Source organism: Bordetella pertussis 18323, from assembly GCF_000306945.1.
Taxonomy (GTDB): Bacteria; Pseudomonadota; Gammaproteobacteria; order Burkholderiales; family Burkholderiaceae_B; genus Bordetella; species Bordetella pertussis.
Map to the genome: position 1 here is coordinate 903,555 of NC_018518.1, position 456,531 is coordinate 1,360,085.

The following is a 456,531-nucleotide window of genomic DNA, read 5'->3' on the forward strand; positions in this document are numbered from 1 at the left end:
AACGGCGTGCGCCTGGGCAAGCCGCTGGAGCAGTACTTCGGCCTGCGCGACCTGCTGGACGGGTTGCTGGAGGAGTCCCATGGTGTCACCGGAGTAGCGGTTGTGCTGAAAGACGGCCGATTAGTGGCGTCGGCCGGAGTGTTGGTTCCGCATGCGGCGCGGCTGGCGCGCGCTTTGGCCTTTCCCGATGATGAGCCGGACGTGCAGCGCCAGCCGTCGGGCAGCGTACGCCTGGTCGGCGACGAAGCGGTTTCGCTGGGTATTCCGTTGGCCGGAAGCGACGGCATCGTGCGAGCCGCACTGGTGCTGGGCTGGTCGCGCGATCCCGCCTTCATGCATGCGCTGATGTGGCGCAACCTGCAGGTCCTGGCCTTGGTCACGGCGGCCGTTGCGCTGGCCCTGGCCCTGGCGCTGGTCCTGCGCCGCGGCGAACGGCGCAGGCGGGAGCGCGGCGGCGCCCGAGCCCGTTTCGTGCTGCCCCTGGTCGCGCTGTTGCTGGCGCAAGGCGTGTACGCGGGCTACACGATAGGCATGTTCCGGGACGTATGGCTGGACGTTGTCCGCCACAATGCCGTCGTGCTGGCCACGGGTTTGCAGCGCGGCCTGGACTGCGTATTGGGCTACGGCTTGGAACTGCACCAGTTGCGCGGCGTGGACCGGCTGTTTTCCCGCACCATACATGCCTATCCATTGATCGGCTCGATCGCGCTGGTGGCAAGCGATGGCAGGGTGCTGCAGGAAGTGGACGCGCGCGGTAGCGTCACCGGCGACGCGCAGCGGCGATTTGCGGACGACCCGGGCTACACGGTGTCGCTGCCGCTGGGCGGCCCCGACGCCAGCCGTGGCGCGCTGGCCCTGCGGCTGGACGGCGGCGCGGTCGCGGCGGCCCTGCGTGATCGCGCCCTGGACGCGGCGACGGTGGCGGTCGTGGCGCTGGTGGTGGCGGTCGAGTTGTTGCTGCTGTTGGCGGTGGTCATGAACCGGGCGTTGCCGAGCGGACAAGGTCGGCAACCGTCTGCTGACGGTACGGACGTGGGCGGATTGACGCGCCCCGTGATGTTCGGCTACCTGTTTGCCTGCGCCATGCCGGCCAGTTTCTTGCCGCTGTTCGCCCGCAGCCTGCCCGCCGCGAACCTCCCCTTGCCGCCTGGCCTTCTGATAGCCTTGCCGATCTCCCTGGAGATGGGGTGTGGGTTGCTCGCGGCCTTGATGGCGGGCAGATTGAGCGAGCGCAAGGGTTGGCGCCATGCCGTGCTGCAGGGCTTGCTGCTTTCATGTGTCGGATTCGTGGCCAGTGCGTTGGCGCCCAATCTGGCATGGTTCGTGTCGGCGCGTGGCGTCGTCGGCCTGGGATACGGCTTGACGTGGATGGGCCTGCAGGCATTGGTTGTCAGCCGCAGTCCGCCGACGCATCGCGGCCGCAGCATGGCCGGTGTGGTCGCGGGCCTGTTCGCCGGGCAGCTCTCGGGCGTCGCCGTGGGCGCAATGCTGATGGAGCAGCTCGGTTTCCGCGCCGTCTTCGCGATCGGGGCGGTCTTGCTCCTGCTGCCCTTGGCCGGCGTTGCCTCGCTGTTGCGGGCCTGCGCGCTCCCTTCCGCAATGGCCGCCTCGACCTCCGTCCCGCAGGGCAGGCGCGCGCCCTTGGGGCCCCTGTTGCGCGGGCGCGGCTTCGGCATGTTGCTGTGGACGAGCGTGATTCCTTTTTCGATAGCCCAGGTGGGCGTGATGTCGTTCGCCTTGCCCCTGTACCTGGAAGCTGAAGGGGCGGCGCCGGCGAGCATCGGGCGCATATTCATGATCTATGGGGTTTGCGTGGTCTACCTGGGGCCGCTTGTGGCCAGGTGGGTCGACTGGTCCGGCGTGCGCCGGCCGTGGATCGTGTTGGCGGGAGCGCTCGGGACCGCCGGCTTGCTGGTGTTCCGGTTGCTGCCTGACGGATTGCTCGCCGCTGGCGTGGCGCTCTCGCTGCTTGCCTTGGCCGGCTGCTTCGCGGGCGCCTCGCAAATGCCCTATATGCTGGAGTTGCGCGCTGTGCGCGAGCATGGCGCGGCGGGCGCGGCCAGCGTGATGCGCGCGGCCGACAAGCTGGGGCAGATGCTGGGGCCCTTGCTGATCGGGGCGCTGTCGGGCCCGCTCGGAATGGGCGCCGCCATGGCGGCGCTGGGGATGATGTACCTGGGCGCCACCCTGTGGTTCGTGCTGGCGCGCCCTTGGCGGCAGGGCGGCGACTAGGTGTGAACTGTCAATAGGTTGTATTCGTCCAGGTTGAGTCTGGAGATGGGTACAGCGCGCCCGATGCCTTGGTGGGGTCGATGCCAGTTGTAGTGGTGTAGCCAGGATTTCATGGCATCGGCTCGGTGTTGGGAGTTCTGGTAGGTGTGAGCGTAAGCCCACTCACGCAAGGCCGACTGGATGAAGCGTTCGGCCTTGCCATTGGTCTGTGGGCGGTAAGGTCGGGTAAAGCGGTGCTTGATGCCCAGCTCATGGCACAGCGCGGCGAAGGCGCGGCTGCGAAAGGCCGAGCCATTGTCGGTGAGCAAGCGCTGGATGGTCACGCCCAGGCGCTGGTAGTAGGCCACTGCGTCCTTGAGGAACTGGACGGCGCTGGGGAAGCGCTCGTCGGGGTGGATGTCGGTGAAGGCCACGCGGGCGTGGTCATCGATGGCCACGAAGACGAAGTCCCAGCCGGCCCCCTCAACGGTATCGCGTCGGTTGCCCGTGACCCGGTGGCCAGGGCGCTGGATACGTCCCAGCTTCTTGATGTCGATGTGCAGCAGATCGCCGGGGGCCTGATGCTCGTAGCGCACCACCGGCTCGGCCGGCTCCAGGTCGGCCAGGTGCGACAGACCGGCGCGGGCCAGGACGCGGCTGACGGTGCTGGCTGACACGCCCAGCGCCTGGGCGATGCGCGCTTGGGTCAGCCGCTTGCGGCGCAGCTCCACGATAGCCAGCGCCTTGGCCGGCGCAATCGCTCGGGGCGAGACCGTCGGGCGCGAGGACGCATCGGCCAAGCCCGCCTGGCCCTGAGCCAGGAAGCGGCCCAGCCATTTGCGCACAGTCGGCGCGGTGACCCCATAGGCGCGGGCCGCTTCAGGCACACAAACTTGATGGGCGATCAATTGCTGGACCATTTCGAGTCGACGTAGGAAGGTCAATCGGGCATGCTTATGGGTGTTCATCCGGCCGGGCTCCTTGAGTGAACTGGGGGGTCGGCGATTTCCAGTTTCTCAAATCCGGTTCGGATGAACCATGCATACAACCTATTGAATCTTCACAACTAGGTGTGAACTGTCAATAGGTTGTATTCGTCCAGGTTGAGTCTGGAGATGGGTACAGCGCGCCCGATGCCTTGGTGGGGTCGATGCCAGTTGTAGTGGTGTAGCCAGGATTTCATGGCATCGGCTCGGTGTTGGGAGTTCTGGTAGGTGTGAGCGTAAGCCCACTCACGCAAGGCCGACTGGATGAAGCGTTCGGCCTTGCCATTGGTCTGTGGGCGGTAAGGTCGGGTAAAGCGGTGCTTGATGCCCAGCTCATGGCACAGCGCGGCGAAGGCGCGGCTGCGAAAGGCCGAGCCATTGTCGGTGAGCAAGCGCTGGATGGTCACGCCCAGGCGCTGGTAGTAGGCCACTGCGTCCTTGAGGAACTGGACGGCGCTGGGGAAGCGCTCGTCGGGGTGGATGTCGGTGAAGGCCACGCGGGCGTGGTCATCGATGGCCACGAAGACGAAGTCCCAGCCGGCCCCCTCAACGGTATCGCGTCGGTTGCCCGTGACCCGGTGGCCAGGGCGCTGGATACGTCCCAGCTTCTTGATGTCGATGTGCAGCAGATCGCCGGGGGCCTGATGCTCGTAGCGCACCACCGGCTCGGCCGGCTCCAGGTCGGCCAGGTGCGACAGACCGGCGCGGGCCAGGACGCGGCTGACGGTGCTGGCTGACACGCCCAGCGCCTGGGCGATGCGCGCTTGGGTCAGCCGCTTGCGGCGCAGCTCCACGATAGCCAGCGCCTTGGCCGGCGCAATCGCTCGGGGCGAGACCGTCGGGCGCGAGGACGCATCGGCCAAGCCCGCCTGGCCCTGAGCCAGGAAGCGGCCCAGCCATTTGCGCACAGTCGGCGCGGTGACCCCATAGGCGCGGGCCGCTTCAGGCACACAAACTTGATGGGCGATCAATTGCTGGACCATTTCGAGTCGACGTAGGAAGGTCAATCGGGCATGCTTATGGGTGTTCATCCGGCCGGGCTCCTTGAGTGAACTGGGGGGTCGGCGATTTCCAGTTTCTCAAATCCGGTTCGGATGAACCATGCATACAACCTATTGAATCTTCACAGCTAGGCAGGGGGCCCGCGCAGCAGCGCCGCGTGGTCGGCTCGCATCAGGGGCACGCGCGCCGTCAGCCCGGTGAGCAACTCGGCGGCGATGGTGCCCGCCGCGTGCGCGATGTGTTCGACCGGCAGCTGCGGCGAGCCCCACAGCACGACAGGCGCGCCCCGGGCCGCGGCGGGGATCGGCCGCAGATCGACAGCCATCAGGTCCATCGAAATCCTGCCCACCGTCCGTGTCAGCACGCCGTCCACCTGGACAGGGAAGCTGGCTCGTGGATTGTGCGGGTAGCCGTCGCCGTACCCGCAACGCACCAACCCCAGCGCCATCGGCTGGTCGGCCACGAACGTGCAACCATAGCCGACCGAGGCGCCGGCAGGCAGGTTCTGCGTCGCGCACAATGTGCTGCGCAAGGTCATGGCGGGGCGCAGGCCCAGGTCGCGCCCGGCGCGGCCCGGAATGGGGCTTACGCCATACAGTGCCAGACCGGGGCGGACCCAGTCGGTTCGCGCCGCCATCGTCGGCAGGACACAGGCGGCCGCCGAATTGCAGGTGGAAACCGGCCCCGGCAGACCCCGGATGCAGGCCTCGAAATCGGCGTGCTCGCGTTCGAGATCGCCGACGCTGGCGGCGTTCGCGTAGTGGTTCAGATGGCCCACGCCACGCAGCGCGCCATGCTGCTGCAGCTCACGGCAGCGCGCATAGGCGCACCGATACTCGCTGGCGTCCAGCCCGCCCAGCCGCGTGGCGCCGATGTAGCGCAGCCATACCCAGGGCGCGCACGAATACAAGGGCTTGCCTGGCAGCCATTCGAGTTGCGTCATGTCGGTAATGACCAGGTGCAGCTGTTGCAGCGTCAGGAGCGCGGCCTCGCGTTCGTGGGTCAGCCCGGCATAGACCATGATGGGACCGCTCCAGCCGACACGGCGGCACTGGTGGGCTTCGTGCAGATGCCGGACGGCGATGCCGTCGGCGGCGCGCAGGCCCGGCAGGACATTGTGCAGTCCGTGCCCATAGGCATCGGCCTTGACGGTGGCCCATATGCGCGGACCATCGACGCCCACGCCCAGCCGTTGGCGCAGGACTTCCAGGTTGTGGGCCACCGCAATCGGGTCGATGCAGGCATGGAGGCCGGGAATCGGAGCGTCGAAGGGATCGGACGCGAGGGGCATGGCTGTGGCCTCGTCGATGTCGATGGGTGCAGGACTGTCACGCCGGACATGGCATGCGCAGCGGGCGGCGCATGGCGCGGCGATCAGGATTCAGGCGCTGAGTGTGATGTCAGGGTGAGATGGTTCCATCCGTCGCGGCGCTGGTAGCTGAGCGCGTGCATGAAGTGGCGCATCAGCCGCAGGCCGTGCCCGCCCGGTTGCGCGTCGTCCAGGCTGCGGGCCAGAGGGGGGGAAAGAGCCTGCGTGGGGTCGTAGGCGGCGCCGTTGTCGGCAATGTGCAGGCTGACTTCCCGTCGTGTCTGACGTAGCGTCAGGTGTATCGCGGCCGGGTGGCCGGGCGTGAACGCATGGGACACGATGTTGTTCAGCGCCTCGTCGGCGCACAGTGTCAGTGTGAAGCGCAGGCGGGCGGACCAGCGGTCGCGCAGGGCGATGTGTTCCAGCCAGTACAGCGCGTCGGTTGCCGTAGTGGCGGTGACGGACAGCTCCAGCGTATCGGTTTTGCTTGACATGACGTATCGCGCAACGCAATGCCGGCAAGTATGCCCGAGTCATGAGAACGCAGAGGATTCGTACAGCGTCGGATATTTCGCGCACTAACGCTGTCCCGTATTATTCGCGCAGACGAAGGTGCGTTAGCGAGCGAGGTCAGCGCATGAAGTTGACGATGGACAAGATGGACGGCATGTTGATTGCATGCCTGCAAGGCGTGGTGAACAGCGCGAACGCGGAACAGCTCGAAGCCGAGCTGGCGGCGCAGGTCGACAAGGGCGAGCGCCGTGTCGTGCTGGATTTGGGGCGGCTTGACTACATTTCCAGCGCGGGGCTGCGCGTGGTGTTGCTGGTGGCCAAGCAACTGCGGCAGGTCCAGGGCGAACTGGTGCTGTGCGAACTGAAGCCGCACGTGCGAGAAGTATTCGAGATCAGCGGTTTTCTCACCATATTCCCGGTGGCGAATTCGCGAGAGGCCGCTGCCGCCGCCTTCATGACGGCCTTGCCCCGCTAGAGATATGGCGTAGCCAGCCAGATCACCTTGTTGCGCAGGCGCTTGATGAACGGCTGCGCGTTCAGGGCCTGCAGTGTTTCCTGCCGCGCGTGGCGGATCTGCGCGTCGATGCGCTGCCCGATCCAGCCGGCCAGCTCACGATCGTAGATTTCGGTGTCCAGCTCGAAGTTCAGGCGCAGGCTGCGCGGGTCCATGTTGGACGAGCCCACATAGGACCAGGCATCGTCCACCGTCAGCAGCTTCGAGTGGTCGAAGGCGCCGGCCGAGCGCCATACGCGGCAGCCCGTGCGGATGACCTGGTCCAGTTGTGCGCTCATGGCGTAGTTGACCAGGCGCAGGTTGTTCGAGCCCGGAATCACGATATCGACCTTGATGCCGCGGCGCGCGGCGGTCCCCAGTGCGCCGATCAGCGTCTGGTCAGGCAGGAAATAGGGGGATTGGATCCGCACATGGCGCTGCGCCACCGCCAGCGCGCCCAGCAGCATCTTGTGCGTGCTGCCCAGGGCGCTGTCCGGCCCCGAGGCCACGCAGCGCATCGGCACCGAGCCCGGCGCGCGTTCGGGAGCCGGCGGGAACCAGGTCGGGCCTTCCAGGGATTCGCGGGTCGTGAAATTCCAGTCGTGCGCGAAAACCGCCATCAGTTGCGCCACCACCGGACCTTCCAGGCGGAAGTGGGTATCGCCGTTGGCGGCCTTGCCGGCCAGGGCCGTCACGAAGGCGGCGCGGATGTTCATGCCCCCGGTGAAGCCGACATGTCCGTCGACCACCAGGATCTTGCGGTGGCTGCGCAGGTTGGCGTAGGGCATGCGCATGACGCCCAGCGGGTTGGTCATGAAGCGCGCGGTGCGCACGCCGCCGCGCACCAGCGTACGAACGATCGGCGGACGGGAGTACTTGCTGCCGATGGCATCGATGAGCACGCGCACCTGCACGCCGCGCTGCTGCGCCTCGACCAGGGCCTGCGCCATTTCGCGGCCGATCGGATCGCAGTCGAAGATATAGCTTTGCATGGCGATCGAGACGCGCGCCTCGCGTATCGCCTGCATCATGGCGGGATAGGCCTCGTCGCCGCCGGCCAGCGGCCGCACCTGGTTGCCGCCCAGCAGGCGGAAGCGGCTGACCTGGTCGCCCAGCACGCGCAGCGAGGCGAATTGCGGACCGCTGCAGGGGACCACGTCCTCGACCTGGGCGTCGGGATGGCCCGTGTAGGCCAGCATGGCGTCGTCGTGCTGCTGCGACACCAGCGAACGGCGGATGCGGTTGATGCCGGCGACGAAATAGAGCAGGGCGCCAAAGAGCGGCGAGAACAGGGCGACCCCGACCCAGGCGATGGCGGCGCGCACATCCTGTTTGGTCATGGCGGCATGCACGGCGGCGCCGGTGCCGGCGACCACGCTGATCGCAAAGACGATATGCGGCCAATAGTCGCGCAGCAATTGTTCCAATGGGTCCATGGCGTCCTGGAGAAAGGCTTGCGTGGCAGCCGGGGCCGCCAGCGGCGGGTCCGGTATGTGGGTACGGATGCGCAAGGATAGCAACAAGATTTGCCCGCCGGAAGCGCCGGGGCTGATGCGTCATTTATTTTGTGCTAGAATCTCGCTTCTTTGCTGCGGTGGCTGTAGCTCAGTTGGTAGAGTCCCGGATTGTGATTCCGGTTGTCGTGGGTTCGAGTCCCATCAGCCACCCCACCCGAATTCGTTTGAAAACAGGCACTTAGGCGCAAGCCGGGTGCTTTTTTCTTGGGCGGATGGTGGCAATATCCCGATTCGGTGGCAAGGCGTTCGCGCAGAACGCCGGCTGCCGCCCTGATCCTGATCGGGTGCGCAAAGCCAACTGGCCCCCGCAGAGGCGCGGCCTGGATGAACGGCCCCGCCGAAGGTGGCCTGGCCTGCGAGAGCGCGCAGTGGATCAGCGGATCAGGCCTGCCCTGAGCGTCGAGCGTCCTGTGCGCTGGAAGCCAAGCTCTTCATGGAAACCGCTTGCCTGGGCATCAGTCTCGCCGGGCGGGGCAGCCCGCGTCCACCTCCTGTGCGTGATGCCTGTTAAGAATTCGTGCACGATGCCGTATTGAGCGTATATATTTCGCGTCTACTTGGGGAGGGTTGGTCATGGTCGGCAGGAGTTGTCATCGTGCAGGGTGGTTATACCGGGCGACCTTCCTCTTATACGCCGCAAACTGTGCTTATCCCGCGAACGCCCAATCGGTTTCTGGTTCCGGTCAGGTGTCGAACGGGCCGATCACGTCACCGCACTGGGTGGTGGGCGGGGAACTGATCGTCGGGGATACGGGCGCCGGGACCTTGCTCATCGAGGCCGGCGGTACCGTGCTCAACGACTGGGCCTATATCGGCAGTGACAATGGCGCTGTGGGCACCCTGACGGTGTCGGGCCGCGACGGCGCCGGGGCCGCGTCGACCTGGACGACTGTCGACGATGTGTCGATCGGCGTTGCGGCGGGCAGCAGGGGCACGCTCGAGGTGCTCGGCGGGGCCAGGGCGCAAAGCGGATGGGGCACCATCGGCGTCGCTGCAGGCAGCGTCGGAAGCGTGACCGTGTCCGGGCCCGGGTCGGTGTGGAATATCGCCACGGTCAATTCGTTCCAGATCGGCTCGGGCGGCAGCGGGACGCTGTGGATCGACCAGGGCGGCGCAGTGTATAGCGGGCAGGGCGTCATCGGTTGGAACCCCGGCAGCGACGGGCACGTCACGGTATTGGGTCCGGCAACGGTATGGAACCCGCTGAACAATATCTATGTCGGTCTCGGCGGGACTGGTGAACTGGATATCCGGGACGGCGCGGCCGTTGCGACTGCAGGGTCGAGCCCGCCGGGCGCCGCGGCATCGATCTACATCGGGACGAGCGCAGGGAGCGCCGGCACGGTAACGGTGTCGAGCGCGACGGCCGTCACCTCGACGCTCACGTCGACCGACCGTATCGAAATCGGCTCGGCCGGCGCCGGGGTGCTGACTGTCGCCAAAGGCGGGATGGTGGGCGTCGCCAGCGACGCCTGGATAGCCATCACCGGCACGTCCTCCGGAACGCTGAACCTGACCGGCGATGCCAGCGGCCGAGGCGTGCTGGAAACGGGCTCGGTCATCAAGGGCGCCGGCAACGCGACCTTCAACCTGGATGGCGGGGTCCTGCGCGCCAATCGTGACGAGGCCAATTTCCTCAATGGTTTCTCCACGCAGGCGGTGGGAAGCGGCGGCGCCTGGTTCGATACGAATGCCCATGACGTGGGCGTTGTCACCGCCTTCTCGGGTACGTCCAGCTTCAACAAGCTGGGAGCCGGCACGCTGACGCTGTCAGGCAACAGCGCCGCGTTCACGGGGAACACCGATATCCAGGCCGGAACGCTGCAGGTGGACGGCGTTCTTGGCGGGCCGGTGGATGTGCTGGCGGGGGCGCGGTTGACCGGTACCGGGCGCGTCGGTGCGACGGCCAACAAGGGCACCATTGCGCCGGGCCCGCGCAGCGGCTTTGGCACCCTGACGATCGCCGGGGATTACGCGGCCCAGGGCGGCAACCTGGAAATCCGTACGCAGCTTGGCGCCGACGACTCGCCGACCGACAGGCTGGTGATCACGGGCGCCAGCGCTGGCGTGACACCGGTCACGGTCGAGAATATCGGCGGCACGGGCGCCTCGACCCAGCGGGGCATACAGGTCGTGCAGGTCAATGGCGCTTCGGCAGGCCGGTTCAACCTCGCCAACGGCGATTACGTCATCGAGGGGCGTCCGGCGCTGGTGGCCGGCGCCTATGGCTATGTGCTGCAGCAGGACGCCGCCGACGGCGATTGGTATCTGAAATCGTCGCTGCCCGACCCTGGGGCTCCCCAAGGCGGGGGCGGTCTGCCGGGCGCCGGGGAGCCCGTGCTTTATCAGCCCGGCGTGCCGGTCTATGAAGCCTATGCCAACACGCTGCTGCATCTGAGCCGGCTTTCCACCTTGCGCCAACGGGTCGGCAATCGCCTTTATGATCCGGCAGATGTCGGCCGCAACGGCGTATGGAGCCGCGTCGAGGGCTCCGCGAGCCAGCTCGATCCTTCCGCGTCCACGACTGGCGAACGCCAGGACGTCGATAGCTGGAAAGTGCAGTTCGGTGTCGACCGTATCCTGGCCGGCGGGCAAGAGGGCTCCCGCCTGGTGGGCGGATTGGCGCTGCAGTACGGCAAGGCCGACACGCGCGTGTCGTCGATATACGGCAATGGCACTGTCGACGCCACGGCCTATGGCCTGACCCCGACGCTGACCTGGTACGGCAGGGACGGCGCCTATGTCGATGCCCAGGCCCAGGCGATCTGGTTCGACAGCGACCTGAGTTCACGGCTGGCCGGCAAGCTCAAGGATGGCCGGAAAGCGCATGGCTATGGGCTGGGTATCGAAGCGGGCAAGGCCTTCGGATTGCGGGAGGGGCTGGCCCTGATCCCGCAGGCGCAATTGTCGTACGCATCGACCCGCTTCGACAGCTTCGACGACAGATTCGGCGCCCGCGTCGAAGACGATAAGGGCGACAGCCTGCAGGGCCGTCTCGGCATCGCGCTGGACTACAAGAGCAGCTGGCAAGCGGGCGGCGCGAACCGGGAGTCGAGTGTCTTCGGCATCGTCAATGTGAAGCATGAGTTCCTGGATGGCACGCGCGTGCGCGTTGCCGGCGTGCCGGTAAGCAGCCGCATGGCGCGCACCTGGGGCAGCGTGGGAGTGGGGGCCGATTACGGTTGGGGAGAACGCTACGCCATTTACGGCCAGGTGGACGCCGATGCAGATTTCGCCGGCAGCTACATCGTCACCGCGACCGCGGGGTTCAGGATGATGTTCTAGATTCGGCAAGCCGCCTGCGCCGGTACGGGCGCGCGGCCTGCGCGCAGGCTTTTGCCGGGTAACGGCCGGGATCTGCGCGCTTTGGCCCGGGACCCGTATGCGGGCGCAAGCCGGCACGCCGGGGGCGAAGGCTGTCCGCTGTCAGGGAAATTACGGGTGGTTCGGCGGAGATGTGTATCTTTTCTCTGCCATAGTTACAAAATATAAAGACCACTGCGCCCGGATGCGGGGTATGCTCAATGAAGAGAGGGCATCCGCGTGTATCAGAACAATTTGATCTACAAGGGATACCGCTTGACCGCCAAAGTAGCCAGACACACTGTCGAGGTTAACGAAGCCGCGCCGAGCGGCCCCTTATTCCAGGCAACCGTTTCGGTGGTTCAGGCCGATTCCATCCAGGATACGGGTGACGAGTACCCCGTACCGTATTTTGCCGACGGCGGTTTCGTATACAGCCCGCGCGAAGCGGTGCACCAGGCAATCAGCCATGGCCGCGAAATCGTCGACGCGCTGATCGGGCTGCCAGCCTAGCTGTGAACTGTCAATAGGTTGTATTCGTCCAGGTTGAGTCTGGAGATGGGTACAGCGCGCCCGATGCCTTGGTGGGGTCGATGCCAGTTGTAGTGGTGTAGCCAGGATTTCATGGCATCGGCTCGGTGTTGGGAGTTCTGGTAGGTGTGAGCGTAAGCCCACTCACGCAAGGCCGACTGGATGAAGCGTTCGGCCTTGCCATTGGTCTGTGGGCGGTAAGGTCGGGTAAAGCGGTGCTTGATGCCCAGCTCATGGCACAGCGCGGCGAAGGCGCGGCTGCGAAAGGCCGAGCCATTGTCGGTGAGCAAGCGCTGGATGGTCACGCCCAGGCGCTGGTAGTAGGCCACTGCGTCCTTGAGGAACTGGACGGCGCTGGGGAAGCGCTCGTCGGGGTGGATGTCGGTGAAGGCCACGCGGGCGTGGTCATCGATGGCCACGAAGACGAAGTCCCAGCCGGCCCCCTCAACGGTATCGCGTCGGTTGCCCGTGACCCGGTGGCCAGGGCGCTGGATACGTCCCAGCTTCTTGATGTCGATGTGCAGCAGATCGCCGGGGGCCTGATGCTCGTAGCGCACCACCGGCTCGGCCGGCTCCAGGTCGGCCAGGTGCGACAGACCGGCGCGGGCCAGGACGCGGCTGACGGTGCTGGCTGACACGCCCAGCGCCTGGGCGATGCGCGCTTGGGTCAGCCGCTTGCGGCGCAGCTCCACGATAGCCAGCGCCTTGGCCGGCGCAATCGCTCGGGGCGAGACCGTCGGGCGCGAGGACGCATCGGCCAAGCCCGCCTGGCCCTGAGCCAGGAAGCGGCCCAGCCATTTGCGCACAGTCGGCGCGGTGACCCCATAGGCGCGGGCCGCTTCAGGCACACAAACTTGATGGGCGATCAATTGCTGGACCATTTCGAGTCGACGTAGGAAGGTCAATCGGGCATGCTTATGGGTGTTCATCCGGCCGGGCTCCTTGAGTGAACTGGGGAGTTGGCGATTTCCAGTTTCTCAAATCCGGTTCGGATGAACCATGCATACAACCTATTGAATCTTCACAGCTAGCGCCCGCGCCCGCCGGCCAGGCGGGTTGCTTCTGTGCGCGGCGCTTTCAGGAAGCGAGCTGTCCGCGCACGGCGCGGTAGGAGGCGCCCAGCAGCAGCTTGGCGCTTTCTTCGGCGGCGGCGGCATCGCGCGTGCACACTGCCTCGAGCAGGCGCTGCCAGTCGCCCACGGACTCGCGCCGGCGCTGCTGGCTCTGGAAGCTGAGCGACTTGCCGCGCACGGAGGTTTTCCAGAGCATCTGGTTGCTCAGGCCCTCGTACATCGTGTCCAGCTGTTTCCAGCCTACTGCCTGTATCAGCAATTGCTGGGTCTCGATGGAGACCTTCGCATAGGACGCCGGCGAGGTGGATGGCTTGTCGGCGAGCTGGCGCAGGCGTTCCACCTGTTGGCGCAGCTGCTCCAGGATTTCGTCGTCGCCATGTTCGGCCACCCGGCGCGCGGCCAGTCCGAGCAGCTGCGCGCGGATGCAGAAGATTTCTTCTATTTCATCGGCGCGGATCTCGCGCACGCGCGCCCCGAAGCGGGGCACGCGTTCGATGACGCCGCGGCGCTCCAGGGTGCTGATGGCCTCGCGCACGGTGGTGCGGCTGACCGCGAATCGATCGGACAGCGTTTCTTCCTTCAGGCGTTCCCCCGGCTGCAGCACGCCGGTCTGGATCGACTGCATCAGCCGGTCGGCGACCTGTTCAGGCAGCGACTTCGACGTTCGTCCCAGGGGGAGTTCTTCTATATCGGCCGACTGTGGTTGGCGAGTCATTGAGGTGCGGTCAGGAAGAAAGGGCCATGATGGAGAGCGGATAGTATATCCCGCGCCCATGCGCGGATGCCTCATGCGGCAAGGGTCGGCAGGTCGCGGCGCGCCGAGATCGCGGCGGGGTCGGTGCGTATCTCGATGAGCGCGGCCCGGCCGCTGGCGCAGGCCCGTTCGAACGCCGCGGGGAAGTCGTCGTGGTGCGCCACGCGCTCGGCATGGGCGCCGTAGGCGCTGGCGAGCGCGACGAAGTCGGGGTTGCGCAGCGAGGTGCCCGACACGCGCCCGGGGTAATGCATTTCCTGGTGCATGCGGATGGTGCCGAACATGCCGTTGTTGACGACGATGAAGACCACGGCGGCGTCGTGCTGGATGGCGGTGGCCAGTTCCTGGCCGTTCATCATGAAGCAGCCGTCGCCGGCGAAGCAGACCACGGTGCGGGCCGGCGCCGCCAGCTTGGCGGCGATGGCTGCCGGCACGCCGTAGCCCATGGCGCCGTTGGTGGGCGCGAGTTGCCGGCGCTGCGGCGAATACTGGAAGTAGCGGTGCACCCAGCCGGCGTAGTTGCCGGCGCCGTTGGTCACGATGGCGTTCTGCGGCAAGTGCTGGTTGAGCCAATGCATGACCTGCGCCAGGTCGGTGTCGCGGCGGGACGGGGCGACGGCCAGGTCGGTCCGGTAGTCGTCCGCCAGCTCGCGCAGCCAGGCGTCGCAGCGGGCGGGCGGGTTGTCGCAGGCATCCAGTTGCGCCGCGAAGGCCTGCACGTCGGCCGCGATGGGCAGGTCGGCCGGATAGACGCGGCCCAGTTCCTGCGGATCGGGATGGACGTGGATCAAGGTCTGGCCGGGATGCTCCGGCGTGATGAGCGCGTAGCTGTCCGTGGTGGCGTCGGCCAGGCGCGCGCCGACGACCAGCAGCAGGTCGGCCTGCCGCACATGGCGCGCCAGGCTGGGCGCGATGCCCAGCCCGATGTGGCCGGCATAGCAGGGGTGGCGGTTGTCGAAGCGATCCTGGCGCCGGAACGCCGTGGCCACGGGCAGGCCGGCGCGCTCGGCATAGCGGGTGATGGCGGCGCTGGCCGCCTCGTTCCAGCCGCCGCCGCCGACGATCAGCAGCGGCCGCCGGGCCGCCGCCAGCAGTTCGTGCAGCCGCTTCATGTCGGCGCTGGTTGCGCAGGCGCGGGCGATGCGGTGGGGAACGCGGTCGGCGGCGTGCGCCGTCGCCCGCAGGACGTCCTCGGGCAGGGCCAGCACCACGGGCCCCGGCCGGCCCGACAGCGCGACCTGGTGCGCCCGATGGACGAATTCCGGGATGCGCTGCGCGTCGTCGATGCTGGCCACCCACTTGGCCATCTGGCCGTACATCCTGCGGTAGTCGATCTCCTGGAAGGCCTCCCGTTCGGCCACGTCGGCGCCCACCTGGCCGACGAACAGAATCATCGGTGTCGAGTCCTGGAAGGCGGTATGCACGCCTATGCTGGCGTTGGTGGCGCCCGGCCCGCGCGTCACGAAGCAGATGCCGGGCTTGCCGGTCAGCTTGCCATAGGCTTCGGCCATGAAGGCCGCGCCGCCCTCCTGGCGGCAGACAGTCAGCCGGATGTCCTGCGCATCGTCGCGCAGGGCATCCAGCACGGGCAGATAGCTTTCGCCGGGCACGCAGAAGGCCTGGTCCACGCCGTGGACCTTCAACGCATCGACCAGGATACGGCCGCCGGTACGGGCGGCAAGAGTCGGATTCATGATTTTCTGGATGGGCAGTCTTGCGACAATCGGCACGGCAGTGGGGGCGGCCGGGGCCGCCCGCCGGGCTGCCGTCAGTTGAGGTTGATGTGGGCGGTGCGGATGACCTTGCCCCATTTGTCGACTTCTTCCGCGATGTAGGCGTCGGCCTGCGCCGGCGTGCGCGCGACGGCCTCGCCGCCCAGCTTGGCCAGTTGCGCCACGAAGTCAGGGTCGGCGGAAATCTTCTTCAGGGCGTCGTTGTAGGCCTGCACCGTCGCGTCGGGCGTCTTGGCCGGCGCCAGCAGCGTGAACCATCCCAGCACTTCGAAATCCGGGTAGCCGCTTTCCGCCATGGTCGGCGTATCGGGCAGGAAGCGCGAGCGCGTCTTCGACGTGATGGCCAGCGGCCGGACCGTGCCCTGCTGGATGTGCGGCAGCATCACGGCGATGTTGTCGAACATCATGGGCACGCGTCCGGCGATCAGGTCGGGCAGGGCGGCCGCGCTGCCCTTGTAGGGCACATGCATGATGTCGACGCCGGCCTCGTCCTTGAACAATTCCGCCGCCAGGTGCTGGCCCGTGCCCGGGCTGGCGGACGCGAACTCCACCTTGCCCGGGTTGCGCTTCAGGTAATCGACGAAGTCGCGCAGGTTGGTGGCCTGCATGCCGGGATTGACGACCAGGACATAGGGCGTCACCGCGACCATGCCGACGGCGCGAAAGCTCTTGACGGTGTCGAACGACTGGTTGGTGTAGAGCGAGGCATTGGTGGCGTGGCTGCTGGGGGCGAACAGCAGCGTGTTGCCGTCCGGGTCGGCCTTGGCCACCGTCGCCGCGGCCAGGTTGCCGCTGGCGCCGGCGCGGTTCTCGACCACGACCGAGCGGCTCAGTTCGCCGCCCAGCCGTTGCGCCACCAGGCGCGCGATGACGTCGGTCGTGCCGCCGGGGGGAAAGCCGACCATCATGCGCAGGGGTTGCTGCGCACAGGCCACGCCGGCCCACAGGGGCATGGCCACCAGGGCGAGCGCGAGCGCCGCCTTCTCGAATATCCGCTGCATGTCTTGTCTCCGTATATAAGTGTTGTATGGCGCGGTGCGCCGGCGTGCGCGTGGTCAGGACACGGCGGCGATCGCGCTGCGCGCGGCCTGCTCGTCCAGCGGGGCGTCCTCGATCACGTAGCCGGACGGCTCGCCCAGCATGGAGCAGCGCATCATGTGGCGCGGCTTGCTCTGGTCGAAATCCGGCAGCGCGATGTGCAAGGTGCAGCGGTTGTCCCACATCACGATGTCGTTCACGCTCCAACGGTGCCGGTAGACGAACTCCGGCGACGTGGCATGGCGGTTCAGGAAGTCCAGGATCGGACGGCTTTCTTCTTCGGTCATGCCGACGAACGTGCGGACCCGGTCGCTGACGAACAGGCATTTGCGGCCGGTTTCGGGATGGATGCGCACGACCGGATGGGCGATGGGCGGGTTGCGGCGCTTGAGCGCGGCGGTCTGCTCCGGATCGCGGCGGTCGAACCCCTTGATCAGGCTGATGTCGTGCACGGCGTGCAGGCCGTCGACGAAGCGCTTGAACGGCGCGCTGAGCGACTCGTAGGCCTGGTACATGTTGGCGAACATGGTGTCGCCGCCGACCGGGGGCTTTTCCTTGCACATCAGTACCGAGCCCTTGGCGGGCCGGTCGGTATAGCTGAGGTCGGAGTGCCAGTTGCGGCCGGTGTTGCGGGTTTGCGAAGGCTTGCCGTCGCGCGGCTTGTTCGTCACCAGCAGGACTTCGGGGTAATCGGGGTCGCGGTAATAGGGCACGCTGTCGTTGCGCTCGACGTCGCCGAAATGGCGCGTGAAATCGATCAGTTGCGGGGCGTTCAGGTCCTGGCCGGGGAAGACCAGCACCAGGTGTTCATGCCAGGCCGCGCGCAGCCTGGCCAGTTGTTCCGGCTGCAGCGCCTGCCGCAGGTCGATGCCCGATACCGCCGCGCCGGCCGCGTAGCCGAGCGGGCGAACCGTGATGTCGCTCATGTCTGTGTCTCCTCGGGCGGCCGGGGGAGGGCCGCGATGTCACGCGCCGGATTCACGCGTCCGGAAATCATAGTCCGTATATTGCACATTGTCGACATCGACAAAAAACAATGTGCAATGTGCGGGAAAGAAGCAAGGCAAGGAACGCGACGAGGGCGCGCCCGGAACGTCGGCGAGGACGCGCTATTTGCGGGCGGGAATGGCGGGGAGGGGCGCGGCGTCGGCGGCCGGCGGCGGTGCGCGGCTGGCGGGGCCGCGTGAAGGGGGGAGAGGGGGCGGCAGCCCTGGCGCTGCCGCCCCGCCGTCTTACTGCGGGCGGTTGGCGTCCAGCACGCAGAGCGCCGCCATGTTGATGATGCGGCGCACGGTGGCGCTGGAGGTGACGATGTGCACCGGCGCGTTGGCGCCCAGCAGGATGGGACCGACCGCCACGTTCTTGCCGGCCACCGTCTTGAGCAGGTTGTAGGCGATGTTGCCGGAGTCCACGTTGGGGCACACCAGCAGGTTGGCCGAACCCTTCAGGGGAGAGTCGGGCAGCAGGCGCAGGCGCAGCGATTCGTCCAGGGCGCAGTCGCCGTGCATCTCGCCGTCGATCTCCAGGCCGGGGGCCTGGCGGTTGACCAGCTCCAGCGCGTGGCGCATCTTGGCGCCCGAGGCCGAGCTGCCCGAGCCGAAGTTCGAGCGCGACAGCAGCGCCACCTTGGGCGCCAGGCCCAGGCGCTGCATTTCCTCGGCGGCCGCCACGGTGTACTCGGCGATCTGCTCGGCGCTGGGGTCTTCATTGACGTGCGTGTCCACCAGGGCCACGGTGCGCTCGTCCAGCAGCAGGATGTTCATCGCCGCGTAGGTGGTGGCGCCGGGCTTTCTGCCGATGACCTGGTCGATGAAGCGCAGGTGGTCGTGGAAGCCGCTGACCGCGCCGCAGATCATGCCGTCGGCGTCGCCCAGGTGCACCATCATGGCGCCGATCAGGGTCAGGCGGCGGCGCATTTCCACGCGCGCCATCTCCTTGGTGATGCCGTTGCGGCACATCATGTCCCAGTAGGTGGTCCAGTACTGGTGGAAGCGCTCGTCGTATTCCGGGTTGCAGACCTCGACGTCCTGGCCCAGGCGCAGGCGCAGGCCGAATTTCTCGATGCGCGACAGCAGCACCTGGGGGCGGCCCACCAGGATGGGCTTGGCGACTTTCTCGTCGACGATGACCTGCACGGCGCGCAGCACGCGCTCGTCCTCGCCCTCGGTGAACACGATGCGGGCCCGTCCGCCGTCGCGCACGATCTGCTTGGCCTGCGAGAACAGCGGCTTCATGAAGGCGCCGGAGTGGTAGACGAACTGCTGCAGCTGCTCGGCGTAGGCGTCCAGGTCGGCGATGGGACGCGTGGCCACGCCGCCCTCCATGGCCGCCTTGGCCACCGCCGGCGCGATGCGCACGATCAGGCGCGGATCGAACGGCTTGGGAATCAGGTAGTCGCGGCCAAACGAAATGTCATAGGTGCCGTAGGCCGCGGCCACGACCTCGTTCTGTTCTTCGCGCGCCAGGCTGGCGATGGCCAGGACCGCCGCCTTTTCCATCTCGCGCGTGATCGTGGTCGCGCCCACGTCCAGCGCGCCGCGGAAGATGTACGGAAAGCACAGCACGTTGTTGACCTGGTTCGGGTAATCCGAACGGCCGGTGGCCATGACGATGTCGTCGCGCACCGCGTGCGCCGCCTCGGGCAGGATCTCGGGGTTGGGGTTGGCCAGCGCCAGGATCAGCGGGTTGGCCGCCATGGCGGCCACCATCTCGAGCTTGAGCACATTGCCGGCCGACAGGCCCAGGAACACGTCCGCGCCCTCGATCACCTCGGCCAGGGTGCGGGCCTCGGTCGGCTGCGCATAGCGCGCCTTGTCCGGGTCCATCAGGGCGGTGCGGCCCTGGTAGACGGCGCCTTCGATGTCGGTGACCCACACATGCTCGATGGGCAGGCCCAGGTCCACCAGCAAATCCAGGCAGGCCAGGGCGGCGGCGCCGGCGCCCGAGGTCACCACCTTGACCTGCGCAATATCCTTGCCCACCACTTCCAGGCCGTTGATGAAGGCCGCGCACACCGTGATGGCGGTGCCGTGCTGGTCGTCGTGGAACACCGGGATCTTCATGCGCTCGCGCAGCTTGCGCTCGACCGTGAAGCACTCCGGCGCCTTGATGTCTTCCAGGTTGATGCCGCCGAAGGTGGCTTCCAGCCCGGCGATGATCTCCACCAGCTTGTCCGGGTCGGTCTCGTTGATCTCGATGTCGAACACGTCCAGCCCGGCGAACTTCTTGAACAGCACCGCCTTGCCTTCCATCACCGGCTTGGAGGCCAGCGCGCCGATGTTGCCCAGCCCCAGCACCGCCGTGCCGTTGGTGATCACGCCCACCAGGTTGCCCCGCCCGGTGTAGCGGAACACATTCACCGGATCGTCGACGATCTCCTCGCAGGCGGCGGCCACGCCCGGCGAGTAGGCCAGGCTGAGGTCGCGCTGCGTGACCAGCGGCTTGGTGGCCGTGACCGAGATTTTTCCGGGATGCGGATAGGCGTGGTAGTCCAGTGCGGCTTGGCGGTCGGTGTCTTTCATGTCGTCCTCGAAGGGTGGCGGCGCTGGTGTGCGGCGCCCGGCCTGTTACGCATGGCCCATTCTAGGCACAAGATATAAGCAAACTATTTTGTTTTAAGATATAGACATAACTTTTAAGTGATATTACTGCGTTCCGTCCCTATGACTGGTTCTCCTTCCGTCGACGCCGCCGAGATCGTCCGCCGGCTCACTTCGCGCCTGAAAATGCGCCACCTGCAGTTGCTGCTGCACGTGCGGCAGCTGGGATCGCTGACGCGCGTCGCGCAGCAGTTGTCCACCAGCCAGCCGGCGGTCACCAATGCCCTGGCCGAACTGGAGGACATGTTCGGGGCGCCGCTGTTCCAGCGCACCGCGCGCGGCATGACGCCCACGCCGCTGGGCCTGGTGGTGCTGGCCCGCGCCGAGGCCATCATCCACGACCTGCGCCATCTGGTGGACGACATGGGGGCATCCGCGTCGGGCTACACGGCGCGCCTGCACCTGGGCGTGACGCCGTTTGTCTCCAGCCGCCTGATCGCTGCGGCCATCGGGCGCGCGCAGCGCGCCGACCATCGGCTGGCCGCCAGCGTGCACGACGGCATCAGCGGCAAGCTGCTGGCCGGCCTGCGCGACCACAGCCTGGATGTGGTGGTGGCGCGGGCCGGCCCGGCGCTGGACGTCGAGGGCATTGTCTTCGAGCCGCTGTACGTGCAGCAGCCGCGCCTGATCGCCAGCCGCCGGCTGGCCGCGCGGCTGGCCCGCCGCGCGCTCGACTGGAGCGCCCTGGCCGAGCTCGACTGGATCCTGGGCGTGCCGCAGACCGCCATGCGCGACCAGGTCGCCAGCCTGTTCATGCAGGCCGGCATCCGGCCGCCCGCCGCCACCACCGAGTGCCATTCGGCCAAGCTGATCGGCGAACTGATCGCCGCCAGCGACCGGGCCCTGTCGATCGTGCCGGCCGACATCGCCGACGAACTGGTCAGCGTGGCCGGCGTGGCCATCGTGCCGTTCTCGTTCACCTGGCACCTGCCGCCGATCGCCGTATTCATGCGCCACGAAAGCCAGGGCAGCGCGCCCCACCGGCTGTTCGCCGAGGCCCTGCGCGAAGAGTGCCGGCACGCCCGGGCCGGCTGAACAGGGCGTTTCCCTGGTCCGCGCGCATAGGGGGATACCCTAGGCGACGGCCGCCCCCTGTCCACGCGTGCCCAGCGCTGGCAAGGCTTTGCATGAGAGTTCTAATAAAGGCAATGCTTTTTTAAGAATATTGATATGGTTGGAATGCTCCCCCCTATCTAGAATGCGCCGCAGGTCGTTGCGGCCCGGCGTGCCCGGTCCGCGCCGACAGCGGCCGGGCCGATGGCCCGTTCTCACTGGAAGGGGATTCAATGCTTTCGTACACATTGCGACGGCTGCTCATGACCTTGCCCGTCATGCTGTTCGTCGCGCTGTTCGTCTTCGGCCTGCTGGACCTCGCGCCCGGCGACCCGGCCGCCCTGCTGGCCGGCGAGGACGCCACGCCGCAGGACATCGCGCGCATCCGCGCCACCCTGGGCCTGGACCAGCCGTTCCTGCAGCGCTTCGCGGAATGGGGCTGGAACGTGCTGCATGGCGACCTGGGCACCTCGCTGTTCACCGGCCTGCCGGTCAGCCACATGATCGGCCAGCGGCTCGTTCCCACGTTTTCGCTGATGCTGATGACGCTGCTCGTCTCGGTCGTGATCGCCATCCCCATCGGCGCGCTGGCGGCCTGGAAGCACAACCGCCTGCAGGACCGCGGCATCATGGTCCTGGCGGTGTTCAGCTTCTCCGTGCCGTCGTTCGCGGTGGGCTACCTGCTGGCGTGGATCTTCGGCCTGCAGCTGCGCTGGTTCCCGGTGCAGGGCTATGTGCCGCTGGCCACCGGTTTCTGGGCCTCGGTGCACACCCTGGTGCTGCCCGCCCTGGCGCTGGGCAGCGTCTACGTGGCGCTGATTACCCGCATCACGCGCGCCACGCTGCTCGAAACCCTGTCGCAGGACTACATCCGCACGGCGCGCGCCAAGGGCGTGGGCAACCGCGGCCTGCTGTTCCGGCACGCCCTCAAGAACGCGGCCGTGCCCATCATCACCGTCATCGGCAGCGGCGTGGCCCTGCTGATCAGCGGCACCGTGGTGACGGAAACCGTGTTCTCCATCCCCGGCCTGGGCCGGCTGGTGGTCGACGCCATCCTGCGGCGCGACTACCCGGTCATCCAGGGGGTGATCCTGCTGTTCAGCTTCATGTACGTGCTGGTCAACCTGCTGGTCGATCTGCTCTATCGCGCCTTCGACCCGAGGATCAAATACTGATGAGCAATATTGCCGGTTTTCTCAAGCGCCACCCGACCACGGCGGTGGGCGGCGGGCTGCTCCTGCTGCTGTTCCTGATGGCGGTCTGCGCGCCCTGGCTGGGCACGGTGGACCCCACCGCGCTCTCGCCCATCCACCGCACCCGCGCGCCGAGCGAACAGTTCTGGTTCGGTACCGACCTGCTCGGCCGCGACGTGTACTCGCGCGTGATCTACGGCGCCCGCGTCTCGCTGATCGTGGGGTTCACCGTCGCCGCGCTGTCGACCGTGATCGGCGTGGTGATCGGCCTGGCCGCGGGTTTCGTGCGTTGGGTCGATGCGGTGGTCATGCGGATCATGGACGGCTTCATGTCGATTCCCACCATCCTGCTGGCGATCGCGCTGATCGCGCTGACCCGCGCCTCGCTGCAGAACGTCATCATCGCGATCACCATCGCCGAAGTGCCGCGCGTGGTGCGCCTGGTGCGCGGGCTGGTGCTGTCGCTGCGCGAGCAGCCGTATGTCGAGGCGGCGGTGGCCGCGGGCGCCAGCCGCCTGCGCATCGTCGCGCGGCATATCTTCCCCAACACGCTGGCCGCCCTGATGGTGCAGGCCACCTACATCTGCGGCGTGGCCATCCTGGCCGAGGCCAGCCTGTCGTTCATCGGCGCGGGTGTGCCGCCGTCGGTGCCGTCGTGGGGCAACATCATGGCCGAAGGCCGGGCGCTGTGGCAGATCAAGCCGCATCTTATCGCCTTCCCCGCGGTGTTCCTGTCCATCACGATCCTGGCGATCAACATGCTGGGCGACGGGTTGCGCGATGCGGTCGACCCGCGCATGGCCAAGAGGATCTGATCGATGACCACAACGACGACACAAAGCCGGCGCGTGCTGGAGCTGGAAAACCTCTCGATCGCCTTCGGCCGCGGCGTCCATACGTTTCACGCCGTCAAGTCGCTGAGCCTGCACGTGGACCGCGGCGAGACGCTGGCCATCGTGGGCGAATCGGGTTCGGGCAAATCGGTGACCTCGCTGGCGGTGATGCGCCTGGTCGAGTTCGGCGGCGGACGCATCGAAAGCGGGCGCATGACCTTCTATCGCGGCGCGGGCGAGGCGGTGGACCTGGCGGCCGCCTCCGAGGACAGCATGCGCGCCATGCGCGGCAACGACCTGGGCATGATCTTCCAGGAGCCCATGACCTCGCTCAATCCGGTGTTCACCGTGGGTGCGCAGATCGTGGAGGCCATCCGCCTGCACCAGGCCTGCGACGCCAGGGCGGCGCAGGCGGCGGCCAAGCGCATCCTGGACCAGGTGCGCATTCCCGATTCGGCCAGCATCCTGGGCCGCTACCCGCACGAGCTGTCGGGCGGCATGCGCCAGCGGGTCATGATCGCCATGGCCCTGTCCTGCAAGCCGGCGCTGCTGATCGCCGACGAGCCGACCACGGCGCTGGACGTGACGATCCAGGCGCAGATCCTGCAGCTGATCCGCGAACTGCAGCGCGAGATGGACATGGGCGTGATCTTCATCACGCACGACATGGGCGTGGTGGCCGAAGTGGCCGATCGCGTGCTGGTGATGCGCAAGGGCGACGTGGTCGAGAACAACGACGTGCACGGCCTGTTCAATGCGCCCAGCCATCCCTACACCAAGGCGCTGATGGCGGCGGTGCCGCGCCTGGGCGCCATGCAGGGCACGACGGCGCCGGCGCGCTTCGCGCTGCTGAGCGACGCGCAGGCCCGCCACGAGGCCGAGCCGCCCGCCGTGGCGCCATCGGACAAGGTGGTGCTGCGGGTGCGCGACCTGGTGACGCGCTTCGATGTGCGCGGCGGCATTTTCGCGCGGGTCAAGAAGCGCGTGCATGCCGTCGAACAGGTCAGCTTCGACCTGCATGCCGGCGAAACCCTGTCGCTGGTGGGCGAGTCGGGCTGCGGCAAGACATCGACCGGCCGGTCCCTGCTCAGGCTGGCCAAGACCACGCGCGGCCAGATCGAGTTCGACGGCAAGCCGGTGCGCCAGGAGGATCCCGCCTCGCTGCGCGCCCTGCGCCGCAACATGCAGTTCGTGTTCCAGGATCCGTTCGCCTCGCTCAACCCGCGCATGCGCGTGGGCGATTGCGTCAAGGAGCCCATGCTGATCCACAACCTGTACAGCGGGGCGCAGGCCGACCGCAGGGCGGCCGAGCTGTTCGAGCGGGTCGGCCTGGACGCGGCCATGATGCAGCGCTGGCCGCACGAGTTCTCCGGCGGGCAGCGGCAGCGCATCTGCATTGCGCGCGCGCTGTCGGTCGACCCCAAGGTGCTGATCGCCGACGAGTCGGTGTCGGCGCTGGACGTGTCGATCCAGGCGCAGATCGTCAACCTGCTGATCGACCTGCAGCGCGACCTGGGCGTGAGCTATCTGTTCATCTCGCACGACATGGCGGTGGTCGAGCGGATCAGCCACCGGGTAGCGGTGATGTACCTGGGCCAGATCGTCGAGATCGGCCCGCGCCAGGCCATCTTCGAGAACCCGCAGCACCCCTATACGAAGAAATTGATGCAGGCCGTGCCGATCGCCGACCCCGGCGCGCGGCGCAGCATCACGCTCGAACTGAGCGAGTTGCCCAGCCCGGCTCGGCCGGTGGGCGACGAGCCCGTCGTCAAGCTGCTGGAGCAGGCCGGACCGGGGCATTTCGTGGCGCGGCACCGCATCGGCGGCGCGTATTAGGGCTGGCGGGCGTCCGTCGGGACGCCGCCCGGCCCGGGATCGTTTTTCCTTTATCTGGGAGATAGACAATGGATCGTAGAAGTTTCCTGCTGGCTTCCTCCGCTACGGCGGCCGCCTGGGCCTTGCCCGGCATGTCCTGGGCCGCGCCGGGCAAGAGCGCGTTCCGCTGGGTGCCGCAGGCCGACCTGGCGCTGCTGGACCCGATGTTCACCACCGTGGCGATGACCCAGGTGCACGCGCAACTGGTGTTCGACACCTTGTTCGGCCTGGATTCGCAGTACCTGCCCAGCCCGCAGATGGCCGCCGGCCATACCAGCGAAAACGACGGCCTGCTGTGGAAGATCACCCTGCGCGACGGCCTGGCGTTCCATGACGGCTCGCCGGTGCGGGCGCAGGATGCCGTGGCCAGCATCAAGCGCTGGTCCAAGCGCGACCTGATGGGCCGTTCGCTGATGCAGGCGACCGAGTCGCTGACCGCGCTCGACGACAAGACGATCCAGTTCAAGCTGAGCAAGCCTTTCCCGCTCATCCTGCACGCGCTGGGCCGCCAGTCCGGCAACATGGCGTGCATCATGCCCGAGCGCCTGGCCTCGCAGCCGGAAACCGAGGCGGTCAAGGAAATGGTGGGCAGCGGCCCGTTCACCTTCGCGGCCGCGAAATGGGTGTCCGGCTCGCGCGTGGTGTACGAGAAGTTCGCCGGTTACGTGCCGCGCAAGGACGACCGCAAGCTCGACTTCGCCGCCGGTCCGAAGATCGCCCATGTCGACGAAGTGCACTGGCACATCATCCCCGACCGCGCCACCGCCATCGCCGCGCTGCAGGCCAACGAGGTCGATGGCGTCGAGATGGTCGACAGCGACTTCCTGCCCATCCTGACCCAGGACCCCAACATCAAGCTGGTCAAGCGCAGCCTGCCCACCATAGGCGTGATGCGCTTCAACCACCTGCATGCGCCGTTCAACAACGTGGAAATCCGCCGCGCGGTGCTCAGCGTGGTGAATCAGACCGAATACATGACCGCCATGAACGGCGCCGATTTCCCGGAGTACTGGAGCGACCGCTGCGGCGTGTTCGTGCCCGGCTCGCCGATGGACAGCGACGCCGGCATGGAGAAGCTGACCGGCAAGCGCGATATCGAGAAGGCGCGCGCCGCCATCAAGGCCGCCGGCTACAACGGCGAGAAGGTGGTGCTGCTCGATCCGGTCGATTTCCCCACCTGGCACGCCGCCGCGCTGGTGACGGCCGACCTGTTCAAGCGCCTGGGCTTCAACGTGGACCTGCAGACCATGGACTGGGGCGCCGCCGTGCAGCGCCGCAACAACCAGGAGCCCGTGTCGGCCGGCGGCTGGAGCGTGGCGTTCACCGGCAATACCGGCCCGAACAACCTGGATCCGGCCGGCCACCTGCCCATGCGCGGCAACGGCAAGCAGGCCTGGTTCGGCTGGCCCACCAGCGAGCGCCTGGAGCAGCTGCGCATCGACTGGTTCAACGCGCCCGACCTGGACGCGCAGAAGAAGATCTGCCGCGAGATCCAGCTGCAAGTGTTCGAGGACGTGCCGTACATTCCGCTGGGCGCCACCTATCCGGTCTCGGCCCTGCGCAAGCGAATGGAAGGATTTCCAGCCCCAGATGTCGCTGTTCTACACGCTGCACAAGGCTTGAGCGGAACCGGAGATTTTCATGAGCAGTAACGCCCCGAAAGTGGCCATCCTCGGTTTCCACCTGGAGTCCAACGCCTTTTCCCCGCTGTCCGTCGAGGCGGACTTCCTGGCGCAATGCTGGGAGCAGGGCGAGGACATCACGCGGCTGGCGCGCGGCGCCAGCCGCCTGCCCAGCGAAGTGCCGGGCTTCTATGCCCGCATGGACGAGCTGGGCGCGTGGACGCCGGCGCCCCTGATCGTGATCGGCGCGCCGCCGGGCGGTCCGGCCAGCGCCGGTGTGTGGCGGCGTTTCCTGGCGGAAGCCGAGACGCGCCTGCGGGCGGCCTTGCCGGTTGATGCCGTGTACGTGGCCAATCACGGGGCGTCCTCCGCCGAGGGGCAGGACGATACCGAAGGCGAGCTGATGGGCCGGCTGCGGGCCATCGTCGGCCCGGGGGTGCCCATCGTCGCCAGCCACGACCTGCATTGCAATGTGTCCGAGCAGACCGTGCAGGCGCTCGACGGGCTGATCTCCTATCGCACCAATCCCCACGTCGACCAGCGCGAGCGCGCCGCGGACGCGGCCGATATGATCCACGAGATCCTGGGCGGCACGCGCATGGTGTCGGCCTATGTGCGGCTGCCCCTGACGCCGCCGTCGGTGACCTTGTTGACTTCCAGCGGTCCCTATGCCGATCTGGTGGCGCTGGGCGCCTCGTTGATCCAGAAGCCGGACGAAGGCCCCATCGCCAATGTCTCGGTGTGCTCGGGGTTCGTGTTTTCGGACCTGCCCAAGTGCGGCCTGACGATCACCGTCACCGCGCGCGGCGACCTGCAGGCCGCGCGCCGCGCGGCGCTGCGGATCGCGCGGGCCGGCTGGGCCGACCGCAAGCGCTACGTGGCCAACACGGTCGAGGTGGCGCGCGCGGTCGAGCTGGCGCGCGCCGCGGGCCAGCCCCTGTTGTTCGCCGACGTGGCCGACAACCCGGGCGGCGGCGGCGGCAACACGGCCTGGCTGCTGCGGGCTTTCCACGAAGCGCGCATTCCCGGCGTGGTGCTGGGCGTGTTCGTCGATCCGGAACTGGCCGCGCAAGCCGCGCAGCTGGGCGAAGGCGCCGAGTTCGACGCGGTGTTCAACCGCATCGAAACCGACTATGCGCGGCGCTATCAGGCGCGCGCGCGTGCTCAGGCTGACCGACGGCGAGGGCATGGGGTGGCGCGGCATCCTGCGCGGCCGCAAGTTCTCGCTGGGGGCGTCCTGCCTGCTGGAGCTGGTCGACTCGGGCATGCGCGTGGTGGTGGGCAGTCTGCGCCGGCAACTGGCCGAGCCGGCCATGCTGGAGATGCACGGTATCGACATCGCGCGGGCCGGGCATGTGGTGGTCAAGAGCCGCGGGCACTACCGCGCGGGGTTCGACGAGTTCTTCCCGGACGATCGCATCCACGACGTCGACAGCCTGGGCCTGACCACGCCCAACCTCAAGCAGATCGCCTTCAAGCGCCTGCCGCGGCCGGTCTGGCCGCTGGACGACGCGGCCGCCTGGCAGGAGCCGGACTGGGCCGAGGGGCTGTAGCGGCGTTCGCGCCGCGGGCGACTGTGCGGGGCGCCTGTCTCCGCGGGGACAGGCACTCGGGCCTCTCCGCGGGGACAGGCACCCTTGCACCCTTCACAGCGCGCCCGAGCCGCGCCCGGCGGCCAGCCAGGCCGGGTCGGCGTAGGAGGCGTTGATGCGCGAGGCCAGCGCCTGCACGAAGCGCCCGACGCTGGCGGGCAGTTGCCGGTCGGCCATGGTCTGGATGTGCATGATGCGCTGGTGCAGCTCGCTGTTGGCCATGGGGATGGACACCAGCTCGCCGCGCTCGGTGGGCGTCATGACGGTCAGGTCGCCCGAGAAGCTGATCGCGCCCCATTGCTGGCAGCAGGTCTGGATGGCGCCCTGGTTGTTGCAGGTCATCGCGATGTTCAGTTCGATCTTTTCATGCATGCAGCACAGGTCGATGAAGAAGCGATTGGTGCTGCCCGGCCCCATCAGCACCACCGGATAGTCGCCGATGTCCTGCATGGACAGCATGTCGCGGCCGGCCAGCGGGTGCTGCGGCGCCATCACGGCGAACAGCGGCATGCGGCGCGCGTATTGCACGTGCACATCCTGCGGCGGGGCCAGGTTGTAGCTCAGGCCGATATCGTCCTCGCCCTCGCGCACGCGGCGGTTGATCTCGGACGACTGCAGGATATTCAGCTCGAAGCGCACCGTCGGTTCGATTTCGCGGAACTCGCCGATGACGCGTGGCAGCAGCTCGCGGCCGAACGCCTGGTTGGCCGAGACGCGGATCAGTTTTTGCCCGATCTGGCTCAGCTCGCGGATCTCCGCGCGGGCCCGCTCGGCGTCCAGCGAGGCGCGCCGCGCATAGGCCTTGAGCAATTGGCCGGCCTCGGTCAGCACCATGCCGCGCGCGTGGCGCTCGAACAGCTGGGCCTGGTGCTCGTCTTCCAGTTTGCGCACCATGCGGCTGACCGCCGACGGGGCGACATGCAGCTTCTGCGCGGCCAGGGTCAGCGAGCCGGCGTCGACGACTTCCAGAAAATAGCGTAGGGCGGTATTGAGCATAATGAAGGCATATTATGCGGATACCGATTTTCGGTGCGGTAAACTTGTCCGGATATTCAAGCGCAAAATGTGATTGCGCCGCCGCTCGCGAGACACGCGCGAGTTTGTCGATGGCCGCGGCGCGCGATAAGCATATATATATATACGGATGATCAAGAAGCGATATTTGGCCACCGCCGTCGTGGCGCTGGCCGTAGCGGTCGCGGCGGCGCTGTATGCCCGCCAGGACGAGCCCGAACATTTCGACGAAGTCGTGTTGCTGTGCCTGGACGACCAGGCGATGAGCACGGTGCGGCGGACCGGCAGCGTCGACGGCATACTGCCCGCCTGCCAGCCCGAGTTGGCAGAGGTGCTGGGCGAGGACTTCGGGGCCGTCGACGAGCCTACGCTGCGCGCGGTGCTGGCGACGGTGGCTGCCGCCAATTTCGCCGAATATGGCAGCTCGTCCGCGGTTGCCTGTGAGGCGATCGAGAAATCCCAGCACCTGAATTGCGGGAACCTGGTGTTCCTCATGGGTTATCTCTACGGCGGCCTGAAGGAAAAAGGCATACGTCCGATAGGCGTGGACGGCGGCGCGGTCGGCAACCACGCGCAGATCATGTACAAATCGGGCAATAACAGGTTGCTACTCGATCCGACCACCGGCGTGGTCGCGGCGATTACCTTCAACAAGCTGATGAGCGGCCAGCCCGTGCCCGAGGAGCAGGTCAGGGTGTTCCGGGTCAAGGCCAAAACCATCGACTCTTTCCGTGACAGAGTCTATCGCGCGGTCGTCGGCGGCGGATATCTGCCTTCCGATTTGATGTACATGCACGAATCGCTCTGGGAGCTGAAAACCAAGGGCAGCAGTTCGGTGTACTTCACGCCTGGCGGCATCACGGTACGAAAGAAGTTGGCACAGGCCGCTGGATAATGTCGGGCGGCCCACGAAAAAGCCCTCCAGCGGAGGGCTTTTTTTCTGAGGCGGCCGGTATTCAGCTTGCCTGCTGCATATTCCGGGCGTGCGCCACCAGCTGGTCCAGCGCCGCGCCCCAGCCGTCGTGGAAACCCATGTCGCTGTGCTGGCGGCAGCCGGCCTGCGTGCCATGCATGGCGGTGGCCGTGTAGCGCGTGCCCTGGTCGTGGGGTTCGATGCGGATGACGGCGGTGAAGGCCGGTACGTCGCCGCCGCCGCCGGCCGGCCGGAAGCCGGGCAGCAGGGCGTTGGTCCAGACCAGCCTGCTGCCTTCGACGATTTCCAGGTAGCAGCAGTCGTGGGTGTGTTCTTCGCCCTCGGGCGAGCGCATCACGAAACGGAAGCGTCCGCCTGGGCGCAGGTCTACGTCGCAGCGGACGGTCTGCCAGGGCGCCGGAGTAAGCCAGTGCTTGATGTGCTCGGGCTGGGTCCAGGCCTGCCAGACCAGGGCGGGAGGCACATCGATGGTGCGTTCGAGGACGAGGTCCAGCTTGGGGTCGGGCTGTGTGGAATGCTGTCGGGTCATCGCTTCTGCTCCTTCAGATCCTGTAGATACAGGTCGAGTTGGTCGAGGCGGCGCTCCCAGATCGCGCGTTGCCGGGTCATCCAGTGTTCCGCCATGCCCAGCGGTTGCGGCGCAAGGGTGTAGATGCGCACGCGGCCGCTTTTCCGGGATCGCACCAGGCCGCAGCGCTCGAGGACGTCCAGATGCTGCGAGAACGAAGGCAGGGCCATGTTGAATGGCCGCGCCAGTTCGCTCATGGCGGCGGACCCCTGGCACAGACGCTCGAGTACGGCGCGCCGGGTAGGGTCGGACAAGGCCTGGAAGACCTGGCTGAGCTGGGCAGCTTGATTGGGCATGCCATCCAGTCTAGGGCGGCTCTTATACTTAGGTCAACACCTAAATATTGAACGACAGGCGATATCCAATGTCGTAGAAAAGTGCTTTCTTCTCGTCTGAAATATCAGCAAGAGCTTACTTCCGAGCGTCGCGGGATTCCCTTATGCTCGAACGGGTCGCGCGGCCAGGGGGCGCGAATGCGGGTTCGTTCCCTGATTTGTTACGATAGCGGTATTCCGGCGCACTGCGTCCGGACCTCAGGCTCGCCGACGTTCCACCCCCAATCGAAATCCTGCCCTGGCCCATGCTTGGCCATGGCGGGCGCCAGCCACCCGCCGCGCGGAGCAGGCGGATCGGGCAGGGCGGCGCGGGCGCGTATGCGACTGTCCGCTTCGGCGCGGCAGGCTTTCTCAGGAACATTCCAAGTCGAGGTCTCGACGGGGCAGCAATGAAAACGTGGTTCAAGCGAATTGTGATTGGCCTGGTGGTGTTGGTTGTCGTGGCCGTCGTCGGCCTGGCCATCTTTTTGCTGACATTCGATCCCAACGCCTACAAGTACAAGCTGGAAGAGGCGGTGCAGGCGCGTTATGAGCGCACGCTGAACATCGAAGGCGAGATCGAACTGTCGCTGTTTCCGCGCATAGGCCTGGCGGTGCAGGGGGTATCGCTGTCCGAACCGAACAGCCCCGACGTCTTCGCCTCCATCGACAGCATGCGGCTGGCGGTGGCGGTGTGGCCGCTGCTGTCGAACAGCCTGGTGGTCGATCACGTCACCATCAACGGCTTCAAGGCGCGCGTCATCCGCGGCAAGGACAGCCATTTCAACTTCGAGAACCTGGTCGGCGGCTCGGTCCAGAGCACCGACGTGCCCGGCAACGCCGCCGAGGCCACCGCCGGCGCGATCACCGGCACGGCGCAGGCCATCGTCAACGGCACCGTCAGCACGCCCAAGAGCATGCAGATCGATATCGCCGGCCTGGACCTGAAGGATGGCGAGATCCAGCTGCAGGACGCCATGAGCGGCATGGCCGTGGCCATCACCAAGCTGAACGCGGCCACCGGCCGGGTGACCTATAACCAGCCGTTCGACGTCAGCCTGTCGGCGCGGGTCGAGGGCGGCAACCCGCGCCTGGACGCCGGCCTCACGGGCCAGGCGCAACTGACGCTCGATCCGCTGGCCAAGCGCTATGCGGCGCAGAGGCTGGACCTGCGCATGGAAGGGCGGCTGCCCGGCGCGCAGGCCAAGAGCCTGGCCGCGCGCGGCAATGTGGCGTTCAATGGCATGACCTCGTCGCTCGACGTGGCCGGCCTGGAAATCCTGTTCCAGGGCGATATCGTCGACACGGCCACCAAGCTGACCAATGTCGAGGCCAGCGTGGCGATGCCCAAGCTGGCCGTGGACCCGCACAAGACCGAGCTGCAGATCGACAAGCTGGCGGTGCGCGCCAAGGGCGCCATGCCCGGCGGCCCCTTCGAGCTGGCGGTCGACGCGCCCGCGCTGAACATTTCGCCCACCAACGCCAGCGGCGACGCCTTGAGCGGACGCGTGCGCACCCAGGAACTGGACGCCAGTTTCGGCCTGAACGGCATCAGCGGCAACGCTGGCGAGCTCGACATCAAGGAGGCGAAGCTGGACAGTACGCTCAAGCAGGGCGAGCGGGTGGTCAAGTCGGCGTTCGCCTCGCCGGTCACGCTGAACCTGCTGCAGCGCAGTATCGGCCTGTCGGCGCTCAAGGGCGACGTCAACATCACCGATCCCGGGTTGCCCAAGGGCAGCCTGCAGATCCCGGTCATCGGCAGCGTCAATGCCAACCTGCTCAAGGACCAGGCCAATGCCAGGATCAACGCCGTGCTCGAAGGCGGCAAGTTCGACCTGAGCGCCGATATCGTGGCGTTGTCGGCGGTGCCGCGCGTGACCTTCGCGCTGGCCGTCGATACGCTGGATCTCGACAAGCTGGCGCCGCCGGCAGGCGCCAGCGCGCCGCCCAAGCCGGCCGGCGATGGCAAGCAGGACGAATCCAAGCCGCCGGCCAAGCCGCAGCCCGCGCCGGCGCCGGCCGCGGCCGATGACAGCATCAACCTGTCGGGCCTGGTGGGGCCGACCGCCAGCGGCACCATCAAGATCGGCCAGCTCGTGATGCGCGGCCTGAAGGCCGAGCAGGTGGCGGCGAACATCAAGCTGGAAAAGGGCAAGCTGGACATCTCCACCCTGACCGCGGCGCTGTACGGCGGCAAGCTGGGCGGGGTGATGTCGGTGGACGCGGTCAACGGCAACCAGCTGGTGGCGAAGATGTCGCTGGCCGGCATCGCCATCCAGCCCCTGCTTTCCGACCTGGCCGGCAAGGACACCCTCAGCGGCACGGGCAGCCTGGCGTTCGACCTCAAGACGGCCGGCGCCAATACCTACGCCATGAAGAGCGGCCTGGCCGGCACCATGCAGGTGCGGCTGCGCGACGGCGCCATCAAGGGCATCAACGTGGCGCAGACGCTGCGCGAATTGAAGGCGATGTTCCGCGGCGAGGCGCACGACCCCACCGTGCAGGACGACCAGACCCGGCAGACCGATTTCACCTCGCTCGAAAGCGACCTGGTGTTCAACAAGGGCGTGGCCACCGTCAAGCGCCTGGACATGGCCGCGCCGCTGCTGCGCGTCAACCAGGGCAACCCGGCCAACATCGATTTCGTGCGCAGCGAGCTGGATTTCGTGGCACGCGTGCGCGTGGTCAACACGTCCACCGGCCAGGACGGCAAGGACCTGGCCGAACTGCGCAACCTGACCATCCCGCTGCTGATCACCGGCCCGTTCGACAAGCCCGTCTACACGCTGCAGTGGCGCGAAGTAGCCGGCGAAGCGCTCAAGCGCGGCCTGGAAAAGCAGCTCAAGGAAGCGCTGACCGGCGGCGAAGGCGCGTCCGGCAGTCCGGCGAAGAATATCGACAAGGCACTCAAGGGGATCCTGGGCAAATGAGCACCACCGCTTATCAACCCATCGCCGAATGCGGCGCAACCACGCAGTCCGAAGCGGCTGCCTACCAGAAGCGCTGGCTGGTGGCCAACGACGCGGGGCAGTGGCTCAACCGCGACCTGTGCCCGCGCCTGGCCGAGGTATCGGTCGAGCTGCGCATGGGTTACCTGGTATTGAAGGCGCCGGGCATGCTGCGGCTGGATATTCCGCTCGACGTGATCGAGGACGACGACAGCGTGCGCTACCAGATGCTGGTGGGCGAGCAGACGGTCGACGTGGTGGACGAAGGCGAGCTGGCGGCGGCGTGGATATCCAACCACGCTGGCGTGCCGTGCCGGATCCTGAAAGTGCACCCCGACATGGCCGAGGTGCGCTGGCCGTCGTAGGCCGCGCTCAGGCGCTGCGCGCGCGGCGCCAGGCCAGCGCGCCGTGCGTCGCCAGGCCGGCTGCCAGGCCCCAGAAGGCCGAGCCTATGCCCCAGAAGCTGATGCCCGAGGCGGTGGCCAGCAAGGTAACCAGCGCGGCTTCGCGCCGTTGCGGGTCGGCCATGGCGGTCGTCATGCCGCCCATGATGGCGCCCAGCAGCGCCAGCCCGGCCAGCGCGGCGATCAATGCGCCCGGCAGGGCCTGGAAGAACACGGCCACGGCGCCCGCGGCCACGCTCAGCAATACGTAGGTCAATCCGTAGGTGGCCGCGGCCACGTAGCGCCTGCCCGGATTGGCATGGGCTTCGGGGCCGGCGCACAGCGCCGCGATGATGGCGCCCAGCGTCACGCTGTGGGCGCCGAACGGCGCCGCCAGCAGGCCGACCAGCCGCGAGGCGGGCGGCCGATAGCCGGCCGCCTGCAGGATGGCCAGGCCGGGCAGGTTCTGCGAGGCCATGGCCACCACGAACAGCGGAATGCCCAGGCTGATGGCGGCCTGCCAGGTGAACGATGGCGTGGTCCAGACGAATTCGGTCCAGGCCCATTGCACGTGGCCCAGGCGCAGCAGGTCCAGGCTGCTGGCCGCGGCCAGGCCCACGACCAGCACCGCCAGCACCGCGAAGCGCGGCGCCCAGCGCCTGCCCAGCAGGTAGGCCGCGCACATCGACAGGACCAGCACCGGCTGGGCCGCAATGCTGCCGAAAATACCCATGCCGAAATTGAGCAGCACGCCGGCCAGCATGGCCGCGGCCAGCTCGGCCGGAATGCGCCGCACGATGGGATCGATCCAGCCGAACACGCCGCAGGCCAGCGTCAGCGCCGCGGCCAGCACGAAAGCGCCGACCGCCTGGTCGAACGGCACGCCCACCAGCCCCGTGACCAGCAGGGCCGCACCCGGCGTGGACCAGGCAAACACGACGGGTATGCGGCTGCGCAGGCTGATCAGCGCGCCGCCCACGCCCAGCGCCAGGCAGATCGAGCCCAGCCACGATCCGATGCGGGCGGCGTCCAGGCCGGCGGCATGGCCGGCCTGCACCATCAGCACCGCCGTGCCGCCGAAGCTGACCAGCACCGCGACCAGCCCGGCGACGATGGCCGACAACGAAAGCGCGCCGGTGACAGGCCGGCGCGCCGCGAGGGGGGGAGGAGGCGGAGTCGGCGCCGTTCATGCGGCACCGGTCAGGCGATGGTACTTGGCCATCAGTTGTTCCTGCCCTTCCTGCCATTGGGGATGCAGTTCGATGCACTCCACCGGGCAGACCACCTTGCATTGCGGTTCGTCGTGGTGGCCGACGCATTCGGTGCAGCGATCAGGATCGATGACGTAATAGTCCGCGCCCATGGAAATCGCTTCGTTCGGGCACTGTGGCTCGCAAACGTCGCAATTGATGCATTCTTCGGTGATCTTGAGGGCCATGGCGGGTCAGGCGGGGGGCGGACAGGCCGATTGTAGCCCGCCCGCGCGGATGCCTCAGGCGCCGCCCTGCGCGGACTGCTCGCGGCGTTCCTTGGCCTTGGCCTGCAGCCAGCGCTCGACGGACGGAAAGACGAACTTGCTGACGTCGCCGCCCAGCTGGGCGATCTCGCGCACGATGGTGCCCGAAATGAACTGGTATTGGTCGGACGGCGTCATGAACATGGTTTCGACGTCGGGCAGCAGGTGGCGGTTCATGCCGGCCATCTGGAACTCGTACTCGAAATCGGACACCGCGCGCAGGCCGCGGATGATGACGCGGCCGTTCTGGTCGCGCACGAAATCCTTCAGCAAGCCGCCGAAACTGTGCACCTCGACGTTGGGATAGTGGCCCAGCACTTCGCGTGCGATATCCACGCGTTCCTCGATGGTGAAGAACGGCTTCTTGTTGCGGCTGTGTGCAATGCCCACCACGACCTTGTCGAAGAGCGTGGCCGCACGGCGGACCAGGTCTTCGTGGCCTCGAGTCAGCGGGTCGAACGTGCCGGGGTAAACAGCGATGATCATAGGGGCTCCGTACCTTTTGTTCAGTGGCTTGCACCATCCTCCAATGCCGGATTATTCATCGATTTGCGCATTGCAGCAAATTGGAAGAGGCGATAGTGCACGGCGCCGGCCTTGCCCTCGCGCAGCAGCTCGAATCCGGCCGGCGGCGCCGGCGCGGTTTCGGACTCGACATAGACCAGTCCGTCCTCGGCCAGCACGGCGGGCAGCAGTGGCCACAGGCGTTCCAGCCAGCCCTGGCCGAACGGCGGATCGAGCAGGACCAGGTCGAAACGCGAGGCGTCCATGCGCTCGATCACCTGCATGGCGTCGCCGGCATGGATGCGCACCGCGCCCGCCTGCAGCTTGTCGCGCAGCGTCCGCAAGGCGGCCGCCGCGCCGCGGTCGCGCTCGACCATCTGCACCTGGCCCGCGCCGCGCGAGGCCGCCTCGAAACCCAGCGCTCCGCTGCCGGCGAACAGGTCCAGCACCCGCTTGTCGGCGAATTCGCCGCCCCACAGGTGGTTGAGCCAGTTGAACAGGGTCTCGCGCACGCGATCGGGCGTGGGGCGCAGGCCCGGCGCGTCGGCAACGGGAATGAGTGTGCGGCGGTAAAGGCCGCCCACGATGCGGATGGGTTTGCTGCCCGGGCGGGATGGTTTCAAGAACGGGGACCTCCTGGGCGCAATAGTAGCGTCCCCCGCGGGGACGGATGTAGGGAAACGAATATACTTTTGCCCATGTTCAGCTTCTTCAAGAAAAAATCCCCTCCGCCCGCCGCGCCGGCCCAGCCCGCGCCGCCGCCGGAGGCAGTGGACGCAGGGTCAGCCGCACCTGCGCAGCCTCAACCCGCCGAGCCGCAACCGGCCCCGATGCCGGCCCCCCAGCCCGAGCCGCAGCCCGAGCCGCAGCCGCAACAACCGCCCGAGCCGCAGCCACCGGTCGCGGCCGCGCCCGAGGCGCCCCGCAAGGCCTCGTGGCTGAGCCGGCTCAAACAGGGCCTGTCGCGCACCGGCCAGAACATCGGCGGGCTGTTCGTCGGCGTGAAGGTCGACGAGAACCTGTTCGAGGAACTGGAGTCGGCGCTGATCATGGCCGACGCGGGCATCGAGGCCACCGAGAAACTGCTGGCCGCGCTGCGCGCGCGCGTCAAGAAAGAGCGCATCGACGATCCGGCGCAGGTCAAGACGGCGCTGCGCCAATTGCTGGCCGACCATCTGCGGCCGCTGGAGCGGTCCTTCGACCTGGGGCGGGCCCAGCCCCTGGTGGTCATGATCGCCGGCGTCAACGGCGCGGGCAAGACGACCTCGATCGGCAAGCTGGCGCATACCTTCCAGCGCCAGGGCGCCAGCGTGCTGCTGGCGGCCGGGGACACCTTCCGCGCGGCGGCGCGCGAGCAATTGGTCGAATGGGGCAGCCGCAACAATGTGACCGTGATCTCGCAGGATGGCGGCGATCCGGCCGCGGTGGCGTTCGACTCGGTCAATGCCGGACGTGCGCGCAACGTGGGCGTGGTGATGGTGGATACGGCCGGCCGCCTGCCCACGCAGCTGCACCTGATGGAAGAATTGAAGAAGATCCGCCGCGTCATCGGCAAGGCCGAGGCCAGCGCGCCGCATGAAGTGCTGCTGGTGGTCGATGGCAACACCGGCCAGAACGCGCTGGCGCAAATCCGCGCCTTCGACGCCGCCATCACCCTCACCGGCCTGGTCGTCACCAAGCTGGACGGCACCGCCAAGGGCGGCACGCTGGCGGCCGTGGCCGCCGGCAGCCAGGGCGTGCGGCCCATCCCGGTCTATTGGATCGGCGTGGGCGAGGGGTTGGAGGACCTGCAGCCCTTCGTGGCCGACGAGTTCGCCGCCGCCCTGCTGGCCGACTGAACGGGGTTCGCGCCTGCCCGCAACGCCGCCCGTCCGGGCGGCGTTGTCATTTCCAGAACGGCTTGGCGTGCGCGAGCTGGTCGAACGCTTCCTGGGCCTGCGGCGTCAGGCCGTCGAGCCGGGCGCCGATCCAGCCCACCGCGAACCAGGCCTGCGGGTGCGCCTGCAGCGCCGCCTGGTAGTAATCGCGCGCCACCGCCAGATCGTTGATCTCGCCCAGCAGGTCCTGCACGCGGGCCAGTTGCTTGCGATAGGTGCGCAGCCGGGCTGCCGGCAGCAGGGATTCGGCGAACGACAGACCGTAGCGCAGGCGCTTGACCCGTTTGCGCAGCTCGTGGCGCGCCTCCAGCTCCAGCGCGCCGAAGCGCAGGCCTTCGTCGATGACCTTGAGATGCCAGCGGCGCAGCCGGCCGGTAAGGCGCTTGCGCAGGGCGGGCGGTGCGGCCTCGGCGGGCGGCGCCAGCGGAATGATGGTGGGGCTGGCCGCCGCGGCCTCGGCCGTGGCGGCCGGGGCGGGCGGGGGCGGCACGTCCAGGCTCCAGGCCAGCAGCTCCAGCAGCCAGCCCTGGAAGGCGCGGTCGGCGGCCAGCGACTGGGCATTGTCGTTGGACGGCGCGGCCTCGGCGGGCAGGGCGGGCATGCCGGCGCGCGCCAGCAAGGGCATGATGGTGTCGGCCAGTACATCCTGGTCGCGCGCCATGCCGAACGCGCTGAAATGCGTACGGGCGCCCTGCGCGAGGGTTTCGGACGGGTCGGCGATCCAGCCGTCGAACAGGCGCCAGGCCGAGCGCAGCCGCCGCACGCCCACGCGCAGCTGGTGCACGTGTTCGGGCGTGCCGGCGCGATAGACGCCCAGGGTGTTCACCTCGGCCAGCACGGCGGCGTTGCGCGCGATGTGGTCCACGCATTCGGCCGCTACCGCCGCCATGGCCTGCATGGGGGTCATCGACTCGTCCAGCTTGACCGCGCCGGCGTTGCGCGGCGCCCAGAAGCCGGCGACGGCCTGCTGGTCGCGCGTTGCCCGCGCGGCGTCATCGGCCTCGCCCGGCGCGGCGGCCAGGTCGTGCGCCAATTGCGCCAGCGCATCGCCCCGTTCGGATTTGCTGCGCGCATCCAGCACCAGCCCGTGGCGTTGCAGTCAGCTGCGCGCCATGGCGAAGATGGCCGCGGGCCGGCCCGAAACCAGTTCGAACTCCAGTTCGGAGATCGGCAGTTCGAGCGCGCCGGCGCGCAGCACGCCCGTGTCGTAGGCCAGCTCGACGGTGCCATGCCGGCCGCGCACCTTGCAGAACAGCCGTTGCACGTCGGTTTCGTAGCGCAGCCCCAGCTCGCCCTTGATGGCCGTCAGCGCGGCCTGCGCCTCGGTGCCGGCGTAGACGGACAGGTCCAGCACCGGCCCGGGGCGCGGGTGGTTGATCTCCACGCGGCTGATGGCATTGGCGCCCGGCATCTTCAGCGTCTGCACCCAGTCGCGCCCTTCCTGGCGCAGCCGGATCGCGATGCGGGCGCGCGCCAGCTCGCGGCCGGGGGTGTCGAAATACATGGCGTGCAGGCGGATGCGCGCGGCCTGCCGCTGCTGGATCTGCTGCTGCACCGCCGCCCGCGCCGCCGCCGGGACGTGCAGCTTCAATTCTTGTTCTGACATGATCGGACCCGCCGAGCCGAAAGCCTAGGATAGTACCCAAAGCTAACCCGGAAATTGATGACGGGTCATATTTCGGTCATGGGAGGGGCGCTGCGGGGGGGGGGGGCATGGGGGTGCCTGTCCCCGCGGGGACAGGCACACTTGCCGGTGCCAGTCCCCCTTTGGGGACAGGCACGCGGCGTCAGAGGATGCGCTTGCGGGCCTGGGTGATGACGATTTCGGCGGCGACGACGACGATGAAGATGGCGGCCAGCACCAGGGCGACGCGGTCCCACTGGAACAGGTTGAGCGCGGTGTCCAGCGCCATGCCGATGCCGCCGGCGCCGACCAGGCCGAGCACGGCGGATTCGCGCACGTTGATGTCCCAGCGCAGCAGCACGATGGACCAGAACGAGGGGCGGATCTGCGGCCAGTAGCCGTACCACAGCACGGCGGCCTTGCTGGCGCCGGTGGCGGTCAGCGCCTCGATGGGGCCGCGCTGGGCTTCTTCGATGGCTTCGCCCACCAGCTTGCCGACGAAACCGATGGAGCGGAACGCGATGGCCAGGGTGCCCGCCAGCGCGCCAGGACCGAAGATGGCGATGAACAGCAGCGCCCACACCAGCGAGTTGACCGAGCGGCTGGAGACCAGGATCAGGCGCGCCAGCATGTTGATGGTACGGCTGGGCGTGAGGTTGTTGGCCGCCAGCAGGCCCACCGGCACGGCCATCCCGACCGACAGGATGGTGCCCAGCGTGGCGATGTGCAGCGTTTCGACCAGCGCGGCGTGCACCCCCTCGGGGTAGTACGACCAGTCGATCGGCCACATGCGCCGCAGCAGGGCCGCCATCTGTTCGGGCGCGTCGTACAGGAACTCGGGGATCACCTCCACGCTGCGCACGGCCTGCACGATGGCGGCCACCAGCAGCAGGTACAGCATGAAGCGCAGCGCCTTCTGGCCGCCGCTGTAGCGCTGCCAGGTGCGCGGATGGCCCGGTTCCAGGCTCGTCACGGAGGTGTTCATTCGTCCACCTCCCCTTTGCGCGCCAGCGGCGTGGTCGAGCCCAGGCCCCGGGCCGCGGTGAAGCGGCGTTGCAGGATGCGTTCGAAGCCCATGTTGTCCAGGAATACCTTGCGCACGAAGCCCGCCAGGATTTCACCCAGCATGATGATGGCGATCAGCGTCAGCAGGATGGCCGCCACGAAGTCGTAGTCGAAGCGCTGGAACGCCGAGAACAGCGTGCCGCCGATGCCGCCGGCGCCGACGATGCCGACCATGGTCGAATTGCGCAGGTTGGAGTCGAACTGGTAGGTGGCAAAGCCCACGAAGCGCGCGAACACCTGCGGCAGCACGCCGAAAATGATGACGTTGCCGAACGAGGCGCCGGATGCCCGCACGGCCTCGACCTGCTTGAGCGAGATCTCCTCGATCGCCTCGGTGAACAGTTTGCCGATGAAGCCGATCGAGGCCACGGTCAGGGCCAGGATGCCGGCCAGTGCGCCAAAGCCCACGGCCTTGACGAACAGGATGGCCACGATCACCGGGCGCAGGGCGCGGCATAGCGCCACCAGCGCGCGCGCGGGCCAGGAGGCCCAGGCCGGCATCAGGTTGCGCGCGCCCAGCAGGCCGATGGGCAGCGACAGCAGGATGCCCAGCACCGAAGCCAGCACGGCGATTTCCAGGCTTTCGGCGATGCCCTTCCAGAGGGTGTCGGGTTTCTCGAAATTGGGCGGGAACATGCGCGCCAGGAAGGTCGCCGCATGGCCCAGGCCGGTTTCGAAGCGCGCCCAGCTGAAATCCAGCTGGGCGGCGGCGTAGAAGGTGTACAGCACCACCAGCAGCACGCCGGTCTTGGCGCGCCACGACAGCGAGAAAGGACGGCGCGCCATGTTTGCCGTGCGCACGGTCACTCCAGCCAAGACTCGCCTCCGTAGATGGTCTTGAGCATGGTGGCGTCCAGCCCCTTGCCGTCGCCGTCGTAGACGACATGGCCGCCCGACATGCCGACGATGCGGTTGGCGTAGCGGCGCGCCAGTTCGACGTCATGGATGTTGACCAGCACGGGGATGCCGTTGACGCTGCCCTGTTCGGTCAGCAGTTCCATGATCTCGACCGAGGTCTTGGGGTCCAGCGACGAGGTCGGCTCGTCGGCCAGCAGCAGTTGCGGCCGCTGCATCAGCGCGCGCGCGATGCCGACGCGCTGGCGCTGGCCGCCCGACAGGGCGTCGGCGCGCTGGTCGGCAAAGCCGGCCAGGCCCACCGTGTCGAGCAATTGAAAGGCGCGTTCGATGTCGGCCGGATCGAAGCGCCGCATCCAGGTATTGAGCGCCGAGGTGTAGCCCAGCCGTCCGGTGAGCAGGTTCTCCATCACGGTCAGGCGCTCGACTAGGTTGTACTCCTGGAACACCATGCCGATGCGCCGGCGCGCGCGGCGCAGCGACTGGCCGCGCACGCGGGCCAGGTCCACCGTGCCCTCGGCGTCCTTGAGCACGATTTCGCCGCTGGTCGGCTCGATCAGCCGGTTGATGCAGCGCAGCAGGGTGCTTTTGCCGGTGCCCGACGGCCCGATGATGGCCGTCAGGCCCTGGCCCGCGATATCGAGATCGATGCCGTTGAGAACCGGCTTGCCGGCCCGGTATTCCTTCACCAGGCCGGTGATGCGCAGAGACGTCGCCATGCTTACTGCTTGCCCTTGCTCTTGGCGGTTTCGCGGTCGTAGGCCGCGCGGTTGAACTTCTCGCCGCCGGATTCGGCCACTTCGCGCACGATGGCCCAGTCCTTCTGGTAGGTCACCGGATAGAAGCGGTCGGCCCCGTCAAACGCCTTTTTCATTTCGTCGGGGAAGCGGTAGTCGTAGAAGCACTTGAGCATCTTGTCGCGGAAGGCCGGCTCCAGGTCGTGCGCGTAGGCAAACGACGAGGTCGGGAATTTCTCGCTGCGATAGATCACGCGGAAATCCTCTTCCTTGACCTGGCCGCGTTCGGCCATGCGCTTGAACACGTCGGAGGCGACCGCGGCGGCGTCGTAGTCGCCGGAGTTCACGCCCATGACCGACTGGTCATGCTTGCCCGAGAAGATGACCTTGTAGTCCTTGTCGGGGGTCAGGCCTTCCTTGGGGAACAGGGCGACCGGCGCCATGTGGCCCGAGTTCGACGACGGCGCGGTGTGCGCCAGCTTCTTGCCCTTGAGGTCGGTCAGCTTCTGGTAGGGGCTGTCCTTCTTGACGATGACGATCAGGTTGTAGCCCTGGAATTCGTCCGCGTAGCCCTTGACGGCGAACGGAACCGCGCCGGCGATGTTCACGGCGAAGGCGGTCGGGCCGGTCGAGAAGCAGCCCACGTGCAGCCGGCCCGAGCGCATGGCTTCGATTTCGGCCGCGTTGCTCTGCACCTGGTAGAACACCACGCGCTTGCCGGTGCACTCGCTCAGGTGCTTGGTGAAGGGCTTGAAGATGTCTTCGTAGACGGCGGGATCTTCCACCGGCGTGTAGGTGAAGACCAGCGTCGATGGCGTTTTCAGCTTGGACTTGTCGGTCGGCGTATCGGCGACCAGATCCTTGTTCGCATCGCAATACATATTGTCCAGATCGCCGCGATTCGAACACGCGGCGTCGGCCGCCTGCGCGGCGTAGGAACCGAAAATCAGGGCGGTCACGGCGGCGGCTTGCAACAGGCGCTTGGCTCGCATGGGCGTCTCCTCGGAGTGCGTTTGGTATATGAATTGTCACGCCATTCAAACACAAACGAGCCTATCCGCGCACTCGGTGAAGTCCCTGTCTTTCTTTTCGTCTTTTGTTCGTTTTGTTCGTTTTGTTTTCTTTTTTGTTTCGAACGCTTCAATTGCCGCGATAGCCCAGCTTGCGCGAGATTTCCTGGGCGCAGGCCAGCAGCGGCCGGGCGATGGCGCCGGTGAAGGAGGCGTCGAACAGGCCGGTCGGCCCCAGGCTGGTCAGCGCCAGCACGATGCCGCCGGTGTGGTCGAACACCGGCACCGACAGGGCGTCCACGCCGGGCAGGGGGTTGCCCAGCGCCCGGGCCATGCCGTGCACGCGGATGTCGGCCAGCATGGCGTCCAGGTTGGCGCGGGTCGTCTTGCGCGGCGTCAGGCTGGCGATGACCGCGGCGTCGCCGTCTTCGCGGGCGATGTAGTGCTCGGCCACCTTTGGGGGCAGCCAGGCGGCGAACACCTGGCCGGTGGCCGTGTGCAGCATCGACATCACCGTGCCCTTGCGCATGTTGACATGCACCGGGTAGCTGGCCTCGGTGATGTGGATCATGGTCGGGCCGTGCGAGCCCAGCACCGCGATGCCCAGGGTGTGGCCGATCTCGGATTGCAGCTTGTCGACTTCGGGCAGGGCCACCCGCACGGGATCGAGCCGCTGCAGGCTGACCAGGCCCATCTGCAGCGCGAACGGCCCCAGTTCGTACTGGCCGGTCACCGTGTCCTGCTGGACCAGGCCGACCCGGGTGAAGCTGACCAGGTAGGGGTGGGCCTTGGCCGAGGTCATGCCGGCGGCGCCGGCCAGGTCGCGCAGCGTCAGGGGGCGGCCGGCGTCGACCAGCGCGGCCAGCAGCGGGAAGCCGACCTCGACCGACTGGATGCTGCGGCGGCCGTCGTTGCCTGGCGCGGCGGCGGGCTTGGCGGTGGATTTGGCGGCGGACATGGCGCTTATCCCCGGTTCGCCAGCAGGCGCTCGGCCATTTCGACGAAGCCGTCGCCGCCGCGCGCGGCCGCGACGAACGCCGGGCGATGCTGGATGCGATGCAGCTGCGACTGGATGTTGGCCACGCCGACCGAGATCGGGAAGAACTTGAACATCGGCTCGTCGTTGGGCGAATCGCCGATGAACAGGGTGTGTTGCAGGGCCGAATCGATGCTCAGGCCGAATTCGCGCTCGAACAGGGTGCGCGTCATGGTCAGCTTGTCGTAGTCGCCGAACCAGCCGTTGACGTGGATGGAGCTGACCTTGGCCTGCGCCCCGGCTTCGTGGAAGATCTCGACGATGCGGCCGACCGCGCTGTCGGGCAGGGCCGGGACGTCTTCGCAGAAATCGATGGCCAGGTCCGCCACCCGGTAATCCTGGTCGCTGGCCACGGCGGTGCCCGGCACTTCGCGCAGCACCCGTTCGCGGATGGCCTGCAGCGCCTGCCGGTTGGCCGCGCGGGTGGCGGCGTCGGCCCAGTAATGCGCGTTCATGCGGCGCGCCGAGCGGTCGTACGCGTAGTAGAACGCGCCGTTTTCGCCCACGACGGCCCGCACCGGCCACATTCGCGCGATGTGGTCGCACCAGCCGGCGGGCCGGCCGGTGATCGGCACCACGACGATGCCGGCCTGTTCCAGGCGCTCCAGCGCCGCGTAGGCGCCGGCCGGCAGGCGGCCTTCCGTGGTCAGGGTGTCGTCGATGTCGGTCAGTACGATGCGTACCGACGCGGCTACCGGGGCTGGCATGGCCGCAAGCGCTTGCATGGGGCTCCTCGAGGGGATTTGTCGTTATCGGGGCGCGATTCTCAAGCGCGAAGTTTACCGTGCGCGCGCGGCCCGGCGCCGCGCGGGGCGCGACCGCGCCAAGGGCGCTAAAATTGCAGCTTTCCAGCCTGGACGCGCCCGATTCATGTCTGCCCAGATTTCCCCGCTCAACGCCGGCGCTGCGCCGGAATCTTTCGGCATCGCCTCGGTGCCCGAGATCATTGCCGAATTGCGGGCAGGCCGCATCGTCATCCTGGTCGACGAAGAAGACCGCGAGAACGAGGGCGACCTGGTCATGGCCGCCGAGTTCGTCACGCCCGAGGCCATCAATTTCATGGTCACCCACGGCCGCGGCCTGGTGTGCCTGACCCTGACCGAAGAACGCTGCCGGCAGCTCGACCTGCCGTTGATGGCCAGCCGCAACGGCACTCGATACGGCACCAATTTCACGCAATCCATCGAGGCCGCCGAAGGCGTGGAGACCGGCATTTCGGCCGCCGACCGCGCCCGCACCATCCAGGTCGCGGTGGCGCGCGACGCCCAGCCGTCCGATCTGGTGCAGCCCGGCCACATCTTCCCGGTGCGCGCGGTGCCCGGCGGCGTGCTGGTGCGCGCCGGCCACACCGAGGCCGGCTGTGACCTGACCGCCATGGGCGGGCTGACCCCGGCGGCCGTGATCTGCGAAATCCTCAAGCCCGACGGCACCATGGCGCGCCTGCCCGACCTGGTCGAATTCGCGCGCGAGCACAAGCTGAAGATCGGCACCATCGCCGACCTGATCCAGTACCGCAGCGAGCACGAATCCATCATCGCGCGCATGGGCGAGCGGATGATGCAGACTCCCTGGGGCGATTTCCGCTGCATCGCCTACCGCGACGACGCCACGCGTTCGCCACATCTGGCGCTGGTACACGGTAATATCGATCCCGAGCGCGAGACATTGGTGCGGGTGCACGAGCCCGCCTCGCTGTTCGACGTGCTGGATACGGGCGCCAGCCCGCACAGCTGGAGCGTGGGCCAGGCGCTGCATGCCATCGCCGCCTCGCCGGCCGGCGTGCTGGTGCTGATGAACTGCCAGTCGTCCACCGAACACCTGTTTGGCCAGATCGCCAACTGGGCCGGCCCCGCCGAGCGCGCGGCCGCCCAGGAAGGCGACCGATTCGGGCTGCGCACCTACGGCATCGGTGCGCAGATCCTGCGTGATTTGAACGTGGGCCGCATGAAACTGCTGGCCCGTCCCCGCAAGATGCCCAGCATGGCGGGCTTCGCCCTCACCATTACGGGTTACGATTGCGTCCCTCCGAACCTACGCAACGACTGAACAAGGCCGACACATGAATCCCTACATTCTTACCCCCGACCTGAACGGCGAAGGGCTGCACATCGGCATCGTGCGTGCCCGTTTCAACGAAGAAATCGGCCAGGCCCAACTGCAGGCCTGCCTCGAAGAGCTGGGCAAGCTGGGCGTGGACGAGCGCGACGTGATGGTGGTCAGCGTGCCGGGCGCGCTGGAGCTGGGCGTGGCCCTGGCGCGCATGGCCGAAAGCTATGAATTCGACGCGCTGATCGCCCTGGGCGCGGTCATCCGCGGCGAAACCTATCACTTTGAAGTGGTCAGCAACGAGAGCGCCGCGGCCATCAGCCGTATCGCGCTCGAAACCGGCATCCCCGTGGCCAATGGTGTGCTGACCGTCGATACCGACGAGCAGGCGCAGGCCCGTGCTGCCGGCAAGGGCGCCGATTGCGCCCAGGTGGCCGTGGAAATGGCCAACCTGGCGGCGGCGCTCGAGCCGGAAGAAGACGACGAAGACGACGAGGACGAAGATTTTGACGACGAAGAAGACGACGGCCGCTGATAACGCGGTGCAGGCCCGCGCCAACGCGCGCAGCGCGCGGCGCCGCGCGCGCGAGTTCGCGCTGCAGGGCGTGTACGCGTGGCTGTTGCGCGGCGGCGAGGGCACCCAGGACGCCGGCGAAATCGACGCCCACCTGCGCGATGCCGAGGATTTCTCCGAGGCCGACGCGCAGTGGTTCAAGACGCTGCTGCACGGCGTGCTGCGCGAGGCGCCGGTGCTGCGTGAGCGGTTCCTGCCGTACATCGACCGGCCGCTGGCCGAGCTGTCGCCGGTCGAGCACGGCATTCTGCTGATAGGCAGCTTCGAGCTGATGCACCATGTCGAAGTGCCGTACAAGGTTGCCATCAACGAGGCGGTCGAACTGGCCAAGTCGTTCGGCGGCACCGACGGCTTCAAGTTCGTCAACGGCGTGCTCGACAAGCTGGCGGCCGACGTGCGCACGGCCGAAGTCCAGGCGGCGCCGCGGCGCTGACCTTCCGCGGGCGCGCCCGCGCGGCGCGTCCGTTCGCGTTTGCTGGCAGGAGTCGCCTTGGCGTCCGAGTTCGACCTGATCGCGCGGTATTTCACCAGGCCGGCTCCCGATGGCGTGCTCGGCGTGGGCGATGACTGCGCGCTGTTTCCCGTACCGCCCGGCCAGCAAGTGGCCACCAGCACCGACCTGCTGATCGAAGGGCGGCACTTCTTTCCCGACGTCGATCCGCAGGCGCTCGGCCACAAGGCGCTGGCCGTCAATCTTTCCGACCTGGCCGCCATGGGCGCGCGCCCCGTCGGCTGCCTGCTGGGGCTGGCGCTGCCCGGCGTGGACGAAGCGTGGCTGGCGGCGTTTGCGCGCGGCTTCCAGGCCCTTGCCGATACGCACGCCTGCCCGCTGATCGGCGGCGACACTACCCGCGCCCCGCAAGGGCTGCTGGCCATCAGCGTTACCGTGTTCGGCGCCGTGGCGCCCGGCCACGCGCTGCGCCGCGCCGCCGCGCAGCCGGGCGACGATGTCTGGGTTTCCGGGGAGCTGGGCGCGGCCGATATCGCCTACCGCTTGCTCGATCGCCAATTGCCCGCCGACCCCTTGCGCCTGGCCGCCACCCGCGCGGCGCTGGAGTGGCCGCGGCCGCGTGTCGAGCTGGGCATGGCGCTGGCCGGCCTTGCGCGCGCCGGCATCGACATTTCGGACGGCCTGCTGCAGGACCTGGGCCACATTCTTGCCGCCAGCGGCGTGGCGGCCGAATTGCGTTACGACGCGCTGCCCGTCGCGGCCGCGCTGGCCGGCCTGCCGGCCGAGACCGTGCGCCGCGCCGCGCTGGGCGGCGGCGATGTCTACGAACTTTGCTTCACCGCCGACCCGGCGCATCGCCAGGCCATCCGACAGGCGGCGCACGGCGCGGGCGCGCCCGTCAGCCGCATTGGCCGCATCCTGGCGGGACAAGGACTGCGCGTGCTGGACGCCGATGGCGCGCCGCTGGGCGAACTGCCGGGCGGCTTCGATCATTTCTCCGACGCAACGGACCAGCCGGCCCCCGACCGCCGACCATGAACCCGCCCGACGCCAACCCCGACCCGACTTCGATGCAGGTGCGCACGCGCGTGTCCTATCCCAGCTGGAGCTGGGTGCGCGCCAGGCCCGCGCGCCTGCTGGCTTTCGGCCTGGGCAGCGGCCTGTTGCGCCCGGCCTCGGGAACCTGGGGCACCTTGCTGGCCTGGCTGAGCTGGTTCGTCTTCGCGCCGCTGGCGCCCGACTGGGCGCTGGGCATGGGCATAGCCGCGGCGTTTGCCTATGGCTGCCTGGCCTGCGGACAGGCCGGCCGGGAACTCGGCGTGTCCGACCACGTCGGAATGGTATGGGATGAAATCGTGGCGTTCTGGCTGGTGCTGTGGCTGGTGCCGCAGACCGTGGCCGCCCAGGCGCTGGCGTTCGTCCTGTTTCGCGTATTCGATATTGCCAAGCCGCCACCCATCAAGTATTTCGACGCGCGCATCAAGGGCGGGTTCGGCGTGATGTGGGACGATATCGTAGCCGCCGCCTATACCTTGCTGGTCATGGCGATTCTGGTCCGCATGGGAGTATTCACATGAGCTTGCACGACACCCAGGGGCGCGCCGGCCTGGCGCCCACGCCGCTGACGGCGGCCGCCATCCAGGGGCTGGCGGAAATGGTCGGAGAGGCGCTGTTGCGGCGCGACTGGATGATGGGCACCGCCGAGTCGTGCACCGGCGGGCTGCTGGCCGGCGCGGTCACGTCGGTGGCCGGTTCCAGCGACTGGTTCGAGCGCGGCTTCGTCACCTACAGCAATGCGGCCAAGGTCGCCGAGCTGGGCGTTTCGGGCGAGACGCTCGATCACTATGGCGCGGTCAGCGAGCCCGTGGCGCTGGAAATGGCCAATGGCGTCCTGCTTGCCACGCCGTCGGCGCAAGTCGGCGTGTCCACCACGGGCATCGCGGGTCCGGGCGGCGCCACGCCGGGCAAGCCCGTCGGCATGGTGTGCTTCGGCTTCGCCATGCGCGCCCACGGCGGCATCACCTCGCGCGCCATCACCCATGTGTTTCCCGGCGATCGCGCCCAGGTGCGCAACGCCTCGGTCGAGTTCGCGCTGCGTGGCATCCTGGAATTCCTGGGAGAGCCGGTCAATCGAGGCTGACTTTCTCGGGTGCCAGTCCCCGCCGGGGACAGGCACCTGGACACCCAGATTCAACGTGTGCCTGTCCCCCTGCGGGGACAGGCACCCTGAGAAGTCAGCGGGTGCCAGTCCCCCTTCGGGGACAGGCGCCCGGGGGGTTACGTTCTTACCGCGTTGATGGCGTCGCGCAGGCCGCGCGCGGCTTCGCCGGCGGCCTGGCGCCAGTCTTCGCCCGTGCTGGCGTACAGGATGGCGCGCGACGAGTTGATCATCATGCCCGCGCCGGCGCTGTTGGCGCCCGCCTGCACGGTGGCGTTGATGTCGCCGCCCTGGGCGCCGATGCCCGGCACCAGCAGCGGCACGGCATCGCCGATGCGCTGGCGCACCGCCGCCAGTTCGTTGGGGAAGGTCGCCCCGACCACCAGGCCGCACTGGCCGTTGGCGTTCCACTTGTCGGCCACCAGGCCCGCCACATGCAGGTACAGCGGCTGGCCGTCGGCCATTTTCAGGAACTGCAGGTCCGAGCCGCCAGGGTTGGACGTGCGGCACAGCACGATGACGCCGCGGTCGCCCCAGGCCAGGTACGGCTCGACCGAGTCCAGGCCCATGTAGGGGCTGACCGTCAGCGCGTGCGCCTGGTAGCGTTCGAATGCCTCGCGGGCGTAGTTCTCGGCGGTCGAGCCGATGTCGCCGCGCTTGGCGTCCAGCACGATGGGCAGGTCGGGATGCTGCGCGCGGATGTGCTGGCACAGGGCTTCGAGCTGGTCTTCGGCGCGGTGCGCGGCGAAATACGCGATCTGCGGCTTGAAGCTGCACGCGTACGGCGCGGTGGCGTCGACGATGTCGCGGCAGAACTGGAAGATGGCGTCGGGCTTGCCTTCCAGTTCGCGCGGAAAGCGCTTGGGGTCGGGGTCCAGCCCCACCTGCAGCAACGATTGGCTGGCGCTCCAGGCGTGTTCGAGTTTCTTCAGGAATGTCATGGCGAGGTCAGTGCAGTTTGACCCTGGGACGGGTGCGCCGCATCAACAGGCGCGCCAGGGCAAGCGTGGCGGTCCGCGAAATACCGAGTACCGCGCGGTGGTGCATCAGGTGCAGACTCATGTACATCAGGCGCGCCAGTGTACCGCTTACGAACAGGCCGCGCCCGGCCAGCTTGCCCATCAGGCTGCCCACCCCGGACCCCTGGCCCAGCGAAACCAGCGAGCCGTGGTCGTGGTACGCATAGGCCTCGGTGGGTTCGGCGGCGTTGCGCAGGCGGGCCGTCAGCTTGCGCGCCAGGTAGTCGGCCTGCTGGTGCGCCGCCTGCGCGCGGGCCGGCACGGTGCGTCCGTCCTTCCAGGGCGCCGCGCAGCAATCGCCCAGCGCCAGGATGTGGGGATCGGGGCTTTCCTGGCGTTCGTTGACTTCCAGCTGGCCCAGCCGATTGAGCGGCAGGCCCAGTTGCCGGAACAGCGGCGGCCCTTCGATGCCGGCGGCCCACAGGCACATCGTGGCCTCGAAGCGCCGGCCGTCGGCGGTGACGACATGGTCGGCGCCGACTTCGGCCACCCGGCAATCGGTTTCGACGCGCACGCCCAGCTCGGTCAGGCGGGCGTGGGTCGCGCGCGAGATCTTCTCGGGCAGGGCCGACAGAATGCGCGGCGCGCCTTCGACCAGCGTGATGACCAGGTCGCGGTCGGCGCGGAAATTGGGCAGTCCGTAGGCGCTGACCACATGGCTGGCCTCGATCAGCTCCACGGCCAGTTCGACGCCGGTGGCCCCGCCGCCGACGATGACCAGGTCCAGGCGCGCGGAGGGGTCGTGAACCTTGCGCAGGTCCACCTGCACCATGGCCTTGAGCATGGTCAGGCGGAACTGCTCGGCGTTCTCGGTGGTGTCCAGGGTAACGGCGTGTTCGGCCGCGCCCGGCGTATTGAAGAAGTTGGAAGTGCTGCCCATGGCCAGCACCAGCGTATCGTACGAGAGTTCGCGCGGCGGCAGGACCTGCTGGCCGGACGGGTCGGCCACCGGCCCGACCTGGATCTGGCGCCGCTCGCGCTCGATGCCCTGCAATTCGCCTTGCGCGAACGTGAAGTTGCACATGTTGGCCAGCATCAGGTAGGACAGGCCTTCCTGGTGGATGTCCAGCGTGCCGGCGGCGGCTTCGTGCAGGGAGGGTTTCCAGATGTGGAAAGGGCGGCTGTCGACCAGCGTGACGCGCTCGCGCCCGTGGGCGCGGCCCAGCTTGGCGGCCAGTTCGAGGCCGCCGGCGCCGCCGCCCACGATGACCACGCGATGAGGGGAACCTGTATTCGGGGTCTGCGTCATGCGGCAAGTATAGAGTGGCCCGGCGCGCTTGGAAACGGCGGCGCCGCCGCTCAGTCCAGGACGAAGCGGCTGATGAGCACCGCCACCCAGACCGCCAGGGTGAACAGCAGCATCAGCATGACCGCGGCGCTGCCGAGGTCCTTGGCCCGGCCCAGCAGGGGATGGGTCTCCACCGACAGGGCGTCGGCCAGCGCCTCTATGGCGGAATTGAGCAGCTCGGCCACCAGCACCAGGATGACCGAGGCGATCAGGATGAAGACTTCGTCGGTGGTGCGGCCCAGGAAGAATGCCGCGGGCACCAGCAGGATGGCCAGGACCAGCTCCTGGCGGAACGCCGCCTCGTATTTGATGGCTGCCTTCAGCCCTTGCAGCGAGTAGCGCAGCGCGTTGAGAATGCGGCGCAATCCGCCTGTGCTCTTGAAGGGGGAGGGATGAGGGGTATGGGCCATGGTCGGATTGTGCGGCGTCTAGGGTTGGCTGGCCGCGTTTTTAACAGATATGTGTTGCCCGCGTGAGCCCTGCGGCCGCCTGCCGCCTTCAGGCGGGGGCGGCCCGGCGCAGGCTGCCGAAGCGCTCGGCGAACTGCCGGGTGAAGACGGCGCCGAAGAAGAAAATCTGCGCTGAATAATAGATCCACAGCAGCAGCGCGATCAGCGAACCCGCCGCCCCGTACGCCGATACCGCCGCGCCGCGTCCCAGGTACAGGCCGATGCCCCATTTGCCGGCCAGGAACAGCGCCGCGGTCACGATCGCGCCGGGTATCACGTCGAGCCAGGGAATGCGCTTGCTGGGCAGCAGCTTGTAGACCACGGCGAACAGCGCGGTCACCACCGCGAACGAAAAGAGGTTCGACAGCCAGTCGGCCGCCATCGCGAAGGCCGATGTGCTCCATAGATCGCCGTAGTATCCCTTGGCCGCGCCCAGCGCCGCGTTGAGGGTCAGCGAAAGCAGCAGGAACAGCGCCAGCACCAGCACCAGGCCGAATGACAGCATGCGGCTGCGCACCAGCCCCTGCAAACCGCTCTTGTCTTCCTTGACGTCCCACAGTTCGTCCAGGCTGGCCTTGAGTTCGGCGAAGGCCGTGGTGGCGCTGAACACCAGCACGCATATCGACAGCAGCGCGGCCAGCCAGCCGCTGCCCGATTCGTGCGCGCTGGCCAGCACCGTCTGGATCACCTCGGCGCCGCGCTCGCCGGTGAGGTCGCGCACCTGGCTGAACAGTTCCGAGCGCACGGCCTCTTCGCCAAAGAAGGCGCCGGCCACCGCGATCACCAGGATCAGCATGGGCGCCAGCGAGAACACCATGTACAGCGACAGCGCCGCCCCCTTGCTGGAAGCGCGATGGCGCGACCATTCGCGGGCCGAATCGGTCAGCAGCGCGCCGATGTCGCGGAGGTGGGGCAAGCGGATCTGGCGTGGCAAGCGCATGGCCTCGGGTTGGATGGGACAGCTTGGTGGCGGAAGTATCGACCGTGGCCGGCCGCGGTTCGAGGAGGTCTTCCGGACTTCATGACGTCGTGCGCAATTCTCATAGGAAAGCACGGCTATTCAGGAAAGCTCTTGTTGGGCCTCGGACTTCATCCGGCATTCATTATGACGTGGGCTTTGGATACTGCGCAAATCCCCGCATGGCTCGTGCCTGATCCCGCCGGGACGCAGTCGTTTCCTTCGCGTCACCGGCGTCGTACGGCAGGCGGGTCGGTTTGTTCAACTTCTCTTTTGGTGGCACATGTATCTCGATAGATTCCGTCAATGTCCGTCTTCCTTGCAGATCCCGCGTTCCGCGTGGCGCCTGCATGCGCTGGCCGCAGCTCTGGCGCTGGCCGGCATGGCCCGGCTGGCGCCCGCGGCGGCGCAGGCGCCGCAGCCGCCCGTGGCCGGCGCGCCGCATGCGCAGGACGCCGGGCAGGAAGGAGAGTTCGACCACCGGGACAACACGCTCATTGCAGTCTTTGACGACGGCGTCGGCATCAATCTCGACGACGATCCCGACGAGCTCGGCGAGACGGCGCCCCCCACGCTCAAGGACATCCACATCTCGGTGGAGCACAAGAACCCGATGAGCAAGCCGGCCATCGGGGTGCGTGTCAGCGGCGCCGGCCGCGCGCTGACGCTGGCCGGCTCGACCATCGATGCCACCGAGGGCGGCATTCCCGCAGTGGTACGGCGCGGCGGCACGCTGGAGCTGGATGGCGTCACCGTGGCGGGCGGGGAAGGGATGGAGCCGATGACGGTCTCTGACGCCGGCAGCCGCCTGAGCGTGCGCGGCGGCGTGCTGGGCGGCGAAGCGCCGGGCGTCGGCCTGGTCCGGGCCGCGCAAGGCGGCCAGGCGAGCATCATCGACGCGACGCTGCAGAGCATCCTCGGGCCCGCGCTCATTGCCGACGGCGGCTCCATTTCCGTCGCCGGCGGTTCGATCGACATGGACATGGGCCCGGGATTCCCGCCGCCGCCTCCACCGCTTCCCGGGGCGCCGCTGGCCGCGCATCCGCCGCTCGATCGCGTTGCCGCGGTGCACGCCGGCCAGGACGGCAAGGTGACACTGCGGGAGGTGGCGCTGCGGGCTCACGGGCCGCAGGCGACGGGCGTCTATGCGTATATGCCTGGCAGCGAAATCACCCTGCAGGGAGGCACAGTCAGCGTGCAGGGCGATGACGGGGCCGGCGTGGTCGCCGGCGCGGGCCTGCTCGACGCCTTGCCGCCCGGCGGCACGGTGCGGCTGGACGGAACCACGGTGTCGACCGATGGCGCCAACACCGATGCCGTGCTGGTTCGCGGCGACGCGGCGCGCGCCGAGGTCGTCAACACCGTGCTGCGCACCGCCAAGAGCCTGGCCGCCGGCGTATCGGCCCAGCATGGAGGCCGCGTCACGCTGCGGCAGACCCGCATCGAGACCGCGGGCGCGGGGGCCGAGGGCATCTCCGTGCTGGGCTTCGAGCCGCAGTCCGGCTCCGGCCCGGCCAGCGTCGACATGCAGGGCGGCAGCATCACCACGACCGGCAACCGCGCCGCCGGCATCGCGCTCACCCACGGCAGCGCCCGCCTGGAAGGCGTGGCGGTGCGCGCCGAGGGCAGCGGCTCGAGCGCCGCGCAGCTGGCCAACGGCACGCTGGTCGTCAGCGCAGGGTCGCTGGCCTCGGCCCAGTCCGGCGCGATCAGCGTGACCGACACGCCGCTGAAGCTGATGCCGGGCGCCCTGGCCAGCAGCACGGTCTCGGTCCGGTTGACCGACGGCGCCACGGCGCAAGGCGGCAATGGCGTGTTCCTCCAGCAGCATTCCACCATTCCGGTGGCGGTTGCCCTCGAGAGCGGCGCCCTGGCTCGCGGCGATATCGTCGCCGACGGCAACAAGCCCCTCGATGCCGGGATCTCCCTCAGCGTGGCCAGCGGCGCCGCCTGGCACGGCGCCACCCAGGTGCTCCAGTCGGCCACGCTGGGCAAGGGCGGAACCTGGGTCGTGAACGCCGACTCCCGGGTGCAGGACATGTCGATGCGCGGCGGGCGGGTCGAATTCCAGGCGCCCGCGCCCGAGGCCTCTTACAAGACCCTGACCCTGCAAACCCTGGACGGCAACGGCGTGTTCGTGCTGAACACCAACGTCGCCGCCGGGCAGAACGACCAGTTGCGGGTCACCGGCCGCGCCGATGGCCAGCACCGCGTGCTGGTGCGCAATGCCGGAGGCGAGGCCGACAGCCGGGGCGCCCGCCTGGGCCTGGTGCATACCCAGGGGCAGGGCAACGCCACCTTCCGGCTGGCCAACGTCGGCAAGGCGGTTGACCTGGGCACGTGGCGCTACAGCCTGGCGGAGGATCCGAAGACGCATGTCTGGAGCTTGCAGCGCGCGGGCCAGGCCCTGTCGGGGGCGGCCAATGCCGCCGTGAACGCGGCGGATCTTTCCAGCATCGCCCTGGCCGAGTCCAACGCGCTGGACAAGCGCCTGGGCGAGCTGCGCCTGCGCGCCGACGCCGGCGGGCCATGGGCGCGTACGTTCAGCGAGCGCCAGCAGATCAGCAACCGCCACGCCCGCGCCTACGACCAGACGGTCAGCGGGCTGGAGATCGGCCTGGACCGTGGCTGGAGCGCGTCGGGCGGGCGCTGGTACGCCGGCGGCCTGCTCGGCTACACCTATGCCGACCGCACCTATCCCGGCGACGGTGGCGGCAAGGTCAAGGGCCTGCACGTCGGCGGCTACGCCGCCTATGTCGGCGATGGCGGCTACTATCTCGACACCGTGCTGCGGCTGGGCCGCTACGATCAGCAATACAACATTGCCGGCACCGATGGCGGCCGCGTCACCGCCGACTACCGCACAAGCGGCGCCGCATGGTCGCTCGAAGGCGGGCGCCGGTTCGAGCTGCCCAACGACTGGTTCGCCGAACCGCAGGCCGAGGTCATGCTGTGGCGCACGTCAGGCAAGCGCTATCGCGCCAGCAATGGCCTGCGCGTCAAGGTGGACGCCAACACCGCCACGCTGGGCCGCCTGGGCTTGCGCTTCGGCCGCCGCATCGCCCTGGCCGGCGGCAACATCGTGCAGCCCTACGCCAGGCTCGGCTGGACGCAGGAGTTCAAAAGCACGGGCGATGTGCGCACCAATGGCATTGGCCATGCCGGCGCAGGCCGCCACGGCCGCGTGGAACTGGGCGCGGGCGTCGACGCCGCGTTGGGCAAGGGGCACAACCTCTATGCTTCGTACGAGTACGCGGCGGGCGACCGGATCAACATTCCGTGGTCGTTCCACGCCGGCTACCGCTACAGCTTCTGAGCGAGCTCCAATGAAAAACCCCGCCAGGCGAACCTGGCGGGGTTTTTTTTGGGAAGGCCGCGCCGCGGCAAGCCGCGGCGGTTTCGGCCGGGAAGGCGGGACTTAGAAGTCCATGCCGCCCATGCCGCCCATGCCGCCCATGCCGCCGGGCATTGCCGGAGCAGCAGCGGGCTTGTTTTCCATCAGCTCGACCACGGCGGCTTCGGCCGTCAGCAGCAGGCTGGCCACCGAAGCGGCGTTCTGCAGCGCGGTGCGGGTGACCTTGGTCGGGTCCAGCACGCCTTGCTCGACCAGGTCGCCGTACTCGCCGGTCGCGGCGTTGTAGCCGTAGTTGCCCTTGCCGTTGAGCACGGTGTTGACCACCACGCTGGCTTCGTCGCCGGCGTTGGTGACGATGGTGCGCAGGGGCTCTTCGACAGCGCGCAGGATCAGCTTGATGCCGGCGTTCTGGTCAGCCGTGTCGCCCTTCAGGCCAGTGATGGCCTGCTTGGCGCGCAGCAGCGCAACGCCACCGCCAGGAACCACGCCTTCTTCCACCGCGGCACGCGTGGCGTGCAGGGCGTCTTCGACGCGAGCCTTCTTTTCCTTCATTTCGACTTCGGTGGCAGCACCGACGCGAATCACGGCAACGCCGCCGGCCAGCTTGGCCACGCGCTCTTGCAGCTTCTCGCGGTCGTAGTCCGAGGTGGCTTCCTCGATCTGGGCGCGGATCTGCTTGACGCGCGCTTCGATCGACTTGCCGTCGCCGGCGCCGTCGATGATCGTGGTGTTTTCCTTGGCCACTTCGATGCGCTTGGCCTGGCCCAGATCCTGCAGCGTGGCCTTTTCCAGCGACATGCCGGTTTCTTCGGAGATCACCGTGCCGCCCGTCAGGATGGCGATGTCTTCCAGCATGGCCTTGCGACGGTCGCCGAAGCCCGGGGCCTTGACGGCGGTGGTCTTCAGGATGCCGCGGATGTTGTTCACGACCAGGGTGGCCAGCGCTTCGCCTTCGACGTCTTCGGCGATGATCAGCAGCGGACGGCTCGACTTGGCGACTTGCTCCAGCACGGGCAGCAGGTCACGGATGTTGCTGACCTTCTTGTCGTAGATCAGGACATACGGATCGTCCAGCGCGGCGACTTGCTTTTCCGGGCTGTTGATGAAGTAGGGCGACAGGTAGCCGCGGTCGAATTGCATGCCTTCGACGACATCCAGTTCGTTTTCCAGCGACTTGCCGTCTTCGACGGTGATCACGCCTTCCTTGCCGACCTTGTCCATCGCGTCAGCGATGATCTGGCCGATCGAGGCATCGCTGTTGGCCGAGATCGAGCCAACCTGGGCGATTTCCTTGCTGGTGGTGACCGGCTTGGACAGTTTCTTCAGCTCTTCCACGGCGGCGGCCACGGCCTTGTCGATGCCGCGTTTGAGGTCGATCGGGTTGAAGCCGGCGGCGACGTACTTCAGGCCTTCCTGAACGACGGCCTGGGCCAGCACGGTGGCGGTGGTGGTGCCGTCACCGGCGTTGTCGGAGGTCTTGGAGGCAACGTCCTTGACCAGCTGGGCGCCGATGTTCTCGAACTTGTCCTTCAGTTCGATTTCCTTGGCGACGGACACGCCGTCCTTGGTCACCGTCGGGGCGCCGAACGAGCGCTCCAGCACGACGTTGCGACCCTTGGGGCCCAGGGTGGTCTTGACGGCGTTGGCGAGGACGTTCACGCCGCGCACGATGCGCACGCGGGCTTCGTCGGCAAACAGAACTTGCTTGGCAGCCATTGTTAGCTTCCTTAGAGAATTCGGTTACGCAATTACTGGATCACGGCGAGGATTTCGTCCTCGCGGATGACGAGCAGCTCTTCGCCATCGACCTTGACGGTCTGGCCGGCGTACTTGCCGAACAGGACCTTGTCGCCAGCCTTCAGGTCGACCGGCAGGATCTTGCCGTCTTCGGTCTTCTTGCCGGGGCCGACGGCCACGACTTCACCTTGATCCGGCTTTTCGGCGGCGCTGTCGGGAATGACGATGCCCGAGGCAGTCTTGCGCTCGTTGTCCAGGCGTTTGACGATCACGCGATCGTGCAGGGGACGCAGGGCCATGAGGAACTCCTGTTTCTAAAGAAAAGAAGAAAAATGATCGGTATTTGGCGCGGGGAGCCTGTTGTTAGCACTCACTGGCGACGAGTGCTAATTATAGGGATGCTTCCGCAGGGTTCAAGGGGGGAGGCGGTGCTTGTTACATATTGGCGGGTCTTCGCTGCAGGCCGCCACGCCCGGAGACGCCGGAATCCCCCCTCGCAGATACGGCGCCTTGCCGCCGGGGCGGCGAGACCGGGGCGGGCGCATGGCGAGGCCCGGGAATCGGCGGCCGGGTTCAAGCGCGAGGCGGTGCGGCCGTTGCGCCAGGGCGGGCAGGGGGCGGCGTTGCTGGGCTCAGCTCTCGGGATACACGCCGTGCAAGGCGCCACGCGTCCAGTATGGGGTGTACTCGTTGATCATGTCCAAGTGCCTGGCGTAGGGGCCCAGTCCAGAGGTTTTTTCCTGGTGCGAGAAGGATTCGTGGGCTTCAACCAAGGCCAGGAATCGTGGGCCGTTATCGGCGGGCTCGCGATACACGCGAAGCTGCTGAACGCCGGCCCGGTTCGAGAAAGCGCTGCGCAGCGTGCTTACTAGGTCTGCCTCGTGTTGCAGCGTCAAGCCGACGAACCTCAGCAGCAGCAGCCTTGGCGCGCGTTGCGTGATGGCCTGCCGGGGATAGACCTGCTGCGCGGCCATGCGCGACTGGCCGCGCACCCGGTTGAGCACGCGTTTGCTCCATGGGCTGAAGCGCTCGCCGGATACGTCCTGGTAGGGCTTGTCGTCCAGGACCTCGATATTCGACAGGTCATACAAGGCCAGGTAGCGCGGCCAGCCCGCCACGCACACGTATCGCAGGGCGGTCTCGAATCCTGGCAGGCCGGCCCGTTCCGGCAGGTGCTCGGTGTCGTACCAGTCGTTGAATTCCGCTTCCATGCCGGCGGGCGGTTCCATGGAGACAAGCAGCAGGGCTTTGGAGTGGGTCATGATGCGATTGCCTGGATTTGCGTTGCCATGGCCTGGATCGACGAATAGACCGGCCGGCCGAATTCGGTTTCAAGCTGGTGCAGCACGTTGAAGGTGGGCAATTGCGCACAGGCGATGAACATCGCTTCGCAATCGTCGTTCATGGTCTGCCTGGCGATATGCGAGACGGCCTGGGCGCTGATTCTGCCCAGCTCATCCACATCCTTGGCGTACAGGCTGTCGAAGGCGGCGATCTCGATGCCGGCATTTGAAATGAAGCCTTTCAGCTGGGCATTGACGGCATCCGAGTACGGGGTCACCACCGCAACCTTGCGTATGCCGTCCTGGGTCAGCACGGACGTCATGGAGCTGGCTATGGTCGCGACGGGCTTGCCGGTGTTTTCGCGCAGTTGGCGCGCCAGTTCCTGGTCGCCCACGGGGCCCAGCAGGAATCCGGCGGCCGTGCAGCCATATGCCACGACATCGATGTCGCCGGTACCCAGCTTTTCCCTGGCCAGGGCCAGCGCGTTTTCCTTGTAGGCCGGCAAGGCCGCCGCATTCAGCAGGCCTTTGTCTCGTGGGATTTTGACGACTTCAAGGCGGCAGCCGGGCAGCCAGAGCGGCAGTTCCTCTGCCACCCTGGTGTTGTTCTCTGGAATCAAGACGCCGATGCGTATGGCCGTGGGCATGATGAACCTTTGGTAGTGTGACTTGTGCACGCCTGCGCGCCGGGGGCGGCGTGCGGCGGGAAGGCAGGGGGCGCTCTTTTACTGAGCCTCGAAAACCGAAGGCACGTAGCCTCTGCGCCAATACGGGATGTAGAACGTCATCAGGTCCAGATGGTCGGCCGCCGGTCCAAGGGCGCTGGCGGTGACCGGAATCCGCGGGTCGTGCGCGCGGCATTCCACCAGCGCGATATAGTCGCCCTGCAGTGGCCCGGATCCCCTGAAAACCCTGGCCTGAAGCAGATCTTCAGACGAATCCACGATGGCCTGCAGCCCCTCGATGAGCGCTACCTCATGGGCGCCCGGCATCTCGCGAAAACGCATCACCGCCACTTGCAGCGGCCGGCCCCGATCTCCCATCAAGGCGGGGCCGGGGTATATCTGGTCGCCGGAAAACCGGTACTGGCCATGCAGCTTGGTCAGGATGCGCTGCGCCCAGGGCGAGAAGCGGGCGCCCGGAGCGCGCGTGTACTGGGGGTGTTCAAGCGCATCGACCGAGGCAAGGTCGTACAGGGCCACATATTTGGGCCATCCTTTTACCGCGACATACCGCGACGAGCGATCGAAGCCGGGAACCGTCGACAGGCGCGGAAAGTGTTCCGTGTCGTACCACTCGTTGAACTCTTCTTCCAGGTCCCCGGGCGGGGTCATCATGGCAAGCAGCAGGGCCTTCGTCATATGTCATCCTGGTAAGGTGGTGGTCTCAAGGGCTGGCGCCGCGTCACGGTTTCGAGAGCGACTGGACGGCAAGGTAGGCGCCCACGATCGCGGGCCCCAGTGTCGATCCGCCGGGGTAGAAGCCCCGAAACGGCGAGGCCTGGTTGTTGCCGCAGGCATACAGGCCGGATATGGGTTGCCCTGCGGCATTCAGGGCCTGCCCGGACGCGCTGGTCTTCAGGCCCATCGCGGTGCCTATCGTCGCGGGGTGGATCCGCAGGGCGACAAAAGGCGGCGTTTCGATAGGCGCGAGATTGGGGTTGGGCCAGGTCATATTGTGGCCGAACATTCTGTTGTAGGCCGAGGCCCCCTTGTGGAAGTCGGGGTCCTGGCCCGTGCGGGCGCTTTGGTTGTGGCGCTGCACGGCGGCGGCCAGGGCGCCTGGATCGATGCCGATCTTCGGGCCCAGCTTGTCGAGCGTGCTGGCGACGGTGATGTAGCCACGGCGAATCCAGGGGCGCAGCGAGCGGTTCCATGGCCAGGGCCGTATGAGCCCCAATCCGTGCCTGCGGACGAACTCGCGGTCGGTGATGAAGTAGAAGGGTTTTCCATCCGCCCCGCCGTTGGCGAAGATCGCGGTGACGATATCGTGGTAAGAGTTGGCCTCGTTGACAAACCGTTCCCCTTGTTCGTTGACCGCGATCACCCCGGGCCGGCCGCGATCGAGATAGCCGTAGATGACGGGAGTATCGGCGCCGTTCTTTTCGCGGCTGGCCGACGCGGGGGTCCAGAAGCCGACGCTGCTGAGCTCGCGGTCTACCGAGGCGCCCGCATCCAGCGCCGCCTGGATCCCTGCGCCCGTGCAGGCGGGGTTGCACAGGCTGAAGCGATGCGGAGTCGCCGGGCCGTAGCGCCGCAGCATTTCCTGGTTGTGCGCGAACCCGCCAGTGGCAAGCAACACGGCTTTCGACGCCCGGATACGCTTGGGCACGCCGCCGACGACCACGGTCGCGCCGATCACCCGGTCATGGTCGATCGCCAGGCTTTCAAGGTCGGCCTGGGTCAGAATCCTGCAGCCGAGTTTGTCGACACTGTAAAGAAGCCGCGCAGCCAGGGCGTTGCCCGAGCGCAGGTCGGTGCCACGGGCATACCGGATACGGTCCATCCCATACCGCAGCAGCTTGCGCAGCACGCGCATGAGGGCCCGGGGCGATGAGAACGGGCGCAGAAAGTCATGGACCTCTTCGGGGCCGAGCATCAGCCCGCCCAGGACCATCAAGCGGTGCAAGGGGGGATGCAGCAAGGAAAAATTGCGTCCCAGCTTCTTGCCGTCGAAGGGTTGCGGAAACAGCGAGCGTCCGCGTGTCGCGCCGCCCGGCAGGCTTGACCGATAGTCCGGCCAACTCGACAGGTCGAACTTCACCTCCGTATTTTCATTCAGGAAGTCGATGACCTTGCCTCCCGTGGCAAGGTAGGTGTCTATCACTTCCTCCTGGTAGAAATCGCCCAGCAGCGCCTTCAGGTATGTCCTGGCCGCCTCGAGCGTATCGCCCGCGGCCAGCCCGGCCTTGGTGCCAGGCACCCAGATGCCGCCGCCCGAGGTCGCGGTGGTGCCGCCCACATAGGCGAGTTTTTCGCAGATCAGTACGCGCAGACCTGCCTGCGCGGCAAACAGTGCGGCGGACAGGCCGCCGGCCCCGCTGCCTATCACCAGGACGTCGGTCTCGTCGTCCCAGCGTTCTGGACTGGCTTCAGATACTACGGGGCTCATCGCCGCACTCCTGGCAGGAATCTCTTGGTGTTTTGCTGCATGCATGCCGTGCCCAGGGACCCTATTGCTGCCTGGCGCCCAATTCATCGACCGTCGCCATCCATTTGGCTTCTTCCGCCGCCAGGAACTGGCTCAGTTCTTCGGGCGAGGAGCCCCGCTGTTCCACGCCTTGCGCCGTCAGCTTGGCTATGAGGTCGGGATTCTGCAGCGCGGCCCTGGTGCTTTCGTTCAAGCGCTTGACGATGTCTGGCGGAACGTTTGCCGGGGCCAGCAGTGCGTACCACACCGTGCTGGTGAAGCCGGGCAGGCCCGCCTCGATGGCGGTGGGCAGGTCGGGCAGCAGTGCGCTGCGTTTCGCGCTGGTGACGGCCAGGGCCCGGATCTTCTGCGACTGTATCTGCGGCACCATGGGGCCGATGCCGCTCATCATGAACTGCACATCGCCGCTCATCAGCGCAACCGCCGCGGGCGCCGCGCCCTTGTATGGAATCCGCTGCAAATTCAAGCCGGCGGATTTCAGCATGAGCGCGGTCTGCAGATAGGTGATGCTGGCCGTGGTCGCGTAGTTGAGCTGGCCGTCGCGCGCCTTGGCGTAGTCGATGAATTCCTTCAGCGTCCTGGCCGGCAGGTCGGTTGGAATGGCGACGACGTTGGGCACTTCGCCGATCGTCGAAATGGGCGTGAAGTCGTCGCGAACCTTGAATTTCGCGTCCTTGAACAGGCTGGGATTGATGGCGTGCGCGGAAGAGGCCAGATAAATGGTGTAGCCGTCGGGCTTTGCGTTCCGGACGGCCTGGGAGGCCAGCAGGCTGTCGGCGCCGGGGCGGTTTTCGACCACTATCGGCACCCCCAGCTCGGCGGCAAGCTGCTGGGCGAAGGCGCGCGCCATGACATCGGTGGGGCCGCCGGCTGCAAACCCGGCTATCAGGGTGACCGGCTTGGATGGGTAATCGGACGCCATGGACAGCATGGGCATCAGTGCGGCCAGGCCGGCAAGCATTAATTTGATCATTTTGTCTCCCTTAATAAGTTATTTGAATCTGCATAATCAATAATCAGAATGAATGCTGCATGAATATCGGTGCCGCCCGGCGCCGTGTTTATGAACGGCATGGTATGAATACTCATTCAATATTGGGCGGATAAAGGGCCAGCCCGGATGGCGGCCGCCGGACCGCCGGGATGTGTTCAGTGCGGGAAGATGCGTGTTATTGCCGGGCGCCGATTCCGCGTGCGGCATGCGGCATTTCGGAGCCGGTCGCCGAGGGCGCGCCGGGCCACAGCGTGCTGTCGCCCACGCTGCTTGCCGCCAGGGCGCGCGCCTTGCCGGAGTCCACAAGAGGGCCCGCATGGCCCGCGGTTGCGGCTGTGCCGCGCAGCGGCGTCGGCGCGGCAACCGTCGCGGCAAGCCCGGCGGCAATTCCCCTTGTCATTTTGTCTCCTTCATTATTGAAGTGAATCGACCTGATTGCGAATCTGAATAATGCGAAGCACGCGCTTCACAATATGCATATAGGCAAGGAAGGCGGCCACTTCAAACTGCAGATCAATATGAATGAATGTCCATTTAATCTACAGAACTTGCAAGCACAAGTCAACGCGCCGTGGCTGGGAATTTTATTTTTCCGCGGGTTTTGCGGTAGACGGTATTAATCGTTCCGCAACAGGCAATACCGTGGCCAGGCCGCGCGACAGGATCTGGATCAGAGGGTCCGTTTCGGCGCTGCGCGCGTAGGCGAAATGCATGGTGGTGCGGTGCACGCTGATCGGAACGATGAAAAACGCGCCGCGCGCCTGCTCGGCCTCGGCGAATTCGCGGCGGGTGAACCCCAGCCCGACTCCCTGCGACACCATGGCGCGCAGCAATCGTTCGGTGTTGACTTCAAGCGCGGGACGAATGGTGATGTTGTGGGACCGAAACAGTTGAGCAGTGATCTCGGAGTGCGCGCTGCCCGTCGTGGTCATGACCCACGGCAGCTTGGCGAGTTCCGGCCAGGTTGCCGTGGCGACACGTTCGCGCCAGCTTTGGGGGGCCACCACCACCAGTTCGCGCTGTCCGATTTCGTACTCGCGCAGGTTGGCTTCATTCGTGCATGAAACGTAAAAGCCCGCGTTGATTTCCCCGGTGAGGATTCCCTGGCGGATCGAGGACGAGTTGCGGGATTCGATGCTGAGTTCGATCAGCGGGTAGTGTTCATGAAACCACTTGATCAGCGATGGCAGGGCCGCGTGCACCGAGGGGTCTTCGATGGTGCCGATTGCAATCCTGCCCGAAGCGCTGCCGCGCAGTTCGCTGGCAGTGCTGAGCAGTTCCAGCGACGAGGCTAGCAGCCGCGCGGCCTGTTCCGATAGCTGCAACCCCGCCGCGGTGGGAACAACCCCTTGCGGCGTGCGCGTGAACAGCGGAAGGCCGAACTGCTGTTCAAGTGAGCGCAGGTGGTGGCTGGCCGCCGGCTGGCTGATGCGCAGGCGTTCGGCGGCGCGTGTCAGATGACCTTCCTGCACCACAGCGACCAGCGTTCTCAGGTGCGTGAGGTTCAGCACGCCGGACGCGCGAGATTCGGCGGGAGAATCGTGGTCATTCGAGTTCACTATTGGACGCCCCTCATCTTGGTGAATAGTATTCGGCATCACTCTAGCAGAGGCAAGGACGGGCGGACCAGGTGGAAACCACAGCAATGAAAGACGTTACCCCGGCGCGTGCCGACTACCCATGGGATGGTGAGCGGGACGTCATCGTCATCGGCAGTGGATGCGCCGGTCTGAGCGCGGCGCTGCTGGCCGCAAAGAAATCGTTGGACGTGGTGCTGTGCGAGAAATCATCGCAAGTCGGCGGCACCACCGCCAGCGCAGGCGGCGTGATGTGGATTCCGAACTCCCGCGAGGCTCGCGCCGCCGGGGTCGATGATTCATCGGAGCAGGTGCGCGTGTATCTGCGCGCGCTGATGGGAGCGTATTACCGCGCAGACCTGGTCGATCCGTACTTGAAGTCGGCCCCGCTTGCCGCCCAGGCGATTCAGGAGGATACCCAGGTACGGCTGAAGCTGATGCCGGCCATGTCGGATTACCATGCGTCGCTGCCCGGTGGAAAGGCGGGAGGGCGTTCGCTCGAGCCCGAACGCTTCGATGGCCGGCGGCTTGGCGCCGACTTCGAGCTCGTGCGCGCCCCGATCAAGCGCCTGATGCTGCTGGGCGGCCTGTACATCGACAAGCGCCGCATCGACGAGTTTCTCAATCCATTTGGCTCGTTCAGGAATTTCATTGGCGTCATAAGAACGCTGGCTCGCTATGCGATCGACCGCACCAGGTTTTCCCGGGGCACCGATATCGGGGCCGGCAACGCGTTCGTTGCGAGTGCGCTGCTCAGCTTGCGTGAGCGTGGCGTGCCGATATGGCTCAATTCCCCCATGGTGTCGCTGGTGCGCAACCCGCAAGGCGGCGTCGCCGGCGTGGCAATATGCCGCGACGGCAAGTTGCAGCGGATACGGGCGCGCAAGGGCGTCATCCTGGCCGCCGGCGGTTTTCCACGCAATGCGGCCCTGCTTGAAGAGCTGGCGGGCGGTTTTCCGCACGACCAGAGCGTGGGATATGAAGGCAATGTCGGCGATACGCTGCAGGCCGCCCGCCAGGCCGGCGCGGCCATCGACGCCGACCTGGCGTCGCCGTGCTGGTGGACGCCCACGTCCAGGAACAAGGAGGCCGACGGCAGTATGTCGACGGTGCTGTACGGGTATCTCGACCGCAGTCGTCCGGGCATGATCGCCGTGAACGCGGCAGGCAAGCGGTTCGTCAACGATTCGGACTCGTACCACGACATTGTGTACGCGATGTTCAAGGACGGTGTCACGCCGGACAGCCGCTTTTATCTGATTTGCGACCGCCGGTTCGTATGGAAACGGGGCCTTGGCAACTTGATCAAGCCGTATTGCCTGTCTCTGGGACGTTACGTGCGTAGCGGCTACATCAGCACCGGGCGCAGCATACGCGAACTCGCGGCCGCGATCGGGATCGATCCCGATGCGCTGGAAGTAACGGTCACGCGGCACAACGGCTTCTGTGAAACCGGCGTAGACCTGGATTTCGGCAAGGGGGGGAATCCGTACAACCGGATGTTCGGCGATCCGCGGGTCAAGCCGAATCCCAATCTGCTGGCGATCCGCCATGCTCCTTTCTTTGCCCTGCGCATCTACCCGGGCACACTGGGCACGATACTGGGGCTGAAGGCGACGGCCGATGCGCAGGTGGTGGGTCAGGACGGCGAGGCGATTCCGGGCTTGTACGCATGCGGAAACGATATGTCGTCGGTGTTTCGCGGGTTTTATCCGGGGGCAGGCGCCACGCTGGGTCCGGGCCTGGTATTCGCGTATCGCGCCATCGAGCACCTGGCGCGGTCCTCAGGCGGATCGGCCGCGCAATCCGCTTGACAGCACGAGATGGTCTCATTTAAAACTATTCACATACATAAAATAAAATTCACACATGTGAATAAATAGCGGGCCCGGCATCGGGACCTGCCCACCACCAGGAGACCATCGTGAGCTTCTTTGGCCGTCTAGGTGTGAAGATTCAATAGGTTGTATGCATGGTTCATCCGAACCGGATTTGAGAAACTGGAAATCGCCACCCCCCCAGTTCACTCAAGGAGCCCGGCCGGATGAACACCCATAAGCATGCCCGATTGACCTTCCTACGTCGACTCGAAATGGTCCAGCAATTGATCGCCCATCAAGTTTGTGTGCCTGAAGCGGCCCGCGCCTATGGGGTCACCGCGCCGACTGTGCGCAAATGGCTGGGCCGCTTCCTGGCTCAGGGCCAGGCGGGCTTGGCCGATGCGTCCTCGCGCCCGACGGTCTCGCCCCGAGCGATTGCGCCGGCCAAGGCGCTGGCTATCGTGGAGCTGCGCCGCAAGCGGCTGACCCAAGCGCGCATCGCCCAGGCGCTGGGCGTGTCAGCCAGCACCGTCAGCCGCGTCCTGGCCCGCGCCGGTCTGTCGCACCTGGCCGACCTGGAGCCGGCCGAGCCGGTGGTGCGCTACGAGCATCAGGCCCCCGGCGATCTGCTGCACATCGACATCAAGAAGCTGGGACGTATCCAGCGCCCTGGCCACCGGGTCACGGGCAACCGACGCGATACCGTTGAGGGGGCCGGCTGGGACTTCGTCTTCGTGGCCATCGATGACCACGCCCGCGTGGCCTTCACCGACATCCACCCCGACGAGCGCTTCCCCAGCGCCGTCCAGTTCCTCAAGGACGCAGTGGCCTACTACCAGCGCCTGGGCGTGACCATCCAGCGCTTGCTCACCGACAATGGCTCGGCCTTTCGCAGCCGCGCCTTCGCCGCGCTGTGCCATGAGCTGGGCATCAAGCACCGCTTTACCCGACCTTACCGCCCACAGACCAATGGCAAGGCCGAACGCTTCATCCAGTCGGCCTTGCGTGAGTGGGCTTACGCTCACACCTACCAGAACTCCCAACACCGAGCCGATGCCATGAAATCCTGGCTACACCACTACAACTGGCATCGACCCCACCAAGGCATCGGGCGCGCTGTACCCATCTCCAGACTCAACCTGGACGAATACAACCTATTGACAGTTCATACCTAGCCCTGCGGCCCGGCGCGTGCGTCATGGGCGCGCCGGGGCGTGTCTGATAGAGTCTGCGCTATTGGCGCCGCGCCGCCGCGCGCGCGAATCTTGACAGGAGCCCGCATGAAAGAAACCCTGAACGAAATCTCCACCCTGATGCCGCAGCTCGTCGACCTGGGAATCAACCTGGGCGTGGCATTGCTGATCCTCATCCTGGGCTGGTGGGCCTCGTCGCTCCTGGGCGGCTGGGTGCGCCGCGCCGCGCAGCGCTCGCCGCGCATCGATCCCACCATCGTGCCGATGTTCCAGAGCACGGTGATCTGGACGGTGCGCATTTTCACGCTGATCGCGGTGTTGGCCCGTTTCGGCGTGCAGACCGCCAGCCTGATCGCGGTGCTGGGCGCCGCCGGCCTGGCCGTGGGCCTGGCCCTGCAGGGCACGCTGCAGAACATCGCGGCGGGCATCATGTTGCTGATCCTGCGCCCGATCCGCGCCGGCGAGTACGTGGCCCTGAGTTCGGGTTCGGACGGCACCGTGGAGGAGGTGGGGCTGTTCCTGACGCGCCTGGTCCAGGTCGATGGCATCCACATCACCCTGCCCAACAGCACGGTCTGGAACGCCACCATCATCAATTACAGCCGCAACGCCAACCGGCGCCTGGATATCCCGGTGACGGTGCATTATGGCGACGACCTGGGCGAGGCCATCGCCAGGCTGGAGGCGCTGGTGCGCGGCCACGAGATGGTGCTGCAGGATCCCGCGCCCATCGTCAAGGCCAGCGAATACCGCGACAACGGCACGGTGGTCAATGTGCGCCTCTGGACCCAGGCGGCGCAATACTGGGACCTGCGCTGGGACCTGTTCCACCAGATCCGGCGCGCCCTGGGCGAGGCGGGGTTCCGCGCGCCCATCCCGGTGCGCGAGATCCAGGGCGGCGGCAAGGACGCGGCCGCCTGAGGCCCGCGGCCCGCTACGCCTTGGGCGCCAGGCGGGCCAGTTCGGCGCCGATCCAGCCGGCGATCTCGCGCTGGCGTTGCGCCGGCATGCGGTCGATGATGGCGGTGACGCTGACGGCCAGCACCGGCGCGCCCTGCGCGTCGAGCAGCGCGCACCCCACGCCCAGCGCGCCGCGCACCGCGTGGTTGCCCACCACCGAGTAGCCGCGCGCGCGCGTGTTTTCGATCAGGCGGTGCATCTCCTGCGGTGTCATGCCGCCATATTCGTCCAGCCGGCCCGAGTTGCGCTGGACGATGGCGTGCGCCACCTCGTCGGGCAGGGCGGCCAGCAGCGCCATGCTGCCCGAGCCCACGCCCAGCGGCTGGCGCTTGCCGGCGTAAGTGGCCAGGATCTGCACGGGGTAGCTGCCGATTTCCCGGTGCAGGCTGACCGAGTCGTCGCCGTCCCGTACGACCAGGAACACCGCGTCGCCGGTGCGGTCGGCCAGCCGGCGCAGCACCGGCAGCATCTGGCGCACGCGCGGGTCGGGTGCCGCCAGGTCGGCGTCGGCCGCCAGCTGGGTGCGGTATTTCTTGGTGCCCTGCAGCGGAACCACCAGCCCGGCGTCCAGCAAGGCGGCCAGCAGGCGGTAGATGGTGGGGCGCTGGATGCCGGTCTGGCGCGCGATGTCGGTGACGCTCAGGCCGCGCGGGCCCTGGTCGCGCAGGGCGGCCAGTACCATCAGGCCGCGCCGCAGGGTGCGCGGGCCGGCACCGGAATCAGTCTCTTGCATGGTGCTTGGATATCGGATCGGGTATGCAGGGGCGGAACCAGGGAAAACCATCGTCTGCACAGTGGGCTCTACCTTGCCCTGGCGCTCGTGTATAGCGCAAAATCAGCGGCTAAACAATTCTTATACGTCCATTACATGGACATTTTTCAGGAGACCTTCCGATGACCAAAAGTCAGCTGCCTCGTCTCGGGCGTTTTGCCGTGCGCCTGTTTGCCGGCATCCTGGGCGCCGCCGCCATCGGCGCGACGGCCCATACCGCCTATCCCGACAAGCCGGTGCGCATCGTGGTCGGCTTTTCCGCCGGCGGCACCACCGACGTGATCGCACGCATCATGGCCAAGGAACTGACCGAGGCGCTGGGCCAGTCGTTCGTGGTGGAGAACAAGCCGGGCGGCGGCAGCAACATCGCCACCGACTACGTGGCGCGCGCCACGCCGGATGGCTACACCTTGCTGTTCGTGGCGGTGACCAGCGCCATCAACCAGACGCTCTACAAGAACGTCAACTTCGACCTGACCAAGGATTTCGCGCCGGTCGCGCTGGGCGCCAAGGTGCCCAATATCCTGGTGCTCAACCCCTCGGTGCCGGTCAAGTCGGTGCAGGAGCTGGTGGCCTATGCCAAGGCCAACCCGGGCAAGCTGGCTTTCGCCTCGTCGGGCAGCGGCACCTCGATCCACATGGCCGGCGAGCTGTTCAAGCAGCGCGCCGGTATCGACGTGCTGCACGTGCCGTACAAGGGCAGCGCCCCGGCGGTCACCGACCTGATCGGCGGCCAGGTGCAGTTCATGTTCGACAACATGCCGTCGTCGTGGCCGCACGTGCAGGCCGGCAAGCTGCGCGCGCTGGCGGTGACCACCACCGAGCGCTCGGCCAGCGCGCCCGACCTGCCGACCATGAAGGAATCGGGTTTCGAGAACTTCGACGTGTCGTCGTGGTTCGGCCTGATCGCCCCGGCCGGCACTCCGCCCGAAGTCGTGAACACGCTGAACGCGGCCATGGTCAAGGCGCTGGACAAGCCGGAGGTCCTGCAGTCGTACGAGAAGCTGGGCGCGGTGGCGCAGAAGACCACGCCGGCCGAGTTCGGCGCCTTCATCAAGTCCGAAGTGGAAGGCTGGGCCCCGGTGGTCAAGGCCTCGGGCGCCACGGTGGACTGACGGCCGGTCCGTCTCGAGCGTGAAGAAGACGCCCGCGAGGGCGTCTTTGCTTTTGGAGCCGTGCGGATGCCTGCCCCAGCGGGGGCAGATACCGCCTTGGCCGTCAAGCGTCGATGGCGTACAGCAGTGTGCCTGTCCCGGCGGGGACAGGCACACTGGCCGCCGGAGTGGCTTCCCCCACGGGGACAGGCACCCCGCCGGCGCGCCGGGAAGGGGGTTATTTCGGGCGGTTCGGGGCGATCATGGCGGTGCACACGCCGCGCAGCATGTCCACTTCGTCGCGGCTGAGCGCGCTGCGCGTGAGCAGGTGCTTCATGCGCGGCATCAGTTTCTTGGGATGCGCGGGGTCGAGAAAGCCCACGGCGACCAGCGCCTGCTCCCAGTGCGCCAGCAGCGCCTGGACGGCCGCGCCGTCGGCCGGGGCGGCGCCCGGGTTGGCCTGCTGGGCCGACGAGGCCGGCAGCAGCGACTGGCCGGTGCCGGCCAGCAGGGCGTAGCGCAGCTCCCAGGCGGCCAGTTGCAGGGCCTGGGCGACGTTCAGCGAGCTGTATTGCGGGTTGGCCGGGATATGGCAAATACGGTGACAGAGCTCGATCTGGGCATTGGTCAGCCCGGCGCGCTCGGTGCCCAGGACGATCGCCACCACGCCCGCCTCGGTGTCGTCCAGGTGGCGCCGGGCCAGGCCGGCCGCTTCGCGGATGTCGCAGGGGGGCGGGCCCAGGTCGCGCACCCGCGCGGTCAGGGCGAAGGCCAGGGTGACCGGGGCCAGCGCTTCTTCCAGCGTGTCGTGGACGGCGGCGCGCTCCAGCACGTCGAGCGCCCCGCTGGCCAGCGCCACGGCCTCCGGCTGGGCGGTCATGTCGGGAAAACGGGGGGCGACCAGGACCAATTCGCCAAAGCCCATGGTCTTGATCGCGCGGGCCGCCGAACCCACGTTGCCAGGGTGGCTGGGCTGGGTCATGATGAACCGAACGCGTGAAAATGCTTGAGTCATTTAAAATGCCATGTTTGGCTTAGCGCCTTCCTGGTTTCCGATTGTATTGGCCGCGTGTTTTTCCGGCTTGCAAGGCGGCCGCCCTCACTGCGTTTGTACGGAATTCTATGCATCCGATGCTCAATACCGCCATCAAGGCGGCCCGGCGTGCCGGCACCATCATCAACCGCGCCAGTCTCGACCTGGAGCGCCTTACCGTGGCCCGCAAGGGGCCGCGCGATTATGTCACGGAAGTCGACCGCGCCTCCGAGGAGGCGATCGTCGAAGTCCTGCGCACGGCCTATCCCGACCATGCGGTGCTGGGCGAGGAGTTCGGCCTGCAGGGGCCCGAGCAGGCCGAGTTCCAGTGGATCATCGATCCGCTGGACGGCACCACCAACTATATCCATGGCCTGCCCAATTACGCGGTCTCGATCGCCTTGCTGCATCGCCGCCAGGTGACGCAGGCGGTGGTCTACGATCCGTCGCGCAACGAGCTGTTCACGGCCAGCCGCGGCAGCGGCACGTTCCTGAACGATCGCCGGGTGCGCGTGTCGGGCCGCATCCGCTACCATGATGCGCTGCTGGGCGCGCACTGGCCGCACTCGACCGACCCCGACCAGGGCTCGGGCCGTTTCCGCGCCATGGCCGAGGGCAGCGCCAGCGTGCGCCGGCTGGGATCGACCGTGCTGGACCTGGCCTACGTGGCCTGCGGCCGCCTCGACGGCTTTTGCGGCGTGGGCCTCAAGCCCTGGGACGTGGCCGCCGGCAGCCTGCTGGTGCTGGAAGCCGGCGGCCTGCTTGCCGACTTCGACGGCGAGCAGGGCTGGCTGGACACCGGCAACGTGCTGGCGGGCACGCCCAAGGTCTTCACCCACATGCTCACCGCGCTGCAGCCCCGTACGGCTTGATGCGCCATACGCCGGCTGATCGGCCGGCAGGCCGCGCCCACGCTGGATGCGCGGCCGCGCGCCGTCACCGGCGTGTCATGGCATTTCCATGTACGATTACCGGTTCCAAAACTTCCGGAGCTCCTGATGGAGTGGCTGCAGGACCCCGCCGCGTGGGTCGGCCTGCTTACCTTGGTCGTCCTCGAAATCGTACTGGGGATCGACAACCTTATCTTCATAGCCATCCTGGCGGACAAGCTGCCCCCCGCGCAGCGCGACCGCGCGCGCATCGTCGGGCTGAGCCTGGCGCTGCTCATGCGCCTGGGCCTGCTGTCAGTGATGTCCTGGCTGGTCACGCTGACCACGCCGTGGTTCTCCGTGGGACCGATGTCGTTTTCCGGCAGAGACCTGATTCTCATGCTGGGCGGCCTGTTCCTACTCTTCAAGGGCACCATGGAGCTGCACGAACGCATCGAAGGCGGCCAGAGCCTGGACACAGGCGGCCCGCGCGTCTATGCCAGCTTCTGGGTCATCGTGACCCAGATCGTGGTGCTGGACGCGGTGTTCTCGCTGGATTCGGTCATCACCGCGGTGGGCATGGTGGACCACCTGGCCATCATGATGATCGCCGTCATCATCGCCATCGGCATCATGCTGCTGGCGTCCAAGCCGTTGACGCGCTTCGTCAACGCGCACCCCACGGTGGTGGTGCTGTGCCTGGGCTTTTTGCTGATGATCGGCTTTTCGCTGCTGGCCGAGAGCTTCGGCTTCAAGGTGCCCAAGGGCTACCTGTATGCCGCCATCGGCTTTTCCGTGGCTATCGAGGCGCTCAACCAGGTGGCGCGCCGCAACCTGCTCAAGCTGGACGCGCGCCGTCCGATGCGCGAGCGCACCGCCACGGCGGTGCTGCGCATGCTGGGCAAGCGCCCGCCCGCCAGCGACGAATCCGACCTGCCCAGCGCCATGCCCGCCGTGCCGGCGTTCGGCGTGGAAGAGCGCAACATGGTCAGCGGCGTGTTGACGCTGGCCGAGCGTTCCATCCGGTCCATCATGACGCCGCGCACCGATGTGTCGTGGGTCAATATCGATGATGACGCCGCCACCATCCGCCAGCAGCTGACCGCCGCGCCGCACAGTTTCTTCCCGGTGTGCCGGGGCTCGCTGGACGAAGTGGTGGGCATCGGCCGTGCCAAGGACCTGGTGGCCGACCTGATCACGGAAGGGCGGGTGCGCCGCAATCGCCTGCGCGACCCCATCATCGTGCACGAGTCGATCGGCATCCTGCGCCTGATGGACACCCTCAAGCGTTCGCGCGGCCAGCTGGTGCTGGTGGCCGACGAGTTCGGCGCCATCGAAGGGCTGGTAACGCCCATCGACGTATTCGAGGCCATCGCCGGCGAGTTCCCCGACGAGGACGAACTGCCCGACATCGTCGCCGAGAGCGAAAACGTCTGGAAGGTCGACGGCGCCGCCGACCTGCATCACCTGGAGCAGGTGCTGGAGATCGAGGGGCTGATCGACGAGTCCGAGGACTACTCCACCCTGGCAGGCTACCTGCTGGCCCGTTTCGGCCATCTGCCCAAGCCCGGCGACACCTGCGAATTCGAAGGATCCCATCATCGGCGCGTGCGCTTCGAAGTGCTGCAGATGGATGGGCGGCGCGTGGCGCTGGTGCGGGTCGAGCGCCTGCCCTACGACACCGTCGACGAAAGCGAGGCGGCCGACGCCGATTAACCGTTCTTACCCGGATACTGTTTAGTGACTGATAGCACGCTCCACCTGCTCAAGGCATTCTTTCTCGGCATCGTCGAAGGCCTGACCGAGTTCATCCCGGTGTCCAGCACCGGGCACCTGATCGTCATCGGCGACTGGATCAACTTCGCGTCCAGCTCGGGCAAGGTGTTCGAGGTGGTCATCCAGTTCGGCTCCATTCTGGCCGTGATGTGGATATTCCGGGCCCGCCTGTGGCAGTTGATCCGCGGCACCCTGACCGGGGTGCGCCAGGAGGTCAATTTCACGCGCAACCTGCTGCTGGCGTTCCTGCCGGCGGCGGTCATCGGCGCCATCTTCATCAAGTCCATCAAGCAGGTCTTCTACCACCCGGGCGTGGTAGCGGTGACGCTGGTGGTGGGCGGGTTCATCATGCTGTGGGTCGAGCGGCGCGCGCCGCACACGCCGGGCGACGCGCCCGGCGCGGCCGACGATACCGCCTCGGACGAGCGCGCCAGCGCCCATACGCTGGAGCAGATCAGCGCCAAGCAGGCGCTGGGCGTGGGCGTGGCGCAGTGCGTGGCCATGATCCCGGGCGTTTCGCGCTCGGGCGCGACCATCATCGGCGGCATGATCGCCGGGATCCAGCGCAAGACCGCCACCGAGTTCTCGTTCTTCCTGGCCATGCCGACCATGCTGGGCGCGGCGGTCTACGACCTGTACCGCAATATCGGCCTGCTCAGCCAGCACGACATGTCGGCCATCGCCGTGGGTTTCGTGGCGGCCTTTCTCAGTGCGCTGGTGGTCGTGCGCGCGGTGCTGCGCTTCGTGGCCAACCATACCTACCGCGTGTTCGCGTGGTACCGCATCGCCCTGGGCCTGGTGGTGGCCGCCTGGATCTACGCCAAATGAAAAGAGCCTGTCCCGACGGGGACAGGCTCTTTTTCCCGGCGCGGACAGATGCCGTCCTGGCCGTCAAGCGTTCATGGCGCATGACGGGGTGCCTGTCCCCGCGGGGACAGGCACCCGCACGGGCAGACGCCATCTTGCAGGCGCCAGTCCCCATGCGGGGACTGGCACCAGGATTCCTGCGAGGACAGGGGCCTCATGACGGGGCCTTCAATCTTCGTCTTCGACCAGGTCGAAGCACTGCAGGCCATCGCGGTCGATGACCAGCCAGCCGCCGCGCGGCGGATCGGCGTGGTCGCAGTCCCAGTCCGGCAGCACCCAGCGTTCGCGCTTGCGGCCGTCGACCGACAGCACATGGCGCGCCGGCCGGTGGGTGTGGCCATGCACCAGCACATCGACGTCGGCCTCGCGCAGGGCGGCCTCGACGGCCGCCGGATTGACGTCCATGATTTCCATCGACTTGGCCTGGTTGGCCGCCTGGCTTTCGCCGCGGGCCTGCTCGGCCATGGCCAGCCGCTCGGGGATGCTCTTGGCCAGGAACTGCGCCTGCCATTGCGGGTTGCGCACCATGGCGCGGAACTGCTGGTAGGCGCTGTCGTCGGTACAGTACTCGTCGCCGTGCGTGAGCAGGATGCGGCCGTAGTCGGTTTCGAGCAGCACCGGCTCGGGCAGCAGATGCGCGCCGAGCGCGTCGGCCAGCTCCTGGCCGATCAGGAAGTCGCGGTTGCCGCGGCCCAGGTAAACCGGAATGCGCCCGGCGGCCGCGCGGATGCCATGCAGCACCGCCGCCAGCCAGGGCGGCGCGGCCCGGATGACGTCGTCCCCGATCCAGGCGTCAAAGATGTCGCCCGGAAGAAGCAGGGCCGACGCCTCGTCGGCGGCGGCCTGCAGCAGTCCCAGGAATGCTTCGGCGGTGGCCGGCGTGGCCGGCCCCAGGTGCAGGTCGGAAGCCAGCCACAACGGCCCCTGCAGCGCCAGCTTATTCAAGGACTTCGGCCTTTTCGATGATCACGTCCTCGGCCGGCACGTTCTGGTGGAATCCACGGTTGCCGGTCTTGACGTTCTTGATCTTGTCGACCACCTCGGTGCCCTCGGTGACCACGCCGAACACGGCGTAGCCCCAGCCGTTGGGCGTGGGCGCGGTGAAGTTGAGGAAGTCGTTGTCGGACACGTTGATGAAGAACTGCGCGGTGGCCGAGTGCGGATCGCTGGTGCGGGCCATGGCGAGCGTGTATTTGTCGTTCTTCAGGCCGTTGTTGGCCTCGTTCTCGATGGGCGCCTTGGTGGGCTTTTGCTTCATGCCGGGCTCGAAGCCGCCGCCCTGGATCATGAAGCCGTCGATGACGCGGTGGAACACCGTGCCGTCATAGAAGCCGTCCTTGGTATAGGCGACGAAGTTTTCCACGCTCTTGGGCGCCTTTTCGGCATTCAGGGTGATGATGATGTCGCCCTGGTTGGTGTGCAGCTTGACGCGGGGATTCGTGCTCATGGATGAGGTGCCTTTTGAAGTGGGGGTGGAGTTGGCGGGCTGGGCGCCCGCGCCTGCGGGCAGCATGGCTGCCAGCGCGATCGTGCACGCCGTCAGGCGCAGCATCTTAAGCGGAAAATGGCGGGACATCATTTAGGCTGTTTATCCTTCAACAGGGATTCGATTTCCTCGACGCGAGCCTTCATGCCCGGGACGCCGCGAGCCTCCTCCTGGCGGTAGGTGCGCAGGGCCATCATCAGCTGGATGTCGCCGAGGTTGGCGCGCGCGGCGGCGTAGTCGGGATTCGCGCGCAGGGCCATCTGTAGACTGTCCTGGGCGCGTTCGAGTTCACCGCGCGAGGCATAGAGGGCCGCCAGGTTGTTCCAGGGTTCGGGCAGCTCCGGGAATTGGGTCGTCATGTCACTGTATACCGCAATGGCCTCGTCGGCGCGACCCAGCGCGGCCAGCGCGCGGGCGTGCTGGAACATCAGCTGCACGTCGGCGCCGCGCTGGCCCTTGATGGCGGCCTCGCGCCGCTCGATCAGGCTGAGGGCCTCTTCGTTGGCGCCGCGGTTGAGCAGCTCCTCGATGCGGTCGGTGATCTGCGAGGGCGTGGGGTCCAGGCGCGTGTCCACGCCGGGCTTGGCGGCCTCCAGCAGGTTGGCCAGCCCCTGCCAGCCGCCTTCGGGCGGGTAGGGGTCCAGCTTGGTCTGGTTGGCGTAGCGGTTCTTGGCCGAGCCGCCGGCCATCGATTGCGCCAGCACGGGGGCGCTGGCCGATACGGCGATGGCCAGGGTCAGGAGGGCAGTGCAAAGGCGCGGCTTGGTGGTCACGATGGCATCCGTAGTAAGGCCCGGGGAACCGCGCGCTGCGCGTGCAGTCAGGCCGCTTGCTATACTTGACGATCGCCATTTTAGCCCTGGTTGCGTTTCAGGCTCGAGCGCGGCCGTGCAGGCTGTCCGGGCCGGCGCCACGTGCCTGCCGGCGGGCCCGCCGCGGCGCCCCGGGGCAGCCTGGGCGCGGCGGCGGTGCTGCCTTGCCCGCGCAACCTTTCCAACAATTCCAGAGCGCCATGCTGCACATCTACAACACGTTGTCGCGTACCAAAGAACCGTTCAAGCCGGCCCATGCTGGCCAGGTGCGCATGTACGTGTGTGGCATGACCGTCTACGACTATTGCCACCTCGGGCACGCCCGCATGCTGGTGGCCTTCGACGTGGTGCAGCGCTGGCTGCGCGCCAGCGGGCTGGCGGTCGACTACGTGCGCAACATCACCGACATCGACGACAAGATCATCCGCCGCGCGGTCGAGACCGGCCGGCGCATCGGCGAGGTCACCGAATACTACATCGCCGCCATGCACGCGGACGAACGCGCCCTGGGCGTGCAGCCGCCCGACCGCGAGCCGCGCGCCACGCAGTACGTGGGCGAGATGCTGGACATCATCGGCCGCCTGGAGAGCAAGGGCCTGGCCTACCGGGCCGAGGACGGCGATGTCAATTACGCGGTGCGCGGGTTCGCCGACTACGGCAAGCTGTCGGGCAAGTCGCTCGACGACCTGCGCGCCGGCGAGCGCGTCGCGGTGGGTTCGGCCAAGCGGGATCCGCTGGATTTCGTGCTGTGGAAGTCGGCCAAGCCGCAGGAGCCGGACGACACCAAATGGGAGTCGCCCTATGGGCTGGGCCGCCCGGGCTGGCATATCGAATGCTCGGCCATGAGCAAGACCCTGCTCGGCCTGCCGCTGGATATCCACGGCGGCGGCCCGGACCTGAAGTTTCCCCACCACGAGAACGAGATCGCCCAGACCGAAGGGGCGTTCGGCGGCGCGCTGGCCAATGTCTGGATGCATTGCGGCCCCTTGATGGTCGACGCCGACAAGATGTCGAAGTCGCTGGGCAACTTCCGCACCATCCGCCAGACCATCGCGCAGGGTCCGCTGTCGGACACGCAGGCCGAGTACGCGGTCAATCCGCGCGAGGCCGAGATGCTGCGCTTTTTCATCGTGCGCAACCACTATCGCAGCCCGCAGAACTACGCGCCGGACAACCTGGTCGACGCGCAGAACGCGCTCGATCGGCTGTACCAGGCGCTGCAGAACACCGCGGCCGACGGCCAGGGCGTGGACTGGAGCGAGGAGCCGCAGGCGCAGGCCTTCAAGGCCGCCATGGACGACGATTTCAACAGCTCCGGGGCGGTCGCCGCCCTGTTCGAGCTGGCTTCCGAGGCCAACCGGACCGGCAGCGCGCGCGCCGCCGGCCAGCTCAAGGCGCTGGGGGCGGTGCTGGGCCTGCTGCAGCAGGATCCGCCGGCCTATTTCCAGTCGCCCACGCGCTATTCGGCCGCCGCCCGCGGGCAGGGCGCGCCCGCCGCGGCGCTGGACGCCGCCGCCATCGAGGCGCGCATCGCCGAGCGCGCGGCCGCCAAGGCGGCGCGCGACTTCGCCCGCGCCGACGCGATCCGCGCCGAGCTGCGCGCGGCCGGCATCGAGCTCGACGACAAGCCCGGCGGCCTGACGCAATGGCGTCGCGCCTGAGGCGGGGAAGCACAGCTCCATGTCCAGCGCCGATATCGTCATCGTCAAGCCCGAATACTGGGACGACGCGGTTGCGCACCTGATGCGCCGCGACCGCATTCTCAAACGGATCATCCCCCAGCACGGTGAAACCTGGCTGACCTCGCGCGGCTCGCCGTTCGTGACGCTGGCGCGCGCCATCATCGGCCAGCAGATCTCGGTCAAGGCCGCCGACGCGCTGTGGCAGCGCTTCCTGGAGACCGTGGGCAAGCGTCCCACGCCGGCCACCGTGCTGCGCGCCGGCGTGCCGGCGCTGCGCGCGGCAGGCCTGTCGCAGCGCAAGGCCGAGTACCTGGTGGACCTGGCCACCCATTTCGGGCAGCGCCTGGTGCATCCGGAGAAATGGGCCGCCATGGACGACGAGGCCGTCATCGCCGAGCTGGTCGCGATCCGCGGCATCGGCCGCTGGACGGCGGAGATGTTTTTGATTTTCAATCTGCAGCGCCCCGACGTCCTGCCGCTGGATGATCTTGGGCTGCTGAAGGCAATCTCGTTACACTATTTCAGCGGCGAGCCCGTTTCGCGCTTCGAGGCCCGTGAGGTCTCGCTGGCATGGCAGCCCTGGCGTACCGTGGCGACCTGGTATTTGTGGCGCAGTCTGGAACCGGCAGCGGTCCAGTACTGAACCGGCCAGGCCGCCCATCAACGGAACCTCACTTACATGCGCAATACTTTCCTGGAATTCGAACAACCGCTCGCCGAGCTTGAGAACAAGATCGAGCAGCTGCGCTACGTGCAGGCCGACTCCGCGGTGGACATCTCCGACGAAATCGGCCGCCTGCAGCAAAAGAGCCAGAACCTGGCCAAGGAAATCTACGGCAAGCTGACGCCATGGCAGACCGCGCTGGTGGCGCGCCATCCGCAGCGCCCGTACACGCTGGACTACGTGCGCGAAATCTTCACCGACTTCCATGAGCTGCACGGCGACCGCATGTACGCCGACGACCAGTCCATCGTCGGCGGGCTGGCCCGCTTCAACGGCTCGGCCTGCATGGTCATCGGCCACCAGAAGGGCCGCGACACCAAGGAGCGCGCCGCGCGCAACTTCGGCATGCCGCGCCCCGAGGGCTACCGCAAGGCGCTGCGCCTGATGCGCCTGGCCGAGAAGTTCCGCCTGCCCATCTTCACCTTCATCGACACGCCGGGCGCCTATCCCGGCATCGGCGCCGAAGAGCGCGGCCAGTCCGAGGCGATCGGCCGCAACCTGTACGCCATGGCCGAGCTAAAGGTGCCGGTCATCTGCACCGTGATCGGCGAGGGCGGTTCGGGCGGCGCGCTGGCCATCGCGGTCGGCAACGCCGTGCTGATGCTGCAGTACGCAACCTATTCGGTGATTTCGCCCGAAGGCTGCGCGTCCATCCTGTGGCGCAGCGCCGACAAGGCGCCCGAGGCGGCCGAGGCGCTGGCCATCACCGCGCCGCGCCTGAAGGACCTGGGCCTGGTCGACCGCGTGGTCAACGAGCCGGTCGGCGGCGCCCACCGCGACCCGCGCGTGATGGCGCGCCTGCTGCGCCGGGCCCTGGGCGACGCCCTGCGCCAGCTGCAGGGCCTGGGGCCCGAGCAATTGGTCGACCAGCGCCTGCAGCGCCTGATGTCGTACGGACGCTTCCAGGAAGTCCGCGCCTAGCTGTGAAGATTCAATAGGTTGTATGCATGGTTCATCCGAACCGGATTTGAGAAACTGGAAATCGCCACCCCCCCAGTTCACTCAAGGAGCCCGGCCGGATGAACACCCATAAGCATGCCCGATTGACCTTCCTACGTCGACTCGAAATGGTCCAGCAATTGATCGCCCATCAAGTTTGTGTGCCTGAAGCGGCCCGCGCCCATGGGGTCACCGCGCCGACTGTGCGCAAATGGCTGGGCCGCTTCCTGGCTCAGGGCCAGGCGGGCTTGGCCGATGCGTCCTCGCGCCCGACGGTCTCGCCCCGAGCGATTGCGCCGGCCAAGGCGCTGGCTATCGTGGAGCTGCGCCGCAAGCGGCTGACCCAAGCGCGCATCGCCCAGGCGCTGGGCGTGTCAGCCAGCACCGTCAGCCGCGTCCTGGCCCGCGCCGGTCTGTCGCACCTGGCCGACCTGGAGCCGGCCGAGCCGGTGGTGCGCTACGAGCATCAGGCCCCCGGCGATCTGCTGCACATCGACATCAAGAAGCTGGGACGTATCCAGCGCCCTGGCCACCGGGTCACGGGCAACCGACGCGATACCGTTGAGGGGGCCGGCTGGGACTTCGTCTTCGTGGCCATCGATGACCACGCCCGCGTGGCCTTCACCGACATCCACCCCGACGAGCGCTTCCCCAGCGCCGTCCAGTTCCTCAAGGACGCAGTGGCCTACTACCAGCGCCTGGGCGTGACCATCCAGCGCTTGCTCACCGACAATGGCTCGGCCTTTCGCAGCCGCGCCTTCGCCGCGCTGTGCCATGAGCTGGGCATCAAGCACCGCTTTACCCGACCTTACCGCCCACAGACCAATGGCAAGGCCGAACGCTTCATCCAGTCGGCCTTGCGTGAGTGGGCTTACGCTCACACCTACCAGAACTCCCAACACCGAGCCGATGCCATGAAATCCTGGCTACACCACTACAACTGGCATCGACCCACCAAGGCATCGGGCGCGCTGTACCCATCTCCAGACTCAACCTGGACGAATACAACCTATTGACAGTTCACAACTAGCGGCCGCGCGGGCTGGCCACGCCAGCCCGCCAGCGCGTCACGCCGGCGCCGCCAGCCACCATGTCCACCTCCCCCGCAGCGCCGGCTCCCTCTCTTTCCGATCTATGCCCCGCGGCCTTACGCCGGCCGGTGGCGGCCGCCCTGCGCGCCCTGGATCCCGCGCCGGCGCGGCTGGCCGTGGCCGTCAGCGGCGGCGCCGATTCGGCCATGCTGGCCGTGGCGGCGGCCGCGGCCTTGCCGCCCGGCTGCACGCTGCGCCTGTTCCATGTCCACCACGGGCTGCAGGCGGCGGCCGACCAATGGGCCGCGCAGGTGCGCGGCCTGGGCGCGCTGCTGGGCGTGCCGGTGGACGAGGCGCGCGTCACCGTGCCGCCGGGCCAGGGGCTGGGCATGGAGGCCGCCGCCCGCCTGGCGCGCTACCAGGCCTTGGCCGGGCTGGCCCGCCAGCATGGCGTGCGGCATATCCTGCTGGCGCATCACCGCAACGACCAGGCGGAGACCGTCCTGCTGCGCTTGCTGCGTGGCACCGGCCTGCAGGGCATGGCGGCCATGGCGCCGTTCAGCGAGCGCGATGGCGTGGCCTACCTGCGACCCTGGCTGGACGTCGACCACGCAGCCATCCTGGCGCTGGCCGGCGCGGTGCGCGCGCAGTGCGGCTGGCAGGCGGTGCAGGACCCCACCAATACCGACCCGCGCTATGCGCGCGCCGCCGTGCGCACGCAGCTCGCCCCGGCGCTGGACGCGCGCTGGCCCGGCTGGCAGGCCATCGTGGCGCGCCATGCGCGCCAAATGGCCGAGGCGGCCGAGATCGTGGCCGAGGTGGCGCAGGCCGATTTCGCTACGCTGGAGCCGGCCGATGCCGGCCGCAGTTTTTCGCTGGCGGCCTGGCGCGGCCTGTCGGCGGCGCGCCAGGCGCAGGCGTTGCGGCACTGGCTGGCCAGCCAGGACGCGCCGATGCCGACCGAGGCGCGGCTGGCGGAACTGCAGCGCCAGTTGCGCCAATTGCACGCGCTGGGCCACGACCGCCACTTGCGCTGGCAACACGCGGGGCGCGTCGTGCGCTGCGAGCGCGGCCGCGTCTGGATCGACGATTAGGGCCTGGCGCGCCGGCGCTGCGCAAATTTTTACCGTCGCGTTAAAATACTCAGCTTTGCCCGCCCAGACCCTATGCGGGCTTGTCAGCCAGAGTACGAGATGTCCCTGATCGTTCAAAAGTATGGCGGTACTTCGATGGGCTCGGTCGAGCGCATTAAGAACGTGGCGCGCCGCGTCGCGAAGTGGCATGCTGCCGGCCACAAGGTCGTGGTGGTGCCGTCGGCCATGGCGGGCGAGACCAATCGCCTGCTGAGCCTGGCGCGCGAAATCAGCCCGCAGCCCGACGGCCGCGAGCTCGACATGATCGCCGCCACCGGCGAGCAGGCCAGCAGCGGCATGCTCGCCATCGCCCTGCAGGCCGAGGGCGTGCCCGCGCGCAGCTACGCGGGCTGGCAGGTGCCGGTGCGCACCGACTCGTCCTATACCAAGGCCCGCATCAAGTCGATCGACGACAAGCGCGTGCTGGCCGATCTGGACGCCGGCCGCGTGGTCATCGTGACGGGGTTCCAGGGCGTGGACGACGACGGGCACATCACCACGTTGGGCCGCGGCGGTTCGGATACCTCGGCGGTGGCCGTGGCGGCCGCCATCAAGGCCGACGAGTGCCTGATCTTCACCGACGTCGACGGCGTATACACCACCGATCCGCGCGTGGTGCCGGAAGCGCGCCGCATGGCGGTGGTGTCGTTCGAGGAAATGCTCGAAATGGCCTCGCTCGGCTCCAAGGTGCTGCAGATCCGCTCGGTCGAGTTCGCCGGCAAGTACCATGTTCCGACCCGCGTGCTGTCCTCGCTGACCGACCCGCTTATCCCGCTCGAAGAAGAAATGCGTTCGGGCACGCTGATTACTTTTGAGGAAGACGAAAAAATGGAAGCCGCCGTTGTCTCCGGCATCGCCTTCAGCCGCGACGAAGCCAAAATCACCCTGCTGGCCGTGCCGGACAAGCCGGGCATCGCCTATTCGATCCTGGGCCCGGTGGCTGCGGCCAATATCGATGTCGACATGATCGTGCAGAACCAGTCGGTGGCCGGTACCACCGACTTCTCGTTCACCGTCAATCGCAACGAATACCAGCGCACGCTGGACCTGCTCAAGCGCGAGGTCATCCCCGCAGTGAGCGCGCGCGAACTGGTCACCGACGAGAAGGTCGCCAAGGTGTCGATCGTCGGCATCGGCATGCGTTCGCACGTGGGCGTGGCCAGCCTGATGTTCCAGACGCTGTCGCAGGAAGGCATCAACATCCAGATGATCAGCACCAGCGAGATCAAGACCTCGGTGATCATCGACGACAAGTACATGGAACTGGCCGTGCGTTCGCTGCACAAGGCATTCGGCCTGGACCAGGTCCCGGGCGATCAGGTCTAAGAAAGGATCGGCACGATTTTTCGCTGTTCGGGGCAGGGCGCCTGCAGACGCAGTGGAAATCGTGCTAGAATCCTCGACTCTTTTGGAGATGTGCCCGAGAGGCTGAAGGGGCTCCCCTGCTAAGGGAGTATGTGGCTAAAAACTGCATCGTGGGTTCGAATCCCACCATCTCCGCCAAAGATCAAAAAGGCCCTTGAGCAATCAAGGGCCTTTTTCTTTTGCGGCGCGGCGGTGCCTGTCCCCGCGGGGACAGATACCGTCTTGGCAGTCAACCGTTCATGGCGTAATTGGGCTGGTAGGGGATGCGGTTTTTGAGGACCCCGAAGCACAGATGCACCAGTTTTCTCATGGCCGCGCCCAGCGCGGCCTTTTTGCTTTTTCCTGCTTTGAGCAGGCGCTGGTAAAGGGCGCGGATGTGGGGGTTGTGGCGGGTCCCAACCAGGGCCGCCATGTATAACGTGGCGCGCACCTGGGAGGGGCCGGCTTTGGACAGGCGTGCGCAGCTGTTCAGACTGCTGCCGGATTGGCGCTGCACAGGGACCACCCCGAGATAGGCGGCCAGGCTCTGGGCGGAGTCGATATGCCGATTGTGCATGACGGCCAGGATGGCGTTGCCGGCCTGAGGCCCGATGGCGGGGATGGAGTTCAGCAGCTCGCAGTCTTGCTTGAGGTCGGGGTGGTTGTCGATGTGCTGATCGATCGCCCGCTCGATTTGTTTGATCTGTTCGCGCAAGAACGCGATGGCCTTGTCGATGGAACCATCGACCAAGGGCGCCGAGGGGCTGAACTGGCTCTTCTCTTTGCGATTGAGCTCACGCAACAGATCCTTGCTCAGCGCCTCGCGTCGCGTCAACAAGGCGCGCAGTTGACGCGCATGCAAGGGCGCCGGGTGCCACAGCGCCGGGCTCAGCGTCTGTCCATAGCGAGCCAGCACGTAGCTGTCGAGCGCATCATTTTTGGAGCGCAGCGCCAAGGCCTTGGCAAAGTCCCGGGCCTGGGCGGGATTGACCAAAGAGACCCGGACCTGGGGCAGCGCCGTGGCCGCTTGCTCGTGATACAGACCCGTAGGCTCCAGGATGGCGTGCAACTGCGCCGGCTGTGCGCCGTGTTTGGCGCACCACGCCAGCAGGGCTTGTACGCCCGCGGCGGTGTTGACCACCACCTTGGTCTTACGCTTGTCAGCCTCAGCCGTCAGCAACGTGCAATCCAGCTTGGCCTTTGATACATCAATACCTATGAAAACATGGACTTGGCCTCCTGCAGATAACAAACTGCTGTCAGCCACTGCGCCCACTTGCCTTGTACATACAGGGTCCTCGCCCTACGATACCGTCCAGTGTCTCGCCGGCCCAGCAGTGCGCTGCCGAGCCGCTATCTGTCCCACAAAGTCCTCGCTTTGGGCACCAACTCGCGGTCATCGGCGTGCGGTGGTGATAGCTAATCACCACCGGAGGAAAGATACAAGGCACCTGCAACCGAGCCACATCGGACGCATGGAGTCCGAGTTGCGCGCACGCTACGAATAACTGCCTGTCCTGACATAATTGTCAGTTTTTCGGGAATTCCCTAGTATTGCCCGCGCTTGCTCGTCCATATACTGACTGTCATGTCAGTAAAACGAGCGCAATATGAAACAGCAGCATGAGCCCGGCATCGCCGTGGTGGTGGGGCCGGACGAGGGCGACAGCTTCTGGCAGCCGGTGCCGGCCAACGGCTTCGTGCGCACCTTGCTCAACCGCGCGAACACCGGCGCCTCGGTCGATTTCAGCGCCGGCACCCAGACGGTCGCGCCGGGCTGCCACGTGCGCGAGCACTTCCATGACGACCGCGAGGAAGTGATCTTCATCACCGAAGGGACCGGCACGGCGCTCATCGACGGCGTCGAGCATCCGCTGGCCCCGGGCGCCTGTCTGTTCCTGGGCAAGTCGCGCAAGCACAGCTTTCTCAATGCCGGGCCCGAGCCCCTGTCGTTCTTCTGGATCCTCATGCCGGGCGGGCTGGACGACTTCTTTCGCCAGATCGGCCGCATGCGCCAGCCGGGCGAACCGGCGCCGCAGTCGTTCGCGCGCCCGGCCGACATCGACCGCATCGAAGCCAATACGGTGTTCGGCTGGACCGCCAAGTCCTGAGCCGCTCGTCCCGTTTCACCTCTACCAGTACGGAAGTTCCAGTGTTTATCGAAGAACGCGATTACCGCATCAAGCCGGGCAAGGCCGGCCTTTTCGTGGCCACCTACGAAGCGCACGGCCTGGCGCTGCAGAAGAAGTACCTGGGCCGCTTCCTGGGCTATTTCATGTCCGAGATCGGCGAGCTCAACCACGTGGTGGCCTGGTGGGCCTACGACAGCCTGGATGAACGCGACGCGGCCCGCTCGCGCATGCTGGCCGATCCCCAGTGGCAGGCGTACCTGGAGCGGGTGACCGACCTGATCGATCTGCAGCAGACCCGCATTCTCAAGCCGGTTTCGTTCTCGCCCATCCAGTAACAAGCCATCATGAATCACGTAGCAGTAATCGGGGGCGGCATCATCGGCGCCTCCTGGGCCATTGTGTTCGCGCGCCGCGGGTTGGAAGTGACCATCGTCGAGCGCGACGCGGCCTGCCTGGCCGGACTGCCGGCGCGGCTGGCCGGCATGATCGAGCGCAGCGCGTCCTTGTTGCGGGCGGGCGAGCAGCCCGGCGACGTGGCGGCGCGCATCGGCGCGACCGACGCGTTGGCGGCGGCGGTGGGCCGCGCGGATTACGTGCAGGAAGCGGTTTCGGAGAACCTGGCGTTCAAGCGCACGCTGTTCGCCGAACTGGACGCGCTGGCGCCGGGCCATGCGCTGCTGGCCAGTTCGACCTCGACCTATGGCGCCAGCCAGTTCACCGAGGCGCTGGCCGGGCGCGCGCGCTGCCTGGTCGCGCATCCCATGACGCCGCCGCATCTGTCGCCGGTGGTGGAGATGGCGGCGTCGGCCTGGACCGACCCGCAGGCCCTGGCCGGCGCCGAGACGTTCATGCGCTCGCTGGGGCAGCATCCGGTGCGCATCAGGAAAGAGATTCCGGGCTTCGTGCTCAACCGGCTGCAAGGCGCCTTGCTGATGGAGATGTTCCGCGTGATCGCCGACGACGTGATTTCGCCGGCGGACGCCGACGCCCTGATCAGCCAGGGGCTGGGCCTGCGCTGGGCGACGCTGGGGCCGCTGGAGGGGGTGGACCTGAATGCGCCGGGCGGGATTGCCGACTACCTGCAGCGCTACGGCCACATCTTCAATGACATGGCGGCCGGCCAGGGCTTGCCCGCGCCGGTCGATGCCGAGCTGATCAGCGCGCTGGATGGCGCGATGCGCGCCGCGCTGCCGCTGGAGCGCCTGGAGGCCAAGCGCGGCTGGCGCGATCGCGCCATCGCCGGCGTACGGGTGGCGCTACACGATTACACAGGGGAAAAACCATGAAATTGATCAGGGCCGTCGATGGCCTGAATCGCCTGGCGTGCTGGCTGATGGCCGGACTGATGCTGGGCATGACATTGTGCACGCTGTGGCAGGTGTCGGTGCGCTTCCTGCTTACCGGGCTGGGCTGGAACGTGGCCGCGCCGTGGAGCGAAGAGGTATCGCGCTACCTGATGATCTGGATCATCTTTCTCGGCGCCGGCGTGGCCTGCCGCAAGGCGCAGCTGATCGCGCTGGAGCTGGTGGTGACGCTGCTGCCCGCGCCGCTGGGGCGCGCGCTGCGCTTTGCCGCGCTGCTGGGCTGCCTGGTGTTCTTCACGCTGATGATCTACCTGGGCCTGGAGTTCATGGAGTTCGGCGCGATCGAGACCAGCCCGGTGCTGTCCATGCCCAAGACCTGGATCTACCTGGCCATGCCGGTGGGTTTCGGACTGATGTTCCTCAACACCGCGACGCTGATCGCCGAATGCCTGCTGCAAGGCATCGACATCCGCCACGCCAGCCAGCAAGAAGCCCAGGAGTAATCATGCTTTCAGCCGTTGTTCTGCTGTTGCTGCTGTTCGCCGCCAGCATCCCCGTGGCCCTGAGCCTGGGCATCGCGCCGCTGCCGGCGCTGCTGGCGCGCGACGTGCCGTTGCTGGCCGTGCCCCAGACCATGTTCGAGTCGATGGACTCGTTCGCGCTGATGGCCGTGCCGTTCTTCGTGCTGGCCGGGCGCCTGATGCAGACCGGCGGCATCGCCGGGCGGCTGATGGACCTGGGCCTGGCGCTGATCGGCTGGGTCAAGGGCGGCCTGGGCGGCGCCGCGGTGCTGACCACCATGTTCTTCTCGACTATCTGCGGCTCGTCCTCGGCCACCACCGCGGCCATCGGCTCGGTGATGATTCCCGAGATGGAGCGGCGCGGCTATCCGCGTCCGTTCGCCGCGTCGGTGGTGGCCTCCAGCGGCGAGCTGGGCGTGATCCTGCCGCCGTCGGTGCCGATGATCATCTACGCCATGCTGACCGGCACGTCGGTGGCGCAGATGTTCGTGGCCGGCATCCTGCCCGGCCTGCTGATCGGCCTGTCGCTGATCATCACCATTCTCATCATGTCGCGCCTGGGCGATTACGGCGGTTCGCAGCGCGTGAGCGTGGGCGAATGGGCGCTCAACGTCTGGCGCGCGCTGCGCCGGGCCAGCCTGTCGCTGCTGATGCCGGTGATCATCCTGGGCGGCATCTACGGCGGGCTGTTCACCGCCACCGAGGCCGCGGTCGTGGCGGTGGCCTATACCTTCGTGGTCAGCGTGTTCATCTACCGCGAAATCAAGTGGAAGGACCTGCCCGAGATCTTCTGGTCGTCGGCGGTGACCTCCGGCATCGTCCTGTTGATCGTGGGCTTCGCGTCGGTGTTCGCCTATGTGCTGTCGCTCTACCAGGCGCCGCAGCAGGTGGCCGCGCTGTTGCTGGGCGTGTCCGACAACCCGCTGGTGTTCCTGCTGCTGGTCAACATCGCGCTGCTGGTGGTGGGCCTGTTCATGGAGACCTTCGCGGCGATCCTGATCCTGGCCCCGGTGCTGGCGCCGGTGGCCGTCAGCCTGGGCATCGACCCGGTGCATTTCGGGCTGATCGTGATCGTCAACCTGGCGGTGGGCATGGTCACGCCGCCGGTCGGGGTGAACCTGTTCCTGGTATGCGGCATAGCCCGCGTGTCGATGGAGCGCCTGATGCGCCCGCTGTCGGTATTCCTGGGCGTGCTGCTGCTGGACCTGATCATCATTACCTACGGGCCGGTGCTGTACGCCCGCTTTTTCTGAACCCTGTCACTTCCCAAGGAAGCGCAACATGAACGTCGTGAAATCCCTGTTTGCCGCGCTCGCACTGGCCGGCGCCTCGTTCGGCGCCAGCGCCGAGCCCATCCAGATCAATATCGGCCACGCGCTGGGCGACACCAGCTCGTACCAGGTGGCCGGCCTGCATTTCGCCGAGCTGATGAAGCAGAAGGTGGGCGACAAGGTCAAGGTCACCCTGTATCCGTCCGGCGGATTGGGCGGCGAGCTCAAGCTGGTGCAGGGCGCGCGCACCGGCGTGGTCGATGCGATGATCATCGCCCAGGCCTCGCTGGAGAACACGGTGCGCGAATACCGCGTCCTGTCGCTGCCGTACCTGTTCACCGACTACGAAGAGGCCAACCGCATCATGCAGGGCCCGGTTGGCGATCGCCTGCTGGACGTGCTGCCCAAGTACAACATGGTCGGGCTGGGCTGGGGCGCGGTGTATGCGCGCAGCCTGGCGTCGATGAAGCCGGTTCCCGACCTGGCGGCGATGAAGGGCCTGAAGGTGCGGGTCATCCAGTCGCCGGGCTTCGTCGAGGCCTATCGCGCCCTCGGTTCGCAGCCCACGCCGACCGCCTACGCCGAACTGTTCCTCAGCCTGCAGAACGGCGTGGTCGACGCCGCCGAACTGAGCCCCGACCAGACCGTGGCCGATGGCTTTGCCGAAGTGATCAAGTATTACTCGGTGACCGCCGCCCACCAGCTGCCCAGCCTGTTCATCATCTCCAAGGCCAAGTTCGACCGCCTGCCCGAGGACGTGCGCAAGGCTGTCGAGGAAGCGGGCCGTGAATCCATGCAGGTGGCGGTGAAGTTCCAGGACCAGAAGCTGGCCGAGGCGTTCGACGTGCTCAAGCAGCGCGGCGTGCAGGTGCAGTACCCCGACCAGGCGCCGCTGCGCGAGGCGGCCCGTGGCGCGTGGGATCAGATCGCCAAGGCGGCGCCGGGCGGCGAGCAGTTCCTGGTAGAGATCGAAGCGGCCCGCGCGGCCAAGTGATCCGGCAGCGCATGACGGATTTCACCGTGATCCTGCCCGACGGCGCGCGCCTGGCGGCGCGCGAGACGGGCGCGGGCGAGGCCGTGCTGCTGGTCAGCGGGCTGGGCGGCACGGGCGCCTTCTGGACGCCCGTGGCGGCCGGCCTGCAAGGGCGGCGCTGCGTGGTGTTCGACCAGCGCGGCGTGGCCGGCTCCACGCGCGGCGATGCCGCGGTGGACATCGCCCGGCTGGCCGCCGACGCCTGGGCCGTGCTGGATGCGCGCGGCATCGAACGCGCCCATCTGGTGGGGCATTCGACCGGCGGCTGCATCGTGCAGGAGATGGCCCTGTCGGCGCCCGCGCGGGCGGCCAGCCTGGTGCTGGGCGGCACCTGGGGCGGGCGCAACGCCTATATGCAGTCGCTGTTCGCCATGCGGGCCGCGCTGCTGGCGGCGTCGCCGGCGCTGTACGAGCAGGCGGGCGCCTATCTGTCGTATCCGGCCGCCTGGTTGCTGGCGCATCCCGAAGCCGTGCCGGCGGCGGCAGCGCCGTGGCCGGCGCAGCGGGTCGCCGTGGTGCGCGAGCGCATCGCCGCCTTGCTGGCGTACGATCGCCTGGACGATCTGCCGGGGCTGGACGCGCCCGCGCTGGTGCTGGGCGCGCGCGACGACCAGATCGTGCCGTTCGCGCTGCAGCAGCAGCTGGCGCGCGTGCTGCCGGGGGCGCAATTGCGCCCGCTGGAGCATGGCGGCCATTTCTTTCCCATTGTGCGCGGCGCCGATTACGTCGCCGCGCTGCTCGATTGGTTTGGACATCATTCCCTATGACGCATCGCATTGCATTCATCGGCCTGGGCGCCATCGCCTCGGACGTGGCCGCCGGCCTGCTGGCCGACGCCGCGCAGCCGTGCCAGCTGGCCGCGCTGACGCGCAACGCGGCGGACCTGCCGCCCGCGCTGGCCGGGCGCGTCGCCTTGCTCGACGGCTTGCCCGGCCTGCTGGCCTGGCGTCCCGACCTGGTGGTCGAGGCGGCCGGCCAGCAGGCGATTGCCGAGCACGCCGAGGGCTGCCTGACGGCCGGCCTGGACATGATCATCTGCTCGGCCGGCGCGCTGGCCGATGACGCCCTGCGCGCACGCCTCATCGCCGCGGCCGAGGCCGGCGGCGCCCGGATCCGCGTGCCGGCCGGGGCGATCGCCGGTCTGGACTACCTGCAGGCCGTGGCGGGCCGCGACGACGCCGAAGTGGTGTACGAATCGCGCAAACCCGTGGCGGCCTGGCGCGCCGAACTGCCCGGCATGGGGATAGACCCGGATACGCTGGCCGAAAGCCGCACGCTGTTCAGCGGACCGGCGCGCGAGGCGGCGCTGCGCTTTCCCAAGAATCTGAACGTGGCGGCCACGCTGGCGCTGGCCGGCATCGGCATGACGCGCACGCGCGTGGAGGTGGTGGTCGATCCGCAGGCGCGCGGCAACCAGCACCGCATCCAGGTGCGCAGCCCGTTGGGCGAGATGCAGATCGAGCTGGTCAACGCGCCGTCGCCGGCCAATCCCAAGACTTCATGGCTGGTGGCGCAAAGCGTGCTGGCCACGATCCGCCGCCATCTGGCGCGCTTTACCATCGGCTGAGCCGGGAGCAGGACATGACGCAACGCTTATCCGGCAGGATCGCCATCGTGACCGGCGCGGGCTCGGGAATCGGCGAGGCCACGGCCCGCCTGATGGCGCGCGAGGGCGCGGTCGTGGTGGTGGCCGACAAGGCCATCGAAGCGGCCGAGCGCGTCGCGCAGGCCATCGTGGCCGAGGGCGGACGCGCCGAGGCGCGCCAGGCCGACGTGGGCGAGGCGCAATCGGTGCGCGCCCTGGTCGACGCCGTGGCGGCGCGCTGGGAGCGCATCGACGTGCTGGTCAACAATGCCGGCTACGGTATCGCCGCCACCGTGGTCGATACCGACGAGGCCGACTGGTCGGCGCTGATGCGCGTCAACGTCGACGGCGTGTTCCTGGGCTGCAAGTACGTCATCCCGATCATGCAGCGCCAGGGGGCCGGCGTGATCGTCAATACGGCGTCGGCGGGCGCGCTGGTGGGCTTGCGCCAGCGCGCCGCGTATTGCGCCTCCAAGGGCGCGGTGGCGGCGCTGACGCGCGCCATGGCGCTGGACCACGCCACCGAGGGGATCCGCATCAACTGCGTGGCGCCGGGCACGATCGAGTCGCCGTACTTCCGCGAGATCTACGCGCGCAGCGACGATCCCGAAGCCTTGCGCGCCAGCCTGGCGGCGCGCCAGCCCATGAACCGCCTCGGCCAGCCCGAGGAAGTGGCGCGCGCCATCGTTTTCCTGGCCAGCGACGACGCCTCGTTCGCCACCGGCAGCACGCTGGTGCTCGACGGCGGCCTGACGGCGGCGTAGCCGAGCGCGCGCAACAGGCCCTAGAATGCACTGTTTGCCGTGGCGCGGCGGGCCGCCCGGCATGACATCGGAGGAGGCAAGGACACGGTGAAGGCAACCCCGGCTCAGGTTCCCATGAAAGAGCGCATCAAGGAAGTCGCCACCGATATGCTGATCGCACACGGCAGCTCGGGCTTTCGGTTTCAGCAGATCGCCCAGGCGCTCGACTGCACGCGCGGCAATATCCACTATCACTACCGGCACAAGCACGAGTTGGTGGAAGACGTCACGATCGAGTATTGCCAGCGTACGATCGGCCATTTCGACCAGATCTGGCTGTCGGACTCCACGCTATCGCAGAAGATCCAGCTCAGCATGCAGTTCAACGAGATGCGCTATCTCAAGCGCAACCCGCAGGGCGACACCAGCCATCCCTGGAGCCTGATCGCCCGCATGCGCCTGGAAAGCGCGCTGATCACGCCGGCGGCGCGCGAGGCGCTGGCGCGCTATTCGCACGAGCTGCAGCGCAGCGTGGTGGCGGGGGTGCGCCGCGCGGTCGAAAAGGGCGAGTTGCGGCCCGATACCCCGGTGGAAATGGTGGCCCTGCCCATCATCGAGATGGCCAACAGCGCCGATCCGATCACCCGCGACGCGGGCCGTTTCGACCGTTTGCGCCAGATGTACCAGGCCGTCGACCGGCTGATCCACGACGCCTACGGGATGGCGGGGCACAGGCCGGCGCCTTGAGCGCCTAGGCCTGGAAGCTGTCGGGCCGCGCCTGCAGCACGACCGCGCGGTAGGCTTCGAGCAGCAGTTCGGCATGGCGCGTGAGCGGGCGCAGGCGCGAGCGCACGATGCGCGAGCGCACCGGCAGCGCCGGCAGGAAGGGCTTGATGACGAAGCCGGTGGCGCCAAAGGGCGCGATGGCGGCCGGCTCGACCAGCCCCACGCCCACGCCGGCGCGGATCAGGGCCAGCAGGGCCGCCGACGAGGTGACTTCCACCGCCACCGGCATGCGCACGCCGGCCGAGGCGAAGGCCGTCTCCAGCATGGCGCCGAAGTTGGTCTGCGGCCCGTACGAAAGAAAGGTCTCGTTCCTCAGGTCGTGCGCGGCGACGTGCGGCAGGCCGGCATAGCGGTGGCCGGCCGGCGCCACGCACACCACATGCTGCAGGCCCAGGTCTTCATTGAGCGTGGACACCGACGGGGTGATGTCGTGCACCAGGCCGAAATCGGCCTGGCCGCTCTGCACGCGGTCGACGATGGGCTGGTTGGCCAGGATCTCGACCGTGACCGTGATGCCCTGGTAGCGCTCGCGCAGCCGCTTGATGGCCTGCGGCAGGAAGGTCGTGGCCTGCGTCGGGATGGCGGCCACGTTGACATGGCCCGTGTCCGGGTCGGCCAGGCTGTTGATCTGGCGCTGCACCACCCCGTAGGCGCCGTAGAGCTGCTCGACGCTGTCCTGCAGGCCTTGCGCGTGCGGCGTGGGCACCAGCCGCTGGTGCTGGCGCTCGAACAGGCGCAGCCCGGTGTCGTCCTCGAGCTGGCGCAGCATCTTGCTGGCGGCCGATTGCGTCATGCCCATCAGCCGGGCCGCGCGCGACACCGAGCTGGTGATCATGATCGCATGGAATACGCCCAGTTGCGCAAAGCTGGGCTCGTGCAGCGCCTTGGGCTTGGCCAGGCCGACGGGTAAGGGTGACATCAGGGGGAGACCTAGGGATAGTACGGACAGGTGCAAAACTCATATATTGCATGAAGCCGGCCCGGTGATCACTATGGTTTTTCCCCAAGTTCCCATGCGAGGACGCATACCATGAAGATGTCTGTACCGCAGGATGGCTGGCTGGCCGACGCCGCCGAACTGGCGCTGCAATCTCCCGGACTGACGTCGGCGCGCCGACGCCAGCTGTTGGGCATGCTGGGCGCGGCAGGCCTGGCGTCGCTGGCGCCCATGCGGCCCGCCGCGGCCGCCGCCGACCGCATCGTCGTGTACAACTGGGGCGGCGACGCCATCAAGAACCAGCCGCTGGTGTGGGGCAAGCCGTACGAGAAGGCCACCGGCACCAAGGTCGAGTTCGACGGCACGGGGCCGTCGTTCGGCAAGATCCGCACCATGGTCGAGTCCCGGAACGTGGCGTGGGACGTGTGCGACGCCAACCTGGCCGCGGGCCACTCGCTGGGCAAGCGCGGCTACCTGGAGCCCATCGACTACAGCGTGGTCGACCGCAACAAGGTGCGCCCGGGCTTCAGCAGCGAATTCGGCGTCTCGCATTTCATCTACAGCTTTGTGCTGACCTACGACAAGAAGGCCTTTGGCGACCGGCCGCCGCGCACCTGGGCCGACTTCTGGAACACCAAGGACTTCCCCGGCACGCGCATCCTGCCCGACCGGGTGCTGGCCACGCTGGAAGCGGCCCTGATGGCCGACGGCGTGCCGGCCGATGCGTCCCAGCTGTATCCCATCGACGAGCGGCGCGCGCTGGACAAGATCGCTGCCATCAAGGACAAGACCATTTTCTGGAAGACCGGCGCCGAGAGCCAGCAGCTGCTGCGCCAGGGCGAGGCCACTATGGGCCTGGTCTGGCATACGCGCGCCACCGTGATGCGCCGCGAACCGGGGTCGACCATCGATTTCACCTGGAACCAGGGCATCCTGATCCCGGCGGGGTGGCTGGTGCCCAAGGGCAACCCGGCCGGCCGCAAGGTGTTCGACTTCATCGCGTCGACGCAATCGCCTGAAAGCCAGATCGAACTGCTGCGCCTGATGGGCAACGGCCCGGCCAACCCGGCGGCCAACGCCCTGGTGCCGCCCGAGCTGCGCCAGGACAACCCGACCGACGAAGAGAACTTCCGCCAGCAGGTGGTGGCCAACTACACCTGGCATGGCGATAACCAGGACCGCATCTACAACGAGTACGTCAAGGTGATCACGGGCTGAGCAACGCACCATGACGATGTACGCGGATTTGGTATTGCATGGCGGCAGCATCGCCACGCTGGACGACAAGCTGGAGCAGGCCCAGGCGGTGGCGATCGCCGCCGGCCGCATCATCGCGGTGGGTTCGGATGCGCATTGTCTGGCGCTGGCCGGGCCGGGCACGCGCCGCATCGGGCTGGGCGGCGCGTGCGTGATGCCGGGCATCAACGACAGCCATTGCCACCCCGACGGGCAGGCGGTCAAGGCCGGGCGCTGGGACGACGTATCGCAGGTGGCGACGCAGCAGGCGCTCTTGGCGCGCATCGCCGATTTCCACCGGCGCATGCCGGCCGGCGCCTGGTACCTGGGGTTTCGCTTCGACGATACGCACAGCGGCGGCTATCCCGCGCGCCAGGCGCTCGAACAGGCGGCGCCCGGCCGGCCGGTGTTCCTGTTGCGCCGCGATGCGCAGGTCGGACTGGCCAGCGCGCCGGCCCTGGCCGCGTTGCTGGCCAGCGGCCTGGCGGCGCAGGTGCCGCCGCATTGCCTGGACGCCGCCACCGGCCTGGCGCGCGGGCGCGGCGTGTTCGCCTTCACGACCCATATCGCCGCCGCCGACAGCCTGGACGACTACCTGGAGGGCTTCCCGACGCTGTTCGCGGAAATGGGGCGCATGGGCATCACCAGCGTCCACAACGCCCTGACCAGCGCGCTGGCGGTGCAGGCCTACCGCGCGCTGCACGGCGCGGGCCGCCTGCCGGTGCGCGTGGGCATGATGCTCAACGGCCGCGACCAGCGGCTGGTGGACGAGACGCTGGCGGCCGGGCTGCGCTTTGGCGCGGGCGATGACCGGCTGTACCTGCTGGGCGTGGAGTATGGCTCGGACGGCAGCACCAGCGGCCGCACGGCGGCCTATTACCAGCCGTACGTGGGCGAGGAGGGAGGCGATGGCCGGCCCGCCAACCGTGGCGACGTGAATTTCTCCGCCGAGGACCTGGCCGCCAAGGTCGGACGCGTGATGGCGGCGGGCCTGCAGGCGGCCGCCACCGGCAACGGCGACCGCGGCATCGACTTCGCGCTGGATGCCTTCGAGCAGGGCCTGCGCGCCCACCCCGGCGCGGTGCCGCCACGCATCGAGCATTGCTGCTGCGCGCCGCCGGCCATCCAGCAGCGCATGGCGGCGCTGGGCGTGATCGACTCGTCGGCGGCGGGCTTTGCCTACAACCTGGGCGATGCCTATCTGCGCAATCGCCCTGGATGTGGCCGCACCGCGACATGCTGGACCGCGGGGTGCTGGTCTGCGCGCACTCCGACGCGCCGGTGTGCGAGCGCAATCCGTTCCTCGGCATGTGGTCCATGGTGACGCGCAAGACCGCGTCGGGCGCCAGCCTGGGTGCCGGGCAGGCCATTACGCCGCTGGAGGCGATGCGCTGCTATACCGCCAATCCGGCGCGCGCCGAGGGGCAGGCCGCGCGCAAGGGCACGCTCAGTCCCGGCAAGCTGGCCGACCTGATCGTGCTGGACCGCGATCCGTGCGCCGTCGACCCGGACGAGATCCGCCACACGCAGGTGCTGGCCACCCTGGTGGGCGGCCAGGCCACTTATCGCGCTGCGGGCGCGCCATCCTGGGCGGACGAGCTGCCCATGCGGGAGTAACCATGCGACGATCCCTGCCAGCCTTGCTGGTGCTGCCGGCCGCGGTACTGATAGGCGGGATGTTCCTGCTGCCGGTGCTGCGCATCCTGGCCATCAGCTTCACCGAGCCGCATGCCGGCCTGGGCAATTACGCGGCGCTGTTCACCGAGCCGCTGTACCTGAAGATCATGGCGACCACGGCGCGCATCTGCGCCTGGACCACGCTGATCGCCCTGGGCCTGGGCTATGTGCTGGCCTATGTGATGGCCAATTCGTCGCCGCGCATGCGCAGCTGGATGATCATCGGCCTGCTGGTGCCGTTCTGGCTGTCGGTGCTGGTGCGCGCCTTCGCCTGGGTGCTGCTGCTGGCCAGGGAAGGACCGGTCAACGCCACGCTGATGGCGCTGGGCGTGATCGACAGCCCGCTGGCGCTGCTGCGCAACGAAACCGGCGTGCTGATCGGCATGGTCCATTACATGATTCCCTATGCCGTGCTGCCCATGCTGACCAACATGCTGGGTATCGACCGCTCGCTGATGGCGGCTGCGCGGGCGCTGGGCGCGGGGCCGGTCGCGACCTTCCTGCGCGTCTACCTGCCGCTGTCGCTGCCGGGCGTGCTGGCCGCCGGCGTGCTGGTGTTCATCTTTTCGCTCGGGTTCTTCATTACGCCCGCGCTGCTTGGAGGAGGCAAGACCGTGATGGTGGCGCAATACATAGAATTCGGTATCAGCGAGACCATGAACTGGGGCATCTCGACCGCCTTCGCGGCCACGCTGCTGGTGGCGGTGATCATGAGCCTGGTGCTGGTGTCGCGCGTGGTGCGCGTGCCGTCGCTGTTCGGTGCGCCATGAGCGTGCGACCCTCATGGTGGTTCGCCGCGGCGGCGGTGGTGGCGGCGCTGGTGCTGGCCTTTCTGTTCCTGCCGGCGCTGGTGGTGATCCCGGTGTCGTTCACCGACCGCTCCTATCTGTCGTTCCCGGCCGAGTCATGGTCGTGGCAGCACTACCGCCAACTGGTGGACAGCCCGGTGTGGCGCGGCAGCCTGCTGCAAAGCGTGGCGGTATCGGCGGTGTCCACGCTGGCGGCCACCTTGCTGGGCGCGGCCGCGGCCATCGGCGCATGGCGGCTGGGCGCACGGCTGGGGGCGCTGGTGCGCCTGCTGGCGCTGCTGCCGCTGATCGTGCCGACCATCGTGGGCGCGCTGGCGTATTACCGCCTGTACATCGACCTGGGCCTGCTCGACACGTTCACCGGAGTGGTCATCGCCCACGTCGTGGCCGCCATGCCCTTCGTATTCGTCTCGGTCGGTTCGGCGCTGGCCAACTTCGATCCGCGCCTGGAGCAGGCCGCGCGCTCGATGGGCGCGCGGCCCTGGCAGGTGCTGTGGCGCATCACCCTGCCGGGCGTGCGCAGCGGACTTGTCTCCGGCGCCATCTTCGCCTTCATCGTGTCGTGGGACGAGCTGGTGGTGCTGTTGTTCGTGACGACCCGCAACGTCTATCTGCTGCCGCGCGCCATGTGGGACGGCATCAACGAGAACGTCGACCCCACGATCGCGGCGGTGGCGACGCTGATGATCGTCATTACCTTCATCCGCCTGTGCGCCGAACGGCTGCTGGCCCACCATCGACAAAAACAGGAGCTGTCATGACCGCTGCGGCCACTACGCCGACGCCTTTGCTGCGCGTGCGCGCGCTGAACAAGCGCTTTGGCGCATTCCAGGCGCTGCGCGGCGTCGATTTCGAGCTGGGCGCGGGCGAGTTCCTGACCCTGCTCGGTCCGTCCGGGTCGGGCAAGACGACCACCCTGATGTCGATCGCCGGGTTCGTCGCGCCGACCTCGGGCGACATTCTCTACCAGGGCGCCTCGATCACCGGACAGGCGCCCGAGGCGCGCGGCTTTGGCATGGTGTTCCAGGGCTATGCGCTGTTTCCCCACATGACGGTGGAGCAGAACGTGCGCTTTCCGCTGGCGATACGCGGCGTCGGCCGCGAGCAGGCGCGCCGGCGCGCCCAGCAGGCGCTCGAGCAGGTGCAGCTGGGCAGCTACGGCGCGCGCTATCCGCGCCAGCTGTCGGGCGGCCAGCAGCAGCGCGTGGCGCTGGCCCGCGCGCTGGTCTACGACCTGCGCATCCTGCTGCTGGACGAGCCGCTGTCGGCGCTGGACAAGAAGCTGCGCGCCGATCTGCAATGGGAGCTGCGCAAGCTGAACAAGGAGTCCGGCGCCTCGTTCCTGTACGTGACGCACGACCAGGAAGAGGCGCTGTCCATGTCCGACCGCATCGCCATCTTCAACGAAGGCGGCATCGCCCAGATCGGCTCGCCCACCGAACTCTACGAGCGGCCGGCCAATCTGTTCGTCGCCGGCTTCCTGGGACGCAGCAATGTGCTGGCCGGCAAGGTGCGCCAGGCCGGCGCCGACGGCGTGGCGGTCGAGTACGAGGGCGGCGTGCTGGAGGTGCCCAAGCCGCGGCGCCAGTATGCGCCGGGCGAGGCGGTCAGCCTGGTGGTGCGGCCGCACCAGATGCGCCTGGACGCCGCCGGGCGCCAGGGGCTGGCCGCCAAGGTGGAGGCCATCAGCTATGCGGGCAACCTGATGAACTATCTGCTGCGCACGCCGCGCGGCACGGCGCTGTTCGCCGAAGCCGTGGCCGGCGCCGGCGCGGCCCTGCGCCAGGACGACCTCGTATCGGTGGGCCTGGACGCGGCGGCGGTCAGCCTGCTGGAGGCCGCCGACTGATCCGTCCCTTACAGGCGGGCAGGCCGGCGGCGCCTGTTTTACAACCTTGTAAAAAGCCTGCTATAATCTTTTCTCTTTACAGCGCCCGTAGCTCAGTTGGATAGAGTACTTGGCTACGAACCAAGGGGTCGTGGGTTCGAATCCTGCCGGGCGCGCCACATTTACGGTTGCCGTTTGCGCTTTTTGCGCTCCTGCAGCCGGCAAGCAGTACCGAAGCGGCTTGAGAAGACATTCTCAAGCCGCTTTTTTGCGCCTGTCCGGTGCGGGGCAGAGGCCGCTTTGGCGGTCAAGCGTGCATGGTGTTGACAGGGGTGCCTGTCCCGATGGGGACAGGCACCCTTGCCGCAGGTGCCGCTTCCCATGCGGGGCCAGGCGCCCCGCGCCTGGCCGTGGGCCAGCCGCCGGCTCAATCGAGCAGGGGGCGCTGCTCCATGCCGGGTTCGTAGGCGCGCAGGGGTTCGCCCGCCAGGCTGCGCGCCAGCCAGTCGGGGTTGGCCAGGAAGGGGCGGGCCAGCGAGACCAGGTCCGCCTGCGTGGCCGCGAGCACGGTTTCGCAATCCTGCAGCGTGGCCAGGCCGCCGTTGACCATCAGCGCTTTCGGAGCGGCCGCGCGCGCCAGCTGCGCCAGCAGTCCGCCCCATGGCTCGGGCTTGAGGACGCGGCGGCTGCTGATGTGCAGGATGTCGGCGCCCGCCTGGCACAGGCGGGCCAGCAGCGCCGCGATCTCGGCGCCGCCGCCGGGCGGCTGGTAGCGGTATTCGTCCATCTTGTAGATGGAGTAATTGAATCCGATGGGCAGCGGGCAGGCTTGCCGCACCGCGCGCAGCACGGCCTCGGCGATGCGGGCGCGGTCGGCGCCCCATTCGTCGTCGCGCACGTTGTAGGCGCTGAGGAAATCGTTGACCAGGTAGCCGCGGGCGCCGTGGATTTCCACGCCGTCGAATCCGGCGTAGTGCGCCAGGCGCGCCGACAGCGCGAAGCCCTCGATGATGCGCTCGATCTCTTCGGCGGTGGCGGCGTGGGCGGGCGCATTGGGCTGTTGGGTCTGCCACGACAGGCCCTGCGCCGCGCCGTCGACCAGGCCCAGCGGGCGGGCGTGCAGGCCCGGCTCGGCCAGCTTGCCGGCATGCTGCAACTGCGCGATGACGCGGCCGCCTTCCTGGTGGACGGCGCGCACCGCGGCGCGCCAATGCTCGGCCTGCGCCTCGCTGGCCAGCCCGGGCTGGTTGAAGTAGGCCCGCGCGGCGGGGCCGGCGGTGTACAGCGCTTCGGTGATGACCAGTCCGGCGCCATGGCGCGCGTAACGGGCATAGTAGGCGGCCGTTTCGGCGGCGGGATGGCCATGCGCGTCGGCTTGCGTGCGCGACATGGGGGCCACGGCGATGCGGTTGCGCAGCGCGATGCCGGCGATGTCGATGGGCGAGAGCAGGTTTATGGCTTGGCGGGCAGACAGGGTTCCCCGCCGGTGGCGGGAAGGGTGGCGGGGCAGTCCGGGCTGCGCTCCATGCGGACGATGCGCGGGTTGTGGTCCACCGACAGCGCCGCGGTCAGGCGGCCCGCGGCGCGGCGCAGCGATTGCAGGTAGCTGCCGCATCACAGGCTTTCGTCGTCGGCCGAGTGCATGCGGCTGACGTTCAGCGCGGCGATCAGGCGGCCGTGCTGGAAGATCGGCACGGACAGTCCGGTGGTATGGTCCTCGACCTCGCCGCAGCTCCATGCATAGCCGCGCCGCCGGACCTCCTGGATGATGTCGCGCAGGGCGGTCCGCTCGGTCACCGTGCGGGCGGTCAGCGGCCGCAGTTCGGCGGTGTGCAGATAGCTCTCCAGTTGTTCCGGGGTGAAGCCGGACAGCAGGACCCGCCCGGCCGAATGGCAGTACAGGGGAATGCGCGAGCCGATCGACAGGCCCTGGTTGAGGGTGCGGTGCAGCGGGATGCGGGCGACGTAGCCCAGCTCGGTGCCGTCCAGCGCGGCGATGCTGCAGGTCTGGCGCAGTTCTTCCACCAGCGCTTCCAGCACGGGTTCGGCGAAGCGCCACAGGGGCATGGACGACAGGTAGGCATAGCCCAGCGACAGTACGCGCGGCGTGAGCGCGAAGTGGCGATCGCCGCAGCGCGCCGCGAAGCCCAGCTCGACCAGGGTCAGCAGCACGCGCCGGGCGGCGGCCCGGCTCAGCCCGGTGCGATAGGCCGCCTCGGCCAGGGTCAGGGCGCGCGCCTCGTTGTTGAACGCCTGGATGATGGCCAGCCCCTTGGCCAGGCCATTGATGAAATAGTCTTCCTGCCTGGATTCAGCCATGGCGTCGCCTAGATCTCGACCAGCGCGTCGGCGGCATACAGCCTGCCATCCGGGCCGGCGATGAGTGGGTTGATGTCTACCGAGGCCACGGCGCCCTGTTGCGCATGCAGCCAGGCTCCCAGGCGGGTGGCGGCATGGGCGAGCTCCTGCACGGGCAGCGGATTCTCGCCGCGCACGCCGTCAAAGAGCGCGGCCACGCGCAGCTTGCGCAGGCATTCCTCGGCATGGGCCTGGTCGAACGGATACACCAGCGTGGCGACATCGGGCATGGCCTCGACATACTTGCCGCCGTCGCCAACGATGACGATACAGCCAAACTGGCTGTCCCAGCGCGCCCCGATCATGAATTCGCGCCGGGGCTTGACCATGGGCGCGACGATCACGCCGTCGAACGATTTGCCCATGCCCAGCACTTCCTGCCGCAACACGGGAAACAGCGCCCGCGCGCGCTGTTCGTCGGCGATGCCCAGGTGTACCAGCCCGTATTCCGATTTGTGCGGAATCTGCGCCGAGCAGGCCTTGACCGCCCAGGGGCCGGGCAGGCTGCCGAGCGCCGAGCCCATGCTGTCGGCGTCCAGGCACAGGCGCCATGGCGCGGTACGGATGCCGATGGCTTCGATCTGTTCCAGGCTGTCGGCCTCGGACAGCAGGCCCGCCGTGCGCGGCACCGGCGCGGCGGGCGCGTGCGGCGCTGGCCGCGCCAGCCGCAGCGCGGTCTCGCGCAGGCCGGACAGGCGCGCCAGCTGGCCCAGGGCGGCCAGCGCGTCCTCGTCGTGCTCGAAGGTGGCCAGGCCGGCCTGCGCGAAAATCCGGCGGCTGGCGGCCAGCGGGCAGCTGACCACCACCGGCAGGCCCGTCTCGGCGGTGAAGGCGGCCGCGTCGCGGGCGAATTGATCCGTGTCGTATCCCTTGCCGGACATGGGCAGGGTGATGAACAGCGCGTCGCAGGCGCGCGCCGAGGCCAGGATGGGCAGCACCTGGCCGAACAGGTGGTTGTTGCTCAGCAGGGCCGCCGTGAGGTCGATGGGGTTCAGGCTGCTGGCGAAGCCGGGCAGCACGGCGTCGATGCGGGCGCGCGTCTCGGCCGGCAGGGGCGGGACCTGCAGTCCATGCCGCTCGGCGGCATCGGCGCCGGTGACGCAGGCCGCGCCCGAGTTGCTGAGGATGGCCAGGCGGTTGCCGGGCAGATGGCCGCAGCGCAGCAGCAATTGCGCGCCCATGACCAGGCTGCGCGCGTCGGGCACGCGCAGGATGCCATGCTGGCGGAACCAGGCGTCCAGCGCCTTGTCCTCGGTGGCGATGGCGCCGGTGTGCGATTGCGCGGCCTGCAGGCCTTGCGGCGAAACGCCGGCCTTCAGGGCCAGCACGGGCACCTGGCGCGAACGCGCCAGCGCGGCCGCGCGCGCCAGGGTGGCGGGCGCGGGCAGGCTTTCCATGTAGAGCAGGATCAGCCTGACTTCGGGGTCGCGCAGCACCGCCTCGGTGAAGTCCGCGACGTTGAGGTCGCATTCGTTGCCGGTGGCGACCGAGTAGCGCACGCCGATGCCTTCGGCGCGCAGGTGCGCGTACGGGACCATGCTCATCGCGCCGCTCTGGCTGATGACGGCCACCGGCCCGTCGGCGGGGGCAACCTCGCCCAGCAGGGTGGCGAAGGTCGCCAGGGCGCCGTTGCTGAAATTGGCCAGGCCCTGGGTGTTCGGCCCCAGCAGGCGCATGCCGGCCGCCGCGGCGGCCGCCTTCATGTGCTTCTGCGCCTGCCGTCCGGGTTCGCCGGTTTCCGCGAACCCGGACGAGATGACGACGCATACGCGCACGCCCAGCCGCGCGCCGTCCCGCACGGCCTGCACCGCGGCCTCGCCGGCCACGCAGACGAGCAGCATGTCGATCGGGACGTTCACCGCGTCCAGGCTGTGCCAGGCGGCGATGCCCTGGACCCGGTCGCGGCCGGGGTTGATCGGCAGGATGCGGCCCTGGTAGCCGTGCTGCAGCATGTACTTGATCGGCCGGCCGCCGATTTTCTCGGGGTTGTCGGAGGCGCCCACGATGGCGACCGAGCGCGGCGCCAGCGCGGCGTCGATCCAGTCGCCGGCGCCGGCCATGCGGGGGGCATTGTCCGCGAGTGTGCTCATTCAGTCGGCCCTCGAACCCGTGCGCTCGATCACGTCGCGCCATTTGGCGGACTCGGCGCTGATGAACTGGCTGAACTGCGCCGGCGTGTTCGGGCGGAAGCTGACGCCCTGCTCGCCGAGAATGCGCGCGACATCCGGCGCCTGCAGGGCGGCGTTGATTTCCTTGTTCAGGCGTTCGACGATGGGCGCGGGCGTGCCGGCCGGCGCGGCGATGCCGAACCAGGCGGTGGCGTCGAAGCCGGGGAAGCCGGATTCGGCCACGGTCGGCGTATCGGGCAGCAGGGGCGCCCGCTCGGCGCTGCTGACGGCCAGGGCGCGGGCCCGGCCGGCCTTGATCTGCGGCAAGGCCGTGGGCAGGTTGTCGCACATCAGCTGCACCTGGTGCCCCAGCAGGGCGGTCAGCGCGGCGGCGCTGCCCGGATAGGCGATATGTTCGGCCTCGATGCCGGCCTGCGCCTTGAACAGCTCGGCGCACAGGTGTCCGCTGGTGCCCGTGCCCATCGACGCGTAGTTCAGGCTGGGCTGCGCGGACTTGGCGTACTTGACCAGTTCCGGCAGGGTCTTGGCGGGGACCTCCGTGTCGACGATCAGCACATTGGGCACGCTGCCGGCCAGGATGACCGGCGCGAAGGCCTGGGCGGGGTCGTAGCGCAGGCTGCGGTAGAGCCACTTGTTGACCGCGAAGACCCCGGAGGAGGCCAGCAGCAGGGTATAGCCGTCGGGTTCGGCGGTGGCGACCTGCTGGGCGCCGATGTTGCCGCCGGCGCCCGGACGGTTGTTGACCACGACCGTCTGGCCCAGCGTGGGCGATATCTTGTTGGCGATGGCGCGCGCCAGGATGTCGTTGGTGCCGCCCGGGCCATACGGAACGATCAGCGTGATGGGGCGAGCCGGGTAATCGGCGGCAAACGCGCCGCCGGCGCACAACGCCAGCGCCATGGAGGCTATCCACTTCATGGTGTTTCTCCTTTGTTGAACTGCTTCGGTATGACAGGCGGACATGCCGCGGGACGTGCGTCGCGGGATCAGCCCAGATAGGCGACGGCGCGGATCTCGATCAGCGCCGCCGGACGCACCAGGCCGCTGACCAGCACGCCGGTGGCGGCCGGAAACGGCCCCGCGCCGAAGACTTCGCGGCGCACGTCGGCGGTCTGGCCGTAGCCGTCGAAGGTCGTGACGTAGTCGACGGTTTCGACGACCTGGCTCAGGTTCCCGCCGGCCTGGGCGAGGATGGCGGCGATCTTCTGGTAGATGTAGCGCGCCTGCGCGGCGATATCGCCCACGCCGACGATCTCGCGCTGTTCGTTGAGCGCCGTCATGCCCGAGATATAGAGGAATCCGCCCGCCCGGACCGCGGGCGAGAAGGTCGAGTTCGGATTGGCGCCGGGCGGCAGCACGGCCTGCAGACTGGAATGCATGGGTTACCCCTGGAGGTGGGTTTTCAAGAGAAACGTCAGGTGGACCACGCAGTGCGCCTGGCGCGCCGCGTCGGGAGGGGCGTCCGTCGTGTGGATGGAGACTTCTATCGTGGTCTTCGAGCGGCCCTTGGCGACGTGCTCGATCTGCGCGACCCGGTAGACGCACTGCACCGTTTCGTCCACGTACACCGGACGCATGAACACCGCCTCGACGTCCACCATCGCGACCATGGCGTCGTGCAACTGCGCCGACAGCGGCGTGGCGCCGAGCGCGCTGATGGCCACCAGCAGCAGGCCGTGCGCGATCGGCGCGCGCAGCCCCTGGCGTTGCGCGTAGCCGGCATCGTAGTGAATCGGATGGGCATCGCCCGTGAGCGCGGCGAATTGCGCAAAGGCCTGGGCGTCCAGGCGGATTTCCCGTTGCGCGACGACCTGGCCGACGGCGAGGTCGGCGGCCGCGAGCTGCCGGGGCGGTTGCACGGGCGCCTCTCCTTCAGTCGGCCAGCGAGGCGCTGCCGACCATCACGGTCTTGCCGCCGGACACGGCCTCGATCTCGCCCTGTTCGTTCAGCGCGGCGACGAAGGTGTCGCCCGGGCAGACCGGACCGATCCATTTCGTGTGCAGCTTGCCGCGGTACAGCCAGTCGCTCGCATAGCGGCGCGCGCCCAGGTCGGCGGCCAGCGCGGTCATGTGCGGGCCGTGCAGCAGGGTGCCGCGAAAGCCGCGCTGCACCGCGTAGTCGTGGTCGTAGTGGATGATGTCGTTGTCGCCGTTGATGCGGCCGTAGCCGTCGATCATGGCCTGGGTGATGTCGAGTGTGCGTTGCATGCGGGCTTACTCCGGGACGTGGAAGGTGTTGAGCAAGGTGGCGATGGGCTGGCCGTCCGCGCCGCGGAAACGGCCTTCCCATTGCACGTAGCGGCGGCCGCGCTTCTCGAACTTGCGTAGGATCGTGCCGGTGGCGGTCACGCGGGTGGTCTCGTCGGCCCAGATCGGGCGGTGCCAGGACATTTCCAGTTCGGCCATCACGATGCCCTGGATCGGCGGGTAGGTCTGGTACACCGGCACGGTCATGTAAGGCAGGATGACGTTGGGCGCGGCGGCCTGGCGGACGTCCACCCGGTACAGGGCGGGATCGGCCTGGGACGCCTCGAAATACTCCTGGACGATGGCCGGGGTGATGTCGAAGGACACGGGGCCCAGCGCGGCGCCTTCGACGAAGGCGGCATAGGGGGTGCCTGGCGTGTCCCCTTCGCGGGGCTTGATGTCGCTGGGTCGGGTCATGGCAGTCTCGTTCGGTTGCGGGAGTGGCCATCGTAGGAGCGGCGCGCCGATCCTGCCCGTACATCGGCAATCTGTGCGCTAAGCGCACGCGGGCGGCGCGGGCCGCCCCGGCTGCGTCGCGCCGGCGTAAAACCCTGCTGTTATATCGATATATCTGTATATCTAGATTTTTCGATATATGATGCGGGTTCATGATGAGGCACTCGCATGGCCATCAATACCGAAGACATTCTCAAGGCGCTGGCGCATCCGGCGCGGCGCAATATCCTGGCCTGGCTCAAGGAGCCGCAGCGGCATTTCCCGCAGCAGGAGCACCCGCTGGAGCTGGGCGTGTGCGCCGGCCAGTTCGAGCGCTGCGGCCTGTCGCAATCCACCGTGTCCACGCATCTGGCCATCCTGCAGCGCGCCGGTCTCATCCACAGCCGCCGGGTCGGCCAATGGGTGTTCTACCAGCGCAATGAGGCCTGCATCGCCGAGTTCCTCCAGACCATGCAGGCCGAGCTGTAAAGCCGTCCGCCGGTCGTCCGCCCCATTCGTCCGCTTATCCGAGAGGTAATCCATGTCCACGTTGTTCCAACCGTTGAACGCCGGCAAGTTGCGGCTCGCCAACCGCATCGTGATGGCGCCGTTGACGCGCAACCGTTCGCCCAATGCCGTGCCGCCGCCCCTGACGGCCACCTACTACGTGCAGCGCGCCAGCGCCGGCCTGATCATCACCGAAGCCACCGCCATTTCCCACCAGGGCCAGGGCTACGCGGACGTGCCGGGGCTGTACGCGCCCGAACAACTGGCCGGCTGGCGGCGCGTGACGGACGCGGTGCACGCGGCCGGCGGCACGATCGTGGTGCAGTTGTGGCATGTGGGGCGCATTTCGCACACCACCCTGCAGCCGGGGCAGGGCGCGCCGGTCGCGCCCTCGGCGATCCGCGCCCAGGCGCGCACGTACCTGGTCGATGCGCAGGGCAAGGGGCAGTTCGCCGATACCTCGGAGCCCCGCGCGCTGGCGCTGGACGAGCTGCCGGGCATCGTGGAGGACTACCGGCGCGCCGCGCGGGCCGCGATCGACCATGGTTTCGACGGGGTCGAGCTGCATGCCGCCAATGGCTACCTGCTGGACCAGTTCCTGCGCTCGGGCAGCAACCATCGCGACGACGCGTACGGCGGCTCGATCGAGAACCGGGCGCGGCTGCTGCTGCGGGCGCTCGATGCGGTCTGCGCCGAGGTCGGCGCCGATCGCGTCGGCATCCGGCTCTCGCCGGTCACGCCGGCCAACGATGCGCACGACGACCAGCCGCAGCCCTTGTTCGAATACGTGCTGCGCGAGCTGGCGCGGCGCGGCCTGGCGTACGTGCACGTGATCGAGGGGGCGACCGGCGGCGACCGCGCCTACCAGCAGGGGCCGGCCCCGTTCGACTACGCGGCGCTCAAGGCGGCCTACCGCGCCGCCGGCGGCGCCGGCGCCTGGATGGTGAACAACGGCTACGACATCAGCCTGGCCGAACAGAAACTGTCCAGCGGGCAGGCCGATCTGGTGGCGTTCGGCAAGCCGTTCATCGCCAACCCCGACCTGGTGGCGCGCTTGCGCCAGGGCGCGGCGCTGAACGAGGGCGACCGCGATACGTTCTATGGCGGCGGCGAGCGCGGCTATACGGACTACCCCGCGCTCGCCTGAGCGCTCACAGGGTCAAGGCGCGGCCGTCGTGCAGCGTGGGCTCGATGCGTCCGTCGGGTTGCCGCTGCATGGGCGGCCCGCTCCAGGCGGCCAGTTCGTCCGCTTCGTCGGGCAGCGCGGCGGCGACCGGCGCCGGCTCCGATAGCGGCGCCGCTTCCGGCATGACCGCGGACGCCATGGCGGCGGCCACGACCGGCTCGATCGCCGCCGGCACGTACCAGGCGCTGACCTGCACGATGGCGCCGGCTTCGTCATGGTCGACCAGCAGCCGGTTGGCGCCTTCCGGCAGCGGCCAGCGCGGCGGCAGCGCGTATTCCGGGTCCAGCCCCACGCCGACCTCTTCGTTGTCGCGCGCGCGGATCCAGCCATGGAAGCGGCAGACGATCATCCAGGCCGTGAGCGCCGCCGCCATGGTCGCGACCACCGTGATATAGACCAGCAGCTCGGCGATCTGCGCGGCGGTGCCGCCCACCGTGACCAGCGAGTGATGGATGTACAGGCTGAACGCGACCCAGGTCAGGATGACCAGCAAGGGCCGCACGATGCGGTACCAGCAGCCGTACAGCAAGCCATCGGCCACCCCGTGCTGGTGCACATACTCGCGCAGCGGCGACGCGCTTATATCAATGATCAACGCTTTCATGTTTGATTCCTCGGTCGGGGCTTACCCACCGCGCCCGGCTTTGGGCTCGGCGAAACAGGACGCGCGGCAGCGCGAAGACGGTGGTGATCATGCCGATGATCCAGAACGCGATCGGATACCAGACGGCGTCGGCGAAGTAGCGGAAGATGCGGTAATCGTAGGCGCGGTCGACGATGCAGCCGGCGAACAGCTGCGCCAGGCAGGTCAGGAACAGCAGCGTGCCGTGCCAGCGCGGGAATATCTCGAACTGCCAGGCGGGCGGCAGCGCGACGAACTGGCCCAGCACAGCCATGCAGATCAGGAACAGCATGGCGTAGGCCCATAGCACGCTCAGGCTGAACTCCAGGAAGATCGGCCACATCAGGATCTGGCGCGGGTTGAGCATGCGCGGGGCGTACTTCAGCGCGGTCTCGATGCCGCCGCGCGCCCAGCGGTAGCGCTGCTTGAACAGCCCGCGGAACGTCTCGGGCATCAGGATCCAGGTCAGCGCGCGCGGTTCGTAGCGCAGGGTCCAGCCGGCCAGCTGCAGCTTCCAGCTGATATCGATGTCCTCGGTCTGCATGTCGGGGCTCCAGTAGCCGACCTGGTGCAGCGCCTGCTTGCGGAACATGGTCATGACGCCGGAGACGGTCATCAGCTTGCCGTAGAGCTGCTGGGTGCGCTTGATCAGCCCCACGATGGACGAGAATTCGCCCACCTGCATGCGGCCCAGCACCGTCGAGCGGTTGCGGATGCGCGGGTTGCCGGTGACCGCGCCGACGTGCCCGGCGTGCAGGAAATGCGTCAGCATGTAGGTGATCGAGTCGGGGTGGGGCAGCGAGTCCCCGTCGATGCACAGCAGGAACTCGGCGTCGCTGAGCTGCGCGGCCGTGTTCAGGCCGATGGCCTTGCCCTCGTTGCGGCTCTGGTGCACCACCAGCAGGCGCGGATACTGCTCGGCCAGCTCGTTGAGCAGCGCGCCGGTATTGTCGCGGCTGCCGTCGTTGACGGCGATGATGCGATAGTTCGGGTAGTGCATGCGGTCCAGGTGCGCGATCACCTCGGCCACGTTCTCGCCCTCGTTGTAGCAGGGCACCACGATGGCCACGCGCGGCACCCGCGGCAGCAGCGTGGCGCGGTGCTTGCGTCCCTGCTCGAACAGGAAGAAATGCAGCAGCCCGCCCACGATCCAGAAATACGACATGAAGAACGGGTAATAGAAAACGAAACTGGACAGCACGCTCTTGACGGAGTCGTTCATGGGCTACCTCTGCGTCGGCTCGTCCTGCGACGCACTGCCGTACAGCGTGGTCTGGCGCGATAGTTCCTGGGCCTTGGTCAGGCGGCGCTTTTCCAGCGTCGACTTCAGCGACATCACGTCGCGCAGCACTTCGGTGTCAGGGTGGTTGGCGATGAAATCGTCCGGGTAGTAGCCATAGTTGATGGCGCCCAGGCTGCGCAATTGCACCATCTGCTTGCGCAGTATCTCGGTGTCGATCGGCTTGCCCACGCGCCAGTCGCGCGCCTGCAGCTCGAAGATGGTGCGGTCCAGGCCCTTCTGGCGCGCCACGGCGGCCACCAGCTGGCGCATCCATTGCTCGGGCCGCGCGGCGCCCTCCATGTTGGGCATGGCCATCAGCGCCACGAAATCGTAGCTCTTGAGGAATTCCGGCAGGCTCTGGCCGTACCAGGCCTCCGACACGGGATCGAGCACCGGCTGGGCGTAGAGATTGCGCGCCACCACCATGTCGCGGTCGTTCTGGTAGCCGGACACGATATGGCGCAGGTGCATCGTGAAGTCGATCAGGTAGCGGATCTTGCCCTTGGACCATTGCTGGGCCAGCTTGGGGTCGGCGCGTATCGCCGCGATATCGGGCGGCAGGCCCCAGCCCTGGTAGGTGGCCAGCGCCTCGGGGCTGCTGTCCTCGGTGTCGTCGAGCACGGCGTCGTCGTGGAACAGCAGGCCGTCGAAGTGGGCCGCCTTGGCCAGGTCTTCGTAGATCTCGCTGATGACGCGGTGGGCGTCGGGATGGAAAGGGCTGAGCCGGGTCGGGCTGCCCAGGCCGCGCTCGCCGGGCTTGCGGGTCGTCGACTGCACCACCTTGCCATAGGCCGGGTTGCCGGGCGGCACCGAGAAGGTCAGCACGGGCAGCCAGGCGTACACCATCACGCCGGCGCGGGTCTTCAGCTGCCAGGCCACGCGGTTGAACAGATCGGCGCGCATCGGCAGATGGCGGTTGGGGAAGTACACCTCGGTGATGTCGCCGTCGCCCTTGGGATAGGCGAAGGCCTGCAGGTAGACGGCGCTGGGCGCCAGGTCCTTCATGCGGTCGATCAGCTGGCCGAGGTTGCGGTTCTGCTGCTCGGGGTCGGGGTCGTAGATGTAGTCCAGGTCGACCTGCACGATGCGCTCGATCGGGCGGACCTGGCCGTGGTAGCTGACCGGCTCGCGCATGGCGCGGGCGACCGTGGCGACGTTGACCTCGTAGTCCACCAGGCTGCGGCGGATCTGCGTCAGCGAAACGTCGGGGGTGTTGGGGCCGGGCTGCAGCGTCAGGCCGATGTTCAGGCCCACCTCGGCGGCCACCTGGTCGGTGTCGCGATTGTGCGCGCCGTAGGGCCAGACGATGGAGCGGATGGTCACGCCGGTGTGTTCGCGGATCAGGTCGGCGCTGGTCTTGAGATCCTGGCGCACGCGGGCGCGATATTCGGCGTCGTTCTCGTAGCGCCCGCTGGCCGGCAGGTACTGGCGCGAGGACGCCGCGGGCTGTTCGTTGCCCTGCGGGTTGGCCAGCACGCCGCGGTGCAGGTTGTGCGAGTGGGAGGCCAGCTCGACCAGGCCGGACTGCGCCATTTCGCGCAGCTGCGCCCAGGTCATGAAGAAGTCGTGCGGCACTTCGATCTTGGGGCTGAGGCGGATCTTGGTGCCGGCCGGCGCGTCGGTCCAGCTGGTGACGACGGCGACCACCGCGGGATAGTTGAATTTCTTCAGCAAGGGAAACACCTTGGTGTAGGTGCTGGCGTAGCCGTCGTCGAAGGTCAGCAGGATGGGGCGCGGCGGCAGCGGGCGCACGCCGGCGCGCGAATCGATGATCTGTTGCATGCTGATGGGGTTGAATCCCTTCACGCGTATCCACTCGAACAGATCGGTCAGCGTGCGCGTCTCGATGGCGAACTGATCGGGCATGTCGGCAAACGAGGCGCGCAGGTTGTCGCGCACGTCGTGCATGCACAGCACCCGGAATGTCAGGCCGTCGTCGGGATCGGGGGGCGGGAGCATGTCCACCTTGTAAGCGCGCGCGGGCAGCATCAGCAGCCCCAGCGCGCAGCAGGCAAACCATTTCAGCAGGGTCCGATGCATGGCGGTCATGGTGCTCAGAAGGGAATGTTCAGGGTCAGATAGAACAAGGTGCGGTTCTCCGGGTCGCCGTCATAGCTGTGGCGGCCGTAGCCCACGCCATAGGTGATGCTGGTCTGGCGCGGCAGGTCCCAGACCTGTTCCAGGCGCAGCTGCCACAGGGCGCTGTTGCCATGCTCGGCCTGGTTGTAGACCCCGCCGGTGGCGTAGACGCGCTGGCGGAACGCGTACTGGCCGTCGCGCCACGGGCGCCATTCGTACATGGCGGTGACCTGCGCGGTCAGGTCGTGGTCGGGGCTGAAGCATTCGGTGTCGGTCTTGCTGTTGTTCGAGTACGCCACGCTGGTCCAGGTGCTGACGCTGTGGCGCGGCACGGTCCACAGGTTCTGGAACCAGGTGGCGCCGATGGTCTGGCGGGTATTCGAGTCGCTGTAGTGCTGCAGCTGGTAGGCCACGTCGTAATAGGTGCGCTCGGTCGGCTGGTAGCGCGCCGATACGCCGCTGCTCCAGCCATGGATGCCGGCGCGGTAGGCTTTCCAGGGCAGGTCGTTGCTGTCGCTGTCGAAGTTGGCGGCCAGGCGCCAGCCGTCCGACGGCAGCCAGGCCACATTGGCCGAGGCGCCGAACCGGCCCGACGGGCCGGTGGACTGGTGCAGCTCGGTCGAGGCCTCGATGCTGCCGCGGCGGTACTCCAGGCCGGCGCCGTTGCGCACCCGCGACTTGTGGCCGTCGCCCAGGTCCGCATAGCCGGTGAACTGGTGGAAGAACAGGCGGTAGTTGTGCGAGATCGGGCTGGTGTACAGCATGGTGTTGAGCGACCACTCGCGGTTGGCGATGGTGGAGTTGTCGTTGTTGCTGTTGTCGCCGCCGTGGCCGATGTCTCCGCCGAAATCCATGGTCAGCAGCGGCGACTGGTACACCTCGTAGTCGCGCTGGAGATTGCGCACGCTGCTGCTTTCGGGAAAGCGCTCGGACAGCGTGGTGACGATGGCCTCGGCTTCGGGATATTCGCGCAGCGCCATCGAGGCGCGCGCCAGGCCGGTCATGGCCTGGATATCATCCGGCCGCTCGGCCAGCGCGGTGGTGAACGCCGCCTTGGCCTCGCGCGGGCGGGCGTCGCTCAGCCGGGCGCTGGCCGCCGCGTTGCGCAGGCCCGAGCTGAACGGGGCATCGTGCTGCAGAGCGTCGATGGCCAGCGTGCCGGCCTCGGTCTCGCCGGAATACATCAGGTACTGCGCGCGCAGGCGCTGCGCCGTGGCGTAGTCTTCATTGGGCCGTTCGGCGACCGGCGCGTTCTCCACGTATTGCGGCGAGGTTTTCTCGATGCGCTGCAAGAGCTGCTCGGCATCCTCGTAGCGGCCGCGGTCCATATAGGCGAAGAACAGCGACTCCTGGGTCGGGACGCGGTCGATGTCGCCCGGGCCGGCCTTGGCCAGCGCCTCTTCGTAGCAGACGATCGCCTCATCGTAGCGTTCCTCGTACGCGTAGGCGTTGCCGGCCGAAACCAGCACGTAGGGGTGCACCGGCGTATTGGTGGCGCGCAGCCCCTCGTACAGCTTGATGGCGTCCGCGTAGCGGCCGCGCAGGCCCAGGCCGTAGATCATGTCGCTGATCACCGCCGTGCGCAGCGACGCATACTCGGGCGCCAGCGGCAGGCTGTCGAGCAGTTGCCAGCCATCGGCCAGCGCCGCGTCCAGCGTCGCGAAACGCTCGGGTCCGGTCAGGTTCCAGGTTTCGGCGCGCGACCAGCGCAGGCGCTGGGCGATCGCGGCATGCTGCAGCTGCGCATATTCCAGCGGCGTGAACAGCGCCCGGTGTTCGGTGGCCAGGTCCAGCGCCAGATTGGCCGCGCCGCTGCGGCTGGCCTCCTGCACCTGGTCCCGCACCGACGGGGCCGCTGCCGCTGCCGCGCCCACGAACGCCAGCCCCGCCACCAGCAGCCGAGTCCGCCGCAGGCCACGCACGGATGCGGGCCGGGTACGCCTGGTTTGATCGTTGTTCATAGGACAGCGTTCTACGAAAACGCCAGATCCGCGGGGGACGTGGCCGATTGATGGGGTGGAGGCCATCTTAGAAATGACGCCACGGTTTGAATAGGGCGCCATTTGGCGTACCGCCCTTACACCATCCTTCAGATGGCACTTTTGGATGAGGGCAATCTTTTGTATGCTGTAAAAAAATCCACTGACGTATTGTGTAATGAGCAAATCTATGAGACGCGCGGCCAAATGGTGGGGCCCTGCGGCCACCTGGACGCTGGCGGCCCTGTTGGTGTTGCTGGTGGGCCACGGCGTGGTGCCGGAGGCGGCGCGGGTCTCCGACGCGCCGTTGCTGCATGCCATGGCCGGGCATGCCTACCTGCTGAACTGGGCCGCCGGGTTGATGGCCCTGATCGGCTGGGGCGACAGCCTGGTCCTGTATCGCCGCACCCGCCGCCGGGCGGTTTGAAAAGCCGGCTGGACAGTTTGAAAAAACGCGGTATAATTTCGCCTCTTTACAGCGCCCGTAGCTCAGTTGGATAGAGTACTTGGCTACGAACCAAGGGGTCGTGGGTTCGAATCCTGCCGGGCGCGCCAATATGAAAAGCCGCCATGCCTTGTGCATGGCGGCTTTTTGCTTTGGGCGGCGCGCGCTTGCGGCGCTTGCCCTGCCACGGGTTTGAGGGCCGGCCGTATGCCCTTACACTTGCCGTACTTTTCGCAGCCACTTTGACTTTTCGAGGTGAAGGCGGACTGCCGTGGCGTGCCTTGCCGGCGAGCGGGGTGCGGGGCGGCGGCGCGCCGCAGGAGCCTATGCCCGCATCCCAGGACAAACCCGATGTGCCGCCCGGTCCTTATCATTTTTCCGAACAGGTCGGCCATTTGTTGCGGCGCGCCTACCAGCGCCACGTGGCGATCTTTCAGCAGACCATTCCCGATTCCAAGCTGACCGCGGCGCAGTTCGTGGTGCTGTGCGCGTTGCGCGACCAGGGCGCGTGCTCGCTGGTCGACGTGGTCAAGGCGACGGCCATCGACCAGGCCACCGTGCGCGGGGTCATCGAGCGCCTGAAGGCGCGCAAGCTGCTGGCCGTCTCGCACGACCCGGCCGACCGCCGCAAGGTGCTGGTGACGCTCACGCCCGACGGGCGTGCGCTGGTCGAGGAAATGGTGCCGTTTGCCGAGCAGATCACGCAAAGCACTTTCGGCGGGCTCAACCCCGCCGAGCGGGTGGCTATCGTCTACCTGTTGCGCAAGATGAGCGACGCGGATGACCTTGTCGGACGGCAGTCCGAGTCCTAGGGAAAATACTAGGCGAATTAAAGTGTCAACGCTCTAATTTTCGGCTTGGTCGTCAATCTGTCAAGGCGTCGCCACAAGCAGGAAAAGGCGTTGTCCCTGGATTTTATTGATTTGTAATTCAATGATTTTGTGTGAATATTCGGGTATTCCCGTAGAAATCCGAATAGCCTTTATCGTGATGTGGTTATAGGGTGTCGGTCCGGTGTTTACATGCAGAATTCAAGTGTGTACGCTTTATCATATCCCGCGCGCCCAGGCTTGCAGGCTAGCTGTGAAGATTCAATAGGTTGTATGCATGGTTCATCCGAACCGGATTTGAGAAACTGGAAATCGCCACCCCCCCAGTTCACTCAAGGAGCCCGGCCGGATGAACACCCATAAGCATGCCCGATTGACCTTCCTACGTCGACTCGAAATGGTCCAGCAATTGATCGCCCATCAAGTTTGTGTGCCTGAAGCGGCCCGCGCCCATGGGGTCACCGCGCCGACTGTGCGCAAATGGCTGGGCCGCTTCCTGGCTCAGGGCCAGGCGGGCTTGGCCGATGCGTCCTCGCGCCCGACGGTCTCGCCCCGAGCGATTGCGCCGGCCAAGGCGCTGGCTATCGTGGAGCTGCGCCGCAAGCGGCTGACCCAAGCGCGCATCGCCCAGGCGCTGGGCGTGTCAGCCAGCACCGTCAGCCGCGTCCTGGCCCGCGCCGGTCTGTCGCACCTGGCCGACCTGGAGCCGGCCGAGCCGGTGGTGCGCTACGAGCATCAGGCCCCCGGCGATCTGCTGCACATCGACATCAAGAAGCTGGGACGTATCCAGCGCCCTGGCCACCGGGTCACGGGCAACCGACGCGATACCGTTGAGGGGGCCGGCTGGGACTTCGTCTTCGTGGCCATCGATGACCACGCCCGCGTGGCCTTCACCGACATCCACCCCGACGAGCGCTTCCCCAGCGCCGTCCAGTTCCTCAAGGACGCAGTGGCCTACTACCAGCGCCTGGGCGTGACCATCCAGCGCTTGCTCACCGACAATGGCTCGGCCTTTCGCAGCCGCGCCTTCGCCGCGCTGTGCCATGAGCTGGGCATCAAGCACCGCTTTACCCGACCTTACCGCCCACAGACCAATGGCAAGGCCGAACGCTTCATCCAGTCGGCCTTGCGTGAGTGGGCTTACGCTCACACCTACCAGAACTCCCAACACCGAGCCGATGCCATGAAATCCTGGCTACACCACTACAACTGGCATCGACCCACCAAGGCATCGGGCGCGCTGTACCCATCTCCAGACTCAACCTGGACGAATACAACCTATTGACAGTTCACAGCTAGGCGGGCCGTCCGGCCTCGTCGCGCAACTGGCGGCGCAGGATCTTGCCCACGTTGGTGCGCGGCAGCTCGGTGCGGAATTCCACCGAACGCGGCACTTTGTAGCCGGTCAGGTTGGCGCGGCAGTAGGCGATCAGCGCGGCGGCGTCCAGGTCCGGGTCCTTGCGGATCACGAACAGCTTGACCGCCTCGCCCGAGCGCGCGTCGGGCACGCCCACGGCGGCCACCTCGCGCACCCCCGGGTGCAGCGCCACCACGTCCTCGATTTCGTTCGGATAGACGTTGAACCCCGAGACTAGGATCATGTCTTTCTTGCGGTCCACCAGGAAGACATAACCCTGCGGGTCGACGTAGCCCATGTCGCCGGTGCGCAGGAAGCCGTCGGCGTGGAAGCTGAGCGCGGTTTCGTCGGGCCGCTGCCAATAGCCCGGCGTGACCTGCGGACCGCGCACGCAGATTTCGCCCGTCTCGCCCAGCGGCAGTTCCTTGCCCTGTTCGTCGCGGATCGACAGCTCGGTCGAGGGCACGGGCAGTCCGATGGAGCCGGTGAATACCGGGGCGTCGAGCGGGTTGATGGTGACCGCCGGCGAGGTCTCGGTCAGGCCATAGGCCTGCGCCAGCGGCTTGCCGGTGACGGCGCGCCAGCGTTCCGCCACCGAGCGCTGCACCGCCATGCCGCCGCCCAGGGTCAGCCGCAGGCGCGAGAAGTCGAGCCGGGCGAAGCCGGGGTGGTCGAGCAGGGCGTTGAACAGGGTGTTGACGCCGGTGATGCAGCTAAATGGCGTCTTGCGCAGCTCGCGCACGAAGGCCGGGATGTCGCGCGGATTGACGATCAGCAGGTTGCTCGCGCCGATCTTCAGGAAGGTCAGGCAGTTCGCCGTCAGGGCGAAGATATGGTAGAGCGGCAGGGCCGTCACCACGCATTCCCGGCCTTCCTTGACCAGCGGCCTGACCCAGGCGTGCGCCTGGCACAGATTGGCGATCAGGTTGCCGTGGGTGAGCATGGCGCCCTTGGCCACGCCGGTGGTGCCGCCGGTGTATTGCAGGCAGGCGAGGTCGGCGTGGCCCAGCGCCGGCGCCGCGTGGGGCAGGCGCTCGCCTTCGGCCAGCACGTCGCGCAGGCGCCGCGCGCCCGGCAGCGACCAGGCCGGCACCATGCGCTTGACCCGGCGCACCACGAAGTCGACCACGGGTCCGCGCGGCTAGGTGTGAACTGTCAATAGGTTGTATTCGTCCAGGTTGAGTCTGGAGATGGGTACAGCGCGCCCGATGCCTTGGTGGGGTCGCTGCCAGTTGTAGTGGTGTAGCCAGGATTTCATGGCATCGGCTCGGTGTTGGGAGTTCTGGTAGGTGTGAGCGTAAGCCCACTCACGCAAGGCCGACTGGATGAAGCGTTCGGCCTTGCCATTGGTCTGTGGGCGGTAAGGTCGGGTAAAGCGGTGCTTGATGCCCAGCTCATGGCACAGCGCGGCGAAGGCGCGGCTGCGAAAGGCCGAGCCATTGTCGGTGAGCAAGCGCTGGATGGTCACGCCCAGGCGCTGGTAGTAGGCCACTGCGTCCTTGAGGAACTGGACGGCGCTGGGGAAGCGCTCGTCGGGGTGGATGTCGGTGAAGGCCACGCGGGCGTGGTCATCGATGGCCACGAAGACGAAGTCCCAGCCGGCCCCCTCAACGGTATCGCGTCGGTTGCCCGTGACCCGGTGGCCAGGGCGCTGGATACGTCCCAGCTTCTTGATGTCGATGTGCAGCAGATCGCCGGGGGCCTGATGCTCGTAGCGCACCACCGGCTCGGCCGGCTCCAGGTCGGCCAGGTGCGACAGACCGGCGCGGGCCAGGACGCGGCTGACGGTGCTGGCTGACACGCCCAGCGCCTGGGCGATGCGCGCTTGGGTCAGCCGCTTGCGGCGCAGCTCCACGATAGCCAGCGCCTTGGCCGGCGCAATCGCTCGGGGCGAGACCGTCGGGCGCGAGGACGCATCGGCCAAGCCCGCCTGGCCCTGAGCCAGGAAGCGGCCCAGCCATTTGCGCACAGTCGGCGCGGTGACCCCATAGGCGCGGGCCGCTTCAGGCACACAAACTTGATGGGCGATCAATTGCTGGACCATTTCGAGTCGACGTAGGAAGGTCAATCGGGCATGCTTATGGGTGTTCATCCGGCCGGGCTCCTTGAGTGAACTGGGGGATCGGCGATTTCCAGTTTCTCAAATCCGGTTCGGATGAACCATGCATACAACCTATTGAATCTTCACAACTAGCGGCGCCGTCCGGCGCCGGCCCTACCACTGGCCGAAGTGGATGCCCGCGCGCTTGTGCGCGTTGGTGCTGCGCTCGATGGCGGAATCGGCGATCGTGACGCGGGTCTTGCGCCCCAGCGACCATTCCAGCAGGCGCGCGCGCATCTCGGCGCGCACCGCCTCGTGGGCCGGGCTGCGGCCCAGGTCCTGCAGCTCGCCCGGATCGTTGGCCAGGTCGTACAGCTGCTCGGGCTCGTCCTGCCAGTACACATAGCGCCAGCGGTCGGTGCGCGCCGACCAGGCGCGCGCCTGCTGCGGCGTCTTGCCGCGCAGCAGGCGCGCCTGGCGAAAGCTGTAGTCCAGCTCGGAGAACACGCAATCGCGCCATGGCGCCTGCGTCGCGCCGTGCAGCAGCGGCTGCAGCGCCCGCCCTTCGATGCGATGCGTGGGCAACGGCACCTCCAGCGCCTGCAGGATGGTCGGGACGATGTCCACCCCCTCGACCAGCTTGTCGCTGACCGTGCCGCGCACGGCGTCGCCGGCCGGGCTCGGGTCCATGACGATGAGCGGCACGCGCTGCACCGTGTCGTAGAACAGCTCTTTCTCGCCCAGCCAGTGATCGCCCAGGAAATCGCCGTGGTCGGAGGTGAAAATGACCAGCGTGTTGCGCATCAGCCCCGCGCCTTCCATGTAGTCGAACAGCCGGCCGAGATGGTCGTCGAGCTGCTGGATCAGCCCCTGGTAGGCGGGCCGGACGATGCGCACGCAATCCTCGCGCGCGAAGCTGAGGCTTTCCTCGTGCTGGCGATAGGCCTACACCACCGGATGGGCGTCCTCGCGCTCGGCCGCCGTGCGCAGCACCGGCAGGCATTGTTCGGGCCGGTACATGCTGTGATAGGGCGCCGGCGCCATGTAGGGCCAGTGCGGCTTGACGTAGCTCAGGTGCAGCACCCAGGGCTGGCCGCCGCGCTGCCGCATGAAATCCAGCGCCTGGCCGGTCATGTAGGCCGTCTCGGAATGCGCCTCGCGCACCCGCGACGGCAGATAGGTATTGCGCATGTGCCAGCCGCTGACCACCTGCCCGCCGGCGTCGATGGCCGAGATGACGTAGTCGCTCCCGGGGTCGGGCGAGTCATAGCCGTGGCGGCGCAGGAAAGCGGGATAGCCGCTTTCGGCGCCGGGCTCGTGGTGGCCGTCGTAGCGGTCCAGCTCGCGAAAGCCGCCCCGGCTCAGCAGCAGGCCCAGCTCCGAACCGCCATCCAGGGCCAGCCGCTGCATGCCCGCCGCGTCGGGCAGCACATGGGTCTTGCCGGCCAGCGCCAGGTCCAGGCCATGGCCGGCCAGGTATTCGCCCAGCGTCACCTCCCCCACCGACAAGGGCACGCGGTTCCAGGTGGCGCCGTGGCTGGAAGGATAGCGACCGGTGTAGTAGCTCATGCGCGACGGTCCGCACACGCCCGAGTTGACGAAGGCCCGCTCGAACCGCACCCCGCGGCGCGCCAGCGCGTCCAGGCTGGCGGTGCGCAGGTAGGGGTGGCCGTAGCAGCCCAGGTGGTCGGCCCGCAGCTGGTCGGCCATGATGAACAGCACGTTCTGCACTTGTGTCATGACGGATTCCGGCCGCTTACTGGGTGGCGGTGAAGCCGGACTGGCGCACCACCGGCTCCCATTGGTCGCGATAGGCCTGCAAGGAGGCGGCGGTCTGCGCCGCGTCCTGCGCGACCGGCTCCAGGTTGACCGCGCGCACGGCCTGCTGCATGGCGGGCTCGCTCATGACGGCGGCGATATCGCGGCCCAGCCGCTCGACCTTGTCCGCCGGCATGGCCGCCGGAGCGAAGAAGGCGTTCCAGCCGTCGGCGGCCAGGTCCACGCCCGCTTCGCGAAAGGTCGGCACGTCGGGCAGTTGCGCGTCGCGCGTCTGGCCCGAGGTGGCCAGGATGCGCAGCTTGCCCGCCTGGTGCTGCGGCAGCAGCGTATCGAGCGTGTCGATCCCCTGGCCGAGGATGCCGCCGATCAGCTCGGTGATCAGCGGGCCCGATCCGCGGTACCCCACCACCTCGACGTCTTCGCCCACTTCGCGGCCCAGCATGAGGGCGAAGAAGTGCGGCAGACTGCCGGTGGCCGGCACCCCCACCGTCAATTGCTTCGGATGCGCGGCGATCCATTGGCGCAGGTCGGCCAGCGTGCGCAGCGGCGAACCGGCCGGCACCGTCAGCGCGAACTTGTAGCGGCTGGCCAGCGACAGCGGCTGGAAATCGCGCTGCGCGTCGTAGCCGGGCTGGGCGTAGACCAGCGGCGCCACCACCATGACCGCCGGGTTGGCCAGCATCAGCACATTCTGCTGCGCCGAGGCCTGCCGCAAGGCCTGCGCCGCGATGCGCCCGCCCGCGCCGGTCTTGTTCTCGACGATGACCGGCACGCCTACCCGGTCTTTCAGGCGCTCGGCCACCAGCCGGGCGATGCGGTCGGAACTGCCGCCGGGCGCATAGCCCACCACAATGGTCAGCGGGCCGTCCAGCGGCGCGGCCGCCTGCGCCACCGGCCCCGACATTCCCAGCGCCAGGACGGCCGCCAGCATCGACTTGAACATCGCTTGTCTCCTTTCATTGTTGTGCCGACAATCTAACAAGCCGATACTCGATGGATCTAATCCAATAAGCCCCGCAAGGTCTCCAACGCCGCCATGTCCCGCCCTGCCGCCTGTCTCCAGGATATGCTGATGTACCGGCTGTACCAGGCCTGGTCGCAGTCCAACCCGGTGTTCGTCCGCCTGTGCGAAGGCCGCTACGGCATCACCCGGCGCGAATGGCGCATCCTGGCCGCGGCGGTCGAGCATGGCCGCATGACGTCGGCGGCGCTGGCCGCCGCGGCCAGCCTGGACCTGGTGCGCACGTCGCGCACCGTCGGGGCGCTGTGCCGCAAGGGCTGACTGCAGCGCGAACACGGCCTGTCGGACCGCCGCGTGGTGCACATCGAGGCCACCGAGGCCGGCCTGGCGCACTACCAGGCGGTGCTGCCCGCGGTGGCCCAGCTCAACGACCTGCTGGCCGAATCGCTGGATCCGGCCGAAATCGACCAGTTGCGCGACCTCCTGGCGCGCATCGAGGCGCGCGGCCGCGCCATGGCCGCCGGCAACCTGATCGCCGAGAAGGCCGACCGCCGCGCCGGCGGAACCCGGCGCCCGCGCGAGACCGGCCCGCCGCCGCGCTGACGCCCCGCCGCGCCGCCCGGCCACGGGCTGTGTTTCATCGCCGAAACAGTTTGTGTAAAACATTTAATGTGAATCATTCTGATTGGCGATAGAATTCGTGGCCTCAGACATATAAAAGAAAGAGGAACCTCCCTTGCATACTCGCACGCCACAGCGGCAGCGCCCGGTCGCGCCGCGCCTGCTGCATCTATCGCTGGCCGCCTCGCTGGCGGCCGGCGCCGCCCAGGCGCAGACCGCCACCGAAGCCACCACCCTGCCCACCGTGCAGGTCACCGGCAGGGGCGAGACCGCCACCGGCCCGGTCGACGGCTATGCCGCCACGCGCAGCGCCACCGCCACCAAGACCGATACCCCGCTGTCGGAAACCCCGCAGGCCGTCACGGTGATCCCGCGCGAGCAGATCATCGACCAGGGCGCGCAGAACGTGCAGGACACCATGAACTACGCCGCGGGGGTGCGCCCCAACGCCTATGGCGTGGACAACCGCGGCGACTACGTGCGGGTGCGCGGGGTGGAGCCGGTCCAGTATCTCGACGGCCTGAAGCAGTTCTTCAACTACAACAATCCGCGCACCGAGGTCTACGGGCTCGAGCGCGTCGAAGTCCTGCGCGGCCCGGCCTCGATGCTGTACGGCCAGGGCAGCACCGGCGGCGTGGTCAACCTCGTCAGCAAGCGGCCGCAGCCCGAGGCCATGCGCGAGATCGGCGTGACCGTGGGCAACCACAACCGCAAGGAGATCCAGGCCGATCTCACCGGCCCGCTGACCGAGGACGGCACCTGGCTGTACCGGGTGGTGGCCCTCGGACGCGACAGCGACACGCAGGTCCAGTACACCAAGGACGACCGCATGATGCTCGCGCCGTCGCTGACCTGGCAGCCCAGCGCCGCCACCTCGCTGACGCTGCAGGCCTACTGGCAGAAGGACAAGTCGGGCACGACCCAGGCCTTCCTGCCCTGGAGCGGCACGGTCAGCGGCAACCCCAACGGCCGCATCCCCACCCGCCGCTTCACCAGCGAACCCGGCTTCGACCGCTACGACACCGAGCAATTCAGCGTGGGCTGGCAGTTCGAGCACAAGTTCAACGACAACTGGAAAGTGCGCCAGAACCTGCGCCACACATCCAGCAAGGTCGACTACAGCACGCTGTATCCGGCGGTCTACGGCAACCCCGACAATCCCTTCATCGACGCCGACCAGCGCGTGGTCAATCGCTACCTGTACATCAAGAACCCGCGCATGCGTTCCTTGCTGGCCGACCAGAACCTCGAAGGCAAGGTGAACTGGGGCCGCGCCGAACATACCCTGCTGATGGGCGTGGACTACAGCCGCTATCGCGAGACCGGCGAGACCGGCAGCGGGTTCGGCGCGCCGCTGGACCTGTACCAGCCGGTCTACGGCACCCTGCCCGACTATGCCATGTCGGACGTGCCCAAGAACAAGCAGCAGCAGATCGGCGTCTACCTGCAGGACCAGATCAAGTTCGACCGCAACTGGATCGTGGTGGCGGGCCTGCGCCACGACCGCGTCGCCAACAGCGTCGAGGGCGCCGACAAGGAAACCGACAACGCCACCACCAAGCGGCTGGGCCTGATGTACGCCGCCGACAACGGCTGGTCGCCCTACCTCAGCTACAGCGAGTCGTTCACCCCCATCGCCGGCACCGACAACAGCGGCAACCGCTGGGTGCCGATGCGCGGCAAGCAATGGGAAGCAGGCCTGAAGTACATGCCGCAGGACACCGGCTATGAGGCCACCCTGGCGGCCTACGACCTGCGCGAGCGCAACCGCCAGACCAACGACCCGTCCGATCCCACCAACCAGGTGCAGACCGGCAAGACCAAGACGCGCGGCATCGAACTGGAATTCCGCGGCCGCGTCACGCCGCAGATGGATGTGATCGCCAACTACAACTACACCGACATCGACCCGCAGCTCGAAGGCCTGCCCAAGCACACGTTCTCGCTGTGGAGCAAATACCGGTTCAGCGTGGGCGATGTGCATGGCTTTGCCGCCGGCGCCGGCGTGCGCTACCTGAACGCGTTTCGCGACGGGTCCGCGCCCGAGACCGGCTCGGTGGCCCTGTTCGACGCCATGCTCAGCTACGACACCGGTTCGTGGCGCTATGCGCTGAACGTCGCCAACATCGCCGACAAGACCTACGAGGTGGTGTGCCTGCGGCGCGGCGATTGCTTCTACGGCCAGCGCCGCACGGTCACCCTGAGCGCCATGTACCGCTTCTAGCGGTACGCCGTCAGCGCATCTCGAACAGCTCCTGGTGAAAGCAGGCCGGCGGCATGCCGCGGGCGGCCAGGCCTTCGCGCAGGGCCTGGCCGAACCCGGCCGGCCCGCAGAACCACACTTCCGATTGCGCGGCCCGCGGCAGCATGTCGACCAGGCGCTCCGCGCTCAGCTTGCCGTCGCGCTGCGTCACCAGCACGTGCAGGCCGACCCGGGCGCGCTCGGCCAGGGCGCGCAGTTCGCCGATGAAATCCGGGTCCGGCGCATTGGTGGAATACACCAGGTCCACCTCGTGCGCCGGCGCGCCATCGGAGCGAGCGGCGGCCATGTCCTGGAGCCGCGCCAGGAACGGCGTGATACCGATGCCGCCCGCCACCAGGATCTGCGGCCTGCCGTTCGCGCGGAAATCGAAGCGCCCATAGGGTCCCTCCACCGTCACGCCGTCGCCCACCCGCAAGCGCGCCGGCAGGCTGCGGGTGTAGTCGCCCAGCCCCTTGATGCTGAAGCGCAGCAAGCCGTCGTCGCGCCAGGCCGACGAAATGGTGAACGGATGCGCGCCCTCGGCGCGGTCGAAGGCCACGAACGCGAACTGGCCCGCCTTGTGGCCGGGCCAGCGCGTCTCCAGCTGCACGTCGACCTGCATCACCGCGTTGTCGGCGAATCGCTCCAGCCGCGCAATGCGGCCGGCGGCCTGGCGCGGGCGGCCGATCAGGCCCAGCAGCGACAACAGCGCGCCCGCGCCGCCGGCGGCCATGACCACGGCCATCACCGGCCCGATGGGCCCGCGCCAGTAGGCCGGCGCCATCAGCACCACGGCATGAAACACGAACACCAGGTACAGCGCGGGCATCAGCCGGTGCGTGCGGAAGAAGTGCCGGTACGGAAAGCGCTTGTACAGGGCCAGCGCGGCCAGCAGCAGCAAGGCGTACAGCCCCCACTCGCCCAGGCTCTTGGCCACCCCGTGCCAGGCCTGGAACGGGTCGTACAGGGCCGCCTGCCCGGCCGGCGCGGGCACGCGCGGCGGCCGCACGGTCCAGCCCTGCGCGGCCATCCAGGGCGGCACGATCTTCAGCAGCCAGTGCGTCAGCGCCAGCGCCACGCCGCCCAGGCCCAGCCACTTGTGCAGCCGGTAGAACTTGTCCAGCCCTCCCAGGGCGCCTTCGAAGCGGGCCGGCCGCGCCGCCAGGATCACGCCCAGCGACATCATGCCCAGGGCCAGGATGCCGGTGTAGTAGATCAGGGGCTTGCGCATGACCCAGAAGCCCTCGCCTCATGCGCCGGGCGGGTTCTGGCTCAGCCACAGGACGGACAGGGCCGCGACCAGCAGAATGAATATTGTTCTCAGGCGTCGCATCGCATCTCCGGAACGGGCGCGATGGCGTTTGCGCAGCCTCCCATTCGCGCCAGGCCCATTATGCATCGGGCGCCCCCCCCCCCGCCGGCCTTGATCTGGCGCAACGCGGCCGCGCGCGCGGTCAGCCCGCCAGCGCCGCGCGCACCCGCTCGGGCGTAAACGGCAGCTCGCGAAAGCGCCGGCCGGTGGCATCGAACAGGGCGTTGGCCAGCGCGGCGGCGCCCGGCACCGAGGCCGATTCTCCCGCGCCCATGGGCGGCTGGTCCTGGCGCGGCATCAGCACGACCTCGATCGGCGGCACCTCGGTGAAACCGAGGATGGGATAGGCGCCCCACTCCATGCTGCTGACGCCGGCCTGGTTGAACGACACCTGCTCCTTCAAGGCGCGGCTGAGCGACTGGATCACATTGCCGTGCAACTGGTGGCGCACGCCGTCGGGGTTGACGGTCATGCCGGTATCCTGGCCCACCACCACCCGTTCGACCGTGATGGCGCCGCTGCGCGCATCGACGGCCAGGTCCACCACCCAGGCCGCCCAGGCCGCGCCGAAACCCGGGAACTTGCTGTGCACGTAGCGCGCGTAGGCCAGGCCGCGGCCGCGCAGCAGGTGCCGTGCGTCCGCCTGGCCGCGGCTGCCGCGTTGCCCTTCCCGCCAGCCGGCCCGGCTTGCCACTTCGCGCAGCAGATCGATGGCGCGCGGATCGTCCAGGTGGCGCAGGCGAAACGCCAGCGGATCGGCCTGGGCGCGTTCGGCCAGTTCGTCGATGAAGCAGTCGTGCGCGAACGAATTGGGCAGGGCCGATACGCCGCGCAGCCAGGCCGCGCGCATGATGGCGGCGGTATCGTGGCACACCACGCGCAGCCTGTCGTAGCGATACGGCGGCACGGCCGTACGGTCGCCCATCTGCAGCGTACGCGGCTCGGCGGCGAGCGTCCCGGTCAGCAGCAGGGCCAGCAAGGGCGCGTCATTGGACGGATAGCGGGTGGCGAAATCGTAGGCGGCCAGGCCGCCTTGCGCGTCGACCGCGCCACGGACTTCCATCAGCTGCGCCGCGCCCTTGGGCTCCCAGGCGTGCTCCTGCTCGCGGCTGAGCTGCACCCGCACCGGCCGTCCCACCGCGCGCGACAGCAGCGCGGCGTCGGCGCAGACATCGTCGGCGCAATTGCGGCCATAGCAGCCGGCCGCCTCCATGCGGACGATCTCGATGCGCGACTCGCCCAGGCCGAGCAGGCGGTCCAGGTCGATGCGCAGCATATGGGGATTCTGCGTGCCCGACCAGACCGTCAGGCCATCGGGGCGGTAGTCGGCCAGCCCGCAGGACGGGCCGATCGATCCGTGCATCTGGTACGGCCATACATAGTGCAGCGCAGCGCGTCCGGGTGCGCCAGCGCCGCGTCCACATCGCCTTGCGCCACCAGTTCGCGCGGCGTGGCCGGCTGGTCGCGCAGCGATACTGCGCGCTGGGCTTGAGCGCCACCGCGTCGGCCAGCGCCAGCGTGGTGCCGCCGCCGGCCAGCAATGTCCAGTAATCGGTGGCGCGGCCGTTCCCGGCGCGCACGACGCCATCGTCCACGCGCAACATGTCGGCGGGCGTCCGCAAGGCGTCGGCGGCGCGCGCCAGCAGCCAGGCGCGCGCCTGCGCGGCCGCCTTGCGCAGCGGCACGGCGGTGATCTGGATCGTGGCGCTGGCGATCGTCGGCCCCTGGTTCGGCGCGGCCTCGGTATGCCCCAGCACCATCTCCACCCGCTCGAACGCCACGTCGAGCTCCTCGGCCACGATCTGCGCCAGCGCCGTGCGCACGCCCGTGCCCAGGTCCACGTGCCCGTTGAACGCCTGCACCCGGCCGTCGGCGCGCACCGCGATGAACACGTCCGGCGTGGCCGGCACATAATCGGACGCCGCACCCGGCTGCCCCGGCGCGGGCTGCGCCCCCGCCGTCGGCGCGCGCGTGACCAGCAAGGCGTCCGCGGCGCGCAGCAAGGCCTCTCGTTGCGATCTGGGTGTTTGCATGACCGTCCTCATACTCGGCGCGTCTGTGCCCGCAGGGAGCAAGATTCAGCAGGTGCCTGTCCTCGCGGGAAGGACCAGGATTCGGCAGGTGCCTGTCCCCGTGGGGACAGATACCGTCTTGGCAGTCAACCGTTCATGGCGTAATTGGGCTGGTAGGGGATGCGGTTTTTGAGGACCCCGAAGCACAGATGCACCAGTTTTCTCATGGCCGCGCCCAGCGCGGCCTTTTTGCTTTTTCCTGCTTTGAGCAGGCGCTGGTAAAGGGCGCGGATGTGGGGGTTGTGGCGGGTCCCAACCAGGGCCGCCATGTATAACGTGGCGCGCACCTGGGAGGGGCCGGCTTTGGACAGGCGTGCGCAGCTGTTCAGACTGCTGCCGGATTGGCGCTGCACAGGGACCACCCCGAGATAGGCGGCCAGGCTCTGGGCGGAGTCGATATGCCGATTGTGCATGACGGCCAGGATGGCGTTGCCGGCCTGAGGCCCGATGGCGGGGATGGAGTTCAGCAGCTCGCAGTCTTGCTTGAGGTCGGGGTGGTTGTCGATGTGCTGATCGATCGCCCGCTCGATTTGTTTGATCTGTTCGCGCAAGAACGCGATGGCCTTGTCGATGGAACCATCGACCAAGGGCGCCGAGGGGCTGAACTGGCTCTTCTCTTTGCGATTGAGCTCACGCAACAGATCCTTGCTCAGCGCCTCGCGTCGCGTCAACAAGGCGCGCAGTTGACGCGCATGCAAGGGCGCCGGGTGCCACAGCGCCGGGCTCAGCGTCTGTCCATAGCGAGCCAGCACGTAGCTGTCGAGCGCATCATTTTTGGAGCGCAGCGCCAAGGCCTTGGCAAAGTCCCGGGCCTGGGCGGGATTGACCAAAGAGACCCGGACCTGGGGCAGCGCCGTGGCCGCTTGCTCGTGATACAGACCCGTAGGCTCCAGGATGGCGTGCAACTGCGCCGGCTGTGCGCCGTGTTTGGCGCACCACGCCAGCAGGGCTTGTACGCCCGCGGCGGTGTTGACCACCACCTTGGTCTTACGCTTGTCAGCCTCAGCCGTCAGCAACGTGCAATCCAGCTTGGCCTTTGATACATCAATACCTATGAAAACATGGACTTGGCCTCCTGCAGATAACAAACTGCTGTCAGCCACTGCGCCCACTTGCCTTGTACATACAGGGTCCTCGCCCTACGATACCGTCCAGTGTCTCGCCGGCCCAGCAGTGCGCTGCCGAGCCGCTATCTGTCCCACAAAGTCCTCGCTTTGGGCACCAACTCGCGGTCATCGGCGCGCGGTGGTGATAGCTAATCACCACCGGAGGAAAGATACAAGGCACCTGAGTGTCACTTTGTCTTTGCCAGCGCCTCGTCATGCGTCATCACGGCGGCGTATTTCTGGCGCATGTCGAACAGGTTGGCCTCGTGCGGGCCCAGCGCGCGATCGCCCACGCAATCGGACAGCACCAGCGGCCGAAAACCCGCCGACATCGCGTCGACCACGCTGGCGCGCACGCACCCGCTGGTGGTCGCCCCGGCCACCAGCAGCGTCTGCACCCCGCGCTGCGCCAGCCACGCCGCCAGCATCGTCCCGTAGAACGCCGACGGCGTGCTCTTGCGCACCACGTACTCGCCGGCCTGCGGCGCGAGCTGCGGCACGATCGCGCTGGCCGGCGCGTGCTCCTTGAGCGTGAGCATCCCCGGCACCTTGATGCTGAAGATATTGCCGTCGGCATCGTCGTCGGCATACACGATGCGGCTGTGCGCCACCGCCCAGCCCCGCTCGCGCGCGGCCGCCAGCACCGTGCGCGTGGTCTCGATCGCCGCCGCGATGTTGCCCCCGCCAAACTGCGCCGGGTCCGCGAACCCGTTGACGAAGTCCACGATCAGCAGCCCGTACGGCGCCTTCAACGGCAGCGCCGCCCCGAACCCCTGGCGCTCGTAGCTGCCCAGATCATTGCTCATGTCCCTGCCCCTTCCTCAGTCCAGTACCTTGCCCTCGCGCACCACTTCGCGCCCGTCCAGGCGCACCGTGCAGCGGCGCAGCGGAATGTCGATATGGCAGGCCGTCGTGCGGCTGCCCCCCGCCTCGTTGTTCGGCCCCAGCGAGAACAGGAAATTGCCCTCGTAGGCCCGCGCATCCATGCCGATGGTCGCCTCCCGGTCGTACAGCCCCAGCGTGGTCCAGCTCGCCCGCGGCTGCAGGCCCCAGCCGATGTGCGAGATCGCGTACGCCTGCGGGTCCTTGAACGTGGCCACGTACTCGCGCAGCATCTCCGCATCCAGCCCCCCTTCGATGCGCGTCGCGTAGCCGTTTTCCACCGTCAGCACGATGGGCTCGCTCACGTACGACTTCTGCGGCAGCAAAATGTCGCCCCGGTCGATCACGATCGTGCCGTTGGCCGAGCCCTCGTCGGGCCAGGTCAGCGCAAACCCGCTGGGCCAGTGGTCCCACCGCCCCGGCTCGTCCACGTAGCCGTACTCGCTGATCGCCGGAAACTCCCCCAGCCCGCAGCGCAGCCGCGTGCCCGCCTCCGACTCCACCGTCATCTCGCGTGCGCCCGCGATGCGAGCCGCCGCCGCCTTGACCCGCTGCCGGTCGCCCTCGGTGGGCACCAGCCGCGCCAGCACCTCCGGCGGCTCGACCGCCAGCAAAATCCGCGTGCCCCCCTGCAGGATCTCGTGCTGCTCGGGCGAGAACAGCAGCGTCATCAGGTCCAGCACCAGGTCGCTCGCCTTGAGCATCGCGATCGCCGCCTTGTTGCCCGTCAGCGGCGTGGTCCCCAGGTACGCCAGCGCATCGCGGCTGAGCGCCTTCTCCCCATTGACCGGCGGCAGGTCCAGCCGATTGACCACCGCCCCCAGCGACTGCGCCGCCACCAGCGCCGTGCCCAGCGTCTGCGGGTGCGTGGCCGCGCTGGTCAGCACCGTCACCGTCTGCCCCGCCTGCAGCCTGGACAGGCGCAGCACCTGCGTCCAGGCCCGGATCATCTCGTAATCGCTCACCGGCATCGCTACTCTCCTTGTGTCCTCGCGGCCTCAGCCCGCCCGCAGGCGCGCGCCCAGAAAATCCCCGAACGCCGCGTAAAAACCTTCCTCGTTGTCCCACGGAATCATGTGCCCCGCGCCCGCCACCCGCACGTGCACCGTGCCCGGCGCCAGCGCCTCGATCTCGGCCACGTCCGCATCGAGCACCACCTCGCCGCGCGGCCGTCATCAGCAGCCGCGCCGCCCGCACCCGCGGCAGGTCCGCGTGCACGTCGTCCTCGTGAAACCCCTCGAAGCTGGCGATCACCGCCCGCTCCTCGCACGTGTGCAGCCACTCGGCGCGCAGCTGCAGCTGCTCGGCCGTCCAGCTCGGGCAGTACGCCTTCATCTGCTCGCCCGTCATCCCCTGGCGCGCCTGCGCCATCGAGTCCACGTACCACGGCAGCTTCGACGGGTACGCCCGCCGGCCCGGCCCCGACACCGGCGGATCCACCATCGCCAGCCGCGCCAGCCCCGCCTCGCCCGTGCGCGCCGCACGGATCCCGATGCGCGCGCCCATCGAGTGGCCCACCACGCTGTAGCGCGACAGCCCCAGCGCGCGCGCAAACGCCAGCAGGTCCTCGGCCTGCACATCCAGGCCATAGTCCAGCTGCGGCCCCGACTGCGACAGCCCGCGCCCGCGCACATCCAGGATGTAGGTGTCGAACTGCTCGCCAAAACGCTCGCCCACGAACCCCCAGGTCACCGCCGGGCTGGTGATCCCCGGCACGATGATCACCGGATCGCGACCGGCCCGCTCGCCCCCATAGCGCAGGTAGTGCTGCCGGATCCCGTTGGCCTGCACGTTGCCGCCATACCGAAAATTGCTCATCGCTCGCTCCTTCTCCGGCTCAGTACGCACCCGACAGCAGCGCGCCCGCACCGGGCACCACCGCCTCCAGCCCCAACGCCTTCAGCATCGCGTACGTCGTGGCCACCGCCGCCGTCACCACCGGCTTGCCCGTCTGCGCCTCCACCTTCGCAATCGCCCCCAGCGACGGCATCTGCACGCACGCCGACAGCACGATCACGTCCGCCTCGCGGTAATCCAGCCCCGCCACGATCTCCGGCAGCCGCCCCGCATCATGGCGTCCCACCTCCAGGTTGTCCGCAATCTCCAGCGCCCGGTAATCCACCACCTCGTAGCCCTCGTTGCCGATGTAGTCCACCACCAGCTCGGTCAGCGGCTTCATGTACGGCGCCACCACCGCGATCTTCCGCGCTCCCATCACCTTCAACGCATCGACCAGCGCCCCCGCGCTGGTGATCACCGGCGCCTCGCCCCCGTTGGCCGCCGTGTGCGCCGTCAGCCGCGCCTGCGACTGACGGTGATACCCACGGCCCATCGCCATGATCGCCACCAGGCACGCATAACCCAGCACGTCCACCCGCGCATCGCTCAGCTCCACCGCGCACCGATCCGACTCCGCGTCCATCGCCGCCAGCTCCTCCTTGACCACCTTCTTCATCCGCATCCGGCTCGAATGAAAGGTGAAACGCTCCCCCCGAATCTGCTGGCGCGCCAGCAACATCGCCGGAATCTCCGTCTCCATCGTCGTATTCGAACTCGGCACGATCTGGCCAATGCGGTAGGTCTTCTGCACGCCCTGCTCCCGGTAACCGGACGCCGAAAGACGTCCTCAATAAGATGTGTACGCTTTATTTTCACAGCTATGCCACGGCGTGGCAATAGTTCGGATCACGCCTTTCCGAATCATCAACCCAAGGGAAAACCCGCATAAAAGTTCCATATAGACAACAGATTGCTGCAAACTACCGCCATATCGGACAGCATCGAACGAACCGCCTGGCAATTCCCTGTTTACTTGCCATTTTTGAGTGTGTACACTTTATTTTCATGAGCACCGCAGGCCCGCTTCACGCCTCACTCCAGGAGAAACACCGTGCAAGGCAAACCCAGAATCGCTGTCATCGGCGCCGGTCTCGGCGGTACCGCGGGCGCGGCGCTCATGGCGCGCGCCGGCTTCAATGTACGCCTGTACGAGCAGGCGCCGGCCTTCTCCCGCCTGGGGGCAGGCATCCATCTCGGCCCCAACGTGATGAAGATCATGCGGCGCATCGGCATCGAGGACGAGCTCAACCGCCAGGGCTCGCATCCGGACTACTGGTACAGCCGCGACTGGCAGACCGGCGCGGAGCTGGCCCGCATTCCGCTGGGCGACTACGCGGTCTCGCATTACGGCGCCACGTACCTGACGGTGCACCGCGGCGACTTCCATGCCCTGATGACCGCCGCCCTGCCGGCGGGCCTGCTGCAGTTCAACAAGCGCCTGACGCGCGTGGACGAGGACGACGACGTGGTGCGCCTGCATTTCGCCGACGGCTCGGTCGAGGAAGCCGAGATCGTGATCGGCGCCGACGGCGTCAATTCCCGGCTGCGCGAACACCTGCTGGGCGCCGAGCTGCCCAAGTACACCGGCTACGTGGCGCACCGCGCGGTGTTCCCCACGCCGCTGGACAGCGGCTCGCTGCCTTTCGACATGTGCGTCAAGTGGTGGTCGGACGATCGCCATATGATGGTTTACTTCGTCACCGGCAAGCGCGATGAGATCTATTACGTGACCGGCGTGCCCGAACAGCAATGGGACATGGGCAAGAGCTGGGTGCCCAGCAGCAAGGAGGAAATGCGCGCAGCCTTCGCCGGCTGGCATCCGACCGTGCAGGCGCTCATCGAGGCCACGCCCGAGGTTTCCAAATGGCCCCTGCTCGAACGCGATCCGCTGCCGCTGTGGAGCCGCGGCCGCATCGTGCTGCTGGGCGACGCCTGCCACCCGATGAAGCCGCACATGGCGCAAGGCGCGGCCATGGCGATCGAGGACGCCGCCATGCTGACGCGCATCTTCGAGCAGACCGGGCTGCAGGACCATGCCGCCGCCTTCCGCCTGTACGAGGACAACCGCGCCGAACGCGCCAGCCGCGTGCAACGGGTATCGCACGACAATACATGGCTGCGCACCAACGAAAACCCGGACTGGTGCTTCGGCTACGACGTGTACGCCGAGCCGCTGGTCGAAGGCCGGCGCGCGGCGGCCTGAGGCCGCCGGCCGCCGGCGCGCCACCAGGGGTTATCCCCCTGGCCGCGCGGCGCCCAGTCCGGATAACCTGCGCAGCTTGCCGCGCCGCATCGAGGTTTGCCGTATCGCCATGCTTGCAGCCACTCGCGACTTCACGCTCGAGGTCAACGCCAGCCGCCACACGGTGACGGCGGACCCCGACACCCCGCTGCTTTACATCCTGCGCAACGACCTGTGCCTGAACGGGCCCAAGTTCGGCTGCGGACTGGGCGAATGCGGCGCGTGCGCCGTCCTGATCGACGGCGTGGCCGCGCGCGCCTGCACGATACCCGTGCGCGGCGCGGCCGGGCACGCCATCACCACCCTCGAAGGGCTGGGCACGCCGAAGGCGCCCGGCCCGGTGCAGCAGGCCTTCATCGACGAGCAGGCCGCGCAATGCGGGTACTGCCTCAACGGCATGATCATCGCCACCCAGGCGCTGCTGCTGCGCAATGCCGCGCCGACCGACGAGGAGATCCGCCGCGAGCTGCAGTACCACCTGTGCCGCTGCGGCACCCATATCGAAATCATGGCGGCGGTGCGCCGCGCGGCGCGCCTGTGGGCCGCGCGACAGGCATGAGCCGCGCCGGCCCGCCGGACGCCGCCCCCATGGCCGCCATGCCGGCCGGCAGCGCCGACCTGGCGCCGCCGGCCGCCGGGGTGCTGGCCGGCCTGGTGCTGCGCCCCCCGCGCGCCAGCTGGAACGGCGAACGCTATACCGGCCCGCGCGCCGCCCACGTCGACGACAGCGCCCTGCAAGGCTTGCCCGGCATCGTGCGCGTGCTCGTGGCGCGCGACTTCGTCGGCATCGTCGCCACCCGGCCGGAGCTGGCGCAGCAGGCCGCCGCGCGGCTGCCGGTACAGTGGCGCGCCACCCCGCCGGGCGCCGACGCCCATCCGCTGTGGCAACACGGCCCCGCCGATGCCGGCGCGCCGATGGCGCTCGAGCAGCGCTACCGCTGGCCGGCGGCGGACAGCCACGGCATGTCGACCTGGGCGCTGGCCTGGTGGCGCGAGGGCACGCTGACCGTGTGGACGGCGGCCGCCGCGCCGGCGCTGCGGCGCGAACTGGCCGCCTTGCTGGACCTGCCGCCGGATGCGGTGCGCGTGCTGGCCTATGGCGTCCCGCCCGGGCAGGCCGCCGACCTCGCGGCCCTCGACACGGCCGCCGACGCGGCGCTGCTGTCGCGCGCGGTGGGCCAGCCGGTGCGCGTGGCCGGCAGTCCGATGGCATGGCCCGCGCCGGCCAGCGGCGCGATCCGGCTGGGTGCGGACTTCGACGCGCAAGGCGGCATTGCCGCGCTGCGCATCCGCCACGACGGCGCCGGCCTGGCCCGCCCCAGCCTGGCCCGCCTGCTGGCCGGCGGCGCGGGCGCCGCGCCCGCCGATGCCCCGCCCTACCGCTTTGGCGCCGTCCGGCTGGCCGCCGACAGCCAGGGCACCTTGCCGCCCGGCGCGGCCCGCCTGCCCGGGCAGCGCGCGGCCCAGGTGTTCGCGCTGGAGTCGTTTCTCGACGAGGCCGCGATCCGCGCCGGCGTCGATCCGGTCGAATACCGGCTGCGCCACCTGGACGACGCGCGCGGCGCGGCGCTGATCCGGCAAGTCGCGCAGCAGGCCGGCTGGCAGGCATCCGGGCGCGGCGGACGCGGCTTCGCCTATGCCAGCGTCATCGACGACAGCGTCGACCCGCCGCTGCGCAGCTGGTCGGCCTGGGTGGCCGACGTGTCGGTCGACCCCGACAGCGGCGGCGTCGCGCTAACCCGCGTGGTGGTCGGCCACGACCTCGAAGCGACGGCCGCGCCCGGCCAGGACGCGCCGCGCATCGAACAGCATCTGCGCGATACCGCGAGCCGCCTGCTCGGCCCGCCGGCCGTCTACGACGACTGGAGCGTCCCCGCCGCGCCGATCGCCGGCCAGCTGCCGACACCGGAGGTCGTGCGTCCGGCCAGCGCGCTGGCCACGCCGACCGCGCTGGCCTGGTCCGACACCGCATCGCTGCCTGCCGCGGCCGCGGTGGCCAATGCGATTTTCGACGCCACCGGCATCCGCCTGCGCGAGCCGCCCTTCAACGGCGCGCAGGCGCGCCGCGGCAATCGTGGCGCCTACGCCTGGCTGGGCGGCATTGCCGCCGCGGCGGCCGGGCTGGTGGTCGCCGCCTGGCCGTGGCGTCCGGCCATCGCGCCCGTCGCCGGGCCCGAACCCGGCCTGTATTCGGCCGCGGCGATCGAACGCGGCCGGCTGGTGGCCGCCGCCGGCGACTGCGTGGTGTGCCACACCGCGCCGGGCGGCGCGCCCAATGCCGGCGGGCTGGCGCTGGACACCCCGTTCGGCGCCATCTACACCACCAACATCACGCCCGACGTCGCGACCGGCATCGGGCAATGGTCGTATGCGGCGTTCGAGCGCGCCATGCGCCAAGGATGCGGACGTGCGCGCCATGGCGCACTACCTGTCGTCGCTGAGCCCGGCCGCCGACAGCGCCGGCGTCGAAGCCGCGGTGCAGGCACTGGAGCGCGCCAGCGAACCCGGCGCGCGCCTGCTACCGCCGAACGGCGAGCGCCTGTTCCAGGGCGCGTGCGCCGTCTGCCACGAAACGCGCCATACCGCGCCGCAATTCGGCGTGCGGCCGTCGCTGGCGCTCAACACCAATCTGCACAGCGCGCGCCCCGACAACCTGATCCAGGTCATCCTGCACGGCATCGTCGAGCCCGCCAACGGCCAGCTGGGCTACATGCCCGCCTTCGGCGACAGCCTGGACGCCGGACAGATCGCCGAACTGGTGCAATACATGCGCGCCCGCTTCGCGCCGGGCGAGCCCGCCTGGCAGGACGTCGCGCAACGGGTGCGGGAGCTGTCGCGGCAGGAATGAACAGAGCCGCCGGCAACAGGTGCCTGTCCCAACCGGGACAGATACCGTCCTGGCGGTCAAGCGTCGATGGTGTACGGCACTGTGCCTGTCCCGGCGGGGGACAGGCACACCCTGTATGTCGGGACAGGCGCCTGTTGCCGGCGCCAGGCAGCGCTCACACCGTCAGGTAGGCGCGGCGCACTTCCTCGTTGTCGGCCAGTTCGGCCATCGACCCGCTGTAGCGGATCTGGCCCTTCTCCAGCACATAGACGCGATCGGAAACCAGTTCGGCGAAATGCACGTTCTGCTCCGACAGCAGGATGCTGGCGCCCTGCGCCTTCAGCGCCAGGATCATGCCGGCCATCTGCTCGACGATGACGGGCGCCACCCCCTCGGAGGGCTCGTCCAGCAACACCAGGAAAGGGTTGCCCATCAGCGTGCGGGCCACCGTCAGCATCTGCTGCTCGCCGCCGCTCATCTGCCCGCCCGGGCGGTCCTGCATGGCGCCCAGGTTGGGAAACAGCTCATACAGCGCGCCCGGCTGCCAGTTCGGCGCGGCGCTGCCGTCCGGCCAGCGCCGCGCCGGCTGGCGGCCCACCTCCAGGTTCTCGGTGACCGTGAGGTCGGTGAACACGCGCCGGTCCTCGGGCACGAAACCCAGGCCCAGCCGCGCGATCTCGAACGGCTGCAGGCCGGCGATATCGCGGCCCATGAACTCCACCGCGCCGCGCCGCTTGGCCAGCAGGCCCATGACGGCCTTGAACGTGGTGGACTTGCCCGCGCCGTTGCGCCCCATCAGCGCCACCACTTCGCCGCGCCGCACCTCCAGGTCCACGTCGAACAGGATATGGGCGGCGCCATACCAGGCATTCAGCCCCGCCACGCGCAGCAGCGCGGGCGCCTGCGTGGCGGCGGCGGCGCGGGTAGGCTCGGCGACTGTGCTCATGCTACGGCTCCGGCGGAATGTTTCTCGAAGGTCTTGCCGGTGCCGAAATACACTTCCTGCACCTTGGGATGGTTGCGGATCTCCTGCGCGCCCCCCTCGGCGATGAGGCGGTCGCGCGCCAGCACGATCATGCGGTCCGCGTACGCGAACACCACGTCCATGCTGTGCTCGGTGAACAGCACCGCCATGCCCCGATCGACCACCAGCCGCTTGGTCAGGGCCATCAGCGCATTGCGCTCCTGCGGCGCCATGCCGGCGGTGGGCTCGTCCATCAGCAGCAGCTTGGGATCGTTGGCCAGCCCCATGGCCAGCTCGACCCGCTTGACGTCGCCATAGGCCAGCTCGCTGCAGGGCCGTTCGGCCTGGTCGCGCATGCCCACCTGTTCGAGCAGCGCCAGCGCCGGCTCGCGGTACTGGCGCGCCGCCAGCGAACCGAACGAAAAGATGCGGCGATGGTGCGACAGCAGCGCCATCTGCACGTTCTCGACCACCGTCAGCGACGCGAAGGTCGCCGCGATCTGGAAGGTGCGGCCCACGCCCAGGCGCCAGATGTCGCGCGGCCGCATGCCCACCAGTTCGTGGCCGTCCAGCCTGACCGAGCCCGTGGTGGCCGGCAGCTGCCCGCCCACCATGTTGAAGGTGGTGGACTTGCCCGCGCCGTTGGGGCCGATCAATGCCAGCAGCTCGCCGGCCGCCAGATCGAAGCTGATGTCATCGACGGCCCGCACGCCGCCGAACGCCTTGCTGAGATTCCTGACCTGCAACAGACTCATGCCTGCTTCTCCCGCGGTCCGCCGATGAAGGCGCCGCCCTTGCGCGGCGGCCGGTCCTTGCCGGCGCGCGCGCTCCACCATTGCCCCGCCTGCCGGCAGAATCCCGCGATCCCTTGCGGGAACACCAGCACCAGCAGGAGGATGACGCCGCCGAACAGCGCGCGCCAGTACTCGGTGGCGCGCATGATGTAATCCTGCAGCACGTTGAACGCCGTCGCGCCCACCATCGGGCCGATCAGGGTCTGGATGCCGCCCAGCAGCACCATCACCAGGCCGTCCACCGATTTGCTGACCGCCATGGTGTCGGGCGAAATGCTGCCCTTGGAAAACGCATACAGCGCTCCGGCCAGCCCGCCGAACGCGCCGGCCACCACGAAAGCCGCCCACTGCACCCGCTTGACGTCGATGCCGATGGCGTCGGCGCGCAGGCTGGAATCGCGCCCGGCGCGCATTGCGTAGCCGAATGGCGAGAACAGCACGCGCCGCAGGCCCAGCACGGCGGCCGCGACCACCGCCAGCGCCAGATAGTAGTAGGCGGTGCCGGACAGCCACTCGGCCGGCCAGACGCCGATCATGCCGTTGGAGCCGCCGGTGAAGTCGTCCCACTGGAACACCACCGACCAGACGATCTGCGAGAACGCCAGGGTCAGCATGGCCAGATAGACGCCCGACAGGCGCACGCAGAACCAGCCGAAGACCAGCGCGCCCAGCGCGGCCACCAGCGGCGCGAAGGCCAGCGCGGCCTCCATGGGCAGCGAGGCGGCCTTCAGCAGCAAGGCCGCGCCGTACGCGCCCAGCCCGAAGTACGCCGCGTGGCCGAACGAATGCATGCCGCCCGGCCCCATCATGAAATGCAGGCTAACGGCGAACAGCACGGCGATCAGGATGTCCTGCGTCAGCACCACCGCGTACGGAAGCCACTGCGCCAGCAGCGGCAGCACCGCCAGGGAGGCCAGCAGGACGCCCCACAGGATGCGCAGGCGCGGCGCGGCCGGCCGCAGCGGCGCCTCGATGGGCGCCGAGTTGCGGCTGGCGCCCTGCGGGCGTCCGAACAGGCCCCAGGGGCGGAACACCAGCACCAGCGCCATGAAGGCGAACTCCACCACCAGCGTCAGCTTGGAAAACGAAATGCTCAAGCCCAGCAGGGTCACGGTGCCCAGGCCGATGCACAGCGCCTTGATCTCGGCGATGATGAGCGCGGCCACATAGGCCCCCGGAATCGATCCCATGCCGCCCACCACCACGATGACGAACGCATCGCCGATGGTGCGCAGGTCCAGGCTCAGGCTGGCCGGCTCGCGCGGCAGCTGCAGCGCGCCGCCCAGCCCGGCCAGCATGGCGCCCAGCGCGAACACGCCGGTGAACAGCCAGGCCTGGTTCACGCCCAGCGCGCCGAGCATCTCGCGGTCCTGCGTGGCCGCGCGCACCAGGGTGCCCCAGCGCGTGCGCGTCAGCAGCAGCCAGAGCAGCCCCAGCACCACCGGCCCGACCACGATCAGCACCAGGTTGTAGACCGGATACCGGCGGCCCAGCAGGTCGATCGCGCCGGTCAGGCCCGGCGCGCGCCGCCCCAGCAGATCCTCGGCGCCCCAGATCCACAGCGCGGCGTCGTTGATGACCAGCACCAGGGCGAAGGTCGCCAGCAACTGGAACAGCTCCGGCGCGCGATAGATGCGGCGCAACAGCACGACCTCGATCGCCGCGCCCACCACGCCGACGGCCAACGACGCGGCCACCAGGCCGAACCAGAAGCCCAGCGCGGTGCCGCCCACGCGCTCGACGATCGAATACGCCACGTACACGCCCAGCATGTAGAGCGAGCCGTGCGCGAAATTGACGATGCGCGTCACGCCGAAAATCAGCGAAAGCCCCGCCGCCACCAGGAACAGCGACGATGCCTCGGCCAGCCCGTTGAGCAGCTGGGCCAGAAAACCTGTCAGATCCATAACCGCGATACCTCTAGGAAATCACGCATCGTCGCGACGATGCATCCCGCCCGCGACGGCGCGCCCGCGACACGGACGCGCCGCGCGTGGATCAATCGGCCTTGCGCAACTTGCGCACTTCCTCGTCCGAAGGCTGGGCGGCGGCGCCGTCGACATAGCGGAAATCGACCATCACGCCCTTGCCGTCCTTGGACGCCAGCTTGCCCACGTAGGCCCCCATGGTGGACTGGTTGTCCAGCGTGCGGTATTCGATCGGACCGAACGGGATGGTCAGCTTCAGGCCCGCGAACGCCTTGATCATGGACTCGGTGTCGGTCTTGCCGCCGGCGCGCTTGATGCCCTCGGCCAGCGATTTGATGGCGCTGTAGCCCACCACCGAACCCAGGCGCGGATAGTCCTTGAACTTGGCCTGGTAGGCCTTCAGGAAGGCCTGGTGCTCGGGGGTTTCGATGAACTGCCACGGATAGCCGGTGACGATCCAGCCGGCCGGCGTCTCGTCGCGGAAGGTATCGAGGTACTCCGGCTCGCCGGTCAGCACGCTGACCACCGGCCGGTCCTTGAACAGGCCGCGCGTGGTGCCCTCGCGCACGAACTTGGTCACGTCGGCGGCGAACAGCACGTTGAAGATCGCGTCGGGCTTGGAGTCGGCCAGCGCCTGCACCACGCTGCCGGCATCGACCTTGCCCAGCGGCGCGGCCTGTTCCGAGACGAATTCGATGTCGGGCTGGCCGGCCTTCATCAGGGTCTTGAAGGTGGCCACGGCCGATTGACCGTATTCGTAGTTCGGATAGACGATGGCCCAGCGCTTTTTCTTCAGCTTCAGCGCCTCGGGCACCAGCATGGCCACCTGCATGTAGGTCGAGGTGCGCAGGCGGTAGGTATAGCGGTTGCCGTCCTGCCAGACGATCTTGTCGGTCAGCGGCTCGCTGGCCAGGAAGAACACCTTCTTCTGCTTGGCGAAGTCGGTCAGCGCCAGGCCGATGTGCGACAGGAACGAGCCGGTCAGCATGTCCACGCGCTCGCGCGAGATCAGTTCCTCGGCGGCGCGCACCGCCTCGCCCGGGTTGGCGTTGTCATCGCGGATCACCAGCTCCAGCTTCTTGCCAGCGATGCCGCCCGCGTCGTTGACCTCGTCCAGCGCCAGCTGCATGCCCTTCTTGTAGGGTTCGAGAAACGCGGGCTGCGACTTGTAGCTGTTGATCTCGCCGATCTTGATGGTGTCCTGTGCCCAGGCCGATGCGCCCAGCAGCGTCAGGCAGGTTGCGCCCAGCAATCGGGCGTAGCGGTTGCGACCGTTCATGATTTTCCCCTTGAGTTGACGACGGTATCACTGCGTGTGGACGCGGCTAGCTGTGAACTGTCAATAGGTTGTATTTGTCCAGGTTGAGTCTGGAGATGGGTACAGCGCGCCCGATGCCTTGGTGGGGTCGATGCCAGTTGTAGTGGTGTAGCCAGGATTTCATGGCATCGGCTCGGTGTTGGGAGTTCTGGTAGGTGTGAGCGTAAGCCCACTCACGCAAGGCCGACTGGATGAAGCGTTCGGCCTTGCCATTGGTCTGTGGGCGGTAAGGTCGGGTAAAGCGGTGCTTGATGCCCAGCTCATGGCACAGCGCGGCGAAGGCGCGGCTGCGAAAGGCCGAGCCATTGTCGGTGAGCAAGCGCTGGATGGTCACGCCCAGGCGCTGGTAGTAGGCCACTGCGTCCTTGAGGAACTGGACGGCGCTGGGGAAGCGCTCGTCGGGGTGGATGTCGGTGAAGGCCACGCGGGCGTGGTCATCGATGGCCACGAAGACGAAGTCCCAGCCGGCCCCCTCAACGGTATCGCGTCGGTTGCCCGTGACCCGGTGGCCAGGGCGCTGGATACGTCCCAGCTTCTTGATGTCGATGTGCAGCAGATCGCCGGGGGCCTGATGCTCGTAGCGCACCACCGGCTCGGCCGGCTCCAGGTCGGCCAGGTGCGACAGACCGGCGCGGGCCAGGACGCGGCTGACGGTGCTGGCTGACACGCCCAGCGCCTGAGCGATGCGCGCTTGGGTCAGCCGCTTGCGGCGCAGCTCCACGATAGCCAGCGCCTTGGCCGGCGCAATCGCTCGGGGCGAGACCGTCGGGCGCGAGGACGCATCGGCCAAGCCCGCCTGGCCCTGAGCCAGGAAGCGGCCCAGCCATTTGCGCACAGTCGGCGCGGTGACCCCATAGGCGCGGGCCGCTTCAGGCACACAAACTTGATGGGCGATCAATTGCTGGACCATTTCGAGTCGACGTAGGAAGGTCAATCGGGCATGCTTATGGGTGTTCATCCGGCCGGGCTCCTTGAGTGAACTGGGGGGGTGGCGATTTCCAGTTTCTCAAATCCGGTTCGGATGAACCATGCATACAACCTATTGAATCTTCACAACTAGCCCAGCTGTTCGCCGATGGAGGTCACGACCACGTGTTCGAGGGCGGTCTGCGGCAGCGCCTGTTGCAGAGTGGCGGCGAAGTTGTCGGCCACCACGATGGCGCGCGCGCCGGAGTCGGCCAGCTGGTGCGCCAGTTCGCGCGGCGTGTAGAGCGGATTGCAGCTGACCACCGTGCAGCCGGCGCGCCAGGCGCCGAACAGGCAGATGGGGTATTGCAGCAGGTTGGGCATCATCAGCGCGACCCGCTCGCCCCTGCCCAGGCCGCGCGCCTGCAGCCAGGCGGCGAAGGCGCGCGAGCGGCGGTCCAGTCCGGCGTAGCTCAGCGCGCGGCCCAGGCTGATATAGGCGGTCTTGCCGGCAAAGGTCCGGCAGCTGTCTTCGATCACCTCGGCCAGCGAGGCATGCGCGCCGCTGTCGATCTCGGGCGCCACGCCCGTCGGATAGCTGGCCAGCCAGATTTTTTCCATGGGCGGTCCTAGTTGCCGGGCGGGGCCGGTTCGAGCGGCGTGCGCGCCGGCGCGCCGGCCTGCGTCTTGCGCTTGTAGAAGGCCTTGTCGGCGATATAGACCGTGCGCTCCACCACCGCGTAGACCTCGCCATGGCGGTCGCTCAGCGCCACGCTATAGGTGCGCGTGGTTTCGTGATCGCGCGCCAGCTCGGCGCGAATCGCGGCGATTTCATCGCGGCCGATGCGGAAATCCGCATACAGCGTGGCGTAGGCCGGCTTGCGGTAGCGGATGGTGGCGGCCTTGTCCCAGACGATGACGCCGGGCCCCAGCGCCATCATCAGCATGGTGGGGTGCGCGCCGTCGGTCACCGAGAACAGCGATCCGCCATACATCGAGCCGACGATGTTGCGGGTGCGCCGGCCCAGCGGCAGCCTGATGCGGATGTGCAGGAAGTCGGCCGCGATCTCCACCACCCGCCCGCCGGTGGCGCGGAAGGCGGGGTGCAGGTTGAACCCCACGCGCAACAGGCGCGCCCGCCAGCGCGGCGGCACGCGTTCGATCCACTGCAGCTTCACAGCGCCTCGAAGATGCCGGCCGCGCCCATGCCGGTGCCGATGCACATGGTGACCATGCCGTACTTGCCGCCGGTGCGGCGCAGGCCGTGCACGATGGTGGCGGTGCGGATGGCGCCGGTCGCGCCCAGCGGGTGGCCCAGCGCGATCGCCCCGCCCAGCGGGTTGACCTTGGCCGGATCGAGTTCGAGGTCGCGCATGACCGCCAGCGACTGCGCGGCGAAGGCTTCGTTCAGTTCGATCCAGTCCAGGTCCTGCTGGGCGATGCCGCTGCGCGCCAGCACCTTGGGAATGGCCATCCTGGGGCCGATGCCCATGATCTCCGGCGGCACGCCGGCCACCGCGAAATCGACGAAGCGCGCCAGCGGCTGCAGGCCGTACTCGCGCAGGACGCGCTCGGAGACCAGCACGACGGCGGCCGCGCCATCGGACATCTGCGAGCTGTTGCCGGCGGTGACGCTGCCGCGCGCGGCGAATACCGGCCGCAGCCTGGCCAGCGCCTCGGCGGTGCTGTCGGGGCGCGGGCCTTCGTCCTGTTCGATCCAGCGTTCGGCCACGCGCACGGCGCCATCGCGTCCGCCGGCCAGGTGCGTGCGCACCTGGTAGGGCGTGATCTCGGCCTTGAAGTGGCCGGCGGCGATGGCGGCGCAGGCCTTCTGGTGCGAGGACAGCGAAAAGGCGTCCTGGTCCTCGCGCGAGACTTTCCATTGCTCGGCGACTTTTTCGCCGGTCAGCCCCATGCCGAACGCCATGCCGAGGTTTTCCTCGTGCGCGAAGACGGCGGGGTTCATCGCCACCTTGTTGCCCATGATCTGCGGCATGGCGCTCATCGATTCGGTGCCGGCGCCTATCATCACGTCGGCCATGCCCAGCCGGATGCGGTTGGCGGCATCGGCCACCGCCTGCAGGCCCGAGGCGCAGAAGCGGTTGACGGTGACGCCGGCCACGCTTTGCGGCAGGCCGGCAAGCAGCAGGCCGATGCGCGAGACGTTCATGCCCTGTTCGGCCTCCGGCATGGCGCAGCCGGTGATCACGTCGTCGATGCGCTCGGGCAGCAGCGCGGGCACCTGCGCCAGCGCGGCCTGCAGCACCGCGGCCAGCATGTCGTCGGGGCGCGTGGTGGCGTAGGCGCCATTGCGCTTGCCCACCGGCAGGCGGGTCGCGGCGACGATGTAGGCGTCCTGAATCTGTTTGCTCATGATGAATCCTCAGTTGCGCAGCGGTTTGCCGGTGTCCAGGGTGTGGCGGATGCGCGCCTGCGTTTCGGGCGTGCGCAGCAGCGCCATGAATTCGCGCCGTTCCACGGCCAGCAGCCACTGCTCGTCGACGCGGGTGCCGGCCTCGACCTCGCCGCCGCACAGGGCCACGGCGGCGCTGCGCGCCACGCGGTAGTCATGGGCGCTGATCATGCCGCCTTCGCGCATGTTGACCAGCACCATCTCGAAGTTGGCGATGCCGGTGCGGCCGGCCACCGGGATGTCGCGCGGCGCGGGCGCCGGCGCGTGGCCGCTGTCGGCCGCGGCGCGCGCCTGGCGCAGCGCCACCCACAGCAGCTCGTCCGGATGGAACACCACCGTGTCGCCGTCGTGCGCGTAGCCCATGTCCATGGCCTGCAGGGCGCTCTTGGTGACCTGGGCGGTGGCGATGTTCTGGAACACGGGCTGCAGATAGGGAAACACCTCGGCCGGCGTGGCGGTGGCCGCGGCCAGGCGCGCGGCGCGCACCGCCAGGGCCTTACTGCCGCCGCCGGCGGGGATCAGGCCCACGCCGGCCTCGACCAGGCCGATGTAGCTTTCCAGCGCGAGCACGCGGTGGCTGGCATGCATGATGAACTCGCAGCCGCCGCCCAGCGCCATGCCCTGCACCGCGACCACCGTGGGGATCTGCGCGCGGGCCAGCGCCAGCGAGGTGCGCTGGAACTGTTCGACCGTGGCTTCCAGGCGCTCGAACTCGCCCGCCGCGCAGGCCTGGTAGACCTGTTCCAGGTTGGCGCCCACGGCGAACGGCGCGTCGTGCCACATCACCAGGGCGTCGAATTCGCGCTCCGCGCGGGCGATGGCCTGCTGGATGCCGTCGAGCACTTCCTCGCCGATCGTGTGCATCTTCGAGGTGACCGACAGGATGGCGATGCCGCCGTCCTGCTCGGGCAGGCGCCACAGGCGCACGCCGGGCGCTTCCCAGACGGCTTCGCCGCGCGGCGCGGGCGACTCGCCGACCAGCTTCTCGGGAAACAGCTGGCGCCGGTACACCGGCAGCGCCGAGCGCGGGCGCAGCTGGCCGTCGCGCGCCGAGTACGAGCCCTGCGGCGTGTGCACGCCGGTGCGGCCGCTGTCCAGGGCCCAGTCCGGCAGGGGCGCGGCGCTCATGGCGCGGCCCGCGGCGATGTCCTCGGCAATGGCGCGCGCGGTGTCCTGCCAGCCGGCCGCCTGCCAGGTCTTGAAGGGGCCCTGGGCCCAGCCGAACCCCCAGCGCATCGCCAGGTCCAGGTCGCGCGCGTTGTCGGCCACGCCGGCGAGCTGGCAGGCGCTGTAATGGAAAATGTCGCGCAACAGGCTCCACACGAACTGCGCCTGCGGGTGCGCGCTGGCGCGCAGTTGCGCCAGGCGCCTGGCCGGATCGCGCTCCTTGAGGATGGCGGCGGTCTCGTCGGCCAGCGCGCCGGCCGAGGGCCGGTACTGGCCGCTGGCCGGGTCCAGCACCTGGATCTCCTTGCCGGCCTTGCGGTAGACGCCCGCGCCGCTTTTCTGGCCCAGCGCGCCCTGGTCGATCAGGGCCTGCAGCCAGGCGGGCAGTTCGAAGTACGCATGCCACGGATCGTCGGGCAGGTTGTCGCGCATGGTGGCGACCACGTGCGCCAGCGTGTCGAGGCCCACCACGTCGGCGGTGCGGTAGGTGGCGCTCTTGGGACGGCCGATCTTCGGCCCGGTCAGCGCGTCGACCTCGTCGAACCCCAGGCCCAGGCGCTGGGTGTGGTGCATGGCCGCGAGGATGGAGAACACGCCGATGCGGTTGGCCACGAAGTTGGGCGTATCCAGGGCGCGGATGACGCCCTTGCCCAGGCGCGAGGTCAGCCAGCCCTCCAGCTGGTCGACGACCTCGGGCCGCGTGTGGCGCGTGGCGATGATTTCCACCAGCCGCATGTAGCGCGGCGGGTTGAAGAAGTGGATGCCGCAAAAGCGCGGCCGCAGCGCCTCGGGCAGGGCGCCGGCCAGGGTTTCGATCGACAGGCCCGAGGTATTGGAGGCGACGATGGCGTGCGGCGCCACGTGGGCGGCGATGCGGTGGTAGAGATCGGTCTTCCAGTCCAGCCGCTCGGCGATGGCCTCGATGACCAGGTCGCAGCCGCCCAGCCGCTCCAGGTCATCGTCGTAGTTGGCGGGCGTGATCAGCGCCAGGCGGTCCGGGCGCGCCAGCGGGGCCGGCTCGAGTTTGCGCAGGCCGGCCAGAGCCTTGTGGACCACGGCGTTGCGCTCGCCCTGCGGCGCGGTCAGGTCGTACAGCATGACCGGCACGCCGGCATTGGCAAGATGGGCCGCGATCTGCGCGCCCATGACGCCGGCGCCCAGGACGGCGGCTTGTTTGACGACGAACTTGCTCAAGGAAACCTCCAGTCGTTGCGGCCCCGGGCGCCGGAGCCCCCGGGGTGTGGTCTTGCGGGCCGGGCCTTTGCTAGAAGCGGGCCGAAACCTGCAGGCCCACGATATTGCCCTTGCTGTTGTACGTGCCGGCGACACGGCCCTTGGTCAGCGGGTTGCCCGAGGTCGTGTCGATGTCGGTGTCGCGCAGGTACAGATAGGTATAGCCCAGATCGACCGTCACGTTGTCGGTCGGCGCGTACTGCACGCCGGTCGAGAACCACCAGCGGTCGGTGTCGGGCAGCGAGGTCGGTCGGCCTCGTCGTGCACCGGCGACTGGTCGAAGGCGACGCCGAACTTCCACTTCCATTGTGCCGCGAACTGGTAGTTGGCGCCCAGTGCCACGCGCCAGCTGTCGCGGAACTTGAGCGGCAGCTCGTCGGTCGGGCCGTTCTTGTTCTTGATCTTCAGCTCGGGGATGCTGCTCCAGCCGGTCCAGGAGATGTCGCCCAGCAGCTCCCAGCGGTCGTTGAGCTGGTGCGACACGCTCAGGATGAGCGAGTCCGGCAGGTCCACCGACGCCTTGGCGTCGTACGAGGCCGAGGCGCTGCGCCCGCCCGGCAGGGCGATGTTGTCCACGTCCGTGTTGCCGCTGGCGGTGTGCTTGATGCGCGAACGGTAGGACAGGCCGACGCGGGTGGCGTCGGTGGGCTGCAGCATGAAGCCCACGTTCCAGCCCCAGGCGTCGCCGTCCATGTCCAGCGTGGCGTCGCCGTTGGTGAACATGGGCAGCCCGGGCACGGGCTGCACCACGGTTTTCTTCTTGTAGGTGGCGTCGATGCGCTGCCAGTTGATGCCAAAGCCCATCGAGAAGCGGTCGTTGACCTTGTACGCGATCGACGGGTTGATGTTGATGGTCTTGATGTCGAACTTGTTGGAGTGGTACTGGCCGGCCCAGCCGCTGTCGTACTTGGTCATCAGGCCGAACGGCGCGCCCATGCCCAGGCCCAGCCACCACTGGTCGGCCACCTGCCATGAGACGTAGGCGTTGGGCACGACGCCCAGGCTGCCGGCATCGCCGCCGTTGCCGCCGGCGGGCCTGCCGCCGCCCAGCAGCGTGGGGTCGCGGCTGTCGCCGTTGTCCGAGAATTTGAACGAAGGCCAGATGGCGTTGACACCGCCCGACACGTTCACGCCGGGCAGATAGGTCATGCCGGCTGGATTGAAGTAGATGATGCTGGCGTTTTCCGGGTTTGCCGCCGAGCCGGCGTAGGCGTTGCCCAGCCCGCTGGCGTTCTGTTCGAGCAACTGGAAACCGGCCGAGTGCGCGGTGCCGGCCGCCAGGCCGGCCAGCGCCGCAACCAGTGTCTTCAAGGTCACCGATCGTCCATTCATGGGTTCTGTCTCCTCGCGTTGTGACGTGACTGCCTTGCTTGGGGACGGCTTTCCGCTCTTGGTTCGCCGTGCTAAGGCCGCTGGACGGCTTCTCGTTGACTTGCGTATTGCAGCGGGCCGCCCGTGTAGGGGGCAAAGCCCGTGCCGAAAATCGCGCCAGCGTCGGCCAGGTCCGCATCGGCCACCACGCCGGCGGCGACGCACTCGCGGGCGCTGTCGATCAGGGGCTGGAGCAGGCGGTTGACCAGCCCTGGCGGTACGCCGCGCGCGGCCGGCTTGACCACCTTGCCGTCGCGCCAGGCATAAAAGCCGCGGCCGCTCTTGCGGCCCAGTTCCTTGCGCGCCAGGCGTTCGGCCAGGCAGCGCGGCGGCGCTTGCTCGCCGGTGAGCTGGGCGCCGGCGGCCGCCGCGATGTCCAGCCCGACGGTGTCGGCCAGTTCGAGCGGCCCCATCGGCATGCCGAAGGCGGCCATGGCGGCGTCGATGGCCGCCGGCGCCATGCCCTCGTCGACGCAGCGCATCGCTTCCAGCATGTAGGGCGCCAGCACTGCATTGACCAGGAAACCCGGCGCGTCGCGCACGGGCAGCGGCAGCTTGCCGATGCGGCCGACGAAGGCGCAGGCCCGCGCCAGCGCGCGCGGATCGCCGTCGGCGGCGAGCACGACTTCGACCAGCGGCATGCGCGCCACCGGGTTGAAGAAATGGATGCCGACCAGCCGCTGCGGCTGGTCGAGGACCTGGGCCAGCCCGGCCAGCGACAGGCTGGAGGTATTGGTGGCCAGCAGGGCGCCCGGTTTCAGGCGCGGTTCGAGCTGGCGGTAGAGGGCCTGCTTGGCCTGGGCGTTCTCGCTGATGGCCTCGATGACCAGGTCGGCTTGCGCCACGCCATCGCCCTGGGGGTCGGGAACCAGGCGGTCGAAGGCGGCGCGCGCGGCGCGCCGGTCCTTCAGCTTGCGGGCGAAGAAGGCGCCGGCGCGCGCCAGCGCCGGCGCGATGCGTGCCATGTCCTGGTCCTGCAGCGTGACGGTCAACCCGCGGTAGGCGCACCAGGCGGCGATATCGCCGCCCATGACGCCGGCGCCCACCACGTGCACGCGCCGCACGGGCGCGTCGACGGCGGCCTTGCCGTAGCCCTTGAGCCGTTCCTGCAGGCGGAACACGCGCAGCAGCTGGCGCGCCGTGTCCGAAGCGAGGATGCCGTCTATCAGGTCGGGCGCATGCAGGGCATTGCCGCCGTGGCGGGCCCAGATGTCGATGATGGCGCGCGGAGCGGGGTAGTGGCCCTGCGGATCCTTGGCGGCCACGCCCTGGCGCGCGCGGCGCGCCGCCAGCGCCTTGAGCGGCCAGCGGTTTAGCCAGGCCGGCAGGCCGCGCGCGCGGCGCGGCGCTCGGCCCGACAGCACGGTGGCGCGGGCGGCGGCCTGCAGCAGCCGCGGCGGCACGCGCGCGTCGACCAGGCCCAGCGTCGCGGCGCGGCGCGCGTCGACCCGGCGTCCGGTCAGCATCATGTCCAGCGCGGCCGGCGCGCCGATCAGCGCCGGCAGGCGCCGCATGCCGCCCCAGCCGGGGAAAATGCCCAGCATGGCTTCCGGCAGCCCCAGCGCGGTGTCGGCGTCGTCGGCGGCGATGCGGTAGCGGCAGGCCAGCGCCAGTTCCAGGCCGCCGCCCAGGCAGTGGCCGCGTATCAGCGCCAGCGTGGGGTACGGCGTCGCCGCCAGCCGGTTGAACAGCTGCCAGCCGCGCGCGACCAGTTCGCGCGCCTGCTGCGGCGTCTGCAGCGCGCCGAATTCGTTGATGTCGGCGCCGACGATGAAGCCGTTCTCCTTGCCCGAGAGAATGACCAGCCCCTTGGGCGGCTGGGCCTGCAGGGCGTCGAGCACCGCGGCGAGTTCGGCCATGACCTCGGCCGACAGCGAGTTTGCGGCGGCGTCGGCGCGCGCCAGCGCCAGCCATGCCAGGCCGTCGGCTTCACGGTGCAGGCGCCAGTGGGTGTAGGCCAGGTCGGGCGTGTTCATGCGCGCTCCTCGAGGTTTTCGACCAGCATGGCCCCGCCCTGGCCGCCGCCGATGCAGATGGCGGCCATGCCGTGGCGCATGCCGCGCGCCTTCAGGGCCTGCAGCAGGTGCAGCACGATGCGCGCGCCCGAGGCGCCCACCGGATGGCCCAGCGCGATGGCGCCGCCGTCCACGTTCAGGCGGTCCTGGTCCAGGCGGCCCCAGGCTCCGGTGCCGAAGTGTTCGCGGCAATAGGCCTCGTCGTCCCAGGCCGCCAGGCAGGCCAGCACCTGCGCGGCGAAGGCTTCGTTGATTTCCCACAGGTCCAGGTCGTGCAGGCCCAGGCCATGCCGCTGCATGATGGGCGTGGCCGCGTGCACCGGCCCCAGGCCCATCTGGGCCGGATCCAGGCCGGCCCACTGGCTGTCGAGGATGCGCCCCAGCGGGCGCAGCCCCCATTTGCGGACCGCGGCCTCCGAGGCCAGCAGCAGCATGGCCGCGCCGTCGGTGACCTGCGAGCTGTTGCCGGCCGTGATGTTGCCCCACGGCTTGTCGAACGCCGGGCGCAGGCGCGCCAGGCGTTGCGGGGTGGAGTCGTCGCGCACGCCATCGTCGTCGGGGTAGACGGCGCCGCGCGTATCGGCCAGCGGCACGATCTCGCCCAGCCGGCCGGCTTCGCGCGCGGTCAGCACGCGCAGATGGCTGCGCGCCGCGTAGGCGTCCATGGCGGCGCGGTCGATGCCGAAGCGGGTGGCCAGGTTCTCGGCCGTCTGTCCCATCGACAGGCCCACCACCGGATCGGTCAGGCCCTTGAGCAGGCCGATGACCGGCGCCAGGTAGCGCAGGCGCAGCGCGCCGAGCGCGCGCAGCCGGGCGCCCAGGCCGCGCGCGCCATACCAGCGCGCCAGCCACTTGACCATGTCGTCGGAGAACAGCAGCGGCGCGCGCGACAGCGCGTCGGTGCCGCCGGCCAGCACCAGGCTGCTGCGGCCCAGCTGCAGATTGGCGATGGCCGAATCGAGGGCCTGCATGCCGGAGGCGCAATTGCGCATCACCGTCCAGCCGGGCACGCGGTTGCCGCAGCCCAGCCGCAGGGCGATGACGCGGCCGATATTGACTTCGTCGGGGGAGGGCGCCGCGCAGCCGACGATGACTTCGTCCAGGTCGGTGGGGGCGAAAGGCTGGCGCAGTAGCAGGGCGCGGCCGGCCTGCACGGCCAGGTCGGCGGCCGAGAACGGTCCGGGGCCGTTGCGCGCCTTCAGGAAGGGGCTGCGCGTGCCGTCGACGATGTATACCGGTTGAAAACGCATGCCTGTCGCTCCTTATGCCGCCTGGCGTCGCGCCGCCGGCCTGAGTGCGCCGGTAATGCCGTAATCGAAGGGAAAATCGTCCACGCCGATGACGCGGTCGCGCAAGCGGTTGCGTCGTTCGATGAGGCGATAATCGTCCTCGTCGAGCACGCCGGCGGCGTGGGCGGCCTGGGCGATGTCGCGCACATTGGCGCGCGGATCGCCCTCGAGGTCGCCGGATTTCTCGGCGGCGCGGATGCGCGCCTCGAGGGGTTCGGCCGCGATCGCCGCCGCCAGGGCCTGTTCCAGCGCGCCCACCGGCTCGTTCTCATTGGCGGGGATGAAGCAGCTGGCGGTCAGGCGGTCGCGCGCCGCGCCGGGGGCGATCAGCAACTGCGCCACCGCCTGGCCCAGCCTGTCGTCCGGCTCGGCCTGGGGATGTCCCCATGGGAAGATGATACGTCGCATCGTCCAGGCCACCAACCGGTTGGGCAGATTGTCCAGCACGCCTTCGAAGGCCTGCTGCAGCCGGTACAGCGCGTCGCGCACGGCCCAATGCGCCAGGGGCTCGTCCTCGGCCTGGCGGCCGTCGTCCTCGAAACGCTTGAGCGCCGCGCTGGCCAGGTACATCTGCGCCAGGATGTCGCCCAGCCGCGCCGACAGCCGCTCGCGCCGCTTCAGGCTGCCGCCCAGCGCCAGCATGCAGGCGTCGGCCAGCAGCGCGAAGGCGCTGCTGTAGCGCGACAGCGCGCGATAGTAGGCGTGCATCGAAGGCGCCGCCGCGCGCGGGGCGCGGCCCAGCCGCGCGCCGCTCAGCGCGCCGCCCAGCGCCCGCAGCGCGTTGCCGGCCACGTGGCGGGCATGGCCCCACAGCGCGCGGTCGAATTCGCGCAGGCCGCGCGCGGCGTCGGGGTCCTGCGCCGCGCGCATTTCGGCCAGCACGTAGGGATGGCAGCGGATCGCGCCCTGGCCGAAGATGATCAGGCTGCGCGTGAGAATGTTGGCGCCTTCCACCGTGATGCCGATCGGCAGTTGCTGGTAGGCGCGGCCCAGGAAGTTCGACGGACCCAGGCAGATGCCCTTGCCGCCGATGATATCCATGCCGTCGTTGACCACCTGGCGGGCGCGTTCGGTGACGTGGTATTTGACGATGGCCGATGCCACGGCGGGCTTTTCGCCCAGGTCCACGGCGCCGGCCGTCATGACGCGCGCCGCGTCCATCAGGTAGGAGTGGCCGCCGATGCGCGCCAGCGCCTCCTCCACGCCTTCGAATCTGCCCACCGGCATGCGGAACTGGCTGCGCACCCGCGCATAGGCGCCCACGGCGCGCGCGGTCAGCTGGGCCATGCCTGCGTTGGACGACGGCAGCGAGATCGAGCGGCCCGCCGCCAGGCATTCCATCAGCATGCGCCAGCCCTGGCCGGCCATGGCCGGCCCGCCGATGATGAATTCCAGCGGCATGAATACGTCCGTGCCGCGGGTGGGGCCGTTCATGAACATCGCGTTGAGCGGAAAATGGCGCCGGCCGGTGTCGACGCCGGGATGATCGTGCGGCACCAGTGCGCAGGTGATGCCGAGATCCTTGCGCCCGCCCAGCAGGCCGTCCGGGTCGTACAGGCGAAACGCCAGCCCCAGCAGCGTGCAGACGGGCGCCAGCGTGATGTAGCGCTTGTCCCAGGTGACGCGCATGCCCAGGACTTCCTGGCCTTGCCACTGGCCCTTGCAGACCGTGCCGTGGTCGGGAATGGCGGCCGCGTCCGAGCCGGCCCACGGGCTGGTGAGCGCGAAGGCCGGTATTTCCTCGCCGCGCGCCAGGCGCGGCAGGTAGTGGCGCTTCTGCGCCTCGGTGCCGTAGTGCAGCAACAGTTCGGCCGGCCCTAGCGAGTTGGGCACCATGACCGACACCGCCAGCGCCGACGAGCGCGTCGACAGCTTGGTGACGATCGCCGAATGCGCATGGGCGCAGAAGCCCAGGCCGCCGTATTCCTTCGGAATGATCATGCCCAGGAAACCCTGTTCCCTGATGTAGGCCCATACCTGCGGCGGCAGATCGAAACGCTCGTGGGTGATCTGCCAGTCATCGACCAGGCGGCACGCCTGTTCGGTCTCGTGGTCGAGAAAGCGCTGTTCGGCCGCGCTCAGGACCGGACGCGGACAGTCCAGCAGCTTGCGCCAATCCGGGCGGCCGCCGAACAATTCGCCTTCCCACCACACGGTGCCGGCCTCCAGGGCCTCGCGTTCCGTGTCGGACATGGCGGGCAGCACCTTGCGGTAGGCCGCCAGGATGGGGCGGCTCAGCAGGGCGCGCCGCAGCGGTCCGATGCCCAGCAGCGCCGCGGCCAGCAGCGCCGCGCCCGACAACACGACCAGTACAGCGTTCATGCTCCAGCCTCCGCAAGAAATGGGCCTAAGGCAATTCGGGCAGGGGCGCCCGCAGCCCGCCCAGCAGGAAGCTGAGCAGGCGGGGCAGCAGCCAATGCGGGTTGTCGGGCGGTTCGGCCTGGTCGAATGTCCAGCCGGTCACGAAACGCAGGGTGTCGGTGCCCATGATGGCGTACGAGGTGGCGCCCAGCATGAACTGGAAGCGCCACATGATTTCGGCGCGCGGCACGCCCGGCAGCGCTGCGAACAGCGCGTTCTTGTAGCGCTCCATGACGTCGGCGTACTCCTCGGCGAACAGCGTCCGGATGAAGCCGCTGGGGTCGGTCATGGTGCGTTCGAGCAGGGGCAGGAAGGACTTGCCCGCGTGGTCGGGGCTGGCGGCCAGGCGCAGCAGGGTGCCGAAGAAGGCATCGACGATCTGCGACGGCTTGAGCGGGGCGCCGCCGGCGGCGGCCTCGAGTTCGTCGAGCAGGCGCAGGCGTTCGCGGTTGACCTCCTCCAGCCTGCGCTTGAGCACGGCCTGGACCAGCGCCTCCTTGGAGCCGAAGTGGTAATTGACCGCCGCCAGGTTGACGCCTGCCGCGCTGGTGATCTGCCGCATCGACGTGCCGTCGTGGCCTTGTTGCGCGAACAGCTGCTCGGCGGTTTCGAGAATGATCTCGCGCGTGGAAGTGGATTTCAGTTCGTTCATGGCGCCCTGATTCATACGTTCGTTTGAATTGATTATAGGGAGCGGAACGCGGCAAAAGGCCTAGAGGCTATCCCGGATAGGGTAGACCCTAGGAATGGCCATGGACGAGGGAAGGGGCGGGCGCGGCTGATGCCGGCGGCAGTAGCCGGAAATAATATTTTTGCAACGCAACATCGGTATGAGGCAAATACTGTTTCAACCCTCTATTTATGAGACCCCTGTCTCTCGCGGCGCGGAATTGTTTTGTAATTATTTTGTATACAAGGATCGGAAACCCATATCGTCGACCTGGCCGGCGTACACCATTTTATTATCTCGCCCAGCGCGCCGCGCCACCCCGGAAAGCCAGGCTGCGCCTGGGGCAGATGCACCGGCCTGGCCAGGAAGGACACCGGTTGTATACCAAGGCGGTAGTCCGCGCGACGAAAAAGAACGGATTTATTTTCTGCAACCGGGAAGTCATTTTTATATCCGAGGCAATAATCATGGCGCGCATTTCCGGTAAATCGGAAGGCCGTGGCGACAGGAGAAACGGCCGGTAAATTCGGCACACGAGGTGTGTCCGGACCACGCCGGCCGGCGGCCGCGGGCGCCGAGTTCGCCAAGGGGATTCCCTCGCCAGCAGGGGGTTGGCGGGCCGTGCCGGCCGGCCGGCGTAATGCCTGGAATACTGCCTGGAGGGCTACGGTTTTTTTATAACAAAGTTATTTGCCTGATCTGGCTTGAATAAGCGCATGATATCTTTTGGCGAGTACGGAAATATATTTCTTATTATTTCTGCGGATTGCGCTGTTTCTCTCCCGCCAAGACGGGCCGTGCGCGGGCCCATGACCCATAAAGGGAATAGAATCGTTGCTCCATGCGGCTTTCCAGGCGGTGTGGAGGCTTTCTTCGAGATGTGGAAAGGATGGGATGAGGGCTGCGATCAGGGTCGACCCTAGTGTTTAGTTCTTCCGGACGACATGGTTTTTCTGGGATTAATTCGGCGTAAGCCTGCTTGCTTTTACCAAATCCGACAAATATTATGATTTCATGCCATTTGCCGAATGGCTGGCGGAAGTAAGCCGGTTGAAGTAGAGAGTGTGCATCATTGGTGCGATGCAATATTCGGGGTCGGCGGCAGATGGCAGGGCAGCCTTCAGTGCAGCGAAGGTTCCGTTCATGTGGAAGAACAAGAGTGAGGAAACCATGGCCAAAATGGTACTCATTGAAGCGCACCCACTGTTGCGACTCGGTCTTTGGCAAATCCTGAGCGAGCTCGACGACATTTGGGAAATACAGGGAATGGGGGTGGCGGATCTGTCCAAGGCGGACGCCACGCAGTCGGAGGCCGACTTGCTGATATACGGCCTGCCAACCGACCCGGACCTGGCAGTGGGTGCGCTGAGTGAAATCCAGAGTGTGCTGTCGCCCAAGCGGATCCTGTTGCTGAGCGACACCATGCCTTTGCCGATTCCAATGCAGGCGCTGCCGGTCAATGCGGTCTGCGGCTGCCTGCCCAAAACCGCGCCGGTGGAGGTGCTTGAAGCGGCCATCCGCCTGGTGATGGCGGGCGGCCAGTGCTTCCCCGGCGAGCAGGCCCTGCAGCCTGCCATCGCGGCGGGCTATCCCTCGGCCATGCGCGTCACCAATGACGGCGTCAAACCCACCATGCCGATCTCGACCGGCGCCCAGTTGCTGCAGATCACGCCGCGCCAGTACGAGGTGCTGGTGCTGCTGGCGCGAGGCTACCCGATCAAGACAGTCAGCCGCATGCTCAATATTTCCGTGGCGACCGCCAAGACCCATGCATGCACGCTGTATCAGCGCCTGCATGTGAAGAACAAGGGCGAGGCGGTCTATACGGCGTTGCAGCGCGGGGCGACGCTGGAGTGGGCCGAGGCCGGCGCGCGCGAAGTCGAGCGACCGACCTATGTCTGCCGCTAGGGTAGGCGCGCCGGCCGCCGTCACGCGAGTGGCTGTCGACCGGTAGCCATCCTCCCGGCCAAAAGATAGGGCTCATTCATTCTCCTGAAGGAGAGGCATGCATGGTTGCCGCTGATAGCATGAATCTCATCTGCATACACACGCCTGCGTGGCCCCGGCAGCGGGGTGCCACGCGTGGCGCGGGTGACAGATGGAGATTCCCGCGCAAGCGCCCGCAGGCCGTCGGCCTCGACCATGCATACGTCGTATCGCAGGTGCGCATGGGCATGCGCGGGTCCAACCCGGACTCGCCGCTAAAGGCCCGTGCGCATGACGACCGTTCTCATCGAAGACTATGCGTTGTTGCGAATCGCCATCCAGCACGTGCTGGAGCATGGGCGCGGCGCCGGACAGGTACGGGCGCTCGCGTCCGCCGAACTGGAGGCCGTGGCGAGCAGCGTCGAGCGGCCGCCGGAACTGGCGATCCTGGGCTGTTCGGGCGTGAGCGAGCACGACCAGCTGATGCTCACGCGCGTTATCGCGACGCTGGCGCCGCGCAACATGCTGCTGCTGTACCTCGAACTCGATCTGGCGGTGCTCACGGCGGCCGCGCGCGCCGGCGTGGCGGGCTATGTGGCCAAGTCGCTCAGCCCCGACGCGCTGGGCGCGGCGATCAGCCTGGTGATGGCCGGCGGCCAATGCTACCCGCTGCCGGTGCAGGCCAGCGCGACGCCGGTGCGCGGCGCCATGCAGCTGACCCAGCGGCAGGAACAGATACTGCGCTTGATGGTGCAAGGCAAGACCATGCGCGAGATCAGCCGCGAGGTCGGCACGTCCGTGGCCACCGTCAAGAGCCATGCGCGCACGCTGTACTGGAAGCTGAACGCGCGCAACCAGGCCGCGGCCGCCTATGCCGCCGTCAGCCTGGGGCTGGTGCCAGGCCTGCGCGAGGACAAGGATACCGGCCCGGCGGATCCGCCGGCGTAGTCCGTCTGCCGGAGAGGCGGGGACGGCAAAACACGGTGCAATGCGGCTACCGCCGCTGGCGCGCCTGAACCGGCGACGGCCATTATTCGCGCGAAATCTTTATGGATACGCCCACCATGCACGGATCTTTCGACTGGGACGGCTCGCGAACCGGCGCCGGGGTCTTCGGGCCCTACGATATCCGCGGCCGCACAGGCGAGGAGATCGATGCCGGATTCGCCCACGCGCTCGGCCTGACGCTCGGACGGCGCGCCGTGGCCACGCATGCGGGCGCGGTGGTGGTCGGGCGCGACGCCACGTTGAGCAGCGTCGCGCTGGCGGCGGCGCTGCAGGCGGGCATACGCGCCGCCGGCACGCACGTCATCGACATCGGGCGGGTCACCACGCCCATGATGTACTACGCCACCCGCCTGACCGAGACCGGCGCGGGCGTGGCCGTGACAGGCCGGCGCGACGGGCAGGCCCACAGCAGTTTCAAGATCATGATGCATGGCGCCGCGCTGTACGGCGCCGGACTGGGCGAGTTGCGCGAGGCCATGATCGAGGCCGACGGCGCCGTCGACGCGGCCGAGTCGCCGGGCGCGCGCCGGCAGCTGGCCGTGCTGCCCTGCTATCAGGCGCGGTTGTTGTCCGACATCCGGCTGCGCCGCCCGCTCAAGGTGGCGCTGGACTGCGGCCACGGCGTCACCAGCCTGTATGCGCCGGACCTGCTGCGCGAGCTGGGCTGCGAGGTGACGGCGCTGTTCGCCGACGGCGACCCGGGGCCGGCCGACCATCCCGCCAACCCGGGCGACCCGCGCAACCTGCAGGACCTGATCTATTGCCTGCGCTATTCGGACTGCGAAGTGGGCCTGGCGTTCGACGGCGACGGCGACCGCCTGGCGGTGGTGTCCAAGAGCGGCGAAATCATCTGGGCCGATCGGCTGCTGGTGCTGCTGGCGCGCGACGTGTTGGCGCGGCGCCCGGGCGCATCGGTGATCTACGACGTCAAGTGCGGCCGCCTGGCCCCGCGCGGCATCGAGCAGGCGGGCGGCGAGCCGCTGATCTGGAAATCCGGGCCGGGGCAGATCAAGGCGCGCATGCAGGAGACCGGCGCGCTGCTGGCCGGCGAAATGAGCGGGCGCCTGTATTTCAAGGACCGCTGGTACGGCTTCGACGATGCGATCTATGCGGCCGCGCGCGTGCTGGAGCTGCTCTCGGGCGTGGCCGATGCGACGGCGTTGCTGACGCAGGCGCCGGCGTCGTTCACGGCGCCCGAGACGCGGGTGGCGCTGCCCGAGGCGGACCTGCAGGCCATCCTGGCGGCCATGCAGGTGCGCGGCGGCTTCCCTGGCGCGCGGCGCATCACGTACCTGGACGGCGTGCGCGTGGACTACGACGACGGCTTCGGCCTGGTCCGCCAGGCATGCGGCGCCGCGGTCCTGGCGCTGCGCTTCGAAGGCGACACGGCCGCCGCGCTGGCGCGCATCCAGGCCGAGTTCCGGCGCGAACTGGCGCGCATCGCGTCGCATCTGTCCATTACCTTCTGAGAGGCTCGCATGCCGGAAAACGCCCAACCCCATGCAGTCATCCCTGCCGCGGACCTCCAGCTTTCGGCGCAAAGCCCGCAGTGGCGCGTGTTCGCCGCGGCGGCGGCCGGCGCGCCGCTGGTGGCGCGCCCGCAGCGCGTCATCGAGGCGGCGGGCATTTATGTGGACCTGAGCATGCAACGCCACAGCAGCGCGCTGGCCCAGGCCGGCCTGGCGCTGCTGCAGGCGCGCGACGTGCTGGGCGCGCGCGCCGCGTTGTTCGCGCCGGGCGCCCAGGATGCCGCGCATGGCCGCTATCCGGTGCTGCGCGCGGGCTACGGCGCCCATCCGGAAGAGCAGTGCGACATCGAGGTCGAGATCGAATACGCGCGCATGCTGGAGTTCGTGCGCGAACTCGATCGCGGCGGCGCCTACCCAGCGGTGCTGTATCTCGGCGGGGGGGCGGGGCAATGGGCCTTGCGGCTGGCGCTGCAGGCCTTCGGCGGGCCGGCGCAGCGCCGCCAGTTGCGCCTGGTCAGCGGCGGCGACGCAGCGGCGCTGCACGAGGCGCTGGCGGGGCTGGACCCGCGCCGTACCCTGGTGGTGGCGGCCAGCCGCGGTTTCGAACCGTCCGAGACGCTGGACAACGCGCGCGCGGCCATAGACTGGCTGCGCCGCGCCGGTATCGACGATGTCTCGGCGCACCTGGTGGCCGTCACCGGCAACGAGTCGGCGGCGCGCGCGCTGGGCGTGGCGGCCGCGCGGGTCTTCCGCTTGCCGTCCTGGCTGCAGCCGCGCCACGAGCTCTGGTCGGTGGGCGCGCTGCCGGTGGCGCTGGCGCTCGGCGTCGACATGCTCAAGGCGCTGCGCAGCGGCGCCGCCGCCATGGACCAGCATTTCCTGCAGGCCGCGCCGGCGGTCAACGCGCCGATGCAGATGGCGCTGGCCGCGGTGGCCAACACCAGCGCCATGCACTGGCCGACCCACGCGCTGGCGGTGTACAGCGCCCGCCTGGCGGCGCTGCCGGCTTGCGTGCAGCAGCTGGAAATGACCTTGGCGGGCCGCGCGCCGGCCAGCCTGCCCGCCTATCCCGTGGTCTGGAGCCCGGCCGGCGCGCCCGGACCGGGCGCGTTCTTCGAGTGGCTGCATCGGGCGCCGGCCGGCGCTCCGGTGGATTTCATCGCCGGCCTGGACGAATACCCGGCCAGCCCGCCGGCCCACCGCGCCCTGCTGGCCAATTGCCTGGCGCAGCGCGAGGCGCTGCTGCGCGGCCTGCCCGCCGGGCCGGGCCAGCCGGCTGCCGGCGGCGGCCGGCCTTCGACGCTGGTCGTGCTCAGGCAGGTCGACCCGCGCGCCGTCGGGGCCTTGCTGGCGCTGTACGAGCACAAGGCGTTCGTGCAGGCGGCGCTGTGGGGCGCCGCCCTGGGCGGCGCCGACGAGGCCCAGGCCTGTCAGCGGCTGGCGCAGGACATCGCACGCCAATTGGCGGTGCCGCCGGAGGCCGGGCCGGTCGACTGGGGCCACGATTCGTCCACGGCGTTCTGGATCGACCGCTATCGCGAGCAGGGCGGCGCGGGCGCGGCGGCCGGCCGCACGGCATAGCCGGCCCTAAACCCTGTTGGCGTATCGGCCGCCGCGCGCAAACGACGGCGAGCGGTTACAGTTGATGCAACGGCGGCGCCGGGCGGCGCCGCGCGGCATCATCAACGAGGCTACGCCATGTTTCATCTGTTCTGTGTGACGGCCCCGGCGGCCGTCCTCACCGCCACGCCGGAGTCGCGCGCATGAGCGGTTCTTCCCATTATCCCGTCGCCAACTGGAACCTCGACGGCATCGTCTCCGGCCTGCGCGGCGCGCGCCAGGAGTGGCGCGGCCCGCGCGGCCGCCTGCGCGAGGAGTCCGAGTCGGGCGTGCGCGAGTTTCCTTCCCAGGAAAGCCTGCGCGACATCATGCGGCAACTGTTCGGCGCGCTGTTTCCCATGCGCCTGGGCCCCATCGACCTGCGCGAAGAGGTCGAGGATTTCTACGTCGGCCACACCATCGGCGCCGCGCTGGACGCGCTGCTGCACCAGGTCTGCCTGGAGCTGCAGCACCTCGGACGCGACGATCCGCAACCCTACGGACAGGTGCTCGAGCGCGCGGTCGACATCGTGCGCCGCTTCGGCGCCGAGTTGCCGGCGGTGCGCAAGGCGCTGGACCTGGACGTCACGGCCGCCTACCAGGGCGACCCGGCCGCGCGCAGCGTCGACGAAGTGCTGCTGTGCTATCCGGGCGTGACCGCCATGATCCACCACCGCCTGGCCAATGTGCTGTACCGGCTGGGCGCGCCGATGCTGGCGCGCATCGTCGCCGAGATCGCCCATTCCGACACCGGCATCGACATCCATCCGGGCGCGACCATCGGGCGCAGTTTCTTCATCGATCACGGCACGGGCGTGGTGATCGGCGAAACGGCCATCATCGGCGAGCGCGTGCGGCTCTACCAGATGGTCACGCTGGGCGCCAAGCGCTTTCCGCCGGGCGAGAACGGCGAACTCAAGAAAGGCCTGCCGCGCCATCCCATCATCGAGGACGACGTGGTCATCTACGCCGGCGCGACCATCCTGGGCCGCATCACCATCGGCCAGGGCTCGACCATCGGCGGCAATGTCTGGCTCACGCACAGCGTGCCGCCGAACAGCACCGTGACGCAGGCCGGCGCGATCAACGACATGCCCGACTGCGGCCTGGGCGGCTGAGGGCGCAACCATCCCGCTTGCCCGGCCCCGGCGGCCGGGCGCGCTTTCCGGAGCAGGCGCAATGAAATCGGATTCTCACCCCGTCAATCCGGCGCCGCCGCTGTGGCCCATCATCCTGGCCGCCGGCATCGTGCTCGGGCTGTCGCTGGGCCAGCGGCACAGTGTCGGCCTGTACCAGCTGCCGCTGGTGCAGTCGTTCGGGCTGACGCGCGAAACCTTCTCGTTCGCCATCGCCATCCAGAACATCGTCTGGGGCCTGGCGCAGCCGTTCTCCGGCTACCTGGCCGACCGCTACGGCACGGCCCGCGTGGTGGCCGGCGGCGCCTTGCTGTACGTGGCGGGCTTGCTGCTGACCACGGTGTCGGACGGACGGCTCAGCCTGACCCTGTCGGCCGGCGTGCTGGTCGGGTTGGGCCTGGCGGGCACGGCCTGGACGGTCAACGGCGTGGTGGGCCGCAGGGCGCCGGCCGCGCGCCGCTCGGCGGCGCTGGGCGCGGTCTCGGCCATGGGCGCGCTGGGGCAGTTCGTGATGCTGCCCCTGGGCATGTACCTGATCGGCGCCTTCGGCTGGCAAGGGGCGCTCGGGCTGTGCGCGGCGGTGCTGGCCTGCATGGCGCCGCTGGCCTGGCTGCTGCGCGAGGCGCCGCGCCAGCCTTCGGCCGCGCCGGCCGCGCCGGCCACCCAGTCCGGCGGCGGCGTGCGCGCGGCCCTGGGCAACCGCGACCTCTGGCTGCTATGGCTGGGTTTCATGGCTTGCGGGTTCCACCTGGCATTCATCGCCACCCATCTGCCCGCCTATCTGGCCGACAAGGGCATAGGCGGCGGCACGGCGGCGCTGGCGCTGGGGCTGGTCGGCCTGTTCAATATCGCCGGTACGTTCTTCTTCGGCCTGATGGGCGAGCGCTATCCCAAGAAATACGTGCTGGCGTTTCTCTACCTGGTGCGCACCGCGGTGATCACGGTGTATTTCCTGGCGCCGGTCAGCCAGTTCTCCACTTTGCTGTTCGCCAGCGCGATGGGTTTCCTGTGGCTGGGCACCGCGCCGGTGACGACCGGCCTGGTGGCGCAGCTGTTCGGCCTGGGCACGCTTTCCACGCTGTTCGGCGTGGTGTTCCTCGGGCACCAGGTCGGTAGTTTCCTGGGCGTGTGGCTGGGCGGCGTGATCTTCGACCTGTCGGGCTCGTACGATGCGGTGTGGCTGCTGTCCATCGCCATCGGCCTGTTCTCGGCCGCCATGCACCTGCCGGTGCGCGAGCCGGCGCGCCGGCTCGCGGCCGCGGCGCCGTGACGGGGCGCGCGCGTGGATAGCCGCATGTCCGACCTGCAGGCGCTGCGGGGGTTCCTGGGCGGCAGCGAACGCCTGTTCGTCCTGACCGGCGCCGGCTGCAGCACTGCCTCCGGCATTCCCGACTACCGCGACGGGCAGGGGCAGTGGAAGCGCAAGCCGCCGATCGACTTCCAGGCGTTCATGGGCGGGCAGCCCGCGCGGGCGCGCTATTGGGCGCGCAGCATGGTGGGCTGGCGTCATTTCGGCCAGGCCCGCCCCAATGCCGCGCACCATGCGCTGGCGCGCCTGGCGCAGCGCGGCCAGGTCGACCTGCTGGTCACGCAGAACGTCGACCGGCTGCACCAGGCCGCCGGCGGCCGCGAAGTGCTGGACCTGCACGGCAGGCTGGACGAAGTGCGTTGCATGCAGTGCGACTGGCGCGGGCCGCGCGGGCCATGGCAGCACACGCTGGAACTGGCCAACCCGCAATGGGCGGCGCTGCAGGCCGGCGCGGCGCCCGACGGCAACGCCGACCTGGAGGGGCAGGACTTTTCCCGGTTCGTCGTGCCGTCCTGTCCGCGGTGCGGCGGCATCGTCAAGCCCGATGTGGTGTTCTTCGGCGAGACCGTGCCGCGCGAGCGGGTGCAGCGCGCCTACGCCGCGCTGGAGCATGCCGACGCCGTGCTGGTGGTCGGCTCGTCCCTGATGCTGTATTCGGGCTATCGCTTCGTGCAGGCCGCCGCCCGCGCCGGCCTGCCCATCGCCGCGATCAACCTGGGCCGCACCCGCGCCGACGACATGCTCGCCCTGAAAGTCAGCCGGCCCTGCGACGAGGTGCTGGCCGAGGTCGTGCCCTAGGTGTGAACTGTCAATAGGTTGTATTCGTCCAGGTTGAGTCTGGAGATGGGTACAGCGCGCCCGATGCCTTGGTGGGGTCGATGCCAGTTGTAGTGGTGTAGCCAGGATTTCATGGCATCGGCTCGGTGTTGGGAGTTCTGGTAGGTGTGAGCGTAAGCCCACTCACGCAAGGCCGACTGGATGAAGCGTTCGGCCTTGCCATTGGTCTGTGGGCGGTAAGGTCGGGTAAAGCGGTGCTTGATGCCCAGCTCATGGCACAGCGCGGCGAAGGCGCGGCTGCGAAAGGCCGAGCCATTGTCGGTGAGCAAGCGCTGGATGGTCACGCCCAGGCGCTGGTAGTAGGCCACTGCGTCCTTGAGGAACTGGACGGCGCTGGGGAAGCGCTCGTCGGGGTGGATGTCGGTGAAGGCCACGCGGGCGTGGTCATCGATGGCCACGAAGACGAAGTCCCAGCCGGCCCCCTCAACGGTATCGCGTCGGTTGCCCGTGACCCGGTGGCCAGGGCGCTGGATACGTCCCAGCTTCTTGATGTCGATGTGCAGCAGATCGCCGGGGGCCTGATGCTCGTAGCGCACCACCGGCTCGGCCGGCTCCAGGTCGGCCAGGTGCGACAGACCGGCGCGGGCCAGGACGCGGCTGACGGTGCTGGCTGACACGCCCAGCGCCTGGGCGATGCGCGCTTGGGTCAGCCGCTTGCGGCGCAGCTCCACGATAGCCAGCGCCTTGGCCGGCGCAATCGCTCGGGGCGAGACCGTCGGGCGCGAGGACGCATCGGCCAAGCCCGCCTGGCCCTGAGCCAGGAAGCGGCCCAGCCATTTGCGCACAGTCGGCGCGGTGACCCCATAGGCGCGGGCCGCTTCAGGCACACAAACTTGATGGGCGATCAATTGCTGGACCATTTCGAGTCGACGTAGGAAGGTCAATCGGGCATGCTTATGGGTGTTCATCCGGCCGGGCTCCTTGAGTGAACTGGGGGATCGGCGATTTCCAGTTTCTCAAATCCGGTTCGGATGAACCATGCATACAACCTATTGAATCTTCACACCTAGGGTGCCTGTCCCTGCGGGGACAGGCACCCTTGCCGCAGGTGTCGTTCCCCGGGCGCCTTGGCGGCGGGTTACACCGCCAGCGGCACCGCGTCGCCCAGCAGCGCCTGGTGGGCGGCGTGCCAGGTGCCGCCGTCGGGCGCGTACAGCAGGCCGCCGGAGCGGTGGGTGGGCTTGTACGGCGAGCCGTCGAAGTGCGCGCTGTAGCCGCCGGCTTCGCGGTGCAGCAGCCAGCCCGCGGCGTGGTCCCAGGGCGTCAGCTTGTTGTAGAGCAGCACATGGCAATGGCCCGAGGCGGCCAGGCGCGCCTGGTTGGCGGTGACCTGTTCGCGCAGGCCGTCGGGCAGGTTGGAGGTGGAGATCATGCCGTCCATCTCATTGGCCGGGGCCGCGCCGGCTACGTGCAACGCCTGTTGCGTGCCGTCCTCGTAGTTGATCCAGGCGCCTTCGCCGCGCACGGCCAGCGCCGCGTCGTGGCCGATGGGGTCGTAGATCACGCCGGCCAGCACGTCGCCGCGATGGCACACGGCGACCATCATGCCGAACAAGGGCAGGCCGGCCACGTAGTTGCGGGTGCCGTCGATGGGGTCGATGAGAAAGGCCAGGTCGGCATCGACCAGCATGTTGAGCAGCGCCGGGTTGCGCGCCGAGGCTTCCTCGCCGATCAGCACCGCGCCCGGATACAGCTTGCCCAGGCGCGCGGCGATATGGCGCTCGGCCTCTTCGTCGGCGATGGTGACCAGATCGCGCGGCGAACTCTTGCCGCGCACCGCGTCCTCGGTCAGGTGGCGAAAGCGCGGCAGGACTTCGGAACGGGCGGCTTCGGCAAGCAGGGCGGCGATGCGGCGCGTTTCGTCGCGCGAGAATGTCCGGTTCATGGAATGGGGGAACAATGTACGACCCGCAAATCTAGCATGGGCCGGCGCGCCGGCCTATGACAAAAATGGCCGGGGCTTGGCGCCTGGGTGTGCGGCGTCTGGATGAGGGCGGGCGCGGCAAGGCGAAAAAAAGGCCGGCGCCCGAAGGCGCCGGCCTTGCTTGCCCGCGGGCTGGACTCAGGCGCCCAGGTCCACGCAGAGGTATTTCAGCTCGAGGTAGTCCTCGATCCCGTACTTCGAGCCTTCGCGGCCCAGGCCGGATTGCTTGACGCCGCCGAACGGGCCGACTTCATTGGAGATGATGCCGGTGTTGATGCCGACGATGCCGTATTCCAGCGCTTCGGAGACGCGCCAGATCCGGGCGTAGTCGCGCGTGTAGAAGTAGGCGGCCAGGCCGAAGATGGTGTTGTTGGCCATGCCGATGACTTCGTCTTCGCTGTCGAACTTGAACAGCGGGGCGACCGGGCCGAAGGTTTCCTCGACGGCAAAGCGCATCGACTGCGTGACGTCGCGCACCACCGTGGGCTGGAAGAAGCTGCCGCCCAGCGCATGCGGCTCGCCGCCGGCGATGACCTTGGCGCCGTGCGCGGTGGCGTCGGCGATGTGTTCCTGCACCTTGGCCACGGCGGCGGTGTCGATCAGCGGGCCCTGGGTGACGCCCTGTTCGAAGCCGTCGCCCACCTTCATGGCGTTGACCTTCTCGACCAGGCGCTTGGCCACTTCCTCGTAGACGCCGGCCTGCACGTAGATGCGGTTGGCGCATACGCAGGTCTGGCCGGCGTTGCGGTACTTGGAGGCCAGAATGCCGTCGATGGCGCGATCCAGGTCGGCGTCGTCGAACACGATGAACGGCGCGTTGCCGCCCAGTTCCAGCGACAGTTTCTTGATGGTGGGCGCGCATTGCTCCATGAGCGTGCGGCCGACTTCGGTCGAGCCGGTGAAGCTCAGCTTGCGCACCACTTCGCTTTCGCACAGGGCCGCGCCGATTTCACGCGAGCTGCCGGTCACGACCTGGAACACGCCGGCCGGCACGCCGGCCAGCACGGCCAGCACGGCCAGCGCGAGCGCGGTCAGCGGCGTCTGCTGGGCCGGCTTGACCACCATGGTGCAGCCGGCGGCCAGGGCCGGGCCGACCTTGCGGGTGATCATGGCGGCCGGGAAGTTCCACGGCGTGATGGCGGCGGTCACGCCGATGGGCTGCTTGAGCACCATCAGGCGCTGGCCGCCCTTGGGGCTTTGCAGGATGTCGCCGTCGATGCGCTTGGCTTCTTCGGCGAACCACTCCAGGAAGGACGCGGCGTAGGCGATCTCGCCGGCGGCCTCGGGCACGGGCTTGCCTTGCTCGGACGTCATGATGACGGCCAGGTCCTGCTGGTTCTCCATCATCAGCTGGGCCCACTTCAGCAGGATCGCGGCGCGCTCCTTGCCGGTCCTGGCGCTCCAGGCGGGCAGGGCGGCCTCGGCGGCGTCGATGGCCTGCTCGGCTTCCTTGCGGCCCAGCTTGGGCACCGAGATGATGGTCTTGCCGGTGGACGGGTTATCGACCGGGATGGACGGGCCGTTGCCGGCGCCTACCCACTTGCCGTCGATGTAGCAGGCGTCGCGCAGCAGTTCGGCGCGGCTCAGGGGTTGGGTCAACTGCGTCATGAAAAATCCTCCTCAATACAGACGCGGGATGGGGGCGCCCATGGGGGCGCCCCCATCCCGCGTCGAACGATCCAAACAATCAGGCGGCGATGATTTCGGCCAGGATGTCCAGCGCGCGAGCGAACTGGTCATCGGGGATGGTCAGGGGATACAGGAAACGCAGAACGTTTCCGTACACACCGCAGCTTAGCAAAATCAGGCCGCGCTCGATGGCTTGCTGCTGGATGCGCTTGACCGCCTCGGCGTCGGGCTTGCCGGTGGCCGGGTCGTTCAGCTCCAGCGCGACCATCGAACCCAGGCCGCGCACGTCGGCGATGGCCGGGCACTTGGCGCGCAGGCCTTCCAGGCGGTCCATCAGGCGCTTGCCCAGTTCGGCGGCGCGCTCGCACAGTTTTTCCTCGGCGATCACGTCCAGCACCGCGTGCGCGGCGGCCACGGCCAGCGGGTTGCCGGCGTAGGTGCCGCCCAGGCCGCCGGCGGCCGGGCCGTCCATGACTTCGGCGCGGCCCACCACGCCCGAGATCGGCATGCCGCCGCCCAGGCTCTTGGCCATGGTGATCAGGTCGGCCTGCACCGAATGGTGCTGCATGGCGAACAGCTTGCCGGTGCGCGCGAAGCCGGTCTGCACTTCGTCGGCGATCAGCAGGATGCCGTGCTCGTCGCACACCTTGCGCAGCGCCTGCATCAGTTCGGGCGGCGTGACGTTGAAGCCGCCTTCGCCTTGCACCGGCTCGATGATGATGGCGGCCACGCGCTTGGGATCGATGTCGACCTTGAACAGCAGGTCCAGGGCCTTGAGCGAGTCGGCCACGCTGATGGCCTGCGTGGCGTTGGGGAACGGTACGTGGAACACGTCGCCGGGCATCGGGCCGAACGCCAGCTTGTAGGGCGCGACCTTGCCGGTCAGGGCCATGCCCATCATGGTGCGGCCATGGAACGCGCCCGAGAACGCCACCACGCCCGAGCGGCCGGTGTAGGCGCGGGCGATCTTGACGGCGTTTTCCACCGCCTCGACGCCGGTGGTGAAGAAGGCGGTCTTCTTCAGGCCTTCGATCGGGGCCACGGCGTTGATGCGCTCGGCCAGCGACACGTAGCCTTCGTACGGCACGATCTGGTAGGCGGTGTGGGTGAAGTTGTCCAGCTGGGCGGCGATGGCGGCTTTGACCTTGGGATGGCGATGGCCGGTGTTCAGCACCGCGATGCCGCCGGCGAAGTCGATGTACTCCTTGCCCTCGGCATCCCACAGGGTCGAGTTTTCCGCCCGCACGGCGTAAAAGTCACACATCACGCCGACGCCGCGCGGGGTGGCCAGCGTACGACGCGTATTCAGATCTCGGTTTTTCATCTCAGGCTCGATAGGCAAATGGAATGCCGTATGCACGGCGCAATGTGGCGGCCGCCATGGGACGCCGTCCAGCTTCTATTTAATGCTAAGATGGCCCCATTCAGGGGAACCACTTTTACAAAACAGGTAGAACCAATTGAGGTCCATTGTCGGCGATTTGTTGCTCCTGCGCCTGGGGGACGTGGCCGAGGGCCCGATGAACCAGCGTCTCTACCGCGCCATCCGCGAGGCCATCCTCGATGGCGCCATCGCGGCCGACACGCGCCTGCCCGCCACGCGCGACCTGGCGGCCGAGCTGGGCATCGCGCGCAACACCGTGGTGCACGTCTACAGCCAGCTGCAGGCCGAGGGCTACACGCACAGCCGCCAGGGCAACGGCACCTTCGTCACCGCGTCGCTGCCTGACGCCTACCTGGCCAGCGGCCGCCACGCGCGCCGCCCGGCCATCGCGGCGGTTCGCCCCACGCTGTCCGAGCGCGGCGCGCGCATCGTCGACCAGGTGTCGGCCTCGCCGTACCAGTGGGGCGCCTTCATGCCGGGCGTGCCCGATCTTACCGAGTTCCCGCACCAGAAGTTCGGCCGGCTGTTCAGCACGCTGTGGCGCAATCCCCACCCGGAGATGCTGACCTATGCCTACGGCGGCGGCCTGCCGGCGCTGCGCGAGGCGCTGGCCCAGCACCTGGCCCTGACCCGCTCGATCGACTGCGATCCCGAGCAGATCATCATCACCGAGGGCTCGCACCAGGCCATCGACCTGGCCACCCGCATCCTGGGCGGCCATGGCGACCTGGCCTGGATCGAGAACCCGGGCTACTGGGGCGCGCGCAGCGTGCTGATCGCCAACGGCATCCGCATCGAGCCGCTGCTGGTCGACGAAGAGGGCATGCAACTGCCGGCCGAGCCGGTGGCGCAGCCGCCGCGTTTCATTTTCGTGACGCCGTCGCACCAGTACCCGCTGGGCTCGGTGATGTCGCTGGCGCGGCGCCGGCAACTGCTGGCGCTGGCGCTGGCGCGCAGCTGGGGCAGCTGGATCATCGAGGACGACTACGACAGCGAGTTCCGCTTCTCGGGCCGGCCGATTTCCTCGCTGCAAGGACTGGAGCCGGACGCGCCGGTGATCTACCTGGGTACGTTCAGCAAGACGCTGTACCCGGGCCTGCGGGTGGGCTACCTGGTGCTGCCCAAGGCGCTGGCCGGCGCATTCCAGGCCGCGCACGCCGAGCTGTACCGCGAAGGCCACCTGGTCACGCACGCGGTGCTGGCCAGCTTCATCGCCGAGGGCCATTACGCCGCTCATATCCGCCGCATGCGCATGCTGTACGGCCGGCGCCGCGCCATCCTGGTCAACCTGATCGAGCGGCGCCTGGGCGCCCAGTGGCTGCATCCGGATTCGAGCGACGCGGGCCTGCACCTGGTGCTGGACTTCCCGCCGGGGCTGGACGACAAGCAGGTGATGCAGGCCGCCCATGCGCGCGGCGTGCTCACGCGCGCTGTCGCGCTACTACGCCGAAGGCACCACGCCGCGCCAGGGCCTGCTGCTGGGCTACGCCTGCGTGCCGGAGAACGACATCGCGCGCAAGTTCGAGCTGGTGCTCGACAGCCTGGCCGAAGTGGCGCAGCGCAGCCGCGCCTAGCTAGGGCGCCAGCGCCGCCGCCAGCCCGGCCGCGTTGCGCATGCCCTGGTCCTCGTAGTTGGTGTTGAACACCGCGTGCGTCTGCCGCGCGCGCTCGGCCAGGCGCCTGACGCGCTCGGCCAGCTCGGCGAGCTCCTGCGGCGAGTATTCATACTGGAAGCGGCTCGACGAGGCCGCCGCGCGGTTGTTCCAGGCGCCGGCGTTGCGGCCGTGCAGGCGCACCAGCGCCAGCTCGGGGTGGGTGCGCGCCCAGACCGGCGGCACGCTGTTGGCAAAGCCTTGCGGGCTGTCGACCACCGTGTGCACCAGCTCCAGCTCGCGTTCCAGCGCCAGGGTCCAGTTGCTGGCGGCCGCGCTGTCGAACCAGCTGGCGTGGCGCATTTCCGCGGCCATGACGAGTCCGCCGGCATCGCGCAGGCGGGCCGCGCAGTCGCGCACGCGGGCCACGCCGCGCGCCTCGCGCCGCACCCAGGGCGCAAACTGGCAATGCACCGCGCCCAGCTTGCCGGCCTGGCGCAGCGGCTCCAGCGCCTGCACGTAGCGGCGCCACAGTTCGTCGCGCACCGCGCCCGGCACCTGGTCGTCGAACACCGCATCGCCTTCGCCGGGCACTTCGCGCCGCAGGTCGGCCGGCAGCGCCGCGCGCGGCGTCTGGTGGCCCGTGAACAGGCGAAACGCCTTGATATTGAAGACAAAGCCCGGCGGCGTGCGCTGCGCCCACAGGTAAGCCGTGTGCGGGTCGGGCAGGGCGTAGAAGCTGGCGTCGATCTCGGCCATGCCGAATCGGGTGGCGTAGTACTGCAGGCGCGCCTGCGGCGTGCGCGCGGCCGCAGGGTAGAACCGGCCGCACGCCAGCAGGGTGGGGTCGGTCCAGGAGGCGGTGCCGATGAGGATGTTCATGCCTGGGCGCAGCGGCCGTTCGGGCGAAATGCTGGAAATTCTGTATAAATATACAGTATCGTCCAATTCGCCTGTTTCCATGTCTGAACCTGTTTCCCGCGCCCCCGCGCCCGCCGATGATCCCCTGGCCGAACTGAACCCCGCGCAGCGCGAGGCCGCCGCGTACGGGGTCGATGCGCCGGCCAGCCAGGCGCTGCTGGTGATCGCCGGGGCCGGGTCGGGCAAGACCAACACGCTGGCGCACCGCGTGGCGCACCTGATCCTGCATGGCGCCGATCCGCAGCGCATGCTGCTGTTGACGTTCTCGCGCCGCGCCGCGCAGGAAATGGAACGGCGCGTGGGCGGCGTGCTGCAGCGCGTGATGGGCCTGCGCGCCGGGCACGCGGCGCCTGCGCTGCCGTGGGCCGGCACGTTCCACAGCGTGGGCGCGCGGCTGCTGCGCGATTGCGCGCCGCGCATCGGCCTGTCGGAGGCCTTCACTGTGCACGATCGCGGCGACGCCGAGGACTTGATGGGCATCGTGCGCCACGAGCTGGGGCTGTCGGCCACCCACAACCGGTTCCCGCTCAAGGGCACCTGCCTGGCCATTTATTCGCGCGTGGTCAACAGCCAGGCGCCGCTGGCCGAGGTGCTGCGCCAGGCGTTCCCGTGGTGCGAAGCCTGGGAGGCCGAGCTCAAGCGCCTGTTCCAGGCCTATGTGCTGGCCAAGCAGGAGCAGAACGTGCTCGATTACGACGACCTGCTGCTGTACTGGGCCGAGATGATGCGCGACGCGGGGCTGGCCGCCGACGTCGGCGCGCGCTTCGACCATATCCTGGTCGACGAGTACCAGGACACCAACCGCCTGCAGGTCGCCATCCTGCTGGCCATGAAGCCCGACGGCGGCGGCCTGACCGTGGTGGGCGACGACGCGCAGTCGATCTATTCGTTCCGCGCCGCGAGCGTGCGCAACATCCTCGATTTCCCGCAGCAGTTTCCCGGCGGCGCCAAGGTGGTCACGCTGGAGCGCAATTACCGCTCCACCCAGCCCATCCTGGATGCGTCCAACGCGGTCATCGGGCTGGCCGCCGAACGCTACGCCAAAGCGCTGTGGACCGATCGTGCCTCGTCGCAGCGCCCCGAGCTGGTGAGCGTCAGCGACGAAGCCGGCCAGGCGCGCTGGGTGGCCGACCAGGTGCTGGCGCAGCGCGAGGGCGGGGCCACGCTCAAGTCGCAGGCGGCGCTGTTTCGCGCCTCCAGCCACAGCGCCGCGCTGGAGCTGGAGCTGACCCGGCGCAACATCCCGTTCGTGAAATTCGGCGGCCTGCGCTTTCTCGAGGCCGCCCATGTCAAGGACATGCTGTCCGTGCTGCGCTGGGCCGAGAACCCGCGCTCCCGGCTGGCCGGTTTCCGGGTGGCGCAGCTGGTGCCCGGCATCGGCCCGGCCACCGCCGGCAAGCTGATGGACGCCATGGCGCAGGCGGCCGATCCGCTGGCGGCCATGCGCGAGTTCCAGCCGGGCGCGGCGGCGCGCCAGCAGTGGAGCGAATTCGTCGCCACCTACGCGACGCTGCGCGAGGCGCGCCGGCCCTGGCCCGCCGACGTGGATGCCGCGCTGCAATGGTACGGGCCGCAACTGGAGCGCATCTTCGACGACGCGCGCGTGCGCCGCGCCGACCTGGAGCAGCTGGCCCGCCTGGCCGGCGGCTATCCGACGCGCGAACGCTTCCTCACCGAGCTGACGCTGGACCCGCCCGACGCGACCAGCGACGAGTCCGGTCCGCCGCTGCGCGACGAAGACTATATGATCCTGTCCACCATCCACTCGGCCAAGGGCCAGGAGTGGAAGTCGGTCTACATCCTGAACGCGGTCGACGGCTGCATGCCCTCGGACATGGCCACCGGCACGGCCGAGGAGATCGAGGAAGAGCGGCGCCTGCTGTACGTGGCGATGACGCGCGCGCGCGAGCGGCTGCAGGTGGTGGTGCCGCAGCGCTTCTACGTGCACCAGCAGGCCGGGCTGGGCGACCGCCACGTCTACGGCTCGCGCACCCGCTTCATTTCCGAGGCCATGCTGCCGCTGTTCGAGCACCTGCCCAAGCCGCCCGAGCTGCCGTTCGACCGCGCCCGCCCCATCGAGCCGGCCGCGCCGCGCATCGACGTGGTCAGCCGGGTGCGCGGGCTGTTCTCGTAGCGGCCGCGCCGGGCGCGCGACGGTATCATAGGTGCCCAGGCGCATCCCGGCCCGGGATGCGCACAGGGAGACAGTGCAATGACCCAGAACGTTCAGGCCGCGGGCGCGCCGCATGGCGGCGTGGTGGCTTCGGTCGCCTACCTGAATCGAGATCGAGGGCGACCGGCCGGTGTTCGGCGAAACCCAGTTCCTGGTCGGCGACGGCGTGCTGGTGACGGTGCGGCGCGGCGCCACGGCCACCCACAGCACCCTGCGCGAACGGCTGGAGGCCACGCCCGACCTGCTCAAGCGCGGCAGCGGCTACGTGACCTCGGAATTGCTGGACCTGCTGGTCGACCGCTACGTGGCGGCGGCGGCACGCCTCGAAAGCGTGGTCGAGAGCGCCGAGCAGAAGCTGCTGATCCGCGGCGCCAAGGACGCCGACATCCGCAAGCTGTACCGCCAGCGCCGCGACCTGCTGCGCATCCATACCGCCATCGCTCCCCTGGCCGAGATCTGCCGCCGCCTGGCGCGCGTGGAGATGTCGCAGATCGATGAGCATGCGCGGCCGTATTTCGGCGAGGTGGCCGACCGCGTGCTGCGGGTCGACGAGCTGCTCAATGCGCTGCGCGAGGCCCTGGCGTTCGCCTTCGAGGCCAGCCAGATGATCGCGCAGGCCCAGCAGAACGACACCACGCGCCGGCTGGCGTCCTGGGCCGCCATCCTGGCCGTGCCCACCGCCGTGGCCGGCATTTACGGCATGAACTTCGAATACATGCCCGAACTGAAGGCGCCCTGGGGCTATCCGGTCACGCTGCTGGCCATCGGCACCGTGTGTTCCATTCTCTACTGGCGCTTTCGCAAGTCGGGCTGGCTGTAGCGCCGGCCCGCACGCGCGCGCGCTGTGGCACACTGCCGCCACCTTCCGACGACGACGAACCGATGCTGCGCAACAAACTCCAACCGCGAGGCGGGCGCCGCGGCCTGGCCGGACTGCTTTCGGCCCTGCTGCTGGCGGCCCTGGCCGCGCTGGCCAACTGGCTCTGGCCGCAGGATCATCCCCAGGCGCCGCCGGCACGCCAGACGCCCGCGGCCGGCGCGGGCGGCGTGCCCGCCGGCAGCTATGCCCTGACCGGCCCCATCGTCAACGTGGCCGATGGCGATACCGTGACCCTACGCGCGCCGGGCGGCCAGCGCCGCATCCGCATGGACAGCATCGACGCGCCCGAGGAAGGGCACGGCAACGAGCAGCCGGGCCAGCCGTTCGCCCAGGCCTCGCGCCAGCACCTGGCCGGCCTGGTCGCCGGCAAGACCCTGACCGCGCAATGCTACGAGCGCGACCAGTTCGACCGCGACGTGTGCGCCCTGATCCTGCCCGACGGCCGGTCGGCCAACCGGGCCCAGGTCGAGGCCGGCTATGCCTGGGCCTATACGGCGCGGCGCGGCGACTACCTGCGCGATCCGGCCATGCCCGGCCTGCAGCGCCAGGCCCGCGAGGCCGGCCGCGGCCTGTGGGCGCAGTCCGGCGCGATCGAGCCCTGGAAGTGGCGCTATGACTGCTGGCGCCAGCGGAGCTGCTGAGCCGGCGCGATCCGTCTTCCGATACGGGCATCCCGGGGTATGGCGGCTCGCCGGCCTTTGCTATCCTTGCGCGAGCATTCGAGATAGGATGGTTACATGACAGGCATGTCCAGGCTGCTGCGTATCGCGGCGCTCCTGTTGCTGGGCGCGATGGCGGGCTGCTCCCGCGAAAGCCCCATCAACAGCCCGTACCCCGCCGGCGCGATGGCCGACAATGCGCTCTACACCGCGTTCGTCAAGCGTTCGCCCAAATACCTGGATCCGGCCAGCTCCTACTCGACCGACGAGACGCCGTACACCTACAACATCTACGAACCGCTGTACGGCTACCATTACCTGAAGCGCCCGTACGAGCTGGTGCCGCGCGCCGCGGCCGCCATCGATGCGCCGCGCTACCTCGATGCGCAGGGCCGCGAGCTGCCGGCCGATGCGCCGGGCGCGCAAATCGCCGAAAGCGTCTACGACATCCGGCTGCGGCCCGGCATCCGGTTCCAGCCCCATCCGGCCTTTGCCCGGCGCGCCGACGGCGGCTACCAGTATTTCCCGCTGGCCGAGGACGAGCTGGCCGACAAGTTCTACATTCCCGATTTTCCCGCCACCGGCAGCCGCGAGCTGGTCGCCGACGACTACGTCTACGCGCTGCGCCGGCTGGCCAGCCCGCGCGTGGTGTCGCCCATCTACTCCCTGATGGCCGACCATATCGTCGGCATGAAGGACTACGGCGACCGCCTGCGGGCGCGCGACCAGGCGCTGCGCCGCGACCTGCCCGGCGGCGCGCGCACGCTGCCCTGGCTGGACCTGCGCGAGGCCGACGGCTTTGCCGGCGTGCAGGCGCTCGACGCCCATACCCTGCGCATCCGCGTGATCGGCAAGTACCCGCAGTTCAAGTACTGGCTGGCCATGACCTTCACCGCGCCCGTGCCCTGGGAGGCCGACCGCTTCTACAGCCAGCCCGGCATGGCCGAGCACGACTTGTCGCTCAATACCTGGCCGGTGGGCACCGGCCCCTACATGCTGGTCGAGTCGCGCCAGAACTGGCGCCATGTGCTGGCGCGCAACCCCAATTTCCGCGGCGCGCCCTATCCGTGCGAAGGCGAGCCGCAGGATCGCGCCGACGGCCTGCTGGCCGATTGCGGCAAGCCCACGCCGTTCATCGACCGGGTGGTGTTCAGCGTCGAGAAAGAGGCGGTGCCGCTGACCGGCAAGTTCATGCAGGGTTACTACGACGTGCCGCAGGTCGAGCGCGGCGAGTACGGCGTGTCCATGCTGGTGGCCGCCGGCGACTCGCCCGACAAGGCGGCGCTGTACCGCTACCATGGCATACGCCTGCCCACCACGGTGGAAACCTCCAACTGGTACATGGGTTTCAACTGGCTCGATCCGGTGGTCGGAAAGGGCGACACGCCGGCGCAGCAGGAGCGCAACCGCAAGCTGCGCCAGGCCATCAGCATCGCCTTCGACTGGGAAGAATACGTGGCGGTGTTCGAGAACAGCCAGGCCCAGGTCGCCTACGGACCGGTGCCGCCGGGCGTGCTGGGCTACAAGCCCCCGCCCGAGGGCTACAACCCCGTCGTCTACGACCTGGCCGACGGCAAGCCGGTGCGCAAGCCGCTCGATACCGCGCGCCGCCTGCTGGCCGAGGCCGGCTACCCCGACGGGCGCAACGCGCTGACCGGCGCGCCGCTGGTGCTGTATTACGACGCCATGACGGGTGCGGGCGCCAGTCCCATGTTCGACTGGATGCGCCGCCAGCTGGCCAAGCTGGGCATCCAGATGGACGTGCGCTCCACCGACTACAACCGCTTCCAGGACAAGATGCGGCGCGGCACCGCGCAGCTGTTCCTGTGGGGCTGGAACGCCGACTATCCCGACGCCGAGAACTTCCTGTTCCTGCTCTACGGGCCCAACGCCAAGGCCTCCTCGGGCGGCGAGAACGCGGCCAATTACGCGAACGCCGAGTTCGACCACCTGTTCGAGCAGATGAAGCTGCTTGACGACGGCCCCGAGAAAGAGGCCCTGATCGCCCGCATGACGGCCATCGTGCAGCGCGACGCGCCCTGGATGTTCGGCTATTTCCCCATGTCGGGCGGCGCCTACCAGCAATGGGTGGGCAACGCCAAGCCCACCCAGATGGTGCGCAATACGCTGCAATTCATGAAGATAGACCCGGCCACCCGGGTGGCGCGCATCGACGAATGGAACCGGCCGCTGTGGTGGCCATTGGGAGTGCTGGTGCTGCTGCTGGCGCTGGTGATCTGGCCGTCCTACCGGGCGCTCAAGCGCCGCGAGCGCCAGACCGTCTACGGCGCGCGCGCAGCCGCCTCCACCCCGGAGCAACAACCATGACCGGCTATGTCATTCGCCGCCTGCTGTACGGCGTGCTGATCCTGATCGGCGTCAACCTGTTCACCTTCGTGCTGTTCTTCGCGATCAACACGCCCGACGACATGGCGCGCCTGGCCATCGGCGGGCAGCGGGTCAGCCAGGACGCCATCGAGAAATGGAAGACCGAACGCGGCTACGACAAGCCGCTGTTTCTCAACACCCGGGCCGAGGGCGCGGCGCGCTATACCGACACGGTGTTCTACCAGCGCTCGGTGCCCTTGCTGGCGATGGACTTCGGCGCTTCGGACGGCGGGCGCGACATCGGCCGCGAAATCCGCACGCGCATGGGCCCCAGCCTGGCGCTGGCCCTGCCCACCTTCGTGCTGGGCCTGTTCGCCAGCGTGGTGTTCTCGCTGACCCTGGTGTATTTCCGCGCCACGCGGCTGGACTTCTGGGGCGTGGTGTTGTGCGTGGTGCTGCTGTCCATATCCAGCCTGTTCTACATCATCGCCGGCCAGTGGCTGTTCTCCAAGCTGCTGCGCCTGGCGCCGTATTCCGGCTTCGCCGACGGGCTGGACATGGTCAAGTTCCTGGCGGTGCCCGTGGTGGTGGCGATCATCGCCCGGCTGGGGCCCGAGGCGCGCTTCTACCGCACGCTGTTTCTCGAGGAAATCGGCAAGGACTATGTACGCACCGCCCGCGCCAAGGGCCTGAGCGAGTCGGTCGTGCTGTTTCGCCATGTGCTGCGCAACGCCATGCTGCCCATCCTCACGGGCACGGTATCGGCCATTCCGCTGCTGTTCATGGGCAGCCTGATCGCCGAGTCCTTCTTCGGCATTCCCGGCCTGGGCAGCTACACCATCGACGCCATCAACGCGCAGGATTTCTCCATCGTCCGCGCCATGGTGTTCCTGGGGTCCGCGCTCTATATCGTGGGCCTGATCTTCGCCGATATTTCGTACACGCTGGCCGACCCCCGCGTGCGTTTCGAGTAATCGCCATGCCGCTCTTCGTCTTTCTCTGGACCGACATCGCCCTCTACCTGCTGGTGGCCGCCGTGCTGGCGTACGCGTGGCGCGTGAGGCGTTCTCCGACGCTGCGGGCCACCTGGGGCAGGGTGGCGCGCGACGCCCCGGCCATGTGCTCGGCGGTGGTGCTGATGTGCTTCGTGGTGGTCGGCCTGCTCGACTCCTTCCACTACCGCGCGCGGCTGGCGCCCGCGCCCGGCGTGACGGCCGATGCGCCGCCGGCCTACGCCCCGGTGGTGCGCTCGGCGCTCGACGGCCTGCTCGCCGCCACGGTGCTGGCCCGCCCCGAGAAAACCTATTCCGAGCCGCTGGCGGTGCGCCAGTTCACCAAGGAAACCCTGCTGATCGACGGCAAGCCGCAACGCGACTTCCCGCTGCTGCGCAGCGGCGGGGCGCACCTGCAGGACCCCGACGCCCAGCGCTGGCCCGACCTGCGGCAACGCTTCTGGACCGGCCTGGGCCTGGGCGCGGCCGCCGCGCTGGCCGGCGGCCTGCTGCTGGTGCTGGCGCTGGCGCGGCGCCGGGCGTCGCTGCGCGCGGCCCTGGCCGACCTGGCGGCCAACCGCACCGAGCTGCCGTGGCGCGCCATGTGGATCACCTACGCCATCATCTGCCTGCTGGCGCTCACCGTCTCGATGCTGGCCGGCGGCTACCACGTGCTGGGCACCGACCGCACCGGCAACGACGTGCTGTGGCAGGCGCTCAAGAGCGTGCGCACCTCGCTCATCATCGGCAGCCTGACCACGCTGGCCATGCTGCCGCCGGCGCTGGCGTTCGGCATCGCGGCGGGATACTTCAAGGGCAAGGCCGACGACGCCATCCAGTACCTGTACACCACGCTCACCTCCATTCCCAGCGTGCTGCTGGTGGCCGCCTGCGCGCTGATGATGCAGGTCTACATCGACAACCATGCCGAGCTGTTCGACACCTCGGCGGCGCGCGCCGACCTGCGGCTGTTCCTGCTGTGCATGATTCTCGGCCTGACGGGCTGGGCCGGCCTGTGCCGGCTGCTGCGCGCCGAGACCCTCAAGCTGCGCGAGCTCGAGTACGTGCAGGCGGCGCGCGCCTTCGGCGTGTCGCACTGGCGCATCATGACGCGCCACCTGCTGCCCAACGTCATGCACATCGTGCTGATCACCGTGGTGCTGGAGTTCTCCGGGCTGGTGCTCTACGAGGCGGTGCTGTTGTACCTGGGCATAGGCGTGGATCCCAGCATGAACTCCTTCGGCTCGATGATCGACAGCGCGCGCCTGGAAATGTCGCGCGACCCCATGATCTGGTGGAACCTGCTGGCCGCGTTCGGCTTCATGCTGGCGCTGGTGCTGGCTGCCAACCTGTTTGCCGACGCCGTGCGCGACGCCTTCGATCCGCGCACGCGGCGGTTCAGGCCGGCGCGCGCGGCCGCGGCGGGAGCCCTGCCATGACCGCGTCCGCGCCTTTGCTGCGCATCGAAGGGCTGGATGTCGACGTGGCCGGCGAGTCCGGCGTCACGCATGCCGTCAAGCGGCTGCAGCTGGCCGTGGCGCAGGGCGAGACCTTCGCCCTGGTCGGCGAGTCGGGCAGCGGCAAGAGCATGACCGCGCTGGCCCTGCTGCGGCTGCTGCCCGATGCCGGGCGCATCGTCGGCGGCCAGATCGAACTGGGCGGCACCGACCTCAACGACCTGTCCGAGCGCGCCATGCGCGGCGTGCGCGGCGGCCGCATCGGCATCATCTTCCAGGAGCCCGCCACCAGCCTGAATCCCGTGATGCGGGTGGGCGACCAGATCGTCGAGACCCTGGCCGCCCATACGCCCTTGCGCGGCGCGGCGGCGCGCGAGCGGGCCATCGACTGGCTGCGGCGCGTCGGCATCCCCGAGCCCGAGCGGCGCATCGACGACTATCCCTTCCAGTTCTCGGGCGGCCAGAAGCAGCGCCTGATGATCGCCATCGCGCTGGCGGCCGAGCCCAAGCTGCTGATCGCCGACGAGCCCACCACGGCGCTCGACGTCACCGTGCAGGCCCAGGTGCTGGAGCTGCTGGCCGGCATCCAGCGCGAGATGGGCATGGCGGTGCTGCTGATCACGCACGACCTGGCGGTGGTGCGCAACGTGGCGCATCACGTGGCCCTGATGCGCGGCGGCGAGATCGTCGAAAGCGCCGATGCGCGCACGTTCTTCGAGCGGCCGCGCCATCCCTATGCGCGCGAACTGTTCGAGGCCATTCCCACCTTCGCCAAGCGCGGCCGGCCGCTCTCGGCCCAGGGCCGTGCGGCGGACCAGGGCAAGGCCGCGCCCGAGGCCGGCGCGGTGGTCCTGGATGTGCAGGACCTGCTGGTGCACTATCCGGTGCGCAAGGGCGTGCTGCGCCGCGTGGCCGCGTGGGTCGAGGCCGTCAACGGCGTCACCTTCACCCTGCGCGCCGGCGAGACCCTGGCGCTGCTGGGCGAATCGGGTTGCGGCAAGACCACCACCGGCAAGGCCTTGCTGCGCCTGGTCGAAGGCGCGCGCGTGCAGGGGCGCGCCATGCTCGATGGGCATGATCTGCTGGGCGCGTCGCGGCGCGAGCTGCGGCGGCTGCGGCAGGACATCCAGATCGTGTTCCAGGATCCCTTCGCGTCGCTCGACCCGCGCATGCGGGTCGGCGATATCCTCGAAGAGGGCATTGCCTCGCTGCGCCCCGAACTGGCCGCTTCGGCGCGCAGGGCGCGGGCCGTGGGCCTGCTGGAGCGGGTGGGGCTGCCGGCCGACACGCCCACGCGCTATCCGCACGAATTCTCGGGCGGCCAGCGCCAGCGCATCGCCATCGCGCGGGCGCTGGCGGTCGAACCGAAGGTGCTGATCTGCGACGAACCCACTTCGGCGCTGGACGTGTCGGTGCAGGCGCAGATCCTCGATCTGCTGCGCGACCTCCAGGCCGAGCTGGGCATCGCCTACCTGTTCATCACGCACAACTTCGGCGTGGTCGAATACCTGGCCGACCGCATCGCGGTCATGCACGGCGGACGCATCGTCGAGATGGGGCCCGCCGATACCGTGCTGCACGCGCCGCGCCACGAGATGACGCAGCGCCTGCTGGCCGCCGTGCCGCGGCTGCGGTTCGGGGCGGAGAACGAGTAGGCGGGGATGCGGTGCCTGTCCCCGTGGGGACAGGCACCGTGCCAACCGTCAATCGTTGACGAAGTCCCGGCCGTGGCGCGACTGCAGCCACATGAGCGTTTCGTGGCGCAGCGAGCGGGCGTACTGCGTCAGGAAGGCATGCACCGTGGCCAGCTGGTGGGCGTCGTACTGGCGGCTGAGGAAAGTGACTTCCTCGGCCGCGGCGCGGCGCTCCTCGGCCAGCGCGCGGCAGCGCTCGGCGACGGGCCGGATCACGATGACCCGCCGGTCCAGCGGGTGCCGGCCGCGCTGAACATAGCCTGCGGCTTCCAGGCGATTGATCAGCGCGGTGGCGCCCCCCCAACTGATGCCGAGCAACTGGCCCAGTTGTCCGGTCGGCAGGGCATCGAACTCCAGCACCAGGTCCAGGGCCTTCAGTTCGGTCAACGACAACCCCAGCCTTTCGGCCATGGCGGCCTGGCTGGCCGCCATGTAGACCGTCAGTTGCCGGGCCAGGACTTGCGCGATTTCCTCCACGCTGTCCGGCCGGCGGTCATGGCCTAGGGGGTCGCCCGAGGAGACTCGTTGGTCTTGCTGTGAGATACGGTCTATATCCAGCATGGCGGCGCTCCGCTTTTTCAGGCTCAAGGTCGGTTACTTCAGGGCGCTGGTCACGCCACCGAGGATGCCGCCCAGCAGGCCGCCGCCCGCTGCGCCGCTACCGACCGCGCCGGTGACGCCGCCCAGCAGGCCGCCCAGCAGGCCACCGTTGGCCGCGCCCGGTGCGCCGCCCGAGCCGCCCGAGCCGCCGCCGGTCACGCCGCCCAGCAGACCACCCAGCAGACCGCCGTTGGGGGCGGCGCCGCCGCCCAGGTTACCGGTCACGCCGGCCAGCAGGCCGGTGACGGGAGCCAGCAGGCCGCCGTTGGCGCCGCCGCCGGTGATGCCGCCCAGTCCCAGGCCGCCGGTCAGCGAGGAGACCGCGCTGGTGGCATGGGCCAGGGTGTTGCCCAGGGGGTTGGTGTTGCCCGGCGTGGCGTGCAGCAGGCCGCCGGCGCTGGCTACCGCGCCGCCCAGGCCGCCGAGCACGCCGTCCAGGCCGCCCACTGGCAGGCCGCCGGGCAGCTGGCCGCCCGCGCCGGCGAGCGTGCCGCCCACGCTGGTCAGCAGGCCGGCCACCGGCGCGCCCAGGTTGGTGGTGGCGCCCACCGTTTGCGTGAGATTGGTGACGGCGCCCGCGACCGGGCTGATGGCCGGATCGAGGCCGGCGCGCGCCGATGCCGCCCAGCGCCTCGCCCAGGCCCAGCGACGCAACGTTGTCCGCGGCGGTGCCGGTGTTGGTCAGCGCGGGCTGCAGGATGGGTTGGGTCGGGCCGTCGAGGACGCCGCCGGCAATGCCGCCCACCAGTTGGTTGATGGGATTGAGCAGGCCGCCCTGGCCGCCCAGCGCGCCGGTCAGCGCGCCCACGGCGCCGGTGGCGTTGCCCAGCACGGCGGTCAGCGGCTCGGGATTGTTGGCGTCGGCATGGAGCAGGCCGCCGGTGCTGGCCACGGTCTTGCCCAGGCCATCGACCAGGCCGCCCAGGCCGGTGCTCAGCCCGCCGGGCAGGCCCGTGCCGGCTACCGTGTCGCCCAGGCCGCTGACCGTCCCGCCGACTTGCGTCAGCACGCCGTCGACCGGCGCGCCCAGTCCGGTGGTGGCGCCGATCTGCTGCGTCAGGCCGACGGTCGTGTCGACCACCGGCTTGAGCGTCGGATCCAGGGCCTTGCCCACCGCGCCCAGCGCGTTGTCGGCGCCCAGCGGCAGCAGGCTGTCGGTCGCGCCGCCGGTGTTGCCCAGCGTGGTTTCCAGCAGGCCCGCGCGTACCGGGTCCACCGGCGTGGTCGGATCCGGATTGCCGGGGGTGCCGGGGCCGCCAGGGCCGCCGGGGTTGCCAGGGCCGCCCGGGTTGGTGGGAGTGACGGGGGCGGACGCGCGCTTGCTGCTGCTGTTGCCGCCGCCGCCGCAACCGGCCAGCGCGGCCACCATGATGGCCGTCAACAGGGGAACCGCGAAACGGGTCGGGCGGTGGTGGGTCTTGGTCTTGGCGTACATGATCCGTGCTCCTCAGGGTTGGAAGTTCAGGCCCCCTCATTGGCCCGATGCCCCATACCAAGCACAAACCGTGCCAGCTTTTTTCAAGACGTCGCGAAATCCGCCCGAAGCCCTTCGGAGATAAAAAATAATTTCATTGTTTTCATCGAGTTGCGAGCGTTTCTTGCATATTCGCAAGTGCTCAGCAACCGCAAAATCCGGACATCAGGCCGTCTGCGAATGTTGTTTTTTCGCGAATATCGGCCCGATGTTACGGCTGGCGTTACGGCGACGTTACGTAACGTTCCGCAGTGTTGCCCATGTTTCAGAGCGCGTCATAGAACAGCGAGTAGTTGGCGTTGAAGCGCACGTCGCGATCGCCGTTGACCGTGCTGGACCCGACCGGCTTGGCGACGTTGAAGTCGAACAGGTAGAACTTGTCGTCGGTAAAGCGCACGCCCAGCGACAGCGACGAGAGGTGGCGTTCGTTGAGTTCCTGCAGGCCCTTGTTGTTGTACCAGGTGCGCGCATAGTCGGCCATGGCGTAGGGCTGCACCGCGCTCAGGTAGCGCCAGCCCAGCCCGAAGCGGCGGTTGACTTCGGCCGACACGCCCACGCCCTTGTCGCCGCTTTGTTCGCCCTGCGGGTAGCCCATGGCGAAGCGCCAGCTGCCGAACGACACCTGTTCCGAACTCGGCAGGATGTCACTGCTGTATTGGCCGGCCCCGGACAGGACCAGGCCGAATTGCGCCGGCAGGGTAAAGGCCTGGCGCACGTTCAGGTTGAAGCGGGTGAAGTCCAGGTCGACATCGGGAATCGCCGAGTAGCCGTAGTTGGTGTCGATCGATTTTTTCGCGCCCATGGCGTCGAAGCCCTTGGACACCGACACGGTCAGGTCGGTGGAGCGTTGCGGCAGGATATCGATGTAGCGCAACTCGGCCGTGGCCGCGCGCACGCGGGTGTCCTGTTGCAGCCACCGGTCGCTGTCGCGGTGGGTGTAGCGGTCCTTGGCGTTGACGGCATACATGCCCAGCGTACCGGTCAGCGAGCGCTGATTGTTCAAGAGGAACGGATAGCTCACGCCCACGCCGATGCGGTCATTGGTGACCTTGCGGTCGAAGCCCAGGTATTCGATGGCGTCGTCCTGCGGTTTGGCCTGGTAGTGGTAGCCGTCGACCTTGATCGAGAACCCGTCGGCGCCGATGGGCAGGCGCGCTTCGCCGGCAACATATTTCACGTCGTCGCTGTTGAGCGGGATGCTGGTGGTCAGTTTGAGCTGCTCGCCCAGCGGCGTAAGGCTGTGCGCGCCCAGGTCGACCAGCGGCTGCATGCCGGTGCCCAGGTCGGCCACGCCGCCATTGGAGGTGAACTTGCCGTGGGTGGCCGCGATCACCAGTTCGGTGGCGCCGTCGGCCCGGCGCGGCAGATCCAGCGACGGCGTGATTTTTACGCCCGGCACGATGCGCATCAGGTTGAGCTGGCGCTCCAGCGTGGCCTGGGTCAGCGGCTTTTCCGCCAGCAGCGGGCCGGCCAGGGTTTCCAGCCGGCGCTTGGCGTTGCCGATGTCCCCATCGATGCGCACATTGCCGATATGGCCTTCCACCACGGTGACCACGACCAGGCCGTTGGCGAAGTCCTGGTTCTGGACCAGCGCGAACGACAGCGGATAGCCGCTCGAACGGTACAGCTCGGTGATCCTGTCCACCTGCTGCACCAGTTGCGCCACGGTGATTTCCTTGCCGGCCAGCGGCGTCAGGAATGCCGCCACCTGGTCGAACGGCAAGGCGTGCACGCCGGCCACGTCGAAATTGCGCGGCACGATGCGTTGCGCCAGGCGCGCCTGCACGGCGCGCTGCTCGGGCGTGGGAGCCTGCAGGGCAGGCGCCGGCGCGGCGGGCGCGGTCGGGCGTTCGAGTTGCGGCAGCGCGTCGACCGGATTGCCGCGCAAGGGGCCGTCGGCGCGGCTGGCGGCCGGCAGCGCCGCCAGGCCGGCGACAAGGGAACAGCAAAACAGATCCGTGGCGATTGTACGTTTCATTGATTTTGTGTCTGCAGCTTGGAATTAATCGGAAATCTGTCAGTACGCGGAGCAATGTATATCGTCTCCGAATATTGCAATTATTTGCGTTATTTTCTATTCGTGATACCAGGGGAACCGCCATGAATGCTGCAAAACTCATGACAATCATTTCATGGCAAATCAAATTTTTCCTATTTTTGATCCATTAACGAGAAATTCTGCCATCTAAGTGCCTAAAAAAGCGAGTTGCTACCAATTCGAAGAATATCCGTTGCACAAAATATGTCTCAATAATACGAATACCGGGGTAAACCCTGATGGCAATGAAAAATTAATAGATAAGACTAGATAAACATTTCAAAACAAAAGATTGCGGATTTTGAAGTTGTTATCCATAAATCAGCGCGGGTATTCGAGACGGCACATGAAATCGACTGGCGAGACGCGAGCGGTGCATCGGGCAAGGGGGCGGTCGTGAATCCGGGCGACATCGTGCCGCTTTCGCTGCAGCCCCACGTGGTTGCCCTGTCGTTCCTGATCGCGTTTTTCGGTTCGTATGTCGCATTGGTGGCCGCGGCGCGGATCCGCGCCAGCGTCCACGATGGCGTGAACGTGCGCGGCTTCGTGCTGATCGCCGCCGTATCCATGGGCGGAATCGGCATATGGGGCATGCACTTCATCGGCATGCAGGCGCAGCGGATGCCGTTCGAGGTCGGTTACGCCCTGTGGCTCACCTTGCTGAGCGCCGCGGTGGCGGTGGCGTTCTCCGGCATGGCCTTCTGGTATGTGGGGCGCCAGGCGTTCAGCCTGGGGCGTTGCGTGGTGGCCGGCGTGCTGGCCGGACTGGGCGTGGCGGCGATGCACTACATCGGCATTGGCGCCATGCGCATGCCGGCGATGTTCCTGTGGAACGTGGAGCTGGTGGCGCTGTCCGTGGCGGTGGCGGTGGTCAGCGCAATCGTGGCGCTGTGGCTGGCGTTCAACGTCCAGCGCGAATGGCAGCGCGTGGCCGCCGCGGCGGTGATGGCGCTGGCGGTGTGCGGCATGCATTACACGGGGGCTGCGGCCGGCGTGGTGGTCTGTACGACGGCGCAGACATTCGCCGACGCGCAAGTGGGCGGCGTGGCCTTGCCCTATGTGGCGTTCGCCGGCGCGCTGGCGGTTTTGCTGGCCATGCGCTGGCAGCTGCATCGCAGCTACCGCGGCCACCAGGACCGCACCGCCCGCCGCATCGATGCCTTGCTGCGCGAGACGACAACCGGACGGCCCGTGCGCGGCCATCCGGGCAGGTGAAGGAATCCCGCCGCCGCGGCGGCGGGACGCAAGCGTGGCGTTGCGGTTGGACGCCGTTGACGAGTGAAGTCGTAACTACCTTATCTGGAGGCACAGCATGCTTACCCAATTGAAGAACTTCTGGCGCGACGAGGAAGGCGCGACCGCCATCGAATATGGCCTCATCGTGGGCCTGATCGCGGTCGTCATCATTGGCTCGGTGTCGCTGCTGGGCGAGACGCTCAAGGGCTTCTTCGACACCATTCAGACGGAACTGAGCGCGGAAGCGCCGTAGTAGGGGGCCTGGCAGACGCTGGTCGGGCGCCCGCCCGAGGGTGCCGACGGCGTCGGCACGGAAGCAGGAGTGGAAAATTTGTTGAGGGAGCACGTGTGGTGGGCTGTTTATGTCGCCTTCAACTTGCTGGTCGTCTTTTACGATCTGCGCGTGCGCCGCGTGCCGAATCGGCTGTTGATCGCGGCGGCGCTGGCGCAGTGCGCCTGGCTGGCCTGGCACGCATGGGGCGTGCAGGCCACGCCGGCGGCCGGCGCGCGCGGCTGGTCCGATGCCGGGCTGGGTTTCGTGCTGGGCATGGCCTTCGTAATGCTATGGCGCATGCGCCTGATGGGCGCGGGCGACGTCAAGTACCTGGCGGTGCTGGGGCTGGCGATCGGCGCCTGGCCCTGGCTGCTGGTGCTGGTCCTGGCCGGGCTGCCCAGTCTCGCGCATGCGCTGGCGCAGGGCTTTCAGGTGGTGCGCGACCCGCGCCGGCCGCGGCGCGGCATCCCGTACGCCGCCTATCTGGCCCTGGCCGCCATCAGTCTGGCGCTTATGCCGTCGAGTTCGCCCTGGTGTTCGTGGTGTTCTTCGTGGTTCTTTACGGCGGTTTGACCTGGGCCTTCATTTTCGCGGCGCAACAGTCGCTCAACCACGCGGCCGAGGAAGGCGCGCGCGCCGCGCTGCAGTGGCCCGGCAGCACCGCGCTCGAGCCGCGCGCGGCGCGCGCCGGTCAATTGGCCGGACAGTACGCCGACTGGGTGCGCCGCATGGGCGGCGCGCCGGCCACCGTCACGGTGTGCGGCAGCGGCGGGCCGATCGGCGGCCTGGCGGCCGGCCCGTGCAGCGGCATTGCGCTGGCGGCCGACCAGATCGAAGTGCTGGTGCGCTATCCCTACGCGCAGGCGCCGCTGGTGCCGCTGTTGCCCGGCATGGGCGTGGCGGTGCCCGGCACGCTCAGCGCGCGCGCGTCGGTGCGCGTGGGCGGGCCGGTGGCCGCGGCGGGCGAGGGGGCCTGAGATGCGCGCCATTTCCTTTCCGTCCCGGCGGCGCGCCCAGCGTGGCGCGGCAGCCGTGGAGTTTGCGCTGGTGATCCTGCTGATGCTGGCGCTGATGCTGGGAGTGCTGGGCTATGGCGCCCTGTTCTGGGCCCAGCAGAAACTGAGCAAGGCGGCCGGCGAGGGCGCGCAGGCGCTGCTGCAGGCCAACCTGCGCGGCGCGGCCGCCAGCGGCGTGGCCGGCTGCGAGGCGGCGCGCCAGGAGGCGGGCTGGCTGGCCATCGAGTGCGTCAGCGAGACGCTGGACTGCGCCTGGACGGCCAGCGACGGCGGGCCGGCGGCGTGCGCGCAGGTGCGGGTCCGCTATGAACTGGCAGGCTGGCCGCTGCTGGCCACGCTGCGGGGCGCGGCCGGTGCCGTCCCCGGCGCGCGCGCCTGGTTTCCCGATGTATTGAGTGCGCAAGCCATCGTGCAGATCGCGCAGGAGCCTACGACATGAGTACCGTCGCGAAAATTGCCGCCGCCGTCCTGGCGCTGGTGGCGCTGGGGCTGGGTTATGCCGCCTTCATGCTGGCTACCCGTCCGGCGCCGCCGCCGCCCAAGCCGGTGGCGCAGCGCGCCAGCGCGGCGCTGCCGACCTATCCGGTGGTGGTGGCCGGCAAGCCCATCGCCGCGGGCGACCGCCTGGCCGCCGACCTGTTGAAGATCGAGCGCTGGCCGGTGCAGCCGGCCAATGGATACGCCGAATCCGAGGCGTTGCTGGGGCAAATGGTGCGCCAGGACATCCCCGCGGGCGAGCCCGTGACCGCGCCGATGCTGGCGCGCGGCCTGGCCCGCCACCTCGCGCCCGGCGAGCGCGCCGTCACCATCGCGGTGGACGAACTGAGCGGCGCCCAGAACCGCATCCTGCCCGGCGACCTGGTCGATGTGTTCGTGGTCATGGACCGCGGCATCGAGGTGCCTGGCACGCAGACCCGCCTGCTGCAATCGCGCATCAAGGTGCTGGCCTATGGCCAGCGTTCGGTCGACGGGCCGCCGCAGGGCGAGGAAAAGCCGTCTGTCGCGCAACGCGGCCAGCCGCCCGCGGCGCCGCGCAACGCCATGCTGGCGGTGCCGGTCGAACGCGTGAACGAATTGCTGCTGGCGGCCAAGGCAGGGCGCCTGCAGCTGGTGCTGCGCTCGCCCGAGGATATCGACGTGCCGGACCTGGCGCTGTTTCCCGAGCGCGCGCCGGTACTGGCGCTGCGCGCGGGCCTGACGGCGGAGCAGCAGCGCGATGGCAAGGATGGCGTGAACCAGGCCTATGCGGGAGAAATACTGCCGCAACTGGCCGGGCCTACCGCCGCGCCCGTGCCCAAGCCGCGCGCGGCGGGCGGCGGGGGCGGACGCAGTATCGAGGTGGTGCGCGGCGGCGACGTGCAGGCAGTGCGCTATTGACGAACAGCTTGCCGCGCCGGCCGGCGCGGCATGACGCAGACAGGAAGCAGGGCGAATGAAACAGCATAAGGTCGGCAGGCACTGGGCAGGATGGGCGATGGCGCTGGCGTGCCTGGGCGCGGCCGCGCCGCTGGCGGCGCAGCCGGCGGCACCAGCTGGGGCCGCGCAGGCGCGCGAACTGCTGCTGGAGGTCAAGGGCCAGCAGCCGTTGCGCCTGGACGCCGCGCCATCGCGCGTGGCGATCGCCGATCCGCAGGTCGCCGACGTCAAGGTGCTGGCGCCCGGCGTGGGCCGCCCGGGCGAGGTGCTGCTGATCGGCCGGCAGGCCGGCACCACCGAGCTGCGGGTCTGGAGCCGCGGCTCGCGCGACCCGCAGGTCTGGACCGTGCGCGTGCTGCCGCAAGTGCAGGCCGCGCTGGCGCGGCGCGGCGTCGGCGGCGGCGCGCAGGTCGACATGGCTGGCGACAGCGGCGTGGTCACCGGCATGGCGCCCTCGGCCGAGGCGCATCGCGGCGCGGCCGAGGCTGCCGCGGCCGCCGCGGGCGGCAACGACAAGGTGGTCGACATGTCGCAGATCAACACCAGCGGCGTGGTGCAGGTGGAAGTGAAAGTGGTCGAGCTGGCGCGCTCGGTCATGAAGGATGTCGGGATCAATTTCAGGGCCGACAGCGGCCCGTGGTCGGGCGGCGTGTCGCTGCTGCCGGACCTGGCCAGCGGCGGCATGTTCGGCATGCTGTCCTATACCAGCCGCGATTTCAGCGCGTCGCTGGCGCTGCTGCAAAACAACGGCATGGCGCGCGTCCTGGCCGAGCCGACGCTGCTGGCCATGTCGGGCCAGAGCGCCAGCTTCCTGGCCGGCGGCGAGATTCCGATTCCGGTATCGGCCGGCCTGGGTACGACCTCGGTGCAGTTCAAGCCCTTCGGCATCGGCCTGACGGTCACGCCCACGGTCATCTCGCGCGAGCGCATCGCGCTGAAGGTGGCGCCCGAAGCCAGCGAGCTGGACTACGCCAACGGCATTTCCAGCATCGACAGCAACAATCGCATCACGGTGATCCCGGCGTTGCGAACCCGCAAGGCCGACACCATGGTGGAGCTGGGCGATGGCGAGACATTCGTCATCAGCGGCCTGGTTTCGCGCCAGACCAAGGCCAGCGTCAACAAGGTGCCGCTGTTGGGCGACCTGCCCATCATCGGGGCGTTCTTCCGCAACGTGCAGTATTCCCAGGAGGATCGCGAATTGGTGATCGTGGTCACGCCGCGCCTGGTTCGCCCCATCGCGCGCGGTGTCACGCTGCCCTTGCCGGGCGCGCGCCAGGAGGTCAGCGACGCTGGCTTCAACGCCTGGGGCTATTACCTGCTGGGTCCGATGAGCGGCCAGCAGATGCCGGGCTTTTCACAGTGACGAACATGAAGACACACGCTCGCGAATGGGCGGCTCTGGACAAGAGCACCTGCTTTCTCTTCTGTTCCGGCGATAACGACGTGGCGCAGCAGCTGGGCCATGCCATCGGCGACCTGGGCCTGCTGATGCAGGAACTGCCCGAGCCCGAACAGCTGGCGCGCCGTCTCGCGGACATCGATCCGCAGGTGGCGTTCCTCGACTTCACCGGCGGACAGGCCGACCCGGGCAAGTTGCTGCTGGCCGCCGACCTGGCGCGCGTGCTGGCGCGGGTGGCGCCGGCCGTGCCGCGCGTGGCGGTCGGCTATCTGGCCCAGCCGGACGGCGCCATTGCCGCCTTGCGCGCCGGGGTGAGCGACTTCGTCGATCCGTCGGTCTCGCCCGACGAGGTGCACGGCGTGGTGCAGCGGCTGGTCTCCAACCGCCGCATCGGCGGCGGCTCGGGCGGCGAACACCGCAGCGTGCTGATCCTGGGCGCGCGCCCCGGCGTGGGCGCCAGCACGCTGGCCGTGCACATGGCGGGCCTGACGCAGGAGCGCATGGCGCAGGCGGCCCTGGCGCGCCAGGGCGCGGTGGCCGGCAAGCCGGCCCGCTCGGCCGAGGTCATGGCCGCGCAATTGCCGCTGTCCGACCGCGTCGGCGTGCTGGACCTGGGCTGGCCGATCGGCGATTGCCTGCTTTACCTGAACATCAGCAGCGACTTCGATTTCGCCGAAGCCGCCCGCAACCTGAGCCGTCTGGACGGCACCCTGCTCAATTCGGCCATGGCGCACACCGCGTCGGGCGTCAGCGCGCTGGCGCTGCCGCGCGAGGTCGAGCAGGTGCGCGCGCTGTCGCCCAACGACTCGCTGCTGTTGTTCGAACGCCTGCGCCAGCACTACGGCACGCTGGTCACCGACGCCGGCGGCCTGGCCAATCCCGAGTTCGTCGCCAAGCTGGCGCGCGCCTCGCACGAAACCTGGCTGGTTACCGACCAGAGCGTCAGCGCCCTGGTCTCGCTGGCCGGCGCCGTGCAGGAGCTCGAGCAGTTCCACGTCGAGAAGTCGGCCCTGCGGCTGGTGGTCAACCGTTACGACGAACGCTATGGCATGAGCGCGGCGCAGATCGCCGAACGCTTCGGGCTGGAACTGGCCGGCACGCTGCCCGACCGCACGCTGCCGCTGATGGTCTGCACCAACCAGGGGCGCTTGCTGCACGAGCAGGCCGAACGGGATATCTACGTGCGGGCCGTGCAGACGCTGGTCGACCGGCTGCTGGCCGGCAGCGAGGCGCCGCGCGCGCGGCACAACAGCTGGCTGGCCAACTGGCTGCCTGGCGTGCATCGCTTAACCAATGTCGTTGAGAGCTGACACACATCATGATCATGCCGCCATCCATGGAATTCGGCGCCGCGGGCGGCGGCGAATTCATCGCGTCCGAACGCTTCCAGGACGTCAAGAACCAGGCCTACGAACACCTGTTGTCGCGCATCGAGGAACTCGGCGCCGAGTTCGGCCGCTGGACCCGCGCCGCCATCCAGGAATTCGTGGATATCGAGGTGGCCAGCTTCGTGCGCCTGCGCCGGGTGGCCATCAACGAGGGCGAGCTGGGCCAGGTGGCCGCAGCGCTGACCAAGGAGCTGGCCGGCCTGGGGCCGCTGGAGGACCTGCTGAGCGACCACGACGTCGAGGACATCCTCATCAACGGCAGCGACAACGTGTTCGTGTCGCGCCGCGGCGTGCTGGCCCGCGAGACCGTGCGCTTCTCCGACAACCAGCATGTGTTGCGCATCGTGCGCCGCATCCTGGCCCCGCTGGGCCGCCGGCTGGACGAATCCAGCCCCATGGTCGACGCGCGCCTGCCCGACGGCGGACGCCTGAACGTGGTGATCGAGCCGCTGTCCGTCGACGGGCCCATGGTGTCGATCCGCAAGTTCCGCCAGGACCCGCTCAAGCCCAATGACCTGCTTACCCTGGGCTCGTTCAACGAGGACATCTTCCGCCTGCTCAACGCGGCGGTGAAAGGCCGCTGCAACATCCTGGTGTCGGGCGGCACCAGCTCGGGCAAGACCTCGCTGCTGAACGCGCTGGCATTCTTCATTCCCGAAACCGAACGCGTCGTCACGGTGGAGGACACGGCCGAGCTGTCGTTGAACCACCCGCATGTGGTGCGCCTGGAGGCGCGCCAGGGCGGCTTCGACGGCGCCGGCGCGGTCAGCCCGCGACCTGATCCGCAACAGCCTGCGCATGCGGCCCGACCGCGTGGTGGTGGGCGAGGTGCGCGGCGCCGAAGTGATGGACATGCTGCAGGCCATGAACACCGGGCACGAAGGGTCCATGGCCACGATCCACGCCAACTCGCCGCGCGAATGCCTGTACCGGATCGAAATGCTGGCGGGATTCGCCGGCTTCCAGGGCAGCGAGGACAGCCTGCGCCGGCAGATCGCCAGCGCGCTGGACTTCATCGTGCAGATCGGGCGCCTGCCCAACGGCAAGCGGCGCGTCATTTCCATTACCGAAGTGACCGGCATGGGCGACGCGGTGATCGCCACGCAGGAGCTGTACCGCTACGAAGCCTATGCGACGCCCGACGGCGAGGAGAAGGACAACTGGGTGAGCCTGGGCATCCTGCCCCACACGCCCAAGCTGGCGCGCATGCGCAACGAATTGCGCGGCGCGGCGCCCGACAGCGAGCCCGAGGGCGACGGCGGATTCTGGGGGCGCAGGCGATGAGCCTCATGGCCTGGCTCCTGGGCGCGCTGGCGCTGCTGGCGGCGGCGGCATTGCTGCTGCGGCAGGCGCGCGACGGCGCGCGCCGCCAGGCCAGCGAGGCCTTCCTGGAGCGCCAGCTCGAACTGCGGCCGGGCCAGCCCGAGGCCTCGCAGGCGTCCGCCGCGCGGCGCCGCCTGCCGATCTCGAACGGGGCCTGGCGGCAGCTGCTGCTGCGCGCCGGCGTCGAACCCACGCCGCGCTTTCTCGCCGCCTCGGTCGGCGCGCACCTGGGCGTGCCCGCGCTGGCCTGGCTGTTCGGCGGCTGGATATCGGCGGCGGCAGCCTTGTTGCTGGTCGCGCTGCTGTGGTACTTCCACCTCTGGCTCAAGGCCGACCGCCGGCGCCGGCGCATGGTGCATCAGTTGCCGACATTCCTGGACGCGCTGGTGCGCCTGATCACCATCGGCAACAGCGTCAATGCGGCGTTCCAGAATGCGCTGGGCAGCGTCGAGCAGCCGCTGCTGGAGGTCCTGCAGCGCGCCGACAGCCAGGTGCGCTCGGGCAAGGACCTGGACGCCGCCCTGCACCAGGTGTCGCGCCAGTACCAGCTGCGCGAGTTGTTCCTGGTGTCGGCGGTCATCGCGCTGGCCTTGCGCTTCGGCGGCCGCAGCGACCAGGTGCTCGAGCGCATGGCCGCGTTCATGCGCGACCTGGAGCAGGCGCGCGACGAATTGACCGCCCTGTCGGCCGAGGTGCGCCTGTCGGCCTGGATCCTGGCCCTGCTGCCCATCGGGCTGGCGCTGTTCATCATCATCTTCAACAACCAGCTGTTCATGGGCATGTGGCACGACCCCATGGGCTTTCGACTGCTGGTGTTCGCCATGCTGCTGCAGGCCGGGGGTTCGTACTGGCTGTATCGCATGGCCCGCTCGGTGTAGGACTCGCCATGGACAGACTTCTCGCCGATTCCCAGACCCGCATGCTGCTGGTGGCCGCGCTGCTGGTGCTGATGGTGGCCTGCGCGGTGGTGGGCGCGGCCCTGGTGGCGCGCGCCGGCCGCCAGCAACGCAGCCGCGCGGTCGTCGATCGCGCCCTGGCTGCGCGCGACGGCCACGTCGCCGAGCCGCCGCCGGCCGGCCGCATGGCCGCGGTGGCCAGCGCGGCCGAGCACGCCGGCGCGAAACTGGAGCACGGCAAGCTGGGCGACTCGCTGCTGGCCAGCGACGACCGCAAGCTGATCGACGCCTGCGGGTTCCGCAATCCGGCGCGCGCCCGCGCCTGGTTCATGCTGGCGCGCCTGCTGCTGGCCGGCCTGGCGCCCCTGGCGGCGTGGCTGGTCTTGCGCGCGCGCCATGCGGACCTGCCGCTGGCCTATGTCGCGTGCGCCGTCTTCCTGGGCTTCGGGCTGGGCTGGATGGTGCCCAAATGGATGCTGCTGCGGCGCATCGCCAGGCGCCGCGAATGCGCCGAGGCGGAGCTGCCGCTGTTCATCGACCTGCTGCGCCTGCTGCAGGGCGTGGGCCTGTCGGTGGACCAGAGCATGCATGTGCTGATCCAGGATTTCCGCTCCGTCATGCCGGTGCTCGGCGGCGAGCTGAAGATCGCCGCGGAACAGTATGCCCGCGGGCGTACGCGCGAACAGTCGCTCAGCCGCCTGGCGCAGGGGTTCGACAACGACGACCTGAGCGCCATCTGCCGGCTCATCGTGCAGGTGGATCGCCACGGCGGCGCCGTGCAGGATCCGCTGGCGCGCTTCGCCGAGCGCGTGCGCGAGCGGCGCCGGCTCGAATTGAAGGCGCGGGTGGCGCGGCTGACGGTCAAGATGACCGGCGTCATGGTCGTGACGCTGCTGCCCGCGCTGCTGATCATCACCGGCGGCTCGGGCTTTGTCGCCTTGCTGCGCGGCATGTCGCAAGTCATGGGGGAAGGGTAATGAAACGATCACACCGTCTCGGCCTCGCGCTGGCGGCGGCCGCGCCGCTGCTGCTGGGCGGCTGCCAGACCAGCAACGTCGATACGGCCATGCAGCTGATGCAGCAACAGCAGCAGGAACAGGCGCTGGCGCAGCAGCGCGAGGACGCCGACGAGCGCAAGCGCCTGGCCGCCAAACCGGAGCTGGCGCTGTCGCTGATCCGCGAGGCGCAGCGGGAAGGGCGCTACTTCGCCTCGCTGGCCTACCTCGATGCCTACCGCCAGAATTTCGGCGACTCGCCCCAGGTGGCGGTCATGCGCGCCGACGCCTTGCGCATGACGGGCCAGATCGCGCAAAGCGAAAGCGCCTACCGCGCACTGACCGGCACCGACCAGGCCGCCGCCGCCTGGCATGGCCTGGGCCTGCTGGCCGGCGGCCGCGGCGACTTCGACCAGGCGGCCGACTACCTGGCACGCGCGACGCGGCTGCGGCCCACCGACGCCAACATGCTCAACGATCTGGGCTATGCGCTGCTGCGGGCCGGCGATCCGCGCGGCGCGCGCCTGCCGCTGGGGCAGGCGGCCGAGCTGGCGCCCGCCAACGCCAAGGTGCTGGGCAACCTGGCCTTGCTGCTGCTGGTCGAGGGCGACTATGCCGGCGCGCGCCAGGTCATGGACCGCGCGGCGTTGAGTCCGCGGGCGCGCCAGCGCGTGCAGGAACTGGCCAGCCAGACGCGCCACGCCGGCGTGTCCGCGGCCGCCGCGGTGCCGGTGGCGCAGGCCGCCGGCCGCGAGGCCATGGTGATGCCGGTGCTGCAGCGCCCGGTCATGGACCGCTTCGGCAATCCGCCGCTGCTGCAATGACCCCGACAGGAGATTCGCATGACCACCCATGACCTTCCCCGTTTCCTGCTGTGCGTGGCGCTGGCCGGCCTGGCCGCCGGCGCCGCGGCGCAGACCCATCCTCCCTTGACCGCGGCGCCCGCGGCCCCGGCCAGCCCGGCGCCCGCGGCCCCGGCCAGCCCGGCGCCGGCCGCCGAACGGCCGGTGGTGCGCCAGGTCGCCGCGCCGGCCGCGCCCGCCGCCGCGGCTGCGGCGGCCGACGAGGACGCGGTCGGCGCGGCCTGCTGGCCGCGCAGGCCGACGGCCGGCGCGCCGGGCCGGGCCTGCCGCTGCAGGGGCCGGTGGCCAGCGCCGCGTGGCAGCGCTACCTGGAGAGTTTCAGCCAGCCCATTCCCCAGTGGTTCGGCGAGCGCATCGAGGACAACGTCGGTGGCTCGGGCGGCGGCGGGGGCTGAGGCGTCTGTGTCCATGAACGTCCCCCGCCCGTTGCGCGCGCGGCGCCGCCAGCGCGGCTCCATCCTGATCCCGGCGGCGCTGGCCATCCTGATCGGCGTGGCGCTGCTGGGCGCGGCGCAGCTGGGCTACTTCTTCTATATGAAGCGCGAGCTGCAGAAGACCGCCGATCTGGCCGCGCTGACCGGGGTGCAGGTGCTCAGCCCCGGCGACGAGGCCGCCTGCGCCGCCGCCGGCCAGGCCGTGCGGGCCAGCGTGCGCGCCAACCTGGGCAGCCGCGCCGACGACGGGCTCAGCATCGAGCCCACCTGCTGGCGCTGGGCCCGCGACGAAGCCGAACTGGCGCCGCGCTATGTGCGCGAACCGGCCGACCCCAGCGAACGCTACAACGCCGTGGCGGTGGTGCTCGGCATGCCGGTGCGGGCATTGTTTCCGTTCCTGGGCGGCCGCACCCTGGAAGTCGAGGCCATCGCCGCGCGCCCGGCCGATCCCATCGCGGCCTTCTCGGTCGGCACGGGCCTGCTGGCCACGGGGTCGGGCGAACTGACCCGGCTGCTCAAGCAGGTCGGGCTGGACATCGGCGGCACCGCCGTGCTGGGCTATGACATCGGCCTGGCGGGCGTGAAGATCACGCCGGCCGGTCTGCTCGATGCGTTGGGCATCGCGGTCCCGACCGACATTTCGGTGGCCGGCTTGAATCAACTGCTCTCGGCCAATGTCAGCGCGCTCGACGGCGTGCTCGACGCCGTGGTGCGCGCCGCCAGCCGCGACAGCCTGCTCGACGCCAACGTAGGCCTGGTGCAGGCCATCGAGACGGCGGTGGGCGTCAAGGACCTGGCGGTACGGCTGGGCTCGGAGACGGCCGAGCGCGCCGGCGGCCTGTTCGCCAACATCCAGGCGCCCGACGCCGCCTCGGCGCTCAATGTCGAACTCGACGCGCTGGAGGTGCTGGCCACCGCCATCGGCGTGGGCACCTCGGGCCATGCCATCGCCTGCGGCGTGGGCGCCACCGCCTATACCTCGCAGATCCGCGTGCATGCGCCGCTCAGGCTGGACACCGGCTCGCTGCTGGGCGGGCTGGTGCGGCTGGACCTCGACATTCCGCTTACCGTCGATGTGGTCAACGGCCATGGCACCATCGAGGCGCTGTGCCACGCGCGCGACGCCGCCGGCCGCGACCTGGCCGTCGTCAGCACCCGCTCGTCGCTGCTCAAGATCTGCCTGGGCGGCCCGCCGGCCGGGCTGACGGGCCCTGAACTGGCCAACTGGCCATTCTCCACCACGGCCAGCTGCGACGAGAACCTGACGCGCAAGCGCCTGCTGGGGCTGGAGCTGAACCTGCTGGGCAAGCGCGTCAACCTCGCCTCGCTCAACCCCGACCCGCCGCTGGTCGTCCCGGCGCTGCAGACCACCAGCGAAGACGACTACTACGCGGGCCAGCGCCGTTCGCTGGGCAACGAACTGGCGCTGGGCGATACGGTGAAGGACCTGGTCGATGCCTTGCTGGCCGCGCTGATCGGCAACTCCCTGCAGGGCGGCGCGGGCCTGGGCGGCGGCGACCAGGGCGAATTGCGCAAGGACCTGGCCGGCAAGATCTGGGCCGACACCGCCGCCGAGGTGGCCGCCTGTACGCCCGGGGCGTCCGGCAAGGCCGGCTACGACTGCCGGCGTGCCCGCTGGTCGCGCGGCATCGAGAACATCGAGAACTATTCGAACGGCCTGACCGGTTTCCTGGGCGGGCTGAGCGCCAACACGCTGGGCCTGCTGGGCAACCTGGTGACGCTGGACGTGGTGGGATTGCTGGGCAACGTGGTCGGCCTGGTCGGCAACCTGGTCGATCTGCTGGGCGACATCCTGGGCGGCATCCTGGGCGTGCTGTTTCCCACCAACCAGTGCGCGACCTGGTCGCTGCTGGGCGGCTACCAGGGCAGCGAGGCGGGCTGCGTCAACGAGTTGGGCAAGGCCCTGGCCAACAGCACGCCGCCTTCCGGCGGCAATCCCCCCAACGCGATCGTCGTGTTGCTGGGCTATCTGCTCAAGCCGCTGGCCGACATCCTCAACATGATCGGCGCCGACCTGCTGCGGCCCCTCATCGAAAACGTGCTGGGCCTGCGCCTGGGCGTGACCGATGTGCACATGATGTCGATCGATTGCGATGGCAAAGGAGTACAGCTTGTTTATTGATTCGACTTTCCGGAGGCACACATGAGCGACCAGGCACCGGCTTGCGACGCTGTCGATGTGTATGTCTGGGAAGGCACTTCGGACATCGCCTTTCGCGCCGAGCGCGCCCTGGCCGGTTATGAGGCGACGGTCATCCACGTCGACAATTCGGTTGCCCTGCCGCCGTCGCGCGACGCGGCGCGTCCGGCCGTGGGGCTGGTGTCGGTCAGCGTCATGGGCGATGCGCGCTTTGCCGGATTCGACTGGCTGGCCACCCAGGGCATCCCGGTGATCTGGGTGGCCGGCGAGGAGCGCAACCACGATCCGCGCTACTACGCGCCGGCGTACTCGTACACCTTGCCCTTGGCCTTCACCGGCGCCGAGCTGCGCCGCCTGCTGTTCCGGCTGGCCGGCGTGGCGCGCGCGGCGGCCGTCGACGAACCGCGCCCGGCGCCTGCGATGATCGCGGTTTCGCCCGCCATGCGCGGCCTGCTGGCCGAGGCCGAGATGTTCGCCGACGCGCGCGCCAACGTGCTGGTCCATGGCGAGACCGGCGTCGGCAAGGAGCGCATCGCGCGCCTGCTGCACGACCAGTCGTCCTGGGCCGGCGGACCGTTCGTGGCGGTGAACTGCGGCGCCATTCCGGAAGGCCTGTTCGAGGCCCATTTCTTCGGTCACGCCAAGGGCGCGTTCACCGGCGCCGTCGGCGCGCACAAAGGCTACTTCGAGCAAGCCAGCGGCGGCACGCTGTTCCTGGACGAAATCGGCGACCTGCCTTCGTACCAGCAGGTCAAGCTGCTGCGCGTGCTCGAGCAAAGCTCGGTGACGCGGCTCGGCTCCACCGTGGCGATCCCGGTCGAGTTCCGGCTGGTCGCGGCGACCAACAAGGACTTGCGCGCCCTGGTGGCGCAGGGCGAGTTCCGCGCCGACCTGTACTATCGCCTGGCCGTCATCGAGCTGCACATTCCCAATCTCGAAGCGCGCGGCGCCGCCGAAAAAACGGCGATCTTCGCCGCCTTGCTCAGGCAGCAGGGCATCGAGGACGAGCCGCCGGCCTGGCTGTTGCAGCGCGTGGCCGCCGCGCGCTATCCGGGCAACGTGCGCGAGCTGTCGAACCTGGCCGAACGCGTCGCCATACTGCGGCGCCAATTGCGCGCCTGGGACCAGCCGCGCATCGAGCAGGTGTTCGAGCGCCACGCCCAGGCCACCCCGCTGGCGCCCGCCACCCCCGGCGATGCCGACGCGCCGGCCTTCAACGCGGCCGAGCGCGCCGAGCGCGAGCGCGTGCTGGCCGCCCTGGAGGCCAATGGCTGGCGCCGCCAGGACACCGCGCACCACCTGGGGATCAGCCGCAAAGTGCTGTGGGAGAAAATGCGCAAGCTGCGGCTGGGCGAAGCGCAGGCCGAAACGGCCGATGGCGTGGCCGATCCGTAACCGGCCGGGTTGGGCCACGGGTTTTACGAAACCGCACGATAAGTTGCTATAGTTGAAAGATTATTGCTGAGGGGAAGGAATGAAAATCCGCTATCTGGGCGCCGGCGCGCGACTGACCGTCGCCGGCCTGGCCCTGTCCAGCCTGGCCGCCTGCGCCAGCGCGCAATCGGAAAGCCGGCCGGTGGTGCAGCAGGTCGAGGAAAAACAGGCTGCCGCCGCGCCGGTCGAGCCGCCGGCCCCCGCGCCCGCCGCGCGTCCCGCTTCCACGGTCAGCGAGCTGCAAGGCCTGATCCAGGCGCGCCAGGTGTCGGAACTGCGTACGACCTACAACGGCAGTTATGGCGCCAGCCTGCTCTACAAGCCGGACGAGCTCACCTATTATGTCGCGCTTTTCCAACAAAAGGATTTCTGGCGCGTACTCAAGACCAAGTCGGTGAACCAGGCCGAGTCCACCTACCGGGCGTTCGCCAGCAAGACGGCGGAACTGGCCGAGGTCGATATCCAGCGTATCCGCCTGCAGGCCGAGTACGCGCATGCGGAGAAGCAGCTCGGCGCGCGCAACGCCGAACTGACGGCGCTGCAGGCCGACCAGGCGCTGCGCCAGCAGCAGGAGCAGCAGGTCGCGGTGCGCCAGGCCCAGTCGCGCCAGGAAGCGGATTCGCTGTCCGAACAGCGCCAGGAAGTGCGCAGCCAGCTGCGCGCCATGCAGCGCCAGATCGACGCCTTGCAGGCCGAGCAGGCGCGCGTCGCGGCGCCGGCCAGACGCGGCAAGTAAGACAGGCCGGACGGCGCGGCAGCCCGCCGCGCCGTATGGCGGGGCGGGGCATAGGCGGCTACGCTTGTATTATTGCCGGTTCGCCCTCATATAGACGCCATGGCACTCAAAGTATTCGATCTGCAGTGTGAGCAAGGCCACGTGTTCGAAGGCTGGTTCGGCTCGCACGAAGACTACGACGCCCAGCAGGCGCGCGGCCAGATCGCGTGCCCGGTCTGCGAGTCATCCCGCATCACCAAGCGCCTGTCCGCGCCGCGCCTGAACGTGGCGCACCTGCATCAGCCCGCTGCGGCGCGGGCGCCGGCGCCGGCGCCCGCGCCGGAGTCCGAGGCCGCGCGCATGGCGCGCCTGCAGGCGGCGGTGCTGCGCCAGGTGCGCGAGCTGGTGCGCAACACCGAGAACGTCGGCGCGCGCTTTGCCCAGGAGGCGCGCCGCATTCACGAAGGCGAGGCCGACGAGCGGCCGATCCGCGGCACCGCCACGCCCCAGGAGCGCGCCGAGCTGGCCGACGACGGCATCGACGTCGTCAGCCTGCCGGCTTTTCTCGACGACGAGCGCATGCAATAAGCGCCGGCCGGGAACGCGGGCACGGCCCGCGCCATCCAATGCGTGGAGGCCACCACCATGCACCCGTCATCACTGCAATCCCAGGCGCCGGCTCCCGAGCTGGCCGCGGACGCCCAACTGGCCGCGCGCGCGGCCGCCGGCGAGGACAGCGCGTTCGAAACCATCATGCGGCGCCACAACCGCCTGCTGTTTCGCACCGCCCGCAGCATCCTGCACAGCGACGCCGAAGCCGAGGACGCGCTGCAGGAGGCCTATCTGCGCGCCTGGCGCGCGCTGGACAGCTTTCGCGCCGACGCCCGGCTGTCCACCTGGCTGGTGCGCATCGTCATCAACGAATCGCTGGGCCGGCTGCGGCGCGGGCAGGCGCAGGTCATTCCCCTGGATGCCGCCATGGAATCGACCGAACTGCAGAACCAGGAGTGGCTGCACGACGCAATCGATCAGCAGCCGGATCGCCAGGCCATGCGCGCCGAGATCCGCCGCCTGATGGAAGCGCGCATCGATCTCCTGCCCGACGCGTTCCGCAGCGTGTTCGTGCTGCGCGCCGTCGAGGAGCTGAGCGTGGAAGAGGTCGCGCAGGCGCTCGATATTCCCGAAGCGACCGTGCGCACACGCTTTTTCCGCGCCCGCGGGCTGCTGCGCGAAGGCCTGTCGCGCGACGTCGACATGGCGATCGGCGACGCGTTCTCGTTCGACGGGCAACGCTGCGACCGTATCGTGGCCGCCGTGCTGGCGCGGCGGGGCGAGCGCGCCGGCGCCTGACCGGCGCAGGAACGGCAGGGGCGGCCGCCTCATCCAACAGGCAGGACTGTTCGCCAAAGCGGATGGTCCGGCGCCGGTTCGCCGGCGCCGCGGCCGCGGGCCGGCATTTCCGTCCAGCTCGGCCGTCCATCGCCACGGAGACAGCCATGTCGTTCCTGCAGATATCCAGCCCCTGTGCGGCGCGCCGCCGCTTCCTCGGCCATGGTGGCCTGGTTCTTTCGGCCGCCGCGGTCGCGCTGCTGGCCGGCAAGGATGCGCTGGCCGCGCAAGCCGGGTCGGGCTCCAGCCAGGATGTACAGATCCTCAATACCGCGCTGGCGGCCGAGCTCGAGGCCATCGCCGCCTACCAGCTGGACGCCGAGAGCAAGCTGCTGGACAAACCCGTGCTGGCGCTGGCGCTGACCTTCCAGGGCCATCACAAGGAGCATGCCGACGTGCTGGGCAAGACCGTGGAAAAACTGGGCGGCCAGCCGGTGGCGGCCAAGCGCAGCTATGCGTTCCCGACCAGCCAGTTGAAGTCGCAGGCCGACGTATTGCGTTTCGCCGCGAAGCTGGAGCAGGGCGCCGTCAGCGCCTACCTGGGCGCCGTGCCGCTGTTCGCCAATCGCGACCTGTCCAAGGCCGCGGCCAGCATACTGGGCGACGAAGCGATGCACTGGGCCGTGCTGCGCCAGGCGCTGGGCGAGCCCCCGGTCCCTTCGGCCTTCGTATCATGAACGCGGGCCTGGCCTGGCGGGCCGGCGCGCTGTGCCTGGCCCTGGCCGCGCCGTCGGCCGCGCGGGCCGCGGCGCCCGACCCGGTGCGCGGCGAGCAGGTCTACGCGCGCTGCCTGGCCTGCCACGCGCTGGCCTACGACCGGGTGGGGCCGCGCCACTGCGGCCTGCTCGGGCGCAAGGCCGGCAGCGTGCCCGGTTTCGCCTATACGCAAGCCATGAAGGACTCCGGCCTGACCTGGGACGCCGCCACGCTCGACCGCTTCCTGGCCGATCCCTTGAAGACCGTGCCAGGCACCGCCATGACCTACGCGGGCGTGCCGGATGCGGGCGAGCGCGCCGACCTCATCGCCTACTTGCGCGCGGCCGCCGCCTCGCCGGCGTGCGCGGGCGTGGCCACGCCGCATTAGATTCGGTGCCTGCCCGTGCAGTGTGCCTGTCCCCGCCGGGACAGGCACACCATGCCGGGGCAAAAAAAACGGGCCGCGCATGCGGCCCGTTTCGGTTGCGCCTGCGAGCGGCGCGCGCATCAGTTGACGCGGCTGCGGTACTCGTTGGTACGGGTGTCGATCTCGATCTTGTCGCCGATCGCGCAGAACAGCGGCACGCTCAGTTCGAAGCCGGTGTTGATCTTGGCGGGCTTGAGCACCTTGCCCGAGGTGTCGCCGCGCACGGCCGGCTCGGTGTAGGTGATCTCGCGCACCAGGATGGTGGGCAGCTCGACCGAGATGGCGCGGCCGTCGTAGAAGACCACCTCGACGGGCATGGCTTCTTCCAGGTAGTTCAGCGCGTCGCCCATGCTGTCGGCTTCGATTTCGTACTGGTTGTACTCTTCGTCCATGAAGACGTACATCGGATCGCCGAAGTACGAGTACGTGCATTCCTTGCGTTCCAGCACCACGACGTCGAACTTCTCGTCGGCCTTGTAGACCGACTCGCTGCCCGAGCCGGTCAGCAGGTTCTTGAACTTCAGCTTGACGACGGCGGCGTTGCGGCCGGACTTGTTGTATTCGGTCTTCTGGACGACGAGCGGGTCCTTGCCGACCATGATCACGTTGCCGACTCGCAATTCCTGAGCGGTTTTCATCGATTAAAACTCCGGGGTGATTTGCGCACTCGCCGTGCTTGCGCGCTGTGCTTTCAGGCAACCGCTGCGCCCCGGGAGGCTGTCAAAGTGAGGCCTTGAGCACCGGCCGATCCGGGCAAAGCAACTCAGATAACTCTCTATTCTAGCTTGTCTTGGCCAGTTCCGCGCAGAAATCCGCGAGAGCGTCCCCCAAATCGGGGCGCGCCGCCTGGGCGGCGTCCCAGGCGCGCGCCGCCTGGTTCCATTCTCCCCAGGCGGGTTCGGCCAGCGCGCCGGCCAGGGCCTGTTGCGGCGCCGGCGCGCCGGGCGCCTGGTTCCAGGCACGTATCAGCGCATGGGCGGCCGCCGGCGCCGGGTAGCGTGCCAGCCACGCCTGCAGCTTCTCGAGGTGGGCGTTCTCGGCTTGCGCGTAGATCTGCCACAGCAGCGGGCGGGCGGCCCAGGCAGCGCGCACGAACGAGTCCTCGCCGCGCACGCAATTCAGGTCGGCGCACCAGAGCAGGCGGTCGAAGTCCGGCTGGCTGACATAGGGCACCCGCGCGAGCGTCAGCTGGCCGTGCTGCCCGGGTTCGGGCAGTCCGGGCGCCACGCCTTGCGGCACCAACAGCAGCGTGGGGCGCGCGTCTTGCATCAGCGCGTGCGCCAGCGCCTGGTAGGGAGCGTCCGGGTAGCAGAACAGGTTCACCAGCCGCGCGCCGTCGTCCCGGCGGGCCAGGGCCGCCTCGTCCAGGCCCAGCGCGCGCAGCAGCGTCCGTTGTTGCGCGCGCGAGGTCTGCAGGGCGTCGCGGTCGCGGCTCAGCCCCGGCTCGCGGATCAGGCCGCCGGTGGCGGCGCTGAAGCCGGGAAAGAAGAAATGCTTGACCAGGCCGTCGGCGCGCTGCGAGGGCAGGCCGTGGCAGGTTTCCACCCAGGCTTCGGCGCTGAGATATTCCAGGTTGATCCAGACCGGCTGGAACCGCCGCATGGCTGCGACGTACGCAGGCGGCGGATCGCAGGCGAAGGCCTCGATCACCACGTCGCCGGGCGTTTGCGGCCATTCGGCACGGTCGTCCCAGCGCAGGATTTCGATCGTGTCGCACACCTGCTGGTCGCGGTCCGGCACGATGCCGGGCTGGATACGCGCGAACGCCGCCAGGTCATCCACCCACAGGCGCACCTGCCAGCGCCGCCCGTGCGCCAGGCGGCGCGCCAGGCGCCAGCACACGCCGATATCGCCCAGGTTGTCGATGACGCGGCAGAAAATATCGGCGCGCATGGCGGCGCGATCCGGTCAGTGGAACTTGGCCGGCACCGCTTCGGCGTCTTCCGGCAGTTCCGCGTGCACCAGTTCGCCCAGCGGATTGGGAAAGTGCGGCGCGCCGCAGTCCTCGCAATACTCGGGCGGCAGTACGCCCGGGATGCGGCGCACGTCGCTCACGCCGTATTCCTTGAGCAGGGCCGCGATCTCGTCGACCGCGTTGGGCTGGCCCTCGTCGGCCGGGACGTCGTCCTCGCGCCCGTACAGCGGCCACACACAGCCGTAATAGACGTCGTTGCTGTTGCGCGCGGTAAAGCCGATACGGTATTCGTCGATGCGTGCTTCGCCGCAGCCCGCCACCACCGCGCGCATCTGCGAGGGCTCGAGGCTGACCGCGCTTTCCAGCCAGGCGATGGCGGCGCGCAGGGACAGCGGCCGCACCCGGCGGTCGGCTTCGCGGTTGCTGACGTAATAGGCGTCGGGCAGCAGGCATTCGATGCCGCAGCCCGGCAGCAGCGCGGCCAGCGTGGGCTGGGCCTGTTCCACCCATTGCGCCAGGCAGGCGTCGCGGCTGGCCTGCGGGTCGTCCCAGCGCTCCTGCCAGCGGAACACCGGCGCGCGCTCGGGCACGGCCACGGCCGCCACCACGTAGCGCGTGTCGGCTAGCATGTTGGCGGTTTCCACGTCGTCGTTCAAGGCGGGCTTGGCGGTTTCCGCGCCCAGCGCCTGCGTGCCCAGGCGGTGCAGCCATTGCCAGGTCTCGGCGAAGGTGCGCGGCATCTGGTCGATGCTGACCAGGTGCGGCATCAGGGCCACGCGCACGCCGTCGGCCAGGATGTGGCCATGCAGCTGCGCCAGCAGCGCCTGCTGGGCCGGCGCCGGAATCGGTCCGGTGGGAATCGTGTAGCGCGTCCACGCCACGACGGGCGCCACCAGCAGCACGACGTCATGGCGGGTGCCGTTCTTTTCGATCTGCATCGATTCGGACAGCGTCTCGGACTGCTCGATCAGCACTTCGTAGGCGCCGGGATCGGTTTGCGCGAGATTGTCCAGCGCGCTTTCCAGCGGCGCGTCATGGCCGCTGCGCAGCAGCTTGGTGATGGCCTCCGCCAACTGTGCCTCCCAGTACAGGTCTTCGACCTTGCTGCCTGAGCGGTCGAGCGCGTGGGCCAGCGCCACCAGGCGCGAAGCGTCGCGGTTCAGCCGGGGAGAGGATTGACTGCGGGTACGGGCCATGAGGTGAGATCAGACGAAATAAAGTGGCGAACCTCATAGTGTACCTGTCCGGGCCGCCGGGGTCGTGCCGTGTTGTTGCTATATTGGCAATAGTCTATGGATAGTCATGGGATTTATTGCTGGATTGAAAATTCCGACAATAAGGCATTCCTATTTGCCGGAGGTCGCCATGCGCCTGCCCACATTGTTCGTTTCCCACGGTTCCCCCATGCTCGCGGTCGAGCCCGGCCGCACCGGCCCCGCGCTGACTGCCTGGAGCGACGGGCTGCCCGAGCGCCCGCGTGCGGTGCTGGTGGTTTCGCCGCACTGGATGGGGCAGGGCCTGGCGGTCTCGACCCGCGACCGCCAGGTCGCCTGGCACGATTTCGGCGGCTTTCCCGCCGACCTGTACCAGCTGCAGTACCCGGCCGAGGGATCGCCCCGATTGGCGCAACAGGTGGTGGACGTGCTCGCGCACGTCGGCATCCAGGCCGGCAACGATGCGCGGCGTCCGCTCGACCATGGCGCCTGGGTGCCGTTGCGCTACCTGTATCCGCACGCCGACCTGCCGGTCGTGCAGCTGTCGCTGGACATGGAGCGCGACGCGCGCGGCCAGTATGCGCTGGGCCAGGCGCTGGCGCCGCTGCGCGATGACGGCGTGCTGGTGATCGGATCGGGTTCGCTGACGCACAATCTGCGCGACGTGCGCATGCCGCATGGAGCGCCGCCCGCGGATTACGTGGCGCCGTTCCAGCAATGGTATGCCGAGCATCTGGCCGCGGGCGACGTCGAGGCGCTGCTGGACTGGCAGGCGCGCGCGCCGGGCGCTGCCCGCGCCCATCCGCACGACGACCACCTGATGCCGCTGTACGTGGCGCTGGGGGCGGGCGGCATGCCCGCGCGCCGCCTCAACGACGAGGTCGCATACGGCGCGCTGGCCATGGACGCCTACCAGTTCGGCGCCTGAGCCGCGGCCGGCGGCATCATCCGCGCCGTGTGACCCCGTCCAACGAAAAAACCCTCCGGCCAGCAGGCCGGAGGGTTCGGGTCGCGCAGGTCGTGAGGCGGGACGCCGTCAGGCGGCCAGCAACTGGCGCAGTACGAACGGCAGGATGCCGCCGTGCTGGTAGTAATCGACCTCGATGGGCGTGTCGATGCGCAGCAGCACCGTCACGTCCTGGCGCGAGCCGTCGGCGCGGTGGATCGTCAGGGTGACGTCCTGCATCGGCTTGATGCCGCCCTCCAGGCCCGTGACGTCGAACGTCTCGTTGCCCACGATGCCCAGCGACTGCGCGCTGTCGCTGCCCTTGAACTGCAGCGGCAGCACGCCCATGCCCACCAGGTTGCTGCGGTGGATGCGCTCGAAGCTGCGCGCGATCACGGCCTTCACGCCCAGCAGCTGCGTTCCCTTGGCGGCCCAGTCGCGCGACGACCCGGTGCCGTACTCCTCGCCGCCGAACACGACCGAGGACGTGCCTTGCGCCACGTACTTCATGGCGGCGTCGTAGATCGACATCTGCTCGCCGGTGGGCTGGAACAGCGTCTCGCCGCCTTCGAAGCGGCTGCCGTCCGGACGGGCCGGGATCATGAGGTTCTTGATGCGCACGTTGGCGAACGTGCCGCGCATCATGATCTCGTGGTTGCCGCGCCGCGAACCGTAGCTGTTGAAGTCGGCCTTCATCACGCCGTTCTCCTTGAGCCACTTGCCGGCCGGCGAGGTCTCCTTGATGGAGCCGGCCGGCGAGATGTGGTCGGTGGTCACCGAGTCGCCGAAGATGCCCAGCGCGCGCGCGCCCTTGACCGCCGGCATGGCGGCGGGCGTCATTCCAAAGCCTTCGAAGAACGGCGGTTCGGCGATGTAGGTCGATTCGGGCCAGTTATAGGTCTCGCCCGTCACGCCCTTGATGTTCTCCCACAGCTTGCCGGGGTTGCTCTTGACCTGGCTGTAGTTTTCCTTGAAGGCGGTCGGATTCATGGCGAACTTGAGCAGCGCCTGGATCTCCTCGCTGCTCGGCCAGATGTCGCCCAGCCACACGTCGCCGTTCTTGCCGCGGCCCACCGGCTCGGTCATCAGGTCGCGCGTGACCGTGCCGGCCAGCGCGTACGCCACCACCAGCGGCGGCGAGGCCAGGAAGTTGGCCTTGATGTTCGGGTGGATGCGGGCCTCGAAGTTGCGGTTGCCCGACAGCACGGCCGAGCACACCAGGTCGTTGCCCAGGATGGCTTCGTTCAGGTCGGCGGTCAGGTCGCCCGCGTTGCCGATGCAGGTGGTGCAGCCGTAGGCCGCCACGTCGAAGCCCAGCTTCTCGAGATAGGGCAGCAGGCCGGTCTTGGTCAGGTATTCCGTGACCACGCGCGATCCGGGCGCCAGCGAGGTCTTGATGTGCTTGGGCACCTTCAGGCCGGCCTCGACCGCCTTCTTGGCCAGCAGGCCGGCGGCCAGCAGCACGCTGGGGTTCGACGTGTTGGTGCACGACGTGATGGCGGCGATCAGGATGTCGCCGTTCTTGACCTTGGTGCCGGCGCTGGTCGTGTAGGCCTGGTGCAGCTTGTCGGCCGGCTGGTTGAAGCCGTTTTCGGCGATGGGCTTGGAGAACAGCTCGGTGAAGGTGTTCTTGACGTTGCCGATCTCGATGCGGTCCTGCGGGCGCTTGGGGCCGGCCAGCGACGGCGCCACGGTGCCCAGGTCCAGCGTCAGCAGCTTGGTGTAGTTGATGTCCTTGGCCTTGGGCACGCCGAACATCTTCTGCGCCTTGAAATAGGCCTCGAGGGCGGCGATTTCCTCGGCCGTGCGGCCGGTGCCTTCGAAGTAATCGATGGTGCGTTCGTCGACCGGGAAAAAGCCCATGGTCGCGCCGTACTCGGGCGCCATGTTGCCGATGGTGGCCCGGTCGGTGACCGACAGGCTGGCGGTGCCTTCGCCGCAGAATTCGACGAACTTGCCCACGACCTTCTCGCGGCGCAGCATCTCGGTGATGGTCAGCACCAGGTCGGTGGCTGTCACGCCGCCGCGCAGCTTGCCCTTGAGCTCCACGCCGACCACGTCCGGCGTCAGGAAATAGACCGGCTGGCCCAGCATGCCGGCCTCGGCCTCGATGCCGCCCACGCCCCAGCCGACCACGCCGATGCCGTTGATCATGGTGGTGTGGCTGTCGGTGCCCACCAGCGAGTCGGGGTAGTAGACGTCGTTGTTCTTGTCACGGTGCACGCCGCGCGCCAGGTACTCGAGGTTGACCTGGTGCACGATGCCGAAGCCCGGGGGCACCACGCCGAAGGTGTCGAAGGCCTGCATGCCCCACTTCATGAACTGGTAGCGCTCGCGGTTGCGCTGGAACTCCAGCTTCATGTTCAGGTCGAGCGCGTTCTTGGTGCCGAAGTAATCGATCATGACCGAGTGGTCCACCACCAGGTCCACCGGCACCAGCGGCTCGATGCGCTTGGGGTCCTTGCCCATCTTGGCAGCCACCGAACGCATGGCGGCGATATCGGCCAGCAGCGGCACGCCGGTGAAGTCCTGCAGCACCACCCGCGCCACCACGAAGGGGATCTCGTCCTCGCGCTTGGCGTTGGCCTGCCAGTTGGCCAATTGGCGCACGTGCTCTTGCGTGACCTTGGCGCCGTCACAGTTGCGCAGCACCGATTCGAGCACGATGCGGATGGACACCGGCAAGCGCTGTACATCCACGCCCAGGGCCTTGCCCAGGGCCGGCAGCGAATAGAACTGACAGGTTTTCTTGCCGATCTTGAAAGTCTTGAGAGTGTCGAACGTATTGTGCGGCATGATGGACTCCGTGATGTGACCGCGTAAAGCCGCCATTTTCAGGCGTTTTGACGCGCTTGTCATGCAATGCGGGACAAAGCGGGGGTTGGGTTGATGTCTTATGTCTTATATAAGACTTAATCGATGCGTCAAAAGTTCCCGCGCGAGGCGGGCGCCGGGCCGACGTGCTCCCATGGTTTTACCAAGATCCGGCTATCGGCGGCATGACAGCGCGCAAGCAGCGGGCCGGTCGCGGACTCAGAACAGCCAGCCGCCGCGGTTCAGCTCGCGCTCGCAGCCCTTGTACTGGGCGCCGAAGCGTTCGGCGCGCGCCTGCACCTGCTGCGCCACCCGCTTGAGCCAGGCCTTGCGGTCGTAGCTGCGGTTGCGATAGCCGGTCCAGCCCTCATGGTAGTTCAGGTATTGGCCGTAGGCGTCCCATTTCGAGACGCCGTTGATGCGCTGGGTCTTGCTCATGTACCAGCCCATGAAGTCCAGCGCGTCGGAAAAGTTGTCGCGGCTGGCCAGCCAGCCGCCGGCCTCGCGCTTGTAGTCGGCCCAGGTTTCGTCCTTGGCCTGCGCATAGCCATAGGCCGAGCTGACCCGGCCCCAGGGAATGAACCCGAGGAAGTAGTAGCGCGGCGGCAGGGCGTCGTGCCGAAAGCTGGATTCCTGGTGCATCATCGCGATCGGCACATTGACCGGCGCGCCCCATTTCTTCTGCACATCGAGGGCGGCATCGTGCCAGGACGGCTTCTCGCGGAAGATGGCGCAGATGTTCTCGGGGTCGGCCGGAGGGCGCGTGCTGGCGCAGCCCGCCAGGGCAAGAAGGGTGGGCAGCAGGATCCAGCGTCCGAACATTGCGTCTCGTCTCTCCAGTCACTGCGGCATTCTAAGTGTTCTCCGCGCCATGTCCCGTCCAAGAACGGGGCCGATTTCCCGTCTTTTGTGCGAAAGGTCTTTGCATCTCCCGGCGTTGCCGCCGCGCGACGGATTCTTTATTTTGAATGAGAACGATTTGATTTATTAGTTAAGATGACAGGCTTTCATGCACGCAAGCCGGTGGGCGGTGGCCATGGCCGGCCCGCGCACGGCAGGCCGCTTGCGTGGCCGCGCATCCCCCTACGGACAACCACCATGAAGCCATTACCGCTCGCTTATCTCGCCGCGCTGCTGCCCTGGTACGCAGGCGTCATCCAGGCGCAATCCGCGCCCGCCGCCGGCGACGATGCCTCGATCACCCTGGAAGCCGTCAGGGTCGAGGCCAGCGCCGACGCCTCCGCCGGCGGCCTGGCGCCGGCCTTCGCGGGCGGCCAGGTCGCCACGGGCGCGAAGGTCGGCATCCTCGGCACGCGCGACAACCTGGAAACCCCGTTCTCCATCACCGCCTACACCAACGAACTGATCCAGGACCGCCAGGCCAAGGGGGTGGGCGACGTCCTGCAGAACGACCCCGGCGTGCGGGTGGCGCGCGGGTTCGGCAACTTCCAGGAGTCGTATTTCATCCGCGGCTTCATCCTCAGCTCAGACGACATCGCGTACAACGGCCTCTATGGCCTGTTGCCGCGCCAGTACATCTCGACCCAGCTGTTCGAGCGCGTCGAGGTGCTGCGCGGTGCCTCGGCGTTTCTCACCGGCGCGCCGCCGTCCGGCGGCGGGATCGGCGGGGTGATCAACCTGGTTCCCAAGCGCGCGCCCAACGAGCCGCTGACGCGCTTTTCGGCCGGCTACGGCAGCGACAGCGTGCTCGAGGCTTCGGCCGACATCGGCCGGCGCTTCGGCCCGGACGACAGCGTCGGGATCCGCATCAACGCCGCCCAGCGCGGCGGCGAGACCGCCATCGACGGCGAGCGCACCCGCACCACGGTGTTCGCGCTGGGCCTGGACTGGCGCGGCGAGCGCGCGCGCCTGTCGGCCGATATCGGCTACCAGGACAACCGCCTGAAGCGGGCGCGCCCCAATGTCACGCTGGCCGGCGACGCCGCCAAGGTGCCCGGCGCGCCCGACGCCGGCTCCAACTATGCCCAGCCCTGGTCGTACTCCAACGAACGCGACGTGTTCGGCACCCTGCGCGGCGAATACGACTTCAACGGCCGCATAACGGGCTGGGTCGCCTATGGCATGCGCCAGAGCAAGGAGGAGAACTCGCTGGCCAACCTCAATAACGTCAACGGCGCGGGGCAGGGCAAGTTCTACCGCTTCGACAACGCCCGCGAGGATACCGTCAACACCGGCGAGATCGGCCTGCGCGCCAAGGCGCGCACCGGCCCGGTGGGCCACGAACTGGTCGCCTCGGCGTCGTATTTCGACCTCGAGAAGAAGAACGCCTATGTCATGGACTTCTTCAACCAGTTCGACACCAGCATCTACGACCCCGTCAGCTACGCCAAGCCGGCCATCAGCAGCACCGCGTTTCGCGGCAACGACATGGACGATCCCGCCAAGCAGGGCGTCATCCGGCTGGCCAGCTATGCGCTGGGCGACACCATGTCGTTCTTCGACGACAAGGTGCTGCTGACCGCCGGCATCCGCCACCAGCGCCTCTACCAGCGCGACTACAGCTACGACACGGGCATCGGCGGCACCCCCTACGAGCAAAGCCACAACTCGCCCGCCGCCGGCCTGGTGGTGCGCGTGACGCCCCAGGTGTCGCTGTACGCCAACTACATCGAGGCCCTGTCGGCGGGCGACACCGCGCCGCAGACCGCCAACGGCCTACCGGTGGTCAACCACGGCGAATCGCTGGCGCCCTATGTGTCCAAGCAGAAGGAAGTGGGCGTCAAGTTCGAGCACGACGGCCTGGGCGGCGGCCTGGCGCTCTTTTCCACCGACAAGCCGCGCGGGTTCGTGGGCGATGACCAGGTCTTCCGCGCTTCGGGCAAGGACCGCCACCGCGGGGTCGAACTGACGACTTACGGCGAGCTCACGCGCAGCGTGCGCGTGCTGGGCGGGCTGACCTGGCTGGACGCCAAGCAGCTCAGCACCGGCAACGCCGCCACCGACGGCAAGCGCGTCATCGGCGTGCCCCGCTTCCAGGCCAACCTCGGCGTGGAGTGGGACATCCCCGGCGTGCAGGGCCTGACCGTGGACGGGCGTGTGGTCTATACGGGCTCGTCCTATGCGGATGCGGCCAACACCCTCGAGGTGCCGGGCTGGACGCGCCTGGACGCCGGCCTGCGTTACATGACCGATATCGGCGGCCATCTGGTGACCTGGCGCGCCCGCGTCGAGAACATCGCCAACCGCGACTACTGGTCCTCCGTGGGCGGCTACCCCGGCAATGGCTACCTGGTGCTGGGCGGCCCGCGCACCTTCACGCTGTCGGCATCGATGGAGTTCTGACGCCGCGGGCGGCGCGCAGCACGATTGCGCCTGGCGTAAGCTATGACCCATATGGACGCCTCCGGGAGCACCCGGCAGGCGTCATCGATGCGGCAATGCTCGCCTGGCGCAGGACTGGGGTTCACGTCCTGCATGTCTTGAAACGCAATGCGGAGGGATGCAATGGAACCCGTTCGTGGGATGGATATCGAGGTCTTGTTTTTTGATGTGCTGGGAACTGTCGTCGATTGGCGCGGCAGCATCGCGGACGAGGTCGCCGCATTCCTCAAGCGCCATGAGCTGCCTCATGTCGATGCCCATCAATTCGCGGATGCCTGGGTCGGACAATATGATGCCGCCATCGAGCCGATCCGCGCCGGACAGCGAGCCTTTGCCCCTCTCGATATCATCAACATGGAGAATCTGCAGGCCTGCCTGGCGCAGTTCGATCTGGCGCCAGCGCGGTTCGCTCGCAGCGAACTGGAAACCCTGAACCATGCATGGCATAAGCTGCGGCCTTGGCCCGATTCGGTAGCCGGTATCGCTCAGCTGAAGCAGCGCTTTATCGTTGCGCCGTTGTCCGATGGGCATACCAGGTTGCTGGTCGACATGGCCAAGCACGCTGGCCTGCCGTGGGACATGGTTTTCGGCGCGGACGCTTCCCGATCCTATAAGCCAGCACCCCAAGCCTATCTGCATGCCTGTGCATTGTTGGACGTGCCCCCGCAACGCGCCATGCTGGTCGCTGCGCATGGCTACGATCTGGATGCGGCTCGCTCCTGCGGGCTGAAAACAGCCTATGTCCAGCGCCAGCGCGCAGCGGATCCGTCGAAGGCAGGTTATCGGGGGGCGCCTGAAAACTGGGACTACCAGGCTGGCAGCCTGACCGAGCTGGCGCAGTTGCTGGCCAAGGCCTGATCGTGTCAGCGTTTGGGCAGCACAAACTCCACCCGGCGGTTCTGGGCGCGTCCTTGCGGATTGTCCGCCCCGTTGGCTAGTTGTGAACTGTCAATAGGTTGTATTCGTCCAGGTTGAGTCTGGAGATGGGTACAGCGCGCCCGATGCCTTGGTGGGGTCGATGCCAGTTGTAGTGGTGTAGCCAGGATTTCATGGCATCGGCTCGGTGTTGGGAGTTCTGGTAGGTGTGAGCGTAAGCCCACTCACGCAAGGCCGACTGGATGAAGCGTTCGGCCTTGCCATTGGTCTGTGGGCGGTAAGGTCGGGTAAAGCGGTGCTTGATGCCCAGCTCATGGCACAGCGCGGCGAAGGCGCGGCTGCGAAAGGCCGAGCCATTGTCGGTGAGCAAGCGCTGGATGGTCACGCCCAGGCGCTGGTAGTAGGCCACTGCGTCCTTGAGGAACTGGACGGCGCTGGGGAAGCGCTCGTCGGGGTGGATGTCGGTGAAGGCCACGCGGGCGTGGTCATCGATGGCCACGAAGACGAAGTCCCAGCCGGCCCCCTCAACGGTATCGCGTCGGTTGCCCGTGACCCGGTGGCCAGGGCGCTGGATACGTCCCAGCTTCTTGATGTCGATGTGCAGCAGATCGCCGGGGGCCTGATGCTCGTAGCGCACCACCGGCTCGGCCGGCTCCAGGTCGGCCAGGTGCGACAGACCGGCGCGGGCCAGGACGCGGCTGACGGTGCTGGCTGACACGCCCAGCGCCTGGGCGATGCGCGCTTGGGTCAGCCGCTTGCGGCGCAGCTCCACGATAGCCAGCGCCTTGGCCGGCGCAATCGCTCGGGGCGAGACCGTCGGGCGCGAGGACGCATCGGCCAAGCCCGCCTGGCCCTGAGCCAGGAAGCGGCCCAGCCATTTGCGCACAGTCGGCGCGGTGACCCCATAGGCGCGGGCCGCTTCAGGCACACAAACTTGATGGGCGATCAATTGCTGGACCATTTCGAGTCGACGTAGGAAGGTCAATCGGGCATGCTTATGGGTGTTCATCCGGCCGGGCTCCTTGAGTGAACTGGGAGGTTGGCGATTTCCAGTTTCTCAAATCCGGTTCGGATGAACCATGCATACAACCTATTGAATCTTCACAGCTAGCTGGTTGGGCTGTACGGGCCTGGCAGCCCCCAGGCCCCTGACCGACAGTTTCGCTGCATCCACCCCGTGAGCGCCCAGCCACTGCGCAACGGCCTGGGCCCGTCGCAATGACAGGCCCTTGTTATAGGAATCCGAGCCCTTGGAGTCCGTGTGACCTTCAATGGCGACGATGCCGGTGGCGGGGGATTTGATCAGCTCCGCGATGTCCCGCAGAGTGGGTTCGGCCGCGGCGAGTATGTCGGCCTTGTCGAAATCGAAGAGTACGTCGCCCATCATGGCGATGGTGACGGCATCCTTGCCCTGCCGTACCGACACGCCTTCATGGCGCGCGGCCAGCGCACCCACTTGGGCGCTCAGGTCCGATATGCCGCCGTCGGTGTCGGACGGCAAGCCCTTCAGGTCCAGGATGGTCGCCTGCAAGCCCAGTATCGTGCTCTTGTAGGGCGGCTCTTGCGCCATGGAACCGCTGCAGGCGGCAAGCAGCGTCAGCGCCGCCAGCAACGTTGGCCCGACAGGATGGGTCGCCATGTTCAGCGGTCGGTGATCTGGATGACGTCGAAAGTCTCGACACCCGGGATCGTCAGCGAAACCTCTTTGATTTCCTTGGGCGGGGCGGGAAACTTGCCCTGCCAGCTGCCTGCGATGGGCGCATCGCTTGACGTCCGTATCAGTACCTTGGGATTCGTCAGCGGTACATCGTTGCTATCTTTCAAGAGCAGGTGTTTCTTGTTGCCTGCGATCACGTAAAAGCTGTTCTCGTAGTCGCTTTTGCTGATCTGCGAGTAGATCGTCTCCGTCTTGCCCATGACAACGGGCTTGAACCGGATCTTGATGGACAGGATCTCGCCACTGCGCACGGCGTCGATCACCTGTCCTTCGGCGCTGCCGGAGTTGGTCAGGCCAGTGGCCAGAGGGGGGAGGGCTCGGCTTGAGCGGCGCTCGCCAATGCCATGCAGAATCCAAGAACGCAGGCCATGGTGGTCTTGCTGGTCGAAGCCACGATAAATTCCTTTGCTGTCGAGAAACCGGAAGAGGATTTGCCAAGGCAATGGTGTAACCCTCCGAACCCGTCTTGCCTGCAAGAATATGATTCTGTTTATTGGGCGCCGGTTGCAATCTTTTTGAAATGTTTCATGCGCGGCCTGCATGAAAACGCGGGCATGCAGCCCCCAGGGGGGCCTTGGTCCTGAGGGCTGCACGCGCGCGCAGCAAAAAGAAAGGCCCGCCTTGCGGCGGGCCTTTGTCATGGCCGAAGACCGGCTCAGACCTCGATCACGTCGGCCACATCCTTGTAGTCGGGGATGCGGTCGAAGTTCAGGTACTGGTAGATCTGGTCGCCGCTCTTGTTGATGACGCCCATATCGGCCATGTACTCCTCGCGGGTCGGGATGCGGCCCAGGCGCGAGCAGATCGCCGCCAGTTCCGCCGAGCCCAGGTACACGTTGGTGTTCTTGCCCAGGCGGTTGGGGAAGTTGCGCGTGCTGGTGGACATGACCGTCGCGCCCTCGCGCACTTGCGCCTGGTTGCCCATGCACAGCGAGCAGCCCGGCATTTCGGTGCGCGCGCCGGCCGTGCCGAAGACGCCGTAGTGGCCTTCCTCGGTGAGCTGCTGCGCGTCCATCTTGGTCGGCGGCGCCACCCACAGCTTGACCGGAATGTCGCGCTTGCCTTCCAGCAGCTTGGACGCCGCGCGGAAATGGCCGATGTTGGTCATGCAGCTGCCGATGAACACTTCGTCGATCTTGGCGCCGGCGACATCCGACAGCGTCTTGACGTCGTCGGGGTCGTTCGGGCAGGCCACGATGGGCTCATGGATGTCGGCCAGGTCGATCTCGATCACGGCGGCGTAGTCGGCGTCGGCGTCCGGCTCCAGCAGCTTGGGATCGGCCAGCCAGGCTTCCATGGCCTTGATGCGGCGGCCCAGCGAGCGCTCGTCTTCATAGCCGTTGGCGATCATCCACTTCAGCATCACGATGTTGCTGTTGATGTACTCGATGATCGGCTCTTTGTGCAGGCGCACCGAGCAGCCGGCGGCCGAGCGTTCGGCCGAGGCGTCGGACAGCTCGAAGGCTTGTTCGACCTTCAGGTCGGGCAGGCCTTCGATTTCCAGGATGCGGCCCGAGAAGATGTTCTTCTTGCCTTGCTTGGCCACGGTCAGCAGGCCTTGCTTGATGGCATACAGCGGGATCGCATTGACCAGGTCGCGCAGCGTGACGCCGGGTTGCATCTTGCCCTTGAAGCGCACCAGCACCGATTCCGGCATGTCCAGCGGCATCACGCCGGTCGCCGCGGCGAAGGCCACCAGGCCCGAGCCGGCGGGGAACGAAATGCCGATCGGGAAGCGCGTGTGCGAGTCGCCGCCGGTGCCGACCGTGTCGGGCAGCAGCATGCGGTTCAGCCACGAGTGGATGACGCCGTCGCCGGGGCGCAGCGAAATGCCGCCGCGCGTGCTGATGAACTGCGGCAGGGTGTGGTGCGTCTTGACGTCCACCGGCTTGGGATAGGCGGCGGTATGGCAGAACGACTGCATCACCAGGTCGGCCGAGAAGTCCAGGCAGGCCAGGTCCTTCAGTTCGTCGCGGGTCATCGGGCCGGTGGTGTCCTGGCTGCCCACCGAGGTCATCTTCGGCTCGCAATAGGTGCCCGGGCGGATGCCCTGGCCTTCCGGCAGGCCGCAGGCGCGGCCGACCATCTTCTGGGCCAGCGTGTAGCCCTTGCCGGTGTCGGCCGGGTTGTTGGGCAGGCGGAACAGGGTGGAGGGCGGCAGGCCCAGGGCCTCGCGCGCCTTGGCGGTCAGGCCGCGGCCGATGATCAGCGGAATGCGGCCGCCGGCGCGCACTTCGTCGAACAGCACGTCCGACTTGACCGTGAACTCGGCGATGGTCTCGCCATTCTTGATGGCCTTGCCGTCGTACGGGCGCAGTTCCACCACGTCGCCCATTTCCATTTTCGAGACGTCCAGCTCGATCGGCAGGGCGCCGGCGTCTTCCATCGTGTTGTAGAAGATGGGCGCGATCTTGCTACCCAGGCAGACGCCGCCGAAGCGCTTGTTGGGCACGAACGGGATATCTTCGCCGGTGAACCAGAGCACCGAGTTGGTGGCCGATTTGCGCGATGAGCCGGTGCCGACCACGTCGCCGACGTAGGCGACCAGGTGGCCTTTTTCCTTCAGCGATTCGATGAACTGCACGGGACCGCGCTTGCCGTCTTCCTCGGGCTCGAACGCCGCGCCGTCGCGCTTGTTCTTCAGCATCGCCAGGGCGTGCATCGGGATATCGGGGCGCGTGGTGGCGTCGGGGGCGGGCGACAGGTCGTCCGTGTTGGTTTCGCCGGGTACCTTGAAGACCGTGACGGTCAGGCTTTGCGGCACTTCCGGACGGCTGGTGAACCATTCGGCATCGGCCCAGCTCTGCAGCACCGACTTGGCGTTGGCGTTGCCCTTGTCCGCCTTCTCCTTGACGTCGTGGAAGGCGTCGAACATCAGCAGGGTCTTCTTCAGCGCGTCTGCGGCGATGGTGCCGACCTCGGCGTCGTCCAGCAGTTGCACCAGCGGGCCGATGTTGTAGCCGCCGAGCATCGTGCCCAGCAGTTCGGTCGCCTTGGCGCGGTCGATCAGGGCACACGATTCGGTGCCGAAGGCCACGGCGGCCAGGTACGAGGCCTTGACCTTGGCGGCGTCGTCCACGCCGGCGGGCACGCGGTAGGTCAGCAGCTCCAGCAGATTCTGCGCCTCGCCATCCGGCGGGTTTTTCAGCAGCTCGATCAGGTCAGCGGTTTGTTGCGCGGACAGCGGCAGCGGCGGAATGCCCAGGGCTGCGCGGTCGGCGACGTGTTGATGGTACGTTTCCAGCATGGATGGCCTGCGTAATAGTCGGGTTGGAACAAGGGTTGTAGCCGGGATTGTAGAGGGATAGGGGCAATGCCGCAAATGTCTTATATCTTATATAAGACTTGCCTGGCAGCACATCGGGGCCTATCCCGGCGTAGAATGCCCGTTGGACCCGCAGGGCGTTGTTTTTATTGTTGTTTCGGTATCAATATGGCCTATTTCCGTCGCTACACCACGCCCCATCCCTATGGGCAGACCCTGCGCGCTGGCGCCGCGGCCGGCCGCGCCAGCGCCGCGCGCGACGGCTTGCGGGCGCTGGATGGGCCGTTCGTGGTGGCCGACCTGGAAACCACCGGGCTGTCCGTTGCCACGTGCGAAATCCTCGAATTCGCCGCCGTGCGCGTCAGCGCATGCGGGCAGATCGAGCGCGAGTTCACCCAGGTGGTGCGCACCGACGGCAGGGTGCTGCCGTTCATTTCGCGCCTGACCGGCATCACCCAGGCCGAAGTCGAGCGCGATGGCGTGCCGGTGCGGCAGGCGTTCGGCGACTTCCTCGACTTCATCGAGGGCGGGCCGCTGTTTTTCCATAACGCTTCGTTCGATCGCCGCTTCCTGCAGGCCGCGGCCGATCGCACCGGCCTGCCGTTCGAGGCGCAGACCCATTGCACGCTGATGCTGGCGCGCCAGGCCTGGCCCGAGCTGCCGTCGCACAAGCTGAACGTGCTGGCCCGCCATCTCGGCGCGTCCGAGCCGACCCACCGGGCCCTGGCCGACGTGCGCACCACCGTGGCCGTGGCGTTGGCTGCGCGTGCGCGGCTGGCGGCGCAGGGCTGAGGGGCGGGCGCCATGGCGGCAAGCGATACCCCGGGCGCTTCGGCGGGCGAGTTCGACGCCATTCGCGACGCCGTGCGCGGCTTTGCCGCCGAGCGCCAGTGGGAGCCGTTCCATTCGCCCAAGAACCTGGCCATGGCGCTGGCCGGCGAGGCCGGCGAGCTGGTCGCCGTCTTCCAGTGGCTGACCGAGGCCGGCTCGCGCGAGCTGACGCCGTCGCAGCGCCAGGCGGCCGCCGACGAAATCGCCGACGTGCAGCTGTACCTGGTTGCGCTGGCCGATCAGCTTGGGCTGGACATCCCCGCCGCCGTGGCCGCCAAGATGCGCAAGAACGCGCTCAAGTATCCGGCCGAGCGCTTTCGCGGCAGCGCCCGCAAGTACAACGACGAAAGCGGGCGCTGAGCGGGCCTACAGCACCTTCTGCTCGTGGTGGACCTGGGGCGGCTCGGCAAAGCACTCGCCCACCAGCTTGCGCCATTCCTGGAAATCGGCCGATTGGCGGAAATCCACCATATGGTTGTCCACCGTCTCCCAGTCCACCACCAGGGTGTAGCGCTGCGGCGCCTCGATCGAGCGGTGCAGCGCCACGCCGTGGCAGCCACGCGCGCGCATGAACAGCGGCCTGGCCTGCGCCACGCCTGCTTCGAAATCGGCCTCGCGGCCGGGTTGCACCAGGATGCTGGCAATTTCCTGAATCATTGAAGCGTCTCCCCTTGGTTGGGCCGCCGGCCTGGCGGCATCGCGGCAGTATGACGCAAAAGTGCCTGCGCCGGCGCCCGCGCGGGAGGCTGGGCGTATGATGCAGGTTCGACCGCGAGCCCAAGGAGGCGCGTCATGCATTACCTGCTTTTCTACGATGTGATCCCGGACTACCCGGCGCGCCGCGCGCAGTACCGGGCCGAGCACCTGGCGCTGGCCCGCGCCGCGGCGCAACGTGGCGAACTGGTGCTGGCCGGCGCGCTGGCCGACCTCATCGACGGCGCCGTGCTGTTGTTCACCGGCGATACGCCGGCCGCCGCCGAAGCGTTCGCGGCCGCCGACCCGTACGTGCGCGAAGGACTGGTAACCCATTGGCGCGTGCGTCCATGGACCACGGTGGTGGGTGAACAGGCCAGCCAGCCGGTGCCCGACTGATTCTTCCCATCCTCCCTATTCCCTGCATCCAGTCCAGTGCGGGCGCGCCGCGCCCCTGACCGCGCATCATGCCTCTGTCCCATTTGTTGTTGGCGTTATCGGTGGTTTTCATCTGGGGCACGAACTTCGTCGTCATCAAGTGGGCGCTGGCGGATTTTCCGCCGTTCCTGTTCGCGGCCCTGCGCTTTCTGCTGTCGGTGCTGCCCTGGGTCCTGCTGTTTCGCCGCCCCGCGGTGCCCTGGAGCCGGCTGGCTGCCTTCGGCGTCCTGCTGGGCGTGGGGCAGTTCGGCGTCCTGTACTGGGCGATGCAGCGCGACATCACGCCGGGGATGGCCTCCCTGCTGGTCCAGTCCCAGGTCTTCTTCACCATCCTGATGTCCATGGCATTCACGGGCGAGCGCATGCGCCTGTGGCAGGCGCTGGCCCTGGTGCTGGCGGTGGCCGGCTATGCAGTGGTGGCCTGGTACAGCGTTGCCGATCCCGGCGCGGCCATCACCTTGCTGGGCGTGGGCCTGGTGCTGCTCGCCGGATTGAGCTGGGCCTGCGCCAACATGGTGGCGCGCACGGCGGGGCGGGTCAACATGGTGGGGTTCATCGCCTGGAGCAGCCTGTTCGCCGTGCCCCCCATCGTGCTCATCAGCCTTTTGGCCGAGGGGCCTGCTGCCATCGCCCAGGCCGTGACCCATGCCTCGCCGGCGGCCTGGGCGGCGGTGCTGTGGCAGGCCGTGGGCAATACCGTATTCGGCTTCGGCGCCTGGAACTGGCTGCTTGCCCGCCATCCCGCCACGACCGTCGCGCCCATGGCGCTGCTGGTGCCGGTGTTCGGCATGCTGGCCTCGACGCTGCTGCTGGATGAAAGCCTGCCCGGCTGGAAGCTGTCCGCGGCCGCGCTGGTGCTGGGCGGGCTGGCCCTCAACCTTTATGCGGGGCGGCTGGACGCCGCCGCGCGCATGGCGCGGGCCGGCCGCTGAATCATGAGCATCCTGCAGCACGTGTTGTTCCTGGCCTGCGTCGCGCTGGCCACTTACGCGCAAACCATGACGGGCTTTGCCTTCGGGCTGGTGCTGCTGGGGCTGACCGGCCTGCTGGCCGTTGCGCCCTTGCCGGACATGGCCAATACGGTGAGCATTCTTACCCTGGTCAACGCGCTGGTGGTCATCGGCCGCGCGCGGCCGCAGGTCGACTGGACGCTGGTGCGGCCGGCCCTGGTCAGCAGCCTGGCCGGCGTCGCGCTCGGCGTCTTCATGCTCGACTGGATCTCCGGCAGCGCCGCCGTGCTGCTGCAGTGGCTGCTGGGGCTGACCATCCTGGCGTGCGCGATCCAGCTGGTGGCGCGCGCGCGGCCGCTGGCGCGCGTCTCGTCGCGGCGCAGCTTCGTGGGCTTCGGCGTGGTGTCGGGCGTGCTGGGCGGGCTGTTCTCCAGCGCCGGCCCTCCGATGGTGTATCACCTGTACCGCCAGCCGCTGCCGCTGGCCACCATACGCAACAGCCTGCTGATCCTGTTCTCGTGCAATGCCATGACGCGGCTGGCCCTGGTCGGCGCGCAGGGCAGTCTGCACACCATCACCTTCTGGCTCAGCCTGAAGGCATTCCCGGTCGTGGTCGCGCTCACCTGGCTGGTGCGCCGCTACGCATCGGCGCGCTCCATCCACACGGTCAAGCGCCTGGTCTTCGTGTTGCTGGTGGCCGCCGGGCTGGGCCTGCTGGTGCCGGCCAGCGGCGCGCTGTGGACCATGTGGCATTGATCGCAGCACTGCGAAAGTCGGGCCGTTGGGATGATCGCGCTTAGGCATGAGCGCAAAACGGCTGGAGCCGCGCAGCGTTCCACGCCATAAGCATGAAGCCGCACGGCGGTGCTCATGCGCCTGCGATCGTGCAAACGGCGCGGGGGTACCGTCGTGTCCGCTTGCGGCTTAGTTCGCACGGGGCAGGGCCGCTCCGCCAAAACTCATGCAAACGCCCCGATCGGCCTTTTGCCGGATTCCGGCAGGCTGGGCGCGCGGCAATCATTGCCTCACCGGCGCTTGAGTTCTGTTGCACAAAACAAAGGGGAGCCAGGCGGCGGTCCGCCTGCCGGTCGGAAATCGGCGAGCGTGTTCCGTCGCTTTACGGAATCGGAGGAACCCTGAAATGAAGAAGATCGCAACTTTGGCGGCGTTGGCGGCATCTGCCGCGCTGGTTGGTCCGGCCCTGGCCGGCGGCAGTCACAGCAGCAGCGGCGTCGGCGCCTATGGCGGCTCGGTCAAGGGATCGGTGGAATCGATCTCCAACGGCAGCGCGGCGGCCGCCAGCCAGGTCATGGGCACCGGCTTTTCCAAGCAATTCGCCAGCGGCGAAACCAGCGGCTACGCCAGCATGGGCGGCGCCATCCATCGCGACGGGGTCGAGGTATGGACCGATACGTCGCAATACTCGAAGACCAACGGTTTTGGCATGACCGGCGGCAATGCGCCCGCGCAGATCGGCGACGTCATCGTCAACGGCGCCGGCGCCTTCGCCGAGAGCAATACCGAAGCGATCGCCAAGGGCAAGTTCCAGATGTTCCAGATCGGCCGGATCGGCGGCTACGGGCATCGCTGAAACACGTCAACCCAGAACGCCGGACGGTTCCGGCCGTCCGGTACAAGGGGGCATCATGAAGACCATGCTAGTTGTGAAGATTCAATAGGTTGTATGCATGGTTCATCCGAACCGGATTTGAGAAACTGGAAATCGCCAACCTCCCAGTTCACTCAAGGAGCCCGGCCGGATGAACACCCATAAGCATGCCCGATTGACCTTCCTACGTCGACTCGAAATGGTCCAGCAATTGATCGCCCATCAAGTTTGTGTGCCTGAAGCGGCCCGCGCCTATGGGGTCACCGCGCCGACTGTGCGCAAATGGCTGGGCCGCTTCCTGGCTCAGGGCCAGGCGGGCTTGGCCGATGCGTCCTCGCGCCCGACGGTCTCGCCCCGAGCGATTGCGCCGGCCAAGGCGCTGGCTATCGTGGAGCTGCGCCGCAAGCGGCTGACCCAAGCGCGCATCGCCCAGGCGCTGGGCGTGTCAGCCAGCACCGTCAGCCGCGTCCTGGCCCGCGCCGGTCTGTCGCACCTGGCCGACCTGGAGCCGGCCGAGCCGGTGGTGCGCTACGAGCATCAGGCCCCCGGCGATCTGCTGCACATCGACATCAAGAAGCTGGGACGTATCCAGCGCCCTGGCCACCGGGTCACGGGCAACCGACGCGATACCGTTGAGGGGGCCGGCTGGGACTTCGTCTTCGTGGCCATCGATGACCACGCCCGCGTGGCCTTCACCGACATCCACCCCGACGAGCGCTTCCCCAGCGCCGTCCAGTTCCTCAAGGACGCAGTGGCCTACTACCAGCGCCTGGGCGTGACCATCCAGCGCTTGCTCACCGACAATGGCTCGGCCTTTCGCAGCCGCGCCTTCGCCGCGCTGTGCCATGAGCTGGGCATCAAGCACCGCTTTACCCGACCTTACCGCCCACAGACCAATGGCAAGGCCGAACGCTTCATCCAGTCGGCCTTGCGTGAGTGGGCTTACGCTCACACCTACCAGAACTCCCAACACCGAGCCGATGCCATGAAATCCTGGCTACACCACTACAACTGGCATCGACCCCACCAAGGCATCGGGCGCGCTGTACCCATCTCCAGACTCAACCTGGACGAATACAACCTATTGACAGTTCACAGCTAGTCGTACTTTCGCTGTCGCTGGCCTCGTTCGGCGCCGCCGCGCAGACCAGCACCAGCAACGCCACGTCGTCGACCAGCGCTTCGGCGGGCGTGAACGCCGCGGGCAATAGCCAGGGTGTGACATTCAACTCGGACAACAGCGGCTCCAGTTCCCTGAAGACGGTGCCCGCGGTGGGTGCGGCAGCCTTCTACGGTTCGTTCTCGACCGACAGTTGCATGGTGTCGGGCGGGGCCGGAGGCGCGGTGCTGGGGTTCGGCATGAATTTCGCGGTGCCGGTGGAAGACCAGAATTGCAGTCTGCGGCGCAACTTCGAACGCACCATGCAAGCGGCCGCCTCGACCAAGGATGACTCGAAGGCGCGCAAGCTGGAGACCGCCGCGATAGACATGCTGTGCCAGACCGACGATGCCACCCGCGCCGCGCTGTCGGCGCAGGGGCTGTGTTCGGATCTCACGCCGGTGGCCGTCGTGCCGTCGGTGCGCCGCCAGGTGCCGGTCAACGCGGCCGCGGCGCGCGCCCGCATCGACGATCTGTATACGCCGGGCTGATCGCCCGCCCGTTTCAGCGCGGCTGCGGCGGCGCGCTGGCCATGACGGCCGGCGCGTCCGGCGCCAGCGGCGCCTGGGGCTCGCGCAACAGCATCGTGCTGGGCGGCGCCATGTCCAGGCCGGCCTCGGCCAGTTGCTTCAGGACGCGGAACCACAGATCGCTGCGCACGGTATAGGCCGAGCGCGGCGAGCTCACATAGCCCTTGGCGTTGAAGATCAGGTGGCCGGCCTCGATGCCGTCCAGGTAGACCGCGGCGGCGGGATTGTCGAGGATATCGCCGTGCGCCTCGAAAATCTCCAGCATCAGGGTGCGCACCTGTTCGGCGTCGACCGACAGCGGCATCGGCAGCCTGATCTGAACCAGTCCCAGCGGATTGGCATGCGTGACGTTGCGCACCGTCTTGGTGATGAACTCCGAATTGGGCACGATGACCGTGGAGCGGTCTCCCATCTGGATTTCGGTGGCGCGTACGTTGATGCGCAGGATGTCGCCCTCGACGCCGCCCAGCGAGACCCAGTCGCCCACTTTCACCGGCCGCTCCGCCAGCAGGATCAGGCCCGAAACGAAATTCTGCACCACCGCCTGCAGGCCGAAACCGATGCCCACCGACAGCGCGCTGGCGATCCACGCCACGCGTTCCAGCCCCAGGCCGAGCGCGGACAGGCCCAGCGCGGCGGCGGTCACCACGCCGGCATAGCCGAACAGCGTGGCCGCGGAAATCTGCATGCCCGGATCGAGTTCGGTGGTCGGCAGGTAGCGGGTGGTCAGCCAGCGCTTGAGCAGCCGCACGATCAGCAGGCTGAGCGCCAGGACCAGCAGGGCCTGCAGCAGCGCGGCGGGCCGGATCTGCACCTCGCCGATCTGCAGCCCCTTGTGCACCTGGTCCAGACGGTGCACCAGGTCCATCGGGCCCTCGCCGAAGGGCGACAGCAGCAGCACCACCGCGGCCAGCATGACCGCCACGCGGCAAGCCCCCGACAGCAGCACCGCCGCCTGCGTGCGCAGGCGCAACTGGGCGCCGGCATCGCTGTCGCGGTTCGAGCCCAGCAGGGTGCTGAAACCGTCGTCGATCAGCACGACCAGCAGATAGGTCGAGCACAGCACGACCAGCGTCCACATGGCCTGCTTGATGAGGAATGTGCCGAATGCGGCATAGCCGATGACCAGCGTGAGCAGGCCGGTACAGAGCACCGACCACAGCGTGGTGTTGAGCACCGCCAGCCAGAATGGCCGCGGCGGGGCGCGATTGTCCTCGCTTTCCAGCGCAAGCTGGCGGCGCACGCGCTCGGCGCGGGCCAGCGCCGCCAGCAGCACCAGTCCCAGCACGGCGGCCATCACCACGCCCAGCGTGATCGTGCTGGTCAGGCTGGAGTTCAGCAGCACCGGCAGGCGCTCGGCCAGCCAGATCGCCACCACCAGCAGGCCCAGCGTCGGCGGCACCCAGCCCAGGGCGCGCGCAACCTGGTCGGGAATCGGCGGTAGCCGCCAGGTCGGGCGCACCGTCGACAGCAGCGCCTGGCCCAGCCCGCCCACGTAGCCGCCGAAGCATACGGTGGCGACCAGGTTGGACAGCAAGGTCTCGGTACTGTCCGACAGGCTGGCGCTCCAGGAAACGCCCATGCGCAGCAATTGCGCGATGAGCCCGGGCGTGGCCACCCACATCAGGACGATGGTCAGGGCCAGGAAAGAGCGGCGCAGGCGGCCCGGCGGCAACTTGGTGGCGGTCAGCTGCAGGATGACCCGGCCGATCCAGGCGCGCAGCGCCACCACCGCGGCCATGCCGACCAGCAGTACGCCCCAGATCCAGGCCGGCGTCTGCACGGCCGCTTCGGCCAGTTCGTCGCGCAGCGCCGCCAGGCGCGTCAGGTCGCGCGGGATCTCGGCGCGCCATTCGGTCCAGAAATCGCTCGAGACGACCGAGTCGCGCCGTTCGCCCAGCCGCACCTGGAATTGATTGCGCCGCAGCGCCGAAATCTGCTCGGCCGTCTGGCCGGCTTCGACCGACAGCAGGCGCGCCAGCTTGATCTGCGCGCCCAGGTTGCGGTGCGACTTTTCCAATTGGGCCCGTTGCTGGGCCACGTCGGGGGCTTCCTTGGCGCCTTCGGCCACGGCCCCCAGCTCGCTCAGCCGGGCCGAAACGCTGGCCAGTTGCGGGCTCAGCGTTTCGGCCAGCGCGTCCGCCTTGGCCTGGATGTCCAGCACGTCTGAGCGGTTCTTGACCAGTTGGGGATCGTCGGCCTTGTCGTCGAGCTGCTTGCGGATGTCATCGACCTGCTTGCGCGCCTGGGTGAGGATGGCGTCGGCGTCGGCCGGGCTAGGTGTGAACTGTCAATAGGTTGTATTCGTCCAGGTTGAGTCTGGAGATGGGTACAGCGCGCCCGATGCCTTGGTGGGGTCGATGCCAGTTGTAGTGGTGTAGCCAGGATTTCATGGCATCGGCTCGGTGTTGGGAGTTCTGGTAGGTGTGAGCGTAAGCCCACTCACGCAAGGCCGACTGGATGAAGCGTTCGGCCTTGCCATTGGTCTGTGGGCGGTAAGGTCGGGTAAAGCGGTGCTTGATGCCCAGCTCATGGCACAGCGCGGCGAAGGCGCGGCTGCGAAAGGCCGAGCCATTGTCGGTGAGCAAGCGCTGGATGGTCACGCCCAGGCGCTGGTAGTAGGCCACTGCGTCCTTGAGGAACTGGACGGCGCTGGGGAAGCGCTCGTCGGGGTGGATGTCGGTGAAGGCCACGCGGGCGTGGTCATCGATGGCCACGAAGACGAAGTCCCAGCCGGCCCCCTCAACGGTATCGCGTCGGTTGCCCGTGACCCGGTGGCCAGGGCGCTGGATACGTCCCAGCTTCTTGATGTCGATGTGCAGCAGATCGCCGGGGGCCTGATGCTCGTAGCGCACCACCGGCTCGGCCGGCTCCAGGTCGGCCAGGTGCGACAGACCGGCGCGGGCCAGGACGCGGCTGACGGTGCTGGCTGACACGCCCAGCGCCTGGGCGATGCGCGCTTGGGTCAGCCGCTTGCGGCGCAGCTCCACGATAGCCAGCGCCTTGGCCGGCGCAATCGCTCGGGGCGAGACCGTCGGGCGCGAGGACGCATCGGCCAAGCCCGCCTGGCCCTGAGCCAGGAAGCGGCCCAGCCATTTGCGCACAGTCGGCGCGGTGACCCCATAGGCGCGGGCCGCTTCAGGCACACAAACTTGATGGGCGATCAATTGCTGGACCATTTCGAGTCGACGTAGGAAGGTCAATCGGGCATGCTTATGGGTGTTCATCCGGCCGGGCTCCTTGAGTGAACTGGGGGGTTGGCGATTTCCAGTTTCTCAAATCCGGTTCGGATGAACCATGCATACAACCTATTGAATCTTCACAGCTAGGGGGTTGGGCGCCGGCCGGCATCGCGGCAAACAGCGTCGCCAGGGCCAGCAGCAGCATGGCCAGCAAGGTGCGCGGCGCCAGGCGGCGCGAGGGAAATGACGGATTCATGGTCATGGCCGTTACTGCCGTCGTTGGGGACGCATCGTCCCCGCCGGCGGCAGGTGGAACGAGGGTTTTCCAGGATCACCGGAGAAGGGCAGTTTACGCGCTTGGCGGCCGGCGGCTGCGACCGCTCGCAAGCGCTGGTTGCGCGGCGTATCAGCGGGACGGCTTGCGGGCGGGCTGGCCGTTTCCCAGTACCTCGGTGGCCACTTCCAGCCAGGCGCGCGCTGCGTGGGACAGATAGCGGTCGCGCACGCGGATATGGCCGATTTCCCATTGCAGGCCGGCCTTGGCCAGGCGAGCCGTGCTCAGCCCGCGCGTCTTCAGGCGCTGTACCAGCGGTTCGGGCAGCAGCGCCACGCCCAGGTCGGCCGAGGCCATCGCGGCCAGGAAGTCCCAGTGCGCGCTCTGCGCCGCGATGCGCGGCGCAAAGCCGGCCTGTGCGCAGGCCTGGCGCAGGCGGCGGGTCAGCGCGAAATCGTCGGTGGGCAGCAGCAGCGGCAGGTCGCGCAGCGCCGTCAGCGGCAGGGCGGTCTTGCCTGCCCAGGCGGCCGCCGGCGGGCCGATCACCCATAGCGCATAGCTGCCGAACCGGGTGGCCTGCAGCGGGCCGGGGTCCTGTATCGGCAGGACGGTGGCGCCTACCTCCAGTTCGCCGGCGGCCACCAGCCGCTCGACCGCCTGGCCGGTGTCCTCGCGCAGGCTCAGGCGAATATGCGGATGGCGTTCGCGAAAGCGCTTGACGACCGGCGTGAACAGCAGGTTGATCATCGGCGGGATGCCGACCTCCAGCTCGCCGCGCTGCAGGTCGACCGCTTCGCGCACCTCCGCGTCCAGCTGGCGCATGGCGCCCAGGATGTGCAGGCCGCGTTCGTAGACGATGCGGCCGGTATCGGTGGGGCGGGCCGTGTGCCCGTCGCGGATCAGCAGCGGCGTGCCGACCTCATCCTCCAGCTGGCGGATCATCTTGCTGACTGTCGACTGGGTCACGAACAGCGCGCGCGCCGCCTGCGTGAAGCTGGCCGTGCGCACCGTCTCGACGAAGTAGCGCAAGGCGCGCACGTCCATGGGCGGAAACTCGCAAACGATGAAAAAAACGAATCGATTGGATAATTTTAAGTCATTACGAGATTTGCCGCGGGCTGCCTATACTGCGGAAAAATTTGGTCGCACCGGCCATCCGGTGGACGTTTTGACGGAAAACGCCGCGGCAGACGGCGCCCGGGCACAGGAGGCGCGACGCAATCCCACCCGGACTGCGCGCCGTGGCCACCATTGATGTCTGGAGACAGCATGCATCTCGAACGTATTCGCCATCCCGGCCTGCGCGCCCGGTTGGCTTCCCCCCAGGAAGCGGCCCGGCTGGTCCACGACGGCATGACCGTCGGCATGAGTGAGTTCACGCGCGCGGGCGACTGCAAATCGGTGCCGGCGGCGCTGGCCGAAAGAGCCGCCGCCGAGCCGCTGCGCATCACGCTGCTGACCGGCGCCTCGCTGGGGCATGACACCGACAAGCTGCTGGCGCAGGCCGGCGTTCTGGCGCGCCGCATGCCGTTCCAGGTCGACACCACGCTGCGGCGCAAGATCAACCAGGGCGAGATCGCCTTTGTCGACCAGCACTTGTCCGAAACCGTCGAGCAGTTGCGCGCCGGCCATATCGGCCCCATCGACATCGCCATCGTCGAGGCGGCTGCCATCACCGAAGACGGCGGCATCGTGCCGACCATGTCGGTCGGCAACTCGGCCTCGTTCGTCGAGCAGGCCCGCCTGGTCATCGTCGAGCTCAATCTCGGCGTGCCCGCGGCCATCGAAGGCCTGCACGACATCGTGATCCCGGGCGCGCGGCCCGGCCGCCAGCCCCTGCCGCTGGTGTCGGTCGACCAGCGCATCGGCGCGCCCTGCATCGCGGTGGACCCCGACAAGATCGCCGCCATCGTCGTCACCAACGAACCGGACAGTCCCTCAAACGCCTTGCCGCCCGACGAGGAGACCGGCGCCATCGCCGGCCACATCGTCGGCTTCCTGCGCCAGGAAGTGAACCAGGGGCGCCTGAGCCGCTCGCTGCTGCCCCTGCAGGCCGGCATCGGCACGATCGCCAATGCCGTGCTGCACGGGTTCGGCGAGTCGGAATTCGAGGGGCTCACCATGTACTCGGAAGTGCTGCAGGACAGCGCGATCGAACTCCTGGACCAGGGCAAGCTGAGTTTCGCCTCGGCCTCGTCCATCACGGTCTCGCTGCCGGTGTACGAACGCATCCTGGGCAACCTCGAGCACTACCGCCAGCGCATCGTGCTGCGCCCGCAGGAAATCAGCAACGCGCCCGAGCTGGTGCGCCGCCTGGGCGTGATTGCCATCAACACGGCGCTGGAGTTCGACATCTACGGCAACGTCAACTCCACCCATGTGGGCGGCACCCATATGATGAACGGCATCGGCGGTTCGGGGGACTTTGTGCGCAACGCGCACCTGTCCATCTTCGTGACCAAGTCCATGGCCAGGAACGGCGATATTTCCAGCGTGGTGCCCATGGTCTCGCATGTGGACCACAACGAGCACGACGTCGATATCCTGGTGACCGAGTGCGGGCTGGCGGACCTGCGCGGCCTGGCGCCGCGCGAGCGCGCTCGCGCCATCATCGCCCATTGCGTGCATCCCTCGTACCGCGATGCGCTGCGCGATTACTTCGAGCGCGCCTGCAGGCGCGGCGGGCAAACGTCCCATCTGCTGGAGGAGGCCTTCTCCTGGCACCAGCGCTACAACGAAACCGACACGATGCGGCTGGCGGCACCGGCGGCCCGGCGCGTGGCCTGAATGTGCGGCGGGCCCCCATGAGGGGGCCCGCGCAGGCAAGCCGGCTGGGTCAGCGCGCGGCCGCGGCCGACGTGGCCGGCGCCGGCGCGTCCGCCTCGTCGTCCTTGAAGCGGCGCAGCAGCGTCGCGGCCAGCGGGCCGGAAATGTTGTGCCAGACGCTGAAGATCGCGCTGGGCACGGCGGCCAGCGGCGAGAAGTGCGCGGTGGCCAGCGCCACCCCCAGTCCCGAGTTCTGCATGCCCACCTCGATCGAAAGCGTCTTGCGCTTGGCCACGCCCAGCCCGCAGGCCCTGCCCAGCAGATAGCCGATCAGCAGGCCCAGGCCGTTGTGCAGCACGACCACGGCGAAAATCATCAATCCGCTGGTGGCGACGGGCCTGGTTGCCGGCCACGACCGCCGCCACGATGGCCACGATGGCGGCCACCGACACCAGCGGCAGCGCGTCCACGCACACCTTGACCTTCTCGCGCAGCAGGTACTGCGCCAGCACTCCCAGCACGATGGGCAGGATGACCACCTGCACGATGGACCAGAACATGGCCGCGGCGCTGACCTCGATCCATTGGCTGGCCAGCAGGTAGATCAGGGCCGGCGTGACGATGGGCGCGAGCAGCGTCGTTACCGAAGTGATGGCCACCGACAACGCGACGTCGCCGCGGGCCAGGAACGTCATGACATTGGAAGCCGTGCCGCCCCCGGGCAGCAGCCCACCAGGATGACGCCGACCGCCACTTCGGGCGGGAGATCCAGCACGGCGGTCAGCAGCCAGGCCAGCGAGGGCATGATGATGAACTGGCCGAGCACGCCGATCAGCACGTCGCGCGGGCGATGCAGCACCTCGCGGAAGTCGTCTTTCGACAGGGTCAGGCCCATGCCGAACATGATCAGGCCCAGCAGGGGAACGATGTATTGCCCCAGCCACTTGAAGTGCTCGGGCGAGTAATAGGCAAGCGCTGCGAACAGCAGCACCCAGATGGCGAAGGTATTGCCGACGAAGCGGCTCAGGCGGGCGATGGCCTGCATGGCGTGGTGATTCCTTGAAGCATGGCCCGCCGGCGCGGGTGCGCGGCGGCATTGCCGCGCGGGCGGCGGGCCGGTGAAAAACATGGCGAATGCGGCGGGCGTACGCGCGTCGGCGGGTGGCCGAGGGCGTACGCGTGCGCGAGGGTGGGTGCATGCGCGGCTGCCCGCCGTGTACGCGGGCAGCCTGGCCGTCAGGGGCAGGATTCTACGCCGCTGGCCTGGCGCGCCGGCGCCGCGGCGGCGTGCCGGCCTCGTGCGCCAGCGTGGCGCGCGCCAGCGCCAGCTCGTCGTGCAGCCATTGGCGCAAGGCCTGCAGCGGCGGCCAGTCGCTCAGTTCGGGCCGGTAGACCAGGTGGAAGGTTTGCCGCTGCTCGGCGGCGATGGCCAGCGGCGACAGGCGCACCAGGCGGCCCGCGGTCAGCGCATCGGCGGCCAGCAGTTCGCGCACCAGCGCCAGCCCCAGGTTCTGTTCGGCCGCCTGGGCCAGCATGCCGGCGTCGTTGAACAGCGCGACCGGCTTGATCGTGGCGCGCACGCCGGCCGCCTGGAACCACGCCTGCCACAACCCCTGTTCTCCCAGCAGCGGCTCGTGGGCCAGCCGCTGCGGGTCCGCGCCCGCCAGGCGCCGCGCTGTGGCCGGAGCCGCCACCAGGATCATGCGCGTGGGCGTATCGAACAGCGGCTCGGACTGCTGGCCGGCCTAGGGCCCGCGCCCGAAGCGCAGGGCGGCGTGAAAGCCCTCGCGGTGCAGGTCCACGACCTGCTGCGAGGTTTCGATCTCCAGGGCGATGTCCGGGTGGTGCGCATGCCAGCGCGCCATGCGTGGCAGCAGCCACAGCTGTGCCAGCGAAGGCAGGACCGAAATGCGCAGGCGCAGTCCGGAGCCGGCCGCTGCTGCGGCGGCGGCCTGGACGCCTTCGTCCAGCAGCGCCAGGGCGGGCTCGGTGGCGCGCAGCAGCGCCTGCCCGGCGGGATTGAGCACCAGGCGGCGCGCACGGCGATCGAACAGCGCGAAGCCCAGCTGGGTTTCCAGCGTGCGGATCTGCTGGCTGACGGCGCTGTGCGTCAAATGCAGCTGCAGCGCCGCCGCGCGCAGGTTCTGCAGGTCGGCGACGACGCGGAACACGGGCAGGACATTCAGGGGCAGGCGGCTCGTACTGGTAAGCATAACTGACCATCATGGGCGGAACAATTCGATTTTCAATGGGTCTTTGGACGCATATCCTGAACATCTAGACCTGTACACGGAGATTCCCATGGCTGAGACCACCTGCTCCCCCGTCATCCTGTCACCCTGCACGCTGTGCGCCGGCGCCGAGCCCGCGTCCGGGTGGCGAGCTCGCCTGCGGGCCTGGATCGCACGCCGCCGCCAGGCGCGCATTCTGGCCGAGGTCATGGAAATGGACGAACACATGCTCAGCGATATCGGCGCGCCGCCATGGGTCAAGGTCGAGGCCGTCGCGCGGCAGGCGCGCCAACGATGCGGCCCGTCGCGTTCCTGGTAAGGCGCGGACATGGCGGCCACGGTCCGGCCGCCGCCGGGACGCAAGCCCGCCGCCATGGGCCGGGCCGGCTCCATGCAAGCCGTGGTTCGCATGCCTATATATAAGAAAGAAGGGCGTCCTCCGGGGCCGTGCGCAAGGCGCGTGCGGCCCTGTCCACGCGCGGCGGCCCCCCGCGCAAGGCGGGGCAGCCGCCGCCAACCAGGGTTTTGTTGCGGCGTTTTGACAGCCCGTGCAAACGTGCTATAGTTCGCCCCCTTCGCAGTTCGGGTTGTCCCGGATGCGAAGCCGGAACCGCGAATCATGCGGTTTGCAGGATCTCCGCCCAGGTGCGGGAGCCGGCAAGCCAGGGCAGGAGGCGCGGGCAGCACCGGGGCAGGGCGGGCGGGATTATGCCGATGTGGCGGTTCCCGGGGTTCTGGCAGGTGTTGTTGCACGACGGTTAACGAATCGCTGCCTTCGGGTTGCAAATTCTGCAAAAGTCGTGTTATAGTTTCGGGCTTGGCAGTTGCCGAAACCTAAGGGTTAACCCTGATGCCGATCGGCGCGGGTGCTGGGGTTTCGAGAAGTGCCAGGTGAGAGGCGCAGGCCTTGAGGAAGGGGGTGAGTCAGGTGCGGAGCAGGCGAGGCCGACTTGACAAGCTGAAAAAACTTCTTCATAATCTCGTTTCTCTGCTGCTGAAAACGCAGCGCCGGTCGGAAGGCCGGTTGGCAGGACCGCTCTTTAACAATTTAACAACCGATAAGTGTGGGCACTTGGTGCGAGCGCACGGTGGTGGCTACGGTCGTCATCGAAAGCAAAGCATTATCAAGTGCTCACTGAATGAAGTAAGGTTTTTTAAACCTCACTTCCTTTGAGCAAGCGATACGGATCCTGGTTTCGATCAGGGTCCACACACAGAGATTGAACTGAAGAGTTTGATCCTGGCTCAGATTGAACGCTGGCGGGATGCTTTACACATGCAAGTCGGACGGCAGCACGGGCTTCGGCCTGGTGGCGAGTGGCGAACGGGTGAGTAATGTATCGGAACGTGCCCAGTAGCGGGGGATAACTACGCGAAAGCGTGGCTAATACCGCATACGCCCTACGGGGGAAAGCGGGGGACCTTCGGGCCTCGCACTATTGGAGCGGCCGATATCGGATTAGCTAGTTGGTGGGGTAACGGCCTACCAAGGCGACGATCCGTAGCTGGTTTGAGAGGACGACCAGCCACACTGGGACTGAGACACGGCCCAGACTCCTACGGGAGGCAGCAGTGGGGAATTTTGGACAATGGGGGCAACCCTGATCCAGCCATCCCGCGTGTGCGATGAAGGCCTTCGGGTTGTAAAGCACTTTTGGCAGGAAAGAAACGGCACGGGCTAATATCCTGTGCAACTGACGGTACCTGCAGAATAAGCACCGGCTAACTACGTGCCAGCAGCCGCGGTAATACGTAGGGTGCAAGCGTTAATCGGAATTACTGGGCGTAAAGCGTGCGCAGGCGGTTCGGAAAGAAAGATGTGAAATCCCAGGGCTTAACCTTGGAACTGCATTTTTAACTACCGGGCTAGAGTGTGTCAGAGGGAGGTGGAATTCCGCGTGTAGCAGTGAAATGCGTAGATATGCGGAGGAACACCGATGGCGAAGGCAGCCTCCTGGGATAACACTGACGCTCATGCACGAAAGTGTGGGGAGCAAACAGGATTAGATACCCTGGTAGTCCACGCCCTAAACGATGTCAACTAGCTGTTGGGGCCTTCGGGCCTTGGTAGCGCAGCTAACGCGTGAAGTTGACCGCCTGGGGAGTACGGTCGCAAGATTAAAACTCAAAGGAATTGACGGGGACCCGCACAAGCGGTGGATGATGTGGATTAATTCGATGCAACGCGAAAAACCTTACCTACCCTTGACATGTCTGGAATCCCGAAGAGATTTGGGAGTGCTCGCAAGAGAACCGGAACACAGGTGCTGCATGGCTGTCGTCAGCTCGTGTCGTGAGATGTTGGGTTAAGTCCCGCAACGAGCGCAACCCTTGTCATTAGTTGCTACGAAAGGGCACTCTAATGAGACTGCCGGTGACAAACCGGAGGAAGGTGGGGATGACGTCAAGTCCTCATGGCCCTTATGGGTAGGGCTTCACACGTCATACAATGGTCGGGACAGAGGGTTGCCAACCCGCGAGGGGGAGCCAATCCCAGAAACCCGGTCGTAGTCCGGATCGCAGTCTGCAACTCGACTGCGTGAAGTCGGAATCGCTAGTAATCGCGGATCAGCATGTCGCGGTGAATACGTTCCCGGGTCTTGTACACACCGCCCGTCACACCATGGGAGTGGGTTTTACCAGAAGTAGTTAGCCTAACCGCAAGGGGGGCGATTACCACGGTAGGATTCATGACTGGGGTGAAGTCGTAACAAGGTAGCCGTATCGGAAGGTGCGGCTGGATCACCTCCTTTAAGAGCTTGAGTGCTCGTGTCAAGTGTCCACGCTTATCGGTTGTTGTTATATAGCTGCTGGATCGGTGGCTGCTGATCCGAGAGAGAAAGGTTTCGCGGGTCTGTAGCTCAGTCGGTTAGAGCACCGTCTTGATAAGGCGGGGGTCGTTGGTTCGAATCCAACCAGACCCACCAAGGTTTCCTGAGAGGGAAATGGGGGTGTAGCTCAGCTGGGAGAGCGCCTGCTTTGCAAGCAGGATGTCATCGGTTCGATCCCGTTCACCTCCACCAAAGCCTGTCCAGAGGATGGGTGTGGGGCGAGACCAGAAGGCGAGAGAGCAACGCTTAGTGCTGCGAGTCAGTGTTAAGCGTTGGGTTTTGGCCCGACAGCTATATATGTTCTTTAACAATTTGGAAGAAGCACAACGTAAAGTGTTCGTTTAGTAGTCGGCGCGAGTCGATGAAGACGGATACGGGTTGTGATTGCATGATTTTGTTCCAAGTCTCAAGAACTGGCTGGGCGCGCAAGCGTTTGGTCAGATGCTTTGAACTTATGAACGGCACAAGCGCGAATGAACAGCACCTATAAGACTTTAGTGTTATAGGATCAAGCGACTAAGTGCATATGGTGGATGCCTTGGCGATCACAGGCGATGAAGGACGTAGTAGCCTGCGAAAAGCTGCGGGGAGCTGGCAAACAAGCATTGATCCGCAGATATCCGAATGGGGAAACCCACCGCGCAAGCGGTATCCCTGGCTGAATACATAGGCCAGTGGAGGCGAACCGGGTGAACTGAAACATCTCAGTAGCTCGAGGAAAAGAAATCAACCGAGATTCCGAAAGTAGTGGCGAGCGAAATCGGAAGAGCCTTTACGATTTAGCATTTTGCATAGTCGAACGGAATGGAAAGTCCGGCCGTAGCAGGTGATAGCCCTGTAGACGAAATGCAGAGTGTGGAACTAGGCGTAAGAGAAGTAGGGCGGGACACGTGAAATCCTGTCTGAAGATGGGGGGACCATCCTCCAAGGCTAAATACTCGTGATCGACCGATAGTGAACCAGTACCGTGAGGGAAAGGCGAAAAGAACCCCGGAAGGGGAGTGAAATAGATCCTGAAACCGTATGCATACAAACAGTCGGAGCCTCTTTATGGGGTGACGGCGTACCTTTTGTATAATGGGTCAGCGACTTACATTCAGTGGCGAGCTTAACCGAATAGGGAAGGCGTAGCGAAAGCGAGTCCGAATAGGGCGTCCAGTCGCTGGGTGTAGACCCGAAACCAGATGATCTACCCATGGCCAGGTTGAAGGCACGGTAACACGTGCTGGAGGACCGAACCCACTAGTGTTGAAAAACTAGGGGATGAGCTGTGGATAGGGGTGAAAGGCTAAACAAATCTGGAAATAGCTGGTTCTCTCCGAAAACTATTTAGGTAGTGCCTCAAGTATTACTGCAGGGGGTAGAGCACTGTTATGGCTAGGGGGTCATGGCGACTTACCAAACCATGGCAAACTCCGAATACCTGCAAGTACAGCTTGGGAGACAGAGCACCGGGTGCTAACGTCCGGACTCAAGAGGGAAACAACCCAGACCGCCAGCTAAGGTCCCGAATTATCGCTAAGTGGGAAACGAAGTGGGAAGGCATAGACAGTCAGGAGGTTGGCTTAGAAGCAGCCACCCTTTAAAGAAAGCGTAATAGCTCACTGATCGAGTCGTCCTGCGCGGAAGATGTAACGGGGCTAAGCGATAAACCGAAGCTGCGGGTGTGCACTTTTAGTGCGCGCGGTAGGAGAGCGTTCTGTAAGCCTGCGAAGGTGGCTTGTAAAGGCTGCTGGAGGTATCAGAAGTGCGAATGCTGACATGAGTAGCGATAAAGGGGGTGAAAAGCCCCCTCGCCGTAAGTCCAAGGTTTCCTGCGCAACGTTCATCGGCGCAGGGTGAGTCGGCCCCTAAGGCGAGGCAGAGATGCGTAGCTGATGGGAAGCTGGTTAATATTCCAGCACCGTCGTACAGTGCGATGGGGGGACGGATCGCGGAAGGTCATCAGGGTGTTGGACGTCCCTGTTGCTGCATTGAAGATGGCGCTTAGGCAAATCCGGGCGCGAGAATCAAGGGTGTGGCACGAGCGAGCAAGTCTCGCGAAGTGATTGGAAGTGGTTCCAAGAAAAGCCTCTAAGCTTCAGCTGTACGAGACCGTACCGCAAACCGACACAGGTGGACGGGATGAATATTCCAAGGCGCTTGAGAGAACTCAGGAGAAGGAACTCGGCAAATTGATACCGTAACTTCGGGAGAAGGTATACCCTGGTAGTGTGAAGCGCCTGCGCGCTGAGCATGAAGGGGTCGCAGAGAATCGGTGGCTGCGACTGTTTATTAAAAACACAGCACTCTGCAAAGACGAAAGTCGACGTATAGGGTGTGACGCCTGCCCGGTGCCGGAAGGTTAAGTGATGGGGTGCAAGCTCTTGATCGAAGCCCCGGTAAACGGCGGCCGTAACTATAACGGTCCTAAGGTAGCGAAATTCCTTGTCGGGTAAGTTCCGACCTGCACGAATGGCGTAACGATGGCCACACTGTCTCCTCCTGAGACTCAGCGAAGTTGAAGTGTTTGTGATGATGCAATCTACCCGCGGCTAGACGGAAAGACCCCATGAACCTTTACTGTAGCTTTGCATTGGACTGTGAACCGGCCTGTGTAGGATAGGTGGGAGGCGCAGAACTCGAGTCGCCAGATTCGAGGGAGCCATCCTTGAAATACCACCCTGGTTTGTTTGCGGTTCTAACCTTGGTCCGTTATCCGGATCGGGGACAGTGCATGGTAGGCAGTTTGACTGGGGCGGTCTCCTCCCAAAGCGTAACGGAGGAGTTCGAAGGTACGCTAGGTACGGTCGGAAATCGTGCTGATAGTGCAATGGCATAAGCGTGCTTGACTGTGAGACTGACAAGTCGAACAGGTGCGAAAGCAGGACATAGTGATCCGGTGGTTCTGAATGGAAGGGCCATCGCTCAACGGATAAAAGGTACTCTGGGGATAACAGGCTGATACCGCCCAAGAGTTCATATCGACGGCGGTGTTTGGCACCTCGATGTCGGCTCATCTCATCCTGGGGCTGTAGCCGGTCCCAAGGGTATGGCTGTTCGCCATTTAAAGAGGTACGTGAGCTGGGTTTAAAACGTCGTGAGACAGTTTGGTCCCTATCTGCCGTGGGCGTTGGATACTTGACGGAGCCTGCTCCTAGTACGAGAGGACCGGAGTGGACGTACCTCTGGTGTACCGGTTGTCATGCCAATGGCATTGCCGGGTAGCTAAGTACGGAAGAGATAACCGCTGAAGGCATCTAAGCGGGAAACTCGTCTGAAGATTAGGTATCCCGGGGACTAGATCCCCCTGAAGGGTCGTTCGAGACCAGGACGTTGATAGGTCGGGTGTGGAAGCGCAGTAATGCGTTAAGCTAACCGATACTAATTGCCCGTGAGGCTTGATCCTATAACTCTCAAGTCTTAATTATTACCGCTGGACAGTAAGCGCCAGCGCCGTTCATACCAACACAACATACACACGCAACCCGCGTCGCTGCCAGTCCCAACCGACTGCCAGGCGCACGCTGTGCTTCTTCCAAATTCAAGCCGTTGACCCTGCGTCAACCGCTTAGCCGGTTACGCCTGACGACCATAGCAAGGTGGTCCCACTCCTTCCCATCCCGAACAGGACAGTGAAACGCCTTCGCGCCGATGATAGTGGATGTACATCTGTGAAAGTAGGTCATCGTCAGGCTTTTATTGCTCAAAACCCCGCAGCCTCACGGCTCGCGGGGTTTTGTTTTTGGGGGTACGCCCAGGCGGCTGGCCCCGCAACGGGCACGACAGCCGCGGCCGGGGGGCCTGTCCCTGCGGGGGGAAGGATACCTGCGGCCCGGGTGCCTGTCCCCGCAGGGGGACAGGCACCTGCAGACATCCCCATCTTCTGACGAACCGCCTGCAGCGTGTGTCAGTCCCCCTGCGGGGACAGACACACGCTGTGGAATCCTGCCTCGGCATCGCACCCGCCAACCGTGACGGCAAGCAGCCGCCCATGCGCCCGCCTCCGCCGCACGTCGCCGGGTGCCTGTCCCCGCAGGGGGCTGGCACCTGCAGACATCCCCAGCTTCTGACGAACCGCCTGCAGCGTGTGTCAGTCCCCCTGCGGGGACAGACACACGCTGTGGCGTCCTGCCTCGGCATCACATCCGCCTATCGTAGCGGCAGGCGCCCATGCGCCCGCATCCGCCGCACGCTGCCGGGTGCCTTGTATCTTTCCTCCGGTGGTGATTAGCTATCACCACCGCGCGCCGATGACCGCGAGTTGGTGCCCAAAGCGAGGACTTTGTGGGACAGATAGCGGCTCGGCAGCGCACTGCTGGGCCGGCGAGACACTGGACGGTATCGTAGGGCGAGGACCCTGTATGTACAAGGCAAGTGGGCGCAGTGGCTGACAGCAGTTTGTTATCTGCAGGAGGCCAAGTCCATGTTTTCATAGGTATTGATGTATCAAAGGCCAAGCTGGATTGCACGTTGCTGACGGCTGAGGCTGACAAGCATAAGACCAAGGTGGTGGTCAACACCGCCGCGGGCGTACAAGCCCTGCTGGCGTGGTGCGCCAAACACGGCGCACAGCCGGCGCAGTTGCACGCCATCCTGGAGCCTACGGGTCTGTATCACGAGCAAGCGGCCACGGCGCTGCCCCAGGTCCGGGTCTCTTTGGTCAATCCCGCCCAGGCCCGGGACTTTGCCAAGGCCTTGGCGCTGCGCTCCAAAAATGATGCGCTCGACAGCTACGTGCTGGCTCGCTATGGACAGACGCTGAGCCCGGCGCTGTGGCACCCGGCGCCCTTGCATGCGCGTCAACTGCGCGCCTTGTTGACGCGACGCGAGGCGCTGAGCAAGGATCTGTTGCGTGAGCTCAATCGCAAAGAGAAGAGCCAGTTCAGCCCCTCGGCGCCCTTGGTCGATGGTTCCATCGACAAGGCCATCGCGTTCTTGCGCGAACAGATCAAACAAATCGAGCGGGCGATCGATCAGCACATCGACAACCACCCCGACCTCAAGCAAGACTGCGAGCTGCTGAACTCCATCCCCGCCATCGGGCCTCAGGCCGGCAACGCCATCCTGGCCGTCATGCACAATCGGCATATCGACTCCGCCCAGAGCCTGGCCGCCTATCTCGGGGTGGTCCCTGTGCAGCGCCAATCCGGCAGCAGTCTGAACAGCTGCGCACGCCTGTCCAAAGCCGGCCCCTCCCAGGTGCGCGCCACGTTATACATGGCGGCCCTGGTTGGGACCCGCCACAACCCCCACATCCGCGCCCTTTACCAGCGCCTGCTCAAAGCAGGAAAAAGCAAAAAGGCCGCGCTGGGCGCGGCCATGAGAAAACTGGTGCATCTGTGCTTCGGGGTCCTCAAAAACCGCATCCCCTACCAGCCCAATTACGCCATGAACGGTTGACTGCCAAGACGGTATCTGTCCCCGCGGGGACAGGCACCGCAGGGAGTCGGCGGGTGCCCCCTGCCGGGGCAGACAGGTGTCGCCGGGTGCCTGTCCCTGGGGGGACAGGCACTGCAGGGACTCGCCGGGTGCCAGTCCCCCTGCGGGGACAGGCACCCGAAGGGGTTATTTGCCCGCCAGGCCGTTGGCGACGTTGTTCATGGTGTTCAGGCCCTGTTCGAACAGGCGCTCGAGGAAGGGGCCGGAATGCGGCAGCACGATGGCCAGCAGCACGAGGCCGACGATGAGGCTGACGGGAAAGCCGATGGCGAACACCGACAGCTGCGGCGCGGCGCGGTTGAGGATGCCCATGGCCAGGTTGATGGTCAGCAGGGCGCAGATCAGCGGCAGCGCCAGCAGCAGGCCGGAGACGAAGATGGTCGTGCCCCATTCGGCCAGGATGCCCCAGCCGTTGCGGTCCAGCACGCCGACCGCGACCGGCAGCGTATCGAAGCTGCGCACCAGCGCGCCGAGCACCAGCAGGTGGCCGTCCAGCGCCAGGAAGACCAGCATCGCGACGATATTGAACAGCCGCGAGAGCACCGCGGTGTTGGCGCCGGTGGCGGGGTCGAAGAACGACGCGAACGACAGGCCCATCTGCAGGCCGACGAATTCGCCCGCGGTCTGCACCGCAGCGAACACCACCCGCATGGACAGTCCCAGCGCGATGCCGATGAGTACCTGCTGGCTCAGCAGGAACAGCCCGGCGTACGAACTGGGCGGGACGGCAGGCATGGGGCCGATCGCCGGCGCCACGGCGATCGTCAGCATGAAGGCCAGGCCGATCTTCACGCGCGTGGGTATGGTGGACTCGGAAAACAGCGGCGCGGCGCCGACCAGGGCCAGGATGCGCACGAACGGCCACAGGAACTGGGCCAGCCAGCCGTTGAGCTGTTCCATGGTGAACGCAATCATGGCGCGGCGCGGCCAGGCGCGTTCAGGACACCAGCATCGGGATCTGGCCGATCAGCTGGCGGATGTAGTCGGTCAGCAGGCCCAGCAGCCAAGGGCCCAGCAGCACCAGGGTGCCGCACATGGCCAGCAGCTTGGGGATGAACGACAGCGTCATCTCGTTGATCTGCGTGGCGGCCTGGAAGATGCTGATGACCAGGCCGACGATGAGCGTGACCAGCAGCAGCGGTCCGGCCAGCGCCAGGGCGACCTTGAGCGCCTGGTAGGTCATCGACATCACGGTTTCGGCGGTCATGGCGGCCTCCCTCGCGCTATTGGTAGAAGCTCTGGGCCAGCGAGCCGAGCAGCAGGTGCCAGCCGTCGGCCAGCACGAACAGCATCAGCTTGAACGGCAGCGCCACCGTGACCGGCGGCACCATCATCATGCCCAGCGCCATCAGGACGCTGGCGACCACCAGGTCGATGATGAGAAAGGGAATGAAGATGGTAAAGCCGATCTGGAACGCCGTCTTCAGTTCGCTGGTGATGAAGGCCGGGATCAGGATGCGCATCGGCACCTGGGACGGGTCTTCCATGGCCGGCAGGTTGGCCAGGTTGGCGAACAGGGTGAGGTCGTTCTCGCGGGTCTGGTGCAGCATGAAGTTGTGCAGGGGCGCGCCGGCGCGCTCGACCGCGGTTTCGAACGGAATGCTGCCCGCGGCCAGCGGCTGGTAGGCGTCGGTGTAGATTTTGTCGAACACCGGCGACATGGTGTAGAAAGTCAGGAACAGCGCCAGCCCGATCAGCACGTGGTTGGGCGGCGACATCGCGGTGCCCATGGCGCTGCGCAGCAGCCCCAGCACGATGATGATGCGCGTGAAGCCGGTCATCATCAGCAGCGCCGCGGGCAGGAACGACAGCGAGGTCATCAGCAGCAGGGTCTGCATGCTGAGCGAGTAGGTCTCCGAGCCATTCGGCCCGGGCGTGGCGGTCAGGGCCGGCAGGGTGGCCTGCGCCAGCGCGCCGCTCGGCCACAGCGCGGCGGCGGCCACGGCGACGGCAGCCATGGCGGGCCACCAGGGCGCGCGCGGGCGCGTGTCGGAAAAACGGAAGCTGATGCTCATGACGGGCAAGCCTAGGGCCTGTCTACTCGATGGCCGCGCTGCAGCGCCTGGCCCAGTTTGGCGGCAAAGGTGCCGGCCGCGGCCGGCGAAGGGTCGGGCAGCTGGCCGGCCGGCAGGGTGTGTAGGGTGGTCAACTGGTTGGGCGTGACGCCCAGCACCAGCCAGGTGCCTTCGATTTCGAGCACCACCACGCGTTGGCGCGGACCCAGGCTCATGCCGCCGACCTGGCGCAGCAAGGCGCCGCCGTGGCGCTGGATCAGGCCCGAGCGCCGCGCCAGCCAGGCCGAAACCAGGATGGCGGCGATCACCAGCGCCAGGCCGATGACAACGCGCAGGACGGCGGATTCGGTCATGAAGCGGCTTTTAGCGGCGACTGTTCAAGCGGTTGATGCGCTCGGACGGCGTGATGATGTCCGTCAGGCGGATTCCGTACTTGTCGTCCACCACGACCACTTCGCCCTGGGCGATCAGGTAGCCGTTGACGAAGATGTCCATCGGTTCGCCGGCCAGGCCGTCCAGTTCCACGACCGAGCCCTGGCCCAGTTGCAGCAGGTTCTTGATGGTCAGGCGCGTGCGGCCCAGCTCCACCGTCATCTGCACCGGCACGTCCATGATCAGGTCGATGTCGGTGCCCTGGCCGGTCTCCTTGGTGGCCAGCGGCTTGAAGACGGACTGCGCGGCGGCGGCCGGCGCGGCGTTCTGCTCGGCCAGGGCGTCGGCCCAGTCGTCCTGCGGCTTGAGGCCGTCGGCCTGGGTGGGTGCGGCGGCGCGGTTCTGTTCGGCGAGCGCATCGGCCCAGTCGTCCGCCGCCGGGGCGGGCGCGCCGGCGCCGGTCTGGTCGGGCCGCTCGTTCGTATCAGTCATGGTCGGGGGCCTCGTTGGAATCGGTATCGTCGTAATTGATCAGGTTTTGCACGCGCAGCGCGTATCGGCCGTTGAAGACGCCATAGCCGCACTCCATGAGCGGCACGCCGTCGACGTGGGCGGTAACGGTCTCGGGCACGGCGATCGGCAGCACGTCGCCGGTCTTCATGCGCATCAGCTCGCCGATGCTCGAAGGGATGTGGCCGAATTCCGCCACCAGGTCGATGTCGGCGCTGCGCACCTGGCGCTGCAGCTGCTGCGCCCAGCGCTGGTCGACTTCCTCGAGCGCGGTGTCCTGCAGCGGGCGCGTCAGCAGGTCGCGCACCGGTTCGATCATCGAGTAGGGCAGGCAGATATTCAGGTCGCCGCCGGTCGCACCGAATTCGATGTGAAAGGGCGACACCACCACCACTTCGTTGTTGCCGGTGATGCTGGCGAACTTGGTGTGCATTTCCGAGCGCACGTACTCGAACTCGATCGGGTAGACCGGGTCCCAGGATTTGCCGTAGCTCTCCAGCGTCAGGTTGAGCAGGCGGCGGATGATGCGCTGCTCGGTCGTGGTGAAGTCGCGGCCTTCCACGCGGGTGTGATAGCGGCCGTCGCCGCCGAACAGGCTGTCGATCACCAGGAACACCAGGTTCGGGTCGTAGGTGAACAGGGCGGTGCCGCGCAGCGGCTTCATCTGAATCATGTTCAGATTGCTGGGCACCGGCAGGTTGCGCTCGAAATCGGCGTACTTCAGGATCTTGATGGCGCCGACGGTGATGTCGGCGTTGCGGCGCATAAAGTTCAGCAGCACGTTGCGCATGTGGCGCGCGAAACGCTCGTTGATGAGCTCCAGCGTCTGCATGCGCCGGCGCACCACGCGTTCGGGCGAGCTGAGGTCGTAGGCGCGCGGGGCGCCGGCCTCGTCGCCGGCCGGCTGCTTCTCGTCGCTTTCGCCGGTGACTCCGGCCAGCAGCGCGTCGACTTCGTCCTGCGAAAGAAAAGCCTCGTAGGCCATGCTTATTGCACCACGAATGCCGTGAACAGCGCGTCGGTCACGTACTGGCCGTCAGGCAGCGGCGAGAACGGGCGTTTCACTGCCTCGGTGATGGCGTGCGCCATCTCGGTCTTGCCCTGCAGCGTCTGGACCGCCTGCGGCGATTGCGAGGACAGCACCATCAGGATGCGGCTGCGCACCTCGGGCATGTACTTCTCGATGCGCTGGCGCGTCTGCTCGTCGCTGACGCGCAGCGTGATCCCGACGTGCAGGATGCGCTCGCTGTCGGCGTTCTGCAGCGTGACGGTGAACGCTTCCAGCGGGATGAAGATCGGCGCGGGCACCACCGGCGGCGTCGCCGGCGGCGCGACGAACTGCATGGGCGTCGCTTGCGGCTGGCCCACGCCCAGTTGCACGGGCACGGCCACCGGCGGCTGCATGCGCTTCATGAAGTACCACGTGCCGGCCACGCTGGCGGCGACCACCAGGGCCAGGACCAGCAGCATGAGCAGCGGGCGAAGCAGCCGGCCGGCGCCGCCCGGGCGCAGGGGAAGGGTCGTGCGCGGCGGCATGGTGGAAGTTTTGGTCGTTGCCATCTCGATGTCGATGCGTAGTGCCGCTATGAAACGGACTTTGATGGAATTAAGGCATTCTGCCGCAATTCACGCCCGCGCTGGCAGGCGAAAAACAGGGCGAAAGCCGGGTATCTCAAGCTATTGCTGCGCTGCGCGCGGCCCTCATGCGAAGGTGTCGACCAAGGCATCGGCGTTGCGCGCCGGCGTGGCGGCCACGATGACCGTCTCGCTGTCGGCGCCCGCGGCGCTGCCGCCCGACGCGCCGGCGCCGCGGCCTTGCTGCTCGGCAAAGCCCTGCTGCGCGGACTGGTCGCCGACACTGGTCTGGCCCAGCGAGATGCCGGCCTGCGCCAGCGCCTGCTGCAGTTGCGGCAAGGCGGCCTCGACCGCCTGGCGCACCGCCGCGTGGACGGAGACGAACGCGGCGCTGGCCACGCCTTCGTGCAGGTTGATGCTGACCCGCAGGGGGCCCAGATCGGGCGGATCCAGGCGCAGTTCGGCCGTATGGTGGCCCTGGCGCGCATCGTGGCTGATGGTGACGAGCTGGCGGCCCAGCTCCTGGCCCCATTGGCTGGATCCCACCGGCGAGGCGACCTCCAGCCCCAGCGGCTGCGCGGCGGCGGGCAGGCTTGCGGGGGCCGGGTTGCCGACGGCCTGGCGCGCCGCAATGTGCGCCTGGGCCGCCGCGTGCAGGGCCGCGCCGTGTTCGGCCGCGGCCAGCGGTTGCGGCTGGGCCGGCGCGGTGGCAGGGGGCTCGGCCGCCTCGCCGCCGTCTTCCGGCGTGCCGCCGGTCGACGGCAGCGGGTGCGGCAGGCTGGGCGCGGCGGGCGGCGTTGCGGCGGTTTCGGCGGCCGGCGCGTTGGGCGCGCTGGCGGCCACGGCGACCTGGCCTGCAACGGCCGGTTGCGCGGCTTGCGGCAGGGCTGGCGGCATGGCCGGCGCGGTATCGGCGGGGGTGGCGCCGGCGGCGGCCGGCGCGGCGGGCGTGGCAGGCTGGCCGGCCAGCAGCGCCGCGTGGGCGGGTTGCCGGGCGGCGGCGCCTGCCGCCTGGGTGGCGGCCGCAACCTGGGCGTTGACGGCGGCGGCTTCGGCGGCGATCTCCAGGGCCTGCAGCGGCAGCGCGGGAGCCGGCGCGGCCTGCGCCGCCAGCGCGGCCAGCGTGGCGGCGTCGGCGGCCGTCTCGGCAGCGGGCTCCTGCTGGCCGTCCACCGGCAAGGCCGCGGTGTCGCCGGGATTGCCGGGTTTGCCGGCGCCGGCCGGGTTCTGGGTCGCGGGGCCTTGGGCCGGCGCGCCGGCCTGGCCGCCGGGCGCGGCAGGCGTGCCGGCTTCGCCGGGTTTGCCGCCTTGCTGGCGGGCCAGCACTTGCGAGAAGCTGGGACCCTTGCCGGCGGCGGCCGGGCCGCCTTGCGCGGCCGGACCCGGCGCAGGCGTCAGGGCGGGAATGGGCAGGGTAGCGGTCGTCATAGCGGCTGTCCTGTTACGGCTCATGGATATCAGAAACCCGCCTGGCGGCGTACCAGTCGGGCGGAGTATTCATCGTTGACGCGTTGCTCGCGCCGCGCCTCGAGCAGGGCCTGGGTGCGCGATTCGCGCTGCGCCAGGGTGTCGAACGAATTCAGCTTGCGCTTTTGCTGCTGCCAGTTGAGGCGCCCGTCGTTCAGGTGCGCCTCGGCCCGGTGCAGGACATGGCGTTGCTGGCCGATGGCATCGTCCAGCGTGGCGATGAAGCGCTGGTAGTTATGGCAGTCGGCGGCCGACATGCCCGACTGCATGGCGGTCTGCATGCGTTGCAGATAGTCCTGGCGATAGTCCTGCAGCATGTTGAGCTGCTGCTCGGCGTTGTTGCGCTCGGCGCTCAGGCGGCCCAGTTCGCGGGCGGCCTCGTCGGTGCTGTCCTTGGCCAGGCCGATCAGCATGTCCAGTGGCAATTGGCTAGGCATAGGCCTCCCTCGTTTCCAGGCTGCGCTGCAGTTGATCGATGGCCGTGCCATAGTCCACGCTGTCGCCGATGTTCTGCTGCAGGTACGCTTCCAGGCGCGGATAGCGCGCAATCGCGTCGTCGAGCTGCGGATCGGCGCCGGCCACGTATGCGCCGACCGAGATCAGGTCGCGGTTGCGCTGGTAGCGCGACAGGATTTGCTTGAAGCGGCGCACCTGCTGGAATTGCTCGGTCGTGATCAGCGAGGTCATGGCGCGCGAGATCGAGGCTTCGATATCGATGGCCGGGTAGTGGCCGGCCTCGGCCAGGTGGCGCGACAGCACGACGTGCCCGTCCAGGATGGCGCGCGCCGAATCGGCGATCGGATCCTGCTGGTCGTCGCCTTCGGCCAGCACCGTATAGAAGGCGGTGATCGAACTGGCCTTGCCGTTGGGGCCCGGCGCGCCCATGCCGGTGCGTTCGACCAGCGCCGGCAGCTTGGCGAACACCGAGGGCGGGTAGCCCTTGGTGGCCGGCGGTTCGCCAATCGCCAGGGCGATTTCGCGTTGCGCCATGGCAAAGCGCGTGAGCGAGTCCATGATGAGCAGCACGTCCAGGCCCTGGTCGCGGAAATGTTCGGCCAGGCGCGTGGCATAGGACGCGCCCTGCAGGCGCAGCAGCGGCGAGACGTCGGCCGGCGCGGCGACCACCACCGAGCGGGCCAGGCCTTCGGGGCCGAGGTTGTGCTCGATGAATTCCTTGACTTCGCGGCCCCGTTCGCCGATCAGGCCCACCACGATGATGTCGGCGCGGGTGTAGCGCGCCATCATGCCCAGCAGCACGCTCTTGCCCACCCCCGACCCGGCGAACAGGCCCATGCGCTGACCCCGGCCGACGGTCAGCAGGCCGTTGATGGCGCGCACGCCCACGTCGAGCACGCTGTCGATGGGCGCGCGCGACAAGGGGTTGATGGGCAGGGCGGTCAGGGGCGCCTGTTCGGCGCCGGCCAGCGGACCCAGGCCGTCGAGCGGCCGGCCCGCGCCGTCGACGACGCGGCCCAGCATGGCGTTGCCCACCGGCAGGTGGCGGCCCACCTGCGGCTTGGCGTTGCCGTTGAGTTCGGCCTTGCGCGGCAGCGGCACGGGCCGCTGCACGGCGGGCTCGGCCGGCACCACGCGGGCGCCGGGCGGCAGGCCCGAGATGTCGCTTTGCGGCATCAGGTAAAGCGTGTGGCCGTCGAACCCCACCACCTCGGCGTCGGCCCAGTGGTCATGGCCGCGCGCCAGCTCGATGCGGCAGGCGGCGCCCACCGGCAGGCGCAGGCCGGTGGTGTGCAGCACCAGTCCGGCAGCGCGCGTGATGCGGCCGCTGACCAGCCACGGCTCGGTCGAGGCGGCGCGGATCGAACCGATCTGCAGTTGGGTCTGCCAGCGGTCGGCCACCGGCACGGCGGCCGTATCGGCCAGCAGCGGCAGGGCGGGCGGGTTCACGCGGTTTCCTCCCAGGCGGCGCTGCGGCCCAGCGAGGCCGCCACGCGGCGCCAGCGCGTCTGCAGGGTGGCGTCGACATCGCCGTAGGCGGTCTCGGTGCGGCAACCGCCGCGCGTGATCGATTCGTCGGCCTGCAGCCGCCAGTTGGCTTCGTTCAGTTCGTCGGCCAGATGCGTGCGCACCAGTTCCAGGTCGTCGGGATGGACCCACAGGCGCATGGCCGCGCCGGTGGCCGGATTGATCTGCAGGACTTCGCGCACCGCCGCCACCATCGCCTCGGGGTGCTCCGCCAGGGTGGTGCGCAGCACCTGCCCGGCGATATCCAGGGCCAGCGTCAGCAGGCTCTGGCCCATGTTGTCTTCCAGGCGCGCGACCGAGGCGGCGCAGGCCTGCGCCAGCGCGTGCAGGCGTTCGGCCTGCTGGCGGGCGTCTTCGCGGCCTTGCGCCAGCCCCTCGGCATGGCCTTCGGCGCGGCCTGCCGCCAGTCCCTGCGCATGGCCGGCCGCGTAACCCTCGCGCTGGCCCTGCTCCTGGCCGGCCTGGTGGCCGGCGGCATGACCGGCCCGCTCGGCGGTGGCGCGCCATTCGCGCAGCAGCTCCTCGGGGTCCGGCGCGGGCTCGGGCTCGGGTTCGAGCGCCGCGGGTTCGGGCGTCTCGGCCTCGGCCGGCTCGTCGAACGACAGCATCTGCCAGCGGCGCCAGGCGGCGCTGCGCGGCAGGGCGGCCGGCTCGCGCGCGAGGGCCTCAGACATAGGCGTCGTCCCCTTGCGTGCCCAGCACGATCTGGCCGCTTTCGGCCAGGCGGCGGGCAATCTGCAGGATCTTCTTCTGCTCGCCTTCCACCTTGGACATGCGGATCGGCCCTTGCGCCTCCAGGTCTTCGCGCAGCATCTCGGCCGCGCGGCTGGACATGTTGCGCAGGAACTTGTTGCGCAGTTCGTCGCCGGCGCCCTTGAGGGCGACCATGAGGGTATCGTTGTCGATTTCCTTGAGGATGAGCTGGATGGCGCGGTCCTCGACGTCGAGCAGGTTGTCGAAGACGAACATCTCGTCGATGATCTTCTGGGCCAGGTCGGAGTCGCGCTCGCGCAGGCTTTCGACCACGGCCTCTTCCTGCGACGAGTTCATCATGTTCAGGATCTCGGCGGCGGTGCGCACGCCGCCCATCTTGCTGCGCTTGGCGCCCTGGCCGGCCAGCACCGAGTTCAGCACGTCGGTCAGCTCCGAGAGGGCGGCCGGCTGCACGCCGCCGAAGGTGGCGATGCGCAGCATCACGTCGTTGCGCATGCGCTCGCTGAGCATGGCCAGCACGCTGGCGGCGCGGTCGCGCTCCAGGTGCACCAGGATGGTGGCGATGATCTGCGGATGCTCGTCGCCGATCAGCTCGGCCACGGTATGCGGGTCCAGCCAGTTCAGCGCGTCGATGCCGCTGCCGCCTTCGCCGGCCTCCAGGATGTCCTCGATCAGGCCGGCGGCCCGGTCGCTGCCCAGCGCCTTGGTCAGCACCGTGCGGATGTAGTCGTCCGAGCCCAGCGTCACGGCCATGAACTGGTCGGCCTCCTGGCGGAATTCCTCCAGCACCACCGCCACGTCGCCGCGCGTGACCTGCTTGAGGCTGGCCATCGCCGCGCCCACCTGCTGGACTTCGCGCGCGCTCAGGTACTTGAAGACCTCGGCGGCGGCGTCCTCGCCCAGCGACATCATCAGGACCGCGCTGCGCGTCATGCCGTCCAGCGGCTTTCCGTCATTTTTCATCTTTGCTCATCCACGAACGCAGGACCATGGCGACAGCGCGCGGATCCTTGCCCGCCATGTCGCGGGCGAGCTGCAGGTTGTCTTCGTAGCGGTTGACTTCGCGGGTGCGCGCGGCGGCCTGCGCTTCGCGCTCGGCTTCCTGGCGTTGCGCGGCGGCCACTTCGGGGTCGACCTGCGGGTAGAAGTAGTCGGTGACCACCGGGCGGATCTTGCGGTACAGCCAGAAGGCCAGGATCAGGCCGAACAGCCAGCCCAGCGCCGTCTTGATCATGGCGATCAGTTCCGGGTCGCGCCACAGCGGCACGGCGACAGGCGTATCGTTGAACTGGCTGTTGACCAGGTTCAGCGAGTCGCCGCGCGCCTCCGAATAGCCCATGGCCTCGCGCACCAGGTTGGTCAGCTTGTTCAGCTCCTCGGGCGGCAGCGCCTCGGACTCGCCTTCCTTGTTGGGCAGGTAGTTCACTACCACCGCCACCGACAGCCGCTTGAGCATGCCCACCGGCTGCTTGACGTGGCTGATGGTGCGGTCGACTTCGTAATTGATGGTGGCGTCGTGGCGGTCGTTGCTCGGCGCCGCGGCGCCTTGCTGCGTCTGGGTGGTGGTGGCGCCGGCGGCCTGTTGCTGGGCGCGCTGCTGCTGTTGCTGCTGCGGGGTGCCGGCGACGGCGGGCGGATTGACGATGGGCGCCTGCGCGTTGGCCGGCGGCTGGTTGCTCAGCGCGCCGGGCACGCCCTGCGCCGCGTTCGGCCCGGTCTGGCGCGAATCACTGGTCTGCTGGCTGCGCACGGCGGCCTGGCCGGGCTCCTGGTTGGGCCGATAGACCTCGGAAGTCTCTTCGCGGCGGGCGAAGTCGATCTCGGCGCTGGCCTGGGCATGCACGTTGCCGGGGCCGACCAGCGGGTTGAGGATGGTCAGGATGCGCTCGACCGTGCGCTGCTCCATTTCACGCACGAAGCGCAACTGGTCGGCGTCCATGCCGCGGCCTTCGCCCAGCGGCGCCGACAGGAGCCGGCCGTTTTGGTCGACGATGGAGACATTCTCGGCGGTCAGCTCGGGCACGCTGGAAGCCACCAGCCAGGCCACCGCCGACACCTGGGCATCGCTCAGGCTGCGGCCCGGGTACAGGTTGAGCAGCACCGAGGCGGTCGGGGCCTGGCGGTCGCGCACGAACAGCGACTGGCGCGGCATGGCCAGGTGCACGCGGGCGTGCTGCACCGTATGCATGGCCTCGATCGAGCGCGCCAGCTCGCCTTCCAGGCCGCGCTGGTAGTTGATCTGCTCGGCGAACTGGCTGGCGCCGAAACGGGTGTTGTCCAGCAGCTCGAAACCCACCGAACCGCCGCGCGGCAGGCCCTGGCTGGCCAGCTGCATGCGCGTGTCGTAGACCCGCTCGGCGGGCACCAGCAGCGCGCTGCCGTTGTCGCTGAAGCGGTAGGGCACGTTCATCTGGTCCAGCGCCGAGACGATGGCGCCGCCATCGCGGTCGTCCAGATTGGAGAACAGCACCTTGTAATCGGGCTCGCGGCTCCACATCGCCACCGCCGCCACCACGGCGATCAGCGCCGCCGCCGCCCCAAGCAGGACAGGTTTGGGCAGGGCGCGCAGTTTCTCCAGCACGGGAAACCTCGCCATCAGCGACGCGCTCAGGGTTGCCTGCTGGTTCATCGGCGGCTCCCGCTGGCTGCGCGGTGGGGATAAACGTACGACATGGATGCTCGGGGCAGGTTACGCATGCAACGTGCTTTGGGTGTGGGAGCGTGGATTCTGGATGGGCCGCGCGCAATCCCAATGCCCGAAAACAACCGTCTTTTCGGCGCTATTTGATCCGTATCGTTCCTGCATGCGCGGCACGCGGCCGCCGGGCGCCGTCCAAGCCGGGAAGTGGCGGCTTTTTTGGCGCCTTTTGCGCCCTATGCGCAAGCCCTGCGCGCGATAGTCTTGCAACCCAGGATCCGCTTATTCCGCAGAGGTATCGCAATGGCTGTATCAGGACTGTCCGGCATCGAGAGCATGCTGTCGCAAATGCGCGCCGTGGTGCGCGCCGCGCAAAGCGGCGGCGCCACCGAGGCCGAACTGGCGCCTGGGCCGTCCGGCTTCGCCGCCGAGCTGCAACGCTCCATCCGGAGCGTGTCGCAGGCGCAGAATGCCGCCAGCGACCAGGCCAAGGCGTTCGAGCTGGGCGCGCCCGGCATTTCGCTCAATGACGTGATGATCGACCTGCAAAAGGCCAGTTTGGGCTTCCAGACCTCGGTGCAGGTGCGCAACCGCCTGGTCGCCGCCTACAAGGAAATCTCCTCGATGGCGGTGTGACGCCGGCGCCGCCTCAGGCCGGCGCCTGGGGCGGGCGGGCGCAAGTGTGGCGCACCGCGCTGGGAAACAGCGAAAGCACGGCGATGCTGCCGTCGCCAAAGCGCAGCGTGACCGGACTGTCCACGCAGAAATGGATGCGCGCCCCGTCGGCCGTCTGGGCGTGAAAGGCCAGCGGCGGTTCGTCCTCGTCGGCCATGCGCGCCAGCATGACGGGGTCGGGGCAGGCCTGGTCGAGCGGGCGCCAGAAAAAATACCCGTCCTTGGCGTCCGGCCCCAGGATGCGCACCGGCCAGGGGCGCTGGTCGATGCCGGAAATCACGATCTGGCAATCGGGGTGGCGCCGTTCCTGCAGCGTGCTGCGTATCTGATCGGACTGGGTCAGAACGACGATCTGGTCCTGGGCCGTCATGCGCCGTCCTCAGGCCCGCGGCGCCAGCGCTTCGGGCAGCTCGCGCGCTTCGAGCCGGTACAGCCAGGCCAGCAGCTCGGCCACCGCCGTGTAGAGTTGCGGCGGTATATGGGCATCCAGGTCCACCTGCATCAGCAGGCCGACCAGTTCGCGCGATTCATGCACATGCAGGCCGTGTTCGCGGGCGGTGCGCACGATGGTGTCGGCCAGCTGGCCGTAGCCCTTGGCGACCACGCGCGGGGCCGCTTCGCCGCCGTCATAGGACAACGCCACGGCGACCGGGCGGTTGGGGTCGGCGTCGGCGGTGGCGGGCGTGGGCGGGGCGGGCGTATTCATGCTTCGGGCAGGGCAAAGCCGGGCGCGGCAACCGCGTCGACCGACAGATTGGTGAGCGTGAGGCCGGCGGCCGACAATTGCTGGCGCAGGGCGTCGGCGGCGGCGCCGATCTCGGCGGCGCTGTCCGGGGCCACGACGTGCAGCACCAGCTGGTTGGCCGCCAGGTTCAGGCGCGCCTCGACCGTGCCCAGGCGCGGCAGATTGAGTTTCAGGCGGGTCGCCCAGTGGGTGCCGGGCTGGCCGGCCGCCTCATCGCCGTGCTCGCGCGCGACCTCCCATTCCATCGGCGCGTCGGGCCAGGCCTGTCCCTGCCACGCCAGCATCTGGTTGGTTGGCCAGCACATCCAGCTGTTGGCGCACCAGCAGCGTGGCGTCCTGGTGGATGCCGGGCACCGGCGCGCCGGGCGCGTGCCCGGCGGGCTGGCTGGCCGGCGCGGGTTCGGCCGCGGGCAGGGCGCGCGCCGGCGCCGCGTTTTCGGGCGCCCGTGGCGTGGCGGCCGGCTCGGCGCCGGCGGCGGGCAGCCGCGCCTGCGGTTCGGCCTGCAACTGCTGCACGCTGCGCTTGCCGAAGGCCAGGTCGCTCAGGTGGGATTCATAGAACAGGCCGCTGGTCTGCAGCGTCTGGCGCAATGCCTGGGCCAGCGCCGGCGCGGCCGGCAGCACGGCCCGGCCCGCCAGGGCGGCGAGCGTGGCGGGCGGCGTCTGCGCGGGCGTCCTGGCGCTCGCCGCGCCGGCCTGCGCCGCTTCCGGGCGGGGGGGCGTATTCGCGGCGCCGCCGGCCGCGGCGCTGGCCTGGGCAGGCGCGCTGGGGGCGGCCGCGGCAGGCTGGCCGCTCGCGGGCGGGCTGGCGCCATCCTGGGCCGGCGGCGTCCACAGCGGCGCGCGGACGCTTACCGCCGGCGCCTGGCCGGGATACTGCGCCAGCAGGGCGAGAATGGTGCGCGCGGTCTGGCCCAGCGTGGTCGGCGCGGAGGCCGTCGTGCCGGTGCTGGTCTGCAGGCCGCGGGCGGCCAGCGCCAGCGCGGCCGCGGTCTTGGCGTCCACCCCCGCGGCGCCCTGGCGCGCGCCGCGCTCGCCGCCGGCCTGTACCGCCTGGCGCGGATCGCGCGTGGCTGTCTGGGATGCGCCGGGGCGGGCGGCCTCGCCGGGTTGGGCGACCGCGTCGGGGCGTGCGCCGGATACCAGGTTGGATTGCGCCGACATCGTGGTGCCCAGTACGGCGTCGAGCCGCTGCACCAGAATGCTGCCCAGGGCGGGCGGGCCGACACTCATGTGCCGTTGGCCTTGCCGCTATAGGTGGCCAGCAGCGACTGCTGGCGTTTCATGCGTCCCAGCAGGTCGCTCAGGCGGGCCAGCTGCGGCAGGGCGAGGTCGCGCACCGCCGCGTCGTTTTCGAGGATGCGCACCAGCAGGTCGAACTTCATGCCGCGGGCGGCTTCGTCCAGCGGCTCGCCCGGTTCCAGCTCGCGCAGCCGCTCCACCAGGCAGACATACTCCTGGCCGTGGTTCAGGACCAGGTCCCAATTGCTGGCATTGGCCGCCGCCAGCATCCTGCTGGTCAGGTTGGCAATGTCCTGGTAAATCTCCAGGACCGGGGCATGCTGCGTTAACGCCGTCATAGATTTCTCGCGCTGGGGGCGGCTGGACAAAAAGTGCCTTCCTGGTTTCAGGCCGGAACGGCAGGCGCAGGGTGGTCGACCGAGGCCTGCCATGCTTCGGACAGATCCGCCAGCAAGCGGTCCGCGATGTCGAGCTGTTCCTTGTCGGCCTTCAGGTTGGCGGTCAGCAGCGTACGGGTAATGTAGTCATACAGGCGCGCCAGGTTGGCCGCCACTTCGCCGCCGGCATTCTGGTTCAGCCCCAGCTTCAATCCCTCGTCGACGATGCGGATGGCCTTGCCGATGGCCTGTCCGCGCTCGACGATGCGGCCTGCCTCGAGATGCAGGCGGGCCTGGGCGATGGCGGCGCGCGCCCCGGCATACAGCAAGGTGATCAGGCGCTCGGGGGTGGCGCTCATGACCTGGGTTTCCAGGCCGATATCGCTGTATGACTTGACAGAGTAGGAGCCGGTGGGGCGGCGCGCGGCGTACGTCATGGCTGGCTTACTTCTTGGTGCCGGACAGGGCGGCGAACTGTTGGGACAGGTAGTTGCTGGTGTTGTTCATCTGCGTGACGAAGACATCGAGCTGCACGAACTGCTTGCGGTAGGCCTCGATGGTCGCGGCGATGCTCAGTTTCTGGCGGTCGTACTGGTTCTGCAGCGACTCGAGCGTTTCCTCCAGGCCTTCCTGGCGGATCTTGATCGAGCCCTCGTCGCCGAGGATCTGCTCGGTCGCCAGCTTCACCTTTTCGCCCAGGCCGAACGGACCCGAGAAAATGCGCGCCACGTCGGCCGGGTTGTCGCGCAGGGCGGCTTCCAGCTTTTCGGTATCGGTCTTGAGCGAGCCGGTCTTGGGATCGGTGGTGATGCCAAGCTGGCTCAGCGTGCGCAGGGTGCCCTCGCCGGTGGCCACGCGCAGCGCCGCGGCGATGGCCGACTGGATGTTGCGGGTGGTGCCGTCGCCGGTCAGGGCGCTCTGTTTTTCCGCCTTGACGTCGAACGCCGTCAGGTCCGCGATGGTGGTCTGCAGGCCGTTGTAGGCCTTGACGAAATCGTTGACGGCCGTGGCGGCCACGCTCGGGTCGCTGGAGACGGTCACGGTCAGCGGCGCCGCGCTCTGCTTGGTCAGGGTCAGCGTCAGCCCGTCGATGGCGGTCTCGACCGTATTGGTGTCGCTGACCACGGGGATGCCGTTGATGGTCAGTTCGGCCTTCTGGGCGGCCAGCTGCACCGTCAGATTGGAGGCGCCGGCGTTGGCCGCGTCGAAGTCGAGAATGTCCGCGACTTCCTGGTTGCCGCTCACCGTGATCCGGGTGACCGCGGCTTCGGTGCCTTCGGTCTTGTTGTTCAGCATCAGGTAGTGCTTGCCATTGCCGTCGCTGATGACGGTGGCGCGCACGTCCAGGCCGTCGGTGCCGTTGATGGCCTTGACGATGCCGTTCAGCGACGTGTCCTCGCCCAGCGTGACGGTCGTGGTCGTGCCGTCCTTCTGGACGATCTCGATCGAGCCGCCCGTGCCGTGCTTGTCCGTGCGGCTGTCCAGCTGGCCCGACTGCAGGTTCTGCGCGGTGGCCAGCTTGTCGATGTTGACGGTGTATTGACCCGGCACGGCGCCGGCCGCGGTCTTCACCGACAGCCCGTCGCCGGAGACCACGGCCTTCACGGCGCTGAGCGTGTCGATGCTGCCGAGCGTGGCGGCGGCCTTCTGGACGGCCTCGACCGCGGCCTGGATCTTGCTGTAGGCCGAAATGCGCGTCTCGTAGCTCGCCTGGCGCGCGGTGATCAGCGTCAGTTTCTTCTCTTCGGCTGCCTGCAGCTTTTCCAGGATGCCCTCAAGCTCCAGACCGGAGGACCCGAGAGAGGAAATGGTGGCCATGTGGTGCTCCTTCTAGCTATGCGATTCTGTCAAAAATTGGCGCCGCCTATTGGCCGGGTAAAGGCATAAGGTCGGGCTATTTCCTTGCTTACGCCGCTTTTGCCCCATTCTGGTGCACGCGCGCAGCGCGATATGCTGCCTCAGGCCGTGGTCTCGACGGCATTGCCCTGCATCTTGACGATCATCTTGGCGATGCGTATCACCGCCTCGGACGGAATGGTGCGCAGCACATCCCCCGTTTCGGCGTCCACGATCGAGACCACCACCTGATGCACGTCCGGGTCGATCTCGAACTGCAGCTGCGTGGACCAGGCCTTCAACTGCGCATTGATTTCCTCCAGCGCCCGGTCCATCGGCAGCTTGGGCGCGCCGTACTGGTCCTGCGTGGCGGATTGGGCGCCGCCGCCGTTGGCGGCCGCGGCGGCTGGCGCCACGGCGGCCGCCGGCTGTGCGGGGACAGGGGCGGGCGCGACGGAAACCAGCGCGGGCGCCGCGGCGTTGATAGGGCTTACGGCCATGATCACTCCAACAAGCGATAACGGGCGTCGAAAGGGACGCGATGGGTTTTCGAGGGAACCTTCAGCTACCATAACGACACGCTTGCGCCGAACTTTAGACCCGGGGCGCTCTTTTTGGGGCCGGATCTTCCCGCGCGCGGGCCGCAGCCCGGGGACGGATGCGGCCTTTTCCGCCGAAAGACCCCGCGCGCCGCGGGCGCTTGGGGAAAACACCAGGGCCACGCTGCTAAACTGCGCCCTGTTTCGATTTGCCTTCATCGCCATGTCCACCTCCCGCCCCGACGCCAGCGCAGACCTGCCTGCCTGGCTGCAGTATCTGGAATCCATCCACGCCAAGGCCATAGACCTGGGGCTGGACCGGGTGCGGCAGGTGGCCGGCCGGCTCGATCTGAGCCTGGACGGGGTCAATTTCGTGGTGGGCGGCACCAACGGCAAGGGGTCTACCTGCGCCATGCTCGAATCCATCCTGCTGGCCGCGGGCTACCGGGTGGGCCTGTACACCTCGCCCCATCTCATCGATTTCAACGAACGTGCCCGCATCAACGGCGAAATCGCCAGCGACGCGGCGCTGGTGCAGCAGTTCGAGGCGGTCGAGGCCGCGCGCGGCGATGTCTCGCTGACCTATTTCGAGTTCACCACGCTGGCCATCCTGCGCCTGTTCGCGCAATCGCGCCTGGACGCCGTGGGGCTGGAGGTCGGCCTGGGCGGCCGGCTGGACGCCGTCAACATCGTCGACGCCGACTGTTCCATCATCACCAGCATCGACCTCGACCATACCGACTGGCTGGGCGATACGCGCGAGAAAATCGGCTTCGAGAAGGCGCACATCTACCGCGCGGGGCGCCCCGCCATATGCGCCGATCCGGTGCCGCCGCAATCGCTGTTGGACCACGTGCAGGCGATCGGCGCCGACCTGTGGCTGCTCGGCCGCGACTACAACTATTCCGGGGACCGCCAGCAATGGGCCTACGGCGGGCGGGCGCAGCGGCGCAACGCGCTCGCCTATCCCGCATTGCGCGGCGCCAACCAGCTGCTCAACGCGGCCGCCGCGCTGGCCGCGCTCGAAGCCGTGCGCGACCGCCTGCCGGTGCCGCAGCAGGCGGTGCGGCTGGGGCTGCTGCAGGCGTCGCTGCCGGGCCGCTTCCAGATCCTGCCCGGGCAGCCGACCGTCATCCTGGACGTGGCGCACAATCCCCATGCCGCCGCGGTCCTGGCCCAGAACCTCGACAACATGGGGTTCCATCCCTATACGCACGCCGTATTCGGCATGCTGGCCGACAAGAACGTCGATGGCGTCATCGCCAGGCTGGGCAGCCGGGTCGACCACTGGTACTGCGCCGGCCTGCCGGGCCCGCGCGGGCTGGATGGGCAGGCCCTGGCCGGTCATGTGCGCCAGGTGCTGCCCGAGGCGGAAGGCGCCGCCGAAACGCCTACCGTGCAGGCCTGCGCCGACCCCGCCGCGGCCTATGCGGCGGCGCGGGAAAAGGCGGGCGAGGGTGATAGAATCATCGTGTTCGGGTCATTTCTCACGGTGGCCTCCGTCCTGCAGGCGCTGGGCCGCAAAATCTAAGCGGATCGCGCCAGCGCAAGGGCGGCGCGCACCGGCCCCGCCCGCAAGGAATTCTGCTCCATGGGATTGTTCACTAGCAAAGATTCGGCCTCCGAGACGCAGTCCTCGCGACCGCGTCCATCCGTATCCAGCGAGGCGCAGGCCGCCGAGCTGCGGGCCCGGGCCAGGCGCCGCCTGGCAGGCGCCGTCGCATTGGTGCTCGCCGCGGTCATCGTCCTGCCCATGATCCTCGACTCCGAGCCCGTGCCGGTCGACAGCGACATCCCCATCCGCGTCCCGGACCGCAATTCGGCCTTCCAGCCCACGGTCAACGATCCGCAGGCCGCCGCGCCGCAGCCGGAACAGCCCGCGCCGCAGGCGCCGGCCGGCACGCCCGAGGCGGGCGCGCCGCAGCCGCCCGCGCTGGCGTCCGCGCCGCCGCAGACGCCGCCTCCGGGCCAGACGCCGGCCCAGCCCCAGACGCCGCCCGCGGCCCAGCCGCCGGCCACGCCGCCGCAGCAGGCCGCCACGCCGCCGGCCGCGCCCAAGCCCGAGGCCAAGCCGGAACCCAAGCCCGCCAAGCCGGCGGCGCCGGCGCGCTCGGACGACGGCGCGCGCGCGATGGCGCTGCTGGAGGGGCGTTCGCCGCCGCCGGCGCAGTCCAAGCCGGCCGCCAACGGCAATTTCGTGCTGCAGGTGGCTTCCTATACCACGCAGGCCGATGCGCAGGCGCGCCGCGGCAAGCTGCACCAGGCCGGCGTCACCAATGCATTCGTCGAGCAGGCCTCGATCAACGGCAAGCAACAGTATCGACTGCGCGTGGGGCCGTTCCCCTCGCGCGAGGCGGCCCAGGCGGCGCAGGCGCGCCTGCGCACGCTGGGCTATGACAACGGTTTCATCGCCGCACAGTGACCGGCTTCGATTTCGTCGTCCTGACGATCCTGGCCGTGTCGGCCGTGCTGGGGCTGGTGCGCGGACTGCTCAAGGAAATTCTGTCGCTGCTTGCCTATCTGCTGGCGTTCGTCGCGGCGATCTGGTGGGGGCCCACGGTCTATGTCTGGCTTGAACCGTATATCGAAACCGCGCTGCTGCGCATGGGCATCGCCTATGCCGTGGTGTTCATCATCGTGCTGCTGGCCGTCGGCCTGGTCAACATGACGCTCGCCGCCCTGATCCGCACCACCGGCCTGACGCCGGCCGACCATGGCCTGGGCGCGATGTTCGGCCTGGCGCGCGGCCTGGTGCTGGTGCTGGTGCTGGTGGCGCTGGCGGGTTTCACGCCCTTGCCGCAGGAAGACTGGTGGCGCGACGCCATGTTCTCGCACTCGGCCACCGAGGCCGTCCGGCAGGTCAAGTCCTGGCTGCCGCCCTCGCTGGCGACGTGGCTGCCTTACTGAATTCGCTTTTCGCTTTACGCTTTATCTACTAGGAACTCACCATGTGTGGAATCGTCGGGGTCATTGGGCGCGGGCCGGTCAACCAGCTGCTCTATGACAGCTTGCTGCTGCTGCAACACCGGGGGCAGGACGCGGCGGGCATCGCCACGCTGCAGGGCAACCACTTCAACATGTACAAGGCGCACGGCCTGGTGCGCGATGTGTTCCGTACCCGCAACATGCGCGCGCTGCCGGGCACCAGCGGCGTGGGCCAGGTGCGCTATCCCACCGCCGGCTCCAGCGCCAGCGAGGAAGAGGCGCAGCCGTTCTACGTCAATGCGCCGTTCGGCATCATGTTCGCCCACAACGGCAACCTGACCAACTGGCGCGAGCTGCGCGAGTCGCTCTACCGCGTCGACCGCCGCCACATCAATACCAATTCCGATTCCGAAGTGCTGCTCAATGTGCTGGCGCACGAGCTGCAATCGGCCGCCAGCGGCGTGTCGCTCGACGATGACACGATCTTTCGCGCCGTCTCCGCGGTGCACCAGCGCGTCAAGGGCGCCTACGCCGTGGTGGCGCAGATCTCGGGCTACGGCATGCTGGCGTTTCGCGATCCCCACGGCATCCGGCCGCTGTGCATCGGCCGCCAGGAGACCGAGGAAGGCGTGGAATGGATGGCCGCCTCGGAATCCGTGGCGCTGGAAGGCAGCGGTTTTGCCTTCGTGCGCGACGTCGAGCCCGGCGAGGCGATATTCGTCGACCTCGACGGCCGCATGACCAGCCGCCAGTGCGCCGACAATGCGCAACTGGTGCCGTGTATCTTCGAGTACGTGTACTTTGCCCGCCCCGATTCGCTGATCGACGGCGTCTCGGTGTACGACGCGCGCCTGCGCATGGGCGAATACCTGGCCGACAAGGTCGCGCGCAGCATGCGCCTGGGCGATATCGACGTGGTGATGCCGATTCCCGACTCGTCGCGCCCGGCCGCCATGCAGCTGGCGCACCGGCTGGGGCTGGACTATCGCGAAGGCCTGATCAAGAACCGCTACGTGGGCCGTACGTTCATCATGCCGGGCCAGGCGGTGCGCCGCAAATCGGTGCGCCAGAAACTGAACGCCATCGGCATGGAATTCAAGGGCAAGAACGTGCTGCTGGTCGACGATTCCATCGTGCGCGGCACCACCAGCCGCGAGATCGTCGACATGGCGCGCGCGGCCGGCGCCAACAAGGTGTATTTCGCCTCCGCGGCGCCTCCGGTGCGGTTCCCCAACGTGTACGGCATCGACATGCCGACCCAGAAGGAACTGATCGCCACCGGCCGCACCGATGACGAAATCGCCCGCACCATCGGCGCCGACGCGCTGATCTACCAGGACCTGCAGGACATGCAGCAGGCGGTGCGCGACATCAATCCGCGCCTGAGCCGCTTCGAGGCATCGTGTTTCGACGGCGAGTACGTGACCGGCGACATCACCGCCGAATACCTGGCCCGCCTGGGCCAGTCGCGCGACAGCAGCGCCGGCGACGAAGAGGCCGGCGGCCTGCAGTTCAACATGGGCTACGCGGCCAACGACGCCTGACCGGCGCGGCGCGGCCGGCTTGCGCAAGCCGGCCGCGCGGCCGTCAGGCGTTGCGCCGCAACGCCGCCGGCAGGGCCAGCGCCAGCACGATCACGAACAGCGCCAGGCTCCATATCGCATACTCGATGCCCAGCACCGCCACCGTGGCGTCCATGCAGGTGGCATAGATGCCGAACAGCCAGGGCAGGGCGCCGTCCAGTCCCGTGGCGCTCATGAAACGATCGGCGAAGGTCTGGTCGCACGACAGCATCTTGGCCGCCACGCTGTACTGGTACCAGGCGGCGACGATGCCGCAGATGGCCAGCAGCGCCGCCAGCATGGCGGCCAGGCGCGCCGCGATGGCGCCGGCCAGCGCGCCGGCCAGGGCCACCACGCCGATGCACAGGTAGATCAGCCGCTGCAGCACGCACCAGGCGCACGGCGGCATATCGAAGACATGCTGCGACAGCAGGGCCAGGCCCACGGCGCCAAAGCACAGGATGGCGATCAGGAAAAGCAGGCGTTCGCGGTATCGGGTCATGGGGGTAGGGACGGGAAACGGAAAGGGGCGGGCGGATGGCCGCGCCAGGGTTAGGCCGGCGGCGCCGCAATAGGTTGCATGATCTGCCGCATGACGTCCAGCAGCAGTTCGCTCGCGCCGCTCCAGAAGATCTGCACGCCCAGGCACAGCATGATGAACGCCGACAGCCGCATGAACACGGCGGTGCCGTTGTCGCCCAGCCGGTGCAGCATCTGCGCGGCAAAGCGCAGGCAGATGAACAGGGTGAAGGCTACCAGCGCCACGCCGGGCAGCGAGCCGGCCAGGCGCGCCAGGCTGAGCATGTGGTTTTCGTCGCGCAGCGACGCGCCTACCGTGATGCAGGCGGCGATGGTGCTGGGGCCGCAGCTGATCGGAAAGGTGAGCGGGTAGAAGGCGCGCGCCTGCGCCATCTCGGGCGTGAACGATTCGGCCATCTGGGCGTGCTGCGACGTATCGGCATCGGGCGAGTTGACCAGCCGCCAGGCGCTGTAGATGACCAGCATGCCGCCGCCCACGCGTACGATGGCCAGCGAAATCCCGAAGAAACTGAGCACCACGTTGCCGGCGATCATGGCGCCGATCATCATCAACGCCACGTTGATGGCCACGCGCTTGGACAGCTGGGCGCGGGTCTGCTTGGACGCGCCCTCGGTCAGCGTCCAGAAGATCGGCGTGATGGCCGGCGGGTTGAGAAACGGCAGCAGCGTGGCCAGGGCAAAGAAGAAGCTGCGTCCGAAAACCAGCAGGTACTCGTTGTATGGCATGGCGGCGGGGGCGGTGGCGGGGTGAAGGCCGCGGCCGTTCAGGCGGCCTGCTGGCGCGGCTCGTCGCCGGCCAGCGCGTCCAGGATGGCGCGTTCGAACTGCATCTGGCTGCGCGGGCGCTCCAGCGCCGAGCCCGACACGATGAACACGTCCTCGACGCGTTCGCCCAGCGTCATGATCTTGGCCATGATCAGGTCCACGCCGTGTTCGGCGAATACGCGCGCCAGCGCGTACAGCAGGCCGGGCCGGTCGGTCGCGGTGACCGACAGGCGCCAGGACTGGCTGCGTTCGTCGGGCGAGAGCTCGGCCTGCGGCATGACCGGAAACACCCGCGAGCGCCGGGCGTGGCTGTGCGGCAGGCGCCGTGGCGCATGTGCGTGCCGGGCGGCGTGCGGATCGCGCAGGCGTTCGGCCAGCTCGTGCTCCACCAGGGTGGCCTGGGCGCGCAGGTCGGCGAAGCCCTCGGGCGCCAGCACGATGAAGCTGTCCAGCGCCCAGCCGTGGCGGGTGGTGTGCACGCGCGCATCCTGCACGCTGAGCGACTTGGCGTCGAAGTAGCCGCAGGTCGTCACGAACAGATCCGGCGCGTCGCGCGTGTAGACCATGACCTGCAGCCCCTCGCCGTGCTCGGTGGGGCGGACCCGCACCACCGGCTCGTCGGGCGCCACCTGGTAATACAGGTGGCGCGTGTGCCAGGCGATCTCGGAGGCGTCGTGGCGCAGGAAGTAGGCGATGTCCAGCTGGTTCCAGAAGGCTTCGCGGGCGTCGTCGCGCAGGCCCGCCAGGCGGGTCAGGCGGGCCGCCTCGTCCTTGCGCTCGGTCAGCACGGTGTGCGCGTCGGCGTGCGCGCCGCCCAGCGCCGCCAGGGTCAGGCGGAAAAGGTCTTCCAGCAGCTTGCCCTTCCAGGCGTTCCAGACGCGCGGGCTGGTGCCGCGGATGTCGGCCACGGTCAGCAGGTAGAGGGCGGCCAGGCGGCGTTCGTCGCCCACCTGGGCGGCGAAGTCGCGCACCACCTGCGGGTCGGACAGGTCGCGCTTCTGGGCGACCGCCGACATCAGCAGGTGATGGCGCACCAGGAACTCGACCAGCTCGGCATCGGTCGGATCCAGGCCGTGGTCCTGCGCGAAGCGGCGCACCTCGCGCGCGCCCAGTTCGGAATGATCGCCGCCGCGGCCCTTGGCGATATCGTGGAACAGCGCCGCGACATACAGCAGCCAGTGGCGGTCCAGGCCGGCGATCAGCTGGCTGGCCAGCGGGTATTCCTGGGCGTGCTCGGGCATGGTGAAGCGGCGCAGGTTGCGCACGACCGCCAGGGTGTGCTGGTCGACCGTATAGACATGGAACAGGTCGTGCTGCATCTGGCCGACGATGCGCCGGAACACCGGCAGGTAGCGCGGCAGGATGTTGAGCATGGTCATGCGGCGCAACTCGTGGACGATGCCGCGCGGCTGCTGCAGGATCTGCAGGAACAGCTTGCGGTTGACCGGATTGCGGCGGAACTGCGCGTCGATGCGGTGGCGCGAATGCCAGATGGCGCGCAGCGTGCGGGCCGACATGCCGATCAGTTCCGGATGCTGCTGCATCACCAGGAAGGCGCGCAGCAGCAGCGTCGGATTGCGCTCGAAGCCATCCTCGCGCACGATGTCCAGCCGCTCGCGCAGGTTGCGGAAATCGTCGTCGATCAGGCGCGCGTCGCTGTCCGGGCGCGGGAACAGCCGTTCCTCGATGTTCTGTACCAGGATGACATTGAGCTGGGTCACCAGGCGCGCGGCCCAGTAATAACGCTGCATCAGCAGTTCGCTGGCGCGCCGCGTCGCCGTCGACGCAATGCCATAGACCGCGGCCAGGCCCGGTTGCAGGTCGAACAGGACGCGGTCTTCGCGCCGGCCCGTCAGCAGGTGCAGCTCGATGCGCAGGCGCTTGAAGGCCTGTTCGGCGCGCCGCAGATCGCGCGCTTCGGACGAGGTGAGCAAGCCGGCCTGGGCCACCTCGCGCCAGCTGTGGCCGAAGCCGGCGGCGCGGGCCATCCACAGGATGACCTGCAGGTCGCGCAGGCCGCCAGGCGACTCCTTGCAATTGGGTTCCAGCGCGTAGGGCGTGTCCTGGTAGTGGGCGTGGCGCTGCTGCATCTCCACCCGCTTGGCCTGGAAGAACACCGCCGCGTCCAGCCGTGCCTGCATGGCGCTGTCCAGGCGCTTCATGAGCGTGCGGCTGCCGGCCAGCCAGCGCGATTCCAGCAGCGCCGTCTCGACGGTGATGTCGCCGCGCGCCTCGCGCTCGCAGTCTTCCAGCGTGCGCACGCTATGGCCGGGTTCCAGGCCCAGGTCCCACAGGGCGGCCACCAATGCCTCGACCGCGCGCGCATCGGCCGCCGACGGGGGCTGCGGCAGCAGGATCAGCAGGTCGACGTCGGAATGCGGATACAGTTCGCCGCGGCCATAGCTGCCGACCGCCGCCAGGGTGGCGCCGGCCGGCAGCGGACACAGCTTGACCAGCTCGCGCAGCGCCTGGTCGACGATGCGCCGCAATTCGGTCAGCAGCATGTCCGGTCGGGGATGCTGGCGAAACTGCGCGACGGCTGCCGCCCGGGCGGCCTGCATGTGCTGCTTCAGCGGATTCAGATCGACATGGGGCATGGGGCAGCCTTGCCGCGCGGCGGCGGGGGTCAGAGAGCCGGGATTTCGACCGGCCGTGTCACGAAGGCCGGCGGGGCGGGCATGCCGGGCGAGACCGTCAGCACTTCGTAGCCGGTATCGGTGACCAGCACCGTGTGCTCCCACTGGGCCGACAGGCTGTGGTCGCGCGTCACCACCGTCCAGCCGTCGGCCAGCTGGCGGATTTCGCGCCGGCCGGCGTTGATCATGGGCTCGACCGTGAACAGCATGCCGGTCACCAGCTTGACGCCGGTGCCGGGCTTGCCGTAGTGCAGCACCTGCGGGTCTTCATGGAAGCGCTGGCCGATGCCGTGGCCGCAGAATTCGCGCACCACCGAGAAACCCTGCGCCTCGGCGTACTTCTGGATGGCATGGCCGATATCGCCCAGCGTGGCGCCATTGCGCACCTGTTCGATGCCTTTCCACATGCAGTCGTAGGTGATGTCGGTCAGGCGGCGCGACAGGATCGAGGGCTCGCCCACGTGATACATGCGGCTGGTATCGCCGAACCAGCCATCCTTGATGATGGTGACGTCGATGTTGAGCGAATCGCCGTTCTTGAGCACCTTGTCGCCCGGTATGCCATGACAGACCTGGTGGTTGACCGAGGTGCAGATGGCGCCGGTGAAGGGCGGGTAGCCGGGTGGGGCGTAGCCTATGGTGGCCGACTTGACCTTCAGTTCGTCGGTCAGGTAGGCCAGGCACAGCTTGTCCAGCTCGCCCGTCGTGACGCCTGATTTGACGTACGGCGTAATGAAGTCGAGGATTTTGGCGGCGTCTTGGCAGGCGGCGCGCATTTTGGCCAGATCGGCCGGATCGGTAACGATGCCCATGTATCAGCTTGAGTGGCGCGGTCGAAAAATAGTAGAATTATAGGCTTGCCTGGAAAAGCACGCCCTGTCTTGGCCCGGAATGTGATGTCGAACGTGATTTGTCTTGCGCGATGATAGGCGCGAGGACAGGCCGGTTGAAAGAGCAGGGCAGGCAGGCAAGTAGCAAAGCAGTAAGTGTAAGGCTATACGGTTTGTCTTGCGTTCGCACGGAGTCTTGCCCGGTGTTTTGGGCGATTTGTGCGGGGCGAGGCGGGCCGGATGGGCCGGATGGCTGGGAAAGGGTAGACTGGCTTTGGCCTGCGGTTGGCGCGTTGCGCGGTATCGCGGGTTGATGTGGCACCATTTTCTCGATCGACGCTTTAGAGCAGCGGTGCAGGCGCGGTGTGGGCGCCCGGCTTAAGTTCTTGGCGGCTCGCGCTGGCGGGCTGCCTGAAGAACTGCCCCGGGATCCTGATTCCAGCGGCCCGATTCCGCTGCCAACAAGGCAGCCAGCTGGGGGCGACAATGTCGGCCGCCAGCGCGGATCGAGACAGGTGGCGCCGGCCGCGTGCGCCCGCGACCGTCTGGGTTCATTGCTGCGTCCCTGGTTTGGGGCGCGGCGATCGGTCGGCTCGGTTTGTTTTTTTTATTTCATCCTGTTTGTCAGGAAATCGCGCGTTATGCCACCCAGGGTGTCGGTTTTATCCGATGCGGGTGTAGCGCAAGACTTAACCCTCGGAGATAGTTATGTCCCTCATGCGTGAAATGCTGGAAGCTGGCGTCCACTTCGGCCACCAGACCCGTTACTGGAACCCCAAGATGGCCCCGTACATCTTCGGTCACCGTAACAAGATTCACATCATCAACCTCGAGCAGACGGTCGCCAAGTACCAGGAAGCCTCGAAGTTCGTCAAGCAACTGGTCGCCCGTGGCGGCAACATCCTGTTCGTCGGCACCAAGCGCGCCGCGCGCGAACTGGTGGCAACCGAAGCCGCCCGCTGCGGCATGCCCTACGTCGACGCCCGCTGGCTCGGCGGCATGCTGACCAACTTCAAGACGGTCAAGAGCTCGATCAAGCGCCTGAAGGACATGGAAGCCATGGTCGCCGACGGCGGCTTCGAGCGCATGACCAAGAAGGAAGGCCTGCTGTTCCAGCGCGAACTGGACAAGCTGAACAAGTCGATCGGCGGCATCAAGGACATGAACGGCCTGCCCGACGCGCTGTTCGTCATCGACGTCGGCTACCACAAGATCGCGGTCGCCGAAGCCAAGGTGCTGGGCATCCCGGTCGTGGCCGTGGTTGATACCAACCACTCGCCCGACGGCATCGACCATGTCATTCCCGGCAACGACGACTCGGCCCGCGCCATCGCGCTGTACGCCAAGGGCATGGCCGACGCCGTGCTGGAAGGCCGCGAGCAGAACATCAATGGCCTGGTCGAGGAAATCGGCGAAGGCCAGGAAGAGTTCGTCGAAGTGCAGGACAACCAGGCCTGATAGCCGGTTGCCGCGCCGGCCGGGCCGGCAAGCCTCGGGCGCTGGGCGCCCGGGCTGCCGCCCGGATGCCGGCGCCGAGGTGGGCTCCCGCCTCACGACCCGCCCAGGCGGGTGCCATATCGAATCAACCATATGTCCCGGTTCATGCTTGCCGGGCCATGTCTTAGCGAATTTGGAGCAAACATGGCTGAAATTACCGCCGCCCTGGTCAAGGAACTGCGCGAGAAGACCGATGCGCCCATGATGGAGTGCAAGAAGGCTCTGACCGAAGCCGAAGGTGATCTGGCCCGCGCCGAGGAAATCCTGCGCGTCAAGCTGGGCAACAAGGCCAGCAAGGCCGCCGCCCGCGTGACCGCCGAAGGCCTGATCGGCCTGTACATCGCCGCCGACGGCAAGCAGGGCGCCGTCATCGAAGTCAACTGCGAGACCGACTTCGTCGCCAAGAACACCGATTTCATCGATTTCATCAACAAGCTGGCCGAGCTGGTCGCCACGCAGAATCCGGCCGACGTGGCCGCGCTGTCGGCGCTGCCGTTCGGCGAAGGCACGGTCGAGACCACCCGCACCGCGCTGGTGGGCAAGATCGGCGAAAACATCTCGGTGCGCCGCTTCGAGCGCATCCAGACCCCGAACTCGCTGGCCAGCTACGTGCACGGCGGCAAGATCGGCGTACTGGTCGAGTTCTCGGGCGCCGAGGAAGTGGGCAAGGACCTGGCCATGCACATCGCCGCGACCAAGCCCAAGGCCCTCAATGCCGACGGCGTCAACGCCGAAGACATCGCCGCCGAGCGCTCGGTAGCCGAACAGAAGGCCGCCGAATCGGGCAAGCCCGCCGAAATCGTCGCCAAGATGGTCGAAGGTTCCGTGCAGAAATTCCTGAAGGAAGTTACTCTGCTGTCGCAACCCTTCGTCAAGAACGACAAGCAAACGATCGAACAGATGCTCAAGGAAAAGGGCGCTTCGATCACCAAGTTCGTTCTGTTCGTCGTTGGTGAAGGGATCGAGAAGAAGACCGCCGATTTCGCTTCCGAGGTCGCCGCCGCCGCCGCTGGCCGCGCCTGACGCGTCATCGTAGGGGCCGGCCAGGGCGGGGCTTCCCGAACTGCCGGCCTATTTCTTGTCTTACACTTTCGTCGGATCGTTTCTCGGGATATCACCTATGAGCAGCAGATCATATAAACGGGTTCTTCTCAAACTTTCCGGCGAGGCGCTGATGGGCGAAGATGCCTTTGGCATCAATCGCTCCACCATCGTCCGCATGACCGATGAGATCGCCGAAGTCGCCGCACTGGGCGTCGAACTGGCCATCGTCATCGGCGGAGGCAATATTTTCCGTGGCGTCGCCCCGGGCGCGCAGGGCATGGACCGCGCGACCGCCGACTACATGGGCATGATGGCAACCATCATGAACGCGCTGGCGCTGCAGGACGCGCTCAAGCACAAGGGCGTCGACACGCGGGTGCAGTCGGCGCTGAACATCGACCAGGTGGTCGAGCCCTACATCCGGCCCAAGGCCCTGCGCTACCTCGAAGAGGGCAAGGTCGTGATCTTCGCGGCCGGCACCGGCAACCCGTTCTTCACCACCGATACCGCGGCCGCGCTGCGCGGTGCGGAGATCGGCGCCGAAATCGTGCTCAAGGCAACCAAGGTCGACGGCATCTACAGCGCCGATCCCAACAAGGATCCGACCGCGACCCGCTACGCGCGCATCAGCTTCGACGAAGCCATCGTGCGCCGGCTCGAGGTCATGGACGCCACGGCGTTCGCGTTGTGCCGTGACCAAAAGCTGCCCATCAAAGTGTTTTCGATCAACAAGTCCGGCGCCCTCAAGCGGGCCGTCAGCGGCGAAGACGAAGGCACGCTGGTACACGTTTAAGAAAAGGAAATTCCATGAGCGTCGCAGATATTCGTAAGTCCGCTGAAACCAGGATGGCCAAATCGCTTGAAACGCTCAAGGCGAGCCTGGCCAAGATCCGCACGGGCCGCGCCCATACCGGCATCCTGGATCACGTGCAGGTCGAGTACTACGGCTCGCCGGTGCCGATCAGCCAGGTCGCCAACGTGAATCTCGTCGATGCCCGCACCATCAGCGTGCAGCCGTACGAGAAGAGCATGGCGGGCCCGATCGAAAAGGCGATTCGCGAGTCGGACCTGGGACTGAATCCGGTCTCGATGGGCGAAACCATCCGCGTGCCGATGCCGGCCCTGACCGAGGAGCGCCGCCGCGACCTGACCAAAGTGGTCAAGAGCGAAGGCGAGGACGCCAAGGTGGCGGTGCGCAACCTGCGCCGCGAAGCCAACGAGGCGCTCAAGAAGCTGGTCAAGGACAAGGAAATCTCCGAGGATGACGAGCGTCGCGCCCAGGATGATGTCCAGAAACTGACTGACCGTGCCGTCGGCGACATCGACAAGATGATCGTCCAGAAAGAAGCGGAAATCATGACCGTATAATTCCGGTTGAGGTATCGGGGCCGTATCGACGGCTCCGGTGTCGATATCGGAATCTGTTCCGTACGCGCCGTCCCGGCCGCGCTGGTCCTGTCGGATTTGGCGCAGGCGCGACGGCGCAGGCTTTTGCAATACCTTTTTGCTTGCCGCCTTGCGCCAAGCTCCAGCCATGGCACTCAGTTCGACTCAGGCGATTCCGGAAACGGGGGACATCCCCAGGCACGTAGCCATCATCATGGATGGCAACGGCCGCTGGGCGACGCGCCGTCACCTGCCGCGCACGGCAGGGCACGCCAAGGGCGTGCACGCGGTGCGCCGCGTGGTCGAGGCCTGCGGCCGGCGCGGCGTGCGCTACCTGACTCTGTTCGCATTCAGTTCCGAGAACTGGCGCCGTCCGGCCGACGAGGTGTCGCTGTTGATGCGGCTGTTCGTGCAGGCGCTCGAGCGCGAAGTCGACAAATTGCAGGACCAGGGCGTGCGCCTGCACGTGGTGGGAGACCTGAGCGCGTTCGAGCCCAAGCTGCAGGAACTGATCGCCCAGGCGCAGGAACGCACCGAGCACAACGACCGGCTGCACCTGACGGTGGCGGCCAATTACGGCGGCCGCTGGGACATCCTGCAGGCCACGCGCGCCATGCTGCGCGCCGATCCGGGCCTGGCCCAGGATCCCGACCGCATCGACGAGGCGCGGCTGGCCGAACATCTTTCGATGGCCTGGGCGCCGGAACCGGACCTGTTCATCCGCACCGGCGGCGAACAGCGCATTTCGAACTTCCTGGTCTGGCAACTGGCCTACGCTGAATTCTATTTCACCGAACAATTCTGGCCCGATTTCGGCGCCGACGAGCTCGATGCTGCCTTCGAGTGGTATCGCACGCGCGAGCGGCGCTTCGGCCGCACCAGCGCGCAATTGCGCGGCGGCGCCAAGCGCTGACCCCCAAGGAGACGTATTCATGCTGGGCCAGCGCATCATCACCGCCGCCGTATTGCTTGCCGTCCTGGCCCTGACGCTGGCGCTGGCCAACCCGTGGTGGTTCGTCGCCTTGCTGGCGCTGGGCGCGGCCTGCGCCGCCTGGGAGTGGCTGCGCCTGACGGTGCGCCAGCCCCCCTCGGGTGCGCTGTGCGTCGGCCTGGCGGCGGCGCTGCTGGCGGCGATGCTGGCCATGGCGCAGGCCTGGATCCAGGGAGGCGTGTCCGGCCTGCGGCTCGAGGTCTGGGTCGGCTACTGGCTCACCCCGGCGGTCGTGGCCGTCTGGCTGCTGGGCGCGGGCACGGCGGTCGCGCGCGGCCGCGCCGACGCGCCGGCGGCCAGCCTGGGCTGGACGCTGTTCGCCATTCCCGCCGTGCTGGCCGCCTGGTCGGTGTTGGCGCTGATGTATCTGTCGCGCGGCGGCGCCTATGTGGTGTCGCTGCTGGCGCTGGTGTGGGTGGCCGATATCGCCGCCTATTTCGCCGGCCGCGCCTTCGGCAAGCGCAAGCTGGCGCCGCGGGTCAGCCCGGGCAAGACGGTGGCCGGCGCGGTGGCCGGCGTGCTGGGCGCGGTCGCGTGGATCGCCCTGAGCAGCCAATGGGATGGAACTTATGGCCAGGCGCTGGTCGAACGCTGGTCCTGGTGGCTGGCGTTGCCGGCGGCCGCCTTGCTGGGCGTCGTCTCCATCGTCGGCGACCTGTTCGAGTCCTTGCTCAAGCGCCGCGCCGGCCGCAAGGATTCCAGCGCGCTGCTACCCGGCCACGGAGGCGTCTATGACCGCATCGACGCCATCCTGCCGGTGGCGCCGCTGGCGTTGCTCATGTCTGGAGTGTTGTTTTGACCCGTTTTCAACGCGTCGCCGTCCTGGGATCGACCGGATCGATCGGCGACAGTACGCTCGACGTTATCGCGCGCCACCCGGATCGGCTGGGCGTGTATGCCCTGTCGGCCTATAGCCGCATGGACAAGCTGGCCGCCCAGGCGGCCGCCTGCGGCGCCGCCGTGGTGGTCGTGCCCGACGATGCGGCGGCTGCGCGCTTTCGCGCCGCCTGGCGCGGCAAGGCCGCCATGCCCGAGGTGCGGGTCGGGCCGCGCGCGCTGGCCGAGACGGCCGCCGCGCCCGAGTGCACCACGGTCATGGCCGCCATCGTCGGCGCCGCCGGCCTGCCGGCGGCCCTGGCCGCGGCGCAGGCCGGCAAGCGGGTGCTGCTGGCCAACAAGGAAGCGCTGGTGGCGGCCGGATCGCTGTTCATGGCGGCCGTGCGCGAGAACGGCGCCGAATTGCTGCCCATCGACAGCGAACACAACGCCATCTTCCAGTGCATGCCGCAGGGCGCCCGGGCGGCCGCGCCCACCGCGCCCGCGCCCGGCGTGCGGCGCCTGCTGCTGACCGCCTCCGGCGGCCCGTTCCGGCGCCAGGACCCGGCCGACCTGCACGAAGTGACGCCGGCCCAGGCCTGCGCACATCCCAACTGGAGCATGGGGCGCAAGATTTCGGTCGATTCGGCCACCATGCTGAACAAGGGACTGGAGGTCATCGAGGCCCATTGGCTGTTCGCCATGCCGTCCGAACGCATCGACGTGCTGATCCATCCGCAAAGCGTCGTCCATTCCATGGTCGAGTACGACGACGGCTCGGTGCTGGCGCAACTGGGACAGCCCGACATGCGCACGCCCATCGCCTACGGGCTGGGCTTTCCGGAGCGCCTGGCCAGCGGGGTGGGGCTGCTGGACCTGACGCGCTGGGGACGGCTGGATTTCGAGCAGCCCGACCTGCAGCGCTTCCCGTGCCTGGCGCTGTCGTTCGCCGCGCTGCGCGCCGGTCAGCCGGCCTGCGTGGCCCTGAACGCGGCCAACGAAGTCGCGGTGGCGGCGTTCCTGGAAGGGCGCCTGCGCTATACCTGGATCGCCCGGGTCATCGAGGCGGTGCTCGAGTGGCAGGCCAAGCAGGCATCTGTTACCCTGACCAGCCTGGATGACGTGCTCGACCTGGATGCGCGCGCGCGCTCATTCGCCGGCAATCTCGGCCTGGCGTGACGCGCCGGGCCGCCTTTCGCGTCCACCCGAGTCTGATCCATGCTTTTCACGCTACTGGCCTTTGTCGTCGCCCTGGGCACCCTAATTACGTTCCATGAACTGGGCCACTACTGGATCGCCCGGCTGTGCGGCGTGCGCGTGCTGCGTTTTTCCGTCGGGTTCGGCCGGGTGCTGGCGCGCCGCACCGACCGCCACGGCACCGAGTGGGCCATTTCCGCGATCCCCCTGGGCGGCTACGTCAAGATGCAGGACGATCCGCCGGCAGGCGCCAGCGCGGCCGAGGCGGCGCGCTCCTTCAATGCCCAGCCGGTCGGGCGCCGCATCGCCATCGTGGCCGCTGGGCCGCTGTTCAATCTTTTTCTCGCCGTGGTCCTGTATGCCGGCCTGAACCTGGCCGGCACCGAAGTGCCCGCGCCGGTGGTGGGCCAGCCGGCGGCCGGCACGCCGGCCGCGCAGGCCGGCCTGATGGCCGGCGACCGCATCGAGGCGGTGCAGGGGCGCGCGGTCGATTCCTGGAATGACGCGCGCTGGCGCCTGCTGGACGTGCTTTCCAGCCAGGGCGAGGCGCAGTTGGAAGTGCGCGGCCCCGGCGGCGCGGCGCGCGGTCTCGTGCTGCAGGTGCCGGGCGGCAACCGCCTGGATCCGGCCGACGGCGACCCGCTGGCCGAGACCGGCCTGCGCCTGGCCCAGCCCAAGCCGGTGGTGCGCGAGGTCATCGCCGGCGGCGCCGGCGAGCAGGCCGGCCTGCGTGGCGGCGACCTGATCGTGGCGGCCGGCCAGGCCGCCGACCTGGACGCGGGCGCGCTGGTGGCCCTGATCCAGCGCCATGCCGGCCAGCCCCTGGCCCTGACGGTGCAGCGCGGCGCCGACCGCCTGACCCTGACGGTGGTGCCGCGGGCCGAATCCGTGCAGGGCCAGGAGGTGGGCCGCATCGGCGTGCAGCTGGGCGGGGATATCCCCATGGTCACGGTGCGCTACGGGGTGATCGACAGCGTCTGGCGCGGCGCCCAGCGCACCTGGGACACGGCCTGGCTGTCGTTGCGCATGATGGGCCGCATGGTGCTGGGGGAGGTCTCCTGGCGCAATATCAGCGGCCCGGTCACGATCGCCGATTATGCCGGCCAGACGGTCCGGATCGGCCTGAAAGCCTATATTGCCTACCTGGCGCTGATCAGTATCAGCCTGGGCGTATTGAACCTGCTGCCGATACCCATGTTGGACGGAGGGCATCTGCTGTACTATCTCGTCGAAATTGTAAAAGGCAGTCCCGTTTCCGATCGCTGGATAGACATCGGCCAGCGAGCCGGCATCGGCCTGCTCGCAGGATTGATGGGCTTGGCACTGTTCAATGATTTTGCGCGCCTGTTCACTTAGGCACGAATAGAATAAAATCCCCCGCCATTTGCACGACCAAGGATACCCAAGGATGTCTCTACGCCGGATGTTTCATCACAAAAAGGGCGTTATACCGGGTTTGTTAGCCGCCGCGCTTCTTGCGCCCGCGCTGGCCCATGCCTTCGAGCCCTTTGTCGTGCGGGATATCCGCGTGGAGGGCATTCAGCGTACCGACGCCGGCACGGTGTTCGGCTACCTGCCGGTCAAGGTCGGCGAGAAGTTCACCGACGAGGAGGCCACCGAGGCGGTGCGCCGCCTGTACGGCACGGGCTTTTTCAGCGACGTGCAGATCCAGACCGACAACAACGTCGTCGTGGTCGTGGTGCAGGAGCGCCCCACGATCGCCTCGATCAGTTTCAATGGCATGCGCGAGTTCGACTCCAAGGCCATCACCAAGTCGCTGGCTCAGGTGGGTTTCGGCGAAGGGCGCATCTTCGACCAGTCCATGCTCGAACGCGCCGAGTACGAGCTGAAAGAACAGTACCTGGCCAAGGGCAAGTACGGCGTCGAAGTCACCGCGACGGTCACGCCGCTGCCGCGCAACCGGGTGGGCGTCAGTTTCGACGTGTTCGAAGGCGAAGTGGCCAAGATCCGCGAAATCCGCGTGGTCGGCAGCAAGGCTTTCTCGGAAGGCGAGCTGCTCGACCAGTTCGACCTGACCACGCCGGGCTGGCTGACCTGGTACACCAACACCGACAAGTACTCGCGCGAGAAGCTGGAAGGCGACATCGAGCGGCTGCGCTCGTTCTACCTGGACCAGGGCTACCTGGAGTTCACGGTCGAGCCGCCCCAGGTCACCATCTCGCCCGACCGCAAGGACATCTACATCACCATCACCGTGCACGAGGGCGAGCCCTACAAGGTGCGCGAAGTGAAGCTGGCCGGCAACCTGATGGGGCTGGACAGCGAAATCAACAACCTGGTCGAGATCAAGCCGGGCGAGGTATTCTCCGCCGCCAAGGCCAACAACTCGGCCAAGGCCATTACCAACTACCTGGGCGACCTGGGCTACGCATTTGCCAACGTCAACCCCAACCCGCAGCTCGACCGCGCCAAGCACGAGGCCGACGTCACGTTCTACGTCGACCCGAGCCGCCGCGTCTACGTGCGCCGCATCCAGATCGGCGGCAACACGCGCACCCGCGACGAAGTGGTGCGGCGCGAAATGCGCCAGCAGGAAGCCGCCTGGTACGACGCGGGCGACATCAAGGTGTCGCGCGACCGCGTCGACCGCCTGGGCTATTTCAACGAGGTCAACGTCAAGACCGATCCGGTGCCGGGCTCGCCCGACCAGGTCGACGTCAACGTGGACGTCAAGGAAAAGCCCACCGGCATCATCAACCTGGGCGTGGGCTACGGTTCGTCCGAAAAGGCGATTCTGTCGGCCGGTATCAGCGAAGACAACGTCTTCGGCAGCGGCACCAACCTGACGCTGCAGTTGAATACCAGCAAGACCAACCGCGCCGTGGTGCTTTCGCACACCGATCCGTATTTCACCAAGGACGGCATCAGCCGCACCACCTCGGCGTACTACCGCGTCACCGAGCCGTGGGACAACAACGACGGCGACTACCGCGTGAAGGCCATGGGCCTGGGCATGAACTTCGGCGTGCCCATCTCCGAGTACGACCGGATCTTCCTGGGCGGCACGTTCGAGCGCAACCAGATCGATCTGTACAACAACTCGCCGCAGGCCTATCGCGACTTCGTCGACCAGTACGGCAATTCGACCAACGCGCTGATCTTCAACACCGGCTGGTCCAAGGACACGCGCGACAGCGCGCTGGCGCCGACCAAGGGCGCGTACACGCGCCTGAAGGGCGACTTCTCCACGATGGATCTGAAGTACTACCTGCTGACGGCGCAGCAGCAGTACTACCTGCCGCTGGGCCGCAGCTACACGCTGGCCCTGAACGGCATGATCGACTACGGCCGCAGCTACGGCGGCCTGGACTACCCGGTGATCAAGAACGTGTACGCCGGCGGCATCGGCACGGTGCGCGGCTACGAGGGCGCCTCGCTGGGTCCGCGCGACCGCCTCACGGGCGACTACATCGGCGGTTCGCGCCGCATGGTGGCCAACGCCCAGCTGTACCTGCCGTTCCCGGGCGCCTCGAAGGACCGCACGCTGCGCTGGTTCGTGTTCACCGATGCGGGCCAGGTCGCGGCCGGCAGCGGCATGTCGTGCACGGCCGGCAAGCCGGACAGCGAAGTGGAGGATCCGTGCGGCTGGCGCTTCTCGGCCGGTATCGGCCTGTCGTGGCAGTCGCCGCTGGGTCCGCTGCAGTTGTCGTACGCTCGCCCGCTGAATTCGAAGTCCGGCGACGACACGCAGGCGTTCCAGTTCCAGATCGGCACGGGTTTCTGATCGCTGCGGGGAAGCCTGCGAGCCGTTACGCATGAAAACATGGGAAATGGCCGGTTGCCCGGCCGTCCCGCAGTTTAGTGGCACAATATCGTCTTTGCTTTACCTCATTGGAAGGTGAGATTTTCATGATGTCTGATTTCGCACTTAATACCTCGGGTTCCAAGCGCGCCAAACGAGGGGCCGGCAAGCTGGGCGTATCGCTGGCGCTGGCGGGTGCTTTGCTGTTCGGGTCGTCCGCGGCGGTCACCGCGCAGGCGCAAGGCACCAAGATCGGCTTCGTGAACACGGAGCGGATCCTGCGCGAATCGGGTCCGGCCAAGGCGGCGCAAAGCAAGATCGAATCCGAATTCAAGCGCCGCGACGACGAACTGCAGCGCCTGAGCAGCAGCCTGCGCTCGCAGGCCGAGAAGTTCGACAAGGATGCCCCGGTGCTGTCCGAATCGGACCGTGTCAAGCGCCAGCGCGAGCTGAGCAACCTCGACATGGACCTGCAGCGCAAGCGCCGCGAGTTCCAGGAGGATTTCAACCGCCGCCGCAACGAAGAGTTCTCGAGCATCGTCACCAAGGCCAATGACGCCATCAAGCGCATTGCCGAGCAAGAGAACTACGACCTCATCATCCAGGACGCCGTTACGGTCAACCCCCGTATCGATATCACCGACAAGGTGATCCAGAGCCTGGGCCGATAAGCACGCCCATGCCGGTTCTGCTGGACCCTGAAAACGCGCTCGCTCTCGATGTCCTGCTGGCCGGCATCGATGCCCAGGGGCTGGACTGGCACCTGAGCGCCCCCGATGCCGCCGATCTGCCCAGGATCCGCGGCATCGGCACGCTGTCTTCGGCGGGAAACGAGGAAATCAGCTTCCTGTCCAATCCCCGCTACCAGAATCAGCTGGCCACCACGCGCGCCGCCGCGGTCATCGTGACGCCCGACGTCGCGCAGGCCCGGCAGGAGCAGGGCGCGTCGGGCCACGTGCTGGTGGTGTGCAAGCATCCCTATCTGCTGTATGCGCGCCTGGCGCAGTGGTTCGAGCGCGCCAGCCGGCCGGCCGGGCCCGCCGGCGTGCATCCGTCCGCGGTGGTCGACCCCAGCGCCGAGATCGACGCCGATGTGCGGGTCGGCGCGCAGTGCGTCATCGAGGCGGGCGCCCGCATCGGGCGCGGCGCCAGGCTGGGGCCGGGCTGTGTGATCGGCGCCGGCTCCACGGTAGGGGCCGACAGCCTGCTGCATCCGCGCGTCACCCTGTACGCGGGCGTGCACGTGGGCGAGCGGGCCATCATCCACAGCGGCGCCGTGCTGGGCGCCGACGGTTTCGGTTTCGCGCCCGATCCCACGCTGGGCCGCGGCGCCTGGGGCAAGATCCCGCAGTTGGGCGAGGTGAGGGTGGGCAACGATGTCGAAATCGGCGCCAACACCACCATCGACCGCGGCGCGCTGGACGACACGATCGTGGGCGACGGCGTGAAGCTGGACAACCAGATCATGGTGGCGCACAACGTGCGGATCGGCGCGCATACCGCCATTGCCGCCTGTGTCGGCATCGCCGGCTCGACCACCATCGGCGAGCGATGCACCATCGGCGGCGCATCGATGCTGTCCGGGCACCTGGCCATCGCCGACGACGTCAATATCTCGGGCGGCACCGCGGTGACATCGAACATCGCGAAGGCCGGCCGCTACACCGGCGTGTATCCTTACGCCGAACACAGCGAATGGCAGCGCAATGCCGCGGTCATTCAGCAATTGGCGCTGCTGTGCCGGCGCTTGCGGGCCCTCGAGCGGGAATAATCCCGCACGGCCCGTGTGCCCGGTTGGCGGCGCATTGCAACATAATCTATTTTTGCTTTGCAGGAAAACAAATGGAACTCGACATCAAGGGGATCATGGACCGGCTGCCGCATCGCTACCCGATGCTGCTGATCGACCGTGTGCTGGAGATGGTGCCCGGCAAATCCATCGTTGCCATCAAGAACGTCTCGATCAACGAGCCGTTTTTCACGGGCCATTTTCCGCATCATCCGGTCATGCCGGGCGTGCTGATCGTCGAGGCCATGGCGCAGGCTTCGGCCCTGTTCTCGTTCACCGACGAGAACGGCGGGCTGAAGTGCGACGGCGCCAAGACCGCCTACTACCTGGTGGGCATCGACGGCGCGCGGTTCCGTAAACCCGTGGTGCCGGGCGACCAGTTGCGGCTGGAAGTCGAGGCCGAGCGCCTGTCGCGTACCATCTGCAAGTGCCAGGGCCGGGCCCTGGTCGACGGCCAACTGGTCGCCGAAGCCAAGCTGATGTGCGCGATCCGTAGCCTGGAAGAGTAAATGTCAGGAAACATCCATCCCACCGCCGTGGTCGATCCGGCGGCACAGATCGACAGTTCGGTCGTGATCGGCCCATACAGCGTGGTGGGGCCGGGAGTCAGCATTGCCGCGGGCACCGAGGTCGGCGCGCACTGCGTGCTCGACGGCGTGACCAGCATCGGGCGCGACAACCGCTTCTACCGCTTTTGCTCCATCGGCGGCATGCCGCAGGACAAGAAGTACAGCGGCGAACCGACGCGACTGGTCATCGGCGACCGCAACACGGTGCGCGAGTTCACCACGTTCAACACCGGCACGGTGCAGGACGGCGGCGTGACCAGCATCGGCGACGACAACTGGATCATGGCCTACGTGCACATCGCGCACGACTGCCATATCGGCAACAACACCATCCTGGCCAACTCGGTGCAGCTGGGCGGCCACGTGCAGGTGGGCGACTGGGCCATCGTGGGCGGCCTGACCGGCGTGCACCAGTTCGCCAAGATCGGCGCGCACAGCATGACCGGCGGCAACAGCTTGCTGATGCAGGATGCGCCCCCGTTCGTGCTGGCGGCGGGCAATCCGTGCCGGCCCGTGGGCGTCAATGTCGAAGGCTTGAAGCGGCGCGGTTTCTCGGCGGCGGCCATCTCGGCGCTGCGCGATGCGTACAAGTCGATCTACCGGCGCGGACTGTCGCTGGACGAGGGGCGCGCCGAGCTGCGCGCGCGCCAGCAGGCCGAGCCGGATGTCGCCGAGCATCTGCAGACCATGCTGGACTTCCTGGACGCTTCGACGCGCGGCATCATCCGGCCATGAGCCTGCGCATAGGCATGGTCGCCGGCGAGCCTTCGGGCGACCTGCTGGCCGGGCGCATCATCGCCGGCCTGCAGGCCCGGGCACCCGGCGTGCACTGCGCCGGCATAGGCGGGCCCCAGATGGCGGCGCGCGGCTTCGAGGCCTGGCACCCCATGCATGCGCTCACGGTGTTCGGCTACATCGATGCGTTCAAGCGGATTCCCAGCCTGCTGTCGACCTACGGCGACGTCAAGCGGCGCCTGCTGGCCGAGCCGCCGTCGGTGTTCGTGGGCATCGACGCGCCGGATTTCAACCTGCGCCTGGAGCACCAGTTGCGCCAGGCCGGTACCCCCACCGTGCATTTCGTCGGTCCCTCGATCTGGGCCTGGCGCTACGAACGCATCAACAAGATCCGCGCCGCCGTCTCCCACATGCTGGTGCTGTTTCCGTTCGAGGAAGCGCTCTATCGCAAGGAAGGAATCCCGGTCACCTATGTCGGCCATCCGCTGGCCGGGGTGATTCCCATGCAGCCCGATCGCGCCGCGGCCCGCGCGCGGCTGGGCATCGACGCCGACGCGCGGGTGCTGGCCATCCTGCCGGGCAGCCGCTCGTCCGAGATCCGCCTGCTTGCGCCGCGTTTCCTGCAGGCCGCGGCCGAGCTGGTCCGGCGCGATCCACGCCTGCAGTGCGTGGTGCCCATGGTCAACCCGCAGCGGCGCGCCGAGTTCGAGGCTATCGCGACCCAGCATCCGGTGCCGGGCCTGCGTTGCGTGACCGCCGCCGAGGGGCAGGGCGAGACGCCGGTGGCCTGGTCCGTCATGGAGGCGAGCAACGCCGTCCTGGTGGCCAGCGGCACGGCCACGCTGGAAACGGCGCTGTACAAGCGGCCCATGGTCATTTCGTACGTGCTGTCGCCGTGGATGCGGCGCATCATGGCCTGGAAATCCGGGCAGCAACGTCCCTACCTGCCGTGGGTGGGGCTGCCCAATGTGCTGCTGCGCGATTTCGCCGTGCCGGAGCTGCTGCAGGACGAGGCCACGCCGGCCGCGCTGGCCGAGGCGACCTGGCAGGCGCTGACCGACGAGGCCGGCGCGGCGCGCATCGAGGCGCGCTTTACCGCCTTGCACCAGGACTTGCTGCGCGATACGCCGGCGCTGGCCGCCCAGGCGATTCTGGAGGTGGCCGATGGAGCAGCCTGACCTGTTCGGCACGCTGGCGCCGCTGCCCGCCATCATTGCCGGCGTCGACGAAGCCGGTCGCGGACCGCTGGCCGGCGCGGTCTATGCGGCCGCCGTCATCCTGGACCCGGACCGGCCGGTCGACGGCCTGGCCGACTCCAAGGTGCTCAAGGCCGAGCAGCGCGAAGCGCTGGCGGTGCAGATCCGCGCCCAGGCGCTGGCCTGGTTCGTGGCCAGCGCCAGCGTGCAGGAAATCGACAGCCTGAACATCCTGCGCGCCACCATGCTGGCGATGCAGCGCGCCGTGGCCGGCCTGGCCATGGCGCCGGAACTGGCCATGGTCGACGGCAACCAGGCGCCCAAGCTGCGCTGCGCCGTGCAGACCGTGATCAAGGGCGATGCGCTGGTGCCGGCGATCTCCGCCGCGTCCATCCTGGCCAAGACGGCGCGCGACGCCGACCTGCTGCGCCTGCATGCCTTGTATCCCCAATACGGCTTCGACCAGCACAAGGGCTACGGCACGCCGCAGCACCTGTCCTTGCTGCGCGAGCACGGCCCGTGCCCCGAACACCGGCGCAGCTTCGCGCCGATCAAGGCGTACGGCGCGCCATGAAGCACCTGAGTTCGCGCGACAACCCGGCGGTCAAGGCGTTGCACAAGCTGGCCGCCGGCGGCGGCCGCCGCGACGGACGGATCCTGCTCGACGGCGTGCATCTGTGCCAGGCCTGGCTGGCGCACCAAGGCACGCCGCTGCAGGCGCTGTTCGATGTCGCGCGGCTGGACCATCCCGAGATCCGCGCCCTGGCCGGCCAGGTGCCGCCGCAGCATTGCCTGGCGCTGGATTCGCGCCTGCTGCAGGGGCTGGCCAGCGTCGAGAGCGGCCAGGGCGTGGTGTTCGTGGCGCGCGCGCCCGAACCCGCGCTGCCTGAACGCATCGACGAGAACTGCGTGCTGTTCGACCGGATCCAGGACCCGGGCAATGTCGGCACCTTGCTGCGGACCTGCGCGGCGGCCGGCGTGCGCCGGGTGCTGCTGGCGGCCGGCACGGCCGCGGCATGGTCGCCCAAGGTGTTGCGCAGCGGCCAGGGCGCGCATTTCGCGCTGCATATCCACGAACACCTGGACCTGGAGGCAGTGCTGCCGCGGCTGGACGTGCCGCTGGTGGCCACGACCCTGGCGCGGTCCGGCTCGCTCTACGACACGGACCTGCCGGCGCGCTGCGCCTGGGTGTTCGGCCACGAAGGGCAGGGCGTGGCCGAGGCGCTGCTGCGGGCGGCCGCGCTGCGCGTGCACATTCCGCACGAGTCGGCGGCGGTCGAGTCGCTCAATGTGGGCGCCGCCGCCGCCATCTGCCTGTTCGAGCAGCGCCGCCAGCGCCGCTGACCCGCCCGCGCCTAGACGCGCTCCAGTCCGACCTCCTGCAGCACCGTGGTGGCGATTTCCTCGATCGACTTGGTGGTCGTCGACAGCCACGAAATGCCCTCGCGGCGCATCATGCGCTCGGCCTCGGCCACTTCGTAGCGGCATTGCTCCAGGCGCGCGTAATGGCTGTTGGGGCGGCGCTCGTTGCGCACCTCGGCCAGCCGCTCGGGCTGGATCGACAGGCCGAACAGCTTGCCGCGGTACGGCGCGATGGTCTTGGGCAGCGCGCCGCGCTCGAAATCGTCCGGGGTGAGCGGGAAATTGGCGGCCTTGACGGCGTACTGCATGGCCAGATAGAGGCTGGTCGGGGTCTTGCCGCAGCGCGACACGCCCAACAGGATCACGTCGGCCTGGTCCAGCTGGTTGACGAACTGGCCGTCGTCGTGCGCCAGGCTGAAGTTGATGGCGTCGATCCGGTTGCGGTATTTCTCGGAGTTGGCCGCCATGTGCGAGCGTCCGATGGAGTGGCTGGACTTCAAGCCCAGGGCCTGCTCGATGTGGCTGACGAATGTTCCAAAAAGATCGAGGAAAACGCCGTTCGACTGGCGAACCAGCGCCAGGATCTCGGGGTTGACCAGGGTGCTGAAGACAATCGGCGGCACGCCGGCCTCGAGCGCGTTGCGGTTGATGCGCGCCACCACCTCGCGCGCCTTGTCCAGCGTATCGATGAAGGGCAGGCGCACGGGCTTGAAATTGACCTCGTCGAACTGCGATAGCACGGAGTGGCTGAAGGTCTCGGCGGTGATGCCGGTGCTGTCCGAAACGATGTAGACTGCACGTTCAATAGGGGTAGAAGTCATATGTAAAAAATTCCAACCAGGTACCGGGAGGCTTGTGCCCAAGCGAGTACAATCGCCCCCCTAATAAGTCACCCCAAGGGGCGGTCCAAGGCCAGTTTGGTCAGCGCAGTTGAGCTGCATTGACCAAACTCGCTTTCATTCCATTGTAAAAGGTGACTTCAATGTCGTATGTGGTTTCGTTCGAGCAGCTCCGCATGACGGACGTGGACTCGGTAGGAGGCAAGAACGCATCATTAGGTGAAATGATCAGTCAGCTGGCCGGCGCGGGGGTACGCGTGCCCGGCGGCTTTGCCACGACCGCCCAGGCCTTCCGGGACTTCCTGCAGGCTTCCGGTCTGGACAAGCGCATCGCTGACCGTCTCGCCACCCTCAACCCCGAAGACGTACGCGAGCTGGCCAGCGCCGGCGCGGAGATCCGTCAATGGGTGATCGATGCGCCTTTCTCGCCTGAATTCGAACAGGCGATCCGCACCGCATTCGCCGAGCTCGACGCCGACGGCAAGGGCTCGTTCGCGGTGCGCTCCTCGGCGACCGCCGAAGACCTGCCCGACGCTTCGTTCGCCGGCCAGCAGGAGACCTTCCTCAACGTGGTGGGCGTCGACGACGTGCTCGACAAGATCCGCCACGTTTTCGCCTCGCTGTACAACGACCGCGCCATTTCGTATCGCGTGCACAAGGGCTACGCCCACGCCGAGGTCGCGCTGTCGGCCGGCATCCAGCGCATGGTCCGTTCCGACAAGGGCAGCGCCGGCGTGATGTTCACCATCGACACCGAGTCGGGCTTCCAGGACGTGGTGTTCATCACCTCGTCGTACGGCCTGGGCGAGACGGTGGTGCAGGGCGCCGTCAACCCGGACGAGTTCTACGTCTTCAAGCCGTCGCTCGAACGCGGCAACTATCCCATCGTCAGCCGCCGCATCGGCTCCAAGCTGATCAAGATGGAATTCGACCCCGAGCGTCCCGAAGGCCGCGCCGTGCGCACCGTCGATGTGCCGGTGTCCGAACGCAACCGCTATTCGCTGACCGACGACGAAGTCATCGAGCTGGCGCGCTACGCGGTCATCATCGAGAAGCACTACCAGCGTCCGATGGACATCGAGTGGGGCCGCGATGGCGTGGATGGCAAGATCTACATCCTGCAGGCGCGTCCGGAAACGGTGAAATCGCAGCAGGGCGTCAATGACGTGCAGCAGCGCTACCGCCTCAAGGCCACCGGCCAGGTGCTGGTGACCGGCCGCGCCATCGGCCAGAAGATCGGCGCAGGCAAGGTGCGCGTGGTGGCCGATATCTCCGAAATGGACAAGGTCCAGGCCGGCGACGTGCTGGTCACCGACATGACCGATCCCAACTGGGAGCCGGTCATGAAGCGTGCCTCGGCGATCATCACCAACCGCGGCGGACGCACCTGCCACGCGGCCATCATCGCGCGCGAACTGGGCATTCCGGCCGTGGTCGGCTGCGGCGACGCGACCGACCTGCTCAAGGACGGCCAGGCCGTGACGGCCTCGTGCGCCGAGGGCGACGAAGGCCGTATCTACGACGGCCTGATCGAGACCGAGGTCGAGGAAGTGCGCCGCGGCGAGATGCCTCCGATCGACGTCAAGATCATGATGAACGTGGGCAATCCGCAGCTGGCGTTCGACTTCGCGCAGATCCCCAACGCCGGCGTGGGCCTGGCCCGCCTGGAATTCATCATCAACAACAACATCGGCATCCACCCCAAGGCGGTGCTGGATTATCCGAACGTCGACGGCGAGCTGAAGAAGGCGGTCGAGTCGGCCGCCCGCGGCCACGCCAGCCCGCGCGCCTTCTTCGTCGAGAAGCTGGCCGAAGGCGTGGCGACCATCGGCGCGGCGTTCTGGCCCAAGCCGGTGATCGTGCGCATGTCGGACTTCAAGTCCAACGAGTACCGCAAGCTGGTGGGCGGTTCGCGCTACGAGCCCGAGGAAGAGAACCCCATGCTGGGCTTGCGCGGGGCGTCGCGCTATATCGCCGCCGATTTCGAGGAGTGCTTCCGCATGGAATGCGAGGCGCTCAAGAAAGTGCGCGACGAAATGGGCCTGACCAACGTCGAGATCATGGTGCCGTTCGTGCGCACCCTGGGCCAGGCCAGGAAGGTCGTCGAGCTGCTGGCCGCCCACGGCCTGGCGCGCGGCGAGAACGGCCTGAAGCTGATCATGATGTGCGAGGTGCCGTCCAACGCCATCCTGGCCGAACAGTTCCTCGAGTACTTCGACGGCTTCTCCATCGGTTCGAACGACATGACCCAGCTGACGCTGGGACTGGACCGCGACTCCGGCATGGAGCTGCTGGCGGCCGACTTCGACGAACGCGACGATGCGGTGAAGTTCATGCTGCGCCGCGCGATCAAGGCGTGCCTGGCGGCCAACAAGTACGTCGGCATCTGCGGACAGGGTCCCAGCGACCACCCCGATTTCGCGCAGTGGCTCAAGGACGAGGGCATCCTGTCCATGTCCCTGAACCCGGATACGGTGGTGGAGACCTGGCAGCAACTGGCCAAGTAAGCGCCCGGCAGCAGGAAAAAGCCTCGCCCTTGCGGCGAGGCTTTTTTTCGCCGGGCGGCGCGGGCGGCTAGGCGCAGCAGGCCAGGAAGCGGCGCACCAGCGAGGCGGCAAGCGGCGTGGGGCCGGCCGCGCGCGCCAGGCCTTCGACGTCCAGCCCGTGGGCGGCGTAGAGCGCCGCGTGGTGGCGCAGATGGGCGGCGACGAACCCGGGCGTGAACTCGGGGTGGAACTGGGCTGTATAGATGCGCGGGGCCAGGCGCAGTATCTGGTGCGCGTCCTGGGCCGAGCGCGCCAGCACGGTGGCGCCCGGCGGCGCGGCGAGCACGGCCTGCTCGTGCATCATCTGGGCGTCGAAGGCGGCCGGCAGGCCGGCCAGCAAGGGGTCCGTGGCGGCCGCGGGCAGCAATTCGACCGGCAGGGTGCCCAGTTCGCGGCCGGCCGGGTTGTCGCCCACCACGCCGCCCAGCGCGTGGGCCAGCAACTGGTGCCCGTAGCAGATGCCGAACATGGGCAGGCCGGCGCCGGCGGCCTGACGCAGCCAGTCGGCGGCCGCCTCGCTCCAGGGCGCGCGGTCGGTCACCATGGCCGGCGAGCCGGTGATCAGCGCGGCCCGGTACGCGCCGGGCGCGCGCGGCGCCTCGTCCTTGTAGGAGGCCACCACGTGCGTGCCGGCGGCATCCAGCCCGGCGGCCTGGCGCAGCATCTCGGCGTAGCTGCCGTGCGCGGCGCGCAGGGCGGCGGCGGGATTGCCGGTATGCAGGATCAGAACGGGCAGGGCGGCGGTCATGGCGGGGGATCGGGCCGGTGGCGGGAGAGGGGGAACGCCATGATAAAGGCACGGCGTGACAGGCGCGAGTGGCGGGAAATACGTACAATCGTTGCCATATATTGAAACTCGGGACGGAACGCTATGTGGATTTGGTTCGGTTTGGCCGCCGTTGCCCTGATCGGCGAGGTGGGCTCCGGTACGTTTTACCTGCTGCTGGTGGCGCTGGGCCTGGCCGCCGGCGGTATCGCGGCCTGGCTGGGGGCGGACCTGGCATGGCAACTGGTGGCGTGCGGCCTGGTGGCGCTGCTGGGGCTGCTGGCGCTGCGCCGCACCGGCGTGCTGAAAAAGCGCGAGGTCAACGCCGCGCGCAACGCCGACGTCAACCTGGATATCGGCCAGTCCGTCATGGTGGATGCGTGGTCCGACGCGGGCACGACCCAGGTGTATTACCGGGGCGCGCAATGGCAGGCCGAGCTCGCCCACGGCCAGCCGCGCCAGGCCGGCCGCCACATCATCGCCGAAATACGCGGCACGCGCCTGGTGCTGGCGCCCGCGCCGGCCGCGTAACCATGACCTTGCCCGCCGGCGACGGCAGGCTTCACTAGCTGTGAACTGTCAATAGGTTGTATTCGTCCAGGTTGAGTCTGGAGATGGGTACAGCGCGCCCGATGCCTTGGTGGGGTCGATGCCAGTTGTAGTGGTGTAGCCAGGATTTCATGGCATCGGCTCGGTGTTGGGAGTTCTGGTAGGTGTGAGCGTAAGCCCACTCACGCAAGGCCGACTGGATGAAGCGTTCGGCCTTGCCATTGGTCTGTGGGCGGTAAGGTCGGGTAAAGCGGTGCTTGATGCCCAGCTCATGGCACAGCGCGGCGAAGGCGCGGCTGCGAAAGGCCGAGCCATTGTCGGTGAGCAAGCGCTGGATGGTCACGCCCAGGCGCTGGTAGTAGGCCACTGCGTCCTTGAGGAACTGGACGGCGCTGGGGAAGCGCTCGTCGGGGTGGATGTCGGTGAAGGCCACGCGGGCGTGGTCATCGATGGCCACGAAGACGAAGTCCCAGCCGGCCCCCTCAACGGTATCGCGTCGGTTGCCCGTGACCCGGTGGCCAGGGCGCTGGATACGTCCCAGCTTCTTGATGTCGATGTGCAGCAGATCGCCGGGGGCCTGATGCTCGTAGCGCACCACCGGCTCGGCCGGCTCCAGGTCGGCCAGGTGCGACAGACCGGCGCGGGCCAGGACGCGGCTGACGGTGCTGGCTGACACGCCCAGCGCCTGGGCGATGCGCGCTTGGGTCAGCCGCTTGCGGCGCAGCTCCACGATAGCCAGCGCCTTGGCCGGCGCAATCGCTCGGGGCGAGACCGTCGGGCGCGAGGACGCATCGGCCAAGCCCGCCTGGCCCTGAGCCAGGAAGCGGCCCAGCCATTTGCGCACAGTCGGCGCGGTGACCCCATAGGCGCGGGCCGCTTCAGGCACACAAACTTGATGGGCGATCAATTGCTGGACCATTTCGAGTCGACGTAGGAAGGTCAATCGGGCATGCTTATGGGTGTTCATCCGGCCGGGCTCCTTGAGTGAACTGGGGGGTTGGCGATTTCCAGTTTCTCAAATCCGGTTCGGATGAACCATGCATACAACCTATTGAATCTTCACAACTAGCAGAGGGTATTTATCATGATCGACGTTTCCACTGTGGTCCTGATTGTCATCGTCATCCTGGCGCTGATGATCGTGGTCAAGGCCATCGCCATCGTGCCGCAGCAGCATGCCTGGGTGGTGGAGCGGCTGGGCAAGTTCGACCGCGTGCTGTCGCCGGGCGCCGGCTTCGTGATTCCCTTCATCGAACGGGTGTCGTACAAGCATTCGCTCAAGGAAATCCCGCTCGACGTGCCGAGCCAGGTCTGCATCACGCGCGACAACACGCAGTTGCAGGTCGACGGCGTGCTGTACTTCCAGGTCACCGATCCGATGCGCGCTTCGTACGGCTCGTCGAACTACATTTCCGCCATCACCCAGCTGGCGCAGACGACGCTGCGCTCGGTGATCGGCAAGCTGGAGCTGGACCGCACGTTCGAGGAGCGCGAGTTCATCAACAGCACCATCGTCGCGTCGCTGGACGAGGCCGCGCTGAACTGGGGCGTGAAGGTGCTGCGCTACGAGATCAAGGATTTGACGCCGCCCAACGAGATCCTGCGCGCGATGCAGGCGCAGATTACCGCCGAGCGCGAGAAGCGCGCCCTGATCGCGGCTTCCGAGGGGCGCCGCCAGGAGCAGATCAACATCGCCACCGGCGAGCGCGAGGCCGCCATCGCGCGCTCCGAAGGCGAGAAGCAGGCGCAGATCAACCAGGCCCAGGGCGAGGCCGCGGCCGTGCTGGCCATCGCCGAGGCGACCGCCAAGGCGATCGAGCAGGTGGGCGAGGCCGTGCGCCAGCCCGGCGGCATGGAAGCCGTCAACCTCAAGGTCGCCGAACGCTACGTGGATGCCTTCAGCAACGTGGCCAAGGAGGGCAATACGCTCATCCTGCCGTCCAACCTGTCCGATGTGGGCGGGCTCATCGCCTCGGCCATGACGATCGTCAAGTCGACCAAGAGCGCGTGAGGTTCGACCCGGGCGCGCCGGCCGCGGCGCGTCCTTTCGCGTCCGCGCCATAGCGTCCCGCCCTCATGCTGGCTCCGGTCACCCTGCTGGTGATTTCCACCCTGTCGAGCCTGGTGACGCAGGGAGTCCTGGGTTCGCTGCTGCGCAGCGGCATCGCGGGCATCCGCGAGCTGATGTGGGCCAACGTGCTGGTGCTGTGCTCGCTGCTGCTGTTCACGCTGCAGGCCAACCCCGCCATGCCGCCGTGGCTGGCGATCCAGGCGCCCAACGTGCTGATCTCGTCCGGCGTCGTGCTGTTTTGCGCCGGCGTCTTCCGCTTCATGCAACAGCGCCCGCCGTGGCGCCTGCTGCTGCTGGGACTGGCGCTGTCGATCGGCGCCAACATCTGGTTCCACTATGTCGACCCCTCGGTCAACGCCCGGGTGGTCACGGCCTCGGGCCTGCATGCGCTGCTGTGGGGCGGCAGCGCATGGACCATCTATCGCAACATGCCGCTGCGGCGGTCGCGCTACAGCTACTGGTTCGCCGGGGTGACCGCCACCGTGGCCGCCCTGGGCCATGCCTTGCGCACGGCCGTCTACGGCCTGCAGATCGAGCAGACCCAGGGGCTGTTGCAGTCATCGGTATGGAACGTGGCCTTCCTGGCGATCGGCGTGCTGGTCATGCCCAGCATGACGCTGGGTATGATCATGATGATCCACGACCGCATGCTGGCCGAGCGCGAGCGCGAGGCCAACCAGGACTTCCTGACCGGCCTGCTGTCGCGCAAGGCATGGTGGCGCGAGGGCGAGCGCCTGTGCGCGCGCGCGTTGCGCACGGGCCGGCCGCTGACCCTGCTGGCGCTGGACATCGACCGCTTCAAGCAGGTCAATGACCAGCACGGCCACGCCGCCGGCGATGTGGTGCTGCGGCATTTCGGTTCGCTGGCCACCGCGCTGCTGCGCAGCGGCGATGTCATCGGCCGGCTGGGCGGCGAGGAATTCGTGGCCTTGTTGCCCGATACCGACGGCGACACGGGCGTGAGCGTGGCCGAGCGCTTGCTGGCCAGTGTGCGCGCCACGCCGTGCTCGCACGGCGGCAAGGCGCTGACCTACACGTTCAGCGGCGGGGTGGCGCAATACCGCGCGGGCGATACGCTGCCGGTGCTGGTGGAGCGGGCGGACGCGGCGTTGTACGCGGCCAAGCAGGCCGGCCGCGACCGCATCAGGAATCGCGCTGGTTGACGCGCGTGTCGTGCTTCAGGACACGTTCCTTTTCGCGCTGCCAGTCCTTTTCGCGGGCGGTGTCGCGCTTGTCGTACAGCTTCTTGCCCCGGCCCAGCGCGAAGTCCAGCTTGATGCGGCCGTTCTTGTAGTGCAGGTTGAGCGGAACCAGTGTGTAGCCGCGCTGTTCGACCTTGCCGATCAGCTTGCGGATTTCCTCGGCCTTGAGCAGCAGCTTGCGGGTGCGCGTGGCGTCGGGGCGGATGTGGGTGGACGCGGTAGGCAGCGGGCTGACGTGCATGCCCAGCAGGTAGATTTCGCCATCGCGCACGATGACGTAGCTTTCCTTCAATTGCACGCGGCCGTCGCGGATAGCCTTCACTTCCCATCCTTCCAGGACCATGCCAGCTTCGTAGCGGTCCTCGATGAAATAGTCGTGCGTGGCCTTGCGGTTATCGATAATACTCATGGAGGCAATGGTAAGGGCGCGCGGTGCCGGTAAAATCCTAGCATTCTAGCCATTTGCGATAGCTGATGCACAAAGTCCAACGATCCGTCCTGGTTCCGTATTCGGCCGCCCAGATGTTCGACCTGGTGGCCGATGTCGAGAAATACCCCGAATTCATGCCGTGGTGCGGCGGCGCCGAGGTGCACTCGCGCTCCGAGCACGGCATGCAGGCCTCGATCCTGATCAGCTTCGCGGGCCTGAAACAGCGCTTCAGCACGCGCAACACGCACGATTATCCGCAGCGCATCGATCTCGAGCTGGTCGACGGGCCTTTCTCGATGCTGGTGGGCCATTGGGTATTCCAGCCGCTGGCCGAGGATGCCTGCAAGGTGCTGTTCACGCTGGAGTACGCGTTCTCCAACCGCGCCCTCGAAATGGTGGTGGGCCCGGTGTTCAACCGTATCGCGGCCAGCTTCATCGATTCGTTCACCAAGCGCGCGCAGGCCAAGTATGGCGAATGACACGCCGGCGCCCGCCGGTTCGCTGCGCGTGACGGTCTGCCATGCATGCCCGGACGGGGCATGGCAGCGCGCCGTCACGCTGCCGGCCGGCGCCACGGTGGCCGACGCGGTGGCCGCCAGCGGCTTTGCCGCGGCGCACCGCGGCCAGGATCCCTGGGCGCATGGCGTGGGGGTGTTCGGCAAGGCGCAGGCGGCCGACGCGCCGCTGGCCGATGGCGACCGGGTGGAAATCTACCGGGGCCTCAGCTTCGACCCCAAGGAGTCGCGCCGGCGGCGGGCCGAGCACCGGCGTGCGCTGGCCGCGCGCGGCGGCAAGGCGCGTCCGGCCGGCCTGCTGTAAGGCCGCGGGCTTCCCGGGGCGATTGCGGCGTCCAGGCGCCCACATTGTCGCCGGCAAGACAGTGCGCGGCCGTTTCGGGCGTAACATACTCGCCAACGACTTACGTTTACGTTAACGTCATGTCGAGCGGCCGCCGGCGATTCACAAGATCGCCACGCAGCCGCATGACCATACCGAGAACATCTGGAGACTGGCCGTGGATTTCGAACTCACCGACGAGCAGCGCGCGTTCGCGCAGGCCGCGCGCGACTATGCACAGGGCGAACTGGCCCCGCACGCGGCGCGCTGGGACGCCGAGGGCATTTTCCCGCGCGAGGCCTTCGCCCGCGCCGGCGAACTGGGCTTTTGCGCCATCTATGCCAGCGAGGAGATCGGCGGACTGGGGCTGCCCCGGCTCGACGCCACGCTGGTCTTCGAGGAGATGGCGGCCGTGGACCCCTCGACCACGGCGTTCCTGACGATCCACAACATGGCCACCTGGATGGTGGGGCAATGGGCCCGGCCGGCGGTGCGCGAGCAGTGGGGGCCGCTGCTGGCCAGCGGCGAGAAGCTGGCGTCGTACTGCCTGACCGAACCCAATGCGGGCTCGGATGCCGGCTCGCTGGCCACGCGGGCCGAGCGCCAGGGCGATGATTACGTGCTCAACGGCGCCAAGGCCTTCATTTCGGGCGGCGGCGATACCGACCTGCTGGTGGTGATGGCGCGCACCGGCGGCGACGGGCCCGGCGGGGTCAGCGCCTTTGCCGTGCCCGCCGACGCCGCGGGCATCGCCTATGGCCGCAAGGAAGAGAAGATGGGCTGGAACAGCCAGTCCACGCGGCCCATCACGTTCGAGCAGGTGCGCGTGCCCGCCTCGCACATGCTGGGCGAGCCCGGCGAGGGCTTCAAGATCGCCATGAAGGGCCTGGACGGCGGGCGCATCAACATCGGCACCTGCTCGGTCGGCGCGGCCCAGGGCGCCATGGACGCGGCGCGCCGCTGCATGGACGAGCGGCGCCAGTTCAACCGCAAGCTGGCGCAGTTCCAGGCGCTGCAGTTCAAGCTGGCCGACATGGCCACGCACCTGGTGGCGGCGCGCCAGATGGTGCGGCTGGCCGCCTGCAAGCTGGACGCCGGCTCGGCCGACGCCAGCACCTATTGCGCCATGGCCAAGCGCTTCGCCACCGACATGGGTTTCCAGATCTGCCTGGACGCGCAGCAGATCCATGGCGGATATGGGTATTTGCGCGACTATCCGCTCGAGCGCCTGGTGCGCGATACTCGCGTGCACCAGATCCTGGAGGGCACGAACGAGATCATGCGGGTCATCGTCGCCCGACAATTGCTTGAAAAAGGAGCCGATATCCGATGAATGCGCCCGTGCTGTTTGAAGAACGAATTGCCGACAATGGCGTGCGCCTGGGCGTGGCCACGCTCAATGCGCCGCAGACCCTCAATGGCCTGTCGCTCGAGATGGTCGAGCTGCTCGACGCGCGCCTGCGCGCCTGGGCCGCCGACGCGGCCGTGGCGATGTTCATCCTGCAGGGGGCGGGCGAGAAGGCGTTCTGCGCCGGCGGCGACCTGCACGGGCTGTACCGCAGCATGCGCGAGAACACCGGTGGCGATCCCTGGGCCAATACCCATGCGCGCCGCTTCTTCGAGCACGAGTACCGGCTGGACTACCTGATCCACACCTACCCCAAGCCGGTGCTGTGCTGGGGCCATGGCATCGTCATGGGCGGCGGCGTGGGCCTGATGATGGGCGCCAGCCACCGCGTGGTCAGCGAGACCACGCGCATGGCCATGCCCGAGATCACCATCGGGCTGTTTCCCGACGTGGGCGGCAGCTGGCTGCTCAACCGCATGCCGGGGCGCACCGGGCTGTTCCTGGCGCTGACCGGCGCGCACGTGAACGCCTCCGACGCCTTCTTCGCCGGGCTGGCCGATTTCCGGCTCGATTCGGCGCAGTGGCCGGATTTCTGCGCCTCCCTGCTGAGCCTGCCGTGGGCCGGCCAGCCGGGCGGGCCCGGCACCGGCAACGCGGCGCCGCGCTCGATCAACGACGGCCTGCTGCGCCAGGCGCTGCTGGCGCACGAACCGGCCACGCAGCTGGAGCCCGGCCCCCTGCGCCAGCATTCGTTCCTGGTGAACAGCCTGTGCAGCGGCAAGCGGCTGGACGACATCTACGCCGAGATCGCCGAGCTCAAGGATCACGCCGATCCCTGGCTGGCCAGGGCCGCGGCCACCATGCTGGCCGGTTCGCCCGGTTCGGCGCGGCTGGCGTATGCCCTGCAGCAGCATACGCGGCTGCGTTCGCTGGCCGATGTGTTCCGCATCGAGTACGTGGCCGCGCTGGCCTGCGCGGCGCACGGCGATTTCGCCGAAGGCATCCGTGCGCTGCTGGTCGACAAGGACAGGCAGCCGCGCTGGAATCCCGCCACCCTGTCCGAGGCCAGCGACGACTGGGTGCGCAAGTTCTTTGACGAGCCCTGGCCGGCCGGCCAGCCCCACCCGCTGGCGGACCTGGGCCACGGCGCCTAGGCGCGCCGGTTCGCTCGTTCCCCTATGACGCACAGGAGACAACCATCATGAGCAGCATTGCATTCATCGGTCTGGGCAACATGGGCGCGCCCATGGCGCTGAACCTGGTCAAGGCGGGCCACGACCTGACGGTATTCGACCTGGTGCCGGCGGCGGTCAAGACGCTGACCGACGCTGGCGCGCGCGCGGCCGGTTCGGCCGCCGAGGCGGTGCAGGGCGCCGAACTCGTCATTTCCATGCTGCCGGCCAGCAAGCATGTCGAAGGCCTGTACCTGGGCCAGGACCTGCTGGCCAGCATCGGCGCCAGCGCGCTGGTCATCGAGTGCAGCACCATCGCGCCCGATTCGGCGCGCAAGGTGGCCGCCGCCGCGCAGGCGCGCGGCATCGCCATGATCGATGCGCCGGTATCCGGCGGCACGGGCGGCGCCGCGGCCGGCACGCTGACGTTCATCGTCGGGGGCGAGGCGCCGGCGCTGGAGCGCGCGCGGCCGGTACTGGCCAGCATGGGCAAGAACATCTTCCATGCCGGCGGCGCCGGCGCCGGGCAGGTGGCCAAGATCTGCAACAACATGCTGCTGGGCATCCTCATGGCCGGTACGTCCGAGGCGCTGGCGCTGGGCGTGGCCAACGGCCTGGACCCCAAGGTGCTGTCGGACATCATCAGCAAGAGCTCGGGCCGCAACTGGGCCACCGAGCTCTACAACCCCTGGCCGGGCGTCATGGAGCATGCGCCGGCGTCCAAGGGCTATGCCGGGGGCTTCGGCGTGGACCTGATGCTCAAGGACCTGGGGCTGGCGGCCGAGGCGGCGCTGGGCACGCGCTCGTCCATCCCGCTGGGAGAGCTGGCGCGCAACCTGTATTCGCTGCACAGCCAGGGCGGCAGCGGCGGGCTGGACTTCTCCAGCATCGTCAATCTGTATTCGCCGGGCGAGCGCAACTGATCCCGCCCTGGCCGGGCGGCCAGGGCCATTCCGCGAGAGGCTTGCATGCCTGATACCGAGGCTTTCGAGGCGGCGCGCCAGCGCGTGCACGACAACTTTGCCCGCCAGAGCGTCATGGCGCTGATCGGCGCGCGCCTGGGCGCCGTCGAACCCGGCGAGGTCGAGATCGCGTTGCCGTATCGCGCCGACCTGTGCCAGCAGAACGGTTTCCTGCATGCCGGCATTTCCACCACCATTGCCGACAGCGCGGGGGGCTATGCCGCCTATACGCTGTTCGGACCCGGCGAAGACGTGCTGACATCGGAGTTCAAGATGAACTTCCTGGCGCCGGCCGATGGCGAGCACTTTGTCGCCAGCGGCAAGGTGCTAAAGCCCGGCAGGCGGCTGAGCATCTGCCAGGTGGAGCTGCGCGCCTGCCGCGGCGAGCGCAGCACGCTGTGCCTGGTGGGGCTGATGACCGCGGTGCGGGTGACGCCGCGTTGAACGGCGCGGCGGCCTATACTTGGCGCGCCAATCCCGGCCGCCACGAGTGACGCCTGCCCATGCCCGCCCGATCCCACCATCGCATCTTCCGTTCCGGCTGGCTGCGCGCCGCGGTGCTGGGCGCCAATGACGGCATCGTCTCCACCGCCAGCCTGATCGCCGGGGTGGCGGCCGCGCAAGCCAGCTATGCCGCCATCCTGACTTCGGGCCTGGCCGGCCTGGTGGCCGGAGCGCTGTCCATGGCCGCCGGCGAGTACGTATCGGTGAAGTCCCAGGCCGATATCGAGGCGGCCGATCTGCGGCTGGAACAGAGTTCGCTCAAGCGCAATTCGCGCGAAGAGCTGGAAGAACTGACCGGCATCTATGTCGAGCGCGGCCTGTCGCCCGACCTGGCGGGGCAGGTGGCCCGGCAGCTGACGCGCCACAACGCCCTGGACGCGCACGCGCGCGACGAGCTGGGCATCTCGGTGCACAACCGCGCCCAGCCGGTGCAGGCGGCGCTGGCCTCGGCCGCGTCGTTCGCCGTCGGGGCGGTGCTGCCGCTGGCCATCGCCATGGCGGCGCCGCTGGCGCAACTGATGCCGGTGGTGATCGCCGGGTCGGTGGCCGGGCTGGGCATACTGGGCGCGGTGGCCGCGCGCGCCGGCGGCGCGCCGGTGGGGCCGGCCGCCGTGCGGGTGGTGTTGCTGGGGGCGGCCGCCATGGCCCTGACCGCGGGCGTGGGGGCCTTGTTCGGCGTGGCGGTATAGCCGGACAGCCTAGCTGTGAACTGTCAATAGGTTGTATTCGTCCAGGTTGAGTCTGGAGATGGGTACAGCGCGCCCGATGCCTTGGTGGGGTCGATGCCAGTTGTAGTGGTGTAGCCAGGATTTCATGGCATCGGCTCGGTGTTGGGAGTTCTGGTAGGTGTGAGCGTAAGCCCACTCACGCAAGGCCGACTGGATGAAGCGTTCGGCCTTGCCATTGGTCTGTGGGCGGTAAGGTCGGGTAAAGCGGTGCTTGATGCCCAGCTCATGGCACAGCGCGGCGAAGGCGCGGCTGCGAAAGGCCGAGCCATTGTCGGTGAGCAAGCGCTGGATGGTCACGCCCAGGCGCTGGTAGTAGGCCACTGCGTCCTTGAGGAACTGGACGGCGCTGGGGAAGCGCTCGTCGGGGTGGATGTCGGTGAAGGCCACGCGGGCGTGGTCATCGATGGCCACGAAGACGAAGTCCCAGCCGGCCCCCTCAACGGTATCGCGTCGGTTGCCCGTGACCCGGTGGCCAGGGCGCTGGATACGTCCCAGCTTCTTGATGTCGATGTGCAGCAGATCGCCGGGGGCCTGATGCTCGTAGCGCACCACCGGCTCGGCCGGCTCCAGGTCGGCCAGGTGCGACAGACCGGCGCGGGCCAGGACGCGGCTGACGGTGCTGGCTGACACGCCCAGCGCCTGGGCGATGCGCGCTTGGGTCAGCCGCTTGCGGCGCAGCTCCACGATAGCCAGCGCCTTGGCCGGCGCAATCGCTCGGGGCGAGACCGTCGGGCGCGAGGACGCATCGGCCAAGCCCGCCTGGCCCTGAGCCAGGAAGCGGCCCAGCCATTTGCGCACAGTCGGCGCGGTGACCCCATAGGCGCGGGCCGCTTCAGGCACACAAACTTGATGGGCGATCAATTGCTGGACCATTTCGAGTCGACGTAGGAAGGTCAATCGGGCATGCTTATGGGTGTTCATCCGGCCGGGCTCCTTGAGTGAACTGGGGGGTCGGCGATTTCCAGTTTCTCAAATCCGGTTCGGATGAACCATGCATACAACCTATTGAATCTTCACAGCTAGGCCGCGCCGTGCGATTCGATCAGCGCATCCAGCTTGCGCGCATCGGCCACGAACAGGCGGATGCCCTCGGACAGTTTCTCGCTGGCCATCGCGTCTTCGTTGAGCTGCGTACGGAACGCCACCTCGCCGCCATCCAGGCGGACCGCGTCGGCGTCGTCATGGCCGGCCTGCGGCGACAGCGCGGCGGGCACCTCGCCCTCGGTCTGCGCCAGCCGGGTCAGCAGTTCCGGGCTGATCGTCAGCAGGTCGCAGCCGGCCAGCGCCAGGATCTGGTCCACGTTGCGGAAGCTGGCGCCCATGATCTCGGTCTCGATGCCGAAGCGCTTGTAATAGCGATAGATGCGGCTGACCGATTGCACGCCCGGATCGTTGGCGCCGCGGCGCGCATCCTCGACCCACTCGGCGCCGGCGTTCTTCTTGTGCCAGTCGTAGATGCGGCCGACGAACGGCGAGATCAGCTGCACGCCGGCGTCGGCGCAGGCCGCCGCCTGCGGCAGGCAGAACAGCAGCGTCAGGTTGCAGCGGATGCCCTCGGCCTGCAGCACGCGCGCGGCCTGGATGCCCTCCCAGGTGGAGGCGATCTTGATCAGCACCCGTTCGCGCGGCACGCCGGCCGCCTGGTACAGGGCGATCAGGCCGCGGGCGCGCTCGACCGTGGCGCGCGTGTCGAAGGACAGGCGCGCATCCACCTCGGTGGAGACCCGGCCCGGCACGATATCGAGGATCTGGCGGCCGAACGCGACCAGCAGGCGGTCGGTGATCTCGGCCGGCGAGGCGCCCTGGTGCGCGCGCGCCGTCTGGACCAGCAGCGGCCGGTACGCCTCTTGCTGCACGGCCTTGAGGATCAGCGAGGGGTTGGTGGTGGCGTCGGTGGGGCGCAGCGCACGCATCGCTTCGAAATCGCCGGTATCGGCAACGACAACGGTATGGCGGCGCAACGCTTCGAGTTGGCTGGGCATAAGGCGAATCTGAGCGGACAATGAGTGGCGGAACCCCTAGGGTAGCACCCCGTCGCGCATGGGCCGGGCAACGGCTGGAAAATTTTGGGGACGCAGCGATGCCGGCATGGCCGTCGGCCCGGATGATCTGCCCGCGCAGCCTTATCCGGCGCGCCATGCGGGGAAAATTGGTTGTCCAGGGTATAATCTGAAAGTTTGATTATCGATTCTGAAACCGGGGTTTACTGTGCTGCCGCAACTTTTTCCCGAGGGGATCAACCGCTTCCCTCCTGCAATTCTGGCTTTGGCGGACGGTACCATTTTTCGGGGCGTATCGATAGGCGTGCCTGGGCATACCGTGGCCGAAGTGGTGTTCAACACTTCGATGACCGGATACCAGGAAATCCTGACAGACCCGAGCTACGCCGGGCAGACCGTCATGCTGACCTATCCCCACATTGGCAATACCGGCGTCAATCCTGAAGACGTCGAGGCCAATCGTGTGTACGCCGCCGGTCTGGTGGTGCGCGACTGCCCGGCGCGCGTGTCCAATTTCCGCGCCACGCAATCGCTGCCCGAGTACCTGAACGCGCAAGGCATCGTCGCCATTGCGGGCATCGACACGCGCAAGCTGACCCGCATCCTGCGCGAGTCCGGCGCCCAGGGCTCGTGCATCCTGGTCGGCGAGGACGCCGAGCGCGCGGTCGAGCTGGCCCGCGGCTTTCCGGGCATGAGCGGCCAGGACCTGGCCAAGGTCGTCTCCATCAAGGAGCGCGCCGACTGGACCCAGGGCACCTGGGAACTGGGCTCGGGCTACACGCAGCCGGCCCAGGACCGCTTCCACGTCGTGGCCTATGACTATGGCGTCAAGAGCAACATCCTGCGCCTGCTGGCCGATCGCGGCTGCCGTGTCACGCTGGTGCCGGCGCAGACTACCGCCGAGGAAGCGTTCAAGCTGCAACCCGACGGCGTGTTCCTGTCCAACGGCCCGGGCGATCCCGAGCCGTGCGACTACGCGGTGGACGCCACGCGCGCCTTCCTGGAGCGCAAGCTGCCGGTGTTCGGCATCTGCCTGGGCCACCAGCTGATGGGCCTGGCGCTGGGCGGCAAGACCGTCAAGATGAAGACCGGCCACCACGGGGCCAACCACCCGGTGCAGGACGTGCAGTCCGGGCGCGTCTTCATCACCAGCCAGAACCACGGTTTCGCGGTCGACGCCGCGACCCTGCCGGCCAATACGCGCGTCACGCACATCTCGCTGTTCGACGGCACGCTGCAGGGTTTCGAGCTGACCGACCGGCCGGCGTTCTGCTTCCAGGGCCACCCCGAAGCCAGCCCCGGGCCGCACGACATCATCGTGCTGTTCGACAAGTTCATCAGCCTGATGGCCGGCCAGAAATAAAGATTCCACCATGCCCAAGCGTACAGATCTAAAAAGCATCCTCATCATCGGCGCCGGCCCGATCATCATCGGCCAGGCCTGCGAGTTCGACTATTCGGGCGCCCAGGCGTGCAAGGCGCTCAAGGCCGAGGGTTACCGGACCATCCTGGTCAACAGCAACCCCGCCACCATCATGACCGACCCCGAAACGGCGGACGTCACCTATATCGAGCCCATCACGTGGCAAGCGGTCGAGAAGATCATCGAGCGCGAGAAGCCCGATGCGCTGCTGCCCACCATGGGTGGCCAGACCGCGCTGAACTGCGCGCTCGACCTGGCCCACCACGGCGTGCTGAAAAAGCACAACGTCGAGCTGATCGGCGCCAACGAGCACGCCATCGAGAAGGCCGAAGACCGCCAGAAGTTCAAGCAGGCCATGACCGACATCGGCCTGGAATCGGCCAAGTCGGGCGTGGCCCACTCGATGGACGAGGCCTGGGAAGTGCAGCGCCGCATCGCGGCCGACATCGGCACGGCGGGCTTTCCCGTCGTCATCCGCCCCAGCTTCACGCTGGGCGGCTCGGGCGGCGGCATCGCCTATAACGCCGAGGAATTCGAAGTCATCTGCCGCCGCGGGCTGGAAGCCTCGCCGACCAAGGAGCTGCTGATCGAGGAGTCGCTGCTCGGCTGGAAAGAGTTCGAGATGGAAGTGGTGCGCGACAAGGCGGACAACTGCATCATCGTCTGCTCGATCGAGAACCTGGACCCGATGGGCGTGCACACCGGCGATTCGATCACCGTGGCGCCGGCCCAGACGCTGACCGACAAGGAATACCAGATCATGCGCAACGCGTCGATCGCGGTATTGCGCGAGATCGGCGTGGACACCGGCGGTTCGAACGTGCAGTTCGCGGTCAATCCGCAGAACGGCCGCATGATCGTCATCGAGATGAACCCGCGCGTGTCGCGTTCGTCGGCGCTGGCCTCCAAGGCCACCGGCTTTCCCATCGCCAAGGTCGCCGCGCGCCTGGCCGTGGGCTACACGCTGGACGAGCTGCGCAACGAGATCACCGGCGGCGCCACCCCGGCCTCGTTCGAGCCGACCATCGACTACGTGGTCACCAAGGTGCCGCGCTTCGCGTTCGAGAAATTCCCGCAGGCCGATGCGCGCCTGACCACCCAGATGAAGTCGGTGGGCGAAGTCATGGCCATGGGCCGTACTTTCCAGGAGTCGTTCCAGAAAGCCCTGCGCGGCCTGGAAGTCGGCGTGGACGGCCTGAACCAGAAGACCACCGACCGCGAGAAGCTGCAGATCGAGCTGGGCGAGCCCGGCCCCGAGCGCATCTGGTACGTGGGCGATGCCTTCGCCCAGGGCTTCACGCTGGACGAGGTGCACGGCCTGACGCGCATCGATCCGTGGTTCCTGGCGCAGATCAAGGAAATCGTCGACATCGAGCTCGCGCTCGAGCAGAAGACGCTGGCCGATCTCGACTACGCCACCCTGTGGGAGCTGAAGCGGCGCGGTTTTTCCGACCGCCGCCTGGCGTTCCTGCTGGATTCGTCCGAGTCCGAAGTGCGCAAGCTGCGCCACCAGCTCAACGTGCGTCCGGTCTACAAGCGCGTGGACACCTGCGCCGCCGAATTCGCCACCAACACCGCGTACATGTATTCCACGTACGAGGAAGAGTGCGAGTCCCAGCCGACCGACCGCAAGAAGATCATCGTGCTCGGCGGCGGTCCGAACCGCATCGGCCAGGGCATCGAGTTCGACTATTGCTGCGTGCACGCCGCGCTGGCGCTGCGCGAAGACGGCTACGAGACCATCATGGTCAACTGCAACCCGGAAACCGTCTCGACCGACTACGACACCTCCGATCGCCTGTACTTCGAGCCGCTGACGCTGGAAGACGTGCTGGAAATCGTCCACAAGGAAAATCCGGTTGGCATGATCGTCCAGTACGGCGGCCAGACCCCGCTGAAACTGGCGCGCGCGCTCGAGGCCAACGGCGTGTCCATCATCGGCACCAGCCCCGAGTCGATCGACGTGGCCGAGGATCGCGAGCGCTTCCAGAAGCTGCTGAACAAGCTGGGCCTGCGCCAGCCGCCCAACCGCACCGCGCGCACCGAGGCCGAGGCCCTGGCGCACGCCAGCGAGATCGGCTACCCGCTGGTGGTGCGCCCCAGCTACGTGCTGGGCGGGCGCGCGATGGAAATCGTGCACGAGCAGCAGGACCTCGAGCGCTACATGCGCGAGGCCGTCAAGGTCAGCAATGACTCGCCGGTGCTGCTGGACCGCTTCCTGAACGACGCCACCGAAGTCGACGTGGACTGCCTGGCCGACGGCCAGACCGTGTTCATCGGCGGCGTCATGGAGCACATCGAGCAGGCCGGCGTGCACTCGGGCGACTCGGCGTGCAGCCTGCCGCCGTACTCGCTGTCGGCCGAGGTGATCGCCGAGATCAAGCGCCAGACCACCATGATGGCCAAGGCGCTCAACGTCTCGGGCCTGATGAACGTGCAATTCGCCATCCAGGGCGGCGACGTCTACGTGCTGGAAGTGAATCCGCGCGCCTCGCGCACCGTGCCGTACGTGTCCAAGGCCACCGGCCTGCAGCTGGCCAAGATCGCCGCGCGCGCCATGGCCGGCCGCACGCTGGCCGACCAGGGCATCACGCGCGAAGTCGTGCCGCCGTACTTCAGCGTCAAGGAAGCCGTCTTCCCGTTCGTCAAGTTCCCGGGCGTGGACACCATCCTCGGCCCGGAAATGAAGTCGACCGGCGAAGTCATGGGCGTGGGCAACAGCTTCGGCGAGGCCTTCGTCAAGTCGCAGCTGGCCGCCGGCGTGCGCCTGCCCGACTCGGGCACGGTCTTCATCAGCGTGCGGAACCAGGACAAGCCGCGCGCCGTCGAGGTCGCCCGCGGCCTGCACAACCTGGGCTTCAAGCTGGTGGCCACGCGCGGCACCGCCGCCGAGATCGAGGCCGCCGGCATTCCGGTGCAGGTGGTCAACAAGGTCACCGAGGGCCGTCCGCACATCGTCGACATGGTCAAGAACGGCGAAGTCTCGCTGGTGATCAACACCGTCGAAGAGCGCCGCAACGCCATCGCCGACTCGCGCACCATCCGCACCCAGGCGCTGGCCAACCGCATCACGTTCTTCACCACCATCGCCGGCGCGCGCGCCGCGGTGGAAGGCATGCAATTCATGCGCCAGGGGCTGGGCCTGCAGGTCTACCCCTTGCAGGAGCTGCACGCCGGGCTGACCGCGCAGTAAGGCGGCGCCTCGAACGTCCGCCCCATCCACGGCGCCATGCCGGGATGGGTTTTTTTTTTGGTGCCTGTCCCCGCGGGGACAGGCACCGCCGCACAGCCAAGTCCGGTATCCTGGCGCGGACATCCGTTTCCCGATTCCAGGACGACAGGCATGCAGCATGTATTCATCACGGGCGCCAGCAGCGGGCTGGGGCAGGCACTGGCGCGGCGCTACGCCGCCGATGGCGCGCGGCTGGGGCTGCTGGGCCGGCGCGCGCAGGCGCTCGAGGCGCTGGCGTCCAGCCTGCCCGGGCAGCACCGCTGCTATGCCGTGGACGTGCGCGACCGCGCGGCGCTGCACGCGGCCGCGCAGGATTTCATCGCCCATTGCGGCGGGCGGGTCGATGTCGTGATCGCCAGCGCCGGGGTCAGCGCCGGCACGCTGACCGAAGCGGGCGAGGACTACGCGGTGTTCAAGGAAATCGTCGACACCAACCTGCTGGCCACCGTCGCCACCTTCGAGCCCTTCATCGCCGGCATGCGCGCCGCGCGCGCCGGGCGGCTGGTGGGCATCGCCAGCGTCGCGGGCGTGCGCGGGCTGCCCGGCGCCGGCGCCTACAGCGCGTCCAAGGCGGCGGTCGCGACGTATTGCGAAAGCCTGCGGCTGGAGCTGGCGCAGGCCGGCGTGCGGGTGGTGACCATCGCGCCGGGCTATGTGAAGACCGCCATGACGGCCCACAACCCTTATGCCATGCCGTTCCTGATGGAAGCCGACGCTTTCGCCGGGCGCGCCCATGCGGCGATCGCGCGGCGTGTCGTATCGGGTGATTCCCTGGCAGATGGGCGTGGTGGCCAAGCTGATGCGCCTGCTGCCCGACGCCGTCTATGACCGCCTGGCGCGCGACGCGCCGCGCAAGCCGAGGCGAGGGCAGTAGGGGGACGAGCGGCGGCGGTATCCGGAGTGCCTGTCCCCGCATGGGGGAGCGACACCCGCGGCAAGGGTGCCTGTCCCCGCGGGGACAGGCACACGCAGGGCAGGCGCCTGCCGTGGCGTCAGGGGGTTACGTCATTGCCGGTTTCGGCGCCGATGTGCTCGACATCGCCCCAGCCCAGGACTTCCCATTTGCGCTGCGCGATCGCGACGCGGTTGATGCTGACGTTGAGCAGCGCGGCGTAGCGCGGGGCATCCAGGGGCACGCCGCTGGCATGGCGCCAGATGATGTCGAGCGCGCCGCCGTGCGTGACGGCCAGGATGCGTTCGCCGGCGTGGCGGGCCGCCAGGTCGTCGACGGTGGCGATGATGCGCGCCTGGAACTGCCCCAGCGTCTCGCCGCCTTCCAGCGCACGCAGCGGATCGCGGCTGCGCCAGGCCTGCGCGGCCTGCGGCGCCTGCTGTTCCAGGTTCTCCATTTCCAGTCCTTCCAGCACGCCGAAGCCGCGCTCGCGGATGCCGGGCTCGGTGCGTACGCGCAGCTGCAGCGCGGCCGACAGCGAGGCCGCCGTGTCGTGCGCGCGCTTGAGATCGCTGCTGTAGAGCGCGGCGAAGGGGTGTTCGCTGGCTGTATCGCGCAGCCGCTCGGCCAGCAGGCGGGCCTGCTCGCGGCCGGATTCGTTCAGCGGGATGTCCTGCCAGCCTTGCAGGCGGCGTTGGCGGTTCCAGTCGGTTTCGCCGTGTCGGATGAACCAGATTTCAGTCATGCGCTTGTATTCATGTGGCCACGGCGGCGCCGGGCTTCCAGATTTTTTGAATCATGGAGATTAACGCGACCAGCATGGGTTCGCCAGCCTGCTCGGGCGGGGCGATGAAACCCAGCGTGGCGTCGGCGCGCGCCTGGCCCCATACGATGAAGTCGCCGGCGGCCGCGCCGGCCAGGGCGGTTTCCTCGCGCAGCAGGGCGCAGCCGGCGCCGGCGCGCACCAGCGCGTCCAGGTTGGACTGGTCGTCGTTCTGCATCACCACCCGCGGCGCCAGGCCGTGCCGCTCGAACATATCGCGCAACAGCAGGTGCAGGTGGCTGCCGGACGGGCCGTCCAGCCAGGGCAGCTGGGCGATGTCGCGCCAGCCGGCGCGCTTCAGGGTATCGGCCAGCGAGGCGGGCAGGGCGATGCGGTAGCGCACGCTGCGCAGGGCATGCCAGGTCACGCCGCGCGGCGGGTGCGCGACGATGGTCAGCGCGCCGGCCAGCCGCGCCGTGCCGACTTGTTCGAGCAGGGCGGTGGACGGCAGCACGTGGGTTTTCAGTTCCACCAGCGGCAGGTGCTGCCGCAGCGCGGCGGCCAGCTCGCCCAGGCGCAGGAAGTCGGGCTGCTCGCTCGGCACGCCCAGGTCAATCACGCCTTGCAGCTGGCCTTGCAGCTGGCGGGCCTCGGACTTGAGCTGGGCGCCCAGCACCAGCAGCGCCTCGGCGGTGGGCAGCAGCGCTTCGCCGGCCTTGGCCAGGCTAAGCCGGCCCGCGGCCCGGTCGAACAGCGCCACGCCCAGGCTCTGCTCCAGCGCCTTCAATTGGGCGGTGACGGCGGGCTGGGTCAGCGACAGCGCTTCGGCGGCCTTGGTCAGATTGCCCAGGCGGGCGACGGTGACGAAGGCGCGGATCTGGTAGATCTCCATGGCCGCAGTCTACGGCGAGCCGGGGCCCCGGCGCGAGCAGGGGGCGTTCATGCCGCCAGCAGCCTGATCTGGGTGGGCTCCAGGCCCACGGCCACGGGCGCGCCGACGGGAAACGGCGACAGGCCGGCCAGATGGTGCTGGTCCGCCGTCAGCCGCTGTTCGCCGACCTGCACCTGGTAGCGGGTGAACTCGCCCAGGAACTCGCTGCTTTCGACCACGCCGGGCAGCCACACATAGCGCGCGTCGCCCGTGCCGTCGGCCATTTCGATCAGCACCGTGTGGGGCCGGAAACTGGCCGCGAGGCGCCCGGCCTGCGGCGCGTCGCCATTGACCGGCAGGTGCAGCTCGCCCACGCCGTCGACGGCCAGCACCACGCCGCCGCGCGAGCGCTCGCGCACCTCGCCTTCCAGCACGTTCATGGTGCCGACGAAGTTGGCCACGAAGCGGTTGACCGGATAGTCGAACAGCGTGCTGGGCGCGCCGATCTGCTGCACCACGCCATGGTCCAGCACCGCCATGCGGTCGGCGGTGGTCATGGCCTCTTCCTGGTCGTGGGTGACGAAGATGGTGGTGATGCCCAGCCGCCGCTGCAGCGACAGCAGGTCCTGGCGCATCTGCACCCGCAGCTTCTTGTCCAGGTTGGACAGGGGCTCGTCCAGCAGCAGCACCTGCGGCTCGATGACGATGGTGCGCGCCAGCGCCACGCGCTGCTGCTGGCCACCGGACAGTTGGTTGGGACGGCGCCGCCCGAAGTCGGCCAGACCCACGAGTTCGAGCGCGGCGGCGACCTTGTCGCGGATCTCGGCGCGCGGCAGGCGCCGCTCGACCAGGCCGAAGGCAACGTTGTCCCACACCGTCATGTGCGGCCACAGCGCATAGTTCTGGAACACCATGCCGATATTGCGGTCCCAGGGCGGCCTGGCGCCGATGTCGCGGCCGTCGACCAGCAGCTGCCCATGGCTTTGCCGGTTGAAGCCGGCGATCAGGCGCAGCAGGGTGGATTTGCCCGATCCCGACGGGCCGAGCAGGGCGAAGAATTCGCCGGGCTCGATATGGATGCTGATGTCCTTGAGGACTTCGTTCCTGCCATAGGAAAGCCGGATGTTGCGGCATTCGACGCTGACTTTCTTCATGAGGATTCTCCGCTGCGCGCCGGCCGCTGGCGCGCCGAGGCGCGCTCGACCAGCAAGTGAGACACGTAGGTGCCGATGCCGACCGCGACCACGGCCAGCACGCCCAGCGCCGCGCCCGGGCCGCGCCCGGCCGCGCTTTGCATGTACAGGTAGATGCCGTAGCTCATGGGCGCCTGGCTGTCGCGCGTGACCAGCATGATGGTGGCCGACAGCTCGACCGCGGCGGTGATGAAGCTGGTGACGAAGCCGGCCAGCATGCCGCCGGCCATCAGCGGCACGACGATGCGGCGGATGGTGCGCAGCCGGCTGGCGCCCAGCGACTCGGCCGCCTCTTCGAGCGACACGTTGATCTGCTGCAGGGCCGCCACGCACGAGCGCAGCGCATAGGGCAGGCGCCGCACCGAATAGGCGATCATGATCAGCACCCAGGACGAGGTCAACAGCACGCCGGTACCGGGGATTTCCACGCCCCGGAAAGTGCGCAGGTAGCCGATGGCCAGCACGATGCCCGGAATCGCCAGCGCCGCCGAGGCGATGAAGTCCAGCCACTGGCGCGCCGGCAGGCGGGTGCGCAGCATGAGGTAGGCGATGGCGGTGCCCAGCACGACGTCGACGCCGGCGGCCAGGCCGCAGTACAGCAGCGTATTGGCGATCATGCCCTGCGACTCGGTGAAGACCGCGGTGTAGTGGGCGAGCGTGTAGCCGTCGGGCAGCGGCGCATAGCTCCAGACGCTGGCCAGCGACAGCAGCAGCACGCCCAGGTGGGGCGAGAGCACGAGCAGCAGCACCGCGCCGATCCAGGCATAGGCCAGCATCGACTCGACCGGGCGCAGGCGGCGCTTGTGGATGGCGTTGCCGCCCTTTTGCAGGGTCGAGTAGTCCTTGCCCTTGAGCACGCGGGCCGACAGCCACAGCGCCAGGATGGAAAAGCCGATCATGATCACGCTGATCACGTAGCCCAGGGGATCTTCCAGCCCGACCTGGGTGATGCGCAGATAGGCCTGCGGCGCCAGCATGTTGGTGGTGCCCAGCACCAGCGGCGTGCCCAGGTCGTCGAACACCTTGACGAACACCAGCGAGGTGCCGGCCAGGTAGCCGGGCAGCGCCAGCGGAAAGATGATGCGGCAGAACAGCCGGAACCCGCGCGACCCCAGGTTGAAGGCGGCTTCCTCCATCGATCCGTCGATGTTGCGCAGCGCGACCACCAGGTTCATCAGGATGAACGGGAAGTAATGCAGCGATTCGACGAAGATGACGCCGTTCAATCCGTCCATGAAGGGCAGGGTGATGCCGAGCCAGTCGTCCAGCAGCAGATTGACGCTGCCCGAGCGGCCGAAGATCAGCTGCATGGCCACCGCGCCCACGAACGGCGGCATGATCAGCGGCAGCACGCCCAGGGTCTGGATCAGCAGCGCGCCGCGGAACTCGAAGCGCACCGTGAAGTAGGCCAGCGGCACCGCGATCAGCGAGGCCAGCAGCGACGACCAGCCGGCCACGTACAGGCTGTTGAAGAAGGCTTCCTTCATCAGCGGCTGGTTGAAGAAGGCGCCGAAGTGGCCCAGCGTGAAACTGCCGTCGGCGTTGACGAAGGCGGTGTAGAACACCGTGCCCACCGGAAACACCAGGAACAGCGCCAGGAAGGCGAGCACCAGCAAGGCGGCCAGCGCCGGCCCCGCGGGCAGGCGGAAAGTACCCGTAGAGGTCATGAAGATCCCGGATGTGAACGGACGAGGGCCAGGATGCGGGGCGCGCGCGGCGCGCCCCGCGGCGAGGCGGCGGCGCCTAGATGTGAAGATTCAATAGGTTGTATGCATGGTTCATCCGAACCGGATTTGAGAAACTGGAAATCGCCGACCCCCCAGTTCACTCAAGGAGCCCGGCCGGATGAACACCCATAAGCATGCCCGATTGACCTTCCTACGTCGACTCGAAATGGTCCAGCAATTGATCGCCCATCAAGTTTGTGTGCCTGAAGCGGCCCGCGCCTATGGGGTCACCGCGCCGACTGTGCGCAAATGGCTGGGCCGCTTCCTGGCTCAGGGCCAGGCGGGCTTGGCCGATGCGTCCTCGCGCCCGACGGTCTCGCCCCGAGCGATTGCGCCGGCCAAGGCGCTGGCTATCGTGGAGCTGCGCCGCAAGCGGCTGACCCAAGCGCGCATCGCCCAGGCGCTGGGCGTGTCAGCCAGCACCGTCAGCCGCGTCCTGGCCCGCGCCGGTCTGTCGCACCTGGCCGACCTGGAGCCGGCCGAGCCGGTGGTGCGCTACGAGCATCAGGCCCCCGGCGATCTGCTGCACATCGACATCAAGAAGCTGGGACGTATCCAGCGCCCTGGCCACCGGGTCACGGGCAACCGACGCGATACCGTTGAGGGGGCCGGCTGGGACTTCGTCTTCGTGGCCATCGATGACCACGCCCGCGTGGCCTTCACCGACATCCACCCCGACGAGCGCTTCCCCAGCGCCGTCCAGTTCCTCAAGGACGCAGTGGCCTACTACCAGCGCCTGGGCGTGACCATCCAGCGCTTGCTCACCGACAATGGCTCGGCCTTTCGCAGCCGCGCCTTCGCCGCGCTGTGCCATGAGCTGGGCATCAAGCACCGCTTTACCCGACCTTACCGCCCACAGACCAATGGCAAGGCCGAACGCTTCATCCAGTCGGCCTTGCGTGAGTGGGCTTACGCTCACACCTACCAGAACTCCCAACACCGAGCCGATGCCATGAAATCCTGGCTACACCACTACAACTGGCATCGACCCCACCAAGGCATCGGGCGCGCTGTACCCATCTCCAGACTCAACCTGGACGAATACAACCTATTGACAGTTCACAACTAGCCGGAGTCAAGGGCAAAATCTGCCACAAATAGCCCATTCGATTGGGACTGAATCATGCATAATTTCGTGGCAATACGTACAAATAGGAGAAGCGGTGTCTGAAGCCGGGCGCTGTACTCGCGAATAGGGGGCTCAGTGGGCTTGGATGACCTGGTGGGGCAATGGCTGTTGCCGGGCATGGCGCTGGCGGCGGTTGGAGTTTTCTTCTGTATCAAAGGATATTTGCTGCGCCGCCAGATGGCACGCGATGCGCTGACCGATGCGCTGACCGTGGGCGAATTGCGCCGCCGCGTGCATGCGCTGGTGCTCGGCAAGCGCCAGCGTGTATATAGCGGGGCGATGTTCCTGGTAGAAGTGGTGCACCATCCCGAGCTGAGCGCCATGCTCGGCCTCGAAGACAACAAGCTGCTGCTGGCCATGATTGCGCAGCGCTTGCAGATGTAATCCGATTATTTCCAGGTGGCGCGCCATTCTTCGGACTCGTTCATGGTGTGGGCGCCCGATCTGGACCCGCGCTCGGCGCGCGACGTGGCGCCCGAGGTTCTCGATGCGCTGTCGCAGCCGTACGAGTTGCGTGGCCAGCCCCTGATCGTGGGGTTCCGCCTCAGCGGGGCGCTGTATGCCCAGCATGGCGCCTGTTTCGACGAGCTCGAGCGCTCCCTGCATATCGCAATGCTGCACCTGGACGAGAGCGCCGGGGCGGCCTGGAACATGTTCGAGCCGTCCATGCTCGAACACCAGCGTCATTACCAGGGTCTCGAGCACGACCTGCGCGTGGCCCTGGTTTCCTCCTCGATGGATCAGTTCGAGGTCTGCTACCAGCCCGTCTGCGACAGCGTCACCGGCACCATCTACGGCTGCGAGGCCTTGCTGCGCTGGCATCACCCGGTCCATGGCGACGTTTCTCCGGCGCTGGTCATCGAACTGGCCGAGCGTACCGGGCTGATCGTGCCGCTGGGTGCATGGGTGCTGGAGACGGCGTGTTCGCGCGCGATCACCTGGCCGGCGGCCTGGCGCCTGCACGTCAACGTGTCGGTGCGCCAGATGTACGCCGACGAGCTGCCCGCGCAGGTGGCGCTGGCGCTGGCCGCCAGCCGCCTGAGCGCGCAGCGGCTGGTCCTGGAGATCACCGAGTCGCTGTTCATCCAGCAGTACGAGCGCCATGTGGCCACGCTCAATGGCATGCGCGCCAAGGGGGGGCGGGTGGCGCTGGATGACTTCGGCGCGGGCTATTCCAGCCTCACGCACCTGCGCCGGCTGCCGATCGACTGGGTCAAGCTGGATCGCGGCTTCGTGGCCGAGATCGAGTTCGACGCCGTCAGCCGCGAGGTGGTGTCGGCCCTGATGGGGATGTGCCGGGCCCTGGGCCTGGCGGTGGTGGCCGAAGGGGTGGAGACGCCGGCGCAGCGCGAGATCCTCAAGGCGCTGGGGTGTCGGGAAATGCAGGGTTTTCTGCTGGGCAGGCCGGTTTCGGCCGAGCGGATCCGGGAATTGGGCGCGGCAGTGTCATAATCGGGGTTGACCGTAACCCCGTTTTCGCGCGAAGCCTTCTTATGTCCGGCAATACTCTGGGAACCCTTTTCTGCGTCACGAATTTTGGCGAGTCGCATGGCCCGGCCATCGGCTGTGTGGTGGACGGCTGCCCGCCCGGGCTGCCGCTGGAGGCCGCCGACATCCAGGCCGAGCTCGACCGGCGCCGCCCCGGCACGTCGCGCCACGTCACGCAGCGCCAGGAAGCCGACCAGGTCGAGATCCTGTCGGGCGTGTACGAAGGGGTCACCACGGGCACGCCCATCGGGCTGCTGATCCGCAACACCGACGCGCGCAGCAAGGATTACTCCAATATCGCCGACACCTTCCGGCCCGGCCACGCCGACTTCGCCTATTGGCGCAAGTACGGCGTGCGCGACCCGCGTGGCGGCGGGCGCTCGTCGGCGCGCCTGACCGCGCCCACGGTGGCCGCCGGCGCGATCGCCAAGAAATGGCTGGCCAGCCAGTTCGGGGTGCGGGTGCGCGGGTACATGAGCCAACTGGGCCCCATCGCCATCCCGTTCTCCAGCTGGGACGACGTGCCGGGCAATGCCTTCTACGCGCCCAACGCGGCCGTGGTGCCCGAACTGGAAGCCTACATGGACCAGCTGCGCCGCGACGGCGGCTCGGTCGGCGCGCGCATCGAGGTGGTGGCCGAAGGGCTGCCGGCAGGGTGGGGCGAGCCCATCTACGATCGCCTCGATGCGGACATCGCCCACGCCATGATGGGCCTGAACGCGGTCAAGGGCGTGTCGCTGGGCGCTGGCTTCGAGAGCATCGCGCAGCGCGGTTCCGAGCACGGCGACGAGATCACCCCGGAAGGCTTCGCCAGCAATCACGCGGGCGGCGTGCTGGGCGGCATTTCGACCGGCCAGCCGATTACCGTGTCGCTGGCGATCAAGCCCACTTCCAGCATCCGGGTCGAACGGCGCTCGGTCAACCGCGCCGGCGAGCCGGTGATGGTGCAGACTCTCGGCCGCCACGATCCTTGCGTGGGCATCCGCGCCACGCCCATCGCCGAGGCGCTGCTGGCGCTGGTGCTCATCGACCATGCGTTGCGCCAGCGCGCCCAGTGCGGCGGATAGCGCGGCGCATGTGCCTTGCCCAGGGAGGCAACCATGAAACCCGTCATCCAGACTTTCCTGCGCGCCGCCGCCGTGGCCGGCCTGGCGCTGCTGGCCGGCTGCGCCGGCGTCAGCACGACGCAGTCCGGCGCGATCGGCGTGGACCGCACCCAATACATGTCGAGCCTGGTGCCCGAGCAGGCGCTGGTGCAGGAGGCCGGGCAGCAGTATGCCGAGATCGTCCAGGAGGCCCGCGCCAAGGGGCTGCTTGACCGCGACCCGGCGCAATTGTCGCGCGTGCGCGCCATTTCCCAGCGCCTGATCGCGCAGACCGGGGTGTTTCGCGCCGACGCGGCCAACTGGCCATGGGAAGTGCATGTGCTGTCGGTCGACGAGGTCAACGCCTGGTGCATGCCCGGCGGCAAGATTGCCGTCTACACGGGCCTGCTCGCCCATATCAAGCCGACCGACGACGAACTGGCGGCGGTGCTGGGCCACGAGATCGCGCATGCGTTGCGCGAGCACGCGCGCGAGCGCGTCTCGCAGCAGATGGCGACCAGCATCGGCCTGTCGGTGCTGTCCATGGCCACCGGTTCGCCCGGCGCGTCCGACCTGGGCGGCAAGCTGACCGAAGTCATGTTCACCTTGCCCAACAGCCGCACGCACGAGACCGAGGCCGATCGCATGGGCGTCGAACTGGCCGCGCGCGCCGGTTTCGATCCGCGCGCCGCCGTCACGCTGTGGCAGAAAATGGGCGCGGCCGACGGCAATGCGCCGCCGGAGTTCCTGTCCACCCACCCGTCGGCCAGTACCCGCATCGGCGAATTGCAGCAGGCCTTGCAGAAGGTATTGCCGCTGTACGAGCAGGCGCGCGGCCAGGCCGCCAAATAGGCCGCGCGTTCAGGCCGGGCTGACGGGCGCGGCCAGGCGCGCGATCGTGGTGTCCAGCGGCCAGGCCAGGCGCTCGACGAGATCGGCGACCGCGTCGTAGTCGTCCAGGGCCACGCGCGGCAGGGTGCCGTGCGGCGGCGCGGCGTCGCAGGCGATGGCGCCGATGCTCGGGTCGTCGGGGAACAGCCACGGCTTGCCGTTGGCGTGGCGATGCACCTCTATCTTGATATGCGCGTTGCGCTTGAAGCCTTCGACCAGGATGAAGTCGACCGGGCACATGCGCGCCAGCAGCTCGCCCAGCTCGGGTTCGGGTTCGTCGCGCAGTTCGTGCATCAGCGCCCAGCGCGCCGACGAGGCGATCAGCACTTCGGTCGCGCCGGCTTCGCGGTGGCGGAACGAGTCCTTGCCCGGCGTGTCGATATCGAAGGTATGGTGGGCGTGCTTGAGCGTGGAGACGCTGTGGCCGCGTGCCTTCAGGCACGGGATCAGGCGCGAGAGCAATTGCGTCTTGCCCGCGCCGCTCCATCCGGCAAAACCTATGATTCGTGTCATGCTGGTCGGTTCGTCAGATCACGCCGTCGAACGGTAGCACGTCGACCGGCTCGCCGGCGGCGATGTTGCCCTGGTCGTGGTGCAGCACCAGCAGGCCGTTGGCCTGGCTCATGCTGCGCAGGATCCCCGAGCCTTGCGATCCGGTGATCGCCGCCTGCCAGCCGCCGCCTGGCGCCGGCGTCACGATGGCGCGCTGGTACTCGGTGCGGCCGGGTTTCTTGCGGATGGGCTGGGCGGCCACGCAGCGCAGCCAGGGCATGGGCTGCGCGGTGGCGCCGCTCATGGTCAGCAGGGCGTCGCGCACCAGGGCGTAGAAGGTCACCATTACCGCCACGGGATTGCCGGGCAGGCCGAACAGGATGGCGTCGCGGCCGTTGCTGTGGATGCGGCCGATGGCCAGGGGGCGGCCCGGGCGCATCGCGATCTTCCAGAACAGCACGTCGCCCAGCTTGGCCATCACTTTCTTGGTGTAGTCGGCCTCGCCGACGCTGACCCCGCCCGAGGTGATGACCACGTCGGCATTGTCCGCGGCCGCGCTGAACGCGGTTTCCAGCGCGTGCGGGTCGTCGCGCACCACGCCCAGGTCCAGCACTTCCACGCCCAGGCGCTGCAGCATGCTCCAGATGGTGTAGCGATTGCTGTCATAGACGCAGCCTGGGTCCAGCGGCTCGCCGATCGAGCGCAGTTCGTCGCCGGTGGAGAAGAACGCCACGCGCAGGCGGCGCACGACCGGCACTTCCGCCTGGGCCAGCGAGGCCAGCAGGCCGATGTCGGCCGGGCGCAGCACGCGGCCGGCCGTCAGCGCGTTCTCGCCCAGCGCCAGGTCTTCGCCGGCCAGGCGGCGGTTGTCGCCGGGGCGCACGGCGCCGGCCGGTACCACGATGCGGTCGCCGTCCTGGCGCACGAACTCCTGCGGGATCACGGTGTCCAGTCCGTCGGGCATGACCGCGCCGGTCATGATGCGCACGCACTGGCCCGGCCCCACCGTGCCCTGGTAGTTGTCGCCGGCCAGCCCGCTGCCGACCACCCGCAGGGGCGTGTCGGCCCCGCCGGCCAGCTCGGCGCCCGCGAAGGCATAGCCGTCCATGGCCGAGTTGTCGTGGGCCGGGACGTTCAGGGTCGAGACGATGTCGTGCGCCAGCACGCGGCCCAGCGCCGAGCGCAGCGGCAGCCATTCGACCGCGTTCAGGCGCGGGACCAGGCGATCGATGAACTCGCGCGCCTGCGAGATGGGCAGCGCGTCAGGATCGTAGCCATTGACACAGGAAGCGATCTCTTCGAGGCTGGGGGTGGGGGCGTGGTTCATGATTGCAGCTGTCGTAGTTCGGCCAGCGTGTTGGCGCCGGCAAAGGCTTGGGCGTCGTCGAAGCGCACGATGGCGCAGCGGTGCTGGTTGGCCCAGATCTCGGTCTTGCGCTGGCCGCTGTGCAGGAACTCGAGCAGGCTGTCGAGCAGGTCGATGCGCATCAGGCAGAACACCGGCTGGGTGCGCAGGGCGCCATCGGCGGTCGTGGCCGCCATGGCGATCTGCGCGCCTTCGGCGATCAGCGCGTCGGCCAGGCGGCTCACCATGTCGGCCGGGAAGTTCGGCGTGTCGCAGGGCGCGGTCACCATGTACGGCGTCTCGCAGCGTTCCAGGCCGGCGGCAAAGCCTGCCAGCGGGCCGGGAAAATCGGGCAGCGCGTCCGGCCAGACGGGTGCGCCCATGGCCTCGTAGGCGGCCAGGTTGCGGTTGGCGTTGATCATGATATCGCCAACCTGGGGCCCCAGGCGCAGCAGCGTGTGCATGGCCAGCGGCATGCCATGGAAATTCTGCAGGCCCTTGTCCACGCTTCCCATGCGGCTTGCGCGCCCGCCCGCGAGGATCAGGCCGGTGATGTCGTTCTTGTCTATCATGAGAGTGGCTTGTATCCATCAGGCACGATGGCGGCAGTATAGACGACCCCCCGTCGGCCGCAGCGGTGCGCGCTGGGGGGGCTCTGCTAAGATCGGCTTATGGCCGCCACCGTGGCGTGCCCCCCTTTGTCGAACCCCTATCGAAGGCCCAAATGGTCGCCTCTGAATCCATACTGCAAGCGTTGCAAACCGTCATTGACCCCAATACCGGCAAGGACCTGGTCACCACGCGGGCGATCCGCAATCTCGAGGTCAACGGCGCGGACGTGACGTTCGATGCCCAGCTCGGCTATCCCGCCAAGAGCCAGATCCCGGCGCTGCGGCGCGCGCTGATTGCCGCGGCCCGCGGCGTGGCCGGCGTGGACAACGTTTCGGTCAACATGCAAAGCGTCATCGAGACGCACGCCGTGCCGCGCGGCATTGCCCTGCTGCCCAACGTGAAGAACGTGATCGCGGTTGCCTCGGGTAAGGGCGGCGTCGGCAAAAGCACCACCGCCGTCAACCTGGCCCTGGCGCTGGCCGCCGAGGGCGCGCGCGTCGGCCTGCTCGACGCCGACATCTATGGCCCCAGCCAGGCGCAGATGATGGGCATCGAGGGACGCCCGCAGAGCGAAGACGGCAAGACCATGGAGCCGCTGGAAAACTACGGCGTGCAAGTGATGTCGATCGGCTTCCTGGTCGACGCCGACGAGGCCATGATCTGGCGCGGCCCGATGGCGGTGCAGGCGCTCGAACAGCTGCTGCGCCAGACCAACTGGAAGAACCTCGACTATCTCGTCATCGACATGCCGCCGGGCACCGGCGACATCCATCTGACCCTCAGCCAGAAAGTGCCGGTGACCGGCGCGGTCATCGTGACCACGCCGCAGGACATTGCCTTGCTCGACGCCCGCAAGGGGGTGAAAATGTTCGAGAAGGTCGGCGTTCCCATCGTCGGCGTGGTCGAGAACATGGCCGTGCACGTCTGTAGCCAGTGCGGCCATGCCGAACATATCTTCGGCCAGGGCGGCGGCCAGCGGATGGCGCAGGATTACGGCCTGGCCTACCTGGGCGCCTTGCCGCTGGACATCAACATCCGCCAGCAGGCCGACGGCGGCCGGCCTTCGGTGGTGGCCGACCCGGATGGCGAAGTCGCCGGCCTGTACAAGGACGTGGCCCGCCAGGTGGCGGTGGCGGTCGCCGCCATGGGCAAGGACTACTCGTCCAAGTTTTCTTCCATTTCCATCAGCCGCGCGCCCGCGGGCGGGTGACGAACCATGAGCGATACCCTTCCCCTGAGCATGGAAGTCGCGGTGGTGATGCGCAAGGAGCGCATCGTCGGCGAGATGAGCCGTTGGCAGGACAGCCGCTGGGTGCTGGAGGACGTGGTGCCCGACGAGCCTGGCTTCGGCCGCGCGCCGCGCATGCTCTACCACGACGAGAACCAGCAGCGCTGGCTGCATCCGGGGCTTACCGTGCGCCTGTTCAAGGACGACGCGGAAGGGTATCTGCTCAATGTTTCGGCGCCGGCGCCGTGCTGGTTCGTGTTGTGGCGCATGGAGGAGGAGCCTGGCGTGGCCAGCGAGCCGCTGGCGCGGCCCGAGATCGTCACGCTCAGCTACCACGACGCCGGACGCTGGCTCGATGCGCAGGAAACGGTGGAGCAGATCCCCGCTCCGGCGTACATCGTCCAATGGCTGCATGCGTTCGTGCAGGCCCATTACGTGCCGGAACCCAAGCGGCGCCGGCGCCCGGTCAGCTTCCAGCCCCTGCAGGACCGCTTTGGCAACCCGGCCTCGGTCAGCACCACCAAGAAGCGCGGCGGAGGCGAGCCATGAGCCAGGATCCGGCCGGCTTCATAGGCCGCTGGTCGCGCCGCAAGAGCGAGGCGCGCCAGCAGGCCGAGACCGCCGCCGACCCGGCCGCCGGCGTTGCGCAGGCGTCGCTGGCCGATACGCCGTTCGCTGGCGCGCCGGCCGTTGCGGACCGGCCCGAGGAGACGCCCGAACGCGCCGATGCGGCGCCCGTCCAGGCGCCGGGCCCGGCCGCGGATGCCGAAACCGACTTGCCGCTGCCCACCTTGGACGATGTGCGGGCGTTGACGCTGGATTCGGATTTTTCCCGATTCGTGGCGGGAGGCGTGTCGCCCGATGTCAAGAACGCGGCCTTGAAGAAACTGTTCACCGATCCGCATTACAACGTCATGGACGGCCTGGACGTCTACATCGACGACTACACGCAACTGGAGGGTCTGCCCCAGGAGACCGTGCGCAGGATGGCCAGCGCCAAGGTGTTCAAGCTGTTCGAGGAGGACGAGCCCGCGTCGGCGCAGGGCGAGCCGGCGGACGGCGCGTGCGGCCCAGGGCAGCAGGCGCCTGGCGCCATGGCCGAGCCCGACGCCGCGCCGGCCGTGCCCGCGAGCGCGCCGGATGCGATACAGTCCGCCTTGCCGCGCGACGACGCGGCCGGGCCGGCAGACGGCCCGCTTCCCGACGCCGAGCCGCGGCGCGATTGATACAGCCAGGAAGTCTGTTTGCCATGACTACTTTGATCTGCGATTGCAATCGCACGATGCCGCTGCAGCCCGAGGCATTGGGCCAGGCGCTCGGCGAAACGCTGACACTGCACTCCACCTTGTGCCGCCGCGAAGCCGGCGCATTCCAGGCGGCCATCCGCGACGGCCAGGACGTGGTCGTCGCCTGTACCCAGGAAAAACGCCTGTTCGGCGAGCTGGGCGGCGCCACGCAAGGCGCGGTGTCGCCGGTGCGCTTCGTCAACATCCGCGAGACCGGCGGCTGGAGCCGCGACGCCGCCCAGGCCATGCCCAAGCTGGCCGCCTTGCTGGCGGCCGCGCACCTGCCCGAACCCGATCCGGTCGCCACCGTGACGTACAAGAGCGGCGGCCGCCTGCTGATCATCGGCTCGCTGGACCAGGCCGAGCAGGCCGCGGCCTTGCTGGACGACGTGCTCGATGTCACGTTGTTCGGCCAGGGGCCGGGCCGCGCGGGCGGCGCCCAGGAGCGCCGCTACCCCGTGCTGAGCGGACGCATCGACAGCCTGCAGGGCTGGCTGGGCGCGTTCGAGTTGCGCTGGACCCGCGGCAACCCGATCGACCTGGACCTGTGCACGCGCTGCAACGCCTGTATTAGCGCTTGTCCGGACGGCGCCATCGGCCTGGACTACCAGGTCGACACGGCCCGATGTACCTCGCACCGGGCCTGCGAGCAGGCCTGTACCGTGGCGGGCGCGATCGATTTCTCGCGTTCGCCGGAAAACTTCACCGACCAATACGACCTGGTGCTGGACCTGGGCGGCACGCCGCTGTTCACCCAGCACGCGCCGCCGCAGGGCTATTTCGCCTGGGGTGGCCAGGCGCCCGCGACCTTGCTGCGTTTGCGCGAGCTGGTCGGCGAATTCGAAAAGCCCAAATTCTTCGACTACCGCCAGCAACTGTGCGCGCATAGCCGCAACGAAACCGTCGGCTGCCGCGCCTGTATCGATATCTGCTCGGCGCGCGCCATCAGCAGCGACAGCCACCACCAGCGCATCGTCGTCAATCCCAGCCTGTGCGTCGGGTGCGGGGCCTGCACCACCGTCTGCCCCAGCGGCGCGTTGACCTACACCTATCCGCGCGCGACCGACCAGGGCTCGAAGCTGCGCACGCTGCTGGCGACCTACGCCAAGGCCGGCGGCCAGGACGCGATGCTGCTGCTGCACAGCCAGCAGGAGGGCGCACGCCTGGTCGAGCAACTCGGCCGCCAGGCGGCGCTCAAGCAGGCCGATGGCGTGCCGGCCAACGTCATCCCGATGGCGCTGTGGCACACGGCCAGCGTCGGGCTGGACCTGTGGCTGTCGGCGGTGGCGTTCGGCGCGCGCCACATCGCCGTGCTGACCACCGCCGAAGAGGCGCCGCAATACCTGGAGGGCCTGCAGGCACAATTCGCGCAGGCGCAGGCCATCCTGAACGGGCTGGGCTATGCGGGCATCCACCTGAGCCTGGTGCCGGCCGATACGCCGCAGGCGCTCGATGCCGCGCTGCGGCAGTTGGCGCCCGCCCAGGGGCCGGCCGTGGCGGCGCGCCATGCGGTCGTGCAGGAAAAGCGCAGCACGCTGGACCTGGCGCTGGATCACCTGGTGGCGCATGCCCCGGCGCCCGCGCCCGAGAGCATCGCGCTGCCGGCCGGCGCGCCGGGCGCGGGAGCGCCATTCGGCACCGTGGCCGTCGACAGCGACGCCTGTACCTTGTGCATGAGCTGCGTCAGCGCCTGTCCGTCCAACGCCTTGCTGGACAACCCGCAGTCGCCGCAATTGCGCATGGTCGAGAAGAACTGCGTGCAGTGCGGCCTGTGCGCCACCACCTGTCCCGAGAACGCCATCACGCTGGTGCCGCGCCTGCTGCTTGCGCCGCGGCGCCGCGAAGCCGTGGTCCTCAACGAAAGCGCGCCGTTCCATTGTGTGCGCTGCAACAAGGCTTTCGGCACCCAGAAGGGGGTCGAAGCCATGCTGGGCCGCCTGGGCGGCCACGCCATGTTCCAGGGCGCGGCGCTGGAACGGCTGAAAATGTGCGGCGACTGCCGCGTGATCGATCTGTATTCCGCCGAAAACGAAACCCGGATCACCGACCTATGAACGTATCCGTCACTTTCGCCTCCATCGCCGCCCCGGGCTTCGACGAAGAGGTCGCCCGCGCCGAGATCTACGGGCTGCTGGCGCAGCTGTACTATGCGCCGCCGCCGTCCGACCTGCTTGCGCAGCTGCGCGCCGCGCCCAGGCAGGCGCCCGACCAGGGCGGCTTTCTCGAGGCCTCGTGGCAGGCGCTGGTTGCCTGCGCGGCCGAGATGGGCGATGACGCGGTGCGGGCCGAATACGACGCTTTGTTCGGCGGCGTCGGCAAGCCCGATATCTACCTCTTCGCCTCGCACTACCTGACGGGCTTCCTGAACGAAAAGCCGCTGGTGGGGCTGCGCGACGACCTGGCCGCGCTGGGCCTGCGGCGCGACGCGGCCATGTCCGAGACCGAGGACCACATCGCCTATCTGTGCGAGGTGATGCGCTACCTGATCGCCGGCGATGATGTCGCCGTGGCCAATCTGACGCAGCAGCGCCAGTTCCATGCGCGCCACCTGCGGCCCTGGATCGCGGATTTGTGCGATGCGATCGCGGCCCATCCCGCGGCGCGCTTCTACGGCGCGCTGGCCGAATTCACCCGCGCGTTCTTCAGCGTGGAGGCCCAGGCCTTCGACATGATGGCCTGATGTTCCAGGGGCCGCGCGCCCCAGATGAAATCGGTTCGTATTCAAGCTGCTGCATGCGGGCACCGCACCATGGCGTGCGGTTGTCGGAAGCTATATGCCGGGGTACATTATGCAAAGAATTTCATATCCAGTTGTCCGGAAGGAGTCAGCCATGTCGCAACGTCAACCCAACTTGTCGCGTCGTGCGTTCTTCGCCGGCGCAGCGACGGTAGGCGCCGCCGCTGTCGGTGCGACCGTGCTTCCCGGCGCGCGGCCCGAGGCGTCCGGCGAGTCGGCTGCGGCCGCCAAGCCGCCCGCGGCAGGAGGCGGCTACCGCCTGAGCGAACACGTCAAGCGCTACTACAAAACCACCCTCGTTTGATACCGGAGCCCGGCATGTTGCTGACCAAGAAAACCAGCGGAGCCGCTGCGGGCGCCTCCGAGTCGCACTTCATCCAGAGCCTGCGCCGCGGCATGGCGCAAGCGCTGCCCACGATGGACCGCCGCACCTTCCTGCGCCGCTCGGGCCTGGGTGTGGGCGCCGGCCTGGCCGCCACCCAGCTGTCGCTGGTCAAGCGCGCCGAAGCCGCCGAAGGCGATGGCAAGGTGGCCATCGGCAATACCAAGATCGAAGTCCGCCGCACGGTCTGTACGCACTGTTCGGTGGGCTGTGCCGTCGACGCCGTGGTCGAGAACGGCGTCTGGGTGCGCCAGGAGCCGGTGTTCGATTCGCCCATCAACCTGGGCGCGCACTGTGCCAAGGGCGCCTCCGTGCGCGAGCACGGGCACGGCGAGCACCGCCTGCGCTATCCCATGAAGCTGGTCAACGGCAAGTACCAGCGCATCAGCTGGGATACCGCGTACGAGGAAATCACCGCCAAGCTGATGCAGTTGCGCAAGGAAAGCGGGCCCGACTCGGTCTACTGGATCGGCTCGTCCAAGCACAACAACGAGCAGTCGTACCTGCTGCGCAAGTTCGTCAGCTTCTGGGGCAGCAACAACTGCGACCACCAGGCGCGTATCTGCCACTCGACCACGGTGGCCGGCGTTGCGAATACATGGGGCTACGGCGCCATGACCAATTCGTACAACGACATGCAGAACTCCAAGGTGGCGCTGTACATCGGCTCGAACGCCGCCGAGGCCCACCCGGTCTCGATGCTGCACATGCTGCACGCCAAGGAAACCGGCTGCAAGATGATCGTGGTGGACCCGCGCTTTACCCGTACGGCGGCCAAGGCCGACCAGTACGTGCGCATCCGCTCCGGCACCGATATTCCGTTTTTGTTCGGCCTGCTGTACCACATCTTCAAGAACGGCTGGGAAGACCAGGCGTACATCGACGCGCGCGTCTACGGCATGGATGAGGTCAAGGCCGACATCCTGGCCAAGTGGTCGCCGGACAAGGTCGAGGAAGCCTGTGGCGTGGACGAGGCCACGATGTATTCGGTGGCCAAGACCATGCACGAGAACCGGCCCGGCACGCTGGTGTGGTGCATGGGCCAGACCCAGCACTCCATCGGCAACGCCATGGTGCGCGCTTCCTGCATCGTGCAGCTGGCGCTGGGCAACGTCGGCAAGTCCGGCGGCGGCGCCAACATTTTCCGCGGCCACGACAACGTGCAGGGCGCCACCGACGTGGGCCCCAACCCCGACTCGCTGCCGGGCTACTACGGCCTGGCCGAAGGTTCCTGGAAGCACTTCGCCAACACCTGGGGCGTGGACTACGAGTGGATCAAGGGCCGCTACGCGTCGCCGGCCATGATGACCAAGCCGGGCATCACCGTGTCGCGCTGGATCGACGGCGTGCTCGAGAACCCCGACCTGATCGACCAGGACACCAACCTGCGCGCCGTGTTCTATTGGGGACACGCGCCCAACTCGCAGACGCGCGGGCTGGAAATGAAGCGGGCCATGGACAAGCTGGACCTGCTGGTGGTGGTCGACCCGTATCCGTCGGCGACCGCGGCGATGGCCGCCATGCCGGGCAAGGCCGAAGACCTCAACCCCAACCGGGCGGTCTACCTGCTGCCGGCCGCGACGCAGTTCGAGACCAACGGCAGCTGTACCGCTTCCAACCGTTCGCTGCAATGGCGCGAGAAGGTCATCGATCCGCTGTGGGAGAGCCGCACCGACCACATGATCATGCATCAGCTGGCCGAGAAACTTGGCTTTGGCAAGGAGCTCAGCAAGAACTACAAGATGCAGAAGGTCAAGGGCATGGACGAGCCCGTGGTCGAGGACATCCTGCGCGAGATCAATGCCTCGGTCTGGGCCATCGGCTACACGGGCCAGAGCCCCGAGCGCCTGAAGGCCCACATGCGCAACATGCACGTGTTCGACGTCAAAACGCTGCGCGCCAAGGGCGGCAAGGACGCCGAGACCGGCTACGACCTGACCGGCGACTACTTCGGCCTGCCGTGGCCATGCTGGGGCAATCCCAGCCTCAAGCATCCCGGCACCGCCAACCTGTACGACACCAGCCTGCACGTGATGGACGGCAGCGGCAACTTCCGCGCCAACTTCGGCGTCGAGCGCAACGGCGTCAACCTGCTGGCGGCCGACGGCTCGCACTCCAAGGGCGCCGACCTGACCACCGGGTATCCCGAGTTCGACCACGTGCTGCTCAAGAAACTGGGCTGGTGGGAGGACCTGACGCCGGAAGAGCAGAAGGCCGCCGAAGGCAAGAACTGGAAGACCGACCCGTCGGGCGGCATCATCCGCGTGACCATGAAGGTGCACGGCTGCCATCCGTTCGGCAACGCGCGGGCGCGCGCCGTGGTGTGGAACTTCCCCGACGCCATTCCGCAGCACCGCGAGCCGATCTACGGCACGCGCCCGGACCTGGTCGCCAAGTACCCCACGCACAACGACCTCAAGACGTTCTGGCGCCTGCCCACGCTGTATACCTCCTTGCAGCAGAAGAACGTTGCCGAGAAGCTGTACGAGAAGTTCCCGATCATCCTGACCTCGGGCCGCCTGGTCGAGTACGAGGGCGGGGGCGAGGAAACCCGCTCCAACCCCTGGCTGGCCGAACTGCAGCAGGAGAGCTTCGTCGAGCTCAACCCCAAGGCGGCGGCCGATCGCGGCATCCGCAACGGCGACCGGGTGTGGGTCCTGACGCCGACCGGCGCGCGCCTGAACGTGCAGGCCCTGGTGACCGAGCGGGTCGGCCCCGATACGGCTTTCATGCCGTTCCACTTCTCGGGTCACTGGCAGGGCGTGGACATGCTGGCCAGCTATCCGGAAGGCGCGGCGCCCATCGTGCGCGGCGAAGCGGTCAACACGGGCACCACGTACGGCTACGACTCCGTGACGATGATGCAGGAAACCAAGACCACGATCTGCAACATAGAAAAGGCCTGAGGAGATTGCCATGGCTCGAATGAAATTTGTCTGTGATGCAGAGCGCTGTATCGAATGCAATGCCTGCGTGACGGCGTGCAAGAACGAGCACGAAGTCCCCTGGGGCGTGAACCGCCGCCGCGTGGTGACGCTCAACGACGGCGTGCCCGGCGAGAAGTCCATTTCGGTGGCCTGCATGCACTGCAGCGACGCGCCCTGCATGGCGGTGTGCCCGGTCCTGCTTCTACCGCACCGACGAGGGTGTGGTGCTGCACAACAAGGACACCTGTATCGGCTGCGGCTACTGTTCGTACGCCTGTCCGTTCGGCGCGCCGCAGTTCCCCTCCGAAGGGGCCTTCGGCGTGCGTGGCAAGATGGACAAGTGCACGTTCTGCGCCGGCGGGCCGGAAGAGCACGGCAGCGCAGAGGAGTTCGAAAAGTATGGCCGCAACCGGCTGGCCGAGGGCAAGCTGCCGGCCTGCGCCGAAATGTGTTCGACCAAGGCGCTGCTGGCCGGCGACGGCGACGTGGTGGCCGACATCTTCCGCACCCGCGTGATCCATCGCGGCAAGGGCGCGGAAGTCTGGGGCTGAGGCACCGCCTATGGCTCCAAGCAGGCCGGGCAGCCGCCGGCCGCCGACGCCAAGGCCAAGCCATGAAGACGAATCCGCGCCTTCTCCTGATCGCAGCGGCCGCCGTGTTCGGCCTGGCCGCCTGCACCGAAAAACCGCAGGAGCTGCATTCCGGCGTCGTGGGCAAGCCTGCCTATGACGGCACGGGCAGCAATTTCGTCGCTCCGGGCTGGAAGCAGGGCGACAAGAACAGTTGGCAGCAAGAGTTGAAAGTTCGCGCCCAACGGGGCCAGAACGAGTACACCCGGGTCAACTGAGCGGAGGTCGCCATGATACGGTCACTGTTCGCGGCGCTGCTGGCAAGCGCCCTGCTGGCGACGGCGGGGGCGCAGACTGCCGCGCCGTCCGCCGGCGCGCCCGCCATGGGCGGCATCCAGAGCGCCAATATCTTCGAGGTCAAGCCCGACGCCAGCGAGCAGCCGGGCTATGCCGAGCAGACCAATGCCGAACGCGCCAAGGTGCAGCCGGGCAACAATGCGCCCATGTGGCGGCAGGTCAACTCGGGCCAGCCCGGCTACAGCAGCCTGCCGGCCAGCGAGGCCCCCGAAGCCGGCGTGCTGATCCAGCGTTTCGTCCAGTATCCCGGCTCGCAGTACACCACGGCCGGCGAGGCCTGGCGCCAGGTGCGCAACAACTGGCTCATCCCGTACGGCGGCGGCCTGCTGCTGATCGTGCTGGTGGCGATCGCGCTGTTCTTCCTGGCCAAGGGGCCGATGAAGCTGCGCGAGGCCGAGACCGGCCGCCGCATCGAGCGCTTCACGTACTTCGAGCGCGCCGCGCACTGGGTCAACGCCACGGCCTTCGTCATCCTGGCGCTGACGGGCATCGTCATCGCGTTCGGCAAGTTCTTCCTGCTGCCCATCATGGGCAGCGCGGCGTTCGGCTGGATGACGTGGCTGCTCAAGACCGTGCACAACTTCGTGGGTCCCGTGTTCGCGGTGTCGCTGCTGGTGGTCATCCTGACCTTCATCAAGGACAACCTGCCGCGCCGCGACGACCTGATCTGGTTGCGCAAGGGCGGCGGCCTCATCACCGGCGCGCACGTGCCTTCGCATCGCTTCAATGCCGGCGAGAAGATCATGTTCTGGGTCGGCATGCTGTTCCTGGGCGCGCTGGCGGTGGCCTCGGGCCTGTTCCTGGACCAGGTGTTCCCGGGCCTGTCGTACGTGCGCGGCAACATGCAGATCGCCCATATGGTGCATGCCGCGTCGGTCGTCCTGATGATGTGCATGATCATGGGGCACATCTACCTGGGCACCATCGGCATGCGTGGCGCCTTCAAGGCCATGAAGACCGGCTATGTCGATGAAACGTGGGCGCGCGAGCACCACGAGCTGTGGTACGACGATATCAAGGCGGGCAAGATTCCCGCCCAGCGCACGCCCGACAAATCGGCCAAGCGGCTGACCCGTCCGGCGGGCGCCTGACCGTCCCGAGCCAGGAGGCACCATGAAAAAGATTGCCGCGTTGATCATCGCCCTGGCCGCCGCGCCGGCCCTGGCCAAGCTGCCGCCGCCTACGCCCGAGGCCGCGGCCAAGGCCAAGGAGACCGCGGCCAAGGCGGCCTGGTCGGGAAAAATGGATGCCTTCCGGCTGTGCCGCGTGCAGGACGAGGTGGCGGCGACTTACTTCGAGCGGGCCAAGGCGGCCGGCAAGACGACCCGCGCGCCCATGGCCACGCCCGAGTGCAAGGATCCGGGGCCGTTCGTCTACAACGTGGAAGACAAGCCGCGCGAGGCGGCGGGGGCGCATTCGCCGGCCGATACGGCGGCCAAGCCGCCCAGTTCTCCCGCGCCGGCTGCCGAACAGAAGCCCGGCCAGTAGCCCGGGCGGCAAGCCGCGCGGCGTCCGGCCGCCTCAGGCCGGGCGCGTGCGCCGGACCTTCTTGCGCGCGAAATCCCACCAGGGCAGCACGCGCCGCATCGACAGTACCTGCCCGGTCTGGGCCGGCGCATAGCCGGGAATGGCCGCCAGCGTGGCCTGCCAGGCCGGACTGCGCAGGATGGACAGCAGCGCCTGCGTGGAGGGCTGGTCCAGCGTCGATTTCAGGCACACCAGGAAATAGTTCTCGCGCACCAACGGAATGAAATCCAGCCGCTCGCGGTGCGCCGCCGGCTCGATACCCAGGCCGGCATCGGCGCTGCCCGAGACAATGGCGTGGGCGACCGCCGCGTGCGAAGGCTCGGTGCGCTCGTAGCCGGCGATGGCCGCGGGTTTCAGCCCGGCCCGTTCCAGCAGCTCGTCGAACAGCACCCGGGTCCCGGTGCCCAGCGCGCGGTTCACATAGCGCACGCCGGAGGCGGCCAGGTCGGCCAGGGACGTGATGCCGTGCGGGTTGCCGCGCGCCACGATCAGCCCCTGGCTGCGCTGCGCGAAGCCGATGATCTTGTGCAGGCCGGGCTGCAGCATGGGCTTGTAGGTGCGCTCGGCCAGCGAGCCCGGTTCCGGCGCTTCGCGGGTGTGAAAGCCTGCCATGACGCAGCGCCCTTCGTTCAGGGCGCTGATGGCGTCCACGCTGCCGGTGAAGCGGATGTCCAGGTGCAGCTTGGCGCTGGCCACCGCGTGCTCGCGCAGCGCCTGCAGCGCGTTGTCGTGGCTGGCGTACAGGGGCACGACGTGGGCGGCGTCGTCGAAGGCCACCGCGAACGCGCGCTCGAGGTCGGCGCGCAAGGCATTGATCTGCGGCGCCAGGCGCGCCTGCGCCTGGCGCTCGGCCCACAGCAGCTTCTCGCCGAACTCGTTGAGCCGCGCCGGCTGGCCCTTGTCCCAGACGATCAGGGTGCGGCCCAGGGTCTGTTCCCATTTTTTCAGCTCGCCCCACACATGGCGGTACGACAGGTCCAGCGCCTTGGCGGCGGCCGAAATCGAACCGTGCTCGCGCACGGCCGACAGCAGGTCCATCAACGCGTTGCGCAGCAAGGCGGGGCGGGGGTCGCTCGGACCCAGGGAATAGGAGATCTCGATGTGGCGCACGCGGCAAGTATGCCCGAAATGCGGGGCTTGCTGCGGGCGCCGGCGGCAGGCCGTTTCCGTGGCGACAGGCTTGCTTCCATCCCTATGCAATTCTGTTCATATGGCCGGGCCCGCGGCCCTGCGATACGCTCCGGCAATTAACAAAATGAAGTAAGCGAATACATTGTCAGAGAGCCTTGCGATTGCGCTGCGTCTGATCGTGTCCGGCGATCCGGTCCTGATGGCCATCGTGGGACGCTCGCTGGCGGTCAGCGCGACGGCCTGTGTCCTGGCCTGTCTCATCGGCATGGCGGCAGGCGGGTGGCTGGGCGTTGCGCGCTTTCGCGGCCGCGGCATCGTGCTGACGCTGCTCAACACCTCGCTGGCGCTGCCTTCCGTGGTGGTCGGGCTGGCCATCTACCTGCTGCTTTCGCATTCCGGCCCGTTGGGCTTTCTCGGCTGGCTGTTCTCGTTCAAGGCCATGGTGGTGGCGCAGACCATCCTGGTCGTTCCCATCGTCACGGCGCTGGTGCGCCAGACCATCGAGGACGCCGAGCGCCACCATGGCGAACAACTGCGTTCGCTCGGCGCGCGGCCGGGCATGCTGAGCCTGCTGCTGCTGTGGGACGAGCGCTTCACCTTGCTGACCATCGTCATCACGGCGTTCGGCCGCGCGGTGTCGGAGGTCGGCGCCGTGATGGTGGTCGGCGGCAACATCGACGGCTATACCCGCGTGATGACCACCGCCATCGCGCTGGAAACCAGCAAGGGCGATCTGCCGCTTGCCATGGCCCTGTGGGCATGCTGCTGCTGCTGGTGGTGCTGCTGCTCAATATCCTGGCCGCGCTGGTGCGGCGCTGGCGCCTGCGCCGCGATACGGGCCTGGCCGGCCTGTATGGCCGGCACGCGCGGGGCATGGCATGACGGTGCTGTTCGACCTGCGTGGCGCCGACGTCTACTACGGCCCGGTGCATGCCCTGCGGGCGGCCGAACTGCGCATCTGCGCCGGCGAACAGGTGGCGCTGGTCGGCGCCAATGGCAGCGGCAAGAGCACCTTGCTGCGCCTGTTGCACGGGCTGGTGACGCCGCGCGCGGGCCAGGCGCGATGCGCGGCGCGCGCGCGCCAGGCCATGGTGTTCCAGCAGCCCTACATGCTGCGCACTTCGGCGCAGAACAACGTGGCCCTGGCGTTGTGGCTGCGCGGCATGCGCTGGCGCGACGCGCGCGCGCGGGCGCTGCATGCCCTGGAGCGCGTCGAGCTGATCGAGCTGGCCGGCCGCAACGCCAAATCCATGTCGGGCGGCCAGCAACAGCGCCTGGCGCTGGCGCGCGCCTGGGCGCTGGAGCCCGAAGTGCTGCTGCTGGACGAACCGACTGCCAGCCTCGACCCCCATGCCAAGCGCGACGTCGAATTGCTGATGGAGCAGTTCGCGCGGCCGCGCGACGGGCTTGCGCCGGCCATGATCTTCAGCAGCCACAACCTGGGCCAGGTCAAGCGCCTGGCCCGGCGCGTCATCTACCTCGAGCGCGGCCGGATCCTGGCCGACCTGCCGGTGGACCAGTTTTTCAACGGGCCGCTGCCCGAAGCGGCGGCATTGTTCGTCAAGGGAGAACGCATACCATGAAAATCCTCAACGCAATCCGCCGCGGGCTGGCGCTGGCCGGCCTGGCCACCGTGCTGGCCGCGCCGCTGGCGGCGCGGGCCGAGACCATCGTCATGGCCTCCACCACCTCGACCGAGCAATCAGGCCTGTTCGGACACCTGTTGCCGGCCTTCAAGAAGGCCAGCGGCATCGACATCAAGGTCGTGGCCCAGGGCACCGGCCAGGCGCTGGACATGGCGCGGCGCGGCGACGCCGATGTGCTGTTCGTGCACGACCAGGTGGCCGAGGAGAAATTCGTGGCCGACGGATACGCGGTCAAGCGCTACCCGGTCATGTACAACGATTTCATCCTGGTCGGTCCGGCCAAGGACCCGGCCGGCGTCAAGGGCAACGACATCGTCGCCGCGCTGGGCAAACTGGCCAAGGACAACGCCGACTTCATCTCGCGCGGCGACAAGAGCGGCACGCATGCGGCCGAACTGCGGTTCTGGAAGCAGACCGGCTCGGACAGCAAGGGCAGCGGCTACAAGGAATGCGGCTGTGGCATGGGGCCGGCGCTGAACATGGGCTCGTCGATGAACGCCTATGTGCTTTCCGATCGGGGCACCTGGCTCAGTTTCAAGAATCCGGGCGAGCTGAAGATCCTGGTCGAGGGCGACAAGCGCCTGTTCAACCAGTATGGCGTGATGGTGGTCAATCCGGCCAAGTTCCCGCACGTCAAGGCCAAGGCCGCGCAGCAGTTCGTCGACTGGGTTACCTCCAAGGCGGGCCAGGACGCGATCGCCAGCTACCAGGTCAATGGCCAGCAGTTGTTCTTTCCCAACGCCGACAAATGAGCGCCTGACCGCATGGCCGCCTCGCGAGGCGGCGTCTGCCCGGCCGGTTGAGCGGCCGGGCGCGTGCGCGCCGCGCGGACAGCACGAAATCCAAAGGCCACGAGACACTCGTGGCCTTTTGCACGGGGCGTCGCCGCCAGCCGCTTGCCGGCGCAGGGTAGTGCTTTCAATACTAGGATAACAGGTGTGATTGTACTAGCTTGAGAGGCTCGGCATAATCGAGTCGAACGTCGCTTCGACGTATGCCCGGCGCATGCCGGATGTTCCTCTCAAGAGTGCTTCCATGGCCCAAACGCTTTACGACAAACTCTGGGACGCCCACGTCGTCCACCAGGAATCCGACGGAACCTGTATGCTCTATATCGACCGCCACCTGCTGCACGAAGTGACCAGCCCGCAGGCGTTCGAGGGGCTGGCGCTGGCCGGACGCCAGCCGTGGCGCGTCGGGGCCAACCTGGCCGTGGCCGACCATAACGTTCCCACGCTCAACCGCGCCCAGGGCATCGAAGACCCGATCTCGCGCCTGCAGGTCGATACGCTGGACGACAACTGCGCCAAGTACGGCATCACCGAATTCCGCATGAATGACCTGCGCCAGGGCATCGTGCACGTCATCGGCCCGGAGCAGGGCGCGACCCTGCCCGGCATGACCGTCGTCTGTGGCGACTCGCATACCAGCACGCACGGCGCGCTGGGCGCGCTGGCCTTCGGCATCGGCACTTCCGAGGTCGAGCACGTGCTGGCCACGCAGACGCTGCTCATGAAGAAAGCCAAGAGCATGCAGATCAACGTCGAGGGCGAGTTGCCGTTCGGCTGTACCGCCAAGGACGTGGTGCTGCACATCATCGGCATCATCGGCACGGCTGGCGGCACCGGCCACGCCATCGAATTCTCCGGCAGCACGATCCGCGGCCTGTCCGTCGAGGGCCGCATGACGGTGTGCAACATGGCCATCGAGGCCGGCGCGCGCTCGGGCATGGTGGCCGTCGACGACAAGACCATCGATTACTTCCGCGGCCGCCCGTTCGCGCCCGTCGGCGTGCTGTGGGACCAGGCCGTTGGCTATTGGCGCACGCTGCACTCGGATGCCGGCGCCAGGTTCGACCGCGTCATCAACGTCGATGCGCGCGACATCAAGCCGCAGGTCACCTGGGGCACTTCGCCCGAAATGGTGCTGCCCGTCGATGGCCGCGTGCCCGATCCCGATCGCGAGAAGGACGACGTGCGCCGCAGCGGCATGGAACGCGCGCTCGAGTACATGGGCCTCAAGCCCAATACACCCCTGGTCGATATCCGCGTCGATCGCGTGTTCATCGGCTCGTGCACCAACTCGCGCATCGAAGACCTGCGCGCGGCCGCGGTCGTGGCGCGCGGCAAGCGCGTGGCCGCCAACGTGCGCCAGGCCATGGTGGTGCCGGGTTCCGGGCTGGTCAAGCAACAGGCCGAGCGCGAGGGGCTGGACAAGATCTTCATCGAAGCCGGCTTCGAGTGGCGCGAGCCGGGCTGTTCGATGTGCCTGGCCATGAATGCCGACCGCCTCGAACCGGGCGAGCGCTGCGCCTCGACCTCCAACCGCAACTTCGAAGGCCGTCAGGGGCAGGGCGGGCGCACGCACCTGGTCAGCCCGGCGATGGCCGCCGCCGCCGCGGTGGCCGGCCATTTCGTCGACGTCCGCTCGTTCCGTTGATCCAGGATTCCAACATGCAAGCATTCACCCAACACGAAGGCCTGGTGGCGCTGCTCGATCGCGAGAACGTCGACACCGACCTCATCATCCCGAAGCAATTCCTCAAGTCGATCAAGCGCGCCGGCTTCGGCCCCAACCTGTTCGACGAACTGCGCTACCTGGACCATGGCGAACCGGGCATGGACAACAGCAAGCGTCCGCTCAACTCGGATTTCGTGCTGAACCAGCCGCGCTACCAGGGGGCCTCGGTGCTGCTCGCGCGCAAGAACTTCGGCTGCGGTTCCAGCCGCGAGCACGCGCCGTGGGCGCTGACGCAGTACGGTTTTCGCGCCATCATCGCGCCGTCCTACGCCGACATCTTCTTCAACAACAGCTTCAAGAACGGCCTGCTGCCCATCGTGCTGGGCGAGCTGGAAGTCGCGCGCCTGTTCGACGAAGTCAAGGCGTTCCCCGGCTTCAAGCTGAACATCGACCTGGAGCGCCAGGTCGTCATCGCGCCGGATGGCCGCGAGCTGGGCTTCGATATCGAACCGTTCCGCAAGTACTGCCTGCTCAACGGCCTGGACGATATCGGCCTGACCCTGCGCCAGGCCGACAAGATCCGCGCCTTCGAGGCCGAGCGCCTGGCGCGCCACCCGTGGCTGGAAAGCCGCCCGGTCGCCTGACGCGTTGCCTGCCGGCCCGCCGTCCGCGTTGATCGCGCGCGGCGGGCCCTTGCCTTGTTTTCTCGCTTACAGGAATTTTTCATGACTCATCAGATCGCAGTCCTCCCCGGCGATGGCATCGGCCCTGAAATCGTCGAGCAGGCCGAGCGCGTGCTCAAGGCGCTGGACCTGCCGCTCGAACTGCGCCAGGCCCCGGTGGGCGGCGCGGCCTTCGACCAATTCGAGCATCCCTTGCCGCCGGCCACGCTGGAATTGGCGCAAGGCTCGCACGCGGTGCTGTTCGGCGCCGTGGGCGACTGGAAGTACGACACGCTGCCGCGCGAATTCCGCCCTGAGCAGGCTATCCTGGGCCTGCGCAAGGCGCTCGGACTGTTCGCCAACCTGCGCCCGGCGATTCTCTACCCCGAGCTGGCCAGCGCCTCCTCGCTCAAGCCCGAGATCGTGTCCGGTCTCGACATCCTGATCATCCGCGAACTGACCGGCGACATCTATTTCGGTACGCCGCGCGGCGTGCGCACGGCCGCCGATGGCGCCTTCGCCGGCGAGCGCGAAGGCTACGACACCATGCGCTACGCCGAGTCGGAAGTGCGGCGCATTGCCCGCATCGGCTTCGAGTCGGCCCGCAAGCGCAACAAGAAGCTGTGCAGCGTCGACAAGGCCAACGTGCTGGAAACCTCGCAGTTCTGGCGCGACCTGGTGATCGAGGTCAGCCGGGATTATCTCGACGTGGAGCTGTCGCATATGTATGTCGACAACGCCGCGATGCAGCTGGTGCGCAATCCGCGCCAGTTCGACGTGATCGTGACCGGCAACCTGTTCGGCGACATTCTTTCGGATGAGGCTGCCATGCTGACGGGCTCGATCGGCATGCTGCCTTCGGCCTCGCTGAACGCCGCCGGCCAGGGCCTGTACGAGCCCAGCCACGGATCGGCGCCCGACATCGCCGGCCAGGGCATCGCCAATCCGCTGGCCACCATCCTGTCGGCCGCCATGCTGCTGCGCTATTCGCTGAACCTGGCCCCGCAGGCCGACCGCGTCGAGGCGGCCGTGCGCAAGGTGCTGGCCGACGGCCTGCGCACCGCCGATATCCACGAGGCCGGCACGACCAAGGTGTCCACCTCGCAGATGGGCGACGCCGTGCTCAAGGCCCTGGGCTGAGCCGCAGCGCCCGGCGCCGGTGCCGGGCGCGCCCACTGTGCGCAAGGGCCGCGATTTTTGCGGCTTTTTCGCACAATTTGTCCCTATATTCTCGGATGCAGCGCAACATCGGTGCGCACATTCTGATAAATTGTCCAGGTTGCAGGTTCTTTTCTTTCTACCGATACCTTTTTAAGAGCTCTAGAAATGACGCAAGCAGTAGGCCTCGTCGGTTGGCGCGGTATGGTCGGTTCCGTTCTCATGCAGCGCATGCGTGACGAGAACGACTTCGCACTCATCGAACCCGTATTCTTTTCCACCAGCAACGCTGGCGGCGCCGCGCCCGCCTGGGCCGAAGGCGCGGGCTCGTTGCAGAATGCCTACGACATCGACGCTCTTAAGAAACTGCCGATTATCGTCACCGCCCAGGGCGGCGACTACACCAGCGAGGTCTATCCCAAGCTGCGCGGCGCGGGCTGGCAAGGTATCTGGATCGACGCCGCCAGCACCCTGCGCATGGCCGACGACGCCATCATCGTGCTCGATCCGGTCAACCGGCCGGTGATCGACGCGGCGCTCAAGCGCGGCGTGCGCAACTTCGTGGGCGGCAACTGCACAGTCAGCTGCATGTTGATGGGCCTGGCCGGCCTGTTCAACAACGACCTGGTCGAGTGGATGAGCTCCATGACCTACCAGGCCGCTTCGGGCGGCGGCGCGCAGCACATGCGCGAACTGCTCACCCAGTTCGGCCTGCTCAACCAGGCGGTCAAGCCTCTGCTCGACGATCCGGCTGCGGCCATTCTTGATATCGACCGCGGCGTACTGGCGCGCCAGCAGGACCCCTCGTTGCCGCAGGAGCATTTCGGCGTGCCGCTGGGCGGCAACCTGATCCCCTGGATCGACAAGGATCTGGGCGACGGCATGTCGCGCGAAGAGTGGAAGGCCGAGGCCGAGACCAACAAGATCCTGGGCCGCGGCGCGGCGTTCGGCACGCCGGCCACGCCCATCGATGGCCTGTGCGTGCGCATCGGCGCCATGCGCTGCCATAGCCAGGCACTGACCATCAAGCTCAAGCGCGATGTGCCGCTCGACGAGATCGAGGACCTGATCGCGGCCGGCACGCAATGGGCCAAGGTCGTTCCCAACACCAAGGAAGACACGGTGAAGGCGCTGACGCCGGTGGCCGTGACGGGCACGCTGGATATCCCGGTGGGCCGCCTGCGTAAGCTGTCGATGGGGCCGCAGTACCTGGGCGCCTTCACGGTCGGCGACCAACTGCTGTGGGGCGCGGCCGAGCCGCTGCGCCGCATGCTGCGTATCGCGCTGGCCGAAGCCTGACGCGCGGCGCCGGCGCGCATGGCAGGATACAAGGGCGCCCGCGGGCGCCCTTGTCGCAGGCGCGCCGTTTTCGACGGCAAGGGCCGCGGGTTTGTGAATCGTGGCCGATCCATTACACTTTTCCCCTGCATTTGCCGGCCATTCGCTCTGACCACGGAATCCTCATAAATATGCGTTCGACCTTGCGCCCTCTGCAGCCCGCCCGCCGTTCACAGGCCCTTTCGTGGGCCCTCGTCCTGGCGCTGGGGGCCGGGGCCACGGGGGCCGAGGCGGCCCGGCTCGGGCATGCGCGGGTGGTTTCGCCGCCAGGCGCCGCCTTGCAGGTCGTGGTGCCCTTGCTCGAACTGAGCGCCGACGACCTGGCCACCCTGCAGGTTTCGCTGGCCGACGAAGCGGCCTGGCGCCAGGCCGGCCTGACTCCGCCGGTGCCGCTGTCCAGCGCCACCGTGCGCATCGAGCCGGGCGCCGACGCGTCGCGCCGCAACGTGCGTATTTCTTCCAGCCAGCCGCCTGCCGGCAACGCGGTCGACGTGCTGCTGGACCTGCGCTCGGGCGCCGGCCAGCGGCAGGTCCAGGTCACCGTCCTGGTGCCGCCGCGCGGCAGCGCTGCGCGCGTGGCGCCGGCCAGCGTCGGCACGCCCGCACCGGCCGGCCAGGCCAGCGCCGGCTCCATCGACGTGCGACGCGGCGATACGCTGTTCGGCATCGCCCAGCGCAATGCCGTGGCCGGCGCCAGCGTCTACCAGATGCTGGTGGCGCTGTGGCGCGCCAATCCCGAGGCCTTCATCCAGAACAACATGAACCTGGTGCGGGCCGGCGAGACACTCGACATTCCCGACGCGGCCACGGTACGCGCCATCGATCCGGCCGAAGCGCGGCGCATCTTTGCCCAGCATGCCGAGGCCTTCGCGCGTTATCGCGGCCGCGCCGGCGCGCTGGCCGCGGGCGGCGCGGCCGTCAGCGGTACGGGCGAGGCCGGCGCGGGCCGGCTGGGCAGCGCGGCGCAGGCCGAGGCGGCCGGCGCCGCCACGGCGCAGGATCGCCTGCGCCTGTCCAGCGCACAGGGCGGCGCCAACGCGCAGGCCGATGCCGCGGGCGACGCGCGTGCCTCCAGCGGGCGCGCGCTCGATGACGCGCAGCAGCGCGTCGAAAAACTGCAATCCAACGTCGATGCGCTCAGCCAGGCGGCCGGCGCCGGCAAGACGGCAAGCGGCGAGGGCAGCGCGCCCGCCAACGCATCGGCGGGCGCCGGCGGCCAACCCGGTGCCGATGGCAAGGCCGGCGCTGACGGCAAGCCCGGATCAGACGGCAAGCCGGGCGCTGACGGTAAGCCAGGCGCCGACGGCAAGCCGGGCGGTGCCGCCGCCGGCGCAGGCGCAGCTACGCAGGCAGGCGCGGCATCGGCAGGCTCGACGGGCGGCAATGGCGCCGCCGGCAGCGCTGGCGCGGGCACCGCAGGCAGCGGGCCTGCCGCCGCAGCGGCCAAGGGCGAGTCCTCGCAGGGCGGCATGCCCGGCTGGCTGGCTGACAATCTGCTGGCCATAGTCACCGCCGTGCTGGCGCTGATCGTCTTCATCGTCGCCTGGGCCCTGCGCCGCGCCGGCGCCCGCCGCGACGACGACGACGAGGCTTCGGCGGCCTATCCCGAGCCCACGCTGGACACGGCTGCGCTCACGCGCAAACTGGACTCGATCAGTCTCGACCTGGACGAGCCGCCCACCGACGAACCCCGTCCGGGCGGCAAGCGAACCTGATTCATGTCTCGCATTGCATTGGGGCTGGCCTACGACGGCTCGGCCTGGCAGGGTTGGCAGACGCAGCCGCATGGCGTGACCGTGCAGGACCAGGTCGAAGCCGCGCTGGCTTCGTTCGCGGGCGGCGGCGGGCCGGTGGCGACGGTCTGCGCCGGGCGCACCGACACGGGCGTGCACGCCGCCATGCAGGTCATTCATCTCGACACCGATTTGCAGCGTCGCGACGAGTCCTGGGTGCGCGGCGTCAACGCCTTTCTGCCGCCCAGCATCGTCGTGCAATGGGCGCGTCCGGTGAGCGAGGCCTTTCATGCGCGCTTCTCGGCGCGCTCGCGCACCTACGTCTATCTGCTGTGGCGCGGCCGCGTGCGGCCGGCGCTATGGGCCGGCCGAGCCGGCTGGGCATTCCAGCCGCTGGACGTGCCGGCCATGCGCGCCGCGGCCCGCGCGCTGCTGGGCGAGCACGATTTCTCCAGTTTCCGCTCCTCGCAATGCCAGGCGCGCCATCCGGTGCGCACGCTCCACCGCCTCGACATCGACGAGCGCGGCGCATTCCTGGTGTTCACGCTGCGCGCCAATGCCTTTCTGCACCACATGGTGCGCAATCTGATCGGCGCCTTGCTGCAGGTGGGGCAGGGGCGCGAACCGGTGGCCTGGATGGATGCGTTGCTGTGCGCGCGCGACAGGCGGCTGGGCGCGCCCACGTTCATGCCCGACGGCTTGTATCTTTCAGCGATCGAATACCCGGCGGAGTTCGGTTTTGACGAACTCGACGGTGGGATAACGCTGCTCTCGCCGTTCACGGGCGCTTTAGGGTAATCAGCAGGGCGGCAAGACCGCCCGATCCCGATATCATTGCGGACGAAAAAAAAAGCGGAACCCTCTATCAGGTTCACCGCGTGCGGCCGTTTTACGCAAACGGTCCGCGCTCAGCGCATTCTTCCACACCCAGGAGACACCCGTAATGCAACGCCGTTCGTTCCTCAAGCAGGCCACATTGGGCGCCGCCGCCGGTGGCGCAGCCCTGGCAGCCCCCCCCCTGGCGCAAGATTCCCCCACCATCCACTGGCGCCTGGCCTCCAGCTTTCCCCGCAGCGCCGATGCTATCTTCACGGGCGGCGAGAACCTGGCCAAATACGTAAGCGAAGCCACGGACGGCAAGTTCAGCATCCGCGCGTTTCCCGCCGGCGAGATCGTGCCCGCGCTGCAAGTCCTGGACGCAGTCCAGAACGGCACCATCGAGTGCGGCCATACCGCCTCGTACTACTACTTCGGCAAGGATCCGGCGCTGTGCTTCGACGGCGCGGTGCCGTTCGGCCTGAATACCCGCCAGATGAACGCCTGGATGCGCCACGGCGACGGCCTGAAGCTGACGCGTGAGCTGTTCCAGAAGTACAACGTGGTCAATTTCCCGTGCGGTTACACCGGTACCCAGATGGGCGGCTGGTTCCGCAACGAGATCAAATCTGTCGACGACCTGAAAGGGCTGAAGTTCCGCGCCAGCGCGTTCGCCGGGGCGGTGCTCTCGCGCCTGGGGGTGGTGCCGCAGCAGATTGCCGGCGGCGATATCTATCCCGCCCTGGAAAAAGGCACCATCGACGCGGCCGAATGGATCGGTCCGTACGACGACGAGAAACTGGGCTTCCACAAGGTGGCCAAGAACTACTATTTCCCCGGCTGGTGGGAAGGCACGCTGCAGGTGTCGCTGTACGTCAACCAGGACGTCTACAACCAGCTGCCCAAGCATTACCAGGCGGCGTTGGCCCAGGCCGCGGCGGCCGCCACCAACGACATGATCGCCAAGTACGACGCCGAGAACCCGGCGGCCTTGCGCCGCCTGGTGGCCGAGGGCGCGCAGCTCAAGGCCTTCCCCAAATCCGTCATGGAGGCTTGCTATACCCAGGCCCAGGCGGTCTACAAGGAGTTCTCCGAGAAGGACCCGATGTTCAAGCGCGTCTACGACAGCATGGTGGCTTTCCGCGACAACGAGATCCCCTGGTTCCGCGTGGCCGAAGGCAGCTACGACGGGTTCATGGCGACGGTGGCGCGGGGCAAATAACCCCGTTTCGACGCGACGCGGGCCGGCCGGACCGCCACAGGATATAAAATTCCCAGGTTTGGCCCGGCGCGGCGCCCATCAAGAGCGGACGCGGCCCGTGGTTCCACGCACGGCGGCAACGGCCTGGCAACCCCAAAGCGGCCGCGTGCTTATCCCGGATGCCTGATGTCCAGGCGCCGGGCAAGAAGCCTTTTTTCAAAGTATTCCCATCATGAAAGCATTACTCGCCTTATCGCGCGGCATAGACGCGCTGAACCTGCGGGTCGGCCGGGCCGTGACATGGGTCACCTTGCTAGTGGTGCTGGTCAGCGCCGGCAATGCCGTGGTGCGCAAGGTGTTTCATAGCAGTTCGAACGCCTGGCTGGAACTGCAGTGGTACATGTTCGGCGCGATGTTCCTGCTGACCGCGGGCTACACGCTGCTGAAGAACGAACACGTGCGGGTGGACATTCTGTCCTCGCGGCTGCCGCGCCACAAGCAGATCTGGATCGAGATTTTCGGGGTGGTGTTCTTTCTGCTGCCGGCGTGCACCCTGATCATGGTTCTGTCGTGGCCGGTGTTCATGGATTCGTACCTGAGCGGCGAGCAGTCGTCGAACTCGGGCGGGTTGATCCGCTGGCCGGTCAAGCTGTTGATTCCGGTGGGGTTTGCGCTGCTGGTGCTGGCGGGGCTGTCGCACCTGATCAAGTGCATCGGGTTCTTGCGCGGGCAGTGTCCGGACCCGACCGCGCGCGAGGGCAGCAAGAGCGCCGAGGAGCTGCTGGCCGAGGAGATCGCCCGCGAGGCGCTGGAGCGCGAGGCGAGCGTGCAAGAACAACGTAATAACCACGAAGGCCGCTGATCATGGAGTTTCTGATAGCCAATCTGGCGCCGATCATGTTCGCGACGCTGGTGCTGTTCTTGCTGCTGGGTTTTCCGGTGGCGTTCGCGCTGGCGGCCAACGGGATTCTGTATGGTCTGGTGGGCATCGAGCTGGACCTGCTCAGCCCGGCGCTGTTCCAGGCCTTGCCGCAGCGGGTGTTCGGCATTATTTCCAACGACACGCTGCTGGCGGTGCCGTTCTTTACCCTGATGGGGCTGGTGCTGGAGCGATCGGGCATGGCCGAGGACCTGCTCGAGACGATCGGCCAGGTGTTCGGTCCGTTGCGCGGGGGGCTGGCGATCGCGGTGGTGTTCGTGGGCGCGATGCTGGCGGCGACCACCGGCGTGGTGTCGGCCTCGGTGATCTCGATGGGACTGATTTCGCTGCCCATCATGCTGCGCTACGGGTATGACAGGCGGCTGGCCAGCGGGGTGATCGCGGCCTCGGGCACGCTGTCGCAGATCATTCCGCCCTCGCTGGTGCTGATCATCCTGGCCGACCAGCTGGGGCGCTCGATCGGGGACATGTACCGCGCGGCGATGGTGCCGGGGTTCGTGCTGGCGGGGGCGTACATCGCCTATGTGGTGATCGTCTCGCTGGTCAAGCCCTCGGCGGCGCCGGCGCTGCCCGAGGAGGCGCGCAGGTTTCGCGAGCCCAACGGCTCGCGCGGGGGGCGTTCGCTGCTGGTGCTGATGCTGATTTCCTCGCTGTCGGCCTATGTGCTGGGGCAGTGGCTGGAGAACGACACGGCGCCGGTCGACGAGCAGGTGGTGGTGAGCCTGCTGCTGTGGGGGCTGACGGCGTTCGTGATCGCGATCGCCAACAAGGTGTTCCGCCTGAAGATGCTCTCGGCGCTGGCCGAGCGGGTGACCTTCGTGATGATCCCGCCGCTGTTCCTGATTTTCCTGGTGCTGGGCACGATCTTCATCGGCGTGGCCACGCCCACCGAGGGCGGGGCGATGGGGGCGGTGGGGGCGATCATCATGGCGCTGATCCGCCGGCGCCTGACGCTGGACCTGCTCAAGCAGGCGATGGACACGACCACCAAGCTGTCGTGCTTCGTGGTGTTCATCCTGGTGGGCTCGACGGTGTTCGGGCTGACCTTCCGCGGGGTCAACGGCGATCTGTGGGTCGAGCACCTGCTGATCGGGCTGCCGGGCGGGGAGTGGGGGTTCCTGATCGTGGTCAGCGTGCTGACCTTCGTGCTGGCGTTCTTCCTGGACTTCTTCGAGCTGGCGTTCATCATCGTGCCGCTGCTCGGCCCGGTGGCCGACAAGATGGGCATCGACCTGATCTGGTTCGGGATCATCCTGGCGGTGAACATGCAGACCTCGTTCATGCACCCGCCGTTCGGCTTCGCGCTGTTCTACCTGCGCTCGGTCGCGCCCAAGGACGCCTACAAGGACAAGATCACCGGCAAGGTCATCCAGCCGGTGACCACCGGCCAGATCTACTGGGGCTCGGTGCCGTTCATCGTGATCCAGCTGTTCATGGTGGCCGCCGTCATGCTGTTTCCCGGCATGGTCATGCACTACAAGGGCGGCCAGTCCACCGTCGACCCGGCCAGCGTGAAGATCGAGATCGAAAGCAATTATGGAACTAATATCTATGGAGACGAAAGCTCCGATCCCGGGGCAGCGTTCAAATAGGTAGCACGGTAGTCATGCGTACACGCGTCAAGATCTGCGGGCTGACCCGCGAACAGGACATCGCCAGCGCCGTCCAGGCTGGCGCCGATGCCATCGGCTTCGTGTTCTATCCGGCCAGCAAGCGCCATGTCGATCCTGCCCGCGCGGCGCAACTGCGCCGCGAGGTGCCAGCCTTCGTCGATGTGGTGGCCCTGTTCGTCAACCCGCGGCCCGACGAGGTCCAGGCGGTGCTGGACCACGTGGCGCCCGACCTGCTGCAGTTCCACGGCGACGAAACCCCGCAGGATTGCGGCCGCTACGGCCGCCGCTACCTGCGGGCCTTTCGCGCCGGGGCCCCCGGCCTGGACAGCGCCGCCGGCCTGGCCGCGGCCTGTCGCCAATATGCCGACGCGGCCGGCTGGCTGTTCGACAGCTACAGCGCAGGCTATGGCGGCAGCGGGCAGGGCTTCGACCACGGCCTGCTGGCCGGCGTGCAGGCCGATCCGGCCTCGTGCGCCATCGTGCTGGCCGGCGGGCTGCACCCGGGCAATGTCGCCGACGCCGTGCGCGCCGTGCGGCCGTGGGCGGTCGATGTCAGCAGCGGCGTGGAGGACGCGCCCGGCATCAAGTCGGTCGGCAAGATCCGGCAACTGATGGCGGCGATAAAAAGCGTCGACCAAGTTGCACGCTGAAAAAAAGCCATATATAATTCTTCTTCTTCTTTGCAGGCGGTTAGCTCAGTTGGTTAGAGCGCTACGTTGACATCGTAGAGGTCGTTGGTTCGAACCCAATACCGCCTACCAGAGTTTTTTCGGTGCCGCAGGTATCGAAACGGAAAACGCCAAGTCGCTGACTTGGCGTTTTTTGCCTGATCGCAGCTTCGCCCCGGACAGGATCTGCAACGAGGGCGCAAGATGCTGACTTCATTGCGCTCATCGTGGTGCTGACGTGGCCTGTATATCGTCGACCCGGGATTCTGGCAAGGTGGAGCTTTTTCCTGTGCTTCGTGTAATCTACACGCAGGAAATTCCTGGCTGATCATGCGTTGGCACTAAAAGCAGCGGCAGCGCTAGGTGTGAACTGTCAATAGGTTGTATTCGTCCAGGTTGAGTCTGGAGATGGGTACAGCGCGCCCGATGCCTTGGTGGGGTCGATGCCAGTTGTAGTGGTGTAGCCAGGATTTCATGGCATCGGCTCGGTGTTGGGAGTTCTGGTAGGTGTGAGCGTAAGCCCACTCACGCAAGGCCGACTGGATGAAGCGTTCGGCCTTGCCATTGGTCTGTGGGCGGTAAGGTCGGGTAAAGCGGTGCTTGATGCCCAGCTCATGGCACAGCGCGGCGAAGGCGCGGCTGCGAAAGGCCGAGCCATTGTCGGTGAGCAAGCGCTGGATGGTCACGCCCAGGCGCTGGTAGTAGGCCACTGCGTCCTTGAGGAACTGGACGGCGCTGGGGAAGCGCTCGTCGGGGTGGATGTCGGTGAAGGCCACGCGGGCGTGGTCATCGATGGCCACGAAGACGAAGTCCCAGCCGGCCCCCTCAACGGTATCGCGTCGGTTGCCCGTGACCCGGTGACCAGGGCGCTGGATACGTCCCAGCTTCTTGATGTCGATGTGCAGCAGATCGCCGGGGGCCTGATGCTCGTAGCGCACCACCGGCTCGGCCGGCTCCAGGTCGGCCAGGTGCGACAGACCGGCGCGGGCCAGGACGCGGCTGACGGTGCTGGCTGACACGCCCAGCGCCTGGGCGATGCGCGCTTGGGTCAGCCGCTTGCGGCGCAGCTCCACGATAGCCAGCGCCTTGGCCGGCGCAATCGCTCGGGGCGAGACCGTCGGGCGCGAGGACGCATCGGCCAAGCCCGCCTGGCCCTGAGCCAGGAAGCGGCCCAGCCATTTGCGCACAGTCGGCGCGGTGACCCCATAGGCGCGGGCCGCTTCAGGCACACAAACTTGATGGGCGATCAATTGCTGGACCATTTCGAGTCGACGTAGGAAGGTCAATCGGGCATGCTTATGGGTGTTCATCCGGCCGGGCTCCTTGAGTGAACTGGGGGGGTGGCGATTTCCAGTTTCTCAAATCCGGTTCGGATGAACCATGCATACAACCTATTGAATCTTCACACCTAGGCGGCCTCGATCACCGATTGCAGGAACTGCTGCGTGCGCGGCTCGCGCGGCGCGGCGAACAACTGGGCCGACTCGGCGTCCTCGACGATATTGCCTTCGTCGAAGAACAGCGTGCGGTCCGAACTGCGCTCGGCGAATTTCATCTGGTGGGTGACGATGATCATCGTCATGGTGCGCCGGGCCGCCAGGTCGCGCAGAATCTGCAGGATACCGCCCACCAGTTCCGGATCGAGCGCCGACGTCACCTCGTCGAACAGCATGACCTCCGGGCACATGGCCAGCGCCCGCGCAATACCGACGCGCTGCTTCTGGCCGCCCGACAGTTGCGCCGGATAGGCATCCAGCTTGTCGCCCAGGCCCACCATGTCCAGGTACTCGCGGCCACGCGCCACCGCCTCGTCGCGCGACAGGCCCAGCACGTACAGCGGCGCTTCGATCACATTGCCCAGCGCCGTCTTGTGCGGAAACAGGTTGAAGTGCTGGAACACCATGCCGATCTTGCCGCGCACCCGGCGCACATGGGCCGAGTTGGGCCCCATTTCGCGCCCTTGCGCGTCATGCCACATGGATTCGCCATCGATCTCGATCGCGCCGCTGGTCGGCCGGTCCAGGGTCATCAGCAGGCGCAGCAAGGTCGATTTGCCGGAGCCGGACGGCCCGATCACCGAGACGGTCTGGCCGGCCGGAATTTCCAGGTCTATGCCCCGCAGCACGTCCAGGTCGCCGTACCGCTTGCACAGTTTGGCCAAACGGATGCTTGCGCTCATCTCTTGCCTCCATACAGTTTCAGGCGCGCCTCCAGGCGTCGCACCCCCCAGGCCGCCACCAGGCTCAGCAACAGGAACAGCACGCCCACCAGCGTCAACGGTTCGGTATACCGGAATGTGGTCGACCCGATGATCTTGCTCTGCTGCAGCAGTTCGACCACCGTAATGGCCGACAGCAGCGGCGTGTCCTTGAACATGGCCACCAGGTAGTTGCCCAGCGCCGGCACCACGGGCGGAATGGCCTGCGGCAGCACCACGCCCACCGCGGTGCGCCAGCGCGACAGGTTCAATGCGGTGGCGGCCTCGTGCTGGCCGCGCGGCACCGCCTCGATGCCCGCCCGGTACACTTCGGCGCAATAGGCCGCATAGTGCAGGCCCAGCGCCAGGATGCCGGTGGTCAGCGGCGACATCTGCCAACCGGTGACCGGCAGCACGTAGAACAGGAAATACATCTGCACCAGCAGCGGCGTGCTGCGCACGAACTCGATCACCAGCGCCGTCAGGGCCGACACCGGCCAGAACGGCGAGCGGCGCAGCAGCGCCAGGGCCAGGCCGAGCGTCACGGCCACCAGCATGCCCAGCAGGGTCGCCTGCACGGTGATGGCCAGCGCCGAGCCGAGCATCGGCAGGATTTCGAGCGCGAACCCCCAATCGAAAATCGGACTCATCGGACCTTGAACCTCCGCTCAAGCATCCGGATCCCGCCTGTGATCACCAGCGCCACCGCGAAATACAGCAGCAGCACCAGGGTGAAGATTTCGGTGGTGCGCAAGGTCTCGCTGCGCAGCAACTGCCCCCTGAACGTCAGATCGGTAATCGTGATGAGCGACACCAGCGCCGTGTTCTTGAGCAGTTCGATCAGCAGGTTGCCGGTGGGCGGCAGCATGGCCGGCACCGCTTGCGGCAGGATGATGCGCCATATCGTCCGCGCGCGCGTCAGGTTCAGCGCCACCGCCGCCTCGCGCTGCCCGGCCGGCACGGCCAGGATGGCGCCGCGCACCACTTCGGCGCCATAGGCCCCGGCATTGGCGCCCAGCACCACGATTCCCACCAGCAAGGCCGGCAGCTTCATGCCGAACATCGGCAGCACGAAATAGAACCAGAACAGCTGCACCAGCGCCGACGTACCGCGAAACACCTCCACATAGACCGCCGCCGGCGCCCGCAGCCACGGACTTGCGGACAGCCGCGCCAGCCCGGCGGCCAGCGCCAGCGGAATCGCCAGCGCCGCCGCCCCGGCGGCAATCCGCAAGGTGACCGCCAGACCGTCCAGCAAGGGCGGCAGCAGGGACCAGGTGTTGTCCATCGCCGTCCCCGCTTACTGGGCGGCGCACAACTTGGCTGCGGTCACATCGCCCGGCAACTCGCCGGCGGTAAAGCCGAATGGCTCGACCAGCTTGCGGTGCTTGTCGCTGCCCACGAATTTCTTCAGTTCGGCGTTGAACGCGTCGGCGAACGCCTGGTCATCCTTGCGAAAGGCGAAGGCGCCATAGCCGCGCACGCTCTTGCCATCGACCGTGGGATCGGTGAAAGGGTCGGCCTTTTCCAGCTTGTCGCCGGCGCTGGTCTTGTGCATCAGATCGTTGACGGTCAGCGCGGTCGCCGCATAGGCGTCGGCGCGTCCGGCCTCGATACCCGAGAGCGCGCTGACCGCGTCCGGAAACACCACCACCTGCCCGGCCGGAATCTCCTGCTTGGTCGCGTATTCCGCCTCGATGGCCCCGACGACCACGCCCAGCTTGGCCTCGCCGTTCTTCGCCACGTCGGCGTAGCTATGCAGATTCTTGGGGTTGCCCTTCTGCACCAGGAAAGCCTGCCCCACGCCATAGGTCGGGTCGGAGAACGCAACCTGCTGGCAGCGTTCGGGCGTCACATACATGCCGGCGGCAATGATGTCGAACCGCTTGGCCTGCAGGCCCGGGATCAGCGACCCGAACTCGGTCAGGACGCCCTCGACCTCGTCGATACCCATGCGCTTGAGCACCACCCGGGCGATCTCGACCGACTCGCCGGTAACGCGCGCCTCTTTGCTGTCCATATAGGCATAAGGCGCCTCGTTGGCGTAGCCGATGCGGATCTTGCCCGCCGCCTTGGCGGCGTCCAGCGTGCTGGCGCTTTGCGCGGCCGGCTGCTGCGCGGCGCCGGGATCGCTCGAGTCCGAATCCGAACACGCAGCCAGCAGGCCCGCTCCCACCATCAGAAGTCCCCATTTCACGAAATTGAAACGACGCATGAGCATGGTTTTTCCTCCTGAATAGTTCGGTATTGAAATAGATATGTCCCGAATAGTACGCTATAAAATCATTTGATCACGAATCATTTGACGACAAAAAAGGCAGGCCCAAGGCCTGCCCGCATTGCCGCGCCCAGGGAAACCGGCGCGTCACATCCTGAAACGCCTACGGCTGGCCAGCGTACGAAAAACGCCCGTTGCGTACCACGCCCATGACGCGCGCGCGCTCGTCGAAACCCTGGTGATTTTCGGCGCTGATATTGAGCACGCCATTGGGCACGGTAAGGTCGCGCGTATTCTCCAGCGCATCGCGCAAGGCGGCGCGGAACTCGGGCGTGCCGGGCTTGGCGCCGGTCTTGAGCGCACGCGCCACCGCCGAATCGAGCAGGATCCAGGCGCCATAGGCGTCGCCGGCGAACTGGGTCAGGGTATTGGCGCCGTATTGGGCCTCATACTTGTCGGCGAATTCCACGGCCACTTTCTTGACCGGGTTGCTGTCGGGCAGCTCGCGCGCGACCACGCCCGGGCCGGTGGGAAAGAGGGTTCCTTCCACGTCGCGCCCACCGACTTGCAGGAACTCCAGCGTGCCGATGCCATGGGTCTGATACACCTTGCCGGCGTAGCCGCGTTCGAGCAGGGTCTTCTGCGGCAACGCCGAAGGCGTTCCGGCCCCGGCGATCAGCACCGCCTCCGGCTTGGCCGCGATCACCTTGAGCACCTGGCCCACCACCGAGGCGTCGGTACGCTGGAAGCGCTCTTGCGCCACGATCTTGAGGTCGTCGCCGGCCGCCTGCGAGAACTCCTTCCACCAGCTGTCGCCATACGAATCGGCAAAGCCGATGAAGGCCACGGTCTTCACGCCCTTCTTTTTCATGTCCTGCACCAGCACGGACGCCATCAGGGAGTCGTTCTGCGGCATCTTGAACGCCCAGGCGCGCTTGGGATCGGACATGGGCTCGACGATCACCGCCGACGCCGCCAGGGCGATCATCGGCGTCTTGATCTCGGCCAGCACATCCAGGCCCGCCAGCGCGGCCGCGGTCGTGTTCGGGCCGACGATGGCGTCGACCTTGTCCTCGGAGGTCAGCTTGCGCATGTTCTTCACCGCGCGGCTGACGTCGGTGCCGTCGTCCAGCACCACGTAGCGGGCCGGCTCGCCGCCCAGCGTAGCCGGCCACAGGCGGATCGCGTTGTTGGTCTGGATGCCTATCGCCGCCGCCGGCCCGGTCGTGGAGACGTCAACGCCGATGACGACTTCGGCCTGCGCGGCAAACGCGGGGACCAGGGCCGTGGCCAGGACGGCCAGGCGAGCGAGCAGAGTGGACATGGTTCGAAAGCCCGTGGAAAGTAGTAAGAGGAAAATCGCCCTTATTGTGCCTGAACATCGCCCTGCCGCGCCTCGTATACCTGGGCGGCCAGCGTCAGGTCTTCCAGCGCGCTGCCCACCGCCTTGAACACGGTGATCTCGGCCGCATCGCGCCTGCCCGCCGCGCGGCCCGCCGCCAGGTCGGCCAGGGTGCCGCGGATCTGCGTGCGCGCCAGCGTGCCGGCCGCGAAGGCTTCGAGCAGGTCGCCGGCCTTGGTGGGCGCCTCATCGGTATCCACGTACACGGATGTGCCGGCAAAACACTGCGGGTCGGTTTCCTTCATTTCGGGCGTGAAACTGCCGATCAGGTCCAGGTGCACGCCCGGCCGCAGCCACTCGCCGCGCACCAGCGGCTCGGTGGACAAGGTGGCGCAGCTGACGATGTCGGCCTGCCCGACCGCGGCCTGCAGATCGGTGGCCGCCTGCGCGTCGAAGCCCTGCTCGCGCAATTCGGCGGCCAGGCGCTGCGCGCCGGCCGGCCGCACGTTCCACACCAGTACGCGCTCGATCGGGCGCACTGCGCGCATCGCCTGCGCCACCAGTCCGGCGATCCGGCCGGAGCCCAGGATCAGCAACACCCTGGCGTCGGCGCGGGCCAGGTACGAAGCGCCCAGCGCGACCGCCCCGGCGGTCCGATAGGCGGTCACGACGTCGCCGTCGACCTGCGCCAGCGGCACCCCGGTACGGGCGCTGTACAGCGTGTAGGTCGCATGCAGGCCGGGCAGCCCCTGGTGGGTGTTGGCGGGAAAGATATTGATGACCTTGACGCCGAAATAGCCGGCGTCGTTCCAGGCCGGCATGATCAGCGTCGTGCCTTGCGCGCCGCCGGACTCGATGGCATGGACGTGGCGCGGCGGCACATGGGCGCCGCCGCGAAAGGCGTCGCGCAGGGCATCGATGACCGCCGTGAAGCGCAGCGCGCGGCGGGTGTGTTCAGCGTCGATTTGCAGCATGTGGCCTCCGGAAGAGCCTGCATTATCGCCCTGCCCGGCGCCGCGCGCGTACCCCTGGACACAGTTTGGCCATGTCTAGGGGGATATCATGAAGCGAACCCGCCCCCGGGTTCCCGCATCGGCGACGCGCCGCCACCCGGCCGCCGCCGCGCCTATTCACCGCAAGGAGTCCCCATGAAGAAAACCGCATCCGCCGTCTGGAAGGGCGACCTCAAGTCCGGGCAAGGCACGATCTCGAGCCAAAGCGGCGCGCTGAAGAACCAGCCCTATGGCTTCAATACCCGTTTCGCGGACCAGCCGGGCACCAACCCGGAAGAACTGCTGGGCGCCGCGCACGCGGGCTGCTTTTCGATGGCGTTGTCCAATATCCTGGGTGAGGCAGGCCTGAAGGCCGACAGCATCGAAACCACGGCCGAAGTCACGCTGGACAAGACCGACGACGGCTTCACCATCACCGCCGTGCACCTGACCGTGAACGCGGTCGTGCCCGGCGCCACGAAGGACAGCTTCGCCGACGCGGGGCCGCCAAGGCCAAGGCCGGTTGCCCCGTGTCGAAAGTGCTCAATGCCAGGATCAGCATGGACGCCACGCTCAAGGGATGACGACATCGCCCCGCGGCGCCCGCAGGCCGGGCGCCAGCGCGCGTGGCTGGCGCAAGCCGGCGCTACTGGCGCCGATGCGCCGAAATCACCGGATGCTGGCGCCGGCCCTCGTCCATGGCATGCAGGACTTCGCCGATTGCGTCGAGAAACCCGGCGGCGCCGGACTTGACCCGCCGCCACCCGCCGCCCCGCATGGGTACCAGGGTGGCGCGCCGGGCTGAAGAGGTGGCCGGCTCACCGTTGCTGCGTGTCGCGTCGCCCATGATTCTCTCCTTGAGAAAAGCGCGCTGAGAAACCGCATGCGATTCATCTTAGTCCTGCCCGTTGTGCAATGCAACGAAAAAAACGGCGCCGCAAGGCACCGTTTTGCCGTGCCACCGCGCTGTCAGAGCGCGTCGAGCGTATCGGGGTCGATGGGCAGGGCGCGGTTCAGGGCCGCGGCGACCTTGACCCGCAAGGCATTGGAATGGGCGCGCCGGACCTCGCGCTTGACGTCGAGCAGCTGCTGCGGGTGCATGGAGAATTCGGTCAGCCCCAGCCCGAGCAACAGGCGCGTCAGCCGCGCATCGCCCGCCATCTCGCCGCATACGGCCACCGGCTTGCCGGCGCGCTCGCCCGCGTTGATGGTGTTGGCCACCAGGCGCAGCACGGCCGGATGCAAGGGGTCGTACAGGCCCGCCACATCGTGGTCGCCGCGGTCGATCGCCAGCGTGTACTGGATCAGGTCGTTGGTGCCGATGGACAGGAAATCGAGCGCCTGGACGAACGGTTCGATCGCGATCGCGATGGCCGGGATTTCGACCATGGCCCCCACCTCGACGCGCGCCGCATAGGGCTGGCCGCGCGCATCGAGCTCGCGGCGGGCGGACTCCAGCGCGGCGTACGTGGCGTGTACCTCGTGCATGTGCGCGATCATCGGAATCAGCACCCGCACCGGGCCATGGGCCGAAGCCCGCAGGATGGCGCGCAACTGCGTGGCGAACATCTCGGGCCGCGCCAGGCAATAGCGGATGGCCCGCTGCCCCAGCGCCGGATTGGTGGCGACCGTCGCCTCGTCATCGAGCGTCTTGTCGGCGCCGATGTCCAGCGTGCGGATCGTCACCGGCCGGCCCGCCATCACCTTCACCACCGATGCATAGGCCTCGTACTGTTCTTCCTCGCCGGGCAGGTCGGGCCGGCCCATGAACAGGAATTCGCTGCGGAACAGGCCGATGCCATGAGCCCCGCAGGCCAGCGACAGGCTGGCCTCCTCGGGCAGCTCGATGTTGGCATGCAGCACGATATCGATACCATCCAGGGTGACAGCCGGCTCGTCGCGCAGCAACGCCAGCTCGGCGCGCTCGTCGGCGTACACCCGCTGGCGCGCCTGGTACTCGGCCAGGATGCGGGCCGAAGGGTTGAGCACCACCACGCCGTCCGCGCCGTCGACGATCAGCATGTCGCCGTCGCGCACCAGTTCGCGCACATTGCCCAGCGCGACCACCGCCGGCACGCCCATGCTGCGCGCCACGATCGCGGTGTGCGAGGTCGGACCGCCCAGGTCGGTCACGAAGGCGGCGAAGCGCCCGCCGCGCAGCCGCAGCATGTCGGCCGGAGAAATATCGTGCGCCACCACCACCAGCGGATCATTGCCATCGAGCTGGGCGCCATCGGGCAGCATGGCCGAGGTGCCGGCCAGCACGTGCAGCGCCCGTTCGATGACCTGGCGCACGTCGCCGCCGCGCTCGCGCAGGTATTCGTCCTCCATGGCCTCGAATTGCTGGCCCAGGATCTGCCCTTGCGCGGTCAGCGCCCACTCGGCGTTGTAGTGCCGCTCGGCGATCAGCGCCAGGGCCTGCTCGGCCAGCAAAGGATCGCCCAGCAGCAGCCGGTGCACATTGAGCATGGCGCCCAGCTCGCGCGGCGCGTCCTCGGGCAGGGTGTCGGCCATCTGCAGCAGATCGGCCTGCGCCTTGGCCAGCGCCTCGGTCAGCCGCTGGCTTTCGGCCGCGGCATCCTCGGGCGCGATGCGGTAGTGGGCGACTTCGAGCGCCGCCGCACCCATGACCACGGCGCGGCCGATCGCGTAGCCGCGCGCCACGCCTTTGCCGTGCAGGCAGACGACCGGACCGGCGGCGATATCAGGAGAAAGGGATGGGATGGAAGAGCGCGTAGACGATGCAGCCCGCGCCGACGGCGGGCTGCCGGAACCTGAGGTTTTGCTATTCCTGCTCACCGAACTTATTGTCGAACAGAGTTTGAATTTCGGACAGCGCCTGGTCGGCATCGCTGCCCGAGGCCTCCAGCTTGACTGTCACCCCCAGCCCGGCGGCGAGCATCATCACGCCCATGATGCTCTTGGCGTTGACGCGCTGGGCGCCACGCGAAATGAAGATCTCGCTGCTGAAGCGGCTGGCCAGCTGCGTCAGCTTAGCGGCGGCCCGGGCGTGCAGCCCGAGTTTGTTGCTAATGACGATGTCTGAGCTAGGCATAAGTTCTGATCTGGCAATGGCGGCAGCCGCAATCCCGTGCCCGCCGGGTCGGACTGCCGGCCCGGCACGGCGGAACTGCTGCGCCATCAATTCACTCTCGGCGTTTTCTCGCCCGTCAGTCTACACGCAAGCAACCCTGGACGCCGCCTGCGAGCGCCTTTTCACGCGTCTCGGCCAGCGAAAGATTGCGATAAGTCAGGGCCCGCAACAGCATCGGCGTATTCAATCCCGCCAGCACACAGCACTGGATGCCCTGCGCCTGCGCATCGGCCACGGCGCGCTTGGCGATATTGGCCGGCGTGGCGCCGATCAGGTCGGTCAGGACCAGCACGCCCTGCCCCTGGTCCACGCGCAGGATATCCGCCAGTACCCGGGGCGCCGCGTCGTCGGGCAAATCCTCGGGATGGATATCGTGCACGGCCAGCGCTTCGGTCGCGTCGCCCAGCACGTGGGCGACGCTCTCGCGCATGGCACTGCCCAGCGGGGCGTGCACGACGATAACGATGCCAGTCATAGCAGCAAGTTCAGCCGGCGGCGCTTTCCAGCGCCACGGCGAACATCTCCGGTACGTTGAAGCCCGTCTGTTCGGTGATCTCGACAAAACAGGTCGGGCTGGTGACATTGACTTCGGTAATGTAGTCGCCGATCACGTCCAGGCCCACCAGCAGTAGCCCGCGGCCGGCCAGCCGGTCAGCCACCGTGCGCGCCAGGTGCAGGTCGCGCTCGGACAGCGGCTGGGCCACGCCCCGCCCGCCGGCCGCCAGGTTGCCGCGCGTCTCGCCGGCCAGCGGTATGCGCGCCAGCGAATACGGCATCGGCTCGCCGCCGATGAGCAGAATGCGCTTGTCGCCCTTGACGATCTCGGGGATATAGCGCTGCGCCATGATCGTGCGCGTACCGTTGTCGGTCAGGGTTTCGAGGATCGCGTTCAGGTTGGGCTCGCTGCGCTGCAGGCGGAAGATCCCGGTGCCGCCCATGTCGTCCAGCGGCTTGACGATGACGTCGCCCTGCGCGGCATGGAATGCCCTGATGCGCGCCATGTCGCGCGTGACCAGCGTAGGCGTGGTCAGATCGGGAAACTCGGTGATCGCCAGCTTCTCGGGATGATTGCGGATCGCCGCCCCGCTGTTGAACACGCGGGCCCCCTGCTGCTGCGCGTACTCGAGCAGATGCGTCGAATACACGTATTCCATGTCGAACGGGGGATCCTTGCGCATCACCACCGCGTCGAAGCGCGCCAGCGGCGCCTCGTCGGCCGCGCCGGTTTCGCGCCACCAGTCATGCCCATGGAGGTCGGCGCCGTCGCGCAGCGCGATGGGCGCAAAGCGCGTCCTGACCTCGCCCGCATCGATATAGAGATCGCCTTGCAGCGCAACGCTCAGGGTGTGCCCCCGGGCCTGCAGCGCCTGCATCATGGCGACGGAACTGTCCTTGTACGCCTTGAGCAGCGGCAAGGGATCGATAATGAACAATACGTGCATCTCGGCACCCGATACGTACGCCGCGCCACGAGCCCGCGCAGGCAGGATTGACTAGGCAGTTTGAAAGATGGGGCCGCACGGGCCGCACGCAAGCCGGCCCGGACGCCCCTCGAGGGCAACCGGGCCGGGGATGGGATCAGCCTGCCGCGTCGGGCTTGCCGACGGCCTTCTTGCGCGGCGCAAGCACCATGACCATCTGACGGCCTTCCAGCTTGGGCATCGCCTCGACCTGGGCAAGTTCGATCAGATCGTCGCGCACCCGCTCAAGCACCCGCATGCCCAGTTCCTGGTGGGCCATTTCCCGGCCACGGAAGCGCAGCGTGACCTTGGCCTTGTCTCCCTCTTCGAGGAAGCGGCGCAGGTTACGCAGCTTGACCTGGTAGTCGCCCTCGTCGGTCGCCGGGCGGAATTTGACTTCCTTGACCTGGATGACCTTCTGCTTCGACCGGGCCTCGGCCTGGCGTTTCTGTTCCTGGTACTTGAACTTACCGTAATCCATCAAGCGGCAAACCGGGGGATCGGCATTGGGCGCGATCTCGACCAGGTCCACGTCGCTTTGCTCGGAAAGACGGAACGCATCGGCAATCTTGACGATGCCCAGCTGTTCTCCGTCCAGGCCTATCAGACGCACCTCGGGGACGCGGATTTCACCGTTGATGCGTATGGCTTTTTCAGTGGCGATGTTGACGACTCCTAGAAAGGTTAAGCAGCGCTCGCGAGTTGGGTGACATTGCGGCGGGTGGAGATATCCTCGGCCAGGCGCGCGATGAAATCATCGAGTGCGATGACGCCCAGATCAAGGCCACCCAATCCCCGCACCGCGACGGTGCCGTTTTGCATCTCCTTGTCACCAACGACGAGGAGATACGGGATTTTCTGCAGGCTGTGTTCACGGATTTTACGAGTGATTTTTTCACCACGCAAATCAGCCTGCACTCTAAAGCCTTGTTTTTTCAGGCTTTGTGTTATTTGTGCCGCATATTCGGCGGAATGCTCGGAGATGCAGCATACCACCGCCTGCAACGGGGCCAGCCAGGGCGGCATGGCACCGGCATGGTTTTCGATCAGCATGCCGATAAAACGCTCCAGCGAACCGAGGATGGCACGGTGCAGCATGACCGGCGGACGACGCTGGTCGTTCTGGTCGACGTACTCCGCGCCCAGCCGCACGGGCATGGAAAAATCCACCTGAATCGTGCCGCACTGCCAGTGGCGTCCGATGGCGTCCTTGAGCGTGTATTCGACCTTGGGGCCGTAGAAAGCGCCCTCGCCCGGCGAGATCTCGAATTCGCAGCCGGTACGACGCAGGCTTTCCATCAGGGCGGTTTCGGCCTTGTCCCAGATTTCGTCGCTGCCGATGCGCTTCTCGGGACGCGTGGCGACCTTGTACAGCACCTCGGTAAAACCGAAGTCCTTGTAGACCTTCTGCAGCAAGGCGGTGAATGCGGCGCACTCGTCCTGCAACTGGTCTTCGGTACAGAAAATGTGGCCGTCGTCCTGGGTGAAACCGCGCACCCGCATCATGCCATGCAGCGAGCCGGACGGTTCGTTGCGGTGGCATTGCCCGAACTCGCCGTAACGCAGCGGCAATTCGCGATAGGAATGCAGGCCGGCATTGAAAATCTGCACGTGCCCGGGGCAATTCATGGGCTTCAGACCGTAGACCCGGTTTTCGGACTCGGTCGTGAACATGTTCTCGCGGTAGTTGTCCCAGTGGCCCGTCTTCTTCCAGAGCGTCAGGTCGAGGATCTGCGGCGCCTTGACCTCCTGGTAGCCGTTGTCCTGGTACACCTTGCGCATGTACTGCTCGACCTGCTGCCACAGCGCCCAGCCCTTCGGATGCCAGAAGATCAGCCCGGGAGCCTCGTCCTGGAAATGGAACAGGTCGAGTTCGCGGCCGATCTTGCGATGGTCGCGCCGTTCGGCCTCCTCGAGCATGTGCAGATAGGCATCCTGGTCGTCCTTGCTCGCCCACGCCGTGCCGTAGATCCGCTGCAGCATCTCGTTCTTGCTGTCGCCGCGCCAGTAGGCGCCGGCCACCTTCATCAGCTTGAAGACCTTCAGCTTGCCGGTCGAGGGCACGTGGGGGCCGCGGCACAGGTCGATGAAATCGCCTTCCCGGTACAGGCTGAGGGTTTCGTTGGACGGAATCGAGGCAATGATCTCCGCCTTGTAGACCTCGCCGATGCCCTTGAAATAGGCGACAGCCTCGTCGCGCGACCATTCCTCGCGCGTGACGACCTCGTCCTTGCGCGCCAGTTCGGCCATTTTCTTCTCGATTGCCTGCAGATCTTCCGGCGTAAAGGGGCGCTTATACGAAAAATCGTAGTAGAACCCGTTGTCGATCACCGGGCCGATGGTGACCTGGGCATCCGGGAAGAGCGACTTCACGGCATAGGCCAGCAGGTGCGCCGTGGAGTGCCGGATCAGGTCCAGGCCGTCGGCATCCTTGGCGGTAACGATGGCGAGCTGCGCATCATTGTCGATGCGGAAGCTGGTATCGACCAGCCGGGGCTCGGCGCCGTCGAAAGCGACGCGCCCGGCCAGCGCCGCCTTGGCCAGCCCGGCGCCTATGGATTGCGCAACCTCGGCCACCGTCACGGGACCGGGATACTGGCGCTGCGAGCCATCCGGCAAGGTAATTTGTACCATCGAAGGAATTCCTGGATTTGGAAACGAAAAACGCGGCTGCCTGGCCGCGTTTTGTCTGGTGCCTTGTTGAGTATTTACCGCAATGACGCGATACCAACCCGACGCATGAAATCATTAACGCGACTGAGTGCGGAAGATTCCGGTCGTAGTTCGTGTCGGGCGCAGCAGCATCTGGATCGTGCCTCGGATATGCGTCAAGGGTGGCACGCGGGTCGGCATGCCAAACGTCGCCAATTGTAGCACCTTTCGTCCCCGAACCCGCTGCGCCTGCCCCACACTGGATCTGTCTGATTTTCCAACGACTTATCGGACTCCTCTCAAAACCCTCGTAACCTGCCATGACAGCTGAGCTTGTCGCTCGTGACGCCAGGCATAGAAGGAGTCCCCATGCCTCACCGCCTATCCCACGCCGCGCCAGTCCTCGCCGGGCAGGCCTGCGCGGCCCATCCTCCCGCCACCTATCCCTCCAGCGCCCAGCCCGCCGTGGCATCGGCGCGCCGCTACATGCTGCTATCCCGGCCCAGCCGCCGCCTGCGGGTCGCCATCCTGGACGACCACCCCGCCGTCGCGGTAGGCCTGAGCGCATACCTGGGCGAACACGGCGACTTCGAGGTCGCGCTGACCGAGACCAACGCCGTGGCGCTGGCCCACCAGCTCAAGCGCCATCCTTGCGACGCGGCCGTCATCGATTTCTTCATGCCGGCGCAAAGCTGGGACGGCGTGGACTTCATCCGCCGCCTGCGCCGCCTCTGCCCCGACATGGCCGTGATCACGATTTCGGCCGGCAAGGCGCACGAAACCGAGTACGCGGCCTTCCGCGCCGGCGCCAACGGTTTCCTGCCCAAGGGCGCGCCGCTGAGCCTGCTGGCCGAACTGATCCGCACGACCGTCGTCAGCCGACGGGCGTTCTTCAGCGCCCGCACAGGCCAGTTGCGCGCCACCATCCCCGACCCGCCAGACTCCCGGCTCACCAATGCCGAGCGTGAAATCCTGCGCCAAATCGCGAAGGGCTTTTCCGTAACCCAGATATCCGGCCGCCTATTGCGCAGCAAGAAAACGGTCAGCACCCACAAGCGCCGCGCCATGAAGAAACTGGGCCTGGCCGACGACCTCGCGCTGGCCCTGTACCTGAGCGAGAAATTCGAGCAAAACGTCTATGGCTGAATCCCATGGCCAAGCACCATCAAGCCTCCGGGACCCTCTGCGTTCAATGGCTATGCCCTGGCCCGGCGCAGCAACGCGCCCTGCTGGAACTGGCGCTGCGCTGCCTGCGCGACGACCGTCTCGAAATCCGCCGCGCCCTGCGCCAGCGCGACAATGCCACGGTACGCGAGCGCCTGCATCGGGCCAAGGGCGCCATTTGCACCCTCTGGCCCGACCCCGAAACGCTGGCGCGCCTGGAGGCCGTGCACCGGCAGCTGCCCAGGCGCGGCAGCCAGCTGTGGAGCCAGGCCGCGGCGCTGGAAAGCCGTCTGCTGCAGCTCGAACAGGCCATGCTGGCCAGCCTGGATGCGCTGGGCGGCGACCCCATGGCGCAAGAGCAGCAGCCCGCGCCGCCCTAGACGATGCGCGAATAGCTTGCGGCCGGCGCGGCCTCGCGCAGGTAGCGATCGAACGTCATGGCGACCGCCCGCACGAAATACCACCCCAGTTCGGTTACCTGCATCACCTCGGCGTCCAGGGTCACCAGCCCCAGTCCGGCCAGCTCCCGCAGGCGGGCCAGCTCAGGCCCGAACGCCGCGCTGGCGGGCGCGCCGGCCGACCCACCCAGCTCGGCCAGCGCCAGCCGGCCCCGGCACATCACCGCCATGATCAGCCGGCGCCGCAGCTCGTCGTCGGCCGACAGGCGCAGGCCCCGCTCGATGGGCAGCCGCGCCTGCGCTAGCTGTGAAGATTCAATAGGTTGTATGCATGGTTCATCCGAACCGGATTTGAGAAACTGGAAATCGCCGACCCCCCAGTTCACTCAAGGAGCCCGGCCGGATGAACACCCATAAGCATGCCCGATTGACCTTCCTACGTCGACTCGAAATGGTCCAGCAATTGATCGCCCATCAAGTTTGTGTGCCTGAAGCGGCCCGCGCCTATGGGGTCACCGCGCCGACTGTGCGCAAATGGCTGGGCCGCTTCCTGGCTCAGGGCCAGGCGGGCTTGGCCGATGCGTCCTCGCGCCCGACGGTCTCGCCCCGAGCGATTGCGCCGGCCAAGGCGCTGGCTATCGTGGAGCTGCGCCGCAAGCGGCTGACCCAAGCGCGCATCGCCCAGGCGCTGGGCGTGTCAGCCAGCACCGTCAGCCGCGTCCTGGCCCGCGCCGGTCTGTCGCACCTGGCCGACCTGGAGCCGGCCGAGCCGGTGGTGCGCTACGAGCATCAGGCCCCCGGCGATCTGCTGCACATCGACATCAAGAAGCTGGGACGTATCCAGCGCCCTGGCCACCGGGTCACGGGCAACCGACGCGATACCGTTGAGGGGGCCGGCTGGGACTTCGTCTTCGTGGCCATCGATGACCACGCCCGCGTGGCCTTCACCGACATCCACCCCGACGAGCGCTTCCCCAGCGCCGTCCAGTTCCTCAAGGACGCAGTGGCCTACTACCAGCGCCTGGGCGTGACCATCCAGCGCTTGCTCACCGACAATGGCTCGGCCTTTCGCAGCCGCGCCTTCGCCGCGCTGTGCCATGAGCTGGGCATCAAGCACCGCTTTACCCGACCTTACCGCCCACAGACCAATGGCAAGGCCGAACGCTTCATCCAGTCGGCCTTGCGTGAGTGGGCTTACGCTCACACCTACCAGAACTCCCAACACCGAGCCGATGCCATGAAATCCTGGCTACACCACTACAACTGGCATCGACCCCACCAAGGCATCGGGCGCGCTGTACCCATCTCCAGACTCAACCTGGACGAATACAACCTATTGACAGTTCACAGCTAGCGGCGCCGGCGAGCGGCGCATCGCCCGGCGCGCCTGCCATGCCGTCACCCGATGCCTTGCCGCACACGCCGCCTGCTTCAGGCGGCGATCGCGTGATCAGCGGGATCCTGCAGCAGGACCTCGGCAGTTGGCTGGCGCCGGATGCCGCAAAGCGCAGCCCCTCCGAGCCTGGCAAGGCGGCCGAAAAAATCGGGGTAATGCCGAACGAGGACCTCGGCAAGTGGCTGGTTCCGGGGGCGCAAAAGAACAATCCGCCCGAGCCTGGCAAGACGCTGGACGAAATCCGTGCGGGTCTCGAAAAATGGGTGGCGCCCGGGTCCAAGCCGCCCGTCGAACCGGATCCGGACAAGGCGACGCAGGCGTATCGCAAAGACCTCGATAAATGGCTGGCGCCTCCGGCCAAGTCCGGCCCGCCCGAAGCGCCACCCGTCGTCCAACCCGAAGCGCCGCCGCAAGCGCAACCTGAGGCGCCGCCTGTCGTGCCGCCGCCGGCCGAGCCGCCAGCAGCTCGACCGCCGGCCGTTCCGCCCGCGCGGCCGGCCGGCGACGCGGTGTACGTGCCGGGCACGCGCACGCTGACGCCGACGGCCAACGCGGCGGTGGGCACGGCCAGCGCCGCGCAAGGTCTGTGGCAGGCCGAGATGAACGCGTTGAGCAAGCGCATGGGCGAGTTGCGCCTGACGCCGGTTGCGGGCGGCGTATGGGGCCGCGCTTTTGGCCGGCGCCAGGACGTCGACAACCGCGTGTCGCGCGAGTTCCGCCAGACCATCAGCGGTTTCGAACTGGGCGCCGATACCGCCTTGCCGGTGGCCGACGGGCGCTGGCACGTGGGCGCGGTGGCTGGCTACACCAACGGCCGCATCAAGTTCGACCGGGGCGGCACGGGCGATGACGACAGCGTGCACGTGGGCGCTTACGCTACCTACATCGAGGACGGCGGTTTCTATATGGATGGCATCGTGCGGGTCAGCCGCATTCGCCACGCGTTCAAGGTGGACGACGCCAAGGGCCGGCGCGTGCGCGGCCAGTACCGCGGCAATGGCGTGGGCGCGTCGCTGGAACTGGGCAAGCGCTTCACGTGGCCCGGCGCCTGGTACGTGGAGCCGCAGCTGGAGGTGGCCGCCTTCCATGCGCAAGGGGCCGACTACACCGCCAGCAACGGCCTGCGCATCAAGGACGACGGCACGAACTCCATGCTGGGCCGCCTGGGCCTGCACGTGGGGCGGCAGTTCGACCTGGGCGATGGCCGCGTGGTGCAGCCCTACATGAAGCTGAGCTGGGTGCAGGAGTTCGACGGCAAGGGCACGGTGCGCACCAACGACATCCGGCACAAGGTGCGGCTCGATGGCGGCCGCACCGAACTGGCCGTAGGGGTGGCTTCGCAACTGGGCAAGCACGGCAGCCTGTTCGGCTCGTACGAGTACGCCAAGGGCAGCCGCCAGACCATGCCGTGGACCTTCCACGTCGGCTATCGCTACGCCTGGTAGCGCATCGTATGGCGGGGTGCCTGTCCCCGCTGGGACAGGCACATCGCCGTACGCCGTCGACGCCAGCCTGCCAAGACGGTCTCTGTCCCGGGGCGGGAGGCTCACTGAGCCTCTCGCGCAGGTGCGTGTGTTTCGTGCGTGGATGGCGCTTATTTCCTTTGTATTGGTTCGCAGCTTCGTTTTGCAGGCATGGCGAGTGCAACGGGAAATAAAGGGTGCGTCTGATAGTTGGGCAGTGGTGGTGTGTAGACACTCACCGACAGCAATGGGAGGACGGGTGCGTCATCCGCGACGTGCGGCGGTTCTCCACATTGATTCAGGCCGCTTCTTGCGCGTCGTGTCTTCCGGCAGCGGGAGCGTCAATCCCCTTGAGACCAGAACCTATGCACATTTACGGAAATATGAATCGAGCAACACCTTGCCGCGGTGCGGTGCGTGCCCTTGCGCTTGCCCTGCTGGGAGCGGGTATGTGGACACTTTCTCCTCCCTCGGCATGGGCGCTTAAGCTCCCGTCGCTGCTGACGGACGACGAGCTGGAGCTGGTTCTGCCGACTGGCATGTCTCTGGAGGATTTCAAGCGCAGCCTTCAGGAGTCCGCGCCGAGCGCGCTGGCAACGCCGCCGTCGTCTTCGCCTCCGGTTGCGAAGCCAGGTCCGGGCTCCGTTGCCGAGGCTCCGTCGGGGTCGGGCCACAAGGACAACCCATCCCCTCCCGTCGTCGGCGTCGGTCCAGGTATGGCGGAGTCGTCTGGCGGACATAACCCCGGCGTGGGGGGGGGGCACGCATGAAAATGGGTTGCCCGGTATAGGAAAGGTCGGCGGGTCTGCGCCCGGACCGGGTGGTCTGGGCCGCAATGACGAAAACTCCGAAAGTTCGCTGAATCCGGGAACTCTCGGACCTTCGCCCGGCCCGGATACCAGTACGGGCTCGGGTCCCGACGCCGGCATGGCGTCCGGAGCGGGTTCGACGTCGCCCGGCGCATCGGGTGGGGCGGGCAAGGATGCGATGCCGCCCTCGGAAGGCGAGAGGCCGGACTCCGGTATGTCCGATTCGGGGCGGGGTGGCGAATCGTCGGCTGGAGGCTTGAATCCGGACGGCGCTGGCAAGCCACCGCGGGAGGAAGGCGAGCCGGGTTCCAAGTCTCCTGCGGACGGTGGCCAGGACGGGCCGCCGCCGCCCCGGGACGGCGGCGATGCGGATCCGCAACCTCCGCGGGACGATGGCAATGGGGAACAGCAGCCGCCCAAGGGCGGCGGGGATGAGGGGCAGCGCCCGCCGCCTGCCGCCGGAAACGGTGGCAACGGTGGCAACGGGAACGCGCAGCTTCCCGAGCGCGGCGACGACGCGGGTCCGAAGCCTCCCGAGGGAGAGGGCGGCGATGAAGGTCCGCAACCGCCGCAGGGCGGCGGCGAGCAGGACGCGCCGGAGGTTCCTCCCGTCGCGCCGGCGCCGCCCGCGGGCAACGGTGTCTATGACCCGGGCACGCATACCTTGACCACGCCGGCCTCTGCGGCGGTGAGCCTGGCCAGCAGTTCGCATGGCGTATGGCAGGCCGAGATGAACGCGTTGAGCAAGCGCATGGGCGAGTTGCGCCTGACGCCGGTTGCGGGCGGCGTATGGGGCCGCGCTTTTGGCCGGCGCCAGGACGTCGACAACCGCGTGTCGCGCGAGTTCCGCCAGACCATCAGCGGTTTCGAACTGGGCGCCGATACCGCCTTGCCGGTGGCCGACGGGCGCTGGCACGTGGGCGCGGTGGCTGGCTACACCAACGGCCGCATCAAGTTCGACCGGGGCGGCACGGGCGATGACGACAGCGTGCACGTGGGCGCTTACGCTACCTACATCGAGGACGGCGGTTTCTATATGGATGGCATCGTGCGGGTCAGCCGCATTCGCCACGCGTTCAAGGTGGACGACGCCAAGGGCCGGCGCGTGCGCGGCCAGTACCGCGGCAATGGCGTGGGCGCGTCGCTGGAACTGGGCAAGCGCTTCACGTGGCCCGGCGCCTGGTACGTGGAGCCGCAGCTGGAGGTGGCCGCCTTCCATGCGCAAGGGGCCGACTACACCGCCAGCAACGGCCTGCGCATCAAGGACGACGGCACGAACTCCATGCTGGGCCGCCTGGGCCTGCACGTGGGGCGGCAGTTCGACCTGGGCGATGGCCGCGTGGTGCAGCCCTACATGAAGCTGAGCTGGGTGCAGGAGTTCGACGGCAAGGGCACGGTGCGCACCAACGACATCCGGCACAAGGTGCGGCTCGATGGCGGCCGCACCGAACTGGCCGTAGGGGTGGCTTCGCAACTGGGCAAGCACGGCAGCCTGTTCGGCTCGTACGAGTACGCCAAGGGCAGCCGCCAGACCATGCCGTGGACCTTCCACGTCGGCTATCGCTACGCCTGGTAGCGCATCGTATGGCGGGGTGCCTGTCCCCGCTGGGACAGGCACACCGTGCCGCAGATGTCAGTCCTCATGCGGGACAGGCGCCACAGGGCCTGACGCTCATCCAGGCGCGTTGCGCTTGCGCTTGGCAGGCGTCTTGCCGGAGGTCGGCGCAATCCCCGCTTCCTGCTGCGCCTGGCGGACGATGGCCTGTGCGGCCCATGTCACGACGTCCACGATGTCGTCCAGCTCCAGGTGCCAGATATCCTTGAGGATCAGGAAGACTTCCGTGCCATACAGCAAGGACAAGGCGCGTATGACGCGCTGATGCGCGGCGGGCTCGAGCTGGCTGGCCAGCGGGGCCGTGACGTGCTTGAGGGTGTCGACGCGATGCCCGCGCACCAGGCGCGGCGTATCGGGGTTCTGTCCGGCGCTGGCTTCGGCGTACTGCTGCAAGGACACCATGATGGCCGCGCGCAGCGAGGCCTCGTGCTGCTGCAGGCGCGGGTAGGCAAAGCGCAGCAGCTCGTCGATGCGTTCGGCCGCGTCGTCGGATTGCGGCTGCCATTGCAGAATGGGCCCCAGGCTCTGGTCCACCACCGCGGCGATCAGCGCGCTCTGGCTGGGAAAGTAGCGGTAGGCGGTAGCGCGCGAGACCGCCGCGGCTTCCGCCAGTTCGGCCACCGAAGGGGTGATGCCCTGGACCATCAGGCGCTGGGCGGTATCGAGCAAGGTCCTGCGCATGCGGGCCCGCGGACCGTGCGGCGGTTCGCCGCTGAGCGCGGCCTGCGGACTGGCCGGCGCGATCAACGGCACTGATTCGGGTAACGTCTGCGTTGCGGCCGTGTCGGCCGCCCCAGCGGATTGACGTGAGACACTAGTCTCAATATGATTCTTTCGTCTCATTTTTCCTGGCGTACTGTCTGCCGGAGACACCGGGATCCATCAGTGTAGCTCGCCCAGCGGAGGAGCCATGCAAGAGATCGAACAGCGGATTTACCTCGCCGCCACCTACGACACCAAGGGCGAGGAGGCGGAGTATCTGCGGCAGCTGCTGCGCCGCGACGGCGTCATGGTGGTGACGGTCGACGTGGCGACCAGCGGCCAGGGATCGCCGGCCATGGTGTCGGCCCAGGAGGTGGCGGCCTGCCACCCGCAGGGCGCGCAGGCCGTTTTCACGGGCGAGCGGGGCAGCGCCATCGTCGCGATGGCGCTGGCTTTCGAACGCTATCTGGCGGGCCAGCGCGATGTCGGCGCGGTGCTGGGCATCGGCGGCTCGGGCGGTACAGCGCTGGTTACGCCGGCGATGCGCGCATTGCCGGTCGGCGTGCCCAAGCTGATGGTCTCGACCATGGCCTCGGGCAACGTGGCGCCTTATGTCGGGCCGTCCGACATCGCCATGATGTATTCGGTGACCGACGTGGCGGGCCTGAACCGCATTTCGCGGCGCGTGCTGGCCAATGCCGCGGGAGCGATCGCCGGCGCATTCCGCCAGGCGCGCCAGCCCATCGCCGACGATGGCCGGCCGGCCGTGGGCATCACCATGTTCGGGGTGACCACGCCATGCGTGCAGCATGTGACGGCGGCGCTGCACGATCGCTACGATTGCCTGGTGTTCCACGCCACCGGCACGGGCGGCCAATCGATGGAAAAGCTGGCCGACAGCAGGCTGCTGGCCGGCGTGCTGGATCTCACCACGACCGAAGTCTGCGACTTCCTGTTCGGCGGCGTGCTGGCCTGCACCGACGACCGCTTCGGCGCCATCGCGCGCAGCGGCGTGCCTTACGTGGGATCGTGCGGCGCGCTGGATATGGTCAATTTCGGCGCGCTGGACACGGTGCCGGCGGCCTGCCGCGAGCGCCTGCTCTACCCGCACAATCCGCAGGTGACGCTGATGCGCACCACGGCGCAGGAAAACGCCCGGCAAGGCGCGTGGATCGCCGAGCGGCTGAACCGCTGCGAAGGCCAGGTTCGTTTCCTGATTCCGGAGGGCGGGGTGTCGGCGCTGGATGCGCCAGGACAGGCATTTCACGACGAGGCCGCCGACGCGGCGCTGTTCCAGGCCCTGTACGACCATGTCCGTCAGACCGACAAGCGTCGCCTGGTGCGCGTGCCTTGCCATATCAATGATCCGCTGTTCGCCCGCGCCGCGGTCGAGCAGTTTCACGAAATCAGCCAATGAGGTATCGCCATGCCGCGTTTTGAACGCTCGGCCCTGCTCGACAAGTTCCAGGACATGGTGCGCCGGCGCCAGCCCATCGTGGGCGGCGGCGCGGGCACGGGCCTGTCGGCCAAGTGCGAAGAGGCCGGCGGCATCGACCTGATCATCATCTACAACTCGGGCCGCTACCGCATGGCCGGGCGCGGCTCGCTGGCCGGGCTGCTGGCCTATGGCAACGCCAACGACATCGTGCTGGACATGGCGCGCGAGGTGTTGCCGGTCGTGCGGCACACGCCGGTGCTGGCCGGGGTCAATGGCACCGATCCGTTCTGCAATTTCGACGCCTTTCTCGACGAGCTCGCCCGGGTCGGTTTCTCCGGCGTGCAGAATTTCCCCACGGTAGGCCTGATCGACGGCACGTTCCGCGCCAATCTGGAAGAAACCGGCATGGGCTATGGCCTGGAGGTCGAGATGATCCGCCTGGCGCACGCCAAGGGCCTGCTGACCACGCCCTACGTCTTCGATCCGGACCAGGCGCGCGCGATGACCGCGGCCGGCGCCGACATCGTGGTGGCGCACATGGGGCTGACCACGGGCGGCAACATCGGCGCGGAGACGGCGCTGTCGCTGGATGACTGCGTCGCGCGCATCGACGCGATCGCCGCCGCGGCGCTGGCCGAGCGCGGCGACGTGATCGTGCTGTGCCACGGCGGGCCGATCGCCACGCCGCAGGACGCCGCCCATGTGCTGCAGCGCTGCAGGCATTGCCACGGTTTCTACGGCGCAAGCTCCATGGAGCGCCTGCCTGTCGAACAGGCGCTGACGGCGACCACGCGCGCGTTCAAGCAGCTGAGTTTCTGAGGGCCGGCGGGGCCGCCGGCCCGCGCCGGGATGTGCAAGCAGGCGGCTGCGGCCGGGGAGATTGTCCATGAGTCATCTGGTATATGTCAGCCGTGTCGTCGCCGCGCCCATCGAGCGGGTGTGGCCGCATCTGCGCGACTTCAACGGCCTGTCGGCGTGGCATCCGGGCGTGGCCGACAGCCGCCTGGAGGAGGGCGGGCGCGACGATGCGCCGGGCACGGTGCGCTTCCTGTCGCTCAATCCATCGGGCTACGTGCGCGAGCGTTTGCTGATGCTCGACGATGCGGGGCGGTCGCTGCGCTACGCCACCATCGAAACCGACCTGCCCATGCGCGATTATGTCGCCGGCGTGGATCTGTGTCCGGTTACCGAGGGCGGCGGCACGTTCGCGCAATGGTGGGCCGATTTCGACGTGGTGGCTGGCGCCAACCGGGACGAGGTGGCTCGCCTGGTGGGCGAGGGCGTGTTTGCCGCGGGCCTGCAGGCCCTGGACCAGTACCTGCGCGACCGGCAGGGATAAGGGCGGGTCAGGCGCGGCTGTTGCGGCCGGCGGGGCGGCAGCCCGCCGGCAGGGTTGCCTGCCGCACATAGGCGCGCAGCGTGTCGATGAGCGCCGCGGCGGCCGGGCTGAGCGCCCGCTCCTGGTGGCCGATGATGCAGAGCGTGCGCATCACCGTGGGGCGCGCCAGCAGGGCGAAGGCCAGGCCCGGCTCGCGCACCCGTTCGACCGCCAGCGCCGGCAGCAGGGCCACGCCCAGGCCTGCCTTGACCAGCGCCGCCTGCGAGGTGGTGCTGGAGGCTTCGTAGAACGGCGCGGCCGCTTCGATCGGCAGGTCGGCGCGCGCGCGCAGCAGCGCCATGATGCCGGTCTCGTCCACGACCCCCACCAGTTTTCGATGGCTCAGGCGCTCCCAGCGCACATGGCCGTCGCGGCCCGGCTGGATGCTTGTGTCATCGGCCCGGTAGAGCACGCCGAAGCGGTCTTCCAGCAAGGGGTCGAACGCCAGCCCCGGCGCGTCGGCCCAGCGGCTGGTCAGGCCGAAGTCGACCTCCTGCGCGGCCACCTGTCGCTGGATGCGTCCGGAGTTGTCGTCGCGCAGGTACAGGCGGATGGCGGGGTGGCGCCGCGCGAAGTCGGCCGCCGCCGGCGCGATCAGCTGGGTAATGGCCGATGGCGCGGCCGCCACGCTCACGCGGCCGCGTTCCAGCGCGCCGTAGCGCACCACATCCTCGATCACGCCGTCGAAATCGGCCAGCAGGCGCATCACGCGCGGCAGGAAATCCTGGCCGGCCGCGCTCAGCAGGACCTTGCGGCTGGTGCGCGCGAACAACTGGGTGCCCAGCGCGGTCTCCAGTTGCCGCACCAGCGTGGTGACCGAGGATTGCGTCTGGAACAGGCGGCGCGCCGCATGCGTGAAACTGCTTTCCTGGGCCACGGCCACGAAGGCGGTCAGGTGCTTGAGCGTGACGTGCTTGGGCAGGCGATTCATTGCAAATTACGATAGATGGATAAAGTAAAACAATTTTTCATGATCGATGTTTGCGATGATACTGGACCCTTCCCAGGTTTGAGACAGGCCCGCAAGGGGTAGACATGCAGAACGCGGAAAAGCTGGATTTCAAGATTACCGGCGGCTGGATCATCGACGGCACGGGCGCGCCGCGCCGCCGCGCCGATCTGGGCGTGCGCGACGGACGCATCGCGGCGATCGGCGAGCTGGGCGCGCATCCGGCGCGCCACGCCTGGGACGCCAGCGGCAAGATCGTGGCGCCGGGTTTCATCGATGTGCACGGCCACGACGACCTGATGTTCGTCGAGAAGCCGGACTTGCGCTGGAAGACCAGCCAGGGCATCACCACGGTCGTGGTGGGCAATTGCGGCGTGAGCGCCGCGCCCGCGCCGCTGCCGGGCAACACCGCCGCGGCGCTGGCGCTGCTGGGCGAGACGCCGCTGTTTGCCGATGTGCCGGCCTATTTCGCCGCGCTCGACGCGCAGCGGCCCATGATCAACGTGGCCGCGCTGGTCGGGCATGCCAACCTGCGGCTGGCGGCGATGCGCGATCCGCAGGCCGCGCCCACGGCGGCCGAGCAGCAGGCCATGCAGGACATGCTGCAGGCGGCGCTCGAGGCCGGCGCGGTGGGTTTCAGCACCGGGCTGGCCTACCAGCCCGGCGCCGCGGCGCAGGCGGCCGAGCTCGAAGGGCTGGCGCGGGTGGCGGCCGAGCGCCGGCGCCTGCATACCAGCCACATCCGCGACGAGGCCGACGGCGTGGAGGCGGCCGTCGAGGAGGTGCTGGCGATAGGGCGCGGCACCGGTTGCGCCACGGTGGTGTCCCACCACAAATGCATGATGCCGCAGAACTGGGGGCGCAGCCGCGCCACCCTGGCCAATATCGACCGCGCGCGCGAGCAGGGCGTGGAGGTGGCGCTGGATATCTATCCCTACCCGGGCAGCTCCACCATCCTGATTCCCGAGCGCGCCGAGACCATCGACGATATCCGCATCACCTGGTCCACGCCGCACCCGGAGTGCAGCAGCGAGTACCTGGCGGATATCGCCGCGCGCTGGGGCTGCGACAAAACCACCGCGGCGCGGCGCCTGGCGCCTGCGGGCGCGATCTATTTCGCCATGGACGAGGACGAGGTCAAGCGCATCTTCCAGCATCCCTGCTGCATGGTGGGCTCGGACGGCCTGCCCAACGATGCGCGCCCGCACCCGCGCCTGTGGGGCAGCTTCACCCGCGTGCTGGGCCGCTATGTGCGGGAAGCCCGGTTGATGACGCTGGAGCAGGCGGTGGCCAGGATGACCGCGCTGCCGGCGCGCGTGTTCGGCTTTGCCGAGCGCGGCGTGCTGCAGCCGGGGGCCTGGGCGGACGTGGTGGTGTTCGACCCCGACACGGTGGCCGACCGCGCCACCTGGGACGAGCCGACGCTGGCGTCGGTCGGCATCGCCGGCGTGCTGGTCAATGGCGCCGAAGTCTTCCCGCAGCCGCCTGCCGATGGCCGCCCCGGCCAGGTGCTGCGCGCCGGCGCCTGAGCGCGCCTGCTTTTTTTCCCTACGCATCGATATTGAAACGGAGACATCCCATGCGCAAGACCCTGGCCGTTCTGGCCCTGATGGCCGCGTTGCCCGCGGCGCACGCCGATTTTCCCGAGCGCCCGATCACGCTGATCGTGCCGTTCCCGGCCGGCGGCCCGACCGATATCGTCGGCCGCGTGGCCGCGGCCAAGGCAGGTGAAATCCTCGGCCAGCAGATCGTGGTCGAGAACCGCACCGGCGCGGCGGGCACCATCGGCATCACCGCCACGGCGCGGGCCAAGCCCGACGGCTATACGCTGGGCCTGGCCACGGTCAGCACGCACGGCACGGCGCCGCACCTGTTTCCCAACCTGGCCTACGATCCCATCAAGGACTTCACCCCGGTCAGCAACCTGGTGACCAGCCCCAACATCCTGAGCGTCAATCCTTCGTACCCGGCGGCCGACCTGACCGCGTTCGTGGCCCACGTGCGCGCCAATCCGGGCCGCGACGGCTACGCCAACGCGGGCGCGGGCGGCGTGAACGACCTGGGCATGATCTGGTTCCTGCAGCTGATCGGCGGCAAGATGACCAGCATTGCCTACCGCGGCTCGGCGCCCGCGCTGACCGACGCCGTCTCGGGCGTGGTGCCGGTGATCTTCGACAACTTCCCCTCGTCGTTGCCGTACATCAAGAGCGGCCACCTGCGTCCGCTGGCCATCACCGGCGCGGCGCGCAATCCGCGCCTGCCCGAGGTGCCCACCTTCGCCGAACAGGGTTACCGCGATTACGACGTCACGGCCTGGTATGGCGTGGTCGCGCCGGCCGGCCTGCCGGACGCGGTGCGCGACAAGCTGGCCCAGGCGTTCGCCCAGGCCGTGCGCGATCCGGCCACGGCCGCGAAGATGGAGGAGACCGGTGCGTTCCCGCTGGGCAACACGCCGGCCGAGTTCGCCGCGCAGATCCAGGCCGAGCAGGCGCGCTGGAAGACCGTGATCGAGAAGGCCGACATCAAGCTGCAGTGACGGCGCGCGCGGCGCTCAGTACACGTCGCGGCGATAGCGCCCGGCGTGCTGCAGCGCCTGCAGCTGCGCCGGGCCGAGGATGTCGGCCAGCGCCTGGTGCACGCCTTCGGCCATGCCGTGCAGGCTGCCGCACACATAGACCGCGGCGCCCTCGCGTATCCAGTCGCGCACGCGTTCGGCGCGGTCGCGCAGCAGGTCCTGCACGTAGCGGCGCTGCGGCGCGTCGCGCGAAAACACCGCGTCCACGTATTCAAGCCAGCCTTCGCCGCGCCATTGCTCCAGCTCGTCGCGGCAGAACCAGTCGTGGGCGGCGCTGCGCTCGCCGAATACCAGCCAGTTGCGCCCGTGGCCGGCGCTGCGGCGCGCCTTGATGAGGGCGCGCAGGCCGGCCAGCCCGGTGCCGTTGCCGACCAGGATCAACGGGCGGGCGTCGGCCGGCGGATGGAAGTTGCGATTGGCGCGCACTCGCAGGTCGATGGCCTGGCCGGTTTGCGCGGTGTGCGTCAGCCAGCCGCTGCCCAGGCCCAGCGCGCCGTCGGCGGTGCGCATCTGGCGCACCAGCAGGTGCACTGCGCCATCGGCCGGCAGCGAGGCAATCGAATATTCGCGATGGGCATGCAGCGGGCTGTCGGGCGCATCGCGCGGGCCGATCTCGGCAATGTCGCCGGCCTGCCATTGCGGCGCCGTGCTGTGCGGCGGCGTCAGTTCGATGAAGTAGCAAGGCGCGCCCTGGCTGCCGGGGTTGAGCAGGGTGCGCCGCGCCAGCCGCCAGGCCTGGTAGGCGGGGGCCTGCCAGTCCGGCAGGTCGGTGCAGCCGGTTACCACGCCCAGGTGGTGTTGCCAGTGGCGCAGCGCCGCCGCGTCGCCGGCGTCGACTTCGACCAGGTCGAACAGCGGCGCGGCGCCGTTGGCGCGCAGCCAGTCGTCCAGGCGATGGCCGAAGCCGCAGAAGTGCGCGTAGCTGCTGTCGCCCAGCGCGAGCACGGCGTAGCGCAAGGCGCCCAGCCCGGCGCCGGATTGCATGGCGGTGTCGGCGAACGGGGCGGCCGCGTCGGGCGGATCGCCTTCGCCGTAGGTGCTGACGATGAACAGCGCACGCGCATAGTGGCCGAGCGTGGCGGCGTCGATCTGCCCGAGCTCGGCCACGCGCGCTTGCAGGCCGCCGCTGGCTAGCGCCGCCGCGGTATGTTCGGCCAGTTCGGCGGCGAAGCCGGTCTGGCTGGCGTAGGCCACCAGGACGGTCTGCGGGCCGGGCCGGGCCTCGAGCGCGCGCAGCGCGCGAGCCTGGCTGGCGGCGCGCATGCGCGCCTGGCGCCACGCCCACAGGTACAGCAACAGCCAGGCGAGCACGAGGCCGGCCGCGGCGAGCAGACGCGGATGGGGCGGCAGCGGCATCAAGGGCGGTCCAGCAGCGCGGCGAAGGCCGGCGTGGCGCGTACCTCGTGGCCCGCCGCGCCGCGCAGGATGAACAGGGCGGCCAGGTCGTGGCGCGCGGCGTAGTCGGCGCCGGCGGCCGCGCCCAGTACGCCCAGTGCGGTGGCCAGGCCATCGGCCAGCATGCATTCGGGATGGATCACCGTGACCGAGGCCAGGTCGTTGTCGAGCGGCTTGCCGGTGCGGGGGGCCAGCGTGTGCGCGTAGCGCCGGCCGGCCTGTTCGATGTAGCGGCGGTAATCGCCCGAGGTGGCGATCGACTGGTCGCGCAGCGGCACCGCCAGCGCATGCGCGCCGCTGGCATCGGGCACTTCGACCGCGACACGCCAGGGCAGGCCATCGGGCCGCACGCCATGGGCGCGCAGCTCGCCGCCCACTTCCACCAGGCAGGCAGTCACGCCCAGCGCGCGCAGGGCCAGCGCGGCGCGGTCCACGCCATAGCCCTTGGCGATGGATGACAGGTCCAGCCGTACGCCGCCGGGCTGCCAGGCGCGCCGGGCCTGGGCGTCCAGCCGTACCCGCCCGTGGCCGCAATCGGCCAGGGCCGCGGCGATCGCCGCGGCGGCCGGCGGTTCGTGCACGCGCGGTCCGGCGCCAAATCCCCAGGCGTCGACCAGCGCGCCGATGGTTGGGTCGTAGGCGCCGCCGCTGGCGTCGGCCAGGTCCAGCGCGTGCGACAGCACATGGAACAGCGCTTCGGGCAGCGCCTGCCAGCCCGTCGCGGCGCGATTGAAGCGCGAGATGTCCGAGCCGGCCTCCCAGGTGCTCATCTGGGCCACGACCTCGTCCAGCGCCGCCGCGATGGCCGCCTGGGCCTGCTGGCGCGTCACGCCGGGCGGCAGGGCCAGGCGTGCGGACCAGGTCGTGCCCATGCTGGCGCCGGCCAGCGCCACCGGCTCGCCGGACAGGCGCGGCGGGGCCGAGGGCAGGCGCGCCGCCAGCGGCGGCGCGTAGGACGGTGGACGAGCCATGCTCATGCGCTCAGGGGCGCAGCACTTCCAGGGTCAGCGCGTACGACATGCGGCGCTTGGTGGCCGTGGGCACGCTGACCTTGTCGTCTTCGGCCTCGGTGTGCACCCAGTACATGCCGGGCTGAGGCCACTTGACCTGGAACTTGCCGTCGGCGTCGGTCTTGAGCTCGATCTCCTCGACCTTGTCGCGGTAGCGGCTGCCGTTGGGCACGATTTCCATTTCCAGGCCGGCGGCGGGCTTGCCGTCGAGCAACATCTGGAAGGTGGCCGGCTCGTCGGAATACAGATCGTTCGGGTGCGAGACCGCCACCAGCTCCAGGCCCTTGCCGACCGGCTTGATCGCGCCGGGCTTGCCGGCGGTCACGAAGGTCTCGACGCGGCCCAGGCTCTGCGAGACTTCCAGTTCCTGCGCGTTGGCGGGCACCGCCGCGGCCATGCCTTCGGGCTTGCCGAAGTAGCGCTTGGGCTTGCCGTCTTCCTTCCAGCGCGCGAACACGCCGTCGTTGACCACCGCCACGCGATACGTGCCGTTCTGCTTGAGCTGCAGGTCGAAGGTGCTGCGGATCTTGCCGCGGCTGACATTCTCGGCCTGCGCGGCGCTGCCGTCGGGGGCGATGATGTCCAGGCCATCCAGGCGCAGCGGCGCATGGTTGAAGTAGAACTTGTCGTTGCCGACCGCGGCGTCCACGGTGATCCAGCTATCCACGCCGGACAGCACCGTGGAAGAGGGCAGGACCCAGACGTCGTGCGCCTGCGCGGCGAGCGGCAGGGCCAGGGTCAGGGCGGCGGCCAGTTTGGCTACGGCTTTCATGAGGGCGCTCCTAGTGGGGGAAAGGGATGTCAGGGCTTGAGGTCGACGGCGATGGCGCCCAGCTCGTGCTCGCCGCGGGCGGTGAGCTGCTGCGCCTGTTGCGGCGGCCAGTCGAAGGGCACGCGTACCAGCTCGCGGCCGCCGACCTCGCGGGCGGCCTCGACCACCACGGCGTATTTGCCGGGTTTGAGATCGGCCAGCGGCTTGGCGGTGCCGGCGAACGACAGGGCGTGCTTGCCCGCCGGACGCGTGGCGCCGCTGACGCCGTCGACCGGGAACTGCTGGTTGCGGCCGCTGCGGCGCCACCATTGGCGCATGTCCTTGAGCCATTCGGTGCCTTCGTTGTTCTTCTTGGCCACGTCGTACCAGACCGCCAGGTCGCCCGCCACGCTCTGGTCGGCCTGCTCGATCCAGATGGCCACGTACGGGCGGTGGTACTCGGCCACGTCCAGGCGGGGAATTTCGACGCTCAGGCCCAGGTCGGCCGCGTAGGCGGTGCGGGCCACCAGGCCGGCCAGCAGGACAGACAACAACAGTTTGCGCATAGTCCGATATCCAGTAAGACGGTCAATGAATGAATAGCAGTGCCAGCACGACCGGGATGACCACGCCCAGCCCGACCATGGGCCAGGTGGCGGCGCGATTGCCGGCGTGCATTTTCAGCAGCACCAGTCCGGTGAGCGAAAACACCAGACAGGCCACCGCGAAGATGTCCAGGAACCAGCTCCAGGCCAGGCCGGTGTGGCGTCCTTTGTGCAGGTCGTTCAGGTAGGCGATCCAGCCGCGGTCGGTGCGCTCGTATTCCAGTTCGCCGCTTTGCAGGTCGATCGACAGCCAGGCGTCGCCGCCCGGCCGCGGCAGCGACACGTACAGTTCGTCGGGCGACCATTCGGGCTTGGCGGCGGCGCCGCGCGCATCGACATCGAGCTCGCGGTCCAGCCATTCGAGCAGGGCCGGCGGCAGGGCCGGCCTGGCGGGGGCGGCGGCGGCCAGTTCGGCGCGCAGCGGCGCCGGCAATTCCAGATGGCGGGTATCGACGCGCGCGCGCGACTCGATGTGCGAGGCGTTGTTCAGCGTCAGGCCGGTCACGGCAAACAGCAGCATGCCCAGCAGGCAGAGCGCCGAACTGATCCAGTGCCATTGATGCAGCGTCTTCAGCCAGTAGGCGCGCCGTTTGGAGGAGGTTTTGCCGTCCATGGGATTTCGTTTGTCAAGGTCGCGGATTCTAACACTTAATGAGAATGAATCTTATAAAAGCCTCGTTTTCATCCTGGCTTGCCGTATTTCAATCGGTTTCGCGCGCGTCCCGCGCGCACGTCGTGGACACGGATAGAATCGTCGCCATGTCCTCCAACCCGGTTTCCGCTTCATGCGCGCCTGTGCTGCAGGTGCATGGCCTGACCAAGCGCTACGGCGAGCGCGTGATCGTCGACGGCCTGTCCTTCGCGCTGCGGCGCGGCGAGTGCTATGGCCTGCTGGGCCCCAACGGCGCGGGCAAGACCACCACCTTGCGCGCCTTGCTGGGCCTGACGCCGTTCGACGACGGGGCGGTCGAGGTGCTGGGCCACGCCGTGCCGGCGCAGGCCAGGCAGGCGCGGGCGCGCCTGGGCGTGGTGCCGCAGCTCGACAACCTGGACCCCGACTTCACCGTGGCCGAGAACCTGCTGGTATTCGGCCGCTACTTCGGCCTGAGCGACGCGCAGGTGCGGGCCAGGCTGCCGCAATTGCTGGCGTTCGCGGCCCTGGCCGCCAAGGCCGATGCCCGCATCGGCGAGCTCTCCGGCGGCATGAAGCGGCGCCTGACGCTGGCGCGCGCGCTCATCAACGATCCCGACCTCATCATCATGGACGAGCCGACCACCGGGTTGGATCCGCAGGCGCGCCACCTGATCTGGGAGCGCCTGAAGGCGCTGCTGGCGCGCGGCAAGACCATCCTGCTGACCACGCATTTCATGGACGAGGCCGAACGCCTGTGCCACCGGCTCGGCGTGATCGACCACGGCCGGCTGATTACCGAAGGCGCGCCCCGGGCCCTGATCGAGCGCTGCCTGGAGCCGCAGGTGGTCGAGGTCTATGGCGATGACCTGCACGCCTGGCTGGCTGCGCACCGCGCGGCCTTGCCGGCGCGGGTCGAGGTGAGCGGCGAAACGGCGTTCTGCCATACGGACGACGCCACGCCCGTCGTGCAGGCGCTGCAGGGCTGGCCGGACCTGCGCTACCTGCACCGGCCCGCCAACCTCGAAGACCTGTTCCTGCGCCTGACGGGGCGCGGCATGCGGGAGGACGCATGAGCGCGGGCGCCTGGGGCTGGCCGCCGCTGACGCGCCGCTGCGTGGCGGTGCTGCGGCGCAATTTCCTGGTGTGGCGCAAGACGGCCCTGACCACGGTGCTGGGCGATGTTCTCGACCCCGTCGTCGCGCTGCTGGCGCTGGGGTTCGGCCTGGGCGCGCTGCTGCCGGGCATCGAGGGCGTGCCCTACGTGACCTTCCTGTCGGCCGGCTCGATGTGCGTGGGGGCGCTGTACGGCGCCACCTTCGAGGCCACCTACAACGCTTTCTCGCGCCTGCACGTGCAGCGCACCTGGGACGCCATGCTGAGCACGCCGCTGGACCTGGACGACGTGGTCTGGGCGGAAATCCTGTGGGCGGCCGCCAAGGCGCTCAAGAGCGGCATCGCGATCCTGCTGGTGGTGGTGGCGCTGGACATCGCGCGTGCGCCGACCCTGCTGTGGGTGCCGCCGGTGCTGGCCCTGGCCGGCCTGGCTTTCGCGTCCATGGCGCTGGTGGTCAGCGCACTGGCGCGCGGCTACGAGTTCTTCATGTATTACTTCACGCTGGGCGTCACGCCCATGGTGTTCCTGTCGGGGGTGTTCTTCCCCGCCTCGCAATTGCCGGCCGCGCTGGCCGGCCCGCTGCAGTGGCTGCCCGTGGCCCCGGCGGTCAACCTGATCCGGCCGCTCACGCTGGGGCAGGTGCCGCACGCCTGGTGGGCCGACGTGGCGCAACTGGCCGTGACGGCCGCGCTGGGCATCTGGCTGGTGGCGGTGCTGATGCGGCGCCGGCTGCTGCGTTGAATGGCGCCCGCATGACAGGGGCGGCGCGGACGTCTAACATGTTTCGTGGGCCCGCCTGGGCGGTTTTACGGTACTCAAGGAGAACGTCATGGTCACGGATGCGGTGTTGAATCATGCAGGACGCGAGTGGGGCTGGGTGGCGTTGCGCGGCGTGGTGGCGGTGCTGTTCGGCCTGATGGCGGTCCTGATGCCCGGCATCACGTTGTCGGCGCTGGTGCTGGTATGGGGCGCCTTTGCGCTGGCCGACGGAATCTTCGCGCTGGTCGCGGGCTGGCGCATCCGCGACCAGGACAAGCCGTTGTGGCCGCTGATCCTGGTGGGCCTGACGGGTATCGCGGCCGGCATAGCGACCTTCGCCTGGCCCGGGCTGACCGCGCTGGTGCTGCTCTACATCATCGCGTTCTGGGCCGTGATCGGCGGGGTGTTCCAGATTGCCGCGGCGATCCGCTTTCGCAAGGACATCGAGAACGAGTGGCTGCACGGCCTGTCGGGCGCGCTGTCCATCGTCTTCGGGGCGCTGCTGCTGTTCCAGCCGGGCGCCGGCGCGCTGGCGCTGGTGTGGGTGATCGGCGTGTACGCGGTGCTGTTCGGCGTGCTGCTGCTGGCCTTGGCCTTCCGGCTCAAGAACCACGTCGCGACGCCGGCCTGAGGAGTCTTCGTGCTGACCTACGCTCCGCTCAATTTCATCGCCATCGGCATCGGCGCGACGCTGGGCGCCTGGCTGCGCTGGGTGCTGGGCCTGCGGCTGAACGGCGCGGGCTGGCCCTGGGGCACCCTGACGGCCAATCTGGTCGGCGGTTATCTGATCGGCGTGATGGTCGCGCTGATCGCCAGCCATCCGGAATGGCCGGCCTGGATACGGCTGGCCGCGGTAACCGGCTTCCTGGGCGGACTGACCACGTTCTCGACCTTTTCGGCCGAGACCGTCGACATGCTGGAGCGGGGTGTCTACGCGACCGCGGCGGCCTACGCCGGCGCGAGCCTGGCCGGTTCGCTGGCCATGACCGGGCTGGGGCTGGCGACCGTGCGCCTGCTGTTGCGCTGAGCCCGGCGGCGGGCGCCAGGTTTCAGTCCGGCGTGGCCGCGCCGCCGAGCACGACGCGGGCGGCTTGCAGGCCGCTGCGCACCGCGCCTTCGAGCACGCCGGGGTAGCCCGTGTCGGTCCAGTCGCCGGCCAGCGCCAGCGAGCGCCATGGGGTGCTGTTCAGCGGCCGCGCCAGACCCGGCATCGCGGCGAAGGTGGCGCGCTTTTCCACGAACAGTTCGGCTATCTCGACGGCGGGCATCGGGGCCAGGCGCGCCGGGTGGCGGCGGGCCTGTTCGGCCACCTGGCGCGTCAGGGCGGCGATGGCCTGCTCGCGGTCGGCAGCCGCCACGGCGCGCGCCGCGCTGACCACCACCGCCAGTTCGCCGCGCTCGCCACGGCCGGTCAGGCGCGAGCGGTCGAACAGCCACTGGCCGTGAAAGCCGCGCGCCGGTTCCTCGCGCAGCATCATCATGGGCTCGGGCAGGGGCCAGGGGCCGGCCAGGCGCAAATTCAACGTGGCGATGGGTTCGTAATCGAACGCCTGTAGGGCGCGCAGCAGCCCGCCGGAGCCTTGCTCGGCCAGCGCATGCTCAAGCAGGCGCGCCGCCACCTGGGGCGACACGGCCAGTACGGCCGCGTCGAACCGTTCGCCGTTGACCTCGACGCTGTGGGTCTGCGGCGTCAGACGCCGCACCGTGTTGCCGTAGCGCATGGTGGCCTGGCGGGCCGCCACGTCGGGCCACAGCGCCGACAGGTCGGCGTAGGGCAGCAGCAGATCGCTGTTGCGCCGGTGGCCGGTCAGGCTGTCGCGCAGGATGTGCGCGTACAGCAGGGCGCTGGCCTGCGCCGGCGGCGTGTTCAGGGCAGCCAGGCACAGGGGCGCCCAGACGGATTGGCGGATGCCGGCGGGCTGGCGGGTATGGTCCAGCAGCTGCGTGACGGTCCAGTCGCGCGGCGCCTGCCACTGCATCTGGCGCAGGTAGTGCATGAGCCGCACGGCGGCCACGCGCGAGCGCCAGGGCAGGCCGCGCGCCAGCAGCAGCGCGGCGGCGGCGTGCAGGGGGGCGGGCAGGGGCGGCGCCGACAGGCGAAAGCCGCCGTCCAGGCTGGCCAGCCGCAACGGCCGGCGCATCAGCAGCGCATCCGGGTTGCGTCCCAGGCGGCGCATCAGCGCCAGGGTTTCGCCATAGGCGCCCAGCAGGATGTGCTGGCCGTTGTCCAGGTCGTCGCCGAACTCCGGGTGGACCACGCGGCGGGCGCGCCCGCCGGGCGTGCGCCCGGCTTCGAACACGGTGACCTTGGCGTCGGCCTCGCGCAGCGCCACGCTGGCGGCCAGGCCGGCCCAGCCCGCTCCGATGACGGCGACCTTCATCGCGCCAGCCGGCGCACCAGGGGGGCGCCGCCGCTTACCCAGGTCTTCCAGGCCAGCCACAGCTTGCGCACGGGCGTCAGCGAAATGCGCTGGTGCAGCACCTGCCAGTCGTCGCGCTCGATTTCGTCGAGCAGCGCATGGTAGATGGCCGCCATCATCAGCCCGGGCCGCTGGGCGCGCCGGTCCGTCTCGGGCAGGGCCTGCATCGCCTCGCGGTACAGCCCGCGGGTGCGCTCGGCCTGAAAGCGCATCAGCGCGCTGAAGCGTTCGGAATGGACGCCGTTGAGGATATCGGCGGCCTTGACCTCGAATTGCTGCAGTTCATTGACCGGCAGGTAGATGCGGCCGCGCCGCGCGTCGTCGCCGACGTCGCGGATGATGTTGGTGAGCTGGAACGCCAGTCCCAGCTTGCCGGCATAGTCCAGCGTGCGCGCATCCTGGTAGCCGAACACGCCGGCCGACAATTCGCCGACCACGCCGGCCACGTGCCAACAGTACTTGCGCAGGCCGGGCCAGTCCAGGTAGCGGGTCTGGTCCAGGTCCATCTCCATGCCGTCGATGACGGCCAGCAGACGCTCGCGCGTGATGTTGCAATCGGCCAGGTGCGGCTGCAGCGCGCGCGTGACGGGGTGGTCCGGCTTGCCATCGACCATCTGGTCGACCTGCGTGCGCCACCAGGCCAGCTTGACGCGCGCCAGGGACGGGTCGCTGCATTCGTCGACCACGTCGTCGACCTCGCGACAGAACGCGTACAGCGCAGTAATGGCCCGCCGCCGCGCCGGCGGCAGGAACAGGAACGAGTAATAGAAGCTGGAGCCGCTTTTGGCGGCCTTTTCCTGGCAGTATTCGTCAGGGGTCATATCAGGTGAAGGCGCGCCACAGCATGACGGCCCAATCTTTGGCGCCCAACTCGGGGCGATTCATGAAGACGTCGTATCCGGCGTCCTCGATGCGTTGCAGGATGCGCAGGCCGCCCTGGACGACCAGGCGCAATTCCAACCCGATCCTGCCCGGCAGGCGGCGCGGCAGCGCAGCGCCAGAGTGTAGCAGCGCGCGCGTGCGCTGCACTTCGAAGGCCATCAGCTCGCGCCATTGCGGGGTCAGCCGGCAGGCTGCCAGGTCGTCGCGGCTGACGCCATGGCGGCGCAGGTCCTCCTCGGGCAGGTAGACGCGCTGCTTGCGCCAGTCGATGCGCACGTCCTGCCAGAAATTCACCAGCTGCAGGCCGGTGCAGATCGCATCGGCATCGCGCAGGTTGGCTTCGTCGACGGCGCCGTACAGGTGCAGCATCAGCCGGCCCACCGGGTTGGCCGAGCGCCGGCAGTAGTCCAGCAGATCGTCATGGGACTCGTAGCGCTTGACCGAGATGTCCTGCTCGAACGCCGACAACAGGTCGAAGAACGGCGTGATGGGCAACTGGTGGCGCGCGATGGTGGCCGCCAGCGGGGTGAAGATGGGCGCTAGGTCGGCGCTGGCCGGCACGGCCAGCGTGCCGGGTTCGGCGCCGATGCGATGCAGCTCGGCGCGGAAGGCGGCCAGCTGGCGCAGGCGCTCGGCGTCCTCGGCGGCGCCTTCATCGGCGATATCGTCGGCGGCGCGGGCGAATCGATAGATATCGGTCACGGCGCCGCGCAACCGCCGCGGCAGCAGCAGCGAAGCAACGGGGAAATTCTCGTAGTGATCGATGGCCATACGGATAGCGGGGGCAGGGCGGCATCAGCCGCCGGAATGAGGCATTTTAGGGGAGGGCGGCGTATGGCGCCGCGGGCGGATCAGTTAGACTTGGCGGCAACAGGCCCGGGTGCCTCGGAAATCTCATCATGCCGCGTCCCATATTTGCTTCGATCTCCCAGTCCGCCCTGCGGCACAACCTTGCCACCGTGCGTCGTCATCTCGATGACGTGGCGGCCAAGGCGGACGGCACGCCGCCCTCCATCTGGGCGGTCATCAAGGCCAATGCCTACGGCCATGGCATCGAACAGGCGGTGGCCGGTTTCTCGGCGGCCCAGGGCCTGGCCATGTTGGACCTGCAGGAGGCCGTGCGCTGCCGCGAAGCGGGCTGGGGCGGCCCTATCCTGCTGCTCGAAGGCTTCTTCCAGCCGTCCGACCTGGAAATCGTCGACCGCTATCATCTCGCCACCACCGTGCATACGCGCGAGCAGTTCGACATGCTGGCGCATGCGCGGCTGTCGCGCCGCGTCGACATCATGGTAAAGCTCAACAGCGGCATGAACCGGCTGGGTTTCGCGCCGGACGCCTATGGGTCCGCCTACGCGCGCGCGCAGCAGCTGCATGAGTACGGCGTGGTGGGCGGCATCGGCAAGATGACCCATTTCGCCTGTGCCGACGGGCCGCAGGGCGTGACCCAGCAGATGAACGTCTTCAACGGCGCCACCGCGCACCTGGCCGGGGCGACCAGCGTCTGCAATTCGGCCGCCACCCTGCGCTATGCCGACCTGGCGGTCGGCCACGACGGCCAGACCCATTGGGTGCGGCCGGGCATCTGCCTGTACGGCGCCTCGCCGTTCGCCGATGCCCAGGCCGGGGCGTTCGGATTGATTCCGGCCATGACGCTGCGCTCCGAGCTGATCGCCATCCAGGATATCCCGGCCGGCGCGGCGGTGGGTTACGGCGCCATTTTCCGCGCCGACCGGCCGATGCGCATCGGCGTGGTGGCGTGCGGCTATGCCGACGGCTATCCGCGCCATGCCGGCACCGGTATGCCCCTGACCGTGGGCGGCGTGCGCACGCGGCTGGTCGGCCGCGTGTCGATGGACATGCTCATGGTCGACCTGGATCCGGTGCCGGCCGCCGGTATCGGCACGCCCGTGGTGCTGTGGGGCGAGGACGGCCCGTCGGTCGACGAAGTGGCCGAGGCCGCCGGCACCATCGGCTACGAATTGCTGTGCGCGCTGGCCCCGCGCGTACCCGTGCGCCACGAAGGCTGAGCATTGTGCGGATCGCCGGCGGGCCGGCCTGCTGGCATGAATTGCTACGCAAGTTACATGACGCCGCCGGCCGGATGGTGTCTACTCTATACCCTGTCGTCGCGCGGCTGCCGGTCGCGCTGGCGGGGCAAACATGACGAGGTTTCAATCCATGAAGGACAAATGCGTGCTGGTGACAGGTGCCACCAAAGGCATCGGCTGGGCACTGACGCAGCGGTTGACCGATCTGGGTTGCCACGTAGTGGGTATCGCGCGCAATACCGCCGATGTGGACTTCCCTGGCTATCTCTACGCCTGCGACCTGGCCGACGCCGGCCGCACCGAAGAGGTGCTGCGCGAGATCCGCGACAAATTCCCGGTCGATGCGGTGGTCAACAATGTCGGCATCGTGGCGCCGCAGGCGCTCGGCGAGATCGACCTGGCCACGCTCTACAGCGTGCTCGACCTGAACGTGCGCGTGGCGGTGCAGGTCACCCAGACCTTCGTCGAATCGATGAAGGTGCGGCGCAGCGGACGGATCGTCAATATCTGTAGCCGCGCCATCCTGGGAGCCTACGACCGCACCAGTTATTCGGCCGCCAAGAGCGCCCTGGTCGGGTGCACCCGCACCTGGGCGCTGGAACTGGCCGAGTATGGCGTCACCGTCAACGCGGTGGCGCCCGGCCCGGTCGAGACCGAGCTGTTCCGGCGCGGCCATCCGGCCGGCAGCGACGCCGAAAAGCGCGCCCAGGCTTCGATTCCCATGAAGCGGTTCGGTACGCCGGCCGAGGTCGCCGCCGCGGTGGCGTTTTTGTTGTCGGACGACGCCGGCTTCATTACCGGGCAGGTCCTGGGCGTGGACGGCGGCGGCAGCCTGGGCGGCCACTGACCGGTTCCGCCTCCTATTGGCCGGGCGTACCGCCGTCGGCTGGCGCCAGCTGCTCGAGATCGGGCGGCAGGGCCAGCCCCGGCGCGGCGCGGCGCCAGGCCAGGACCTCCGCGGCCGCCTCCTGCGGCTTGCCCTCGCGCACCAGCGCGCGGATGCGCTCGACGCGTTGCGCATAGGCCGGATCGTCACGCTGGCGCGCTGACGCCGCCAGATTTTCCTGTTGCTGTTTTTCGGCCCGCACCGCGGGCGCGGCGCGCTGCGGCATATAGCCGCGCCGTGCCGGCGCGGCGTCCTGGGCCGATGATTCGGCCGCGGCCCCGCGTGCCGCCTCGGGCGCCAGCGCAGGCGGCAGGGCGGGCGCGGGCGCCGGCGCCAGCGCACCCAGCGGCGGCGGCGCGGCCAGGGCGGGATCGGGAGCGGGCGGTTCGGGCACGGCGTCGCGGGTGGCCTGGGCGGCCTCCTGCTCGGCCTGCAGCTCGACCTCGGCGGCGGGCTGCAGCGCGTACTGCTCCAGGTCGGTGAACACGAACAGGGCGCTCACCGCGACCACGCAGGCCGCCACCGCCCAGGCCGGGTGCCAGGTCGCGCGTGGCCGGCGGGCGCGCCGGTCGGCTTCGGCGGCGCGCTGGGCCTGCTCGCGGATCGAGGCGTCGAGCATGATGTCGGGCTCGTGGCGCGGCAGCTCGCGATACAGCGCGCGCAGGTCGCGATCGTCGTCGTCGGGCGGCAGGTGCGGGTTCATGGCCTAGGGGCTCCTGGGGGCGCTCTCGGAGCTCAGCTCCTCGCGGATGCGCCGGGTGGCGTAGCGCAGGCGCGATTTGACGGTTTCGCGAGAGACACCGGTGACTTGCGCAATTTCTTCCACATCCAGATCGTGCTCCAGTCGCAGCAGCATTGCCAGTCTTTGTTCATCCGGCAGGCGCTCGATGGCCAGTTGCAGCCGGCGGCGCTGCTGGAACTCGGATAGCCGCGCCTCGGGCTGCTCGTGTTCGGCGGCGGGCACGCTGGCCAGCGCGGCCTCGGCCTGTTCCGGGGCGACCGGGGCGGGCTGGCGGCGATGGGCATCGACCAGCAGGTTGTGCGCGATCTGCAGCAGCCAGGTGGTAAAGCGCGCCTGGGGGCGGTAGCGGGCCCGGGCGTCGATGACGCGGCTCCAGGTTTCCTGGAAGATGTCGTCGGCCTGGGCGGCGTTGCGCGCACTGAGCAGGATGTAGCGGTACAGGCCGGCGCGGTGGCGGGCGTACAGGGCGTCGAAGGCGTCCATGTCGCCTTCGGCCCCGTAGGCCAGCATCAAGGCTTCGTCGGCGGCGCTCGCGGTGTCCATGGCGGCGCAGTGTATCGCCTCGGCGGCGATTGCGCACGCCGCCGGGGCCGGCGCGGCTGCCAGGGCCGTCACCGTAATCAGCGCGCCGCCGGCGTGCCCAGGCTGGCGGCCAGCTCGACCAGGTTGGCGAACTCGGCCTGCAGGCCCAGCGGGTCGGCGCCGCGCGATTGCCGCGCCAGCGCCGCGATGGCCTGCGGCGCGTAGCCGTCCAGGTACTTGCCGCCGCGCAGCCATTGCGCGAAGGCCGCCGCGGCCGCCGCGCGATTCAGGCGCGCGCTGGCGGCCGGCGCCGCCGCGTCGGCGGCCACCGGTTGTTCGATCAGGCGGCTGGCGCCGCCTTCGGGCGACTGGTAGCGGATGCGCACATAGGCCAGCTCGTCGCGCGGGCTGTCCGCGGCGCGGGCCGGCTGCCCGTAACGCAGGGCATCGATGCGCTGCGCTGCGCCCGCCGGCGTGATCTCGTACAGCGCCGTTACGTTGGCGCCGGCGCCCAGTTCGCCCGCGTCGACCGCGTCATTGTTGAAGTCCTCCCGCGCCAGGGCGCGCTTCTCGTAGCCGATCAGGCGGTACTCGGCCACCCGCGCCGGGTTGAATTCGACCTGCACCTTGACGTCCTTGGCGATGGTCAGCAGGGTCGCCGACAGCTCGCTGGCAAAGACCTTGCGCGCCTGCAGCAGGCTGTCGATGTAGTGATAGCTGCCGTCGCCGGCGTTGGCCAGCTGCATGGCCATGGCATCGTTGTAGTTGCCGCTGCCCAGCCCCAGGGTGGTCAGCGCGATGCCGCGCTTGCGCTGGCTGCCGACATAGTCCTTGAGCTGCGCAAGATCGGTGCGGCCGACGTTGAAGTCGCAGTCGCTGGCCAGCACGATGCGGTTGACGCCATCCTTGACCAGGCCCTTGGCGGCCTCGGCGTAGGCCAGCTCCAGGCCGACGCCGCCATTGGTCGAGCCGCTGGCCTGCAGGCCGTCGATGGCCGCCAGGATCTGCGCATGGCGATCGCCCGGCGTGGAGGGCAGCACCAGGCCGGCGCTGCCGGCGTAGGCGACGATGGCGACGCGGTCCTGCGCGCGCATCTGCGTCACCAGCTGGCGCAGGGCCGATTTGAGCAGCGGCAGCTTGGCCCGGTCGGCCATCGAGCCGGAGGTGTCGATCAGCAGCACCAGGTTGACCGCGGGAATATCCTGCGGCGCCACCCGGTATCCCTGGATGCCGACCAGCAGCAGCTGGCGCTGCGGATTCCAGGGCGCCGGCGCGATCTCGGTCGTGAGGGAAAAGGGGACGGCCGGCGTGGCGGGGGCCGGGTAGCCGTAGTCGAAGTAATTGATGAATGCTTCGGCGCGCACGGCGTCGGCCGGCGGCAGGCGGCCATCGTTGAGCAGGCGGCGCACATTGCTGTACGAGCCGGTATCCACGTCCAGCCCGAAGGTGGAGACCGGCTGCTCCTGTGCCAGCTGGACAGGATTGTCCTGGTAGCCGGCATAATTTTCGCGATCTTCCTGGATGACGGGCATGGGCGCCGGCATGATCCGCATGCGCGCCTGGTCGGCATGCAGGCGGGCTGCCGCGTGCGGCGCCGCAGGCAGATAGGTTTGCGCCGCCAGTTCGCGCTGCGGCGCGCCGGCCGGCTCGCTGCGCGGCGTCGCCGGCACGGCCTGGGGCGTCGGCTGGCCCGGTGCGGCGGCGGGCTGGCCGGCCGCACCCGCCGAAGGCGGTTCGGTCGGGCTGCAGGCGCTCAGCATGGCCAGGCTGAGCACGGTGCACAGCAGGGGGAGGGGCGTAGGATCGGCGTCATGGCGTCGGGTCTCGTGGTGGTGGATCGGTACTTGGTTAAACGCACGAGGGGGTCGGAAGGGGTTGATGGGCGAGGACAGAATTGCAAACAAACGTATCGCGCCTCGCTTGCCGGTAAACTGCCGGCATGGCGAAATCCCGAACCATCTATGTCTGCGCCGAATGCGGCGGCACCAGCCTCAAGTGGCAAGGCAAGTGCCCGCACTGCTCGGCCTGGAATACCCTGGAAGAAACCGTGGAGTCCGCCGCGCCCTCGGCCGGCGGGCATCGCTACGCGCCCCTGGCGGCAGCCAGCCCGGTGCGCAGCTTGTCCGAAATCGAAGCGCGCGAGACGCCGCGCCAGCCCACCGGGCTGGACGAGTTCGACCGCGTGCTGGGCGGCGGGCTGGTCGCCGGCGCGGTGGTGCTGATCGGCGGCGACCCCGGCATCGGCAAGTCCACGCTGCTGCTGCAGGCGCTGGCCTCGCTGTCGGCCACGACCAAGGTGTTGTACGTCACCGGTGAAGAGTCGGCCGAACAGGTCGCGCTGCGGGCGCGCCGGCTGGGCCTGCAGACCGGCAATGTCGACTTGCTGGCCGAGATCCGGCTCGAGGCGATCCAGGCGGCCGTGTCCGAACAGAAGCCGACCGTGGCGGTGATCGATTCGATCCAGACGCTCTACAGCGGCGAGCTGACCGCCGCGCCGGGCTCGGTGTCCCAGGTGCGCGAATGCGCGGCGCAGCTGACGCGGCTGGCCAAGCAGACCGGCATCGCCATCGTGATGATCGGCCACGTCACCAAGGACGGCGCGCTGGCCGGACCGCGCGTGCTCGAACACATCGTCGACACGGTGCTGTACTTCGAGGGCGACACGCATTCGTCGTTTCGCCTGGTGCGCGCGTTCAAGAACCGCTTCGGCGCCGTCAACGAGCTGGGCGTGTTCGCCATGACCGACCGCGGCCTGCGCGGCGTGGCCAATCCGTCCGCGCTGTTTCTCTCGCAGCACCAGCAGCAGGTGGCCGGTTCCTGCGTGCTGGCGACCCAGGAAGGGACGCGCCCGCTGCTGGTGGAAGTGCAGGCGCTCGTCGATACTTCGCATGCGCCCAATCCGCGCCGCCTGACGGTGGGGCTGGAGGGTAATCGCCTGGCCATGCTGCTGGCCGTCATGCACCGCCATGCGGGCGTCTCGACCTACGACCAGGACGTATTCGTCAATGCCGTGGGCGGGGTGCGCATCACCGAGCCGGCGGCCGACCTGCCGGTACTGCTGGCCATCATGTCATCGCTGCGCGACAAGCCGCTGCCCGCCGGCCTGGTGGCGTTCGGCGAGATCGGCCTGGCCGGCGAGATCCGGCCCGCGCCGCGCGGCCAGGAGCGCCTGCGCGAAGCGGCCAAGCTGGGGTTCAGCGTTGCGCTGATTCCCAAGGCCAATGCGCCGCGCCAGCCTATCGAAGGGCTGGAGATATGGGCCGTGGATCGGCTGGACGCCGCCCTGGACAAATTGCGTTGATGGCACGTCCGGGGAGCCTGTCTTGAGTCTGCTGGTAATCGCGGCCTGCCTGGCCAGTGGCGCGCTGATCGGTTTCATGGGTGGCGCGCTGGGCATCGGCGGCGGGCTGATCGCCATTCCCGCGCTGGGGCTGCTGCTGGGCATGCCGCAGCAACTGGCCCAGGGCACGGCGCTCATCATGGTGCTGCCGACCATCATGATGGCGGTGCGCAAGTACCACCAGCATGCGCGCATCGATATGCGCGTGGCCGGCGCCGGCGCGGCGGGCGCCGTGGTGTTCACGTGGGTCGGCGCGCAATTGGCGCTGGGCATCGCCTCGCGCACGCTGCGCCTGAGCTTCGCGGTGTTCCTGTTCTTCATCGCGCTGTTCTATGTCTACCAGACCGTGCGCAAGCGCGCCGCTGCCGCGCCGGCGGCGCCGGCGCGGCCCGCGCCTGTCCTGAGCCCGCCGCGCGCCAGCGTGCTGGGCGTGCTGTGCGGCACGCTGGGCGGGTTCTTCGGCGTGGGCGGCGCGGTGCTGGCCGTGCCCATCATCACTTCGGTGTTCCGCTTGCCGCAGACGATGGCCCAGGCGCTGGCATTGACGATGGTCATTCCCGGTTCGATGATCGCCCTCGTCACCTACACCTGGGCCGGACAGGCCGATTGGTGGATAGGCGTGCCACTGGCGGCGGGCAGCCTGGTGTTCGTGCCGGTGGGGGTACGGCTGGCCTATCGGCTGCCTGAACGCAAGCTGAGAGCCTGCTTTGCCGCCATGCTGTTTGCGACCGTCGCCTTGTTGATCTTCGAGGCCTGATAGGCGCGGGATCATGACGAGCGGTTAGCGACGGAAAAATTTCTTCCGTGCTCCGAACCTTTCACTGGACGCTTGCTCCAACGAATTATAGGTCACGCGGCATTTTGCCGCGCCTTGTATGTGCGGGCTCCCGCGCCCGAAAGATAGGAGTACACAACATGACGACTCAGTCCCGTATCGCCGCTTTCTTGTCCACCTCGGCCTTGTGCCTCGGGCTGGCGGCCGCGCCATCGGCGTATGCCGCGCAGAGCGACGCCCAGTCCGGCGCCAAGAGCAGCGTCAAGGCGCCGTCCGGCGGCAAGCACGCCAAGAGCGAGAAACACGCCAAGAGCGGCGCGCATCACGGTGCCCACCACGCCAAGACGGGCAGTACCTCCACCAAATAATTTTCATGGACGCCGGTCCATGGCACGGGGCGCCGCGGGGGCGCCGCGCACCGGCGCCGCATTCAGCCCCGGGCGAGCGCCAGCCGCGCGATCCGGCGGTACCAGTAGTGCAGCAGCACGGCCGACAAGCCCAGTCCGGCCATCGCCATCAGCCACATCGTGCCGGCGCCGGCCGGCGACCCGGGCATCAGCGCCGTACGTAACGGATCCAGGCCGCCGCGCCCCGGGCCGAATCCCAGCCACCATCCTCCCAGCAGGCCGACGCCGCCCAGCGCCACGGTTTGCAGCACCAGCGGCATGACGGCGACCTTGTGGGCGCGCAGCAGGTACGAGTTGATGCATTGCATCGAGTCGCACAAGTGGAACAGCGGGATGATGGCCAGCAGCGACGCCGCCACCGCGGCGACTTCGAGATCGTCGGTATAGGCGGCGATGATGAGCGGGCGGCCGACCAGCAGCACGGCGGCGGTAAGCGCCGCGCCCAGCAGGCCCAGCGCCAGGCCGGCCATGCCGGTGCGGTGCGCCAGGTCGGGGCGGCCCGCGCCGATCGCTTGCGCGGTCAACGCGGCGGTCGCCACCCCCAGCGCCATCGGCATCATGTAGCACAACGCGGCCAGGTTGGACATGATCTGGTGTCCGCCGGACACGTACGTGCCTTCGCGCGCTACCAGCAGGGCCATGAACGTGAACGCCGACACCTCGACCAGGTACGAGCCGCCCATCGGCAGGCCCAGGCGCAGCAGCTCTTTGAGCGCGCGCCAGTCGGGCCGCCCCACGCGCAGGCGGAAGCGGCGGTAATAGCGGTCGTGCGTGATGATCCACAGGCCGGCAGCCAGGCTCAGCCAGCCCGAGATGGCGGTGGCCAGGCCGGCGCCCACGGCGCCCAGCGCCGGCAGGCCGAACTTGCCGTAGATCAGCACCCAGTTGCAGAACGCCTTGACGAACACCGCCGCCAGGTTGATGCTCATCACCACCTTGGGACGCGATACCGCCGTGCCCAGGGCGTAGATGGTGCGAAACACCAGCGTGGCGGGCAAGGCCAGCACGAGGGCGCGCAGGTAGGCCGCCACCCGGTCGCGCACGGCCGGGTCCACGTCGCCGGACAGCGAGAGCCAGGCGTCGGGAAACAGCATCAGGATCGCGCCCACCACCGACAGGCCCAGCGCCAGCCATACGCCCTGGCCCCAGGTGCTGCCGACTTCGCGCTGCTGGCCGGCGCCGAAGTGTTGCGCCAGGATGGGAATGAGGGCGTGCACCACGCCCATCAGGCCGACGAAAACCGTGATGTACACCGACACCGACAGCGACATCGCTGCCAGGTCCTGCGGGCTGGCGTGGCCGGTCATGGCGGTGTCGAGCACGCCGAAGGAGATGCCGGCCCACTGGCTGATCAGCACCGGCCATGCCTGGCGCGCGATGTCGCGCATGGTCGCGCCGAACCCGGGCGAGGGGGCGGCGGCAGGCGTCATCGGGTGGGCGTGACGCGCAGCAGGCGGAAGACTTCGTGCCGGTCGGCGCGGCGGCCGCCGCGCCACAATTCGGTGGCGCCGTCGCTGTAGGCGGCGGTGCCGTCGCGCAGGCTGCTGTGGGTAGTCTGCTGCAGCACCAGCGTGCATTTGGAATCGTAGGTGAACGACATGTTGTCGAACACCAGGAACGAGGCGCGCTGCCCGCTGCCCAGACTCAGGCCGCGCATGCACTCGCCCGGCTGGAGGTTGGCCTGCAGCGCCTCGGCCAGCTGGCCCGATACGGTGCGGTAGCTGCGCGCATAGTCCACCGCGGGCTGCCACAGCAGCACCAGCAGGATCCAGGTGGCGGTCAGGCCGCCGGCCGACAGCACCGTGCCGCGCCACAGCGCCAGCGGACGGCTGCGCAGGCGCCAGACGACCAGCACGACCCAGGCGGCCGAGATGACCAGCGCCAGCGCGCTGGCCAGCCAGGAAATGGAGGCTTCGTAGCCCGTGGTCTGGCGGGCGATATTGCGCGAAATCTGCGCCGGCCAGCCGAAATGCAGCGCCACCCAGCCCAGCCAGGCGGTGGCCGCGGTAAGCGAAAAGCACATCACCGCGAACCAGTCCAGCGTATTGACCACGCCGCGCCGCAGCGTGGGCAGCGAGAAGGCGCCCAGGATGGCGCAAGGCACCGCCAGCATGGCGTACTCGGCGTCATTGGGCCCGTCCAGGAACAGCAGCATCAGCGCCGCGGTGGCGGCCAGCACCAGCGGCACCCAGATATGGGGCGCATACAGCCAGGCGCGCCAGCGCCAGATCGCCAGCAGGGCCAGCGGCCAGGTCGGCCACAGGTACCAGGGCAGGTCGCGCAGCGTGCGGCCGGTGATGCGCAGGTCCGGCCAGTCGTACGAGGCCAGGGTCCAGGTTTTCCAGTTGCGTATCCAGTAGTCGCTGCCCTCGGCCAGGGTGGCGGGCAGCCACCAGGCCAGCATCAGCGCGGCGGCGATCAAGGCCGCCCACGGCAGCCAGCGTACCCGCTGCCACAGCAGGCTGCGCGGGTAGAACGCCAGCACCGCGGCCACCATCACCGGCGCGGCGCCGATCCAGCCGCGCGTCAGGAAGGCGCCGGCCACCGCCACCCCCAGGGTGGTGGCGCCCAGGAAAGGGCGATCCAGCGTGCGGGCCATGGCGTAGAACGCGAGCGCCTGCCAGGCCATGATGGCCGGCACCACCGAGGTTTCGTGCAGGCGCTGCAGGATGCCCACCGTGGCCAGCAGCAGCAGCAGGGCTGCGTCGGCCAGCATGCGGCCGTAGTCGCGCGCCGCCGGCTCGCCGCCGAAAGGCAGTTTCAGCGGCTGGGCCTCGGCGCGCCGGCCCAGCAGATAGGTGCCGTACCAGACGCTGACCGTGGCGATGCCGAACCACAGCAGGTTGGGCAGGCGGCCGGCCGTGATATCGCCCAGCCATGGGCCGAACAGCCACATCGAGGCGCCGCCGACCCAGGTGATCATCGGGCCTTCCTCGGCGTGCGCCAGGTGCCCCACCTGCGGCAGCAGCCAGGTCATGCCGCCTTCGCGCAGCGCGGTGACCATGGTGGCCAGCCCGACCACGTCGTCGGTCTTCCACGGGTCGCGCATGAACAGGCCCGCCACGATATAGATCAGCGACAGGCCAAGCAGGACGAGCCGGGGCAGCTTGGCGGTAGCTTGCACCGTCAGCCGGGCCGGAGTAGAGCGCGAAATGGGAGACACGGACGTAATGTAACCGACGAGCGTGGAACCGATGAGGGTTGGCGCGGCATGCCGCGAGGAAAAAAAAGCAGCCCGCAGGCTGCTTTCTGGTGCGCCTCCCGAAGGAGCTTGCCGATCAGGACGCCGACTTGACCGTCCCGGCGGTGCGGGCGAAGCGGGCGCGGAATTTTTCCACGCGGCCGGTCTCGACGATACGCGTCTGCGCGCCGGTGTAGAACGGGTGCGATTCGGACGTCACGTCGCACTTGAAGAGCGGGTACGTCTTGCCGTCGATTTCGACGGTTTCGCGGGTGTGGATGGTCGAGCGGGTGACGAACTTGTTGCCCGTCTGAACGTCCATGAACACCACTTCGCGGTATTCGGGGTGAATGCCTTCTTTCATGATAATTTCCCAGGTTAGCGGGTCGCCAGCCAGGCCGGGCAAGCAGCCCGGCGCACGGCCACGCGTCTTGCGTGGCGGCAACCAGGATGCGCCGTCTGGCAATGTATCCAAAAAACAACCCCGTATTCTAGCACGCATACCTGGCCCCGATACAAGGCCCGCGTGGCGTCAGAGATCCGTCCTCAATTTCCAGATTTCCGGAAACAGCACCACCTCCAGCATCTTGCGCAGGTAAGTGACGCCGGAGGTGCCGCCGGTGCCGCGCTTGAAGCCGATGATGCGCTCCACCGTGGTCACGTGGCGAAAACGCCACAGGCGGAAGGCGTCTTCCAGGTCGGTCAGCTTTTCGCCCAGCTGGTATTGGTTCCAGTAGCGCTCGGATTGCCGGTAGACGGTCAGCCAGGCCTGTTCGACCTGGTCGTCGGCCCGGTAGGGCTGGGTCCAGTCGCGCTGCAGCGCGCCGGCCGGCACGGCCAGGCCGCTGCGGGCCAGGAACCGCAGCGCCTCGTCGTACAGCGAGGGCGCCTCGAAGGCGGCGCGTACCTGCGCCAGCAGGTCGGCGCGGTGGGCGTGGGGCTGCAGCATCGCGGCGTTCTTGTTGCCCAGCAGGTATTCGATCTGGCGGTACTGATAGCTCTGGAAGCCGCTGGAGTGCGCGAGGTAGGGGCGCAGGGCCGAGTATTCGGGCGGTGTCATGGTGGCCAGCACATCCCAGGCCGACACCAGTTGCTCCAGGATCTTGCTGACACGCGCCAGCATCTTGAACGCCGGCTGCAGGCGGTCCTGCTGGATCGCGGCGATCGCCGCGCGCAGTTCGTGCAGCATCAGCTTCATCCACAGCTCGCTGGTCTGGTGCTGCACGATGAACAGCATTTCGTTGTGCTCGGGCGAGAGCGGGTGCTGGGCGCCCAGGAGTTCGTCCAGGTGCAGGTAGTCGCCATAACTCATGTCGCGCGCGAAATCGAGCTGGGCTTTTTCGTCGTGCACGATGGCTTCGGGGCGTTGCGTAGGGGTGGGCTGCATGGTGGGTCCTGCTGCGTGAATGGCGGGTCAGGCCAGTTCGCGCAACACGGCGCGCACCGGACTGGCGTCGGCCTGGACCAGCGCCAGCGGCAGCGCGATCAGTTCGTAATCGCCTTCGTCCACGTCGTCCAGGCGGAGGTTCTCGAGTACGCGCATGTCGTGCCGCCGGATGGCGTGATGGCTGTCCAGGGTCTTGCTGGACGCGGGATCTATGCTGGGCGTGTCGATGCCGATCAGCGTGACGCCGCGTCCGGCCAGCCATTCGATGGTCTGGGGCGCATAGGCGGAGAAATCGTCCACCCACCATTGCAGCGCCGCGTGGCGCGCCGTGCGCACCAGTACCCGCGGCGGCAGGCCGGCCTGGGCATGCGCCAGGTGCTCGGGCAGGATGAGCGGGCCGCAGCCGATGGCGTGGATGACGCGACAGGGGCCCAGGAAGGGTTCGAGCGCGACGGCGCCTATGGCGGCCGCGCCATTCTCATAGTGCAGCGGCGCGTCGGCGTGGGCGCCGATGTGGGGCGACAGGGTGATCTCGCTGACATTGACCGGGCAATCCGGCGTCAGCGACCATTTCCATTGCTGGCGATATGGCGTGTCGCCCGGGAAAACCGGCGAGTCGGCAGAAACCGGCGGTGAAATGTCCCACAGGCGCTTCATGAGAAAAAACGGTTTAGGGTTGAAATGACTGGCTCCTAGTCTAACGAACTGCCCGGAGTTTGGCGATGCCGGGATGCCGGGTCCCTTCAGAGGTGTCCTTGCGCGGCCATCGATACCGTGGCGGCGCCGGCCACGATGACGTGGTCGATCAGCCGCACGTCGATCAGGGCCAGCGCCTGCCTGATCTGGCGCGTCATGGCGATGTCCGCGGCGCTGGCGGCGGCGGTGCCGCCCGGATGGTTGTGGGTCAGGATCAGCGCGGCCGCGTGGTGGCGCAATGCCTCGCGGACGATTTCGCGCGGGTAGATCTGCGCCTGGGTCAAGGTGCCGCGGGCGACTTCGGCGCAGATGATCAGCTTGAGCCGCGCGTCCAGGTACAGGGCGATGCAGTGCTCGACCTTGCGGTGGCCCAGGGCCGCCTGGCAATAGCGGCGCACCAGGTCGGGGTTGGCCAGGGCGTCCTGGCGCACCAGGTCTTCTTCGAGCGTGCGGCGGGCCAGTTCCAGCACCGCGGCCAGTACGCAGGCCTTGGCGGTTCCCAGTCCGGGCACCACCTGCAGCTCCGCCGGCGAGGTGCCGAGCAGGCCGCGCAGGCCGCCGAACCGGCGCAGCAGGTCGTGCCCCAGCTGGACCGCGTTGCAGCCCGCCACGCCGGTGCGCAGCGCCAGCGCCAGCAGCTCGGGATCGCTCAGCGTCGCGGCGCCGTGGCGCAGCAGGCGTTCGCGCGGCCAGTCGGCGCGGAGCAGGGGTTCGGGCAGACTCATGGCATAAGCTCTAAAATCAAACCTTTATTGGATTGCTATACGGTGACAGACCTTGAGCGCCGCCTCTGAGAATGTGAATGTTTTGGTCCGTCCGGACTCCTACCTCACCCTGCATTACCGCATCGTGCTGGCCTCGGGGCCTGCCGAGGGCTCGGTGTTCACGGATACCTTCGATGGTCGCCCGGCAACGCTGCAGATGGGCAGCGGCCAGTGGGCCCCCGGCCTCGAAGCCGCCTTGCTCGACCATGCGGAGGGCGAGCGCTTCAGCGTGGCGCTGGCGCCGGCTCAGGCCTATGGCGAGCGCAATCCGGACCTGATCCAGAAAGTGACGCGCGCCATGCTGGCCGAGCATGCGGGCGCCGATGCCACCTTCGAGCCCGGCGACCTGGTCGAGTTCGCCGCGCCCAATGGCGGGCGCTACTCGGGCGTGCTGAAGGAAATCAACGCCGATTGGGCGATGTTCGACTTCAACCATCCGCTGGCCGGCACCGCTTTGCGCGTGGATGTCGCCATCCTGGGAGTGCTGTGATGACCGCTGAAGTGACCGCCGCCGATGCCGAGGTCCTGCTGGCGCAGCCGCGTGGCTTCTGTGCCGGCGTGGATCGCGCCATCGACATCGTCGAGCGCGCGCTCGAGCTGCATGGCGCGCCGATCTACGTGCGCCACGAGATCGTCCACAACCGCTACGTGGTCGAGGATTTGCGCGGCAAGGGCGCCGTGTTCATCGACGAACTGGACCAGGCGCCCGCCGGCGCCATCGTGGTGTTCTCGGCGCACGGCGTGTCGCAGGCGGTGCGCGGCGAAGCCGAGGCGCGCGGCCTGCGGGTGTTCGATGCGACCTGCCCGCTGGTGACCAAGGTGCACATCGAAGTGGCGCGCATGCGCGCGGCCGGGCGCGAGATCGTCATGATCGGGCACAAGGGCCATCCCGAGGTGGAGGGCACGCTCGGGCAGGCGCAGGGCGGCATGTACCTGGTCGAAACGGTCGAGGATGTCGCGGCGCTGCAGGTCAGCGATCCGGGCAACCTGGCCTACGTCACGCAAACCACGCTGTCGGTGGACGACGCCGCGGCGGTCGCGGGCGCGCTCAAGGCGCGCTTTCCGGGCATCGTCGAGCCCAAGAAAAGCGACATCTGCTACGCCACCCAGAACCGCCAGGACGCCGTCAAGCTGCTGGCGCCGGAGTGCGACCTGGTGCTGGTCGTGGGCAGCACCAACAGCTCCAATTCCAACCGGCTGCGCGAAGTGGCCGAGCGCAAGGGCGTGGCGGCCTACCTGATCGACGGCGCGCACGCCATCGACCCGGCATGGCTGCAGGGCAGGCGCAGCATCGGCATCACGGCCGGCGCGTCGGCGCCCGAGGTGCTGGTGCAGCAGGTGGTCGAGCGCGTACGCGAGCTCGGCGCGGTGTCGGTGCGCACCATGCCCGGCCTGGAGGAGAGCGTGGCTTTCCCCCTGCCCAAGGGGTTGTCGCGCAAGATCGCCCAGACCGAATCCCTCGAATGACAACGACGCGCGGCGCAGCCCACGCAGCTGGAGGCAAAATGGAGTTGTACAGCTATTTCCGCAGTTCGGCCGCCTATCGGGTGCGCATCGCTCTCAACCTGAAGGGCCTGCAGTACGACTATCGCGCCGTGCACTTGCTCAAGGATGGCGGCCAGCAATTGGCGCCGCAGTACTGCGCGCTCAATCCGAATGCCCTGGTGCCGGCGCTGGTCGACGGCGACGCGGTCCTGACCCAGTCGCTGGCCATTGTCGAATATCTCGAGGAAACCCATCCGCAGCCGCCGCTGCTGCCGTCCGATGCGCTCGGCCGCGCCCGCGTGCGCGCGATCGCGCAGACCATCGCCTGCGACATCCATCCGTTGAACAACCTGCGCGTGCTGAAGTATCTCAAGCACGAGCTCAAGGTCAGCGAAGAGGCCAAGAACGCCTGGTACAAGCACTGGGTGGAACTGGGTCTCGCGGGGGTCGAGGCCATGCTGGCCGGCGCGCCGCATACCGGGCGCTTCTGCCATGGCGACGCGCCGACCCTGGCCGATCTGTGCCTGGTGCCGCAACTGGCCAATGCGCGCCGCTTCGGCTGCGATCTGTCGGCCATGCCGACGCTGGCCCGCATCGAAGCGGCATGCGCCGAATTGCCCGCTTTTCAGCAGGCAGCGCCTGCCGCGCAGCCCGACGCCGAGTAGTCGCGCGCCCAAGCAAAAAGGGCAGCCCGGATGGGCTGCCCTTTTTTTCTGGTGCCGGCAAGAGGAGTCGAACCCCCGACCTTCGCATTACGAATGCGCTGCTCTACCAACTGAGCTATGCCGGCCAAAACCTGTCTCTCGGATGTCGCGCATCCCGTGCGGGTGGGCGTATCCAGGAAAGACCGAAATGATATCAGAAAAAAATCTCGATGAGAAATGGGGGACGTGCAAACCCGCATCGGGGCAGGCAACTTGCACACTTAAAAAAAAGCCGTCATAATCTCGTTTCTTGGCAGTTCCCCGATAGCTCAGTCGGTAGAGCGACGGACTGTTAATCCGCAGGTCGCTGGTTCGAGCCCAGCTCGGGGAGCCAACAGAATTTTTGCCGTATCGTCGGCGATACCGACACCGTCGACACAAAAGGGCCGTTCACGCAAGTGAGCGGCTTTTTGTATTGCGCTTGGGGTGGCCGGGGCGGGGCAGTTGTCATCAGGGGCGCGCCAGCATCAGCGTGACCAGCAGGGTGCTGTCTTCCAGGGCTTTTACGGCATGCGCGACGCCCGGCGCCAGGTAGACCAGCGTGCCGGCGGGCATGCGTTGCGTCGTGTCCTGCGCGGTCAGCATGACGGCGCCTTCCAGGCACTGGATGGTGATCGCGCTGGCGTCGATGGCGTGGCTGGGCAGCTGCTGATCGCGCGGCAGCACCAGGCGCATCACTTCCAGGTGGTCGGCGCGCACCAGCGCCTGCGAGACGGTCTCGCGCAGCGATTCGCCCAGCGGGCGCAAGTCGATCAGTTCGCCCGAGCGGGCGTGATGCATGGCCATAACAAGAACCTCCCTGTGCAAAGGGGGCAAAACCTCAGCTTACTGCACGTCCCCGGGTGTGCAAACGCGGGAGGCGCATGTGCAAGCCCGCGGGCGGCCCGCGGAATGATCAATAGGTGTGCGCCGCGCGCGGCCGCCGCCCGTGGCGTGGGCGGCGCGGCCGTTTCGGGGCGGCAATGGCGCGGGCGGGCCCGCGCATGGGAAAGCGATGGATGCGTTCAAGCAAGACAGCCGCATCGGCGTGACGGTGTTGACCGGATTCCTGGGCAGCGGCAAGACGACGCTGCTCAATCGTCTGGTGCAGGAGCCCGAGTACGCCGAGGCGGTGGTCATCGTCAACGAGTTCGGCGACATAGGCGTGGACCACCATCTGGTACGCAATGTCGATGACCGTATCGTGCTGCTGGAGGGCGGATGCATATGCTGCACCGCCAGCGGCGGCCTGGTCGATACGCTGCGCGACCTGTTCATGCTGGTGGTGCGCCGCCGCATCAAGCCGTTCAAGCGGGTGCTGCTGGAGACGACCGGCCTGGCCGGGCCCGCCTCGGTCATGTTCTCGCTGCGCCACGATCCGTTCCTGGCCGAGCGCTACGCGTATCACGGCGCGATCGCCATGGTCGATGCGCAACACGTGCGCGAACAGCTGATGGTGCAGCCCGAGGCGGCCCAGCAGATCGCGCTGGCGGACCTGGTCGTGTTCAGCAAGGCGGACCTGGCCGGCCAGGTGCAACTGGCCAGCGCCATGCGCGATGTGGCGCGCGCCAATCCGGGCGTGCCCATGTGCGTGGTGCGCCGCGGCGAGCCGCTGGATGAGCGGCTGCACGGCGACTTCCTGGTGCGCGAGCGCCGGCAGGCGGCGCTCCTGGGGCGCTGGCTGGGCGCCTTTGCCGCGCCGCCGGGCGGCCCGCACCCCAATGTGGCGCATTTTTCCCTGAACCTGTCGGTGCCGCTGACGCGCGGCATGTTCCTGGCCCGGATGTCGGAAATCCAGGCGGCCTATGACCGCGGCATCCTGCGCATCAAGGGGCTGGTATGTTTCGAGGCCGAAGCCTTGCCCTGGGCGGTGCACGGGGTGCATCGGCAGCTGTATCCGCTGGAGGCGTTGCCGCAATGGCCGGGTGACGACCGCCAGTCGCGCCTGGTGTTCATCCTGCGCGGCCTGGACCGGGACGCGGTCCAGGCCGATGTCGCCAGGCGGCTGCAGCAGGGGTGAGGGCGGCCGCCCCTGGTCGGGGGCGGGGGCGCGGCGCTACGGCCGGGCGATCAGAGGATTTGCGCCGCGGTGTCGAAGGCCAGGCGGGGGGCCGCGCGGGTAGTTGCCGGCCGGGTCGCCGTAGCCCAGGTTGACGAGGAAGTTGGCCCTGCAGCGGCCGTCCGGGAAGAATTCGGCGTCCACCTTGGCCGCGTCGAAGCCGCTCATCGGGCCGGCGCCCAGTCCCAGCATGCGGGCCGCCACGATCAGGTAGGCGCCTTGCAGGGAGCTGTTGCGCATGGCGGTCGCGCGCGCGGCGTCGGCGTTGTTCTCGAAGACCGGACGGGCGTCGTAGGCGCTGAACTGCGTCGGCAGGTGCTCATAGAACTGGGTGTCCTGGGCGACGATCACGGTCACGGGCGCGGCCAGTGTCTTTTCCAGGTTGCCGGGAGACAGGGCGGGCGCCAGGCGCTGCCTGGCCTCGGCGCTGCGCAGGAAGATGAACCGGCCGGGCTGCGAATTCATCGCGGTCGGCCCCCATTTCATCAGCTCGTACAACTCGTGCAGCGTCGCGTCGCTGATCGATTGTTCGGTATAGCGATTGAAGGTGCGGGCGGCCTGGAAGATCTGTTCCTGGGCGGCAAGGCTCAACGGGGCATTCATGGGGCGTGCGGGCGTGGATGATTGAGACTGGCAAATTTTAAGTGCTTGAAACGCATCAAAATACGGTATAAACAGAACAGTCTGATGCATAAAGCGAGACAATCGTGGATCGTCTGAAAGCCATGCAGGTCTTCGTGGAAGTTGCCGATCGCGGCAGCCTGTCGGCGGCGGCGATGCACCTGGGCATGTCGCGCGCCATGGTGTCGCGCTACCTGGCCGAGCTCGAGGCCTGGGTGGGCGTGCGGCTGCTGCATCGGACCACCCGCCGTCTGAGCCTGACGCCGGCCGGCTCGGAAACCCTGCCGCGCTGCCGCCGCATGCTGGAAATGGTGGGCGACATGCGCGAGGCCGTGGCCGCGCCCGACGCCGAGCCGCGCGGCCTGCTGCGCGTCACGGCCGCCATGTCGTTCGGCGGCGCGCAGCTGGCCGAAGCGGTGGCGGAGTTCGTGCGCCGCCATCCGGCGGCCAGCATCGATCTGTTGCTGGTCGATCGCGCGGTCAACCTGGTCGAGGAGCGCGTCGACCTGGCGGTGCGGATCACCAATGACCTCGATCCCAACCTGATCGGGCGCAGGCTGGCCGACTGCCGGTCGGTCGTCTGCGTCGCGCCGCAGTACCTGCAGCAGCACGGCGCGCCGGCCAGGGCCGAGGATCTCTCGCTGCACAATTGCCTGACGCATTCGTATTTCGGCCGCAGCCTGTGGCGTTTCGAGCGCGCCGGAGAGCCCGTCGAAGTGCCGGTCGGCGGCAATATCACGGCCAACGAAACCGACGTGCTGATGCGGGCGGCGCTGGCCGGGGCGGGCATTGTCATGCTGCCCACCTACCTGGCGGCCGGGCAGATCGCCGCAGGAAGCCTGCGTCCCTTGCTGCCTGATTGCGCGCCGCCGGTGCTGGGAATACATGGGGTCTACGTGTCGCGCAAGCAGATGCCGCTGATACTGCGAACTATGCTCGATTTCCTGGCCGAGCGCTTCAGCCCCGCTCCCTGGGACGCGGCGCTCAAGGGGCGCTGAGTGTGGCGCGGGCGCGGCCGGGGCTTTGTCGGGAGGGCGGTTACGGGTATAATCAAGACATTACAGCCGGCCTGGCGTGCGACGCCAAACCGGTTTGTCCGGGCGGCCTGCGCTGATTGCGCGATATGCCGCCGGGCACGATGTCGTTCCAATACGTCTAAGAATCCCCCGATCAACGATTGCGCGTAACCCGGCCCTTGCGGCGCGGGCGCCCGGCCACAAGCCGGCACCGTTGTCGTTGTGCGGTCGGGGCCGCGCCCTGGTCCGGAACGGGCCGCGCAGGCGGGCCCGCCCTGGCGGATTCATTGTTTGCGATTGCCGTGGCGCGCCTGTCCCGGCGCCTGCATACAGGCGCTTGCAGCGGCCGCCGGCTACGGTCAAGAAAGCCTCGGTCTGTGGGCCATGCCTGCGATGCGGTTTGCCGATGTCGCGCCGCCATGTCGGCACGGCGGCTGGCGCGCCATGTCGCGGCATGCCGGGCCGCGGCATAGCTGGCGGGCCGGCAAGGGGTAGTCCCGCCATGATCCAGTTTGATTGAACAAGATATTCGTGAGCGCCAGTATCCGTATTTCCGGTCATGCGTTTTTTCATGCCAGGGCCCATGCCCAGGTCGCCGGGGCGGCCGTGCGTGCTCGCCGCGCGCCCGTCGGCCCGTGGCCAGGCCAGCGCCGGGACGCGCGCGGCGCCGTTGTCGCCACTGCCGCCGCCGCTGTTGTCGCCGCTCTTGTCGTCATTTCGGCCGGCAGCAAGCGCCGCGCCAATGAAAAAGGCCCGGCAGCGATGTGCCAGGCCTTGATCAACGATTTGGTTGCGGGGGCAGGATTTGAACCTACGACCTTCGGGTTATGAGCCCGACGAGCTGCCAGACTGCTCCACCCCGCGTCTGAGAAGAAGAATATTAATCTCAATCCCGATTTAGCGCAAGTTTGCTCCCTTCTTTTGTGAGTGCCGATGAACGATAGCGAGGCAATATTCGTGCTGGAAACCGCGCTGCTGTGCGCGTCCCAGCCGATGCAGTTCGCCGAAATGCGCAAGCTGTTCGGTGATGACCAGGATATCGACAACAACGCGTTGCGCGCCTGGCTGGAAGCGCTGCAGGCGCAATGGAACGAGCGCGGCCTGGAGCTGGTGCAGCTGGCTTCGGGCTGGCGTTTCCAGAGCCGGCCGCAGATGCAGCGCTATCTCGAGCGGCTCAATCCCGAGAAACCGCCCAAGTATTCGCGCGCGGTGCTCGAGACGCTGGCCATCGTTGCCTGGCGGCAGCCCGTGACGCGCGGCGACATCGAGGACATCCGCGGCGTGACGGTGTCGTCGCAGATCGTCAAGGTGCTGGAAGACCGCGGCTGGATCGAGGTCATCGGCCATCGCGATGCGCCCGGCCGGCCGGCGCTGTTCGCCACCACCCGCCAGTTCCTCGATGACCTGGGCCTGCGCGCGCTGGATGAGCTGCCTCCGCTGGAATCGGCGCAGGCCGCCGCCGCGCTGGCAGGGCTGGACCTGGGCGGCGCCGAGGTGCTGGTCGAGGCGGTCGATGCGGCCGAGGGCGACGCGGCCCGGGACGAGGCGTCCGGCGACGAAGCGGCGGGGCAGGTGGCTGCCTCGCTGGGCGATGCGCAGCCGGAGGTGGCGCAGGCGGGCGTGGATGGCGTAGAATCCGCCGTGTCGCCGGAACCGGTCCTGCCCGTGTCCGTCGACGATGATGCGAACGAGCCGGCCGAAACCGCGGCCGCCAGCCTGCCCGGGGCAGGTGTTGCCGAACCGGCGCACGAGTCCGCCGGTGCGGCGCCGGATGATGGGAACGGACCTGTCGAGGTCCCTCCGCTCCAGCCAGACCAGATATCCCTACCTGACGAGCCTGCCGAGGCGCGGCCGCACGTGCCGGCGCCCGAGGTCGGTCCTGGCGAGCCGCAGCCCGAAATCGTGCCCGCCGCGCCCGAGCCCGTCACGCCGCCGGCACCGGGGCGCGACGAGGCCGATGGCGTGGTGTCCAACCCTGAAGATGACGAGCCTGCCGCATCCGGCCGGCTCCCCAAAGTTTGAAATTCGGAGCTGTCCCAGTGACAACGAATACAACGATGCAAGACGACAATTCCTTTCCCGACAATGAATCCCCGGTGGCGCAGCCGCCCGTTGACGAGTCCGCCGCATCAGGCGAGGCCGGCGACGGCGAGGGCGGAGCCCGGGCGCGTGGCCGCAAGCTGCGCACGCCGTTTCGCCGCCGTCGCGGCGACGCGGCCGCCGCTGGCGAAGCCGGCGCCGACGAGGCGGGCAGCCAGCCCGCCGCCCAGTCCGAGGGCGATGCCCGCGCCAGCGAGCGCGATGCCGACCAGGCGCTGGCCTACCTGGACAACGCGGCGCGCATCGAGCAGCGCCTGGGCAAGTACCTGAACAGCGAGGCAGTGATGCCCAAGCTGCACAAGGTGCTGGCCGATGCCGGAATCGGTTCGCGCCGCGAAATGGAAGAACTGATCGTGGCCGGCCGGGTGTCGGTCAACGGCGAGCCGGCCCACATCGGCCAGCGCGTCGCTCCCAACGACCAGGTGCGCGTCAACGGCAAGCCGATTGCGCGCCCCAACGCCAAGAAGCCGCCGCGCGTCATCCTCTATCACAAGCCGGCCGGCGAGATCGTCAGCCATGATGACCCGGGCGGACGCGCCAGCGTGTTTGCCAGGCTGCCCAAGCTGCGCACCGGCAAGTGGCTGTCCGTGGGGCGGCTGGACCTCAATACCGAGGGGCTGCTGATCTTCACGACCTCCGGCGACATGGCCAACCGCATCATGCATCCGCGCTACGGTACCGAGCGCGAATACGCGGTGCGCGTCCTGGGCGAGATGGACGACGCGCAGCGCAAGTCGCTCACCGAGGGTATCGAGCTGGAGGACGGCAAGGCGGCTTTCGGTTCTTTCGAATACCTGGGGGGCGACGGCAGCAATCGCTGGTATCGCGTCACCTTGCAGGAGGGGCGCAACCGCGAGGTGCGCCGCATGTTCGAGGCGGTGGGTGTGACCGTCAGCCGCCTGATCCGTACGCGTTTCGGCGATATCGTGTTGCCGCGCAACCTGCGCCGCGGCCGCTGGGAAGAGCTCGACGGTTCGCTGGTGACGGCCCTGATGGTTCAGCTGGGCCTGCTGCGCGACGGGGACGAGTCCGAAGGGCGGCGCAAATCGCGCCAGCCCCAGTCGCATGACAGCGCGCTGCCGCCGGGCTTCGGCACGCTGGAGCGCAATGGCATGAACGGCGCCCGTATCGGCCGTCGCGGCAAGCTGCAGGGCGGCCGTCCCGGCAGCGCGGCCGCGTGTCCGTCCGACCCGTTCGGAACGGGCTTGATGATCACCGGCGGTTATGCTAACGGCCACCCGCTGGGCAACGACAGCGCGGCGGGGCGGGGCGGCAAGGGCAAGCCTGCCAAGGGCAAGGCGGGCGGCGACAAGCCGCAGCGCGGCCAGGGCCGCAAGGCGGCGGGCGCGCAGGCTGGCGGCCAGGGCGGCGGCCAGGGCGCGGCGGCCAAGCCGGCGGGCGCGCGTGGCGGCAAGAAGGCGGGCGGCCGCGCGGCGGCGCCTGGCGCCAAGGGTGCGGGTGGCCGCGCCGGCGGCAACAAGGCAGCCAGCGCGGGCGGCAAGGCGGCCGGCGTGGCCAAGCCGGCCTCGCCCACGGGCAATCGCGGTCCGGCCGCACCCAAGCCGCAACGCGCGCGTCGCGGCGGCGGCGGTGCCGGCGGTGGTGGCGGTGGCCGGGGCGACGACTGGCAGCCCAAGGGCGCCGGCGCCCACGAGTCCCGTCTCGGGTTCATGGGCGGGCGGGGCGGGCGCGGACGTTGATGCGCGGCGCCACGAAGATCGGATGTGTCCCGCTTATCCGTAAGCTCCCGACGTATCAGGCAAATTTCCGGTTTATCTGGTAAAATCAACGGTTTTCATGGCGCGCAGTGCATTTGCAGGGCAGTGCGCGTGCAGCACGGCGTTGCGCGCAGCGGCTTTTGAATGCACGTTGTGCACGCTTTGGCGCGTGATTGCTGTGATTGACGCCATTTGGCGCGTGAGTCGCAAGTGCGCCGGGTTTGCCTTTTTGCAGGGCAGGCCAGCCGGGTGGGCGGCGCGCCAGGGGAACCTGGAATGAGCACGCGGCCACCAGCGGGCCGCGGGCAAGCGCGGCCGATTTTTGCAATATATTTTGGGTCGCAATTTTGGGCTTGGGTTCGGCAAGCGGCGCTGTCAGCAGCGCCCGGCCGGGGGCCAGGCAATACGGTGGGCTGGGCGTGCAGCCCATTTTTTTTTGAGTGTATGGCTGATTTATTCGCACTGACCGAAGAAGCGCTGGCGGGCATGGACATCGAACTGGTCGATGTCGAACGTGCCGCCATGGGGCTGTTGCGCGTCACCATCGACCGGGTCGATGGCGTGCGTATTGAAGATTGCGAGCAGGTGTCCCGCCAGTTGTCGCGCGTGTATGAAGTCGAGAACATCGACTACAAGCGCCTCGAAGTCGGGTCGCCGGGCGTCGATCGTCCGTTGCGCAACGAGGCGGAGTTCCGCCGTTTCGCGGGCGAACGTATCGAGATCAAGCTGCGAGAGGCGCTCGACGGGCGCAAAGTGTTCTCCGGCACGCTGCGCGCGCCCGAGGCGGATGGCGCGTCCGGCCAGGATGACACCGCCGGTGCGGGCAAGGCCGTGTTCGGTCTCGAATTTGAGGCAAAAAAGAACGATATCCAGGTGCTGAGCTTCACGCTCGATGACATCGAGCGCGCAAAGCTGGATCCCGTTCTGGATTTCAAGGGCAAAAAGCGATGAGTCGCGAAATTCTTCTGTTGGTCGATGCTTTGGCGCGCGAAAAGAACGTCACCCGCGAAGTGGTGTTCGGGGCGCTCGAAAGCGCGCTGGCTTCGGCAATGAAAAAGCGCTTCAAAGACGATGCGGACATCCGTGTCTCCATCGATCGTGAAACCGGCGGCCACGAAGGCTTTCGCCGGTGGCTGGTCGTGCCCGACGAGGCTGGCCTGCAAGAGCCCGACAAGCAGGAGCTGCTGTCCGAGGCGCGCGAAATGGCGCCCGACATCGAAGTGGGCGAGTACATCGAGGAAGCGCTCGAGCCGGTCGAGTTCGGCCGTATCGGCGCGCAGGCCGCCAAGCAGGCGATCCTGCAGAAGATCCGCGACGCCGAGCGCGAGCAGGTCCTGAACGACTTCCTCGACCGCGGCGAGACGATTATTTCCGGGTCCATCAAGCGGATGGACAAGGGCGACGTGATCATCGAAACCGGCAAGATCGAAGCGCGCCTGCCGCGCTCCGAGATGATCCCGAAGGAAAACCTGCGGGTCGGCGACCGCGTGCGCGCCTTCGTGCTGCGGGTCGACCACGCCGCGCGCGGACAGCAGGTCATCCTGTCGCGCACCTCGCCCGAGTTCATCCGCCAATTGTTCGAAAACGAAGTGCCCGAGATCGAACAGGGCCTGCTGGAGATCAAGGCCGCGGCACGCGACCCGGGCGTGCGCGCCAAGATCGCCGTGGTGGCCTACGACAAGCGTATCGACCCGATCGGCACCTGCGTGGGCATGCGCGGTTCGCGCGTGACCGCCGTGCGCAACGAGCTGGGCGGCGAGCAGGTCGATATCGTGCTGTGGTCGGAAGACCCGGCGCAATTCGTGATCGGCGCGCTGGCGCCGGCCAACGTCGAGTCCATCGTGGTGGACGAAGACAAGCACGCGATGGACGTGGTGGTCGACGAGGAAAACCTGCCCAAGGCCATCGGCGCCAAGGGGCAGAACGTGCGCCTGGCGTCCGAGCTGACCGGCTGGCAGATCAACATCATGACGCCGGAGGAAAGCCTCAATCGCCAGGAAACCGAGCGTGCCGCGTTGCGCGCGACGTTCATGAGCAAGCTGGACGTCGACGAAGAGGTGGCCGACATCCTGATCGATGAAGGTTTCACCGGTATCGAAGAGATTGCCTACGTGCCCATGCAGGAACTGCTGGAGATCGAGGCATTCGACGAGGACACCATCAATGAGCTGCGTGCCCGTGCCCGCAATGCGCTGCTGACCGAGGCGATCGCCCAGGAAGAGCGCCTTGAAACGGCCCAGGACCTGCTCGAACTCGAGGGCATCACGCCGGAGCTGGCCGCCAAGCTGGCCGAACGGCAGGTGCATACGCGTGACGATCTGGCCGAGCTGTCGACCGACGAGCTGGCCGAGATTGCCGGCCTGCAGGAAGAGGAAGCCAGCGATCTGATCATGCGTGCCCGCGCCCACTGGTTCGACGAGGAATGAAACACGGCGCACGGTTGTACGGCGTAATGCCGAGAGTTCATGTTTGTAATTAGCTGCATATAGGGAAGAGAGCCTAATGTCGAGTAATACTGTCGCCCAGTTCGCTACCGAGCTGAAAATGCCTGCCAACGTGCTGCTCGAGCAGTTGCGTGCGGCCGGTGTTGACCTCAAATCGGTGGACGACGCCGTCACCGATAGCGACAAGGCGAAGTTGCTCGAATCGCTGCGTCGCGCGCATGGTGCGACCGAGGGCAAGAAAATCACCCTGACGCGTCGCCAGACCTCCGAGATCCGGCAGGCCGACGCCACCGGCCGCTCGCGCACGATCCAGGTCGAGGTGCGCAAGAAGCGCGTTTTCGTCAAGCGCGATCCGGCCGAGCTGGCCGCCGAGCAGGCCGCCGCGCGTGCGGAAGAAGCCGCAGCCGAGGCCGTGCCGGCCGAGGCGGCGCCCGCGCCGGCCGAACCGGTGCGCGCCGAGCCGGCGGTCGAGACGGCTGCCAAGCCGGTCGAGCCGCCCGTCGCCGAGGCGCCCGCCGAGCCCGTTGCGGCGCCGGCGGCCGAACCGCAACCCGAACAGCCCGCTCAGGCCGAAGCCCAGCCCGAGCCGACTCCCGCTGCCCAGGCCGAGCCTGAGCCGCAACCCGAGCCTCAACCGGAAGCCGCTCCTGCCCAGGCAGTCGCCGAGCCGGTCGAACCTGCAAAGAATGTATCTGTCACCGAGACCGAGGCTGAACAGGCCCGGCCGGAACCCGTTGTGCACGCCCAAACTGAACTGACCTCCCAAACCCCGGCTCCGGTCGCCCAGCCGTCCGCACCCGCTGAATCTCCCAAGAGCGTCAAGGCCGAACCGGCCGCCGCGCCCAAGACCACGGCCAAGCCGGGTGAGATCCGCCGCGCCGCCGCGCCGGCGGCGCCCGACCGCGCCCGCGAAGAGGCGCGCCGCGCCGCCGAGGCCGAGGCCGCCGCGCTGCGCGAGATGCTCAGCCGTCCGCGCAAGGTGCTGCGCGCGCCCGAGCCCGAGCCGCAGGCAGGCGCCCTGTCGGGCACGCTGCACAAGCCGGCCGGCAAGCCGGCCACCACGGCCGCGCCCAAGAAGGACGCCAAGCCGGGCGCGCCGGGTGCCAAGAAGACCATCAAGACTGCCGAGGTGTCCTCCACCTGGAGCGACGACAGCGCCCGCAAGAAGCCGGCCGACAACAAGCCCGCGGTCGCCACGCGTGACGGCTGGCGCGCCGGCGGCAAGGGCGGCAGGGGCGGACGCAACAGCCGCAACCAGCACCAGGACCGTCGTCACGAGCAGGTGCAGCAGGAATTCATCGCGCGCGAGATCCACGTTCCCGAAACCATCAGCGTGGCCGACCTGGCCCACAAGATGTCGGTGAAGGCGGCCGAGGTCATCAAGCAATTGATGAAGCTGGGCCAGATGGTCACGATCAACCAGGTGCTGGACCAGGAAACCGCGATGATCGTGGTGCAGGAGTTCGGCCACACGGCGATCGCCGCCAAGCTGGACGATCCCGAGGCCTTCCTGGACGAAACCGCAGCGGTCACCGAGGCCGAAGCCGAGCCGCGCGCGCCGGTCGTGACCGTCATGGGCCACGTCGACCACGGCAAGACCTCGCTGCTGGATTACATCCGCCGCGCCAAGGTCGCCTCGGGCGAAGCCGGGGGCATTACCCAGCACATCGGCGCGTATCACGTCGAGACCGGCCGTGGCGTGGTGACCTTCCTGGACACCCCGGGCCACGAGGCCTTCACGGCGATGCGTGCGCGCGGCGCCAAGGCCACCGACATCGTCATCCTGGTGGTGGCGGCCGATGACGGCGTGATGCCGCAGACGCGCGAAGCCATTCACCATGCCAAGGCCGGCGGCGTGCCGCTGGTGGTGGCCGTCAACAAGATCGACAAGCCCGAGGCCAACCCCGAGCGCGTCAAGCAGGAACTGGTGGCCGAGGAAGTCGTGCCGGAAGAATACGGCGGCGACGTGCCGTTCGTGCCGGTGTCGGCCAAGACGGGCGCGGGCATCGACGATTTGCTCGAGAACGTGCTGTTGCAGGCCGAGATCCTGGAACTGAAGGCGCCGATCGAAGCGCCGGCCAAGGGCCTGGTCATCGAGGCGCGCCTGGACAAGGGTCGCGGCCCGGTTGCCACCATCCTGGTGCAAAGCGGCACGCTCAAGCGCGGCGATGTCGTGCTGGCCGGCGCCAGCTTCGGCCGCGTGCGCGCCATGCTGGACGAGAACGGCAAGCAGATCCAGACCGCCGGTCCGTCGATCCCGGTCGAGATCCAGGGCCTGACCGAAGTGCCGGCCGCCGGCGACGAACTGATGGTGCTGTCCGACGAGCGCAAGGCGCGCGAGATCGCGCTGTTCCGCCAGGGCAAGTTCCGCGACGTCAAGCTGGCGCGCCAGCAGGCCGCCAATCTGGAGTCCATGTTCGACAACCTGGGCGAGGGCACGCAGACCCTGGCGCTGATCGTCAAGACCGACGTGCAGGGTTCGCAGGAGGCGCTGGTGTCTTCGCTGACCAAGTTGTCGACCGACGAAGTGCGCGTGCAGGTGGTGCATGCCGCCGTGGGCGGCATCTCGGAAAGCGACGTCAACCTGGCCATCGCCTCCAATGCGGTGGTGATCGGGTTCAACGTGCGCGCCGAGCAAAGCGCCAAGAAGCTGGCCGAGACCAACGGTATCGACCTGCGCTACTACAACATCATCTACGACGCGGTCGACGAAGTGAAGGCCGCCATGTCGGGGATGCTGGCTCCCGAGAAGCGCGAAGAGGTCATCGGCCTGGTCGAAGTGCGCGAGGTCTACACGATCTCCCGTATCGGCACGGTGGCGGGCTGCATGGTACTCGACGGCGTGGTGCGCCGCGATTCGCAGGTTCGACTGCTGCGCAACAACGTGGTTCAATGGACGGGCCATCTCGATTCGCTGCGCCGTTTCAAGGACGACGTCAAGGAAGTCAAATCCGGCTTCGATTGCGGCCTGACCCTGCGCGGCAACAACGACCTGCAGCTGGGCGACCAGCTGGAAGTCTTTGAAATCAAGGAGATCGCGCGCACGCTGTAAGGTGCGAGGCGATACAGCAATCTTTACATGAGCCGTCACAAGTCCAAATCCATCCCCGGCCGCAATCTGCGGCTGGCCGACCAGATCCAGAAGGATCTGGCCGGGATCATCCAGCGCGAGATCGATATGACCCGCGCCGGACTGATCACGCTTTCGGGTGTGGAGCTGTCGGCCGACTACGCGCATGCCAAGGTGTATTTCACGGTGTTGGGCGCCGAGCCCGACACCGCTGCCGCCTTGCTGAACGAAAAGGCCGGCTGGCTGCATTCGCAGCTGTACAAGCTGCTGCACATCCATACTGTTCCCACCCTGCGGTTCGTGCATGATCCGCAAATCACCCGCGGCATCGAGATGTCGGTGCTGATCGATCGTGCCAACCGGCCCGGTCCGCACTCGGGTGTTCCCGACGAGCCCGAAGACCAGTCCTGACCGGGCTGTCGTCGCTGCTTTTTCTCCTTTTTCCGGATTCGACGATGGCTAAACGACGCGGGCTCGCGCTCGACGGTGTGCTGTTGCTGGACAAACCCGTGGGTTTGTCCAGCAACCACGCCTTGCAGCGAGCCAAGCGCACCGTGGACGCGGCCAAGGCCGGTCATACGGGAACGCTGGACCCTTTCGCCACTGGCCTGCTGGTTTGCTGCATGGGCCGGGCTACCAAGATCTCGGGCCGCATGCTCGAGGCCGACAAGACCTACCAGGCCACGCTGCAGTTTGGCGAGGAGACCGACTCGGGCGACCTGACCGGCCACATCGTGGCCCGGGCCCCGGACGGATTTGCCGGTGTCGAAGAGGCGGCGCTGCGCGATGTGCTGTCACGTTTCGTGGGCACGATCGAGCAGATCCCGCCCATGTATTCGGCGCTCAAGCGCGACGGCAAGCCGCTTTACGAGTACGCCCGGGCGGGCATCGAGCTGGACCGTCCGCCCAGGCAGGTGACCATCCGCCACATCGAGCTGCTGTCGTTCTCCGGAATGCAGGCGCAGATCGATGTGGCCTGCAGCAAGGGCACCTATATACGCACGCTGGCCCAGGACATCGGCCGCGCGCTGGGCTGCCATGCCCACCTGGCGGCGCTGCGGCGCACGCACGTCGGGCCGTTTTCGCTGGACCGCGCCGTAACCCTGGAAGCCCTGCAGGCGATGCCCGACGCCAAGCAGGCCTTGCTTGCCATGAATGAATTGCCGGCGGGCCTGCTGCCCGCCACCTGAACTTAAAGGACCTGCTATGACCCGCGCCCTGCGCAACGTCGCCATCATTGCCCACGTGGACCACGGCAAAACGACCCTGGTCGACCAATTGCTACGCCAATCCGGCACTTTCCGCGAGAACCAATCGGTGGCCGAACGGGTCATGGATTCGAACGACATCGAGAAAGAACGCGGCATCACCATTCTGGCCAAGAACTGCGCCGTCGAATACGAAGGCACGCACATCAACATCGTCGACACCCCGGGACACGCCGACTTCGGCGGCGAAGTCGAGCGGGTGCTGTCGATGGTCGATGGCGTCCTGCTGCTGGTCGATGCCGTCGAAGGCCCCATGCCGCAGACCATCTTCGTCACGCGCAAGGCGCTGGCCCTGGGCCTCAAGCCCATCGTGGTGGTCAACAAGATCGACCGTCCGGGCGCGCGTCCGGATTTCGTGATCAATGCCACCTTCGAGCTTTTCGACAAGCTGGGCGCCACGGAAGAGCAGCTGGACTTCCCGGTGGTGTACGCCTCGGGCCTGTCGGGCTACGCCGGCCTGACCGACGACGTGCGTTCGGGCGACATGCGGCCGCTGTTCGAGGCCATCATGAAGTACGTGCCGCAGCGCGATGACGATGCCAACGGGCCGCTGCAGATGCAGATCATCTCGCTGGACTACAACAGCTACGTCGGCAAGATCGGCGTGGGCCGCATCAACCGCGGCCGCATGCGCGGCAACATGGATGTCGCGTTCCGCTTCGGGCCCGATGGCGAGGTCCAGCGCGGCCGCATCAACCAGGTGATGAAATTCAGCGGCCTGGAGCGCGTTGTCGTGGACGAGGCCGAAGCCGGCGACATCGTGCTGGTCAACGGCATCGAAGACCTGCACATCGGTTCGACCATCACCGACCCGTCCACGCCCGAGGGCTTGCCGGTACTGCGCATCGACGAACCCACGTTGACCATGAACTTCATGGTCAACACCTCGCCGCTGGCCGGCCGCGAAGGCAAGTTCGTGACCAGCCGCCAGATCCGCGACCGCCTGGAGCGCGAGCTGAAGTCCAACGTGGCGCTGCGCGTACGCGACACCGGCGACGATACGGTGTTCGAGGTCTCGGGCCGTGGCGAACTGCACCTGACCATCCTGCTGGAGAACATGCGTCGCGAGGGCTACGAGCTGGCCGTGTCGCGCCCGCGCGTGGTCTTCAAGGAAATCGACGGCGTGAAATGCGAGCCGTTTGAGGCGCTGACCGTCGACGTCGAGGACGCCCACCAGGGCGGCGTGATGGAAGAGCTGGGCCGCCGCAAGGGCGACCTGCAGGACATGCAGCCCGATGGCCGTGGCCGTACCCGCCTGGAATACATCATTCCGGCGCGCGGCTTGATCGGCTTTCAGAACGAGTTCCTGACGCTGACGCGCGGCACCGGCCTGATGAGCCATATCTTCCACGAGTACGCGCCGCTGCGCGAAGGTTCGATCGGCGAGCGCCGCAACGGCGTGCTGATCAGCCAGGATAACGGCGACGCGGTGGCCTACGCCCTGTGGAAGCTGCAGGATCGCGGCCGCATGTTCGTCAGCCCCGGCGAGCCGCTGTACGAAGGCATGATCATTGGCATCCACAGCCGCGACAACGACCTGGTGGTCAACCCCATCAAGGGCAAGCAGCTGACCAACGTTCGCGCGTCGGGCACCGACGAGGCCGTGCGCCTGGTGCCGCCGATCCAGATGTCGCTCGAGTATGCGGTCGAGTTCATCGACGACGATGAACTGGTCGAGATCACGCCCAAGTCGATCCGCCTGCGCAAGCGCTACCTGCAGGAGCACGAGCGCCGCCGCGCTTCGCGCGAAAACGCGTAACGCACGTGCCGGCCGCCTCCAGGCGGCGGTGCCAGCGCAAGGGTTGTGGCCGTGGCGGCCACAACCCTTTTTACATGCAGCCGCCGCGATTGCAGGTGGCCAGCCCGGTGATCGAGTAGGCCGGCACGTCCGGCACGGCGGCAAAGTCGGGGCGCCGGTCGTGGTCGACATAGACGCGCAGCGGCAGGCCCTGCCGCCTCAGCGTTTCCAGGGCGCGCCGCAGCGTGGCGTAGGATTCGCGGTGCAAGCGGCCGGCCTGCGGGCTGATGCAGGCCTGCACGACGGGATTGCCGTCACGCGTGAATACCGCGCACAGGTCGCCGAAGGGCAGGTCGTCGAGCCGGGCCACGCGCACATTGGAGTAGTGGCCCAAGCCCGTGGCGGGAGGAAGGGTGCGGCGCCACTGCCAGGCGCCCCACCCGGGTACGTGGCCCCAGGCGTGAACGCCCCGGCCGATCGCGCCGTCCGAGCCCGACGCGAGGCAGAAGTGGTCGCGCAGGCCGCGGATGTCCGCGAGCCTGGCGCGCTTGAGCTCGCCGCCATACTTGCCGCCCAGGTATTGGCCGTCGGCCAGGCCGTGGATAGGCCAGGGCTCGTTGCCCGAGAGTTCGCGCATGCGCGCCCGCAACGAGGGGCGATGCGCCTGGTCGTACGTCAGCGGGGCGTAGCCGGAAGGGCAATTGCCATAGCCGCGCACCAGGATCAGCTCGGAGGCGGCCCAGGCGCGCGCGCCCGGCAACAGCAGGCACAGCAGCGACGCGGCCAGCCAGCCGGCACGCGGGGAGATCCGCTTCATGGGAGCAGCCCTCCCGCGCCGCAAGGCGCAATGGAGAGGATTTCTGCGCGCGAGAACAGGCGGTAGATCTGCGGATCGGTCCAAACGTCAGATTCGACCCGCAGCGATGTGGGCCTGTTTGCCGCATGGCAGGTGATGATGCGCGCGACGTGTTCGTCGAAGTGGCGGCGCGCCTTGCCGTAGCGTTGCACGGCGCAGGCAATGCGCAGCGCTTGCGGCGAGGCCTGTCCTTCGGGATGGAAGCGCGCACACACGAAGGGCGTGGAGCCGGTGTGCAGCTGGCCGATGTGGTAGGCCTCGATGACGGCGGAAGGGTAGTCGTGCACCGCGCCGGCGTGCGCCAGCGGCCAGGCGGCCAGCAGCGCGGCCAGCGCGGGTACGGTGAATTTAAATGGGGGCATAACGAGTGAAGCGCTGGACTGCGAATTGCGTGGCAGTCTAGGGCCTGGCCGGCGCCGTGGGCGCTCGCGCGTCGTGTGTTATGCCAAAGTAGATGCTTCCTTTGCGTCTGGTTATTCTTTCTGGGTAATAACGAGGCGTTATTCCTGGTTATGCCGGGAGGGAAGGCGCGTACTGGCTGTCCGTCCTGCCTTGCTTGTCGTGGAATTCGACCACCTTGCGCACGACTTTGGCGGGGTCGTCCTCGATGATGAAGAGATTCAGGTCGTGGGCCGCGATCATGCCGTTGGCCAGCAATTGCTCGCCCAGCCAGTCGACCAGGCCGTGCCAGAATTCGCTGCCCACCAGCACGATGGGGGCGGGCGGGACCTTGCCGGTCTGGATCAGGGTCAGCGCCTCGAACAGCTCGTCCAGGGTGCCGAACCCGCCGGGCATGGCGACATAGGCCATGCTGTGCATGAAGAAGGTGGCCTTGCGGGAGTAGAAGTACTCGAACGACAGGCTGATGGTCTGGTATTCGTTGTTGTGCGCTTCGTGGGGCAGGCTGATGTTCAGGCCGACGCTGGTGCCGCCGGCCTCGAAGGCGCCCTTGTTGGCCGCTTCCATGATGCCGGGGCCGCCCCCCGCGATGATCGCGAAACCGGCGCCGGCCAGGGCTGCCGAGATCGCCGCACAGGTTTCATAATAGGGCGATTCGCGGCTGATGCGGGCGCTGCCGAACATGCTGACCGCGGGACCGATGTCGGCCAATTTCTCGGCCGCGGTCTTTATCTCTGACATAATCACCGGAATTTGTTTGCCGGCGGGTGTCGCAAGCTCTGCCTTTGTAACCATGAAAAAAACCTTATTGCTGGTAGACGGTTCGAGCTACTTGTACCGTGCTTTCCACGCCATGCCCGACCTGCGCAATGCGCAGGGCGAACCCACGGGTGCGCTTTATGGCGTGGTCAATATGTTGCGCAAGCTCGTTCAGGATCATAAGGCAGAGTATGCCGTATGCGTTTTCGATGCACGCGGAAAAACATTCCGGGACGATTTGTTCCCTGACTACAAGTCGCACCGCCCGCCCATGCCGGAAGACCTGGCGGCGCAGATCGAGCCGATCCACGAGGCCGTACGCGCCCTGGGCTGGCCGCTGCTGGCCATCGAAGGGGTGGAGGCGGACGACATCATCGGCACGCTGGCGCGGCAGGCCAGCGCGCAAGGCATCGACACCATCGTCTCCACGGGCGACAAGGACCTGGCGCAACTGGTCGACCCGCACGTCACGCTGGTCAACACCATGAGCGGCGAGGTGCTCGACGTTGCCGGGGTGAACAGCAAGTTCGGCGTGCCGCCGGAGCGCATCGTCGATTACCTGATGCTGGTCGGCGACACGGTCGACAACGTGCCCGGCGTGAACAAGGTCGGACCCAAGACGGCCGTCAAGTGGCTGGCCGAACATGGCTCCATCGACGCGCTGGTGGCCGCCGCCGACAGCGTCAAGGGCGTGGCCGGCAACAATCTGCGCGAAGCCATTCCGAACTTTCCGCTCACGCGCACGCTGCTGACGGTCAAGTGCGACTGCGACCTGACCGGCCATGTGTCGGACTGGGAAGACCTGGCATGGCGCGAGCGCGACGCGGCCACCTTGACCGCGCTGTTCGACCGCTACGGTTTTCGCACCTGGCTGCGCGAACTGACGGGCGACCAGGAGCGCCTGCCCACGGGAGACGCGCGCGCCGTGCCGCAGGCCGTCGCGCCGGCCGAGCTGGACTACCGCATCATCACCGACTGGGCCGCCTTCGATGCCTGGATGGCGCTGGTGGAGGACGCGCCGCTGGTGGCGCTGGATACGGAAACCACGTCGCTCGATGAGATGCAGGCGCGGCTGGTGGGCCTGTCGATGGCGGTCAAGCCGGGCGTGGCCTGCTACATCCCGGTGGCGCACCGTGGCCCCGAGGCGGGCGATCAATTGCCCAGGGACGAGGTCATCGCGCGCCTGCGCGGCTGGCTGGAGGACGCCGGGCGCGCCAAGCTGCTGCACCATGCCAAATACGATACCCATGTCTTCGCCAACGAAGGCGTAAGCCTGGCGGGCGTGGCCGAGGACACGATGCTGCAGGCCTATGTGCTGGAGTCGCATCGCGGCGTGGGCCTGAACGACCTGGCCCAGCGGTTTCTCGGGCGCAGCGGCGTGAACTACGAAGACCTGTGCGGCAAGGGCGCCAAGCAGATCGGTTTCGACGAGGTGGCGGTCCCCCTGGCGGGGCATTATTCCTGCGAGGATTCCGATTTCACCCTGCAGTTGCACGAGGTGCTGCGCCCGCGTGTGGCCGAGGACGAAGGGCTGGAGCGCACCTACCTGCTGGAGCTGCAGGTCTCGCGCGTGCTGACCGTGGTCGAGCGCAACGGTGTGAAGGTCGATGCCCAGGAGCTGGGGCGCCAGAGCCACAAGCTGGGCCAGGAAATGCTGGCGCTGGAGCAGCGCGCCTACGAGCTGGCCGGCCAGCCGTTCAACCTGAACTCTCCCAAGCAATTGGGCGAGATCCTGTTCGGCCGCATGGGGCTGCCGGTCGTGCGCAAGACCGCGGGCGGCGCCCCCTCGACCGACGAGGAAGTGCTGTCCAAGCTGGCGCAGGACTATCCGCTGCCGCAGGTGCTGCTGGAATACCGGGGCCTGTCCAAGCTGAAGTCCACCTATACCGACAAGCTGCCGCGCATGATCAGCCCGGCCACCGGCCGCGTTCATACGCACTATTCGCAGGCGGCGGTGATCACCGGCCGGCTGGCGTCGTCGGATCCCAACCTGCAGAACATCCCGGTGCGCACCGAGGCCGGCCGGCGCGTGCGCGAGGCCTTCATCGCCGAGCAGGGCAAGCTGCTGTCGGCCGACTACTCGCAGATCGAGCTGCGCATCATGGCGCACGTCTCGGATGACGTCAACCTGCAGCGTGCCTTCGCGGCGGGCGAGGATATCCACCGCGCGACCGCCTCCGAGGTGTTCGGCGTGCCGCTGGCCGAGGTCGGCGCCGAGCAGCGCCGCGCCGCCAAGGCGATCAATTTCGGACTGATCTACGGCATGGGCGTGTTCGGGCTGGCTTCCAACCTGGGCATTACGCGCGACGCCGCGCAGGCCTACATCGACCGCTATTTCACCCGCTATCCCGGCGTGGCGCGCTACATGGACGACACGCGCCGGCTGGCGCGCGACCAGGGCTACGTCGAGACGGTATTCGGCCGCAGGCTGCAGCTGCCGGACATCCGCGCCGCCTCCGGGCCGCGCCGCCAGGGCGCCGAGCGGGCCGCCATCAATGCGCCGATGCAGGGTACCGCCGCCGACCTGATCAAGATGGCCATGGTGGCGGTGCAGGACTGGCTGGACGCCGAGCGCCTGCGCACCCGCATGATCATGCAAGTGCACGACGAACTGGTGCTGGAGGTGCCCGACGAGGAACTGGCGGCGGTCGCCGAAGCGCTGCCGCGGCTGATGTGCGACGTGGCCACGCTGCGCGTGCCGCTGGTGGCCGAGGTGGGCATGGGCACGAACTGGGAACAGGCGCACTGATGCGGCCCCGGCCGGCGTCCGCGCCGGCCGGATACTGTCTGACAGCCATTTTTGATTTGGCGCTTGCAACGATATAATGTTGCGCTTTCCCGCCTGAATCGCCCCTCGCCATGCTGCTGCTCTGGATACTGCTTGCCACGATTGCCGGCGGCCTGATCGCCGTCTCGATCGCCAGCTGGCTGGCCTATCGCGTGTTCGCGAAGTACCTGCACCACATGGTCAGCCTGTCGGTGGGCGTACTGTTGTCGGTGGCGCTGCTGCACCTGCTGCCCGAGGCGTTCGAAACGGCGCACGCCGACGCGCGGGCCCTGTTCGCGCTGATGCTGGCCGGCCTGATCGGCTTCTTCGTGCTGGAGAAGATCGCGCTGCTGCGCCACAGCCACCACCACGAGGGCGACGGGCACCACCATCACAAGGGCCACAACCGGCGCGAGGCCGGCCGAGGCGGCGTGCTCATCCTGGTGGGCAGTTCGCTGCACAACCTGGCCGACGGCGTGCTGGTGGCGGCGGCCTTTCTCACCGACCCCATGCTGGGCGTACTGACCGCGGCGTCGATCATCGTGCACGAGGTGCCGCACAAGCTGGGCGATTTCGTGGTGCTGCTCAACGCAGGCCTGGCGCGGGGCAGGGCATTTTCGCTGATCCTGTTCACCAGCCTGTGCACGGCGGCAGGCGGCGTTGTAGGATACTTCGTATTGCAGGAGGCGCAGGCGGCAGTGCCCTATGTCCTGGTCGTGGCCGCCAGCAGCTTCCTGTACATCTCGGTTGCCGACCTGATGCCGCAAATGCACGAACGCGTTTCGCTGGCCGATGCGGTGCCGCAGTTGTTGCTGGTGGGCGCCGGCGTGCTGCTCATCTACGGCGTCACCTCGTTCATGCATCATGAGCATGACCCGGCCCACGAGCACGGGCAGCATGCCATCGAGGCGGCAGACCACCGGCATTGACCGCGGCGCGGCGGCAGGAGGGCGGCCATTCCCTTTCCATGCCCAGGAGTTGCCATGAGTTTCGCCGCCGCAGCGGGTAGTACCGCACCCACCACGATCCATACCGACACCCAGGGCCTGTCGCACGGCGATTTCGAACTGGCGGTGCCGGGCGGTCCGGTGGCCGCCTATTACGCCGCGCCGGCCGGGCGCGAGCAATTGCCCATCGTGCTGGTGGTGCAGGAGATCTTCGGCCTGCACGAGCACATCAAGGATGTCTGCCGCCGCCTGGCGCACGATGGCTATCTGGCGGTCTCGGTCAACCTGTACCAGCGCCAGGGCGACGCCTCGCGCTACGACAACATTCCCGGGCTGGTCGCCGAACTGGTGAGCAAGGTGCCGGACGAGCAGGTCCATGCCGACCTGGATGCCAGCCTGGCCTGGGCCGCCGCCCATGGCGGCGATGGCGCGCGGGTGGGGGTGACGGGCTTTTGCTGGGGCGGGCGCACCACCTGGATGTATGCGGCCCGCAATCCCGCCGTGAAGGCGGGCGTGGCCTGGTACGGCCGCCTGTCCTCGGGCCATGGCCCCTTGATCAAGCAGGTGCCGCTGGACGTGGCCGGGAGCCTGCATGCGCCGGTGCTGGGGCTGTATGGCGGCAAGGACGAAAGCATTCCGCTGGACGATGTGCGGGCCATGGAAGCGCGCCTGCAGCAGGGCGGCGCGCCCGCCCAGGCATCGCGCATCGTGGTGTATCCGCAGGCCGGGCATGCCTTCCTGGCCGATTACCGCCCCAGTTACCGCGCCGCCGATGCGCAGGACGGCTGGCGGCGCATGCTGGATTGGTTCGCGCTGTACCTGTAGCGGGCCGGGGCCTGCCCGTGCTCGGGCAGGCCCTCAGTTGCCCGCGTCGCGCAGGCGGCTGGGCAGGAGTTCGCCGTGGCGCGCCAGCAGCGGATACGCCGATGCGCCTACCACGTGCGAGTTGATGCCCTTGAGATCGCGCAGGATGTCCAGGTAGAGCGCGCCGACCTCGGCGGCATCGACCTTGCCGGACTTGATCTGCTGCAGCTGCGTTTCGGCGGCCTCCGCCTCGAGGGCGCGAAAACGCGCCTTTTCGCCCGCCAGCGCGCGCGCCTGGCGCAGGTCGTCGGTGACGAACAGCGCGGCGGCCTGGCGCTGGTTGGCGATCAGCTCGCCCAGCGTGGCGTCCAGGCTGGCGCGCTGATCGGCTGACAGCAGCAGGCCTTGCTTGCGCAGGCGGCCGATATGGTTGAGCAGGCCGTGGTAGGCGATATCGCCGGCGTGGCCGATGTTGCTGCAGAACGCCAGGATGGCGTCGAGCCGCTGGTGATCCTCGCGCGTCATGTTTTCCTGGTCGAGCGTGGCCAGGTAGGTGGTGATGGCGGTCTCCAGCTTGTCCAGCGCGCTGTCGAGCTGGCGTGCCTGCACCATGCGGTGCCGGTTGTCGCGCTTGAAACCGGCGCGGGCGTACAGCAGCAGGGTCTGCAGCATGTCGGCCATGCGCAATGCCTCGCGCGCGGCGTTGCCCAGCGCGACGGCCGGCACGTCATGGGCCCATTCGTCCAGGTATTGCGGCCGCGCCGGGTCGTTGGGATCGGCGCGCTTGGGCAGCCAGCGCGTCAGCAGCGCGGCGTACGGCGTGAGGATGGGCAGGAAAACCAGCGCGATCACGACGTTGAACAAGGTGTGGAAGTTGGCCACCGCGTGCGCGGGGTCGCCGGCCAGTCCGCTGAGCCAGGGTTGCAGCCAGGGCAGCAGGATGATGCCGGCCAGTACGCCGGCCACGCGCGTGAGCAGGTTGCCCAGCGGCAGGCGGCGAGCGGCCGGGTCGTCGCCGGTAACGCCTTCGATCATCGGATTGATGGCGGTGCCCAGGTTGGCGCCCAGCACCAGCGCGAAGGCCAGCGCCGGATTGACCATGCCGTGGCTGGCCAGCGACATGACCAGCACCACGACGGCCACGCTGGAGTGCGCGGCCCAGGTCAGGGCCGCGGCCAGCAGCACCGCGGCGACCGGCTGGCTGGCCAGCGCGTCGAGCAAGACGCCCAGCAAGGGCGCGGTCTCGAAGGGCTGGAACAGCTGCACCAACTGGTGCAGCGACAGCAGCAGCAGTCCCAGGCCGATGAATACCCGCCCCAGGTCGCGGGTGCGGCCGGGCGCGGCGCGGCGGAACATCCACACGCCGGCCAGGATGAGGATGGGCGCCAGCGAGGTCAGGTCGAACGACAGCAGCTGCACGATGAGGGTGGTGCCGACGTTGGCGCCCAGCATGGCGGCCAGCGCCGGCACCAGCGCCACCACCCCGCCGGCGGCGAAGCCGGTGATCATCAGCCCGGTGGCGGTGCTGCTTTGCAGCGCGGCGGTAATGCCCAGGCCGGAGGCGAAGGCGCGCAACCGCGTCCCGAGCGCGCGTCCCAGCGCGATGCTCAGCGCGGCGCCGAAGGCGCGCTGCACGCCGGTCTGCACCATGTGCACGCCCCACAGCAGCAGGGCTACGTAGCCCGCGAAATCGAGCAGCGGCAGCAGTCCGGACATGGCTCTCCCAGGGACAGGGGCGCCGCGCGCAGGGCGCGGCGCCAATATATGACATGAAATAATTCTGTAATCATCGCACGCCGCGCCTCGCAGCGGAAATCCGGGCCGGCGCGTATGATGCTATCGACCGCCATGGCGGGCGGTGGACCCAGATACGGAGTGTGCGCGTGGCAGTTTCCGTTTTCGACCTTTTCAAGATAGGCATAGGGCCGTCCAGTTCGCATACGGTGGGCCCGATGCGGGCGGCGCTCCTGTTCGTGCAGGGGCTGGAGCGCGATGGCCTGCTGGCGCGCGTGGCCAGCGTGCGCGCCGAGCTCTATGGGTCGCTGGGCGCGACCGGCAAGGGGCACGGCACCGACAAGGGCGTGCTGCTGGGGTTCATGGGCCAGGCGCCCGATACGGTCGACCCCGCGGCCATCGCCGGCATGCTGCAGGCCGTGCGCGCCAATCGGCGCGTGTTGTTGCTGGGTCGGCATGATGTGCCGTTCGTCGAAAAAGAGCATATGTTGTTCTATCGCCGCGAGGCGTTGGCCGAACATCCTAACGGGATGAAGTTTCACGCTTTTGACGCCGATGGCCAACCGTTGCGCGAATCGCGCTATCTGTCGGTGGGCGGCGGTTTCGTGGTCACGGCCGGCGCGGCCAATGCCCAGGTCATCGGCGCGCACGACCAGCTGCCGTACCCGTTTCGCACCGGACGCGAGCTGCTGGACATGTGCCGCGCCAGCGGCCACTCGGTGGCGGGCCTGATGATGCGCAACGAGCTGACCTGGCGCGGCGCCGCCGAGATCGAGCAGGGGCTGGACCGTATCTGGGAAGTCATGCAGGAGTGCGTGGCCCGCGGCTGCGGCATCGGCCATCCGGAGGCCGACGGCGACCTGCCGGGCCCGCTCAAGGTGCGCCGGCGCGCGCCGGAGCTGTATCGCGCGCTGACGCAGCGCGCCGAGCGCACGCTGTCCGACCCCTTGTCGGTGATGGACTGGGTGAACCTGTACGCCATGGCCGTCAACGAGGAAAACGCCGCGGGCGGCAGGGTGGTGACGGCGCCGACCAATGGCGCGGCCGGCATCATTCCGGCGGTGCTGCATTATTACGACCGTTTTGTCCCGGCCGCCAACCGGGCGGGCGTGCACGATTTCCTGCTGACGGCGGCGGCCATCGGCCTGCTGTACAAGTACAACGCCTCGCTGTCGGGCGCCGAGGTGGGCTGCCAGGGCGAGGTGGGCGTGGCCTGTTCGATGGCGGCCGGCGCGCTGGCCGCCGTGCAGGGCGGCAGCGTCGAACAAGTCGAGAACGCCGCCGAGATCGGCATGGAGCACAACCTGGGCCTGACCTGCGACCCGGTGGGCGGGCTGGTGCAGATTCCGTGCATCGAACGCAACGCCATGGCCTCGGTCAAGGCCGTCAACGCGGCGCGCATGGCGTTGCGCGGCGACGGACATCACTACGTATCGCTGGATTCCGTCATCAAGACCATGCGCGAAACCGGCGCCGACATGAAGACCAAATACAAGGAAACCGCGCGCGGCGGGTTGGCGGTGAATATCGTGGAGTGCTGACGGCATCGTGTGCCAGCCCCCTGCGGGGTCTGCAGGTGCCTGTCCCAGCGGGGACAGGCACCCCTCCCTGTGGGGGACAGGCACGCCGGGGTTGGAGTTTGCGGGTGCCAGTCCCCTGCGGGGACAGGCACCCGGGGTTAGAGTTTTTCCTCTACCCCGTAGAACTTCACGCCGAGGTGGATGCGTTCGCGGCCCTGGGCGCGGCGGTGGCGGTTGGTGTCGCGCAGCGAGTAGACGCAGCCGCAGTATTCCTGCTGGTAGAAGTTCTCGCGCTTGCTGATTTCGATCATGCGCTGCGAGCCGCCGCCCTTGCGCCAGTTGTAGGTCCAGTACACCAGGTCGTCGTAGCGGGCGGCGGCGCGTTCGCCGCAGCCGTTGATCTGGTTCATGTCTTTCCAGCGCGAAATGCCCAGCGAGCTGGTGATGGTGTCGAAGCCGTGCTCGTGCGCATACAGGGCGGTGCGCTCGAAGCGCATGTCGAAGCAGGCGGTACAGCGGATGCCGCGCTCGGGCTCGTTTTCCATGCCCTTGACGCGCTCGAACCAGTTGTCCATGTCGTAGTCGGCGTCGATGAATTCGATGCCGTGTTCTTCGGCGAAGCGGATGTTCTCGTTCTTGCGGATCTCGTACTCTTTGACCGGATGGATATTCGGGTTGTAGAAGTAGATCGCGTAGTCGATGCCGGAGGCCGTCATGGCTTCCATGACTTCGCCGGAACAGGGCGCGCAGCACGAGTGCAGCAGCACCTTGCGGCGGCCGGCGGGCAGTTCGAGTGTGGGGCGCACGAGTTGGGACATGGCGTGAAAAGCGGCTTTGCAGCGGGGAAAAACCGTTATTTTACTTCGGCTTGCGCGATCGTGCCGTCCTGCAGCACGGTTTGCCACAATTCGCACACCGTGGCGCGCTCGGCGGCCAGTTGCCCGGGCGGCACGCGCGCCTTGTCGACGCCCTTCAGGCGCAGCTGGTGCTGCGCCCGCCGCAGCGTGCGGTAGGCGTCGCCGGCGGCCAGCGCCAGCGGCGCCGGGATCAGGCCCGCTTCGCCGGCCAGGCGCAGCAGCGCGATATTGCCCAGGTTGTTGACCAGCACCCGATGCGTGGCCGCATGGCACAGCACCAGGTATTGGGTGACGAATTCCACGTCCACCATGCCGCCGCGGTCATGCTTGACGTCGAACAGCTCGGAGCGGTTAGGGTGCCCGGCGCTGATCTTGTCGCGCATGCCGAGCACCTCGCCGCGCAGCGCCTGCACGTCGCGCGGCATGACCAGGATGTCGGCGCGGATGCGCTCGAAGCGCGCGCCGGCCTCGGTGTCGCCGGCGGCGTAGCGCGCGCGTGTGAGCGCCTGGTGCTCCCAAGGCCAGGCGTGCGAGCGCTGGTATTGCTCGAAGGCCTCCAGCGAGACGGCCAGCAGCCCGGCGTTGCCGTCGGGGCGCAGCCGCAGGTCGACTTCGTACAGGCGGCCCGACGACGTCATGGTCGATAGCCACGAGGTCATGCGCCGGCCCAGCTTGGCGTAGAGTTCGGCGGCGTCCTCGCGGTCGTCGTCGAACAGGAACACCAGGTCCAGGTCGGAGGCGTAGCCCAGCTCCTTGCCGCCCAGCTTGCCGTAGGCGATGACGGCCAGGTGCGGCTCGGCGCCGGGCCGCCGGTTGACCAGCGGCCAGACGCGGCGGATGGTCTCGGCCAGCAGCAGGTCGGCCAGCGCCGAGAGCTGGTCGGCCAGTTTCTCCACCGTCAATTCGCCTTCGAGGTCCTGCGCCAGCAGCTGGAAGCTGGCCTGGCGCTGGACGTCGCGCATCAGATTCATCTGCCGTTCGATGTCGGGCTCGCCGTCGGGCAGCCGGCAGGCGTCGAGGTCGGCGGCCAGCTGGTGCGCGACCTGGGCGAAGTCCAGCGGTTCGAACAGCGTGCGCCAATCGATCAGGCTGTCCAGCAACAGGGGGTGCTGGGTCAGGTACTGGGCCGCCCAGGGGCTGGCCGCCACCATGCGCGCCACGCGGGCCAGGGTATCGGGGTACTCGGCCAGCAGCGCCAGGTAGGCGCTGCGCTGCGCGATGGTTTCGATGAGGTCGAACAGGCGCAGCGCGGCATCCATGGGCGCGCTGGTCTGCGTCGCCGCCGTCAGCGCCGCCGGCAGCAGCGCTTCGAGCCGGTGCCGGCTGCTGTCGGGCAGGCTGCGTACGCGATGGCTGCCCAGCAGCGTCTCGGTGCGGCGCAGCAGGTCCTCGGCGTGCTCGGGAAAGTCGCGCTGGATCTGTCCGGCCAGGCGCTCCTCGATATCGTGCAGGGCGCCGGCATGCGGGCGCATGGCGTGTCCGTTGGCGTGCGTGCGCGCGGGGGCGGGGCTGTCGTCCTCCTCGCCCATGCCTGCCAGGCGGAAGGCGTTGCGGAAGGTCTGCGACACGAAGGCGCGATGCTCGGCCAGCGTGCGCTCGAAGGCGGCCGGTTCGTAGCCCAGGGCCGCCGCCAGCGCTGCGCGCTGGGCCGGGTCTGCCGGCAGCAGATGGGTCTGCTCGTCCTCGCGGTATTGCAGGGCATGCTCGGTGCGGCGCAGGAAGCGATAGGCGGCTTCCAGCTTCTGCGCGTCGCCCTCGGGCACCAGCCCGGCGGCGCGCTCGGCGTGCAGCGCTTCGAGCAGGCCGCGGCGTTGCAGCGCCGGCATGCGGCCGCCGCGGATGAGCTGCGACAACTGCACGATGAACTCGATCTCGCGGATGCCGCCATCGCCCAGCTTGATGTTGTTGGCGCTGTCCACGCCGTTGCGCGCCAGGGCGCGGCGCTGCCAGTCCTGGCGTATGCACTCGCGCAGGGCGCGCAGCGCCGCCAGGGCGTCGAAGTCGAAATACTTGCGGTAGACGAACGGCACGCGCAGGCTTTCGAGCTGGCGCGCCTGGGCGTCCGGGTTGCTGTCGGCAAACGCCTGCGCCGGCATCAGCCTGGCCTTGAGCCAGGCGTAGCGCTCCCACTCGCGCCCCTGGCCGATGAGATAGTGCTCCAGCGCGTCCAGGCTCCAGGCCAGCGGTCCGGCGTCGCCATCGGGGCGCAGCCGCAGGTCGGTGCGAAAGACCTGGCCATCGGCATCGACTTCCGACAGCACCGGCATCATGCGGCGGGTCAGGCGGCCGTAGAACTCGTGGTTGCTGATGCGCCGCGGGCCGTCGGTCTCGCCTTCGTCGCCGTACAGCATGACCAGGTCGATATCGGAGGAAACGTTCAGCTCGCGGCCGCCCAGCTTGCCCATGCCGACGATCAGCATTTCCTGCGGATCGCCCGTGCTCTGTTCGCGCGGCAGGCCGTGGACGGCGGCAAGTTCGGCGGCCACGCTGCGGTAGGCGGTGCCCACGGCGATGTCGGCCAGCACCGTCATCGCCCCGACCACTTCCTCCAGGTCTGCCTGCCCGCCCAGATCGCGCACGATCAGGGTCAGGAAGACACGCTCGCGCAGCTTGCGCAGCATGCCGCGGCATTGCTCGACCGGCAGCACTTCCGGCGCGTCCGGGCCGCTCAGTTCGGCCTGCCAGGCCGCCAGCACGTTGGCGCTGACGGGGTGGGCGCAGGCATTGGCCAGCCAGGCCGCCAGGTCGGGATGGGCGTCGAGACGGCGGCGCAGGTGGCCGGACCAGGCCAGGGCGGCGGCGAAGGGAGGGGCGGAAGACATGGCGGGACTCAGGCAGACGGAAAGGCGGGATTCATGTATAAGGGGACGATACTGCAAGACGCCTCTTCCTGCCCGCCGCCCGTGTCCGTATCGACGAAAATTCTTCGCTTGCTGTTCTGGAGCGTGTTCGCCATTTATGGCGTGCTGGCGGTCGCTTTCCTGGGTTTGCGTTACTGGGTGTTGCCCCGGGCCGATCAATGGCGGCCGCAGATCGAGCAGTACGCCAGCCAGGCGCTGGGTTCGCGGGTGGCGACAGCCTGAGCGCCGACTGGAGCGGCCTGAATCCGCGCCTGAACCTGTCCGGGGTGCGCATCTACGATCACCAGGCCGACCCGGTGCTCAGCCTGCCCTCGGTGGCGGCGGTGCTGGGCTGGCGCAGCGTGCTCAAGCTGTCGCCCACGTTGCAGAGCCTGCGCATCGACGGCGCCGATCTGCTGGTGCGGCGCGATTCCGCCGATCGCCTGTGGGTCGCCGGGCAATCGATCGACCTGGCTGCGCCGTCCGATCACGGGTTCACCGAATCGCCGGCGCTGCGCTGGCTGGCGCGCCAGCGCGAGCTGGCCCTGCACGGCGTGACGCTGCGCTGGCAGGACGAAGCGCGCCAGGCGCCCGAGCTGCGGCTCGATGGCCTGGACCTGCTGATGCGCAACGGGGTGTTGTCGCATCGTTTTTCCCTGCGCGTGCGTCCGCCCGCGCAGCTGGCGGCCAAGGTATCGCTGCGCGGCGAGCTCAACCGCAGCCTGTTCGCGCGCGACGGCAGCAATCCGGCCAGCTGGAGCGGCCAGCTGTATGCCGAGGTGCAGGACGCCGAGCCGGCGGCCTGGGCGCCCTGGGTCGCGATACCGGCGGCCCAGGGCCGCTATGCGGCGCGCGCCTGGCTGCAACTGGATCACGGCAAGTTCACCGACCTGACGATGGATGCGGCGCTGCGCGGGCTGAACTGGCGCGCCGGCCAGAGTGCGTCGGTCAGCGTGGACAGCGCCCAGTGGCGCCTGCAGGGCGCCCCGGGCGACCTGCTGCAGTTTTCGGACCTGCCGCTGGCGCGCAGCGCCGACGGCGCCGGCGTGTCGGTCACGGGGCAGGCGGATGGCCTGTGGCTGAACCTGCCCGAAATATTCGAACACCCGCTGGCGCTGGACCGGGCGCAACTCGACGCCACCCTGACCGAGCCGGCGGGGCAGCCGCTGACCCTGAACCTGCGCCGCCTGCAGCTGGCCAATCCCGACCTGGATGCGACCCTGCACGGCGCCTGGCGCCAGCAAGGCAAGTCGGCGGCCGGCACGGCGGACCTGCGCGGCAGCCTGGCGCGCGCGTCGATGCCGGCCATCCACCGCTACCTGCCCCTGGAGGTGAACGAGGATGCCCGCCTGTGGCTGGCGACGGGCCTGCCTGCAGGGACGGTTCATGACGCCGCCATCACCCTGGCGGGAGACCTGGATGATTTTCCGTTCTCGGAGCCGGGCGCGCAGGGGCAGTTCCGTATCGCGGGACGGTACCAGGATGCCGTGGTCGATTACGCGCCGGCCGAGGGCAAGCGCAAGGCCTGGCCCAGGCTGGAGCAATTGTCGGGCAACTTCGCCGTGGACAAGGTGAGCCTGAGCCTGGACAGCGCCGGCGGCGGCCTGGTGCGCACCGCCGCAGACCAGGTGGTGAGCCTGGGGGCGGTGAAAGCCGCGATTCCCGACATGGAAGACCACGCGCAATTGCACGTGGAAGGCCAGAGTTCCGGCGCGGTGCCGGCGTATCTGGCGCTGGCCGCCAATTCGCCGCTGGGCGAACTGCTCGACGGGGCGCTGGCCGAGGCCGAGGGCACCGGCCAGTGGGAGGTGCCGCTGGCGCTGGATGTGCCGCTGCTCAATGCCGAAGACACCAAGGTCGAGGGGCGCATCGTATTCGCCGGCAACGCGTTTCGCTTCATGCCCGAGATGCCTATGCTGACGCAATTGCGCGGCGAGCTGGCGTTCTCCGAACTGGGCATGAGCGCCAAGGAAATCCATGCCCGCTTCCTGGGCGGGCCGGCGCGTATCTGGGGCGTGCTGGAGCAGGGCAGCGCTCCGCTGCGCTTCGAAGGCACGCTGACGGCGGCGGGCCTGGGCGAAGTGAGCAAGGCGCCGGCGCTCAAGCGCCTGTCGGGCCAGAGCGCCTACCGCGGGCAGCTCAACTACCTGAAGGGCGGGGCGGTCGATATCTCGATGGAATCGAACCTGGACGGCCTGGCGATCGACATGCCGGCGCCGGTGGGCAAGCCTGCGCGCGGCGCCATGCCGTTCAAGCTGCAATGGGGGCCGGCCAACGACCGCGGGCCGCGCGGCCGGCGCTGGCTGTCGGGCAGCCTGGCCGAGAACATCAATGTGCTGCTGGAGTACGATCCGGCCGATGCCTCGCGGGCCTATTTCGCGCGCGGCGCGCTGGGCGTGAACCGGGCCGCCAGCCTGCCGCAGCGCGGCCTGACCGTGGCCGCGACCCTGCCCGAACTGGACCTCGACGCCTGGGACGCCATGAAGGCCGATTTCGACGAGCCTTCCAGCGGCCGGCGGCAGCCGTCGCGCGTGCCGCTGCTGCCGCAGCCGGATCAGATCAACCTGGCCGCCGACCGCTTGCGCGTGGCCGGCTATACCCTCGATGACCTGAAACTGGCGGCCCAGCGGCCGACCGCCTCGCAGTGGCGCGTGACGGTGGACTCGCGCCAGGCACTGGGCACGCTGGAGTGGACGGAGGCCTCGGGCGCCATCGCCGGCCGCGTGACCGGCCGTTTCAAGCGGCTGGCGCTGGCGGGCGAGGAGGACACGCGCCAGGAAGAGGACGCGCTGTCGGCTGGCAACGATCTGGAGGATATTCCCGCCATCGATCTGCAGGCCGAGGAGTTCAGCCTGTACGGCAAGCAGCTGGGCAGCCTGCAGCTGATCGGCACCAACATGGAGCGTGGCCGCCTGTGGCGGCTGGACAAGCTGCAGATCGCCAACGACGCCGCCCGGCTCGACGCCACGGGCAATTGGCGCCTGGACGGCACGCAGCGCGGCCTGACCGTGCAGGCCAATGCCGAGTTCAGCGACCTGGGCAAGTTCCTGGACCGGGTCGGCCTGCCTCAGACCGTGGGCGGGGGCAAGGGCAGCCTGGAGGGCACCGTCACCTGGCGCAATCTGCCCTGGTCGTACAACCTGGCCGAGCTGGAAGGCAAGGCGCGCGTCAGCCTGGACAATGGCCGTTTCCTGCATGTGAATTCGCGCGCCGCGCGCCTGCTGGAACTGCTGTCGCTGCAGTCGCTGCAGCGGCTGGCGCGCCTGGACGCCAACCCGGGCGGGTTGCTGCGCGAAGGGTTTCCGTTCGACACGATCCGCGGCGACATGTCGCTCAGCCAGGGCGTGCTGACGACCGAGGGCTACAAGCTGAGCGGTCCCGTGGCCGGGATCGTCCTGGCCGGCAACACCAATATCGTGGACGAGCGCTGGGACATGCGGGCGGTGGTGGTGCCCAACCTGGACGCCAGCGGCGCGGCGGCGGTGACGGCCGCGCTGGTCAATCCGCTGATCGGCCTGGGCGCTTTCGTGACGCAGTGGCTGCTCAAGCAGCCGCTGGCGCGCGCCATGTCTTCCGAGTATGCGGTCACCGGCACCTGGGACGATCCCAAGGTGACGCCGGTGGAGTCGCGCGCGCCGACGCGCCAGCAGGAGCCGCAGCCCGAGCACTGAAGCGCGCCCGCAAAGCAAAACCCCGGCGCGGGCCGGGGGTCGGGACGGGCGTGGCGCAAGCCAGGCTTATTTCTTCATCATGTCGAAGAATTCGGCGTTGGTCTTGGTGGCGCGCATCTTGTCGAGGATGAATTCCATCGACTGGATTTCGTCCATGTCGTGGATGAACTTGCGCAGCACCCACACCTTCTGCAGCAGTTCGGGCTTGATCAGCAGCTCTTCGCGGCGGGTGCCCGACTTGTTCAGGTTGATGGACGGGTAGACGCGCTTTTCGGCCAGGCGGCGCTCCAGGTGCACTTCGGAGTTGCCGGTGCCCTTGAATTCTTCGTAGATGACTTCGTCCATCCGACTGCCCGTTTCGATCAGGGCGGTACCCAGGATGGTCAGCGAGCCGCCTTCCTCGAGGTTGCGCGCCGCGCCGAAGAAGCGCTTGGGGCGCTGCAGGGCGTTGGCGTCCACGCCGCCGGTCAGCACCTTGCCGGAGGCCGGCACCACGGTGTTGTAGGCGCGGGCCAGGCGGGTGATCGAGTCCAGCAGGATGACCACGTCCTTTTTCATCTCGACCAGGCGCTTGGCCTTCTCGATGACCATTTCGGCGACCTGCACGTGGCGGGTGGCCGGTTCGTCGAAGGTCGAGGCCACCACTTCGCCGCGCACGGTGCGCTGCATTTCGGTCACTTCCTCGGGGCGTTCGTCGACCAGCAGGACGATGAGCACCGCATCCGGATAATTGGTGGTGATGGCGTGGGCCACGTGCTGCATCATCACCGTCTTGCCGGACTTGGGCGGCGCCACGATCAGGCCGCGCTGGCCCTTGCCGATGGGGGCGAAGATGTCGAGGATGCGGCCGGTGAGGTTTTCCTCGCTCTTGATGTCGCGTTCCAGACGCATCACCTGGTTGGGGTGCAGCGGCGTCAGGTTCTCGAACATGATGCGATGCTTGATCGCTTCAGGGGGCGAGCCGTTGACCTTGTCCACCTTGACCAGCGCGAAATAGCGCTCGCCATCCTTCGGGGTGCGTACTTCGCCCTCGATGGAGTCGCCGGTGTGCAGGTTGAAGCGGCGGATCTGCGACGGCGAGATGTAGATGTCGTCGGTGCTGGCCAGGTACGAGGTGTCCGGCGAGCGCAGGAATCCGAAGCCGTCGGGCAGGACTTCCAGCACGCCGTCGCCGAAGATCTGTTCGCCTTGCTTGGCGCGCCGCTTCATGATGGCGAACATCAACTCCTGCTTGCGCAGGCGGTTGGCGTTCTCGATTTCCAGGCCGGCGGCCATTTCCAGCAACTGCGACACGTGCAGCGCCTTCAGTTCATTGAGGTGCATCGCGGTGAATGTAGGGGGAGATAAGAAGAAGGGTTCGGGCGGCGGGCCACGGACGGGCCCGCGCGGGAATCAGGGGGGAATGCGCGGCCGATTGGCGGCGCATTCCCGGATTTTACAACGCGCCGTCCAGGAATGCGGTCAGTTGCGATTTGGACAGGGCGCCGACCTTAGTGGCGGCGGCCTGGCCGTCCTTGAACAGCATCAGGGTCGGAATGCCGCGCACGCCGTACTTGGCCGCCGTGTCCTGGTTTTCGTCCACGTTCAGCTTGGCCACGGTCAGGCGGCCGGCGTATTCGGCAGCCACCTCTTCGAGGATGGGGGCGATCATCTTGCAGGGGCCACACCAGGCGGCCCAGTAGTCCACCAGCACCGGCTGGCCGGATTTCAGCACATCTGCCTCGAAGCTGGCGTCGCTGACGTTCTTGATTTGCTCGCTCATGATGGTGATTCTCGGATTCCGCTGCGCGACCCGTGCATGGAGCATGCGGCCGCTGTTCTTGTTCGACGTGTAGGAAGGATTAAAGCATACCACTGTCATTAACAACAGGGTTTGCCGGTTTTGTGTAGGATGTTGCGGCGTCACCGGGCCTACAAAAGGGTCCGGCGGCTGTCACAATGTTCATCGTACCGAATTCGCGGCTGGTCAGCGCGTGCGCATCCCACCTGGAGCCGCGCCGAATATGGACTTGTCCGTAAAATGTCGGTTTTTTTCCACAGATGTTGGGGATAACTTGGCCACACCACGTTACACCGAAGCGTCGATCCGCGTTCTGAAGGGGCTGGAGCCTGTGCGCCAGCGCCCGGGTATGTATACCCGCACCGAGAACCCCCTGCACATCGTGCAGGAGGTCATCGACAACGCGGCCGACGAAGCGCTGGCCGGTTACGGCAAGCAGATTCAAGTCACGCTGCACGGCGACGGCAGCATTTCGGTCGAGGACGACGGACGCGGTATTCCGGTCGGCCTGCACCCGGAAGAGAACGCGCCGGTCGTCGAGCTGGTTTTCACGCGCCTGCACGCAGGCGGCAAATTCGACAAGCAGGGCGGCGGCGCGTATGCGTTCTCCGGCGGCCTGCATGGCGTGGGGGTGTCCGTCACCAACGCGCTGGCCACCCGCCTGGAGGTGGTGGTGTGGCGCGACGGCGCGGTGCACCGGCTGGTGTTCGCCGGCGGCGACGTGATCGAAGCACTGGCGCCGTACCCCGAGGGCGGGCGCAAGAAGTCGGGCACCCGCGTGCGGGTATGGCCCGACGCCAAGTATTTCGACAGCCCGGCCATCCCGATGGCCGAGCTGACCCACCTGCTGCGCAGCAAGGCCGTGCTGCTGCCGGGCGTCAAGGTGTCGCTGGTCAACGAGAAAACCGGCGACACGCGCACCTGGCAGTACCAGGAGGGCCTGCGCGGCTACCTGGCCGAGGCGCTGGCCGGCGCCGAGCTGATGATCCCGTTCTTCGAGGGCCAGCAGTACGCCGGGGCCGACCACGACAGTTTCGCCGAAGGCGAGGGCGCCCAATGGGTGGTGGCTTGGGCCGAGGACGGCAACGTGGTGCGCGAGTCGTATGTCAACCTGATCCCGACCCCGGCCGGCGGCACCCACGAATCGGGTTTGCGCGAAGGCCTGTTCGGCGCGGTCAAGGGGTTTGCCGAGCTGCACAGCCTGCTGCCCAAGGGCGTCAAGCTGCTGCCCGAGGACGTGTTCACGCGCGCCAGCTTCGTGCTGTCGGCCAAGGTGCTGGACCCGCAGTTCCAGGGCCAGATCAAGGAGCGCCTGAACAGCCGCGACGCCGTGCGCCTGGTGGGCTGCTTCGCCAAGAGCGCCCTGGACCTGTGGCTGCACAGCAATGTCGAATATGGCAAGAAGCTGGCCGAATTGGCCATCCGCCAGGCGCAGGCGCGCCAGCGTTCGGCGCAGAAGGTCGAAAAGCGCAAGAGCTCGGGCGTGGCCGTGCTGCCCGGCAAGCTGACCGATTGCGAGTCCAGCGACGCCAGCCGCACCGAAGTGTTTCTGGTCGAGGGCGACTCGGCCGGCGGCTCGGCCAAGATGGGGCGCGACAAGGAGTTCCAGGCCATTCTGCCGCTGCGCGGCAAGGTGCTCAATTCCTGGGAGGTCGACCGCGACCGGCTGTTCGCCAACAACGAGATCCACGATATTTCGGTGGCGATCGGGGTGGACCCGCACGGCCCGGGCGATGAGCCCGACCTGTCGGGCCTGCGCTACGGCCGCATCTGCATCCTCTCGGACGCGGACGTGGACGGCTCGCACATCCAGGTGTTGCTGCTGACGCTGTTCTACCGGCATTTCCCCAAGCTGATCGAGGCCGGCAACGTGTTCGTGGCCCGGCCGCCGCTGTTCCGGGTGGACGTGCCGGCGCAGGGCAAGCGGCCGGCGCGCAAGATCTACTGCCTGGACGCCGGCGAACTGGAGGCCGCGCAGGACAAGCTGCGCAAGGAAGGCGTGCGCGAGTCGGCCTGGAGCGTGAGCCGCTTCAAGGGCCTGGGCGAAATGAACCCCGAACAGCTGTGGGAGACCACCATGAACCCGGACACCCGCCGGCTGCTGCCGGTCGGCTACGGCGACCTGACCCCCGGCGACACCACCCGCATGTTCGACATGCTGATGGGCAAGGGCGAGTCGTCGCAGCGGCGTGCCTGGATCGAGGAGAAGGGCAACCTGGCGGAGCTGGATATCTGATGGCGCAGGCGCCCGACAGCAGCGTGCCGGTGCGCATGGTGGTCGACCTGACGGTCGACGACTATGCGGCATTCACCGCCTATGCGTACCAGCGTCCGGCGCTGCGCCGCCGCCATGCGTCGCACCTGCGTTTCGCCGTCCTGCTGGCCGCGGGCCTGCTGGCGGTGATCCTGCTGCGCGTATGGGATGGCAGGCAGCTGGATTGGGGCGCGGCGCTGCCGGCGTACGCGCAGGCGCTGGCCGTCGGCCTGGCGGTGTTCGCGCTGCTGGCCGCCGGCTACGAGTACGCGCTGCCGCGGCTGGCGCGCGGCAACGTGCGCCGCGCGCTGGGCCGCCAGCCCGACAATCCCTTCCTGGGTCGGCACACGCTGGACTTCGGGCCGCGCGGCGTCGATGACGCCGCCGCCGGCGCCAGCGGTACCATGCCATGGGAGGCGGTGGGCCAGGTCGAGGAAACCGCCAGCCATCTGTATCTGTTCATCAGTCCGCTGCAAGGCGTGATCATTCCCAAGCGCGGCCAGTCCGCCGATGTCCTGCAGGCGGTGCGCGCGCAGCTGCGCGCGCACGTGCCCGGCGCGGTGCTGGCCGATGCGGCGGACAAGCAATAGTCAAATCCGAGTACATCATGAGCGACAGCAATCAACCGGGCCTGTTCGACGGTGGCGCCACCGATCCCCACGAAGCCATCACCCTGGGCCGCTATGCCGAGCAGGCCTACCTGGACTACGCCGTGTCCGTGGTGCGCGGCCGCGCCCTGCCCGATGTGGGCGACGGCCAGAAACCGGTGCAGCGCCGCATCCTGTACGCGATGCAGGCCATGGGGCTGGCGGCAGGCGCCAAGCCGGTGAAGTCGGCGCGCGTGGTCGGCGACGTGCTGGGCAAGTACCACCCGCACGGCGACCAGGCCGCCTATGACGCCATGGTCCGGATGGCGCAGGACTTCTCGCTGCGCTATCCCCTGATCGACGGCCATGGCAACTTCGGCTCGCGCGACGGCGACAACGCGGCGGCCATGCGTTATACCGAAGCGCGCCTGACGCCGTTCTCCAAGCTGCTGCTCGACGAGCTGGAGGAGGGCACGGTCGACTTCGTGCCGAACTACGACGGCAGCCAGCAGGAGCCGGCCATGCTGCCGGCGCGCCTGCCCGTGATGCTGCTCAACGGCGCCTCGGGCATCGCCGTGGGCATGGCCACCGAGATTCCCTCGCACAACCTGCGCGAGGTGGCGCAGGCCTGCGTGGCGCTGATCCGCAATCCCAAGCTGCCGCAGGAAGAGCTGCTGGCGCTGGTGCCGGGCCCGGATTTCGCCGGGGGCGGCCAGATCATCACCCCGGCGGCCGATATCGCGCAGATCTACGCCACCGGGCGCGGCTCGCTGAAGGCGCGCGCGCGCTGGCAGTTCGAGGAAATGGCGCGCGGGCAGTGGCAGCTGGTGGTGACCGAGCTGCCGCCGGGCACCTCGGGCCAGAAGGTGCTGGAAGAGATCGAGGAAATCACCAATCCGAAGGTGCGCGCGGGCAAGAAGAGCCTTTCGGCCGAGCAGCAGCAGGCCAAGGCGGTCATGCTCAGCCTGCTCGACGCGGTGCGCGACGAGTCCGGCAAGGACGCGGCGGTGCGGCTGGTGTTCGAGCCCAAGACCTCGCGCGTCGATCGCGACGAATTCGTCAACACCTTGCTGGCGCAGACCAGCATGGAAAGCAACGTGCCGGTCAACGTGGTGTGCATCGGCACCGATGGCCGGCCGCGCCAGAAGAGCCTGCGCGACGTGCTGGAAGAGTGGGTGGCGTTTCGCACCGATACGGTGGTGCGCCGCACGCGCCATCGCCTGGACAAGGTGCTCGACCGCATCCATGTGCTGGAAGGGCGCATGGTGGTCTACCTCAATGTCGACGAGGTCATCCAGACCATTCGCGAGGCCGAGGAGCCGCGCGCCGCGCTGATGGCGCGTTTCGGGCTGACCGAGCGCCAGGCCGAGGACATCCTGGAAATGCGCCTGCGCCAGCTGGCGCGCCTGGAAGGCATCAAGATCGAACAGGAACTGGCCGGCAAGCGCGAAGAACAGCTGCGCCTGCAGGACCTGCTGGACAACCCGGGCTCGCTCAAGCGCCTGCTCATCAAGGAAATCGAGGGCGACGCCAAGCAGTACGGCGACGACCGCCGCACCCTGATCGAAACCGCCGAGCGCGCGGTGCTCGAGACCAAGGTGGTCGACGAGCCCGTCACGGTGATCGTGTCGCAGAAAGGCTGGCTGCGCGCCCGCCAGGGCCACGGCCATGATGCCGGGCAATTCAGCTTCAAGCAGGGCGACGACCTGTACGGCGCCTTCGAGTGCCGCACCACCGATACCCTGATCGCGGTGGGCGACAACGGCCGCGTCTATTCGGTGGCCGTATCCGGCCTGCCGTCGGCGCGTGGCGATGGCCAGCCGGTCACCACCATGATCGATCTCGAGGCCGGCACGCGCATCGTGCACACCATCGCGGCGGCGCCCGACAGCCGCTGGTTGTTGGCCACGCGGCGCGGCTTCGGTTTTGCCGCCCGGCTCAGCGACATGAGCAGCCGCCAGCGCGCTGGCAAGCAGTTCATCACCCTGGAGAAGGGCGATGAGCTGTTGCGGCCGGTTCCGCTGTTCGAGGGGGCGACCCAGCTGGCGCTGCTGTCGGCCAAGGGCAAGTTCCTGGTGTTCGACCTGGACGAGGTCAAGAGCCTGTCGGGCGGCGGGCGCGGCACCATCCTGATGGGGCTGGACACCGCCGACAAGCTGGACCAGACCGTGCCGATCGGCGCGGCCGGCCTGCGCGCCGCCGGCATCTACCGCAACAAGCAGACCGAGGACATCCTGGCCGGCGCCGCGCTCGCGCCGTACGTCGGCAAGCGCGCCCGCAAGGGCCGGCAACTGAACGTGCGTCCCAGGCAGCCGGTGCTGTCGCCGGTGTTCTGAGCGTGAACGACGGCACCGCCGCGCAGCGCCTGGCCCATCTGGACGCGCTGCGCGGCTTCGCGCTGTTCGGCATCCTGGTCGTCAACATCGGTGTGTTCGCCTCGGTCTACTACGGTACCGGGCTGCCCGATCCGGCGTTCTCGCGGCCGCTGGACCAGTGGGTCAACGTGCTGGTGGCCGTGCTGTTCGAATCCAAGTTCTACCTGCTGTTTTCGTTCCTGTTCGGCTACAGCTTCACCTTGCAGATCGACGCGGCGCAGCGGGCCGGCGCGGCCTTCGCGCCGCGCTTCCTGCGCCGGCTGGCCGGTCTGGCGGTCCTGGGGCTGGCGCATGCGGTGCTGCTGTACCACGGCGACATCCTGTTGACGTACGCCGTGCTGGGCGCGCTATTGCTGGCCTTGCGCCGCACGGCGCCCGAACGGGCGCTGCGCTGGGCCTGCTGGCTGGCGCTGCTCGCCGGGCTGGGCTGGCTGGCGCTGGGCGTGCTCAGCCTCATGACGCCGCAGGATCCCGCCACGCTGGCGCTGACGCAGGAGGACGCGCTGGCGGCGCTGCAGGCCTACCGCGGCACCATAGGCACCACGATCGCGCGGCACATCCATGATTTGACCCATGGCGTCTGGATGGTGGTGCTGTTGGTGCAGGGGCCGTTCGTGCTGGCGATGTTCCTGGCCGGCCTGGCGCTGGGCCGGCGCCATGCGCTGGCCGACCCGCTGGCGCATCCGCGCCTGTTGCGCGCCGTGCTGGCCGTGGGTTTGCCGCTGGGCGCGGCGGGCGCCGCCGTCTATGCCTGGAGCGGCTTGCCCGGCCAGCCGCTGGGCATCGATCTCATCGGCCTGGGCGCGGGCATGCTGACCGCGCCGTTGTTGAGCGCTTCGTACGCGGCCGCGCTGCTGCTGGCGATGCGCCGCCCGGCGGGGGCGCGGCTGGCGCGCTGGCTGGCGCCGGCCGGGCGCATGGCGCTCACCAATTATCTGCTGCAATCGCTGGTCTGTGCGGTGCTGTTCACGGCCTGGGGGTTGCGCTGGGTCGGCACCCTGGCGCCGCTTTCCGTGCTGGGACTGGCCGTGCTGGTGTTCGCGCTGCAGCTGCCGTGGTCGGCATGGTGGCTGCGCCGCCATGCGTATGGGCCGGTAGAGTGGCTGCTGCGCGCGCTGACGCTGGCGCGCTGGCCGGCATGGCGGATCGAGCCGCCGCCGCCGGCCGCACGCCGCTAGGTGTGAACTGTCAATAGGTTGTATTCGTCCAGGTTGAGTCTGGAGATGGGTACAGCGCGCCCGATGCCTTGGTGGGGTCGATGCCAGTTGTAGTGGTGTAGCCAGGATTTCATGGCATCGGCTCGGTGTTGGGAGTTCTGGTAGGTGTGAGCGTAAGCCCACTCACGCAAGGCCGACTGGATGAAGCGTTCGGCCTTGCCATTGGTCTGTGGGCGGTAAGGTCGGGTAAAGCGGTGCTTGATGCCCAGCTCATGGCACAGCGCGGCGAAGGCGCGGCTGCGAAAGGCCGAGCCATTGTCGGTGAGCAAGCGCTGGATGGTCACGCCCAGGCGCTGGTAGTAGGCCACTGCGTCCTTGAGGAACTGGACGGCGCTGGGGAAGCGCTCGTCGGGGTGGATGTCGGTGAAGGCCACGCGGGCGTGGTCATCGATGGCCACGAAGACGAAGTCCCAGCCGGCCCCCTCAACGGTATCGCGTCGGTTGCCCGTGACCCGGTGGCCAGGGCGCTGGATACGTCCCAGCTTCTTGATGTCGATGTGCAGCAGATCGCCGGGGGCCTGATGCTCGTAGCGCACCACCGGCTCGGCCGGCTCCAGGTCGGCCAGGTGCGACAGACCGGCGCGGGCCAGGACGCGGCTGACGGTGCTGGCTGACACGCCCAGCGCCTGGGCGATGCGCGCTTGGGTCAGCCGCTTGCGGCGCAGCTCCACGATAGCCAGCGCCTTGGCCGGCGCAATCGCTCGGGGCGAGACCGTCGGGCGCGAGGACGCATCGGCCAAGCCCGCCTGGCCCTGAGCCAGGAAGCGGCCCAGCCATTTGCGCACAGTCGGCGCGGTGACCCCATAGGCGCGGGCCGCTTCAGGCACACAAACTTGATGGGCGATCAATTGCTGGACCATTTCGAGTCGACGTAGGAAGGTCAATCGGGCATGCTTATGGGTGTTCATCCGGCCGGGCTCCTTGAGTGAACTGGGGGGTCGGCGATTTCCAGTTTCTCAAATCCGGTTCGGATGAACCATGCATACAACCTATTGAATCTTCACAGCTAGCGCGCCGCCGCGCGCTGGCGGCGCCCCTGGGCGAACCACACCAGGGCCAGCAGTACGAGCCCGGGCAGATAGGCCCAGAATTCCGCCGGACGCGCGGGATTGGGCACGCGCAGTTCGAGGACGTCCCAGCCCTGTTCCCAGCCGGCGCGGCGCGCGGTGCTGCCGAAGCGCACGCCGCCGATCTGCACCTGGTCGCCCAGCGCGACGATGGTCAGGCCGGCGTCGGTCAGCCGCTTGCGGCCGGCGGCCTCGCCCTGCAGGGTTTCGCCTTCGTCCAGGGCCGGCAGCGCCACCGCCACGGTCTTGGTCAGCTCGTCGCCTTCCAGGTTGATGCCGCGCAGCACGGCGACCAGGCGTCCGTTGTGGGGCAGCGCCGCGGCGGTCTGCACCACCTCGGCGGCCGGCCGCGCCTGGTAGCGCTCGGATACCTGGTCCAGCAGCCAGTCGGGCCGGAACAGCATGAACGTGACAGCCAGCAGCACGACGATCTCCAGCATCGTGCAGCGTACGCGGAACCAGCCCAGCGTTGCCGAGGCGAAGGTCAGCGAAGCCAGCGTGGCGCTGCCCGCCACCAGTATCAGCTCGGTCCACGAGTTGACGTCGATCAGCAGCAGCAGCGGGTTGAACACGAACATGAACGGCAGCACGGCCGTGCGCAGCGCGTAGGTCACGCCCTGGACGCCCGTCTTGATCGGGTCTGCGCCCGAGATCGCCGCGGCGGCGAAGGTGGCCAGGCCCACCGGCGGCGTGATGTCGGCCATGATGCCGTAATAGAACACGAACATGTGCACGGCGATCAGCGGGATGATGAGCCCGTTCTGCGCCCCCAGCTCGACCACCACCGGCGCCATCAGGGTGGCCATCAGGATGTAGTTCGCCGTGGTGGGCATGCCCAGGCCGAGGATCAGGCAGACGATGGCCGTGAAGATCAGCATCAGCAGCACGTTGCCCATCGACACCAGCTCGACGAAGGCCGTCATGCGCAGGCCCAGGCCGGTCAGCGTGATGGCGCCAACGATCAGGCCGGCGGTGCCGCACGCAATGGCGATGCCTATCATGTTGCGCGCGCCGTCCTGCAGGCCGCCGATGGCGTCCCGCCATCCCAGCAGGGCGGCGGGCGCGATCGCCTGGCCGCGGAACCAGGCGGTCAGGGGGCGCTGGGTCACCATTTGCAGCAGCATCGCCGCGGCCGCCCAGAACGCCGACAGGCCCGCCGACAGCTCCTCGACGCTCAGGCACCACACCAGGATGCCGATGGGGATGAGAAAGTGCAGGCCGGCGCGCACCGTCGGCCATGGCTCGGGGCGCACCGGATGGTTGACGTCGATCTCGGTGGGCAGGTCGGGGTGGCGCGCGGCGACGCGCAGCAGCCATATGTTCAGCGCCACCAGCATGGCCAGCAGGATCCAGATCGCGGCCGCGCCGGCCACCGCCTGCACGCCCACGCCGATCCAGTAGACCAGGCCCATCGCGATCAGCGTGCCGCTGATGCCCATGCCCCAGCCGGCCAGCTTCTGCAGCGGCGTGCGCGGCTTGCCGGCGGCCATCATGGGCTCGATGCCCAGCTTGAGCGCTTCCAGGTGCACGCTGTAGAACAGCGCGATGTACGAGATCGAGGCCGGCAGGATCGCGTGGCGAATGATGTCGGTGTAGGGAATGCCCACGTACTCGATCATCAGGAAGGCGGCCGCGCCCATGACCGGCGGCATGATCTGGCCGTTGACCGACGAGGCCGTTTCGATGGCGCCGGCGCGCACGCCGCCGTAGCCGGCCTTTTTCATCAGCGGGATGGTGAAGATGCCGCCGGTCACCACGTTGGCGACCGACGAGGCCGATACCAGGCCGTTGACCGCCGAGGACACCACGGCGACCTTGGCCGGGCCGCCGCGCAGGTGGCCCAGCAGGGCGAACGAGACCTGCATCATGTAGTTGCCCGCGCCGCATTTGTCCAGCAGCGAGCCCAGCAGCACGAAGATGAAGATGTACGACACCGACACGCCGAGCGCCACGCCGTAAACCCCTTCGGTGGTCAGCCACATGTGCGACATCAGGCGTTCGATGGAGGCGCCGCGGTGCGCGAGCACATCGGGCAGCCACGGGCCGGCCAGGGCGTACAGGACGAACACGGCGCCCAGCACGGTCATGGGCAGGCCCAGCGCGCGGCGGGTGACTTCCAGCAGCAACAGCAGGCCGGCCACGGCGGTGGCCACGTCCATGGAGGTGGGCTGGCCCGGCCGGATGGCCAGCTCGTTGTAGAACAGGTACAGGTAGGCGCCGCAGAACCCGGCGGCCAGGGCCAGCACCCAGTCGTACCAGGGCATGCGGTCGCGCGCCGAGCGCTTGGTCGCGGGGTAGGCGAGATAGCCCAGGAACATGGCGGTGCCCAGGTGCAGCGCGCGCGCCTCGGTATCGTTGAAGACGCCCCAGTGCAGCGAGAAAGGCAGCGGCGAGGCATACCAGAGCTGGAACAGCGACCAGACCAGGGCGCCGGCGGCCAGCGTGGCGCCGGCCACGCCGCCGGCATGGCGGCCGCCGCGGTCGGCTTCGGCGACCAATTGCTCGAGGTCTGCGGTCGTAGTGGACGACTCGTTTTTCATGCGTGGATTCCCCTGCTTGTCATGACGCGCGCGCGGCCTGGCGGCCGCCCGCGCGGTGTTGCGAAGGCGCGCGCCCCGGCAGGGTGGCGCGCGCCGCGGCTTGCGTCTACAGCAGGCCCTTTTCCTTGAAGTACTTCTGGGCGCCCGGGTGCAGCGGCGCGGACAGGCCGTTCTTGACCATGTCGGCGGCCTTCAGGTTGGCGAAGGCCGGGTGCAGTTTCTTGAAGTCCTCGAAGTTGTCGAAGACGGCCTTGACCACCAGGTACACCGTCTGCTCGGGCACATCCTCGGAGGTGACGAAGGTGGCCGTCACGCCGTAGGTCTTGGTGTCTTGCGGATTATTGGGATACAGGCCGCCGGGGATGGTGGCGAGCGCGTAATACGGATACTTGTCGACCAGCTTGTCGACCGCCGGGCCGGTCAGCGACACGAGTTGCGCGCCGCAGGTCGTGGTGGGGTCCTGGATGTTGGCCGAGGGGTGGCCCACGCCGTAGAAGAAACCGTCGATCTTCCCGTCGCACAGCGCCGGCCCGTGTTCGTCGGGGCGCAGTTCGGAGGCCAGCGAGAAGTCCTTCAGCGTCCAGCCCATGCTGGCCAGCAGCTCTTCCATCGAGGCGCGCGTGCCCGAGCCCGGGTTGCCGACGTTGAAGCGCTTGCCCTTGAAGTCCTCGAACGACTTGATGCCGGCTTCCTTGCGGGCCAGCACGGTAAAGGGCTCGGGGTGGATGGAGAACACCGAGCGCAGCTTCTTGTACGCGCCGCCTTGCTTGAACTGGCCTTCGCCGTTGTAGGCATTGAAGCCGACGTCCGATTGCACCACGCCCAGGTCCAGTTCGCCGGCCTTGATGGTGTTGACGTTGAACACCGAGCCGCCGGTCGATTCGACCGAGCAGCGCACGCCATGGCTGGCGCGGTCCTTGTTGACCAGGCGGCAGATCGCGCCGCCGGCGGCGTAGTACACGCCGGTCACCCCGCCGGTGCCGATGCTGACGAACTTCTGCTGGGCCGCCGCTGGCGTGGGCGCGGCCCACGCCAGCGCCACGGCGGCGCAGGCGGCGGCCAGGCTGAAGGCTTTGCGGTGGCCCAAGGTGTGTTTGACTGACTTGCCCATACAAACTCCTTTTGGGGTTTTTCCCCGTGGTGTTGCCGGTCTGTGCCGGCGGTCTGCGCTGGCGCCCGTGACGCCAGCCGCTACTGAGTTGCGCGCCGCGCGTGGCCTTCAGGCGCGCGTCTGCGCGATGGCCGCGTCGATGGCGCCGGCCAGCCGCTCGACGAGCTGGTCCAGTTCGTCGTCGGCGATGATGAACGGCGGCGCCACGAGCACATGGTCGCCGTGGCGGCCGTCGATGGTCCCGCCCATCGGATAGACCATCAGGCCGCGCGCCATAGCCTCGCGCTTGACGCGTGCGTGCAGGGCCAGTTCGGGATCGAAGGTCGCCTTGGTGGCGCGGTCGCGCACCAGCTCCACGCCCAGGAACAGGCCGCGCCCGCGGATATCTCCCACGTGCGGATGTGCGCCCAGCGCCTGCATCAGGCGCTGGCGCAGCCCGTCGCCTTGCTGGCGCACGCGCGCCAGCAGGCCGTCGCGGCGGATCACTTCCTGCACCGCCAGCGACGCCGCGCAGGCGGTCGCGTGGCCCAGGTAGGTATGGCCGTGCTGGAAGAAGCCGCTGCCCTTGCTCATGGCGTCGACGATGCGGCCTTGCGCCATGACGGCGCCGATCGGCTGGTAGCCGCCGCCCAGGCCCTTGGCGATGGTGATCAGGTCGGGCACGATCTCCTCTTGCTCGACGGCGTACAGCGTGCCCGTGCGGCCCATGCCGCACATCACTTCGTCGGCGATCATCAGGATGCCGTAGCGGTCGCAGATCTCGCGGATGCGGCGGAAGTATCCGGGCACGGCGGTCAGCGCGCCGGCGGTGGCGCCCACCACGGGCTCGGCCACGAAGGCGATGACGGTGTCCGGGCCCAGCCGCTGGAAAGTGTCCTCCAGTTCGCGCGCCAGCCGTTCGCCGTACTGCTCGGCGCTTTCGTCCTCGCGCTGGTCGCGGTAGGCATAGCACGGCGCAACGTGCGCCACGTCGATCAGCAGCGGCGCGAACTGGGCGCGCCGCCATTCGTTGCCGCCCACCGCCAGGGCGCCCAGCGTATTGCCGTGGTAGCTCTGGCGGCGCGCCACCAGGTGGCGGCGCTGCGGCTGCCCGATCTCCACGAAGTACTGGCGCGCCATCTTCAGGGCCGCCTCGATCGCCTCGGAGCCGCCCGAGACGAAATAGGCATGGCTGGTGCCGGCCGGCGCGTCGGCTACCAGGCGGTCGGCCAGGCGCTCGGCGATCTCGGTGGAAAAAAAGCCCGTGTGCGCATAGGCCAGCGCATCGATCTGCGCGTGCATGGCGGCCCGCACGTCGGGGTGGTTGTGGCCCAGGCACGAGACGGCCGCGCCGCCCGAACCGTCGAGGTAGGCGCGGCCGGCCTGGTCGTACAGCCAGACGCCTTCGCCGCGCACGGCGACCGGCGGAGTATGGCGCAAGGAGCGATGAAGGACGTGGGTAGTGCTCATTCCGGTATTCCTGGTAGGAGAGGCAAGAGGAGTAGGGCGGTCATGCCGCTTCCCGCGGCATGCCGCGGCCAGGCCGCGCCTTGTCGCGGCGCGCGTGCGCCGGCGACCAGTACACCTGCTCGGCCTGCAGGCGCGCCTCGATTTCGGCCAGGCGCGCCAGGGCGGTCTCGCCGCCGCACGCGGCCAGGCGGGCGATCAGGTGCTCGGCCAGGCCCAGCAGTCCGGCGGTGGTGTGAAAGAACGAGCCCGGACCGCGCTGGGCCGGCTCGGCATAGACCCGTTCGCGTTCGGGCCGCGCGAACAGCAGCACATGGCCGGCCTCCAGCGCCAGGGGCGAGAGCGGGTCGTCGGTGAGCGCCACGACGGTCACGCCGCGCTGGCTGGCCTGGCGCGCCAGGTGCACCGTGGCTGCCGGGTAGGGGGCCTGCGAAATCGCCACCAGCGCGTCGCCGGCCTGCAGGTTGTCGATCTGTTCGGCCGGCGCGCCGCCCAGCCCGTCGATCAGCAGGCCATTGCGGCGTACCAGTTGGTAGGCGTAGCGCATCTGGTGCGCGATGCCGAACGCCGAGCGGGTGCCCAGGAAGCCGACCTGGCCGGCGGCCAGCAGGGTCCTGGCCGCGGCATCGAAGGCGGCCGGCGGGTTGAGCGCCCGGATCGAGCCGATGGCCTGGGTCTGCAATCCCGTCAGTACGTCATGGCCGGGCGCGGCGCCGGCGTCCTGCGCCGCTTGCAGTTCCGCGGCGCGGTCGCGCCATCCCGACCCGCCGGCGGCGGTCAGCGCCTGCTGGAAGGGTGCGCGGAAGTCTTCGTAGCTGCCGCAGCCTGCCGCCCGCGCCAGGCGCAGCATGGTGGCTGGCGCCACGCCCACGGCCTGGGCCTGCCGGCGCATCGACCACAGGCCGACTTCGGCCGGGTGCGCGGCCACCCAGCGAGCGGCGCGCTGCAGTTCGGCGGGCAGGTCGTCGAGCAATGACTGGAGGGTTTCCAGCATGGACGGGGCAGGGGTGGGGGGCATGGCGCGAAACAGGATAAAAAACACATGATATATCTCGCTAAAAATAAAAAACATGTGTTTTATACGGCCTACGGGTAATCCACTAAGCCTCCTGGGAAGATTCGCCGGCCGAAGTGATCATGACGGCAATTACCGGAAAAACGCTCGCATTGAATTACATCTTGCCGGCAATTCTGGTTTGACTTGAATGAATGGCAGGCATATCATTTGAGTAGAAATCAATTTTGTCCGAACCTCTTTTTCCTGGCTATGAACAACGTCGCTCAGACTGATACGCCGCAGCAATACGATCTACGCATCCTGCGCGCCCTGCGCCGCATTACGCGTTCCATCGCGCTGCATTCCCGGCAATTGGCGGCCGTCAGCCACATCACCGCTCCGCAGCTGATGTGCCTGCGCGCCGTGATCGCCGGCGGCCCCATGACGGCCACGGCCATCAGCCGCGAAATCCACGTCAGCCCGAGCACGGTGGTCGGCATCCTGGATCGTCTCGAAGACAAGGGCCTGATCCGCCGCGAACGCGGCCGGGAAGACCGCCGTATCGTGTTCGTCACAGCCACCGAGGGCGGCCGCACGCTGGCCGCCGAGGCGCCGTCGCCGTTGCAGAAGCATCTGGCCGACGGCCTGAATGCCCTGCCCGAACTGGAGCAGGCAACGATCACGCTGGCGCTGGAGCGCATCGTGGCGTTGATGGAACAGGAGGGGCATGCCGTCGAGGCGGCCGGCGAAGGATCGCCGCCCATACTCGAAATGCCTACTGGCGGCGCGCCCCTGGAATCGGGACTGGTAGTATGAGAAAAGACGAAACATCGAACACCTCGCCAGATATCTCCGCCGCGCAGCCGGCCAGCGCCTTGCGCTACCACCTGCGCCCACCCCGCCGCAACGACGGCGCGGCCATACACCAGTTGGTGTCCGAGTGTCCGCCACTGGACCTCAATTCCCTCTACGCCTACCTGCTGCTGTGCGAGCACCACGCCCATACCTGCGTGGTCGCCGAAAGCCCGGGCGGACGTATCGACGGGTTCGTTTCTGCTTATTTGCTCCCGACCCGGCCCGACGTGTTGTTCGTCTGGCAGGTCGCGGTGCATTCCCGCGCACGCGGCCATCGGTTGGGCCGCGCCATGCTTGGCCACATCCTGGAACGCCAGGAGTGCAGGCATGTTCGACATCTTGAAACCACGGTGGGGCCTGACAATCAGGCTTCGCGCCGTACCTTCGCCGGCCTGGCCGGCGAGCGGGGCGCGCATGTCTCCGAGCAGCCGTTCTTCGACCGGCAGGCTTTCGGCGGCGCAGACCATGACGACGAGATGCTGTTGAGGATAGGTCCGTTTACGCATCCGCCGCACTAGCTGTGAAGATTCAATAGGTTGTATGCATGGTTCATCCGAACCGGATTTGAGAAACTGGAAATCGCCGATCCCCCAGTTCACTCAAGGAGCCCGGCCGGATGAACACCCATAAGCATGCCCGATTGACCTTCCTACGTCGACTCGAAATGGTCCAGCAATTGATCGCCCATCAAGTTTGTGTGCCTGAAGCGGCCCGCGCCTATGGGGTCACCGCGCCGACTGTGCGCAAATGGCTGGGCCGCTTCCTGGCTCAGGGCCAGGCGGGCTTGGCCGATGCGTCCTCGCGCCCGACGGTCTCGCCCCGAGCGATTGCGCCGGCCAAGGCGCTGGCTATCGTGGAGCTGCGCCGCAAGCGGCTGACCCAAGCGCGCATCGCCCAGGCGCTGGGCGTGTCAGCCAGCACCGTCAGCCGCGTCCTGGCCCGCGCCGGTCTGTCGCACCTGGCCGACCTGGAGCCGGCCGAGCCGGTGGTGCGCTACGAGCATCAGGCCCCCGGCGATCTGCTGCACATCGACATCAAGAAGCTGGGACGTATCCAGCGCCCTGGCCACCGGGTCACGGGCAACCGACGCGATACCGTTGAGGGGGCCGGCTGGGACTTCGTCTTCGTGGCCATCGATGACCACGCCCGCGTGGCCTTCACCGACATCCACCCCGACGAGCGCTTCCCCAGCGCCGTCCAGTTCCTCAAGGACGCAGTGGCCTACTACCAGCGCCTGGGCGTGACCATCCAGCGCTTGCTCACCGACAATGGCTCGGCCTTTCGCAGCCGCGCCTTCGCCGCGCTGTGCCATGAGCTGGGCATCAAGCACCGCTTTACCCGACCTTACCGCCCACAGACCAATGGCAAGGCCGAACGCTTCATCCAGTCGGCCTTGCGTGAGTGGGCTTACGCTCACACCTACCAGAACTCCCAACACCGAGCCGATGCCATGAAATCCTGGCTACACCACTACAACTGGCATCGACCCCACCAAGGCATCGGGCGCGCTGTACCCATCTCCAGACTCAACCTGGACGAATACAACCTATTGACAGTTCACAGCTAGCCGCGCAATGCCCCGGCCGCGCCTGGATCGGCCTGACCCTGCTGCACCATTGCCGCGACGACCTGCACCGCGCCGCCGTCGAGCACGCCGCCCACGCCAGCGGCCTGCCCATCGTCGCACTGGGCCAGGCGCAGATGCACCGCCGTTCGCGCAAGCCCCTGCACGACACGCTGGCGGCCATCCGCACCGGGCGCAGCGTCGGCCAGTGCGGCTATGACCTGGCCGCCAACGCCGAACGCCACCTGCGTTCGCGCCTGCGCCTGGCCAGCCTCTATCCGGCCCAGGCCCTGGCCCAGACGCTGGCCATCGCACGACGCTGCACCTTCTCGCTGGACGAGTTGCAATACGAATACCCCGACGAAATCGTGCCCGCCGGCCATACGCCCGCCTCCTACCTGCACCAGCAGACTTACCTGGGCGCCCGGCAACGCTTTCCCGAGGGCATGACGCCGGCGGTCGCCGCCCAGGTCGAAAAAGAGCTCGCCCTGATCAACGAACTGCGCTACGAGGCCTATTTCCTCACGGTCTACGACATCATCGGCTACGCCCGCTCGCAAGGCATCCTGTGCCAGGGCCGCGGCTCGGCGGCCAACTCGGCGGTCTGTTATTGCCTGAGCATCACCGCGGTCGATCCCGCGCGCGGCAACACGCTGTTCGAGCGCTTCATCAGCAAGGAGCGCAACGAACCGCCCGATATCGACGTCGAACACCAGCGGCGCGAGGAAGTCATCCAGTACATCTACGAGAAATACGGCCGCCAGCGCGCCGCCCTGACCGCCGTGGTCATCTCGTACCGGCCGCGCAGCGTGCTGCGCGATACCGGGCGCGCGCTCGGCGTGGACAACGGCATCATCGACGCCGTGGCGCGGGCGCACCAATGGTGGAACGGCAAGAAGGAAATGCTGCGCTCGCTCGCCGCCTGCGGCCTGGATCCGGCCTCGCGGGTGGCGCGCCAATGGGCCGAGCTGGCCGAAACGCTGATGGGTTTTCCGCGCCACCTGTCGCAGCATCCCGGCGGCTTCGTGATCTCGCGCGGCAAGCTGTCGCGCCTGGTGCCGATCGAAAACGCCGCCATGCCCGGGCGCAGCGTGGTGCAATGGGACAAGGACGATCTCGACGCACTGCGGCTGCTGAAGGTGGACGTGCTGGCGCTGGGCATGCTGTCGGTGCTGCGCCGCGCGCTGGCGCTGGCCGGCCAGCGGCGTGGCCGGCCGCTGGCGCTGCACGAGATTCCGCCCGACGACGACGCCACCTACGACATGATCTGCGCGGCCGACACGATAGGCGTGTTCCAGATCGAGTCGCGCGCGCAGATGAGCATGCTGCCGCGCCTGCGGACGCGCCAATACTACGACCTGGTGGTGCAGGTGGCCATCGTGCGGCCCGGCCCGATCCAGGGCGGCATGGTGCACCCCTACCTGCGGCGGCGCCAGGGGCGCGAAGACATCACCTACCCCGGGCCGGCGGTGCGCAAGGCGCTGGCGCGCACGCTCGGCGTGCCGATCTTCCAGGAGCAGGTCATGCAGATCGCGGTCGACGCCGCCGGTTTTACCCCCGGCGAGGCCGACGCGCTGCGCCGCTCGATGGCGGCCTGGCGGCGCAAGGGCGGCGTCGACAAGTTCCGCGCCCAGTTGGTGGGCGGCCTGCTGGCACGCAACTATACGGCCGACTTCGCGCAGGCCCTGTTTCGCCAGATCGAAGGCTTTGGCGAATACGGTTTTCCCGAAAGCCATGCCGCCAGCTTCGCGCTGCTGGCCTATGCCAGCTCCTGGCTCAAATGCCATGAACCGGAGGCCTTCCTCGCGGCCCTGCTGAATTCTCAGCCCATGGGGTTCTACGCGCCGGCCCAGCTGGTGCAGGACGCCCGCCGCCATGGCGTGCGGGTGCTGCCGGCCGATGTGCTGTACAGCGGCTAGGAGGCCAGCCTGCAGGACGCGCCCGGCGCGGCGCGGCCCGCCGTGCGCTTGGGCCTGAACCTGGTCAAGGGGCTGCGCGAGGACAGCGCGCGCGCCATCGAACAGGCACGCGTGCGCCGGCCCTTCGCCGATACCGCCGACATGGCGCGCCGCGCCGGGCTGCCGCGCCAGGCGCTCGACGCACTGGCCGCCGCCGATGCCTTGCGCACCCTGGCCGGCCATCGCCGCCTGGCCAGCTGGCAAGCGGCCGCCAGCGCACAAAGCCGCGACCTGCTGCGCGAAGCCGTGATCGTCGAAACCGAAACGCCCGCGCTGCCGGCGCCGTCCGAAGGCCAGACCGTCGCCGCCGACTACCGCAGCGTCGGGCTGACCCTAGGCCGCCATCCGCTTGCGCTGCTGCGGCCGCAACTGGCCGCGCGCAATTTCCAGACCGCCGCGGTCCTCAATACCTACCCCAATCGCCGGCTGGCGCGCGCCTGCGGCATCGTCACGGTGCGCCAGCGGCCGCAGACCGCCAAGGGCACCATCTTTGTCACGCTCGAAGACGAAACCGGCCCCATCAATGCCGTGGTGCGTCCCGAGCTGATCGAACGGCAGCGCCGCGAACTGCTGGATGCCACGCTATTGGGCATCTATGGCACCTGGCAGAGCGTCGATGGCGTGCGCCACCTGGTGGCGCAGCGCCTGGTGGACCTGAGCAGCCTGCTGGGCCAGCTCAGCCAGGACGGCCTGGCCGCCGCCAGCCGCAACTTCCACTGAACGCGGAAAACGCAGCAGGTGCCGGTGGGGGTGCCTGTCCCCGTGCAATGCAGGCACGCCCAGATTCAGCGGGTGCCTGTCCCCGTGCGGGGACAGGCACGCCGAGGATCGGGTGTAAACGGCGTGGCGTCGATGGGCAGTTCCAGGCCCGACATCTGCGCGGTCAGCAGCGCCGCGCTGCCGCAGGCCAGCGTGAAACCCAGCGCGCCCTGGCCGATATTCAGCCACAGGTTGTCGGCCGCGCGGCTGGCGCCGATCAGCGGCTTGCCGGTCGGCGTGGCCGGCCGCAGGCCCGCCCAGGCCACGGCCTGGCTCAGGTCCAGCTGCGGGAACGCCTCGGCCACCTGGCGCTTGAGCAGGTCGATGCGCGCGGGCTCGATGGCGGCGTCGGCGCCGCCGATATCCACCATGGCGGCGATGCGCAGCACGCGGCCGATGCGCGCGTAGACGATGCGCCGTTCGTAATCGGTCACGCTGATGGCGGGCGCCGTCGTATCGCCGACGGGCAGCGGCACGCTCAGGCTGTAGCCCTTGAGCGGATACAGCGGCACGTCCTGGCCCAGCGGCTTGAGCAAGGCGCGCGTGCCCACGCCGGTGGCCAGCACCACCGCGTCCACGCCGATATCGCCCTGCGCGGCCTGCACCGCCACGATGCGCCGCCCTTCGCGCCACAGTCCGCGCACCGGGTTGGACATCAGGCACTGCACGTTGTCCAGCTGCTGCAGGCGTGCGAACAGCGCCTCGGTGAACTGGCGGCAATCGCCGGCCTCTTCGCTCGGGGTGTAGACGGCGCCGGCCAGGCTGGCGCCCAGCCCGGCCAGGGCCGGCTCCAGCGCCAGCGTCTGCGCGGCATCGAGCACCTGCTGCTCGGCGCCCAGCGAAGCCTGGTAGGCCACCAGCCGACGGGCCTTCTCCAGCAAGGCATGGTCCCGATAGGCGATCAGCTTGCCGTTGCGCACATGGCCGAATTCGAGTTCCTCCTGCGCCAGCAGGCCGTCCATGACGTCGCGGCTGAGGTAGGACAGCGTCTGCAGCTGGGCGGTCGAACGCTCGGCCACCGAAGCGCGGCAGGCCAGCGCGAACTGCAGGCACCAGCGCCACTGATGCGGATCGAGCCTGGGCCGCAAGCGCAGCGGCGAATCGCTGCGCAGCAGCCAGCCCGGCACGCTGGGCAGCACGCCGGGGCCGGCCAGCGGCGCCACATAGCTGTAGCTGAGCTGCCCGCCGTTGGCGTAGCTCGACGCCTCGGCCGGCTGCGCATGGCTGTCGACCAGCACCACCTCATGCCCCTGGCGCGCCAGGAAATAGGCCGACGTCACCCCCACCACACCGGCGCCAACGACGCAGACGCGCATGTCATATCCCGCAAGAAATCATCCAGGCGTCATTGTGGGATAGCGGCGCGCGCCGCGCCAAATAGCAATCCGGACAGCGGCCATAACCTAAGGTTGGCCGCCGCCGGCGCGGCCGGACCTACGCGGCCCGGTGCAGGCGCACGATGGCCAGGGCCGTGGGCGCGCGCACCAGGTCGTCCAGCGTATAGCCGTCCAGCGTGCGGTAGAACGCCTGCAGGCTCTCGGCCAGCGCACCGCTGAGGCGGCAGGCGCCATTGAGCACACAGGGAGGCTGGGCGCAATTGACCAGCGCCCCCTGGTCTTCGAGCACGCGCACCAGTTCGCCGATGCGGTACTCGACCGCGTCGCGCGCCAGCCGCAGTCCGCCGCCCTTGCCCCGCGTCGCCACGATCCAGCCCTGCTGCGACAGGAAATGCACGACCTTGACCAGATGGTTGCGCGAAATCTCGAACCGCGCGGCGATT

387 protein-coding genes, 10 tRNA genes, 3 rRNA genes and 30 pseudogenes (2 of these 430 running past the window's edge) are annotated in these 456,531 nt (G+C 68.0%); 232 read left to right on the forward strand and 198 right to left on the reverse strand.

Going from position 1 to position 456,531, the window contains the following annotated elements:
* Positions 1-2,232: the 3' portion of an MFS transporter gene (locus BN118_RS04305; RefSeq protein WP_041166136.1), read on the forward strand. Its footprint begins 210 nt before the window's first position; the window shows 2,232 of its 2,442 coding nt (coding positions 211-2,442); its start codon lies beyond the left edge, outside the window; the stop codon is at positions 2,230-2,232.
* On the opposite strand, the gene BN118_RS04310 is transcribed toward BN118_RS04305, so the two are convergent.
* The 4 genes from BN118_RS04310 to BN118_RS04325 all read right to left on the reverse strand — a co-directional run bounded on the left by BN118_RS04310 (position 2,229) and on the right by BN118_RS04325 (position 6,002).
* Entirely contained in the window at positions 2,229-3,179 is a 951-nt protein-coding gene (locus BN118_RS04310; RefSeq protein ID WP_005013747.1) for an IS481-like element IS481 family transposase, read from the reverse strand. The two genes, BN118_RS04305 and BN118_RS04310, sit on opposite strands and share 4 nt — an antisense overlap.
* A 98-nt stretch (positions 3,180-3,277) precedes the next feature.
* Positions 3,278-4,228 (reverse strand): IS481-like element IS481 family transposase, encoded by a 951-nt coding sequence (locus BN118_RS04315; RefSeq protein WP_005013747.1) that lies wholly within the window; start codon positions 4,226-4,228, stop codon positions 3,278-3,280.
* Between the two features lie 98 nt (positions 4,229-4,326).
* The gene (alr, locus tag BN118_RS04320) at positions 4,327-5,490 is read right to left on the reverse strand and encodes an alanine racemase (RefSeq protein WP_014905555.1); all 1,164 of its coding nucleotides are present in this window, start codon (positions 5,488-5,490) and stop codon (positions 4,327-4,329) included.
* 83 nt (positions 5,491-5,573) lie between these two features.
* Positions 5,574-6,002 (reverse strand): ATP-binding protein, encoded by a 429-nt coding sequence (locus BN118_RS04325; RefSeq protein WP_003809933.1) that lies wholly within the window; start codon positions 6,000-6,002, stop codon positions 5,574-5,576.
* A gap of 143 nt (positions 6,003-6,145) precedes the next feature.
* On the opposite strand from BN118_RS04325, the gene BN118_RS04330 reads away from it, so the two are divergent.
* Positions 6,146-6,496, forward strand: a complete 351-nt coding sequence (locus BN118_RS04330) for an STAS domain-containing protein (RefSeq protein ID WP_014905556.1) — start codon at positions 6,146-6,148, stop codon at positions 6,494-6,496.
* Here the strand turns inward: BN118_RS04330 and BN118_RS04335 are convergent.
* Entirely contained in the window at positions 6,493-7,950 is a 1,458-nt protein-coding gene (locus BN118_RS04335) for a phospholipase D-like domain-containing protein (RefSeq protein WP_010930806.1), read from the reverse strand. The genes BN118_RS04330 and BN118_RS04335 overlap by 4 nt on opposite strands.
* Before the next feature lie 158 nt (positions 7,951-8,108).
* Here BN118_RS04335 and BN118_RS04340 point away from each other — a divergent pair.
* The 3 genes from BN118_RS04340 (at position 8,109) to BN118_RS04350 (ending at position 11,847) form a co-directional block, all read left to right on the forward strand.
* Positions 8,109-8,184: transfer RNA gene (locus tag BN118_RS04340), tRNA-His, on the forward strand.
* 420 nt (positions 8,185-8,604) lie between these two features.
* Positions 8,605-11,316 carry an autotransporter BapA gene (bapA, locus tag BN118_RS04345; protein WP_010930805.1) on the forward strand — a complete coding sequence of 904 codons (2,712 nt, stop codon included), beginning with the start codon at positions 8,605-8,607 and terminating at the stop codon, positions 11,314-11,316.
* 258 nt (positions 11,317-11,574) lie between these two features.
* Entirely contained in the window at positions 11,575-11,847 is a 273-nt protein-coding gene (locus BN118_RS04350) for a hypothetical protein (protein WP_003809939.1), read from the forward strand.
* Here the strand turns inward: BN118_RS04350 and BN118_RS04355 are convergent.
* On the reverse strand, positions 11,844-12,794 hold the full coding sequence (locus BN118_RS04355; RefSeq protein WP_005012067.1) for an IS481-like element IS481 family transposase: 951 nt from the start codon (positions 12,792-12,794) through the stop codon (positions 11,844-11,846). The two genes, BN118_RS04350 and BN118_RS04355, sit on opposite strands and share 4 nt — an antisense overlap.
* Positions 12,795-12,811: 17 nt before the next feature.
* Here BN118_RS04355 and BN118_RS20100 point away from each other — a divergent pair, with 17 nt between their 5' ends.
* Positions 12,812-12,976, forward strand: coding sequence for a hypothetical protein (locus tag BN118_RS20100; RefSeq protein WP_158322898.1), 165 nt, complete (start codon positions 12,812-12,814; stop codon positions 12,974-12,976).
* Here BN118_RS20100 and BN118_RS04360 read toward each other — a convergent pair.
* The 5 genes from BN118_RS04360 to BN118_RS04380 all read right to left on the reverse strand — a co-directional run bounded on the left by BN118_RS04360 (position 12,943) and on the right by BN118_RS04380 (position 19,984).
* Positions 12,943-13,653 (reverse strand): GntR family transcriptional regulator, encoded by a 711-nt coding sequence (locus BN118_RS04360; protein WP_014905557.1) that lies wholly within the window; start codon positions 13,651-13,653, stop codon positions 12,943-12,945. The genes BN118_RS20100 and BN118_RS04360 overlap by 34 nt on opposite strands.
* 71 nt (positions 13,654-13,724) lie before the next feature.
* Positions 13,725-15,386 carry a thiamine pyrophosphate-binding protein gene (locus BN118_RS04365; protein WP_010931484.1) on the reverse strand — a complete coding sequence of 554 codons (1,662 nt, stop codon included), beginning with the start codon at positions 15,384-15,386 and terminating at the stop codon, positions 13,725-13,727.
* A 74-nt stretch (positions 15,387-15,460) separates the two neighbouring features.
* Positions 15,461-16,426, reverse strand: coding sequence for a tripartite tricarboxylate transporter substrate binding protein (locus BN118_RS04370; protein WP_010931485.1), 966 nt, complete (start codon positions 16,424-16,426; stop codon positions 15,461-15,463).
* 54 nt (positions 16,427-16,480) lie between these two features.
* Positions 16,481-17,389 (reverse strand): TauD/TfdA dioxygenase family protein, encoded by a 909-nt coding sequence (locus BN118_RS04375; protein ID WP_003808542.1) that lies wholly within the window; start codon positions 17,387-17,389, stop codon positions 16,481-16,483.
* Between the two features lie 306 nt (positions 17,390-17,695).
* Positions 17,696-19,984, reverse strand: a complete 2,289-nt coding sequence (locus BN118_RS04380; protein ID WP_014905558.1) for an NADP-dependent malic enzyme — start codon at positions 19,982-19,984, stop codon at positions 17,696-17,698.
* A 141-nt stretch (positions 19,985-20,125) separates the two neighbouring features.
* Between BN118_RS04380 and BN118_RS04385 the strand changes: the two genes are divergently transcribed.
* The 6 genes and pseudogenes from BN118_RS04385 to BN118_RS04410 all read left to right on the forward strand — a co-directional run bounded on the left by BN118_RS04385 (position 20,126) and on the right by BN118_RS04410 (position 28,191).
* Positions 20,126-21,097, forward strand: coding sequence for a LysR substrate-binding domain-containing protein (locus tag BN118_RS04385; protein ID WP_010931487.1), 972 nt, complete (start codon positions 20,126-20,128; stop codon positions 21,095-21,097).
* Positions 21,098-21,348: 251 nt separating this feature from the next.
* Positions 21,349-22,290, forward strand: a complete 942-nt coding sequence (locus BN118_RS04390; RefSeq protein ID WP_003808548.1) for an ABC transporter permease — start codon at positions 21,349-21,351, stop codon at positions 22,288-22,290.
* On the forward strand, positions 22,290-23,123 hold the full coding sequence (locus BN118_RS04395) for an ABC transporter permease (RefSeq protein WP_003808549.1): 834 nt from the start codon (positions 22,290-22,292) through the stop codon (positions 23,121-23,123). Before BN118_RS04390 ends, BN118_RS04395 begins: the two co-directional genes overlap by 1 nt.
* A gap of 3 nt (positions 23,124-23,126) precedes the next feature.
* Positions 23,127-24,977: a dipeptide ABC transporter ATP-binding protein gene (locus BN118_RS04400; RefSeq protein WP_010931489.1), complete on the forward strand. Its 1,851-nt coding sequence runs from the start codon at positions 23,127-23,129 to the stop codon at positions 24,975-24,977.
* 68 nt (positions 24,978-25,045) lie between these two features.
* Positions 25,046-26,639, forward strand: a pseudogene (locus tag BN118_RS04405) (ABC transporter substrate-binding protein).
* An 18-nt stretch (positions 26,640-26,657) separates the two neighbouring features.
* Positions 26,658-28,191: pseudogene (locus BN118_RS04410) on the forward strand (M81 family metallopeptidase).
* A 93-nt stretch (positions 28,192-28,284) separates the two neighbouring features.
* On the opposite strand, the gene BN118_RS04415 reads toward BN118_RS04410, so the two are convergent.
* Positions 28,285-29,226: a LysR family transcriptional regulator gene (locus tag BN118_RS04415; RefSeq protein ID WP_014905559.1), complete on the reverse strand. Its 942-nt coding sequence runs from the start codon at positions 29,224-29,226 to the stop codon at positions 28,285-28,287.
* A 166-nt stretch (positions 29,227-29,392) separates the two neighbouring features.
* Between BN118_RS04415 and BN118_RS04420 the strand changes: the two genes are divergently transcribed.
* Positions 29,393-30,139 (forward strand): hypothetical protein, encoded by a 747-nt coding sequence (locus tag BN118_RS04420; protein WP_023995374.1) that lies wholly within the window; start codon positions 29,393-29,395, stop codon positions 30,137-30,139.
* Between the two features lie 61 nt (positions 30,140-30,200).
* Here BN118_RS04420 and BN118_RS04425 read toward each other — a convergent pair whose 3' ends face one another.
* Together BN118_RS04425 and BN118_RS04430 are read right to left on the reverse strand one after the other, a co-directional pair.
* Positions 30,201-30,707 (reverse strand): SRPBCC family protein, encoded by a 507-nt coding sequence (locus tag BN118_RS04425; RefSeq protein WP_003808562.1) that lies wholly within the window; start codon positions 30,705-30,707, stop codon positions 30,201-30,203.
* A complete protein-coding gene (locus BN118_RS04430; RefSeq protein WP_003808563.1) occupies positions 30,704-31,042 on the reverse strand; it encodes an ArsR/SmtB family transcription factor in 339 nt (112 codons plus the stop codon). The genes BN118_RS04425 and BN118_RS04430 overlap by 4 nt, the downstream gene beginning before the upstream one ends.
* Positions 31,043-31,470: 428 nt before the next feature.
* Here BN118_RS04430 and BN118_RS04435 point away from each other — a divergent pair, with 428 nt between their 5' ends.
* Together BN118_RS04435 and BN118_RS04440 are read left to right on the forward strand one after the other, a co-directional pair.
* Positions 31,471-33,990, forward strand: a complete 2,520-nt coding sequence (locus BN118_RS04435; RefSeq protein WP_010931493.1) for an AsmA family protein — start codon at positions 31,471-31,473, stop codon at positions 33,988-33,990.
* On the forward strand, positions 33,987-34,373 hold the full coding sequence (locus BN118_RS04440; protein ID WP_003808567.1) for an MOSC N-terminal beta barrel domain-containing protein: 387 nt from the start codon (positions 33,987-33,989) through the stop codon (positions 34,371-34,373). Before BN118_RS04435 ends, BN118_RS04440 begins: the two co-directional genes overlap by 4 nt.
* A gap of 7 nt (positions 34,374-34,380) precedes the next feature.
* On the opposite strand, the gene BN118_RS04445 is transcribed toward BN118_RS04440, so the two are convergent.
* The 4 genes from BN118_RS04445 to rsmD form a co-directional block, all read right to left on the reverse strand.
* On the reverse strand, positions 34,381-35,514 hold the full coding sequence (locus tag BN118_RS04445; protein ID WP_010931494.1) for a benzoate/H(+) symporter BenE family transporter: 1,134 nt from the start codon (positions 35,512-35,514) through the stop codon (positions 34,381-34,383).
* Positions 35,515-35,577: 63 nt separating this feature from the next.
* A complete protein-coding gene (locus BN118_RS04450; RefSeq protein ID WP_014905560.1) occupies positions 35,578-35,829 on the reverse strand; it encodes a YfhL family 4Fe-4S dicluster ferredoxin in 252 nt (83 codons plus the stop codon).
* 54 nt (positions 35,830-35,883) lie between these two features.
* Positions 35,884-36,393, reverse strand: coding sequence for a pantetheine-phosphate adenylyltransferase (coaD, locus tag BN118_RS04455; protein ID WP_003808574.1), 510 nt, complete (start codon positions 36,391-36,393; stop codon positions 35,884-35,886).
* 20 nt (positions 36,394-36,413) lie between these two features.
* Positions 36,414-37,034, reverse strand: coding sequence for a 16S rRNA (guanine(966)-N(2))-methyltransferase RsmD (rsmD, locus tag BN118_RS04460; protein WP_003808577.1), 621 nt, complete (start codon positions 37,032-37,034; stop codon positions 36,414-36,416).
* A 75-nt stretch (positions 37,035-37,109) separates the two neighbouring features.
* Between rsmD and ftsY the strand changes: the two genes are divergently transcribed.
* Positions 37,110-38,249 carry a signal recognition particle-docking protein FtsY gene (ftsY, locus tag BN118_RS04465; RefSeq protein ID WP_041166137.1) on the forward strand — a complete coding sequence of 380 codons (1,140 nt, stop codon included), beginning with the start codon at positions 37,110-37,112 and terminating at the stop codon, positions 38,247-38,249.
* Positions 38,250-38,295: 46 nt separating this feature from the next.
* On the opposite strand, the pseudogene BN118_RS04470 reads toward ftsY, so the two are convergent.
* From BN118_RS04470 to BN118_RS04505, 7 genes and pseudogenes are all read right to left on the reverse strand, one after another.
* A pseudogene (locus tag BN118_RS04470) lies at positions 38,296-39,894 on the reverse strand (CYTH and CHAD domain-containing protein).
* 181 nt (positions 39,895-40,075) lie between these two features.
* A complete protein-coding gene (phnE, locus tag BN118_RS04480) occupies positions 40,076-40,897 on the reverse strand; it encodes a phosphonate ABC transporter, permease protein PhnE (RefSeq protein ID WP_010931496.1) in 822 nt (273 codons plus the stop codon).
* Positions 40,894-41,763, reverse strand: a complete 870-nt coding sequence (gene phnE, locus BN118_RS04485) for a phosphonate ABC transporter, permease protein PhnE (RefSeq protein WP_023998122.1) — start codon at positions 41,761-41,763, stop codon at positions 40,894-40,896. The genes phnE (BN118_RS04480) and phnE (BN118_RS04485) overlap by 4 nt, the downstream gene beginning before the upstream one ends.
* Before the next feature lie 17 nt (positions 41,764-41,780).
* Positions 41,781-42,551 carry a phosphonate ABC transporter ATP-binding protein gene (gene phnC / locus BN118_RS04490; protein WP_014905562.1) on the reverse strand — a complete coding sequence of 257 codons (771 nt, stop codon included), beginning with the start codon at positions 42,549-42,551 and terminating at the stop codon, positions 41,781-41,783.
* 2 nt (positions 42,552-42,553) lie between these two features.
* Positions 42,554-43,561, reverse strand: a complete 1,008-nt coding sequence (phnD, locus tag BN118_RS04495) for a phosphate/phosphite/phosphonate ABC transporter substrate-binding protein (protein ID WP_010931499.1) — start codon at positions 43,559-43,561, stop codon at positions 42,554-42,556.
* A 148-nt stretch (positions 43,562-43,709) separates the two neighbouring features.
* Positions 43,710-44,537: an IclR family transcriptional regulator gene (locus tag BN118_RS04500; protein WP_003808594.1), complete on the reverse strand. Its 828-nt coding sequence runs from the start codon at positions 44,535-44,537 to the stop codon at positions 43,710-43,712.
* Between the two features lie 5 nt (positions 44,538-44,542).
* Positions 44,543-45,340, reverse strand: a complete 798-nt coding sequence (locus BN118_RS04505; RefSeq protein WP_010931500.1) for an HAD-IIB family hydrolase — start codon at positions 45,338-45,340, stop codon at positions 44,543-44,545.
* 145 nt (positions 45,341-45,485) lie between these two features.
* On the opposite strand from BN118_RS04505, the gene ribBA reads away from it, so the two are divergent.
* Genes ribBA through BN118_RS04535 form a run of 6 tightly spaced genes read left to right on the forward strand, consistent with a single transcriptional unit; the run spans position 45,486 to position 49,826 of the window.
* Complete coding sequence (ribBA, locus tag BN118_RS04510) at positions 45,486-46,661, forward strand: bifunctional 3,4-dihydroxy-2-butanone-4-phosphate synthase/GTP cyclohydrolase II (protein WP_010931501.1); 1,176 nt, start codon at positions 45,486-45,488, stop codon at positions 46,659-46,661.
* A 13-nt stretch (positions 46,662-46,674) separates the two neighbouring features.
* Positions 46,675-47,196, forward strand: a complete 522-nt coding sequence (gene ribH, locus BN118_RS04515; protein WP_010931502.1) for a 6,7-dimethyl-8-ribityllumazine synthase — start codon at positions 46,675-46,677, stop codon at positions 47,194-47,196.
* Between the two features lie 7 nt (positions 47,197-47,203).
* Entirely contained in the window at positions 47,204-47,668 is a 465-nt protein-coding gene (gene nusB, locus BN118_RS04520; RefSeq protein ID WP_003808599.1) for a transcription antitermination factor NusB, read from the forward strand.
* A 39-nt stretch (positions 47,669-47,707) separates the two neighbouring features.
* Positions 47,708-48,724: a thiamine-phosphate kinase gene (gene thiL, locus BN118_RS04525; protein ID WP_010931503.1), complete on the forward strand. Its 1,017-nt coding sequence runs from the start codon at positions 47,708-47,710 to the stop codon at positions 48,722-48,724.
* Positions 48,721-49,263, forward strand: coding sequence for a phosphatidylglycerophosphatase A family protein (locus BN118_RS04530; RefSeq protein WP_019247451.1), 543 nt, complete (start codon positions 48,721-48,723; stop codon positions 49,261-49,263). Before thiL ends, BN118_RS04530 begins: the two co-directional genes overlap by 4 nt.
* On the forward strand, positions 49,260-49,826 hold the full coding sequence (locus BN118_RS04535) for a CinA family protein (RefSeq protein ID WP_003808604.1): 567 nt from the start codon (positions 49,260-49,262) through the stop codon (positions 49,824-49,826). The genes BN118_RS04530 and BN118_RS04535 overlap by 4 nt, the downstream gene beginning before the upstream one ends.
* A gap of 137 nt (positions 49,827-49,963) precedes the next feature.
* Here the strand turns inward: BN118_RS04535 and pyrF are convergent, their stop codons facing one another.
* The 4 genes from pyrF to BN118_RS04555 form a co-directional block, all read right to left on the reverse strand.
* On the reverse strand, positions 49,964-50,785 hold the full coding sequence (gene pyrF, locus BN118_RS04540; RefSeq protein WP_003808606.1) for an orotidine-5'-phosphate decarboxylase: 822 nt from the start codon (positions 50,783-50,785) through the stop codon (positions 49,964-49,966).
* 7 nt (positions 50,786-50,792) lie between these two features.
* A complete protein-coding gene (locus BN118_RS04545) occupies positions 50,793-52,112 on the reverse strand; it encodes an NAD(P)/FAD-dependent oxidoreductase (RefSeq protein ID WP_010931505.1) in 1,320 nt (439 codons plus the stop codon).
* Between the two features lie 50 nt (positions 52,113-52,162).
* On the reverse strand, positions 52,163-52,561 hold the full coding sequence (locus tag BN118_RS04550; protein ID WP_003808610.1) for a diacylglycerol kinase: 399 nt from the start codon (positions 52,559-52,561) through the stop codon (positions 52,163-52,165).
* A gap of 88 nt (positions 52,562-52,649) precedes the next feature.
* A complete protein-coding gene (locus tag BN118_RS04555) occupies positions 52,650-53,540 on the reverse strand; it encodes a YihY/virulence factor BrkB family protein (protein ID WP_003808614.1) in 891 nt (296 codons plus the stop codon).
* A gap of 301 nt (positions 53,541-53,841) precedes the next feature.
* Between BN118_RS04555 and brkA the strand changes: the two genes are divergently transcribed.
* Positions 53,842-56,874, forward strand: coding sequence for a serum resistance autotransporter BrkA (gene brkA / locus BN118_RS04560; protein ID WP_010931506.1), 3,033 nt, complete (start codon positions 53,842-53,844; stop codon positions 56,872-56,874).
* A gap of 102 nt (positions 56,875-56,976) precedes the next feature.
* Here the strand turns inward: brkA and groL are convergent, their stop codons facing one another.
* From groL to BN118_RS04600, 9 genes are all read right to left on the reverse strand, one after another.
* Positions 56,977-58,629, reverse strand: coding sequence for a chaperonin GroEL (gene groL, locus BN118_RS04565; protein ID WP_014905563.1), 1,653 nt, complete (start codon positions 58,627-58,629; stop codon positions 56,977-56,979).
* 32 nt (positions 58,630-58,661) lie between these two features.
* Positions 58,662-58,949, reverse strand: coding sequence for a co-chaperone GroES (gene groES, locus BN118_RS04570; RefSeq protein ID WP_003808621.1), 288 nt, complete (start codon positions 58,947-58,949; stop codon positions 58,662-58,664).
* A gap of 333 nt (positions 58,950-59,282) precedes the next feature.
* Positions 59,283-59,912 carry a DUF4286 family protein gene (locus BN118_RS04575; protein ID WP_010926000.1) on the reverse strand — a complete coding sequence of 210 codons (630 nt, stop codon included), beginning with the start codon at positions 59,910-59,912 and terminating at the stop codon, positions 59,283-59,285.
* Entirely contained in the window at positions 59,909-60,610 is a 702-nt protein-coding gene (locus BN118_RS04580) for a maleate cis-trans isomerase family protein (RefSeq protein ID WP_003808629.1), read from the reverse strand. Before BN118_RS04580 ends, BN118_RS04575 begins: the two co-directional genes overlap by 4 nt.
* Positions 60,611-60,658: 48 nt before the next feature.
* Positions 60,659-61,294 (reverse strand): DUF4286 family protein, encoded by a 636-nt coding sequence (locus tag BN118_RS04585; RefSeq protein WP_010931508.1) that lies wholly within the window; start codon positions 61,292-61,294, stop codon positions 60,659-60,661.
* A 43-nt stretch (positions 61,295-61,337) separates the two neighbouring features.
* On the reverse strand, positions 61,338-63,044 hold the full coding sequence (locus tag BN118_RS04590; RefSeq protein ID WP_014905564.1) for an FAD-dependent oxidoreductase: 1,707 nt from the start codon (positions 63,042-63,044) through the stop codon (positions 61,338-61,340).
* Between the two features lie 61 nt (positions 63,045-63,105).
* Positions 63,106-64,056: a tripartite tricarboxylate transporter substrate binding protein gene (locus tag BN118_RS04595; protein WP_003808634.1), complete on the reverse strand. Its 951-nt coding sequence runs from the start codon at positions 64,054-64,056 to the stop codon at positions 63,106-63,108.
* A 196-nt stretch (positions 64,057-64,252) separates the two neighbouring features.
* Positions 64,253-64,477 carry a hypothetical protein gene (locus BN118_RS19830; RefSeq protein ID WP_124740654.1) on the reverse strand — a complete coding sequence of 75 codons (225 nt, stop codon included), beginning with the start codon at positions 64,475-64,477 and terminating at the stop codon, positions 64,253-64,255.
* A 184-nt stretch (positions 64,478-64,661) separates the two neighbouring features.
* A complete protein-coding gene (locus BN118_RS04600) occupies positions 64,662-65,636 on the reverse strand; it encodes a LysR family transcriptional regulator (protein ID WP_023853081.1) in 975 nt (324 codons plus the stop codon).
* A gap of 86 nt (positions 65,637-65,722) precedes the next feature.
* On the opposite strand from BN118_RS04600, the gene BN118_RS04605 reads away from it, so the two are divergent.
* The 3 genes from BN118_RS04605 to BN118_RS04615 all read left to right on the forward strand — a co-directional run bounded on the left by BN118_RS04605 (position 65,723) and on the right by BN118_RS04615 (position 69,588).
* On the forward strand, positions 65,723-67,468 hold the full coding sequence (locus BN118_RS04605; RefSeq protein ID WP_003808638.1) for an FAD-dependent oxidoreductase: 1,746 nt from the start codon (positions 65,723-65,725) through the stop codon (positions 67,466-67,468).
* A 230-nt stretch (positions 67,469-67,698) separates the two neighbouring features.
* The gene (locus BN118_RS04610) at positions 67,699-68,649 is read left to right on the forward strand and encodes an IS481-like element IS481 family transposase (protein ID WP_005013747.1); all 951 of its coding nucleotides are present in this window, start codon (positions 67,699-67,701) and stop codon (positions 68,647-68,649) included.
* A gap of 105 nt (positions 68,650-68,754) precedes the next feature.
* Complete coding sequence (locus BN118_RS04615; RefSeq protein WP_014905565.1) at positions 68,755-69,588, forward strand: mechanosensitive ion channel family protein; 834 nt, start codon at positions 68,755-68,757, stop codon at positions 69,586-69,588.
* A 13-nt stretch (positions 69,589-69,601) separates the two neighbouring features.
* Here the strand turns inward: BN118_RS04615 and BN118_RS04620 are convergent, their stop codons facing one another.
* On the reverse strand, positions 69,602-70,360 hold the full coding sequence (locus tag BN118_RS04620; RefSeq protein ID WP_014905566.1) for an IclR family transcriptional regulator: 759 nt from the start codon (positions 70,358-70,360) through the stop codon (positions 69,602-69,604).
* Between the two features lie 161 nt (positions 70,361-70,521).
* Here BN118_RS04620 and BN118_RS04625 point away from each other — a divergent pair, with 161 nt between their 5' ends.
* Positions 70,522-71,514: a Bug family tripartite tricarboxylate transporter substrate binding protein gene (locus BN118_RS04625; protein ID WP_014905567.1), complete on the forward strand. Its 993-nt coding sequence runs from the start codon at positions 70,522-70,524 to the stop codon at positions 71,512-71,514.
* A 217-nt stretch (positions 71,515-71,731) separates the two neighbouring features.
* Here BN118_RS04625 and BN118_RS04630 read toward each other — a convergent pair whose 3' ends face one another.
* A complete protein-coding gene (locus BN118_RS04630; protein WP_003809988.1) occupies positions 71,732-72,508 on the reverse strand; it encodes an RNA methyltransferase in 777 nt (258 codons plus the stop codon).
* Between the two features lie 107 nt (positions 72,509-72,615).
* Between BN118_RS04630 and BN118_RS04635 the strand changes: the two genes are divergently transcribed.
* From BN118_RS04635 to BN118_RS04645, 3 genes are all read left to right on the forward strand, one after another.
* Positions 72,616-73,398 (forward strand): inositol monophosphatase family protein, encoded by a 783-nt coding sequence (locus BN118_RS04635; RefSeq protein ID WP_014905568.1) that lies wholly within the window; start codon positions 72,616-72,618, stop codon positions 73,396-73,398.
* A gap of 126 nt (positions 73,399-73,524) precedes the next feature.
* Positions 73,525-75,111, forward strand: coding sequence for a TerC family protein (locus BN118_RS04640; RefSeq protein WP_003809992.1), 1,587 nt, complete (start codon positions 73,525-73,527; stop codon positions 75,109-75,111).
* 24 nt (positions 75,112-75,135) lie between these two features.
* Positions 75,136-75,999 carry an undecaprenyl-diphosphate phosphatase gene (locus BN118_RS04645; protein WP_010930627.1) on the forward strand — a complete coding sequence of 288 codons (864 nt, stop codon included), beginning with the start codon at positions 75,136-75,138 and terminating at the stop codon, positions 75,997-75,999.
* A gap of 207 nt (positions 76,000-76,206) precedes the next feature.
* On the opposite strand, the gene BN118_RS04650 is transcribed toward BN118_RS04645, so the two are convergent.
* The 3 genes from BN118_RS04650 to BN118_RS04660 form a co-directional block, all read right to left on the reverse strand.
* The gene (locus BN118_RS04650; RefSeq protein WP_019247344.1) at positions 76,207-76,983 is read right to left on the reverse strand and encodes a UDP-2,3-diacylglucosamine diphosphatase; all 777 of its coding nucleotides are present in this window, start codon (positions 76,981-76,983) and stop codon (positions 76,207-76,209) included.
* The gene (locus tag BN118_RS04655; RefSeq protein WP_003809999.1) at positions 76,976-77,485 is read right to left on the reverse strand and encodes a peptidylprolyl isomerase; all 510 of its coding nucleotides are present in this window, start codon (positions 77,483-77,485) and stop codon (positions 76,976-76,978) included. Before BN118_RS04655 ends, BN118_RS04650 begins: the two co-directional genes overlap by 8 nt.
* 128 nt (positions 77,486-77,613) lie before the next feature.
* Positions 77,614-78,297: a tetratricopeptide repeat protein gene (locus BN118_RS04660; RefSeq protein WP_010930629.1), complete on the reverse strand. Its 684-nt coding sequence runs from the start codon at positions 78,295-78,297 to the stop codon at positions 77,614-77,616.
* A 239-nt stretch (positions 78,298-78,536) separates the two neighbouring features.
* On the opposite strand from BN118_RS04660, the gene cysS reads away from it, so the two are divergent.
* The 7 genes and pseudogenes from cysS to BN118_RS04695 all read left to right on the forward strand — a co-directional run bounded on the left by cysS (position 78,537) and on the right by BN118_RS04695 (position 85,348).
* Positions 78,537-79,997, forward strand: a complete 1,461-nt coding sequence (cysS, locus tag BN118_RS04665; protein ID WP_014905569.1) for a cysteine--tRNA ligase — start codon at positions 78,537-78,539, stop codon at positions 79,995-79,997.
* Between the two features lie 19 nt (positions 79,998-80,016).
* Entirely contained in the window at positions 80,017-80,661 is a 645-nt protein-coding gene (locus tag BN118_RS04670; RefSeq protein ID WP_003820119.1) for a DNA-3-methyladenine glycosylase family protein, read from the forward strand.
* Between the two features lie 36 nt (positions 80,662-80,697).
* A complete protein-coding gene (locus BN118_RS04675) occupies positions 80,698-81,663 on the forward strand; it encodes an acetyl-CoA carboxylase carboxyltransferase subunit alpha (protein WP_003810007.1) in 966 nt (321 codons plus the stop codon).
* A 98-nt stretch (positions 81,664-81,761) separates the two neighbouring features.
* Positions 81,762-82,711 (forward strand): annotated as a pseudogene (locus tag BN118_RS04680) (IS481-like element IS481 family transposase).
* A 129-nt stretch (positions 82,712-82,840) separates the two neighbouring features.
* The gene (tilS, locus tag BN118_RS04685) at positions 82,841-83,806 is read left to right on the forward strand and encodes a tRNA lysidine(34) synthetase TilS (RefSeq protein WP_010930632.1); all 966 of its coding nucleotides are present in this window, start codon (positions 82,841-82,843) and stop codon (positions 83,804-83,806) included.
* 99 nt (positions 83,807-83,905) lie between these two features.
* On the forward strand, positions 83,906-85,171 hold the full coding sequence (locus tag BN118_RS04690) for an aspartate kinase (protein ID WP_010930633.1): 1,266 nt from the start codon (positions 83,906-83,908) through the stop codon (positions 85,169-85,171).
* 84 nt (positions 85,172-85,255) lie between these two features.
* A tRNA-Ser gene (locus BN118_RS04695) sits at positions 85,256-85,348 on the forward strand.
* A gap of 91 nt (positions 85,349-85,439) precedes the next feature.
* Here the strand turns inward: BN118_RS04695 and BN118_RS04700 are convergent.
* Entirely contained in the window at positions 85,440-86,456 is a 1,017-nt protein-coding gene (locus BN118_RS04700) for an IS110-like element IS1663 family transposase (RefSeq protein WP_010930525.1), read from the reverse strand.
* Between the two features lie 343 nt (positions 86,457-86,799).
* Here BN118_RS04700 and BN118_RS04705 point away from each other — a divergent pair, with 343 nt between their 5' ends.
* The 10 genes from BN118_RS04705 (at position 86,800) to BN118_RS04750 (ending at position 94,525) form a co-directional block, all read left to right on the forward strand.
* Positions 86,800-87,300 (forward strand): cupin domain-containing protein, encoded by a 501-nt coding sequence (locus BN118_RS04705; protein ID WP_014905571.1) that lies wholly within the window; start codon positions 86,800-86,802, stop codon positions 87,298-87,300.
* 41 nt (positions 87,301-87,341) lie between these two features.
* Positions 87,342-87,656: an NIPSNAP family protein gene (locus BN118_RS04710; RefSeq protein WP_003810016.1), complete on the forward strand. Its 315-nt coding sequence runs from the start codon at positions 87,342-87,344 to the stop codon at positions 87,654-87,656.
* 9 nt (positions 87,657-87,665) lie between these two features.
* The gene (locus BN118_RS04715) at positions 87,666-88,607 is read left to right on the forward strand and encodes a 3-hydroxyacyl-CoA dehydrogenase (RefSeq protein WP_010930635.1); all 942 of its coding nucleotides are present in this window, start codon (positions 87,666-87,668) and stop codon (positions 88,605-88,607) included.
* Positions 88,604-89,128: a TRAP transporter small permease gene (locus tag BN118_RS04720; protein WP_003810020.1), complete on the forward strand. Its 525-nt coding sequence runs from the start codon at positions 88,604-88,606 to the stop codon at positions 89,126-89,128. Before BN118_RS04715 ends, BN118_RS04720 begins: the two co-directional genes overlap by 4 nt.
* Positions 89,129-89,130: 2 nt before the next feature.
* The gene (locus BN118_RS04725; RefSeq protein ID WP_003820128.1) at positions 89,131-90,399 is read left to right on the forward strand and encodes a TRAP transporter large permease; all 1,269 of its coding nucleotides are present in this window, start codon (positions 89,131-89,133) and stop codon (positions 90,397-90,399) included.
* A 28-nt stretch (positions 90,400-90,427) separates the two neighbouring features.
* Positions 90,428-91,411, forward strand: coding sequence for a TRAP transporter substrate-binding protein (locus BN118_RS04730; RefSeq protein WP_004568037.1), 984 nt, complete (start codon positions 90,428-90,430; stop codon positions 91,409-91,411).
* On the forward strand, positions 91,408-92,217 hold the full coding sequence (locus BN118_RS04735) for an alpha/beta fold hydrolase (protein ID WP_010930636.1): 810 nt from the start codon (positions 91,408-91,410) through the stop codon (positions 92,215-92,217). The genes BN118_RS04730 and BN118_RS04735 overlap by 4 nt, the downstream gene beginning before the upstream one ends.
* A complete protein-coding gene (locus tag BN118_RS04740) occupies positions 92,214-93,017 on the forward strand; it encodes an aspartate dehydrogenase (protein ID WP_003820133.1) in 804 nt (267 codons plus the stop codon). Before BN118_RS04735 ends, BN118_RS04740 begins: the two co-directional genes overlap by 4 nt.
* A 14-nt stretch (positions 93,018-93,031) precedes the next feature.
* Positions 93,032-93,799 carry an SDR family oxidoreductase gene (locus BN118_RS04745; protein WP_003820134.1) on the forward strand — a complete coding sequence of 256 codons (768 nt, stop codon included), beginning with the start codon at positions 93,032-93,034 and terminating at the stop codon, positions 93,797-93,799.
* Positions 93,800-93,886: 87 nt separating this feature from the next.
* Complete coding sequence (locus tag BN118_RS04750; RefSeq protein WP_003820136.1) at positions 93,887-94,525, forward strand: TetR/AcrR family transcriptional regulator; 639 nt, start codon at positions 93,887-93,889, stop codon at positions 94,523-94,525.
* 4 nt (positions 94,526-94,529) lie between these two features.
* Here the strand turns inward: BN118_RS04750 and BN118_RS04755 are convergent, their stop codons facing one another.
* Complete coding sequence (locus BN118_RS04755) at positions 94,530-95,483, reverse strand: LysR family transcriptional regulator (protein ID WP_010930639.1); 954 nt, start codon at positions 95,481-95,483, stop codon at positions 94,530-94,532.
* Positions 95,484-95,594: 111 nt separating this feature from the next.
* On the opposite strand from BN118_RS04755, the gene BN118_RS04760 reads away from it, so the two are divergent.
* The 6 genes and pseudogenes from BN118_RS04760 (at position 95,595) to BN118_RS04790 (ending at position 101,230) form a co-directional block, all read left to right on the forward strand.
* A complete protein-coding gene (locus BN118_RS04760) occupies positions 95,595-96,719 on the forward strand; it encodes an ABC transporter substrate-binding protein (RefSeq protein WP_010930640.1) in 1,125 nt (374 codons plus the stop codon).
* Positions 96,720-96,729: 10 nt separating this feature from the next.
* Positions 96,730-98,354: pseudogene (locus tag BN118_RS04765) on the forward strand (amidohydrolase).
* Positions 98,355-98,356: 2 nt separating this feature from the next.
* On the forward strand, positions 98,357-99,184 hold the full coding sequence (locus tag BN118_RS04775) for an ABC transporter permease (RefSeq protein ID WP_003810039.1): 828 nt from the start codon (positions 98,357-98,359) through the stop codon (positions 99,182-99,184).
* On the forward strand, positions 99,181-99,984 hold the full coding sequence (locus BN118_RS04780) for an ABC transporter permease (RefSeq protein WP_010930641.1): 804 nt from the start codon (positions 99,181-99,183) through the stop codon (positions 99,982-99,984). Before BN118_RS04775 ends, BN118_RS04780 begins: the two co-directional genes overlap by 4 nt.
* Positions 99,981-101,072 carry an ABC transporter ATP-binding protein gene (locus BN118_RS04785; protein ID WP_010930642.1) on the forward strand — a complete coding sequence of 364 codons (1,092 nt, stop codon included), beginning with the start codon at positions 99,981-99,983 and terminating at the stop codon, positions 101,070-101,072. The genes BN118_RS04780 and BN118_RS04785 overlap by 4 nt, the downstream gene beginning before the upstream one ends.
* A gap of 81 nt (positions 101,073-101,153) precedes the next feature.
* Positions 101,154-101,230, forward strand: a tRNA-Arg gene (locus tag BN118_RS04790).
* 248 nt (positions 101,231-101,478) lie between these two features.
* Here BN118_RS04790 and BN118_RS04795 read toward each other — a convergent pair.
* The 8 genes from BN118_RS04795 to BN118_RS04830 all read right to left on the reverse strand — a co-directional run bounded on the left by BN118_RS04795 (position 101,479) and on the right by BN118_RS04830 (position 108,202).
* Positions 101,479-102,507 (reverse strand): NADH:flavin oxidoreductase, encoded by a 1,029-nt coding sequence (locus tag BN118_RS04795; protein WP_010930643.1) that lies wholly within the window; start codon positions 102,505-102,507, stop codon positions 101,479-101,481.
* 158 nt (positions 102,508-102,665) lie between these two features.
* Complete coding sequence (locus BN118_RS04800; protein WP_019247348.1) at positions 102,666-103,370, reverse strand: IclR family transcriptional regulator domain-containing protein; 705 nt, start codon at positions 103,368-103,370, stop codon at positions 102,666-102,668.
* A gap of 8 nt (positions 103,371-103,378) precedes the next feature.
* The gene (locus tag BN118_RS04805) at positions 103,379-105,499 is read right to left on the reverse strand and encodes an acetate--CoA ligase family protein (protein ID WP_014905572.1); all 2,121 of its coding nucleotides are present in this window, start codon (positions 105,497-105,499) and stop codon (positions 103,379-103,381) included.
* The gene (locus BN118_RS04810; RefSeq protein ID WP_076879641.1) at positions 105,500-106,525 is read right to left on the reverse strand and encodes a Bug family tripartite tricarboxylate transporter substrate binding protein; all 1,026 of its coding nucleotides are present in this window, start codon (positions 106,523-106,525) and stop codon (positions 105,500-105,502) included.
* On the reverse strand, positions 106,525-106,917 hold the full coding sequence (locus BN118_RS04815) for a RidA family protein (protein WP_003820147.1): 393 nt from the start codon (positions 106,915-106,917) through the stop codon (positions 106,525-106,527). Before BN118_RS04815 ends, BN118_RS04810 begins: the two co-directional genes overlap by 1 nt.
* 3 nt (positions 106,918-106,920) lie before the next feature.
* Positions 106,921-107,397 carry a MaoC family dehydratase gene (locus tag BN118_RS04820; RefSeq protein WP_010930646.1) on the reverse strand — a complete coding sequence of 159 codons (477 nt, stop codon included), beginning with the start codon at positions 107,395-107,397 and terminating at the stop codon, positions 106,921-106,923.
* 13 nt (positions 107,398-107,410) lie between these two features.
* Positions 107,411-107,746, reverse strand: coding sequence for a MaoC family dehydratase (locus tag BN118_RS04825; RefSeq protein WP_003820150.1), 336 nt, complete (start codon positions 107,744-107,746; stop codon positions 107,411-107,413).
* Positions 107,747-107,752: 6 nt separating this feature from the next.
* Positions 107,753-108,202, reverse strand: a complete 450-nt coding sequence (locus BN118_RS04830; protein WP_010930647.1) for a hotdog family protein — start codon at positions 108,200-108,202, stop codon at positions 107,753-107,755.
* Positions 108,203-108,409: 207 nt separating this feature from the next.
* Here BN118_RS04830 and BN118_RS04835 point away from each other — a divergent pair, with 207 nt between their 5' ends.
* Together BN118_RS04835 and BN118_RS04840 are read left to right on the forward strand one after the other, a co-directional pair.
* On the forward strand, positions 108,410-108,709 hold the full coding sequence (locus tag BN118_RS04835; RefSeq protein ID WP_003820151.1) for an ArsR/SmtB family transcription factor: 300 nt from the start codon (positions 108,410-108,412) through the stop codon (positions 108,707-108,709).
* 52 nt (positions 108,710-108,761) lie between these two features.
* Complete coding sequence (locus tag BN118_RS04840) at positions 108,762-109,874, forward strand: alkene reductase (RefSeq protein WP_014905573.1); 1,113 nt, start codon at positions 108,762-108,764, stop codon at positions 109,872-109,874.
* A gap of 4 nt (positions 109,875-109,878) precedes the next feature.
* On the opposite strand, the gene BN118_RS04845 is transcribed toward BN118_RS04840, so the two are convergent.
* The 4 genes from BN118_RS04845 to pgaA are packed head-to-tail and all read right to left on the reverse strand — an operon-like array spanning position 109,879 to position 115,857.
* Positions 109,879-110,517 carry a hypothetical protein gene (locus BN118_RS04845; RefSeq protein ID WP_015041299.1) on the reverse strand — a complete coding sequence of 213 codons (639 nt, stop codon included), beginning with the start codon at positions 110,515-110,517 and terminating at the stop codon, positions 109,879-109,881.
* The gene (gene pgaC / locus BN118_RS04850; protein WP_003820153.1) at positions 110,498-111,757 is read right to left on the reverse strand and encodes a poly-beta-1,6-N-acetyl-D-glucosamine synthase; all 1,260 of its coding nucleotides are present in this window, start codon (positions 111,755-111,757) and stop codon (positions 110,498-110,500) included. Before pgaC ends, BN118_RS04845 begins: the two co-directional genes overlap by 20 nt.
* Before the next feature lie 3 nt (positions 111,758-111,760).
* Positions 111,761-113,866, reverse strand: coding sequence for a poly-beta-1,6-N-acetyl-D-glucosamine N-deacetylase PgaB (gene pgaB / locus BN118_RS04855; protein WP_014905574.1), 2,106 nt, complete (start codon positions 113,864-113,866; stop codon positions 111,761-111,763).
* A 5-nt stretch (positions 113,867-113,871) separates the two neighbouring features.
* Positions 113,872-115,857: a poly-beta-1,6 N-acetyl-D-glucosamine export porin PgaA gene (pgaA, locus tag BN118_RS04860; RefSeq protein WP_014905575.1), complete on the reverse strand. Its 1,986-nt coding sequence runs from the start codon at positions 115,855-115,857 to the stop codon at positions 113,872-113,874.
* Positions 115,858-116,065: 208 nt separating this feature from the next.
* On the opposite strand from pgaA, the gene BN118_RS04865 reads away from it, so the two are divergent.
* The 4 genes and pseudogenes from BN118_RS04865 (at position 116,066) to BN118_RS04880 (ending at position 118,449) form a co-directional block, all read left to right on the forward strand.
* Positions 116,066-116,302, forward strand: coding sequence for a membrane protein (locus tag BN118_RS04865; protein ID WP_010930652.1), 237 nt, complete (start codon positions 116,066-116,068; stop codon positions 116,300-116,302).
* 51 nt (positions 116,303-116,353) lie between these two features.
* A tRNA-Arg gene (locus tag BN118_RS04870) sits at positions 116,354-116,430 on the forward strand.
* A 216-nt stretch (positions 116,431-116,646) separates the two neighbouring features.
* On the forward strand, positions 116,647-117,132 hold the full coding sequence (bpsR, locus tag BN118_RS04875) for a MarR family transcriptional regulator BpsR (RefSeq protein ID WP_003820159.1): 486 nt from the start codon (positions 116,647-116,649) through the stop codon (positions 117,130-117,132).
* Positions 117,133-117,499: 367 nt separating this feature from the next.
* Positions 117,500-118,449 (forward strand): annotated as a pseudogene (locus tag BN118_RS04880) (IS481-like element IS481 family transposase).
* Here BN118_RS04880 and BN118_RS04885 read toward each other — a convergent pair.
* The 4 genes and pseudogenes from BN118_RS04885 to BN118_RS04895 form a co-directional block, all read right to left on the reverse strand.
* A pseudogene (locus tag BN118_RS04885) lies at positions 118,446-119,648 on the reverse strand (AMP-binding protein); the annotation flags it as partial. The pseudogenes BN118_RS04880 and BN118_RS04885 sit on opposite strands and share 4 nt — an antisense overlap.
* Positions 119,649-120,599, reverse strand: a complete 951-nt coding sequence (locus BN118_RS19390; RefSeq protein WP_010930730.1) for an IS481-like element IS481 family transposase — start codon at positions 120,597-120,599, stop codon at positions 119,649-119,651.
* A 123-nt stretch (positions 120,600-120,722) separates the two neighbouring features.
* Positions 120,723-122,288 (reverse strand): annotated as a pseudogene (locus BN118_RS04890) (sulfatase-like hydrolase/transferase).
* 16 nt (positions 122,289-122,304) lie between these two features.
* A complete protein-coding gene (locus BN118_RS04895; protein WP_010930661.1) occupies positions 122,305-123,270 on the reverse strand; it encodes a Bug family tripartite tricarboxylate transporter substrate binding protein in 966 nt (321 codons plus the stop codon).
* Positions 123,271-123,363: 93 nt separating this feature from the next.
* Here BN118_RS04895 and BN118_RS04900 point away from each other — a divergent pair.
* Positions 123,364-123,891: pseudogene (locus tag BN118_RS04900) on the forward strand (MarR family winged helix-turn-helix transcriptional regulator).
* 133 nt (positions 123,892-124,024) lie between these two features.
* Positions 124,025-126,133, forward strand: coding sequence for a TonB-dependent siderophore receptor (locus tag BN118_RS04905; protein ID WP_014905576.1), 2,109 nt, complete (start codon positions 124,025-124,027; stop codon positions 126,131-126,133).
* A 10-nt stretch (positions 126,134-126,143) separates the two neighbouring features.
* On the opposite strand, the pseudogene BN118_RS04910 reads toward BN118_RS04905, so the two are convergent.
* The 7 genes and pseudogenes from BN118_RS04910 to BN118_RS04940 form a co-directional block, all read right to left on the reverse strand.
* Positions 126,144-127,550, reverse strand: a pseudogene (locus tag BN118_RS04910) (ferredoxin reductase family protein).
* A 55-nt stretch (positions 127,551-127,605) separates the two neighbouring features.
* Positions 127,606-129,508, reverse strand: a pseudogene (locus tag BN118_RS04915) (xanthine dehydrogenase family protein molybdopterin-binding subunit).
* A 113-nt stretch (positions 129,509-129,621) separates the two neighbouring features.
* Entirely contained in the window at positions 129,622-130,638 is a 1,017-nt protein-coding gene (locus BN118_RS04920; protein ID WP_010930525.1) for an IS110-like element IS1663 family transposase, read from the reverse strand.
* Between the two features lie 191 nt (positions 130,639-130,829).
* On the reverse strand, positions 130,830-131,447 hold the full coding sequence (locus BN118_RS04925) for an isochorismatase family protein (RefSeq protein ID WP_010929893.1): 618 nt from the start codon (positions 131,445-131,447) through the stop codon (positions 130,830-130,832).
* A 15-nt stretch (positions 131,448-131,462) separates the two neighbouring features.
* A complete protein-coding gene (locus BN118_RS04930) occupies positions 131,463-132,494 on the reverse strand; it encodes a M29 family metallopeptidase (protein ID WP_010929892.1) in 1,032 nt (343 codons plus the stop codon).
* Positions 132,495-132,521: 27 nt separating this feature from the next.
* Positions 132,522-133,341: pseudogene (locus BN118_RS04935) on the reverse strand (alpha/beta fold hydrolase).
* A gap of 19 nt (positions 133,342-133,360) precedes the next feature.
* Positions 133,361-134,113 (reverse strand): maleate isomerase, encoded by a 753-nt coding sequence (locus BN118_RS04940; RefSeq protein ID WP_010929891.1) that lies wholly within the window; start codon positions 134,111-134,113, stop codon positions 133,361-133,363.
* Positions 134,114-134,413: 300 nt separating this feature from the next.
* Here BN118_RS04940 and BN118_RS04945 point away from each other — a divergent pair, with 300 nt between their 5' ends.
* The 3 genes and pseudogenes from BN118_RS04945 to BN118_RS21325 all read left to right on the forward strand — a co-directional run bounded on the left by BN118_RS04945 (position 134,414) and on the right by BN118_RS21325 (position 138,452).
* Entirely contained in the window at positions 134,414-135,565 is a 1,152-nt protein-coding gene (locus BN118_RS04945; RefSeq protein WP_014905577.1) for an FAD-dependent monooxygenase, read from the forward strand.
* 109 nt (positions 135,566-135,674) lie between these two features.
* On the forward strand, positions 135,675-136,163 hold the full coding sequence (locus BN118_RS04950) for a (2Fe-2S)-binding protein (RefSeq protein WP_041166139.1): 489 nt from the start codon (positions 135,675-135,677) through the stop codon (positions 136,161-136,163).
* Positions 136,160-138,452: pseudogene (locus tag BN118_RS21325) on the forward strand (c-type cytochrome). The gene BN118_RS04950 and the pseudogene BN118_RS21325 overlap by 4 nt, the downstream one beginning before the upstream one ends.
* A gap of 154 nt (positions 138,453-138,606) precedes the next feature.
* On the opposite strand, the gene BN118_RS04960 reads toward BN118_RS21325, so the two are convergent.
* The 14 genes and pseudogenes from BN118_RS04960 to BN118_RS05025 all read right to left on the reverse strand — a co-directional run bounded on the left by BN118_RS04960 (position 138,607) and on the right by BN118_RS05025 (position 156,842).
* Positions 138,607-139,377, reverse strand: a complete 771-nt coding sequence (locus BN118_RS04960; RefSeq protein ID WP_003810083.1) for an ABC transporter ATP-binding protein — start codon at positions 139,375-139,377, stop codon at positions 138,607-138,609.
* Complete coding sequence (locus tag BN118_RS04965; RefSeq protein WP_014905579.1) at positions 139,374-140,150, reverse strand: ABC transporter ATP-binding protein; 777 nt, start codon at positions 140,148-140,150, stop codon at positions 139,374-139,376. Before BN118_RS04965 ends, BN118_RS04960 begins: the two co-directional genes overlap by 4 nt.
* Positions 140,147-142,096, reverse strand: a complete 1,950-nt coding sequence (locus BN118_RS04970) for an ABC transporter permease (protein WP_014905580.1) — start codon at positions 142,094-142,096, stop codon at positions 140,147-140,149. The genes BN118_RS04965 and BN118_RS04970 overlap by 4 nt, the downstream gene beginning before the upstream one ends.
* Positions 142,097-142,187: 91 nt before the next feature.
* Entirely contained in the window at positions 142,188-143,396 is a 1,209-nt protein-coding gene (locus BN118_RS04975) for an ABC transporter substrate-binding protein (RefSeq protein WP_010930653.1), read from the reverse strand.
* A gap of 46 nt (positions 143,397-143,442) precedes the next feature.
* Entirely contained in the window at positions 143,443-144,393 is a 951-nt protein-coding gene (locus BN118_RS04980; protein ID WP_010929577.1) for an IS481-like element IS481 family transposase, read from the reverse strand.
* A gap of 101 nt (positions 144,394-144,494) precedes the next feature.
* Positions 144,495-144,962 (reverse strand): annotated as a pseudogene (locus BN118_RS04985) (AMP-binding protein); the annotation flags it as partial.
* A gap of 8 nt (positions 144,963-144,970) precedes the next feature.
* Positions 144,971-145,519 carry a PaaI family thioesterase gene (locus BN118_RS04990; protein WP_003820177.1) on the reverse strand — a complete coding sequence of 183 codons (549 nt, stop codon included), beginning with the start codon at positions 145,517-145,519 and terminating at the stop codon, positions 144,971-144,973.
* Positions 145,516-146,715, reverse strand: coding sequence for an acetyl-CoA C-acyltransferase (locus BN118_RS04995; RefSeq protein ID WP_003820178.1), 1,200 nt, complete (start codon positions 146,713-146,715; stop codon positions 145,516-145,518). The genes BN118_RS04990 and BN118_RS04995 overlap by 4 nt, the downstream gene beginning before the upstream one ends.
* A 9-nt stretch (positions 146,716-146,724) precedes the next feature.
* Complete coding sequence (locus BN118_RS05000; protein WP_014905581.1) at positions 146,725-149,115, reverse strand: 3-hydroxyacyl-CoA dehydrogenase/enoyl-CoA hydratase family protein; 2,391 nt, start codon at positions 149,113-149,115, stop codon at positions 146,725-146,727.
* A gap of 70 nt (positions 149,116-149,185) precedes the next feature.
* Positions 149,186-150,486 (reverse strand): annotated as a pseudogene (locus tag BN118_RS05005) (OmpP1/FadL family transporter).
* Positions 150,487-150,557: 71 nt separating this feature from the next.
* The gene (locus BN118_RS05010) at positions 150,558-152,501 is read right to left on the reverse strand and encodes a 3-hydroxyacyl-CoA dehydrogenase NAD-binding domain-containing protein (RefSeq protein WP_014905582.1); all 1,944 of its coding nucleotides are present in this window, start codon (positions 152,499-152,501) and stop codon (positions 150,558-150,560) included.
* Entirely contained in the window at positions 152,498-153,790 is a 1,293-nt protein-coding gene (locus BN118_RS05015; protein WP_014905583.1) for an acetyl-CoA C-acetyltransferase, read from the reverse strand. The genes BN118_RS05010 and BN118_RS05015 overlap by 4 nt, the downstream gene beginning before the upstream one ends.
* Before the next feature lie 12 nt (positions 153,791-153,802).
* Complete coding sequence (locus BN118_RS05020) at positions 153,803-156,151, reverse strand: acyl-CoA dehydrogenase (protein WP_014905584.1); 2,349 nt, start codon at positions 156,149-156,151, stop codon at positions 153,803-153,805.
* 25 nt (positions 156,152-156,176) lie between these two features.
* Positions 156,177-156,842 carry a TetR/AcrR family transcriptional regulator gene (locus BN118_RS05025; RefSeq protein ID WP_014905585.1) on the reverse strand — a complete coding sequence of 222 codons (666 nt, stop codon included), beginning with the start codon at positions 156,840-156,842 and terminating at the stop codon, positions 156,177-156,179.
* Positions 156,843-158,003: 1,161 nt separating this feature from the next.
* Here BN118_RS05025 and BN118_RS05030 point away from each other — a divergent pair.
* The 7 genes from BN118_RS05030 to BN118_RS05060 all read left to right on the forward strand — a co-directional run bounded on the left by BN118_RS05030 (position 158,004) and on the right by BN118_RS05060 (position 166,105).
* On the forward strand, positions 158,004-158,768 hold the full coding sequence (locus tag BN118_RS05030) for a response regulator transcription factor (protein WP_003820186.1): 765 nt from the start codon (positions 158,004-158,006) through the stop codon (positions 158,766-158,768).
* A 309-nt stretch (positions 158,769-159,077) separates the two neighbouring features.
* Positions 159,078-159,734 (forward strand): response regulator transcription factor, encoded by a 657-nt coding sequence (locus tag BN118_RS05035; RefSeq protein ID WP_023853578.1) that lies wholly within the window; start codon positions 159,078-159,080, stop codon positions 159,732-159,734.
* Between the two features lie 101 nt (positions 159,735-159,835).
* Entirely contained in the window at positions 159,836-161,263 is a 1,428-nt protein-coding gene (locus tag BN118_RS05040; RefSeq protein ID WP_010930663.1) for a phosphomannomutase/phosphoglucomutase, read from the forward strand.
* 9 nt (positions 161,264-161,272) lie between these two features.
* The gene (locus BN118_RS05045; protein ID WP_014905586.1) at positions 161,273-162,844 is read left to right on the forward strand and encodes a glucose-6-phosphate isomerase; all 1,572 of its coding nucleotides are present in this window, start codon (positions 161,273-161,275) and stop codon (positions 162,842-162,844) included.
* A gap of 182 nt (positions 162,845-163,026) precedes the next feature.
* Complete coding sequence (epsC, locus tag BN118_RS05050) at positions 163,027-163,980, forward strand: serine O-acetyltransferase EpsC (protein WP_003810126.1); 954 nt, start codon at positions 163,027-163,029, stop codon at positions 163,978-163,980.
* A 61-nt stretch (positions 163,981-164,041) separates the two neighbouring features.
* Positions 164,042-165,268, forward strand: a complete 1,227-nt coding sequence (locus BN118_RS05055) for an MFS transporter (protein ID WP_010930666.1) — start codon at positions 164,042-164,044, stop codon at positions 165,266-165,268.
* A 12-nt stretch (positions 165,269-165,280) separates the two neighbouring features.
* Positions 165,281-166,105, forward strand: coding sequence for an NAD-dependent protein deacetylase (locus tag BN118_RS05060; RefSeq protein ID WP_010930667.1), 825 nt, complete (start codon positions 165,281-165,283; stop codon positions 166,103-166,105).
* On the opposite strand, the gene BN118_RS05065 is transcribed toward BN118_RS05060, so the two are convergent.
* The 4 genes from BN118_RS05065 to BN118_RS05080 form a co-directional block, all read right to left on the reverse strand.
* Positions 166,102-167,052 (reverse strand): IS481-like element IS481 family transposase, encoded by a 951-nt coding sequence (locus BN118_RS05065; RefSeq protein WP_005013747.1) that lies wholly within the window; start codon positions 167,050-167,052, stop codon positions 166,102-166,104. The two genes, BN118_RS05060 and BN118_RS05065, sit on opposite strands and share 4 nt — an antisense overlap.
* Positions 167,053-167,222: 170 nt before the next feature.
* A complete protein-coding gene (locus BN118_RS05070; RefSeq protein ID WP_014905587.1) occupies positions 167,223-168,029 on the reverse strand; it encodes an inositol monophosphatase family protein in 807 nt (268 codons plus the stop codon).
* A gap of 177 nt (positions 168,030-168,206) precedes the next feature.
* Positions 168,207-169,676 (reverse strand): NAD-dependent succinate-semialdehyde dehydrogenase, encoded by a 1,470-nt coding sequence (locus BN118_RS05075; protein ID WP_010930669.1) that lies wholly within the window; start codon positions 169,674-169,676, stop codon positions 168,207-168,209.
* Positions 169,677-169,755: 79 nt separating this feature from the next.
* Positions 169,756-171,021, reverse strand: a complete 1,266-nt coding sequence (locus tag BN118_RS05080) for a 4-aminobutyrate--2-oxoglutarate transaminase (protein WP_003820194.1) — start codon at positions 171,019-171,021, stop codon at positions 169,756-169,758.
* A 196-nt stretch (positions 171,022-171,217) separates the two neighbouring features.
* On the opposite strand from BN118_RS05080, the gene pdxR reads away from it, so the two are divergent.
* On the forward strand, positions 171,218-172,723 hold the full coding sequence (pdxR, locus tag BN118_RS05085) for a MocR-like pyridoxine biosynthesis transcription factor PdxR (protein WP_439951427.1): 1,506 nt from the start codon (positions 171,218-171,220) through the stop codon (positions 172,721-172,723).
* On the opposite strand, the gene BN118_RS05090 is transcribed toward pdxR, so the two are convergent.
* Entirely contained in the window at positions 172,656-173,636 is a 981-nt protein-coding gene (locus tag BN118_RS05090) for a DUF72 domain-containing protein (protein ID WP_076879553.1), read from the reverse strand. The genes pdxR and BN118_RS05090 overlap by 68 nt on opposite strands.
* Between BN118_RS05090 and BN118_RS05095 the strand changes: the two genes are divergently transcribed.
* From BN118_RS05095 to BN118_RS05125, 7 genes and pseudogenes are all read left to right on the forward strand, one after another.
* A complete protein-coding gene (locus BN118_RS05095) occupies positions 173,635-175,728 on the forward strand; it encodes an ATP-dependent helicase (protein WP_014905588.1) in 2,094 nt (697 codons plus the stop codon). The two genes, BN118_RS05090 and BN118_RS05095, sit on opposite strands and share 2 nt — an antisense overlap.
* A 145-nt stretch (positions 175,729-175,873) precedes the next feature.
* Positions 175,874-176,587 (forward strand): annotated as a pseudogene (locus BN118_RS05100) (magnesium and cobalt transport protein CorA); the annotation flags it as partial.
* A 62-nt stretch (positions 176,588-176,649) separates the two neighbouring features.
* Positions 176,650-177,288 carry a thermonuclease family protein gene (locus tag BN118_RS05105; RefSeq protein WP_014905589.1) on the forward strand — a complete coding sequence of 213 codons (639 nt, stop codon included), beginning with the start codon at positions 176,650-176,652 and terminating at the stop codon, positions 177,286-177,288.
* A 96-nt stretch (positions 177,289-177,384) separates the two neighbouring features.
* Positions 177,385-179,634, forward strand: coding sequence for an ABC transporter substrate-binding protein (locus BN118_RS05110; protein ID WP_010930674.1), 2,250 nt, complete (start codon positions 177,385-177,387; stop codon positions 179,632-179,634).
* Positions 179,631-180,608 (forward strand): ABC transporter permease, encoded by a 978-nt coding sequence (locus BN118_RS05115; protein ID WP_010930675.1) that lies wholly within the window; start codon positions 179,631-179,633, stop codon positions 180,606-180,608. The genes BN118_RS05110 and BN118_RS05115 overlap by 4 nt, the downstream gene beginning before the upstream one ends.
* Before the next feature lie 5 nt (positions 180,609-180,613).
* Complete coding sequence (locus BN118_RS05120) at positions 180,614-182,065, forward strand: ABC transporter permease (RefSeq protein WP_014905590.1); 1,452 nt, start codon at positions 180,614-180,616, stop codon at positions 182,063-182,065.
* The gene (locus BN118_RS05125; RefSeq protein WP_004568003.1) at positions 182,062-183,738 is read left to right on the forward strand and encodes an ABC transporter ATP-binding protein; all 1,677 of its coding nucleotides are present in this window, start codon (positions 182,062-182,064) and stop codon (positions 183,736-183,738) included. Before BN118_RS05120 ends, BN118_RS05125 begins: the two co-directional genes overlap by 4 nt.
* Before the next feature lie 48 nt (positions 183,739-183,786).
* On the opposite strand, the gene BN118_RS05130 is transcribed toward BN118_RS05125, so the two are convergent.
* The 3 genes and pseudogenes from BN118_RS05130 to BN118_RS05140 all read right to left on the reverse strand — a co-directional run bounded on the left by BN118_RS05130 (position 183,787) and on the right by BN118_RS05140 (position 187,829).
* Positions 183,787-184,338: a MarR family winged helix-turn-helix transcriptional regulator gene (locus tag BN118_RS05130; protein ID WP_003810160.1), complete on the reverse strand. Its 552-nt coding sequence runs from the start codon at positions 184,336-184,338 to the stop codon at positions 183,787-183,789.
* 45 nt (positions 184,339-184,383) lie between these two features.
* A pseudogene (locus tag BN118_RS05135) lies at positions 184,384-185,812 on the reverse strand (collagen-like triple helix repeat-containing protein); the annotation flags it as partial.
* Between the two features lie 304 nt (positions 185,813-186,116).
* On the reverse strand, positions 186,117-187,829 hold the full coding sequence (locus BN118_RS05140; RefSeq protein WP_010930677.1) for a ShlB/FhaC/HecB family hemolysin secretion/activation protein: 1,713 nt from the start codon (positions 187,827-187,829) through the stop codon (positions 186,117-186,119).
* A 456-nt stretch (positions 187,830-188,285) separates the two neighbouring features.
* Between BN118_RS05140 and BN118_RS05145 the strand changes: the two genes are divergently transcribed.
* The 20 genes and pseudogenes from BN118_RS05145 (at position 188,286) to BN118_RS05240 (ending at position 205,915) form a co-directional block, all read left to right on the forward strand.
* Entirely contained in the window at positions 188,286-189,104 is an 819-nt protein-coding gene (locus BN118_RS05145; protein ID WP_010930678.1) for an MHYT domain-containing protein, read from the forward strand.
* A gap of 97 nt (positions 189,105-189,201) precedes the next feature.
* A complete protein-coding gene (locus BN118_RS05150) occupies positions 189,202-189,378 on the forward strand; it encodes a Flp family type IVb pilin (RefSeq protein WP_003820212.1) in 177 nt (58 codons plus the stop codon).
* A 69-nt stretch (positions 189,379-189,447) separates the two neighbouring features.
* Positions 189,448-189,972 (forward strand): prepilin peptidase, encoded by a 525-nt coding sequence (locus tag BN118_RS05155; RefSeq protein ID WP_003820213.1) that lies wholly within the window; start codon positions 189,448-189,450, stop codon positions 189,970-189,972.
* Positions 189,933-190,376 carry a TadE/TadG family type IV pilus assembly protein gene (locus tag BN118_RS05160; RefSeq protein ID WP_010930679.1) on the forward strand — a complete coding sequence of 148 codons (444 nt, stop codon included), beginning with the start codon at positions 189,933-189,935 and terminating at the stop codon, positions 190,374-190,376. The genes BN118_RS05155 and BN118_RS05160 overlap by 40 nt, the downstream gene beginning before the upstream one ends.
* A 1-nt stretch (position 190,377) precedes the next feature.
* Positions 190,378-190,854, forward strand: coding sequence for a TadE/TadG family type IV pilus assembly protein (locus BN118_RS05165; protein ID WP_010930680.1), 477 nt, complete (start codon positions 190,378-190,380; stop codon positions 190,852-190,854).
* Entirely contained in the window at positions 190,851-191,792 is a 942-nt protein-coding gene (gene cpaB, locus BN118_RS05170) for a Flp pilus assembly protein CpaB (RefSeq protein WP_010930681.1), read from the forward strand. Before BN118_RS05165 ends, cpaB begins: the two co-directional genes overlap by 4 nt.
* 55 nt (positions 191,793-191,847) lie before the next feature.
* Complete coding sequence (locus BN118_RS05175; RefSeq protein ID WP_010930682.1) at positions 191,848-193,197, forward strand: type II and III secretion system protein family protein; 1,350 nt, start codon at positions 191,848-191,850, stop codon at positions 193,195-193,197.
* A complete protein-coding gene (locus BN118_RS05180) occupies positions 193,194-194,543 on the forward strand; it encodes a pilus assembly protein CpaE (RefSeq protein WP_014905591.1) in 1,350 nt (449 codons plus the stop codon). Before BN118_RS05175 ends, BN118_RS05180 begins: the two co-directional genes overlap by 4 nt.
* 8 nt (positions 194,544-194,551) lie before the next feature.
* Positions 194,552-195,905: pseudogene (locus BN118_RS05185) on the forward strand (CpaF family protein).
* Entirely contained in the window at positions 195,902-196,822 is a 921-nt protein-coding gene (locus BN118_RS05190) for a type II secretion system F family protein (RefSeq protein WP_014905592.1), read from the forward strand. Before BN118_RS05185 ends, BN118_RS05190 begins: the two are co-directional and overlap by 4 nt.
* 8 nt (positions 196,823-196,830) lie before the next feature.
* Positions 196,831-197,817 carry a type II secretion system F family protein gene (locus tag BN118_RS05195; protein ID WP_014486078.1) on the forward strand — a complete coding sequence of 329 codons (987 nt, stop codon included), beginning with the start codon at positions 196,831-196,833 and terminating at the stop codon, positions 197,815-197,817.
* Complete coding sequence (locus BN118_RS05200) at positions 197,817-198,659, forward strand: tetratricopeptide repeat protein (protein ID WP_010930685.1); 843 nt, start codon at positions 197,817-197,819, stop codon at positions 198,657-198,659. Before BN118_RS05195 ends, BN118_RS05200 begins: the two co-directional genes overlap by 1 nt.
* A gap of 50 nt (positions 198,660-198,709) precedes the next feature.
* Positions 198,710-199,093, forward strand: coding sequence for a DUF3613 domain-containing protein (locus BN118_RS05205; RefSeq protein ID WP_409334286.1), 384 nt, complete (start codon positions 198,710-198,712; stop codon positions 199,091-199,093).
* Between the two features lie 13 nt (positions 199,094-199,106).
* The gene (locus BN118_RS05210; protein WP_014905593.1) at positions 199,107-201,275 is read left to right on the forward strand and encodes a TadG family pilus assembly protein; all 2,169 of its coding nucleotides are present in this window, start codon (positions 199,107-199,109) and stop codon (positions 201,273-201,275) included.
* Between the two features lie 21 nt (positions 201,276-201,296).
* Positions 201,297-202,688, forward strand: coding sequence for a sigma 54-interacting transcriptional regulator (locus BN118_RS05215; RefSeq protein WP_003820229.1), 1,392 nt, complete (start codon positions 201,297-201,299; stop codon positions 202,686-202,688).
* Positions 202,689-202,767: 79 nt separating this feature from the next.
* Positions 202,768-203,463 carry a DUF2968 domain-containing protein gene (locus BN118_RS05220; protein WP_003810189.1) on the forward strand — a complete coding sequence of 232 codons (696 nt, stop codon included), beginning with the start codon at positions 202,768-202,770 and terminating at the stop codon, positions 203,461-203,463.
* A gap of 99 nt (positions 203,464-203,562) precedes the next feature.
* On the forward strand, positions 203,563-204,030 hold the full coding sequence (locus BN118_RS05225) for a DUF1178 family protein (protein ID WP_014905594.1): 468 nt from the start codon (positions 203,563-203,565) through the stop codon (positions 204,028-204,030).
* A 57-nt stretch (positions 204,031-204,087) separates the two neighbouring features.
* Complete coding sequence (locus tag BN118_RS05230; RefSeq protein WP_010930688.1) at positions 204,088-204,792, forward strand: RNA polymerase sigma factor; 705 nt, start codon at positions 204,088-204,090, stop codon at positions 204,790-204,792.
* A gap of 146 nt (positions 204,793-204,938) precedes the next feature.
* The gene (locus BN118_RS05235; protein ID WP_010930689.1) at positions 204,939-205,508 is read left to right on the forward strand and encodes a ferritin-like domain-containing protein; all 570 of its coding nucleotides are present in this window, start codon (positions 204,939-204,941) and stop codon (positions 205,506-205,508) included.
* Positions 205,505-205,915, forward strand: coding sequence for a c-type cytochrome (locus BN118_RS05240; protein ID WP_010930690.1), 411 nt, complete (start codon positions 205,505-205,507; stop codon positions 205,913-205,915). Before BN118_RS05235 ends, BN118_RS05240 begins: the two co-directional genes overlap by 4 nt.
* A 119-nt stretch (positions 205,916-206,034) precedes the next feature.
* On the opposite strand, the gene efp is transcribed toward BN118_RS05240, so the two are convergent.
* The 3 genes from efp to BN118_RS05255 form a co-directional block, all read right to left on the reverse strand.
* A complete protein-coding gene (gene efp, locus BN118_RS05245; RefSeq protein ID WP_003810194.1) occupies positions 206,035-206,592 on the reverse strand; it encodes an elongation factor P in 558 nt (185 codons plus the stop codon).
* Positions 206,593-206,734: 142 nt separating this feature from the next.
* Positions 206,735-207,847 (reverse strand): elongation factor P maturation arginine rhamnosyltransferase EarP, encoded by a 1,113-nt coding sequence (earP, locus tag BN118_RS05250; protein WP_010930691.1) that lies wholly within the window; start codon positions 207,845-207,847, stop codon positions 206,735-206,737.
* 15 nt (positions 207,848-207,862) lie between these two features.
* Positions 207,863-209,065 (reverse strand): DUF2863 family protein, encoded by a 1,203-nt coding sequence (locus tag BN118_RS05255; protein WP_010930692.1) that lies wholly within the window; start codon positions 209,063-209,065, stop codon positions 207,863-207,865.
* A gap of 169 nt (positions 209,066-209,234) precedes the next feature.
* Between BN118_RS05255 and BN118_RS05260 the strand changes: the two genes are divergently transcribed.
* Complete coding sequence (locus BN118_RS05260) at positions 209,235-210,011, forward strand: DODA-type extradiol aromatic ring-opening family dioxygenase (RefSeq protein ID WP_014905595.1); 777 nt, start codon at positions 209,235-209,237, stop codon at positions 210,009-210,011.
* A gap of 108 nt (positions 210,012-210,119) precedes the next feature.
* Here the strand turns inward: BN118_RS05260 and acnA are convergent, their stop codons facing one another.
* Entirely contained in the window at positions 210,120-212,825 is a 2,706-nt protein-coding gene (gene acnA, locus BN118_RS05265; RefSeq protein ID WP_003820240.1) for an aconitate hydratase AcnA, read from the reverse strand.
* Between the two features lie 237 nt (positions 212,826-213,062).
* Positions 213,063-213,665: a lipoprotein gene (locus BN118_RS05270; protein ID WP_010930694.1), complete on the reverse strand. Its 603-nt coding sequence runs from the start codon at positions 213,663-213,665 to the stop codon at positions 213,063-213,065.
* 276 nt (positions 213,666-213,941) lie between these two features.
* On the opposite strand from BN118_RS05270, the gene BN118_RS05275 reads away from it, so the two are divergent.
* Positions 213,942-216,146 (forward strand): TonB-dependent receptor, encoded by a 2,205-nt coding sequence (locus BN118_RS05275; RefSeq protein ID WP_010930695.1) that lies wholly within the window; start codon positions 213,942-213,944, stop codon positions 216,144-216,146.
* A 162-nt stretch (positions 216,147-216,308) separates the two neighbouring features.
* Entirely contained in the window at positions 216,309-217,043 is a 735-nt protein-coding gene (locus BN118_RS05280) for a haloacid dehalogenase type II (protein WP_010930696.1), read from the forward strand.
* Positions 217,044-217,048: 5 nt separating this feature from the next.
* On the opposite strand, the pseudogene BN118_RS21165 reads toward BN118_RS05280, so the two are convergent.
* Together BN118_RS21165 and BN118_RS05285 are read right to left on the reverse strand one after the other, a co-directional pair.
* A pseudogene (locus BN118_RS21165) lies at positions 217,049-217,132 on the reverse strand (OmpA family protein); the annotation flags it as partial.
* Positions 217,120-218,070, reverse strand: a complete 951-nt coding sequence (locus BN118_RS05285) for an IS481-like element IS481 family transposase (protein WP_005012808.1) — start codon at positions 218,068-218,070, stop codon at positions 217,120-217,122. The pseudogene BN118_RS21165 and the gene BN118_RS05285, both read right to left, overlap by 13 nt.
* A gap of 17 nt (positions 218,071-218,087) precedes the next feature.
* On the opposite strand from BN118_RS05285, the gene BN118_RS21025 reads away from it, so the two are divergent.
* A complete protein-coding gene (locus BN118_RS21025) occupies positions 218,088-218,213 on the forward strand; it encodes a hypothetical protein (RefSeq protein ID WP_257792201.1) in 126 nt (41 codons plus the stop codon).
* On the opposite strand, the gene BN118_RS05290 is transcribed toward BN118_RS21025, so the two are convergent.
* The 3 genes from BN118_RS05290 to acnB form a co-directional block, all read right to left on the reverse strand.
* Positions 218,152-218,700 (reverse strand): OmpA family protein, encoded by a 549-nt coding sequence (locus BN118_RS05290; protein ID WP_010930697.1) that lies wholly within the window; start codon positions 218,698-218,700, stop codon positions 218,152-218,154. The genes BN118_RS21025 and BN118_RS05290 overlap by 62 nt on opposite strands.
* Before the next feature lie 2 nt (positions 218,701-218,702).
* A complete protein-coding gene (locus BN118_RS21170) occupies positions 218,703-219,041 on the reverse strand; it encodes a hypothetical protein (protein WP_010930698.1) in 339 nt (112 codons plus the stop codon).
* Positions 219,042-219,433: 392 nt separating this feature from the next.
* The gene (gene acnB, locus BN118_RS05300) at positions 219,434-222,025 is read right to left on the reverse strand and encodes a bifunctional aconitate hydratase 2/2-methylisocitrate dehydratase (protein ID WP_010930699.1); all 2,592 of its coding nucleotides are present in this window, start codon (positions 222,023-222,025) and stop codon (positions 219,434-219,436) included.
* 66 nt (positions 222,026-222,091) lie between these two features.
* Between acnB and BN118_RS05305 the strand changes: the two genes are divergently transcribed.
* Both BN118_RS05305 and BN118_RS05310 read left to right on the forward strand, forming a co-directional pair.
* The gene (locus BN118_RS05305; protein ID WP_080019419.1) at positions 222,092-222,835 is read left to right on the forward strand and encodes a 3'-5' exonuclease; all 744 of its coding nucleotides are present in this window, start codon (positions 222,092-222,094) and stop codon (positions 222,833-222,835) included.
* Between the two features lie 12 nt (positions 222,836-222,847).
* Positions 222,848-223,234, forward strand: a complete 387-nt coding sequence (locus BN118_RS05310) for a nucleotide pyrophosphohydrolase (protein WP_003810206.1) — start codon at positions 222,848-222,850, stop codon at positions 223,232-223,234.
* A 6-nt stretch (positions 223,235-223,240) separates the two neighbouring features.
* On the opposite strand, the gene BN118_RS05315 is transcribed toward BN118_RS05310, so the two are convergent.
* Positions 223,241-223,531: an antibiotic biosynthesis monooxygenase family protein gene (locus tag BN118_RS05315; protein ID WP_003810207.1), complete on the reverse strand. Its 291-nt coding sequence runs from the start codon at positions 223,529-223,531 to the stop codon at positions 223,241-223,243.
* Positions 223,532-223,666: 135 nt separating this feature from the next.
* On the opposite strand from BN118_RS05315, the gene BN118_RS05320 reads away from it, so the two are divergent.
* From BN118_RS05320 to BN118_RS05345, 6 genes are all read left to right on the forward strand, one after another.
* Entirely contained in the window at positions 223,667-223,966 is a 300-nt protein-coding gene (locus BN118_RS05320; RefSeq protein WP_010930701.1) for a YciI-like protein, read from the forward strand.
* 68 nt (positions 223,967-224,034) lie between these two features.
* Entirely contained in the window at positions 224,035-224,937 is a 903-nt protein-coding gene (locus tag BN118_RS05325; RefSeq protein WP_010930702.1) for an EamA family transporter, read from the forward strand.
* A 3-nt stretch (positions 224,938-224,940) separates the two neighbouring features.
* Complete coding sequence (locus tag BN118_RS05330; RefSeq protein WP_014905596.1) at positions 224,941-225,711, forward strand: TSUP family transporter; 771 nt, start codon at positions 224,941-224,943, stop codon at positions 225,709-225,711.
* A 385-nt stretch (positions 225,712-226,096) separates the two neighbouring features.
* Positions 226,097-226,546, forward strand: coding sequence for a hypothetical protein (locus BN118_RS05335; RefSeq protein ID WP_003810211.1), 450 nt, complete (start codon positions 226,097-226,099; stop codon positions 226,544-226,546).
* 169 nt (positions 226,547-226,715) lie between these two features.
* Positions 226,716-227,666, forward strand: a complete 951-nt coding sequence (locus BN118_RS05340; protein ID WP_005012067.1) for an IS481-like element IS481 family transposase — start codon at positions 226,716-226,718, stop codon at positions 227,664-227,666.
* Positions 227,667-227,782: 116 nt separating this feature from the next.
* Complete coding sequence (locus tag BN118_RS05345) at positions 227,783-228,214, forward strand: hypothetical protein (protein ID WP_227915021.1); 432 nt, start codon at positions 227,783-227,785, stop codon at positions 228,212-228,214.
* 13 nt (positions 228,215-228,227) lie between these two features.
* On the opposite strand, the gene BN118_RS05350 is transcribed toward BN118_RS05345, so the two are convergent.
* The 3 genes from BN118_RS05350 to BN118_RS05360 all read right to left on the reverse strand — a co-directional run bounded on the left by BN118_RS05350 (position 228,228) and on the right by BN118_RS05360 (position 232,753).
* Complete coding sequence (locus tag BN118_RS05350) at positions 228,228-230,510, reverse strand: DUF3772 domain-containing protein (protein ID WP_049805770.1); 2,283 nt, start codon at positions 230,508-230,510, stop codon at positions 228,228-228,230.
* Positions 230,511-230,529: 19 nt separating this feature from the next.
* Complete coding sequence (locus tag BN118_RS05355; RefSeq protein ID WP_005013747.1) at positions 230,530-231,480, reverse strand: IS481-like element IS481 family transposase; 951 nt, start codon at positions 231,478-231,480, stop codon at positions 230,530-230,532.
* A gap of 361 nt (positions 231,481-231,841) precedes the next feature.
* Positions 231,842-232,753: a LysR family transcriptional regulator gene (locus tag BN118_RS05360; protein ID WP_010926318.1), complete on the reverse strand. Its 912-nt coding sequence runs from the start codon at positions 232,751-232,753 to the stop codon at positions 231,842-231,844.
* A gap of 225 nt (positions 232,754-232,978) precedes the next feature.
* On the opposite strand from BN118_RS05360, the gene BN118_RS05365 reads away from it, so the two are divergent.
* The gene (locus BN118_RS05365) at positions 232,979-234,496 is read left to right on the forward strand and encodes an acetyl-CoA hydrolase/transferase family protein (protein ID WP_029443885.1); all 1,518 of its coding nucleotides are present in this window, start codon (positions 232,979-232,981) and stop codon (positions 234,494-234,496) included.
* A 49-nt stretch (positions 234,497-234,545) separates the two neighbouring features.
* Here the strand turns inward: BN118_RS05365 and BN118_RS21330 are convergent.
* Positions 234,546-235,520 (reverse strand): annotated as a pseudogene (locus tag BN118_RS21330) (bile acid:sodium symporter family protein).
* 205 nt (positions 235,521-235,725) lie between these two features.
* Positions 235,726-236,688 (reverse strand): annotated as a pseudogene (locus BN118_RS05375) (LysR substrate-binding domain-containing protein).
* A gap of 88 nt (positions 236,689-236,776) precedes the next feature.
* Between BN118_RS05375 and BN118_RS05380 the strand changes: the two are divergent.
* The 7 genes from BN118_RS05380 to BN118_RS05410 all read left to right on the forward strand — a co-directional run bounded on the left by BN118_RS05380 (position 236,777) and on the right by BN118_RS05410 (position 244,919).
* A complete protein-coding gene (locus BN118_RS05380) occupies positions 236,777-237,025 on the forward strand; it encodes a DUF1127 domain-containing protein (protein ID WP_041166143.1) in 249 nt (82 codons plus the stop codon).
* A 903-nt stretch (positions 237,026-237,928) separates the two neighbouring features.
* Positions 237,929-239,459 (forward strand): 16S ribosomal RNA (locus BN118_RS05385).
* Between the two features lie 97 nt (positions 239,460-239,556).
* Positions 239,557-239,633, forward strand: a tRNA-Ile gene (locus BN118_RS05390).
* Positions 239,634-239,653: 20 nt separating this feature from the next.
* Positions 239,654-239,729 (forward strand) — tRNA-Ala (locus BN118_RS05395).
* A 314-nt stretch (positions 239,730-240,043) separates the two neighbouring features.
* Positions 240,044-242,925, forward strand: a 23S ribosomal RNA gene (locus BN118_RS05400).
* 175 nt (positions 242,926-243,100) lie between these two features.
* Positions 243,101-243,213, forward strand: a 5S ribosomal RNA gene (gene rrf, locus BN118_RS05405).
* Together the 16S, 23S and 5S rRNA genes with 2 tRNA genes alongside form the textbook arrangement of a ribosomal RNA operon.
* A 689-nt stretch (positions 243,214-243,902) precedes the next feature.
* The gene (locus BN118_RS05410; protein ID WP_014905421.1) at positions 243,903-244,919 is read left to right on the forward strand and encodes an IS110-like element IS1663 family transposase; all 1,017 of its coding nucleotides are present in this window, start codon (positions 243,903-243,905) and stop codon (positions 244,917-244,919) included.
* Positions 244,920-245,084: 165 nt separating this feature from the next.
* On the opposite strand, the gene fliR is transcribed toward BN118_RS05410, so the two are convergent.
* The 13 genes from fliR to fliF form a co-directional block, all read right to left on the reverse strand.
* A complete protein-coding gene (gene fliR / locus BN118_RS05415; RefSeq protein WP_010930333.1) occupies positions 245,085-245,873 on the reverse strand; it encodes a flagellar biosynthetic protein FliR in 789 nt (262 codons plus the stop codon).
* A gap of 22 nt (positions 245,874-245,895) precedes the next feature.
* Positions 245,896-246,165: a flagellar biosynthesis protein FliQ gene (gene fliQ, locus BN118_RS05420; RefSeq protein ID WP_003811859.1), complete on the reverse strand. Its 270-nt coding sequence runs from the start codon at positions 246,163-246,165 to the stop codon at positions 245,896-245,898.
* A 16-nt stretch (positions 246,166-246,181) separates the two neighbouring features.
* A complete protein-coding gene (gene fliP, locus BN118_RS05425) occupies positions 246,182-246,973 on the reverse strand; it encodes a flagellar type III secretion system pore protein FliP (RefSeq protein WP_015041547.1) in 792 nt (263 codons plus the stop codon).
* Positions 246,974-246,984: 11 nt separating this feature from the next.
* Entirely contained in the window at positions 246,985-247,326 is a 342-nt protein-coding gene (gene fliO, locus BN118_RS05430; protein ID WP_003811855.1) for a flagellar biosynthetic protein FliO, read from the reverse strand.
* A 10-nt stretch (positions 247,327-247,336) separates the two neighbouring features.
* Entirely contained in the window at positions 247,337-247,837 is a 501-nt protein-coding gene (gene fliN, locus BN118_RS05435) for a flagellar motor switch protein FliN (RefSeq protein ID WP_010930335.1), read from the reverse strand.
* Positions 247,830-248,840, reverse strand: coding sequence for a flagellar motor switch protein FliM (fliM, locus tag BN118_RS05440; RefSeq protein ID WP_003811852.1), 1,011 nt, complete (start codon positions 248,838-248,840; stop codon positions 247,830-247,832). The genes fliN and fliM overlap by 8 nt, the downstream gene beginning before the upstream one ends.
* A gap of 2 nt (positions 248,841-248,842) precedes the next feature.
* Positions 248,843-249,415 carry a flagellar basal body-associated protein FliL gene (gene fliL, locus BN118_RS05445; RefSeq protein WP_003811850.1) on the reverse strand — a complete coding sequence of 191 codons (573 nt, stop codon included), beginning with the start codon at positions 249,413-249,415 and terminating at the stop codon, positions 248,843-248,845.
* A gap of 141 nt (positions 249,416-249,556) precedes the next feature.
* The gene (locus BN118_RS05450) at positions 249,557-250,882 is read right to left on the reverse strand and encodes a flagellar hook-length control protein FliK (RefSeq protein ID WP_041166144.1); all 1,326 of its coding nucleotides are present in this window, start codon (positions 250,880-250,882) and stop codon (positions 249,557-249,559) included.
* Between the two features lie 5 nt (positions 250,883-250,887).
* Positions 250,888-251,334 (reverse strand): flagellar export protein FliJ, encoded by a 447-nt coding sequence (gene fliJ, locus BN118_RS05455; RefSeq protein WP_003811846.1) that lies wholly within the window; start codon positions 251,332-251,334, stop codon positions 250,888-250,890.
* Entirely contained in the window at positions 251,327-252,802 is a 1,476-nt protein-coding gene (gene fliI, locus BN118_RS05460; RefSeq protein ID WP_041166145.1) for a flagellar protein export ATPase FliI, read from the reverse strand. Before fliI ends, fliJ begins: the two co-directional genes overlap by 8 nt.
* Positions 252,799-253,554, reverse strand: a complete 756-nt coding sequence (gene fliH / locus BN118_RS05465) for a flagellar assembly protein FliH (protein ID WP_014905600.1) — start codon at positions 253,552-253,554, stop codon at positions 252,799-252,801. The genes fliI and fliH overlap by 4 nt, the downstream gene beginning before the upstream one ends.
* On the reverse strand, positions 253,547-254,557 hold the full coding sequence (gene fliG / locus BN118_RS05470) for a flagellar motor switch protein FliG (RefSeq protein WP_003817203.1): 1,011 nt from the start codon (positions 254,555-254,557) through the stop codon (positions 253,547-253,549). The genes fliH and fliG overlap by 8 nt, the downstream gene beginning before the upstream one ends.
* On the reverse strand, positions 254,547-256,223 hold the full coding sequence (gene fliF, locus BN118_RS05475; protein WP_010930339.1) for a flagellar basal-body MS-ring/collar protein FliF: 1,677 nt from the start codon (positions 256,221-256,223) through the stop codon (positions 254,547-254,549). The genes fliG and fliF overlap by 11 nt, the downstream gene beginning before the upstream one ends.
* A 312-nt stretch (positions 256,224-256,535) precedes the next feature.
* On the opposite strand from fliF, the gene fliE reads away from it, so the two are divergent.
* A complete protein-coding gene (gene fliE / locus BN118_RS05480) occupies positions 256,536-256,868 on the forward strand; it encodes a flagellar hook-basal body complex protein FliE (protein WP_010930340.1) in 333 nt (110 codons plus the stop codon).
* Positions 256,869-256,881: 13 nt separating this feature from the next.
* Here the strand turns inward: fliE and BN118_RS05485 are convergent, their stop codons facing one another.
* The 8 genes from BN118_RS05485 to BN118_RS05520 form a co-directional block, all read right to left on the reverse strand.
* Positions 256,882-257,277, reverse strand: coding sequence for a hypothetical protein (locus BN118_RS05485; RefSeq protein ID WP_010930341.1), 396 nt, complete (start codon positions 257,275-257,277; stop codon positions 256,882-256,884).
* A 9-nt stretch (positions 257,278-257,286) separates the two neighbouring features.
* Positions 257,287-257,613, reverse strand: a complete 327-nt coding sequence (locus BN118_RS05490) for an EscU/YscU/HrcU family type III secretion system export apparatus switch protein (RefSeq protein ID WP_010930342.1) — start codon at positions 257,611-257,613, stop codon at positions 257,287-257,289.
* Positions 257,610-257,897 carry a flagellar hook-length control protein FliK gene (fliK, locus tag BN118_RS21335; RefSeq protein ID WP_023852957.1) on the reverse strand — a complete coding sequence of 96 codons (288 nt, stop codon included), beginning with the start codon at positions 257,895-257,897 and terminating at the stop codon, positions 257,610-257,612. The genes BN118_RS05490 and fliK overlap by 4 nt, the downstream gene beginning before the upstream one ends.
* Positions 257,863-258,885 carry a hypothetical protein gene (locus BN118_RS19400; RefSeq protein WP_023994685.1) on the reverse strand — a complete coding sequence of 341 codons (1,023 nt, stop codon included), beginning with the start codon at positions 258,883-258,885 and terminating at the stop codon, positions 257,863-257,865. The genes fliK and BN118_RS19400 overlap by 35 nt, the downstream gene beginning before the upstream one ends.
* Complete coding sequence (locus BN118_RS05505; RefSeq protein ID WP_010930343.1) at positions 258,882-259,232, reverse strand: flagellar protein FliT; 351 nt, start codon at positions 259,230-259,232, stop codon at positions 258,882-258,884. The genes BN118_RS19400 and BN118_RS05505 overlap by 4 nt, the downstream gene beginning before the upstream one ends.
* 47 nt (positions 259,233-259,279) lie before the next feature.
* Positions 259,280-259,708, reverse strand: coding sequence for a flagellar export chaperone FliS (fliS, locus tag BN118_RS05510; RefSeq protein ID WP_010930344.1), 429 nt, complete (start codon positions 259,706-259,708; stop codon positions 259,280-259,282).
* A gap of 7 nt (positions 259,709-259,715) precedes the next feature.
* The gene (gene fliD / locus BN118_RS05515; RefSeq protein ID WP_003817213.1) at positions 259,716-261,089 is read right to left on the reverse strand and encodes a flagellar filament capping protein FliD; all 1,374 of its coding nucleotides are present in this window, start codon (positions 261,087-261,089) and stop codon (positions 259,716-259,718) included.
* A gap of 140 nt (positions 261,090-261,229) precedes the next feature.
* A complete protein-coding gene (locus tag BN118_RS05520; protein WP_003817216.1) occupies positions 261,230-261,607 on the reverse strand; it encodes a flagellar protein FlaG in 378 nt (125 codons plus the stop codon).
* A 262-nt stretch (positions 261,608-261,869) separates the two neighbouring features.
* On the opposite strand from BN118_RS05520, the gene folC reads away from it, so the two are divergent.
* Genes folC through purF form a run of 4 tightly spaced genes read left to right on the forward strand, consistent with a single transcriptional unit; the run spans position 261,870 to position 266,115 of the window.
* Positions 261,870-263,177 (forward strand): bifunctional tetrahydrofolate synthase/dihydrofolate synthase, encoded by a 1,308-nt coding sequence (folC, locus tag BN118_RS05525; RefSeq protein ID WP_010930346.1) that lies wholly within the window; start codon positions 261,870-261,872, stop codon positions 263,175-263,177.
* 60 nt (positions 263,178-263,237) lie between these two features.
* Entirely contained in the window at positions 263,238-264,068 is an 831-nt protein-coding gene (locus BN118_RS05530; RefSeq protein ID WP_023852965.1) for an SPOR domain-containing protein, read from the forward strand.
* Positions 264,065-264,553 carry a CvpA family protein gene (locus tag BN118_RS05535; protein ID WP_003811815.1) on the forward strand — a complete coding sequence of 163 codons (489 nt, stop codon included), beginning with the start codon at positions 264,065-264,067 and terminating at the stop codon, positions 264,551-264,553. Before BN118_RS05530 ends, BN118_RS05535 begins: the two co-directional genes overlap by 4 nt.
* A 41-nt stretch (positions 264,554-264,594) precedes the next feature.
* Positions 264,595-266,115, forward strand: a complete 1,521-nt coding sequence (purF, locus tag BN118_RS05540; protein WP_003811814.1) for an amidophosphoribosyltransferase — start codon at positions 264,595-264,597, stop codon at positions 266,113-266,115.
* A gap of 43 nt (positions 266,116-266,158) precedes the next feature.
* Here the strand turns inward: purF and BN118_RS05545 are convergent, their stop codons facing one another.
* Genes BN118_RS05545 through map form a run of 4 tightly spaced genes read right to left on the reverse strand, consistent with a single transcriptional unit; the run spans position 266,159 to position 270,886 of the window.
* Entirely contained in the window at positions 266,159-266,635 is a 477-nt protein-coding gene (locus BN118_RS05545; RefSeq protein WP_003811812.1) for a disulfide bond formation protein B, read from the reverse strand.
* Between the two features lie 50 nt (positions 266,636-266,685).
* Positions 266,686-267,399, reverse strand: coding sequence for a MarC family protein (locus BN118_RS05550; protein ID WP_014905601.1), 714 nt, complete (start codon positions 267,397-267,399; stop codon positions 266,686-266,688).
* A gap of 38 nt (positions 267,400-267,437) precedes the next feature.
* A complete protein-coding gene (locus tag BN118_RS05555; RefSeq protein WP_014905602.1) occupies positions 267,438-270,035 on the reverse strand; it encodes a [protein-PII] uridylyltransferase in 2,598 nt (865 codons plus the stop codon).
* 29 nt (positions 270,036-270,064) lie between these two features.
* Positions 270,065-270,886 (reverse strand): type I methionyl aminopeptidase, encoded by an 822-nt coding sequence (gene map / locus BN118_RS05560; protein WP_014905603.1) that lies wholly within the window; start codon positions 270,884-270,886, stop codon positions 270,065-270,067.
* Between the two features lie 726 nt (positions 270,887-271,612).
* On the opposite strand from map, the gene rpsB reads away from it, so the two are divergent.
* The 16 genes from rpsB to BN118_RS05640 all read left to right on the forward strand — a co-directional run bounded on the left by rpsB (position 271,613) and on the right by BN118_RS05640 (position 287,231).
* Complete coding sequence (gene rpsB / locus BN118_RS05565) at positions 271,613-272,362, forward strand: 30S ribosomal protein S2 (RefSeq protein ID WP_003811803.1); 750 nt, start codon at positions 271,613-271,615, stop codon at positions 272,360-272,362.
* Between the two features lie 183 nt (positions 272,363-272,545).
* Entirely contained in the window at positions 272,546-273,424 is an 879-nt protein-coding gene (gene tsf / locus BN118_RS05570) for a translation elongation factor Ts (RefSeq protein WP_010926570.1), read from the forward strand.
* Positions 273,425-273,521: 97 nt separating this feature from the next.
* A complete protein-coding gene (gene pyrH, locus BN118_RS05575; protein WP_010926571.1) occupies positions 273,522-274,238 on the forward strand; it encodes a UMP kinase in 717 nt (238 codons plus the stop codon).
* Between the two features lie 14 nt (positions 274,239-274,252).
* Positions 274,253-274,813, forward strand: a complete 561-nt coding sequence (frr, locus tag BN118_RS05580) for a ribosome recycling factor (RefSeq protein WP_003811796.1) — start codon at positions 274,253-274,255, stop codon at positions 274,811-274,813.
* 166 nt (positions 274,814-274,979) lie between these two features.
* Positions 274,980-275,744: a polyprenyl diphosphate synthase gene (uppS, locus tag BN118_RS05585; RefSeq protein WP_010930350.1), complete on the forward strand. Its 765-nt coding sequence runs from the start codon at positions 274,980-274,982 to the stop codon at positions 275,742-275,744.
* A gap of 19 nt (positions 275,745-275,763) precedes the next feature.
* A complete protein-coding gene (locus BN118_RS05590) occupies positions 275,764-276,621 on the forward strand; it encodes a phosphatidate cytidylyltransferase (RefSeq protein ID WP_003811790.1) in 858 nt (285 codons plus the stop codon).
* The gene (locus BN118_RS05595) at positions 276,618-277,817 is read left to right on the forward strand and encodes a 1-deoxy-D-xylulose-5-phosphate reductoisomerase (protein ID WP_003811788.1); all 1,200 of its coding nucleotides are present in this window, start codon (positions 276,618-276,620) and stop codon (positions 277,815-277,817) included. Before BN118_RS05590 ends, BN118_RS05595 begins: the two co-directional genes overlap by 4 nt.
* Before the next feature lie 39 nt (positions 277,818-277,856).
* Positions 277,857-279,191 carry an RIP metalloprotease RseP gene (gene rseP / locus BN118_RS05600; RefSeq protein WP_014905604.1) on the forward strand — a complete coding sequence of 445 codons (1,335 nt, stop codon included), beginning with the start codon at positions 277,857-277,859 and terminating at the stop codon, positions 279,189-279,191.
* A gap of 52 nt (positions 279,192-279,243) precedes the next feature.
* Positions 279,244-281,580, forward strand: a complete 2,337-nt coding sequence (gene bamA / locus BN118_RS05605) for an outer membrane protein assembly factor BamA (protein WP_010930353.1) — start codon at positions 279,244-279,246, stop codon at positions 281,578-281,580.
* Positions 281,581-281,705: 125 nt separating this feature from the next.
* Positions 281,706-282,269 (forward strand): OmpH/Skp family outer membrane protein, encoded by a 564-nt coding sequence (locus BN118_RS05610; protein ID WP_003811782.1) that lies wholly within the window; start codon positions 281,706-281,708, stop codon positions 282,267-282,269.
* Positions 282,270-282,277: 8 nt separating this feature from the next.
* Positions 282,278-283,369 carry a UDP-3-O-(3-hydroxymyristoyl)glucosamine N-acyltransferase gene (gene lpxD, locus BN118_RS05615; protein ID WP_014905605.1) on the forward strand — a complete coding sequence of 364 codons (1,092 nt, stop codon included), beginning with the start codon at positions 282,278-282,280 and terminating at the stop codon, positions 283,367-283,369.
* 71 nt (positions 283,370-283,440) lie between these two features.
* A complete protein-coding gene (gene fabZ / locus BN118_RS05620; protein ID WP_014905606.1) occupies positions 283,441-283,896 on the forward strand; it encodes a 3-hydroxyacyl-ACP dehydratase FabZ in 456 nt (151 codons plus the stop codon).
* The gene (lpxA, locus tag BN118_RS05625; protein WP_014905607.1) at positions 283,897-284,691 is read left to right on the forward strand and encodes an acyl-ACP--UDP-N-acetylglucosamine O-acyltransferase; all 795 of its coding nucleotides are present in this window, start codon (positions 283,897-283,899) and stop codon (positions 284,689-284,691) included.
* On the forward strand, positions 284,688-285,869 hold the full coding sequence (gene lpxB / locus BN118_RS05630; RefSeq protein ID WP_010930356.1) for a lipid-A-disaccharide synthase: 1,182 nt from the start codon (positions 284,688-284,690) through the stop codon (positions 285,867-285,869). The genes lpxA and lpxB overlap by 4 nt, the downstream gene beginning before the upstream one ends.
* On the forward strand, positions 285,856-286,461 hold the full coding sequence (rnhB, locus tag BN118_RS05635; RefSeq protein ID WP_003811770.1) for a ribonuclease HII: 606 nt from the start codon (positions 285,856-285,858) through the stop codon (positions 286,459-286,461). The genes lpxB and rnhB overlap by 14 nt, the downstream gene beginning before the upstream one ends.
* Positions 286,458-287,231, forward strand: a complete 774-nt coding sequence (locus BN118_RS05640; RefSeq protein ID WP_003811768.1) for a TrmH family RNA methyltransferase — start codon at positions 286,458-286,460, stop codon at positions 287,229-287,231. Before rnhB ends, BN118_RS05640 begins: the two co-directional genes overlap by 4 nt.
* Before the next feature lie 11 nt (positions 287,232-287,242).
* Here the strand turns inward: BN118_RS05640 and ppsR are convergent, their stop codons facing one another.
* Positions 287,243-288,070, reverse strand: a complete 828-nt coding sequence (ppsR, locus tag BN118_RS05645; RefSeq protein ID WP_010930357.1) for a posphoenolpyruvate synthetase regulatory kinase/phosphorylase PpsR — start codon at positions 288,068-288,070, stop codon at positions 287,243-287,245.
* Between the two features lie 161 nt (positions 288,071-288,231).
* Here ppsR and ppsA point away from each other — a divergent pair, with 161 nt between their 5' ends.
* Positions 288,232-290,595, forward strand: coding sequence for a phosphoenolpyruvate synthase (ppsA, locus tag BN118_RS05650; RefSeq protein WP_010930358.1), 2,364 nt, complete (start codon positions 288,232-288,234; stop codon positions 290,593-290,595).
* Positions 290,596-290,662: 67 nt separating this feature from the next.
* Here the strand turns inward: ppsA and BN118_RS05655 are convergent, their stop codons facing one another.
* A complete protein-coding gene (locus BN118_RS05655; protein WP_010930359.1) occupies positions 290,663-291,382 on the reverse strand; it encodes a glutamine amidotransferase in 720 nt (239 codons plus the stop codon).
* Positions 291,383-291,505: 123 nt separating this feature from the next.
* On the opposite strand from BN118_RS05655, the gene BN118_RS05660 reads away from it, so the two are divergent.
* Entirely contained in the window at positions 291,506-291,931 is a 426-nt protein-coding gene (locus tag BN118_RS05660) for an NfeD family protein (protein WP_003811761.1), read from the forward strand.
* 34 nt (positions 291,932-291,965) lie between these two features.
* Here the strand turns inward: BN118_RS05660 and BN118_RS05665 are convergent, their stop codons facing one another.
* Positions 291,966-292,916, reverse strand: a complete 951-nt coding sequence (locus BN118_RS05665) for an IS481-like element IS481 family transposase (protein ID WP_005012067.1) — start codon at positions 292,914-292,916, stop codon at positions 291,966-291,968.
* Between the two features lie 117 nt (positions 292,917-293,033).
* Here BN118_RS05665 and BN118_RS05670 point away from each other — a divergent pair, with 117 nt between their 5' ends.
* Both BN118_RS05670 and BN118_RS05675 read left to right on the forward strand, forming a co-directional pair.
* Entirely contained in the window at positions 293,034-293,960 is a 927-nt protein-coding gene (locus BN118_RS05670) for an SPFH domain-containing protein (RefSeq protein WP_003811759.1), read from the forward strand.
* Positions 293,961-294,025: 65 nt separating this feature from the next.
* Entirely contained in the window at positions 294,026-295,183 is a 1,158-nt protein-coding gene (locus tag BN118_RS05675) for a GGDEF domain-containing protein (protein WP_010930360.1), read from the forward strand.
* On the opposite strand, the gene smpB is transcribed toward BN118_RS05675, so the two are convergent.
* Entirely contained in the window at positions 295,164-295,631 is a 468-nt protein-coding gene (smpB, locus tag BN118_RS05680; RefSeq protein WP_003811754.1) for an SsrA-binding protein SmpB, read from the reverse strand. The genes BN118_RS05675 and smpB overlap by 20 nt on opposite strands.
* A gap of 65 nt (positions 295,632-295,696) precedes the next feature.
* On the opposite strand from smpB, the gene BN118_RS05685 reads away from it, so the two are divergent.
* From BN118_RS05685 to BN118_RS05715, 7 genes are all read left to right on the forward strand, one after another.
* Positions 295,697-296,131: a type II toxin-antitoxin system RatA family toxin gene (locus tag BN118_RS05685; protein WP_003811752.1), complete on the forward strand. Its 435-nt coding sequence runs from the start codon at positions 295,697-295,699 to the stop codon at positions 296,129-296,131.
* Positions 296,121-296,471 (forward strand): RnfH family protein, encoded by a 351-nt coding sequence (locus tag BN118_RS05690; RefSeq protein WP_003811750.1) that lies wholly within the window; start codon positions 296,121-296,123, stop codon positions 296,469-296,471. The genes BN118_RS05685 and BN118_RS05690 overlap by 11 nt, the downstream gene beginning before the upstream one ends.
* Positions 296,472-296,667: 196 nt before the next feature.
* On the forward strand, positions 296,668-297,822 hold the full coding sequence (locus BN118_RS05695) for an acyl-CoA dehydrogenase family protein (protein WP_014905608.1): 1,155 nt from the start codon (positions 296,668-296,670) through the stop codon (positions 297,820-297,822).
* Complete coding sequence (locus BN118_RS05700; RefSeq protein ID WP_014905609.1) at positions 297,819-298,991, forward strand: enoyl-CoA hydratase/isomerase family protein; 1,173 nt, start codon at positions 297,819-297,821, stop codon at positions 298,989-298,991. The genes BN118_RS05695 and BN118_RS05700 overlap by 4 nt, the downstream gene beginning before the upstream one ends.
* Positions 298,992-299,038: 47 nt before the next feature.
* A complete protein-coding gene (gene mmsB, locus BN118_RS05705) occupies positions 299,039-299,932 on the forward strand; it encodes a 3-hydroxyisobutyrate dehydrogenase (RefSeq protein ID WP_003811743.1) in 894 nt (297 codons plus the stop codon).
* Between the two features lie 45 nt (positions 299,933-299,977).
* Positions 299,978-300,415, forward strand: coding sequence for a PaaI family thioesterase (locus tag BN118_RS05710; RefSeq protein ID WP_003811741.1), 438 nt, complete (start codon positions 299,978-299,980; stop codon positions 300,413-300,415).
* 59 nt (positions 300,416-300,474) lie between these two features.
* A complete protein-coding gene (locus tag BN118_RS05715) occupies positions 300,475-301,164 on the forward strand; it encodes a VIT1/CCC1 transporter family protein (RefSeq protein ID WP_014905610.1) in 690 nt (229 codons plus the stop codon).
* A 9-nt stretch (positions 301,165-301,173) separates the two neighbouring features.
* On the opposite strand, the gene BN118_RS05720 is transcribed toward BN118_RS05715, so the two are convergent.
* Together BN118_RS05720 and tal are read right to left on the reverse strand one after the other, a co-directional pair.
* A complete protein-coding gene (locus BN118_RS05720; protein ID WP_005012067.1) occupies positions 301,174-302,124 on the reverse strand; it encodes an IS481-like element IS481 family transposase in 951 nt (316 codons plus the stop codon).
* A 98-nt stretch (positions 302,125-302,222) separates the two neighbouring features.
* Positions 302,223-303,185: a transaldolase gene (gene tal, locus BN118_RS05725; protein ID WP_010930364.1), complete on the reverse strand. Its 963-nt coding sequence runs from the start codon at positions 303,183-303,185 to the stop codon at positions 302,223-302,225.
* A gap of 226 nt (positions 303,186-303,411) precedes the next feature.
* Here tal and carA point away from each other — a divergent pair, with 226 nt between their 5' ends.
* The 3 genes and pseudogenes from carA to BN118_RS05740 all read left to right on the forward strand — a co-directional run bounded on the left by carA (position 303,412) and on the right by BN118_RS05740 (position 308,732).
* Entirely contained in the window at positions 303,412-304,566 is a 1,155-nt protein-coding gene (gene carA / locus BN118_RS05730; RefSeq protein WP_023852833.1) for a glutamine-hydrolyzing carbamoyl-phosphate synthase small subunit, read from the forward strand.
* A 10-nt stretch (positions 304,567-304,576) separates the two neighbouring features.
* Positions 304,577-307,819, forward strand: coding sequence for a carbamoyl-phosphate synthase large subunit (gene carB / locus BN118_RS05735; protein ID WP_010930366.1), 3,243 nt, complete (start codon positions 304,577-304,579; stop codon positions 307,817-307,819).
* A gap of 150 nt (positions 307,820-307,969) precedes the next feature.
* Positions 307,970-308,732 (forward strand): annotated as a pseudogene (locus tag BN118_RS05740) (SDR family oxidoreductase).
* A 118-nt stretch (positions 308,733-308,850) separates the two neighbouring features.
* On the opposite strand, the gene BN118_RS05745 reads toward BN118_RS05740, so the two are convergent.
* From BN118_RS05745 to BN118_RS20390, 5 genes are read right to left on the reverse strand one after another with little or no spacing between them, the layout of a single operon-like run.
* A complete protein-coding gene (locus BN118_RS05745; protein ID WP_003809593.1) occupies positions 308,851-309,495 on the reverse strand; it encodes a histidine phosphatase family protein in 645 nt (214 codons plus the stop codon).
* A 10-nt stretch (positions 309,496-309,505) separates the two neighbouring features.
* Entirely contained in the window at positions 309,506-310,405 is a 900-nt protein-coding gene (locus BN118_RS05750; RefSeq protein WP_014905611.1) for a LysR family transcriptional regulator, read from the reverse strand.
* Positions 310,406-310,452: 47 nt separating this feature from the next.
* On the reverse strand, positions 310,453-311,538 hold the full coding sequence (locus tag BN118_RS05755; protein ID WP_014905612.1) for an ABC transporter ATP-binding protein: 1,086 nt from the start codon (positions 311,536-311,538) through the stop codon (positions 310,453-310,455).
* Positions 311,535-313,244, reverse strand: a complete 1,710-nt coding sequence (locus tag BN118_RS05760) for an ABC transporter permease (RefSeq protein ID WP_014905613.1) — start codon at positions 313,242-313,244, stop codon at positions 311,535-311,537. Before BN118_RS05760 ends, BN118_RS05755 begins: the two co-directional genes overlap by 4 nt.
* The gene (locus BN118_RS20390; RefSeq protein ID WP_162268680.1) at positions 313,241-313,405 is read right to left on the reverse strand and encodes a hypothetical protein; all 165 of its coding nucleotides are present in this window, start codon (positions 313,403-313,405) and stop codon (positions 313,241-313,243) included. Before BN118_RS20390 ends, BN118_RS05760 begins: the two co-directional genes overlap by 4 nt.
* 17 nt (positions 313,406-313,422) lie before the next feature.
* Between BN118_RS20390 and BN118_RS05765 the strand changes: the two genes are divergently transcribed.
* From BN118_RS05765 to BN118_RS05785, 5 genes are all read left to right on the forward strand, one after another.
* Positions 313,423-314,373, forward strand: coding sequence for an IS481-like element IS481 family transposase (locus tag BN118_RS05765; RefSeq protein WP_005012808.1), 951 nt, complete (start codon positions 313,423-313,425; stop codon positions 314,371-314,373).
* A gap of 135 nt (positions 314,374-314,508) precedes the next feature.
* On the forward strand, positions 314,509-314,817 hold the full coding sequence (locus tag BN118_RS21340) for a hypothetical protein (protein ID WP_230306691.1): 309 nt from the start codon (positions 314,509-314,511) through the stop codon (positions 314,815-314,817).
* 15 nt (positions 314,818-314,832) lie between these two features.
* On the forward strand, positions 314,833-315,885 hold the full coding sequence (locus BN118_RS05775) for a putative bifunctional diguanylate cyclase/phosphodiesterase (protein WP_019247210.1): 1,053 nt from the start codon (positions 314,833-314,835) through the stop codon (positions 315,883-315,885).
* 41 nt (positions 315,886-315,926) lie between these two features.
* Entirely contained in the window at positions 315,927-316,988 is a 1,062-nt protein-coding gene (aroC, locus tag BN118_RS05780; RefSeq protein ID WP_014905614.1) for a chorismate synthase, read from the forward strand.
* 33 nt (positions 316,989-317,021) lie between these two features.
* A complete protein-coding gene (locus BN118_RS05785; protein ID WP_010930369.1) occupies positions 317,022-317,858 on the forward strand; it encodes a M48 family metallopeptidase in 837 nt (278 codons plus the stop codon).
* A 9-nt stretch (positions 317,859-317,867) separates the two neighbouring features.
* Here the strand turns inward: BN118_RS05785 and mobB are convergent, their stop codons facing one another.
* From mobB to mobA, 3 genes are read right to left on the reverse strand one after another with little or no spacing between them, the layout of a single operon-like run.
* A complete protein-coding gene (mobB, locus tag BN118_RS05790) occupies positions 317,868-318,410 on the reverse strand; it encodes a molybdopterin-guanine dinucleotide biosynthesis protein B (protein WP_003812685.1) in 543 nt (180 codons plus the stop codon).
* 13 nt (positions 318,411-318,423) lie between these two features.
* A complete protein-coding gene (gene moeA, locus BN118_RS05795; RefSeq protein WP_010930370.1) occupies positions 318,424-319,716 on the reverse strand; it encodes a molybdopterin molybdotransferase MoeA in 1,293 nt (430 codons plus the stop codon).
* Positions 319,713-320,306 (reverse strand): molybdenum cofactor guanylyltransferase MobA, encoded by a 594-nt coding sequence (gene mobA, locus BN118_RS05800; RefSeq protein ID WP_010930371.1) that lies wholly within the window; start codon positions 320,304-320,306, stop codon positions 319,713-319,715. Before mobA ends, moeA begins: the two co-directional genes overlap by 4 nt.
* Positions 320,307-320,458: 152 nt before the next feature.
* On the opposite strand from mobA, the gene apbC reads away from it, so the two are divergent.
* From apbC to BN118_RS05855, 11 genes and pseudogenes are all read left to right on the forward strand, one after another.
* Positions 320,459-321,556, forward strand: a complete 1,098-nt coding sequence (apbC, locus tag BN118_RS05805) for an iron-sulfur cluster carrier protein ApbC (protein WP_004567450.1) — start codon at positions 320,459-320,461, stop codon at positions 321,554-321,556.
* A gap of 6 nt (positions 321,557-321,562) precedes the next feature.
* The gene (locus tag BN118_RS05810) at positions 321,563-322,123 is read left to right on the forward strand and encodes a DUF3305 domain-containing protein (RefSeq protein ID WP_003820494.1); all 561 of its coding nucleotides are present in this window, start codon (positions 321,563-321,565) and stop codon (positions 322,121-322,123) included.
* On the forward strand, positions 322,120-322,800 hold the full coding sequence (locus BN118_RS05815; RefSeq protein WP_010930372.1) for a DUF3306 domain-containing protein: 681 nt from the start codon (positions 322,120-322,122) through the stop codon (positions 322,798-322,800). The genes BN118_RS05810 and BN118_RS05815 overlap by 4 nt, the downstream gene beginning before the upstream one ends.
* Before the next feature lie 23 nt (positions 322,801-322,823).
* Positions 322,824-324,914 (forward strand): 4Fe-4S binding protein, encoded by a 2,091-nt coding sequence (locus tag BN118_RS05820; protein WP_010930373.1) that lies wholly within the window; start codon positions 322,824-322,826, stop codon positions 324,912-324,914.
* Positions 324,911-325,540 (forward strand): TorD/DmsD family molecular chaperone, encoded by a 630-nt coding sequence (locus tag BN118_RS05825; protein ID WP_010930374.1) that lies wholly within the window; start codon positions 324,911-324,913, stop codon positions 325,538-325,540. The genes BN118_RS05820 and BN118_RS05825 overlap by 4 nt, the downstream gene beginning before the upstream one ends.
* 151 nt (positions 325,541-325,691) lie before the next feature.
* Positions 325,692-325,901 (forward strand): hypothetical protein, encoded by a 210-nt coding sequence (locus tag BN118_RS05830; protein ID WP_023853518.1) that lies wholly within the window; start codon positions 325,692-325,694, stop codon positions 325,899-325,901.
* 14 nt (positions 325,902-325,915) lie between these two features.
* Positions 325,916-328,885, forward strand: coding sequence for a formate dehydrogenase subunit alpha (locus BN118_RS05835; protein WP_041166147.1), 2,970 nt, complete (start codon positions 325,916-325,918; stop codon positions 328,883-328,885).
* A gap of 10 nt (positions 328,886-328,895) precedes the next feature.
* Positions 328,896-329,523, forward strand: a pseudogene (gene fdh3B / locus BN118_RS05840) (formate dehydrogenase FDH3 subunit beta).
* Positions 329,520-329,753, forward strand: a complete 234-nt coding sequence (locus BN118_RS05845) for a lipoprotein (protein ID WP_003812666.1) — start codon at positions 329,520-329,522, stop codon at positions 329,751-329,753. Before fdh3B ends, BN118_RS05845 begins: the two are co-directional and overlap by 4 nt.
* Before the next feature lie 12 nt (positions 329,754-329,765).
* Positions 329,766-330,923, forward strand: coding sequence for a formate dehydrogenase subunit gamma (locus tag BN118_RS05850; protein WP_014905616.1), 1,158 nt, complete (start codon positions 329,766-329,768; stop codon positions 330,921-330,923).
* 22 nt (positions 330,924-330,945) lie between these two features.
* A complete protein-coding gene (locus BN118_RS05855; RefSeq protein WP_004567447.1) occupies positions 330,946-331,320 on the forward strand; it encodes a hypothetical protein in 375 nt (124 codons plus the stop codon).
* Positions 331,321-331,353: 33 nt separating this feature from the next.
* On the opposite strand, the gene BN118_RS05860 is transcribed toward BN118_RS05855, so the two are convergent.
* Positions 331,354-332,469 (reverse strand): substrate-binding domain-containing protein, encoded by a 1,116-nt coding sequence (locus BN118_RS05860; protein ID WP_010930377.1) that lies wholly within the window; start codon positions 332,467-332,469, stop codon positions 331,354-331,356.
* 163 nt (positions 332,470-332,632) lie between these two features.
* On the opposite strand from BN118_RS05860, the pseudogene BN118_RS05865 reads away from it, so the two are divergent.
* The 14 genes and pseudogenes from BN118_RS05865 (at position 332,633) to BN118_RS05930 (ending at position 346,818) form a co-directional block, all read left to right on the forward strand.
* A pseudogene (locus tag BN118_RS05865) lies at positions 332,633-333,372 on the forward strand (ABC transporter permease).
* Complete coding sequence (locus BN118_RS05870) at positions 333,369-334,073, forward strand: ABC transporter ATP-binding protein (protein WP_010930378.1); 705 nt, start codon at positions 333,369-333,371, stop codon at positions 334,071-334,073. The pseudogene BN118_RS05865 and the gene BN118_RS05870 overlap by 4 nt, the downstream one beginning before the upstream one ends.
* Complete coding sequence (locus tag BN118_RS05875) at positions 334,070-334,888, forward strand: ABC transporter substrate-binding protein (RefSeq protein ID WP_004567445.1); 819 nt, start codon at positions 334,070-334,072, stop codon at positions 334,886-334,888. Before BN118_RS05870 ends, BN118_RS05875 begins: the two co-directional genes overlap by 4 nt.
* Before the next feature lie 283 nt (positions 334,889-335,171).
* A complete protein-coding gene (leuC, locus tag BN118_RS05880; protein WP_010930379.1) occupies positions 335,172-336,575 on the forward strand; it encodes a 3-isopropylmalate dehydratase large subunit in 1,404 nt (467 codons plus the stop codon).
* A gap of 14 nt (positions 336,576-336,589) precedes the next feature.
* Positions 336,590-337,240 carry a 3-isopropylmalate dehydratase small subunit gene (gene leuD / locus BN118_RS05885; RefSeq protein ID WP_010930380.1) on the forward strand — a complete coding sequence of 217 codons (651 nt, stop codon included), beginning with the start codon at positions 336,590-336,592 and terminating at the stop codon, positions 337,238-337,240.
* A gap of 81 nt (positions 337,241-337,321) precedes the next feature.
* Positions 337,322-338,398 (forward strand): 3-isopropylmalate dehydrogenase, encoded by a 1,077-nt coding sequence (gene leuB, locus BN118_RS05890; RefSeq protein WP_010930381.1) that lies wholly within the window; start codon positions 337,322-337,324, stop codon positions 338,396-338,398.
* Between the two features lie 186 nt (positions 338,399-338,584).
* Positions 338,585-339,715 (forward strand): aspartate-semialdehyde dehydrogenase, encoded by a 1,131-nt coding sequence (gene asd, locus BN118_RS05895; protein ID WP_014905617.1) that lies wholly within the window; start codon positions 338,585-338,587, stop codon positions 339,713-339,715.
* A 170-nt stretch (positions 339,716-339,885) separates the two neighbouring features.
* Positions 339,886-341,469 (forward strand): FimV/HubP family polar landmark protein, encoded by a 1,584-nt coding sequence (locus BN118_RS05900; RefSeq protein ID WP_010930383.1) that lies wholly within the window; start codon positions 339,886-339,888, stop codon positions 341,467-341,469.
* A gap of 3 nt (positions 341,470-341,472) precedes the next feature.
* A complete protein-coding gene (gene truA, locus BN118_RS05905) occupies positions 341,473-342,285 on the forward strand; it encodes a tRNA pseudouridine(38-40) synthase TruA (RefSeq protein ID WP_010930384.1) in 813 nt (270 codons plus the stop codon).
* 145 nt (positions 342,286-342,430) lie between these two features.
* Positions 342,431-343,525, forward strand: a complete 1,095-nt coding sequence (locus tag BN118_RS05910) for a TRAP transporter substrate-binding protein (RefSeq protein WP_014486072.1) — start codon at positions 342,431-342,433, stop codon at positions 343,523-343,525.
* Between the two features lie 211 nt (positions 343,526-343,736).
* On the forward strand, positions 343,737-344,366 hold the full coding sequence (locus BN118_RS05915; protein ID WP_010930386.1) for a TRAP transporter small permease subunit: 630 nt from the start codon (positions 343,737-343,739) through the stop codon (positions 344,364-344,366).
* 2 nt (positions 344,367-344,368) lie between these two features.
* On the forward strand, positions 344,369-346,036 hold the full coding sequence (locus tag BN118_RS05920) for a TRAP transporter large permease (RefSeq protein WP_003816741.1): 1,668 nt from the start codon (positions 344,369-344,371) through the stop codon (positions 346,034-346,036).
* A gap of 14 nt (positions 346,037-346,050) precedes the next feature.
* Complete coding sequence (locus tag BN118_RS05925) at positions 346,051-346,707, forward strand: phosphoribosylanthranilate isomerase (RefSeq protein WP_014905618.1); 657 nt, start codon at positions 346,051-346,053, stop codon at positions 346,705-346,707.
* Between the two features lie 34 nt (positions 346,708-346,741).
* Positions 346,742-346,818, forward strand: a tRNA-Val gene (locus tag BN118_RS05930).
* A gap of 266 nt (positions 346,819-347,084) precedes the next feature.
* On the opposite strand, the gene BN118_RS05935 is transcribed toward BN118_RS05930, so the two are convergent.
* The 7 genes from BN118_RS05935 to lhpI form a co-directional block, all read right to left on the reverse strand.
* Positions 347,085-348,035 carry an IS481-like element IS481 family transposase gene (locus tag BN118_RS05935; RefSeq protein WP_005013747.1) on the reverse strand — a complete coding sequence of 317 codons (951 nt, stop codon included), beginning with the start codon at positions 348,033-348,035 and terminating at the stop codon, positions 347,085-347,087.
* A 98-nt stretch (positions 348,036-348,133) separates the two neighbouring features.
* Positions 348,134-348,904: an amino acid ABC transporter ATP-binding protein gene (locus BN118_RS05940; RefSeq protein ID WP_003812577.1), complete on the reverse strand. Its 771-nt coding sequence runs from the start codon at positions 348,902-348,904 to the stop codon at positions 348,134-348,136.
* The gene (gene ehuD / locus BN118_RS05945) at positions 348,901-349,572 is read right to left on the reverse strand and encodes an ectoine/hydroxyectoine ABC transporter permease subunit EhuD (protein WP_010930397.1); all 672 of its coding nucleotides are present in this window, start codon (positions 349,570-349,572) and stop codon (positions 348,901-348,903) included. The genes BN118_RS05940 and ehuD overlap by 4 nt, the downstream gene beginning before the upstream one ends.
* A complete protein-coding gene (gene ehuC / locus BN118_RS05950) occupies positions 349,569-350,210 on the reverse strand; it encodes an ectoine/hydroxyectoine ABC transporter permease subunit EhuC (protein ID WP_003812581.1) in 642 nt (213 codons plus the stop codon). The genes ehuD and ehuC overlap by 4 nt, the downstream gene beginning before the upstream one ends.
* A gap of 12 nt (positions 350,211-350,222) precedes the next feature.
* Positions 350,223-351,143, reverse strand: coding sequence for an ectoine/hydroxyectoine ABC transporter substrate-binding protein EhuB (gene ehuB, locus BN118_RS05955; RefSeq protein ID WP_014905619.1), 921 nt, complete (start codon positions 351,141-351,143; stop codon positions 350,223-350,225).
* A gap of 160 nt (positions 351,144-351,303) precedes the next feature.
* Positions 351,304-352,464 carry an ABC transporter substrate-binding protein gene (locus BN118_RS05960; RefSeq protein WP_010930395.1) on the reverse strand — a complete coding sequence of 387 codons (1,161 nt, stop codon included), beginning with the start codon at positions 352,462-352,464 and terminating at the stop codon, positions 351,304-351,306.
* Between the two features lie 41 nt (positions 352,465-352,505).
* Positions 352,506-353,456 (reverse strand): bifunctional Delta(1)-pyrroline-2-carboxylate/Delta(1)-piperideine-2-carboxylate reductase, encoded by a 951-nt coding sequence (gene lhpI, locus BN118_RS05965; RefSeq protein ID WP_010930394.1) that lies wholly within the window; start codon positions 353,454-353,456, stop codon positions 352,506-352,508.
* A 174-nt stretch (positions 353,457-353,630) separates the two neighbouring features.
* Here lhpI and BN118_RS19405 point away from each other — a divergent pair.
* Positions 353,631-354,058: pseudogene (locus tag BN118_RS19405) on the forward strand (OsmC family protein).
* Positions 354,055-354,279: a hypothetical protein gene (locus tag BN118_RS21190; RefSeq protein WP_010930393.1), complete on the forward strand. Its 225-nt coding sequence runs from the start codon at positions 354,055-354,057 to the stop codon at positions 354,277-354,279. Before BN118_RS19405 ends, BN118_RS21190 begins: the two are co-directional and overlap by 4 nt.
* Positions 354,280-354,443: 164 nt before the next feature.
* Here the strand turns inward: BN118_RS21190 and ptsP are convergent, their stop codons facing one another.
* The 6 genes from ptsP to thrS all read right to left on the reverse strand — a co-directional run bounded on the left by ptsP (position 354,444) and on the right by thrS (position 360,662).
* Positions 354,444-356,153, reverse strand: coding sequence for a phosphoenolpyruvate--protein phosphotransferase (ptsP, locus tag BN118_RS05975; protein WP_225719710.1), 1,710 nt, complete (start codon positions 356,151-356,153; stop codon positions 354,444-354,446).
* 106 nt (positions 356,154-356,259) lie between these two features.
* Positions 356,260-356,529 (reverse strand): HPr family phosphocarrier protein, encoded by a 270-nt coding sequence (locus BN118_RS05980; RefSeq protein ID WP_003812598.1) that lies wholly within the window; start codon positions 356,527-356,529, stop codon positions 356,260-356,262.
* A 115-nt stretch (positions 356,530-356,644) separates the two neighbouring features.
* Positions 356,645-357,043 (reverse strand): PTS sugar transporter subunit IIA, encoded by a 399-nt coding sequence (locus BN118_RS05985; protein WP_003812601.1) that lies wholly within the window; start codon positions 357,041-357,043, stop codon positions 356,645-356,647.
* A gap of 10 nt (positions 357,044-357,053) precedes the next feature.
* Positions 357,054-358,010 carry a glutathione synthase gene (gene gshB, locus BN118_RS05990; protein ID WP_010930391.1) on the reverse strand — a complete coding sequence of 319 codons (957 nt, stop codon included), beginning with the start codon at positions 358,008-358,010 and terminating at the stop codon, positions 357,054-357,056.
* Positions 358,011-358,146: 136 nt separating this feature from the next.
* On the reverse strand, positions 358,147-358,692 hold the full coding sequence (gene infC, locus BN118_RS05995; protein ID WP_033446215.1) for a translation initiation factor IF-3: 546 nt from the start codon (positions 358,690-358,692) through the stop codon (positions 358,147-358,149).
* A 20-nt stretch (positions 358,693-358,712) separates the two neighbouring features.
* A complete protein-coding gene (gene thrS, locus BN118_RS06000) occupies positions 358,713-360,662 on the reverse strand; it encodes a threonine--tRNA ligase (RefSeq protein WP_003812608.1) in 1,950 nt (649 codons plus the stop codon).
* Positions 360,663-361,049: 387 nt separating this feature from the next.
* Here thrS and BN118_RS06005 point away from each other — a divergent pair, with 387 nt between their 5' ends.
* Both BN118_RS06005 and BN118_RS06010 read left to right on the forward strand, forming a co-directional pair.
* Complete coding sequence (locus BN118_RS06005) at positions 361,050-361,826, forward strand: response regulator transcription factor (protein WP_019248759.1); 777 nt, start codon at positions 361,050-361,052, stop codon at positions 361,824-361,826.
* A gap of 5 nt (positions 361,827-361,831) precedes the next feature.
* A complete protein-coding gene (locus BN118_RS06010; RefSeq protein ID WP_003812612.1) occupies positions 361,832-362,224 on the forward strand; it encodes a hypothetical protein in 393 nt (130 codons plus the stop codon).
* On the opposite strand, the gene BN118_RS06015 is transcribed toward BN118_RS06010, so the two are convergent.
* Complete coding sequence (locus tag BN118_RS06015; protein WP_041166148.1) at positions 362,221-362,628, reverse strand: hypothetical protein; 408 nt, start codon at positions 362,626-362,628, stop codon at positions 362,221-362,223. The genes BN118_RS06010 and BN118_RS06015 overlap by 4 nt on opposite strands.
* A gap of 17 nt (positions 362,629-362,645) precedes the next feature.
* Here BN118_RS06015 and BN118_RS06020 point away from each other — a divergent pair, with 17 nt between their 5' ends.
* The 3 genes and pseudogenes from BN118_RS06020 (at position 362,646) to tcfA (ending at position 367,486) form a co-directional block, all read left to right on the forward strand.
* The gene (locus tag BN118_RS06020; RefSeq protein WP_005012067.1) at positions 362,646-363,596 is read left to right on the forward strand and encodes an IS481-like element IS481 family transposase; all 951 of its coding nucleotides are present in this window, start codon (positions 362,646-362,648) and stop codon (positions 363,594-363,596) included.
* Positions 363,590-365,083, forward strand: a pseudogene (locus BN118_RS06025) (autotransporter outer membrane beta-barrel domain-containing protein); the annotation flags it as partial. The gene BN118_RS06020 and the pseudogene BN118_RS06025, both read left to right, overlap by 7 nt.
* A 383-nt stretch (positions 365,084-365,466) precedes the next feature.
* A pseudogene (tcfA, locus tag BN118_RS19280) lies at positions 365,467-367,486 on the forward strand (autotransporter TcfA).
* 96 nt (positions 367,487-367,582) lie between these two features.
* Here tcfA and BN118_RS06035 read toward each other — a convergent pair.
* A complete protein-coding gene (locus BN118_RS06035) occupies positions 367,583-368,278 on the reverse strand; it encodes a TetR family transcriptional regulator (RefSeq protein ID WP_010930244.1) in 696 nt (231 codons plus the stop codon).
* Between the two features lie 157 nt (positions 368,279-368,435).
* On the opposite strand from BN118_RS06035, the gene BN118_RS06040 reads away from it, so the two are divergent.
* From BN118_RS06040 to BN118_RS06050, 3 genes are all read left to right on the forward strand, one after another.
* Positions 368,436-369,644 carry a Tm-1-like ATP-binding domain-containing protein gene (locus BN118_RS06040; protein ID WP_010930245.1) on the forward strand — a complete coding sequence of 403 codons (1,209 nt, stop codon included), beginning with the start codon at positions 368,436-368,438 and terminating at the stop codon, positions 369,642-369,644.
* A gap of 9 nt (positions 369,645-369,653) precedes the next feature.
* A complete protein-coding gene (locus BN118_RS06045; RefSeq protein WP_014905620.1) occupies positions 369,654-370,484 on the forward strand; it encodes a phosphoenolpyruvate hydrolase family protein in 831 nt (276 codons plus the stop codon).
* Between the two features lie 67 nt (positions 370,485-370,551).
* Complete coding sequence (locus BN118_RS06050) at positions 370,552-371,004, forward strand: SRPBCC family protein (RefSeq protein ID WP_014905621.1); 453 nt, start codon at positions 370,552-370,554, stop codon at positions 371,002-371,004.
* A gap of 7 nt (positions 371,005-371,011) precedes the next feature.
* Here BN118_RS06050 and BN118_RS06055 read toward each other — a convergent pair whose 3' ends face one another.
* On the reverse strand, positions 371,012-371,974 hold the full coding sequence (locus BN118_RS06055; RefSeq protein ID WP_010930248.1) for a LysR family transcriptional regulator: 963 nt from the start codon (positions 371,972-371,974) through the stop codon (positions 371,012-371,014).
* A gap of 104 nt (positions 371,975-372,078) precedes the next feature.
* Between BN118_RS06055 and BN118_RS06060 the strand changes: the two genes are divergently transcribed.
* Positions 372,079-373,521: an N-acyl-D-glutamate deacylase gene (locus tag BN118_RS06060; protein WP_010930249.1), complete on the forward strand. Its 1,443-nt coding sequence runs from the start codon at positions 372,079-372,081 to the stop codon at positions 373,519-373,521.
* 50 nt (positions 373,522-373,571) lie between these two features.
* The gene (locus BN118_RS06065) at positions 373,572-374,528 is read left to right on the forward strand and encodes a tripartite tricarboxylate transporter substrate binding protein BugE (RefSeq protein ID WP_014905622.1); all 957 of its coding nucleotides are present in this window, start codon (positions 373,572-373,574) and stop codon (positions 374,526-374,528) included.
* Between the two features lie 15 nt (positions 374,529-374,543).
* Here the strand turns inward: BN118_RS06065 and BN118_RS06070 are convergent, their stop codons facing one another.
* The 5 genes from BN118_RS06070 to BN118_RS06090 are packed head-to-tail and all read right to left on the reverse strand — an operon-like array spanning position 374,544 to position 378,941.
* A complete protein-coding gene (locus tag BN118_RS06070; protein WP_010930251.1) occupies positions 374,544-375,923 on the reverse strand; it encodes a sulfite reductase subunit alpha in 1,380 nt (459 codons plus the stop codon).
* Complete coding sequence (locus BN118_RS06075; protein WP_010930252.1) at positions 375,923-376,939, reverse strand: FAD:protein FMN transferase; 1,017 nt, start codon at positions 376,937-376,939, stop codon at positions 375,923-375,925. Before BN118_RS06075 ends, BN118_RS06070 begins: the two co-directional genes overlap by 1 nt.
* 4 nt (positions 376,940-376,943) lie before the next feature.
* Positions 376,944-377,744 carry a DUF4198 domain-containing protein gene (locus tag BN118_RS06080; RefSeq protein WP_014905623.1) on the reverse strand — a complete coding sequence of 267 codons (801 nt, stop codon included), beginning with the start codon at positions 377,742-377,744 and terminating at the stop codon, positions 376,944-376,946.
* A gap of 29 nt (positions 377,745-377,773) precedes the next feature.
* On the reverse strand, positions 377,774-378,289 hold the full coding sequence (locus tag BN118_RS06085) for a DUF2271 domain-containing protein (RefSeq protein ID WP_010930254.1): 516 nt from the start codon (positions 378,287-378,289) through the stop codon (positions 377,774-377,776).
* A gap of 22 nt (positions 378,290-378,311) precedes the next feature.
* A complete protein-coding gene (locus BN118_RS06090) occupies positions 378,312-378,941 on the reverse strand; it encodes a PepSY-associated TM helix domain-containing protein (RefSeq protein WP_003810476.1) in 630 nt (209 codons plus the stop codon).
* A gap of 146 nt (positions 378,942-379,087) precedes the next feature.
* Between BN118_RS06090 and BN118_RS06095 the strand changes: the two genes are divergently transcribed.
* From BN118_RS06095 to crcB, 4 genes are all read left to right on the forward strand, one after another.
* A complete protein-coding gene (locus BN118_RS06095) occupies positions 379,088-380,035 on the forward strand; it encodes an ATP-binding cassette domain-containing protein (protein ID WP_004568579.1) in 948 nt (315 codons plus the stop codon).
* A complete protein-coding gene (locus tag BN118_RS06100) occupies positions 380,032-380,817 on the forward strand; it encodes an ABC transporter permease (RefSeq protein ID WP_003818606.1) in 786 nt (261 codons plus the stop codon). Before BN118_RS06095 ends, BN118_RS06100 begins: the two co-directional genes overlap by 4 nt.
* Positions 380,818-380,905: 88 nt before the next feature.
* A complete protein-coding gene (locus BN118_RS06105) occupies positions 380,906-381,466 on the forward strand; it encodes an HdeD family acid-resistance protein (RefSeq protein WP_003818608.1) in 561 nt (186 codons plus the stop codon).
* Positions 381,467-381,475: 9 nt separating this feature from the next.
* Positions 381,476-381,862, forward strand: coding sequence for a fluoride efflux transporter CrcB (crcB, locus tag BN118_RS06110; protein WP_003818609.1), 387 nt, complete (start codon positions 381,476-381,478; stop codon positions 381,860-381,862).
* A gap of 22 nt (positions 381,863-381,884) precedes the next feature.
* On the opposite strand, the gene hpnE is transcribed toward crcB, so the two are convergent.
* The 3 genes from hpnE to hpnC are packed head-to-tail and all read right to left on the reverse strand — an operon-like array spanning position 381,885 to position 384,908.
* The gene (gene hpnE, locus BN118_RS06115) at positions 381,885-383,216 is read right to left on the reverse strand and encodes a hydroxysqualene dehydroxylase HpnE (protein ID WP_010930255.1); all 1,332 of its coding nucleotides are present in this window, start codon (positions 383,214-383,216) and stop codon (positions 381,885-381,887) included.
* The gene (gene hpnD, locus BN118_RS06120) at positions 383,213-384,076 is read right to left on the reverse strand and encodes a presqualene diphosphate synthase HpnD (protein ID WP_010930256.1); all 864 of its coding nucleotides are present in this window, start codon (positions 384,074-384,076) and stop codon (positions 383,213-383,215) included. Before hpnD ends, hpnE begins: the two co-directional genes overlap by 4 nt.
* Before the next feature lies 1 nt (position 384,077).
* Complete coding sequence (gene hpnC, locus BN118_RS06125) at positions 384,078-384,908, reverse strand: squalene synthase HpnC (protein ID WP_003810490.1); 831 nt, start codon at positions 384,906-384,908, stop codon at positions 384,078-384,080.
* A 128-nt stretch (positions 384,909-385,036) separates the two neighbouring features.
* Between hpnC and alr (BN118_RS06130) the strand changes: the two genes are divergently transcribed.
* Positions 385,037-386,164: an alanine racemase gene (gene alr, locus BN118_RS06130; protein WP_014905624.1), complete on the forward strand. Its 1,128-nt coding sequence runs from the start codon at positions 385,037-385,039 to the stop codon at positions 386,162-386,164.
* A 151-nt stretch (positions 386,165-386,315) separates the two neighbouring features.
* Positions 386,316-387,032 (forward strand): SDR family oxidoreductase, encoded by a 717-nt coding sequence (locus BN118_RS06135; protein ID WP_003810494.1) that lies wholly within the window; start codon positions 386,316-386,318, stop codon positions 387,030-387,032.
* A gap of 13 nt (positions 387,033-387,045) precedes the next feature.
* Here the strand turns inward: BN118_RS06135 and BN118_RS06140 are convergent, their stop codons facing one another.
* From BN118_RS06140 to BN118_RS06150, 3 genes are all read right to left on the reverse strand, one after another.
* Positions 387,046-387,774, reverse strand: coding sequence for a hypothetical protein (locus BN118_RS06140; protein ID WP_014905625.1), 729 nt, complete (start codon positions 387,772-387,774; stop codon positions 387,046-387,048).
* Positions 387,775-387,777: 3 nt separating this feature from the next.
* Positions 387,778-388,356 (reverse strand): RNA polymerase sigma factor, encoded by a 579-nt coding sequence (locus BN118_RS06145; protein ID WP_014905626.1) that lies wholly within the window; start codon positions 388,354-388,356, stop codon positions 387,778-387,780.
* 77 nt (positions 388,357-388,433) lie between these two features.
* Positions 388,434-390,110 carry a vWA domain-containing protein gene (locus tag BN118_RS06150; RefSeq protein WP_041166149.1) on the reverse strand — a complete coding sequence of 559 codons (1,677 nt, stop codon included), beginning with the start codon at positions 390,108-390,110 and terminating at the stop codon, positions 388,434-388,436.
* A gap of 164 nt (positions 390,111-390,274) precedes the next feature.
* Between BN118_RS06150 and radA the strand changes: the two genes are divergently transcribed.
* The 3 genes from radA (at position 390,275) to BN118_RS06165 (ending at position 392,818) form a co-directional block, all read left to right on the forward strand.
* Complete coding sequence (gene radA / locus BN118_RS06155) at positions 390,275-391,636, forward strand: DNA repair protein RadA (protein ID WP_010930258.1); 1,362 nt, start codon at positions 390,275-390,277, stop codon at positions 391,634-391,636.
* Between the two features lie 22 nt (positions 391,637-391,658).
* On the forward strand, positions 391,659-392,432 hold the full coding sequence (locus tag BN118_RS06160; protein ID WP_003818618.1) for a sulfite exporter TauE/SafE family protein: 774 nt from the start codon (positions 391,659-391,661) through the stop codon (positions 392,430-392,432).
* A gap of 158 nt (positions 392,433-392,590) precedes the next feature.
* Positions 392,591-392,818: a hypothetical protein gene (locus tag BN118_RS06165; RefSeq protein ID WP_010930259.1), complete on the forward strand. Its 228-nt coding sequence runs from the start codon at positions 392,591-392,593 to the stop codon at positions 392,816-392,818.
* 62 nt (positions 392,819-392,880) lie between these two features.
* On the opposite strand, the gene BN118_RS06170 is transcribed toward BN118_RS06165, so the two are convergent.
* The 6 genes from BN118_RS06170 to radC all read right to left on the reverse strand — a co-directional run bounded on the left by BN118_RS06170 (position 392,881) and on the right by radC (position 398,846).
* Positions 392,881-394,287: an MATE family efflux transporter gene (locus BN118_RS06170; RefSeq protein WP_010930260.1), complete on the reverse strand. Its 1,407-nt coding sequence runs from the start codon at positions 394,285-394,287 to the stop codon at positions 392,881-392,883.
* On the reverse strand, positions 394,284-396,020 hold the full coding sequence (locus BN118_RS06175) for an ArnT family glycosyltransferase (protein ID WP_010930261.1): 1,737 nt from the start codon (positions 396,018-396,020) through the stop codon (positions 394,284-394,286). The genes BN118_RS06170 and BN118_RS06175 overlap by 4 nt, the downstream gene beginning before the upstream one ends.
* Positions 396,021-396,135: 115 nt before the next feature.
* Positions 396,136-396,402: a type B 50S ribosomal protein L31 gene (locus BN118_RS06180; RefSeq protein WP_003818624.1), complete on the reverse strand. Its 267-nt coding sequence runs from the start codon at positions 396,400-396,402 to the stop codon at positions 396,136-396,138.
* A 168-nt stretch (positions 396,403-396,570) separates the two neighbouring features.
* A complete protein-coding gene (kynA, locus tag BN118_RS06185) occupies positions 396,571-397,425 on the reverse strand; it encodes a tryptophan 2,3-dioxygenase (protein WP_003810516.1) in 855 nt (284 codons plus the stop codon).
* Between the two features lie 27 nt (positions 397,426-397,452).
* Positions 397,453-398,082 (reverse strand): arylformamidase, encoded by a 630-nt coding sequence (gene kynB / locus BN118_RS06190; RefSeq protein ID WP_003810518.1) that lies wholly within the window; start codon positions 398,080-398,082, stop codon positions 397,453-397,455.
* A gap of 86 nt (positions 398,083-398,168) precedes the next feature.
* Positions 398,169-398,846 (reverse strand): RadC family protein, encoded by a 678-nt coding sequence (gene radC / locus BN118_RS06195; RefSeq protein ID WP_010930262.1) that lies wholly within the window; start codon positions 398,844-398,846, stop codon positions 398,169-398,171.
* A 52-nt stretch (positions 398,847-398,898) separates the two neighbouring features.
* On the opposite strand from radC, the gene BN118_RS06200 reads away from it, so the two are divergent.
* Genes BN118_RS06200 through maiA form a run of 3 tightly spaced genes read left to right on the forward strand, consistent with a single transcriptional unit; the run spans position 398,899 to position 401,035 of the window.
* Entirely contained in the window at positions 398,899-399,375 is a 477-nt protein-coding gene (locus tag BN118_RS06200) for an FKBP-type peptidyl-prolyl cis-trans isomerase (protein ID WP_003818626.1), read from the forward strand.
* Positions 399,375-400,352 (forward strand): 4-hydroxy-3-methylbut-2-enyl diphosphate reductase, encoded by a 978-nt coding sequence (gene ispH, locus BN118_RS06205; RefSeq protein ID WP_010930264.1) that lies wholly within the window; start codon positions 399,375-399,377, stop codon positions 400,350-400,352. Before BN118_RS06200 ends, ispH begins: the two co-directional genes overlap by 1 nt.
* Before the next feature lie 38 nt (positions 400,353-400,390).
* A complete protein-coding gene (gene maiA / locus BN118_RS06210) occupies positions 400,391-401,035 on the forward strand; it encodes a maleylacetoacetate isomerase (RefSeq protein WP_010930265.1) in 645 nt (214 codons plus the stop codon).
* A 49-nt stretch (positions 401,036-401,084) separates the two neighbouring features.
* On the opposite strand, the gene BN118_RS06215 is transcribed toward maiA, so the two are convergent.
* Positions 401,085-401,160: transfer RNA gene (locus tag BN118_RS06215), tRNA-Thr, on the reverse strand.
* A gap of 172 nt (positions 401,161-401,332) precedes the next feature.
* On the opposite strand from BN118_RS06215, the gene BN118_RS06220 reads away from it, so the two are divergent.
* Positions 401,333-401,408: transfer RNA gene (locus tag BN118_RS06220), tRNA-Asn, on the forward strand.
* Positions 401,409-401,524: 116 nt separating this feature from the next.
* Here the strand turns inward: BN118_RS06220 and BN118_RS06225 are convergent.
* Positions 401,525-401,860, reverse strand: a complete 336-nt coding sequence (locus BN118_RS06225) for a cupin domain-containing protein (protein ID WP_003810529.1) — start codon at positions 401,858-401,860, stop codon at positions 401,525-401,527.
* 208 nt (positions 401,861-402,068) lie between these two features.
* Here BN118_RS06225 and BN118_RS06230 point away from each other — a divergent pair, with 208 nt between their 5' ends.
* A complete protein-coding gene (locus BN118_RS06230) occupies positions 402,069-403,073 on the forward strand; it encodes a CobW family GTP-binding protein (protein ID WP_014905627.1) in 1,005 nt (334 codons plus the stop codon).
* Between the two features lie 50 nt (positions 403,074-403,123).
* Here the strand turns inward: BN118_RS06230 and BN118_RS06235 are convergent.
* Positions 403,124-403,715: pseudogene (locus BN118_RS06235) on the reverse strand (malonic semialdehyde reductase).
* Positions 403,716-403,819: 104 nt separating this feature from the next.
* Here BN118_RS06235 and BN118_RS06240 point away from each other — a divergent pair.
* On the forward strand, positions 403,820-404,731 hold the full coding sequence (locus BN118_RS06240) for a LysR family transcriptional regulator (protein WP_014905629.1): 912 nt from the start codon (positions 403,820-403,822) through the stop codon (positions 404,729-404,731).
* A gap of 805 nt (positions 404,732-405,536) precedes the next feature.
* On the opposite strand, the gene BN118_RS06245 is transcribed toward BN118_RS06240, so the two are convergent.
* Positions 405,537-405,613, reverse strand: a tRNA-Met gene (locus BN118_RS06245).
* 69 nt (positions 405,614-405,682) lie between these two features.
* On the opposite strand from BN118_RS06245, the gene scpB reads away from it, so the two are divergent.
* From scpB to typA, 8 genes are all read left to right on the forward strand, one after another.
* The gene (gene scpB / locus BN118_RS06250) at positions 405,683-406,771 is read left to right on the forward strand and encodes an SMC-Scp complex subunit ScpB (protein WP_010930269.1); all 1,089 of its coding nucleotides are present in this window, start codon (positions 405,683-405,685) and stop codon (positions 406,769-406,771) included.
* Positions 406,772-406,806: 35 nt separating this feature from the next.
* Positions 406,807-408,549, forward strand: a complete 1,743-nt coding sequence (gene rluB / locus BN118_RS06255) for a 23S rRNA pseudouridine(2605) synthase RluB (RefSeq protein WP_041166151.1) — start codon at positions 406,807-406,809, stop codon at positions 408,547-408,549.
* A 462-nt stretch (positions 408,550-409,011) separates the two neighbouring features.
* Positions 409,012-409,518: a ribosome maturation factor RimP gene (gene rimP / locus BN118_RS06260; protein ID WP_003810544.1), complete on the forward strand. Its 507-nt coding sequence runs from the start codon at positions 409,012-409,014 to the stop codon at positions 409,516-409,518.
* Positions 409,515-410,993, forward strand: a complete 1,479-nt coding sequence (nusA, locus tag BN118_RS06265) for a transcription termination factor NusA (RefSeq protein WP_003810546.1) — start codon at positions 409,515-409,517, stop codon at positions 410,991-410,993. The genes rimP and nusA overlap by 4 nt, the downstream gene beginning before the upstream one ends.
* Before the next feature lie 76 nt (positions 410,994-411,069).
* Positions 411,070-414,063 carry a translation initiation factor IF-2 gene (gene infB, locus BN118_RS06270; RefSeq protein WP_014905631.1) on the forward strand — a complete coding sequence of 998 codons (2,994 nt, stop codon included), beginning with the start codon at positions 411,070-411,072 and terminating at the stop codon, positions 414,061-414,063.
* A gap of 27 nt (positions 414,064-414,090) precedes the next feature.
* Positions 414,091-414,492 (forward strand): 30S ribosome-binding factor RbfA, encoded by a 402-nt coding sequence (rbfA, locus tag BN118_RS06275; RefSeq protein WP_003818636.1) that lies wholly within the window; start codon positions 414,091-414,093, stop codon positions 414,490-414,492.
* A 44-nt stretch (positions 414,493-414,536) separates the two neighbouring features.
* Complete coding sequence (gene truB / locus BN118_RS06280; protein WP_003810552.1) at positions 414,537-415,271, forward strand: tRNA pseudouridine(55) synthase TruB; 735 nt, start codon at positions 414,537-414,539, stop codon at positions 415,269-415,271.
* A 16-nt stretch (positions 415,272-415,287) separates the two neighbouring features.
* On the forward strand, positions 415,288-417,108 hold the full coding sequence (gene typA / locus BN118_RS06285) for a translational GTPase TypA (protein ID WP_003818637.1): 1,821 nt from the start codon (positions 415,288-415,290) through the stop codon (positions 417,106-417,108).
* 70 nt (positions 417,109-417,178) lie between these two features.
* On the opposite strand, the gene BN118_RS06290 is transcribed toward typA, so the two are convergent.
* The 3 genes from BN118_RS06290 to BN118_RS06300 all read right to left on the reverse strand — a co-directional run bounded on the left by BN118_RS06290 (position 417,179) and on the right by BN118_RS06300 (position 419,137).
* Complete coding sequence (locus tag BN118_RS06290) at positions 417,179-417,904, reverse strand: toxin (protein WP_010928248.1); 726 nt, start codon at positions 417,902-417,904, stop codon at positions 417,179-417,181.
* Positions 417,901-418,305 (reverse strand): hypothetical protein, encoded by a 405-nt coding sequence (locus BN118_RS06295; RefSeq protein WP_003818640.1) that lies wholly within the window; start codon positions 418,303-418,305, stop codon positions 417,901-417,903. Before BN118_RS06295 ends, BN118_RS06290 begins: the two co-directional genes overlap by 4 nt.
* A gap of 148 nt (positions 418,306-418,453) precedes the next feature.
* On the reverse strand, positions 418,454-419,137 hold the full coding sequence (locus tag BN118_RS06300) for an LOG family protein (RefSeq protein ID WP_458339627.1): 684 nt from the start codon (positions 419,135-419,137) through the stop codon (positions 418,454-418,456).
* Between BN118_RS06300 and polA the strand changes: the two genes are divergently transcribed.
* From polA to BN118_RS06315, 3 genes are all read left to right on the forward strand, one after another.
* Positions 419,136-421,850 (forward strand): DNA polymerase I, encoded by a 2,715-nt coding sequence (gene polA, locus BN118_RS06305; RefSeq protein WP_014905632.1) that lies wholly within the window; start codon positions 419,136-419,138, stop codon positions 421,848-421,850. The two genes, BN118_RS06300 and polA, sit on opposite strands and share 2 nt — an antisense overlap.
* A 110-nt stretch (positions 421,851-421,960) precedes the next feature.
* Positions 421,961-422,797, forward strand: a complete 837-nt coding sequence (locus BN118_RS06310; protein WP_010930274.1) for a ZIP family metal transporter — start codon at positions 421,961-421,963, stop codon at positions 422,795-422,797.
* 54 nt (positions 422,798-422,851) lie between these two features.
* Positions 422,852-423,640, forward strand: a complete 789-nt coding sequence (locus BN118_RS06315) for a dienelactone hydrolase family protein (RefSeq protein WP_010930275.1) — start codon at positions 422,852-422,854, stop codon at positions 423,638-423,640.
* Between the two features lie 33 nt (positions 423,641-423,673).
* On the opposite strand, the gene BN118_RS06320 is transcribed toward BN118_RS06315, so the two are convergent.
* Positions 423,674-425,335 carry a Na/Pi cotransporter family protein gene (locus tag BN118_RS06320; RefSeq protein WP_014905633.1) on the reverse strand — a complete coding sequence of 554 codons (1,662 nt, stop codon included), beginning with the start codon at positions 425,333-425,335 and terminating at the stop codon, positions 423,674-423,676.
* Between the two features lie 167 nt (positions 425,336-425,502).
* Here BN118_RS06320 and BN118_RS06325 point away from each other — a divergent pair, with 167 nt between their 5' ends.
* Complete coding sequence (locus tag BN118_RS06325; RefSeq protein WP_010930277.1) at positions 425,503-426,894, forward strand: L-serine ammonia-lyase; 1,392 nt, start codon at positions 425,503-425,505, stop codon at positions 426,892-426,894.
* A 137-nt stretch (positions 426,895-427,031) separates the two neighbouring features.
* Here BN118_RS06325 and BN118_RS06330 read toward each other — a convergent pair whose 3' ends face one another.
* Together BN118_RS06330 and glnE are read right to left on the reverse strand one after the other, a co-directional pair.
* Positions 427,032-427,691, reverse strand: a complete 660-nt coding sequence (locus BN118_RS06330; RefSeq protein ID WP_003810571.1) for an epoxyqueuosine reductase QueH — start codon at positions 427,689-427,691, stop codon at positions 427,032-427,034.
* Positions 427,692-427,726: 35 nt separating this feature from the next.
* Positions 427,727-430,552: a bifunctional [glutamate--ammonia ligase]-adenylyl-L-tyrosine phosphorylase/[glutamate--ammonia-ligase] adenylyltransferase gene (gene glnE, locus BN118_RS06335; protein ID WP_041166152.1), complete on the reverse strand. Its 2,826-nt coding sequence runs from the start codon at positions 430,550-430,552 to the stop codon at positions 427,727-427,729.
* A gap of 33 nt (positions 430,553-430,585) precedes the next feature.
* Between glnE and BN118_RS06340 the strand changes: the two are divergent.
* A pseudogene (locus tag BN118_RS06340) lies at positions 430,586-434,241 on the forward strand (YhdP family protein).
* Positions 434,242-434,307: 66 nt separating this feature from the next.
* On the opposite strand, the gene rho reads toward BN118_RS06340, so the two are convergent.
* Both rho and trxA read right to left on the reverse strand, forming a co-directional pair.
* Positions 434,308-435,564 (reverse strand): transcription termination factor Rho, encoded by a 1,257-nt coding sequence (gene rho, locus BN118_RS06345; RefSeq protein WP_003810577.1) that lies wholly within the window; start codon positions 435,562-435,564, stop codon positions 434,308-434,310.
* A 112-nt stretch (positions 435,565-435,676) separates the two neighbouring features.
* A complete protein-coding gene (gene trxA, locus BN118_RS06350) occupies positions 435,677-436,003 on the reverse strand; it encodes a thioredoxin TrxA (RefSeq protein ID WP_023852918.1) in 327 nt (108 codons plus the stop codon).
* Between the two features lie 241 nt (positions 436,004-436,244).
* Between trxA and BN118_RS06355 the strand changes: the two genes are divergently transcribed.
* From BN118_RS06355 to BN118_RS06370, 4 genes are read left to right on the forward strand one after another with little or no spacing between them, the layout of a single operon-like run.
* A complete protein-coding gene (locus tag BN118_RS06355; protein WP_047122788.1) occupies positions 436,245-438,257 on the forward strand; it encodes a DNA topoisomerase IV subunit B in 2,013 nt (670 codons plus the stop codon).
* Entirely contained in the window at positions 438,257-438,865 is a 609-nt protein-coding gene (locus BN118_RS06360) for a YcxB family protein (protein ID WP_010930280.1), read from the forward strand. Before BN118_RS06355 ends, BN118_RS06360 begins: the two co-directional genes overlap by 1 nt.
* 17 nt (positions 438,866-438,882) lie before the next feature.
* On the forward strand, positions 438,883-441,198 hold the full coding sequence (parC, locus tag BN118_RS06365; RefSeq protein WP_010930281.1) for a DNA topoisomerase IV subunit A: 2,316 nt from the start codon (positions 438,883-438,885) through the stop codon (positions 441,196-441,198).
* 2 nt (positions 441,199-441,200) lie between these two features.
* Positions 441,201-442,415: a DUF418 domain-containing protein gene (locus tag BN118_RS06370; protein WP_010930282.1), complete on the forward strand. Its 1,215-nt coding sequence runs from the start codon at positions 441,201-441,203 to the stop codon at positions 442,413-442,415.
* Here BN118_RS06370 and BN118_RS06375 read toward each other — a convergent pair.
* From BN118_RS06375 to BN118_RS06395, 5 genes are all read right to left on the reverse strand, one after another.
* Positions 442,412-443,362 (reverse strand): IS481-like element IS481 family transposase, encoded by a 951-nt coding sequence (locus tag BN118_RS06375; protein ID WP_005013747.1) that lies wholly within the window; start codon positions 443,360-443,362, stop codon positions 442,412-442,414. The two genes, BN118_RS06370 and BN118_RS06375, sit on opposite strands and share 4 nt — an antisense overlap.
* A gap of 98 nt (positions 443,363-443,460) precedes the next feature.
* Complete coding sequence (locus tag BN118_RS06380; protein WP_014905635.1) at positions 443,461-446,061, reverse strand: TRAP transporter fused permease subunit; 2,601 nt, start codon at positions 446,059-446,061, stop codon at positions 443,461-443,463.
* A gap of 106 nt (positions 446,062-446,167) precedes the next feature.
* Complete coding sequence (locus BN118_RS06385; RefSeq protein WP_003818658.1) at positions 446,168-447,172, reverse strand: TAXI family TRAP transporter solute-binding subunit; 1,005 nt, start codon at positions 447,170-447,172, stop codon at positions 446,168-446,170.
* A gap of 108 nt (positions 447,173-447,280) precedes the next feature.
* Positions 447,281-448,621 (reverse strand): aspartate aminotransferase family protein, encoded by a 1,341-nt coding sequence (locus tag BN118_RS06390; RefSeq protein WP_003818660.1) that lies wholly within the window; start codon positions 448,619-448,621, stop codon positions 447,281-447,283.
* Between the two features lie 40 nt (positions 448,622-448,661).
* Positions 448,662-449,690, reverse strand: coding sequence for a MurR/RpiR family transcriptional regulator (locus tag BN118_RS06395; RefSeq protein ID WP_003818661.1), 1,029 nt, complete (start codon positions 449,688-449,690; stop codon positions 448,662-448,664).
* Positions 449,691-449,885: 195 nt separating this feature from the next.
* On the opposite strand from BN118_RS06395, the gene BN118_RS06400 reads away from it, so the two are divergent.
* From BN118_RS06400 to BN118_RS06415, 4 genes and pseudogenes are all read left to right on the forward strand, one after another.
* A complete protein-coding gene (locus tag BN118_RS06400) occupies positions 449,886-450,431 on the forward strand; it encodes a MarR family winged helix-turn-helix transcriptional regulator (RefSeq protein WP_010930802.1) in 546 nt (181 codons plus the stop codon).
* A complete protein-coding gene (ectA, locus tag BN118_RS06405; RefSeq protein WP_010930801.1) occupies positions 450,428-450,988 on the forward strand; it encodes a diaminobutyrate acetyltransferase in 561 nt (186 codons plus the stop codon). The genes BN118_RS06400 and ectA overlap by 4 nt, the downstream gene beginning before the upstream one ends.
* 98 nt (positions 450,989-451,086) lie before the next feature.
* Positions 451,087-452,037 (forward strand): IS481-like element IS481 family transposase, encoded by a 951-nt coding sequence (locus BN118_RS06410; RefSeq protein WP_005012067.1) that lies wholly within the window; start codon positions 451,087-451,089, stop codon positions 452,035-452,037.
* Positions 452,031-454,712, forward strand: a pseudogene (locus tag BN118_RS06415) (error-prone DNA polymerase); the annotation flags it as partial. The gene BN118_RS06410 and the pseudogene BN118_RS06415, both read left to right, overlap by 7 nt.
* A 65-nt stretch (positions 454,713-454,777) precedes the next feature.
* Here BN118_RS06415 and BN118_RS06420 read toward each other — a convergent pair.
* Together BN118_RS06420 and BN118_RS06425 are read right to left on the reverse strand one after the other, a co-directional pair.
* Positions 454,778-456,067 (reverse strand): D-amino acid dehydrogenase, encoded by a 1,290-nt coding sequence (locus BN118_RS06420; RefSeq protein ID WP_010930797.1) that lies wholly within the window; start codon positions 456,065-456,067, stop codon positions 454,778-454,780.
* A 118-nt stretch (positions 456,068-456,185) separates the two neighbouring features.
* Positions 456,186-456,531, reverse strand: the 3' portion of a protein-coding gene (locus BN118_RS06425) for an Rrf2 family transcriptional regulator (RefSeq protein ID WP_010930798.1). Its footprint extends 92 nt past the window's final position; 346 of the gene's 438 nt are visible here — the last part of the coding sequence; its start codon lies beyond the right edge, outside the window; the stop codon is at positions 456,186-456,188.

Excerpts from the sequence above, each read along its gene's own strand:
- BN118_RS04310 (WP_005013747.1), bottom strand. The coding sequence starts at position 3,179 with ATGAACACCCATAAGCATGCCCGATTGACCTTCCTACGTCGACTCGAA.
- BN118_RS04315 (WP_005013747.1), bottom strand. The coding sequence starts at position 4,228 with ATGAACACCCATAAGCATGCCCGATTGACCTTCCTACGTCGACTCGAA.
- alr (WP_014905555.1), bottom strand. The coding sequence starts at position 5,490 with ATGCCCCTCGCGTCCGATCCCTTCGACGCTCCGATTCCCGGCCTCCAT.
- BN118_RS04325 (WP_003809933.1), bottom strand. The coding sequence starts at position 6,002 with ATGTCAAGCAAAACCGATACGCTGGAGCTGTCCGTCACCGCCACTACG.
- BN118_RS04330 (WP_014905556.1), top strand. The coding sequence starts at position 6,146 with ATGAAGTTGACGATGGACAAGATGGACGGCATGTTGATTGCATGCCTG.
- BN118_RS04335 (WP_010930806.1), bottom strand. The coding sequence starts at position 7,950 with ATGGACCCATTGGAACAATTGCTGCGCGACTATTGGCCGCATATCGTC.
- bapA (WP_010930805.1), top strand. The coding sequence starts at position 8,605 with ATGGTCGGCAGGAGTTGTCATCGTGCAGGGTGGTTATACCGGGCGACC.
- BN118_RS04355 (WP_005012067.1), bottom strand. The coding sequence starts at position 12,794 with ATGAACACCCATAAGCATGCCCGATTGACCTTCCTACGTCGACTCGAA.
- BN118_RS04360 (WP_014905557.1), bottom strand. The coding sequence starts at position 13,653 with ATGACTCGCCAACCACAGTCGGCCGATATAGAAGAACTCCCCCTGGGA.
- BN118_RS04365 (WP_010931484.1), bottom strand. The coding sequence starts at position 15,386 with ATGAATCCGACTCTTGCCGCCCGTACCGGCGGCCGTATCCTGGTCGAT.
- BN118_RS04370 (WP_010931485.1), bottom strand. The coding sequence starts at position 16,426 with ATGCAGCGGATATTCGAGAAGGCGGCGCTCGCGCTCGCCCTGGTGGCC.
- BN118_RS04375 (WP_003808542.1), bottom strand. The coding sequence starts at position 17,389 with ATGAGCGACATCACGGTTCGCCCGCTCGGCTACGCGGCCGGCGCGGCG.
- BN118_RS04380 (WP_014905558.1), bottom strand. The coding sequence starts at position 19,984 with ATGAAAGACACCGACCGCCAAGCCGCACTGGACTACCACGCCTATCCG.
- BN118_RS04385 (WP_010931487.1), top strand. The coding sequence starts at position 20,126 with ATGACTGGTTCTCCTTCCGTCGACGCCGCCGAGATCGTCCGCCGGCTC.
- BN118_RS04390 (WP_003808548.1), top strand. The coding sequence starts at position 21,349 with ATGCTTTCGTACACATTGCGACGGCTGCTCATGACCTTGCCCGTCATG.
- BN118_RS04395 (WP_003808549.1), top strand. The coding sequence starts at position 22,290 with ATGAGCAATATTGCCGGTTTTCTCAAGCGCCACCCGACCACGGCGGTG.
- BN118_RS04400 (WP_010931489.1), top strand. The coding sequence starts at position 23,127 with ATGACCACAACGACGACACAAAGCCGGCGCGTGCTGGAGCTGGAAAAC.
- BN118_RS04415 (WP_014905559.1), bottom strand. The coding sequence starts at position 29,226 with ATGCTCAATACCGCCCTACGCTATTTTCTGGAAGTCGTCGACGCCGGC.
- BN118_RS04425 (WP_003808562.1), bottom strand. The coding sequence starts at position 30,707 with ATGACCCGACAGCATTCCACACAGCCCGACCCCAAGCTGGACCTCGTC.
- BN118_RS04430 (WP_003808563.1), bottom strand. The coding sequence starts at position 31,042 with ATGCCCAATCAAGCTGCCCAGCTCAGCCAGGTCTTCCAGGCCTTGTCC.
- BN118_RS04435 (WP_010931493.1), top strand. The coding sequence starts at position 31,471 with ATGAAAACGTGGTTCAAGCGAATTGTGATTGGCCTGGTGGTGTTGGTT.
- BN118_RS04440 (WP_003808567.1), top strand. The coding sequence starts at position 33,987 with ATGAGCACCACCGCTTATCAACCCATCGCCGAATGCGGCGCAACCACG.
- BN118_RS04450 (WP_014905560.1), bottom strand. The coding sequence starts at position 35,829 with ATGGCCCTCAAGATCACCGAAGAATGCATCAATTGCGACGTTTGCGAG.
- coaD (WP_003808574.1), bottom strand. The coding sequence starts at position 36,393 with ATGATCATCGCTGTTTACCCCGGCACGTTCGACCCGCTGACTCGAGGC.
- ftsY (WP_041166137.1), top strand. The coding sequence starts at position 37,110 with ATGTTCAGCTTCTTCAAGAAAAAATCCCCTCCGCCCGCCGCGCCGGCC.
- phnE (WP_010931496.1), bottom strand. The coding sequence starts at position 40,897 with ATGAACACCTCCGTGACGAGCCTGGAACCGGGCCATCCGCGCACCTGG.
- phnE (WP_023998122.1), bottom strand. The coding sequence starts at position 41,763 with ATGGCGCGCCGTCCTTTCTCGCTGTCGTGGCGCGCCAAGACCGGCGTG.
- phnC (WP_014905562.1), bottom strand. The coding sequence starts at position 42,551 with ATGGCGACGTCTCTGCGCATCACCGGCCTGGTGAAGGAATACCGGGCC.
- phnD (WP_010931499.1), bottom strand. The coding sequence starts at position 43,561 with ATGCGAGCCAAGCGCCTGTTGCAAGCCGCCGCCGTGACCGCCCTGATT.
- BN118_RS04500 (WP_003808594.1), bottom strand. The coding sequence starts at position 44,537 with ATGTCCGCCGCCAAATCCACCGCCAAGCCCGCCGCCGCGCCAGGCAAC.
- BN118_RS04505 (WP_010931500.1), bottom strand. The coding sequence starts at position 45,340 with ATGCAAGCGCTTGCGGCCATGCCAGCCCCGGTAGCCGCGTCGGTACGC.
- ribBA (WP_010931501.1), top strand. The coding sequence starts at position 45,486 with ATGTCTGCCCAGATTTCCCCGCTCAACGCCGGCGCTGCGCCGGAATCT.
- ribH (WP_010931502.1), top strand. The coding sequence starts at position 46,675 with ATGAATCCCTACATTCTTACCCCCGACCTGAACGGCGAAGGGCTGCAC.
- BN118_RS04530 (WP_019247451.1), top strand. The coding sequence starts at position 48,721 with ATGAACCCGCCCGACGCCAACCCCGACCCGACTTCGATGCAGGTGCGC.
- BN118_RS04535 (WP_003808604.1), top strand. The coding sequence starts at position 49,260 with ATGAGCTTGCACGACACCCAGGGGCGCGCCGGCCTGGCGCCCACGCCG.
- pyrF (WP_003808606.1), bottom strand. The coding sequence starts at position 50,785 with ATGACATTCCTGAAGAAACTCGAACACGCCTGGAGCGCCAGCCAATCG.
- BN118_RS04545 (WP_010931505.1), bottom strand. The coding sequence starts at position 52,112 with ATGACGCAGACCCCGAATACAGGTTCCCCTCATCGCGTGGTCATCGTG.
- BN118_RS04550 (WP_003808610.1), bottom strand. The coding sequence starts at position 52,561 with ATGGCCCATACCCCTCATCCCTCCCCCTTCAAGAGCACAGGCGGATTG.
- BN118_RS04555 (WP_003808614.1), bottom strand. The coding sequence starts at position 53,540 with ATGCGCTTGCCACGCCAGATCCGCTTGCCCCACCTCCGCGACATCGGC.
- brkA (WP_010931506.1), top strand. The coding sequence starts at position 53,842 with ATGTATCTCGATAGATTCCGTCAATGTCCGTCTTCCTTGCAGATCCCG.
- groL (WP_014905563.1), bottom strand. The coding sequence starts at position 58,629 with ATGGCTGCCAAGCAAGTTCTGTTTGCCGACGAAGCCCGCGTGCGCATC.
- groES (WP_003808621.1), bottom strand. The coding sequence starts at position 58,949 with ATGGCCCTGCGTCCCCTGCACGATCGCGTGATCGTCAAACGCCTGGAC.
- BN118_RS04575 (WP_010926000.1), bottom strand. The coding sequence starts at position 59,912 with ATGACCCACTCCAAAGCCCTGCTGCTTGTCTCCATGGAACCGCCCGCC.
- BN118_RS04585 (WP_010931508.1), bottom strand. The coding sequence starts at position 61,294 with ATGACGAAGGCCCTGCTGCTTGCCATGATGACCCCGCCCGGGGACCTG.
- BN118_RS04590 (WP_014905564.1), bottom strand. The coding sequence starts at position 63,044 with ATGAGCCCCGTAGTATCTGAAGCCAGTCCAGAACGCTGGGACGACGAG.
- BN118_RS04595 (WP_003808634.1), bottom strand. The coding sequence starts at position 64,056 with ATGATCAAATTAATGCTTGCCGGCCTGGCCGCACTGATGCCCATGCTG.
- BN118_RS19830 (WP_124740654.1), bottom strand. The coding sequence starts at position 64,477 with ATGACAAGGGGAATTGCCGCCGGGCTTGCCGCGACGGTTGCCGCGCCG.
- BN118_RS04605 (WP_003808638.1), top strand. The coding sequence starts at position 65,723 with ATGAAAGACGTTACCCCGGCGCGTGCCGACTACCCATGGGATGGTGAG.
- BN118_RS04610 (WP_005013747.1), top strand. The coding sequence starts at position 67,699 with ATGAACACCCATAAGCATGCCCGATTGACCTTCCTACGTCGACTCGAA.
- BN118_RS04615 (WP_014905565.1), top strand. The coding sequence starts at position 68,755 with ATGAAAGAAACCCTGAACGAAATCTCCACCCTGATGCCGCAGCTCGTC.
- BN118_RS04620 (WP_014905566.1), bottom strand. The coding sequence starts at position 70,360 with ATGCAAGAGACTGATTCCGGTGCCGGCCCGCGCACCCTGCGGCGCGGC.
- BN118_RS04625 (WP_014905567.1), top strand. The coding sequence starts at position 70,522 with ATGACCAAAAGTCAGCTGCCTCGTCTCGGGCGTTTTGCCGTGCGCCTG.
- BN118_RS04630 (WP_003809988.1), bottom strand. The coding sequence starts at position 72,508 with ATGACTCAAGCATTTTCACGCGTTCGGTTCATCATGACCCAGCCCAGC.
- BN118_RS04635 (WP_014905568.1), top strand. The coding sequence starts at position 72,616 with ATGCATCCGATGCTCAATACCGCCATCAAGGCGGCCCGGCGTGCCGGC.
- BN118_RS04640 (WP_003809992.1), top strand. The coding sequence starts at position 73,525 with ATGGAGTGGCTGCAGGACCCCGCCGCGTGGGTCGGCCTGCTTACCTTG.
- BN118_RS04655 (WP_003809999.1), bottom strand. The coding sequence starts at position 77,485 with ATGAGCACGAATCCCCGCGTCAAGCTGCACACCAACCAGGGCGACATC.
- cysS (WP_014905569.1), top strand. The coding sequence starts at position 78,537 with ATGCTGCACATCTACAACACGTTGTCGCGTACCAAAGAACCGTTCAAG.
- BN118_RS04670 (WP_003820119.1), top strand. The coding sequence starts at position 80,017 with ATGTCCAGCGCCGATATCGTCATCGTCAAGCCCGAATACTGGGACGAC.
- BN118_RS04675 (WP_003810007.1), top strand. The coding sequence starts at position 80,698 with ATGCGCAATACTTTCCTGGAATTCGAACAACCGCTCGCCGAGCTTGAG.
- BN118_RS04690 (WP_010930633.1), top strand. The coding sequence starts at position 83,906 with ATGTCCCTGATCGTTCAAAAGTATGGCGGTACTTCGATGGGCTCGGTC.
- BN118_RS04705 (WP_014905571.1), top strand. The coding sequence starts at position 86,800 with ATGAAACAGCAGCATGAGCCCGGCATCGCCGTGGTGGTGGGGCCGGAC.
- BN118_RS04715 (WP_010930635.1), top strand. The coding sequence starts at position 87,666 with ATGAATCACGTAGCAGTAATCGGGGGCGGCATCATCGGCGCCTCCTGG.
- BN118_RS04720 (WP_003810020.1), top strand. The coding sequence starts at position 88,604 with ATGAAATTGATCAGGGCCGTCGATGGCCTGAATCGCCTGGCGTGCTGG.
- BN118_RS04725 (WP_003820128.1), top strand. The coding sequence starts at position 89,131 with ATGCTTTCAGCCGTTGTTCTGCTGTTGCTGCTGTTCGCCGCCAGCATC.
- BN118_RS04730 (WP_004568037.1), top strand. The coding sequence starts at position 90,428 with ATGAACGTCGTGAAATCCCTGTTTGCCGCGCTCGCACTGGCCGGCGCC.
- BN118_RS04740 (WP_003820133.1), top strand. The coding sequence starts at position 92,214 with ATGACGCATCGCATTGCATTCATCGGCCTGGGCGCCATCGCCTCGGAC.
- BN118_RS04745 (WP_003820134.1), top strand. The coding sequence starts at position 93,032 with ATGACGCAACGCTTATCCGGCAGGATCGCCATCGTGACCGGCGCGGGC.
- BN118_RS04755 (WP_010930639.1), bottom strand. The coding sequence starts at position 95,483 with ATGTCACCCTTACCCGTCGGCCTGGCCAAGCCCAAGGCGCTGCACGAG.
- BN118_RS04760 (WP_010930640.1), top strand. The coding sequence starts at position 95,595 with ATGAAGATGTCTGTACCGCAGGATGGCTGGCTGGCCGACGCCGCCGAA.
- BN118_RS04775 (WP_003810039.1), top strand. The coding sequence starts at position 98,357 with ATGCGACGATCCCTGCCAGCCTTGCTGGTGCTGCCGGCCGCGGTACTG.
- BN118_RS04780 (WP_010930641.1), top strand. The coding sequence starts at position 99,181 with ATGAGCGTGCGACCCTCATGGTGGTTCGCCGCGGCGGCGGTGGTGGCG.
- BN118_RS04785 (WP_010930642.1), top strand. The coding sequence starts at position 99,981 with ATGACCGCTGCGGCCACTACGCCGACGCCTTTGCTGCGCGTGCGCGCG.
- BN118_RS04800 (WP_019247348.1), bottom strand. The coding sequence starts at position 103,370 with ATGGCTGAATCCAGGCAGGAAGACTATTTCATCAATGGCCTGGCCAAG.
- BN118_RS04805 (WP_014905572.1), bottom strand. The coding sequence starts at position 105,499 with ATGAGCACACTCGCGGACAATGCCCCCCGCATGGCCGGCGCCGGCGAC.
- BN118_RS04815 (WP_003820147.1), bottom strand. The coding sequence starts at position 106,917 with ATGCATTCCAGTCTGCAGGCCGTGCTGCCGCCCGGCGCCAATCCGAAC.
- BN118_RS04825 (WP_003820150.1), bottom strand. The coding sequence starts at position 107,746 with ATGCAACGCACACTCGACATCACCCAGGCCATGATCGACGGCTACGGC.
- BN118_RS04830 (WP_010930647.1), bottom strand. The coding sequence starts at position 108,202 with ATGACCCGACCCAGCGACATCAAGCCCCGCGAAGGGGACACGCCAGGC.
- BN118_RS04835 (WP_003820151.1), top strand. The coding sequence starts at position 108,410 with ATGGCCATCAATACCGAAGACATTCTCAAGGCGCTGGCGCATCCGGCG.
- BN118_RS04840 (WP_014905573.1), top strand. The coding sequence starts at position 108,762 with ATGTCCACGTTGTTCCAACCGTTGAACGCCGGCAAGTTGCGGCTCGCC.
- BN118_RS04845 (WP_015041299.1), bottom strand. The coding sequence starts at position 110,517 with ATGAAAGCGTTGATCATTGATATAAGCGCGTCGCCGCTGCGCGAGTAT.
- pgaC (WP_003820153.1), bottom strand. The coding sequence starts at position 111,757 with ATGAACGACTCCGTCAAGAGCGTGCTGTCCAGTTTCGTTTTCTATTAC.
- pgaB (WP_014905574.1), bottom strand. The coding sequence starts at position 113,866 with ATGACCGCCATGCATCGGACCCTGCTGAAATGGTTTGCCTGCTGCGCG.
- pgaA (WP_014905575.1), bottom strand. The coding sequence starts at position 115,857 with ATGAACAACGATCAAACCAGGCGTACCCGGCCCGCATCCGTGCGTGGC.
- BN118_RS04865 (WP_010930652.1), top strand. The coding sequence starts at position 116,066 with ATGAGACGCGCGGCCAAATGGTGGGGCCCTGCGGCCACCTGGACGCTG.
- bpsR (WP_003820159.1), top strand. The coding sequence starts at position 116,647 with ATGCCCGCATCCCAGGACAAACCCGATGTGCCGCCCGGTCCTTATCAT.
- BN118_RS19390 (WP_010930730.1), bottom strand. The coding sequence starts at position 120,599 with ATGAACACCCATAAGCATGCCCGATTGACCTTCCTACGTCGACTCGAA.
- BN118_RS04895 (WP_010930661.1), bottom strand. The coding sequence starts at position 123,270 with ATGTTCAAGTCGATGCTGGCGGCCGTCCTGGCGCTGGGAATGTCGGGG.
- BN118_RS04925 (WP_010929893.1), bottom strand. The coding sequence starts at position 131,447 with ATGAGCAATGATCTGGGCAGCTACGAGCGCCAGGGGTTCGGGGCGGCG.
- BN118_RS04930 (WP_010929892.1), bottom strand. The coding sequence starts at position 132,494 with ATGCCGGTGAGCGATTACGAGATGATCCGGGCCTGGACGCAGGTGCTG.
- BN118_RS04950 (WP_041166139.1), top strand. The coding sequence starts at position 135,675 with ATGCTTGCAGCCACTCGCGACTTCACGCTCGAGGTCAACGCCAGCCGC.
- BN118_RS04960 (WP_003810083.1), bottom strand. The coding sequence starts at position 139,377 with ATGAGCACAGTCGCCGAGCCTACCCGCGCCGCCGCCGCCACGCAGGCG.
- BN118_RS04965 (WP_014905579.1), bottom strand. The coding sequence starts at position 140,150 with ATGAGTCTGTTGCAGGTCAGGAATCTCAGCAAGGCGTTCGGCGGCGTG.
- BN118_RS04970 (WP_014905580.1), bottom strand. The coding sequence starts at position 142,096 with ATGGATCTGACAGGTTTTCTGGCCCAGCTGCTCAACGGGCTGGCCGAG.
- BN118_RS04975 (WP_010930653.1), bottom strand. The coding sequence starts at position 143,396 with ATGAACGGTCGCAACCGCTACGCCCGATTGCTGGGCGCAACCTGCCTG.
- BN118_RS04980 (WP_010929577.1), bottom strand. The coding sequence starts at position 144,393 with ATGAACACCCATAAGCATGCCCGATTGACCTTCCTACGTCGACTCGAA.
- BN118_RS04995 (WP_003820178.1), bottom strand. The coding sequence starts at position 146,715 with ATGAGCAAACAGATTCAGGACGCCTACATCGTCGCCGCGACCCGCCTG.
- BN118_RS05010 (WP_014905582.1), bottom strand. The coding sequence starts at position 152,501 with ATGAACACGCCCGACCTGGCCTACACCCACTGGCGCCTGCACCGTGAA.
- BN118_RS05015 (WP_014905583.1), bottom strand. The coding sequence starts at position 153,790 with ATGCGTTTTCAACCGGTATACATCGTCGACGGCACGCGCAGCCCCTTC.
- BN118_RS05020 (WP_014905584.1), bottom strand. The coding sequence starts at position 156,151 with ATGAACGCTGTACTGGTCGTGTTGTCGGGCGCGGCGCTGCTGGCCGCG.
- BN118_RS05025 (WP_014905585.1), bottom strand. The coding sequence starts at position 156,842 with ATGAACGAACTGAAATCCACTTCCACGCGCGAGATCATTCTCGAAACC.
- BN118_RS05030 (WP_003820186.1), top strand. The coding sequence starts at position 158,004 with ATGTGGAAGAACAAGAGTGAGGAAACCATGGCCAAAATGGTACTCATT.
- BN118_RS05035 (WP_023853578.1), top strand. The coding sequence starts at position 159,078 with ATGACGACCGTTCTCATCGAAGACTATGCGTTGTTGCGAATCGCCATC.
- BN118_RS05040 (WP_010930663.1), top strand. The coding sequence starts at position 159,836 with ATGGATACGCCCACCATGCACGGATCTTTCGACTGGGACGGCTCGCGA.
- BN118_RS05045 (WP_014905586.1), top strand. The coding sequence starts at position 161,273 with ATGCCGGAAAACGCCCAACCCCATGCAGTCATCCCTGCCGCGGACCTC.
- epsC (WP_003810126.1), top strand. The coding sequence starts at position 163,027 with ATGAGCGGTTCTTCCCATTATCCCGTCGCCAACTGGAACCTCGACGGC.
- BN118_RS05055 (WP_010930666.1), top strand. The coding sequence starts at position 164,042 with ATGAAATCGGATTCTCACCCCGTCAATCCGGCGCCGCCGCTGTGGCCC.
- BN118_RS05065 (WP_005013747.1), bottom strand. The coding sequence starts at position 167,052 with ATGAACACCCATAAGCATGCCCGATTGACCTTCCTACGTCGACTCGAA.
- BN118_RS05070 (WP_014905587.1), bottom strand. The coding sequence starts at position 168,029 with ATGAACCGGACATTCTCGCGCGACGAAACGCGCCGCATCGCCGCCCTG.
- BN118_RS05075 (WP_010930669.1), bottom strand. The coding sequence starts at position 169,676 with ATGACGCAGTTGACCCAACCCCTGAGCCGCGCCGAACTGCTGCGCGAC.
- BN118_RS05080 (WP_003820194.1), bottom strand. The coding sequence starts at position 171,021 with ATGAAAAACCGAGATCTGAATACGCGTCGTACGCTGGCCACCCCGCGC.
- pdxR (WP_439951427.1), top strand. The coding sequence starts at position 171,218 with ATGAACCAGCGTCTCTACCGCGCCATCCGCGAGGCCATCCTCGATGGC.
- BN118_RS05095 (WP_014905588.1), top strand. The coding sequence starts at position 173,635 with ATGTCTGAACCTGTTTCCCGCGCCCCCGCGCCCGCCGATGATCCCCTG.
- BN118_RS05090 (WP_076879553.1), bottom strand. The coding sequence starts at position 173,636 with ATGGAAACAGGCGAATTGGACGATACTGTATATTTATACAGAATTTCC.
- BN118_RS05105 (WP_014905589.1), top strand. The coding sequence starts at position 176,650 with ATGCTGCGCAACAAACTCCAACCGCGAGGCGGGCGCCGCGGCCTGGCC.
- BN118_RS05110 (WP_010930674.1), top strand. The coding sequence starts at position 177,385 with ATGACAGGCATGTCCAGGCTGCTGCGTATCGCGGCGCTCCTGTTGCTG.
- BN118_RS05115 (WP_010930675.1), top strand. The coding sequence starts at position 179,631 with ATGACCGGCTATGTCATTCGCCGCCTGCTGTACGGCGTGCTGATCCTG.
- BN118_RS05120 (WP_014905590.1), top strand. The coding sequence starts at position 180,614 with ATGCCGCTCTTCGTCTTTCTCTGGACCGACATCGCCCTCTACCTGCTG.
- BN118_RS05125 (WP_004568003.1), top strand. The coding sequence starts at position 182,062 with ATGACCGCGTCCGCGCCTTTGCTGCGCATCGAAGGGCTGGATGTCGAC.
- BN118_RS05130 (WP_003810160.1), bottom strand. The coding sequence starts at position 184,338 with ATGCTGGATATAGACCGTATCTCACAGCAAGACCAACGAGTCTCCTCG.
- BN118_RS05140 (WP_010930677.1), bottom strand. The coding sequence starts at position 187,829 with ATGAAACGTACAATCGCCACGGATCTGTTTTGCTGTTCCCTTGTCGCC.
- BN118_RS05150 (WP_003820212.1), top strand. The coding sequence starts at position 189,202 with ATGCTTACCCAATTGAAGAACTTCTGGCGCGACGAGGAAGGCGCGACC.
- BN118_RS05165 (WP_010930680.1), top strand. The coding sequence starts at position 190,378 with ATGCGCGCCATTTCCTTTCCGTCCCGGCGGCGCGCCCAGCGTGGCGCG.
- cpaB (WP_010930681.1), top strand. The coding sequence starts at position 190,851 with ATGAGTACCGTCGCGAAAATTGCCGCCGCCGTCCTGGCGCTGGTGGCG.
- BN118_RS05175 (WP_010930682.1), top strand. The coding sequence starts at position 191,848 with ATGAAACAGCATAAGGTCGGCAGGCACTGGGCAGGATGGGCGATGGCG.
- BN118_RS05190 (WP_014905592.1), top strand. The coding sequence starts at position 195,902 with ATGAGCCTCATGGCCTGGCTCCTGGGCGCGCTGGCGCTGCTGGCGGCG.
- BN118_RS05195 (WP_014486078.1), top strand. The coding sequence starts at position 196,831 with ATGGACAGACTTCTCGCCGATTCCCAGACCCGCATGCTGCTGGTGGCC.
- BN118_RS05200 (WP_010930685.1), top strand. The coding sequence starts at position 197,817 with ATGAAACGATCACACCGTCTCGGCCTCGCGCTGGCGGCGGCCGCGCCG.
- BN118_RS05210 (WP_014905593.1), top strand. The coding sequence starts at position 199,107 with ATGAACGTCCCCCGCCCGTTGCGCGCGCGGCGCCGCCAGCGCGGCTCC.
- BN118_RS05215 (WP_003820229.1), top strand. The coding sequence starts at position 201,297 with ATGAGCGACCAGGCACCGGCTTGCGACGCTGTCGATGTGTATGTCTGG.
- BN118_RS05220 (WP_003810189.1), top strand. The coding sequence starts at position 202,768 with ATGAAAATCCGCTATCTGGGCGCCGGCGCGCGACTGACCGTCGCCGGC.
- BN118_RS05225 (WP_014905594.1), top strand. The coding sequence starts at position 203,563 with ATGGCACTCAAAGTATTCGATCTGCAGTGTGAGCAAGGCCACGTGTTC.
- BN118_RS05230 (WP_010930688.1), top strand. The coding sequence starts at position 204,088 with ATGCACCCGTCATCACTGCAATCCCAGGCGCCGGCTCCCGAGCTGGCC.
- BN118_RS05235 (WP_010930689.1), top strand. The coding sequence starts at position 204,939 with ATGTCGTTCCTGCAGATATCCAGCCCCTGTGCGGCGCGCCGCCGCTTC.
- BN118_RS05240 (WP_010930690.1), top strand. The coding sequence starts at position 205,505 with ATGAACGCGGGCCTGGCCTGGCGGGCCGGCGCGCTGTGCCTGGCCCTG.
- efp (WP_003810194.1), bottom strand. The coding sequence starts at position 206,592 with ATGAAAACCGCTCAGGAATTGCGAGTCGGCAACGTGATCATGGTCGGC.
- earP (WP_010930691.1), bottom strand. The coding sequence starts at position 207,847 with ATGCGCGCCGATATTTTCTGCCGCGTCATCGACAACCTGGGCGATATC.
- BN118_RS05255 (WP_010930692.1), bottom strand. The coding sequence starts at position 209,065 with ATGGCCCGTACCCGCAGTCAATCCTCTCCCCGGCTGAACCGCGACGCT.
- BN118_RS05260 (WP_014905595.1), top strand. The coding sequence starts at position 209,235 with ATGCGCCTGCCCACATTGTTCGTTTCCCACGGTTCCCCCATGCTCGCG.
- acnA (WP_003820240.1), bottom strand. The coding sequence starts at position 212,825 with ATGCCGCACAATACGTTCGACACTCTCAAGACTTTCAAGATCGGCAAG.
- BN118_RS05270 (WP_010930694.1), bottom strand. The coding sequence starts at position 213,665 with ATGTTCGGACGCTGGATCCTGCTGCCCACCCTTCTTGCCCTGGCGGGC.
- BN118_RS05275 (WP_010930695.1), top strand. The coding sequence starts at position 213,942 with ATGAAGCCATTACCGCTCGCTTATCTCGCCGCGCTGCTGCCCTGGTAC.
- BN118_RS05280 (WP_010930696.1), top strand. The coding sequence starts at position 216,309 with ATGGAACCCGTTCGTGGGATGGATATCGAGGTCTTGTTTTTTGATGTG.
- BN118_RS05285 (WP_005012808.1), bottom strand. The coding sequence starts at position 218,070 with ATGAACACCCATAAGCATGCCCGATTGACCTTCCTACGTCGACTCGAA.
- BN118_RS05290 (WP_010930697.1), bottom strand. The coding sequence starts at position 218,700 with ATGGCGACCCATCCTGTCGGGCCAACGTTGCTGGCGGCGCTGACGCTG.
- acnB (WP_010930699.1), bottom strand. The coding sequence starts at position 222,025 with ATGCTGGAAACGTACCATCAACACGTCGCCGACCGCGCAGCCCTGGGC.
- BN118_RS05305 (WP_080019419.1), top strand. The coding sequence starts at position 222,092 with ATGCCGCAAATGTCTTATATCTTATATAAGACTTGCCTGGCAGCACAT.
- BN118_RS05310 (WP_003810206.1), top strand. The coding sequence starts at position 222,848 with ATGGCGGCAAGCGATACCCCGGGCGCTTCGGCGGGCGAGTTCGACGCC.
- BN118_RS05315 (WP_003810207.1), bottom strand. The coding sequence starts at position 223,531 with ATGATTCAGGAAATTGCCAGCATCCTGGTGCAACCCGGCCGCGAGGCC.
- BN118_RS05320 (WP_010930701.1), top strand. The coding sequence starts at position 223,667 with ATGCATTACCTGCTTTTCTACGATGTGATCCCGGACTACCCGGCGCGC.
- BN118_RS05325 (WP_010930702.1), top strand. The coding sequence starts at position 224,035 with ATGCCTCTGTCCCATTTGTTGTTGGCGTTATCGGTGGTTTTCATCTGG.
- BN118_RS05330 (WP_014905596.1), top strand. The coding sequence starts at position 224,941 with ATGAGCATCCTGCAGCACGTGTTGTTCCTGGCCTGCGTCGCGCTGGCC.
- BN118_RS05335 (WP_003810211.1), top strand. The coding sequence starts at position 226,097 with ATGAAGAAGATCGCAACTTTGGCGGCGTTGGCGGCATCTGCCGCGCTG.
- BN118_RS05340 (WP_005012067.1), top strand. The coding sequence starts at position 226,716 with ATGAACACCCATAAGCATGCCCGATTGACCTTCCTACGTCGACTCGAA.
- BN118_RS05355 (WP_005013747.1), bottom strand. The coding sequence starts at position 231,480 with ATGAACACCCATAAGCATGCCCGATTGACCTTCCTACGTCGACTCGAA.
- BN118_RS05360 (WP_010926318.1), bottom strand. The coding sequence starts at position 232,753 with ATGGACGTGCGCGCCTTGCGCTACTTCGTCGAGACGGTGCGCACGGCC.
- BN118_RS05365 (WP_029443885.1), top strand. The coding sequence starts at position 232,979 with ATGCATCTCGAACGTATTCGCCATCCCGGCCTGCGCGCCCGGTTGGCT.
- BN118_RS05380 (WP_041166143.1), top strand. The coding sequence starts at position 236,777 with ATGGCTGAGACCACCTGCTCCCCCGTCATCCTGTCACCCTGCACGCTG.
- fliR (WP_010930333.1), bottom strand. The coding sequence starts at position 245,873 with ATGATTGCGTTCACCATGGAACAGCTCAACGGCTGGCTGGCCCAGTTC.
- fliQ (WP_003811859.1), bottom strand. The coding sequence starts at position 246,165 with ATGACCGCCGAAACCGTGATGTCGATGACCTACCAGGCGCTCAAGGTC.
- fliP (WP_015041547.1), bottom strand. The coding sequence starts at position 246,973 with ATGAGCATCAGCTTCCGTTTTTCCGACACGCGCCCGCGCGCGCCCTGG.
- fliO (WP_003811855.1), bottom strand. The coding sequence starts at position 247,326 with ATGACCGAATCCGCCGTCCTGCGCGTTGTCATCGGCCTGGCGCTGGTG.
- fliN (WP_010930335.1), bottom strand. The coding sequence starts at position 247,837 with ATGACTGATACGAACGAGCGGCCCGACCAGACCGGCGCCGGCGCGCCC.
- fliM (WP_003811852.1), bottom strand. The coding sequence starts at position 248,840 with ATGGCCTACGAGGCTTTTCTTTCGCAGGACGAAGTCGACGCGCTGCTG.
- fliL (WP_003811850.1), bottom strand. The coding sequence starts at position 249,415 with ATGGCAACGACCAAAACTTCCACCATGCCGCCGCGCACGACCCTTCCC.
- BN118_RS05450 (WP_041166144.1), bottom strand. The coding sequence starts at position 250,882 with ATGAGCCGTAACAGGACAGCCGCTATGACGACCGCTACCCTGCCCATT.
- fliJ (WP_003811846.1), bottom strand. The coding sequence starts at position 251,334 with ATGCCTAGCCAATTGCCACTGGACATGCTGATCGGCCTGGCCAAGGAC.
- fliH (WP_014905600.1), bottom strand. The coding sequence starts at position 253,554 with ATGTCTGAGGCCCTCGCGCGCGAGCCGGCCGCCCTGCCGCGCAGCGCC.
- fliG (WP_003817203.1), bottom strand. The coding sequence starts at position 254,557 with ATGAAAAATGACGGAAAGCCGCTGGACGGCATGACGCGCAGCGCGGTC.
- fliF (WP_010930339.1), bottom strand. The coding sequence starts at position 256,223 with ATGAACCAGCAGGCAACCCTGAGCGCGTCGCTGATGGCGAGGTTTCCC.
- fliE (WP_010930340.1), top strand. The coding sequence starts at position 256,536 with ATGGCTGTATCAGGACTGTCCGGCATCGAGAGCATGCTGTCGCAAATG.
- BN118_RS05485 (WP_010930341.1), bottom strand. The coding sequence starts at position 257,277 with ATGACGGCCCAGGACCAGATCGTCGTTCTGACCCAGTCCGATCAGATA.
- BN118_RS05490 (WP_010930342.1), bottom strand. The coding sequence starts at position 257,613 with ATGAATACGCCCGCCCCGCCCACGCCCGCCACCGCCGACGCCGACCCC.
- fliK (WP_023852957.1), bottom strand. The coding sequence starts at position 257,897 with ATGGAATGGGAGGTCGCGCGCGAGCACGGCGATGAGGCGGCCGGCCAG.
- BN118_RS19400 (WP_023994685.1), bottom strand. The coding sequence starts at position 258,885 with ATGAGTGTCGGCCCGCCCGCCCTGGGCAGCATTCTGGTGCAGCGGCTC.
- BN118_RS05505 (WP_010930343.1), bottom strand. The coding sequence starts at position 259,232 with ATGACGGCGTTAACGCAGCATGCCCCGGTCCTGGAGATTTACCAGGAC.
- fliS (WP_010930344.1), bottom strand. The coding sequence starts at position 259,708 with ATGACGTACGCCGCGCGCCGCCCCACCGGCTCCTACTCTGTCAAGTCA.
- fliD (WP_003817213.1), bottom strand. The coding sequence starts at position 261,089 with ATGGCCACCATTTCCTCTCTCGGGTCCTCCGGTCTGGAGCTTGAGGGC.
- BN118_RS05520 (WP_003817216.1), bottom strand. The coding sequence starts at position 261,607 with ATGGCCGTAAGCCCTATCAACGCCGCGGCGCCCGCGCTGGTTTCCGTC.
- folC (WP_010930346.1), top strand. The coding sequence starts at position 261,870 with ATGTCCACCTCCCGCCCCGACGCCAGCGCAGACCTGCCTGCCTGGCTG.
- BN118_RS05530 (WP_023852965.1), top strand. The coding sequence starts at position 263,238 with ATGGGATTGTTCACTAGCAAAGATTCGGCCTCCGAGACGCAGTCCTCG.
- purF (WP_003811814.1), top strand. The coding sequence starts at position 264,595 with ATGTGTGGAATCGTCGGGGTCATTGGGCGCGGGCCGGTCAACCAGCTG.
- BN118_RS05545 (WP_003811812.1), bottom strand. The coding sequence starts at position 266,635 with ATGACCCGATACCGCGAACGCCTGCTTTTCCTGATCGCCATCCTGTGC.
- BN118_RS05550 (WP_014905601.1), bottom strand. The coding sequence starts at position 267,399 with ATGCCATACAACGAGTACCTGCTGGTTTTCGGACGCAGCTTCTTCTTT.
- BN118_RS05555 (WP_014905602.1), bottom strand. The coding sequence starts at position 270,035 with ATGCCCCATGTCGATCTGAATCCGCTGAAGCAGCACATGCAGGCCGCC.
- map (WP_014905603.1), bottom strand. The coding sequence starts at position 270,886 with ATGGGCATCGTTACCGATCCGGCCGATCTGGCCAAAATGCGCGCCGCC.
- rpsB (WP_003811803.1), top strand. The coding sequence starts at position 271,613 with ATGTCCCTCATGCGTGAAATGCTGGAAGCTGGCGTCCACTTCGGCCAC.
- tsf (WP_010926570.1), top strand. The coding sequence starts at position 272,546 with ATGGCTGAAATTACCGCCGCCCTGGTCAAGGAACTGCGCGAGAAGACC.
- pyrH (WP_010926571.1), top strand. The coding sequence starts at position 273,522 with ATGAGCAGCAGATCATATAAACGGGTTCTTCTCAAACTTTCCGGCGAG.
- frr (WP_003811796.1), top strand. The coding sequence starts at position 274,253 with ATGAGCGTCGCAGATATTCGTAAGTCCGCTGAAACCAGGATGGCCAAA.
- uppS (WP_010930350.1), top strand. The coding sequence starts at position 274,980 with ATGGCACTCAGTTCGACTCAGGCGATTCCGGAAACGGGGGACATCCCC.
- BN118_RS05590 (WP_003811790.1), top strand. The coding sequence starts at position 275,764 with ATGCTGGGCCAGCGCATCATCACCGCCGCCGTATTGCTTGCCGTCCTG.
- rseP (WP_014905604.1), top strand. The coding sequence starts at position 277,857 with ATGCTTTTCACGCTACTGGCCTTTGTCGTCGCCCTGGGCACCCTAATT.
- bamA (WP_010930353.1), top strand. The coding sequence starts at position 279,244 with ATGTCTCTACGCCGGATGTTTCATCACAAAAAGGGCGTTATACCGGGT.
- BN118_RS05610 (WP_003811782.1), top strand. The coding sequence starts at position 281,706 with ATGATGTCTGATTTCGCACTTAATACCTCGGGTTCCAAGCGCGCCAAA.
- lpxD (WP_014905605.1), top strand. The coding sequence starts at position 282,278 with ATGCCGGTTCTGCTGGACCCTGAAAACGCGCTCGCTCTCGATGTCCTG.
- fabZ (WP_014905606.1), top strand. The coding sequence starts at position 283,441 with ATGGAACTCGACATCAAGGGGATCATGGACCGGCTGCCGCATCGCTAC.
- lpxA (WP_014905607.1), top strand. The coding sequence starts at position 283,897 with ATGTCAGGAAACATCCATCCCACCGCCGTGGTCGATCCGGCGGCACAG.
- lpxB (WP_010930356.1), top strand. The coding sequence starts at position 284,688 with ATGAGCCTGCGCATAGGCATGGTCGCCGGCGAGCCTTCGGGCGACCTG.
- rnhB (WP_003811770.1), top strand. The coding sequence starts at position 285,856 with ATGGAGCAGCCTGACCTGTTCGGCACGCTGGCGCCGCTGCCCGCCATC.
- BN118_RS05640 (WP_003811768.1), top strand. The coding sequence starts at position 286,458 with ATGAAGCACCTGAGTTCGCGCGACAACCCGGCGGTCAAGGCGTTGCAC.
- ppsR (WP_010930357.1), bottom strand. The coding sequence starts at position 288,070 with ATGACTTCTACCCCTATTGAACGTGCAGTCTACATCGTTTCGGACAGC.
- ppsA (WP_010930358.1), top strand. The coding sequence starts at position 288,232 with ATGTCGTATGTGGTTTCGTTCGAGCAGCTCCGCATGACGGACGTGGAC.
- BN118_RS05655 (WP_010930359.1), bottom strand. The coding sequence starts at position 291,382 with ATGACCGCCGCCCTGCCCGTTCTGATCCTGCATACCGGCAATCCCGCC.
- BN118_RS05660 (WP_003811761.1), top strand. The coding sequence starts at position 291,506 with ATGTGGATTTGGTTCGGTTTGGCCGCCGTTGCCCTGATCGGCGAGGTG.
- BN118_RS05665 (WP_005012067.1), bottom strand. The coding sequence starts at position 292,916 with ATGAACACCCATAAGCATGCCCGATTGACCTTCCTACGTCGACTCGAA.
- BN118_RS05670 (WP_003811759.1), top strand. The coding sequence starts at position 293,034 with ATGATCGACGTTTCCACTGTGGTCCTGATTGTCATCGTCATCCTGGCG.
- BN118_RS05675 (WP_010930360.1), top strand. The coding sequence starts at position 294,026 with ATGCTGGCTCCGGTCACCCTGCTGGTGATTTCCACCCTGTCGAGCCTG.
- smpB (WP_003811754.1), bottom strand. The coding sequence starts at position 295,631 with ATGAGTATTATCGATAACCGCAAGGCCACGCACGACTATTTCATCGAG.
- BN118_RS05685 (WP_003811752.1), top strand. The coding sequence starts at position 295,697 with ATGCACAAAGTCCAACGATCCGTCCTGGTTCCGTATTCGGCCGCCCAG.
- BN118_RS05690 (WP_003811750.1), top strand. The coding sequence starts at position 296,121 with ATGGCGAATGACACGCCGGCGCCCGCCGGTTCGCTGCGCGTGACGGTC.
- BN118_RS05700 (WP_014905609.1), top strand. The coding sequence starts at position 297,819 with ATGAATGCGCCCGTGCTGTTTGAAGAACGAATTGCCGACAATGGCGTG.
- mmsB (WP_003811743.1), top strand. The coding sequence starts at position 299,039 with ATGAGCAGCATTGCATTCATCGGTCTGGGCAACATGGGCGCGCCCATG.
- BN118_RS05710 (WP_003811741.1), top strand. The coding sequence starts at position 299,978 with ATGCCTGATACCGAGGCTTTCGAGGCGGCGCGCCAGCGCGTGCACGAC.
- BN118_RS05715 (WP_014905610.1), top strand. The coding sequence starts at position 300,475 with ATGCCCGCCCGATCCCACCATCGCATCTTCCGTTCCGGCTGGCTGCGC.
- BN118_RS05720 (WP_005012067.1), bottom strand. The coding sequence starts at position 302,124 with ATGAACACCCATAAGCATGCCCGATTGACCTTCCTACGTCGACTCGAA.
- tal (WP_010930364.1), bottom strand. The coding sequence starts at position 303,185 with ATGCCCAGCCAACTCGAAGCGTTGCGCCGCCATACCGTTGTCGTTGCC.
- carB (WP_010930366.1), top strand. The coding sequence starts at position 304,577 with ATGCCCAAGCGTACAGATCTAAAAAGCATCCTCATCATCGGCGCCGGC.
- BN118_RS05745 (WP_003809593.1), bottom strand. The coding sequence starts at position 309,495 with ATGACTGAAATCTGGTTCATCCGACACGGCGAAACCGACTGGAACCGC.
- BN118_RS05750 (WP_014905611.1), bottom strand. The coding sequence starts at position 310,405 with ATGGAGATCTACCAGATCCGCGCCTTCGTCACCGTCGCCCGCCTGGGC.
- BN118_RS05755 (WP_014905612.1), bottom strand. The coding sequence starts at position 311,538 with ATGAAGAAAGTCAGCGTCGAATGCCGCAACATCCGGCTTTCCTATGGC.
- BN118_RS05760 (WP_014905613.1), bottom strand. The coding sequence starts at position 313,244 with ATGACCTCTACGGGTACTTTCCGCCTGCCCGCGGGGCCGGCGCTGGCC.
- BN118_RS05765 (WP_005012808.1), top strand. The coding sequence starts at position 313,423 with ATGAACACCCATAAGCATGCCCGATTGACCTTCCTACGTCGACTCGAA.
- aroC (WP_014905614.1), top strand. The coding sequence starts at position 315,927 with ATGTCCGGCAATACTCTGGGAACCCTTTTCTGCGTCACGAATTTTGGC.
- BN118_RS05785 (WP_010930369.1), top strand. The coding sequence starts at position 317,022 with ATGAAACCCGTCATCCAGACTTTCCTGCGCGCCGCCGCCGTGGCCGGC.
- mobB (WP_003812685.1), bottom strand. The coding sequence starts at position 318,410 with ATGACACGAATCATAGGTTTTGCCGGATGGAGCGGCGCGGGCAAGACG.
- moeA (WP_010930370.1), bottom strand. The coding sequence starts at position 319,716 with ATGAACCACGCCCCCACCCCCAGCCTCGAAGAGATCGCTTCCTGTGTC.
- mobA (WP_010930371.1), bottom strand. The coding sequence starts at position 320,306 with ATGATAGACAAGAACGACATCACCGGCCTGATCCTCGCGGGCGGGCGC.
- apbC (WP_004567450.1), top strand. The coding sequence starts at position 320,459 with ATGGTCGCCTCTGAATCCATACTGCAAGCGTTGCAAACCGTCATTGAC.
- BN118_RS05810 (WP_003820494.1), top strand. The coding sequence starts at position 321,563 with ATGAGCGATACCCTTCCCCTGAGCATGGAAGTCGCGGTGGTGATGCGC.
- BN118_RS05815 (WP_010930372.1), top strand. The coding sequence starts at position 322,120 with ATGAGCCAGGATCCGGCCGGCTTCATAGGCCGCTGGTCGCGCCGCAAG.
- BN118_RS05820 (WP_010930373.1), top strand. The coding sequence starts at position 322,824 with ATGACTACTTTGATCTGCGATTGCAATCGCACGATGCCGCTGCAGCCC.
- BN118_RS05825 (WP_010930374.1), top strand. The coding sequence starts at position 324,911 with ATGAACGTATCCGTCACTTTCGCCTCCATCGCCGCCCCGGGCTTCGAC.
- BN118_RS05830 (WP_023853518.1), top strand. The coding sequence starts at position 325,692 with ATGTCGCAACGTCAACCCAACTTGTCGCGTCGTGCGTTCTTCGCCGGC.
- BN118_RS05835 (WP_041166147.1), top strand. The coding sequence starts at position 325,916 with ATGTTGCTGACCAAGAAAACCAGCGGAGCCGCTGCGGGCGCCTCCGAG.
- BN118_RS05845 (WP_003812666.1), top strand. The coding sequence starts at position 329,520 with ATGAAGACGAATCCGCGCCTTCTCCTGATCGCAGCGGCCGCCGTGTTC.
- BN118_RS05850 (WP_014905616.1), top strand. The coding sequence starts at position 329,766 with ATGATACGGTCACTGTTCGCGGCGCTGCTGGCAAGCGCCCTGCTGGCG.
- BN118_RS05855 (WP_004567447.1), top strand. The coding sequence starts at position 330,946 with ATGAAAAAGATTGCCGCGTTGATCATCGCCCTGGCCGCCGCGCCGGCC.
- BN118_RS05870 (WP_010930378.1), top strand. The coding sequence starts at position 333,369 with ATGACGGTGCTGTTCGACCTGCGTGGCGCCGACGTCTACTACGGCCCG.
- BN118_RS05875 (WP_004567445.1), top strand. The coding sequence starts at position 334,070 with ATGAAAATCCTCAACGCAATCCGCCGCGGGCTGGCGCTGGCCGGCCTG.
- leuC (WP_010930379.1), top strand. The coding sequence starts at position 335,172 with ATGGCCCAAACGCTTTACGACAAACTCTGGGACGCCCACGTCGTCCAC.
- leuD (WP_010930380.1), top strand. The coding sequence starts at position 336,590 with ATGCAAGCATTCACCCAACACGAAGGCCTGGTGGCGCTGCTCGATCGC.
- leuB (WP_010930381.1), top strand. The coding sequence starts at position 337,322 with ATGACTCATCAGATCGCAGTCCTCCCCGGCGATGGCATCGGCCCTGAA.
- asd (WP_014905617.1), top strand. The coding sequence starts at position 338,585 with ATGACGCAAGCAGTAGGCCTCGTCGGTTGGCGCGGTATGGTCGGTTCC.
- BN118_RS05900 (WP_010930383.1), top strand. The coding sequence starts at position 339,886 with ATGCGTTCGACCTTGCGCCCTCTGCAGCCCGCCCGCCGTTCACAGGCC.
- truA (WP_010930384.1), top strand. The coding sequence starts at position 341,473 with ATGTCTCGCATTGCATTGGGGCTGGCCTACGACGGCTCGGCCTGGCAG.
- BN118_RS05910 (WP_014486072.1), top strand. The coding sequence starts at position 342,431 with ATGCAACGCCGTTCGTTCCTCAAGCAGGCCACATTGGGCGCCGCCGCC.
- BN118_RS05915 (WP_010930386.1), top strand. The coding sequence starts at position 343,737 with ATGAAAGCATTACTCGCCTTATCGCGCGGCATAGACGCGCTGAACCTG.
- BN118_RS05920 (WP_003816741.1), top strand. The coding sequence starts at position 344,369 with ATGGAGTTTCTGATAGCCAATCTGGCGCCGATCATGTTCGCGACGCTG.
- BN118_RS05925 (WP_014905618.1), top strand. The coding sequence starts at position 346,051 with ATGCGTACACGCGTCAAGATCTGCGGGCTGACCCGCGAACAGGACATC.
- BN118_RS05935 (WP_005013747.1), bottom strand. The coding sequence starts at position 348,035 with ATGAACACCCATAAGCATGCCCGATTGACCTTCCTACGTCGACTCGAA.
- BN118_RS05940 (WP_003812577.1), bottom strand. The coding sequence starts at position 348,904 with ATGAGCGCAAGCATCCGTTTGGCCAAACTGTGCAAGCGGTACGGCGAC.
- ehuD (WP_010930397.1), bottom strand. The coding sequence starts at position 349,572 with ATGAGTCCGATTTTCGATTGGGGGTTCGCGCTCGAAATCCTGCCGATG.
- ehuC (WP_003812581.1), bottom strand. The coding sequence starts at position 350,210 with ATGGACAACACCTGGTCCCTGCTGCCGCCCTTGCTGGACGGTCTGGCG.
- ehuB (WP_014905619.1), bottom strand. The coding sequence starts at position 351,143 with ATGCTCATGCGTCGTTTCAATTTCGTGAAATGGGGACTTCTGATGGTG.
- BN118_RS05960 (WP_010930395.1), bottom strand. The coding sequence starts at position 352,464 with ATGTCCACTCTGCTCGCTCGCCTGGCCGTCCTGGCCACGGCCCTGGTC.
- lhpI (WP_010930394.1), bottom strand. The coding sequence starts at position 353,456 with ATGCTGCAAATCGACGCTGAACACACCCGCCGCGCGCTGCGCTTCACG.
- BN118_RS21190 (WP_010930393.1), top strand. The coding sequence starts at position 354,055 with ATGACGACATCGCCCCGCGGCGCCCGCAGGCCGGGCGCCAGCGCGCGT.
- BN118_RS05980 (WP_003812598.1), bottom strand. The coding sequence starts at position 356,529 with ATGCCTAGCTCAGACATCGTCATTAGCAACAAACTCGGGCTGCACGCC.
- BN118_RS05985 (WP_003812601.1), bottom strand. The coding sequence starts at position 357,043 with ATGACTGGCATCGTTATCGTCGTGCACGCCCCGCTGGGCAGTGCCATG.
- gshB (WP_010930391.1), bottom strand. The coding sequence starts at position 358,010 with ATGCACGTATTGTTCATTATCGATCCCTTGCCGCTGCTCAAGGCGTAC.
- thrS (WP_003812608.1), bottom strand. The coding sequence starts at position 360,662 with ATGGTACAAATTACCTTGCCGGATGGCTCGCAGCGCCAGTATCCCGGT.
- BN118_RS06005 (WP_019248759.1), top strand. The coding sequence starts at position 361,050 with ATGCCTCACCGCCTATCCCACGCCGCGCCAGTCCTCGCCGGGCAGGCC.
- BN118_RS06010 (WP_003812612.1), top strand. The coding sequence starts at position 361,832 with ATGGCCAAGCACCATCAAGCCTCCGGGACCCTCTGCGTTCAATGGCTA.
- BN118_RS06020 (WP_005012067.1), top strand. The coding sequence starts at position 362,646 with ATGAACACCCATAAGCATGCCCGATTGACCTTCCTACGTCGACTCGAA.
- BN118_RS06040 (WP_010930245.1), top strand. The coding sequence starts at position 368,436 with ATGCAAGAGATCGAACAGCGGATTTACCTCGCCGCCACCTACGACACC.
- BN118_RS06045 (WP_014905620.1), top strand. The coding sequence starts at position 369,654 with ATGCCGCGTTTTGAACGCTCGGCCCTGCTCGACAAGTTCCAGGACATG.
- BN118_RS06050 (WP_014905621.1), top strand. The coding sequence starts at position 370,552 with ATGAGTCATCTGGTATATGTCAGCCGTGTCGTCGCCGCGCCCATCGAG.
- BN118_RS06055 (WP_010930248.1), bottom strand. The coding sequence starts at position 371,974 with ATGAATCGCCTGCCCAAGCACGTCACGCTCAAGCACCTGACCGCCTTC.
- BN118_RS06060 (WP_010930249.1), top strand. The coding sequence starts at position 372,079 with ATGCAGAACGCGGAAAAGCTGGATTTCAAGATTACCGGCGGCTGGATC.
- BN118_RS06065 (WP_014905622.1), top strand. The coding sequence starts at position 373,572 with ATGCGCAAGACCCTGGCCGTTCTGGCCCTGATGGCCGCGTTGCCCGCG.
- BN118_RS06070 (WP_010930251.1), bottom strand. The coding sequence starts at position 375,923 with ATGCCGCTGCCGCCCCATCCGCGTCTGCTCGCCGCGGCCGGCCTCGTG.
- BN118_RS06075 (WP_010930252.1), bottom strand. The coding sequence starts at position 376,939 with ATGAGCATGGCTCGTCCACCGTCCTACGCGCCGCCGCTGGCGGCGCGC.
- BN118_RS06080 (WP_014905623.1), bottom strand. The coding sequence starts at position 377,744 with ATGAAAGCCGTAGCCAAACTGGCCGCCGCCCTGACCCTGGCCCTGCCG.
- BN118_RS06085 (WP_010930254.1), bottom strand. The coding sequence starts at position 378,289 with ATGCGCAAACTGTTGTTGTCTGTCCTGCTGGCCGGCCTGGTGGCCCGC.
- BN118_RS06090 (WP_003810476.1), bottom strand. The coding sequence starts at position 378,941 with ATGGACGGCAAAACCTCCTCCAAACGGCGCGCCTACTGGCTGAAGACG.
- BN118_RS06095 (WP_004568579.1), top strand. The coding sequence starts at position 379,088 with ATGTCCTCCAACCCGGTTTCCGCTTCATGCGCGCCTGTGCTGCAGGTG.
- BN118_RS06100 (WP_003818606.1), top strand. The coding sequence starts at position 380,032 with ATGAGCGCGGGCGCCTGGGGCTGGCCGCCGCTGACGCGCCGCTGCGTG.
- BN118_RS06105 (WP_003818608.1), top strand. The coding sequence starts at position 380,906 with ATGGTCACGGATGCGGTGTTGAATCATGCAGGACGCGAGTGGGGCTGG.
- hpnE (WP_010930255.1), bottom strand. The coding sequence starts at position 383,216 with ATGAAGGTCGCCGTCATCGGAGCGGGCTGGGCCGGCCTGGCCGCCAGC.
- hpnD (WP_010930256.1), bottom strand. The coding sequence starts at position 384,076 with ATGACCCCTGACGAATACTGCCAGGAAAAGGCCGCCAAAAGCGGCTCC.
- hpnC (WP_003810490.1), bottom strand. The coding sequence starts at position 384,908 with ATGGCCATCGATCACTACGAGAATTTCCCCGTTGCTTCGCTGCTGCTG.
- alr (WP_014905624.1), top strand. The coding sequence starts at position 385,037 with ATGCCGCGTCCCATATTTGCTTCGATCTCCCAGTCCGCCCTGCGGCAC.
- BN118_RS06135 (WP_003810494.1), top strand. The coding sequence starts at position 386,316 with ATGAAGGACAAATGCGTGCTGGTGACAGGTGCCACCAAAGGCATCGGC.
- BN118_RS06140 (WP_014905625.1), bottom strand. The coding sequence starts at position 387,774 with ATGAACCCGCACCTGCCGCCCGACGACGACGATCGCGACCTGCGCGCG.
- BN118_RS06145 (WP_014905626.1), bottom strand. The coding sequence starts at position 388,356 with ATGGACACCGCGAGCGCCGCCGACGAAGCCTTGATGCTGGCCTACGGG.
- radA (WP_010930258.1), top strand. The coding sequence starts at position 390,275 with ATGGCGAAATCCCGAACCATCTATGTCTGCGCCGAATGCGGCGGCACC.
- BN118_RS06165 (WP_010930259.1), top strand. The coding sequence starts at position 392,591 with ATGACGACTCAGTCCCGTATCGCCGCTTTCTTGTCCACCTCGGCCTTG.
- BN118_RS06170 (WP_010930260.1), bottom strand. The coding sequence starts at position 394,287 with ATGACGCCTGCCGCCGCCCCCTCGCCCGGGTTCGGCGCGACCATGCGC.
- BN118_RS06180 (WP_003818624.1), bottom strand. The coding sequence starts at position 396,402 with ATGAAAGAAGGCATTCACCCCGAATACCGCGAAGTGGTGTTCATGGAC.
- kynA (WP_003810516.1), bottom strand. The coding sequence starts at position 397,425 with ATGCAGCCCACCCCTACGCAACGCCCCGAAGCCATCGTGCACGACGAA.
- kynB (WP_003810518.1), bottom strand. The coding sequence starts at position 398,082 with ATGAAGCGCCTGTGGGACATTTCACCGCCGGTTTCTGCCGACTCGCCG.
- radC (WP_010930262.1), bottom strand. The coding sequence starts at position 398,846 with ATGAGTCTGCCCGAACCCCTGCTCCGCGCCGACTGGCCGCGCGAACGC.
- ispH (WP_010930264.1), top strand. The coding sequence starts at position 399,375 with ATGACCGCTGAAGTGACCGCCGCCGATGCCGAGGTCCTGCTGGCGCAG.
- maiA (WP_010930265.1), top strand. The coding sequence starts at position 400,391 with ATGGAGTTGTACAGCTATTTCCGCAGTTCGGCCGCCTATCGGGTGCGC.
- BN118_RS06225 (WP_003810529.1), bottom strand. The coding sequence starts at position 401,860 with ATGGCCATGCATCACGCCCGCTCGGGCGAACTGATCGACTTGCGCCCG.
- BN118_RS06230 (WP_014905627.1), top strand. The coding sequence starts at position 402,069 with ATGGATGCGTTCAAGCAAGACAGCCGCATCGGCGTGACGGTGTTGACC.
- scpB (WP_010930269.1), top strand. The coding sequence starts at position 405,683 with ATGAACGATAGCGAGGCAATATTCGTGCTGGAAACCGCGCTGCTGTGC.
- rluB (WP_041166151.1), top strand. The coding sequence starts at position 406,807 with ATGCAAGACGACAATTCCTTTCCCGACAATGAATCCCCGGTGGCGCAG.
- rimP (WP_003810544.1), top strand. The coding sequence starts at position 409,012 with ATGGCTGATTTATTCGCACTGACCGAAGAAGCGCTGGCGGGCATGGAC.
- nusA (WP_003810546.1), top strand. The coding sequence starts at position 409,515 with ATGAGTCGCGAAATTCTTCTGTTGGTCGATGCTTTGGCGCGCGAAAAG.
- infB (WP_014905631.1), top strand. The coding sequence starts at position 411,070 with ATGTCGAGTAATACTGTCGCCCAGTTCGCTACCGAGCTGAAAATGCCT.
- rbfA (WP_003818636.1), top strand. The coding sequence starts at position 414,091 with ATGAGCCGTCACAAGTCCAAATCCATCCCCGGCCGCAATCTGCGGCTG.
- truB (WP_003810552.1), top strand. The coding sequence starts at position 414,537 with ATGGCTAAACGACGCGGGCTCGCGCTCGACGGTGTGCTGTTGCTGGAC.
- typA (WP_003818637.1), top strand. The coding sequence starts at position 415,288 with ATGACCCGCGCCCTGCGCAACGTCGCCATCATTGCCCACGTGGACCAC.
- BN118_RS06290 (WP_010928248.1), bottom strand. The coding sequence starts at position 417,904 with ATGAAGCGGATCTCCCCGCGTGCCGGCTGGCTGGCCGCGTCGCTGCTG.
- BN118_RS06295 (WP_003818640.1), bottom strand. The coding sequence starts at position 418,305 with ATGCCCCCATTTAAATTCACCGTACCCGCGCTGGCCGCGCTGCTGGCC.
- polA (WP_014905632.1), top strand. The coding sequence starts at position 419,136 with ATGAAAAAAACCTTATTGCTGGTAGACGGTTCGAGCTACTTGTACCGT.
- BN118_RS06300 (WP_458339627.1), bottom strand. The coding sequence starts at position 419,137 with ATGGTTACAAAGGCAGAGCTTGCGACACCCGCCGGCAAACAAATTCCG.
- BN118_RS06310 (WP_010930274.1), top strand. The coding sequence starts at position 421,961 with ATGCTGCTGCTCTGGATACTGCTTGCCACGATTGCCGGCGGCCTGATC.
- BN118_RS06315 (WP_010930275.1), top strand. The coding sequence starts at position 422,852 with ATGAGTTTCGCCGCCGCAGCGGGTAGTACCGCACCCACCACGATCCAT.
- BN118_RS06320 (WP_014905633.1), bottom strand. The coding sequence starts at position 425,335 with ATGTCCGGACTGCTGCCGCTGCTCGATTTCGCGGGCTACGTAGCCCTG.
- BN118_RS06330 (WP_003810571.1), bottom strand. The coding sequence starts at position 427,691 with ATGTCCCAACTCGTGCGCCCCACACTCGAACTGCCCGCCGGCCGCCGC.
- glnE (WP_041166152.1), bottom strand. The coding sequence starts at position 430,552 with ATGTCTTCCGCCCCTCCCTTCGCCGCCGCCCTGGCCTGGTCCGGCCAC.
- rho (WP_003810577.1), bottom strand. The coding sequence starts at position 435,564 with ATGCACCTCAATGAACTGAAGGCGCTGCACGTGTCGCAGTTGCTGGAA.
- trxA (WP_023852918.1), bottom strand. The coding sequence starts at position 436,003 with ATGAGCGAGCAAATCAAGAACGTCAGCGACGCCAGCTTCGAGGCAGAT.
- BN118_RS06355 (WP_047122788.1), top strand. The coding sequence starts at position 436,245 with ATGGACTTGTCCGTAAAATGTCGGTTTTTTTCCACAGATGTTGGGGAT.
- BN118_RS06360 (WP_010930280.1), top strand. The coding sequence starts at position 438,257 with ATGGCGCAGGCGCCCGACAGCAGCGTGCCGGTGCGCATGGTGGTCGAC.
- parC (WP_010930281.1), top strand. The coding sequence starts at position 438,883 with ATGAGCGACAGCAATCAACCGGGCCTGTTCGACGGTGGCGCCACCGAT.
- BN118_RS06375 (WP_005013747.1), bottom strand. The coding sequence starts at position 443,362 with ATGAACACCCATAAGCATGCCCGATTGACCTTCCTACGTCGACTCGAA.
- BN118_RS06380 (WP_014905635.1), bottom strand. The coding sequence starts at position 446,061 with ATGAAAAACGAGTCGTCCACTACGACCGCAGACCTCGAGCAATTGGTC.
- BN118_RS06385 (WP_003818658.1), bottom strand. The coding sequence starts at position 447,172 with ATGGGCAAGTCAGTCAAACACACCTTGGGCCACCGCAAAGCCTTCAGC.
- BN118_RS06390 (WP_003818660.1), bottom strand. The coding sequence starts at position 448,621 with ATGAGCACTACCCACGTCCTTCATCGCTCCTTGCGCCATACTCCGCCG.
- BN118_RS06395 (WP_003818661.1), bottom strand. The coding sequence starts at position 449,690 with ATGTTTTTTATTTTTAGCGAGATATATCATGTGTTTTTTATCCTGTTT.
- BN118_RS06400 (WP_010930802.1), top strand. The coding sequence starts at position 449,886 with ATGAACAACGTCGCTCAGACTGATACGCCGCAGCAATACGATCTACGC.
- ectA (WP_010930801.1), top strand. The coding sequence starts at position 450,428 with ATGAGAAAAGACGAAACATCGAACACCTCGCCAGATATCTCCGCCGCG.
- BN118_RS06410 (WP_005012067.1), top strand. The coding sequence starts at position 451,087 with ATGAACACCCATAAGCATGCCCGATTGACCTTCCTACGTCGACTCGAA.
- BN118_RS06420 (WP_010930797.1), bottom strand. The coding sequence starts at position 456,067 with ATGCGCGTCTGCGTCGTTGGCGCCGGTGTGGTGGGGGTGACGTCGGCC.